This window comes from Candidatus Polarisedimenticolaceae bacterium (genome assembly GCA_036275915.1).
Taxonomy (GTDB): Bacteria; Acidobacteriota; Polarisedimenticolia; order Polarisedimenticolales; family DASRJG01; genus DASRJG01.
This window is the reverse complement of the sequence record DASUCV010000004.1, coordinates 55,948-517,320: the sequence shown is the minus strand read 5'-3', so window position 1 is coordinate 517,320 and position 461,373 is coordinate 55,948. Positions and strand designations below refer to the sequence as shown.

414 protein-coding genes, 17 tRNA genes and 1 other RNA gene (2 of these 432 cut by a window edge) are annotated in these 461,373 nt (G+C 69.5%); 281 read left to right on the top strand and 151 right to left on the bottom strand.

Annotated elements, in window-relative coordinates; translation table 11 throughout:
• Positions 1-1,337: the 5' portion of a glycerophosphodiester phosphodiesterase family protein gene (locus VFV19_04570; GenBank protein HEX4823558.1), read on the bottom strand. 754 nt of this gene lie to the left of the window's left edge; 1,337 of the gene's 2,091 nt are visible here — the first part of the coding sequence; it begins with the start codon at positions 1,335-1,337; its stop codon lies beyond the left edge, outside the window.
• 3 nt (positions 1,338-1,340) lie between these two features.
• Positions 1,341-1,670, bottom strand: coding sequence for a (2Fe-2S) ferredoxin domain-containing protein (locus VFV19_04565; GenBank protein HEX4823557.1), 330 nt, complete (start codon positions 1,668-1,670; stop codon positions 1,341-1,343).
• 39 nt (positions 1,671-1,709) lie between these two features.
• Here VFV19_04565 and VFV19_04560 point away from each other — a divergent pair, with 39 nt between their 5' ends.
• Complete coding sequence (locus VFV19_04560) at positions 1,710-1,907, top strand: hypothetical protein (protein ID HEX4823556.1); 198 nt, start codon at positions 1,710-1,712, stop codon at positions 1,905-1,907.
• Positions 1,907-2,449 carry an NUDIX hydrolase gene (locus VFV19_04555; GenBank protein ID HEX4823555.1) on the top strand — a complete coding sequence of 181 codons (543 nt, stop codon included), beginning with the start codon at positions 1,907-1,909 and terminating at the stop codon, positions 2,447-2,449. The genes VFV19_04560 and VFV19_04555 overlap by 1 nt, the downstream gene beginning before the upstream one ends.
• 117 nt (positions 2,450-2,566) lie before the next feature.
• Here the strand turns inward: VFV19_04555 and VFV19_04550 are convergent, their stop codons facing one another.
• The 3 genes from VFV19_04550 to VFV19_04540 are packed head-to-tail and all read right to left on the bottom strand — an operon-like array spanning position 2,567 to position 6,721.
• Complete coding sequence (locus tag VFV19_04550) at positions 2,567-3,346, bottom strand: SDR family NAD(P)-dependent oxidoreductase (protein ID HEX4823554.1); 780 nt, start codon at positions 3,344-3,346, stop codon at positions 2,567-2,569.
• Positions 3,347-3,356: 10 nt separating this feature from the next.
• Entirely contained in the window at positions 3,357-5,660 is a 2,304-nt protein-coding gene (locus tag VFV19_04545; GenBank protein ID HEX4823553.1) for a hypothetical protein, read from the bottom strand.
• Entirely contained in the window at positions 5,657-6,721 is a 1,065-nt protein-coding gene (locus VFV19_04540) for a fumarylacetoacetate hydrolase family protein (GenBank protein HEX4823552.1), read from the bottom strand. Before VFV19_04540 ends, VFV19_04545 begins: the two co-directional genes overlap by 4 nt.
• Before the next feature lie 110 nt (positions 6,722-6,831).
• On the opposite strand from VFV19_04540, the gene VFV19_04535 reads away from it, so the two are divergent.
• Genes VFV19_04535 through nuoI form a run of 6 tightly spaced genes read left to right on the top strand, consistent with a single transcriptional unit; the run spans position 6,832 to position 13,898 of the window.
• Positions 6,832-7,746: a MoxR family ATPase gene (locus VFV19_04535; protein ID HEX4823551.1), complete on the top strand. Its 915-nt coding sequence runs from the start codon at positions 6,832-6,834 to the stop codon at positions 7,744-7,746.
• The gene (locus VFV19_04530; protein HEX4823550.1) at positions 7,743-9,017 is read left to right on the top strand and encodes a VWA domain-containing protein; all 1,275 of its coding nucleotides are present in this window, start codon (positions 7,743-7,745) and stop codon (positions 9,015-9,017) included. The genes VFV19_04535 and VFV19_04530 overlap by 4 nt, the downstream gene beginning before the upstream one ends.
• Positions 9,017-11,026: an RNB domain-containing ribonuclease gene (locus VFV19_04525; GenBank protein HEX4823549.1), complete on the top strand. Its 2,010-nt coding sequence runs from the start codon at positions 9,017-9,019 to the stop codon at positions 11,024-11,026. Before VFV19_04530 ends, VFV19_04525 begins: the two co-directional genes overlap by 1 nt.
• Positions 11,027-11,039: 13 nt before the next feature.
• Positions 11,040-13,004: a (Fe-S)-binding protein gene (locus VFV19_04520; protein ID HEX4823548.1), complete on the top strand. Its 1,965-nt coding sequence runs from the start codon at positions 11,040-11,042 to the stop codon at positions 13,002-13,004.
• A gap of 2 nt (positions 13,005-13,006) precedes the next feature.
• Positions 13,007-13,348, top strand: coding sequence for a Rieske 2Fe-2S domain-containing protein (locus tag VFV19_04515; protein HEX4823547.1), 342 nt, complete (start codon positions 13,007-13,009; stop codon positions 13,346-13,348).
• Positions 13,326-13,898, top strand: coding sequence for an NADH-quinone oxidoreductase subunit NuoI (gene nuoI, locus VFV19_04510; protein HEX4823546.1), 573 nt, complete (start codon positions 13,326-13,328; stop codon positions 13,896-13,898). Before VFV19_04515 ends, nuoI begins: the two co-directional genes overlap by 23 nt.
• An 89-nt stretch (positions 13,899-13,987) precedes the next feature.
• Here the strand turns inward: nuoI and VFV19_04505 are convergent, their stop codons facing one another.
• From VFV19_04505 to VFV19_04490, 4 genes are all read right to left on the bottom strand, one after another.
• The gene (locus tag VFV19_04505) at positions 13,988-14,686 is read right to left on the bottom strand and encodes a hypothetical protein (GenBank protein ID HEX4823545.1); all 699 of its coding nucleotides are present in this window, start codon (positions 14,684-14,686) and stop codon (positions 13,988-13,990) included.
• An 8-nt stretch (positions 14,687-14,694) separates the two neighbouring features.
• Positions 14,695-15,441, bottom strand: coding sequence for a L,D-transpeptidase (locus VFV19_04500; GenBank protein HEX4823544.1), 747 nt, complete (start codon positions 15,439-15,441; stop codon positions 14,695-14,697).
• A complete protein-coding gene (locus VFV19_04495) occupies positions 15,438-16,640 on the bottom strand; it encodes a L,D-transpeptidase (protein HEX4823543.1) in 1,203 nt (400 codons plus the stop codon). Before VFV19_04495 ends, VFV19_04500 begins: the two co-directional genes overlap by 4 nt.
• A 154-nt stretch (positions 16,641-16,794) precedes the next feature.
• Positions 16,795-17,421: a hypothetical protein gene (locus tag VFV19_04490; protein HEX4823542.1), complete on the bottom strand. Its 627-nt coding sequence runs from the start codon at positions 17,419-17,421 to the stop codon at positions 16,795-16,797.
• Positions 17,422-17,642: 221 nt separating this feature from the next.
• On the opposite strand from VFV19_04490, the gene VFV19_04485 reads away from it, so the two are divergent.
• Positions 17,643-18,203: a carboxypeptidase-like regulatory domain-containing protein gene (locus VFV19_04485; GenBank protein ID HEX4823541.1), complete on the top strand. Its 561-nt coding sequence runs from the start codon at positions 17,643-17,645 to the stop codon at positions 18,201-18,203.
• Positions 18,204-18,207: 4 nt separating this feature from the next.
• Here VFV19_04485 and VFV19_04480 read toward each other — a convergent pair whose 3' ends face one another.
• Entirely contained in the window at positions 18,208-18,630 is a 423-nt protein-coding gene (locus tag VFV19_04480; protein HEX4823540.1) for a hypothetical protein, read from the bottom strand.
• Between the two features lie 80 nt (positions 18,631-18,710).
• On the opposite strand from VFV19_04480, the gene VFV19_04475 reads away from it, so the two are divergent.
• The gene (locus VFV19_04475) at positions 18,711-19,856 is read left to right on the top strand and encodes a hypothetical protein (GenBank protein ID HEX4823539.1); all 1,146 of its coding nucleotides are present in this window, start codon (positions 18,711-18,713) and stop codon (positions 19,854-19,856) included.
• Here VFV19_04475 and VFV19_04470 read toward each other — a convergent pair.
• The 7 genes from VFV19_04470 to VFV19_04440 all read right to left on the bottom strand — a co-directional run bounded on the left by VFV19_04470 (position 19,822) and on the right by VFV19_04440 (position 26,395).
• The gene (locus tag VFV19_04470) at positions 19,822-20,553 is read right to left on the bottom strand and encodes a class I SAM-dependent methyltransferase (GenBank protein ID HEX4823538.1); all 732 of its coding nucleotides are present in this window, start codon (positions 20,551-20,553) and stop codon (positions 19,822-19,824) included. The genes VFV19_04475 and VFV19_04470 overlap by 35 nt on opposite strands.
• A complete protein-coding gene (locus VFV19_04465; GenBank protein ID HEX4823537.1) occupies positions 20,550-21,419 on the bottom strand; it encodes a glycosyltransferase in 870 nt (289 codons plus the stop codon). Before VFV19_04465 ends, VFV19_04470 begins: the two co-directional genes overlap by 4 nt.
• Complete coding sequence (locus VFV19_04460) at positions 21,416-22,909, bottom strand: alkaline phosphatase family protein (GenBank protein HEX4823536.1); 1,494 nt, start codon at positions 22,907-22,909, stop codon at positions 21,416-21,418. The genes VFV19_04465 and VFV19_04460 overlap by 4 nt, the downstream gene beginning before the upstream one ends.
• A complete protein-coding gene (locus VFV19_04455) occupies positions 22,906-23,841 on the bottom strand; it encodes a glycosyltransferase family A protein (protein ID HEX4823535.1) in 936 nt (311 codons plus the stop codon). Before VFV19_04455 ends, VFV19_04460 begins: the two co-directional genes overlap by 4 nt.
• Before the next feature lies 1 nt (position 23,842).
• Positions 23,843-25,108: a replication-associated recombination protein A gene (locus VFV19_04450; protein ID HEX4823534.1), complete on the bottom strand. Its 1,266-nt coding sequence runs from the start codon at positions 25,106-25,108 to the stop codon at positions 23,843-23,845.
• An 82-nt stretch (positions 25,109-25,190) separates the two neighbouring features.
• Positions 25,191-25,727: a carboxypeptidase-like regulatory domain-containing protein gene (locus VFV19_04445; protein HEX4823533.1), complete on the bottom strand. Its 537-nt coding sequence runs from the start codon at positions 25,725-25,727 to the stop codon at positions 25,191-25,193.
• Positions 25,728-25,819: 92 nt separating this feature from the next.
• A complete protein-coding gene (locus tag VFV19_04440; protein ID HEX4823532.1) occupies positions 25,820-26,395 on the bottom strand; it encodes a carboxypeptidase-like regulatory domain-containing protein in 576 nt (191 codons plus the stop codon).
• A 189-nt stretch (positions 26,396-26,584) separates the two neighbouring features.
• On the opposite strand from VFV19_04440, the gene VFV19_04435 reads away from it, so the two are divergent.
• The gene (locus VFV19_04435) at positions 26,585-26,803 is read left to right on the top strand and encodes a hypothetical protein (protein ID HEX4823531.1); all 219 of its coding nucleotides are present in this window, start codon (positions 26,585-26,587) and stop codon (positions 26,801-26,803) included.
• Between the two features lie 10 nt (positions 26,804-26,813).
• Here VFV19_04435 and VFV19_04430 read toward each other — a convergent pair whose 3' ends face one another.
• Genes VFV19_04430 through VFV19_04390 form a run of 9 tightly spaced genes read right to left on the bottom strand, consistent with a single transcriptional unit; the run spans position 26,814 to position 37,336 of the window.
• On the bottom strand, positions 26,814-27,518 hold the full coding sequence (locus VFV19_04430; protein ID HEX4823530.1) for a glycosyltransferase family 2 protein: 705 nt from the start codon (positions 27,516-27,518) through the stop codon (positions 26,814-26,816).
• Positions 27,515-28,645, bottom strand: coding sequence for a hypothetical protein (locus VFV19_04425; protein ID HEX4823529.1), 1,131 nt, complete (start codon positions 28,643-28,645; stop codon positions 27,515-27,517). The genes VFV19_04430 and VFV19_04425 overlap by 4 nt, the downstream gene beginning before the upstream one ends.
• The gene (locus VFV19_04420; GenBank protein ID HEX4823528.1) at positions 28,627-29,961 is read right to left on the bottom strand and encodes an O-antigen ligase family protein; all 1,335 of its coding nucleotides are present in this window, start codon (positions 29,959-29,961) and stop codon (positions 28,627-28,629) included. Before VFV19_04420 ends, VFV19_04425 begins: the two co-directional genes overlap by 19 nt.
• On the bottom strand, positions 29,958-32,144 hold the full coding sequence (locus tag VFV19_04415; GenBank protein ID HEX4823527.1) for a polysaccharide biosynthesis tyrosine autokinase: 2,187 nt from the start codon (positions 32,142-32,144) through the stop codon (positions 29,958-29,960). Before VFV19_04415 ends, VFV19_04420 begins: the two co-directional genes overlap by 4 nt.
• Positions 32,144-33,052 (bottom strand): polysaccharide biosynthesis/export family protein, encoded by a 909-nt coding sequence (locus tag VFV19_04410; GenBank protein ID HEX4823526.1) that lies wholly within the window; start codon positions 33,050-33,052, stop codon positions 32,144-32,146. The genes VFV19_04415 and VFV19_04410 overlap by 1 nt, the downstream gene beginning before the upstream one ends.
• A 35-nt stretch (positions 33,053-33,087) precedes the next feature.
• Entirely contained in the window at positions 33,088-34,383 is a 1,296-nt protein-coding gene (locus VFV19_04405; protein HEX4823525.1) for an outer membrane beta-barrel protein, read from the bottom strand.
• Positions 34,380-35,123 carry a TylF/MycF/NovP-related O-methyltransferase gene (locus VFV19_04400; GenBank protein ID HEX4823524.1) on the bottom strand — a complete coding sequence of 248 codons (744 nt, stop codon included), beginning with the start codon at positions 35,121-35,123 and terminating at the stop codon, positions 34,380-34,382. Before VFV19_04400 ends, VFV19_04405 begins: the two co-directional genes overlap by 4 nt.
• 10 nt (positions 35,124-35,133) lie before the next feature.
• The gene (locus VFV19_04395; GenBank protein HEX4823523.1) at positions 35,134-36,555 is read right to left on the bottom strand and encodes a sugar transferase; all 1,422 of its coding nucleotides are present in this window, start codon (positions 36,553-36,555) and stop codon (positions 35,134-35,136) included.
• 31 nt (positions 36,556-36,586) lie between these two features.
• On the bottom strand, positions 36,587-37,336 hold the full coding sequence (locus VFV19_04390) for a WecB/TagA/CpsF family glycosyltransferase (protein ID HEX4823522.1): 750 nt from the start codon (positions 37,334-37,336) through the stop codon (positions 36,587-36,589).
• A 154-nt stretch (positions 37,337-37,490) separates the two neighbouring features.
• Between VFV19_04390 and asnB the strand changes: the two genes are divergently transcribed.
• The gene (asnB, locus tag VFV19_04385) at positions 37,491-39,410 is read left to right on the top strand and encodes an asparagine synthase (glutamine-hydrolyzing) (protein HEX4823521.1); all 1,920 of its coding nucleotides are present in this window, start codon (positions 37,491-37,493) and stop codon (positions 39,408-39,410) included.
• Here asnB and VFV19_04380 read toward each other — a convergent pair.
• From VFV19_04380 to VFV19_04330, 11 genes are read right to left on the bottom strand one after another with little or no spacing between them, the layout of a single operon-like run.
• Complete coding sequence (locus VFV19_04380; GenBank protein ID HEX4823520.1) at positions 39,407-40,906, bottom strand: DUF362 domain-containing protein; 1,500 nt, start codon at positions 40,904-40,906, stop codon at positions 39,407-39,409. The genes asnB and VFV19_04380 overlap by 4 nt on opposite strands.
• Positions 40,903-42,270 (bottom strand): hypothetical protein, encoded by a 1,368-nt coding sequence (locus VFV19_04375; protein HEX4823519.1) that lies wholly within the window; start codon positions 42,268-42,270, stop codon positions 40,903-40,905. The genes VFV19_04380 and VFV19_04375 overlap by 4 nt, the downstream gene beginning before the upstream one ends.
• Complete coding sequence (locus VFV19_04370) at positions 42,267-43,184, bottom strand: glycosyltransferase (GenBank protein ID HEX4823518.1); 918 nt, start codon at positions 43,182-43,184, stop codon at positions 42,267-42,269. The genes VFV19_04375 and VFV19_04370 overlap by 4 nt, the downstream gene beginning before the upstream one ends.
• Before the next feature lie 59 nt (positions 43,185-43,243).
• Positions 43,244-44,647, bottom strand: a complete 1,404-nt coding sequence (locus tag VFV19_04365) for a hypothetical protein (GenBank protein HEX4823517.1) — start codon at positions 44,645-44,647, stop codon at positions 43,244-43,246.
• On the bottom strand, positions 44,644-46,083 hold the full coding sequence (locus tag VFV19_04360; protein ID HEX4823516.1) for a hypothetical protein: 1,440 nt from the start codon (positions 46,081-46,083) through the stop codon (positions 44,644-44,646). Before VFV19_04360 ends, VFV19_04365 begins: the two co-directional genes overlap by 4 nt.
• Positions 46,080-47,243 (bottom strand): tetratricopeptide repeat protein, encoded by a 1,164-nt coding sequence (locus tag VFV19_04355; GenBank protein ID HEX4823515.1) that lies wholly within the window; start codon positions 47,241-47,243, stop codon positions 46,080-46,082. The genes VFV19_04360 and VFV19_04355 overlap by 4 nt, the downstream gene beginning before the upstream one ends.
• A gap of 8 nt (positions 47,244-47,251) precedes the next feature.
• Complete coding sequence (locus VFV19_04350) at positions 47,252-48,664, bottom strand: O-antigen ligase family protein (GenBank protein HEX4823514.1); 1,413 nt, start codon at positions 48,662-48,664, stop codon at positions 47,252-47,254.
• Positions 48,661-50,922 carry a polysaccharide biosynthesis tyrosine autokinase gene (locus tag VFV19_04345; protein HEX4823513.1) on the bottom strand — a complete coding sequence of 754 codons (2,262 nt, stop codon included), beginning with the start codon at positions 50,920-50,922 and terminating at the stop codon, positions 48,661-48,663. The genes VFV19_04350 and VFV19_04345 overlap by 4 nt, the downstream gene beginning before the upstream one ends.
• Before the next feature lie 9 nt (positions 50,923-50,931).
• On the bottom strand, positions 50,932-51,462 hold the full coding sequence (locus VFV19_04340; protein ID HEX4823512.1) for a carboxypeptidase regulatory-like domain-containing protein: 531 nt from the start codon (positions 51,460-51,462) through the stop codon (positions 50,932-50,934).
• A gap of 33 nt (positions 51,463-51,495) precedes the next feature.
• Positions 51,496-52,014 (bottom strand): carboxypeptidase-like regulatory domain-containing protein, encoded by a 519-nt coding sequence (locus VFV19_04335; protein HEX4823511.1) that lies wholly within the window; start codon positions 52,012-52,014, stop codon positions 51,496-51,498.
• 21 nt (positions 52,015-52,035) lie between these two features.
• Complete coding sequence (locus VFV19_04330; GenBank protein HEX4823510.1) at positions 52,036-52,533, bottom strand: carboxypeptidase-like regulatory domain-containing protein; 498 nt, start codon at positions 52,531-52,533, stop codon at positions 52,036-52,038.
• A gap of 118 nt (positions 52,534-52,651) precedes the next feature.
• On the opposite strand from VFV19_04330, the gene pyrE reads away from it, so the two are divergent.
• Complete coding sequence (pyrE, locus tag VFV19_04325) at positions 52,652-53,206, top strand: orotate phosphoribosyltransferase (GenBank protein ID HEX4823509.1); 555 nt, start codon at positions 52,652-52,654, stop codon at positions 53,204-53,206.
• A 31-nt stretch (positions 53,207-53,237) separates the two neighbouring features.
• On the opposite strand, the gene VFV19_04320 is transcribed toward pyrE, so the two are convergent.
• The gene (locus VFV19_04320; protein HEX4823508.1) at positions 53,238-54,368 is read right to left on the bottom strand and encodes a DegT/DnrJ/EryC1/StrS family aminotransferase; all 1,131 of its coding nucleotides are present in this window, start codon (positions 54,366-54,368) and stop codon (positions 53,238-53,240) included.
• A 95-nt stretch (positions 54,369-54,463) separates the two neighbouring features.
• On the opposite strand from VFV19_04320, the gene VFV19_04315 reads away from it, so the two are divergent.
• Both VFV19_04315 and VFV19_04310 read left to right on the top strand, forming a co-directional pair.
• Positions 54,464-54,712 (top strand): hypothetical protein, encoded by a 249-nt coding sequence (locus VFV19_04315; GenBank protein ID HEX4823507.1) that lies wholly within the window; start codon positions 54,464-54,466, stop codon positions 54,710-54,712.
• Complete coding sequence (locus VFV19_04310; GenBank protein ID HEX4823506.1) at positions 54,709-55,446, top strand: bifunctional hydroxymethylpyrimidine kinase/phosphomethylpyrimidine kinase; 738 nt, start codon at positions 54,709-54,711, stop codon at positions 55,444-55,446. The genes VFV19_04315 and VFV19_04310 overlap by 4 nt, the downstream gene beginning before the upstream one ends.
• A 91-nt stretch (positions 55,447-55,537) precedes the next feature.
• On the opposite strand, the gene VFV19_04305 is transcribed toward VFV19_04310, so the two are convergent.
• Positions 55,538-56,044, bottom strand: a complete 507-nt coding sequence (locus tag VFV19_04305) for a tetratricopeptide repeat protein (protein HEX4823505.1) — start codon at positions 56,042-56,044, stop codon at positions 55,538-55,540.
• A 172-nt stretch (positions 56,045-56,216) separates the two neighbouring features.
• Here VFV19_04305 and VFV19_04300 point away from each other — a divergent pair, with 172 nt between their 5' ends.
• From VFV19_04300 to VFV19_04285, 4 genes are all read left to right on the top strand, one after another.
• The gene (locus tag VFV19_04300; GenBank protein ID HEX4823504.1) at positions 56,217-56,957 is read left to right on the top strand and encodes a HEAT repeat domain-containing protein; all 741 of its coding nucleotides are present in this window, start codon (positions 56,217-56,219) and stop codon (positions 56,955-56,957) included.
• Positions 56,958-57,062: 105 nt separating this feature from the next.
• The gene (locus VFV19_04295; protein ID HEX4823503.1) at positions 57,063-57,563 is read left to right on the top strand and encodes a hypothetical protein; all 501 of its coding nucleotides are present in this window, start codon (positions 57,063-57,065) and stop codon (positions 57,561-57,563) included.
• Between the two features lie 101 nt (positions 57,564-57,664).
• The gene (rho, locus tag VFV19_04290; protein HEX4823502.1) at positions 57,665-58,858 is read left to right on the top strand and encodes a transcription termination factor Rho; all 1,194 of its coding nucleotides are present in this window, start codon (positions 57,665-57,667) and stop codon (positions 58,856-58,858) included.
• Between the two features lie 2 nt (positions 58,859-58,860).
• A complete protein-coding gene (locus tag VFV19_04285; protein HEX4823501.1) occupies positions 58,861-60,018 on the top strand; it encodes an aminotransferase class I/II-fold pyridoxal phosphate-dependent enzyme in 1,158 nt (385 codons plus the stop codon).
• Here VFV19_04285 and VFV19_04280 read toward each other — a convergent pair.
• Together VFV19_04280 and rlmN are read right to left on the bottom strand one after the other, a co-directional pair.
• A complete protein-coding gene (locus VFV19_04280; GenBank protein ID HEX4823500.1) occupies positions 60,015-60,770 on the bottom strand; it encodes a 3-oxoacyl-ACP reductase family protein in 756 nt (251 codons plus the stop codon). The two genes, VFV19_04285 and VFV19_04280, sit on opposite strands and share 4 nt — an antisense overlap.
• Complete coding sequence (gene rlmN, locus VFV19_04275) at positions 60,767-61,819, bottom strand: 23S rRNA (adenine(2503)-C(2))-methyltransferase RlmN (GenBank protein ID HEX4823499.1); 1,053 nt, start codon at positions 61,817-61,819, stop codon at positions 60,767-60,769. The genes VFV19_04280 and rlmN overlap by 4 nt, the downstream gene beginning before the upstream one ends.
• An 87-nt stretch (positions 61,820-61,906) precedes the next feature.
• On the opposite strand from rlmN, the gene VFV19_04270 reads away from it, so the two are divergent.
• Positions 61,907-62,545 (top strand): tetratricopeptide repeat protein, encoded by a 639-nt coding sequence (locus VFV19_04270; protein HEX4823498.1) that lies wholly within the window; start codon positions 61,907-61,909, stop codon positions 62,543-62,545.
• A 96-nt stretch (positions 62,546-62,641) separates the two neighbouring features.
• Positions 62,642-64,390: a tetratricopeptide repeat protein gene (locus VFV19_04265; protein HEX4823497.1), complete on the top strand. Its 1,749-nt coding sequence runs from the start codon at positions 62,642-62,644 to the stop codon at positions 64,388-64,390.
• Here the strand turns inward: VFV19_04265 and purH are convergent.
• Genes purH through VFV19_04245 form a run of 4 tightly spaced genes read right to left on the bottom strand, consistent with a single transcriptional unit; the run spans position 64,387 to position 68,091 of the window.
• A complete protein-coding gene (gene purH / locus VFV19_04260; GenBank protein HEX4823496.1) occupies positions 64,387-65,946 on the bottom strand; it encodes a bifunctional phosphoribosylaminoimidazolecarboxamide formyltransferase/IMP cyclohydrolase in 1,560 nt (519 codons plus the stop codon). The two genes, VFV19_04265 and purH, sit on opposite strands and share 4 nt — an antisense overlap.
• Positions 65,943-66,668 carry a hypothetical protein gene (locus VFV19_04255; GenBank protein HEX4823495.1) on the bottom strand — a complete coding sequence of 242 codons (726 nt, stop codon included), beginning with the start codon at positions 66,666-66,668 and terminating at the stop codon, positions 65,943-65,945. The genes purH and VFV19_04255 overlap by 4 nt, the downstream gene beginning before the upstream one ends.
• Positions 66,669-66,686: 18 nt before the next feature.
• Positions 66,687-67,514: a tetratricopeptide repeat protein gene (locus tag VFV19_04250; GenBank protein HEX4823494.1), complete on the bottom strand. Its 828-nt coding sequence runs from the start codon at positions 67,512-67,514 to the stop codon at positions 66,687-66,689.
• Between the two features lie 10 nt (positions 67,515-67,524).
• Positions 67,525-68,091, bottom strand: coding sequence for an MXAN_5187 C-terminal domain-containing protein (locus VFV19_04245; GenBank protein HEX4823493.1), 567 nt, complete (start codon positions 68,089-68,091; stop codon positions 67,525-67,527).
• A 100-nt stretch (positions 68,092-68,191) separates the two neighbouring features.
• On the opposite strand from VFV19_04245, the gene selA reads away from it, so the two are divergent.
• Positions 68,192-69,559: an L-seryl-tRNA(Sec) selenium transferase gene (gene selA, locus VFV19_04240; GenBank protein ID HEX4823492.1), complete on the top strand. Its 1,368-nt coding sequence runs from the start codon at positions 68,192-68,194 to the stop codon at positions 69,557-69,559.
• Here the strand turns inward: selA and VFV19_04235 are convergent.
• From VFV19_04235 to ychF, 4 genes are all read right to left on the bottom strand, one after another.
• Positions 69,556-70,518, bottom strand: a complete 963-nt coding sequence (locus VFV19_04235) for an FAD:protein FMN transferase (GenBank protein HEX4823491.1) — start codon at positions 70,516-70,518, stop codon at positions 69,556-69,558. The two genes, selA and VFV19_04235, sit on opposite strands and share 4 nt — an antisense overlap.
• A gap of 2 nt (positions 70,519-70,520) precedes the next feature.
• Positions 70,521-71,726, bottom strand: a complete 1,206-nt coding sequence (locus VFV19_04230) for a DUF3570 domain-containing protein (GenBank protein ID HEX4823490.1) — start codon at positions 71,724-71,726, stop codon at positions 70,521-70,523.
• Positions 71,713-72,372 (bottom strand): redoxin family protein, encoded by a 660-nt coding sequence (locus tag VFV19_04225; GenBank protein ID HEX4823489.1) that lies wholly within the window; start codon positions 72,370-72,372, stop codon positions 71,713-71,715. The genes VFV19_04230 and VFV19_04225 overlap by 14 nt, the downstream gene beginning before the upstream one ends.
• Before the next feature lie 89 nt (positions 72,373-72,461).
• On the bottom strand, positions 72,462-73,538 hold the full coding sequence (ychF, locus tag VFV19_04220) for a redox-regulated ATPase YchF (protein HEX4823488.1): 1,077 nt from the start codon (positions 73,536-73,538) through the stop codon (positions 72,462-72,464).
• A 71-nt stretch (positions 73,539-73,609) separates the two neighbouring features.
• Here ychF and VFV19_04215 point away from each other — a divergent pair.
• Together VFV19_04215 and VFV19_04210 are read left to right on the top strand one after the other, a co-directional pair.
• Positions 73,610-73,686: transfer RNA gene (locus tag VFV19_04215), tRNA-Pro, on the top strand.
• Between the two features lie 127 nt (positions 73,687-73,813).
• Positions 73,814-75,214 carry a hypothetical protein gene (locus tag VFV19_04210; protein HEX4823487.1) on the top strand — a complete coding sequence of 467 codons (1,401 nt, stop codon included), beginning with the start codon at positions 73,814-73,816 and terminating at the stop codon, positions 75,212-75,214.
• On the opposite strand, the gene VFV19_04205 is transcribed toward VFV19_04210, so the two are convergent.
• The gene (locus VFV19_04205) at positions 75,211-76,938 is read right to left on the bottom strand and encodes a peptide-N-glycosidase F-related protein (protein HEX4823486.1); all 1,728 of its coding nucleotides are present in this window, start codon (positions 76,936-76,938) and stop codon (positions 75,211-75,213) included. The genes VFV19_04210 and VFV19_04205 overlap by 4 nt on opposite strands.
• A 212-nt stretch (positions 76,939-77,150) precedes the next feature.
• Here VFV19_04205 and VFV19_04200 point away from each other — a divergent pair, with 212 nt between their 5' ends.
• The 8 genes from VFV19_04200 to VFV19_04165 all read left to right on the top strand — a co-directional run bounded on the left by VFV19_04200 (position 77,151) and on the right by VFV19_04165 (position 85,248).
• Positions 77,151-77,648: a VOC family protein gene (locus tag VFV19_04200; protein HEX4823485.1), complete on the top strand. Its 498-nt coding sequence runs from the start codon at positions 77,151-77,153 to the stop codon at positions 77,646-77,648.
• Between the two features lie 137 nt (positions 77,649-77,785).
• Positions 77,786-82,960, top strand: coding sequence for a hypothetical protein (locus VFV19_04195; protein HEX4823484.1), 5,175 nt, complete (start codon positions 77,786-77,788; stop codon positions 82,958-82,960).
• Positions 82,961-83,015: 55 nt separating this feature from the next.
• The gene (locus tag VFV19_04190; GenBank protein ID HEX4823483.1) at positions 83,016-83,522 is read left to right on the top strand and encodes a hypothetical protein; all 507 of its coding nucleotides are present in this window, start codon (positions 83,016-83,018) and stop codon (positions 83,520-83,522) included.
• A gap of 7 nt (positions 83,523-83,529) precedes the next feature.
• A complete protein-coding gene (locus VFV19_04185; GenBank protein ID HEX4823482.1) occupies positions 83,530-84,720 on the top strand; it encodes a hypothetical protein in 1,191 nt (396 codons plus the stop codon).
• 42 nt (positions 84,721-84,762) lie between these two features.
• Positions 84,763-84,840, top strand: a tRNA-Arg gene (locus tag VFV19_04180).
• Between the two features lie 99 nt (positions 84,841-84,939).
• Positions 84,940-85,016 (top strand) — tRNA-Arg (locus VFV19_04175).
• A gap of 13 nt (positions 85,017-85,029) precedes the next feature.
• A tRNA-His gene (locus tag VFV19_04170) sits at positions 85,030-85,105 on the top strand.
• A 67-nt stretch (positions 85,106-85,172) separates the two neighbouring features.
• Positions 85,173-85,248: transfer RNA gene (locus tag VFV19_04165), tRNA-Arg, on the top strand.
• Positions 85,249-85,252: 4 nt separating this feature from the next.
• Here the strand turns inward: VFV19_04165 and VFV19_04160 are convergent.
• On the bottom strand, positions 85,253-86,560 hold the full coding sequence (locus VFV19_04160; GenBank protein HEX4823481.1) for a cyclic 2,3-diphosphoglycerate synthase: 1,308 nt from the start codon (positions 86,558-86,560) through the stop codon (positions 85,253-85,255).
• 94 nt (positions 86,561-86,654) lie between these two features.
• Between VFV19_04160 and VFV19_04155 the strand changes: the two genes are divergently transcribed.
• The 12 genes from VFV19_04155 to glp all read left to right on the top strand — a co-directional run bounded on the left by VFV19_04155 (position 86,655) and on the right by glp (position 99,408).
• Positions 86,655-88,217 carry a glycosyltransferase family 39 protein gene (locus VFV19_04155; GenBank protein ID HEX4823480.1) on the top strand — a complete coding sequence of 521 codons (1,563 nt, stop codon included), beginning with the start codon at positions 86,655-86,657 and terminating at the stop codon, positions 88,215-88,217.
• 54 nt (positions 88,218-88,271) lie between these two features.
• Positions 88,272-88,347 (top strand) — tRNA-Lys (locus VFV19_04150).
• A gap of 48 nt (positions 88,348-88,395) precedes the next feature.
• Complete coding sequence (gene tig / locus VFV19_04145; protein ID HEX4823479.1) at positions 88,396-89,673, top strand: trigger factor; 1,278 nt, start codon at positions 88,396-88,398, stop codon at positions 89,671-89,673.
• A 3-nt stretch (positions 89,674-89,676) separates the two neighbouring features.
• A complete protein-coding gene (clpP, locus tag VFV19_04140; protein HEX4823478.1) occupies positions 89,677-90,261 on the top strand; it encodes an ATP-dependent Clp endopeptidase proteolytic subunit ClpP in 585 nt (194 codons plus the stop codon).
• An 8-nt stretch (positions 90,262-90,269) separates the two neighbouring features.
• Positions 90,270-91,508, top strand: a complete 1,239-nt coding sequence (gene clpX / locus VFV19_04135; GenBank protein ID HEX4823477.1) for an ATP-dependent Clp protease ATP-binding subunit ClpX — start codon at positions 90,270-90,272, stop codon at positions 91,506-91,508.
• Positions 91,509-91,584: 76 nt separating this feature from the next.
• Positions 91,585-94,008 carry an endopeptidase La gene (gene lon, locus VFV19_04130; GenBank protein HEX4823476.1) on the top strand — a complete coding sequence of 808 codons (2,424 nt, stop codon included), beginning with the start codon at positions 91,585-91,587 and terminating at the stop codon, positions 94,006-94,008.
• Between the two features lie 68 nt (positions 94,009-94,076).
• A complete protein-coding gene (yihA, locus tag VFV19_04125) occupies positions 94,077-94,706 on the top strand; it encodes a ribosome biogenesis GTP-binding protein YihA/YsxC (protein ID HEX4823475.1) in 630 nt (209 codons plus the stop codon).
• Positions 94,693-95,940: a transcription termination factor Rho gene (rho, locus tag VFV19_04120; GenBank protein ID HEX4823474.1), complete on the top strand. Its 1,248-nt coding sequence runs from the start codon at positions 94,693-94,695 to the stop codon at positions 95,938-95,940. The genes yihA and rho (VFV19_04120) overlap by 14 nt, the downstream gene beginning before the upstream one ends.
• A 62-nt stretch (positions 95,941-96,002) precedes the next feature.
• Positions 96,003-96,224, top strand: a complete 222-nt coding sequence (gene rpmE, locus VFV19_04115) for a 50S ribosomal protein L31 (GenBank protein ID HEX4823473.1) — start codon at positions 96,003-96,005, stop codon at positions 96,222-96,224.
• A gap of 18 nt (positions 96,225-96,242) precedes the next feature.
• A complete protein-coding gene (prfA, locus tag VFV19_04110) occupies positions 96,243-97,337 on the top strand; it encodes a peptide chain release factor 1 (GenBank protein ID HEX4823472.1) in 1,095 nt (364 codons plus the stop codon).
• Positions 97,334-98,191: a peptide chain release factor N(5)-glutamine methyltransferase gene (gene prmC / locus VFV19_04105; GenBank protein ID HEX4823471.1), complete on the top strand. Its 858-nt coding sequence runs from the start codon at positions 97,334-97,336 to the stop codon at positions 98,189-98,191. The genes prfA and prmC overlap by 4 nt, the downstream gene beginning before the upstream one ends.
• A complete protein-coding gene (glp, locus tag VFV19_04100) occupies positions 98,188-99,408 on the top strand; it encodes a gephyrin-like molybdotransferase Glp (GenBank protein HEX4823470.1) in 1,221 nt (406 codons plus the stop codon). Before prmC ends, glp begins: the two co-directional genes overlap by 4 nt.
• Here the strand turns inward: glp and VFV19_04095 are convergent.
• A complete protein-coding gene (locus tag VFV19_04095) occupies positions 99,371-100,840 on the bottom strand; it encodes a glycosyltransferase (protein HEX4823469.1) in 1,470 nt (489 codons plus the stop codon). The two genes, glp and VFV19_04095, sit on opposite strands and share 38 nt — an antisense overlap.
• Positions 100,841-100,874: 34 nt before the next feature.
• On the opposite strand from VFV19_04095, the gene VFV19_04090 reads away from it, so the two are divergent.
• From VFV19_04090 to VFV19_04080, 3 genes are read left to right on the top strand one after another with little or no spacing between them, the layout of a single operon-like run.
• On the top strand, positions 100,875-102,212 hold the full coding sequence (locus tag VFV19_04090) for a hypothetical protein (GenBank protein HEX4823468.1): 1,338 nt from the start codon (positions 100,875-100,877) through the stop codon (positions 102,210-102,212).
• Positions 102,209-103,210: a phosphate acetyltransferase gene (gene pta, locus VFV19_04085; protein ID HEX4823467.1), complete on the top strand. Its 1,002-nt coding sequence runs from the start codon at positions 102,209-102,211 to the stop codon at positions 103,208-103,210. Before VFV19_04090 ends, pta begins: the two co-directional genes overlap by 4 nt.
• 26 nt (positions 103,211-103,236) lie before the next feature.
• Positions 103,237-103,515: a hypothetical protein gene (locus tag VFV19_04080; protein ID HEX4823466.1), complete on the top strand. Its 279-nt coding sequence runs from the start codon at positions 103,237-103,239 to the stop codon at positions 103,513-103,515.
• A gap of 7 nt (positions 103,516-103,522) precedes the next feature.
• On the opposite strand, the gene metG is transcribed toward VFV19_04080, so the two are convergent.
• The 3 genes from metG to VFV19_04065 are packed head-to-tail and all read right to left on the bottom strand — an operon-like array spanning position 103,523 to position 107,405.
• Entirely contained in the window at positions 103,523-105,442 is a 1,920-nt protein-coding gene (metG, locus tag VFV19_04075; GenBank protein ID HEX4823465.1) for a methionine--tRNA ligase, read from the bottom strand.
• Positions 105,439-106,671, bottom strand: coding sequence for a nickel pincer cofactor biosynthesis protein LarC (larC, locus tag VFV19_04070; GenBank protein ID HEX4823464.1), 1,233 nt, complete (start codon positions 106,669-106,671; stop codon positions 105,439-105,441). The genes metG and larC overlap by 4 nt, the downstream gene beginning before the upstream one ends.
• Positions 106,668-107,405 carry an NAD-dependent deacylase gene (locus tag VFV19_04065; GenBank protein ID HEX4823463.1) on the bottom strand — a complete coding sequence of 246 codons (738 nt, stop codon included), beginning with the start codon at positions 107,403-107,405 and terminating at the stop codon, positions 106,668-106,670. Before VFV19_04065 ends, larC begins: the two co-directional genes overlap by 4 nt.
• Positions 107,406-107,541: 136 nt before the next feature.
• On the opposite strand from VFV19_04065, the gene trxA reads away from it, so the two are divergent.
• The 5 genes from trxA to VFV19_04040 are packed head-to-tail and all read left to right on the top strand — an operon-like array spanning position 107,542 to position 110,838.
• The gene (trxA, locus tag VFV19_04060; protein ID HEX4823462.1) at positions 107,542-107,865 is read left to right on the top strand and encodes a thioredoxin; all 324 of its coding nucleotides are present in this window, start codon (positions 107,542-107,544) and stop codon (positions 107,863-107,865) included.
• Position 107,866: 1 nt separating this feature from the next.
• Positions 107,867-108,610, top strand: a complete 744-nt coding sequence (locus VFV19_04055) for a cytochrome c biogenesis protein CcdA (GenBank protein HEX4823461.1) — start codon at positions 107,867-107,869, stop codon at positions 108,608-108,610.
• The gene (locus tag VFV19_04050) at positions 108,607-109,113 is read left to right on the top strand and encodes a TlpA disulfide reductase family protein (GenBank protein ID HEX4823460.1); all 507 of its coding nucleotides are present in this window, start codon (positions 108,607-108,609) and stop codon (positions 109,111-109,113) included. The genes VFV19_04055 and VFV19_04050 overlap by 4 nt, the downstream gene beginning before the upstream one ends.
• Positions 109,110-110,216 carry a D-alanine--D-alanine ligase family protein gene (locus VFV19_04045; protein ID HEX4823459.1) on the top strand — a complete coding sequence of 369 codons (1,107 nt, stop codon included), beginning with the start codon at positions 109,110-109,112 and terminating at the stop codon, positions 110,214-110,216. The genes VFV19_04050 and VFV19_04045 overlap by 4 nt, the downstream gene beginning before the upstream one ends.
• Before the next feature lie 4 nt (positions 110,217-110,220).
• On the top strand, positions 110,221-110,838 hold the full coding sequence (locus VFV19_04040) for an HNH endonuclease (protein ID HEX4823458.1): 618 nt from the start codon (positions 110,221-110,223) through the stop codon (positions 110,836-110,838).
• Here the strand turns inward: VFV19_04040 and VFV19_04035 are convergent.
• Entirely contained in the window at positions 110,781-112,304 is a 1,524-nt protein-coding gene (locus VFV19_04035; GenBank protein HEX4823457.1) for a sigma 54-interacting transcriptional regulator, read from the bottom strand. The genes VFV19_04040 and VFV19_04035 overlap by 58 nt on opposite strands.
• A gap of 87 nt (positions 112,305-112,391) precedes the next feature.
• On the opposite strand from VFV19_04035, the gene VFV19_04030 reads away from it, so the two are divergent.
• Both VFV19_04030 and VFV19_04025 read left to right on the top strand, forming a co-directional pair.
• Positions 112,392-112,715 carry a hypothetical protein gene (locus VFV19_04030; protein ID HEX4823456.1) on the top strand — a complete coding sequence of 108 codons (324 nt, stop codon included), beginning with the start codon at positions 112,392-112,394 and terminating at the stop codon, positions 112,713-112,715.
• Entirely contained in the window at positions 112,715-113,440 is a 726-nt protein-coding gene (locus VFV19_04025) for a rhomboid family intramembrane serine protease (protein HEX4823455.1), read from the top strand. Before VFV19_04030 ends, VFV19_04025 begins: the two co-directional genes overlap by 1 nt.
• 35 nt (positions 113,441-113,475) lie before the next feature.
• Here VFV19_04025 and VFV19_04020 read toward each other — a convergent pair whose 3' ends face one another.
• Genes VFV19_04020 through VFV19_04010 form a run of 3 tightly spaced genes read right to left on the bottom strand, consistent with a single transcriptional unit; the run spans position 113,476 to position 115,657 of the window.
• Complete coding sequence (locus tag VFV19_04020) at positions 113,476-114,390, bottom strand: hypothetical protein (protein ID HEX4823454.1); 915 nt, start codon at positions 114,388-114,390, stop codon at positions 113,476-113,478.
• The gene (locus VFV19_04015) at positions 114,387-115,295 is read right to left on the bottom strand and encodes a tetratricopeptide repeat protein (protein ID HEX4823453.1); all 909 of its coding nucleotides are present in this window, start codon (positions 115,293-115,295) and stop codon (positions 114,387-114,389) included. Before VFV19_04015 ends, VFV19_04020 begins: the two co-directional genes overlap by 4 nt.
• Positions 115,292-115,657: a helix-turn-helix transcriptional regulator gene (locus VFV19_04010; GenBank protein ID HEX4823452.1), complete on the bottom strand. Its 366-nt coding sequence runs from the start codon at positions 115,655-115,657 to the stop codon at positions 115,292-115,294. Before VFV19_04010 ends, VFV19_04015 begins: the two co-directional genes overlap by 4 nt.
• A gap of 370 nt (positions 115,658-116,027) precedes the next feature.
• Here VFV19_04010 and VFV19_04005 point away from each other — a divergent pair, with 370 nt between their 5' ends.
• Genes VFV19_04005 through VFV19_03985 form a run of 5 tightly spaced genes read left to right on the top strand, consistent with a single transcriptional unit; the run spans position 116,028 to position 122,817 of the window.
• On the top strand, positions 116,028-116,927 hold the full coding sequence (locus VFV19_04005; GenBank protein HEX4823451.1) for an RNA polymerase sigma factor RpoD/SigA: 900 nt from the start codon (positions 116,028-116,030) through the stop codon (positions 116,925-116,927).
• Positions 116,928-116,945: 18 nt separating this feature from the next.
• Entirely contained in the window at positions 116,946-119,090 is a 2,145-nt protein-coding gene (locus tag VFV19_04000; GenBank protein HEX4823450.1) for an ATP-binding protein, read from the top strand.
• Between the two features lie 2 nt (positions 119,091-119,092).
• Positions 119,093-120,961 carry a selenocysteine-specific translation elongation factor gene (gene selB, locus VFV19_03995; GenBank protein HEX4823449.1) on the top strand — a complete coding sequence of 623 codons (1,869 nt, stop codon included), beginning with the start codon at positions 119,093-119,095 and terminating at the stop codon, positions 120,959-120,961.
• Positions 120,962-120,979: 18 nt separating this feature from the next.
• A complete protein-coding gene (locus VFV19_03990) occupies positions 120,980-121,174 on the top strand; it encodes a twin-arginine translocase TatA/TatE family subunit (protein HEX4823448.1) in 195 nt (64 codons plus the stop codon).
• Positions 121,175-121,182: 8 nt separating this feature from the next.
• Positions 121,183-122,817, top strand: coding sequence for a ChaN family lipoprotein (locus VFV19_03985; GenBank protein ID HEX4823447.1), 1,635 nt, complete (start codon positions 121,183-121,185; stop codon positions 122,815-122,817).
• Positions 122,818-122,954: 137 nt separating this feature from the next.
• Here VFV19_03985 and VFV19_03980 read toward each other — a convergent pair whose 3' ends face one another.
• Positions 122,955-124,751, bottom strand: coding sequence for a S8 family serine peptidase (locus VFV19_03980; protein ID HEX4823446.1), 1,797 nt, complete (start codon positions 124,749-124,751; stop codon positions 122,955-122,957).
• Positions 124,752-125,115: 364 nt separating this feature from the next.
• Here VFV19_03980 and VFV19_03975 point away from each other — a divergent pair, with 364 nt between their 5' ends.
• Positions 125,116-125,595, top strand: coding sequence for a hypothetical protein (locus tag VFV19_03975; GenBank protein ID HEX4823445.1), 480 nt, complete (start codon positions 125,116-125,118; stop codon positions 125,593-125,595).
• Positions 125,596-125,608: 13 nt separating this feature from the next.
• On the opposite strand, the gene VFV19_03970 is transcribed toward VFV19_03975, so the two are convergent.
• Genes VFV19_03970 through VFV19_03960 form a run of 3 tightly spaced genes read right to left on the bottom strand, consistent with a single transcriptional unit; the run spans position 125,609 to position 128,607 of the window.
• The gene (locus VFV19_03970; protein ID HEX4823444.1) at positions 125,609-125,953 is read right to left on the bottom strand and encodes a hypothetical protein; all 345 of its coding nucleotides are present in this window, start codon (positions 125,951-125,953) and stop codon (positions 125,609-125,611) included.
• A gap of 43 nt (positions 125,954-125,996) precedes the next feature.
• On the bottom strand, positions 125,997-127,277 hold the full coding sequence (locus VFV19_03965; protein ID HEX4823443.1) for an EAL domain-containing protein: 1,281 nt from the start codon (positions 127,275-127,277) through the stop codon (positions 125,997-125,999).
• Positions 127,278-127,281: 4 nt separating this feature from the next.
• Positions 127,282-128,607, bottom strand: coding sequence for a sensor domain-containing diguanylate cyclase (locus VFV19_03960; GenBank protein HEX4823442.1), 1,326 nt, complete (start codon positions 128,605-128,607; stop codon positions 127,282-127,284).
• Positions 128,608-128,713: 106 nt separating this feature from the next.
• Between VFV19_03960 and VFV19_03955 the strand changes: the two genes are divergently transcribed.
• Together VFV19_03955 and queC are read left to right on the top strand one after the other, a co-directional pair.
• Complete coding sequence (locus tag VFV19_03955; GenBank protein HEX4823441.1) at positions 128,714-129,352, top strand: radical SAM protein; 639 nt, start codon at positions 128,714-128,716, stop codon at positions 129,350-129,352.
• Complete coding sequence (gene queC / locus VFV19_03950; protein ID HEX4823440.1) at positions 129,352-130,035, top strand: 7-cyano-7-deazaguanine synthase QueC; 684 nt, start codon at positions 129,352-129,354, stop codon at positions 130,033-130,035. The genes VFV19_03955 and queC overlap by 1 nt, the downstream gene beginning before the upstream one ends.
• Here the strand turns inward: queC and VFV19_03945 are convergent.
• Complete coding sequence (locus VFV19_03945) at positions 129,996-130,466, bottom strand: hypothetical protein (protein HEX4823439.1); 471 nt, start codon at positions 130,464-130,466, stop codon at positions 129,996-129,998. The two genes, queC and VFV19_03945, sit on opposite strands and share 40 nt — an antisense overlap.
• Before the next feature lie 149 nt (positions 130,467-130,615).
• Between VFV19_03945 and VFV19_03940 the strand changes: the two genes are divergently transcribed.
• From VFV19_03940 to VFV19_03925, 4 genes are read left to right on the top strand one after another with little or no spacing between them, the layout of a single operon-like run.
• Positions 130,616-131,014 (top strand): hypothetical protein, encoded by a 399-nt coding sequence (locus tag VFV19_03940; protein ID HEX4823438.1) that lies wholly within the window; start codon positions 130,616-130,618, stop codon positions 131,012-131,014.
• Between the two features lie 19 nt (positions 131,015-131,033).
• Positions 131,034-131,327: an HU family DNA-binding protein gene (locus tag VFV19_03935; protein HEX4823437.1), complete on the top strand. Its 294-nt coding sequence runs from the start codon at positions 131,034-131,036 to the stop codon at positions 131,325-131,327.
• Between the two features lie 43 nt (positions 131,328-131,370).
• Entirely contained in the window at positions 131,371-133,731 is a 2,361-nt protein-coding gene (locus VFV19_03930; GenBank protein ID HEX4823436.1) for a PBP1A family penicillin-binding protein, read from the top strand.
• Between the two features lie 35 nt (positions 133,732-133,766).
• The gene (locus VFV19_03925) at positions 133,767-134,246 is read left to right on the top strand and encodes a hypothetical protein (GenBank protein HEX4823435.1); all 480 of its coding nucleotides are present in this window, start codon (positions 133,767-133,769) and stop codon (positions 134,244-134,246) included.
• 13 nt (positions 134,247-134,259) lie between these two features.
• Here VFV19_03925 and VFV19_03920 read toward each other — a convergent pair.
• From VFV19_03920 to VFV19_03900, 5 genes are all read right to left on the bottom strand, one after another.
• Positions 134,260-134,346 (bottom strand) — tRNA-Leu (locus tag VFV19_03920).
• A 39-nt stretch (positions 134,347-134,385) separates the two neighbouring features.
• Positions 134,386-134,760, bottom strand: a complete 375-nt coding sequence (gene secG / locus VFV19_03915) for a preprotein translocase subunit SecG (protein HEX4823434.1) — start codon at positions 134,758-134,760, stop codon at positions 134,386-134,388.
• 60 nt (positions 134,761-134,820) lie between these two features.
• Positions 134,821-135,561 (bottom strand): triose-phosphate isomerase, encoded by a 741-nt coding sequence (gene tpiA, locus VFV19_03910; protein HEX4823433.1) that lies wholly within the window; start codon positions 135,559-135,561, stop codon positions 134,821-134,823.
• A complete protein-coding gene (locus tag VFV19_03905; GenBank protein ID HEX4823432.1) occupies positions 135,558-136,748 on the bottom strand; it encodes a phosphoglycerate kinase in 1,191 nt (396 codons plus the stop codon). Before VFV19_03905 ends, tpiA begins: the two co-directional genes overlap by 4 nt.
• 9 nt (positions 136,749-136,757) lie before the next feature.
• A complete protein-coding gene (locus tag VFV19_03900) occupies positions 136,758-138,044 on the bottom strand; it encodes a HEAT repeat domain-containing protein (protein HEX4823431.1) in 1,287 nt (428 codons plus the stop codon).
• Between the two features lie 169 nt (positions 138,045-138,213).
• Here VFV19_03900 and VFV19_03895 point away from each other — a divergent pair, with 169 nt between their 5' ends.
• The 14 genes from VFV19_03895 to VFV19_03830 all read left to right on the top strand — a co-directional run bounded on the left by VFV19_03895 (position 138,214) and on the right by VFV19_03830 (position 151,606).
• Positions 138,214-138,744 carry a type II secretion system protein GspG gene (locus VFV19_03895; GenBank protein HEX4823430.1) on the top strand — a complete coding sequence of 177 codons (531 nt, stop codon included), beginning with the start codon at positions 138,214-138,216 and terminating at the stop codon, positions 138,742-138,744.
• The gene (locus VFV19_03890) at positions 138,741-139,196 is read left to right on the top strand and encodes a DUF192 domain-containing protein (protein HEX4823429.1); all 456 of its coding nucleotides are present in this window, start codon (positions 138,741-138,743) and stop codon (positions 139,194-139,196) included. The genes VFV19_03895 and VFV19_03890 overlap by 4 nt, the downstream gene beginning before the upstream one ends.
• Positions 139,193-140,551 carry a hypothetical protein gene (locus VFV19_03885; protein HEX4823428.1) on the top strand — a complete coding sequence of 453 codons (1,359 nt, stop codon included), beginning with the start codon at positions 139,193-139,195 and terminating at the stop codon, positions 140,549-140,551. The genes VFV19_03890 and VFV19_03885 overlap by 4 nt, the downstream gene beginning before the upstream one ends.
• A gap of 66 nt (positions 140,552-140,617) precedes the next feature.
• Positions 140,618-141,250, top strand: coding sequence for a lytic transglycosylase domain-containing protein (locus VFV19_03880; protein HEX4823427.1), 633 nt, complete (start codon positions 140,618-140,620; stop codon positions 141,248-141,250).
• A 66-nt stretch (positions 141,251-141,316) separates the two neighbouring features.
• Positions 141,317-142,882 (top strand): NADH-quinone oxidoreductase subunit M, encoded by a 1,566-nt coding sequence (locus VFV19_03875; protein ID HEX4823426.1) that lies wholly within the window; start codon positions 141,317-141,319, stop codon positions 142,880-142,882.
• Positions 142,883-142,915: 33 nt separating this feature from the next.
• On the top strand, positions 142,916-143,143 hold the full coding sequence (locus tag VFV19_03870) for an AtpZ/AtpI family protein (GenBank protein ID HEX4823425.1): 228 nt from the start codon (positions 142,916-142,918) through the stop codon (positions 143,141-143,143).
• Positions 143,140-143,514: a hypothetical protein gene (locus VFV19_03865; protein ID HEX4823424.1), complete on the top strand. Its 375-nt coding sequence runs from the start codon at positions 143,140-143,142 to the stop codon at positions 143,512-143,514. The genes VFV19_03870 and VFV19_03865 overlap by 4 nt, the downstream gene beginning before the upstream one ends.
• Positions 143,511-144,344 (top strand): F0F1 ATP synthase subunit A, encoded by an 834-nt coding sequence (gene atpB / locus VFV19_03860; GenBank protein HEX4823423.1) that lies wholly within the window; start codon positions 143,511-143,513, stop codon positions 144,342-144,344. The genes VFV19_03865 and atpB overlap by 4 nt, the downstream gene beginning before the upstream one ends.
• Positions 144,345-144,372: 28 nt before the next feature.
• Complete coding sequence (gene atpE / locus VFV19_03855) at positions 144,373-144,600, top strand: ATP synthase F0 subunit C (GenBank protein HEX4823422.1); 228 nt, start codon at positions 144,373-144,375, stop codon at positions 144,598-144,600.
• 14 nt (positions 144,601-144,614) lie between these two features.
• Positions 144,615-145,226, top strand: a complete 612-nt coding sequence (atpF, locus tag VFV19_03850) for a F0F1 ATP synthase subunit B (protein HEX4823421.1) — start codon at positions 144,615-144,617, stop codon at positions 145,224-145,226.
• Positions 145,223-146,308 (top strand): 3-dehydroquinate synthase, encoded by a 1,086-nt coding sequence (gene aroB / locus VFV19_03845; GenBank protein HEX4823420.1) that lies wholly within the window; start codon positions 145,223-145,225, stop codon positions 146,306-146,308. Before atpF ends, aroB begins: the two co-directional genes overlap by 4 nt.
• Positions 146,309-146,343: 35 nt before the next feature.
• Entirely contained in the window at positions 146,344-148,242 is a 1,899-nt protein-coding gene (locus tag VFV19_03840; protein HEX4823419.1) for a serine/threonine-protein kinase, read from the top strand.
• Positions 148,239-149,720 (top strand): hypothetical protein, encoded by a 1,482-nt coding sequence (locus VFV19_03835; protein ID HEX4823418.1) that lies wholly within the window; start codon positions 148,239-148,241, stop codon positions 149,718-149,720. Before VFV19_03840 ends, VFV19_03835 begins: the two co-directional genes overlap by 4 nt.
• Entirely contained in the window at positions 149,717-151,606 is a 1,890-nt protein-coding gene (locus VFV19_03830; protein HEX4823417.1) for a PDZ domain-containing protein, read from the top strand. The genes VFV19_03835 and VFV19_03830 overlap by 4 nt, the downstream gene beginning before the upstream one ends.
• Before the next feature lie 24 nt (positions 151,607-151,630).
• On the opposite strand, the gene VFV19_03825 is transcribed toward VFV19_03830, so the two are convergent.
• Both VFV19_03825 and VFV19_03820 read right to left on the bottom strand, forming a co-directional pair.
• Positions 151,631-152,263, bottom strand: coding sequence for a zf-HC2 domain-containing protein (locus tag VFV19_03825; GenBank protein HEX4823416.1), 633 nt, complete (start codon positions 152,261-152,263; stop codon positions 151,631-151,633).
• A gap of 9 nt (positions 152,264-152,272) precedes the next feature.
• A complete protein-coding gene (locus VFV19_03820) occupies positions 152,273-152,854 on the bottom strand; it encodes a sigma-70 family RNA polymerase sigma factor (protein HEX4823415.1) in 582 nt (193 codons plus the stop codon).
• Positions 152,855-153,033: 179 nt separating this feature from the next.
• On the opposite strand from VFV19_03820, the gene VFV19_03815 reads away from it, so the two are divergent.
• From VFV19_03815 to VFV19_03790, 6 genes are read left to right on the top strand one after another with little or no spacing between them, the layout of a single operon-like run.
• Positions 153,034-154,311: a PP2C family protein-serine/threonine phosphatase gene (locus VFV19_03815; GenBank protein HEX4823414.1), complete on the top strand. Its 1,278-nt coding sequence runs from the start codon at positions 153,034-153,036 to the stop codon at positions 154,309-154,311.
• Entirely contained in the window at positions 154,308-154,685 is a 378-nt protein-coding gene (locus VFV19_03810; protein ID HEX4823413.1) for a response regulator, read from the top strand. Before VFV19_03815 ends, VFV19_03810 begins: the two co-directional genes overlap by 4 nt.
• 5 nt (positions 154,686-154,690) lie before the next feature.
• Complete coding sequence (locus VFV19_03805; protein HEX4823412.1) at positions 154,691-156,778, top strand: ATP-binding protein; 2,088 nt, start codon at positions 154,691-154,693, stop codon at positions 156,776-156,778.
• Positions 156,771-157,202: an ATP-binding protein gene (locus tag VFV19_03800; protein HEX4823411.1), complete on the top strand. Its 432-nt coding sequence runs from the start codon at positions 156,771-156,773 to the stop codon at positions 157,200-157,202. The genes VFV19_03805 and VFV19_03800 overlap by 8 nt, the downstream gene beginning before the upstream one ends.
• A gap of 36 nt (positions 157,203-157,238) precedes the next feature.
• Positions 157,239-158,183 carry a histidine kinase dimerization/phospho-acceptor domain-containing protein gene (locus tag VFV19_03795; protein ID HEX4823410.1) on the top strand — a complete coding sequence of 315 codons (945 nt, stop codon included), beginning with the start codon at positions 157,239-157,241 and terminating at the stop codon, positions 158,181-158,183.
• On the top strand, positions 158,180-158,512 hold the full coding sequence (locus VFV19_03790; GenBank protein HEX4823409.1) for an STAS domain-containing protein: 333 nt from the start codon (positions 158,180-158,182) through the stop codon (positions 158,510-158,512). Before VFV19_03795 ends, VFV19_03790 begins: the two co-directional genes overlap by 4 nt.
• Before the next feature lie 18 nt (positions 158,513-158,530).
• Here VFV19_03790 and VFV19_03785 read toward each other — a convergent pair whose 3' ends face one another.
• The 3 genes from VFV19_03785 to VFV19_03775 all read right to left on the bottom strand — a co-directional run bounded on the left by VFV19_03785 (position 158,531) and on the right by VFV19_03775 (position 160,570).
• Entirely contained in the window at positions 158,531-159,547 is a 1,017-nt protein-coding gene (locus VFV19_03785) for a CPBP family glutamic-type intramembrane protease (GenBank protein HEX4823408.1), read from the bottom strand.
• Entirely contained in the window at positions 159,544-160,464 is a 921-nt protein-coding gene (locus tag VFV19_03780) for an isoaspartyl peptidase/L-asparaginase (GenBank protein ID HEX4823407.1), read from the bottom strand. The genes VFV19_03785 and VFV19_03780 overlap by 4 nt, the downstream gene beginning before the upstream one ends.
• Positions 160,465-160,473: 9 nt before the next feature.
• Positions 160,474-160,570, bottom strand: a tRNA-Sec gene (locus VFV19_03775).
• A gap of 129 nt (positions 160,571-160,699) precedes the next feature.
• Between VFV19_03775 and VFV19_03770 the strand changes: the two genes are divergently transcribed.
• The 3 genes from VFV19_03770 (at position 160,700) to VFV19_03760 (ending at position 163,481) form a co-directional block, all read left to right on the top strand.
• Positions 160,700-160,775, top strand: a tRNA-Ala gene (locus VFV19_03770).
• A 104-nt stretch (positions 160,776-160,879) separates the two neighbouring features.
• The gene (sppA, locus tag VFV19_03765) at positions 160,880-162,652 is read left to right on the top strand and encodes a signal peptide peptidase SppA (protein HEX4823406.1); all 1,773 of its coding nucleotides are present in this window, start codon (positions 160,880-160,882) and stop codon (positions 162,650-162,652) included.
• Entirely contained in the window at positions 162,567-163,481 is a 915-nt protein-coding gene (locus tag VFV19_03760) for a glycosyltransferase family 2 protein (GenBank protein ID HEX4823405.1), read from the top strand. The genes sppA and VFV19_03760 overlap by 86 nt, the downstream gene beginning before the upstream one ends.
• On the opposite strand, the gene VFV19_03755 is transcribed toward VFV19_03760, so the two are convergent.
• Positions 163,469-164,674 (bottom strand): DUF1343 domain-containing protein, encoded by a 1,206-nt coding sequence (locus tag VFV19_03755; protein ID HEX4823404.1) that lies wholly within the window; start codon positions 164,672-164,674, stop codon positions 163,469-163,471. The two genes, VFV19_03760 and VFV19_03755, sit on opposite strands and share 13 nt — an antisense overlap.
• Positions 164,675-164,711: 37 nt before the next feature.
• Between VFV19_03755 and VFV19_03750 the strand changes: the two genes are divergently transcribed.
• From VFV19_03750 to VFV19_03730, 5 genes are all read left to right on the top strand, one after another.
• Positions 164,712-165,278, top strand: coding sequence for a 3'-5' exonuclease (locus VFV19_03750; GenBank protein ID HEX4823403.1), 567 nt, complete (start codon positions 164,712-164,714; stop codon positions 165,276-165,278).
• A 64-nt stretch (positions 165,279-165,342) separates the two neighbouring features.
• Entirely contained in the window at positions 165,343-165,834 is a 492-nt protein-coding gene (locus tag VFV19_03745; GenBank protein ID HEX4823402.1) for a gamma carbonic anhydrase family protein, read from the top strand.
• Positions 165,831-166,832, top strand: a complete 1,002-nt coding sequence (locus VFV19_03740; protein HEX4823401.1) for a bifunctional oligoribonuclease/PAP phosphatase NrnA — start codon at positions 165,831-165,833, stop codon at positions 166,830-166,832. The genes VFV19_03745 and VFV19_03740 overlap by 4 nt, the downstream gene beginning before the upstream one ends.
• Positions 166,829-167,074, top strand: a complete 246-nt coding sequence (locus VFV19_03735; protein ID HEX4823400.1) for a MoaD/ThiS family protein — start codon at positions 166,829-166,831, stop codon at positions 167,072-167,074. Before VFV19_03740 ends, VFV19_03735 begins: the two co-directional genes overlap by 4 nt.
• A 1-nt stretch (position 167,075) precedes the next feature.
• Positions 167,076-167,492 carry a molybdenum cofactor biosynthesis protein MoaE gene (locus VFV19_03730; protein ID HEX4823399.1) on the top strand — a complete coding sequence of 139 codons (417 nt, stop codon included), beginning with the start codon at positions 167,076-167,078 and terminating at the stop codon, positions 167,490-167,492.
• Here the strand turns inward: VFV19_03730 and VFV19_03725 are convergent.
• Positions 167,489-168,307, bottom strand: a complete 819-nt coding sequence (locus VFV19_03725; GenBank protein HEX4823398.1) for a metallopeptidase family protein — start codon at positions 168,305-168,307, stop codon at positions 167,489-167,491. The two genes, VFV19_03730 and VFV19_03725, sit on opposite strands and share 4 nt — an antisense overlap.
• Before the next feature lie 31 nt (positions 168,308-168,338).
• Between VFV19_03725 and typA the strand changes: the two genes are divergently transcribed.
• From typA to VFV19_03705, 4 genes are all read left to right on the top strand, one after another.
• Positions 168,339-170,153 carry a translational GTPase TypA gene (typA, locus tag VFV19_03720; protein HEX4823397.1) on the top strand — a complete coding sequence of 605 codons (1,815 nt, stop codon included), beginning with the start codon at positions 168,339-168,341 and terminating at the stop codon, positions 170,151-170,153.
• 3 nt (positions 170,154-170,156) lie between these two features.
• Positions 170,157-170,801 carry an MBL fold metallo-hydrolase gene (locus VFV19_03715; protein HEX4823396.1) on the top strand — a complete coding sequence of 215 codons (645 nt, stop codon included), beginning with the start codon at positions 170,157-170,159 and terminating at the stop codon, positions 170,799-170,801.
• Entirely contained in the window at positions 170,798-172,363 is a 1,566-nt protein-coding gene (gene rny / locus VFV19_03710) for a ribonuclease Y (GenBank protein HEX4823395.1), read from the top strand. Before VFV19_03715 ends, rny begins: the two co-directional genes overlap by 4 nt.
• A 98-nt stretch (positions 172,364-172,461) precedes the next feature.
• Positions 172,462-173,088 (top strand): hypothetical protein, encoded by a 627-nt coding sequence (locus VFV19_03705; protein ID HEX4823394.1) that lies wholly within the window; start codon positions 172,462-172,464, stop codon positions 173,086-173,088.
• Here the strand turns inward: VFV19_03705 and VFV19_03700 are convergent.
• Positions 173,085-174,302 (bottom strand): PP2C family protein-serine/threonine phosphatase, encoded by a 1,218-nt coding sequence (locus tag VFV19_03700; protein ID HEX4823393.1) that lies wholly within the window; start codon positions 174,300-174,302, stop codon positions 173,085-173,087. The genes VFV19_03705 and VFV19_03700 overlap by 4 nt on opposite strands.
• Positions 174,303-174,377: 75 nt before the next feature.
• Between VFV19_03700 and VFV19_03695 the strand changes: the two genes are divergently transcribed.
• The 6 genes from VFV19_03695 (at position 174,378) to guaB (ending at position 182,225) form a co-directional block, all read left to right on the top strand.
• On the top strand, positions 174,378-175,544 hold the full coding sequence (locus tag VFV19_03695; protein HEX4823392.1) for an acyl-CoA dehydrogenase family protein: 1,167 nt from the start codon (positions 174,378-174,380) through the stop codon (positions 175,542-175,544).
• Positions 175,545-175,842: 298 nt separating this feature from the next.
• Positions 175,843-176,397: a hypothetical protein gene (locus tag VFV19_03690; GenBank protein ID HEX4823391.1), complete on the top strand. Its 555-nt coding sequence runs from the start codon at positions 175,843-175,845 to the stop codon at positions 176,395-176,397.
• Between the two features lie 14 nt (positions 176,398-176,411).
• On the top strand, positions 176,412-179,147 hold the full coding sequence (secA, locus tag VFV19_03685) for a preprotein translocase subunit SecA (GenBank protein ID HEX4823390.1): 2,736 nt from the start codon (positions 176,412-176,414) through the stop codon (positions 179,145-179,147).
• Between the two features lie 79 nt (positions 179,148-179,226).
• On the top strand, positions 179,227-179,712 hold the full coding sequence (locus VFV19_03680; protein HEX4823389.1) for a hypothetical protein: 486 nt from the start codon (positions 179,227-179,229) through the stop codon (positions 179,710-179,712).
• A 9-nt stretch (positions 179,713-179,721) separates the two neighbouring features.
• Positions 179,722-180,696, top strand: coding sequence for an SPFH domain-containing protein (locus VFV19_03675; GenBank protein ID HEX4823388.1), 975 nt, complete (start codon positions 179,722-179,724; stop codon positions 180,694-180,696).
• Positions 180,697-180,761: 65 nt separating this feature from the next.
• Positions 180,762-182,225, top strand: a complete 1,464-nt coding sequence (gene guaB / locus VFV19_03670) for an IMP dehydrogenase (GenBank protein HEX4823387.1) — start codon at positions 180,762-180,764, stop codon at positions 182,223-182,225.
• A 7-nt stretch (positions 182,226-182,232) separates the two neighbouring features.
• Here the strand turns inward: guaB and tsaE are convergent, their stop codons facing one another.
• A complete protein-coding gene (gene tsaE, locus VFV19_03665) occupies positions 182,233-182,760 on the bottom strand; it encodes a tRNA (adenosine(37)-N6)-threonylcarbamoyltransferase complex ATPase subunit type 1 TsaE (protein ID HEX4823386.1) in 528 nt (175 codons plus the stop codon).
• Positions 182,742-184,322, bottom strand: a complete 1,581-nt coding sequence (locus VFV19_03660) for an NAD(P)H-hydrate dehydratase (protein ID HEX4823385.1) — start codon at positions 184,320-184,322, stop codon at positions 182,742-182,744. Before VFV19_03660 ends, tsaE begins: the two co-directional genes overlap by 19 nt.
• A gap of 47 nt (positions 184,323-184,369) precedes the next feature.
• Between VFV19_03660 and aroC the strand changes: the two genes are divergently transcribed.
• The gene (gene aroC / locus VFV19_03655) at positions 184,370-185,545 is read left to right on the top strand and encodes a chorismate synthase (protein HEX4823384.1); all 1,176 of its coding nucleotides are present in this window, start codon (positions 184,370-184,372) and stop codon (positions 185,543-185,545) included.
• Between the two features lie 582 nt (positions 185,546-186,127).
• Complete coding sequence (locus VFV19_03650) at positions 186,128-187,375, top strand: class I SAM-dependent RNA methyltransferase (GenBank protein HEX4823383.1); 1,248 nt, start codon at positions 186,128-186,130, stop codon at positions 187,373-187,375.
• Here VFV19_03650 and holB read toward each other — a convergent pair.
• The 7 genes from holB to fusA are packed head-to-tail and all read right to left on the bottom strand — an operon-like array spanning position 187,372 to position 195,490.
• A complete protein-coding gene (gene holB / locus VFV19_03645; GenBank protein HEX4823382.1) occupies positions 187,372-188,439 on the bottom strand; it encodes a DNA polymerase III subunit delta' in 1,068 nt (355 codons plus the stop codon). The two genes, VFV19_03650 and holB, sit on opposite strands and share 4 nt — an antisense overlap.
• Positions 188,436-189,230, bottom strand: a complete 795-nt coding sequence (tmk, locus tag VFV19_03640; protein HEX4823381.1) for a dTMP kinase — start codon at positions 189,228-189,230, stop codon at positions 188,436-188,438. The genes holB and tmk overlap by 4 nt, the downstream gene beginning before the upstream one ends.
• A 5-nt stretch (positions 189,231-189,235) precedes the next feature.
• A complete protein-coding gene (locus VFV19_03635; protein HEX4823380.1) occupies positions 189,236-190,177 on the bottom strand; it encodes a bifunctional riboflavin kinase/FAD synthetase in 942 nt (313 codons plus the stop codon).
• Positions 190,174-190,665 (bottom strand): phosphatidylglycerophosphatase A, encoded by a 492-nt coding sequence (locus tag VFV19_03630; GenBank protein HEX4823379.1) that lies wholly within the window; start codon positions 190,663-190,665, stop codon positions 190,174-190,176. Before VFV19_03630 ends, VFV19_03635 begins: the two co-directional genes overlap by 4 nt.
• Positions 190,655-192,058 (bottom strand): 30S ribosomal protein S12 methylthiotransferase RimO, encoded by a 1,404-nt coding sequence (gene rimO, locus VFV19_03625; GenBank protein HEX4823378.1) that lies wholly within the window; start codon positions 192,056-192,058, stop codon positions 190,655-190,657. The genes VFV19_03630 and rimO overlap by 11 nt, the downstream gene beginning before the upstream one ends.
• On the bottom strand, positions 192,055-193,383 hold the full coding sequence (gene asnS / locus VFV19_03620; GenBank protein HEX4823377.1) for an asparagine--tRNA ligase: 1,329 nt from the start codon (positions 193,381-193,383) through the stop codon (positions 192,055-192,057). Before asnS ends, rimO begins: the two co-directional genes overlap by 4 nt.
• Positions 193,384-193,390: 7 nt before the next feature.
• Positions 193,391-195,490: an elongation factor G gene (gene fusA, locus VFV19_03615; GenBank protein ID HEX4823376.1), complete on the bottom strand. Its 2,100-nt coding sequence runs from the start codon at positions 195,488-195,490 to the stop codon at positions 193,391-193,393.
• Between the two features lie 149 nt (positions 195,491-195,639).
• Here fusA and VFV19_03610 point away from each other — a divergent pair, with 149 nt between their 5' ends.
• From VFV19_03610 to VFV19_03580, 7 genes are all read left to right on the top strand, one after another.
• Positions 195,640-196,221 carry a hypothetical protein gene (locus tag VFV19_03610; GenBank protein ID HEX4823375.1) on the top strand — a complete coding sequence of 194 codons (582 nt, stop codon included), beginning with the start codon at positions 195,640-195,642 and terminating at the stop codon, positions 196,219-196,221.
• Between the two features lie 83 nt (positions 196,222-196,304).
• Positions 196,305-197,354, top strand: a complete 1,050-nt coding sequence (locus VFV19_03605) for a M48 family metallopeptidase (protein ID HEX4823374.1) — start codon at positions 196,305-196,307, stop codon at positions 197,352-197,354.
• 25 nt (positions 197,355-197,379) lie between these two features.
• Positions 197,380-198,258 carry a TIGR02757 family protein gene (locus tag VFV19_03600; protein HEX4823373.1) on the top strand — a complete coding sequence of 293 codons (879 nt, stop codon included), beginning with the start codon at positions 197,380-197,382 and terminating at the stop codon, positions 198,256-198,258.
• Positions 198,255-199,112 carry a deoxyribonuclease IV gene (locus VFV19_03595; protein HEX4823372.1) on the top strand — a complete coding sequence of 286 codons (858 nt, stop codon included), beginning with the start codon at positions 198,255-198,257 and terminating at the stop codon, positions 199,110-199,112. Before VFV19_03600 ends, VFV19_03595 begins: the two co-directional genes overlap by 4 nt.
• Entirely contained in the window at positions 199,109-200,152 is a 1,044-nt protein-coding gene (queA, locus tag VFV19_03590) for a tRNA preQ1(34) S-adenosylmethionine ribosyltransferase-isomerase QueA (GenBank protein HEX4823371.1), read from the top strand. The genes VFV19_03595 and queA overlap by 4 nt, the downstream gene beginning before the upstream one ends.
• Positions 200,149-201,246 carry a tRNA guanosine(34) transglycosylase Tgt gene (tgt, locus tag VFV19_03585; GenBank protein ID HEX4823370.1) on the top strand — a complete coding sequence of 366 codons (1,098 nt, stop codon included), beginning with the start codon at positions 200,149-200,151 and terminating at the stop codon, positions 201,244-201,246. The genes queA and tgt overlap by 4 nt, the downstream gene beginning before the upstream one ends.
• Positions 201,233-201,967, top strand: coding sequence for a metallophosphoesterase (locus tag VFV19_03580; GenBank protein ID HEX4823369.1), 735 nt, complete (start codon positions 201,233-201,235; stop codon positions 201,965-201,967). Before tgt ends, VFV19_03580 begins: the two co-directional genes overlap by 14 nt.
• Here VFV19_03580 and VFV19_03575 read toward each other — a convergent pair.
• Positions 201,964-203,517, bottom strand: a complete 1,554-nt coding sequence (locus VFV19_03575; protein ID HEX4823368.1) for an NYN domain-containing protein — start codon at positions 203,515-203,517, stop codon at positions 201,964-201,966. The two genes, VFV19_03580 and VFV19_03575, sit on opposite strands and share 4 nt — an antisense overlap.
• Before the next feature lie 77 nt (positions 203,518-203,594).
• On the bottom strand, positions 203,595-204,806 hold the full coding sequence (locus VFV19_03570; GenBank protein HEX4823367.1) for a DUF4388 domain-containing protein: 1,212 nt from the start codon (positions 204,804-204,806) through the stop codon (positions 203,595-203,597).
• 99 nt (positions 204,807-204,905) lie between these two features.
• Here VFV19_03570 and VFV19_03565 point away from each other — a divergent pair, with 99 nt between their 5' ends.
• Positions 204,906-205,385: a hypothetical protein gene (locus VFV19_03565; GenBank protein ID HEX4823366.1), complete on the top strand. Its 480-nt coding sequence runs from the start codon at positions 204,906-204,908 to the stop codon at positions 205,383-205,385.
• Between the two features lie 3 nt (positions 205,386-205,388).
• Here VFV19_03565 and VFV19_03560 read toward each other — a convergent pair whose 3' ends face one another.
• From VFV19_03560 to VFV19_03550, 3 genes are read right to left on the bottom strand one after another with little or no spacing between them, the layout of a single operon-like run.
• Positions 205,389-206,564 carry an acyl-CoA dehydrogenase family protein gene (locus VFV19_03560; protein ID HEX4823365.1) on the bottom strand — a complete coding sequence of 392 codons (1,176 nt, stop codon included), beginning with the start codon at positions 206,562-206,564 and terminating at the stop codon, positions 205,389-205,391.
• A gap of 16 nt (positions 206,565-206,580) precedes the next feature.
• Positions 206,581-207,342, bottom strand: a complete 762-nt coding sequence (locus VFV19_03555) for an enoyl-CoA hydratase-related protein (protein HEX4823364.1) — start codon at positions 207,340-207,342, stop codon at positions 206,581-206,583.
• Positions 207,339-208,493 (bottom strand): acetyl-CoA C-acetyltransferase, encoded by a 1,155-nt coding sequence (locus VFV19_03550; protein ID HEX4823363.1) that lies wholly within the window; start codon positions 208,491-208,493, stop codon positions 207,339-207,341. The genes VFV19_03555 and VFV19_03550 overlap by 4 nt, the downstream gene beginning before the upstream one ends.
• A gap of 127 nt (positions 208,494-208,620) precedes the next feature.
• Between VFV19_03550 and VFV19_03545 the strand changes: the two genes are divergently transcribed.
• Complete coding sequence (locus VFV19_03545; GenBank protein HEX4823362.1) at positions 208,621-211,704, top strand: hypothetical protein; 3,084 nt, start codon at positions 208,621-208,623, stop codon at positions 211,702-211,704.
• Here the strand turns inward: VFV19_03545 and rfaE2 are convergent, their stop codons facing one another.
• The 3 genes from rfaE2 to VFV19_03530 are packed head-to-tail and all read right to left on the bottom strand — an operon-like array spanning position 211,705 to position 214,501.
• Positions 211,705-213,156, bottom strand: a complete 1,452-nt coding sequence (gene rfaE2 / locus VFV19_03540) for a D-glycero-beta-D-manno-heptose 1-phosphate adenylyltransferase (GenBank protein ID HEX4823361.1) — start codon at positions 213,154-213,156, stop codon at positions 211,705-211,707. It lies immediately after the preceding gene.
• On the bottom strand, positions 213,146-213,721 hold the full coding sequence (locus VFV19_03535) for a D-sedoheptulose 7-phosphate isomerase (GenBank protein ID HEX4823360.1): 576 nt from the start codon (positions 213,719-213,721) through the stop codon (positions 213,146-213,148). The genes rfaE2 and VFV19_03535 overlap by 11 nt, the downstream gene beginning before the upstream one ends.
• A gap of 18 nt (positions 213,722-213,739) precedes the next feature.
• Positions 213,740-214,501 (bottom strand): lysophospholipid acyltransferase family protein, encoded by a 762-nt coding sequence (locus VFV19_03530; GenBank protein ID HEX4823359.1) that lies wholly within the window; start codon positions 214,499-214,501, stop codon positions 213,740-213,742.
• 34 nt (positions 214,502-214,535) lie between these two features.
• Between VFV19_03530 and VFV19_03525 the strand changes: the two genes are divergently transcribed.
• From VFV19_03525 to VFV19_03470, 12 genes are all read left to right on the top strand, one after another.
• Complete coding sequence (locus tag VFV19_03525; GenBank protein ID HEX4823358.1) at positions 214,536-214,913, top strand: hypothetical protein; 378 nt, start codon at positions 214,536-214,538, stop codon at positions 214,911-214,913.
• A 52-nt stretch (positions 214,914-214,965) separates the two neighbouring features.
• Positions 214,966-215,721, top strand: a complete 756-nt coding sequence (locus tag VFV19_03520; GenBank protein HEX4823357.1) for an ABC transporter permease — start codon at positions 214,966-214,968, stop codon at positions 215,719-215,721.
• Positions 215,722-215,726: 5 nt separating this feature from the next.
• Entirely contained in the window at positions 215,727-216,476 is a 750-nt protein-coding gene (locus VFV19_03515) for an ATP-binding cassette domain-containing protein (GenBank protein HEX4823356.1), read from the top strand.
• Entirely contained in the window at positions 216,469-217,617 is a 1,149-nt protein-coding gene (locus tag VFV19_03510) for an MlaD family protein (GenBank protein HEX4823355.1), read from the top strand. Before VFV19_03515 ends, VFV19_03510 begins: the two co-directional genes overlap by 8 nt.
• A gap of 69 nt (positions 217,618-217,686) precedes the next feature.
• Positions 217,687-219,012 (top strand): nucleotide sugar dehydrogenase, encoded by a 1,326-nt coding sequence (locus VFV19_03505; GenBank protein HEX4823354.1) that lies wholly within the window; start codon positions 217,687-217,689, stop codon positions 219,010-219,012.
• Positions 219,012-219,977 (top strand): NAD-dependent epimerase/dehydratase family protein, encoded by a 966-nt coding sequence (locus VFV19_03500; protein ID HEX4823353.1) that lies wholly within the window; start codon positions 219,012-219,014, stop codon positions 219,975-219,977. Before VFV19_03505 ends, VFV19_03500 begins: the two co-directional genes overlap by 1 nt.
• Positions 219,974-221,281, top strand: a complete 1,308-nt coding sequence (locus tag VFV19_03495; GenBank protein HEX4823352.1) for a UDP-glucose/GDP-mannose dehydrogenase family protein — start codon at positions 219,974-219,976, stop codon at positions 221,279-221,281. The genes VFV19_03500 and VFV19_03495 overlap by 4 nt, the downstream gene beginning before the upstream one ends.
• Entirely contained in the window at positions 221,281-222,228 is a 948-nt protein-coding gene (locus tag VFV19_03490; protein ID HEX4823351.1) for an SDR family oxidoreductase, read from the top strand. Before VFV19_03495 ends, VFV19_03490 begins: the two co-directional genes overlap by 1 nt.
• The gene (locus VFV19_03485; GenBank protein HEX4823350.1) at positions 222,225-223,271 is read left to right on the top strand and encodes a sugar phosphate nucleotidyltransferase; all 1,047 of its coding nucleotides are present in this window, start codon (positions 222,225-222,227) and stop codon (positions 223,269-223,271) included. The genes VFV19_03490 and VFV19_03485 overlap by 4 nt, the downstream gene beginning before the upstream one ends.
• Positions 223,268-224,770 (top strand): O-antigen ligase family protein, encoded by a 1,503-nt coding sequence (locus VFV19_03480; GenBank protein HEX4823349.1) that lies wholly within the window; start codon positions 223,268-223,270, stop codon positions 224,768-224,770. The genes VFV19_03485 and VFV19_03480 overlap by 4 nt, the downstream gene beginning before the upstream one ends.
• Positions 224,767-225,861 (top strand): UDP-N-acetylglucosamine 2-epimerase (non-hydrolyzing), encoded by a 1,095-nt coding sequence (wecB, locus tag VFV19_03475; GenBank protein HEX4823348.1) that lies wholly within the window; start codon positions 224,767-224,769, stop codon positions 225,859-225,861. The genes VFV19_03480 and wecB overlap by 4 nt, the downstream gene beginning before the upstream one ends.
• 3 nt (positions 225,862-225,864) lie before the next feature.
• Positions 225,865-227,148, top strand: coding sequence for a hypothetical protein (locus VFV19_03470; GenBank protein ID HEX4823347.1), 1,284 nt, complete (start codon positions 225,865-225,867; stop codon positions 227,146-227,148).
• Here VFV19_03470 and VFV19_03465 read toward each other — a convergent pair.
• The gene (locus tag VFV19_03465) at positions 227,134-228,294 is read right to left on the bottom strand and encodes a glycosyltransferase family 1 protein (protein ID HEX4823346.1); all 1,161 of its coding nucleotides are present in this window, start codon (positions 228,292-228,294) and stop codon (positions 227,134-227,136) included. The two genes, VFV19_03470 and VFV19_03465, sit on opposite strands and share 15 nt — an antisense overlap.
• On the bottom strand, positions 228,291-230,423 hold the full coding sequence (locus tag VFV19_03460) for a bi-domain-containing oxidoreductase (GenBank protein ID HEX4823345.1): 2,133 nt from the start codon (positions 230,421-230,423) through the stop codon (positions 228,291-228,293). Before VFV19_03460 ends, VFV19_03465 begins: the two co-directional genes overlap by 4 nt.
• 99 nt (positions 230,424-230,522) lie before the next feature.
• Between VFV19_03460 and VFV19_03455 the strand changes: the two genes are divergently transcribed.
• The 10 genes from VFV19_03455 to VFV19_03410 all read left to right on the top strand — a co-directional run bounded on the left by VFV19_03455 (position 230,523) and on the right by VFV19_03410 (position 242,797).
• Positions 230,523-231,272 carry a methyltransferase domain-containing protein gene (locus tag VFV19_03455; protein ID HEX4823344.1) on the top strand — a complete coding sequence of 250 codons (750 nt, stop codon included), beginning with the start codon at positions 230,523-230,525 and terminating at the stop codon, positions 231,270-231,272.
• Positions 231,269-232,732: a hypothetical protein gene (locus VFV19_03450; protein HEX4823343.1), complete on the top strand. Its 1,464-nt coding sequence runs from the start codon at positions 231,269-231,271 to the stop codon at positions 232,730-232,732. Before VFV19_03455 ends, VFV19_03450 begins: the two co-directional genes overlap by 4 nt.
• Positions 232,729-234,147, top strand: a complete 1,419-nt coding sequence (locus VFV19_03445; GenBank protein HEX4823342.1) for an O-antigen polymerase — start codon at positions 232,729-232,731, stop codon at positions 234,145-234,147. The genes VFV19_03450 and VFV19_03445 overlap by 4 nt, the downstream gene beginning before the upstream one ends.
• Positions 234,144-235,343: an ATP-grasp domain-containing protein gene (locus VFV19_03440; protein ID HEX4823341.1), complete on the top strand. Its 1,200-nt coding sequence runs from the start codon at positions 234,144-234,146 to the stop codon at positions 235,341-235,343. The genes VFV19_03445 and VFV19_03440 overlap by 4 nt, the downstream gene beginning before the upstream one ends.
• Complete coding sequence (locus VFV19_03435) at positions 235,340-236,116, top strand: hypothetical protein (protein ID HEX4823340.1); 777 nt, start codon at positions 235,340-235,342, stop codon at positions 236,114-236,116. Before VFV19_03440 ends, VFV19_03435 begins: the two co-directional genes overlap by 4 nt.
• Positions 236,113-236,940, top strand: coding sequence for a polysaccharide deacetylase family protein (locus VFV19_03430; GenBank protein HEX4823339.1), 828 nt, complete (start codon positions 236,113-236,115; stop codon positions 236,938-236,940). Before VFV19_03435 ends, VFV19_03430 begins: the two co-directional genes overlap by 4 nt.
• A 101-nt stretch (positions 236,941-237,041) precedes the next feature.
• A complete protein-coding gene (locus tag VFV19_03425; GenBank protein HEX4823338.1) occupies positions 237,042-238,220 on the top strand; it encodes an MraY family glycosyltransferase in 1,179 nt (392 codons plus the stop codon).
• A gap of 31 nt (positions 238,221-238,251) precedes the next feature.
• Complete coding sequence (locus VFV19_03420; protein HEX4823337.1) at positions 238,252-239,490, top strand: hypothetical protein; 1,239 nt, start codon at positions 238,252-238,254, stop codon at positions 239,488-239,490.
• Between the two features lie 19 nt (positions 239,491-239,509).
• Positions 239,510-240,601 (top strand): polysaccharide biosynthesis/export family protein, encoded by a 1,092-nt coding sequence (locus VFV19_03415; protein HEX4823336.1) that lies wholly within the window; start codon positions 239,510-239,512, stop codon positions 240,599-240,601.
• A gap of 69 nt (positions 240,602-240,670) precedes the next feature.
• Positions 240,671-242,797 carry a polysaccharide biosynthesis tyrosine autokinase gene (locus VFV19_03410; protein HEX4823335.1) on the top strand — a complete coding sequence of 709 codons (2,127 nt, stop codon included), beginning with the start codon at positions 240,671-240,673 and terminating at the stop codon, positions 242,795-242,797.
• 3 nt (positions 242,798-242,800) lie between these two features.
• Here VFV19_03410 and VFV19_03405 read toward each other — a convergent pair whose 3' ends face one another.
• Together VFV19_03405 and VFV19_03400 are read right to left on the bottom strand one after the other, a co-directional pair.
• The gene (locus VFV19_03405; protein ID HEX4823334.1) at positions 242,801-243,751 is read right to left on the bottom strand and encodes a UDP-glucuronic acid decarboxylase family protein; all 951 of its coding nucleotides are present in this window, start codon (positions 243,749-243,751) and stop codon (positions 242,801-242,803) included.
• 12 nt (positions 243,752-243,763) lie between these two features.
• Positions 243,764-245,170, bottom strand: coding sequence for a hypothetical protein (locus VFV19_03400; protein HEX4823333.1), 1,407 nt, complete (start codon positions 245,168-245,170; stop codon positions 243,764-243,766).
• 45 nt (positions 245,171-245,215) lie between these two features.
• Between VFV19_03400 and VFV19_03395 the strand changes: the two genes are divergently transcribed.
• Positions 245,216-246,694: a DUF362 domain-containing protein gene (locus tag VFV19_03395; protein ID HEX4823332.1), complete on the top strand. Its 1,479-nt coding sequence runs from the start codon at positions 245,216-245,218 to the stop codon at positions 246,692-246,694.
• On the opposite strand, the gene VFV19_03390 is transcribed toward VFV19_03395, so the two are convergent.
• Positions 246,691-247,707 (bottom strand): nucleotidyltransferase family protein, encoded by a 1,017-nt coding sequence (locus VFV19_03390; GenBank protein ID HEX4823331.1) that lies wholly within the window; start codon positions 247,705-247,707, stop codon positions 246,691-246,693. The two genes, VFV19_03395 and VFV19_03390, sit on opposite strands and share 4 nt — an antisense overlap.
• Positions 247,704-248,705, bottom strand: coding sequence for a glycosyltransferase family 2 protein (locus VFV19_03385; protein HEX4823330.1), 1,002 nt, complete (start codon positions 248,703-248,705; stop codon positions 247,704-247,706). The genes VFV19_03390 and VFV19_03385 overlap by 4 nt, the downstream gene beginning before the upstream one ends.
• A gap of 49 nt (positions 248,706-248,754) precedes the next feature.
• Here VFV19_03385 and VFV19_03380 point away from each other — a divergent pair, with 49 nt between their 5' ends.
• The 12 genes from VFV19_03380 to VFV19_03325 are packed head-to-tail and all read left to right on the top strand — an operon-like array spanning position 248,755 to position 259,475.
• Entirely contained in the window at positions 248,755-249,450 is a 696-nt protein-coding gene (locus VFV19_03380) for a lysophospholipid acyltransferase family protein (GenBank protein ID HEX4823329.1), read from the top strand.
• A complete protein-coding gene (gene lpxB, locus VFV19_03375; protein HEX4823328.1) occupies positions 249,447-250,607 on the top strand; it encodes a lipid-A-disaccharide synthase in 1,161 nt (386 codons plus the stop codon). The genes VFV19_03380 and lpxB overlap by 4 nt, the downstream gene beginning before the upstream one ends.
• Positions 250,604-251,488, top strand: coding sequence for a YicC/YloC family endoribonuclease (locus VFV19_03370; GenBank protein HEX4823327.1), 885 nt, complete (start codon positions 250,604-250,606; stop codon positions 251,486-251,488). Before lpxB ends, VFV19_03370 begins: the two co-directional genes overlap by 4 nt.
• Positions 251,485-252,096 carry a guanylate kinase gene (gene gmk / locus VFV19_03365; protein HEX4823326.1) on the top strand — a complete coding sequence of 204 codons (612 nt, stop codon included), beginning with the start codon at positions 251,485-251,487 and terminating at the stop codon, positions 252,094-252,096. The genes VFV19_03370 and gmk overlap by 4 nt, the downstream gene beginning before the upstream one ends.
• Before the next feature lie 11 nt (positions 252,097-252,107).
• Positions 252,108-252,326, top strand: a complete 219-nt coding sequence (rpoZ, locus tag VFV19_03360; protein HEX4823325.1) for a DNA-directed RNA polymerase subunit omega — start codon at positions 252,108-252,110, stop codon at positions 252,324-252,326.
• Positions 252,327-252,330: 4 nt separating this feature from the next.
• Positions 252,331-253,500, top strand: a complete 1,170-nt coding sequence (gene coaBC / locus VFV19_03355; GenBank protein HEX4823324.1) for a bifunctional phosphopantothenoylcysteine decarboxylase/phosphopantothenate--cysteine ligase CoaBC — start codon at positions 252,331-252,333, stop codon at positions 253,498-253,500.
• Positions 253,497-254,165 (top strand): uracil-DNA glycosylase, encoded by a 669-nt coding sequence (locus VFV19_03350; protein ID HEX4823323.1) that lies wholly within the window; start codon positions 253,497-253,499, stop codon positions 254,163-254,165. The genes coaBC and VFV19_03350 overlap by 4 nt, the downstream gene beginning before the upstream one ends.
• The gene (priA, locus tag VFV19_03345) at positions 254,162-256,162 is read left to right on the top strand and encodes a primosomal protein N' (GenBank protein HEX4823322.1); all 2,001 of its coding nucleotides are present in this window, start codon (positions 254,162-254,164) and stop codon (positions 256,160-256,162) included. The genes VFV19_03350 and priA overlap by 4 nt, the downstream gene beginning before the upstream one ends.
• Complete coding sequence (locus tag VFV19_03340) at positions 256,159-257,622, top strand: type I 3-dehydroquinate dehydratase (GenBank protein ID HEX4823321.1); 1,464 nt, start codon at positions 256,159-256,161, stop codon at positions 257,620-257,622. The genes priA and VFV19_03340 overlap by 4 nt, the downstream gene beginning before the upstream one ends.
• Before the next feature lie 46 nt (positions 257,623-257,668).
• Positions 257,669-258,265 carry a hypothetical protein gene (locus VFV19_03335; GenBank protein HEX4823320.1) on the top strand — a complete coding sequence of 199 codons (597 nt, stop codon included), beginning with the start codon at positions 257,669-257,671 and terminating at the stop codon, positions 258,263-258,265.
• A complete protein-coding gene (locus VFV19_03330; GenBank protein HEX4823319.1) occupies positions 258,265-258,822 on the top strand; it encodes an aminodeoxychorismate/anthranilate synthase component II in 558 nt (185 codons plus the stop codon). The genes VFV19_03335 and VFV19_03330 overlap by 1 nt, the downstream gene beginning before the upstream one ends.
• Positions 258,819-259,475 carry a phosphoribosylanthranilate isomerase gene (locus VFV19_03325; protein HEX4823318.1) on the top strand — a complete coding sequence of 219 codons (657 nt, stop codon included), beginning with the start codon at positions 258,819-258,821 and terminating at the stop codon, positions 259,473-259,475. The genes VFV19_03330 and VFV19_03325 overlap by 4 nt, the downstream gene beginning before the upstream one ends.
• On the opposite strand, the gene VFV19_03320 is transcribed toward VFV19_03325, so the two are convergent.
• Genes VFV19_03320 through VFV19_03285 form a run of 8 tightly spaced genes read right to left on the bottom strand, consistent with a single transcriptional unit; the run spans position 259,469 to position 270,315 of the window.
• Entirely contained in the window at positions 259,469-260,722 is a 1,254-nt protein-coding gene (locus tag VFV19_03320; protein HEX4823317.1) for a tetratricopeptide repeat protein, read from the bottom strand. The two genes, VFV19_03325 and VFV19_03320, sit on opposite strands and share 7 nt — an antisense overlap.
• Before the next feature lie 44 nt (positions 260,723-260,766).
• Positions 260,767-261,714, bottom strand: coding sequence for an ABC transporter permease (locus VFV19_03315; protein HEX4823316.1), 948 nt, complete (start codon positions 261,712-261,714; stop codon positions 260,767-260,769).
• The gene (locus VFV19_03310) at positions 261,711-262,682 is read right to left on the bottom strand and encodes an ABC transporter permease (protein ID HEX4823315.1); all 972 of its coding nucleotides are present in this window, start codon (positions 262,680-262,682) and stop codon (positions 261,711-261,713) included. Before VFV19_03310 ends, VFV19_03315 begins: the two co-directional genes overlap by 4 nt.
• Positions 262,683-262,686: 4 nt before the next feature.
• Positions 262,687-264,234, bottom strand: a complete 1,548-nt coding sequence (locus VFV19_03305; GenBank protein ID HEX4823314.1) for an ABC transporter substrate-binding protein — start codon at positions 264,232-264,234, stop codon at positions 262,687-262,689.
• Positions 264,231-264,638 (bottom strand): YkgJ family cysteine cluster protein, encoded by a 408-nt coding sequence (locus VFV19_03300; protein ID HEX4823313.1) that lies wholly within the window; start codon positions 264,636-264,638, stop codon positions 264,231-264,233. Before VFV19_03300 ends, VFV19_03305 begins: the two co-directional genes overlap by 4 nt.
• Before the next feature lie 15 nt (positions 264,639-264,653).
• Positions 264,654-268,562, bottom strand: a complete 3,909-nt coding sequence (locus tag VFV19_03295) for an ATP-binding protein (GenBank protein ID HEX4823312.1) — start codon at positions 268,560-268,562, stop codon at positions 264,654-264,656.
• Positions 268,559-268,996: a hypothetical protein gene (locus VFV19_03290; GenBank protein HEX4823311.1), complete on the bottom strand. Its 438-nt coding sequence runs from the start codon at positions 268,994-268,996 to the stop codon at positions 268,559-268,561. Before VFV19_03290 ends, VFV19_03295 begins: the two co-directional genes overlap by 4 nt.
• Positions 268,997-269,019: 23 nt before the next feature.
• Positions 269,020-270,315, bottom strand: a complete 1,296-nt coding sequence (locus tag VFV19_03285; protein HEX4823310.1) for a diguanylate cyclase — start codon at positions 270,313-270,315, stop codon at positions 269,020-269,022.
• 48 nt (positions 270,316-270,363) lie between these two features.
• Here VFV19_03285 and VFV19_03280 point away from each other — a divergent pair, with 48 nt between their 5' ends.
• From VFV19_03280 to VFV19_03270, 3 genes are all read left to right on the top strand, one after another.
• Positions 270,364-270,603 carry a sulfurtransferase TusA family protein gene (locus VFV19_03280; GenBank protein ID HEX4823309.1) on the top strand — a complete coding sequence of 80 codons (240 nt, stop codon included), beginning with the start codon at positions 270,364-270,366 and terminating at the stop codon, positions 270,601-270,603.
• A gap of 40 nt (positions 270,604-270,643) precedes the next feature.
• Positions 270,644-270,718, top strand: a tRNA-Val gene (locus VFV19_03275).
• A gap of 20 nt (positions 270,719-270,738) precedes the next feature.
• Positions 270,739-270,814 (top strand) — tRNA-Ala (locus tag VFV19_03270).
• Positions 270,815-270,892: 78 nt separating this feature from the next.
• Here the strand turns inward: VFV19_03270 and hutH are convergent.
• Positions 270,893-272,416 (bottom strand): histidine ammonia-lyase, encoded by a 1,524-nt coding sequence (hutH, locus tag VFV19_03265; protein HEX4823308.1) that lies wholly within the window; start codon positions 272,414-272,416, stop codon positions 270,893-270,895.
• Positions 272,417-272,441: 25 nt separating this feature from the next.
• Between hutH and VFV19_03260 the strand changes: the two genes are divergently transcribed.
• Positions 272,442-273,770: an adenylosuccinate synthase gene (locus VFV19_03260; GenBank protein HEX4823307.1), complete on the top strand. Its 1,329-nt coding sequence runs from the start codon at positions 272,442-272,444 to the stop codon at positions 273,768-273,770.
• On the opposite strand, the gene VFV19_03255 is transcribed toward VFV19_03260, so the two are convergent.
• Positions 273,767-274,996 (bottom strand): glycosyltransferase family 4 protein, encoded by a 1,230-nt coding sequence (locus tag VFV19_03255; protein ID HEX4823306.1) that lies wholly within the window; start codon positions 274,994-274,996, stop codon positions 273,767-273,769. The two genes, VFV19_03260 and VFV19_03255, sit on opposite strands and share 4 nt — an antisense overlap.
• Before the next feature lie 172 nt (positions 274,997-275,168).
• Here VFV19_03255 and VFV19_03250 point away from each other — a divergent pair, with 172 nt between their 5' ends.
• The 4 genes from VFV19_03250 to VFV19_03235 are packed head-to-tail and all read left to right on the top strand — an operon-like array spanning position 275,169 to position 291,341.
• Entirely contained in the window at positions 275,169-279,383 is a 4,215-nt protein-coding gene (locus tag VFV19_03250) for a MopE-related protein (protein ID HEX4823305.1), read from the top strand.
• A 10-nt stretch (positions 279,384-279,393) separates the two neighbouring features.
• Entirely contained in the window at positions 279,394-283,395 is a 4,002-nt protein-coding gene (locus VFV19_03245; GenBank protein ID HEX4823304.1) for a MopE-related protein, read from the top strand.
• A 19-nt stretch (positions 283,396-283,414) separates the two neighbouring features.
• Complete coding sequence (locus VFV19_03240; GenBank protein HEX4823303.1) at positions 283,415-287,251, top strand: MopE-related protein; 3,837 nt, start codon at positions 283,415-283,417, stop codon at positions 287,249-287,251.
• A 10-nt stretch (positions 287,252-287,261) separates the two neighbouring features.
• Entirely contained in the window at positions 287,262-291,341 is a 4,080-nt protein-coding gene (locus tag VFV19_03235; protein HEX4823302.1) for a MopE-related protein, read from the top strand.
• Between the two features lie 4 nt (positions 291,342-291,345).
• Here VFV19_03235 and VFV19_03230 read toward each other — a convergent pair whose 3' ends face one another.
• Entirely contained in the window at positions 291,346-293,418 is a 2,073-nt protein-coding gene (locus VFV19_03230; GenBank protein ID HEX4823301.1) for a prolyl oligopeptidase family serine peptidase, read from the bottom strand.
• 92 nt (positions 293,419-293,510) lie between these two features.
• On the opposite strand from VFV19_03230, the gene VFV19_03225 reads away from it, so the two are divergent.
• The 5 genes from VFV19_03225 (at position 293,511) to VFV19_03205 (ending at position 298,844) form a co-directional block, all read left to right on the top strand.
• On the top strand, positions 293,511-294,422 hold the full coding sequence (locus VFV19_03225) for a MopE-related protein (protein ID HEX4823300.1): 912 nt from the start codon (positions 293,511-293,513) through the stop codon (positions 294,420-294,422).
• A 63-nt stretch (positions 294,423-294,485) separates the two neighbouring features.
• Positions 294,486-297,431 (top strand): hypothetical protein, encoded by a 2,946-nt coding sequence (locus VFV19_03220; protein HEX4823299.1) that lies wholly within the window; start codon positions 294,486-294,488, stop codon positions 297,429-297,431.
• 71 nt (positions 297,432-297,502) lie between these two features.
• Positions 297,503-298,027 (top strand): hypothetical protein, encoded by a 525-nt coding sequence (locus VFV19_03215; protein HEX4823298.1) that lies wholly within the window; start codon positions 297,503-297,505, stop codon positions 298,025-298,027.
• A 309-nt stretch (positions 298,028-298,336) separates the two neighbouring features.
• Positions 298,337-298,729, top strand: a complete 393-nt coding sequence (locus VFV19_03210; protein ID HEX4823297.1) for a hypothetical protein — start codon at positions 298,337-298,339, stop codon at positions 298,727-298,729.
• A 40-nt stretch (positions 298,730-298,769) separates the two neighbouring features.
• A tRNA-Lys gene (locus VFV19_03205) sits at positions 298,770-298,844 on the top strand.
• Positions 298,845-298,947: 103 nt separating this feature from the next.
• Here VFV19_03205 and VFV19_03200 read toward each other — a convergent pair.
• Positions 298,948-302,139 carry a kelch repeat-containing protein gene (locus tag VFV19_03200; protein HEX4823296.1) on the bottom strand — a complete coding sequence of 1,064 codons (3,192 nt, stop codon included), beginning with the start codon at positions 302,137-302,139 and terminating at the stop codon, positions 298,948-298,950.
• A gap of 131 nt (positions 302,140-302,270) precedes the next feature.
• On the opposite strand from VFV19_03200, the gene VFV19_03195 reads away from it, so the two are divergent.
• The 4 genes from VFV19_03195 to VFV19_03180 all read left to right on the top strand — a co-directional run bounded on the left by VFV19_03195 (position 302,271) and on the right by VFV19_03180 (position 307,122).
• Positions 302,271-302,345: transfer RNA gene (locus tag VFV19_03195), tRNA-Lys, on the top strand.
• Between the two features lie 80 nt (positions 302,346-302,425).
• The gene (locus VFV19_03190) at positions 302,426-302,614 is read left to right on the top strand and encodes a CPXCG motif-containing cysteine-rich protein (GenBank protein HEX4823295.1); all 189 of its coding nucleotides are present in this window, start codon (positions 302,426-302,428) and stop codon (positions 302,612-302,614) included.
• A gap of 87 nt (positions 302,615-302,701) precedes the next feature.
• Positions 302,702-304,441 (top strand): hypothetical protein, encoded by a 1,740-nt coding sequence (locus VFV19_03185; protein ID HEX4823294.1) that lies wholly within the window; start codon positions 302,702-302,704, stop codon positions 304,439-304,441.
• A 140-nt stretch (positions 304,442-304,581) separates the two neighbouring features.
• On the top strand, positions 304,582-307,122 hold the full coding sequence (locus VFV19_03180) for an Ig domain-containing protein (protein ID HEX4823293.1): 2,541 nt from the start codon (positions 304,582-304,584) through the stop codon (positions 307,120-307,122).
• A 6-nt stretch (positions 307,123-307,128) separates the two neighbouring features.
• Here VFV19_03180 and VFV19_03175 read toward each other — a convergent pair whose 3' ends face one another.
• The 3 genes from VFV19_03175 to VFV19_03165 all read right to left on the bottom strand — a co-directional run bounded on the left by VFV19_03175 (position 307,129) and on the right by VFV19_03165 (position 308,425).
• The gene (locus VFV19_03175) at positions 307,129-307,572 is read right to left on the bottom strand and encodes a hypothetical protein (protein HEX4823292.1); all 444 of its coding nucleotides are present in this window, start codon (positions 307,570-307,572) and stop codon (positions 307,129-307,131) included.
• A gap of 62 nt (positions 307,573-307,634) precedes the next feature.
• A complete protein-coding gene (locus VFV19_03170) occupies positions 307,635-308,123 on the bottom strand; it encodes a hypothetical protein (protein ID HEX4823291.1) in 489 nt (162 codons plus the stop codon).
• A complete protein-coding gene (locus tag VFV19_03165; GenBank protein ID HEX4823290.1) occupies positions 308,120-308,425 on the bottom strand; it encodes a hypothetical protein in 306 nt (101 codons plus the stop codon). The genes VFV19_03170 and VFV19_03165 overlap by 4 nt, the downstream gene beginning before the upstream one ends.
• A gap of 74 nt (positions 308,426-308,499) precedes the next feature.
• Between VFV19_03165 and VFV19_03160 the strand changes: the two genes are divergently transcribed.
• Entirely contained in the window at positions 308,500-308,970 is a 471-nt protein-coding gene (locus VFV19_03160; protein HEX4823289.1) for a hypothetical protein, read from the top strand.
• 4 nt (positions 308,971-308,974) lie between these two features.
• Here the strand turns inward: VFV19_03160 and VFV19_03155 are convergent, their stop codons facing one another.
• Positions 308,975-309,412 carry a GNAT family N-acetyltransferase gene (locus VFV19_03155; protein ID HEX4823288.1) on the bottom strand — a complete coding sequence of 146 codons (438 nt, stop codon included), beginning with the start codon at positions 309,410-309,412 and terminating at the stop codon, positions 308,975-308,977.
• Positions 309,413-309,416: 4 nt separating this feature from the next.
• Positions 309,417-309,854 (bottom strand): hypothetical protein, encoded by a 438-nt coding sequence (locus tag VFV19_03150; protein HEX4823287.1) that lies wholly within the window; start codon positions 309,852-309,854, stop codon positions 309,417-309,419.
• Positions 309,855-309,958: 104 nt separating this feature from the next.
• Between VFV19_03150 and VFV19_03145 the strand changes: the two genes are divergently transcribed.
• The 4 genes from VFV19_03145 (at position 309,959) to VFV19_03130 (ending at position 314,448) form a co-directional block, all read left to right on the top strand.
• A tRNA-Glu gene (locus VFV19_03145) sits at positions 309,959-310,036 on the top strand.
• A gap of 193 nt (positions 310,037-310,229) precedes the next feature.
• Positions 310,230-312,224, top strand: coding sequence for an ATP-binding protein (locus VFV19_03140; GenBank protein ID HEX4823286.1), 1,995 nt, complete (start codon positions 310,230-310,232; stop codon positions 312,222-312,224).
• Entirely contained in the window at positions 312,221-313,396 is a 1,176-nt protein-coding gene (locus VFV19_03135; GenBank protein ID HEX4823285.1) for a hybrid sensor histidine kinase/response regulator, read from the top strand. Before VFV19_03140 ends, VFV19_03135 begins: the two co-directional genes overlap by 4 nt.
• A gap of 17 nt (positions 313,397-313,413) precedes the next feature.
• Positions 313,414-314,448 (top strand): hypothetical protein, encoded by a 1,035-nt coding sequence (locus tag VFV19_03130; GenBank protein ID HEX4823284.1) that lies wholly within the window; start codon positions 313,414-313,416, stop codon positions 314,446-314,448.
• A gap of 24 nt (positions 314,449-314,472) precedes the next feature.
• Here VFV19_03130 and VFV19_03125 read toward each other — a convergent pair whose 3' ends face one another.
• Genes VFV19_03125 through VFV19_03110 form a run of 4 tightly spaced genes read right to left on the bottom strand, consistent with a single transcriptional unit; the run spans position 314,473 to position 319,404 of the window.
• Positions 314,473-315,771 carry an MFS transporter gene (locus VFV19_03125; protein ID HEX4823283.1) on the bottom strand — a complete coding sequence of 433 codons (1,299 nt, stop codon included), beginning with the start codon at positions 315,769-315,771 and terminating at the stop codon, positions 314,473-314,475.
• Between the two features lie 7 nt (positions 315,772-315,778).
• Positions 315,779-317,644 carry a beta-N-acetylglucosaminidase domain-containing protein gene (locus tag VFV19_03120; protein ID HEX4823282.1) on the bottom strand — a complete coding sequence of 622 codons (1,866 nt, stop codon included), beginning with the start codon at positions 317,642-317,644 and terminating at the stop codon, positions 315,779-315,781.
• Positions 317,641-318,414, bottom strand: coding sequence for a prolipoprotein diacylglyceryl transferase family protein (locus VFV19_03115; GenBank protein ID HEX4823281.1), 774 nt, complete (start codon positions 318,412-318,414; stop codon positions 317,641-317,643). Before VFV19_03115 ends, VFV19_03120 begins: the two co-directional genes overlap by 4 nt.
• Before the next feature lie 21 nt (positions 318,415-318,435).
• Entirely contained in the window at positions 318,436-319,404 is a 969-nt protein-coding gene (locus tag VFV19_03110) for an SDR family NAD(P)-dependent oxidoreductase (GenBank protein HEX4823280.1), read from the bottom strand.
• A gap of 67 nt (positions 319,405-319,471) precedes the next feature.
• Between VFV19_03110 and VFV19_03105 the strand changes: the two genes are divergently transcribed.
• Positions 319,472-322,741, top strand: a complete 3,270-nt coding sequence (locus VFV19_03105; GenBank protein ID HEX4823279.1) for a thioester reductase domain-containing protein — start codon at positions 319,472-319,474, stop codon at positions 322,739-322,741.
• Here VFV19_03105 and VFV19_03100 read toward each other — a convergent pair.
• The 6 genes from VFV19_03100 to ileS are packed head-to-tail and all read right to left on the bottom strand — an operon-like array spanning position 322,702 to position 329,496.
• A complete protein-coding gene (locus VFV19_03100; GenBank protein HEX4823278.1) occupies positions 322,702-323,460 on the bottom strand; it encodes a phosphatase PAP2 family protein in 759 nt (252 codons plus the stop codon). The genes VFV19_03105 and VFV19_03100 overlap by 40 nt on opposite strands.
• A complete protein-coding gene (locus VFV19_03095; protein HEX4823277.1) occupies positions 323,409-323,996 on the bottom strand; it encodes a hypothetical protein in 588 nt (195 codons plus the stop codon). The genes VFV19_03100 and VFV19_03095 overlap by 52 nt, the downstream gene beginning before the upstream one ends.
• A gap of 7 nt (positions 323,997-324,003) precedes the next feature.
• Positions 324,004-324,813, bottom strand: a complete 810-nt coding sequence (locus VFV19_03090) for a DUF2520 domain-containing protein (protein HEX4823276.1) — start codon at positions 324,811-324,813, stop codon at positions 324,004-324,006.
• Positions 324,810-325,763 carry an RluA family pseudouridine synthase gene (locus VFV19_03085; protein HEX4823275.1) on the bottom strand — a complete coding sequence of 318 codons (954 nt, stop codon included), beginning with the start codon at positions 325,761-325,763 and terminating at the stop codon, positions 324,810-324,812. Before VFV19_03085 ends, VFV19_03090 begins: the two co-directional genes overlap by 4 nt.
• On the bottom strand, positions 325,760-326,578 hold the full coding sequence (locus tag VFV19_03080) for a prolipoprotein diacylglyceryl transferase (GenBank protein ID HEX4823274.1): 819 nt from the start codon (positions 326,576-326,578) through the stop codon (positions 325,760-325,762). Before VFV19_03080 ends, VFV19_03085 begins: the two co-directional genes overlap by 4 nt.
• Complete coding sequence (gene ileS, locus VFV19_03075; GenBank protein ID HEX4823273.1) at positions 326,578-329,496, bottom strand: isoleucine--tRNA ligase; 2,919 nt, start codon at positions 329,494-329,496, stop codon at positions 326,578-326,580. The genes VFV19_03080 and ileS overlap by 1 nt, the downstream gene beginning before the upstream one ends.
• 23 nt (positions 329,497-329,519) lie before the next feature.
• On the opposite strand from ileS, the gene VFV19_03070 reads away from it, so the two are divergent.
• From VFV19_03070 to VFV19_02945, 26 genes are all read left to right on the top strand, one after another.
• Positions 329,520-330,581, top strand: coding sequence for a cysteine desulfurase family protein (locus tag VFV19_03070; GenBank protein ID HEX4823272.1), 1,062 nt, complete (start codon positions 329,520-329,522; stop codon positions 330,579-330,581).
• Positions 330,578-331,627, top strand: coding sequence for a tRNA 2-thiouridine(34) synthase MnmA (mnmA, locus tag VFV19_03065; protein ID HEX4823271.1), 1,050 nt, complete (start codon positions 330,578-330,580; stop codon positions 331,625-331,627). Before VFV19_03070 ends, mnmA begins: the two co-directional genes overlap by 4 nt.
• Before the next feature lie 130 nt (positions 331,628-331,757).
• Positions 331,758-332,765 (top strand): hypothetical protein, encoded by a 1,008-nt coding sequence (locus tag VFV19_03060; protein HEX4823270.1) that lies wholly within the window; start codon positions 331,758-331,760, stop codon positions 332,763-332,765.
• A 225-nt stretch (positions 332,766-332,990) separates the two neighbouring features.
• Positions 332,991-333,359: a DUF2513 domain-containing protein gene (locus VFV19_03055; GenBank protein ID HEX4823269.1), complete on the top strand. Its 369-nt coding sequence runs from the start codon at positions 332,991-332,993 to the stop codon at positions 333,357-333,359.
• Positions 333,360-333,373: 14 nt separating this feature from the next.
• Positions 333,374-334,501 carry a DUF4238 domain-containing protein gene (locus VFV19_03050; protein ID HEX4823268.1) on the top strand — a complete coding sequence of 376 codons (1,128 nt, stop codon included), beginning with the start codon at positions 333,374-333,376 and terminating at the stop codon, positions 334,499-334,501.
• A 116-nt stretch (positions 334,502-334,617) separates the two neighbouring features.
• Complete coding sequence (locus VFV19_03045; protein ID HEX4823267.1) at positions 334,618-334,770, top strand: hypothetical protein; 153 nt, start codon at positions 334,618-334,620, stop codon at positions 334,768-334,770.
• A gap of 166 nt (positions 334,771-334,936) precedes the next feature.
• Entirely contained in the window at positions 334,937-335,587 is a 651-nt protein-coding gene (locus VFV19_03040) for a hypothetical protein (GenBank protein HEX4823266.1), read from the top strand.
• Between the two features lie 29 nt (positions 335,588-335,616).
• Positions 335,617-335,892 (top strand): helix-turn-helix transcriptional regulator, encoded by a 276-nt coding sequence (locus VFV19_03035; GenBank protein ID HEX4823265.1) that lies wholly within the window; start codon positions 335,617-335,619, stop codon positions 335,890-335,892.
• Entirely contained in the window at positions 335,889-336,107 is a 219-nt protein-coding gene (locus tag VFV19_03030; GenBank protein HEX4823264.1) for a helix-turn-helix domain-containing protein, read from the top strand. Before VFV19_03035 ends, VFV19_03030 begins: the two co-directional genes overlap by 4 nt.
• Positions 336,104-336,295: a hypothetical protein gene (locus tag VFV19_03025; protein ID HEX4823263.1), complete on the top strand. Its 192-nt coding sequence runs from the start codon at positions 336,104-336,106 to the stop codon at positions 336,293-336,295. Before VFV19_03030 ends, VFV19_03025 begins: the two co-directional genes overlap by 4 nt.
• On the top strand, positions 336,292-336,465 hold the full coding sequence (locus VFV19_03020; GenBank protein ID HEX4823262.1) for a hypothetical protein: 174 nt from the start codon (positions 336,292-336,294) through the stop codon (positions 336,463-336,465). The genes VFV19_03025 and VFV19_03020 overlap by 4 nt, the downstream gene beginning before the upstream one ends.
• Positions 336,462-338,237 (top strand): AAA family ATPase, encoded by a 1,776-nt coding sequence (locus tag VFV19_03015; GenBank protein HEX4823261.1) that lies wholly within the window; start codon positions 336,462-336,464, stop codon positions 338,235-338,237. Before VFV19_03020 ends, VFV19_03015 begins: the two co-directional genes overlap by 4 nt.
• A gap of 282 nt (positions 338,238-338,519) precedes the next feature.
• Positions 338,520-339,188 (top strand): hypothetical protein, encoded by a 669-nt coding sequence (locus tag VFV19_03010; GenBank protein ID HEX4823260.1) that lies wholly within the window; start codon positions 338,520-338,522, stop codon positions 339,186-339,188.
• A gap of 352 nt (positions 339,189-339,540) precedes the next feature.
• Positions 339,541-339,984 (top strand): hypothetical protein, encoded by a 444-nt coding sequence (locus VFV19_03005; protein ID HEX4823259.1) that lies wholly within the window; start codon positions 339,541-339,543, stop codon positions 339,982-339,984.
• The gene (locus VFV19_03000; protein HEX4823258.1) at positions 339,981-341,441 is read left to right on the top strand and encodes a hypothetical protein; all 1,461 of its coding nucleotides are present in this window, start codon (positions 339,981-339,983) and stop codon (positions 341,439-341,441) included. Before VFV19_03005 ends, VFV19_03000 begins: the two co-directional genes overlap by 4 nt.
• A 31-nt stretch (positions 341,442-341,472) precedes the next feature.
• Positions 341,473-342,246, top strand: a complete 774-nt coding sequence (locus tag VFV19_02995; GenBank protein ID HEX4823257.1) for a hypothetical protein — start codon at positions 341,473-341,475, stop codon at positions 342,244-342,246.
• A 4-nt stretch (positions 342,247-342,250) separates the two neighbouring features.
• Positions 342,251-343,264, top strand: coding sequence for a hypothetical protein (locus tag VFV19_02990; GenBank protein ID HEX4823256.1), 1,014 nt, complete (start codon positions 342,251-342,253; stop codon positions 343,262-343,264).
• Positions 343,265-343,335: 71 nt separating this feature from the next.
• Positions 343,336-343,542: a hypothetical protein gene (locus tag VFV19_02985; protein ID HEX4823255.1), complete on the top strand. Its 207-nt coding sequence runs from the start codon at positions 343,336-343,338 to the stop codon at positions 343,540-343,542.
• Positions 343,542-344,030 carry a hypothetical protein gene (locus VFV19_02980; GenBank protein HEX4823254.1) on the top strand — a complete coding sequence of 163 codons (489 nt, stop codon included), beginning with the start codon at positions 343,542-343,544 and terminating at the stop codon, positions 344,028-344,030. Before VFV19_02985 ends, VFV19_02980 begins: the two co-directional genes overlap by 1 nt.
• A 143-nt stretch (positions 344,031-344,173) precedes the next feature.
• A complete protein-coding gene (locus VFV19_02975; GenBank protein HEX4823253.1) occupies positions 344,174-344,455 on the top strand; it encodes a hypothetical protein in 282 nt (93 codons plus the stop codon).
• 13 nt (positions 344,456-344,468) lie between these two features.
• Positions 344,469-344,750, top strand: a complete 282-nt coding sequence (locus tag VFV19_02970; GenBank protein HEX4823252.1) for a hypothetical protein — start codon at positions 344,469-344,471, stop codon at positions 344,748-344,750.
• Positions 344,751-344,753: 3 nt separating this feature from the next.
• The gene (locus VFV19_02965) at positions 344,754-345,185 is read left to right on the top strand and encodes a hypothetical protein (protein HEX4823251.1); all 432 of its coding nucleotides are present in this window, start codon (positions 344,754-344,756) and stop codon (positions 345,183-345,185) included.
• Positions 345,186-345,187: 2 nt separating this feature from the next.
• On the top strand, positions 345,188-345,580 hold the full coding sequence (locus tag VFV19_02960; protein ID HEX4823250.1) for a hypothetical protein: 393 nt from the start codon (positions 345,188-345,190) through the stop codon (positions 345,578-345,580).
• A 2-nt stretch (positions 345,581-345,582) separates the two neighbouring features.
• Complete coding sequence (locus VFV19_02955; protein ID HEX4823249.1) at positions 345,583-346,176, top strand: hypothetical protein; 594 nt, start codon at positions 345,583-345,585, stop codon at positions 346,174-346,176.
• Positions 346,177-346,178: 2 nt separating this feature from the next.
• A complete protein-coding gene (locus VFV19_02950; GenBank protein ID HEX4823248.1) occupies positions 346,179-347,390 on the top strand; it encodes a site-specific integrase in 1,212 nt (403 codons plus the stop codon).
• A 44-nt stretch (positions 347,391-347,434) separates the two neighbouring features.
• Positions 347,435-347,510: transfer RNA gene (locus VFV19_02945), tRNA-Gly, on the top strand.
• Positions 347,511-347,546: 36 nt separating this feature from the next.
• Here the strand turns inward: VFV19_02945 and VFV19_02940 are convergent.
• Entirely contained in the window at positions 347,547-349,913 is a 2,367-nt protein-coding gene (locus VFV19_02940; GenBank protein ID HEX4823247.1) for a hypothetical protein, read from the bottom strand.
• 176 nt (positions 349,914-350,089) lie between these two features.
• Between VFV19_02940 and VFV19_02935 the strand changes: the two genes are divergently transcribed.
• The 8 genes from VFV19_02935 (at position 350,090) to VFV19_02900 (ending at position 358,371) form a co-directional block, all read left to right on the top strand.
• The gene (locus VFV19_02935) at positions 350,090-350,539 is read left to right on the top strand and encodes a hypothetical protein (protein ID HEX4823246.1); all 450 of its coding nucleotides are present in this window, start codon (positions 350,090-350,092) and stop codon (positions 350,537-350,539) included.
• 38 nt (positions 350,540-350,577) lie between these two features.
• Positions 350,578-351,126: an RNA polymerase sigma factor gene (locus tag VFV19_02930; GenBank protein ID HEX4823245.1), complete on the top strand. Its 549-nt coding sequence runs from the start codon at positions 350,578-350,580 to the stop codon at positions 351,124-351,126.
• Positions 351,123-351,545, top strand: coding sequence for a hypothetical protein (locus VFV19_02925; protein ID HEX4823244.1), 423 nt, complete (start codon positions 351,123-351,125; stop codon positions 351,543-351,545). Before VFV19_02930 ends, VFV19_02925 begins: the two co-directional genes overlap by 4 nt.
• 216 nt (positions 351,546-351,761) lie before the next feature.
• Positions 351,762-353,429 carry a glycosyltransferase family 39 protein gene (locus tag VFV19_02920; GenBank protein HEX4823243.1) on the top strand — a complete coding sequence of 556 codons (1,668 nt, stop codon included), beginning with the start codon at positions 351,762-351,764 and terminating at the stop codon, positions 353,427-353,429.
• A 238-nt stretch (positions 353,430-353,667) separates the two neighbouring features.
• Complete coding sequence (locus VFV19_02915) at positions 353,668-354,333, top strand: PilZ domain-containing protein (protein ID HEX4823242.1); 666 nt, start codon at positions 353,668-353,670, stop codon at positions 354,331-354,333.
• Complete coding sequence (locus VFV19_02910) at positions 354,330-354,719, top strand: response regulator (protein ID HEX4823241.1); 390 nt, start codon at positions 354,330-354,332, stop codon at positions 354,717-354,719. Before VFV19_02915 ends, VFV19_02910 begins: the two co-directional genes overlap by 4 nt.
• Before the next feature lie 5 nt (positions 354,720-354,724).
• A complete protein-coding gene (locus VFV19_02905; GenBank protein HEX4823240.1) occupies positions 354,725-356,032 on the top strand; it encodes an EAL domain-containing protein in 1,308 nt (435 codons plus the stop codon).
• A complete protein-coding gene (locus tag VFV19_02900; protein HEX4823239.1) occupies positions 356,029-358,371 on the top strand; it encodes an ATP-binding protein in 2,343 nt (780 codons plus the stop codon). The genes VFV19_02905 and VFV19_02900 overlap by 4 nt, the downstream gene beginning before the upstream one ends.
• On the opposite strand, the gene VFV19_02895 is transcribed toward VFV19_02900, so the two are convergent.
• A complete protein-coding gene (locus VFV19_02895; GenBank protein ID HEX4823238.1) occupies positions 358,368-359,156 on the bottom strand; it encodes an RNA methyltransferase in 789 nt (262 codons plus the stop codon). The two genes, VFV19_02900 and VFV19_02895, sit on opposite strands and share 4 nt — an antisense overlap.
• A gap of 33 nt (positions 359,157-359,189) precedes the next feature.
• Between VFV19_02895 and rnpB the strand changes: the two genes are divergently transcribed.
• The 18 genes from rnpB (at position 359,190) to gcvH (ending at position 374,017) form a co-directional block, all read left to right on the top strand.
• An RNA gene (rnpB, locus tag VFV19_02890) (RNase P RNA component class A) lies at positions 359,190-359,586 on the top strand.
• Positions 359,587-359,641: 55 nt separating this feature from the next.
• Positions 359,642-360,547, top strand: coding sequence for an LD-carboxypeptidase (locus VFV19_02885; protein HEX4823237.1), 906 nt, complete (start codon positions 359,642-359,644; stop codon positions 360,545-360,547).
• Positions 360,544-361,317 carry a tRNA pseudouridine(38-40) synthase TruA gene (gene truA, locus VFV19_02880; protein HEX4823236.1) on the top strand — a complete coding sequence of 258 codons (774 nt, stop codon included), beginning with the start codon at positions 360,544-360,546 and terminating at the stop codon, positions 361,315-361,317. Before VFV19_02885 ends, truA begins: the two co-directional genes overlap by 4 nt.
• Complete coding sequence (galE, locus tag VFV19_02875) at positions 361,314-362,318, top strand: UDP-glucose 4-epimerase GalE (GenBank protein ID HEX4823235.1); 1,005 nt, start codon at positions 361,314-361,316, stop codon at positions 362,316-362,318. The genes truA and galE overlap by 4 nt, the downstream gene beginning before the upstream one ends.
• A 68-nt stretch (positions 362,319-362,386) precedes the next feature.
• Complete coding sequence (locus VFV19_02870; protein HEX4823234.1) at positions 362,387-363,187, top strand: isoprenyl transferase; 801 nt, start codon at positions 362,387-362,389, stop codon at positions 363,185-363,187.
• A complete protein-coding gene (locus VFV19_02865; GenBank protein ID HEX4823233.1) occupies positions 363,184-363,996 on the top strand; it encodes a phosphatidate cytidylyltransferase in 813 nt (270 codons plus the stop codon). The genes VFV19_02870 and VFV19_02865 overlap by 4 nt, the downstream gene beginning before the upstream one ends.
• Before the next feature lie 4 nt (positions 363,997-364,000).
• Positions 364,001-365,164, top strand: coding sequence for a 1-deoxy-D-xylulose-5-phosphate reductoisomerase (locus VFV19_02860; GenBank protein HEX4823232.1), 1,164 nt, complete (start codon positions 364,001-364,003; stop codon positions 365,162-365,164).
• Entirely contained in the window at positions 365,161-366,489 is a 1,329-nt protein-coding gene (gene rseP / locus VFV19_02855) for an RIP metalloprotease RseP (protein HEX4823231.1), read from the top strand. The genes VFV19_02860 and rseP overlap by 4 nt, the downstream gene beginning before the upstream one ends.
• An 11-nt stretch (positions 366,490-366,500) precedes the next feature.
• Entirely contained in the window at positions 366,501-367,283 is a 783-nt protein-coding gene (locus VFV19_02850; protein HEX4823230.1) for an XdhC/CoxI family protein, read from the top strand.
• 141 nt (positions 367,284-367,424) lie between these two features.
• Entirely contained in the window at positions 367,425-367,751 is a 327-nt protein-coding gene (locus tag VFV19_02845) for a helix-hairpin-helix domain-containing protein (protein ID HEX4823229.1), read from the top strand.
• Positions 367,748-368,353 (top strand): hypothetical protein, encoded by a 606-nt coding sequence (locus VFV19_02840; GenBank protein HEX4823228.1) that lies wholly within the window; start codon positions 367,748-367,750, stop codon positions 368,351-368,353. The genes VFV19_02845 and VFV19_02840 overlap by 4 nt, the downstream gene beginning before the upstream one ends.
• Positions 368,341-368,727: a four helix bundle protein gene (locus VFV19_02835; protein ID HEX4823227.1), complete on the top strand. Its 387-nt coding sequence runs from the start codon at positions 368,341-368,343 to the stop codon at positions 368,725-368,727. Before VFV19_02840 ends, VFV19_02835 begins: the two co-directional genes overlap by 13 nt.
• An 18-nt stretch (positions 368,728-368,745) precedes the next feature.
• A complete protein-coding gene (gene ccsA, locus VFV19_02830) occupies positions 368,746-369,528 on the top strand; it encodes a cytochrome c biogenesis protein CcsA (protein ID HEX4823226.1) in 783 nt (260 codons plus the stop codon).
• Positions 369,528-370,856 carry a glutamyl-tRNA reductase gene (hemA, locus tag VFV19_02825; protein HEX4823225.1) on the top strand — a complete coding sequence of 443 codons (1,329 nt, stop codon included), beginning with the start codon at positions 369,528-369,530 and terminating at the stop codon, positions 370,854-370,856. The genes ccsA and hemA overlap by 1 nt, the downstream gene beginning before the upstream one ends.
• Positions 370,853-371,734: a hydroxymethylbilane synthase gene (gene hemC / locus VFV19_02820; GenBank protein ID HEX4823224.1), complete on the top strand. Its 882-nt coding sequence runs from the start codon at positions 370,853-370,855 to the stop codon at positions 371,732-371,734. Before hemA ends, hemC begins: the two co-directional genes overlap by 4 nt.
• Positions 371,731-372,513 carry a uroporphyrinogen-III synthase gene (locus tag VFV19_02815; GenBank protein HEX4823223.1) on the top strand — a complete coding sequence of 261 codons (783 nt, stop codon included), beginning with the start codon at positions 371,731-371,733 and terminating at the stop codon, positions 372,511-372,513. The genes hemC and VFV19_02815 overlap by 4 nt, the downstream gene beginning before the upstream one ends.
• A gap of 23 nt (positions 372,514-372,536) precedes the next feature.
• Positions 372,537-373,640 (top strand): glycine cleavage system aminomethyltransferase GcvT, encoded by a 1,104-nt coding sequence (gene gcvT / locus VFV19_02810; GenBank protein HEX4823222.1) that lies wholly within the window; start codon positions 372,537-372,539, stop codon positions 373,638-373,640.
• Positions 373,637-374,017: a glycine cleavage system protein GcvH gene (gcvH, locus tag VFV19_02805; GenBank protein HEX4823221.1), complete on the top strand. Its 381-nt coding sequence runs from the start codon at positions 373,637-373,639 to the stop codon at positions 374,015-374,017. The genes gcvT and gcvH overlap by 4 nt, the downstream gene beginning before the upstream one ends.
• A gap of 19 nt (positions 374,018-374,036) precedes the next feature.
• Here gcvH and gcvP read toward each other — a convergent pair whose 3' ends face one another.
• Together gcvP and VFV19_02795 are read right to left on the bottom strand one after the other, a co-directional pair.
• Positions 374,037-376,883 (bottom strand): aminomethyl-transferring glycine dehydrogenase, encoded by a 2,847-nt coding sequence (gcvP, locus tag VFV19_02800; GenBank protein ID HEX4823220.1) that lies wholly within the window; start codon positions 376,881-376,883, stop codon positions 374,037-374,039.
• A 16-nt stretch (positions 376,884-376,899) separates the two neighbouring features.
• Positions 376,900-377,514 carry a nucleoside triphosphate pyrophosphatase gene (locus VFV19_02795; GenBank protein ID HEX4823219.1) on the bottom strand — a complete coding sequence of 205 codons (615 nt, stop codon included), beginning with the start codon at positions 377,512-377,514 and terminating at the stop codon, positions 376,900-376,902.
• 82 nt (positions 377,515-377,596) lie between these two features.
• Between VFV19_02795 and VFV19_02790 the strand changes: the two genes are divergently transcribed.
• Together VFV19_02790 and ruvX are read left to right on the top strand one after the other, a co-directional pair.
• Positions 377,597-378,679, top strand: a complete 1,083-nt coding sequence (locus VFV19_02790; protein ID HEX4823218.1) for a hypothetical protein — start codon at positions 377,597-377,599, stop codon at positions 378,677-378,679.
• Complete coding sequence (ruvX, locus tag VFV19_02785; protein ID HEX4823217.1) at positions 378,676-379,119, top strand: Holliday junction resolvase RuvX; 444 nt, start codon at positions 378,676-378,678, stop codon at positions 379,117-379,119. The genes VFV19_02790 and ruvX overlap by 4 nt, the downstream gene beginning before the upstream one ends.
• On the opposite strand, the gene VFV19_02780 is transcribed toward ruvX, so the two are convergent.
• Entirely contained in the window at positions 379,092-379,322 is a 231-nt protein-coding gene (locus tag VFV19_02780) for a hypothetical protein (protein HEX4823216.1), read from the bottom strand. The genes ruvX and VFV19_02780 overlap by 28 nt on opposite strands.
• Positions 379,323-379,633: 311 nt before the next feature.
• Here VFV19_02780 and VFV19_02775 point away from each other — a divergent pair, with 311 nt between their 5' ends.
• The 5 genes from VFV19_02775 to VFV19_02755 are packed head-to-tail and all read left to right on the top strand — an operon-like array spanning position 379,634 to position 384,237.
• On the top strand, positions 379,634-379,930 hold the full coding sequence (locus VFV19_02775; GenBank protein ID HEX4823215.1) for a DciA family protein: 297 nt from the start codon (positions 379,634-379,636) through the stop codon (positions 379,928-379,930).
• A gap of 14 nt (positions 379,931-379,944) precedes the next feature.
• Entirely contained in the window at positions 379,945-380,883 is a 939-nt protein-coding gene (locus VFV19_02770; protein HEX4823214.1) for an ATP-binding cassette domain-containing protein, read from the top strand.
• Complete coding sequence (locus VFV19_02765) at positions 380,880-381,644, top strand: ABC transporter permease (protein HEX4823213.1); 765 nt, start codon at positions 380,880-380,882, stop codon at positions 381,642-381,644. The genes VFV19_02770 and VFV19_02765 overlap by 4 nt, the downstream gene beginning before the upstream one ends.
• Before the next feature lie 2 nt (positions 381,645-381,646).
• The gene (locus tag VFV19_02760) at positions 381,647-383,026 is read left to right on the top strand and encodes a DUF4350 domain-containing protein (protein ID HEX4823212.1); all 1,380 of its coding nucleotides are present in this window, start codon (positions 381,647-381,649) and stop codon (positions 383,024-383,026) included.
• Positions 383,027-383,028: 2 nt separating this feature from the next.
• Positions 383,029-384,237 carry a DUF4340 domain-containing protein gene (locus tag VFV19_02755; protein HEX4823211.1) on the top strand — a complete coding sequence of 403 codons (1,209 nt, stop codon included), beginning with the start codon at positions 383,029-383,031 and terminating at the stop codon, positions 384,235-384,237.
• A gap of 8 nt (positions 384,238-384,245) precedes the next feature.
• Here the strand turns inward: VFV19_02755 and VFV19_02750 are convergent, their stop codons facing one another.
• Together VFV19_02750 and VFV19_02745 are read right to left on the bottom strand one after the other, a co-directional pair.
• On the bottom strand, positions 384,246-385,643 hold the full coding sequence (locus VFV19_02750; protein HEX4823210.1) for a hypothetical protein: 1,398 nt from the start codon (positions 385,641-385,643) through the stop codon (positions 384,246-384,248).
• Positions 385,640-387,112, bottom strand: a complete 1,473-nt coding sequence (locus tag VFV19_02745; GenBank protein HEX4823209.1) for a GWxTD domain-containing protein — start codon at positions 387,110-387,112, stop codon at positions 385,640-385,642. Before VFV19_02745 ends, VFV19_02750 begins: the two co-directional genes overlap by 4 nt.
• 43 nt (positions 387,113-387,155) lie before the next feature.
• Here VFV19_02745 and VFV19_02740 point away from each other — a divergent pair, with 43 nt between their 5' ends.
• The 6 genes from VFV19_02740 (at position 387,156) to VFV19_02715 (ending at position 391,507) form a co-directional block, all read left to right on the top strand.
• The gene (locus VFV19_02740) at positions 387,156-388,172 is read left to right on the top strand and encodes a HEAT repeat domain-containing protein (protein ID HEX4823208.1); all 1,017 of its coding nucleotides are present in this window, start codon (positions 387,156-387,158) and stop codon (positions 388,170-388,172) included.
• Between the two features lie 10 nt (positions 388,173-388,182).
• The gene (locus VFV19_02735) at positions 388,183-388,581 is read left to right on the top strand and encodes a polymer-forming cytoskeletal protein (protein ID HEX4823207.1); all 399 of its coding nucleotides are present in this window, start codon (positions 388,183-388,185) and stop codon (positions 388,579-388,581) included.
• A 9-nt stretch (positions 388,582-388,590) separates the two neighbouring features.
• Positions 388,591-389,208 (top strand): hypothetical protein, encoded by a 618-nt coding sequence (locus tag VFV19_02730; protein HEX4823206.1) that lies wholly within the window; start codon positions 388,591-388,593, stop codon positions 389,206-389,208.
• The gene (locus tag VFV19_02725) at positions 389,208-390,389 is read left to right on the top strand and encodes a pyridoxal phosphate-dependent aminotransferase (GenBank protein ID HEX4823205.1); all 1,182 of its coding nucleotides are present in this window, start codon (positions 389,208-389,210) and stop codon (positions 390,387-390,389) included. Before VFV19_02730 ends, VFV19_02725 begins: the two co-directional genes overlap by 1 nt.
• A gap of 131 nt (positions 390,390-390,520) precedes the next feature.
• A complete protein-coding gene (locus VFV19_02720) occupies positions 390,521-390,748 on the top strand; it encodes a hypothetical protein (protein ID HEX4823204.1) in 228 nt (75 codons plus the stop codon).
• A gap of 168 nt (positions 390,749-390,916) precedes the next feature.
• Positions 390,917-391,507: a hypothetical protein gene (locus VFV19_02715; protein HEX4823203.1), complete on the top strand. Its 591-nt coding sequence runs from the start codon at positions 390,917-390,919 to the stop codon at positions 391,505-391,507.
• Between the two features lie 19 nt (positions 391,508-391,526).
• Here the strand turns inward: VFV19_02715 and VFV19_02710 are convergent, their stop codons facing one another.
• Positions 391,527-391,769 (bottom strand): hypothetical protein, encoded by a 243-nt coding sequence (locus VFV19_02710; protein HEX4823202.1) that lies wholly within the window; start codon positions 391,767-391,769, stop codon positions 391,527-391,529.
• Between the two features lie 62 nt (positions 391,770-391,831).
• Positions 391,832-391,918, bottom strand: a tRNA-Leu gene (locus tag VFV19_02705).
• 69 nt (positions 391,919-391,987) lie between these two features.
• Between VFV19_02705 and VFV19_02700 the strand changes: the two genes are divergently transcribed.
• The 4 genes from VFV19_02700 to VFV19_02685 all read left to right on the top strand — a co-directional run bounded on the left by VFV19_02700 (position 391,988) and on the right by VFV19_02685 (position 395,584).
• On the top strand, positions 391,988-393,793 hold the full coding sequence (locus tag VFV19_02700; protein ID HEX4823201.1) for a VacB/RNase II family 3'-5' exoribonuclease: 1,806 nt from the start codon (positions 391,988-391,990) through the stop codon (positions 393,791-393,793).
• 60 nt (positions 393,794-393,853) lie between these two features.
• Positions 393,854-394,417 carry a CBS domain-containing protein gene (locus VFV19_02695; GenBank protein HEX4823200.1) on the top strand — a complete coding sequence of 188 codons (564 nt, stop codon included), beginning with the start codon at positions 393,854-393,856 and terminating at the stop codon, positions 394,415-394,417.
• Between the two features lie 86 nt (positions 394,418-394,503).
• Positions 394,504-395,154 carry a rhodanese-like domain-containing protein gene (locus tag VFV19_02690; protein HEX4823199.1) on the top strand — a complete coding sequence of 217 codons (651 nt, stop codon included), beginning with the start codon at positions 394,504-394,506 and terminating at the stop codon, positions 395,152-395,154.
• A gap of 16 nt (positions 395,155-395,170) precedes the next feature.
• Positions 395,171-395,584: a MauE/DoxX family redox-associated membrane protein gene (locus VFV19_02685; GenBank protein HEX4823198.1), complete on the top strand. Its 414-nt coding sequence runs from the start codon at positions 395,171-395,173 to the stop codon at positions 395,582-395,584.
• On the opposite strand, the gene rpsT is transcribed toward VFV19_02685, so the two are convergent.
• From rpsT to VFV19_02650, 7 genes are all read right to left on the bottom strand, one after another.
• Positions 395,581-395,847 (bottom strand): 30S ribosomal protein S20, encoded by a 267-nt coding sequence (gene rpsT / locus VFV19_02680; protein ID HEX4823197.1) that lies wholly within the window; start codon positions 395,845-395,847, stop codon positions 395,581-395,583. The two genes, VFV19_02685 and rpsT, sit on opposite strands and share 4 nt — an antisense overlap.
• Before the next feature lie 84 nt (positions 395,848-395,931).
• Positions 395,932-396,765, bottom strand: coding sequence for a tol-pal system protein YbgF (gene ybgF, locus VFV19_02675; protein ID HEX4823196.1), 834 nt, complete (start codon positions 396,763-396,765; stop codon positions 395,932-395,934).
• Positions 396,762-397,334 carry a peptidoglycan-associated lipoprotein Pal gene (gene pal / locus VFV19_02670; protein ID HEX4823195.1) on the bottom strand — a complete coding sequence of 191 codons (573 nt, stop codon included), beginning with the start codon at positions 397,332-397,334 and terminating at the stop codon, positions 396,762-396,764. Before pal ends, ybgF begins: the two co-directional genes overlap by 4 nt.
• A gap of 82 nt (positions 397,335-397,416) precedes the next feature.
• Entirely contained in the window at positions 397,417-398,712 is a 1,296-nt protein-coding gene (tolB, locus tag VFV19_02665; protein HEX4823194.1) for a Tol-Pal system beta propeller repeat protein TolB, read from the bottom strand.
• Positions 398,712-399,476, bottom strand: coding sequence for a TonB family protein (locus tag VFV19_02660; protein ID HEX4823193.1), 765 nt, complete (start codon positions 399,474-399,476; stop codon positions 398,712-398,714). Before VFV19_02660 ends, tolB begins: the two co-directional genes overlap by 1 nt.
• On the bottom strand, positions 399,473-399,913 hold the full coding sequence (locus VFV19_02655) for a biopolymer transporter ExbD (GenBank protein ID HEX4823192.1): 441 nt from the start codon (positions 399,911-399,913) through the stop codon (positions 399,473-399,475). The genes VFV19_02660 and VFV19_02655 overlap by 4 nt, the downstream gene beginning before the upstream one ends.
• A gap of 1 nt (position 399,914) precedes the next feature.
• Entirely contained in the window at positions 399,915-400,598 is a 684-nt protein-coding gene (locus VFV19_02650) for a MotA/TolQ/ExbB proton channel family protein (GenBank protein HEX4823191.1), read from the bottom strand.
• Between the two features lie 89 nt (positions 400,599-400,687).
• Between VFV19_02650 and recN the strand changes: the two genes are divergently transcribed.
• The 22 genes from recN (at position 400,688) to VFV19_02540 (ending at position 427,715) form a co-directional block, all read left to right on the top strand.
• Positions 400,688-402,352 (top strand): DNA repair protein RecN, encoded by a 1,665-nt coding sequence (gene recN, locus VFV19_02645; protein HEX4823190.1) that lies wholly within the window; start codon positions 400,688-400,690, stop codon positions 402,350-402,352.
• A gap of 5 nt (positions 402,353-402,357) precedes the next feature.
• On the top strand, positions 402,358-402,849 hold the full coding sequence (gene coaD, locus VFV19_02640; GenBank protein HEX4823189.1) for a pantetheine-phosphate adenylyltransferase: 492 nt from the start codon (positions 402,358-402,360) through the stop codon (positions 402,847-402,849).
• 2 nt (positions 402,850-402,851) lie between these two features.
• A complete protein-coding gene (locus VFV19_02635; GenBank protein ID HEX4823188.1) occupies positions 402,852-405,044 on the top strand; it encodes a sulfatase-like hydrolase/transferase in 2,193 nt (730 codons plus the stop codon).
• Positions 405,045-405,078: 34 nt separating this feature from the next.
• Positions 405,079-406,371, top strand: a complete 1,293-nt coding sequence (locus tag VFV19_02630; protein ID HEX4823187.1) for a nodulation protein NfeD — start codon at positions 405,079-405,081, stop codon at positions 406,369-406,371.
• An 18-nt stretch (positions 406,372-406,389) separates the two neighbouring features.
• Positions 406,390-407,148 (top strand): slipin family protein, encoded by a 759-nt coding sequence (locus VFV19_02625; protein HEX4823186.1) that lies wholly within the window; start codon positions 406,390-406,392, stop codon positions 407,146-407,148.
• The gene (locus tag VFV19_02620) at positions 407,145-408,179 is read left to right on the top strand and encodes a GGDEF domain-containing protein (protein ID HEX4823185.1); all 1,035 of its coding nucleotides are present in this window, start codon (positions 407,145-407,147) and stop codon (positions 408,177-408,179) included. Before VFV19_02625 ends, VFV19_02620 begins: the two co-directional genes overlap by 4 nt.
• Entirely contained in the window at positions 408,169-408,735 is a 567-nt protein-coding gene (locus VFV19_02615) for an SPOR domain-containing protein (protein HEX4823184.1), read from the top strand. Before VFV19_02620 ends, VFV19_02615 begins: the two co-directional genes overlap by 11 nt.
• Positions 408,736-408,858: 123 nt before the next feature.
• Positions 408,859-409,965: a peptide chain release factor 2 gene (gene prfB, locus VFV19_02610; GenBank protein HEX4823183.1), complete on the top strand. Its 1,107-nt coding sequence runs from the start codon at positions 408,859-408,861 to the stop codon at positions 409,963-409,965.
• On the top strand, positions 409,962-411,029 hold the full coding sequence (gene hrcA, locus VFV19_02605; GenBank protein ID HEX4823182.1) for a heat-inducible transcriptional repressor HrcA: 1,068 nt from the start codon (positions 409,962-409,964) through the stop codon (positions 411,027-411,029). Before prfB ends, hrcA begins: the two co-directional genes overlap by 4 nt.
• A 10-nt stretch (positions 411,030-411,039) precedes the next feature.
• Positions 411,040-411,708, top strand: a complete 669-nt coding sequence (gene grpE / locus VFV19_02600) for a nucleotide exchange factor GrpE (protein HEX4823181.1) — start codon at positions 411,040-411,042, stop codon at positions 411,706-411,708.
• Position 411,709: 1 nt separating this feature from the next.
• The gene (dnaK, locus tag VFV19_02595; protein HEX4823180.1) at positions 411,710-413,593 is read left to right on the top strand and encodes a molecular chaperone DnaK; all 1,884 of its coding nucleotides are present in this window, start codon (positions 411,710-411,712) and stop codon (positions 413,591-413,593) included.
• Between the two features lie 3 nt (positions 413,594-413,596).
• Positions 413,597-414,706 (top strand): molecular chaperone DnaJ, encoded by a 1,110-nt coding sequence (dnaJ, locus tag VFV19_02590; GenBank protein ID HEX4823179.1) that lies wholly within the window; start codon positions 413,597-413,599, stop codon positions 414,704-414,706.
• Positions 414,707-414,734: 28 nt separating this feature from the next.
• Positions 414,735-416,573 carry a hypothetical protein gene (locus VFV19_02585; protein ID HEX4823178.1) on the top strand — a complete coding sequence of 613 codons (1,839 nt, stop codon included), beginning with the start codon at positions 414,735-414,737 and terminating at the stop codon, positions 416,571-416,573.
• A gap of 15 nt (positions 416,574-416,588) precedes the next feature.
• Positions 416,589-417,425 (top strand): 50S ribosomal protein L11 methyltransferase, encoded by an 837-nt coding sequence (locus tag VFV19_02580; protein HEX4823177.1) that lies wholly within the window; start codon positions 416,589-416,591, stop codon positions 417,423-417,425.
• On the top strand, positions 417,422-418,138 hold the full coding sequence (locus tag VFV19_02575; protein HEX4823176.1) for a 16S rRNA (uracil(1498)-N(3))-methyltransferase: 717 nt from the start codon (positions 417,422-417,424) through the stop codon (positions 418,136-418,138). Before VFV19_02580 ends, VFV19_02575 begins: the two co-directional genes overlap by 4 nt.
• Positions 418,135-420,069 carry a sulfatase-like hydrolase/transferase gene (locus VFV19_02570; GenBank protein ID HEX4823175.1) on the top strand — a complete coding sequence of 645 codons (1,935 nt, stop codon included), beginning with the start codon at positions 418,135-418,137 and terminating at the stop codon, positions 420,067-420,069. The genes VFV19_02575 and VFV19_02570 overlap by 4 nt, the downstream gene beginning before the upstream one ends.
• A gap of 61 nt (positions 420,070-420,130) precedes the next feature.
• Positions 420,131-421,315, top strand: a complete 1,185-nt coding sequence (locus VFV19_02565) for a type IV pilus twitching motility protein PilT (GenBank protein ID HEX4823174.1) — start codon at positions 420,131-420,133, stop codon at positions 421,313-421,315.
• Between the two features lie 76 nt (positions 421,316-421,391).
• A complete protein-coding gene (locus VFV19_02560) occupies positions 421,392-421,859 on the top strand; it encodes a RecX family transcriptional regulator (protein ID HEX4823173.1) in 468 nt (155 codons plus the stop codon).
• Positions 421,856-424,537, top strand: a complete 2,682-nt coding sequence (gene alaS, locus VFV19_02555; protein HEX4823172.1) for an alanine--tRNA ligase — start codon at positions 421,856-421,858, stop codon at positions 424,535-424,537. The genes VFV19_02560 and alaS overlap by 4 nt, the downstream gene beginning before the upstream one ends.
• Positions 424,486-425,175 (top strand): lytic transglycosylase domain-containing protein, encoded by a 690-nt coding sequence (locus VFV19_02550; protein HEX4823171.1) that lies wholly within the window; start codon positions 424,486-424,488, stop codon positions 425,173-425,175. The genes alaS and VFV19_02550 overlap by 52 nt, the downstream gene beginning before the upstream one ends.
• 63 nt (positions 425,176-425,238) lie before the next feature.
• Positions 425,239-426,669: a hypothetical protein gene (locus VFV19_02545; GenBank protein ID HEX4823170.1), complete on the top strand. Its 1,431-nt coding sequence runs from the start codon at positions 425,239-425,241 to the stop codon at positions 426,667-426,669.
• Between the two features lie 230 nt (positions 426,670-426,899).
• Positions 426,900-427,715 carry a hypothetical protein gene (locus VFV19_02540; GenBank protein HEX4823169.1) on the top strand — a complete coding sequence of 272 codons (816 nt, stop codon included), beginning with the start codon at positions 426,900-426,902 and terminating at the stop codon, positions 427,713-427,715.
• Between the two features lie 54 nt (positions 427,716-427,769).
• Here the strand turns inward: VFV19_02540 and VFV19_02535 are convergent, their stop codons facing one another.
• Both VFV19_02535 and VFV19_02530 read right to left on the bottom strand, forming a co-directional pair.
• Positions 427,770-430,049: a sulfatase-like hydrolase/transferase gene (locus VFV19_02535; protein HEX4823168.1), complete on the bottom strand. Its 2,280-nt coding sequence runs from the start codon at positions 430,047-430,049 to the stop codon at positions 427,770-427,772.
• A complete protein-coding gene (locus VFV19_02530) occupies positions 430,046-431,506 on the bottom strand; it encodes a S8 family serine peptidase (protein ID HEX4823167.1) in 1,461 nt (486 codons plus the stop codon). The genes VFV19_02535 and VFV19_02530 overlap by 4 nt, the downstream gene beginning before the upstream one ends.
• Positions 431,507-431,624: 118 nt before the next feature.
• Here VFV19_02530 and VFV19_02525 point away from each other — a divergent pair, with 118 nt between their 5' ends.
• Entirely contained in the window at positions 431,625-438,440 is a 6,816-nt protein-coding gene (locus tag VFV19_02525) for a thrombospondin type 3 repeat-containing protein (protein HEX4823166.1), read from the top strand.
• 3 nt (positions 438,441-438,443) lie between these two features.
• On the opposite strand, the gene VFV19_02520 is transcribed toward VFV19_02525, so the two are convergent.
• A complete protein-coding gene (locus VFV19_02520) occupies positions 438,444-439,871 on the bottom strand; it encodes a HEAT repeat domain-containing protein (GenBank protein ID HEX4823165.1) in 1,428 nt (475 codons plus the stop codon).
• 4 nt (positions 439,872-439,875) lie between these two features.
• A complete protein-coding gene (locus VFV19_02515) occupies positions 439,876-440,619 on the bottom strand; it encodes an AraC family transcriptional regulator (GenBank protein ID HEX4823164.1) in 744 nt (247 codons plus the stop codon).
• 214 nt (positions 440,620-440,833) lie between these two features.
• Here VFV19_02515 and VFV19_02510 point away from each other — a divergent pair, with 214 nt between their 5' ends.
• Genes VFV19_02510 through VFV19_02475 form a run of 8 tightly spaced genes read left to right on the top strand, consistent with a single transcriptional unit; the run spans position 440,834 to position 447,719 of the window.
• Positions 440,834-442,099 carry a helix-turn-helix transcriptional regulator gene (locus VFV19_02510; GenBank protein HEX4823163.1) on the top strand — a complete coding sequence of 422 codons (1,266 nt, stop codon included), beginning with the start codon at positions 440,834-440,836 and terminating at the stop codon, positions 442,097-442,099.
• Positions 442,083-442,799 (top strand): hypothetical protein, encoded by a 717-nt coding sequence (locus tag VFV19_02505; GenBank protein ID HEX4823162.1) that lies wholly within the window; start codon positions 442,083-442,085, stop codon positions 442,797-442,799. Before VFV19_02510 ends, VFV19_02505 begins: the two co-directional genes overlap by 17 nt.
• A 50-nt stretch (positions 442,800-442,849) precedes the next feature.
• Positions 442,850-443,521 carry a DUF502 domain-containing protein gene (locus VFV19_02500; protein HEX4823161.1) on the top strand — a complete coding sequence of 224 codons (672 nt, stop codon included), beginning with the start codon at positions 442,850-442,852 and terminating at the stop codon, positions 443,519-443,521.
• Positions 443,518-444,753: a competence/damage-inducible protein A gene (locus tag VFV19_02495; GenBank protein HEX4823160.1), complete on the top strand. Its 1,236-nt coding sequence runs from the start codon at positions 443,518-443,520 to the stop codon at positions 444,751-444,753. Before VFV19_02500 ends, VFV19_02495 begins: the two co-directional genes overlap by 4 nt.
• A complete protein-coding gene (gene thpR / locus VFV19_02490) occupies positions 444,750-445,307 on the top strand; it encodes an RNA 2',3'-cyclic phosphodiesterase (GenBank protein ID HEX4823159.1) in 558 nt (185 codons plus the stop codon). Before VFV19_02495 ends, thpR begins: the two co-directional genes overlap by 4 nt.
• Positions 445,304-445,909, top strand: a complete 606-nt coding sequence (gene plsY, locus VFV19_02485; protein ID HEX4823158.1) for a glycerol-3-phosphate 1-O-acyltransferase PlsY — start codon at positions 445,304-445,306, stop codon at positions 445,907-445,909. The genes thpR and plsY overlap by 4 nt, the downstream gene beginning before the upstream one ends.
• Positions 445,906-446,937, top strand: a complete 1,032-nt coding sequence (locus VFV19_02480) for an NAD(P)H-dependent glycerol-3-phosphate dehydrogenase (GenBank protein ID HEX4823157.1) — start codon at positions 445,906-445,908, stop codon at positions 446,935-446,937. Before plsY ends, VFV19_02480 begins: the two co-directional genes overlap by 4 nt.
• Complete coding sequence (locus VFV19_02475; GenBank protein HEX4823156.1) at positions 446,934-447,719, top strand: CpsB/CapC family capsule biosynthesis tyrosine phosphatase; 786 nt, start codon at positions 446,934-446,936, stop codon at positions 447,717-447,719. Before VFV19_02480 ends, VFV19_02475 begins: the two co-directional genes overlap by 4 nt.
• On the opposite strand, the gene VFV19_02470 is transcribed toward VFV19_02475, so the two are convergent.
• Positions 447,720-449,573, bottom strand: coding sequence for a HEAT repeat domain-containing protein (locus tag VFV19_02470; GenBank protein HEX4823155.1), 1,854 nt, complete (start codon positions 449,571-449,573; stop codon positions 447,720-447,722).
• 491 nt (positions 449,574-450,064) lie between these two features.
• Here VFV19_02470 and VFV19_02465 point away from each other — a divergent pair, with 491 nt between their 5' ends.
• Together VFV19_02465 and VFV19_02460 are read left to right on the top strand one after the other, a co-directional pair.
• Positions 450,065-451,465: a sigma-54 dependent transcriptional regulator gene (locus VFV19_02465; protein ID HEX4823154.1), complete on the top strand. Its 1,401-nt coding sequence runs from the start codon at positions 450,065-450,067 to the stop codon at positions 451,463-451,465.
• The gene (locus tag VFV19_02460; GenBank protein HEX4823153.1) at positions 451,462-453,339 is read left to right on the top strand and encodes an ATP-binding protein; all 1,878 of its coding nucleotides are present in this window, start codon (positions 451,462-451,464) and stop codon (positions 453,337-453,339) included. The genes VFV19_02465 and VFV19_02460 overlap by 4 nt, the downstream gene beginning before the upstream one ends.
• A 3-nt stretch (positions 453,340-453,342) precedes the next feature.
• Here VFV19_02460 and VFV19_02455 read toward each other — a convergent pair whose 3' ends face one another.
• A complete protein-coding gene (locus tag VFV19_02455) occupies positions 453,343-455,097 on the bottom strand; it encodes a hypothetical protein (protein ID HEX4823152.1) in 1,755 nt (584 codons plus the stop codon).
• A gap of 63 nt (positions 455,098-455,160) precedes the next feature.
• On the opposite strand from VFV19_02455, the gene VFV19_02450 reads away from it, so the two are divergent.
• The 3 genes from VFV19_02450 to VFV19_02440 are packed head-to-tail and all read left to right on the top strand — an operon-like array spanning position 455,161 to position 457,000.
• The gene (locus VFV19_02450; GenBank protein ID HEX4823151.1) at positions 455,161-455,898 is read left to right on the top strand and encodes a metallophosphoesterase; all 738 of its coding nucleotides are present in this window, start codon (positions 455,161-455,163) and stop codon (positions 455,896-455,898) included.
• Positions 455,895-456,602, top strand: coding sequence for a YIP1 family protein (locus VFV19_02445; protein ID HEX4823150.1), 708 nt, complete (start codon positions 455,895-455,897; stop codon positions 456,600-456,602). Before VFV19_02450 ends, VFV19_02445 begins: the two co-directional genes overlap by 4 nt.
• On the top strand, positions 456,599-457,000 hold the full coding sequence (locus VFV19_02440) for a DUF2752 domain-containing protein (protein HEX4823149.1): 402 nt from the start codon (positions 456,599-456,601) through the stop codon (positions 456,998-457,000). The genes VFV19_02445 and VFV19_02440 overlap by 4 nt, the downstream gene beginning before the upstream one ends.
• Here VFV19_02440 and pepF read toward each other — a convergent pair.
• Together pepF and VFV19_02430 are read right to left on the bottom strand one after the other, a co-directional pair.
• On the bottom strand, positions 456,989-458,785 hold the full coding sequence (pepF, locus tag VFV19_02435) for an oligoendopeptidase F (GenBank protein HEX4823148.1): 1,797 nt from the start codon (positions 458,783-458,785) through the stop codon (positions 456,989-456,991). The genes VFV19_02440 and pepF overlap by 12 nt on opposite strands.
• 23 nt (positions 458,786-458,808) lie before the next feature.
• Positions 458,809-458,895, bottom strand: a tRNA-Leu gene (locus VFV19_02430).
• A gap of 125 nt (positions 458,896-459,020) precedes the next feature.
• Here VFV19_02430 and VFV19_02425 point away from each other — a divergent pair.
• From VFV19_02425 to VFV19_02415, 3 genes are all read left to right on the top strand, one after another.
• Positions 459,021-459,536: a CarD family transcriptional regulator gene (locus VFV19_02425; GenBank protein HEX4823147.1), complete on the top strand. Its 516-nt coding sequence runs from the start codon at positions 459,021-459,023 to the stop codon at positions 459,534-459,536.
• Between the two features lie 15 nt (positions 459,537-459,551).
• Complete coding sequence (locus VFV19_02420) at positions 459,552-461,246, top strand: NFACT RNA binding domain-containing protein (GenBank protein HEX4823146.1); 1,695 nt, start codon at positions 459,552-459,554, stop codon at positions 461,244-461,246.
• A gap of 92 nt (positions 461,247-461,338) precedes the next feature.
• Positions 461,339-461,373, top strand: partial view of a lysylphosphatidylglycerol synthase transmembrane domain-containing protein gene (locus tag VFV19_02415; GenBank protein ID HEX4823145.1) — the start only. It continues 994 nt past the right edge of the window; the window shows 35 of its 1,029 coding nt (coding positions 1-35); the start codon lies at positions 461,339-461,341; the stop codon falls past the right edge of the window.

Sequence of the window (461,373 nt, the reverse complement as noted above, 5' to 3'; positions counted from 1 at the left end):
GCGAGGGTCCGCTGCGCGAGCGACGGGTCGCACGCGGGCGCGTCGCCGCGCGTCAGGCGCGCGACGAGGAACGCGCCGAGCGGCCCGGCGACGTAGCGGCCGGCGTCGAGCCCCTCGGCGACCTCTGGATCGTCGCGGCGAAGCGCGGCGAGACGCACGGCGCCGTAGGGGAACCGGACGGTGAGTCCGGTCGCCTCGGCGATGCGCTCTTCACTCGCCGCGAGCGCGGCCGGAACCTCGTAAGGCGTGCCGGCGCGCCACGAGAGGACCGGGGTCACCGGCCTCGCGTCGGATCGCCGCCAGACGACGAGCGACGACCTCTGCACGGCGAGCCCCGCGGCGCCGATCGTGCGCGCCCTTCCCACGACGAGAGGCCCCGCCGCGCGGACGACCGACGCCGCGACCGCCTCGGCGTCCTGGACGATCGCGCCGTCCTTGGTTCGCGTCGAAGCGAGGCGCGCCTCGCCGGATTCGACGACCCGGCCCGCCGCATCGGCGAGGACGGCGCGCGTCCCGCCGCTTCCCTGGTCGATGCCGAGCGTCAGGCCACCCTCGGCCTTCTCCTCGCGGGTGCGCGCGGCGAGCTTCCTCCGGATCCCCGCCGGATCGTCGGTGAAGACGCCGTCGACGCCGGCTTCGAGCAGTGGCCGCAGCTCGCCCGAGGTGTTCACCGTGTACGCGATCACCGCGAGGCCGAGCCCGCGCGCGCGGCCGACGAACGACGGCGTGCACAGGCGGCGGCTCGGGTGGAGCGCCGTCGCGCCGACCCGCTGCGCCCACGCGACCGGATCGCGCCTTTCGAGCGAGCGCACGGTGAGCGCGACGTCGAGCGCGGGCGCCTTCGCCCGCGCGTCCTCGAGGAGGCTCCACGCCGCCGATGACATCGTGACGCCGCGGAAGCCGCCCGTGCGCTCGAACGCGGCGAGGACGCCGTCGATGAGCGCGCGATCCTCGCGGTCGACGCGCCCCTCGCGCTCGCGGGTCATCGGCTTGACCTCGACGATGAGGGGCACGTGCGCGCGGACGATCGAGAGCGCGTCGTCGAGGTCGATCGGCGGCTCGCCGGCGAAGCGGCCTGCGAACCACGATCCCGCGTCGAGGGCGGCGACCGCAGGCCAAGGGAGCGCACGGAGCGGCCCGCGGCCGTTCGTCGTGCGGTCGAGGGTCGTGTCGTGGAGGAGGACGACCCGCCCGTCCCGTGTGAGGCCGACGTCGACCTCGATCGCGCCCGCTCCGGCGTCGAGTCCCGCCGTGAGCGACGCCGCGGTGTTCTCGGGCGCCTTGGCGGCGGCGCCGCGGTGCCCGACGATCAGGAACCGCCGCCCGTCGACGACCATCGATTACTTTTCGGGGCGCATGTGGGGCAGGCGCAGGCGCTCGACCGGCCGCCCCCCGAGCACGTGGCTCTCGAAGATCTCGTCGACGTCGTCCGGCGTCACGTGCCCGTACCAGACCGCCTCGGGGTAGACGACGATCGTCGGCCCGTGCTCGCACTGGTCGAGGCAGCCGGCGCCGTTGATCCGGACGCGGCCCCTGAGGCCGGCGTTCTTCGCCAGCACCTTGAGGCGCTCGCGGATCGCACCTGCGCCCTTCGCCGCGCAGCAGCCGCGCGGGTCTTCGTCGGCCCGCCGGTTCTCGCAGACGAAGACGTGGCGCTCGTAGGGGGGCATGGCGGGAGTGTATATGATGCGTCCTTTCAGGAGATCACGATGCCCGCCAAGACCGTCGAATCGCTCAAGCAGAAGACCGCGCGCCTCAAGAAGAAGCTCACCGAGAAGGCCTCGTCGATGGACGCCCCGAAGGTCCGCGCCGCGAAGAAGCGCATCCGCCGCGCCCAGCGTCAGCGCCGCTCGATGGAAGCGCGGGCCAAGCGCCTCGCCGGCAAGCCCGAGGCCCCCGCCGCGTAGTGGCACACGGCGTCAAGCCCTGGCGCCGCCTCGGACGCGACCGCGTCGCCGCGTGTCGTGTCTTCGACGTCGACCGCGTGCGCTTCGCGCCGCCGGACGGCACCGCGCCGCGCGACTACTTCGTCGTCGACGCGCCCGACTGGATCAACGTCGTCCCGCTGACCCCCACGGGCGACGTCGTCTTCATCCGCCAGTTCCGCTTCGGGATCGACGAGGTCACACTCGAGATCCCCGGCGGGATGTGCGATCCCGCCGAGCCGCCGCCGATCGCCGCGCGCCGCGAGCTACGCGAAGAGACAGGCTACGACACCGACGACCTCGTCGACCTCGGTTGGGTCCATCCGAACCCCGCCGTCCAGACGAACCGCTGCCACACCTTCCTCGCCCGCAATGCGCGCTTCGCGGGGCCGCCCGATCCGGACGAGGACGAAGCATTCGAGGTCGTCACGTATCCCTTGGCCGAAGTCCCCGCATTGATTCGCTCGGGCGCGATCACCCACGCGCTCGTGGTGGCGGCGTTCTACCGCCTCGGACTGAGATAAGGGGACAGCTACCGAATTCCCACCCAAAGAAAGAGGGATGGTTTCTTCACACACAACCCAGGCTGAGTTGTGTGTGAAGAACCTCTTTCTTTGGGTGGGAATTCGGTAGCTGTCCCCTTATCTCTTGACGAGGGTGCGCGCCAGGATCCAGTCCATGAGCGAAGGCGCGAGGCGATCGACGACGACCATGAGCTTTCCTTCGGGCGAGATCACCATCTCCCGCCGCGTCCATCGCGCCATGCGGACGAGGGCGCGAGCGACCGACTCGGCGGAGTGCCGCTGCACCCGAACCTTGTTCTGCGGAGTTCCCGCTCGCAGCTTGCGGCTGTCGAACTCCGTCTCGGTCGACGAGGGGCAGACGATCCCCGCGCTCACGCCGGTGCCGGAGAGCTCCGGGCGGAGGGCGTCGAGGATGCCGTGGAGGGCGAACTTGCTCGCCGCGTAGGCGCTGTAGTTCGGGACGCCGCGCTTGCCGACGATCGACGACACGATGAGGACGCGGCCGCTCCCGCGCGCGATCATGGCGGGAAGGAACGGGCGGATCGTCCGCACGACGCCGAGGACGTTGACCTCGAAGAGCGCCCGGTACGCGTCGTCCGACGTCGCGACGAACGGCGCGTCGACACCGCGGCCGGCGTTCGCGACGACGACGTCGGGTGCGCCGAAGCGCTCCAGGACCGTCCGTGCGAGCGTCTCCATCGCGGGGCCGTCCGTCACGTCGCACACGAGAGGCACGATCGAAGAGTTCCCGGCGGCGAGCGCGTCGAGCTTCTCCCGGTCGCGCGCGATCGCGATGACCTGCGCTCCCTGGGCCGCGAACGCCGACGCCGCGGCCTTCCCGATGCCGCTCGAGGCGCCGGTGATGAGGACGGTCTTCCCCGCGAAAGCGCGCGCCATGGAGCGGATCTTAGTCGAGGCCGTAGAAGCGGCGAAGCTCGCCAAGAGGTCCAGCGAGCGCGGGATCGCCCGGCCGCTTCGCCAGGGCGCGCTCGAGGAGATCGAGCGCGCGGCCCGGCGTTCCGGTCTGCGTCCAGAAGGAGGCCGCCGCGACGATCGCCGGCGGTTCGGCGGCGTCGAGCGACGCTTCGGTCCTGAGCGTCGCGTCCAGCGCCTTCGACTTGGCCGCCGAGACGGCGTCGCCCTCGCGGCCGGCCTGATCGTAGAGGCCGACCGCGGTTCCGTAGTCCTGCCGCCGGAGCGCGACGTCGCCCGCCGTCGCCACGACGAGAGGATCGTAAGGCGCGAAGACGATCGCTTCCTCGACGAGAAGCCTGGCGTCGCCCCAGCGCAGGTCCTCCATGCGCTGGCGCGCACGGGCGATCGCGGCGTGCGCGCGCACCGTCTTGTCGATCCCGCTCGCCGCCGCGAGCTCCGCCGCCGCGGAGGTCCCGCGGGCGATCGTCTGCTCGAGGAGGTCGGCCTCGGGCATGAGAGCCGCGGCGCGGAACGCGTCGAGCGCCTCCGCGTCCCGCTTCTGGTCGAGGAGGAGCTGGCCGAGAGCGACCTGGATCCGCACGTCGGCGCGGCCGCCGCGAACGATCGTCCGCAGGCGCTCGATCGCCGCGTCGGGCTTTCCCGCGGCGGCGAGGAGCTCGGCACAGCGGCTCTCGAGATCGACGCGGCCCGGCTCGCGCTCGCGCGCGGCTTCGCACGCGGCCGACTCGGTGGCGGGCGGGGCCGGCGGGAGGACGGCGCCGGTTCGGTTCGGCGACACGGCGACGACGGCCACGTCCGAGCCTTGCCAGACGACCTCGTAGCTGTAGATCGGATCGGAGCGCAGGAGCCCCATCGGGAAGAACTTCCCGAAGAGCGACGTCGGGACGACGAGGTACCGGGCGCCGGCTTGTGCGAGGCGGGCGCGCCACGCGGCGGGCGGGAGCTCCTCGAACCGGATCGACTCCTGGTGGAGGCGCGACGTGAATCCGACGTCGGAGTGCCGCGTGAGCGCGCGGGCGCCGCGCGGCGCATGCGCGGCGAGCCAGGTCCCCGCCGCCTGCCAATCGGCGAAGTAGATCGGCGGGATGCGCTCGGCGTAGAACCGCTCCGGCGCGCGCTCGCACGCGAGGTTGTCGCGGACGATCGCGACCGACGCGAGCGACTGCCAGAGCACGAGGGCGGAGGCGAGCGCGATCGCCACCGCCGCGGCCGTGCGCCGGCCGATCGCAGCGACGCCGGCGGGGGCGAGCGCGACGACGAGCGGCACGAGAGGCCACGTGAGCCGCTCGTGCCTCGGTGGGTAGAGGACGAGCACGGCGCCGAAGAGCGCAGCGTAGATCGCGATCAGGCTGCCCTCCCGCTCGCGCCTCCGCCACGCGCCGAGCGCCGCGAGGCCGAGGACCACCGCGGCGACGAGCCGGGCGCCGCCGTGGAGCCCGCCGAGGTCGGTCGTGCCGCCGACGGTCAAGCGCTCGTAGAGCGGGCGGCCCGGCCAGAACCCGGGAAGGAGTACGTCCAGGAAGCGTGACCCGTAGAACACGCAGGCGTCCACGATCCGCTTCGCGATGCCGGAGATCCCCGCGTGCGCGATCGCGCCGAAGTAGGTCGGGCCGCCGGCGAGATGATTCCGCAGCGACCACAGGCCGGTCGCGACGATCGCAGCGGCGGGCGCGGGGAGCCATGCGCGCCGCGAGCGGCCCGAGAGGCACCAGAGCGCGATCGCCCCCACGAGCGCGATCCCGATCGTCCTGAGGAACGGCAGGCACGTGAGGACGGCCGCGAGCACGGCGACGTCGAAAGGGGACGGCTTGCCTTCGCGGCGCGTGACCCAGTGGATCGCCGCGAGCGAGAGGGCGAGGTAAGGGAACTCGGTGACGACCTCCGACGCGTGAAGGAGCGCGTACGGCGACGACGCGACGACGGTGAGCGCGACGGTGGCCCCCAGGGCGCTCCCGCCGCGCGCGGCGAGCGCCCATGTCAGCGCGAGAGCGCAAAGGGCGGTGAGGAGCACGATCGCCTTCGCCGCGACGGCCGAGTACGGGGCCACGAGCGCGAGCGGGGCGAGCAGGATCGAAAGCCCCGGCGGACGGAACGTGTGAAGCGGCTCGCCGGGATGATCGATCTCCCGGTAGCCGTGTCCCGTCGCGAGCGCGCGTGCCTGGAACAGGTAGCCGGGCGAATCCGGCTCGAGGAGGCAGAAGCGGTTGAGCCGGAGCGCCCCGAGGACGGCGAAGGCGGCGAGGATCAGGACCAGGCCAATCCTGCCGCGCGTCACCTGGGAGGCTCGACGGTGACCCGGAGCGAGACGAGATCGCCCAGGTGCGCCTCGAGGCGGTCGCCGGGAACGATCGGACCGACGCCCGCCGGCGTGCCGGTGAAGAGGAGATCTCCGCGCTCGAGCGTGATGAGCCGCGAGGCGAGCGCGACGAGCGCGGGGATCTTGTGCTGCATCTGCGCGGTGCTCCCCGATTGGCGGCGGGTCCCGTTGACGTCGAGCGTGAGCGCGAGCCGGCCCGCGTCGCCCGCGGCTTCTTTCGGAACGACGAGCGAGACCGGCGCCGACCCGTCGAACCCCTTCGCGAGGTCCCAGGGCTCGCCCTTCTTCTTCGCCTCGTTCTGAAGATCGCGCAACGTCAGGTCGAGACCGACGGCGTACCCGAGCACGTGATCCATCGCGTCGGCTTCGGCGATCGTGCGGCCACGCTTCCCGATGACGACGACCATCTCGACCTCGTGGTGGACCTGGCCGAAACCCTCGGGCAGCGTGAGGCGCGCGCCGTCGCCGGCAAGCGCCGACGGAGGCTTCAGGAACAAGACCGGAGGCGTCGCGGGGGTGCCACCCATCTCGACGTTGTGATCGGCGTAGTTGCGGCCGACGGCGAGGATCTTGCCGACGCGGAGGCGCGCTCCCGTTCCCTGGACGACGACCGTTTCGCCGGCGTCGCGGCCGTCGATCTCCGGCTTGTGCGGCCACAGGTGCCACGTGCCCTGGGCGGTCGCGACGAGCGTCCCCTTCGAGTCGTGCGCGCGGCCCTCGGCGAAGGCGACCGTCCGCCCCCGGCGCGTCACGCGCCCCTCGGCCGTGATGTTCCCCTCGCGAGGCCCGGTGAGGAACTGCACGTTGAGCCCCGTCGTCGCGCACCACCACTCCTTCGGGATGGCCGAGATCACCGCGGCGCCCATCGCGGAGTCGAGGAGCGAGAGTACGACCCCGCCGTGCGCGACGCCGCGATTGTTCGTGTGGTGCGGGCCCAGCTCGATGCGCGCGACCGCCTCGCCACCCTCCATGCGGTCGACGTGGATGCCGAGGTACTGGTTGAAGGGCGGCGCCTGCATCGCGCGCATTGTAGGTGACGGGAATTAATAAGGGGACAGCTACCGAATTTCTGAAGTGCGAAATTCGGTAGCTGTCCCCTTATTAATTCCCGTCACCTACAATGACGCCGATGTCCCGCAAGGAAATATCGCCCGAGACGATCGCGGCCCGGTTCGCCGAGTCAGGGTTCATCGCGGCGCCGGAAGTCGCGACCTCGCTCTTCTTGGCGGACGCGCTCGGGAAGCCGCTCCTCCTCGAGGGACCGCCGGGCGTCGGCAAGACGGAGATCGCGAAGCTCTGGGCTCAGTACCACGACGCGGAGCTGATCCGCCTCCAATGCTACGAAGGGCTCGACGAGGCGAAAGCGCTCTACGAGTGGTCGTACGGGAAGCAGATGCTCTACGCGCAGCTCTTGCGCGACAAGACGGGGGAGATTCTCGGACGTGCCGCCGACCTCGCGGGGGCGATCGCGATTCTGAGGGACGAGGCCGACGGCTTCTTCTCGCGCGACTTCCTGCTGCCACGGCCGCTCCTCCAGGCGATTCTCACGAAGCGACCGGCGGTCCTTCTCGTCGACGAGGTCGACCGCTCGGACGAGGAGTTCGAGGCGTTCCTGCTCGAGGTCCTCTCCGACCATCAGGTGTCGATCCCCGAGCTCGGAACGCTGAAAGCCGCGCATCCGCCGCGGGTCGTCCTGACGTCGAACGACACGCGCGAGCTGTCGGACGCGCTTCGCCGCCGCTGCCTCTACCTCTACGTCGACTACCCGACGACCGAGGACGAGATCCGGATCGTCGAGGCGCGCGTGCCGGGGATTTCCGTCGCGCTGACCGAGCGTCTCGTGCGCTTTGCGCAGTCGCTCCGCAAGGCCGACCTCAAGAAGGCGCCCGGGATCGCCGAGGTCGTGGACTGGGCGCTCGCGCTCGTCGCCGTCGGCGCCGACGGGCTCTCGGCGGGAGCGCTCAAGAAGACGCTCGGCGCGCTCCTCAAGAACCGCGAGGACGTCGAGCGTGTCCTCGCCGATCCGTCGCGCTTCCGCGGATGATTCCGGCTCTCGTACGATTCGCCGACGCGCTCCGCCGCTCGGGACACCCGGTCTCGCCCGCGGAGCTGATCGACGCGTCACGTGCGCTCGATCTCGTCGGCCTCGAGAAGCGCCACGAGGTGCGCTCGGCGCTCCGCGCGACGCTCGCGAAGGATCGCCGCTCGGCCCTCGCCTTCGATCGCCTGTTCGACGCGTTCTTCACGGCGCCGAAGCTCCCGGGGAAGGGCGAGGGAGTCGGGCGCCCTGCTGGAAGAGGGGACAGCTTCCGAAACTCTGCACGACAAGTTTCGGAAGCTGTCCCCTCTCGAAAGCTCCGGCCGCAGGAAACGGAGCCGAAGCATCCGCGCGCGGCTGCGGGAGCGAACGAGGAAGGCCGCTCCGAACGGAAGCGGGACGAGCGGCGCCCCGGCCGCCTCCGCAAACGGATCGTGATGCCTGCTCCCGCCGACGCGGCGTCGCCGTGCCGTGCCGAGCTGTCGCGGCGGATGACCACCGACGAGGAGCGCGCCCTCGCACGGGAGATCCCGCGGCTCGTGCGCGAGATCGATCTCCGGCGCGCGCGGCGGATGGAGCGCGCGCGCGCGGGCCGGCCGTGGATGCGCCGCGCGATGCGCGAGAGCCTCGCCTCGGGCGGCGTGCCGTTCGTGCTCCCGTATCGGAGGCCGAAGCGCAAGACGGCGCGCGTCATCCTCCTCGTCGACGTGTCGTTCTCGGTCGCGAGGGCGGCGGGACTCTTCCTGCTCATGGCGTCGGCGTTCCTCGATCTCGGCCGGCGCGCGCGTGTGCTCGCTTTCGTCGACAAGCCGGTCGATGCGACGGCGGCGATCGCGCGCTGGGCGCGCGGGCGTTCGCGCCTCGCGTCGCCCAAGAAGCGCCGGGGTGCCCGGCCGGGCGACGGGATCGCGCGGCGCGGCGTCGCCTTCGCCGACGTCCTCGACGGGATCGAGGGTCTCAACCTCGACGCGCCGAGCGACTACGGGCGCGCGTTCCATTCCCTGCTCGCAGGAAGGCTCAGACCGCGCGGGCGCGACATGGTCCTCGTCGTCCTCGGCGACGGCAGGACGAACCGCTTCGATCCGCTTCCCTGGGCGCTCGAGGAGATCGCGCGCGGGTGCCGGGCGCTGATCTGGCTCGTTCCCGAGCCGGCGTCGCGATGGGGGACCGCGGACTCGGCGCTTCCCGCGTATCTCCTCTCGGTCGACGTCGTCGCTCAGGCGAACGATCTCGACGGCCTCGCGGCCGGCGTCGCCGAGCTGGTCCGGAGGCTGTGATGGCGCCCGCGCCCGGCAGCACCGTGGCGTACTGGCGCGACGACACGATGGCCTACGGCGTCGTCATCGGGGAAGAGAAGCAGCGCCTCGTCGTCGTGACCCGCGAAGGGAAGGACGAGCGGGTCGCGCCGGCGCGCGTGACCGCCGTCCTCGCCGGAGGGATCGCACCCGCGCGGACGAGCGAGGGGGTGCGCGAGGCGGCGGCGCGCGCGGCGGCGGCGGGGGAAGCCGTGGGACGGCTCGTCGACGCCGTCGACGTGCCGACGCTGTGGGACCTGGTCCACGAGCGGGGGGAGACGCTCTCGGAGTCGACCCTCGCCGATCTCGCCCTCGGGCGGGTGGACGAGGCGGCGCGCCTCGCGACCGTCATCGCGCTCGGCGCCGACGGCGTCCGCTTCCAGCGGAAGACTTCGGGGTGGCTGCCGCGCGACGCGGCGGTAGTCACCGAGATCCTCGACGGGCGCCGGAAGGCGGCTGAGCGCGCGGCGGAGAAGGGGTCCGCGATCGAGGCGCTCGTTCGGGCGGTGCGCGGGGATGCGTTCGTTCCCTCGGGCTCGGAGACCGAACGGAAGATCCTCGCCGCGCTCGAGGCGGTCGCGCTCGACGAGCTCGACACGCCGGAGAAGGAGCGCGCGCTCGCCCACGAGGCGATCACCGCCTCGCGCATTCCCGCGGACCGGCTGCCGGAGGCCGCGTTCCGTCTCCTCCGACTGACCGGCCGGTTCGCCTCGGACGACGAGAACCTCATGATCGTCCGTTACGGCCTGAGAACGGAGTTCCCGCCGTTCCCTGCGGTCGCGCCGTTTGCGCGCGAGGGACGGCTCGACCTGACCGCGGTTCCGATGGTCACGATCGACGATCCGCAGACTCGCGAGATCGACGACGCGCTCTCCGTCACCGACGCCGGCGATGGGAAGGTCGTCGTCGGCATCCACATCGCCGATCCCGCCGCCGTCGTTCCGATCGACGGACCGGTCGACGTCGAGGCGCTTGCGCGCGGGACGACCTATTACTTCCCCGAGCGGAAGCTCCTCATGCTCCCGGGCGCCGTCTCGGAGGACGAGGCGAGCCTCGTCCAGGGGAAGGAGCGGCCGGGGGTCAGCTTCCTCGCGACCGTCGATGCCGGCGGCCGCACGGTGAGCTTCGAGATCGCGCGCTCGCTCCTCCGCATCGGCGCGCGTCTCGACTACGACGAGGCGGACGCCGCCTTGAGCTCCGCCGTCGGGCCGCACGCGGCACTCCTCGCACGGCTCCTCGCGTTCGCCGAGGCGCGCGACGCGGTCCGTCGCGCGGCGGGCGCGGTGTCGCTCCGCGCTCCCGAGGCCGAGATCCGCGTCGGCGAGGGCGGTGCCATGACGCTCACGCGGCGCGATCCCGACACGCCGTCGCAGCGGATCGTCTCGGAAGCGATGATCCTCGCGGGGGAGATGGCGGCGGGCTGGCTGACGGCGCGCGGGATCCCCGCGATCTTCCGGCGCCAGGCACCGTCCGACGGCCGCCTCCCGGAAGCCGATCCCGCGCTCCCGTTCGCCGTGCACGTGCGCGCGGTGCGGCGCATGCTCAAGCGCGCCGAGACCTCGCTCCAGCCCGGACCGCACCACGGCCTCGGGGTCGCGGCGTACGCGCAGGTGACGTCGCCGCTCCGGCGCTATCAGGACCTTGCGGTCCATCGCCAGATCGCCGCGGTGCTCGGCGGCGGACCGCCGCCGTACGACGTCCCCGCGATGCAGCGCATCCTCGCGGCGACGGAGAGGGCCGAGCTCGAGGCGCGCCGCTCCGAGCGCGCCGTCGCGCGCTACTGGATGCTCAGGTGGCTCGACCGCGCGCGCGGCGGCAGCGTGACCGGCGTCGTCGTCGAGACCTCTCCGCGTCCGATCGTCGTGCTCGACGAGACGCTCCTCGAGGAAGTCGTACCTTCGCTGTCGGGAGTCAATCTCGGCGATCGCGTGCGTCTCAGGATCGAGCGGGTCAACCCCCGGGCCGATCTCGTGATCCTCCGGCCGGTCTGATACGATCCGCCCGGTGAGACCGACCGCCACCCTTCCCGGCCTCTTCGCGTTCACGTTCCTCCTCCTCGCCTCGACCGCGACCTTCGTCTATCTGATCCGGCAGAGATGGCTCCTGCTCCAAGCGGCACAGCCGTCGGCGCGCCTCGACCGGTGGGGGGAGCGATGGAAGGGCGTGCTCACGCAATTCCTCGGGCAGAAGCGGATCCTGAGCCCCGGTTACCTCGGCGCCGGGCTCATGCACGCGTTCATCTTCTGGGGGTTCCTCGCCGTCGCGTTGAACTCGTTCCACTTCCTCGTGGGCGGGTTCGTCCCGGAGTTCCACCTGCCGTTCCTCGGGCCGGCGTCGGTGCTCGGCCGCGCCTATCTCTTCCTGCGCGATCTCTTCGAGCTCGCCGTCATCGCGATGGTGGTGGTCGCGGCGTCGAGGAGGCTGTTCGCGCCGCCGAAGCGGCTCACGCTCTCCGGCGACGCGTTCGCGATCCTCTCGATGATCGCGACGCTCATGGTCACCGACCTCCTGATCACCGCGATCGAAGGCCAGCCGTCGCCGGTCGGACGTCTGTTCGGTCCGTTCCTCGCCGGCCGGACCATCCTGTTCCAGGTCGCGTGGTGGCTCCATGCGGCGACCCTCCTCGGCTTCCTCTGCTACCTGCCGATCTCGAAGCACTTCCACGTCGTGACGTCGCTCCCCTCCGTCCTCTTCCGCAGGCTCGACACCGGCTCCCTGCCGATGATCGACCTCGAGAACTCGGAGAAGTTCGGGATCACGACGTTCACCGACATGCGGTGGAAGGACCTTCTCGACGTCTACTCGTGCACCGAGTGCGGCCGCTGCCAGGCGGCGTGCCCGGCGTACGCGACCGGAAAGCCGCTCAACCCGAAGAAGATCAACGAGGACATGCGCCACGTCATGATGCCGCTCCTCCCGATCCTCGCCGGGCAGAAGCCGAAGCCCGAAGGGATGGAGCTGCCGGTCCTCCCGTCGCAGACGATCCACGACGACGTCCTCTGGTCGTGCACGACTTGCCGCGCGTGCGAGCAGGCGTGCCCGCTCTTCATCGAGTTCATCGACCGGATCGTCGGCATGCGCCGGAAGCTCGTCCTCGAGGACAGCTCGTTCCCGCAGGAGCTGACGAACACCTACAAGAACCTCGAGAAGGCCGGGAATCCGTGGGGCCAGAGCCCGTCGAATCGCGGCGACTGGGCGAACGGTCTCGATGTGCCGTGGATGAGCGACGGCCCCGGCGAGGTCGAGTACGTCATGTGGGTCGGCTGCGCCGGCGCCTACGACGATCGTGGCAAGAAGGTCGCCCGCGCGACGGCGGAGATCCTCAAGCAGGCGGGTGTGAAGTTCGCCGCGCTCGGCCCCGAAGAGACGTGCACCGGCGATCCCGCACGGCGTACCGGGAACGAGTATCTCTACCAGATGCTCGCGCAGCAGAACGTCGAGACGCTGAACAACTACAAGGTCAAGAAGATCGTCGCGCAGTGCCCGCACTGCTTCAACACGCTCTTGAACGAGTACCCGCAGCTCGGCGGCCGGTACGAGGTCGTCCACCACACCGAGCTGATCGCGCGCCTGATCGCCGACGGCAAGATCAAGATGAACGGCGATGGGGCGGGGCAGACCGTCACCTTCCACGACTCGTGCTACCTCGGGCGGCACAACGGCGTCTACGACGCGCCGCGCCAGGCGCTGTCGTCGGCCGGCCTGAACATCATCGAGATGCCGAGGAGCCGCGAGAACGGCTTCTGCTGCGGCGCCGGCGGCGGCCGCATGTGGATGGAAGAGAAGATCGGGACGAAGGTCAACACCGCGCGCGTCGACGAAGCCGCGACGACGAACGCACCGCTCGTCGCCTCCGCGTGCCCGTTCTGCATGACCATGCTCGCCGACGGCATCAACGAGACCGGCCGCGCCGAAGCGATGCAGGTGCAAGACGTCGCGCAGATCGTCGCCGCCAAGATGGTCCGCTGACGTTGGGGCGTTGGGTCCGGGCGGCGAAGGCCACCGAGGTCCCGCCGGGCGAGGGGCGGACGATCTGGGTCGACCGCCACCCGATCGCGCTCTTCCACGACGCCGACCGCGGCTTCTTCGCGATCGACGATACCTGCCCGCATCAGGGGGCTTCGCTGGGAGAGGGCACGTATCACGAGTGCCGGGTGATCTGCCCGATGCATAACTGGATCTTCGACGTCACGACGGGGAAGTGTCTCGTCGTTCCTGAGGATTCGGTCGCGTGCTACGCTACGCGACGGAGCGGCGATGATGTCGAAATCGAGCTTCCCGGAGGACCCGATGCAGGTGAAGAGAGCGCCTAAGCCCAGCTTCGCCCAGCGGATCTACCTGCCGCCGATCATCTCGGGTCTCATCCTCACCTTTAAGCACATGTTTCGGAAGAAGGACACGATCCAGTACCCCGAGGAGAAGCACGTCTTCGGCCCGCGCTACCGCGGCGTCCCGGCGCTCGTGAAGGACCAGGACGGCCGCACGAAGTGCGTGGCCTGCTACATGTGCCAGTGGGTCTGCCCGCCGCTCGCGATCACGATCGAGGCGGCCGAATATCCGAAGGACAGCCCGCTCCACCAGATCGAGAAGTACCCCGAGAAGTTCGACATCAACATGCTGCGTTGCATCTACTGCGGCCTCTGCGAAGAAGCCTGCCCCGAAGAGGCGATCTTCATGTCGAAGACCTACGCCGTCGTCGGCCACTCGCGCGAGCTCATGATCTTCGACAAGGAAAAGCTCCTCGAGATCGGCGGCGTGCGCGAGGACACGATCATGAAGTGGGCGCCCGAGACGAAGGGGCCGAAGGAGCGTTCCCATCGCTCCGGCGACGACATCGCCAAGAAGAACGCCGTCGCACACTGATCCGGGACAGCAACCAAGTTTTTCTTACACAGAGGGGACAGCTTCCGAAACTCGTACTTCAGAGTTTCGGACGCTGTCCCCTCTGTGTTTCAGGGGCTCGGCGGCACCACGAGGAGCGCCGTGTTCGGCGGCAGGGCGCGATAGAGCGAGTCGGCGTCCTTCTTCGACATCACCACGTGCAAGCGAACCGTGTCGGCGTTGTCGCCGCTGCTGGCGGCTTTCGCGTCGGCCCACCACGCGTTCCACCGTTGACCGAGCCGCGCCCAGAATCCGCCCTCGGCGTCGCTGCCCGGCGGGCGCACCTCGATCGACAGGCCGCCCTCGAAGCGGATGTGGTAACGCGGAGGAACGGGATACTTCTCCTCCGGAGTTTGCGGGACCTGGACCTCGATCTCGGTGCCCTCCGCCGTCGGTGGCGGCGCCACGACCTCGACGCGATCGAGCTCGCGCACGGGATCGAGCGCACCCTTGTGCCACACCTTGGATTCCCAGCCCGACGCGTCCGAGCGGCTCTTGTAGAGGACCTGCGGCACGCCGACCTCGAGACCCTCGACGGCGTACGACTGGAGGAGCGCCGCCTTGTACATGAGCGACATGCTCTTCTGTGCCGGGTCGAGGACGAGATAGAACTCCTTGCTGCTCGCGAGGTCGAAGCGCTTCTGCAGGAGATCGTTCTTGAAGGCGAGGCGCGCGAGGTCGTCGCTCGACGGTGGCGCGGGTGCCGGAGCCGAGGCGGCGACGACCGCCGTGGCCGTCGTCACGATCGCCGCGAAGAGCGTGGCCTTCATGGGAGCGCTCAGAAGATGTAGACGGGCGTGCCGATCGGCGCGGCGTCCCACACCGCCTGGAGATCGTCGGGGCCGAGGCGGATGCAGCCGTGCGTCACGCTGCGCCCGAGGAGACGCGTGTAGAGCGTGCCGTGGATCATGTAGCCGTCTTCGAGATAGAGCGCGTACTTCCCGAGCGTCCCCGACTCGAAGCGGTCTTCCGGGTTCTTCGGGATCGTCTTCCCTTCCTCGGCGAACGCCCAGTCCGGCTTCTTCCAGATCGGGTTCGAGATGCGATTGTGCACCTTGAACACGCCGCGCGGCGTGTCGAACACCCACTTCCTCTTGCTGCCCGCGTCCTTCAAGATCATCCCCGAGCCTGCCGAGCAGACCGAGGTCTTCACGATCTTGTCGTCGTTCATGATGTACAGCCGGTTCTGGGTCTGATCGACGACGATGTACGTGCCGGACGGCGCCAGCTTCTGGAGCGCGCCGGTGAGCTGCTTGTTCTGCGCCACGAGCTTCGCCTGGAGCTTCTTCGCGGCGGCGGCGTTCTGCGGGACGTCGACCGCCGGGAGCGCCGTCCTCGCGGAGGCGTCTCCGTAGGCGTAACCGGTGCCGTGACCGGCGACCATCGCGATCGCAACCGCCGCGAGCAGCACCGCGATGACGACGAGGCCCCACCGCCGCTTCGGCGAGGGGAAGATGATCGCGACGCCGCGGCCTCTGCGCGGAGTGCTCTCGTTCTCTTCGGTGAGCGGATAGCCTTCCATCATGGGGTGCCGCCTCCGCCGCCGCTCCCTCCGCTCGGCGTGTTGTTGCCGCCAACCTGCATGCGCGCGAGCTTCGCGAACATCCCCTGGCCGTCGCCGCCGACGATCGTCACCGGCGTGCCCACGCCGACGCGGGGGAAGAGGTCGTCGATGTCCTTGTTCGACAGAGCGACGCAGCCGTTCGTCCAGTCCTTGTTCCGCCCGCCCTCGCCGTGGATCTCGATGAGGCCGCCCGGGCTGGCGCCGCGCGGGATCACCCCGGCGCGCTTCAGCCTGTCGAACTCGGCGCGGTCGTCGTCGTTCGGATAGTTGATCGCGAGCGCGCGGTAGAAGTGCGACGCCGACTTCTTCGCCGTGACCTTGTAGCGGCCTTCGGGCGTGGCGGCGTCTCCCGAGCGCTGCTTGTCGTTGATCGAGCGGTAGCCGATGTCGGCCTGGTACGAGCGGACGACGCGCCCGTTGTCGTAGAGGTCGACGCGATGGTTCTCCTTGAGGACGACGAGCGCCGGATTGCCGGTGCTGCGCGACCAGCCGACCGTCTCGTCGATCATCCGGCGCCAGCGGCCCACGAGCGACGGGTCGGCGTACCGCGCGGCGGCCTGCACCGCGTTCTGGCTGACGACGCGCGACTGCGCCCCGGCCTCGCCCGCTTTCGACGCCGCCTGCACGTAGTCGCCGCGGTCGTACATGATCTGCGCCTCGCGGAGCGCGATCTGGCTCTTCTGGAGGAGGGTCCGGTTGTAGGCGCCGAGGTGCATCGCGTCGGCGACGTCGCCGGTGCGGCCGGTATCCCGTCCGGCGGCCGCGAGCGCCTCGTCGGCCGAGGCCCTCGCATCCATCCGGTTCCGGTTCCCGGCGGCGAGCGCCGACTGGCACTTGTACGTCGCGTAATCGAGGGCGTCGCGCACCCCGCGGAAATCACGGAGGGGGAGGAGCTTGACCTCCTCGAACCGGTACGCCGCGAAGGCCGCCTTCACCGCCGCCTCCGCCTGGACCATCTCGTCCGGCGCCCACTTCGGTGCGCCGGACCGGCGAACGTCGGCCAGGAGCTCCTGGGTCGATTTCCGCGAGAAGAACGGGGAATCGGTCCGTCCGGAGGCGATCGGCCAGATCACCGCGGTGACGGCCCCGAGGGCGAGGAGTCCCACCCCGGCGCCGAAGAAGCGCCAGCGCCAGCGGCTGAAGAAGGTGCTCTTGATCACGCTCTTCCTTTTCGGGCCCACAGGACGAATTTAAGGGATTCTTGCGATCCGATCCAGCGCAGAAGCGGAGGGAACGACGAAACGGCGCCGCGGATGTGAAAAAGGGCACGGCGCGCAAGTCGCCGTGCCCTTCGTCGAGACTATTGCAGGGTCCTCAGTGCTTCTTGTGGCCGGCGGCCGCGGGATGCGCGCCAGCCTTCTTGGCTTCCATCGCCGCCTGGATCTGGCTGACGACGTTCGAAGCCGACGCCTTCGCGGCCTCGGCCTTCGCCTTCGCGTCCTTGTACTTGCCGCCGGACATCGCGGTGTTGGCATCGTTGATGGTGGACTCGGCGGCGGCGAGATCGGCCTTCATCGCCTCGAGGTCGGCGGCCGTTCCCTTGCCCTTCGGCGCCTTCTCGAGCTGCGCCTTGGCGTCGGTGACCGCCGTCGTCGCGTCGTTGATCGCGGTGGTGGCGTCGTTCTTGGCCTGCTCCTCGCCGGCCTTACCGTCCGCAGCCGCCTTCTCCGACTTCGCCTTGAGGTCGCTCACCAGCTCGTCGGTCTTCTTGTACGAGCGGAACAGAGCGAACTTGGCCTCCTGGGCCTTCAGCTCGGCGTCGAGCGCAGCCTTGGCGTCCTCAGCGGCGCGCAGCGAGTCCGGTGCGTACTCGGACGCGAGCGGCTTCGCGGCGTCGAGGGAAGCCTGGGCGGCGTTGATCTGATCCTGCGGGGGCTTGGCGCACCCGACCATGAGGGCAACCACGAACACCAACGGCAGAACGGCCAGCATCTTGCGCATACTTTCGAATCTCCTTTTTCTTCCTACCCCCTCGTCGAGGAGGGCGAAGCGCCTACCTCATCCCTTGTGCCCCGGCGGAATCTCGTAGGGCTCCGCACCGGGCCCGGACACGCTACTACGATCCCCCGGAAAATGAAAGTACCCCTTCCCCAATAGAGTTTGGGGATGGTTTGGGTTCGTCCTCGCCGGCTCTCGCTCTTCGTCGTACCCTAACCGGCTCCATGACGACGCTCGCGGTCCTCCTCCTCGCAGCCGCCGCCTCGAGCGGGCATTTCGCCTCGGGGCAGGTCGTGGCGCCGAACGGCAGCCCCGTCGCGGGGGCCGAGGTCTGCGCATTCGACACCGCGGGACTGAAGCTCGGGTGCGTGACGACCGACGCGAAGGGGTACTACCGCATGGACAACCCGGCGGTCCCGAACCTCCTCGTCCAGGCCGCCGGCTACAAGGCGATGGCCGTCCTGGCCGCCCCGGTCAACGAGCCGGTCGTGCTTCGGCCGGCGGTCGGTCTCAAAGTGACCGTCGTCGATGTCGCGACCGGCCACCCCATCTCGAAGGGGACCGTCGCGTTCCACCTGCCGTCGGGGAAGAGCATCGGATCGGCCGTCCCGTTCAACCGCGCGGGCGTGAAGCTGTCGAACATGTCGGAGGGCGAGACGCTCATCGTCGCCACCGCGGACGGGTACGAATCCGGCGATCCGGTTGTCGTCCAGCTCAAGTCCGGCGTCGAGAACGCCGTCGTCGTGAAGCTGAAGAAATCGGCAAAGGCGCCAGCGAAGAAGTAGCGGCTTACCCCGGAATCTTGCTGAGCGGCACCTCGAACATCGTCGCCGTCCCGCGGTCGTCCTGCGTATAGACGAAGAGCGGCGGACGGCCGGTCTGCCACGCGGCGAACGAGCGCTGCGGCACGGTCACGCTGCCCGAGACGGTGACGTTGCCGCCCGCCTCGATCGTGTAGTCGCCGAACCGTCCCCAGACGTCCGTGGCGTCGTTCCGGTTGCGGAGGACGATCTTCGAGTCGAGGTCGTTGTCGCCGCCGTTCGTGATCGTCGCCCTGAAGTCGCAGCTCACGCTGCCGTCGTCCGACGTCGTGACGTGGCTCAAGCTGTACGTGCCCGAGAGCCGGAGCGGCTTCTTCGGGACGTCCTGTGCGGAAGCCGCCGCAGCCACGAGGCCGAGAGCGGCGAGCGCACCGATGATCTTGGTCTTCATGTCGTCTCCCTCCGACGGGTCGTGGTTTGAGAGTACGTCGAGTTCCGGCGCAAAACCAACGATCCGAACATAATGGAGGCATGGAAGACCGGTCGCTCGCGCTCGGCGAGATCGCGTGGGACGTGCTCCACCGGCTGGTCCGGGAGCGCCTGTCGAGGAAGGCCGGCGCCCACCTGATCGAGGGGGCGATCGACCGGATCACGCTCGAGGTGGCGCTGCCGCTCCGGGGCCTCCCCGCTCCCGGCGAGGCGTTCGCCCGGGCTCTCGTCGATCAGATCGACAGGATCCTCGACGCGGCGATCCAGCACGCGGCGTCGTTCCGGCCCGGCCACGCCTTCTGCCACCGGTGCGGCGTCACTCCGTGCGAGCACTCGGCGGCGCCTTCTCACCGCCACGTCTTCGCCGGGTACACGCCGACCGGCGCGCCCCGCTGGGAGGACTTCGCCCAGCTCTGCCTCGACCTGCGTCACCCTGAGGTCGATCGGCTCTACGCCGATCCTCCCGCGTTCGTGTCGCTCGTGCGCAGCGGAGCCGAGCTGAACGCGGCGCTCCTCGACGCCTTTCGCGGCGCGGCCGGGTACGAGCTCATGGGCCAGGTCGCCGCCGGCTTCTTTCCCGTCCGCACGCGCGACGGTGAAGGGCGCGGCGTTCTCGCCCTCACGTTCCAGATCGGCCGCTCGCAGCGCTTCGGGCTCAACGTGCTCGGCCGCACTCCGCAGGGAGAGCCGCTCGATCTCCTCTGGGAGCGGCAAGATCTCATCCCGTGGAAGGGAGCGGTGAGCTGGGCGCAGGCCGCGCTCCAGACCCTCGATCGTGGGCGGCGGCGAAAGGACGAGGAGGTGCGCGCCCGCATCGACGGGATCCTCCGCGGCCTCGAGCGGCGCCTCGCGCACGAGCGGCGCGCGAGCGGGCGCAGGACGCGCCACGCCGCCGAGCACCACGCGAAGGGGCGGCGGCCGACGAAGATGGCGATCGAGGATGCCCGCGGGGCACGGCCGGAAGACGTCATGGTCGACGAGCGCCACGGCACGCTCGTCGTCGCCGGCGAGCGCGGCCGCATGCACTTCTACACGCGGGACGGCAAGCTCGTGTCGAGCGTGCGCTACAGCAAGGACGCGATCGAGCGGAAGCGAAAGCTCGGCATCTGGCGCGACGCCAGCGCCGACGAGGCCGCGGCGCTCGCCTCGAGGATCAACCTCGAAGGAAGCGGCCGACCCGGCGAATGAACCGGTTGCGGCGCCGCTCCTTCTCGGCGATGAGCTCCCCGATTCGCTCGTAATTCCTCGGATGGATGCGCGTCAGGCGCGCAGCGTCGGTGCGCGCCGCCGCGACCCGGAGGTCGGGCCTCGCCGCGAGCGTCTCGCTCCGGGCGTAGACGATCGTGTTCTGCGCGTACCACCAGTCGACGGCGGGCTCGTCCCAGATCCGGTCGCGGATCGCGTCGGCGGCGAGATAGCCGCGCGCGGCGAAGAGCCCGGCCCAGTACTCGGGCCACCGCTCGTTCCGGTGATCGCGCCCGCCCTGATGGGGGACCGCCGCCGAGAAGAGAACCGCCGGCGCCGCGGCGCAGAGCGACGCGACGAACGCCTCCGCCCGCTCGGGCGGCAGGTGCTCCGCGACCTCGAGCGACACGGCGAGATCGAAGCTGCGGCCGAGGGTGAGCGGCATCGTGAGATCGGTCGCCGCGAATCTCTCACGAGGAATCGCGAGCGTTTTCAGGTCGACGTAATCGCCGTCGAGACCGAGGTAATCGACGATCCCCCGGGCGGCGAATGCGGCGAGCCAGGTTCCGTCCCCGCAGCCGATGTCGACGACCGACGCCGGGGCGACGAGGTCGAGGACGAGCGGGACGATGCACTCCGCCGACCGCCGCGCTCCCTCGCGCACCGCTTCGTAGAAGCGCGGGTCGTAGGGCGATGTCATCCGGCCCTCGCGCGGAGGAGATAGAGCTTCGGCCGCCACGGATTGAGTGCCAGCGCGCGCCCCACGTGCTCGCGCGCCAGCGCGCGCGTCGCCGGGTCCTGCGACCTCAGGCACCACTTCGCGAGGCGCTCGTGGTTCTTGGCCTGCGCTCTCTTGAGGAGCGCGGCGTGGTCCCTCGCCCAGTCGGGGCGGCGCGCCGCCCATCGATCGACCGCGGCGATCTTCGACGGGATCATCCGGAGCGCCTCGCCGGTGAGGTTCGTTCCGTGCTCGCGCTTCCTCAGGAGCGGATCGTCCACGACCCGGATCCCCCACGAGGAGACGAGCTCGAGCCACAGCTCGTAGTCGCCGGAGTAGCGGTTCGTCTCCGAGAACGGCCCGGCGGCCTCGAGCGCCTCGCGACGGTAGAGGCACCCCGGCACGTCGGCGTCGGTGAGGAGGAGGCTCTCGATCGTCACCGGCGCCTCGGGCGCGCGCCGGCGGTAGGCCGGGCCGGTGACGCGCCCCTCGGCGTCGATCGGAACGTAGGTTCCGGCGGCGACCCCGATCGAGGGATCGGCGTCGAGCAGGGCGTCGAGGCGCTCGAGGGCGCGCGCCTCCCACAGGTCGTCGGCGTCGAGGAAGGCGATCCGCGCGCCGCGCGAGAGGCTCCGCCCGACGTTCCTCGAGGCGAAGGCGCCACGGTTCTCGTGGAAGTGATAACGGAGTGCGTCGCCGTACCGCGCGAGGATCGTGCCGGTCCCGTCGGTCGAGCCGTCGTCGACGACGATCAGCTCGCGATCGGTGAGCGTCTGTCCGAGCACGCTTTCGACCGCTTCAGTGATGAAGCGGCCGTGGTTGTAGGTGCAGATGACGACGCTGATCACTTGATGTAGCCGAGCGACTTGAGCTGGCGCTCGAGCTCGGCCCCGAGCGCCGCGGGCGGCGCGACCCGGGGGACGTAGCGCTCGCCGACCTCGTAGGTCGCGACCGGGGGCGCGGCGGCGGCGTCGAGAGCGCCGGGGCGGAACGCCTGGGCGATCGGCCCGCCGTGGAGCTCGCGCGAGAGGGGGAGGCCGAGCGCTTCGGCGAGCGTCGGGAAGACGTCGTAGAGGCTCGCTCCGTCGATGCGGGCGCCGCGGGCGATGCCGGGCCCGGCGACGACGAGGATCCCGGGCGGGGCGTCCTCGTGGCCTCCGGGCCGGTGCGCGTCCGCGACCGGACCGAACCCGTGATCCGAGAGGACGACGATTCCGGTATCCGGGGGGACCGCGGCGACGAGACGCCCGAGCCACTCGTCGAGGTAGACGTGGAACGCCTCGACCGTCCGCGTGAAGTGCGCCCGGTCGGCGTCGAGATCCGCGCGCGCCGCGGGAGTCAGCGGCAAGGACGCGTACGCCTGCGGCTCGTGATAGTAGAGGTAGTAGTGCGAGGCGAGGTCGATCGCCTGGAAGTGGACCATCGCCAGATCGGGACGGATCAACGGCAGGTAGTGCTCGGCGACCGCGGCGTCGAAGGTGTCGCCGAGATACGCCTGCCGCAGGAAGAAGAGTCGGTGGTGCGTCTCGGGGTCGAGCCCTTGCCCCGCGAGGATCGCGCGGGTCTCGGCGAGGTCGAGGTCGGCGAAGCGCGGGAGCGCGTCGTGGAGGCCCTTGCGGACCTTCGACTCGATCGCGAGCACGGTCGGCAGCTCCGCGACCGGGTGGACGAGCGTTTCTGCGAGCTCGGGGTCGACGCCGCCGGAGGCGTGCATCCACTTGCTCATGAGGTCTTGCATGAGGTAGTTCGAGACCATGAGGCCGTGCACCTCTTCGGCGGGATACGTGTTGTGGTAGCCGGCGATGAGCACCGGCCGCCCCGCGTCGGAGAGCAGGTTCCAGATCGCGCGCACGCGCCGATCGGTGTTGTTGTAGAGGTGGCGCTGCAGCTTGCCCCAGTGGGTCAGGCGCTCGAGGCGCTTGTCGACCTTCGACTTCGGGACGTCGAACCCGCGGATTCCGTGGGCGGCGGGAGGAACCCCGGTCGCGACGGTCGTCCAGAGAACGGGGGAGAGGGTCGGCTGAAAGGTCGCGAGCGGGCCGTACGCCCCGCGCTGCATGAGCGCGGCGAGGTGCGGCATCTTGCCGGCCTCGAGAAGCGGGAGGATCAGATCCCACGAGGCGCCGTCCCATCCGATGACGAGCCACTTGCGGGCGACGGGCTCGGAGGACGCCGTCGGTGCCGGCCAGGGCGGGTTCCAGCTCTCGATGACGGAAGTGCGGCGCACCGGCTCCGACGACGGCTCCGGATCGTCGCGCAGCCAGTCGCTGAGCAGCAGGAGCCCGACGATTGCCGCGAGCGCCACCGGAACGGCGAGGAACTTCAAGACCGTCTTCAACGATGCCTCATCTCGACGCGCCGCCACGCGGCGTAACCGCGCGGGGCGACGAGGCTCCACAGGAGATAGAGCCACGCCCGCGCGAAGAACGGGAAGGCGGCCACGCTGCCGCGGAGCGCCTCGCGCGCGAGCTTCAGCCCTTCGCGCGTTCCATCCCACGCGGCGAGCCGCTCGCGGCCGAGGCGAAGGCGCTCCTTCCCGAGCGCGCGGCGGTAGGTCCAGGGGTTGGCCGCGACCCACCCCGGCTGGGCGCGCGCGAGCTTGTCGAGGATGCGGAGCCACATTGCCGCGTTCACCGTCCTGTCGGCGCTCGCGTTTTCGGGGTGGACGCGGCAGAGGAGGAGCGGGGCCGGGACGGCGATCATCCCGGTGCGGAACGAGAGGCGGAGCCACATGTCGCAGTCGGTGGCCTGGCGCAGGCTCTCGTCGAAGCCGCCTTCGGCGAGCAGGAGGTCGCGGCGCACCATCGGCATCAGGACGCCGCCCGCGTCTCCCCAGAGTAGCGACCGGGTCGTGAACTCGGGTCCGGCGGATTTCTTCCCATGGATGCGCGGCGTCCTTGTGCCGTCGGCGAGGATCGCGCGCGCCTTCATCGCGATGAGACCGGCGGCCGGCGTCGCCTCCGCCGCGGCGGCGAGACGCTCGAGCGCCTCCGGCTCCCACAGGTCGTCGGAGTCGAGGAAGGCGACCCAGGTGCCGGCGGCTTCGCGCACGCCGCGGTTGCGCGCGCGTGCCTCGCCGCCGTTCTCCTGGCGCACGACGCGGATCCTCGAGCCGAAGCGTGCGAGCGTCTCGGTGGTGCCGTCGGTCGAGCCGTCGTCGACGACCACGATCTCCCGATCGGCGAACGTCTGCCCGAGCGCGCTCTCGATCGCCTGGACCACGAGGCCGGCCCGGTTGTAGGTCGGGATGACGACGCTGATCGCGGGCATCTCAGTCGCGCCGCTTCAGGCGCTCGCGCGCCTCGATCCACGCGTCGATCCGTGTCGCGAGCTCCGCCTCGAGCCCGCGCGACGTCGGACGGTAGAACCTGCGCCCTCGCAAGCGTTCGGGGAGGCATTCGAGCGCCGTGACCGCGTCCTCGTGGTCGTGCGCGTACTCGTAGCCGCTGCCGTACCCTTCGGACTTCATGAGCCCGGTCACCGCGTTCCTGATCGACATCGGCACCGGGTCGGTCGCCCCCTCGCGGATCGTCTCGAGCACGTCCTTCCATCCGGCGTAGAGGGCGTTCGACTTGGGGGCGAGCGCCCCGTAGACGGCCGCCTGCGCGAGCGCGAGGTCGGCCTCCGGGCGGCCGACGAACGCCACCGCCTCCTTCGCGGCGAGCGCCATGTCGAGCGCGCGCGGATCGGCGAGCCCGATGTCCTCCGAGGCGAAGCGGACGATCCGGCGCGCGACGTAGAGCGGGTCGTCGCCCGCTTCGAGCATCCGCGCAAGCCAGTACATCGTCGCGTCGGCGTCGGAGTTCCTCATCGACTTGTGGAGCGCGGAGATGAGGTTGAAGTGCTCCTCGCCGGCGCGGTCGTGGTACAGGGCCGCTTTCTGGAGCGCCTGGCGCAGATGCTCGAGGGTGAGCCTCCCCTCGGGGGCGGTCGCCACCGCGAACTCGAGGCCGTTCAGGACCGCCCGCGCATCCCCCTGGGACTGCGCCGCGAGCGCCTCGAGCACGCCGTCGTCGATCGTGACGCGGGCCGCGCCGAGGCCGCGCTCGCGGTCGGCGAGCGCCCGCCGCGCGAGCGCGACGAGGTCCTCCTCCGAGAGCCGCTCGAGGCGGCAGACGCGCGAGCGCGAGAGCAGCGCCGCGTTCACCTCGAACGACGGGTTCTCGGTCGTCGCCCCGATGAGCACGATCGTGCCGTCCTCGACGAACGGCAGGAACGCGTCCTGCTGCGCCTTGTTGAAGCGATGGATCTCGTCGATGAAGACGATCGTCCGCCGGCCGGTCGCGCGCTTCGCCGCGGCGGCCTGCTGCATGATTTCCCGCACCTCTTTGATCCCCGAGAGGACCGCGGAGAAGGGGAGGAACGTCGCCCGCGTCCGGCCGGCGATCACACGCGCGAGGGTCGTCTTGCCGCAGCCGGGCGGCCCCCAGAGGATCAGCGAGCGGAGCTCGTCGGCCTCGATCGCGCGACGGAGCGGTGTCCCGGGACCGAGCAGCGCCTGCTGGCCGACGATCTCGTCGAGGGTCGACGGGCGCATGCGATCCGCCAGGGGCGGACGCGAAGCAGACGTCGTGGCGGGCTGCTCGGGAGGGGCGTCGTCGAAGAGGCCCAAAACGCTCCTAGAACGACGACGCCTCGTTGTTCGAATTGCTGGTGACGGCGTCGACCACGATCGCCGCGCCGACGACGATGCCGCCGGCGATCACCCACTTGGCCCAGGTCGGAAGGCCCTTCTTCGCAGAAGGCGGCGGCGTTCCCGCCGGAGCGCCGGCCGGCGCCGGGGTGCCCTGCTTGCCCGGCTTGAGCGCGAGCGCGACCGGGCGGTTGACGCCGGGGGCGAGCTGGAGGTTCGACGACGCGAGGAACGCGCCTTCCGGGGCCTCGACGACGAGGGCGTAGTTGCCGGCCGGTGCTGTGCCGATCGAGAACGCGCCCTTGGCATCGGTCGGCGACGACTTGTACATCGTCTCCGAGGCGGGATCGACCAGGGTGACGACGACTCCCGATCTTGGATCGGCGCCGTTGGCGCCGAGCACCCGCCCCGACAAGGTCGACGGCGTGCCGGCGAAGAGAACGCCGGAGGAGACCATCATGAAGAGGCCGAGCGTGACGGCGATGGCGGTCGAACGGCGAAGGCGGGGCGCAAGCGCGAGCATGTCGGGGTCCTCCGGACGTGTGGAGGCGGGATTGTCCGACGCTTGGCATCTCCCGTCAAGGTCCGGAACGCCGTCCCGCTGCGACAAGTCCGCTACGGAGTGATGGGCGTCACCGGAGTCGTGGACGCCGGAGCCTTGTACGAGCCACCGGACGCGATGAAGGCCAGCGCGACGGCGCCGACCGCCACGATGATCGCGATGCCCGCCGGGCTCTTCCAGTACTCGACTCCGGTCAGCTTCTGCGACGACTGCACCATCCCGGCAACCTCGGCCGCGTGCTCGCCCTTCGGCGGCTCGACTCTACGGTCGGCCCACCACGATGCCGGCTTGTCCCTGGTTTCGATGAGAGAGAAGTTGATCTCGGCGCTCTTCCCGGGCGGAAGGTTCATGGCCTGATCGCCCAGGAACGAGCCTGTTTCCGTCTTGACGGTCACCTCGGCCCAGCCGTAGTGCATTCCTTTGACGACGTACTTGCCGCGGCGGTCGGCCGGAGCGCTCGTCCACGACGCTTCGCTGTCGAGCGAGTGGACCAGAACGACCGCGCCGCGGAGCGGCTTGCCGTCGCTGCCGGTGATCTTGCCCGTCAGCGTGCTGCCCGGCGCGGGTTGAACTTTTTTAGACTTCGCCGCTGCAGGCAACGGAGACACGAGGAGCGCGGTCAAGAGCACCGCAAGAAATCGCGTCTGTCCCCTCGAATCAAAAAACACCGTTGACCGGCCTCCATCAGCCCCGTACGGTCTAACACAGCAAGGAACGAAAGGTCCGCGCCGCGGACATCCAGAGGGGGCCGGATGACTGCAGCCGACGAACGTCCCGAGTATAGCGAAGCGACTTCGCAGCGCCACGCGTCCCGAAGCATGCGGAGCGGCAGGATCCGGGTGACCTACTTCAGCGCGGCGGCGCTCTGGGGCTTTCTCGTCGGAATCCTCGCGCTTCTGGCGGCGATGCAGGCCGAGGGTGCGGCCAGCGCCCGCCCCGGATTGAACGTCGCCGGGTACCTCGCGCCCGCCGCGATCATCGCCGTCATCGGCGGCGCGGTCATCTCGCGCGCGTACAGGGAAGCGAAGCGGCGATGAGAACTACCGACTACGAGCTACCGACTCCGTACTTCAGAATGCACCACAGCGCCCGCACGCCGTCCTTCCAGCCGATCTTCTTGCCTTCCTCGTAGGTGCGTCCCGAGTAGCTGATCCCGACCTCGAAGATCCTCACGTTCAGCCGCGCGACCTTCGCCGTGATCTCCGGCTCGAACCCGAAGCGGTCCTCCTCGATGCGGATCCGCCGCAGGACGTCCGTCCGGAAGAGCTTGTAGCAGGTCTCCATGTCGGTGAGGTTGAGGTTCGTCGTCATGTTCGAGAGCAGCGTGAGGACGCGGTTGCCGACCATGTGCCAGAAGAAGAGCACGCGGCGCGCCTCGCTCCCGGCGAACCGCGAGCCGAACACCACGTCGGCCTTCCCCTCGAGGATCGGTGCCAAGAGCTTCGCGTACTCGCGAGGGTCGTATTCGAGATCGGCGTCCTGCACGATCGTGAAGTCGCCGGTCGCTTCCGCGAATCCGCGGCGGAGCGCAGCCCCCTTCCCGCGGTTCATGTCCTGCGCGAAGAGGCGGACGCGCGGATCGACGGTGAGCCCCGCGAGCGCTCCCCGAGTCCCGTCGGTCGACCCGTCGTCGACGACCACGATCTCGCGCTCGACGCCGTCCGGAAGCGGCACGCCGAGCACTGACGCGACGAGGGACGCGACCGTCCGCTCTTCGTTGTACACCGGGATGACGACGCTCAGCCGGCTCATCGGACGCTTCCTCCGCTCAGCTCCCGCACGCGACGCTGCGCTTCCTCGCTGTCGGGACGGGCGGCGAGAATGCTACGCCAGGTCCTGAGCGCATCCGCCCCGCGCCCTTCGCGGTCGTCGAGGCGGGCGAGACGGAAGCGGACCCACAACAGGCTGTCGCCCCCGGCGCCGAGGGCTTCCAAGCGGTAGACGGCGCCGGTCCACAGGCGGCGCGCCTGCGAGGGGTCGATCGTCATGAGCGCGTCGCCGCACGCGACCGCCGTGGCGATGCCGTCGCCGTCCAGGGCGAGCGCGTGTGCCGCGTCGGCCCGCGCGCCGTCGGCGTCGTCACGTCCCGCGCGGGCGCGCGCACGATACGCGAAGAGCGCCGCGGTCTCGCGCGCTTCCGGCAGCGTGCGCGATGCGGGGAGGAGCCGATCGATCTCGTCGAGCCGGTCGCGCCCCGCTGCCACGCCCGCGGCGACGAGGAGCGCTCTCGGGTCGTCGGGCCACCGTCCGAGGAGCGAGGCCAGCCGGTCGTCCGCCTCCTGCTCGCGTCCCATCGTGCGGAGGCGGATCGACCAGGCGAGCCAGGCGGCGGGAGTCTCCGGGATCCCGCCCTCGATCGACGAGTCGGAAACGAACGGCTCGACGTCGGCGAGGGCGATCGCCGCCTGATCGGGGGCATACCGGAACGCGGTACGCACCGTGGCGAGGGCATCGACCTCGCGCCCGCAGCGGGCGAGAACCCGCGCGGCGGCTCGCGCGACGACAGCGTCCGAGGGCGCGAGCCGGGTCGCGGTGAGCGCCTGGGCCGCCGCAAGCTCCCGAGCGTCGCTCGCGCCCGCGGCCTCGATGGTGAGGTTCGCCAAGGCGGTGCGCGCGGTGGGATCGAGAGGCACCGCGGCGAGGCGCGCGCGCAGGCGGGCGATCGCGGCCTCCGCCGCCGACGGATCGGCTCCCGAGAGCGTTGCGGCGAGCGCGGACTCGGCGAGCTCGGCCGGGTCCGGCGCGTGGCGCGACGCATCGGCGCCGAGGAAGGTCGCTACCGTGCCCGTGGCGAGCACGGCGAGACCGAGCGCGGCCGCTCGCGGCGAGCGCTTCGGACGGGGATCGTCGCGGACGAGCCTCAGGGGCGCGCGTTCCATGCCGTACCGAAGAGAATGCCCGCGAGCACGGCGGCGATCGCCGCATCCGCGGGGATGTGGAAGTCGAAGTCGACGAGGCCGTGGAGCAGGATCGCCGCGAGCCCCGCCGCGGCGCCGATCACGACCGGGCTCGGGTCGCTCCGGAGGGCGAGGCGCCCCGCGCCCGCGAGCGCTGCGAGCAGCGCACCGAGCAAGATCCAGGCTCCGATTCCCCCTTCGGCGCCCAGCTGGAGGAGATCGTTGTGCGCGTGCGTGTAGTGGAGGCGGACCTCCGGATCGCTGAAGACGGGGAAGACCCACGTGAAGGAGCCGAACCCGCAGCCGGTCGCGGGGAACGCCCGGACGATCGCGAGCGTGCCGAGCCAGACGGTGCCGCGGCCGCCGGCGGCGCCGAGGTCGGATCCGCTCGTCGCGTACCGCCCGGCCAGCCGCTCGGCGCCGAGATCGACGAGGGGAACCGCGGCGATCGCGACGACGAGTACGATCGCGGCGATGCGGGTGCGAGGGCGGGCGGAGATCGAGAGGAAGGCGGTCGCCGCCGCGCCCGCGAGGCCGAGCGCGATCCCCGCCCGCGAGAACGAGAGGAGCAATCCGCCGAGCGCGGGAAGGAGCAAGAGAACGAGGAAGAGCGCGCGGGTGCCGCCGGGACCGAAGGCGAGGAGGAGGCCGCGCCGGCGCCGGCCGAGGGCACGCGCCTCCCGCCCGGCGAGCACGGCCAGGCCGATCCCCATCGGGATCGTCGCGGCGAGGAAACCGGCGAAGTGGTTCTTGTTGACGAACGTCCCGGTCGCGCTGTCGAGATACGCGGTCTTCGCGACGTTCCAGATCCGCGCGTGCCCCGAGGCGAGGGCGAGGAGGCCGTACAGCCCCTGGAACGCCGCCGACACGAGCCCCGCCAAGGCGAGCCGCGTCGCGCCGCGCTCGGCGGCGACCGAGGTGGCGACGAGGAGGATCCCGGCGAGCGCGGCGCCGGTCCTGAGCGCCGACGCCGTCGCCCCGGGAGCGAGCGACAGCGTCGCCGCCGCTGCGGGATCGAGCCCCGCCCGGAGCGCCTCCGCACGCGGTGACAAGGCTTGGACGACGCCGTGCCCGAGCGGAACGGCCTGCAGCGCCGCCAATCCGAGAAGGGCGACGATCGCCACGCGGGCGGCGCGAGGCGGAAGGGCGACGGGACGCGTGAGCGCGAGAACCGCCCAGAGCGCCGTGAGCGTGAGCGCACCGATCTCGAGGGCGGCGCGACCGGCGGGACCGACGGCGCCGAACGGCAGGGGCGCCGCGAGGAGGATGAGGACGAGACCGATCTCGAGGAGGATCAACCGTTCGCCGTCGACTTCTCCCGCTCGTCCGAGTGCCCGTAGTAGGCGTAGGTTCCGTAGCCCGGACGGCTCGTGTCGACGTCGTTCAGGACAACCCCGATCGGCTTGATCCCCGCCTGCACGAACTTCTGATGCGCGCGCTGCAGCGATTCCCGCGGCGTGCGGCCCGCGCGGCAGACGAGGACCGACGCCTCGACGACCGACGCGACGATGACCGGATCGGCGACTGCGAGCGCGGGCGGGGAGTCGTAGAGGATGTGGTCGAACCCGGCGGCGAGGAGCTTGGGGCCGAGCCCTGCGAACGTCGGCGAGTCGAGCAGCTCGGAGGGATCCGGAGGCACCGGGCCGCTCACGAGGACCGAGAGCCCTTCGACCGAGGTCTTCTGCGCGAGGGCGACCGGGTCGGCCTCGAGACCGGAGAGGATGCTCGAGAGGCCACGCGACGGATCGACGCCGAAGACGCGGTGGAGGCGCGGGCGCCTCAGATCGGCGTCGACCAGGAGCACGCGCCGCCCCGATTGCGCGAGGACGACGGCGAGGTTCATGACCGTCGAGGACTTGCCGTCCTCGGGGATCGCGCTCGTCACCATGATCTGGCGGGGCGGGTGCCCGGGATTCGAGAGGAGGAGCCCGGTGCGCAGCTCGCGATACGCCTCGGACGCCGGCGCCTTGCGGTCGCGATGGGCGACGAGATCGACCGTCTCGGCGACCGAGAGCTTCGCCGACGCCGCGCCGTGGTGCGGCACGGCGGCGAGGACGGGGAGGTGGATCAGGCGGTCGATCTCCGCGGCGTTGCCGACCGTGTTGTCGAGATAGTCGAGGAAGAGCGCCGCGCCGATCCCGAGCCCGACGCCCACGAGGAGCCCGAGGATCAAGTTGAGCTTCTTGTTCGGGCGGAACGGCGCCGGTGCCGGCCGGGCGCGATCGACGACGCGGATGTTCGACGACGTCGCGTCCAGATCCTTGAGGCGCGTCGTCAGCGCCATCTCGTTCTGCCGTTTCATGAGCGCGTCCAGCGTCTCGCGCTTCTTCTGCACGTCGGAGAGGAGGCTCTTGAACTCGACCGCGTCGCGCTTCAAGCTCTGCGCGGCCTCCTGCTGATCGTCGAGGAGCGCGCCGAGGCCGCGGACCTCTTCGAGCGCCTGACGGTACTCGGATTCCGCCGCGCGCCGCACGTTGGTCCCGATCTCCTCGGTCTCGAGGTCGAGGCGGGTCTCCGCCTGCTCCATCTTCGACTTGAGCTGCTGCATGCCGGGCCACTCGTCCTTGAACAGCTTCGACTTCTCCGAGTACTCGGCTTCGTAGGAGGCGTACTCCTGCTTCAGGCGCGCGATGAGCTCGGACTTCTGCGCTTCCGGGAGGGCGGCGGCCGGCGTCGCGAGCGCGGCCTTGTAGGCAGCCTCCTTCTGCGCGAGCACGGTGCGCGCCTCGGTGCGCTTCGTCGCGATGTCGGAGAGCGCCTTCATCGTGATGTTGGTCGCGTCGTCGGCGGAGACGATGCGCTTCGCCTCGCCGTACCCTTGGAGCTTCGCCTCGAGGTCGACGATCTCCTTCTTGAGCGCCGCGATCTGGTCGACGAGGAACTCCGATGCTTGATCGCTCGTCGTATAGCTCGACTCGATGTTGAACCCGATGTACGCGTCGACGACGGCGTTCGCGATGTCGGAGGCGAGCACCGGATCGGGAGCGACCCACGACACCGCGACGAGGTGCGAGTTCCGGATCGGGGCGATCTCGAGTCCTTTCAGGAGCTGCTTGGCCGCGACGTCCTCGGGATCCGTGGGAACCTTCGGCACCGTCCCGGGGAGCATCGCGCGGAACCGCGACCACAGCGTGGGACGGCTGTCGCCCACCGCGAAGAGCGGATGGGAGACGAGGCCGAGCCGCGCGACCGTCTTCCGGGCGACCGCGTCGGACGACAGGATCCGGTACTGCGTCTGGTAGAAATCGGCGTAGGCGGCGAACGAGTAGTCGAGCGAGCCCAGCTCGCGGACGTTCAGGATGTCGGGGTTCTGCCGCTCGATCTGCACCGTCGCCGTCGACCGGTAGAGCGGGGTCACGAGGAACGACCCGACGAGTGTTGCGAGCGTGACCGCGGCCGCGCAGAGCGCGATCACCCCGCGGCGCCTCTGGAGGATGCTCCAGTAGTCGCGGAGGTCGCGGGCGCGCTCCCTCTCGGACATCAGAAGAACGACTCGGGAACGAGCACGAGGTCGTCGCGCATGAGGACCGGATCTTCGGCCTTCCCGCGCTTCACCTTCTTGAGGTTGACCGGGATCGTGATGCGACGACCGTCGGCATCGGTGCGGATGATCTGCACGCGCGACTCGGAGGCGCGATCGGTCGTGCCGCCCGCGAGGGTGACCGCCTTCAGGACCGTCACCGGCTCGGAGCGCGGCACCTCGTAGAGGTTCGGCGTCCTGACGGCACCGGTCACGAAGATGCGCACCTTCTCGACCGAGGGGACGTAGACGATGTCGCCGGGCATGACGAGGACGTTGAGCGACGGGTCGGCCTCGTAGACGAGCTTGTCGAGGTCGATCGAGAGGCGCTCGGCGTCGCCGTCGTCCTTCGAGCGGAAGATGACGATCTCTTTCCCGAGATCCTTGTCGAGGCCGCCGGCGAGCGAGATCATCTCGAGCAGGGTCTTCTGGCCGAGCATCTCGTAGGTGTCGGGCTTCTTCACGGCGCCGGAGACCGCGACCTTCTTCGAGACGTACTCCTTCACGAAGATCGTGACCTGCGGGTTCCTGACGTAGCGCTCCTCGAGGAGGCGCGCGATCGTCGCTTCGAGATCGCCCTTCGTGAGGCCGGCGACCTGCAGCCGCCCGAGGAGCGGCAGCGTGATCGATCCGTCGTCCGCGACGCGGACGGTCTGATCGAGCTCCTTGAGGTCGAAGACCGACAGCTCGAGCAGGTCCTGACGGCCGATCTTGTAGTCGGTTCCGCCGCGCTTCTCGATTGCGGTGATCGACGGCGTCTCGATCGGCCGCGCCTCCAGCACCTGCGGCGGCTCCGCCGAAGGCGGAGGCTCGGCCGAGGGCGGAGGTGTAGCCTGTGCAAGGAGAACGGTGGCCAGGAGCGCGAGCATGGCGCCTGAGTCTAGCATTCGCCTTTCCTTTCCCTTCAGTACCCGACGGTGACGCCGAAACCGACCGTTCCGCGGTTCTGGTTGTTCGTCGCAACACTCGAATCGATCTTCGTCCTCGTATAGCGGAAGGCGTACTCGACACGCCTCCCGAGGTCGTTCTCCGAGACCCGGAAGCGGATGCCGGCGCCGCCAGTGGTGATGTCGTCGACTCGGTCGCTGCCGAGAAAGTCCAGCGCGGCCAGCCCGCCGGAGATTTCCATCCCGATGAAGCGGTTGAAGTACTTGATGAACGTCGCGTCGCCCCCCGTGTAGAGGTAGAGGGGGCTGACGTCGTAGATCGAGTATCGGACGTCGCGCGTTCCGGTCACGATGACCCGGCTCCCCGACGATCCGAAGTCGTAGCCGAGCGCGACGTCGGCGACCACGCCGCGGAAGTCCGCTTGTGTCGGATCGGTGAGATCGAACGTTGCTTCTCCGACGTGGAAGTTCCCGAAGATGCGCCCGCCGAGACCGAAGTCGAGGCCGGCGGTGAAGCGCCTCTCGTCGCCGTTCCGGTGCGCGGCGGTCACGGGATCGTCGAAGTCGATCTTTCGCGCCCCCACGTCGACGAGCAGCCGCGTGCGCCCGAACATCAAGTAGCGCGCCTTCCAGCGCGCGCCGCTCTCCGTCCGGTTGTTGACCTGGGCGACGGTGGCGCACCCGGCTCCGGGCGCCTCGCATGGGTCGTTGGATAACTCCGCATTCATGCGGGTGCTGAAGACCCCGATCTCGGAATCGGTCCGCCAGCCGAACTTCGTGACGAGCCCGATCCCGAGCGGGTATTCCTTCCGGATCGGACGGATCGACTGCGCGTCGTAGGGCCGGTCGCGCGTGCGGTTGAAGCCGAAGTCCCAGTAGATGCCGATGCGGCGGAACGGGACGGTGAGGCGCGCCGTGCCGTACTGGTTGAAGTAGTTCAGGTTCGTCTGTTCGATAGCCTTCTGGAGCGCGACCGGATAGCTGTCGCTGTTCTTGACGGGGGCGTACAGGTAGAACTCGAGCTTCTCGTCGAAAGTGAGAAACGCCCAGTGCTTGAAGAGCACCAGGCCCTCGGCTCGTGGCGCGAGCGCGACGAAGTAGGTGCCCAACCTGGGAAACGTCGAGTCGTTCGGGATCGCGTAGACGTTGTCGTCATAACCGAACGTCGGGATGATGAGGCCGGGCCGGACCCGGAGCGGTCCCCACTGCAAGTAGCGCGAGGTATCGGGTGGCTCGAGAGGGGAGATCTCCTGGGCGCGCGCGGAGAGCGTCGCCAGCCCGAGAATCAACGCGACAAGCAGCTTCCTCGTCACACCCGCACGCCCTTGATGAAGACGCCACCCCCGTCCGCAAGCGCGATCATCTTTTCCGGCTTGTCCTTCAGGAACTCGTCGATGGACCGTGTCGCGCCGGGGCACGTCGTGAAGCCGTAGTCGTCGCAGACGAGGAGCCCACCTACGGCCAACCGCGGGTAGAAGAACTCGACGCTCGCTTTTGTCGGCTCGTAGATGTCGACGTCGACATGGACGAAGGAGAACGACCGGCCGGCGACCTCCGGGAACCGCTCAGGGATCCAGCCCTTGTAGAGGCGGCACCGCGAAAACCCGGCCAGATTCGCGGCGGCGGTCTCGAGCGAAACCGCCAGGTCTCCGCCCTTCCAGAATGAGCCGTCTTGCGCGCCTGGCTGCGAGAGGCCTTCGAACGAGTCGAAGCCGTGATGCCACTTCTCCTGCCGGCTCGCCGCGTTGGCTCGGCAAATCAGGTACGAAGACGCCCCGAGGTTGACGCCGCATTCGGCAGTGTCGCCTGGGACGTGGGCCACGAGGCGCAGGAGTTGGGCGAGGGTCCACTTCCGCTCGGTGTTGAAGCTCGGAAGCTCGCCGATTTTCGCAAGGTAGGCGTTGAATTCCGCGTCGTTCCACCAGTCCATCTGCGGCCAGTGGAAGCGGTACTTCGGGAACACCTTCGCCCCGAAGTCGGTCAGGAGCTGGAAGCGGGATGCGTCGTCGCGCCTGACGGCGGCACGGGCGAGAGAGCGGAGCAGGCCCAACATCGACCTGCCCTCAGTGCGCGCCCCTCGCCGTCAGAACCACCGGCACCGTGCGGAGCAGGATCTGGACGTCGAGGCGGAGCGACCACGTATCGATATAGGCGAGATCCAGACGCATCCAGTTCTCGAAGTCCACGCCGTTCCGTCCGGAGACCTGCCAGAGGCAGGTGATCCCCGGTTTCATCGAGAGGCGCCGGCGCTGCCATCGCTCGTACTTCTTGACCTCCTCGGGGATCGGAGGCCGGGGGCCCACGAGACTCATGTCGCCCTTGAGCACGTTCCAGAACTGCGGGATCTCGTCGATCGAGAAGCGGCGGATCCACTTGCCGACCGGCGTGATGCGCGGATCGTCCTTGATCTTGAACACCGGCCCAGTCATCTCGTTTCGGTGCTCGAGTGCGGCTTTGCGTGTTTCCGCATCGCGGTACATCGACCGGAACTTGTAGAGCGTGAACTTGCGCCCGTTCAAGCCCACGCGCGTCTGCCGGAAGAAGATCGTTCCCGGCGACGTCAGCCTCACCAGGATCGCGGTGACGAGGAAGACCGGCGACAAGACGGCGAGGGCCGCGACCGAGGTGACGAGATCCGTCGTCCGCTTCAAGAGGAGCGCCGCCGGCTGCCGTGGCGTCGCGGAGACCGTGAGCATCGGCGTCCCGTCGAGATCGGTCGGATACATCCGTGCGAAGAGCGTGCGCACGAGATCGGCACGCAGGTGAACGGTGACCCCGACTTCCTCGCACCACGCGATCTCGCGCTCGCACGAGAGCGCCTCGACGACGGGGATCCCGAAGACGACGTCGTCAACGACGCGTTCCGAGAGGATCTGCTTCAGGTCCGACAGCTTTCCGACGACCTCCTCGGGCTCGACGCTCATCGGCGCGGGGAACGGCCCGGGGAGATGGCCCACCACGCGCATCCCCAACTCGTTGTGCGCTTCGAGCTTTGCACGCATCTCGAGCGCCTCGGGGCCCGTTCCGACGATCACGACGTTGCGGATGTCGGCAGCGTCGCGGCCGGTGTGCTTACCGAACCACAGGATCGCGATGCGCGTCGCCGTTACGAGCAGAAAGCCGAGGCCCAGGAACAGGAAGAAGATCGCGCGCGAGTATGCCTTGACCTGGAAGATGAAGATCGCGAGGCCGAGGATTGCCGTCAAGTACCCGAAGACCCAGAGGAGCGCGGCTGTCGTCGATGCCTTGCCACGGAGCGACGTGGGGTCGTAGAGCTTGTGCCCGTAGGCCAAGAGCCAATAGATCGGGATGCCGAGCGTGAGAAGCCAGGTGTGGACCGGCAAATCCATCCCTAGACCGTCACGGAGCCAGGGGAAGGGAATCAGCGAGCGGACAGCAAACGCGAGGAGAAGCGCCAGCACCAAGAGCATCGCGTCGACGAGGCCGAGGAGGTACGACGCCTGCCTGGCACGCTGGCTGATCACGGCGCGGATTCTAACCGAGGTCGAAAGGATTTCATTCGGCGGATCGCGCTCCGAACCGCGCACGAAGCACGAGAGCACCGAACCTGAGGTTGCCGATCAGGTAACGCCGCCACATGCGCCCCGGTTCCTGAGCGAAGCGATAGAACCACTCGAGGCCGGCCTTCTGCATCCACATCGGCGCCCGGCGCGTCTTTCCGGCCCAAACGTCGAAGCTGCCGCCGACGCCCATCGCCAACACTGCGCCCATCCGCGGCAAATGCTCCGCGAGAAATCGCTCCTTCTTCGGACTCGAAATCCCGACCAGCAGGAGACGTGCGCCCGAATTACGGATCGTCTCCGCTATGCCGACTTCTTGGTCGGCGGAGAAGTATCCGTTCCGCGCGCCGGCGACGACGAGCCGGGGATGGCGCCGCCGCGCCTCCGCGACGAAAGCTGCGAGGACCTCGTCCTTCGCGCCGAGGAGATAGACCGGCCAGCCCTCGCGCTCGCACCGCTCGATCATCCGCCCCATGAGGTCGATGCCGGCGACGCGCTCCGGCGCCTTGATGCCGAGGAAGCGCGCCCCCCACACGACACTCTGACCGTCGGCGTTGACGATCTCGCAATGCCGCACGATCTCGCGCACGCCCGGATCGTCCTCCATGAGGACGCACTTTCCCGCGTTGATGACGACGTGCTGCACCGGACGCCCCTCGCGGATGAGCGCCGCGCACCGCTCGACCGACTCATCCATCGTCAAGAGATCGAGCGGGACGCCGAGGAAGAATGCGCGGGAGGGCATGAGCCGCATTCTAGAGGTCTCTTCGATCAGTCCGGTGGATGGCACCTTTGTTCCGCCGCGTTCTCAACCTGAACGACACACGAATGTCCCTAGTGATGATTCCTCCCAAAGAACACGGCACGCGACCTTGCCGCATGTTAGCGTTGACCCGCGCATGTGCGGCATTTGCGGCGTCTTCAACTACCGGACACGACGCCCCGCCGACCCCCGCCTCCTTCAGTCGATGACCGATGCAATGGTCCACAGGGGGCCCGACGACGACGGGTTGTTCATCGATGGCGATGCGGGTCTCGGCATGCGTCGGCTCAGCATCATCGATCTCGCGGGCGGTCGCCAACCGATCTCCAACGAGGACGGCACCATTCACATCGTCGTGAACGGGGAGATCTACAACTTCAGGGAACTCCGCAACGAGCTGGAAGCGAATGGCCACGTCTTCAAGACGCGTTCGGATAGCGAAATCCCGCTGCACGCCTACGAGGAATGGGGACTCGAGTGTCTCGCGCGCTTGAACGGAATGTTCGGTCTTGCGATCTGGGATTCGAGGTCCCGGCGGCTCGTGGTTGCTCGAGATCCATTCGGGATCAAGCCACTTTACGTGAGGGACACAGGAAGCGAGCTGTCCTTTGCCTCGGAAATTCGGGCCATTCTCGCGGATCCATCCGTGGAACGATCAGTCGACCCTGAAGGGCTCGAACTTTTTTTCACGTTTCGCTTCGTGCCTTCGCCGTGGACCGCCTTCCGCGGCATCAAGAAGCTTCGTCCCGGTCACGCAATGGTCGTCGAGGACGGCAAGGTCCGCGTTCACCGGTTTCATCGCACGCGAAGAATCGATCTCTCCGCTGTTCGGACGGATGAGATCGTCGAGGAACTGGCGGCACGTCTCACAGCCGCGGTCGACCGCCAGCGAGTAGCGGACGTGCCGGTTGGAGTCCTTCTCAGTGGGGGCGTTGACTCTACCGCGCTCGTGACAATCATGCGTCACGTCCTCGGTCGAGCACCTCAGACGTTTACCGTCGGATTCGATGGGGCTTTCGATCGCGATGAGCGCGCTGCCGCTCATGCCACCGCTGCGCGCCTCGGTGCGGAACATCACGATGTCGTGCTCTCGGCGACGGACTATGCAGGTGCGCTGGCACGATCGGCGCGTTTGTTGGAAGAGCCAATCGCCACGTCGTCGACCCTCCCACTGATGGAGGTCTGCCGGCTCGCGCGTGAACACGTGAAGGTGGTTCTCACGGGGCAGGGGGCGGATGAGCCTTTCGCCGGCTACCCGAGGCATTTCGGTGAGCGATGGGGCGGACTGGTCCGAAGTATCCCGTCACTGTTGCGGTCGACAGTCCTCCTTCCACTCGTGGATCGACTGCCGCGTAACGAGAGACTGAAGCGGGCCGTACATGGACTGGCCGAGAGCTCCGCCGCCGCGCGGCTTCGCGCCGTCTATTCGACCTTGAATGGCGAAGCTCGGGCACGTCTTCTGAAGGATGGCGGGCGGGGCGAGCGCGCCGCGGAAGAAGCCGTGGGCTACTGGCAGGCCGATGTCGCGGACCAGGACGGGCTTGCGCAGATGCTCTACGTCGACGCTCGATTTTCTCTGCCCGACAATCTCCTCATGTACACCGACAAGATGTCGATGGCGGTCTCCCTTGAGGCGAGAGTACCGTTCCTCGATCTCGATCTAATGAGTTACGCGGAGAGCATCCCCACCCGGCTCAAGATCCGGGGTCGATCTGGTAAGTGGGTGTTGAAGCGCGCGATGGCTCGCTGGTTACCCCCGGCATATGCCAGTCGCCCTAAGATCGCGTTCGAGACACCCCTGTCCGAATGGCTTCGCGGCGGGCAACTGGCCGACGTGGAAGAGCGCCTGTCCTCGTCCGGATCCGCGTGTTCGGAGTTCGCGCGGCCTGAAGAGATTCGGTCTCTCTTCACCTTGCATCGCAATGGGCGTCGAGACCTGCATTGGCAACTTTTCACCCTGATCTCGTTCGAGATGTGGCACGAGGCATTCATCGGAGGCTCGCGGCCGGGGCCTTGCGGTGCCTCGACGCTTCGTGAGGAGTCGAGATCGACTTAGCGGGCGGCGCGGGCGCCGACCGTATCCGTAGCCGGCCGCTCAACCTGCCCGGTCCATCCGGGGGCCGGCCGAAAGCCGAGGTTCCATTCCGACCAGTCGCCCGACCCGGCCCGCACTTCCGGCCCCTGCGCGCCGTCGAGTGTCGTGATCGGGAACGGCGAAGATCTGAGCGCCTCGCGGAGCATTGGCATCCGGTCCGGGTCGAATCCCATGATGGCAGCGCAAACACGGTCGAGGGCGACGGGATCGGAACTCGCCGCGATGAGTCCGGCATGCCTCGGGTGTGGCGAGAGCGGCCCGTCACCATCGCCCCCGACGATGCCATCGATCAGTGCCAGATAGCGAAATGTCCGCCGCGCCTCCATTGATCCGTCGGGTGAAGCATGGAAGAGTGCGCGGTTGAGATCGAGGACCATCCGCCAAGTGGTGTCGTTTCCGTACCAAGCGCCGCTGAGCGTCCGATTTCCCGTTTCCTGATCACCCGGGGCACGCTCAGGTTCCAGCCAGCGTCGGTACGCATGCCAAATTGCTTGCGCAGTCCGCATGGCGCGCGGACTCCGGCCCTGCAACGCCGCTCGAACACGGCTGTGGAGGGAGCTCACGACGTTTCGAGACGGAAACTCGTCGCCGCCCGAAGCCGGTGCGCCGGGACGATAGTGCGGCAGCCAATCCTTACTGCCGTTGATGCCGACGAGGTTCTTCAACGCCAGCGTCACCCCGACCTTCTGATGGGTCTTGAGTTTCGGGACGTTGATGAACGTATCTGCCTCGAGGACGGACCGGGAAATCAGATACTCATGGCGGCCCCGACCGTGATGCTTCGTCATCTCGGATTTGTCATAGTCGGTAACCGCAAACCGCGTGTCCTCTCTTGTAATCGGCTCGAGGGCGCTAGACCGGTTAAGCCGAACGATCGCATAGCCGCGCGGATCTCCCGGCAGTGAATGTTGTGAGCGAATGACGCGGTGCTCGTCGACGGCCACGCGGGTGCGACGAAGGTCGATCGTCTCGATCTCGATGCCGGCGTTCGCACGATAGTGCGCGATGACCTCGTTCATTCCGGAATCTCGGAGGAGCGCGTCGAACTCCGCTTGCTGCAACGGCGCGTCGACGATCGCGATTCGGCACGACCTCCCTCCGGCCAGTAAGACATAATCGATAACCGCTCGCAGAACGGAGGCGTGCGTGACGAGGCAATGGCGGCCGCGTTGTGCACCGCGCTCGTGAAGGACGAAGTTCGGTTTGATGACGACGCGCGACCCCTGGGAAACGATGGTTTGCAGGGGATTCCACGTAGGGGTTCCGAAGCGTTCGGCGTCGAGCCCAAGATGCCGCAGGCACTCTCGGACGAGAGCGTAGGGCGCATTCGGCTCGTCGGCGGTGTGCGCCGCCCAAGTCGTCGAAGCCATCTCCGGATACTTCACATGCGGGTCGAACGGCGTCCGCAGAGGATACGTCGCTGCGGGATCGCGCGCCAAGGCGACGACAGGTCTCATGGGCGCGCCGTCGGGTCCGGTCGGCCGACGCTAACGTCCGACCACGTGAACCGGAATTTGCCGGTCGGGCTTAGTGGGATGTCCTTGACCGCTGCCAGTTCGAGCGCGAGCGATGGGCTGATGTCCTTGCGCACCCTCTCCTGGAAGCTCTCGAGTGTGGCGCGCGTCGAGGCATCGAAGGATGGCTCGGGGACGAAGCGGAGGATTACCTTCTCTACCGCCGGCTGGTAGAACTGGAACCGCGCGACGCCGCTCACTCCGTAGAACAAGTGGGTGAAATACTCGCCGTGGAAATGCCGACCTTCCGGTGTGACGAAGATGTCAGTCTCGCGTCCGATGTCGAGATCCATCATGGGCAACGTGCGACCGCAGGAACACAGACCAGGTCGCAGTCGGCCAACGTCTCCAATCCTGTATCGAACGAAGGGCATCGCATGATTGTCGAGACACGTAATGACCAGCGGTGACCCTTCTGTTCCGGGCTCCTCCACGTCGACCACGTTCATGTCAGCGAGTACGTGCAGGTTTCCCGCTTCGCATTGCGCTGCGATCGACTTAACCTCGCGGCTTCCGTAGTGGTCATAGACCTTAGCGCCCAGCACGCTTTCGATAATCGATCGCTGCCAGCCGTGAAGGCGTTCCGCGGTGGAAAACACGCCCCGGATTCCAGAAATCGTGTCGCCGCGATCGCTCAAGTGCTGAGCGAAATACGCAATCGAGCTTGCATACCCATAGACGAACTCCGGAGAAAACCGCCGGATGCGATCCGCCCAAGCCGTCATCTCGCGGCGACCTGCACTGAAAGCATCGAAATAGATGTTGCGGTTGGCCCATCCGATCGCGCGACCCCTGGGAGTCGTCCAAGCACGTGTTTCCTGCGGGGCGCCCCAAATCCATGCCATCCGCGCACCAGGCCGCCAGCCGGCCCACATTCGTGTGCGGTACGCCGACGCGACGGCGAGGGCGCGGTATCGCCTATCGTGGAAGAACTCCATCGGCGTGCCGGTCGAGCCTCCCGTGGCGTCGCGCACGACGTCAACGTCGAGGATCGACTCGTCTCGCAGGTCAGGAAGCCGTTCTTTGATGATCTCCCGCGTGAGGACCGGCAAGCGACCAAGATCGCCGGACCGGGTTTCGTTCGGGTCGAACGACAGATCTCGAAACAATTCACGATAGTAGGGTACGTGGGCGTCCGCGCGCACAAGAAGCGTCCGCAGCTTGGAAAGCTGAGCCTCACGCAGTCTCTCGGGTTCCCATCGCTCAGACGCCAACAGCGGTGGAATGTCGCGCAGTCGGCGATCGTCCGTGGCCCGGTACGCAAGCGGCAAAATGAGTCGTCCGAAGATCGCCTGCTCGATACTCACGCCGACACCTTCTTGAGCACGCCATCATAAACGGCGACGATTCGTCTGGCGACGCTCGCGTCGTCAAGTCCTCTCTCCCGCAAGATTCGTCGGCCGCAGTTCAGGCGCCCACAGCTGAGCGCGCGTGCGAGCGCTCTGCCCATCGGCCCAGGTTCACGATCGGTCAAGAAGCACCCTTCCGCACCGTCCAGAAGCCATGGCACATCACCCACGCGCGTCGCGACGACGGGAAGTTCGCAGGCGAGCGCCTCCTTGACGACGTTGGGCGAACCTTCTGTCTGCGACGCTAGAACCAACGCGTCTGTCGCCGACATCACGATTGGAACAAGATCGGGCTGGATTCCCCACAGAACTCTCGTCTCAACCGGTTGACCGAGAATGTCTGCGGCCGTGGCGGCTGCGCCCGCAAAGACGGAATAACCCTTGTTTGGGAAGTCGGGGTTTCCTGGGAAGAGAGCGATAAGTCTGTCCGTCGGCCAACCCAGGCGCCGCCGAGCTTCCTCCCGATCGATGGGAGCGAACGCATCGAGATCCACTCCGTTTGGGATGACGAACGGGTCGACTCCTTCCAACATCGACGCCATCTCAGCCGACTTGACGATCGCGCTCGATGCGAGCCGTGCGGCCATCTGATTCAGCGCAATCGAGAGCGCGCTTCCGATCGAGCGGCGACCGCTTCCTATCGTCTTCCCGAGAAGATCATTGCCCATGAATGAGATGACGACCGGCCGAGACCGCTGCGCAAGCGCTACCCAGCCCGAGTAGCCAAAGTGCGCATGGACCAAGTCGACAGCTTTCGCTTTCTTGACGATCGTCGGGAGTATTGTCAGGTACTTGAGCTTCGGCGGCCCGTTGATTTCTGCGGTGGATACATCGACCCCGAGTCGTTGGACGGCTGCGATCTGGCGAGCCACCGGCGCCAGGCTCCCCGGCCGGGACGGGGACGGAAGTGGACCGCTGATCATCAGGACTTTCAAGGTGCAACTCGTCGGATGGATCCAATGAGGTGTCGAGCGTCGTAGGCCGCTGCAATCGCGGTAGCGAGTGCAGTAGCGAGCAGAACCCAGCGAGACTCACCGCACGCGACCATCAGCGGTAAGGCAAGCAGCGCGATCCCGTCCGAGGCCTGAGCGTACAGCCGCGGCCGCAACGGACCCAACGAGAAGCGAGCGATAAATGCCGCGACGAGTGGAACAGCTATGGAGTAGACCGCAAGGCCGGCGGCGACGCGAAGGAGGCCTGCCCGAGGGTAGCCGACCAGCCAGATCGCAGCGCACATCGCCGCTCCAGCGAGCGCCGCCGCCGCATTGATGCCGGCCTTCCCGCGAGCCGCGATCGCCGTAAGGATCGGCTCCCCTCTGCACGTCACGAACGTCATGACGCACAGTGTGAGCCAGATAGGGAGAGGATCGATCGCCGTCGGGGCGGGGAAAAGCCGCTCTCCGAAGGTCCGGCCAGCGATCATCAAACCGATGGTCGCGGGCAGCGCCAAGAGTCCTGAAAACCTCTGATGCTCTCGCGACGTTTCGGCGAACGCATTGCCATCAGTGGAACTGAGAGCCGACAGCCGAGGCAAGTACGAGGTGCTCAAGCTTCTCGGTAGCAGGAGCACGGGCGCGCTTACGCTTAGAAGGATCGCCCAAAGACCGGCGCCATCCCGTCCCGCCAGTGCCGCGCCCGCTAGCGTGCTCCCATACTGTATCCCCTGGCCCGCCGCGGATCCCAGAAGCCCGAGCGCCGCAAAGCGAAGGAAGTCACGCTCGGCCACCGTCCGCTCCCCAGAGGGAAACGAAAAGCTCTGCCATAGCGACCATCCCGCCATGGGCAGCGGGTACAGAGTGAATGGCAACCACCAGTCGCGAGGCGAATGAAAGGTCGCTGCAAGCGCGCATGCAAACAGCCCGAATCCCAGAATCTCAAGTGCCAAAACCCGGCGAATCGCGCCTCTGGCGAAGAGCAGGGAGCGGCCGATCGCGTACTGGGCATAAATCAGAGCCCACGCTGCGATCAGCGCAAGACGCGACCAACTCGGAGGGTCGACGCTCGTACGCACATACGCCCAACAGGTAACCGCCAGAACCGGCAGCGTGCTCGCAATTCCCAAGAGCGTCGAAAGGCGCACGGCACGAGTGATCTGCCTAGCGCCGTCCAGCAGCGGGACGAACCGCGACAGTGCCATCGCCAGGCCTGCGGACACGGGCAATCCACACAGGAGCGCGAGCGACAGCGCGATGTTCGCTGAGCCGACTGTGGACAAGCCGACCGTGCGGTTGCCGACCGTGTTGAAGAGAAGCCGCGACAATCCGAGCGCGGCGAGCGTTATTCCAACCGACACGACATACGAAAGCGACCGCCCTCGCGGGGCGGAGTCGGTCACGCGGCCCGCGTTCTGAATCGCGTCCACGCCATTCCCGCAGGGATCATGACAAAAGCAGATTGCATCGATGTGTCGTAGATATGACTCGACGTCGATTCCAGAAGGGACGCTACGAGAACGAACAGAGTGAACGCGGACAGGAATCTATCTTCGTCATTGCTGGCGGACGATCGTGCGGCCCGCCAGGTCGTCCGAAGCAATATGACGAAGAATGCAACGTAGGGCACGAGCCCGGCAATTCCGCCTTGGCCCATTACCATGGGCCAGAAGGTGTCAGTGATGAACGCCGGATGATCTGGCGTCAGCCCCCACACTTCGGTGAGCCCGTATTGCGCATAGACTTCGCTGTAGTACACCGACGAAGCATAGCTCCCGAAAGTTCCGAAACCGGTACCGAACGGGAAGTAGTCCTTCGCGATCAAGAACGACGTGTAGTGAAGTGCCACACGCGCAATGGAATTCGGATCGCCACCGTATTCGTGCACCGTGTATTGCCATAGCGACACGACGATCGGCGTCAAGATCGAAATGCCAAGGACAATGCCGAGCACGAGCACTGCCACGGCACGGCGTCGGCTGGCCGAATCGCGCCCGGCCTTGATGAGGGTGGCAATGAGGACCATCGCGACGATTCCGCCGATCGACTTCCGCCGCCACGACAGCACCGCGAACGTCGCGGCAGTGATCGCACTGTACAGATACCGGTTTTTCCCGAAGGAGAGGTAAGCGGCATACGCGACCGCAAACGTCGCCGCGCAAAACCAGGAGTACGGTCCAGGTCCGTCGAAGAATCCTTGCGCCGAGTTCATCCCCAGTCGTTGGTCGATGTCGCGCATATCTCCGAGGTAGGATTCCTGGAGCGAAGGCGCCACGAGAAATACGACGGCAAACACGACGACCCCAAGCATCAGGGGGAGTGCGATGCGCAGCCCGTTTCTGAGTTCGTCTCGTTCAGTGACGACGCTTGCACCAAGCGCAAAGAGCAGGAATGGCTTGGAGAAGAGCAACATGTCCATGAGGCTGGGCTGCCAATGCACCCCTCTCAGGACCGTGGACACACCCATCGCGAGAAACGTGCACGCGATGCACACGCCGAGTTTCGTCGCGCCGATGGATCGCTGAGCCGTCCTGTTGGTGACGAGGATCCATGCAGCCATTAAGAAGAGGAAGAGCTCATCGAGCCGTTTAATGATGTAGCCCGCACCGGAATCCGGTCCTCCGACGAAGAAAAGGAGCGGATCCTGAATCACGAGAAACGCGATGAAAAGGATCAGCGCGGGTCGCTTCAATCGCGTCAGGCCAAAGAGAATGAGCAGCGCGAGCGGCACGAGCGCGCCAGCTACGGGAGCGATCGCGGTGGCGACGCCTACACTCGCGCAGACGAGCACGACGGCCAAGCCGAGAGCCGGCGAGAACGACTTGGTCTGATCGTTCATTGTTGGGGAACCTTCTCGTTCGTAATGTGGCTGAGCCGTTGCGTCGCGATTGGGTCCCCAGGAACGAGCTCGAGTGCTCGACGGTACGCGTCGTAAGCCCGGTCGCCTTCCCCCTTGCGCTCGTAGACTTCACCGAGTTTTCTGTACAGTCGTCCACGCTGACCCGCCGACGTGCCAGTGGCGAGAGCCGTTGAGAGGCTCTTCGTGAGAGCGTCGATGGCCGCATCGTCTCGGCCTAGTCGGGCCGAGCAGTCCGCGAGTAGCTCCTTGTAACGAGCATTTTGTGGCGAGGCCTGCACGGCGTCGTACGCATGGCGTTCCGCCTCCTCCGGATTACCGAGAGCGAGGTCTGCCCGGGCTATGACGGCGAGCCGGGCGGCGTCGGCGACTGGGTTGCGAAGCGGAGTCATCGAACCCAGCGTAGCGAGTGCGCGCGACCATTGACCATTACGTTCGCAGACGTCGCCGTAAAAGTCGATCACAGCTCCCGGCGCCGCGGACACCGAGCGACCCAACTCATCGATGAACGCATCCGTCATTCCATGAGCGGTGAATGGCCCTTCCAGAGCGTAGAGCACCTCGGGAGCATCTCCCAAGGTGCGCGCGATTTCCCGAGGATCGACTCCGGCCTCATCGAGTGCGGCGACGGCGCGCTGACCAAGGGCAGGTTTCGCGGCTACGACGCTGCGGAGAATTGGCGAAGCCACGTCGACATCTCCTATCCGGAGGTAGGTGCTCGCGATGTCGATTTGGAACGCGCCGTCGCGCGGGCGACTCTGCTGCGCGATCTCCAAGAGATCGGCATATCCGACGGGCCGGGAGGGTTCCTGAACGGTCTCGAGCTCCAGTTGGGTCATGGAAAGAGCGCGCATGGCCCGACCATCGACAACGTCCGCACGAATGGCGCAGCGAAGAAGACCCTGTGCTTGGGTCAGTTTCTGCGTGTATGCGCCCAACGGTGAATCCTTTTCGGAGCGCTCCAATGAACCCACCGCCTCCTTCAACGAGCGATCTGCGGTCGCCCGCAGCGCCCAGCCCTTTGGTCCCACGAAGGAACACTCGCTTTGGGATGAGGTAATTGAGACTTCGCCATAGCGATGACCTAGCACCGCTGCACAAGCAAAGCTACCAATCGCGACGATACCAAGCCAACGCAACATTGCTCACGCTATGCAGATCGCATCCTGCGCATTCCTACCTGCTCCGAACCTGAGCGCGCCGTCTGGTTTGGCGCTAGTGCGACCACAGCTCCAAGCGCAACGGCGACCGCCGGCATTCTCAGCGAAAAATCCCAGATCGCATGCAGAGCCACGGCGACGATCGCCGCGCGACACGCGACGCTGAACGCTACATCGAACGATCGCCCAGCGCCCGAGTTTCTCGTCGCCCGTAGCGAAACGATCAGGAGGCCGGCGGCCGCTCCCAAGGCCAGCGCGCCACCCTCCGTCGTCCATTCCACCCACTCGTCATGAGCGTGGTCGTAGAGAAGATCGATCCCCTCCGACTGGACTGTGGGGAAGGCGCTCTCGAACGTACCGAAGCCCCAGCCGAGGAGGGGGCGCTGCTTCACGAGGCCCATTGAGTCGCGCCACACAGTAAGGCGGCCACCCTTCGACTGCATGTCGTCCTTCACGGTGAAGAAGCGCTCGCCCGGCGCCTGGGTCAGCTCGGCCGAGAGCAGGATCAGGAGGACGGCGGCGCCGATCGCTGCCGACCAGCGCGCCGCCCGTACTCCGCGAAACCTCACGAGCACGATCCCCGCGGCGACGAGCGCGGCCAGGAGTCCGGCGCGCGAATGTGAGAGGAGCAGGCCCATCCAGATGACGGCCGACGCTCCGACCGCCAATAACCTCCGCAGTCCACCGCCGTCGCCAGTCGCAACCAAACGCTCTCGCCAAGAACGCTCTCGCCGCGAGGAACCTCCGTCGCCGGGAAGCGCGAGCACCAGCGCAAACGGCAGCGCCATCGCGAGCATCGTCGCCATGTGGTTGCGGTTGATGAACGTCCCCGTCGCCGAATCGAGGTAGTACTTCTTCGCGAAGCCGAAGATGTGCTGGTGCCCCGAGAGGTACTCGCCCGAGCCGTAGACGGCCTGGAAGACGGCGGCGCCGACGAGGACGACGGCGAACCGCCGTCGCGATCGGGAGGTGTCGTAGGCGACGGCGGCCGCCAGCCCGATGAGCACGTAGGCGACGAAGCGGAGCAAGGCGTCGGTCGTCTCCGGCGCGGCGACGCTCCACGTAACCGCCGGCGGATGGTCGAGGCCGAGGTAGGGGATGAGCGGCCTCATGAGCTCGGCCGTGGGGTTGAACTTCTCCGCGATCGAGAACGGCCACGGGATGATCTGGAAGATCCCGAGGGCGATCACACCGGCGCAAATCAATAACGCACCGCGCGGGACGGAGGCACGCGCCGTCTCGTCGCGGCCGATGAGCAGGATCGCCAGCAAGCCGAGAGCAGCGGCGACGAGCTCGATCGCGAGCACCCATCCGGATTGCACCGAGCCGAACGGGAGCGGGGTGATGACGATGAGGGACGCGACGCCGAAACGGATGAGACGGCGAAGGAGGTCGGGGGTCACGCCCGCTTGCGGCCGCGGCGGACGCGCGCGACGGTCGCGATGCTGCGCCGTTCGGCGGGCTCGTCACGGTGATAGCGGTAGTAGTAGTAGTTTCCGAAGCGCTCGACGACCGCGTTCAGGACGGCGCCGAGGATCATCGCGCGCGATTGGCGGAGGCGCTTGACGCCGGAGGCGAGCGCCTGATGGACGGTCCGGCCTTCGCGCGCGACGAGGATCGTGGCGTCCATGCGGTTCGCGAGGAGCACCGCGTCGGCCATCTGGAGGAGCGGCGGGGAGTCGAAGAAGATGTGGTCGAACGGGCCCTGCGCGTCGAGCTTCTCCATGAACGACTCGAGCGCCTTGCTCGCGAGCAGCTCCGACGGGTTCGGCGGGACGGGGCCGCTCGTCACGACGTGGAGCCCGGGGATCCCGGACTCGCGCACGATCTCGTCGGCCTCGGCGTTGCCGGAGAGGAAGCTCGAGAGTCCGGCGCCGTTCTCGATGCCGAAGACCTTGTGGACGCGCGGGCGGCGGAGATCGGCGTCGACGATGACGACGGCGCGTCCGAGCTGGGTGAGCGCGATCGCGAGGTTCGTGATCACCGTCGATTTGCCGTCGAGCGGCTCGCAGGACGTTACGACGACCCGGCGGGGCGCGCGCTCGGGAGCGGCGAGGAGGAACGCCGTGCGGAGACTCTTGAACGCCTCGGCGAACGACGAGCGCGGGTCGGCGTGGCAGGCCATGTCGGCGGCGTACTGGCTGTTGGCGGTCGACTCTTCGGGCCCGACGACGTGGAGCGGCTGGTAGAGGGGGATGAACCCGAGGGCGGGGACGCCGGCGTGGCGCTGGATGTCCTGCTCGTTCTTGACGGTGTTGTCGAGATAGTTCAGGAGCAGGGCGGCGGCGGCGCCGAGGCCGAGGCCGAAGACGAGCGAGAGGAAGAGGTTCAGCGGCTTGTTCGGCTTGAACGGGGCGCGGGGAACCTCGGCGTGATCGACGATGCGCATGTTCGATCCGCTGTTCTTGTCCTTGAGCGCGTTCGTCGTCTCGGTGTCGTTCTGGCGCGTCAGGAGGTCGGCGAGGATCTTCCGCTTCGTCTCGATGCCGGCCTTGAGCCCGGAGTACTCGATCGCGTCGCGGCCGACACGCTGGACCTCGCCCTTCTGCACCGTGACCTGACGGTCGAGGTTAACGACCTCGTCCCTCGTTTTCTGGAGGTCGGCCTTGGCGACCGAGCGCACCTGGCGCGCGATGGCATCGGTCTCGAGCTGGAGCCTATCGCGAGCGCCGTCGAGCTCTTCCTGGAGCTGCTGGAGGGGAGGCCAGTCGGGCTTGAAGCGCTCGGACATCTGCGAGTGCTGGCGCTCGATCTCGGCGTTCTGCTTCTTGAGCTCGACGATGAGGGGGCTCGCCAGGACCTCTGGGAGCGAATCGGCCGCGCCGCTTGCGACGGCGTCGTAGCGCGCCTGGGCGAGAGCGAGACGCCCCTTGGCCTCGACGAGCTTCCCGTTCATGTCGCCGAGGGCCTTCTGGCTGATGTCCTGCGTGCCGTCGGAGAGCGCCAAGATCTCCTTCTTGGTCGAGTAGTCCTGGAGCTGCCGCTCCTCCGCTGCGATCTCCGACTGGAGGCGCGCGACCTGCTTCGTCAGAAACTCGCGCGCCTGCGACGACGAGGTGAATCGCGTGTCGGTGTTGAACTGCTCGTAGGCGTCCGCAACGGCGTTCGCCGCGTCCGCGCAGAGGTTCTTGTCGATGTCCTGAAAGGTCAGCTTGACGAGCTTGCTGTTCCTCACCGGCTCGACCGTGAGCCGTGTCTCCATGAACGAGACCGCGCGCCGCCAGGGGTCGCTCGCGGCGGCCCTGTCCTCGGCCGAAGTGCCCGAGACGAGATCCATTCCCCAGGCGACGAGCCGGCCGAGCGGGCTTCCCTTGCGCGAGGCGTACTCCGGCCGGTTCGGCAGATCGAGGCGCTCCGCCGCGAGCTTGAGGACGGTCTTGCTCTGCAGCACCTTGTACTGCGTCTGGTAGAAGTCGTTGTAGTCGTAGAAATCGCTCGACGTCGTGTCGCCGAAGTTCAGCGAGTCGGGCGTCTTGCGCTCGATCTGGATCGTCGTCGTCGCCCGGTAGACCGGGTGCGCCAGGAAGGTGAAGAGCGCGGTGAACGAGACGACGAGGACGAGGCACGCGATGACGACGTTCCGGCGCTCCGAGAGGACGCGTCCGTAGTCGCGAAGGTGGACGACGCTCCGTTCGGTCGCTCCGGTCTCCGGCGTCGACATCGCCCGGGACTACTTGTCGCCGGGATTGGACTGGCTGGCCGGGGGCGTCGTGCTGCTGTTGTTGTTCTTGGCGTCGATCGCGCCGGCGCCCATCGCGGCGAAGCCGACGATCGTGACGATCATCGCGGCGAGCTTCCCTCCGTCGGGAGGAACGGCGGCGCCGCCCTTTTTCTTCTTCTTGTCGTCGTCCGTGGCCTGGCGGACGGCGAGGTGCAGCCCGCGCGTCTCGCCGGGAGCCAGCGTGATCGGCGTCGCGACCTCGAAGGCGCCGTCCTTGGTCTTCAGCTCGATGCGCGAGACACCGGGCGTCACACCCTGGACGGTGAAGGCGCCGTCGGTGCCGGTCGGCGCGGACGTGAAGGCGGCGTCACCGTTGTGGACGACGACCGTCGCGCCGGCGAGCGGCGTCGTGGCGACGGGTCCGATCACCGTTCCCGTGAGCGTGGCGGTCGCGGGCGAGGCCGCGGCCGGCATCGTCGTCGCGACGAGCGCGACGGCGAGAAGGGTGGCGAAGACCCTGACGTGCGTTCTCTGCTCCATGGTGTTCCCCCAGCTTCGGACGTTCGTACGCCGCTAGTCGTTCGGATTGGACGGGCTGGCCGACGGCTGCGTGCTGTCGTTACCGGCCTGGCTGATTCCTACCGCCCCCGCGGCGGCGAAGCCGACGAGGACCGCGATCATCGCTCCCTTGGCGCCCGCGGTCCAGTAGGGAGCACCGCCTTTCTTTTTTTTCTTGTCGTCGTCGCCCGAGCGACGAAGCGCGACGTGCACGCTCTTCGTCTGTCCGGGCGCAAGCGTCACCGGCGTCGCCACGTCGTACGCCGTGCCGTCGCTGACGATCGAGAGGCTCTGGCGCCCGGGCGTCATGCCCTCGATGCGGAAGCTCCCGTCGGCATCGGTGACGGCGGAGGCGCGCATCGTTCCGGCATCGTCGGTCGCGCGCACCGTCGCTCCCGCGAGCGGCGACGAGCCCGCCGCGAGGACGGTTCCCTGGAGCGTCGCGGATGCCGGGATGGCGAAGACCGATGCGGTGGAGGTCAACGCCACGGCGACGGACGTCGCCACGATCTTCCTCGCGAAGCAAGACGTCATCGGAAACCTCCTCGTGAAGGTCTACTGGGACGAGCTGGAAGGCGACGCGGGATGGCTGTTGGTCTCGGTGAGGGCGCTGATCGCGACCCCGACGACGACGGCCGCGCCGACCACGATGAGCGTCGCGTAGAGAGGGTTCGCCCACACGCCGCCGGCGCGCTTCGCCTTCTTCTCGCCGGGCGGCGGGCTGGTATCCTGCCGGCCCAGCGCGAGCTGAAGATTGCGCGTGGCACCGGGAGCGATGGACACGGGAGTAGCGACAACGTACAGGCCCGACTCGGTCTCGACCGCGAGATCGGCTTGGCCGGCGGGAACGCCGTCGATGCGGAACGATCCGTCGGCTCCGACGGGCGCTCGGAGCGCCGCGCCGGGATCCGATGCGGGGGCGACGAGAACGGCCCGCGCTTCGGGGCGGTCCGGACCCGGGAGGACCCGGCCGGCGAGCGCGCCGGAGGGCAGCGCCCAGACCGGACGCGACAGCAGGATGGCGGTGAGGACGGCAGTTGCGAGCTTTTTCATGCCCACCGTGAACGGACGCCACCCTCGCAGCGGCAAACCGGCCGGGCCGTCCGGCCGGAGCGCAGCGGGTGAAGAATAGGAAGACGACGATCCCCTCGTCAAGAGGAAAGGACGACTCATGCAGAACGAGCGCGAACAATTGCGGCAGCTCTTGAAGGGCCAATCGCTCATGTTCGGGGACTTCACCCTGGCCTCCGGGCGCAAGAGCACCTTCTATTTCGACTCGAAGAAAACGACGCTGCTCCCCGACGGGGCGTGGCTCACCGCCCGAGCGATCCTGGGCCTCATCCGGGAGAAAGGGATCGAGGCCGACGCCATCGGCGGCCTGACGCTCGGCGCCGATCCGATCGTCTGCCCGGTCGCCGCGCTCAGCCACGCCGAGGGCCCGGCGCTCCGGGCGTTCATCGTTCGCAAAGAGGCCAAGGAGCACGGCACCGGCCGGCGGATCGAGGGGAACCTCGCGGCGGGGAGCAAGGTGATCATCGTCGACGACGTCGTCACGACCGCCGGCTCGACCTTGAAGGCGATCGAGGCCGCGGAGGACGAGGGACACCACGTCGTGGCCGTCATCTGTCTCGTCGATCGCGAGGAAGGCGGTGCCGCGAAGCTCGCGAGATATCCGTTCCACCCGCTCTTCAGGCGCTCCGAGATCTTCGGAGAGGTGACGGCGTGAAGAAGTTCACAGTCGACAGTACTGTCAACTGTTAACTGTTAACTATCGCCTTCTGCGAGAACGCGGCGATCTCCTCGACGACGCGCTCGAGCTGCGAAGGATCGAGCTCCGGGTAGATCGGCAGCGACAGCACCTCGGCGGCCGCCGCCTCGGTGTGCGGCATGTCCCCCTCGCGGTAGCCGAGCGAGGCGAAGCACTCCTGAAGGTGGAGCGGGATCGGGTAGTAGACGGCCCACCCGATGCCGCGCGCCTTGAGGTGCTCGCCGAGCGCGTCGCGCCCCTTCACGCGGATCGTGTACTGATTGAAGATGTGGCCGCCGCTCGGCGCGCGCACGGGGAGCGCGACGCGTCCGCTCGCGACGAGACCCGCGCTCTCGAACAGGCGGTCGTAGCGGTCGGCGTTGGCGATGCGCCCCTTGGACCACGCGTCGAGGTGCTTCAGCTTGACGCGTAGGACCGCGGCCTGGAGCGCGTCGAGCCGGCTGTTCCAGCCGATCGCCTGGTGCTTGTAGCGCTCGCGCTCGCCGTGGACTCGCAGCATCTTGAGGCGCGCCGCGAGCGCGTCGTCGTGCGTCGTCACGACGCCGCCGTCGCCGAACGCGCCGAGATTCTTCGACGGAAAGAACGAGAACGCGCCGGTCGTCCCCATGCTTCCGGCGCCCTTCCCCCGGTACGTCGCCCCGATCGCCTGGCACGCGTCCTCGACGACGGCGATGCCGCGCGCCTTCGCCAGCGCCAAGATCGGGTCCATGTCGGCGCACTGGCCGAACAGGTGGACCGGCAGGATCGCCTTCGTCCGGGGCGTCAACGCAGCCTCGACGCGGGCGGGATCGAGATTGAACGTGTGCGGATCGATGTCGACGAAGACCGGGATCCCACCGTGGCGCGTGATGCACGAGGCGGTCGCGAAGAACGAGAACGGCGTGGTGACGACCTCGTCGCCCGGGCGGAGATCGAGGGCGTGCAGCGAGAGGACGAGCGCGTCCGTGCCCGAGGCGCACCCGATCGCGTGCGGGACACCGACGTACGCGGCGATCTCCTGCTCGAACGCCGCGACCTCCGGTCCCAGAATGAACATCTGCGAGTCGACGACCCGCCGGATCGCGCGCTCGATGTCGTCGCGCATCGCCTGGAACTGGGGCTTGAGATCGAGAAGCGGCACGTTGGTCAAAGGCGGCCTCCCCGTGGCGGGATCGGTTCCGTGAAGACCGGATTGTAGAACGACCCCCCTGCTAACATCCGCCCCTCGGAGGACCCTTGCCGGCCCGATTCACGACCGCGCTGATCATTTACGCGTTCGCGGCTGTGGGGATCTTCCTCCTGGCGGTGCCCTGGTCGCCGGTCTGGGAATCGGCGACCTCGGCCTTTCTACCCACCGCCGCGGGCCCCTTGCTCCGGAGCGGCTTCGTGCGCGGGTTCGTCAGCGGGCTCGGCGCGCTGAACGTCGCCGTCGCCTGGAGCGAGGCGCGGTCCTTCCTGAGGATGCCGGACGGCGGGACCCCGTGAACGCGCGGCCCGTCGTGCTCACCGCGGGTGCAGTCGCCCCCACGGCGAACGACGGCGTCGTGAGCGACGCGGCGGTTCTGAGCGAGATCGACTGCCGGGCGGTGCCGGTCGTCACGTCGTTCCTCGGCCACGCGCCCGGCCGGCGGTTCGCCGAGCCCGTTCCCGCGGCGCTGCTCGAGCGGCAGATCGCGGCTGCCTTCGCCGGTCCGCGTCCCGAAGGCGCGCTGATCGGCCTCGTGCTCGATGCGGAGCAGGTGCGCGCGATCGCCGCTGCGATCGACCGCGCGGTCCCAGACGTCGCGGTGTACGCCCCCGTCGTGTCGATCCATGGCGAGACCCTCCTCGATGCGGCGACCCTCGCCGCCGCCGAGGCGGAGCTGTTCGGCCGGGTCCGTGTCGTGGTGCTTCGTGCGAACGATGCGGAGCACGTGACGGGAATCGCGGTCGAGGGATTCGACGCGTTGAAGGCGGCCGCCGGCGTCCTCCGCCGCCGGGGAGCGCGAGCGGCGATCGTCGCCGGCTATCAGGCGCACGGGCGTGTCGCCGACGTCGTCGACGACGGGGGAACGATCACGCTGCTCGACGCCGCGCGGATTCAGGCGAGCCATGTCGCGGGCCTCGCCGGCGCGTACGCCACCGCGGTCGCCGGACACCTCGCGCACGGAGCGACGCCGGCGCGCGCGGCCGGCGCCGCGCAGCGTTACGTCGCGATGAGATTGATGCGAGGTAGGTAGCGGGCAAAAAAAAGGCGACCCTTTTTTCGGGTCGCCCCGGACCGGCGTTTGGAGCCGTTCCGCCAGGTATCGGTCAGGGAGGGGGCAGGCCTCAGGGAGAGGTCGAGGTGTGGTAGCTCTCACCGCGCGGCATGCGGCGCAGGAACAGCGCTCGCAGCTTGCCGAGCGCCTTGTTCAGAGGGTGAGAGCGCGAGACCATCGAGAGCGGCGGCGCCTGGCGGCGCTCGAACTTGCCGAGCTCCGCACGGAGGGCCTTGTGGTCGGGCGCCATCGCCAGGCCGCGCTCGAAAGCGGCCAGTGCTTTGGTCGTCTTGCCGGCGATGAGATAGACGCGGCCGAGGTTGAGCAGCAGGTCGGGGTTGAAGAAGTCGCGGCGTGAGGCGGTCTCGCACGCCTGGATCGCCTCGGGACTGGCGCTCCGGCTCTGCGCGAGGCTCAGGCCGTAATAGGAGAGGTAGCGCATTTGGGGACGCGTGACGCCGTGTTGGCGCTCGATCAGGATGGCCGATTGAAAGTGGGTGGCTGCGGTCGCGGGGTCTCCCTCGACCAGCGCGACGAGGCCCTTCCGAAAGCTATTCTCGGCCGAGAGTATAGGCATGGTGACCAACTCTTCCTGTTCATCCCCGACGTTGCTATAGGTACTTCTCTACTATCTATGGTGCAATGAGTTTCTAAAACATATTTTATTCAGCCAGGATGACTATCTGATGAATCTTGAAGCTGTTTCGATCGACGGCCGCCGGAAGCCTCCGACTAATCCCAGAGACATCGTGGCGGCCACGATCCTCGTCGCCTCGATGGCGCTTTCGGCCGGTTGCCGGGGTGACGAAGAAGCGACGATCCAGCGGATCCACGACCTGGGGCGGAAACCGACCGAGCCGAACCGGAACCGGATCGCGGACCTCGTGCACGATCCCGATCGGGACGTGCGCGCCAACGTCCTCCTCGTCCTGAACGAGGTCGATCCGGTCCGAGCGAAAACGCTGGCCCGCGCCGCCCTGACCGATGTGGACGGGGTGGTGCGAGGCGCCTCGGTGGAGGTCGTCGCTTCCGAGGCCGCCGGCGATCTCGAATTAGCCCATGCGCTGGCGGCGATGGCGTCGCAAGACGCCGCGTGGCAGGTGCGCCGCCGCGCGCTCGATGCGATCGCCGGAATCGACGATCCCGGCGTGAAAGAGGCTATCGTGGCGGCCCTTTCGGACTCCGTGCGCCACGTGCGCCGGGCGGCGCTCGAGGCCGGAAGCGCGCACCCGGGACTCTTACCTCTCGATCGGGTCTCGGACCTCTGCGCGAAGGATCCCGACTGGGAGAACCGCGAAGCGGCCGCCCGTGTGCTCGGCGCCTCCGGCGATCCGGCGTCGGCCGCCGTCCTCGCCGCCGCCGAAGCCGATCCGAACGAGTTCGTGCGAGCCGAGGCGGCGCGCGGCCGCCGGTCCCTCGAGCGATCGTCCCCGCCGCCGGCGAGCGTCCCGGCTCCCGCCCATGATGGGAAGCCGGGAAGCGGTGTATAGTGCGGCTTCCAACACCGACCGCGATACGGCCCGTCTGATACGGGGTTCTTCCCGGGGCCGCGCGACACGCCGGAGAGTTCGCACCGTGAAGGTCTCTGGTTCTCCATGCGTCCGGCCGTGCGCCTGACGCGGCGGCCTGACGGCGGTTTTCGCCTGGAAGGGATCACGGACGACGCGATCGAAGGCGTCCCGCGGGACGGCGGATTTCGTGTCTACACCCGGGAAGCGTGTCTCGTCACCTGGGACGCTGCGACGCCCGGTTGGGTTCTGGTGGCGGAAGAAGGGGGACGGGAGTTGGGACGCACGACGCCGCTCGAGAGCGTCCACCTCTCGTCGCCGTCGTCGCTCCTGCTCTCCGATGGGCGCCTGTTCCGGCTCGCGCTCGCCGGAGCGTCGGATCCGCACTTCGAGGTTGGTCTCTGGGACCAGCCCGGGACCTATGTGATCGGGCGCGCCGACGGCGGCGGGTGGACGCTCGAGCGGACGGCGGCCGGGCGCCGGCTCGAGGCCGGGCCCGAGCTGTGGATTCTCGCCGGTGCGGAGCTCGGACGGCTCGACGGATGGTGGGGAGCGATCGCGGGAGGGATGCGGATGGAGTCACGATGAATCAGCCTGGGCAGCAGGGACCGCACGGCTTCGGAGGGGGTAATCGGAGGAGACGGCGCAGGCGCGGGAGACGCGGCGGCGGTAGCGGCGGTCCGGCGCCGATGAACGGAGGCAACGGGCCGGGAGGACAACAGGGCGCGCGGCCCTCGCGGGCGCTCGCTGAAGCTCCGATCCCGACCGAAGAGCCGACCCTCGAGGTCCAAGGCGTTCTCCAGGTCGCCCCCGAGGGTCACGGCTTCCTCCGCTCCGCCGCGACCGATTTCGAGATGCAGCCGAACGATCCGTGGGTGCCGCGCGAGCTCGTCCAGAGTCTGGCGCTCGAAACCGGCGTCGAGCTCGCCGCGCACGCGGTGCCGTCGCCCCGGCCCGGATTCCCGCCCGGGGTCGCGCGCATCGGGACGATCAACGGGTTCCCCACCGAGGCGTACGCGAAGCGGACGCCGTTCAAGAACCTCGTCGCGGAAGATCCGACCGAGCGGATCCGGCTCGAAGCCGACGCCTCCGACACGTCGATGCGTGTCGTCGACCTCATCGCGCCGATCGGGAAGGGCCAGAGGTGCCTGATCGTCGCCCCTCCCAAGGCCGGAAAGACCGTGCTCTTGCAGAAGATGGCGCGCTCGATCACGACGAACCATCCGGAGATCCATCTCATCGTCCTCCTCGTCGACGAGCGCCCCGAGGAGGTCACCGACATGCGCCGGAACGTGCGCGGCGAAGTGATCGCCTCGAGCTCGGACGAACTGGCCCGGAATCATCTCCAGGTCGCGGAGATCGCACTCGAGCGCGCCAAGCGCCTGGTCGAGTCCGGACGCGACGTCGTGGTCCTGCTCGACTCGATCACGCGCCTCTCGCGGGCGTACAACACCGAGCAGAAGGGCTCGGGCCGCGTGCTCTCCGGCGGGATCGACGCGCGCACGATGGAGAAGCCGCGCCGTTTCTTCGGCGCCGCGCGCAAGGCGGTCTCCGGCGGTTCGCTCACCGTGATCGGCACGGCTCTCGTCGATACCGGCTCGCGGATGGACGAGGTGATCTTCCAGGAGTTCAAGGGGACCGGGAACATGGAGATCCTGATGGATCGCGGCCTCTTCGAGCGCCGGATCTTCCCCGCGATCGACATCTCGAAGACCGGCACCCGCAAGGAAGAGAAGCTGTTCACCCCCGAGGAATATCAAAGGGTGACGCTCCTGCGCCGCGCGCTCGCGTCCTTGCGTCCGGCCGAGGCGATGCAGCTCCTCGTCGGCCGGATCGAGAAGTACCCGACCAACAAAGAGTTCCTCGCGAACCTCCTGAGCTGATCGTGCTCGACCTCAGCCGCAAGGCCAAGAGCTTCACCGAGTCGGTGATCCGCGAGATGACGCGCCTGTGCCGCCAGCACGGCGCCGTCAACCTCGCGCAGGGGTTCCCGGACTTCGCCGCGCCCGAGGAGATCAAGGAAGCGGCCTGCCGCGCGATCCGCGCCGACGTCAACCAGTACGCGATCACCTGGGGCGCCCCGTCGCTGCGCACCGCGATCGCCGAGAAGGTGCGCCGCACCTACGGCATGAGCGTCGATCCCGAGCGGGAGATCGCGGTGACCTGCGGCGCGACCGAAGCGATGATCGCGTCGATCTTGGCGATCGTCGATCCCGGGGAAGAGGTCGTCGTCTTCGAGCCGTTCTACGAGAACTACGGTCCCGACGCGATCCTCGCCGGAGCGACCCCGCGCTTCGTTCCCTTGCGGCCCCCCGACTGGTCGTTCGAACCGGACGAGCTGGCGGCCGCATTCAACGACCGCACGCGCGGCATCATCCTGAATACGCCGAACAACCCGACCGGGAAGGTCTTCACGCGGGACGAGCTCGAGACGATCGCGACCCTCTGCCGCAAATGGGACGTCGTCGCCTTCTCGGACGAGATCTACGAGCACATCCTCTACGACGGCGCCGTCCACGTGCCGATCGCGACCCTCCCCGGCATGGCCGATCGCACCGTGACGATCAACGCGCTGTCGAAGACCTACTCAGTCACCGGCTGGCGCGTCGGCTGGACGATCGCGTCGCCTGAGCTGACCTCGGGCATCAGGAAGGTGCACGACTTCCTCACCGTCGGCGCGGCCGCTCCGCTTCAGGAAGCGGGCGCCGCCGCCCTCGGCCTCCCGGCGACGTACTACGACGCGCTCGCGCGGGACTACGCCGCGCGGCGCGATCTCCTCCTCCAGGGGCTGCGCGGCGTCGGCTTCCAGTGCGAGCCGCCGCGCGGGGCGTACTACATCCTCGCCGATGCCACGGCCGTCGGCTGCCGCGACGACGTCAGCTACGCGCGCCGCCTCGTCGAGACCGCCGGCGTCGGCGCGGTTCCGGGATCTTCGTTCTTCTCGCGCCCGGAGCTCGGCCGCACGCTCCTGCGCTTCGCCTTCCCGAAGAGGAAGGAGACGCTCGACGAAGCGGTGGCACGACTCGAGCGCGCGCTGCACTAACCGACGAGGACGGCGCCGCCGTTGACGTTCAAGATCTCGCCCGTCACGAACGTCGAGAGGTCGGACGCGAGGTAGAGCACGGCACCGGCGATCTCGTCCGGCGTCCCGGCGCGCGCGAGCGGGATCGTTTGGAGGATCGATTCGCGGCGGGCGCCCAGGAGGTCCTCGCGGGTCATGTCGGTGACGACCCATCCCGGCGCGACGCAGTTCACGAGGATCCCGGAGGATGCGAGCTCGGAGGCGAGCGATTTCGTGAACGAGATCAGCCCACCCTTCGTCGCCGCGTAGTGCGAGCAGAACGCCTCGCCTCTCTGCCCCGCGGTGCTCGCGATGTTGATGATCCGGCCGCTCCTGGCCTCCTTCATCGCGGGGACGGCGGCGCGTGTGCAATGGAAGGCGCCGGTGAGGTTCACGGCGAGCATCTCCGCCCACTCGTTGTCGGACATCTCCTCGATCGGCGACGACTTCCAGATTCCCGCGTTGTTCACCAGGATGTCGATCCCACCGAAGCGCGCGACCGTCTCGTCGACGAGCATCTCGGCGTCGGCCCGCTGGCTCACGTCAGCGGCCAGGGCGAACGCCTCGGCGCCCATCGCTTCGATCTCCTCGACCAGGAGCTCGGCCGACGGGGTCTCGACGCGGTAGTTCACCGCGACCGAGGCCCCGGAGCGCGCGAGCATGAGGCAGCAGGCGCGTCCGATGCCTCGGGCGCCGCCGGTGACGAGCGCGGACTTTCCGTTGAGATCGATCATGAGGACACCTCGTCGGGCCGGTCGGGGAGGAGCGCGAGCTGGCCGCACGCGGCGCGCGCTTCGGCGCCGCGGCTCCAGCGGATGCTCACGGGAAGTCCCGCCGCGAGCAGGCGGTCACGGATCTCGACGATGCGGGCGCGGGACGGGGCGCGGTAGGCGAGCCATCCCGGAACCTCGTTGAACGGGATCAGGTTGAGCTTCGCGGGGTGGCTGCGGAGGATCTTCATGAGGCGGAGGACGTCGGCGTCGGTGTCGTTGATCCCCGCGAGGAGGACGTACTCGAACGTGAACTTCTCGCCGGTCGCCGCGGCGAACTTCCGGCACGCCTCGAGCAGGCGTGCCATCGGGTAGCGCCGGTTGACCGGCATGAGACGGTCGCGCTCGGCGTCGCTCGACGCGTTCAGGGAGACGGCGAGACGAGGGCGCTCCGGCTCGCCGGCGAGGCGCTCGATCGCGGGGGCGAGACCCGACGTGGAGATCGTCACGCGCTTTTTTCCCAGGCCGAATCCGTCCGGGTCGACGAGGATGCGGAACGCATCGACGACCGCGTCGTAGTTGTGGAGTGGCTCGCCCATACCCATGAAGACGACGTTAAAAGGGCCCGGAAGGTCGCGATCCTCGCGGATCGCCGCGACCTGGCCGACGATCTCGCCGGCCGTGAGATGGCGCACGAGCCCCATGCGCGCGGTGAGGCAGAAATCGCAGCCCAGAGCGCAGCCTACCTGGCTCGAGAGGCAGAGGGTGATGCGCTCGCGCTGGATCATGAACACGCTCTCGACCGTGCCGCCGCCGGGCAGATCGATCGCGTACTTGATCGTCCCGTCCCGTGCTTCGACGCGCGAGCGGATCTTCGGGACGTCGATCCGGGCGCCGACGGTGAGCTGCGCGCGGAGCGCCTTCGGGAGATCGCTCCACGCGCGCGGGTCGAGGCGGCCGCGGGCGTACATCCATCGGAAGGCCTGAGCGGCGTGGTACGCGGGCGCGCCCTGCGACGAGAAATGACCGGAAAGCTCCGCGCGCGACATCCCGTACAGATTCGGTCGTGTCATCGCGTCCCAGTGTAAAGGAACCCTCGGCGGTCCACGTTCCTTGACACCGCCCGGCCGGGACCGCTAGCGTGCGCGCGAGGTGGCTGTTTGAAGAAGGATCATCTCGCGTTCCTCGTCGCCGGGCTCGCCTTCGGATTCCTCTTCGGCTTCGGCCTCTTCAAGGCGATCGCCACGCGTCCGGGAGCCGAGGCCGCGCCCGCCTCCGCCTCCGCCGACATCCCGATGCCCGCCGGTCCCGCGGCGCCGACGGAGACGGTCAACGGCGCTCCGAACGCAGGAGGCGGCGGCGCGCCGATGATGGCGGAGATCAACTCGCTCAAGGAGCGCGTCACCAAGGATCCCAAGGACGTTCCGGCTTGGACGCGGCTCGGCAATATTTACCACGACGCGAGGATGTTTCCGCAGGCCCTCGACTTCTACAAGCGCGTGCTCGAGCTGACGCCGAACGACGCGAACGTCCTCACCGACACGGGCATCTGCTATCAGGAGATGCAGCAGTACGACAAGGCGCTCGAGATGTTCGGCCGCGCGCAGAAGGCCGACCCGGCGAACTGGCAGTCGCTCTACAACACCGTCGTCGTCGCCGGGCTCGGGATGGGCCGGTTCGACGTCGCCGACCCGGCGCTCGCCCGCCTCCAGCAGATCCACCCGGACGCCCCCAATCTGGCGGAGCTCCGCGTCGCGCTCGACAAGGCCCGGGCGGGAGCCGCACCCGCCTCCCGGTAGCCCGCTTCCCGCCTTCCTGGCCCCCCGAACTCTCGAAACCTATATTCCGCCGGGCGCCGGCCCGGGTGGGGTCTGCGGCTCCTGTGGGAGAGTGGGATGAGCGCCGATCGCATCGCGCGGCTGCACGAACAGGCATCCGAGCACTACCTCAACGGAAACTATCAGGACGCGCTCCAGGCGTGGCGTGACGTGCTCGCGCTCGATCCAGCCAACGAGCAGGCGATGGACGGCGTCCGCATGGCGTCCCAGTTCGCGCAGCCCGGAGAGGCCGCGACCGCCGTCAGCGCGGACGTGGCGCACGATCTCGACCAAGGATTGAAGGTGTTCGACAGCCTCGGCGCCGCGCGCCCCGATCGCCGGCCCGCGGCGACGGCGGCCGCTTCCGCCTCCGCCCCTGTCCCGGCGGCGGCGCCCGATCCGACGCGCCAGACGGAGGGGATCGATTTCGGCGACCTGTCCGGCGTGGGCGCGATTCCTCTCGGGAGCGTCGACTCCGCGCCGATCGTCAAGACGGAGCCGGAAGCCGAGACGGAAGAGCCGGTCGAGGAGCACTTCGGTCTCGAGCCAGTCTCGCAGGCGAGCTCGAGCGCGGCCGCGCACGAGCTGAACCGCCGCGTCGCCGACCTCCTCGCGGAAGCGCACGCGAAGGCCGACGCGGGAGAGAAGGACGAGGCGCTCGCGATTCTCTCGCGCCTCTCGATCCTCGACGAGGAGAACGCCGACGCGATCGCTCTCCGCGCGAAGCTGCTCGAGGGTGGGCCGTCCGATCTCGACAAGATCGAGGAGGCGATCATCGAGGGCGTCGCGGCGCTCGAGTCCGACCGCCTCGACGACGCCGAGCGACACTTCCAGGCGGCACTCGCGCTCGCCCCCGACCACCGCGAAGCGCAGCACTACCTCGACAAGGTGCGCGAGCGCCGCGCCGGTCCCACGCACGTTCCCGGGGCCGGGCACGAAGGCGAGGATCTTCTCGGCGGCGGCGCGCCGCCCGAGGTTCCCGCGCCGGCTCCGGCGGCGAAGCCGGCCGCGGCGGCGGTCCCGCTCGCGGTACCGGCCGGTCCGCCGGCCGCCAAGGCGGCGGGATCGACGAAGCCGCGCCCGGCGCTGCCTCCGCCCGAGGCCCCGGCCACGCCGCGCTCGAGCTCGATGAAGCTCCCCCCGCTCAAGTGGATCGTCGGCGGTGGGGTGCTGGCGATCGCCGCGATCTGCGCTTTCATCGCGGTGCCTCAATTCTTGTCGTCGAAGAAAGTGCCGAAGCAGGTCCCGGCGCCGCCGCGGGCCGCGAAGCCGGCCGCGCGTCCCGCCTCCGCACCGGTGCCGGTCATGACGGCCGCGGAGAAGGCGAAGGCGATCGACGACAGCCTGAAGCGCGGCGGCGCGAGGATGGCCGCGGGAGATTTCGGCGCCGCGGTCGTCGCCTACAACGAAGCGCTCCGTCTCGACCCGGCGAACCTCGACGCGAAGGCCGGTCTCAACGAGGCAGGTGATCGCTACAAGGCGCACAAGTCGGAAGAGGACGCGCTGAGCTCGATCAAGACGAGCTTCAAGGAAGGGGAATACGCCTCGGCGCTGCGCGTCGCCTACCGCCTGCCGGCGACGGTGCCCGACTCGTTCGTGAGCGGGATCAAGCTCGCCGGCTGGTACAACCTCGCCGTCGTCGCGCTTCGGGCGGGCGACTGCCGCGAGGCGATCTCGCATCTCGACGAGGCGCTCGCCGCGGTGCCGGCCGATCCTCAGGCGACGAAGCTGCGCGAGTTCGCGACGAAGTACGCCGACGCGCCCAAGGACCGGGGGTTCCTCGACCAGGTCGAGGCGCTCCAGTTCCGGCCGCTGCCGTCTTCTTAGTGCCGGAAGTGGCGGCGGCCCACGAGGACCATGGCGACGCCGCGCTCGTCCGCCGCTTGCACGACCTCGTCGTCGCGGATCGAGCCGCCGGGCTGAACGACGGCGGTGATCCCCGCCTCGGCGGCGACGTCGAGACCGTCGCGAAACGGGAAGAAGGCGTCGGAGGCCATCGCGGCTCCACGGAGCGACGTCTGCGCCTTCTGGATGCCGAAACGCGCGGAGTCGACGCGGCTCATCTGGCCGGCGCCGATCCCCACCGTGCGATCGGCGAAGGCGTAGACGATCGCGTTCGATTTCACGTGGCGGACGACCGTCCACGCGAACTGGAGCGCGCTCCACTCCGCATCGGTCGGGGCGCGCTTCGTCGCCACCTTGCCTTGGCGAATCGACGGGTCGGGCCGGTCCCACTCTTGCGCGAGCATTCCTCCCTGGACGCGGCGTAGGTCGAGGCCCTCCCTCCGGTACGCGGAGAGCGGCCCGGTCTCGAGGAGGCGAAGGTTCTTCTTCTTCGCGAAGACCGCGATCGCATCGGCGGAGAAGCCGGGCGCCAGAACCCCCTCGTAGAACGCCTCGACGATCGCCGACGCGGCGTCGCCGTCGATCTCGTCGCCGAAGGCGATGACGCCGCCGAAGGCGCTCGTCGGATCGCACGCCAGCGCGTTGCGGAACGCCCTGTCGGGGCGCTCGGCGAGACCGACGCCGCAGGGGTTCCCGTGCTTGACGATGACGCACGCTTCGCGCCCGAGATCTGCCGCGAGCGACAGCGCGGCATCGAAGTCGAGGATGTTGTTGAACGAGAGCGGCTTCCCGGCGAGCGGACGGGCGGTGACGAGGCTCGTGCCCGCGGCGGCAGGATCGCGATAGAAGGCGGCCTTCTGGTGCGGGTTCTCGCCGTAGACCAGATCGGACGCCTTGGGAAAGACGAGGCCGAGGGTTCCCGGGAGGGCGTCGCCGGCTCCCGGCCCGGCGGCGCGCCCCAGGTACCACGCCACCGCGGCGTCGTACGACGCGGTGTGGGCGAACGCCTTGGCGGAGAGGGCGAGGCGCGTGTCGCGCGTGAGGCCCCCGTGCTCGCGCAGGGCGGCGAGGATTCCCGGGTAGTCCGCCGCGTCGACGATGACGCCGACGTCCTCCCAGTTCTTCGCCGCACCGCGCACCATCGAGGGGCCCCCGATGTCGATCATCTCCACGACGTCGGGCAACGACCTCGAGGGATCGGCGGCGGTCGCCGCGAACGGGTAGAGATTGACGACGACGAGATCGATCGTCTCGATGCCGTGCGCCGCGAGGTCGCGCATGTGCTCCGCGTTCCCGCGGATCGCGAGGATGCCGGCGTGGATGCGCGGATGGAGCGTCTTGACGCGGCCGTCGAGCATCTCCGGAAATCCGGTCTGATCGGCGACGCGCACGACGGGGAGGCCGGCGTCCTCGAGCATCTTCGCGGTGCCGCCGGTCGACAGGAGCGCGATCCCCATCTCATGGAGCGCTCGGGCGAAGGGGACGAGGCCGGATTTGTCGTGGACGCTCAGGAGAGCGCGACGGACGGGAGATGTCATCGAGACGGTGCCATGTATGGCGTCCCCGCGAGATCGCCGTGGCAGGTCCGCCACGCGGCGAGCCAGGCCTGGGCGATGTCGGTCACCGCGTGCGAGTACGCCAAAGAGGCAATCGCGAACGGGATCGACCGGTCGTCGAACGATGCCGGGTCGTCCCAGCTCGGCGCCGCCGCATAGGCGCCCGCGAGCGTTCCGCCCTCGCCGCGCGCCCGCTCGAGGACGCCCTTCGCGAACGCCTTCCAGTCTCCCTTCGCCAGGGCCGCGTTGTCGTGTCCGTAGAAGACGAGCGGAAAGCGGGACCGCCTCGTCTCGCAGAACGCGGCGAAGTGGGCGTAGAGGGGCGCACCGGGGGCGCCCGCTGCGCCGGGAGGGAACCCGGCGTCGGCCACGTAGTGCGCGAGCGCGCCGAACCGCTTCGCCACGTCGTGGAACGATTGATGTCCGTTGACCGCGGTGACGAGATCGCGCGCCGCGCCGTCGACCGTGCCGTCGAGCGTCCCATGGTCCCACGCGGGACGGTGCGCCGGATCGTCCTCGGTCGTCATCGGCGCGAGCATGCCGTTGAGGAGATCGTCGCGACGCTCGGTCAGGACCTCGCGGAGCGACGGCGGCATGAGCTTGACCGCGTCGTCGATCATCCCGACGCGCGTCGGCGCCGTCCACGCATGGGCGGCGAAGGGGACGGCGAGAACGGCGAGGACCGCGGCGAGTCGTGCGCGCACGGCGCGCATCATAACCGCTTACTGTTTCGGCGGCTTCGGCGCCTGGGCGGGCGGCTTGGCGGGAGCCGCCTTCGGATCGACCGGCTTCTGCATCTGCAGGAGCGGGAGGCCGAGCGCACCCGCCTGGTTCGCATAGATCGTGAGGCGGACCGCCATGAGGTTCTCGTTGTTGACGACCTGCGGGTTCTTCCGCGGGTCGGCGAGATCCGGGTCGAGCACGAGGGCCCGCCGGTACTCCTCGATCGCGTCGTCGTAGCTCTTCTCGGCGTCGTAGACGGCGCCGAGGTTGTAGTGCGCGAGCGCGTTGTTGGGATCGAGCGCGATCGCCCTCTTGAACGAGCCGGCCGCATCGCCCAGCGAATGGTTGGTTCGCTGGATCGTGCCGAGGTTCAGCCAGATCGTCGGATCCTTCGGGGCCAGGTCGGTGGCGTAGTGCTGGTAGGCGAGCGCGACCCGCGGCATGCCGCGCTTCGCCAGGTAGGCCGCGAAGTCGTTCACCTGGGCGGCGGTCGCCTTGCCGGCGTCGATGAGGTCGAGATAGGCGACGGCGTTCGGCTCCGCGCCGACCGGACCCTGACGGAGATGCTGGCCGAGCTTGTGAAGCGAGCTGCCCGGCGACTGTGTCGGAAGGATCGACGCCGCGACGGCCTCGGCGGAAGCGGCGCCCGGCGCGGGCGGGGGAGCCGCCGGGTTGTTGGGGACCTCGTCCGAGCCTGCCGGCTGGTCGCTCGGCGCGGCGTGCTTCTCGCGCAGGCGGGGCGTCCACCACGAATCGGCCGAAGCGAGCGTGGCCGTGCAGGCCGCCGCGAGGATCGCGGCCGCGATCCTTGACCTCGTTCTCCTCATGCTCACTCCCTCAGCGGCCGGGACGCGCTTTGACCGTGACCTTGCGATCTTGGACGATGACACGAAGCTCCACTTTAGCGCATCCCGTCTTGTCGCGGAGTCTCCCGGCCTGAGCGGCGACGCTCTTGAGGAAGCTGTCGAAGGTCAGTTTTCCCGTCGGCTCGCCCGATTTCTTGCGCGCCTCGAGGAGGCGCTGGTGGAGGAGGCGGAGGGCTCCGTTCTCGGCCGAGTCGGCGACCGTGCACCGCGCGACCACCTGCTCGGCGGCCCCGGCGCGGTCGGCGACCGCCGGGGCGGGACGGTCCCCCTCCTCCAGCGAGCGGATCGTCTTCGACCACAGCTCGGAGAGGCTGCCAAACCGGCTGACGAGCGTGTTGAAGTGGAAGCGCGACGCGTACCGTTTGATCGGCGCGTTCGCGTAACGCTTGATGATGCGCTCGACCTCCGCCCGGAGCTCGTGCGGCTGCTTGGGGACGGAGCCGGCGAAGAACATGTCGTACTGGATCTTGAGCTGCCGGATGGCCGCCTCGAGGCGCACGATGTCGGCGTCGAGCTCATCTCCGAGCTGGTCCTGCACGGCACCCCTCTATAATGAAGCGTCCGAAGCCGCCCCGAGGTCGCGCAGCGAATATAGGTTGGCGATGGGGCTGAGGCAATTTCGGGCCGTATTGCCCTGAATGACGACGAACGAAGCGCTCAAGTCGCTGCCTGCGGTGTCGCGCCTCCTGGACGATCCGGCGATGGCGCCGGTCCTCGCGAGCCGCGGCCGTCCGCTCGTCACGGCGCTTCTTCGCGAGGCGCTCGACGAGCTGCGAGAGGCGCTTCAGGACGCGGGACGCACGCCCCGGATCCCCGACGAGGCGGGCTTCGCGGCGCTCGTCGACGAGCGCGCGGGGGCGCTCCTCCGGGCCGCTCCCCGGAGGGTGATCAACGCGACGGGTGTCATCGCCCACACGAATCTCGGGCGCTCGATCCTCTCGGACGCCGCGGCGGCGCGTGTGGCCGAGACGGCGCGCGGCTACGTCGATCTCGAGTACGACGTCGCGAAGGGAGCGCGCGGCGACCGGCTGGGCCCGCTCGCGAGCCTGCTCGCCCGCCTCTTCCCCGGCTCGGCGTCGCTCGCGGTGAACAACAACGCCGCGGCGATCTTCCTTGCGCTCCGAGCGCTCGCGAAGGGGCGCGAGGTCGTCGTCTCGCGGGGAGAGCTCGTCGAGATCGGCGGCTCGTTCCGCATCCCCGACATCCTCGCCGCGTCGGGCGCGAAGCTTCGCGAGGTCGGCACGACGAACCGGACGCGGGCCGCCGACTACGAGGCCGCGCTCTCCGCGAAGACCGGCGTTCTCCTCAAGGTCCACACGAGCAATTTCAAGGTCGTCGGATTCGCCGAGGAGACGTCGATCGAGGATCTGGCCGCCCTCGCGCGCGCACGCTCGGTTCCTCTCGTCGTGGACTGGGGGAGCGGGGACCTCGTCGATCTCGGCCCCCTTGGCGTGAGGGACGAGCTGCCGGTCGGAACGATCCTCGCGCGCGGCGCCGACCTCGTCACCTTCTCCGGCGACAAGCTGCTCGGCGGCCCGCAGGCCGGCCTCGCGGTCGGACGGGCGGACCTCGTCGCGAAGATGAGGAAGGACCCGCTGGCCCGTGCGCTCCGCCTCGACCGCCTGCAGATCGCGGCGCTTCACGCGACGCTCGTCGCATACGTGACCGGGCGGGCCGAGGAAGAGGTCCCGACGCTGCGCATGATGGCGCTCGACGCGGGAGCCATCCGGTCGCGCGCCGAAGCGATCGGACAGCGTCTCACCGCGAGCTGGTCGCTCGTCCCCGGCGTGTCGCGTCCCGGCGGCGGGTCGTCGCCGGTCGGTGAGATCCCGACCGTCCTTCTCGCGATCGAGCACGCGAGCCCCGCGAAGCTCGAGGCGGCGCTCCGCCGGGGCGATCCGCCGGTCATCGCGCGGGTCGCGGACGACCGCGTCCTGCTCGACCTGCGTACCGTTCTGCCGGAGCAGGACGGGGTCCTGCTCGCGCGCCTCCTGAACGCCCTCTAGATCGCCGGGTACGCGGCGTAGAGGCTGCCGGGGAGATCGGAGTACCGGTCCATTCCCGGGGTCGCGCGGATCGATCCGTCTTCCAGCACCAGCGCGCCTTCGGCGCCTCCGCGCGCGATGACCGTGAGACCCTCGTCCGCGCCGAGGAGGAACGACGCGGTCGCGAGACGGCCGGCCTCGAACGCCGTCCGCGCGAGCACGGTCGCCGACGCGACGCCTCGCGCGGGGCGGCCGGTCGTCGCGTCGAGGAGGTGGTGGTAGCGGACGCCGTCCACGACGAAGCAGCGCTCGTAGTCGCCCGAGGTGGCGACACCGGCCGCGCCCGGGAACCGCAGCGCGAAGCGGACCCGCCCCGCCTCGCGCGGATCGGCGACGCCGACCGACCACGGCCAGCCGTCGCCCCGCCCTCCGACGGTCCGGACGTCGCCCGCGAAGTTGATGAGCGCCGACTCGACGCCGCCCTCCTCGAGCAAATCGGCGACGCGGTCGGCGGCGTACTCCTTGCCGACCCCCCCGAGGTCGAGCTCCATCCCGGGCCGGCGGAGGAACACCGTCTTCTCGCGGATCGACACTGCCTCGAAATTCACGAGCGGCAGGAGCGCCGCGATCTCGTCCGGTGCCGGGACGCGCCGCGCGCGGAAGTCCCACGCGCGACGGAGGACACCGACCGTCGGGTCGAACCGGCCGCGCGTGAGGCGCGCGAGATCGAGCGCCGCCGCGACGAGGAGCTCCGTCTCGTCGTCGACGGCGACCGGCGTCCGTCCCGCGTTGCGGGTGATCTCGGAGACGACGCTCGCCTCGCGATAGCGGGAGAATTTCCATTCGATGCGGAGCGCCTCCGCTTCGGCCGCGCGCGCGAGACGCTGCGCCTCCGTGCGGCCGCGGCGGTCGACGAAGCGGATCAGCCCCGACCCGCCCATGAGCGCGAACCGCGTGGTGTAGAGCGTCCTTTCGTCCACGCTCAGTAGCGCCAGGTGAGCCCGATCGTCCCGGTCGTGACGTTCATGTCGGCCGCGGAGGCGGTTCCCGGGCCGCCCCCGCCATCGTCCGACGGCGGGACAGCGGAGAGCGGCGTGATGCGGTCGCGTCCGTGCTGGCTCTGGTAGGTGGCGCCCACGCTCAGGACGAGGTTCGGCCGGATCGCGTACGCGATCGTCAGGCCGCCGAGGACGCTGTCGAACGCGGAGAGGCGATAATCGGCCGACATGTACGTCTGGGCGACGGCGAACTCGTAGCCGAAGAACGACGCGTGGGATTGCGTGTAGAGGCGCACCAGCGGCGAGACGGTCCACCTGGATCCGAACCGCTGGTCGTACAGCAGCTCGACGGTGTGGGCGCCGATCGCCCAGTCGTCCCAGTAGTACCGGTAGCTGACCTTGAGCGCGCCGTTCGCGTCGACGAAGAAGTGGCCGTACTTGAAGATCGCCGCGTAGCGCGAGCGCGCGTCGGGCCGGTGCTCGGGCACCGTCGTCGTCGGCGATCCGACGGGAACGACCTTGTACGGGTCGTCGAGATAGCCGGAGAGCCGGGCCAGCGATGCCGAGACGTCGAACAGGTCCCGCTCGCCGAGGATCCAGCTCCAACCGAGGGCGTAGCTGTCGCTCGACTTCGGATGGTCGACCCTCGTCGTCACGGGCGTCACGATGTCCCGCGAGAAGGCGATGCCGGCGTGGAGCGTGCCGCGCCCCTTCGCCATCGTCCACGCGTCCGAGAGGCCGGCGCCGCGCGCGGTGTAATCGTTCTCCTTCGAGTACGAGAGGTCGACCGAAGGAAGGTTCGCGCCGAACTTCCGCCCATACGAAGCCGTCACGGACTTGCGCGTGTCGTGATACTCGGCCATCGGGAACGAGCTCGACGTGTGCGATCCCGAGGCGGAGGTCGTCGTGTCGGTCGTCGGATACGCGCCCGTGGGCGAGGCGCCCGAGATCGTGTCGTAGCCGAGGAGCAGCGAGAGCTGCCCGCCCTTCTGCCCGAAGTCGTGGTTGAGGAAGATCCAGGGGTTCGAGACCTCGGTGCGGTTGTTCGATTCCTGGTACAGGAGATACCGGAACTCGAGGCTCGACTGCGCGCGCGCGCTCCCGGCGGCGAGACCGCCGACACCGGCGAGGACGAGGGGAAGGCGGCTTCGCCGGAGCGCCTGCTGGCGACGCCTCCTAGTTACAGCCACAGCCGCCGCCGGCAGCGCCGCCGTCGCCGGACGCTCCTTCCTTGCTCGCGTGGATGTGCTCCTTGATGATCCTCGAAAGCGGGCTTCCGTCGAGGCTCATGATCGGGTCGGCGAGATAGCCGCGCTCCCACGCCTTGAGGCTGCCGGTCGCATGGAGGCTCGACGCGACCCGCACGTCGGTCCCGTCGGGCAGCGCTCCTCCGGCGAGGAGCGTCTTGACCGCCGCCTCGATCTTCTCGTGGACGCTCACGTCGCCGCCCTCGAAGCGCGCGGCGACGTTCCCCTCGCGGTCGATCAGGAACGTCGTCGGCATCGCGACGACGCCGAACGCTTCGCCGGCGCGGCCGCTCGGGTCGCGCGCGATCGCGAACGACGCCGGGACCTCCTCGAGGAACGTCGCGACCGCCTCGTCGTCATCCTCGAGGGAGAGCCCGACGATCGCGAGCCCCTGCGGCGCGTAGCGCGACTCCAGCCCCTCGAAGAACGGGAAGCTCTTCCGGCACGGGCCGCACCACGACGCCCAGAAGTCGAGGACGACCACCTTCCCTTTGTAGCTCGAGAGCGCGACGGGCTTGCCGTCGCGCGTCGCCATCGCGACCTGCGGGGCGGGGGCCAGTGTCGCCGCGAGGAGGAGCGTCGCGATCATCACGCAGGCGAGGCTAATGCCCCCCGCCCAACGATGCCAGCCTTCTCTCGGGACACGAGAGGTCCGTTAGGCCGAGGTTCGGAGAAAGCTCAGACGTTGAACCGAAAGTTCACGACGTCGCCGTCCTTCATTGGGTATTCCTTCCCCTCGAGGCGCAGCGTTCCCTTGTCACGGCACGCCGCCCAGCTCCCGGCGGCGACGAGATCGTCGTAAGCGCACAGCTCGGCGCGGATGAATCCCTTCTCGATGTCGCTGTGGATCGCGCCCGCGGCTTGACGCGCCTTCGTCCCTTGCCGGATCGTCCACGCGCGGCACTCGTCCTCACCCGCGGTGAAGAATGAGATGCGTCCCAGCAGGTGGTACGACGCCCGGATCATCCGGTCGAGCGCCGGCTCGGCGATGCCGAGCTCGCCACGGAACGTCTCGGCGTCGGCGGCGTCGAGCTGGCTGATCTCCGTCTCGATCTTGGCGGAGAGCGCGACGACCTCGGTGTTCGGGCGCGTCGCGAACTCGGCGAGACCGAACGCCCCCGGTCCCTCGGAGAGCCTTGCGGCATCGGCTTCATCGGCGTTGACGACGACGAGGAGCGGCTTCAGTGAGAGGAACGTGAACCCGCGCAGGCGCTTCGTCTCCTCCTCGGAGAACTCGAGGTTCCGGAGAGGCGTCTCCTTCTCGAGCGCCGCGAGGCAGCGCTTCAGCATCTCCAGATCCTTCTTGTCCTCGTCGCGCCCCGCCTTCTTCACCGCCATCTCGAGCTTCTCGAGCCGCCGCTCGGCGATCGTATGATCGGCGAGGATCAGCTCCGTCTCCATCGTCGCAGCGTCACGTGCGGGGTCGATCGATCCTTCGGAGTGAGCGACCGCCTCGTCGCGGAAGGCGCGGACGACGTGGGCGAGCGCGTCGACCGTGCGGAGCTGGTCGAGCGGCAGGGCCTCCGCGGCCTCGCCCTTCTCGATCGCCGCGAGATCCATGTACTCGACCGTCGCCGGCGTCGTCTTCTTCGGGTTGTGCATCGCCGACAGACGCAGAAGGCGTGGGTCCGGGACCTTCGAGACGCCGATCTGGACGGCGTCGCGAGCGCCGGGCGGCGTCTCGGGCGCTCCGGTGAGCAGGCGGAAGAGGGTGGACTTGCCGGTCTGGGGGAATCCGAAGAGGCCGATGCGCATTTGTTCTCCGCGAAGGCGGGATGGTAGCAAGTGGCCGGCAACCTTGTTAGATTCGCCGTCGACCACCGTGTCGGGGCGTAGCGCAGCCCGGTAGCGCGCCTGCTTTGGGAGCAGGTGGTCGGGGGTTCGAATCCCTCCGCCCCGACCAATTTTTCGACGCACAAGTAGCCGCATCGCGGAAAGGCGATGTCATTGAAGACTTCGTGGGCGTGCGACCCCTCCGCAGGTTGGGCCTGACGTTGCTGCGGGCTAGGATTCCTACCTCGAGGCAAGCCATGAGTCGACGTGCGCAGGCCATGTTGCTGATGTCGATCGCGTGTCCGGCCTGGGCCGGAGAGGCGGTCTATCGCGTGGATCTGACCCTGGCGCCGTCCCCGCGCATCAAAGTCCACGCCACGGTTCCGAGCGACGGCGAATCTCTCGCGATGGCGACCTCGCGACCGGGCGACGTCCCGGAGGTGGCCGACGCAGGCTGGCCCGGGCTCGTGCGTCATCTTCGCGTGACGGACGAACGCGGCGCCGTCGTGGCGACGAGCCCGGCCGGCGCCGCGGGCTGGAAACTCGCGCGGCCGGTCCAGGGCACGCTGACGCTGGACTACGAAGTCGACTACGCGCCGCTCGCGGCAAGGAGCTGGCCGGCGCCGCGTGAGTGCGCCTTCGCCGACGGCGACCATGTGATCGTGATCGGGCGGTCGGTGTTCCTCACGACGCCGGCTCAGCAGGCGAGCGCCGTGCGCTTCTTGGCGCCCGGCGGATGGAGCGCGGTGACGCCCTGGCGCGGCACCGTCCCGACGACCGACGACCTGACGGAGAACCTGATCGCCTTCACGAAGAAGGCGCCGGATACGCTGACGGCGGGCGGCTTCCAGGTGAGGGTCGTGCCGATCGGGTCCTGGGAGACGGCGCGCGCGGAGGTGAGGCGCGTCATCGATCTGTCGGTGAAGCGCCTCGTCGCCTTCGTCGGGGCGAGCGGCACGGCGGATTACCTCGTCGTCCTCCTTCCGCAGAACGAGCACGGAGGCGAGTCGTTCCGCGCGAGCTTCGCCTTGACCCTCGACGCGGCCCCTTCGGCCGCGAATCTCGACGACTGGGGCAACACGATCGCGCACGAGATCTTCCATCACTGGAACGGGTGGATCCTGCAAGGCGCCGACTACATGGCGACGCAGTGGTTCCAGGAGGGGTTCACCGAGTACGCCGCGAACCTCGCGCTCGTCTCCGCCGGGCTCACGTCGCCGGAGCAATTCGAGGCAAAGCTCGCGTCGCACGTCGCGAACTATCGGAAGCTTCAGACGCCGCTCGACGCACCCGGGACGCACAAGGGGCCGCCGCTCTACGGCGGCGGGGCGCTCGTCGCGTTCACGTGGGACACGATGATCCGCGAGGCGACGAGAAACGCGCGCGGTCTGGGCGACGTCTTTCGCGCGCTCTTGCGTGACGCGAAGAAGCCTTATTCATGGACGGATATCGCGCGCGCGCTCGCGAACGTCGCTCCGCCGGACTGGACGGAGTTCCATCACCGCTTCATTCACGGCACCGAGCCGTTGCCTCTCGACGCGGCGTTCGCGCGCGTCGGCCTCAAATTGACGGAAGGCGAAGGCTCGGTGCGGGTCGACTCCGACCCGGCGGCGACCGAGGCCGCGAAGGCGCGCTTCCGTGCGCTGATTGGCCGCTAGTACCAGTACAGGACGAGGCTGACCGACCAGCTCCCTCGCTGGACGAGGACGTCGTAGCTCACGTTGTAGGTCCCGCCGGGCGGGAACTGCGACGTGAGATCGATGTCCTGATCGCAGCCGGGGGCGTTGCTCGTGCAGGCGAGGTACCCCGGGCACCAGCCGGCGCGCGAGAAGGCGCACGACGGAAAGCCGCAGGCATTCCACGACTGGCACGCGGTGACGGGGACGCTGCAGTCGGTGCGGAAGGGCACCACGGTGTAGACCGGCGCGCCGTTCTTCAAGATGCGGTTCGTGCGGTGGCAGAACTCGTCGCAGTTCTGGCAGCTGCCGCCGGGGCAGTTCGAGTTCGCCGTGCAGGCCGCGCCGTCGTTCGATCCGCCGTCGCAGTACTGCGTGCCGCCGTGGCCGGTCGTGAAGAGGCGACCCTTGACCTGCGTCGCGCCCAGGGGAATCGAGACGGAGCGGGACGGCAGCGGCGCGCCGCCGAAACCGACGACCTCAATCCCCGCCGCCGGATGCTTCGGCGACGCCTCTTCCGGGCGCTTCGTGAACTGGAACTGGGTCGTAACGTGCCAGCCTGCGGTCGCGAAGTTCGCGATCTCGGCGCCGATGAACCGGTGGCCGCTCAGGAGAGGCGCGTAGGGCGTGACGTCCATCGTGACGACGCGCGGCGGCACGACGCCGGTGCCGTTCGGCGCGGGGGCGTCGGTGCCGAACGGTGTCACGGCGTGGATCAGCTCGAGGTTGTCGTTCGTGATGCACGACCCGGTCCCGGCGAGACAGTTGTCGAGGACGAGGAAGGTTTGGGCAATCCGGTCCCACGGGTCGCCGCACGGGTTCCAGCCGCCGGGAGTGGGATTCGTGCTGCCGCACTTGTCGGTCGTGCCGTTCGCGCCGACCTTGCAGAGGCGTGAGTCCATCGTCAGCGTCATCGTGATCTTGGTCCACGCGCCTTCCGGGAAGTCGACGGGGACCATGAGCTGGAAGCCGTCGTCGCGCTGCACGGCACCGGCACGCACGGGGCAGCTCTGCCCGCCCGAGAGCCAGCAGAGCCCATCGTCATCGTGTGCCTTGAGGGCGATGCGCCCCGCGACGCAGTCGACGTGCTCGTTCGAGTAAGGCCCGGCGTTGCCTGCCGGGTCGACGGCGACGACAGCGAAGTAATAGTTGACGTTCGCCGACAGGCCCGTCATCGAGGTCGAGGTCGCCGGCCCGACATCTTTCACCGCGTCGTAGCGGTGCGGGGCCGTCCCGTAGTACACGAGGTACTTCGCGACTTGGTCGGCCGGTGCGGCGGCCGTCCAGTTCAGGTCGACCCCCGTGTCGGTGTACGTCCCCGAGAGCGTTGCCGCCGACACGGCCGTAGCGGGGCGGGTCGCCGACTCGTTGCCCGCCGCATCGACGGCGCTGACGAGGTAGTAACCGTCGAGCCCCGAGGCGATCGCATTGCCGTCGAGGAACGAAGGCGACGAAGACGTTCCGACCCGATTCGATCCGAGCGTCTTGTCGGGAACGAATCCAGCCGAGGTGCCGCGGTAGATCCGGTAGGCCGTGATCGTCTCCGCGCCGCCGGTCGCATCAAGGGACACCGGGTCCCACTGGAGCTGGACGTCGGCGCCCGACCTGGCCGCGAGGAGTCCGGTGACGGAGGCGGGAGGAGTGACGTCGGCCGCGAAGGCGAAACTTGTGGCCGAGCCGAGAAGGACCAGAGCCGCGAGTCTCATCGTTTCCCCCCGATTGACCGAGACGGTACGGCGCCGACGGCGCTCCGTCCAGCCTCCGATGAGCAGGCACCAAGAGAGTTGCGTGGTTCCTCATGAACGGCGAAGAGATTTTCCTTACCGATCTTCGAACAGTAGAAGAGTGAGCGTTTGCCCGTGTCATCGACGAGGTCTACGCTCGTAGCTTCACGGTCTTTCACGAGGAGACATCGCTCATGAATCAGAACGTCAAGTGGATTCCGCAGGGCTATCACACCATCACGCCGAATCTCACGGTAAAGGACGCCTCGAAGGCGATCGACTTCTACAAGAACGCCTTCGGAGCGCAAGAAGTCATGCGAATGCCCGGGCCGGGGGGGAAGGTCATGCACGCCGAGCTGAAGTTCGGCGACTCCACGTTCATGCTCGCCGACGAGATGCCGGAGATGGGGAACAAGGGACCCAAGAGCTACGGCGGAACGCCGACGAGCTTCTACGTCTTCGTGGAGAACGTCGACAACGCTTGGAAGAAGGCGCTGGGGGCAGGCGGCAAGGAGGTCATGCCGCTCGACACGATGTTCTGGGGCGACCGCACCGGCCGTCTCGAGGATCCGTTCGGGCATCACTGGGTGCTCGCGCAGCACGTGAAGGACGTCTCGCCGGAAGAGATGAAGAAGGCGGGGGAAGAGTGGATGTCGAAGATGGCGTCGAAGATGCAGGAGACGCATCGCTGAGGCTCTGACCTCCCGAGGACGGCCATGCTCTGGTGGCCGTCCTCTTCCTTCCGCTTCACGACCGTTCCCGTCCCGAACTTCGTTGTAATTCCTTAAGATTCATCGTATCTACGCTCCCAGAGTCCCTGGGGGCGTCCATGGAACTGCGTTCGATCCTGGGTCGGGCGGCGTGTGTCTGCCTCGCTGCCGCGGCAATCCGGGCAGCCGAGCCCGCGCCGCGCACACTTACCTTCGAAGATCGCGTCCGCGCCCAGGAGGCGATCGAGCGCGTCTACTACCGCCACCAGATCGGCACGACGAAGCCGTTCGAAGAAGCCGTCCCGCGCTCCGTCCTCGAGGCGAAGGTCCGCAAGTCCCTCGAGGAGACCGCCGCGTTACAGACCTACTGGAAGACCTCCGTCACCGACCTCATGCTCGACCGCGAGCTCGAGCGCATGGCGAACGGCACGCGCATGCCCGAGCGCCTTACTGAGCTCTATGCCGCGCTCGGCAACGACGCCTTCCTCATCAAGGAGACGCTCGTCCGCGCGACGCTCGTCGATCGGCTCGTGCACAACTTCTACGACTTTGATCCGTCGATGCATGTCGCGGAGAGGAAGGAAGCGGAGGAGTTGCACAGGAAGCTGGCTAGTGGGGAGTTGAGCGTCGAAGCGGAGCATCCGTGTCGGCATGCAGGCGAGGTCGTCCTCGGTGAACCCGCGCGCAACGCGTTCCGCACGGAGTCGCTCTCCGCGGCTGACTTTGCGGCACGACGGAAGAAGCTGCCCGTGAAGATCGGGCAGATGTCCGACATCGAGGAGCGAAGCGATTCCTTCGCTTTCACAGTTTCGTTGAGTGCGACGCCGGATCATCTCCGGTATGCGACCTACGCAGTTGCAAAAGCGGCGTGGGCCGACTGGTGGCGGACACGCAGCGTTGCGACGGTGCGCACGGATGCCCCGTTCGCCGCCGCGGCGTCGTCCGCCGGCCTTCGACGGCTGCCGCAGCAGCCGGTGCGTCCGGTGGAACGGGTGCCCGATGACACGTGGGTGAACGGAAGCCTGGACGACGAGCCGCACCCACGACAAAAGCCGCGTGCCGTCTGGACGGGAACGGAGATGATCGTCTGGGGCGGCGAGCCGAATGGTGTCATGACTGGCGCACGTTACGACCCCGCGACGGACACCTGGAGGCCGATCGCCCGCGCGCACGCGCCGACGGCGCTCTCGGATTACAGCGCGGTGTGGACCGGATCGGAAATGATCGTCTGGGGCGGCAGTCCCATTCAGAACTCCGGCGCACGATACAACCCCGTCAGTGACACTTGGGCACCAACATCGACGATGGGCGCGCCGTCCGCTCGCTTCGGACACACGGCGGTTTGGACCGGCACCGGGATGGTCATCTGGGGGGGCTTCATCACGAGCTCCGGTGCATCAACCGATACTGGCGGCATCTACGATCCTTCAACCGACTCATGGACCACCACTTCCGTGGTCGGCGCGCCTTCCCAATCGTCGGGAAACCCCGCCGTGTGGACCGGGAAGCGCATGCTCGTCATCGGATCGGGATCCATATCGGGAGGCAGCTACGATCCGGTCGCGAATGCGTGGAACTCGGTTTCCACGGTGGGCCAGCCCCACAGCGCTTTCGGATCGACCGTGATCTGGGCCGGTCGGGTCATGATCGTTTGGGGAGGGCTTGGGCCCACGAATGCGTTGAACACGGGCGCTCGATACGACCCATCGACGGACTCTTGGGCTCCGACGACCACCGCCGGTGCGCCCGCACCCCGCACACTCCACTCCGCCGTGTGGACCGGAAGAGAGATGATCGTGTGGGGGGGAGATCGCGGCGACGAGAACTATGTGCCGGGTGGCGCGGCCTACGACCCGAATGTAGACGCTTGGCGACCCATCGGCTCGGAAGGGCAGTTCCCTCGATCGTCTCACGCCGCGGTATGGACGGGCGACGAGATGGTCGTCTGGGGCGGTGATGTCGGCGGAACCGGGTCCTCGGGCGGCCGCTATTACCCGGTCTCGGACAAGTGGACGCCGACATCGACCGGTGGCCGTCCCTCCGGCCGCTGGTATCACACCGCTGTCTGGACAGGGAACGAGATGATCATCTGGGGAGGCTACGGCGATTGGGTTCTGGGGACCGGTGGGCGATACGATCCCGCAACGGACGCGTGGAGCCCCACCACGACGACCGGCGCTCCCACCGCCCGGGGCGGTCACACCACCGTCTGGACGGGACACGAAATGATCGTGTGGGGCGGCCAAGACGACAATGCCTATTCGTTTCCGATCTCGGGCGGGCGCTACGATCCGATCAGCGACTCATGGTCGCCGACCGCTCTCGAAAACGCTCCCGCCGGCAGGTTGGCTCAGAGCGCCATTTGGACCGGACATGAGATGGTCGTCTGGGGTGGCACCGACTACAACTACGACGATCTCGCCGACGGCGGCCGATACAGTCCCGGCTTGGATCAGTGGAAGCCGACCAGCCTGTTGAACGCACCGAGCGCGCGCCAAGGGCATGCGTGCGTCTGGACCGGGCGGAAGATGATCGTGTGGGGCAGGGGATATTGGAACGACACCACCGGCGGTCAGTACGACCCCGCGGACGATTCGTGGCTTCCGACGTCGATGGTCAACGCTCCTATCGCTTACGGTTACCCATCCGCCGTCTGGACGGGAAGCCGGATGCTGATCTACTCGTACGGGCTGTTCGGGAGCGTACCGGAATACGATCCTCAAGCGGACACGTGGACCTGGACGATTCAGTACAACCCTGGTCCAGGCGTGTATCGGCACTTCAGCACGATCTGGACCGGTCGCCACATGCTGATCTGGGGTGGCGATGGAAAGAATACCGGTGGAAAATTCGATCTGATCTCGAAGCAGTGGTCGTTTCCGGGGACGTCGCTGATCGATGCACCGTCCGGGCGCTCGCAGCACACTGCGGTTTGGACGGGCCACTCGATGATCATCTGGGGAGGGGCCGGCGGGCAGTATCTGGACTCCGGCGGCCAGTACTTCATCACGGGTTCGGAAACGTGCAACGGTCTCGACGACGACGGCGACGGCATCATCGACAACGGGGGCGATGCGCTCTGCGACGACGGTAACGCGTGCACCGCGGATACCTGCCGCGGAATTGATGGGTGCCAAAACATCGTACTCACCGGTGACTGCGACGATTCGAACGCGTGCACGACGGGTGACCACTGCCAGGACGGCTACTGCGTTTCGACCGGCCGGCTCAACTGCGATGACGGAGACGTTTGTACGTACGATAGCTGCTACCCGCTCACAGGGTGTTACCACAGTCCGCGCTCGACGTGCGACGACGGGAACAGTTGCACGATCGATAGCTGTGACAGGGTCACAGGCTGTTTGAATGCGCCCGCTCCCGACGGCTCGCCGTGTGACGATGGGAACGCCTGCATCGCAGGCGAATCGTGCCAGAGCGGATCGTGCTTGGGGGGAAGTCCGGTCGATTGCGATGACGACAATGTCTGCACGGCGGACTCGTGTCGCCCCGACGTCGGATGTGTGCACGAGCCGTCGGTCGAGTCTAGCTGCGACGACGGCAACCCGTGCACCTTCGATCTCTGCGATCCTCACGCTGGTTGCGTTTATCCGCAAGCACCGACCGGAAGCGCGTGCAACGATTACTACAACTGCACGTTGGACGATCGCTGTGACGCCGACGGTTACTGTGTCGGGCATTCGGTGTGCGACGACGGCAATCAATGCACCGATGACTACGCCGACGAGAATGCCGGTTGCCAGTGCTCGCATTGGCCGTCCTATCCCGATTACCCCTGCGATGACGGGAACGCGTGCACGACGAATGACGTTTGTAACGGGAACGGCGTCTGCGTCGGCGGGGTCCAAGCGTCGTGCGACGACGGCAATCCATGCACCGACGACTCCTGCGACCCGGCGACGGGTTGCGTGCACATCGCGACCGCCGAAGGCACCGAGTGCAACGATGGCAACGCCTGCACCACGCTCGACGCGTGCGACGGCGCCGGTCATTGCTTGAGCGTGATTCCTCTCGACTGCGACGACGGCAACCCTTGCACCGTCGATGCGTGCAATCCGGCGAGTGGGTGCACTCACGTTCCGGCAACGGCCGGAACGTCCTGCGCCGACGGCAACGCGTGCAACGGCGCCGAGTTCTGCGACGGCAGCGGGACCTGCCGCGCCAGCGCGCCCTTGAACTGCGACGATGGCAACCCGTGCACCGACGACTCCTGCAACCCGTCAACCGGCTGCGTCCACACGAACAACTCCGCGCCTTGCAACGACGGCAACGCGTGCACGAGTGGTGACGTGTGCGGCGGCGGCGCATGTCGCGCCGGCGCACCGGTCGTCTGCAACGACGGCAACGTCTGCACTGACGACGCGTGCAACCCGGCGATGGGCTGCGTCTTCACGAACAACACCGCGCCTTGCGACGACGGGAACGCCTGCACGCGGACCGACGTCTGCTCCGCCGGCGTGTGCACCGGCACGAACGCGGTCGTGTGCGCTGTGCTCGATCAGTGCCACGACGCGGGAGTCTGCAATCCGTCAACCGGGGCGTGTTCGAACCCCGCGAAGCCGGACGGCACCGCGTGCAACGACGGCAGCCTCTGCACCACCGGCGACGCGTGCATCGGCGGCACGTGCACGCCGAGCTTCAGCGGCCTGAACGAGCCGAACCCGCGCTCGACCGGCTACTACAAGCGCCTCTGCCTCGGGCCGCACTCGGGCGATGAATTCACCGACGCCGACGCGGTGTGCGTGGCGAGCGTGGCGCACGCCTTCGCCGGGATCTCGACCGTGGCGGATCTCTGCGCCGAGCTACAACCGAGTCAGCCGAACGGCGACGCGTGCGATCGCACCGACGACGACCTGATGGCGCTCGCTCTCAACATCTGCCGCGCGCGCGTGTGCACGCAGCAGGAGATCGACTCGCAGTGCGGGTCGAACACGACGGTGGGGCAGTCGCTCGCCGCATCGGACGCGATCCTCTCGAGCGCATCGCGCAGCTCGGACACCTGCGCGCAGGCGAAGTGCCTCGACGAGGAGATCAATACCGGCCGCGCGCTCGAGATGAACTCGCTCACGCTGCGGCGCGAGGGTTCCGGAGTGCGCCTGCAGTGGCGCATACCGTATTTAGAAGATGGGACCGGCGCACCGTCGAAATATCACGTCTGGCGGCGGATCCGCGGGTCGATGGCGGCGTTCACGAGGATCGGGACGACGGCCGACACCTCGTTCCTCGATGGGGCTTCGGGGTTCTTCGAGTACGAGGTCACCGCCGTCATGAATTGACACGCGGACCGAAGCGGGGTATCTCCATGGCAGAGTCGCATTCGACAAGGGGGCCGTGGAGTTGACTCGTCTCGGCGCCGTCGCACTGATCGCCGTCGCGGCATGCGTCGCATCTCTCGCTCAGGCCGAGACAGCGTCCACCTCGCCGAGCTATCGGCTGGAGCCGGCGACCCTCGACGCCGCCGGGCCGCAGGTGGCATCGAGCGCTCATGTCGCGAGCGCGTCGCTCGCCCAACCGCTCGCGATCGGGACGTCGTCGTCGCCGCACTTCGTCGTGCAATCCGGATTCTGGGGGTTCACGGGGTCCGGTCTCGTGCCGGTCGTACTGTCGGCGAACCGGACGACGGGACAGCCGCAGTCGATCGATCTCGCGTGGTCGGGGAACGACGCGCCCTACGATCTCTACCGCGCCGAGAGCTGCGCCACGATCTACTCGAGCATCTACGCGACGACGTCGAACAACGCCTACACCGACGCATCCGCTCCCACGAGCGGCCTGACCTGCTACAGCGTGCTCGCTCTTGCACCCGGGCCCGTTCCACCGCCGCCGGCTGCGCCGTGAGGTCGACATGAAAAGAAAGACGCTGATCGCCTGCTTCCTCTTGACCGTGACGGCGTCGCTCGCCGCCGCGGCGGTGCCGGCCGTCGTCAACTATCAAGGGCGTCTCACGGACAACACGCCGCAGCAGAACCCGCTCGACGCCACCGTCACGATGGACTTCTCGATCTGGGACGCCGCGTCCGGCGGAAGCTCGCTCTGGACCGAGACGCAGTCGGTGCAGGTGGTCAAGGGACTCTTCAACGTCCTTCTCGGCTCGTCGTCGGCGATGCCACCGACGCTCTTTTCGAGCGGCGAGATTCGCTACCTCGAGATCCACGTCACCGGAGAGACGCTCACGCCGAGGCAGAGGATCGCGACCGCGCCGTTCGCGAACGCCGCCGGGCGCGCCGACGATGCCGCGTCCCTCGGCGGCGTCGGCGCATCGGCCTACCAGCAGCGGATCGGAACCCCGTGCCCCGACGGGTACGCCATCAACGCGGTCGGCGCGGACGGCACGGCGACGTGCATTCAAGGGCCCCAGGGACCGGCGGGACCTCCCGGACCGGCCGGGAACGGTCTCGATACGGGCGGCATCGCAGGTACCGTCACCACGTGCACGGGACCCGCAGCGGGCGTCGTCGTCTATGTTCCGGGGAGATCGGCGGTGTCGTACAGCGCCGCCGACGGGACCTATGACCTCGCCTTCCTCGCGGCCGGCACGTACAGCGTTCAGTACAAGACGCCGGGGACGCCGGGGTCGACGACGGTGAACGGCATCGTGGTGTCGAGCGGCCTGAAGACGAACCCCGGGCCGATGAACGTGGCCGACGTGACGAGCGACGTGAACAACTGCGGCGGCTGCGGTCGTGCTTGCTCGACGAATCACATCACGCCTACGTGCTCTGGCGGCGGCTGCGGCGGCTCTTGCGCGACCAACTACGCAAATTGCAACGGTGATCCTGCCGACGGGTGCGAAGCATCGCTCCGGTCCACCGACAACTGCGGCTCGTGCGGCATCGTGTGCTCGACGAACCACATGACGCCGACGTGCAACCTCAACGGGTTCTGCGGCGGAACGTGCGATTCCGGCTACAGCAATTGCGACGGCACGTTTGCGACCGGCTGCGAAACGAACATCAACACGAGCAACGCGAATTGCGGCGGGTGCAACAACCCCTGCACCGGCGGGAAATCGTGCGTCGGTGGAAGCTGCGTCTGACCCCCACCTGTGTCGCGTGCTATCGTTCGCCGGTCGAGATTCGCGCGTGTAGCTCAGCCCGGATAGAGCACTAGCCTCCGGAGCTAGGTGTCGCAGGTTCAAATCCTGCCACGCGCACCACTTAGCCTCGGCGGCGGCCCTCGCGATTCTTGCGGGGGCCGCACCGTTCCGTTAGAGTTCACGCGGCGAAGACGGCCGAGGCTCTTTCTCGAAACAAGGGCGCCTGTAGCTCAGGTGGATAGAGCAACGGCCTTCTAAGCCGTGGGTCGGAGGTTCGAGTCCTCCCAGGCGTACCAATCCTGTCTCGTGGTGGGTGTAGCTCAGTCGGTAGAGCTCCAGACTGTGGATCTGGCTGTCGCGGGTTCAAATCCCGTCACCCACCCCACTTCCTACAACAACCCGGTCGGGAACTCGCCGCCTGCGCTACGCTAGGCGACCACGTTCGGGTTCACGCGCACGTAGCTCAATGGATAGAGCATCGGACTTCGGATCCGACGGTTGGGGGTTCGACTCCCTCCGTGCGCGCCAGCGCTCAGAATCGAGCGAGGACTTCCTCGAGATCCGGCTTGCCGATCTCCTGGAGCTCGTAGCCCACGCGAAGCGCCCGCTTGCCGATCGTGATCACGCGCCTCAGGTCGATCGGCGTCGCGATGAGCACGACGTCGGCGGGGCAGCGCTCGATCGTCGCCTCGAGATCGCGCATCTGCGCGTCGCCGTAGCCCATCGCGGGGAGGAGCGCGCCGATGTTCGGGTACTTCTCAAAGGTGCTCGAGATCGTGCCGACGGTCCAGGGGCGCGGGTCGAGGATCTCCGTCGCTCCGTGCTTCATCGCGGCGAGGACGCCGGCGCCGTACTTCATCTCGCCGTGCGTGAGTGTCGGGCCGTCTTCCACGCAGAGGACGCGCTTGCCGCGAATCGTCTCGGCGTCGTCGACGAGAATCGGCGAGGCGGCGTCGATGATGCGCGCCTTGGGGTTCACGGCGTGAACGGTCCGCCTGACCTTTACGATATCGGCCTCGTTCGCGGTGTCCTCCTTGTTGATGACGACGACGTGCGCGCGCCGTAGGTTCGCCTCGCCGGGGTGATACGACATCTCGTGCCCGGCCCGGTGAGGATCGGCGACGACGATCTCGAGGTCGGCCTTGTAGAACGGAAGGTCGTTGTTACCGCCGTCCCAGACGATGACGTCGGCCTCGCGCTCGGCCTCTTTCAAGATGGCGCCGTAGTCCACGCCGGCATAGATGACGCCGCCGGCCGCGATGTGCGGCTCGTACTCCTCCCGCTCCTCGATCGTGCACTCGTGGAGGTCGAGGTCCTCGAGATTCGCGAAGCGCTGGACCCTCTGCTTGACGAGATCGCCGTACGGCATGGGATGGCGGATGGCGACGGTGCGCCGGCCCTTGGCGCGGAGGATCTGGCAGACCTTCCGGGTCGTCTGGCTCTTTCCCGCTCCGGTCCGCACGGCGCAGACGGAGACGATCGGCACCTTGGACCGGATCATGCTGGCGTCGGGCCCGATCAGCCGGAAGTCAGCGCCGGCGGCGAGCACGATCGAGGCCTTGTGCATGACCGTCTCGTGCGCCACGTCGCTGTAAGCGAAGACGACCTCGTCCGCCTTCAGGTCGTGGATGAGCGCGGGGAGGTCCGCTTCGGGATGGATCGGGATCCCTTGCGGGTAGCGGGGGCCGGCGAGGGCGGCGGGATAGCGGCGGTCGTCGATGTTGGGGATCTGGGTCGCGGTGAACGCCACGACGCGCGACTCGGAATCGTCGCGGAACACCACGTTGAAGTTGTGGAAGTCGCGGCCGGCGGCTCCCATGATGATGACTCGCGTCTCCATGTGCATCTCCTTGCCGGACCGGCATCTTGGTTCAAATCTCCTTTCGATTGTGGAGTTCGCCCGTCCGGAAGACCGTGCGAGAATGCGCCGCTTCATGCTGCGCACGCGACACGTCCTCGCTCTGGCGGCGCTCCTCTTCCTGTGGAACGCGTGGGCGTACGACCTCTGGGCGCCGGACGAGCCTTACTTCGGCGAAGGCGCGCGCGAGATGGTCGTCGACGGCCAGTGGGCCGTCCCGCACGTCAACGGCGCGGTGACGACCGACAAGCCGCCGCTCTTCTTCTGGCTCATCGCGATCGCCTCGCTGCCGTTCCACCGCGTGACCTCGCTCACGGCCCGGCTCCCGTCGGCGCTCGCGATGATCGCCGCGGCGGCGCTCACGATGCGGCTCGCACGCCGCTTCGCCGGGGAGCGCGCGGGTCCCGTCGCCGGCCTCGTCTTCGTGACGACGTACCTGGTCTGGGACAAGGGACGGTCGGCACAGATCGACGCGCTGCTGTGCGTGCTCGTCCTCGCCGCCGTCTCCGCGTTCGAGGCGTACCGGGCGGGCGACCTCGGCGGCCGCCGGGCGGGGCTCCTCTTCTGGGCATCGGCGGCGCTCGCGACGCTCGCGAAGGGGCCGGTCGGGTTCCTGCTCCCGCTCGGCATCGCGCTCGTCACCCTTGCGCTCGACCGGAATCTGAGGTCCTGGCGCGCGTTCGCGCCGGCGAGCGGTCCCGTGTTGTTCCTCGGCCTCGTCGGGGCATGGATGGCGCTCGCCACCATCGGCGGCCACGGCACGTACTCGGTGTGGGGCGCGTTCGAGAAGCACGTGCTCGAGCGCGCCGTGCATGGCATGCATCACAAGCAGCCGTTCTGGTACTACGCGAAGGTGCTCCCCGTGCAGCTCGTGCCCTGGACCATGATGCTGCCCGCGGCGATCCTCGCCGCGTGGCGCCGCCGCGATCCTGGAGACCGGTTCCTGCTCGCATGGGCGGCGTTCGTCGTCGTCTTCTTCTCGGTGCCGGTGGAGAAGCGGGACCTCTACGTGCTCCCGGCCTATCCGGCGTTCGCGATCCTCGTCGCGCGCACCCTCGAGGCGCCGCTCCTGAGGCGGCTGGCGACGGCGCCTCACGCCGTCTGGGCGGCGGCGATGATCCTGGTCGGGCTCGCGGCTCCCGTCATCGTGCCGCGGGAGGGGTATCTGACGACGATTCGGGCGGTGATTCCGTCGATCGCGGTCGTCCTCACCGGTGCGACGGCCCTCTGGGCATGCTGGAAGGGCCGGCTCGAGGGGGCGATCAAGGCGACCGCTCTCGGCACCGCCACCGCCTACGTGCTCACCGCGACCCTCGTCTTTCCGGCGCTCAACGGCATCAAGTCGGCGCGGACGTTCGCCGGTCATCTGGCGGCGGCGACCGCGGAGTCGCGCGCGGCCGGGCACGACGTCGTCGCCTACGACGTCGGTAACCTGCCCGAGGCGCTCGCCTTCTACTCGGGCGGCGTCTACACGCGCGTCCTGGCCGAGCCCGGCGCGCTCGCAGCGCACCTCGGCCAGCCGGCGCGCGTCTTCGCGGTGGTCAACGAGGAGGCGCTCGAGGGGCTTCCGGCGATGCCCGTCGTGCTCGAGCGCACCGAGCTCGCGGGCCACCATGTCGCGCTCGTCGCCAACCGCTGATGCGGCAAAAGACCGTGTGCTAAGATCGCGCGCCTTCCTCAGGGAAGGTGGTATGGGCCGCTAGCTCAATTGGCAGAGCAGCAGACTCTTAATCTGCGGGTTCCAGGTTCGATTCCTGGGCGGCTCACCATGCCCCTTCCGTCCCCGAGAACCGTCGAGCGACGCGAGAGGAGCTCCGATGAAGATCGAGCTGACCGACGTCAGTCCCGTCAAGAAGACGATGGCCGTGGAGGTCGACGCCGAGGACGTCTCGAAGGAGACGGAGGCGGTGATCCGCCGCTACGCGAGCCAGGTGCGGCTCCCCGGGTTCCGGCAGGGGAAGGCTCCGGTCGCGATGGTCCGCAAGCGCTTCGCCAAGGAGATCGAGGACGACGTCCGCGAGCGGATGATCACGCGACTGTGGCGCGAGGCGACGCGAGAGAAGGGACTCCTGCCCCTCGGCGATCCCGTCCTGGAGGAGCTGAAGCACGAGGAGGGCGCGCCGTTCCGGTTCAAAACCACCTTCGAGGTCGTGCCGAAATTCGAGGTGAAGGACTACAAGGGCGTCGAGGCCAAGGAGCCGCCGAGCGCCGTCACGGATCGCGATCTGGAAGACGCCCTCGAGTCGATCCGCCAGGGGGCCGCGCGCTATGTCGCCGACGAGGCGCGGCTGGCGGAGCCGGGAGACGTCGTGGTCGCCGACCTGCGGGAGCAGGCGGAAGGCGAGGAGCCGAAGACCCGGGAGCGGATGGTGCTCGAGGTGGGCGCCAAGGAGAACCCGGAAGCGTTCAACGCCAAGCTCGGGGGGGCAAAGACCGGCTCGGTCCTCGACTTCGATGTCGCCTATCCGGCGGACCACACCGCCCCCGGGCTCGCCGGGAAGAAGGTCGCCTACCGGATCGCGGTCCACGAGGTGAAGCGCAAGGAGGTCCCGCCGCTCGACGACGAGCTGGCGAAGGACCTGGGGGATTTTGCCGACCTCGGGGCGCTCCGCGAGAGGGTCCGGAACGATCTCACCGAGAGAAAAAGCGCGGCCGCGCGCGCGGCGGTCCGGCAATCGGTCCTCGACAAGGTGCTCCTCTCCAACCCGGTCGTCCTGCCGGACGTGCTCGTCGAGGAGGAGATACAGCACCGATTGGAGGACATGGTGCGCGAAATGATGTTCCACGGCGTCGATCCGCGTACGATGAATCTCGACTGGAAGCAGCTCCGCGACCGGAACGAGGAGCCCGCAAGGAAGGTGGTCCATGCTCGTCTCGTCCTCGATGCGATCGGCGTCGCCGAGGGTGTCCGCGTCGAGCGCGGCGAGGTCGACGGCAGAATCCGGCGTGAGGCCGAGCGGATCGGCGAGAGTTACGAGATCGTCCGCGAGAGGCTCGCCAAGGGAGGAGGGCTACAAGCCCTTGAGACTCAGATAGTTAGAGAGAAATCGCTTGACTTGATTAGCTCCATTGCTAATATTCAAAAGGCGGAGTGAAGCATGCCACTCGTCCCTATGGTCGTCGAGCAAACGAGCCGCGGTGAGCGCGCTTACGACATCTATTCGCGTCTGCTCAAGGACAACATCGTCTTCATCGGCAGCCCGATCGACGACATGATCGCGAACCTGGTGATCGCCCAGCTCCTGTTTCTCGAAGCTGAGGACCCCGACAAGGACATCTCGGTGTACATCAATTCCCCGGGAGGCTCGATCACCGCGGGGATGGCGATCTACGACACGATGCAATACATCAAGCCGGACATCAGCACCCTCTGCGTCGGCCAGGCGGCCAGCATGGGGGCCGTGCTGCTGGCGGCCGGGGCGCGGGGAAAGCGCTTCGCCCTCCCGAACTCCCGTCTCTTGATCCACCAGCCGCTCGGCGGGGTTCAGGGCCAGGCCTCGGAGATCGAGATCCACGCCCGCGAGATCCTCCGCATGCGGGAATCGCTCAATGCCATCCTCCAGAAGCACACCGGGCAAGCCTTGGAGCGCATCGAGCGGGACACCGACCGTGACTTCATCATGACGGCGAGCCAGGCCCGGGAGTACGGGCTCGTCGACCACGTCATCGACAAGCGGCCCTAGGAGGGCGGATGTCGCGAAAGAAGCCCGACGGCGAAGGACTCAAGTGCTCGTTCTGTAACAAGAGCCAGCGCGACGTCCGCAAGCTGATCGCGGGCCCGACCGTCTACATCTGCGACGAGTGCGTCGACATTTGCCTCGACATCATCGCGGAGGAGAAAGAGACGGAAGAGACGGACGGCCGCGTCCGCCTCCCGAAGCCGGTCGACATCAAGACGTTCCTCGACGAGTACGTCGTCGGCCAGGAGGCCGCGAAGAAGAAGCTCTCGGTGGCGGTGTACAACCATTACAAGCGCAACGAGATGTCGCGCCGCCGGAACGACGTCGAGATCCAGAAGTCGAACATCCTCCTCATCGGCCCGACCGGCTCCGGGAAGACCCTCCTCGCGCAGACGCTGGCGCGCCTCCTCTCGGTGCCGTTCGCGATCGTCGACGCGACGACGCTCACCGAGGCCGGCTACGTCGGCGAGGACGTCGAGAACATCATCCTCAAGCTCCTCCAGGCGGCAGGGAACGACGTCGAGAAGTGCCAGCGCGGCATCATCTACATCGACGAGGTCGACAAGATCGCCCGCAAGGGCGAGAACCCGTCGATCACCCGCGACGTCTCGGGCGAGGGGGTCCAGCAGGCCCTCCTCAAGATCCTGGAGGGGACGATCGCCAACGTCCCGCCGCAGGGCGGCCGCAAGCACCCGCACCAGGAGTTCGTCCCGGTCGACACGACGAACATCCTGTTCATCTGCGGCGGCGCCTTCGTCGGGCTCGATCACATCGTCGAGCAGCGGATCGGCCGCAAGACGATGGGGTTCAAGGGCGAGATCAAGGCGCGGCGCGACAAGGACATGTCGGAGGTGCTCGGTCAGATCCAGCCGACCGACCTCATCAAGTTCGGGATGATCCCCGAGTTCGTCGGGCGTCTGCCGGTCATGGCGACCCTCGAAGAGCTCGACGGGCCGTCGCTCGTCCGGATCCTCACCGAGCCGCGCAACGCCTTGGTGAAGCAGTACCAGAAGATCTTCGAATTCGAAGGGGCAAGTCTCAGATTCACCGATGACGCGCTCGAAGCCGTCGCGCAACAGGCGATCGAGCGCAAGATCGGCGCCCGCGGCCTCCGCATGATCCTTGAAGAGCTCATGCTCGACATGATGTTCATGCTGCCCTCCCAGACGGAGGTCAAGGAGGTCGTCGTCACGAAGGACGTGGTGCTGAAGAAGAGCAGTCCGCTGATCGTCATGGAGAAAGCGGGTTAGACTCTTCTCGCCTTCGGTTCCGGTGCTTGACCTGTCCCCGATCCGGTCTTATCCGTCTTCTTTTCCGGAGGAGTCCATGCAGGAACGCCAACGGCGTTCGACCGATGCCGTCACCACGCTGCCGATGGTCCCGCTGCGCGACATCGTCGTGTTTCCGCACACGATGGTGCCGTTCGTCGTCGGGCGCCGCGGCTCGCTCCTCGCCGTCGAGCAGGCGCTCGGCGGCGACAAGCAGATCTTCCTCTCGACCCAGCGGAACGCGAAGGTCGACAGCCCCAAGACCGACGAGATCAACTCGGTCGGCACCGTCGCCACGATCGTGCAGCACCTCAAGCTGCCGAACGGGAACGTCAAGCTGCTCGTCGAGGGCTCCGCCCGCGCGCGCATCCTCGAGATCGAGGAAGACGCCGAGGGGTTCTTCCGCGTCGTCCTGAAGGCGATCGAGCGTCAGGCGGACATGACGCCGGAGCTCCAGCAGACCCTCGAGAAGGTCGCGCTCCTGTTCCAGAAGTTCATGAAGACGACCTCCGAGGTCCCCTACGACACCGCGACCTCGAGCGTGAAGATCACCGATCCGGCGCGCCTCGCCGACACGATCGCCGCTCACCTGCCGATCGGGATCGACGAGAAGCAGGCGCTCCTCGAGACGGTGGCGGTGACCGACCGCCTCGCCGAGGTCGAGCGTCTCCTCGAATCGGAGCTCGAGAAGCTCCGCGTCGACAAGAAGATCACGAACCGGGTCAAGAAGCAGATGGAGAAGGCGCAGAAGGAGTACTACCTCAACGAGAAGATCAAGGCGATCCAGCAGGAGCTGGGCCGCAAGGACGAGCGCGTCAACGAGATCGACGAGTTCCGCCAGAAGATCGAGGCGGCGCGGATGCCCGACGAGGCGAAGGAGAAGGCTCTCCAGGAGCTGAAGCGGCTCGAGGTCATGCCCCCCGTCTCCGCCGAGGCGACGGTCTCGCGGAACTACCTCGAGTGGCTCCTCGCCGTCCCGTGGTCGAAGAAGTCGCGTGAGCTCATCGACATCAAGCGCGCCGAGAAGATCCTGGACGAGGACCACCACGGTCTCGAGAAGATCAAGGAGCGCATCCTCGAGTTCTTGGCGGTCAGGCGTCTCGTCAAGAAGATGAAGGGCTCGATCCTCTGCTTCGTCGGGCCTCCCGGCGTCGGGAAGACGTCGCTCGCCCGGTCGATCGCGCGGGCGACCGGCCGCGAGTTCGTCCGCCTCTCTCTCGGCGGCGTGCGCGACGAGGCCGAGATCCGCGGCCACCGCCGGACGTACATCGGCGCGTTCCCCGGCCAGATCATCCAGATGATGAAGAAGGCGGGGACCAGGAACCCGGTCTTCCTCCTGGACGAGGTCGACAAGATGGCGGCCGACTTCCGCGGCGACCCGTCCGCGGCTCTCCTCGAGGTGCTCGACCCCGAGCAGAACCACGCGTTCCTCGACCACTACCTCGACACCGAGTACGACCTCTCGGACATCATGTTCATCGCGACCGCGAACGTGATGCACACGATCCCCCCGGCGCTTCGCGACCGGATGGAGGTCATCCGCATCGCGGGCTACACGCTCAACGAGAAGCTGTCGATCGCGCAGCGCTACCTCGTGCCGAAGCAGATCAAGGCGCACGGGCTCCAGAACGCGGAGATCACCTTCGAGGACGCCGCCGTCCTCGAGATCGCCGAGCGCTACACGCGCGAGGCCGGCGTGCGGAACCTCGAGCGCGAGATCGCGTCGCTCTGCCGGAAGATCGCCCGGAGGGTCGTCGCGGGCGAAGCCGAGAAGCCGATCGTGATGACCGCGGCGAAGGTGGTCGAGATGCTCGGCGTCCCGCACTACCATCCGCCCCGCGAGATCGAGCGGCAGCCGGCCGTCGGCGTCGCGACCGGCCTCGCCTGGACCGAGACCGGCGGCGAGATCCTGACCACCGAGGCGACGCGCATGGCCGGGCGCGGGAAGATCACGCTCACGGGGCAGCTCGGCGAGGTCATGCAGGAGTCGGCGCAGGCCGCGCTCTCGTACATCCGCGCGCGGGCAGAGGAGCTCGGGATCGATCCGCACTTCTACCGGAAGTACGACGTGCACGTGCACGTGCCGGAGGGCGCGATCCCGAAGGACGGGCCGTCGGCCGGGATCACGATGGCGACGGCGCTGGCGTCCCTCATGACCGGCGTGCCGGTGAGGGGTGACGTCGCGATGACCGGCGAGATCACGCTCCGCGGGAAGGTCCTTCCGATCGGCGGGCTCAAAGAGAAGGTGCTCGCGGCGTACCGCTACGGGACGAAGACGCTCGTCATTCCCCGCGAGAACGAGCGGGATCTGTCGGAGATCCCCGACGACATCCGTAAGATGCTGACGTTCCACTTGGTGGACGACATGGACGAGGTGCTGGAGATCGCCCTGGCCGGCCCGCTTCCGGGCGCGGGTCTGGGCGACGGCGGAAGCCCCCAGGGTGAGGGGCGAAGCGAGAGCGAGGGACCGGTCACGCACTGACGCCGTGAGCCGCTCCGACCCCCGGCCGCCGGTTTTCGGGGCCGCGGGGCTCGTCCGATCGGGAAGACTTGAAGATCGACGATTGCCGATTCGAGAGGGCGACCGCGCGAGCCGAGGACGAGCCTCGTCCGCTCGCGGGGGACGTCGTGTTCCTCGGGCGATCGAACGTGGGGAAATCGACGCTCATCAACGGGCTCCTCGGCGTGCACGGCCTGGCCCGGACGTCGTCGACGCCCGGCCGGACGCAGACGGTGAACTTCTACCGCGTCAACCGCACGCACTTCTTCATCGACCTCCCGGGCTACGGTTACGCCCGTGCCCCGAAGGAGATCCGGCAGCAGTGGGGGCCGATGGTCGAGGGGTTCCTCGAGCGGCGGAAGCGTGCGGTCGCGGCGGCGGTGGTCCTCGTCGACGCTCGTCACGAACCGAGCGAGCTCGACGGCGTCATGCTGCAGTGGCTCGTCGAGCGCGAGATCCCGTGCGTCATCGTGGGGGTGAAGGCCGACAAGCTCTCGGGGAACGCCAAGACGCAGGCGCTCCGGCGCCTCACGGCTGCGTTCCCGACCGGGGACGGCGCCCTGCCGCCGCTCCTCGCGTCGGCGGTCACCGGAGACGGCATGAAGGCCCTGTGGAAGCAGATCGACGCAGCGCTCGCCGCGCACCGACAGAATGTGGGGACATCGCATGGACATCCGTGAGCTGAAGACGATGGACGCGCCGCAGCTGGTCCGCCTCGCGGGCTCGTTCGACATCGAGAACGCCGGCGTGCTCCGCAGGCAGGAGCTGGTCTACCGGATCATCCAGGCCCAGGCGCGGCGGAACGGCCAGCTCGTCGCCGACGGCGTCGTCGAGCGGGTCCACGAAGGGTACGCCTTCCTGCGCGCGCTCGAGGCGAGCTACCTTCCAGGACCCGACGACGTCTTCGTCTCCGCGCAGCAGCTCCGGCGCTTCGGCCTCATGACCGGCGACGCCGTCACCGGCCAGGTGCGGCCTCCGAAGCAGGGCGAGCGCTACTTCTCCCTCGCGCGCATCGATACCGTCAACGGTCTGCCGCCCGATCAGGTCCGCGGCCGTAAGGCGTTCGATGCGCTGACGCCGCTCTACCCCGAGGGGCGCCTCTCGGTCGAGCTCCCCGGCTCCGACGTGACGGGCCGCGTGATCGATCTCATGACACCGCTCGGCCGCGGCCAGCGCGGGCTCATCGTGTCGCCGCCGCGGACCGGGAAAACGATGATGCTCCAGGCGATCGCGAACGCGCTCATGGTGAACCATCCCGACGCCCACCTCATCGTGCTGCTCATCGACGAGCGCCCCGAGGAGGTCACCGACTTCCAGCGGACGGTCAAGGCCGAGGTGATCTCCTCGACCTTCGACGAGCCCGCGAGCCGGCACGTCCAGGTCGCGGAGATGGTCCTCGAGCGCGCCAAGCGCCTCGTCGAGTCGCGCCGCGACGTGGTCCTCCTGCTCGACTCGATCACGCGCCTCGCGCGCGCGTACAACGCCGTCCAGCCGACCTCGGGCCGCATCCTCTCCGGCGGCCTCGACGCGAACGCGCTCCAGAAGCCGAAGCGCTGGTTCGGCACCGCGCGCAACGTCGAGGAGGGGGGCTCGCTCACGATCCTCGCGACCGCGCTCGTCGACACGGGGAGCCGGATGGACGACGTCATCTTCGAGGAGTTCAAGGGGACCGGGAACATGGAGATCAACCTTGACCGGCGCCTCTCCGACCGCCGCGTCTTCCCCGCGGTCGACCTCGCGCGCTCCGGCACACGCAAGGAGGAGCTCCTCCTCTCGAAGAAGGAGCTCGACCGCACGTGGGTCCTCCGCAAGGTCCTCCAGCAGATGTCGCCGGTCGAGGCGATGGAGCTCCTCCGCGACAAGATGCTGAAGACGAAGACGAACGAGGAATTCCTCAATTCCATGGCGGGTTGACAGCTCTCGCTACAATAGCGGGTCCGGCCCTCGGTATATGCCCCTGGGCCCATGAGGTCGCCATGAAAGCCAAGATTCACCCCGAGTACCACGCCGTCACGGTCATGTGCGCCTGCGGCGCGTCGTTCGAGACCCGCTCGACGCGCAAGGACCTGCGCGTCGAGATCTGCTCGAGCTGCCACCCGTTCTTCACCGGCCGCCAGAAGCTGATCGACTCCGCCGGGCGCGTCGAGCGCTTCCAGAAGCGGTACAAGAAGGACACGGGCGCGCCGGCGGCGAGCTGATCGCCCCGAGGGACCAAGGTGGCCGCCCTCGATCCGAAAGTCGAAGAGAAGCTCCGCGCGCTCGTCGCGAAGAGGGAGAGCCTCGCCGAGCAGCTCGCCGATCCCGCGATCGTCTCCGACATGTCGGTCTACCGTCCGGCGGCGAAGGCGTATGCGGAGCTCGGCCCGATCGTCGACACGTACGCGACCTTCAGGAAGGCCGAGGACGACCTCCGCGGCGCGAAGGAGCTCCTGGCCGCGGCCGACGACGCCGAGATGAAGGCGATGGCGCAGGACGAGGCGCGCGCGCTCGAGGCGAGGCTCGGAGAACTCGAGGCGAAGCTCAAGGTCCTGCTCCTCCCGACCGACCCGAACGACGCGAAGAACGTGGTCCTCGAGATCCGCGCCGGCACCGGCGGCGACGAGGCGACCCTCTTCGCGGCCGAGATGTTCCGCATGTACACGCGCTACGCCGAAGCCCAGGGTTGGAAAGTCGAGACAAGCGACCTCTCGGAGAGCACGGTCGGCGGCGTGAAAGAGGTCATCGCGATCATCGAGGGCGACCGGGTGTACAGCCGCCTCAAGTACGAGAGCGGCGTCCACCGGGTCCAGCGCGTGCCTCAGACCGAGACCCAGGGGCGCATCCACACCTCCGCCGTGACGGTCGCGGTCCTTCCGGAAGCCGACGACGTCGAGGTGCACATCGACGAGAAGGATCTTCGGATCGACACCTTCTGCTCGTCCGGCCCGGGCGGCCAGAGCGTGAACACGACGTACTCCGCCGTGCGGATCACGCACCTGCCGACGAACACCGTCGTCCAGTGCCAGGACGAGAAGTCGTGGCACAAGAACAAGGCGCGGGCGATGCAGGTCCTGCGGTCGCGCCTCTACGACCGGATGCTCCAGGAGCAGCAGGCGAAGATCGCCGCCGAGCGGCGCGGGCAGATCGGCTCGGGGGACCGCAGCGAGAAGATCCGCACGTACAACTTCCCCCAGGACCGGATCACCGACCATCGCATCGGGCTCACCGTGCACGACCTGCCGAGCCGCATGAACGGCAGCATCGCCGACATCATCGAGGCCCTCGTCGCGCAAGACCAGGCCCAGCGTCTCAGGGAAGAGGTCCGCGCGTGAGCGTTCCGGCGGGGGCCGCCACCGTCGGACGACTCCTCGACGAATCACGGCGGCGCCTCGAGGCCGCCGGCGTGCCCGATCCCGGCCGCGAGGCGGTCGCGCTCGTCGCGCTCGCGCTCGGGACCGATCGCGGAGGCGTGCTCGCCAGGAAGCCCGATCCCGTCGCGGAGGCCGAAGCGGAGAGGCTCGATACGCTCGTCGCCGCGCGCGTGCGCCGCGTGCCGCTCCAGTACCTCGCCGGCGCCGTCGAGTTCCACGGCCTCCGCATCGTCGTCGGGTCCGGGGTGTTGATCCCGCGGCCGGAGACCGAGGATCTCGTGGACGCCGTGCTCGCGCTCCCGTTGTCTGCCGACGCGCGGGTCGCCGATCTCGGCACCGGAAGCGGCTGCATCGCGGCGGCGCTCGCCGCGGCGCGCCGCGAGTGGCGGGTCACGGCGATCGATCGCTCGCCCGAGGCGCTCGCCATCGCCGCGTCGAATCTCCCGCAACGCGTCCATCTCGTCCAACGCGACTTCGCGAAGGTCCCGGAGCCGGAGCGCGGTGTCTACGACGTCGTCGTGTCGAACCCTCCGTACGTCTCCGAAGCCGAGTGGAAGGATCTCGAGCCCGAGGTGCGGGATCACGAGCCGCGCGCCGCCCTCGTCCCCGGGCCGGGAGGCGACGAGGCCTATCGCGCCGTCGCGCAGGCGTCGTCGTCTCTCTTGAAGCCCGAGGGTTGGCTGGCGCTCGAGCTGGGATTTGCGAGCGCCTCCGCCGCGTCGGGCCACGTCGCCGGCGCCGGTTTCGTGGACATCGAGGTTCGACCCGACCTCCGGGGCATCCCACGCATCCTCCTCGCGCGGCGGCCGCGATGAGGTCGGTCGCCGAGGCGCTCGAGATCGTGCTGGGGGCGGCCGCCCCGCTCGGCGCCGAGACGGTGCCCCTCGCCGAGGCCCGCGGGCGATTCCTCGCGGAGCCGGTCGCGGCCGATCGCGATGCGCCGCCGTCCGACCGATCGGCGATGGACGGATTCGCGGTGCGGGCGAAGGACGCCGCCGCCGGGGCGGTGCTCCGCATCGGAGGGGAGCTTCCCGCGGGGCGGAGCGCCGACGGAGTGAGGGTCCTCGCAGGCACGGCGATCCGGATCTTCACCGGAGCGGTTGTTCCGGAAGGCGCCGACGCGGTCGTCATGGTCGAGGCGACGGACGAAGATCGCGGCACCGGCCGGCTCACCGTCCGCGAGGCCGCCGTCCCGGGGCAGCACATTCGACGGCGCGGCGAGGACGCCCGCGCGGCGAGTCCGGTCCTCGAGGAGGGCCGGAACCTCGGCCCCGCGGAGATCGCCGCCCTTGCGTCGGTCGGCCGCGCGACCGTGCGCGTCGGGAAGCGCCCCTCGGCGGTCGTCCTCTCCACGGGAGACGAGATCGTCGGCATCGCGGACGCTCCCGCGCCGCACCAGATCCGGAACTCGAACGCTCCGATGCTCACGGCGCTCCTCCGCGACGAGGGCGCGGCCGCCGAGGAGCGCGGCAACGTCGCCGACGATCCCGAGGCGCTCGCCGCCGCGATCGAGGCCGCGGGCGCGTCGGACCTCGTGCTCCTGAGCGGCGGCGTGTCGGTCGGCGACTACGACCTCGTCGAGGACGCGGTACGGCGCTGCGGTTACGACGTCCTGTTCCACAACGTCGCGATGCGTCCCGGCAAGCCGCTCCTGGCGGCGCGGCGCGAGCGGCGCCTGCTCTTCGGCCTTCCGGGGAACCCGCTCTCCGCCTTCGCCGGGTTTCGCGTGTTCGTGCTCCCGGCGGTGCGCCGTCTCATGGGCGATCCGGCGCCGCGGCCGGCGAGGCGGCGTGCCGTGCTCGCCGAGGCGCTGCGTCAGAGGCCCGGCCGCGAGGGCTACGTCCTCGCCCGATTGACCTGGCCGGACGGGGAGCCGGTCGCGGTTCCCGTGCGGAGCGCCAGCTCGGGCGACGTCCTCTCGCTCGCCCGAGCCAACGCGTTCGTCGTCGTCCCCGCGGGTACGTCCTCGCTCGATGCGGGCGCGCGCGTCGACGTCATGGCGTGGGGCGCACGCGCTCCTGGCGAAGCGTGAGCCCCGAGGTGAAGAGGAAGCCGGCGGCGAACAGGACGAGGAACGGCGCCGCGCCCCAGAGCCCACACGTCGTGGCGATCGCCGTCCACGCGGCGAGGTAGACGCCGGCGGCAAGCTCGATCCAGGTGTCGGCATTCCGCCCTGCGCGGTAGCGGCGCGTCGCGAGCGCGACGTCGTCGACGACGGCGAGACCGTACTTCGGCGTGCGGCGGAACTCCGCGGCACGCCGGCTGAAGAGCCCCTGAACGACCGCCCGCGCGTTGTTGACGGACAGGCCGACGCCGACGGCCAGGACCATCGGCAGCACGCGGAGCCCCTCGCCGGCACGGCCGGTCGCGCGCCGCTCCGCCACGAGGTAGAACGTCGCGATCGACGCCAGCGAGATCGCGAGCAGCGGGAGATCGAGGAACACGAGCGGCGGCAGGCCCTGGCCGCGCCTCAGCCATGCCGCGGGTCCGAGGAGGAGCGCGAGCACGATCATGAGGAGGTAGGTGGCGTTCGCGGTCAGGTGGACGACCGACTCGAGCTTCACGGCGAGGGGCAGCGGCGCGCGCAAGATCGAGGGGAGGAGCTTGCGGGCGGTCTGGATCGAGCCCTGGGCCCAGCGATGCTGCTGCGACTTGAACGCTCCCATCTCGACCGGCAGCTCGGCGGGCGCGACCGCGTCCTCGACGAAGGCGAAGCGCCAACCCCGGAGCTGAGCCCTGTACGAGAGGTCGAGGTCCTCCGTCAGCGTGTCGTGCTGCCAGCCGCCGGCGTCCTCGATGCAGCGCCGCCGCCAGATGCCGGCGGTGCCGTTGAAGTTGAAGAAGCGGCCGGCGCGATGCCTCGCGGCGTGCTCGATCGCGAAGTGGCCGTCGAGCAGGACCGATTGGGCGCGGGTGAGGAGCGACGCTCCGCGATTCAGGTGTCCCCAGCGCGCCTGGACCATCCCGATCCTCGGGTCCGCGAACGCGGGGACGAGACGCCGAGCGAAATCGGGGGCCGGCTCGAAGTCGGCGTCGAAGACGGCGATGATCTCGCCGCGAGCCGCCGCGAGCCCGGCGGCGAGGGCGCCCGCCTTGAAGCCGCGGCGATCGGCGCGGCGGAGGTGCCGCACGTCGATCCCCGACGAGACGAGGCGTGCCGTGATCGCGGCGACGACGGAGGCCGTCTCGTCGGTCGAGTCATCGAGGACCTGGATCTCGAATCGGTCCCGCGGCCAGTCGAGCGCAGCGCACGCGAGGAGGACGCGGCGCGCCACGTGCAGCTCGTTGTAGAGCGGGATCTGGACCGTGAGGAACGGGAGCTCGTCCGGAAGCTGCGAGGGGGAAGCCGTCGTTCGCCGATGGATCGCGAGGAGCAGCAGCAGGTACGCGCGGTGCGCGCCGTAGAGGGCGAGGAGGCCGAGCACCCCGAAGTAGATCGGGAGGATGAGAGTCGAAAGATGCAACGGATCGCTCCGAACGGGCGAGTATATCCTGCCGATGCGCCCTCGCCTCGTCGTCCTCCTCGCCGCCGCCGGGTCGGTCGCGCTCTACGCGGCGCTCGCCGCGACCGGCGATCTCGCGGCGCACGTTCCGGCGTTCCTCGCCGTTCACGCGGCGCTGATCGCCCTCATGCTCGTCGCGCGGCACGCCGTCGATCGTGGCGGGGTGGGGGAGATACGGCTCGCGATCGCCGCCGCCGTCGTCTTCCGCCTCGTCGGTGCCGCGGCACCCCCGTCGCTCTCGGACGACGTGTACCGCTACGTCTGGGACGGCCGCGTGCAGGCGGCCGGACACCATCCGTACCGCTACGCACCCGACGATCCGCGCCTTGCGGCCCTGCGCGATTCCGTCGTGTTTCCGCGAGTCAATCACCCGGACATCCCGACGATCTATCCGCCGCTCGCCGAGACGCTCTTCGCGGCGCTCGCCTCCGCCGGGCTCGGACCTCTTGGGTTCAAGCTCGTTCTCGCGCTCCTCGACGTCTTGGCGGTCGTCGCGCTCGCGGGCCTCCTCCGCCGTCTTCGCGCCCCGCCGGGGCGTCTCGTGCTCTACGCGTGGAATCCTCTTGCGGTCGTCGAGGTCGCCTTCTCAGGGCACGTGGAGCCGCTCGGCGTCCTCTTCGTCCTGCTCGCGGTCGCCTCCCTCGTGGACGAGCGTCCCGCCCGCGGCGCCGCCGCGCTCGCGGCCGCGATCCAGGCGAAGCTCCTGCCGCTCGTTCTCGTTCCCGGGCTCGCCAGGAGATTCCCGGCGCGCGCCCTCGCCGCCGGTACCGCGGTCATCGCCGTCACGACACTTCCCTATGCGATCGGGGGCCCCGCGTACGGCGCCGGCGTGCACGCCTACGCCCGGAGCTGGGAGCACGGCGCCGTGTTCTTCGCCGGCGTCCGGGCCGCGTGCGCGCGGCTCGACCTCGCTCCCGCGCTGACCTCCGCGATCACCGAAGCGAAAGCGCGCTTCGGTGGCGGAGGAAGCGCAGTATGGGACCTCCTCTACCGGTCGGTCTGGCCGGAAACGCTCGCGCGGATCACCGTCGCGGCGGCGGTCGTCGTCTGGTCGATCGTCCAGTCGTTCCGGCGCGGGCTCGATCCGGCCGCCGAGGCCCGGCACGTCCTGGGCGCGGCTCTCCTCCTGTCTCCCACGCTCCACCCGTGGTATGTGCTCTGGGTCTTGCCGCTCGCGGCGGCGCAGGAGGCGTGGGGCTGGATGATCCTCGGCGCGGCGGTGCCGCTCGGCTATCTCGCGGGGCCGGCGGATCTCTCATGGCCGCTCCGGCTCCTCATCGTCGTGCCCGCGCTTCTGTGGATGACGAAGGACGCGCTACGATCCCGCCGGTGAGCGAAGGGCCGTTCGCATCGATCGTCTCCCGGGCGCGCGAGCGCCGCCGCCGGATCGCGCTTCCGGAGGCGACCGATCCGCGCGTGCTCCTCGCCGCCGCACGGCTCCTCCGGGAGGGGATCGCGGAGCCGCTCCTGGTCGGCTCGAAAACCGAAGTCTTCGCCGCCGCGAAGGCCGCCGGTGTCGCGCTCGAGGGGATCGCCGTGGAGGACCCGGCGGCCTCGTCGCGCGGAGCGCTCGTCGCCCATGCGATCGCCGAGGCGATCGCCGGAACGCGCACCACGCCCGACGAGGCGGCGGCGTGGATCGCGGATCCCGTCTACTTCGCGAACGGGCTCCTCCGCGCGGGGCTCGCCGACGGCTGCGTCTCCGGTGCCGCGCACACGACCGCCGACACCCTCCGTGCCGCGCTCAAGGTGCTTCGTCCGGCCCCCGGCGTCGACCTCGTGTCGTCGTTCTTCCTGATGGCGCTCCGGGAGCCCACACCCTCGGGCGATCGCCTGCTCGCCTTCGCCGACTGCGGGCTCGTGCCGGATCCCGACGCCGCGCAGCTCGCCGAGATCGCGCGACGGACGGCGGCCAGCTTCCGGTCGCTCACCGGGGAGACGCCGCGCGTTGCCCTCCTGTCGTTCTCGACGAAGGGGAGCGCCCGCCACCCGCGCGCCTTGAAGGTGGCGTCGGCCGTCGAGATCCTCCGCCGCGAGCCGCCGGACTTCGCCTTCGACGGCGAGCTTCAGCTCGATGCGGCGCTTGTGCCGGAGGTCGCGGCGTCGAAGGCGCCCGGAAGCGCGATACGCGGCGACGCGAACGTCCTCATCTTCCCCGATCTCGACGCGGGCAACATCGGCTACAAGCTCGTGCAGCGCCTGGGCGGTGCTGACGCCGCCGGCCCGATCCTGCAAGGACTGTCGCGTCCCGCGAACGATCTCTCGCGCGGCTGCACGGTGGGCGACATCGTGCTCGTCGCCGCGATCACCGCTCTCCAGGCCGCGGGCTGATAGGATCTGCCGAGGAGGTTCCGACGATGCGTCCTTCCACGCCCCCAGGAGGCGGCACCGGCGCCGGCGCCGATCGTCCCCAACGGCGCATGCCGCCGCCCGACGTGACCGGCCAGGAGGCCGAGTATCTGGCGCGCCTCCGGGAGCAGCGCACGGCGGTCGTCGTCGAGATGATCGACGGCACGGTGTTTCGCGGCGTCGTCGAGTACTACGATCGCGACGTCATCAAGATCAACACTCCCGAGGGCTCCGGGCCGAACGTCTTCCTGCGGAAGAGGCACGTCCGGCACCTTCACGAGGAGTGACGCGGGCTCAGCGCACCCGCGTTCCCGGCTTCACCGGCTCTTCGAAGGTGGCGACGATCGGACGTCCGTCGAGGTCGGCCGCGAGGAGCATTCCCTGGCTCTCCACCCCGCGCAGCTTGGCGGGCTTCAGGTTCGCCACGACGACGATCGCCTTGCCGACGAGCTGCTCGGGCGCGTAGGCCTTGGCGATCCCCGAGACGATCTGACGCGGCTCGCCCCCCACGTCGAGCTGGAGCTTGAGGAGCTTCTCGGTTCCCTCGATCCTCTCGGCCGCGACGACTCTCGCGACGCGCAGGTCGACCTTGAGGAAATCCTCGATCGTGATCGAGTCACCTGCCGGTGAGGGAGGTGGTGCGGCCGGTGTCGGTGCGGGAGTCTCGCTCACGGGAGTCGTCTCCTTGAAGTAGCCCGCCTTGTCGACGCGGGCGAAGAGCGGGGCGCCCTTCTTGACAGGTGCATGATCGGGGAGCAGCCCCCACCGGAACGTCGAGAGATCGCTCGGAAGGGTCGTCCCGAGGCGCGCGGCGATCTCGGAGGCGGCCTGAGGGATCGCGGGGGAGGCCATCGCCGCGATCTGGAGGAGCGCCTCGGCCGCCCCGCGCACGACCGCGGCGTGGCGTCCGGCCTGAGCGGGGTCCTTCGCGAGCGTCCACGGCGCGTGCGTCTGCAGGAAACGGTTGAGCTCGGCCGCGAGCTTCCACACCGCGGCGAGCCCCCCCGCGAAATCGTAGTCGTCGAACGCGGCGCGCCACGCGGCGTGCGCCTCCGCGGCGGCGCCCTGCAGCTCCGTCGCCTCGGCAAGCCTCGACGGTGGAGGCAGCGCTCCGTGGAACCCGGCGTCGGCGAGCGTGACGACGCGGCTCGTCACGTTCCCGATCTCGTTCGCGAGATCGCCGTTGTACCGGTCGAGGAGCTGCTCGTCCGAATAGCTCCCGTCGAGACCGAACGTCATCTCGCGCAGGAGGAAGTAGCGCAGCGCGTCGGGGCCGACGGCGTCCATGAGCGGGCCGGGTCGCACGACGTTCCCGAGGCTCTTCGACATCTTGGCCTCGTCCCGGAGCCACCAGCCGTGCGCGTAGATGCACTGCGGAAGCGGCAGCCCCGCCGACATGAGGAACGCCGGCCAGTAGACCGCATGGAACCGGACGATGTCCTTGCCGACCAGGTGAACGGAGGCCGGCCAGTACCGGCGCCAGAGCGCGTCGTCCTCTCCGCCGAATCCGAGCGCGCTCATGTAGTTCGTGAGCGCGTCGAGCCAGACGTAGACCGTGTGAGTGGGATCGCCCGGCCACGGGACGCCCCATTTCACCGTGGTCCGCGAGACCGACAGGTCCTTGAGGCCCGACGCGACGAACGCGCGCACCTCGTTGCGCCGGGACACCGGTCGGATCGCCTCCGGATTGCGGTCGATCCAATCGAGGAGCGGCTGCTGGTACTTCGACAGCCGGAAGAACCACGACGACTCGCGGAGCCTCTCCACCGGATGACCGAAGTCGGGGCACTTGCCGTCCTTGATCTGCGACTCCGGGTAGAACGCCTCGCACCCGGCGCAGTACATCCCCTCGTAATCGCCGAGGTAGAGATCGCCTGCGGCCTGCATCCTCGCGATAAGCGCGTGGACACCCTGTCGTTGGCGCGGCTCCGTCGTCCTGATGAAATCGTCGTGGCTGATCGCGAGGCGCTTCCACAGCTCGTGGTAGCGGGAGACGACGCGATCGGCGAGCGCGATCGGGGCGATCCCGAGCTTGGCGGCGGCGCGCTCGATCTTCTGGCCGTGCTCGTCGGTGCCGGTGAGGAACCGGACGTCCCAGCCGGTCATGCGGCGGTAGCGGGCGAGCGCATCGGCGACGACGGTCGTGTACGTGTGCCCGATGTGGGGCTCGTCGTTGACGTAATAGATCGGCGTGGTGAGGTAGAAGGGCTTCATCGCGCTCGTCCTCCCCGGCGGCGGCGTGCGGCGAGCGCGGCCTGCTGCACCGCGGACAGCGAGACGCCGTGCCGGCGGGCGGCGCGGGCGCAGTCGTCGTATTCGGGCCACGCGTGCAGCTCGTCCCGCCCGAGCGTGCCGGCCTTGACGCGGATCGGGCCGTAGGGCGTTGCGACGCGCTCGACCGCGCGGTCGAGCTCGATCCGCCCTTCGCGCCGGAACCTGAGGCCGAGCGTCGTCGTCTCGGCGAGCGCGACGCGCGTCACCGCCTCGAACCGGTCGTCGTCGGTGAGGAACGTGACGAGGTGGCCGAGCCGTCCCTTCTTCATCTGGACGGGCGCCGTGAACACTTCTCTGGCACCGGTCTCGAAGAGGCGCTCGGCCGCGTAAGCGAGCGCCTGGGGCGTCGCATCGTCGACGGTGAACTCGACGACGACGACCTCGCGTGCGTCCGGCCGGGCGGCCTCGGCGGGCGCCTCGCCCAGGAGCACACGGACCACATTCGGCCGGTCGGGGAAGTCGTGCTTCCCGGCGCCGTGGCCGACGGCTTCGAGCGTCATCGCCGGCGGCCCTCCGTAACCGCTCGCGAGCGACGTCAGGAGGGCGGCGCCGGTGGGCGTCAGCCGCTCGCCGTCGGCCGCGGCTCCGGTGAGCGGAACGCCGACGAGGAGGTGACTCGTCGCAGGCCCCGGGACGGGGTAGAGCCCGTGAGCGCACCGTACCGTCCCGGAGCCGGTCGTGACCGGCGAGACGACGACGCGGTCGACGCGGAGCGCCGCGAGCGCGACGCAGACGCCGACGACGTCGGCGATCGCGTCCGCGGCGCCGGCTTCGTGGAGGTGCACCGCGTCCGGCTCCATGCCGTGCGCCCGCGCCTCGGCCTCGATGAGCCGCCGGAAGACGACGAGAGCGCGGTCGCGCACGGCGGGCGGCAGCCCCCCTGACGCGATGACCTTGCGGATCTCCTTCCATCCGCGGCCGTGACCCGCCCCGTGGTGGTCGTGCACGTGATGGTCGTCGCGGCGGGCGCCGGCGACCTTGACCTCGACCCGCGTCGCCGAAACTGCGCCGCGGACCGTCTTCGTCCGCGCGAGCCGCACGCCCTTCAGAGGAAGGCCGGCGAGCGCGCGGCGGATCGCCGGCAGCGAGGCGCCGAGATCGACGAGGGCGCCGAGGATCATGTCTCCCGACGCTCCGGCGGTCGCGTCGATCCAGAGCAGGCGCGTCATGCGGCCGCCGCAAGGAGCGCCGGCAGCACCGTCCCGGCCGGACCTTCCAGGTGCTCGTGCGCATCCGGGGTGAGCGGCGTGCGCTCGGGGTTGACCTCGACGACGTAAGCACCGGCGTCACGCGCGATGAGCGGCAACGAGGCGGCCGGATACACGAGCGAGGAGGTGCCGACGACCAGCACGAGCTCGGCCCGGCGCGCGAACGCCGCGGCGTCCTGGAACTCCCGTGCCGGGAGCGGCTCCTCGAACCAGACGACCGCGGGACGGAGCAGGGCGCCGCACACGCATCGCGGCGGAAGCGGGGCCAGAGAGGGGCTCAGGTCCTCGCGCTCGTTTCCCTCCCGCGTGCACCGCACCCGCCAGAGGCTGCCGTGGAGACGCACGAGCGACGCGCTGCCGGCGCGCTCGTGGAGCCCGTCGACGTTCTGCGTGGCCAGGAGAAAAGGCCTCCCCGTTCGCTCGAGCGCGGCGATTGCGTGATGCGCCGCGTTCGGCTGCACCTCGGCCGCACGCGCGCGGCGCTCGTCGTAGAAACGCCAGACGCGGAGGGGATCGCGGGCGAAAGCCCCCGGGGTCGCGACCTCCGTGGGATCGACGCCCTCCCAGAGGCCACCGGCATCCCGGAAGGTCGCGATCCCGCTCTCGCGCGACACCCCGGCTCCCGTGAGCACCAGGAGCGGTCCCGAGGCGCGGAGAAGCTCGACGAGGCGTGGAGTCGGGGCCGGCTGTTCCAAAGGCGTCCTCGGGTGCGCGGGGAATCGGGGGGAGCCTCGCCCCGGAAAGGGCGCATCGTAGCACTTTCAACCTCGGTCGCCGGTCGCTTGCTACACTCTCCGGTACGCCGCGTTTCGGCGGCGACGAGGTCATCTCATGAGCGAGATCGTCAATGCGACCGACCAGAACTTCGACGCCGAGGTCTTGAAGAGCGCCTCGCCGGTGCTCGTCGACTTCTCCGCCGTCTGGTGCGGGCCGTGCAAGAAGCTCGAGCCGATCGTCCACGAGATCGCGGCCGATTACGGCGCGCGCCTCAAGGTCGTGAAGGTCGACGTCGATTCCGCCCCCGGAACCGCGGCGAAGTTCGGGGTCTTCTCGGTGCCGACGCTCATGATCTTCCGCGGCGGCCAGGTCAAGGACCAGGTCGTCGGCGTTCTCTCGAAGAAGGCGCTGGCGGACAGGGTCGACAAGGTTCTCTAGCGTGGAGACCCTCAACGAGTGGGGCTACCACCTGAGCCAGACGCTCCAGGCGCAGCTCCAGGCCGGCTCGGTGGGCGCCGTGTTCGTCGTCTTCGCGGCCGGCGTCCTCACCAGCCTGACGCCCTGCGTCTACCCGATGATCCCGGTGACGGTCACCTACATCGGCGGGGCCGCCGGAGGGAACCGCCGGCGCGCCGTGGCGCTGTCGGTCACGTACGTCCTCGGACTCTCGCTCATGTACGCGACCCTCGGCGTCGTCGCGTCGCTCCTCGGCAAGATCTTCGGAGAGTTCACACGCTCGCCTTGGGTCTTCGGCGCCGTGGGGCTCGTCATCATGGCGCTCGGCCTCTCGATGCTCGACGTCTTCACGATCCCGGCGCTCATGACCAGCGTGCAGGGCCAGGGCGCCAGGCGCGGCGGGTTCGCCGGCGCTGCCCTGATGGGGGTCGCGGCCGGGTTCGTCGCCGCCCCGTGCACGGCGCCGGTCCTGGGCCTCCTCCTCGCGTACGTGGGCCAGAAACAGAACGTCGCGTGGGGTGCGACGCTCCTTTTCGTGTTCGCCCTGGGGCTCGGTTTGCTCCTGATGCTCCTGGGCATATTTTCTGGACTGCTGACGAGCCTGCCGCGGGGCGGGGCATGGATGGACCGCATCAAGAAGGGGTTCGGCATCGCGATGATCCTGATCGGCGCTGGGTTCCTATGGAAAGCCATCGACCTCTGGAGGCACATGGGGGGTCGCGCATGAGCCGCGTCCGTGTGCTCCTGGGCGCGGCGCTCCTCGCCGGCGCGGCTCTCGCTGCCGAGCAGCCCGCGTCGCTTCCCTCGCCGGTTCCCGCCGCCACCGACCCCGCGACGGGAGAGAAGGTCGCGCTCGACCCCGCGCAGGGGCCGATGCACGTCGTGTTCCTCGCGACGTGGTGCCAACCCTGCGTCCAGGAGCTGCCGAAGCTCTTCGACCTCGACGACCGCTGGAAGGCGGACGGCTATCGGCTGTTCCTCGTCGCGGTGCCGACGCGGCAGACGGCGGCGCGCTTGCAGGAGTTCGGCGCCTCGCAGCCGCATCCGGGCCGGCTCCTCTTCGATGCCGACGGTACCGTCACCGCGGCGTTCGGTGCCACCAACATCCCGGCCCACTTCCTCATCGACCGGAAGGGGACGATCGTCGCGCGCGCCGGGACGATCGACGCGGCGTTCAAGGCCGCCGTCGAGCGGGTCGTCCGCCAGGAAGGGCGGGCGCGGCCGTCGTGACCCCTCGCGCGCGCGTCGGTCTGCTCTTCGGCGGAGCCTCGGTCGAGCACGAGGTCTCCGTCGTCTCCGCGCGCGGCGTCGCCGGCGCGCTCGACCCAGCTCGCTACGACGTCGTGCCGGTGGCGATCGCCGAGGACGGCCGCTGGCTCGCGCCTGCCGCGTCGGCCGCGATCCTCGCTTCCGGAGCGTCCCGCGCGCAGGCGGACGGAGATGCGGGGCTCGTCGTCGATCCGGGCGCCGGCGGGCTCCTGGCGACGGCGAACGGGCACGCGCCGTCGCGCCTGCAGCTCGACGTCATCTTCTCCGTCGTCCACGGCTGGGGCGGGGAGGACGGCCGGATCCAGGGGCTGCTCGATCTCGCCGGCATTCCGTGCGTGGGGTCGGGCGTTCTCGGCTCCGCGGTGGGGATGGACAAGCAGGTCGCGAAGGCGCTCTTCCAGGAGCGCGGGCTCCCCGTCGGCCCCTGGCGCTCGCTCCTGCGGAGCGCGTGGTCGGCGGATCGCGAGACCGAAGAGCGGCGCCTCGCCGAGGCGCTCGGCTTCCCGATGTTCGTGAAGCCCGCCAACGGCGGCTCGTCGGTGGGGATCTCCAAGGTGCGCGACGCGAAGGCGCTCCCCGAAGCGCTCGAGGCCGGGTTCGAGCACGATCGCAAGGTCGTGGTCGAGAAGGGTCTCGACGTGCGCGAGATCGAGTGCGCGGTCCTCGGAAACGACCGGACGGAGGTTTCGATCTGCGGCGAGATCGTCCCCGCGGGCGAATTCTACGATTACGCGTCGAAGTACCAGGACGGCTCGTCGCGCCTGCTCATCCCGGCGCCCTTGGCACCGGAGATCGGAGAGCGCATCCGCGCGCTCGCGCAGGAGGCGTTCGGGGCTCTCGATCTGGCGGGGATGGCGCGCGTCGATTTCTTCCTCGAGCGCGGGTCCGACCGGATCCTCATCAACGAGGTCAACACGCTTCCGGGTTTCACGCCGATCAGCATGTATCCTAAGCTTTGGGAGGCGTCGGGGCTGTCCTACCGGGACCTCCTGACGAAGCTGATCGACCTGGCGCGCGCGCGCCATGCGGAAGAGCGCATGCGCCGGACGCGCCGCGACGGATGAGGCGATGGCGGAGAGCGCGGTTCTCGTCCTGAACAACGTGTACCAGGCGGTGCAGATCACCGGGGTGCGCCGCGCGTTCCGTCTCTTCTACGCGGGCCGGGCCCGTGCCGTCGCGCGCGATTTTCGGACGTACGATTTCGAGAACTGGTGCGATCTTCCGCCGGGCGCCGACCACGAGACGATCGTGACGCCGCGCCGGGAGATCCGGATCCCGCGCGTGATCCAGCTCGTGCACTACGATCGCGTGCCGCGGCGCGACGTCCGGTTCACCCGCCGCAACATCTTCTTCCGCGATCGCAACCGGTGTCAGTACTGCGGCAAGGTCTTTCCCCAGGCCGAGCTCAACCTCGACCACGTCGTACCGCTCTCGCGGGGCGGCGTGTCGAGCTGGGAGAACGTCGTCTGCGCGTGCATCCCGTGCAACAGCCGCAAGGGCAATCGCACGCCTCACGAGGCCGGGATACATCTGGTGCGCACGCCGAAGCGGCCGGCCGGCCATCCGGTACTGCGCACGGGGTGGATCGGCCCTCGTTACGACGAGTGGAAGACCTTCCTCGACGTCGCTTACTGGAACGTCGAGCTGTCGGAGGATCTCGTCCCGCCGCCCGATGGGCCGGCCTGATCCTTTCCCCTCAGACCGAGAGCGTTCATCTTCCGGTAGAGCGTCGGCCTGGACCAACCGAGGCGCGCGGCGGCGGCCGTCAGATTGCCGCGCGTCGCGGCGAGCGCACCCTCGATCATCGCCCGCACCAGACCGTCCGCATCGGGGGGAGGCTCAGCCGGGGTCGCCGTGGCGGGTGCGAAGTCGAGGTCGTCGGCGTCGATGACCCCCGAGGGCGCCCGGAGGAGCGCGCGCGCGAGGACCGATTCGAGCTCGCGGACGTTCCCCGGCCAGGCATGCGCGGCGAGACGCGCCTTGGCGTTCGCCGAGAGCCGCTTCGGTGCGATCCGGCAGCGTGCCGCGAGGCGCGCGAGGAGATCGTCGGCGAGCAGGGGGAGATCGGAGGTGCGCTCGCGCAGCGCCGGCACGCGGACGACGAGCACCTCCAGCCGGTAGCGTAGGTCGGAGCGGAAGCGGCCCGCCGCGACGAGGCGGTCGAGGTCGCGATGGGTCGCCGCGACCACGCGGACGTCGACCGGCGTCTCGTCGAGCGCTCCGACGGCGCGCACCGTGCGCTCCTGAAGGACACGCAGGAGCTTCGCCTGGAGGGGGAGCGGCATGTCGCCGATCTCGTCGAGGAAGACGGTCCCGCCGTCCGCCTGCCGGAGGAGGCCCGGATGATCGCGGTCGGCGCCGGTGAACGCGCCTCGGGCAGCGCCGAACAGCTCTCGCTCGAGGAGCGTCTCGGGGATGGCCGCGCAGTTGATCGCGACGAATCGGCGCGTGGCGCGCGGACCCTCGGCGTGAAGCGCCCGGGCGACGAGCTCCTTTCCCGTGCCCGACTCGCCGAGCACGAGCACCGGAAGCGGAACGGCGGCGGCCGCATCGATCTCCCGCATCAACCGCAGAAAGACGGGGCTCCGGCCGTTGAGGACGGCGGGACCCTCGGCGACGGCGGACGGGGAACGGACGTGAAACGGGCGCCTCAGGAGCCCGACGAGGCTCGCGAACGCGCGGACGAGTCGGCGCGCGGAGGCCCCGTCGACGAGCATCGCCGCGCGGTGATCGAGCACGAGGGCGGCGCGTCGCGGATCGTTACCGGGGACCGGGCTCGCGACCGCCGAGCGGAGGGCGAGCGCCCGGACGGACGCTCCGTCGACGAAAAGAGGCTCGCGGGCCAGGTCCGGCCAGAAGAGCGGCCGGTCGGCGGCGAGCGCCCGCACCGCGAGGCGGCGGCTCACGGCGGGCGGCGTCTCCGACGGCGGCGATGCGGCGACGACCCGCGCGTTACGAGGCGGGGGAGCCGCCTCCACGAGAAAGGCGCGCTCGGCGCCCGCCGCGGCGCGCAGGTGCTCGAGCACGATCCCGAGCGCCGCTTCCGGCGCTTGGGACGCCGCGAGGCACGCTGCCGCCAGCGGCTCGTTTGACGCTCGGGAAGTGCTGACGCTATTCTCGGACCGGCCGTTCGACGGAGCATCCTTGGTCATACCGCGAGCATGGATCGGTGCTGGGCCTCCGCTCAAGCGGGAGCGCGGCGGTCGCCGGTTGTGTCCCCACAACGCATGACGGCGCGCGTGCGACGGGCACCTTGGCTCGAGGTCTCGCTCTGGGTCCTGATGATCGCGCTCGTGTCGCCGCTCGTGATCTACTATCGCTCGGGCGTCATGCCCCTGGCGGCGCTGTTCGGCATCGCCGCCGGGATCGCGCTCGGACTGGCGCTCACCGGCCGGCGGCTCCATCAGAGCCTCCTCGACGATGCGCTGGCGGGGCGGGACGGGAAGGGCCGATTCCTGATGACGTTCGGATTCGCGCTGTTGTTGCTCTTCCTCGTACTCCTGGGAGGGGTCGTGTCGCTCGTGCTGCTGCTCCGCTCCGCTTCCCCCGGGCTCAAAGTCTGATGAGCTATTACCGCAGCACGCCGCCGCGCGGGGGATGGAGCGGGGATTCCATCGGCCTACCGGTCGTCACGCCCGTCAACCGCAACCTCATGATCCTGTGTGGGGTCATGTTCGCCGTCCAGCTCGCCCTTCGGCTCGCCGGCATCGACATCACGCCGCTCTTGGGGCTCGTCCCCGTGGCGGTCGTCCACGGATGGATCTGGCAGCTCGCGAGCTACATGTTCCTCCACGCCAATATCACGCACATCCTCTTCAACCTGCTCGCGATGTGGATGTTCGGCGGCGACGTCGAGCGGCACTGGGGCGGACGGAAGTACCTTGGTTACTGGTTCGTCTGCGGTGTCGGCGCGGGATTGTGCGTCACGGCCGCCGGAGCGCCGCGGCACGTCGCCATTCCGACGATCGGCGCGTCGGGGGCGATCTACGGTCTCATCCTCGCCTACGCGACGCTCTTCGGCGAGCGGCGCATCCTCTGGAACTTCCTCTTCCCGATCAAGGCGCGGACGTTCGCGTGGATCGTCTTCGCGATCGCGTTCGTCTCGAGCCTGCAGGAGCAGGGCGACGGCGTCTCGCACGTCGCGCACCTCGGCGGCATGGTGATCGGCTGGCTCTACCTGAAGCGCGCCTGGCGCGTCGGCGCGCTGTGGCAAGAGCTCTCTTGGCGCGTTCGGCGCCGCCGTTTCAAGGTGATGCCGCCGAACGACGACGACCGCTGGATCCACTGACTGTCGACTGTGAACTGTTGACTGTCGACTTCCGGTCAGTGCCCGCCGAGGCTGTTGTTGATGTCCTCGATCAACAGGCGCGCATCCGACGCAGAGGTCTGCGGTGTGATCTCGACGACGCGTATGTCGGCCCAACGCCCGTTCGCCAGTGTCGTGTAGTACACGAGGTTGGGGGTCGTGATCCAGAGCGTCAGCCGGCCTCCGACGAAAGCGGCGTTTTGCGAGTTGATCACGTGGATGTCGCAGGGGAGGACGAACGACTGGTGATAACCGACGGGAACCGGCTCGTCCCGTACGCCCCAGATGTAGGCGCGACTCGGGTCCGCCATCGTCCTCCCGAGCGTGCTCGTGCAGAAGTACTGGGAGTCGGTTGGCGCGGTCGCGGGCTCCGGTCCGCCTTCGGGGGGAATCGGCGTGGCATCGTCGACCGGTAGCCGCTCGGGTCCGAAGAGGCGCTGGAGCGTCGCCGGGTCGAAACTGGCCCGCCAGTAAGCGGAGGAGTTGCCGACGCTCTGCCGCCAGGTGACGTGCAGGTACTCGTCGCCCAAGTGGATTTGAGGCTCGAGCTCATCGCCGTCGAAGCGCAACAGCATCTGCGGCGCCGACCACGCCGTGTCGAATCGGCTGAAGAACAGATTGAAGCTCCCGCCTTCGTTCCGGGACCACACGAGGACGGGTTTCCCCGTCGCGGGATCGATTTCCAAGGCGGGGTCGCGATCGACGACGGCGTCGTCGGTGCCGGTCACGACGAACGTGTCCTTGCCGCCGCGGGGCCTCTGGCGCGTGGTTCGCAGCACGGTGCCGCTCGGCTTGCCGCTCCCGTTGTACGTATCGACGTCGACACGGTAGACGGTGCCGTCGGCCGCGATGCGCTGCACTTCCGCCCGCGCCGGCGCCGCGGCGAGCGCCCCGACGGCGATGAGCGAGAGGAGGATCGCGTCGCGCTTCATCGCTTGAGGGTGATGACGTCGGTGACGTCGACGGTGCAGAGGAACTCGCGAAGGAAGGGAACCTCCGGGTGCAGATCCTGGAGCGCGTCGAAGTGCGCGTCGCGCATCTCGAGCCGGTTTGCTCGCGACCCCAGCTCGCCGAGCAGGTAGTGACAGTTCTCGACGATGTCGGGGAACCGGCAGGCCTGAGCGGCCTCGAGCGCGCGCTCGCCCTCCTCGATCGCTTCGTCGATCCGGCCTTGCATCAGGTAGGCGTAGCAGAGGTCCTGAAGGCACTCGGCCCGGCAGCGCCGGTCGCCGACTTCTTCCGCGAGCGTGAGGGCGACCGCGAGGCGCTCGAAGCCCGCGTCGAAGCGGCGCTTCAAGATCAGACAGTAGCCGATGTTCTCCTCGAGGATCGCGCGCGAGAACCGCGTGTCGCACTCCTGGCGCTCACGCAGCGACAGCGCGATCCGGTACTCGGCCAGCGCACGGTCGAGGTAGTTCTGATTCAGGTGCACGTTGCCGAGCAGGTTATGGACCGGCGCCAGGAAATCCGCCGAGTCCAGCGCCTGGGCGCGCTCGAGCGCACGCCGAGCGTACGAGAGAGCCCGCTCGTACCGTCCCTGCTGTCTGAGGCTGCACGCCAGGTTGTAGGCGGCGTGGAAGGCGATCTTCGGGTCGGAGGTGCGCAGGAGGATCTCGCGCAACCCTTCCTCGCCGCGGCGCGCCTCTCCCATCTGCAGCCGGACCATCGCGATGTTGAGCTCGGCCTTGTCCGTGTCGTCGGTCGTCGAGGCCGCCTGGCGGAGATGCTCGTACAAGGCGATCGCGGCGGGGAAATCGCCGCTCTGGACAGCCGCCGCCGCGCGCTCGGCACGGTCGTCCGAGCCGTCGCTTCGCAGCTCCGGGGGGGGCGGCGTCACCGCTTCCAGGCCTCCACGCGGCGGGAGGCCTTGTAACGGACGAAGTCGAGGACCTCGGCCTGCGAGACCTCGTCCAACCGCTGGAAGAGGCGGACGATCTCATGCTCGCCGTCTGCGGCGCCACCGCCCGGCTGCTCTTCACGGAAGAAGTCGCCGATGTCCATCCCGAACACGGCGAGGATGCGGAAGAGCGTGTCGAGGGAGACCTTGTACTCGCCGTTCTCCATCCGGCACAGATCGGACTGCTGGACGCCGATGCGTGACGCGAGTTCGGCCTGCGTCAGGTCCCGCTCCTTGCGGAGCTGTCGGATCTTGCTGCCGACGAAAATCGTTTGCCGTCGGCGAGGATTCCGGGATGTCATCGCCCCACTCCTTGCTAAGTCAGAATACCCCGAAAAGCCTTGCCCACCCTGGATTCTTTACAATGATCGCTATTGACACTGTTGTGCGCTCCCCATAAACTTTGGGCCATCGGGGGAAAGTACAAGCGCCCACCACGTGCTCCAATCGGGGGAGGCACGAGGGGTCGCGCGTTGGAGGGTGGGACGGGTGCCAGGTCAGGCTTTCCGCAAGTCCATCGCGCCATGTCGATCGATCAACGTCCGTCACGCTATTAGCGTCATCCTTCCGCCGAATTCGCGAAAGCGCCCTCAACCTACGGCGGCCCTCTGGGCGTGTCAAGCCGAACGTGTACTTCCTTCCCGCTCGCGTCGCGCGATCGAGGTGAACTGAATGGAGACCTCCGCCAAGGAAAGAGGGTCGGTGCTCTCGCGGTACTTCTCGGAGATCCGCGAGTACCCTCTGCTCACCAAGGACGAAGAGATGGCGCTCGCGGAAGGCGTGAAGAACGGTGACCGCTCCGCGCTGAACGAGCTGATCGAGTCGAACCTGAGCTTCGTCGTCAAGGTTTCGAGCGAGTACCGCAACCTCGGGTTGCCGTTCGAAGATCTCTTGAACGAAGGGAACATCGGCCTCATCGAAGCGGCGCACCGGTACGACGCGAGCAAGGGAACGAAGTTCATCACCTACGCGATCTGGTGGATCCGCAAGTCGATCCTGAAGGCGCTCTCCGAGCATTCGAACCTCGTCCGCGTTCCGAACTATCAAATGAAGAAGGTGCGCGAGATCCGCGACGCCGAGGCGTCGCTCCGCCGCTCGCTCGGACGCGCCCCGCAGCGGGAGGAGATCTCGAACCGGCTCTCGAAGAGCGTCACGAAGATCGATCAGGTCCTGCAGTTCACGATGCGCGAGGTCTCGCTCGACGAGAAGGTCGGGAAAGACCGCGACAAGCCGATCGCCGAGTACCTCGTCGATCCGGCGTGCATCAGCCCCGAGGAAGATCTCATCAGCCGCGAGTCCAACTCCCTCGTCGGCGAGGCGATGGCCCACCTCACCGAACAGGAGCGCATCGTCGTCGCGTATCGGTTCGGCCTCGCCGGCGGCCCGCCGCTCACCCTGAAAGAGATCGGCGAGAAGATGGGCATCAGCCGGGAGCGCGTGCGCCAGATCGAGTGCCAGGCGAAGAGCCGGCTCCGGAAGCTCTTCGCCAAGAAGCGCCTCGTCAAGGCGCCTCCGAAGAAGCCGTTTCCTGTGCGCACCCTCGCGAAGACGCGGGCGGTCGTCGAGCACTGATAGACTTTCCCCGGCGCGGTGCCGCGACAGTGCACCGCGCCGAGGGAGACGATGTCCTCCGGCGATCTCGCCGCGGTCATCTGGCCGCGGATTTTCGATTGCAAGCAGCTCGAGGCTCTGAGCGCGGAGCTCTCGTCGCAGCGGGTCGACGGCGCCGCCGCCGACGCGGTGTGCACGGCATGGAAGGCGCACCGCGCGACGATCGACGACAAGCTCGATGCAAGGATCCGCGACCTCGAGGCGCTGAACGGGCTGGGCCGCGCCCTCGCGGACGCGCGTTCCCGTGACGAGCTTCTCGATCGCGCCGCCGAGGCGCTCGCCGGGTTGATCGGTGCCGATGCGATCGCGTGGGCGGGTCTCTCCGGCGGCCAGTCCGACGTTCGCGTCCACGTCGCCCGCCCGCTCGCCGGCGGTGACGCCGAGAGGCTCGGCGAAGCCGCCGCGCACGGATTCGTCCCGCCCGCCGCCTCGGGGATCGTCGCGCGGCCGCTCGCGGTTTGCGACCGTCTGCTGGGCGCCCGCGCCCCGTTCCACGACGCCGACGTCGTCGTCGTCCCGATCGAGCGCAGGGGTCGCGAGGTCCTTCGGGCGGCGGTCCTCCCCCGAGCGGGCTCGGACGAGCGGACCTTGAGGCTCCTCTTCGGCGCCTCGAGCCACGTGGCCCTGCACCTCGACCGCGTCTTGACGGTCGCCGAAGCGGAGGACGGCCGCTTCCGCGCGATCCTCGACGCGATGCCGCACGCGGTCGTGCTCGCGGACGCGTCGTTCGAGGTCGTCTCGGCGAACGCCGCCGCCGAGTCGCTGCTGCCGTCGGTCGGTCTGTCGACGGCGGGAGCCCTGCGCAGCCTCGGCGATCTCGACATCGTCGCCCTCGCCTACGACCTCCTCTGCGGCCGCCGTGCCGAGTCGGCCGGCGAAGCGCGCTTCCCGGACGGGCGGTGCCTCGAGGTGGCCTTGGCCCCTTGGAAGGGACCTTCCGGGCTCCCGGACGGTCTCGTCGTCGTGATCCACGACGTGACGACTTCGCGGCGCTTGCGCGAGCAGGTCACGCAGTCGGAGAAGCTTTCCGGGCTCGGACGGATGATCGCGGGGGTCGCGCACGAGCTCAACAACCCGCTGACCGCCGTCATCGGCTACGCGCAGCTCCTGAAGACACTTCCGCCGGGGGAGAAGGCGGCCGCCCGCCTCGATACCGTGCGGAAGGAAGCGGAGCGGTGTCGCAGGATCGTCCAGAACCTCTTGCGCTTCGCGCGGCCGCGCGGACCCGAGAAGCGCGTCGTCTCGCTGAACGAGATCGTCGAGAACGTGACGCTCTTGCTGGCATATCCCGTGCGGACCTCGGGCTCCGCGATCGAGGTCGCCCTCGACCGTGGCCTGTCCGCGACGGTCGCCGATCCTCACGAGCTCGAGCAGGCGCTCGTCAACCTCGTCACGAACGCTTACCAGGCGATGAGCGCCGCCGGCCGGCCGGGGACGATCTCCGTCTCCACTTACCGGGCTGGCGACGACCGCGTCGGTCTCGAGGTCGCCGACGACGGTCCGGGGATCCCGGAGAGCGCGCGCGCGAAGGTCTTCGATCCGTTCTACACGACGAAGCCCGAGGGCTCGGGAACGGGGCTCGGTCTCTGGCTCGTCTACAACACGATGACCGCGCACGGCGGGACGATCGATCTCGGCGCGTCGCCTTCGGGAGGGGCGCGCTTCCGGCTCGAGTTCCCGGCGGCTTCCGGGGAGGCGCTGCACGACGACGCGCCCACCGTCAGGGACGATCCTGGACGCGGAGTCTCCGCGAAGATCCTCGTCGTCGACGCGGAGGCGGCGCTGGCGTCGCTCATCCGGGAAGCGCTCGAGGCGGATGGACACGATGCGGTCACCGCGTCGGGACCGGACGAGGCGCTCGACCGCCTCGCCGTCTCCACCTTCGACCTTCTGGTCACGGACGCCGAGATGCCCGGCCTCTCCGGCGACCGGCTCGCCGCCGAGGCCGAGCGCCTGCGGCCGGGCTCGGCGCCGCGCCTCGTCCTGACGACGGTCCGCTGGGACGATCGGGAGACCGAGGCCGCCGCGCGGCGCCTCGATGCGGCCCTCCTGCGCAAGCCGTTCGAGCTCGACGAGCTGCGGAGCCTCGTCCGGAGCCGGCTCGGCTCCCTTCCGGAGCCTTGACGTTGCGGCATCTGGTCGTCGGAACGGCGGGGCACATCGATCACGGAAAGAGCGCGCTCGTCGAAGCGTTGACCGGCGTCCACCCCGATCGCCTCAAGGAAGAGAAGCGGCGCGGGATCACGATCGATCTCGGATTCGCCGACCTCGACCTCGAGGACGACGGGGTGATCGGCTTCGTGGACGTGCCCGGCCACGAGCGGTTCGTGCGGCACATGGTCGCGGGCGCTTCGGGCCTGGACGCGGTCCTTCTCGTGATCGCGGCGGACGACGGCGTCAAGCCGCAAACGAGGGAGCACCTCGCCATCGCTTCGCTCCTCGGGGTCGCCGCGGGGCTCGTCGTGATCACGAAAGCGGACCTGGCGGAGCCGGACCTTCGCGAGGTCGTCGCGATGGAGACCCGGGAGCTCACCGCCGGCACGTTCCTCGAGGATGCGCCGATCGTCGCCGTCTCCGCCCGAACGGGCGAAGGCCTCCCGGCGCTCCGCGACGCGCTTCGCTCGTGGCTGCGGAAGCTTCCCCCGCGCGCGGCCGCGGGCGTGGCCCGCCTGCCGATCGACCGGTCGTTCGTGCTCAAGGGGTTCGGCACGGTCGTCACCGGAACGCTCGTCTCCGGTGCGCTCGCGGAGGGAGACGAGATCGAAATCCTGCCGCGGCACCGGCGCGGGCGCATCCGGGGACTGCAGGTGCACAAGCGGCAAGTCTCGCGCGTGCTCGCGGGATCGCGCGTGGCGGTCAACGTGCAGGGTCTCGATCGCGCCGAGTCTCCGCGCGGAGCGACGCTCGCGCACCCAGAGACGCTCTTGACCACGCGGCGTGCGCGCGTCGCGGTCACATTCCTCGCCGGAGCGCCGGCAAGACTGCGCCGCGGCGGCGCCGTACGCTTCCACCAGGGCACGTGCGAGCGCGCGGCGCTCCTCCGCGGCCTGAAGGCCGACGATCGGGGAGCCTCGGTCGGGGAGATCACGTTTCGAGAGGACACGGTCCTTCTCCCCGGAGACCGTTTCATCCTGCGGCGCCCGGCGCCGGTCGACACGATCGGCGGCGGCGTCGTCCTCGATGCGCACCCGGCGGGGTCGCGCGCGGCGGCGGCGCCGTCGACCGGTGAAGGCGCATGGGTCGCGCGCATCGCGGCCGCCGGTGTGGCGGGGAAGACCCTGGAGTCCATCGCCGCCGAGCTGGGCGCGACGCTCGAGGACACGGAGCGCACCGCCGTCTCGCTCGCCTCCGCGGGACACCTCGTGCGCGCCGGCGCGCTGCTCTTCGCCGCGCCGGTCTGGTCCGATCTCGGCGCGCGTGTCGCCGGGGAGCTGGCCGCGTTCCACGCGCGCGAGCCTTTGCGGCCGGGGATGACGCGCGAGACGCTCCGCGCCGCCGTGGCGCGCGCGATGCCGGGCGAGGCGTTCCGCCATCTGCTGGAGTCGCTGGCCCTCGAGAAGGTTCTCGTCCTGAGCGGCGATCGGGTGGCGGGCGCCGGCTTCCGGGTGGTACTTTCGCCCGCGGATGCGGCAGGAATCGCGCACATCGAGTCAGCCTTTCGCAATGCCGGGCTCGACCCGCCGGCCGCGGACGAGATCCTCCGCGCAACACCCGGACAGAACGGCTCGCGCCTCCTCGGCCTGCTCGTCGAGAGGGGAGTTCTCGTGAAAATCCGGGATGGACGGCTTTTTCACACGGAAGCGCTCGAAGGCATGCGCCTCAAGCTCCGCGAGTTCGCCCGGACATCGGGTACGATTGATGTCGGCGCGTTCAAGGAGCTCGCCGGCGTGACGCGCAAGAACGCCATCCCGCTCCTCGAGCAGCTCGATGCCGAGCGGTTGACGCGGCGCGAAGGGAACGTGAGAAAGATCCTGATCGACCAGGCGGCCTCCTAACGGCCGCGGGAGCACGCCATGGGTTCCATCGGCTGGACCGAGATACTCGTCATCGCGCTGATCGGCGTCGTCCTGTTCGGCGGGCGCCGGCTCGCCGACGCCGGCCGCGGCTTGGGCGAGGCGATCCGTAACTTCAAGGAAGGGATGCGAGGCGACGATCCGGGCAAGCCCGGCGGCGACTCGAACCGCAACAGCAACAGCAGCGACCGCTGAGGGACCGCGTGCGGCGCCACCCGGTGGCGGGCGCCGTCGGCCTGCTCGCTCGCCAACGATCGGCGGTTCGGCGCCTCAAGCGCGACCTCTTCGGCTCGGACGGCTCGCTCAGACATCCGTACTTCCGCGACCTCCGTCGCGATCTGTCGCGGCCGTTCGACGGCTCGACCCGTGCGAGCCTCCATGCCGCCTGCGACCGCGCCGACGTCGTCTACGTCGGCGATTTCCACGCCGACGCGGAATGCCAGTACCTGGCGGCTCGCCTTCTCGAGAGCATGGCGCGGCCCGGCCGGCATCTCGCGCTCGGGATCGAGTTCGTCTACACGCGGCAGCAAGAGATCCTCGACCGGCGCCAGCGCGGCGCGATCGATGACCGGACGTTCCTCCGCCGGATCCATTATCGCGAGGAGTGGGGTTACCCCTGGGACGGCTTCCGCGATCTGCTCGACGCGGCGCGCGCCCTCGGTGTCCGGGTCGTCGCGCTCGACCGGCCGCCGCGGGGAGGTTTCGACGGCTTGCGACGCCGCGACGCGCATGCCGCGCGCGGGATCGCTTCGATGCTCCTCGCGCGTCCGCGCACCGCGATGATGGTGCTCTTCGGCGAATCGCACATCGCTCAGAGTCACCTCCCCGGTCAGGTCGAGCAGCTCCTCGCGGCACGCGGGGTGAAACGGCGGGCGATCACCGTCTTCCAGGATCCCGAGGATGTTTATTGGGCGGCGCTCGCGCGCGACGGTTTCGTCCCCGACACCGTCCGTCTCGACGGGGGCTCGTTCGCCGTCTTCCACACGCCGCCGCTCGCGCGCTACGAGTGCTACCGCCAGGTCCTGGAGCGCTGGCGCGGCGAGATGCCCGCGGACGAGGAGGCCGATCTCACCCCCGCGGTCCACCATCTCATGGACACGCTCGTCGGCTGGATGGGCCTCCGTCCCGACCGTCACAGGCTCCGCCATCGCGCGGGATGGGTCGACGACCTGCAGGACGCCTACCCCGAAGTCTACAGCGGCTCCGACGCGGGCCAGCTCCTCGGACCCGTGCTCGCGGAGCACGGGAGGAGTCCGGCGGAGATTCGCGAAGCGCGGAGGCTCCTCGCCGCGCGCGACGCCCTCTACGACGCGCGCTCGAACACGTTCTTTCTCCTCCGCTACTTGCCGGGCTCGGCGGCGGGAGAGGCCGCGAGGTTCCTGCGCATCGCGATGTCGGGCCGCCTTCATCGTGACGTGGACGCGCCGGCGGCCGACCCCTCCGAACGGATGTATGGTGCCGCTTACAACGAGGCGCTGGCGTATCTCGGCGCGCGTCTCGTCGACCCGGCGAGCGACTTCGTCGCCGGGTGGACCGACCCGCAGCCCTCCGGGAGTACGACGCGCGCGCGATGGCTCGGCGCGCACGAGGAGTTCGAGGGAAGCAGCCGTCTCGACCTTCCGCCCAAGCTCAAGGCGCCGCTCATGCGCTCGCGCGATCTGCGCCGTGCGCTCGCGCGCGATCTCGGTCGCCGCCTTGGCCGTCTGCTCTACGAGCGCGTCGTGCGCGGGCGCATCTCACCGCGACGGCTACGCACCCTGTTCGAGCAGGACCTCGACCCGCCGCGCGCGCGGCGGGAGGTCCTTCGCCTGCTCCGCCTCGCCCGTCCCTGGAAATGAATTGCGGCCGCACCGAGGTGCGGCCGCAAGAGGGGGAGAGGCGGTGTCAGTGTGGGGGCACTGAGTTCACCAGGCCTTCAATGGGGGTGGCCGTCGAAGGTCTTGTGGCACCGTCTCTCCCCCATGCCGATTTCGGATCAGTCGCCGGAGCCGATGACGGCGTCGCCCCAGGTGGCGGTGTCGCCCCAGGTCGCGGTGTCGCCCCAGGTCGCGGTATCGCCCCAGGTGGCGGTGTCGCCCCAGGTCGCGGTATCGCCCCAGGTCGCGGTATCGCCCCAGGTCGCGGTGTCGCCCCAGGTGGCGGTGTCGCCCCAGGTCGCGGTGTCGCCCCAGGTCGCGGTGTCGCCCCAGGTCGCGGTGTCGCCCCACAGCGCCGAGTCGCCCCAGATCGCGGTGTCGCCCCAGATCGCCGTGTCGCCCCACACCGCCGTGTCGCCCCAGGTCGCGGTATCGCCCCAGGTGGCGGTGTCGCCCCAGATCGCCGTATCGCCCCAGATGGCCGTGTCGCCCCAGGTGGCCGTGTCGCCCCAAGTGGCCGTGTCGCCCCAAGTGGCCGTGTCGCCCGAGGTCATCGCTGCGGTGTGCGTGAGCACGAAGCCGCCGGCGGGATTCAGCTCGACGGTGGGGGACGCGCTGTTGAAGCGCACGGAGCGGAAGTGGCCGGTCATGGCGACCGCGTGGATGAGATTGAGGTAACCCGCGCCGATCGCGAAGCGGTCGATTCCGGTGAGACGGTCGGCGGAGTAAACGAGGATCGATTTGACTTCGTCGGGGCTCAAGTTCGGATTCCGCTGGAGCAGGATCGCGACGGCGCCCGAGGTCACCGCGGTCGCCATGCTGGTTCCCGAGAGCTCGAGGCGATCGCGACCGATCACACGGTCGGGGTACATCTGGGCCAGCCTCGCACCGGGCGCGAGCGCCGAGATGATGCGGTTGCCCGGCGCGACGAGATCCGGCTTCAAGATGTGGTCGCCGATCGACGGCCCGCGGCTCGTGTAGGTCGTGATGATGTCGTCCGACCGGTCGGGGGTGTTGAGATCGTTCATCGCGCCGACGGTCACGATGTACGGATCGTTGCCGGGCGAGTTGATCGTGAAGTGGCCGTCGCGACCGCGGTTGCCGGCCGACGCGATGACGATGAGGCCGGCCGCCCACGCGCGCTCGACGGCGTGCGCGAGCGGGTCGTCAACGTAGGACTCTCCGGGAGGATTCCCGAAGGAGAGGTTGAGCACGCGGATCCGGAGCTTGTCCTTGTACTGGATCGCGAAGTCGATCGCGCGGATCACGTTGCTCACGTAGCCCTGGCCGTTGCCGTCGAGCACGCGCAGGTTGACGAGGCTCGCGGCGGGGGCCACGCCCTTCACCGCACCGTTCAGCCCCGATCCGCCGATCGTGCCGGCGACGTGCGTGCCGTGGCCGAACGCGTCGAGGGTCGAGCCGGTCCCCGTGAAGTCGACCGCGGCGACGATGCGCGATGCGGGCACCGCGCTGACCGGGGTGATGCCGGAGTCGATCACGGCGACCGTGACGTTCTTCCCCGTGTAGCCGAGGTACTTGTTGATGCGGTCCGCGCCGATCGTCGGCACGGCGATATCCATGTTGGCCTGGACCGGACGATCGGGGGAGATGTGCGCCACCCGATCGTCGCCGGCGAGGGCTTCGATGTCACGGCGCGACAGCGTCGCCGCGAAGGCGTGGCCGCCGGTGAAGCGCTTCGCGCCGACTCCGGCACGCGCGACCAGCGACTGGATGCTCGACTCGCGCAGTCCGTCGGTGTAGGTGACGATCACGCGCTGGCTCTTCGTGATCGACATCGATTCGCGCAGGTCGCTGGACAGCTTCGTCACGGGTCGCGCCGCCGCGCTCCAACCCGGCGCGATCGACGCCGCGACCGCGACCACCATCCCCAGGATCGATTTCATCGTCGTGTTCATCGGGTCTCCCCCCACTTTCCGTTTCGGTTCGTTTCGGGCGGCCGTCCTTAGAGCAAGGGGTGGACCCGCAATGGAGTGGAGGCACCCAGATCGGATGAAAATCGTTTAAATTCAGCTAGTTAGCGACTGATGATCTTGCGCGGTGCCTCCGAGCATGCAAGTCTCAACTTGATACGAGTCATCGGAGAGACATCTGGAATTGCTTGATCTGCGGTCCAATCTCAGAGGATTGAGACGGACCTGAGACCAGTCTCATTCTGAGATGAGACGATGGATTTCAAACTTCACGCTTGAGTCGTGCTATGTCCCGCCGTAGACTCGGCCTATTCGATCTGACGGATACGACTGGTGAGGGGCGGCCCTGATGTATAGAACGAATGAAGACATCGCACGACGCGTCTATCGAGCTCTGAAGACCCCGACCGACAACAGTCCGCGGACCGACCCGATCCTCGCCTTCCATTTCAAGGGGAAGGACGACTACATCATGTTGCGCTGCAACAAGGTCCCCGAGCTCTCGATCAAGGGGAAGGACCAGACCGCGGGCGAGGTGAAGTTCTTCGCCTACAGCGATTTCTCCGAGCAGCGCGAAGACGACGTTCTCTTCAAGCTCAAGGACGAGATCGCTCTCATCGAGCTGTACCGCAAGGGTGCCATCGAAGCGCAGTCGTTCAAATCCTGGTCCGAATTCGAGCGTTGGCTGGACGGTCTCGACGAGAACGGCGTCCAAATCTCGCTCAAGCTGCCGTGCCTCGTCTATGCGGCCGTTCGCAATCAGCCGCCGTCAATGCAGAACTTCATCGTCGAGGCGATCAAGAAGGCGCTGAAGACCGGGGTCGAGTAGGACGGGGCGCGGTTCAGGCCCGGCCGACGCGGGCGTCGCCCCGCTTCAGGCGCGAGAGCCCGTCGCGAACGATCTCGGCGTGCTCGCTCCCGCTCGAGGGGGAGAGGCGCTCTCGGAGACGGCGCTGAAGGAGTCGTCGGGCCGCTTCGAGATCCGCGCAGCCGAGCGGCTGTCCCTCCGGGCCGAGGAATGTGACGCATCCCGAGCGGAGCAGGTGGATGCCTTCCTTCGAGTCGGGACGCACGATCCGGATCAGGCGTCTCCCGAGGCGCTCTTCGATCGGCCCGGGCCGCCCGACGCCGCTGAGGGTCGTACGAAACGTCCCGCGCGCGAGCGGCTGAGCGGATGCGGAGGCCACGTCCGCATGCTAACACGCGGGCACACCCCAACGCGGAGAGAGTTCAGCGCATCTTCGTCCAATCGGGAGAGGTCGGCGGCGAGCCCGGGCGTGCGAAGAGGAACCCCTGCGCGCACCGCACGCCCACGTCGACGAGCGCCTCGAGCTCGTCGCGCGATTCGACGCCCTCGGCGACGAAGGTGATCCCCGTGCTGTCGGAGAACCGGCGGATCGTGTCGATGAGCTGGCGCTTGATCGGGCTCTCGTGCAGGCCTCGGACCAGGTGCATGTCGGCCTTGATGAAGTCCGGACCGATCTCCGCGATCGACTGCAGCCCGGCGTAGCCGGATCCGACGTCGTCCATCGCGAGACGGAAGCCGAGCGAGCGGAAGCGCTCGAGCGTTCGCCGGAAGGCGACGAAGTCGCGCACGGCGGAATGCTCGGTCAGCTCGAGGACGACCTGGGTCGCCGAGAGCCCGACCGCCGCCAGGCCGTCCAGGAACTGCGGCCCGCCGAGGTGAGGATCGTGGATCGAGTCGGGCTCGACGTTCAAGAAGAGGAGCTGACCCGGCCCGAGGGTCGGAAGGTCCTCGAGGGCTTTACGCCGGCAAAGACGCTCGAGAGCCCAGAGGGCGTCGTTCGCTTCCGCCGCCTTGAACAGGAGCTCGACGTTCTCGAAGCGACCGCTGCCGACGCGCGTGAGAGCCTCGAATCCGATGACCCGCTGGTCGACGATGTCGACGACCGGCTGATAGACGGAGTGGACGAGGCCGAGGTGGAGCACACGCGCGAGCTGCACCGCGTGACGGCGGCCTTCGCGCTCCTTCTCTCTGAGCGCGTCCGCGAACGACTCTTCGAGCGCCCGGTGGACGATCCGCTCGAACGGGATCTCCGCCTCCGGGGCGATGACCGCAGCGCCGACGTACCAGCCGAACGCGTCGCCCACCTCACGCGGGAGCTGTCTTGCGAGGTGGACCTTCAGGCCGCGCGCGAGCCGGGCCCGCACGCGGGCGAGATCGCCGGGATCGAGCGCGCGTCCCTTGCGCGGAGGCTCGAGCATGACCGCGAAGGCGTTGCCGTTCATGCTGGGCTCGAAGAGCCGGTCGTCGCGGCGCATGCGCTCGGTCCGATAGCTGCGGAGGAATGCGCCGATCTCGCGGATGAGCGCGTCGTAGGCGTGCCAGTCGGCCCCGTGCGACAGGTGCCGCCTCTGGAGCACGGTCACCGAGAGAAGTCCGAATTCGTGATCCGCGGCGAGACGCGGCGCGGCAGATGCCAGCAGGTCGTCGAGACGCGGAAGCTCCGGGGGCAGCGACGGCGCCGCTCCGTCACGGGGACTCGCCATGGCGTTAGCGATCGCTCGGGCGATCGGTTTGCTGTACCCAGACCGGCTCGTCGTTGCCGTCGCCGCCGATGTCGACACCTCGGTACTGGACGACGCGGTTTCGCCCGGCGGCCTTCGCCTGATAGAGCGCTTGGTCGGCGTGAAGGATGAGATCGGTGCCGCTCGTGCCGTCTTGGGGGAATTGCGCCACGCCTCCGCTGATCGTGATGCGGCCGAGCGGCTGCGTCTCCGACTTCGGGAAGCGGGTGCCCTCGATGGCGGCACGGATGCGCTCCGCCGCCGCGCAGCCGTCGGGCGCCTTGGCGCCCGGCATCGCGACGATGAACTCTTCGCCGCCGTAACGGCACGCGACGTCGCCGGGCCGCAGGTTCTCGCGCACGACCTGGGCGACGGCCTTGAGGATCTCGTCGCCGGCGAGGTGGCCATGCGTGTCGTTGTACTTCTTGAAGTGGTCGATGTCGAAGATGAAGACCGCGAGCGCGCCCGCGTCGCGCTCCGCCGCGTTGATGAGCAGCCCGAGACGCTGGGTCATGAAATAGCGCTTGTTGAGGAGGCTCGTCAGCCCGTCGTGGTTCGCGAGGTCGCTCATCTGACGCATGTTCCGCGAGTTCGTGTAGGCGATCGAGGCGAGGTTCGTCACCATCTGGAGCATGAGCTTCTCGTCGCGCTGCCGCGACGACGAGCCGCCGACGCAGAGGACGCCCAGCAGGCGGTCCTTGCCGTCGTCGTGGTGGACGAGCGGTCCGATGAGGTCGAGCTTCAGCGAAGGGTGGTTGTCCTCGATCGTCCGGCCTTCCGTGCGCGTCATGTTGAGCCAGTCGTCCGAGCTCATCTCGACCTTCGACTCCGCGACCCAGCCGATCTTCCCTTCGCCGACGCGAACGCGGACGACCGAGGGAGGAACGTCGGCCGCGCCGAGACGCTCCACGAGCTGGAGCACCTGGCCACGCTCGTTGTCGCCGCTGGACGACCGGGCGAGGTAGAGAAGCGTCTGCTGCGGCTCGAAGATCGCGTCGACGAGCTGGAGGATCAGGCGCGGGATGTGGCGCTCGTCGAGGTCGGAGCGGTTGAGATCGCGCACGATGTTCGGCAAGAGACGCGAGAGGTCGGCGAGCGCGCGCTGCTCGTTGCGGAGCTTCGTGACGACGCGCGCCTGCTCGCGGGACTGCGCTTCCGCGCGGGCGACGTCGCCCTCCAGACGCTCGATGTCGGCGAGCAGCCGCGGACGGCCCTTCCGGGAGAGGTAGGTCCCGAGGCCGGTTCCGAGCCCCGCCGCGACGACGAGCCAGGGCATCCGGATGGTTCCGAAGAGAATGTCGGCCAACGGCACGGGCGCCCTCCGGGACCCCCTCCAGACGGCCCGAGCGGTCCCAGGGCAATGTGGGTTCCCGATGCTCCCGAGGCAAGTCGTGGGCTCGGCCCGCTAGAATGCGGGGATGCTGCGGGTGAACGAGATCTTCCACTCGATTCAAGGCGAATCGACTCACGCGGGGCGCCCCTGCGTCTTCGTCCGGCTCACGGGGTGCAATCTCCGCTGCGTTTGGTGCGACACGGCGTACGCGTTCCACGAAGGGGTCTCGATGAGCGTCGGGGACGTCGTCGACCGCGTCGTCTCTTATCGATGCCCGCTCGTCGAGATCACCGGAGGCGAGCCGCTCCTGCAGCCGGAGTCGATCGATCTCATGCGTGCGCTCGTCGCCGCGAGGCTCGAGGTGCTTCTCGAGACTGGCGGCAGCCTGCCGATCGACGACGTTCCCCCCGAGGTGCGACGGATCGTCGACGTGAAATGCCCAGGGAGCGGAGAGAGTGAGAAGAACCGGTGGGAGAACCTCGACGTGCTCCGGCCGGGCGACGAGCTGAAGTTCGTCATCGCGGACCGAGGCGACTACGCGTGGGCCGCGGCCGAGGTGCGTGCGCGCGGGCTTCACGCGAAGGCGCCGGTTCTCTTCTCTCCCGTCCACCCCGGCCTCGACCCCGCGGACCTCGCCGGCTGGGTTCTCGCGGATCGCCTTCCCGTGAGGGTCCAGCTCCAGATGCACAAGCTCCTCTGGCCCGGCGTCGAACGCGGCGTCTGATGGAGCGCGCCGTCGTCCTCCTCTCGGGAGGGCTCGACTCCGCGACGTGCCTGGCGTGGGCGGTCGCGCAGCCCTTCGAAGTGCATGCCCTCACCGTCGCCTACGGACAACGCCACGCGATCGAGGTCGAGCGCGCGGCCCAGATCGCGCGCCGGCTCGGGGCGGCGTCGCATCGCGTTGTGCCTCTCGATCTCTCGTTCCTCTCGGGAAGCGCGCTCACGGACCGGAGCGTCGACGTGCCGAAGGGCCGCTCCGCCGAGGCGATCGCGACCGGAATTCCGTCCACCTACGTTCCCGCAAGGAACACGGTCTTCCTGAGCCTCGCTCTCGCCTGGGCCGAGGTCCTCGAGGCGCGCGACCTCGTCCTCGGCGTGAACGCCGTCGACTACAGCGGATACCCCGACTGCCGGCCGGCGTTCCTCCGGGCGTTCGAGGCGATGGCGGCCGTCGGGACCAAAGCCGGAGTCTCGGGTGCGCCGGTCCGCATCCACGCGCCGCTCTTGGAGGCGAGCAAGGCGGAGATCGTTCGGCGTGCTGCCGCTTGGAACGTGCCGCTCGACCTCACGATCTCCTGCTACGACCCCGGGCCCGACGGTCGTCCCTGCCGGAGCTGCGACGCCTGCGCGCTGCGGGCGCGGGGATTCTACGAGGCGGGACTCTCGGACCCCGCCGACTCTCTCTGATCGTTCCGCCCGCGGCGCTCCTCGTCGAGCGCCACGGCCAGGGCGTTTACGGCGTCGGCCAGCTCCTGGAGGTGGTCACCTCTCCGGAGGCGGACCCGCGCCCCTCGCTGGCCGTCGCGGACGGCGTCGATCGTGCGCCGGATCGCGAACGCCGCGCCGGCGGTACGGTGGGACTCGAGAATCCCGATCGCCACGATTCCAGTGAAAAAGACGACCGATCCGGTGATGAGGAGCGCCCACGACGTGGCGCCGGAGTCACGTCCCGTGAAAACCGAGAGATTCAAGAGGACCAGGAGGCCCAAGGTCAACGAGCCGACGAGGATCCCGGCGCGAAGCTGCGAGCGAGCGTCGACGACATAGCGGCGGCGGCGCCAGGCCGGGTACTTCCCGGCCTCGATCGCGGTCCCGTCTCTGAGCTCCGTCTCGGTCACGTCATCGGCCTCCGGCGGAAACATAGGGACCGGACCGGACCCCGGGCAAGAAGGGCGCGCGGTAACCGCCCTTTTTTTGCGTATCCCCATGGGGTGCTGGTAGGATTCGGCGTCGGCGGGACGGTTCTTGCGTCTTCCCGGAGGCCGCCATGGAGCAGAAAATCGTCGTCCACATGCGGGACGGCGCGATTCACAAGGGCGTGACCCACGATTTCAGGGCCAAGCAGCCTACGTTTCATCTGCTTCCGGCCGAAGGAGGCGGCGTCCCGCTCCGGGTTTCCCTCGACGGGATGAAAGCGCTTTTTTGGGTCAAGGACTACGTGGGGAATCGTGAGTTCGTCGCCCGGCGCGACTTCGACCCGGCGCGAGCGAGCGAAGGCCGCAAAGCCGTCCTCACTTTTGTGGACGGAGAGACGATCTGGGGGGTGGTGACCGAGGACGACCCGTCGTGCCCGGGGTTCTTCTTCGTACCCTCGGACGATCGGGACAACAACATCAGGATCTTCATCATCCGCACGTCGTTGAAGGAATTGCGCTGGGCGACATGAGAGCGGCAAGGAGAGCGACTTGAACAAAGCCGAACTCACAGACAAGCTGGCCGAGAGAACGGGACTGTCCGCGCGCGACGCGCGGGCGGCGATGGATGCGATCTTCGACCCGGATCCGGCGATCGGCCTCATCGCCGCCGCGCTGGTCGGAGGCGACAAGGTCGCGATCAGCGGCTTCGGGACGTTCGAGGCCCGCGGCCGCAAGGCGCGGGCGGGGCGGAACCCCCACACAGGCGAGACCCTGGACATCCCCGCGACCCGCGCTCCGGCGTTCAAGGCCGGTAAGCCCCTCAAGGAAACGTTGAAGGGCTGAGCCCGGGGCCCATCGGCCGCGCTCGCGGGTAGCCTAGGTCGCGATGGCGAAGGAGGCGTCCGCCCAGAAGAAGACCGCCCCGCGGCGATCGGGCCGCCGAGGGCGGCGTGCCCGCTGGCTCCTCGGCCTCGGGGTCCCTCTCGCTGTCGTCGTCGCGATCGTCCTCGTCGTCGTCTACGCTCAGATCACCGCCACGTTCGAAGGGCGAGTGTGGACGCTCCCGGCGCGGGTCTATTCCGCAGGTCTGCACGTCGTGACCGGCATGACGATCGACGGCGACACGCTCGCCGCGCGGTTGCAGCGCACCGGCTACGAAAAGGTCGATTCACTTCCGGCGAGGCCCGGGCAATACCGAGTGCACGGCCGCACGCTCGACGTCTACGTCCGGGCGTTCGCCGGCGGCGACCGGCCGACGAAGGCGATCCGAGGGACGATCGCGGTCGACGGCGGCACGGTCACCTCGATCACCGGGGACGGCGGGAGGCGCGTCGACGCGATCGATCTCGAGCCCGAGCTGCTGTCACTCCTCTTCGGCAAACAGCAGGAGGAGAGGCAGGTCGTCTCGCTCTCCCAGGTCCCGAAGAGCCTCGTCTCCGCCGTACTCGCCGCGGAGGACTCGCGCTTCTTCCATCACGCGGGCATCGACCCGCTCGCCATCTTGCGGGCGGGCTTCGCGAACATGCGCCGCGGCGGAATCGTGCAAGGCGGGAGCACGATCACGCAGCAGACGGTCAAGAACCTCTACTTGAACCAGGAACGCACCCTCTGGAGGAAGGTGCGCGAGGCGCTCATGGCGGTCATGCTCGACCTCCGTTACCCGAAGGACCGGATCCTCGAGGTCTACCTGAACGAGGTCTACCTCGGCCAGAGGGGCTCGGTCGCGATCTGCGGCATGCAGGCGGCCGCGAACTATTTCTTCGGGCGAAACGTCCAGGACCTCTCGCTCGCCGAGTCGGCGACTCTGGCCGGGATGATCCGCAATCCCGGCGGCTACAACCCGTTCTCCCACGCGGACCGTGCCGTGGCGCGACGGAACCTCGTGCTCGACGCGATGCTCGAGGACGGCACGGCGGACAAGGCCTCGGTCGAGAAGGCGAAAGCGGAGCCTCTCCGGGTGGCGAGCGGCGGAGCGGGATACGCACGCGCCCCGTACGTCGTCGACTTCGTCCGCGCGCAGCTCGGCGAGATGTACAGCGCTCAGGCGCTCTCCGAGGAAGGGCTCGCGATCTACACGACGATCGACACCGTGGCGCAAGCACGTGCGGAGGCGTCCCTCTCGAAGGGGCTCGAGCGCCTCGAGACCGACGCGCCGCTCGTGCGCCGCCAGAAGAAGCTCCGCACGCTCCAGGGCTGCGTCGTCGTCACCGACCCCAGGAGCGGCGCCATCCTCGCGCTCGTCGGGGGCCGCAATTACCAGGACAGCCAGTTCAACCGCGCGGTCCAGGCGCGCCGTCAGCCCGGCTCGTGCTTCAAGCCTTTCGTCTACCTCGCCGCGTTCGAAGCGGCGATGGACGGTGCCGCGGGGGGGTTGACGCCTGCGTCCGTGCTCGACGACAGCCCGTTCGAGATCACGAGCGGCGGCAAGGTCTGGAGCCCCGCGAATTACGACGGCGAGTTCCGCGGCGACATCCCGGTGCGCGCTGCGCTCGAAGATTCGCGCAACGTGCCGACGGCCAAGGCCGCGCAGGCGGTGGGCCTACCCCGGATCATCGAGGCCGCGCGCCGGTGCGGGCTCGACGAGAACTTCCAGCCGCTGCCCTCCCTGGCGCTCGGGGCGCAGGAGGTCACGCCCCTCGAGGTGGCCACCGCGTACGGGACGCTCGCGACGTTGGGGCAGCGGACGAGCCCGCGCATCATCCGCGAGGTCGTCGCGCGCGACGGACGCACGCTGGAAATGCACGCACCCGAGATCGAGAAGGTGGTCCGGCCCGCTGCCGCGTTCCTCGTCGACGACATCCTGAGGGGGGTGCTCACGCGCGGCACCGCGGCGTCGTCGTCGGCGCTCGGATTCCGCGGCGACGCCGCCGGGAAGACGGGGACGACGGACGACACGCGCGACGCGTGGTTCGTCGGATTCACCCCGGAGGTCTTGGCGCTCGTCTGGGTCGGCTACGACGACAACGCGAAGACCGGTCTCACCGGTGCGGCGGGGGCGCTTCCCATCTGGGTGGATCTCATGATGCACATCCGCCACCGCTGGGAGGGCTCGACGTTCCCCGAGCCGCCCGGCATCGTGCGCGTCGAGGTGGATCCGGAGAGCGGCGGGGCCGCGACAGGCTCGTGTCCCTCACGCGTCGCCGAGGTCTTCGCCGCCGGCACCGAGCCCCCGCCGTGCACCCTCCACGAGGGCGTCTTCAAGCGCTGGTGGAACCGCATCTTCCACCGCGACCGGCCGAGGACCTAGACACGCCCGGCGCTCCGCCCGTACCTTGAATGCGCATGCGAGCCCGATTCGGGAACCGGCGGGGACTTACGGCGGTCGAGCTGATCGCCGCGGCGGGCGTGCTCATGGTCCTCATGTCGATCGCGATCCCGCTCAAGCGGTGGGACGAGAAGCGGCGTCGCGAGGAGGAGCTGCGCCTCGAGCTTCAGATGATGCGCGAGGCGATCGACCAGTACAACAACCTCGTCAATCAAGGTCGCATCCAGCAGAAGGACGTCGAACAGCGCGGCTACCCGGAGGATCTTCAGGAGCTCGTCGACGGCGTCGACGTCGGCGACCCGCAGAGCGGGCAGACGCACAAGGTGCGCTTCCTCTTCAAGATCCCGACCGACCCGTTCACCGGCGAGACCGAGTGGGGGAAGCGGTCGTATCAAGACGACTGGGACGGGACGTCGTGGGGTGGGCAGAACCTCTACGACGTCTACAGCCTCTCGGATCTCAAGGCGCTCGATGGGACGATGTACAAGGACTGGTGAGCGCGATCCGGGCTGGTGCCGAAGGAGGGATTCGAACCCTCACGCTCTTGCGAGCGCCACCCCCTCAAGATGGTGTGTCTGCCAGTTCCACCACTTCGGCTGAGGATCGAACGCCGATCATAGCAAACGATCGACGGCGTTACTTCGAAGGCGCGGGCGCCGGAGCCGGCTGTTGCGGTGCCGGCGGAGTTCCCGGCGCGGGCGTCGGCGTCGCCGGTGCCGTCGAGGCCGGCGGAGCGGGCGCAGGCACCGTATCCAGGACGGAGCCGCCACCTCCTCCGCTCGACGAGGCCATCAGTGAGAGGAGGAGCGAGGTCACCATGAAGATGCCGGCCGACCACGCCGTGACGCGCGAGAGCAGCGTCGCCGCGCCGCGCGCGCCGAACGCCGTCTGACTGCCGCCGCCACCGAAGGCGCCCGCCAGGTCGGCCCGCTTCCCCGTCTGAAGAAGGACGACGAGGATCAGGACGAAGGCGACGCCGACGTGAACGATGGTGAGCAAGATCTGGATCATGGCGATTCCTCGAATTCAGCCGCTAAAACCGCGGGAGCCTAGCACGCCGGGGCGATCCGCTCAAGCCGAAGCGATCGCCACGAAGGTGACGGCGTCCAGCGACGCGCCGCCGACGAGCGCCCCGTCGACGTTTTCCGCTGCCAGAAGTCCCGCCGCGTTCGCCGCGTTGACCGACCCGCCGTAGAGGATCCGGACCGCGGACGCGGGCGGACCGAGGCGGCGCATCAGCTCCTCGCGAATCGCGCCGTGTGCCGCGGCGACGTCCGACGGCGCAGGCGTGCGCCCGGTTCCGATCGCCCATACCGGCTCGTAGGCGATCACGACCTCGGGATCGGTTCCGACCGCCGCGCGGAGCTGCCTCACGACGACGTCGTGGGTCTCTCCGCGGTCGTGCTCGCCTTCGGACTCGCCGATGCAGAGGATCGGCACGAGGCCGTGGCTCCGGGCCGCCACCAGCTTGCGCGCGATCGTCGCGTCGTCCTCGCCGAAGAGGATCCGGCGCTCGGAGTGGCCGACGATGACGAAGCGGATCCCCATCTCGGCGAGCATCGGCGCCGACACCTCGCCGGTGTAGGCACCGCGGTCGTCCGGATGGACGTTCTGCGCCGCGACGGCGAGCGCGGATCCGCGGGCGGCGTCGAGCGCGGCCCTCAGGCACGGGAACGCGGGTGCCACGGCGCCGTCGGCGCGCTCGAACGGAAACGCGGCGGCGACGGCGGTGACCAGCGCGCGCGCGTCGCGCTCGCCGAGGTTCATCTTCCAATTGCCGACGACGAGGCGCCGCCGCCCCACAGGCGTCACGGCGCGTCGTCCAGTGCCAAGACGCCGGGCAGCGGCAATCCCGAGAGGAACTCGAGCGAGGCGCCGCCGCCGGTGGAGACATGGCTCATTCGGTCGGTGAGGCCGAACGCGTGGACCGCTGCGCCCGTGTCGCCGCCGCCGACGACGCTCGTGGCGGAAGACGCCGCGAGGGCTTCGGCGACACGGCGGCTCCCGGCTGAGAACGCCGCGACCTCGAATCGTCCGACCGGGCCGTTCCAGAGAACGGTCCGGGCTCGGCCGATCGCGCGGGCGAATCGCTCGGCCGTTTCGGGACCGATGTCCATGCCGGCCTCGTCGCCGGCGATCGCCGCGTCGCGCGTCGTGCGTACGCGCGTGTCGTCGCCTCCCACCGCGATGACGTGATCGACCGGAAGCTCGAGCGTCTTGCCCGCGGCTTCGATCTTCGCCGCGACGGAGCGCGCGAGATCGAGACGCTCGCGCTCGACGAGCGAGCGGCCCACCGCGACGCCTCGGGCCTCGAGAAAGGTGTACGCCATCGCGCCGCCGATGAGGAAGCCGTCGACGTGCGGCAGGAGGTTGTCGATCAGCTCGATCTTGTCCGAGACCTTGGCTCCGCCCAGGATCGCCAGGAAGGGACGCTCGGGACGATCGAGGAGGCGGCCCAGCTGCACCAGCTCGTCCTGCATCAGGAGTCCCGCCGCCGCGGGCTTGAGGAGCGAGGGCACACCGGCGGTCGACGCATGGGCACGGTGAGCGCTCCCGAACGCGTCGTTGACGTAGAGGTCCGCGAGAGCGGCGAGCTCCGCCGTGAAGGCGGCGTCGTTGGCTTCTTCCTCTGCGTGGAACCTGAGGTTCTCCATGAGCGCGACCCCGCCAGGCCTGAGCCGCGCGACGGCGAGCTGCGCGGGGGCGCCGACACAGTCTTCGGCGAAGGCGACCGGGTCGCCGAGGAGCTCGGCGAGGTGGCGTGCGACGGGTCCGAGCGACGCCTCGGGCTTCTTCTTCCCTTTCGGGCGGCCGAGGTGCGAGGCGAGGACGACTTTCGCGCCCGCTCCCGAGAGAAGATGAATGGTCGGCAACGACGCGCGGATGCGCGCATCGTCGGTCACGCGGCCGTCGGCGAGGGGGACGTTGAAGTCGACGCGGCAGAACACCCTGCGGTCCTCGAGGCCCGTCAGATCCCGGACGCTCAGCTTGCGTACCACCGCGAAGGGCTACCGGCCCGGCCGGCGCCGTGCGGACTTGCGCGGCTTGCGGCTCAAGATGCCGTCGAGCACGCGCCTGAGGTCGGCCGGGAGCGCGCGGAGCGCCACGCTGTTCCTGCGGATCCGCTCGCGCTTCATGATCGTGCGCACGACGCACGCGAGCTTTCCGCGCAGGAACGGGTCCTCACGTTGATAGCCCTTGAGGAGAAGCGGGATCTCGTCGCGTTTCCCGATCAGCTCGACCGCCGAGAGCGCCTCGAGCGGCAACCGCCGCTCGCCGTCGGCGAGGATCGATTGAAGGTCGGCGATCGCGACCCGGCTGCCGATGCGCGCCAGCTCGAAGTGGGCCTTCGCGCGGACCCGCTGCATCGGATCGAAGCGCGTCGAACCGCCGTCCGCCGGAGCGACACGCTCGATGACGCTCTTCAACCGGTAGATGAGAGGCTTCTCGCCGATCGCGCCGGCGACCTCGACCAGGACCTGGAGAGGGAGGGGCTCGTCGACGACGTCGAGCGCCTCGGCGAGGCCGCGCACGCGGCGCGAACCAAGGGTCTTGAGCGCCATGCCCGCGCGCGTGCAGTACTCGGGGTCATTCGAGCGTTTGCGCATCTCCGCGATGATCGACTCGGAAGCGGCGGCACCCGCTCCGGCGACGCGGTGAAGCGCATCGTTCCACACGGCATAGTCGCCCGACGCGAGATCCTTCGCGATGCCGTCGATCTTGGTCCGCTCACGCGGAGCGATGGTCTCGTCTTCCTCGGCGATCTCCGCGGCGCGGCGGGCGATCTCCTCGACCGCATCGGCGCGGAGGCGGCGAAGGAGCCCGCGGCGCGCCGCAGGCTTGAGGAGGGGGAGGAGCGCGCAGGCCGCGGTGCGGACGCGGACCTCTTCCCGGACGTCCAGGAGCACCTCGAGAAGCCGCCTGACCGCGCCGTCTTGGCCCGACTCGACCAGCTCGAGCAGACCGTGCACGGCGGCGAGGCGGACCTCCTTCGACTTCTCCCGCTTGAGCAAGCGCTCGAGCGCGGCGACCGCGTCGGGAGAAGGGAAGCGCGCGAGGGATCGAGACGCGATCTCGCGCATGCGCGCATCGCGGTCGAGCAGCATCGCGACGAGCGGGCCGCGGCCTCGCGGATCCTGGATGAGCGCGAGAAGCGGCATCGCATGCGAGCGCACGCGATTGTTGTCGCCCTCGAGCGCTTGCACGAGCGCCGCGACGGAATGCGATCCGATGATCGAGAGACGCGCGCGTGCGCGATCGACTTGCTTGGGTCGACGGCTTCCGAGCCTCCGCACGAGCTCCGGGACTTCGGTTGCCCTGGGCCGAAGCGTCATCTACAGTGAGCCCACCGGCCGGACGCCGCATGCGACGCCCGGACGCGAAACGATCTCGTCAGAAGGAAACACCGTGCTCGAAGGCGCGCGGATTATGAAACGGGGTCACGGCGAAGTCAACACGCGTCGCGTGCTTCGCTCTCGCGTCGCGCGTCTCCTCGTCGTCGTGCTCGTCGCGTCGGGAGCGATCGCGTGCGGCGGTCGCGAGCGTCGCGCGGACCGCCTGTGGCGACAGGCGCAGGAGCGCATCGAGAAGTCCGACACCGACGGCGCGATCGTGCTCATGCAGAAGATCATCGACGAGTATCCGGACGCGGAGATTGCCGCGAAGGCGCGTGATCAGATCGTCCTCTACCGCGGTCTCGCACACGCGGTGGAGTCGTACCCGGCGCGCCAGGCGCGCGACACGATGATCCGCGTCGCGCGCGCGATCGAGTCGTTCCACGCGCGGTCTCAGCACTGGCCGTCGCGTCTCGAGGATCTCGTCCCCGGATCGCTGCCGGAAATTCCGAAGGATCCGTGGGGCCACGGCTTGACCTACGAGGTCACGTCGCGCGGCTACCGCCTCGTCTGCCTCGGCGCCGACGGTGCCGTAGGCGGTGCCGGCGAGGCGGAGGACATCACGGTCGTCGACGGCCGGTTCGTGGCGGGCGCGCCATGACCGGCACCTTTCCCTGGCTTTCGCTCGTTCTCGCTGCCACGACGGCGGCCTCGGCAACGGCCCCTCGCTGGGCGGTGGCCGTCCTCCCGTCCGGCCACGAGTTCGCCCTTGAGGTCGCCGCCGACGATGCGTCGCGGGCCCGCGGCTACATGGGGCGCGAGCACGTCGGCGCGCGGGACGGCATGCTCTTCATCTTCGACGCCGACGCGCCCCATGCGTTCTGGATGAAAGACTGCAAGACCTCCCTGGACATGGTGTGGCTCGACGCGCGCCTTCGCATCGTCTGGGTCGCCGCGCGGCAAGCGCCGTGCCCGGCGACAGGCGAATGTCCGTCGGTCGCGCCTCCGTCGCCCGCGCGCTACGTTCTCGAGTTCGCCGCCGGGACCGCCGAGTCGGAAGGCTTGCGCGCCGGTGGATCGATCGTCGTGATCTCCGAGCCGCCTCTCCCATGATCGTCCGTCCGAGCGCCCTCGCGTGCGCGATCGCGCTCGTCGTCGGTGGCGGTCGTGCGGCGCTCGGGCAGGATGCGGCGCCGACTCCCGAGCCGGTGAAGGGTGCGGACGTCGAGCTCCTTCGCACGGTCCGCTCGGTCGGCGATCGCATCGCGACGATCGTCGGGCGGCAGGCCAAAGCGGATCTCGTCGCCGTGCGCGCCGACGAGGGTGTCCGCGCCGCCGCCGCGAAAGCGCGTGCCGAGACGCTGTGTCCTTCCACGGTCGCCGCCGCCCGCGGTCGCGCCTGGAAGGATCTCGGTCTCGGCGGGATCGACGAGCCTGCGGACCTGGCGCTCAGTCTCGCTCTCGACCTTCCCGGCATGACGCTCGATGCCGTGGGCACACGGCTTCTCGTCGACCCGAACCGCCTCACGCCGGGCAGCGGGCGCGGCGATCCCAACGAAGACGCAGAAGCGTCGCTCCTGCTCGCGACCGGCGTCGCCCCGGATGAGCCGGTGGCCGGACACTATGCCGCTCATCTCTTGACCGACGACGCCTCGCCACCGCGCACGACCGATGCGCTCGTCGCGAGGGCCGCGCTCTCCGAGGGCACGGCGAACGTGGCGTCGCTCATCCTTCTCTTCGGCGGCGTCGGTCTCGAGGCCGAGGTCGTCGGCGGGAAGCTCCGGCCGGAGGACGCTCTCGGGGGGCGCCTCGTGGCGTCCGCCCAACACCCGGGCGGACCAGCGGTCGGCGCTTTCATCGACTTCATCTATCTGGACGGTTTCGCGCAGGCGGCCGCCCTCGCGAAGAGCGGCGAGTTCCGGCGGCTCCTCGCCGAGCGGAAGACGCGCCGGACGACGCGCGACGTCATGCACCTCGACCGCCCGCCCGCTCCCGCGGCCTCCTTGCCGCAGCCGGTCCTGCCGCCGGCGCTACCCTGGACGGTGGCCGATCAGGACACCCTCGGAGAGGAGGGGATCGTCGTCCTCGTCTCTCTTCTCACCGGGAAGGACAACCTCGGCCTGATGGCGGGCGACGGCTGGGCGGGCGACGCGCTCTGGCGCTTCGAGGCCCCCGATGGAAGCGACGGGCTCACAATTTGGTCGACCCGCTGGATTTCCGCGGACGAGGCCAAAGATTTCGAATACGCCTTGGAGCGGTCGTTGATGGGACGGTTCCCCGGGGAGGAGGTCCACGACGCCGGCCCAGGCGTTCGGATCCTCGCTCGCCCCGATCGCCAGTACAGAATCGACACCAAGGACATCGACGTCACGCTGACGGTGGCCGCGCCGGCGATCGATGCCGTCCTTCGCGGCGAAGCGCAAAAGAAAAAAGGACCGCCGGCTCGGTCCTCGGCCCCCAAGAAATAGCAAGTTTATAAGAATTCGGCCTCGTTAGGGGTTGCGTCGGCTCCGGTCGGTCCGTACCCTCCCGGCATGCGGTGGGTCATCCGGACGGCATCGGTGCTGACGGTCGTGTGCTGGATCGTCGTCCAGGGACTGTTCGCGCGTCCCGGGGCACCCGACCTTCCCGCGCCGGTGAAAGCGGCTCCCTCGACCGAGGGGGCAGAGGCGGGGCTGCCGGCCGACTGGGCCCGCCTCGTCCTCGCCTCGTCCCGAGACACGTTTCCCGGCGTCTCGACCCAGCAGACCGAGAAGATCGTTCCGATCGTCCAGCGGTACGCGACGCGCTTCAAGGTCGATCCCTTGCTCGTGCTGGCGGTGATCCAGGTCGAAAGCCGCTTCGAGGCGACCGCCATCTCCGATCAGGGCGCCATGGGGCTCATGCAGCTCCGAGGCGACACGGCGCGCGAGCTCGCCGAGGACCTCGGCCTCTCCTGGCGGGGGGACGAGCAGCTGTTCGATCCCGAGACGAACGTCATGCTCGGTTGCGCGTACCTGAGCAGGCTGACCGCCAGGTTCGGCGACGTCGACGCGGCGCTTGCGGCGTACAGCTCGGGACCGGCGCTCGTCGAGGCGCGGCGCGACGTGAACAGTCGCATCCCGCTCGCCTATCCTGATCGCGTGTGGGACGTGCTCATGACGCTCCACGCCAAAGTCTCCGCGTAGTCCCGAGCGACCTTTCCCTTTCATCGCCCGCTGTGATAGGTTCTCGCGCTTCGCGAGGTCTTCGGGATGAACCCGTTCGGGCCCCACCTCCTCAACGTCGTCACCTATCTGCCGCTGGCCGGCGCGATCCTCTGCCTTCTCTTGCCGAAGGATCGTCCGGCCTTGATCGCACGGGTCGCGACGGTCGTCGCCGCCGCCGATCTCGTCGTCAGCTTGCCGCTCTGGTTCGGCTGGGGCGCGGCGCCGGCCGACGCGTACGGGTTCCGGTTCGTCTTCGACCGCCCATGGATCGGGGCGTTCGGCGTCCACTACCTCGTCGGCGTCGACGGCATCTCGATGCTGCTCGTCCTGCTCACGACGATCCTGGGATTCCTCGCGGTCCTCTCCTCCTGGACCGCCGTCCACAAGCGCGAAGGTGCGTACTACGCGTGCCTCCTCTTCTTGCAGACCGGGATGCTCGGCGTCTTCATCAGCCTCGACATGTTCCTGTTCTACGTCTTCTGGGAGGTCATGCTGATCCCGATGTACTTCCTCATCGGGATCTGGGGCGGGCCCCGGCGCATCTACGCCTCGGTCAAGTTCTTCCTCTATACGTTCCTCGGCTCCGTCCTCATGCTGGTCGGGATCCTCGCGCTGTACGTTCATCACGCGGATCTCACCGGTATCTCGACGTTCGACGTACGTCTCCTCCAGGCGATGGGCGCATGGCCGGATTGGATCGGCCTCCAGACCTGGGTGTGGCTCGCGTTCTTTCTCGGCTTCGCGATCAAAGTTCCGATGTTCCCGTTCCACACGTGGCTCCCCGACGCGCACGTCGAGGCCCCGACCGCGGGCTCGGTCATCCTCGCGGGCGTGCTGCTCAAGATGGGGACCTACGGGTTCCTCCGGTTCAGCCTGCCGATCCTTCCCGACGCGACGCGCCGGTTCGCGCCGTTCGCCCTGGCGCTGTGCGTGATCGGCGTGATCTACGGGGCCGCCGTGGCCCTCGTCCAGAAAGATTGGAAGAAGCTCGTCGCCTACTCGTCGGTGAGCCACCTCGGGTTCTGCATGGTCGGCGTCTTCGCCTTGAACTACCAAGGGCTCACAGGCGGCGTCCTGCAGATGATCAACCACGGTCTGTCCACCGGAGCGTTGTTCCTCCTCGTCGGTATCGTCTACGAGCGCCGTCACACGCGGCTGCTCAGCGACTACGGCGGGCTCGCATCGGTTATGCCGTGGTTCGCCGTGATCTTCATGATCATGACCCTCTCCTCGATCGGGATGCCGCTCATCCCCGGCAACGGGTTCACCGGCGAGTGGACGATCCTCCTCGGCGCCTTCCGGCTCGAATCGAAGGTGTGGGCGGTGCTCTCGGCGACCGGTCTCGTGCTCGGGGCGACGTACATGCTCTGGCTCTACCAGCGGACGATGTTCGGGAAGATCGATCGCGACGAGAACCGTGGCTTGAAAGACCTCGGGGCGCGCGAGCTCGCGTACCTCCTGCCGCTCGTCGTCCTCGCGTTCTGGATCGGGATCCGTCCGGAGCCGTTTTTCAAGATCCTGGACGAGCCGGTGACGCGTCTCGTCCGGCAGGTCGAAAAGACCTACGAGTACCCGGAGGCCCAGGCCGGACTCGCGCGCACATCGCCGTGATGCGGGTTGACCGACCTGCTAGAGTAAGCGCCTTTGCGGCGACCCGAAGGACCTTCGCCCCTTGAGTTTGCCGGGCTCGGGTTCGAGCTCGTGGTGCCGCTCATGGTCGGCCTCTTCGGCGGCCAGTGGCTGGACCGTCGATTCGGGACGACGCCTTGGCTCGTCCTCACCGGCGCGCTACTCGGCGCCGCGGCGGGCATGTTGAATCTGTACCGGCGGGTCGTCCCGCCGAAGGGACCGGGGCCGGGGGGATCGGCGTGACGGACAGGCGGACGGCGGGATTCGTCGTGGGAGCCCTCGCCGCATCGGCGGTGGGCGCGCTCGCGATCGCCCGCGCGGGCGCTTGGGCCTATGCGGGATTCCTCGCGATGGCCGTCCCGGGCCTCATCGCGGCGATCTGGCTCGTCCGCACGCACGGGCATCCCGGCGCGCGCTTCGCCGTGGGGCTGGGAACCGGATTCATCGCGCGTCTCGTGCTCGCCGCGGTCGCCGCGGCGTTCGCGGCGCGCGCGGGAGGCGCCGCCGATCTCGCGCTGCTGACGGGCCTCGCGGCGGGATTCGTCCCGCTGTTCCTCTTCGAGACCTACTGGTTCATGCGGAAGGCGCTCATGGTTCGTGGCGACGCGCGATGAGCGAGCCGGTCACGCAGGCGGCAGCGGGTGCGAAGGAGGCGGGATTCAACGTCTCCGACCTGATCATGCACCACATCACCGACAGCCGCTCGATCGAGATCCCGTTCACGAGCCGCGAGATCCATCTGCCGCCGATCCACATCGCCGGCGTCGATTTGTCGATCACGAAGCACGTCGTGATGTTGTGGATCGCGGGGGGCGTTCTCTTCGCGCTGGCGACCATCGCCGCGCGCGGCGTCTCGGATCCCGTTCCCACCGGGTGGCGGAACGCATTCGAACTCCTCATCAAGTACATTCGCGACGAGATCGTGCGGAAGGCGATCGGCCACGACGCCGACCGTTACGTCGGGTATCTGTTGACCTGCTTCTTCTTCATATGGACCTGCAATCTCCTCGGCTTGATCCCGGGCATGTCGACGCCGACCAGCAACGTCGGAGTCACGGCGATGCTCGCCATCGTCGCCTTCGTCGTGATCCAGGTCGCCGGCATGATCAAGTTCGGCGTGCTCCATCACCTCAAGAACATCGTGCCCGGCGGACTCCCGATCTGGCTCTACCCGATCATGATCCCGGTCGAGATCCTGAGCCTGTTCACGAAGCCGTTTGCGCTGTGCATCCGTCTCTTCGCGAACATGATTGCGGGACACGTCGTCATCATCGGGCTCATCTCGCTCATCTTCATCCTGCAGTCCGGCTGGGCGGCGACGGTCTCCGTTCCGTTCACCCTGTTCATCTTCGTGCTGGAGCTACTGGTCTGCTTCATCCAGGCCTTCATCTTCACGACGCTCGTGGCGACGTTCATCGGCATGTCGGTCCATCCGGCGCACTGAGCCGGAGACACGGACGAGGAGGAGTTTCATGGATCCGAAGGGTCTTGCGTTCTTGGGAGCTGGTTTGGGGGCGGGTCTCGCGCTGATCGGCGCCGGCATGGGAATCGGCCGGCTGGCCGGCTCCGCGATGGACGGTATCGCGCGCCAGCCGCAATCGGCGGGCACGATCCAGACCGCGATGCTGATCGCGGCGGGCCTCATCGAGGGCGCCGCGCTCTTCGCGCTGGTCATCTGCTTCCTCCTCGCCGGCAAGTAGCCGGGAGCCTGTCGATGTCCGCAAGGCTGCTGACCCTGCCGATTCTCCTCGCCGCGACGGCGCTGCCGGTTGCGGCCGAGGAAGGCGAGCATGCCGCCGCGGGAGCGTCCGCGCTGATCACGCCCGAGATCGGGCTGATGTTCTGGACGCTCGTCACGTTCGTGATCCTGCTCGTCCTCCTCGGGAAGTTCGCGTGGAAGCCGATCATGGACGCGATGAACGCCCGCGAGGCCGGGATCAAGGGCGATCTCGACCGCGCGCGCGGCGACCGCGAAGAGGCCGAGCGCCTCCTCGTCGAGCACCGTGCGCTCATCGACCAGGCGCGCCGCGAGCGCGCCGAGGCGGTCGAGGCCGGGCGCAAGGACGCGGAGCGCCTGAAGGGCGAGATCCTGGACGAGGCGCGCAAACAGAAAGACCAGCTCGTCCAGCAAGCGCAGACCCAGATCGAGGCCGGCCTGCGCCAGGCCCGCGGCGAGCTGAAGAGCGTCGCGGCCGATCTCGCCATCCAAGTCGCCGGGAAGCTCATCGGCTCGAACCTTGACGATGCGACCCAGCGGCGCCTCGTCGAGGACTATCTCGCCGATCTCGAGCGCCTCGGCGCGAGCGGGTCCGAGCGGCCCCACTGATCGACGCGTTCCGCTCCGGGGCCACGCGCGTCGTCGTCGGACGGGGCATCCTCGAGGCCGCGTCCCGCACGATCGCACGCGATCACCGCGGGAGCCTGATCGTCATCGTCTCGGACGCGCGCGTGGCCCGCCTCTACGGACTGAGTTTCGCGCGCTCGCTCGCTCGCCGCGGCGCAAACACGCTCCTGCTCAAGTTCCCGGCGGGGGAGCGCTCAAAGACGCGCGAGACGAAGGCGCGCCTCGAGGACCGGCTCGCGGCGGCCGAGGTCGGACGCGACACGGTCGTCGTCGCGGTCGGCGGCGGGGTCACCGGGGATCTCGCCGGTTTCCTCGCCGCGACCTGGCACCGGGGCGTGCCGGTCGTCCAGGTGCCGACGACATCGCTCGCGATGCTCGACGCCGCGCTCGGCGGCAAGACCGGTGTCGACCTTCCGTCCGGCAAGAACCTCGTGGGCGCCTTCCATCCGCCGCTCGCCCTATGGGCGGACGTCGCGGTGCTCGAGACGCTGCCGGCGCGCACTTACCGCGCCGGGCTCGCCGAGGCGGTGAAGGCGGCCGCGGCGCTCGACGTCGCACTCTTCCGCTACCTCGAGGCGAACGCGGCGCGTGTGCTGCGACGCGAGCCCGGAGCGATCGCGCACGTCGTGTCGCGATGCCTGCGCACGAAGGCCGCCATCGTCGCCGAGGACGAGCGCGACCACGGACGCCGCGCGATCCTCAACTTCGGCCACACGGCGGCTCATGCCCTGGAGGCGGCGTCGGCGTACGCGATCCCGCACGGAGAGGCGGTCGCGATCGGCCTCCTGGCGGAGGCACGCTTGGCCGAGAGGAAGACCGGGCTCCCTCGCGCGCATGCCGACCGGATCGAGGCGCTCCTCGGCGCCTTCGCGCTCCCGACGAGGGCGCCGGCCGGACTCTCGCGGCGGGCGCTCGCGGCGGCGATGCGCCGCGACAAGAAGTCCAGAGCCGGAGTCCCGCGGTGCGCGCTCCCCGAGGCGCTGGGCCGGATGCCCCGGGGCGGCGATCCGACGGTCGCCGTCGATCCACTGCGGGAACTCGTGCCTTTCCTGTGCCGTCATTGACTTGGTGGTTCGGCGCGACCTAACGTAAGGTCGAGGTGGAACCCCAAGCGAAGGTGCCCTCGCCGATGCAGGTGGATACTCTCGGACGTTACCGCATCGACAAAGAGCTCGGTCGCGGGGCGATGGGGCGCGTCTTCCTCGCCTACGACCCGACGATCGACCGCCGCGTCGCGATCAAGACGATCCAGATCTTCGCCGCGCTCCCGGCGGCCGAGCGCGACGCCGCGCGCGAGCGCTTCCTCAGGGAGGCTCGCGCCGCCGGGAAGCTCCTCCACCCCGGCATCGTCACCGTCTTCGACGTCGGCGAAGCGGAGGGAGTTCCTTATCTCGCCATGGAGTACGTGCAGGGCCGCACGCTCGACGCGTTCTGCCGGCCGGACGCGTTGCTGCCGGTGCCGACCGTCGTCGCGCTCGTGGCCGGGGCCGCCGAGGCCCTCGCGTTCGCCCACAAGAACGGCATCGTCCATCGTGACGTCAAGCCCGGCAACCTCATGCGGGTCGGCGACTCCGGCATCAAGGTCATGGACTTCGGGCTCGCGAAGGGACCGGCGTCGTCGATGACCCACGACGGTGCGCTCCTCGGAACTCCGAACTACATGTCCCCCGAGCAGATTCGCGGGGAGACGCTCGACGGCCGGTCGGACCTCTTCTCGCTGGCCGTCGTGCTCTACGAGCTCCTCACGGGGGAGAAGCCGTTCTCCGGCGATTCCGTCTCCTCCGTTCTCTACCGCATCGTCCACGAGCCGCCGCGTGCGGCCGACCTGCACCTGGAGCGCGTGCCGCCGCCGCTCGCCGCATTCCTCGCGCGAGCCCTCTCCAAGGCTCCCGACGCGCGGTTCCAGGACGGGGCCGCCTTCGTCGCCGCGCTCCGGCGCGCGGGAGCCGCTGCCGACGAGGCGCCGCTCGCGCATCGGCCCGCATCGAGCGGCGACGCGGCCGCCGTGACCGAGCGCGCGAGCCAGAAGGCCCCCCGGCGCTGGCCGTACATGGTGGGAGCGGCCGTGGTGATCGCGGGCGTCGGCCTCCTCGTCCTCGGGCTTCCCGGTCGCCGCGCTCCCGTCGTTCCGGCATCGCACGCGACCGTGCGGACGGAGCCTCCGGGGGGAACGGTCCTCTTCGACGGGAAGCCGGTCGATCAGTCCGGCCTGAGCTTTCCTGCGGGCGGCCCCTTCGGCCTGCTCACGGCGACGCTGGGCTGCCGCGAGGTGAAGCACCGGCTGGAAGCCGCGGACGCGGGGAGGGAGATCGTGCTCGCCGCCGATCCGCTCCAGGCGGAGATCACGGTCGATCCGGGAGCGCCCGGGGCGCGCGTGCGCGTCAACGGACGAGAAGCGGGCAACGCTCCGATCACCGTCACCCTCGACCTCTGCCGCGAGAACACGATCGAGGCGGGTGCCGTGAACTTCCGCTCCGCGGAGGCGACGATCCGCGCGCAGGCGACGCCTCTCGAGGCGCGCAACGCCGCGGCGGCGATGAGGCTCGAGCCTCTACCGATGGGGCGGCTCTCGATCCCGGCGGCGGTCGCCCGGCTTCACGTCACGGTTGACGGTCAGCCGACGCGCGCCGGAAACGCGCCGATGGAGATCCCGGCAGGCCGGCACGCGGTCCGGGCGGTCGACGACGAGCGTTTCCTCGACGTCGCCGCGGACGTCGACGTTCCGGAAGGGGGCACGGTCGAAGCGCCGCTCGCCGTGCCGGCGATGGCGCGGCTCGTCGTCCAGACGTTTCCACCGAACTGCCGCGTCGAGCTTCGACGCAGCGGCGCCGCCTGGAGAGCGATCGGTGAAGCGCCGCTGCGCCGGGACGTCGCTCCGGGCCGCTACGACGTGCGCGTCGCACCGCCCGAGGGAGGCGAGCCGCACGAGGAATCGGTGAGCGTTCGCGCGGGCGACAACCCGCCGGTGAGGATCTCCTTCGGACGGCCGGCGCGTTGAAACGCGACGTCGCCATCGTCGTCCTTCTCGTCGCATCGGCTCCTGCGTGGAGCGTTGCGGCACCCGCGTCCGATCCGGCGGCGGCCGAGGCCGCCTATCGTCTCGCGCAGCGCTTGGCAGCCGACCGCTCGCCCGACGCGGCGGCGGCGTTCGAGAAGGTCGTCGATCTCGCTCCGGCAGGCCCGCTGGCGGACGACGCGCTCCTCGGGCTCGCGCGTTTGGCGGGTGCCCCCGACTGGCCGGAGGACGCGGCCGTACTCGATCCGGCGCGCGTCCCGAAGGCGGTGGCACCGCTCGAGCGGCTGCTCGCCGAGCACGCCGACGGCGATCGTGCCCTCGAGGGTCGCTATCTCCTCGGTCTCTTGAAGCTCGCCCCCGCTTCCTCGCGCCGGATCGACGACGCGCGCGCCGCGCTCATCACCGTCGCCACGTCACCGTCCGGCGATCCGTGGCGGGCGCGAGCGCGTTACGCCCTCGGCGCCCTGTCGGAGATGGAAGGGGCCACGGAGCGAGCCGCGGGCGCGTATGCGCGCGTCGTCGTCGAAGCGCCGGGGACCGAGGCCGCCGCGCGGGCGCAGGTCGGGTTCGCGCGCGAGGAACTGCGGCTCGAGCGGTACGCCGATGCCGCGGTGCAGCTCCAAGAGGCTATCGAGGCGCAGGCCCCGGCGAGGCTGCAGGCGGAGCCACTTCGGGCGCTCGCCGTGCGCGAGCTGGCCGTCGCCCGCGACCCGCGTCGCGCGTGGTCGCAGGGACCGCGGCCGCTCCCCACCGTTCCGACGACGCGCGGTGCCGCCCTGCTCGCGTCGGGCGACGGCGGCGTCCTCGCCGTCTTCGACCGCAAGAACGCCGCCCTCCAGATCTTCGATTCCCGCGGCGGCGGACGTCCGCCGTTCTCCCGTGACGAGGTGAGCGCGATGGCGAGCGACGCTCCCGGCCGGATCTACGCGGTCGCTGGCGATGCGCTCCTCCGCTTCGACGGCGCCTCGTGGACCGCGATCGCGAAGCTCGGGGCCTACGCCGGGTCCCGTGCGCTCGCGGTCGACGCGGCGGGGACCGTCTGGCTCGCCGACCGGAAGGGAGACCGCATCGGTGCGCTCGCACCCGGGGCTGCGGCGCCCGTGCTCGTTCGCGAGAGCCGTGGGTCCGACGTCACGGCGCTCGCAGCGGCGACCGGAGCGATCGTCGCCGCCGAGGCGAAGACGGGACGGCTCGTGAAGATCACCGCGGCGGGAGCGGAGACGCCGTTCGGCCCGACCTTTCGCAAGCCGGTGAGCCTCGCCGTCGACGCGGCCGGTCGCGTGTCGGTGCTCGACTCGAAGTCGGAGAGCGTGACCCGCCTCTCGCCCGGAGGCGACGTGCGCGAGACGCTGCCCCTCGCCGGCACGGGCATCGAGCGCCCGCTCGCGATCGCCGCGACGGAGGACGGATCGCTCCGCATCCTCGACGGGTCGACCGGCGGCGTGGTGGTGACGCCGTGAGGCTCGGAGCCTTCCTGTGCGCGGTCGCGCTCGCCGTGGCGGGCGCTGCGGTGGCGCAGACCGAGCCGCTCGACGCGATCCGCGCGAAGGTCGTCGCTCTCGACCTCGAGGGAGCGGTCGCGGCGGCGGATGCGCTTCTCGCGACGCCGGGAATCGACGACGACACGCGTGTCGGTGCCATCGATCTCAAGGCGCAGGCGCATGTCGCCGCGGGCGAGCTCGATGCCGCCGAGCGCGACTTCCGCGCGATCCTGGCGCTGCGCGCCGATTACGCACCGAAGCCGGAGCTCGTGGGCAAGCGCGGGATGGAGCGGTTCGCGCGCGTGGCCTCCTCGACGATCGGGACGATCGCGGTCTCGCTCGATCCGCAAGACGGGGTGCTGACCGTCGACGGGCGTCCCGTGACCCGCGACGCGGCGGGGATCGTCAAGGCGGCCGCGGGCGACCGGGTCGTGCACGTGGAGAAGAAAGGCTTCGATCCGGCGGACGCGACGGTGCACGTCGTCGCCGGCCAGGAGGCGAAAACGAAGATCGATCTCGTGCCGAATGCGCGTGCGATCGTCGTCCTCACCGACATTCCGGAGGTCGCGGTCACCGTCGACGGCGTCGGCGCCGGCAAGACCGCTCGCGCTTCGGCGGACGGTGCCGCCGAGCTCCTCGTCGACGGTGTCGGCGTCGGCACGCACGAGATCCGTCTCGAGAAGCCGTGCTTCGCGGCGGAGAGCATCGAAGCGATGGTTCGGATCGACCTGGCCGATAGGTCGCCAGAACGGATGAAGGTGGTGACGATGCGCCCGGCGCGCGCGCGCGTCGCCGTCGCCGGCGCGCGCTATCCCGGAGATCTCAGGGTCGACGGGGAGACGGTCGCGACGCTTCCGGCGGAGACCTTCACCATGTGCCCGGGCGAGCGGCGGCTCGAGATCGTCGCGGGCGGCCGCGTCGTTTGGTCGGGGGTCGTCGACGCCGGCGAGGCGGACATGACCGTCGATCTCTCGCCGCGCCCGAGCTGCGCACTCGTCGGGGCCGAGTGGCCCCGAGCATGGGCGCAGGCCGCGTCGTCGTGGAGTCTCATCGGCCGCGTCGACCGCCCGGCTACGGACCTCGCGACGGCGGACGGCTGGAAGGGGCTCACGCTGCCTCCCGGAACCGACCTCGCGGTCGCCGTCGTGCCTCGAGGCGGCGTGGCCGGAGAGGATCGCATCTTTCTTTATTCGCCCGCGCTCGCGGTCGTCGAAGATCCGGGAGGCCCTCCTTCGCCGGTGCATCCACGGTGGACGGTCGCGTCGATCGGGGCGGACCTCGTCGACGGCCCCGACGGCGTCCTCGTCGCGCGCGTGCTCCCGGGAGGACCCGCGGAGCGGATCGGGGCCCGGGCGGGGGATCGGGTCGCGTCGATCGCGGGGCACGCCGTGAGTCGTGCGTCGGAGGCGCGCGTGGCGCTCAGAGGACCATCCGTCGCAATGGTGCTTGCCGGTCCCGAGGGCTCGAGGACCGTCGACGTGCCGGTCGTCGACACGCCGCAGCCGCCCGACGGCGGTCGCGACGACGGACGTGTCATCCGCGCCGCGTGGGCGGCGGCCGACGGCGCGGCGGGCGGCCCAGGCGCCGGAATCGCGCTGAGCCAGCTCGCCGCCATGCTCTCGGACGCCGGCCACGAGCGGGCCGCAGCCGAAGCCTGGCGCAAGGTGCGGGTGCTGCCCGACGTCCCGGCGGCGCTCGTCGCGCGCGCCGACTACGCGCTCGGCGCCGTCGCGCCGAAGGGCGAGGCGGAAGCGCTTCTGGAGAAGGCACGTCGCGAGGCAGAAGCCGCCGGAGATCTTCGTCTCGCCGCAGCGGCCGCCGACCGGCTCGCGGACCTCGGAAAGTCGATCGTCGATGGTCGGTAGTTACGACGCACTACTCGCTACCAACTACTGACTTCCCATATACGGATTGCTCGCGAGCGCGACGTTCTTGATCGCCTCGTTGGTCTTGCCGATGCGCGAGCCCGTCCGGAGCTCCGAAGCTTCGAGCTGTCCCAGCATGTAGTCGAGATCGGCGGCGCGGGCGTCGTTGACCTTGCGCTCGAACTTGGCGAGCTGGGACTGGACGTCGGCGGCGCTGAGCCCGGCCGGCTTCTCGACAGGTTTTGCCGCGGACGCCGCGGCGAGGCGGCGCGCGACCTCGTCACGGACGAATTGCTGGGTGGCGTCGTCCAAGGCTGCCGGCGTCGTCATCGCAACGGGTGCCGGCGCGTTCCGGCGCGAGCCGATCGCGTAGCCGGCGCCGATCCCGGTCCCGGTCAGGAGCGCGGCGCCGGCGATCGAGGCCGCCAGGGCCGCGGTCCGCCAGCGGGCGCGGGGTCTCAAGACGAGGACGCGGGGGATCCGCGGCACCGCCGGCTCGTCCTCGGCGAGGATCGACCGGACCCGCGCGAACTCCTCGAGCGTGGTGCGGCACGAGGCGCATCCGGCGAGATGCCCGTCGAGCGCGGCGTCGTCTTCGGCCGCGAGCTCTCCGTAGAGGCGTCCGATCAGATGATCGTGAAAGCTGGCGCATTCCATGATCGACTCCTAGTGGATCCCGAGGCTCGTCAAGGACGAGCGCATCGAGTCCAGCGCGGCATACATCCGCGATTTCACCGTGCTCTCGGGAATGCCGAGCACGCCCGCGATCTCACGGAACTTCAATCCTTCGTACTCCTTCAAGAGCAGCACCTCACGCTGGTCGTGCGGAAGACGCGCGAGCGCCCGCCGGACCGCGCCCTGCCGCTCGCTCTCCTCGAGCGCGGCGACAGGGCTCGTCGCCGCCGAGTCCTTTGCGACGAACTCGTGCGCCGGCGCGTCGGCCGGCTCCGACGAGGCGACGACGAGGTGCCCCCATCGCCGTTTGCGCCGGGCCTGATCGCGGCAGAGGTTGAGCGCGATCTGGTACATCCACGTCGAGAAGCGCGCGCCGTCGCGGAACGCGTCGGCCTTGTCCAGGATCCGCATGAACGTCTCCTGGCAGACGTCGCGCGCATCCTCCGGACGGTCGACCATCCGCGAGACGAAACGGAAGAGCGGAGCCTCCCAGCGAGCGACGAGCACGCCCAGCGAATCGGCATGGCCCGTGCGGAGCGCCACGAGCAGCTCCTCGTCGGTCTGGACGGACACCGCTTCCCTCCGTTCGGCCATCAATGATGAGACGTCCGAGGGGACCGTTCGGACGAATCCGCACCCTGATCCTTGGGTAAACCATACATATGTGTGTTTTGTCGCATTGATATTCAAAAATCGATACATATATTGCTGCTTCGTGCCGGCCACGAACGCCGGGCGAGGAGATCGATTCCGTGCTGCCGGCGAGCCTGTCCGAATCCGCCCTGGCGGCGCGTCTTGCCCGGCAAGAGCACGAGATCGCGAGCCTCTGCCGTGAGGTCCTCGACCGGTACGAAGAAGCGACCTGCGTCTACCGTTTGAGCGAACGCATCGGTACGGTGCTGGGCGAGCGCTCGATCGCGCAGCTCGTCGTCGACGATGCGGCAGCGGTCCTCGGCGCGCGGTCGGCGGAGATCTGGTTCCGGACCACGGGGGGTGCCGCGCTCGCCGCGTCGAGCGGTCCCGCCGGCGCCGAACCCGGGCCTTCCGTCGCCGACGTGCTCGCGGAGGGCAGGCCGGTCGCCGGAGACGGCGACGCCGGGTCGGCCTGGGCGGCCGTTCCTCTCCCCGATGCGTCCGGAGGCGCTCTCGGTGTCCTCGTCCTCCGCGGCCGGCCCGAGGGGCGCCGGTATCTCACCGGCGAGGTCAAGCTGCTCGGCGCGATCGCGGCCGTGGCTGCGGCGTTCATCCGGAACGAGCGTCTCGTCGAGAACGCCCGCCTCGTCGAGGCTCGCCGAAGGGAAGACGAGATCGCGCGCCAGGTCCACCGAGGTCTCTTGCCGCGGGAGGACCCGCTGTTCGCCGGCCTCGAGATCTCCGGCGGCTTCCGGCCCGCAGAGATCGTCGGCGGTGATTACTACGGCTACGTCGCGATGGCCGACGGCAGCCTCGGCCTCGCAATCGCCGACGTCTCGGGTCACGGCGTGGGCGCGGCGCTCTACATGGCGACGGCGCGGGGTGCGCTGCATTCCGAGGCGCGCGACCTCCTGTCTCCCGCCGACGTCCTCCGTCGCGTCAACGAGGTCCTCGCGACCGACTTCTCCGCCGCCGACATGTTCGCGACGTTCGTCTTCGCACGGTTCCTACCGGACGGACGGCGGTTCGTGTGGTCGAACGCCGGCCACCATCCGCCGCTCGTGTTGCGGGCGACGGGCGAGATCGAGACGTTGAAGCCGTGCGGCCCCGCGCTCGGCATCGTCGCGGGCGCGCGGTGGAGGGACGCCGATACGCGTTTCGCGCCGGACGACCTCCTCCTCCTTTACACCGACGGTGTCGTCGAGGCGCGCGACGCGGCCGGCACGTTCTTCGGCGTCGATCGGCTCGTGACGGCCGCGCGCCGGCCGGGTCGAACCGCCGCAGAGATCCGCGGCGCCGTGCTCGACGCGCTCGCCGCGCATACCGGTAGCCTGCCCCCACGCGACGACGTGACGCTCGTCGTCATCCGGGGCACCGCGATCGAGGAGGCCCCATGAGCGGCCGCAAGCGGATCCTGATCGTCGACGACGACGCTTTCATCCGCCGTCCGCTCGAGTTCATCCTCAAGGAGGAGGGGTACGAGCCGTCGACCGCCGCGGATGCCGACGAGGGGATGCGTGCGATCGAGGCCGAGGCTCCCGACCTGATCGTCCTCGACGTCATGATGCCGGGGAAGGACGGGTTGACCCTCTGCAGCGAGCTGAAGGGCGACCCGCGGTTCGCCTCCATTCCGATCGTCCTCCTGTCCGCCCGCGGGCAGGAGCACGACCGGCAGAAGGCGCTCGCCCTCGGGGCGTCCGAATTCGTGACGAAGCCCTACTCGCCGCACGAGTTCAAGCGGTGCGTCAGGCTCCTTCTCGGCGGACGGTAGCGCCCGTGGCCCAGTGGAACCGCGCCGAGAGGACGCTCTACGCGAAGCTCGTCTATTACGGGCCCGCGCTCGGCGGCAAGACGACGAACCTCCGCGTGCTCCACGGGCTGACCGACCCCGACGGGAAGGAGCGGCTGGTCTCGGTCGAGACGGCGGACGACCGCACGCTGTTCTTCGACCTGCTCCCGTTCGAGCTCGGGAGCGTCCTCGGCTACCGGGTCGCCGTGAAGCTCTACACCGTCCCTGGCCAGGTTCGCTACGACACGACCCGCAGGCTCGTTCTCGCCGGCGCGGACGCGGTGGTCTTCGTCGCCGACTCCAATCCGTCCCGTGAGCGGGAGAACCGCGCCGCATGGGACGACCTTCGCCGCAACATGCGGGCGAACGGACTCGACCGCCAGACGACCCCGGTCCTCGTCCAGCTCAACAAGCGCGATCTTGCGGGTGCCGCGGCACCCACCGCGATGGCCGGATGGTTCGGCGTCGACCCGAACGACGTCCGCACGGCGACGGCGGTCCAGGGGCCGGGCGTCCTCGAGACGTTCGTCCCGGCATGCCGCGCCATGATCGAGCGGATCGTCGCGCTGGCGGAGCCGGCGACGCGCCGGACGCTCGACGCGGGAGATCTCGGGATGCAGATCGACCGCGCCTTCGCGCCGCTCATGGCCCGCCTGCCGCGACCCGCTCCCACCGCGGCGGCGCCGGTCGTGCTCGAGGGGGCGGATCTGCTCGAGAACGCGCTCGAGGCCGGCCTCGCGCTCGGCGGCCAGCTCGCCGACGAGCACGGCCGCGCGAGCCGGCTCGCGCGTGAAGCCGACGCCCTCCGAGCCGTCTCCGACGTCGTGCGGAGCACCGGCGCGAGCTTCGATCGCAACGTCGTCGTCGACGCGGCGCTCACCGCGGCGATGGACACACTCGATGCGGCCGCGGCGGCGCTCGTCGTCGTCGCTTCGGGCACGGCGCGCATCCAGGCGAACGTCGGGAGGCCGCTCGATGACCTCGTGTCGAGCCCGGCGGGGGCGGCGCTCGTCGCAAGGATGGCATCGTCGGCCGCGAGCGCCGTCGCCGAGAATCTTCCGGCCGAATGCCCGGCCGCCGCGCAGGCCGCTCCTGGACTTTTGGCGATCGCCGTGGTCCCGGTCGAGGCGTCGCCGAGGACCGGCCTCCTCGTCGCGATGCCGGCTCCCGAACGGACCGTCCATCCCGAGGACGTTCGCTTCCTGGCAACCCTCGCCGCGCATCTCGGCGTCGGCTTGGACAAGGTACGCACGCACGCGGAGCTGCGGCGCCACCACGACCTGCTCGAGCAGGCGGTGCGCGAGCGCACGGCGGAGCTGCGCAAGGCCTACGACGAGCTGCGCTCCGTCGACGCGATGAAGGACCGGTTCCTCTCGAACGTGTCGCACGAGATGCGCTCGCCGCTCACCGCCGTCATCGGCGCGGCGAGCTTCCTGCGCGACTACGACGGCAGGCCGGAGCAGCGCCGCGAGATGGCGGACGCGGTCCTCCACGCCGCCTCGACCCTCAAGGACCTGCTCGACGGCCTGCTCCGCGTCGCCGGGCTCGAGACGGGCGCCGCGGTGGCGGCGGCTCCGGTGCCGCCGGCCGAGCTCTGCGCAGAGGCGCTTCGGATCGCCTGCGCCGAGGGACGCGTCGCCGTCGTCCTCGACCCCTCGATCGGATCGATCTCCGCCGACCGCCGCCTCATCGCGCGCGCCGTCGCCAATCTCATCGACAACGCGATCAAGTTCGGCCCTTCGCAAGGACCGATCGAACTCAAGGTCGGGCCGTGCATGCTCGCGCGGTCCGGCGCGGCCGAGCGCGGCGTCGCGATCTCGGTCCTCGACCGGGGGCCGGGGATCCTCGACGCCGAGGCCGAGCGCATCTTCGTCGCGTTCGAGCAAGGGGGCGATCCGCTCACCGCGAAGCCCGGCGGCGTTGGCCTCGGACTCTACGAAGCGCGCGGCATCGCGCGGCGCCACGGCGGCACGGTGATCCACATTCCGCGCGCCGGGGGAGGCAGCGAGTTTCGGCTTTCCCTTCCGGCCGAGCCCGCGCGCTCGGATGAAGGGCGGAGGGCGGCCGGTGCGTGACGCCGGTGCCGTTCACGTGCTCACGCTGGCGAGCGACCCCGCGCGTCTCCGGGAGACGCGCCGGTTCGTCGGCCGGTGGGCGATGGATGCGGGTCTCGCTCCCGCGCTCGCGCACGAGCTGGCGGTGGCGCTGAGCGAGGTCCTCGCGAACGTCCACCGTCACGCTTATGCGGGGCGGCGCGACGGCCGCATCGACGTCCGGCTCGCGGAGGACGCCGAGCGGATCGTCGTCTCGGTCGTCCACGACGGCGTGCCGTTCGACGCGTCGCGCCTTCCGCCCGCGGATCTCCTGATGCCGCGCGAGGGCGGCTACGGACTCTTTCTCATCGGACGCCTGGTCGACGACGTGTCGTTCGAGGGCGTGGGACGAGGCGGACGGGTGGTTCTCGTCAAGCGACGCTCGTCCGTCGCCGCTCGAACCTGAACTTCAACTCAAGGGGTGGCCATGTCGGAGAAGCGCATGCACGTCGGTTTGGAGGGGGAGCCGGTCCTCCCGGATCTCGCGGAGCTCTGTCGCATCCACGAGATCGGGATCGATCTCATCGAGCGCAGCCACGACGTCGACGAGCTGCTCGATCGCGTCCTCGAGGAGTACGAGAAGCGTCTGTCGGAGCTTCCCGCGGATGCGCTCGATGCCCGCCAGGCGTCGGCCCCTCCCGAGAGCCAGCAGAAGCTCCGGGCGCTCGTCATGTTCGCGACGCAGGCGACCGCGCTTCGCGAGAAGGCGGTCGCCGCGAGCGAGCTCAAGCGGCGCGCCGCCATGCTCGAGGAAGCCAACGGCCGGCTCACCACCGCCCTGGAGGAGGCGGAGCGCGCCCGCGCGCGCCTAGACGGCGTCCTCGCCGCGCTGTCGGCGGGCGTCATGCTGCGAGGTTCCGACGGGACGTTCCTCCGCGCGAACGCCGCCGCGCGCGGCCTCGTCGGGGAGGACGACGATCCGGCGCTCACGCGCCTCATCGCGTCCGGCGTGCCGAAGGAAGGTGAGGCGGAGATCGACCTCCCGATCGCGACCGGCCGCCGGACGCTCCTCGTCGCGCGCCGCGCGATGTCGAAGGACCCCGGAAGCGAGGTCATCCTCGTCACGGACGTCACGCAGCGCAACCACGCCGTCGAGGAGCGCGTTCGCCTCGAGAAGCTCGCCGAGGTCCTGAAGACGCTGTCGGTCCTGAGCCACAAGATCAACAATCCGCTCACGGCGCTCCTGGGTCGCGCGCAGATGCTGCAGGTCAAGAAGGGGACCGACCCCGGCGTCGCCAAGGCGGCTTCGGTCATCGAGGAGTCGTCGCTCAGGATCGCGGATCTCATCCGCGAGCTGGCGCAGGTCGTCAAGGAGGGCCGCCAGGAGGCGCTCGACGACCTCCTCGACATGAGCGGCAAGGCGCTTTCGGGAGGGGCCCGGTCATGAACCTCGCCGTGAAGCAGGAGGGGCGATTCGCGCGCCTCGTCCTCTCGGGCTGCGACGCGATCGATCACGTCAACGCCGCGGCGGTCAAGGCGCAAGCGCTCACGCTTCTCGCCGACGCCACCGACGTCGCCGTCGACCTCTCCGACATCGAGTTCATCGACTCGGCGGGTGTCGGCGTGCTCGTCGCGCTGTTCAAGAACTCACGGCTCAAGGGCGGCCGCGCGCGCTTCTGCGGGCTCCGGCCCGGAGTGCGGAGCGTCCTCGAGATCATCCGCCTCGACCAGATCTTCGAGATCTACGACGACGTCCAGGCCGCGATGCGCGCATGAGCCGTCAACTACCTACTGTCAACTGTTAACTGTCGACTGTCGTCTTCTTTGCAGCACGAACGCGGCGACGAACGCTCCGATGAGCGCGAGGCTCACCGTCGCACCGGGCGGGAGCTGCGCTCGTCCGGCGCCGTAGGCGAGTCCCGGCGCCGCGCCGAGGAGCAGGAAGTTGATCCACGCGTGCATCGACGCGGAGAACCACAGGTTCCGCGTGACGAGCGTGAGGAGTCCGAGCAGGCTGCCGAGCGCGATCGCGAAAACGACCTGGCGAAGACCGTCCGCGAAGCTCGAGGCCGGGCCGAGGTGCTCCATCCCGAACATGAGCGAGGTCATGCCGAGCGCGACCCAGCGCCGAAGCGACGGTGAGGCGAGACCGAGCCTCGGGCCGAGGCGCAGGAGCTCGCCGAGCAGCAGGCCGCGATAGTAGGTCTCCTCCCCGAGGGCGATCGCGGACTGCCCGAGGACGACGACGTTCCAGGGTCCGTACGTGTCCGGCGGGACGATGCCAACGCTCGACCCGGCCGCGCGCGCGACGGCGGCGAGCGCGACGCCCGCGGCGAGGACCGCCGCCGCCGCCGCGGTCGTTCCGGTGACGAGCTTCCATCCCCCGAGGCGTGACGTCACGAACGCCCGCGCCGGTCGCGAGAACGCCGCGAGTGCGACGACGACGAGGATGAGCCCAACACCGCAGATGAGCCGGAACCATGCGTCGGCCGCCTCCGCGGTGAGTGTGTCCGGGGCGAGGAAGACGAAGGCGGGCTGGTAGAAGTTCGACGAGAACCATTTCTCGACGAGGAGCATGAGCATGAGCGGCGTGAGGCTGCCGAGCCGCACGCCGGGCCCCGGGGCGGGGCCGATCTGGCGCTCGCGCAGGGCGACCAGGACCAGGAAGACGACGCACGCGAACAGGAGGCTGCCGACAGCGGGTGCGAGGAACGGCGACGTCGGCGTGAGATCGTGCGACTGGCGGAGGAGCCCCGCGGTGAACATCGCGATCGCGATGAGCAGCCACGCGAGCCAGCGGGGTACCCTCAACGGCGCCGCTCGCGCGGCTCGACGAGAATCGCGAGCCCTCGCTCGTCCGCGAGCCCGCGCGCCATCCGCGGTGTGTTGAAGACCGCTCCCACACGGCCCCGCCGGTCGACGAGGATCACCCCGCCGAAGCCGCCGACCCGCGCCAGGCCGCGGAGCGCGCGCCGGCCGGCCGTGCCGGGCGCGGTGGCGCCGTCGAGCGCGAGCACGGCGTTGTGCGCGAGCGCGGTGCGGAGGATCGCTTCTCCCCAGCCGGTGCAGGAGGCGCCGCCGAGGCGATCGTCGGCGTAGGTTCCGGCGCCGATGATCGGGGAGTCGCCCACGCGTCCGGGCGCCTTGTCCTGCGTGCCGCCGGTCGACGTGCCCGCCGCGATCCGGCCCTTGCGATCACACGCGACGGCGCCGACGGTGCCGTGCGGCCGCGCGCGCGGATGGAACTCCTTCGAGACGAGGCCGGTCTCGCCGGCCCGGATGCGCCTCCAGCGCGCGAGTTCGCGGCCGACGAGGAGCGCCGCGGTCGGCGCCATCTCGGCGCCCGAGGCGCGCGCGAAGCGCGTCGCGCCCGTGCCGACGAGCAGGACGTGCGGCGACTTCTCCTTGACCGCACGCGCGACCGAGATCGGGTGGCGCGCGTTCTTGATGGCGGCGACGGCACCGGCGGTGAGATCGGTGCCGTCCATGATCGAGGCGTCCATCTCCAGCTCGCCTGCGCGGTTCAAGTGCGAGCCGCGCCCGGCGTTGAAGGTGGGGTCGTCCTCGAGAAGGCGAATCACCATCTCCACGACATCGATCGCCGAGCGGCCGCGCCTGAGCGCCTCCCACCCGGACAGGAGCGGTGCGCGCAGCCCCTCGCGATGAACAAGGACGCCGTCGTCCGGGATGTTCCACGCGCCGCCGTGGATGGCCAAGCCCAGCGCCAACGTCGCCTCTGGCGGAAGCGCGTGGGAGTCGAACCCACCCCGGACGGAGAACCGCCCGACACGCGGTTTTGAAGACCGGGAGGGCCACCGGGCCCCATCCGCTTCCGTGAAAAACACGCGAGCCGTCGCCCACGTGCGGCCGGGTAGACTAAAGGCGCGCGCGGAAGATCGTCAAGCGCATGCGCGTTTCTTGACGCCCCGAGGAGCGTGGTGACAGAATGCCGCCCTTGGCGTCGGGGCTGTAGCTCAGCTGGGAGAGCGCATGACTGGCAGTCATGAGGTCAGGGGTTCGATCCCCCTCAGCTCCACCATCCTTTGACGCCAGGCGAGGCGGCGCCGTTCTCCCCCGAGAACTTTCGAGGTCCCGCCGCGTACTCGGAGATGCCGCGGACGTGAGATCGCGGAAAAGGATCGCATGAACAACAAGCGACTCGTCGGCCTTCTCGCGATCATCGCGGCCCTGGGCTTCCTCGGGCTCTGCGCGGTCGTCATGCTGTCCTTCTTCGGCGGTTTCGGCGGCGTCAGCGTGCCGGGCAAGATCCTGCTCGAGGCGGATTTCGAGCAGACGATCGAGGAGTACGTCGCCGAAGAGCCCATCTCGAAGGCGTTCGGCGGCGAGCAGCCGACCACCCGCGACGTCGTCGATGCGCTCGATCGCGCCGCGAAGGACGATCGCGTCGTGGGTCTCGTGGCGCGGGTCGGCGCGGCGCCGATGGGCCTCGCGCAGATCCAGGAGATCCGTGACGCCGTGCTCCGCTTCCGCAAGGCGGGAAAGCCCGCGGTGGCGTGGAGCGAGACGTTCGGAGAATTCGGCGCGGGAAACGGCGCCTACTACCTCGCGAGCGCGTTCGACACGATCTACCTGCAGCCTTCGGGCGACGTAGGCTTGACCGGCCTCATGTACGAATCGCCGTTCATCCGGGGGATGCTCGACAAGCTCGACGTCGTCCCGCGCATGGATCATCGCTACGAGTACAAGAACGCGATGAACATGTACACGGAGAAGAAGTTCACCGACCCTCATCGCGAGGCGATGAAGGTCCTCATGGATTCCCAGTTCGGTCAGATCGTGAGCGGAATCGCGGAGGGGCGGAAGCTCTCGCCGGACAAGGTGCGCGCCACGTTCGACGCCGGCCCTTATCTCGGACAGCAGGCGGTCGACGCGAAGCTCGTCGACGGACTCCAGTACCGGGACGAGGTCTACGCCACGGTCAAGAAACAGGCGGGAGACGCGGCGAAGCTCCTCTACCTCGACAAGTACCTCGAGCGGGCCGGCCGGCCTCATGCAAAGGGTGCCAAGATCGCGCTCGTCTACGGGGTCGGAGCCGTGCAGCGCGGGGGCGGCGGCTTCAGCCCGATCTCCGGAAGCGCCATGGGCTCGGACACCGTGTCGGCCGCCCTCCGTGCGGCCCGCGAGGACGACGACGTCAAGGCGATCGTCTTCCGCGTCGACAGCCCGGGCGGCTCCTACGTCGCCTCGGACACGATCTGGCGCGAGACGCAGCTCTGCCGCGAGGCGGGCAAGCCGGTCATCGTCACGATGGGCAACCTCGCCGGATCGGGCGGCTACTTCGTCGCCATGGGCGCCGACAAGATCGTCGCGCAGCCCGGAACGATCACCGCGTCGATCGGCGTCCTCGGAGGGAAGATGCTGACGACCGGCTTCTGGGACCGGCTCGGCATCACGTGGGACGAGGTCCACACGTCTGCGAACGGCACCATGTTCACCGGCACGTCCGATTACACGCCGCAGGAATGGGACAAGTTCCAGCAGTGGCTCGACCGCGTCTACGTCGACTTCACGAGCAAGGTCGCGAAGGGTCGCAACCTTCCCAAGGCGAAGGTGCTCGAGATCGCGAAGGGCCGGATCTGGACCGGACAGGATGCGAAGGGGCTCGGTCTCGTCGATGCGCTCGGCGGATTCGACGTCGCTCTCGGCCTGGCGAAGGAAGCCGCGAAGATCCCGGCGGACCAGGACGTGAACGTCGTCCTCTTCCCGAAGAAGAAATCCTTCTTCGAGATGTTCTCGCGCGAGACCCCGGACAACAGCGAGAACGAGACGGCGCTCAAGCTCGCCGTCGAGATCGCGCGCGAGCTGCGGCCTGCGCTCGCCGTCCTGCGGCAGGCGGGCCTCGACGCGCGGCCCCCGGGAGTCCTCTCGATGCCGCCGGTCGTTTCCGAGCCGTAAGCTGGCCCCTCCGCTCGCACTCTCCGTCACGATCGTCACGCGGGACGAGGAGCGCAACCTCGCGCGCTGCCTTACGAGCGTCGCCTGGGCCGAGGACGTCGTCGTCGTCGATTCCGGGTCGACCGATCGCACGGGTGCGATCGCCGTCGCTCTGGGAGCGCGGTTCGTGGTTCATCCGTGGCCGGGCTACGCCGCGCAGAAGAACCACGCGGCCTCCCTAGCGCGCCACGAGTGGGTGCTCAGCCTCGACGCCGACGAGTGGCTCGAGAGCGAGGCCGAAGCGGAGATCCGCGCGGTGCTGAGCGCGCCCGCGCACGCCGCGTACGCGTTCCGCCGGCTCTCCGCGTTCTCGGGCGGCTTCGTTCCCCACGCGTGGTCTCCCGACCGCCAGGTTCGCCTCTATCGCAAGGAGGTCGCACGGTTCGGAGGCGGCCACGTTCACGAATCGGTCCGCCTCGATCCCGGGGCGACCGTGGGCCGTCTCGCGAGCCCGCTCCTCCATCTCACCCACCGCGACGTCGACGCGCAGGTCGCGCGCTTGAACGACTACAGCGCGCTCGCGTCGCGCACGGCGTTCGAGGCGGGCGAGCGGTTCCGGCTGGGTCGCACGCTCTTCGGACCGGTCGCGGCTTTCGTGAAGAGCTATCTCATCAAAGCGGGGATGCTCGACGGGATGCGCGGCCTGATCGTCGCCGTCAACCACGCGCACTACGTCTTTCTCAAGGGGGCGAAGCTCTGGGACCGGCGACGCCCGAAGGACCCGGAGTTCGAGCGGCGCGTGCCGAAGACCTCGGAGGACCCTGACCCCGGCGCGCCCTATTCGGGGTAGAGCAGGAACCGGCGCCGCTCCGCGTCGAACCTCGCGAGGCCGTCACGCCACGCCGCCGTCATCTCGGAGAGCGGCGCGCCGGCCTCGATCATCGGCCTCAGGTCGGCCCGGCCGAGCAGGAGGTCGATCGCGAGGCGGTCGGTGACGAACTCGTACGCTTCCCGTCTCCAGTCGAACGGCCCGTCGGCGAGGCGCCTCATCTCGCGGAGGAGCACGAGGTAGACCGCGAACGGGCGGACCCGCTCCGGGTCGGTCACGTGGACCTGCACCCCGCCGCAGCTCCGCGCCGCGTGCTTGCCGAACATCGGACGGAAGGTGGCGGCGCGGAAGAGAACGCCGTCGAGTCCTTCCTGGTCGGCCGCTTGGCCCAGGGCCTCCGCAGCCGCCGCAGGCTCGAGCCACGGAGCGCCGACGAGCTCGAACGGTCGCGTCGTTCCGCGACCCTCGGAGAGGTTCGTCCCCTCGACGAGACAGCCGCCCGGATAGACGAGCGCGGTGTCCGGCGTCGGCATGTTCGGGGACGGCAGGACCCAAGGGAGGCCCGTCGCGTCGAAACGAAGTCGCCGGCTCCAACCGGACAGGCGCACGACGCGGAGGTCGCCCCCCACGCCGAAAGAATCGCGCATCATGAGCGCCAGCTCGCCGGTCGTCATGCCGTGACGCACGGGAATCGGGAACCGTCCGACGAACGAGGCGAACGCGGGCTCGAGGATCGGTCCTTCGATCTCGACGCCGCCGATCGGATTCGGCCGGTCGAGCACGACGACCGGGATCCCCGCCTCGCGCGCGGCCTCCATGACGTACGAGAGGGTGACGACGAAGGTGTAGAAGCGCGTCCCGATGTCCTGCAGGTCGTACACGATCGCATCGAGCCCGCGCAGGTGCTCGGCGCGCGGACGCAGCGACGCCTCATCGCGTCCGTACAAGCTGACGACCGGCAGCCCGGTCGTGCGGTCGACGGGCTCCTGCACCGCTTCCATGTCCTGCGCTTCGCCGCGGATGCCGTGCTCCGGACCGAAGAGGCGGACGATCCGGAAGCGGCCGTCCCGCGCGAGGCGGTCGACGAGATGACGGCCGCCGGCGTCGATCGACGCGGGGTGGGCGACGACTCCCAAGGCGGCCCCGCGGGCGAGGCCCGCGGTATCTCCCGCAGGGTCGAGGAACGCCTCCAGCCCGGTCCGCACGCGCGTCATGGGGAATCTCCGCGAGCGCGCATCATACAATTCCGGCATGACCTACTTCTGTCTCGACTGCGAAGCCTCGGGCCCGGTCCCGCCGCTGTACAACCTCCTGTCGATCGGCGTCACCGTCGTACGCCCGTCGGACGGCCGCCACGTGCTGGGGCGCTCGTTCTACGTCGAGCTCCAGCCGATCTTCGCGGGCTTCGATCCCGGCGCGATGGCGGTCTGCGGCCTGGACGCGGCGCGGCTCGCGCGCGAAGGGCTCCCCCCCGAGCAGGCGCTCCGCCGCCTCACCGCGTTCGTCAAGGAGGAGAACGCGGGAAGCGCCGACCGGCCGTGCTTCGTCGGCCACAACGCGGTCTTCGACTGGACGTACATCGCGTACTACTACGCGCACTTCGGCCAGGACAACCCGTTCGGCTACAAGGGCCTCGACACGAAGAGCCTCGCCATGGGCCGGCTCGGGATCGGCTGGAACGACACCTCCAAGGAAAACCTCGAGCGCGTGCTCGCCTTGCCGCCGCAGGACGCCGCACTGCTGCACCGCGCCGACTACGATGCGCACTACCAGGCGCTCATCCTTCAAGCGCTCCTCGACCGCGCGCCGGCTTCTTGACAGGCCGGGGGACGGGGCTTAGTCTCACCGGCTCTTCAAGCGCCGCCCGTCGGAGACCGCCAGCTTGTCGCGCCCATCCATCGGCAGCGGGGCCTGGGTCGCCCCGAACGCCACGCTGACCGGCAGCGTGGCGCTCGGAGACTTCGCTTCGATCTGGTACGGGTGCGTCCTCAGAGGCGATCTCGAGCCGATCGCGATCGGCGACGAGACGAACGTCCAGGATCTAACGGTCGTCCACGTCGATCACAGATGCCCGGTCACGATCGGCCGCCGCGTCACGATCGGCCATCGCGCGGTCGTGCACGGATGCACGATCGACGACGAAGCGGTCGTCGGCATGGGCGCCGTCCTCCTCTCCGGGAGCCGCATCGGCGCCGGAGCGCTCGTCGCGGCGGGAGCGGTCGTGCGGGAAGGCTTCACGGTCCCGCCGGGTGCGGTGGCCGCCGGCGTTCCCGCGGTCCTCAGGGGCAAGGTCGACGACGCGCTGCGCGCACGCTTCCGCGAGGGCGTAGAGAGCTATCTGCGTCTCGCCGCACGGGCCCGGGAGGGCGGATGATCAGCCCTACGGAACACCGGGCGTTCGCGGACCTCGTCGAGCGCGCGCGAGTGTTCGTCCTCGTGACGCACTTGAACCCGGACGGTGACGCGATCGGCTCGCAGGTCGGCCTCGGCCGGTACCTTCAGTCCATCGGCCGCGAGGTCCGCCTGATCAACCAGGACGCCACCCCGAAGGAGCTCGCGTTCCTCGAGTTCGACGGACCGGCGGGGGAGGCCTACGACCCCGCGCGGCACGACGGTTTCCTCGACGCTGCCGACGCGATCGTCCTCGTCGACAACTCGGCGCCGGATCGCCTGGGCCGGATGGAGGCGCCGGCGCTCGCGCGCGTCGCGAAGACGTTCTGCATCGACCATCACCCGTCGCGCGAGACGCCGTGGGCGGAGAACGTCATCGATACGACCGCGGCTGCCACCGCGCTCCTCGTCTACGAGCTGCTCCGCGCCCGCGAGTACACCCCCGATCGCGCGGCGGCGGACGCGCTCTACTCCGGGCTCGCGACCGACACCGGCTTCTTCCGCTTCAACTCGACGTCGCCGCGCGCCCTGCGCGTGGCGGCCGATCTGCTCGAGCTGGGCGCCGATCCGACCCGGTGCTACCGAGAGGTCTTCGAGCGCAACTCTCCCGCGTACACGCGCCTCCTCGGCCGGGCGCTCGCCGGACTCTCGCTCTCGGACGACGGGCGCGTCGGGAGCGTCGCCGTCACCCTCGCGATGGTCGAGGCGTGCGGTGCCGCGGGCGTCGACACCTCCGAGGTGACGACGCCGGTCCTCGCGGTCGACGGCGTCCGCTTGGCGATCCTCTTCCGCGAGCTGCCCGAGGGGAAGGTCAAGGTGTCCTTGCGGTCCAAGGGCGCGATCGACGTGCAACAGCTCGCCGCGGAGTTCGGCGGCGGCGGCCACCGGAACGCGTCGGGGATCGTGTTGCCCGGCCGCTTCGACGACGTCGTGAAGACGCTGACGGCGCGGGCGGCGTCGCTCGCCGCGGCCGCGCTTTGACGGTCCGCGTCCTCTGGTTCGCGTCGCTCCGCGACCGGACGGGATCCCGCGAGGAGACGCTCGAGATCCAGCCGACGGACGACGTGGAGGCCCTGTGGCATCGTCTCACCGCGCTCCATCCGCGCCTGCGCGACGTGACGGTGCGGCCTCTGGTCGCGTGCGATCGTGCCTACGCGGCGTGGGACCGGCCGCTTCAGGGCGTGCGCGAGGTCGCCTTCCTCCCGCCGGTCAGCGGAGGCTGACGTGGTCCACCTGCAGGACGGTCCGATCGACGTCGCCGCGATGACCGCCGCGATTCGAGGCGACGGCGACGGCGCGATCGCGCTCTTCCTGGGCACCGTGCGCGACACGAACGCCGGGCGCCGCGTCCTGTTCCTCGAGTACGAGGCCTATCCCGAGATGGCCCAGCAGGAGATGGCGAAGATCGTCGCCGACGCGCGCGCCCGCTTCCCGGTCACTTCGATCGAGGTCGCCCACCGGCTCGGGAGGCTCGAGATCGGCGAGGTCTCGGTCGCGGTGGCGGTCGCGTCACCTCATCGCGCCGCCGCGATCGATGCGTGCCGGTTCGTCATCGACACGCTCAAGGCGACGGTACCGATCTGGAAGCGCGAGCACTTCGAGGGCGGGGTGGTCTGGATCGAGGGCGACGGATCCCGCTAGTCGAGGTCGAGCTCGGCCATCTCCTCTTCTGCGAAGCCCAGGTAGTGCGCGAGCTCGTGGTGGAGCGTGCGCGCGATCTCTCGTCTCAGCTCGCCCTCGTCCGCGGCGAAGCGCTCGAGGTTGCGCTGGAAGAGGAAGATGCGCGGGGGCGACTCGAGGCCCGACGATGCGAAGGAGCGCTCCGGGAGCGCCGTCCCGACGAAGAGGCCGAGCAGCTCGGGGTCGAGCGGCTCGCCTTCGCCGAGCAGGACCTCGGTGGCGGGAAGATCGTCGACGAGCACCGCGACCTCCGCCAGACGCTCCCGGAACTCCTCGGGGAGCATCGCACCGGCGCGGAGGACGATCCCGTCGAATGCGGCGCGCGACAGCCTCACGGGGCGGACGAAGCGCTCGGGGTCGGCTGCGGCCGCCTCGGCGAACGCCGCGTCGGCGACATCGAGCCGGCCTTCGCGCTCGGCGACGAGCCCGAGGACGACGCGCGCGTCGGCGATCGACGCATCCGCCTCGAGCGCGCGGGCGGCATCGGTCTTTGCCTCATCGAAGCGGCACAGCGCGAAGCGCGCCTGCGCGCGGGCGGTCCTGAACTCCGGATCGTCCGGGTCGAGGTCGAGCGCTCGCGTCAGCTCGCGGTCCGCGTCCTGGAGGTGCTCCATCTCGAGGAGCGCGATGCCGGCGAGGTACCGGAGCACGGGGTCGTCGGGTGCCTCGTGGAGCGCCATCCGTGCGGCGGCGAGCGCGCGCTGAGGCTCGCCGGCGTCGAGGGCGTCGTAGATCTCCTCGACCAGCGTCTCGTCGTCGTCGTGCTTGCCGCTCATGGGGAGCCGCGCATGCTACCATGCGGCGCCGATGCCGCATCAAACTCGAAACGACGTCCGCAACCTCGCCATCATCGCCCACGTCGACCACGGCAAGACGACGCTCGTCGACGCCTTGCTCTGGCAGAGCGGGATCTTCCGCGATAACGAGTACGTCGCCGAGCGGGTCATGGACTCGATCGACCTCGAGCGGGAGAAGGGCATCACGATCATGGCCAAGAACACGGCCATCCTCTACCGCGGCACGAAGATCAACATCGTCGATACGCCCGGCCACGCGGACTTCGGCGGAGAGGTCGAGCGGACGCTCAAGATGGTCGACGGCGTCATGCTGCTCGTCGACGCTTCGGAGGGTCCGCTCCCGCAGACACGGTTCGTGCTCCGGAAGGCGCTCGAGTCGGGGCTCTCGCCGATCGTCGTCGTCAACAAGATCGACCGTTCCGACGCGCGGCCGAAGGAAGTCCTGAACGAGGTCTACGACCTCTTCATCGACCTCGACGCCACCGAAGACCAGCTCGATTTCCCCGTGCTCTACGCGAACGCGAGGCGGGGGATCATCCGCCGGTCGCCCGACGGTCCCGACGAGCCGCTGACGCCGCTGTTCGAGGAGATCTTGAAGACGGTCCCGCCCCCGAAGTTCGACGACGTGATGCCGCTCCAGCTCCTCGTCACGACCCTCGACTACAACGATTACGTGGGGCGTCTCGCGATCGGCCGCGTCTTCAACGGCCGGATCCGCCGCGGCAAGGACTACGGCCACTGCCGCATCGACGGGAGCGTGACGCGGACGCGCGTGACGGCGCTCTACGGCTACGAGGGCCTGAAGCGCGTCGAGATCGAAGAAGCGGGGCCGGGCGACATCGTCGCGGTCGCGGGGCTCGAGAGCGTGACGATCGGCGAGACCCTCTCGGACGCGGAGACGCCGGTGCCTCTTCCGCCGATCACCGTCGACGAGCCGACGATCGCCATGGTCGTCTCGGCGAACGACTCGCCGCTCGCCGGGCTCGAAGGGCAGTTCGTCACCTCGCGCAAGCTGCGCGAGCGGCTCTGGAAGGAGATTCTGACGAACGTCTCGATCCGCGTCGAGGAGACCGACTCGCCCGACGCCTTCAAGGTGTCGGGCCGCGGCGAGCTGCAGCTCGCGATTCTCATCGAGATGATGAGGCGCGAAGGCTACGAGATGTCGGTCGGGAAGCCCGAGATCGTCACAAAGGAGATCGACGGGACGACGAACGAGCCGCTCGAGCAGCTCGTCGTCGATTGCCCGGAGACGTTCGTCGGCGTCGTGACGCAGAAGGTCGGGTCGCGCAAGGGCCGGATGTCGCGGATGATCAACCACGGCACCGGGCGCGTCCGCATGGAGTTCCGGATCCCGTCGCGCGGGCTCCTCGGATTTCGGACGGAGTTCCTGTCCGATACGCGCGGGACCGGGATCATGAACCACCTCTTCGACGGCTACGTTCCGTGGCAGGGCGACATCCCCTCGCGCGCGACGGGCGCGCTCGTCTCCGACCGCCCCGGACGCTCGACCGCCCATGCGATCGAGCATCTCCAGGAGCGAGGGACCATGTTCATCTCGCCCGGAGACCAGGTCTACGAGGGGATGGTCATCGGTGAGAACGCCCGTGCGAACGACCTCGACGTCAACATCACGAAAGAGAAGAAGCTCACGAACATGCGAGCCTCCGGCTCCGACGACGCGGTGCGCCTCGTGCCGCCGCGGACGATGAGCCTCGAGCAGGCCTTGGAGTTCATCAAGGACGACGAGCTCGTCGAGGTGACCCCGAAGGCCTTCCGCCTGCGCAAGCGCGTCCTCGCCATGGTGCGACGGGCCCGCAAGAGCTGAGCCGTGCAGATTCTCCGCTTCACCTACGGGCCGTTCGCGGAGAACACCTACGTCGTCGTCGGGTCCTCGGGCCGTGAGGCGATGGTCGTCGATCCGGGGCTCGAGAGCGAGCCGGTCCTGAGCGTGCTCACGGAGCGGGGCCTCCGCTGCACGCTCCTCGTGAACACGCACGGGCATCTCGACCACGTCGCCTGCAACGCGTTCTTCAAGGAGGCGACCGGGGCGCCGCTCGCGATCCACCGGGACGATCTCCCGCTCCTCGAGATGACGAAGGCGCAGGGCGAGCTGTACGGCCTCGACGTGCCGGACTCGCCGGCCCCCGATCTCTTCCTCGAAGAGGGCGAGCCACTCGTCTTCGACGGCCTCGCGTTCGACGTCCTCCATACGCCGGGGCACACGCCCGGGGGCGTCTGCCTCCGCCACGGCGGGCAGATGATCGTGGGAGACACGCTCTTCCGTGGATCGGTCGGGCGCACCGACCTCCCCGGCGGCGACTGGGACACGCTCGTCGCTTCCATTCGAGGCAAGCTGTTCCGGCTTCCCGACGAGACTCACTGCTACCCAGGCCACGAGGAGGAGACGACGATCGGCCTCGAGCGGCGCACGAACCCGTTCGTCGGCGACGCCGCCATCGGGATCGCGCGATGAACGGGGCGGCCTGGTTCGTCCTCTCGATCGCGGGCGCCCTGATCGGCGGTGCTCTGGGCTGGTTCCTCAACAACCGGCTCGGCGCATCCAGCCTGGAGGCGGCGCGCCTCAAGGGCGACGAGATCCAGAGGGGCGCGCTCCGCGAGGCCGAGAACGTCAAGCGGCAGCAGGTCATGGAGGCGCGCGAGCAGATGCTCCGCGACAAATCGAAGGCCGAAGGCGATCTGCGCTCGCGGAAGGGGCAGCTCGACAAGCGCGAGCGCGAGCTCAAGCAGCTCCACGGCAGCGTCTCCGAGATGGAGGCGGAGGTCGCGCGCCAGCACGAGACGATTCGCGGGGCCGAGCAGGACTTGGCGACACGCGAGGCGGAGCTGAGGCGCGGCCAGGAGACGCTCGAGCATCTCGTCCACGAGGAGAATGCCCGGCTCGAGCGGGCGTCGGGGATGACGCGGGACGAAGCCCGCCAGCAGCTCCTCCAGAACTTGAAGGCCGAGGTCCGCTTCGAGGCGGCGGGGCTCGTCAAGGAGATCAAGGACGAAGCGCAGCGCGGTGCCGAAGCCGAAGCCAAGAAGATCGTCGCGCTCGCGATGGAGCGCATGGCGTCCGACCTCTCGGCGGAGCGCAGCGTCACCCACTTCGACCTGCCGCAAGGCGGCCAGATGCGCGGCCGGATCATCGGGCACGAGGGGAAGAACATCAAAGCGTTCGAGGCGGCCACGGGCATCCAGCTCATCCTCGACGAAGCGGGCGAGTCGGTGCAGCTCTCCGGGTTCAACCCCGTGAAGCGCGAGATCGCGCGCCGCGTCCTCCAGATGCTCCTCAAGGACGGGAACGTCCACCCGCGCCGTATCGAAGAGCTGACGCGCCGGAACGCGAAGCGCCTCGACGAGGAGATGAAACAGGCGGGGGAGCAGACGCTCAAGGAGATGGGGGTCAAGGGCGTCCAGCCCGAGATGGTCAAGCTCCTGGGTCGCCTCCTCTTCCGCACCTCCTACGGACAGAACGTGCTCCTCCATTCCAAGGAGGTCGGCTACCTCACCGGCATGATGGCCGCCGAGCTGGGGCTGAACGAGACGGTGGCGCGCCGCGCCGGCCTCTTCCACGACATCGGCAAGGCGGTCGATTACGAGCGCGAGGGAACGCATCCCGAGATCGGTGCCGAGGTCGCCACGCGGTGCAACGAGCAATGGGAGGTCGTCAACGCGATCGCCGCGCACCACGAGGACATCGAGGTCACGACGCCGATCACCGTCCTCGTCGCGACCGCGGACGCGCTCTCCGGGGCGCGCCCGGGGGCGCGCCGGAAGAGCGTCGCCGAGTACATCCGGCGCATCGAGCAGCTCGAGGGGCTCGCGAACTCGATGGACGGTGTCGAGCAGTCCTACGCCCTGCAAGCCGGCCGCGAGATCCGGGTCATCGCCAACACCGAGCTCGTCGACGACGCGCGGATCGATCTCCTGGCGCACGACCTCGCGCGCCGGATCGAGTCCGAGATGGACTATCCGGGAAAGATCAAGGTCACGGTCATCCGCGAGATGAGGGCGCAGGAGGTCGCGCGCTGACCGCCCCGGAAGCGATACCGTCGGTTCTCATCGCCACGGCGGCCGGGACCGCCGCGTTCCACACCCTGATCCCCGATCACTGGCTGCCGTTCGTGCTCGTGGGCCGGGCACGTCACTGGTCGGCACGCACGACGGCGCTCGTCTCGGCGACGTCGGCGGTCATTCACACCGGCCTTTCCGTCGTCCTCGGCCTCGTCGCGCTCGGCGTCGGCGAAGCGGCGGCAGGCGCGATCGGTGCGCGCCTCACCCGTGCGAGTGGCTGGATGCTCCTGGGCTTCGGCCTGCTCTACGCCTTCTGGGCATGGCGCAAGGGTGGACACTTCCATCCCGGCGGGGCCTTGCTCCACACGCACGACGAGGGGCACTCGTGCGACGGGCACGAGGGGCCGCGGGGAGGTGAGCACCTGCACTACCACGCCGACGACCGCTGGATCCGGAGCGAAGCCGGCATGAGCGCCGGCGCCCTCGCCCTCATCGTCGGCCTGAACCCGTGCATCCTGATCCTACCGATCATGGTCGCCACCGCCGACCGAGGACGCGCGGCCGTCGCGCTCGTCACCGCGGCGTACTGCTTCACGACGATCGCGCTCATGGTCGGCCTGTCCGTCGCCGGCGTGGTCGCGACGCGGCGTCTCCATGTCCCCGAGATCGCGCGTCACATGGAGACGGCGAGCGGGCTGCTCATCGCGCTCGTGGGGGCCGTGTTCCTGGTGATCGAGCGCTAGCTCTTGACGCGGGCTTTCGGCGCCTTCGTCTTTCGGATCACCGCGACGACCGTCTGATCGTCGTCCCGCGTCTCGCCGCCCACGTGCTCACCGACCGCTTCGAAGACCGCATCGACCAATTCTCGCGCGCTGGACCAGCCCCCATCGGAGACCAGCGCTTTGAGCCGGTCGACGCCGAACGCCTCGTCCTTCGCATTGTTCGCTTCCACGATGCCGTCGGTGTAGGCGACGAGGATCGAGCCCGGCGCCAGCGTCTCATAGCCGCGCTCGTACTGCGACGTGGGGTTGGGGCCCAGGATCATCCCGCCGCGGGCGAGCTCGCGGAAGCTCGCGCCGTCGTAGAGCAGCGGCGGGTTGTGGCCGGCGTTGCAGTAGACGAGCGTCCCGCCGGATTCGAGCTCGCCGTAGAAGAGCGAGATGAACTTCGAGGCGAGCGCGGAGTGGTTCACGACGCGGTTCAGCTTCTCGAGCGTCGCCGAGATCCGGAGGTTCTCCTCGAGCCCCATGCGGAGACCGATGATCGCGTCCCTCGCCTGGAGCGCCGCGGGAAGTCCGTGGCCCGAGGCATCGGCGACGGCGATCCCGAGGCTGCGCTGCGACACGCGGATGAAGTCGTAGAGGTCTCCGCCGACGTCCTCCGCGGGGACCGAGGCGCCCCAGATGTCGTAGTCGGCGAACGAGGGAGCGGTCGCGGGCAAGAGCGAGAGCTGGATCGCGCGCGCCTCCGCCATGCGGTCGGCGAAGCGCTCGCTCCGGAGCTTGAGGTTGATCGCGTGGCGGATCGTGTTCAGCGTGTGGCCGATCTGCGCCGGATCGGCGTTCTCCCGGATCGTGAACGCGACGATCTGCCGGCCGGTGTCGCCGATCCCGATCGCGGCGAAGCGCTTCACGCCGAGGGTCGACTCGATCTTCTGGTCGACGCCGGCGTCGCCCAGGCGCGCGTAGACGTAACCCTGGGCGATCAGCTCCTTGATGGGCGGATAGGTGGCCGGGATCGTGATCTCGCGCGGCGACTTGGGCGCCGGGTACTCGCGCTTCAAGACGTAGCCCGACCCCTTCTTGTCGTAGATGCGCCCGCCGACCAGGCCGAGGTCGTCCTGGAAGTCGTCGACGAGACGCCGGAGGATCTCCGACAGCGTCGCGACGAGGTCCTGGCTCCGCTCGATCGTGCGGAGGTTGCGCTCGAGCTTTCGGAAGAGGTTCTTGTAGTCCATCACGGTCCCGCGGGGGGCGCATCGTAGCAAATGAAAGTCGCATGCTAGAGTGCGCCCTTCGCTCAGGGGGAATTCATGGTCAAAGAACTGCTGACCAAGCAGAACGTCGAGTTCGCGGAGCGTGCGCGCGAGGTCGCCGAGAAGCACATCCGTCCGATCGCGGCGCAGCACGACGTCGAGCAAACCTATCCGTGGTCGGCGCAAAAGGCCATCAAGGAAGCCGGCCTCTCGGGAGTCTGGATCCCCAAGGAGTACGGTGGTGCCGGCGGTGGGGCGATGGACCTCTGCCTCGTCGTCGAGCAGTTCGCGCGGGCGTGCGGCGGCATGGGCGTCGCCTATGCCGTGAATGCGCTCGGCTCGTTCCCCGTCATCCTCGGCGGCACCGACGAGCAGAAGGCGCGCTGGCTGCCCGGTATCGCGGCGGGGGAGAAGCTCATCTCCTTCGGCCTCTCGGAGCGCGACGCGGGCTCGGACGCCGGCTCGATGACGACGAAGGCGGAGAAGGACGGCGAGGACTACGTCATCGACGGCGTCAAGAAGTGGAACACGGGAGGCGCCGTCGCCTCCTACAACACGATCTTCGCGGTGACGCAGCCGGGGCGCGGAGCGCGCGGGATTTCGGCGTTCGTCGTGGAAGCCGGCACGCCGGGGTATCGCGTCGGCAAGCACGAGGACAAGATGGGGATAAGGTGCGTGCCGGTCGTCGAGATCCACCTCGAAGGGTGCCGCGTCGGAAAGAACCAGCTCCTGGGCGGCGCCGAGGGGCAGGGGTTCAAGCACGCGATGATGACCCTCGATCTCGCCCGGCCGGGCGTCGCGGCGCAAGCGCTCGGACTCGCGCAGGGCGCGCTCGATCTGGCGGTCGAGTACACCGGCAAGCGCAAGCAGTTCGGCCAGTCGATCAACTCGTTCCAGGGGATCCAGTGGATGCTCGCGGACATGGCGACCCAGATCGAGGCGGCGCGCCATCTGGTCTACACGGCGGCGCGGGCGGCCGACGTGCGGGCAAAGAACGTCTCCAAGCTCTCCGCCATGTGCAAGCTGTTCGCGACCGACGTCGCCATGATGGTGACGACGAATGCCGTCCAGCTCTTCGGCGGCTACGGCTATTGCAAGGACTACCCGATCGAGAAGTACATGCGGGACGCGAAGATCACCCAGATCTACGAAGGCACCAACCAGATCCAGCGGCTCGTCATCGCCCGGGCGATTCTCCGGGAGGCCGCCAGCGCGGCCGAATGACGCCAAAGCGGCGCCGGAGGCGTCACGGCGCGTCAGCCTGGCGTCTGCGGGAGGTCATCTTCTGTCGCCCTCCGGCGCGGGTCCCGCACAAAAGCGCCGAAAATCGATCCGAGAGGCCCGTCGAGGCTCCTGGCATCGGGGTTGCTCTAAGGTCCGAGTGCCACATGACCTCCTCCTGGTCAGTGTTCGACCTCTCCTGGGCCTGACGGAAACGCCCCCCCCGCTGGCCCAGGGGAGGTCAAGTTTTTTTCCGGCGATCCCCTCGACAAACGACCGGCCGCATGCGATCTGACGCTTCGTGCTGAGCGATCAGGCGTTGACCCTCGTCCTCGACGCGCGCGGCCGCGCGATCCTTCCTATCGCGGGCCACGACTCGAGCATGACCCCCCACTTCTCGGGCGGCGACCTGGTCGCCGCGGGAGCGCCTCACGACGCGCCCCGTCCCGGCGACGTCATCGTCTTCGTCCAGCAGGATTACCTCGTCGTCCACCGTTACCTCGGCGCCGCGCGCGATCCTTCGGGACGTCCCTGCCTTCGCACGCGCGGCGACGGAAGGAACGAGCTCGATCCGGCGGTTCCCGCCGGCGCGGTCCGCGCGCGCGTCGTCGCGGTCCGGCGCGACGGGGTCTGGCGCTCGCTCGAAGGAGCGCTTCCCTCCCTCTACGCACGATGCGTGGCACGGCACGATCTCTTCTGGGCGGCCGCAGGCGTCCTCGGTCGCAAGGTCGGTCTCGGCGGGCTCGCGAGCGCCTTCGATCGGACGTTCCTGCGGCTCGCCGCCGCCTTTCTCTTCACGCCGCTTCACCCGCGCGTCGACGCGCCGGACGGCACCGTCCCCGAATCCTCGGTCTGATAGAGTAGAAACGCATGATCAACGCCATTCTCACGAAAGTCATGGGGTCGAAGAACGAGCGCACGCTCAAGCGTCTTCGCCCCGTCGTCGACAAGATCAACGCGCTCGAGCCTCAGGTTTCGGCGCTGACCGACGTGGAGCTACGCGCCAAGAAAGAAGAATTCCGCGCGCGCCTCGAGGCCGGCACGACCCTCGACGATCTCCTCCCCGAAGCGTTCGCTGTCGTCCGCGAAGCGGGGAAGCGCGTCCTGGGGATGCGCCATTTCGACGTCCAGCTCATCGGAGGCATGGTTCTCCACGAGGGGAAGATCGCCGAGATGCGCACGGGTGAAGGGAAGACCCTCGTTGCGACCCTGCCCGCGTACTTGAACGCGCTCTCGGGGAAGGGCGTCCACGTCGTCACGGTGAACGACTACCTCGCACGCCGCGACTCCGAGTGGATGGGCCGCATCCACGGGTTTCTGGGGATGACCGTCGGGTGCATCCAGCACGACCTGACCGACGAGCAGCGGCAGGCCGCCTACGGGGCCGACATCACCTACGGCACCAACAACGAGTTCGGCTTCGACTACCTCCGCGACAACATGAAGTTCTCGATCGCGGCGATGGTGCAGCGCGGGCACAACTTTGCGGTCGTCGACGAGGTCGACTCGATCCTCATCGACGAGGCCAGGACCCCGCTCATCATCTCGGGGCCCGCCGAGGAATCGACCGACCTCTACGCGCGCGTCGACAAGATCATCCCCCGGCTCGAGAAGGGCGCGGTGATCCAGGGCGGGAAGGACTACGAGCACGACGACGTCGGCGATTACGTCGTCGACGAGAAGGCGCGCACCGTCTCGCTGACCGACCGGGGCGTCGAGCACTGCCAGCGCCTCCTGGGAATCGACAACCTTTACGACCCGTCCGAGATGGAGACGCTCCATCACGTCAACCAGGCGCTCAAGGCGCACGTCCTCTTCAAGCGGGACGTCGATTACATGATCAAGGACGGGCAGGTCGTCATCGTCGACGAGTTCACCGGGCGTCTCATGCCGGGACGGCGCTGTAGCGACGGGCTGCACCAGGCGGTCGAGGCGAAGGAAGGCGTCAAGATCGAGCGGGAGAACCAGACGCTCGCGACGATCACCTTTCAGAACTACTTCCGCATGTACGGCAAGCTCTCCGGGATGACCGGCACCGCCGACACGGAAGCGGTCGAGTTCGACAAGATCTACAACCTCGAGGTCGTCGTCATCCCGACGAACCGCGCGATGGTCCGCAAGGATCAGCAGGACGTCGTCTACCGCACCGAGGAAGAGAAGTGGCACGGCGTCGTCGAGGAGATCGTCGACTGCCAGAAGCGCGGCCAGCCGACCCTCGTCGGAACCGTGTCGATCGAGAAGTCCGAGAGGCTCTCGACGCTCCTCAAGCGGCGCGGGATCAAGCACGTCGTCCTGAACGCGAAGTACCACGAGATGGAAGCGGAGATCGTCGCGCAGGCCGGCCGCGTCGGCGCGGTGACGATCGCCACGAACATGGCGGGCCGCGGCACCGACATCCTCCTCGGCGGCAACCCCGAGTTCCTCGCGAAACAGGAGCTCGTGCTTCGCGGGATGAAGCTCGCCGAGACGCCGGCCGAGGCGTGGGCCGCCGCCTTCGACGAGGCCCTCGAGCGCGCCCGTCTGGACTGCCGCACCGAGCACGACCAGGTCACGGGCCTAGGCGGCCTCCACATCCTCGGGACCGAGCGGCACGAATCGCGCCGCATCGACAACCAGCTCCGCGGCCGCTCGGGACGCCAGGGCGATCCCGGCTCGTCGCGTTTCTTCCTCTGCCTCGACGACGATCTCATGCGCATCTTCGGCGGTGACCGCCTGAAGGGCGCGATGGTCCGTCTCGGCATGGAAGAGAACGTCCCGATCGAGTCGGGGATGGTCAGCCGTGCGATCGAGCGTGCGCAGAAGCAGGTCGAGCAGCGCAACTACGAGACGCGCAAGCACCTCCTCGAGTACGACGACGTCAACAACAAGCAGCGGCAGGAGATCTACGGCCTGCGGCGCGAGCTGCTCGAGGGCAAGGAGCAGAAGCAGTACGTCGAGGGCAAGGCCCAAGAGATCCTCGCCGTCCTCGTCGACGACTACATCGCGAGCAAGAAGGACGTCGCCGACTGGGAGGTCGAGCCGTTCCGGCAGCAGCTCCAGTACTTCTTCGGCTATGACCTCGAGAAGGACGGCATCCAGGTCAAGACGATGTCGGTAGATCAGGTGTCGGAGACGGTGTGGGACCGCCTCGACACCCGGTACACGGAGAAGGAAACGAAGATCGGCGCCGATCTCATGCGCCAGTACGAGCGGCATATCCTGCTCCAGATCATCGACCATTCCTGGAAGGACCATCTTCTCGCGATGGATCATCTGAAGGACGGGATCGGTCTCAGGGCCTATGGCCAGAAGGATCCTCTCGTCGAGTACAAGCGCGAGTCGTTCGACATGTTCGGCCTCATGCGCGAGCGGATCGAGAACGACGCCGTCCGCTTCCTCTTCCTTCTGGACCCGATGACCGACGAAGACCGCCGGCGTGAAGAGGAAAAGCGGCGCCGCGAGCAGGAGCAGGTTTTCCGCGCGGCGTCGCAATCCGCCGCCGGCGTGACCGCGAAGGGCGGCGTGGCGACGGTGACGCGCAAGGTCGCGAAAGTGGGCCGGAACGATCTTTGCCCGTGCGGCTCCGGTAAGAAATACAAGAAATGCCACGGAGAGAACGAACCCTGACTCTTGACTGTGAACTGTTGACTGTCGACCCAACTGGGTTAACAGTTCACAGTTGACAGTTCCCAGTCGAGGTGACGCCATGACGATGCCGGTTTCCGAGAAAAACTTCCTCGAGCGCATCGCGAGCCACATCCCGGGCATCGCCGGCTACCGCGAGCGCGAGGCGCGGCGCGAGACCGACCGCCGCCTGCGCGATTTCCTGGCGGGCCGGCTCGACGGCGGGCGCGCGGCGCTCCAGACGCTGCGCAACAAGGCGATGGACGCGGGCGAGCTCGCGGCGCTCGACGCGATCGGCCGCCTCGACCGGGCGCTCCAGAAGTCGGTGTCGTCGCTGCGCTACGCCGACTACGGCTACAGCGGCGTCTTCGACCAGCTCAAGATCAAGGAAGCTGAGCTCGACCAGATCTACGCGTACGACGCCGCACTCGTCGACGACGTCGTCGCGCTGTCCGACAAGCTGCGAGCCGCCGACACCGCCGGCCTCGCGGCGCTCGCGGACGCGGCCGCCGCCCTGGACGAGCGGATCGTGAGGCGGCGCGAGGTCTTAGAGAAGCCGACCACGTAGGGAGGACCCATGGCCATCGAAGTCATCGAGTGGAAGGACGATTCGGGAAGCGAGATCGTGTGGCGGTTCGCCGCCGGCGGCGAGCTCAAGCTCGGCGCGCAGCTCGTGGTCTCGGAGAACCAGTGGGCGGTCTTCTTCCGCGACGGTAAGGCGCTCGACACGTTCTCCGCCGGACGTCACACGCTCACGACCGCGAACGTCCCGCTCCTGACGCGGCTGCTTTCGATTCCCTTCGGCGGCACGTCGCCGTTCCGTGCCGACGTCTACTTCGTCGCGAAGAAGGTGTTCACCGGCATGAAGTGGGGGACGCGTGAGCCGGTCGTCTTCCGGGACTCCGAGCTCGCGATGGTCCGTCTGCGCGCCAACGGTGCTTTCGCGATCCGCGTGACCGATCCGCAGCTCTTCGTCAACCAGATCGTGGGAAGCCAGGGCCGTTACACGACCGACGCGGTCGAGGGTTACCTTCGCGACGTCATCGTCGCGCGCTTGAACGACGTCTTGGGTACCACGCTCAAGACGATCTTCGACCTGCCGCAGCACTACGACGAGCTGGGAGAGGGGCTCAAGGGACGTGTCGCGGGAGACTTCGCCAAGTACGGCCTCGAGATGACCGACTTCTTCGTCGGCGCGATCACGCCTCCGGACGAGGTTCAGCGTGTCATCGACGAGCGCACCGGCATGGCCGCGGTCGGCGACCAGGCGGCGTACATGCGCTTCAAGGCGGCGCAGGCGCTCGGCGACGCGGCGAAGAACCCTTCGGGTGAGGGCGGAGCCGCCGCGAGCGGCGTCGGCCTCGGGGTCGGCGCGGGATTGGGACTCACGATGGCCGGCATGATGAAGGACGCGCTCGCGGGGTCTCCGTCGGGGGCGTCGCAGGGCGGCGTCGCGACCGCCGCGGCGACCGCGAAGTTCTGTCCGAACTGCGGTGCTGCGTTCGCCGAGGGCGCGAAGTTCTGCGCGGGGTGCGGCACCAAGCGCGGCTGATTTTGCGCGCCTGCTAGAATCCGCTCTCCCGGCCGGCGAGCGGATCCAGGGGGAGGGAGGCACCGTTGCTCACGACCCCGATTGCGGACGCCCTCACCTTCGACGACGTTCTCCTCGTTCCCGCGCACTCGAGAGTCCTTCCGAGCGAGGTCGACATCAAGACCCGCTTGACGCGGACGATCACCCTCAACGTTCCGCTCGTCTCCTCCGCGATGGATACCGTGACGGAGTCACGCCTCGCCGTCGCGATCGCGCAGGAGGGCGGCGTCGGGATCATCCACAAGAACCTCTCGATCGAGGATCAGGCGAGCGAGATCGACAAGGTCAAGCGCTCCGAGTCCGGGATGATCGTCGATCCGGTCACGATGCGGCCCCACCAGCGCGTCTTCGAGGCGCTCGAGGCGATGAGCCGCTATCGTATTTCGGGACTTCCGGTCGTCGACGACGCCGGACGCCTCGTCGGGATCTTGACGAATCGCGACCTCCGCTTCTGCACGCAGAACGATCTGCCGATCCGCGAGCTGATGACGAGCGAGAATCTCGTGACCGTGCCGAAGGGCACGACGCTCGAGCAGGCGAAGGAGCTCCTCCACAAGCACCGCATCGAGAAGCTGCCCGTCGTCGATCAAGCGGGGCGCGTCGTCGGCCTCATCACGGTCAAGGACATCCAGAAGCAGATCAAGTTCCCGAACGCCTGCAAGGACGAGCTGGGACGCCTCCGGGTCGGAGCCGCCCTCGGCATCGCGAAGGACACGCTCGAGCGCGCGGCCGCGCTCGTCGAGGCGCGCGTCGACGTCCTCGTCGTCGACACCGCGCACGGACACAGCGAAGGCGTGCTCGCGATGGTCGGGCGCCTCCGCGAGGCGCACCCGGGAATCCAGCTCGTCGGCGGTAACGTCGCGACCGGCGTCGGCGCCCGGGCTCTCGTCGAGCGCGGCGTCGACGCGGTCAAGGTCGGCGTCGGACCCGGGAGCATCTGCACCACGCGGATCGTCACCGGCGCGGGAGTCCCTCAGATCAGCGCGATCGCCGAGGCCTCGCAAGCGTGCGAGAAGGCCGGCGTGCCGCTCATCGCCGACGGCGGCATCAAGTTCTCGGGAGACGTGGTCAAGGCTTTGGCGGCCGGTGCCAACGCCGTGATGATCGGAAGCCTCTTTGCCGGCACCGAGGAGGCGCCCGGCGAGACGGTGCTCTTCCAGGGCCGCACGTTCAAGGAGTACCGCGGGATGGGGAGCCTCGGCGCGATGAAGCGCGGCTCGTCCGATCGCTACTTTCAGGACGAGTTCGACGAGCGCAAACTCGTCCCCGAGGGGATCGAGGGCCGCGTCCCCTACAAGGGCCCGCTCGCGGGGCTCGTCGGTCAGCTCGTCGGTGGCCTGCGCGCCGGAATGGGCTACACCGGCTGCCGCGACATCGACGCGCTCCGTCGCGACGCGCGGTTCGTGCGCATCACCTCGGCGGGCCTGCGGGAGTCCCACGCCCACGACGTCATCATCACGAAGGAAGCGCCGAACTACCGCCTGGACTGACGCGCGATCAGGCGTCCCCGCGCGGGCGCGGCACGGTCTTCGGCTCGGCGACGATCTCGATCCGTCGCGAGCCCTCGCCGACGTCATGGAAGCGGATCGTCGTCGCCCCGCGCTTCAAGAACGGCGGCAGCTTCTCGCCCCACTCGACGAGCACGACCCCGCCCGCGGCGAGGATCTCCTCGACGCCGAAACCGCCCGCCTGCTCGTCGTTCTCGTCGAGGCGGTAGAGGTCGAGGTGGAAGACGGGCACGCGCCCGCCCTTGTACTCGTGGACGAGCGTGTACGACGGCGACGTGACCTCTTCCGGCGGGATGCCGAGCGCGGTCGCGACGCCGCGCGCGAAGACGGTCTTGCCGTAGCCGAGGTCGCCTTCGAGGAGCAGCAGCTCGCCGCCCTTGAGGGAGCGGCCGACCCCTCGCCCCAGATCGAGCGTCTCCTCCTCGCTGAGCGAGAAGACCGTTCGCGAGCCCGGCGCCGAGGAGGCCGCGCCTTGCGGCCCCGCCTTCGGCTTGCTCCTCACACCCCTCGTGTCCACCGCCGCCCCTCGTCCCGCACCGCCGCCAGCGCACGCCAGGCCTCCGGAAGGGAGGCGATGATGTCGCCGGCGAGCATTCCTTCCTCGCCGAGCCGCGCGGCGGCGAAATCGCCTGCCGCGCCATGAACGTACGTCCCGAGGACCGCCGCGTCGAACGGCTCCATGCGACGGGCCAGGAGAGCTCCGATGACCCCCGTCAGGGCATCCCCGCTCCCTCCGGTCGCCATGCCCGGGTTGCCGCTCGCGATGAACGCCGCGCCACCCTCCGGTCTCGCGACGATCGAGCGGCGCCCCTTGAGGACGGCGATCCCGCCCGTCAGGGCGGCGAGCCGTCGCGCCGAGCCGAGACGATCGCTCTGGATCGCGGCCGCGGTCGTCCGCAGGAGACGCGCCGCCTCACCGGGGTGCGGGGTGACGACGAGCGCGTGCTTCGGCGCCGGGGAGCGCCGCCCGGCGATCGCATTGAGGCCGTCGGCGTCGAGAACCATGGGTAGCGCGCGCCGCGCCAGAACGGTGCGGACGACCGCTCCGGCCGCGCTCGCGAGGCCGAGCCCCGGCCCGAGGGCGAGGGCGGAGCAGCTCGACGACAGGCGGAGGAGAACGGCCGCCGCCGGCGCGGCGAGGGTTCCCGCGCGCGTTTCCGCGAGGCCCTCGGTCATCACCTCGGCTCGCGAGGCGGCGACGACGTCCTGGACGCCGCGCGGCACCGCGGCGGTGACGAGTCCCACCCCCGAGCGCAAGGCCGCCTCGGCGACGAGCGACGCGGCTCCGGACTTTCCACGGGACCCGGCGGCTACGAGGAGATGCCCCATCGTCCCCTTGTGAGCGCCCCGTGGGCGGGGAGGGAGAAGCGCTGCGGCCGCTTCCGCGTCGATCCACGAGAGATCGGATCTCTCCGCGCCGATCGCGTCGCCGGGAATCCCGATGTCGATCACGCGGAACGGTCCCGCGTGGCTCGCGACCGGCTCGAGGACGACGCAGAGCTTGGGACGGCAGAGCGTGTAGGTGCGATGGGCGCGCAGCACGGGGCCGGGGAGTTCTCCGGAGTCGGCGTCGGCGCCCGACGGCAGGTCGATCGACACGAAGGTCGCGGGCCACGCGCCGGACGCTTCGATGACGACGGCCGCGAGGCCCCGCGCCCCTCCCGTCACGCCGGTTCCCAAGATGGCGTCGACGACGACGTCCGCCGGGCCCGCGTCGAGCGCCGCCCCCTTCCATGCCGCCTCGTCGGGAATCTCACGCACGGCGAGGCCCGCGGCGCGCGCTCGGCGGGCGTTCTCGGCGGCGTCGCCCTTCAACGCGTCGGCGGTCGCCAGGAGGACGATCTCGACGGGGACGCCCGCCGCTGCGAGGTGCCGCGCGGCCACGAGCCCGTCGCCGCCGTTGTTTCCCCTTCCGCAGAGCACGACCACCCGCCGCTCTCTCAGTCCCGGGATCTCCTCGAGCATGGCGCGGGCGACCCCTCCGCCCGCCGCTTCCATGAGCTCGATCGAGGGGATGCCGCGCTCTTCGATCGCCCGGGCGTCGACCCGGCGCATCTGCGATCCGGTCAAGATCTCCATCGGCCTCACGATATCAGCGCGCGGCGGGCGTGGTAACGTCGCACGCCATGCCGTTCCGCTTCCTCACCGCCGGCGAGTCGCATGGCCCCGCGCTCACCACGATCGTCGAAGGACTCCCTTCGGGCGTGCCCGTCGCGCGCGCGGCGATCGATCGCGAGCTCAGGCGCCGCATGGGCGGCTACGGACGCGGTGGACGCATGGCGATCGAGTCGGACACGGTCGAGCTCTTGGGCGGCGTCCGGCACGGGCGCACGCTCGGGTCGCCGGTGAGTCTCCTCATTCGCAATCGTGACCACGCGAACTGGTCCGAGGTCATGGCGACCGAAGGCGCGCCACCCGAAGGCGGCGCCGCGCGTGCGATCACGCGGCCGCGTCCCGGCCACGCGGATCTCGCCGGGGCCTTGAAATACGGAACGTACGACGCGCGCGACATCCTCGAGCGAGCGAGCGCGCGCGAGACAGCGGCCCGTGTCGCCGCGGGTGCGCTCGCGAAGGCCCTGCTCGACACGGCGCGCATTCACGTCACGAGCCGGACGCTCGCCGTCGGCGCCGCTGTCGCGGCACCGGACGAGGGCGACGATCTCGACGCCGTGTTCGCGCTCGCCGACGACCTGCCGATGCGATCGCCGCGCACTGCGACGATCGAGGCGATGATCCGGGCGGTCGACGACGCCCGGCGCGCGGGCGATTCGGTCGGCGGATCGTTCGAGATCATCGCGCGCGGGGTGCCGCCGGGGCTCGGCAGCCACGTGCACTGGGACCGGCGCCTCGACGCCCGCCTCGGCGGTGCCGTGTTGTCGATCCAGGCCGTGAAGGCGGTCTCGATCGGCGGAGGAATCGAGGTCGCCGCCGGCGGCGGGCGGGCCGCGCACGACGCGATCGCCTACGACGCCGTGGGACGGCGCTTTGCCCGCGGGACGAACCGCGCGGGCGGCATCGAAGGGGGGATCACGAACGGGGAGCCGGTCCGGCTCACCGCTTGGCTCAAGCCGCTCGCCACGATCCCGCGCGCGCTCCCCTCGGCCGATCTCGTCACGAAGGAAGCGTTCGTCGCCGACGTCGAGCGCACGGACACCATTCCGATCGTCGCGGCGGGCGTCGTGGGTGAAGCGATGCTCGCCATCGTCCTCGCCGATGCGCTGCTGGAGAAGCTGGGAGGGGATTCGGTGGCGGAGCTGCGAGCCAATCTCGACGCCTACGAGGCCCGGCTTCGCGCCTACTGATCCGGAAAGACGGAGCCGCGGAAGCGCCTGCGATTACCCCCCGGTTCGCCCAGCGCCCCGCGGCCCCCAAGAGGTCCACTGGCCTCCCCCGAAACCCAGGGACCGCCGAAAGATGTACGCTTGACCCCTGGGGGCGTAAAGCACCCGATGTGGACGCATTCTGACTTTTAGAGGACTGATTCTGCGGAAAGACGGTTGGACGGAATCAGAGATCAGGCGGTGTAGAATTCCTCGGGCGTTGCTCGCTCTCCCCGGTATCGGGATTCCCAGGCACGGGTCGAGATACCAGGGGTGGGTACACATTGGCCGACCTCCCGGGCCCGAGGATCGCGGGACCGGAAGATGGATATTGGCGGGTCGAGTCGATTTGGGATGACCCTCCGCCGGGGAGAGCGAGCAACGTCCGAAGACGCCTTCATTGCCACTCCATCCAAGACAGCCGTGCCGAACGCGCCCCGACCTTAACCGCACACACCGGACGTGTCAACAAGAAAATACCAGATGTCGCGTCCTACGGAGTCAGAGGCCCAAAACCTGGGGGTCATCGAGGTCGTTCCCGACCGATGGGCGGCCGGGGGCCGGGTGATCGCTCGTCACGAGGGGCGCGTCGTGCTCGTCGCGGGCGCCGTTCCGGGCGACACGGTCCAGGCCGAGATCCGGCGGGACCGCGGCCGATTCGTCGAGGCGATCGCCCGGTCGATCTCCTTGCCCTCGCCGGCCCGGCGTGCGACCCCGTGCCCCGTGCAGGAGAGCTGCGGCGGATGCCCGCTCATGCCGGTCGGCGAGGACGATCAGCGGGAGGCCAAGCGGCGTTTCGTGGTCGACGCGCTCGAGCGGATCGCGAAGATCGAAGACCCCCCGGTGGATCCGATCGAGGCGCCGCGCCCATGGCTCGGCTACCGAGGCAAGATCGAGATGGTGTTCGGCCGGGATGCATCCGATCGGCGGGTCTTCGGCTACCACTCCGCCGGCGATGCGAGTGTCGTCGACGTGCCCGCCTGCGCCATCGCCGATCCGCGCCTCGGTCCGCTCGTCGATCTCGTCCGGGCATTCTTCCTCGACGATCGGAGGGCAGCGCCGCCGGAGCGCGTGGCGTTCCGCGCGTCGACGTCGGGTGCGGATCGGCTCATCGCATTCTTCGGAGGCGCCTCGCCCGCGGCGACGCTCTCGGCGTTCGCCCGGGACGCCATGGCTCGCGAGCGGGGATTGACCGGCGTCGTCGCCCTCAAGGCGGCGCCCGGGCGCCGCGGCGGGGCATCGACGATCACGCTCGCCGGCCGGCCGTGGATCGAGGAGACGATCCTCGGGACGTCCTTCCGGGTTCCCGCCGGCACCTTCCTCCAGGTGCATCCGCGCGCCGCCGATCTGCTCGGACGTCATCTGCTCGATGCGTCGGCGGGAGTCGCCTCGGTCGTCGAGCTCTACGGGGGCGTCGGCGGGTTCGGGCTTGCGCTCGCCCGGCGAGGCGCGCACGTGACGATCGTCGAAGCGGATGCGGCCGCGGTGCAGTGCGGTCGAGATGCGGCCGAGAGGGCCGGCGTTGCGAGCGCCCGATTCGTGCGCGGCGATGCGGGTGAATTCCTCGAGACGGCGCCGGCGGCCGATCTCCTCGTCGCCGATCCTCCGCGCACGGGCTTCGGCCGCGGCGTCGCGCAGGGGATCGCGCGGCTCGCACCGGGCCGGATCGCGCTGGTGTCGTGCGATCCCGCGACGCTCGCGCGCGACGTCCTCGGCCTCGCGCGCGCGGGCTACAGGCTCCTGCGGGTGACCCCGTTCGATCTCTTTCCGCAGACGGCGCACGTCGAGGCCGTCGCTTGGCTGACGCGCTAGGCGGGGACCGGGCCTCCCGCGACGGCGGCGAGCAGCGTCTCCGCGAGCAGGGTCTTGTTCACGTTGAACCGCAGATCGGAGCGCAAGCGATCGGCGAGCGTCGACAGCTCGGCCGCACGCGCGAAACCCAGCGTGCCGCCGAGGCGCGCGAGACGCGAGGCCACGTCGGTGTGGAGCACCGATCTCGACCCGGACGCCAGACGTGCCGCGTCGCGCAGGAGCGCCTCCACGAGCTCGAGCCCCTCGAGCATCGTCGCTTCCTCCTCGCCGACGAGCCCGTCGACGAAGGAAGGCATGCCGGCGAGCCCATCGCGGGAGGCGGTGAGCGACTCGAGCATGGCGAGGACCGCATCGCGCCGCTCCGCCGCCGCCGTGAGGTCCAGGGTCAGCGCGCGTCCCGGCCGGCCCTCGGCGAGCGCCGCGCGCGCACCTGCTTCGACCGGCGGCATGCCGCGGGCGGCGAGCGCCGAGGCAAGCGCCGCGGGTGCCATCGCCGGGAAGCCGAGCTGAAAGCAACGCGAGCGCACGGTGGGGAAGAGCACGTGCGGACGGGACGCGACGAGGATGATCACCGCGCGTCCGGGAGGCTCTTCGAGCGTCTTCAAGAGCGCGTTCTGCGCGGCCGGGTTCATGCGATCGGCCGGATCGACGAGGAAGACACGCGACCGCGCCTCGCGGGGCGCGTACGCGGCGTGCTCGGTGAGGGCGCGGATCTGCTCGACGACGATCCAGGCGCGAAGGTCGCCCCCCTCGCCGGTCTCGGGCTCGTCGTCGCCGTCGGCCGCGGCCTCCTTGGCGGCCGCCTTGGGGAGGCGCGTCGTGACGAGGAGGTCCGGGTGGTTCCCGTGCCCGGCCTTCCGGCAAGCGGCGCAGCGTCCGCAGGCGGCGCCGTCTTCGCCCGGCGACTCGCACAGGAGCGAGACCGCGAACCGCTCGGCCACCGTCCGTTTGCCGACACCCTCGGGGCCGTGGAAGAGGAGGGCGTGGGGGACGCGGCCGGACAGGAGCATGCGCGCGAGCACCTCGCGCGGGGACGCGGCGCCGAGGATCTCCGGGAAGATCACGAGGGCTCTTCCTCGTCGAGGCCGGGGAACAGGTCGGAGAGCAGGTCGGCGATGCGCGCTTCCACTCGATCGGCGGCTCCCTCGGCCGCGACGATCCGGAAGCGGAACGGCTCGGCCTCCGCGAGGCAGAGATAGCCGTTGCGCACGCGCTCGTGGAAGGCGAGCGCCTCGTTCTCGAACCGTCCCTCGCTGCCTCCGACGCCGAGATCATCGTTCCTCTTCCGCGCGCGGGCGAGGCCGATGTCCGGATCGAGATCGAGGAGGACGGTGCGGTCGGGCTTGCGATCGAGCGGCGGCGTGCGGTGGAGCAACCGGATCAGATCGAGGTCGATGCCGCGCGCGAACCCCTGGTACGCGAGCGTCGCGTCGGCGAACCGGTCGCAGAGGACGTGCGTGCCCTGGGCGAGCGCCGGCTCGACGACCTCGCGCAGGTGCTGGGCCCGGTCGGCCACGTAGAGCAGGAGCTCCGCGAGCGCGTCGATCGTGCCCGTCCCCTCGGCAAGCAGGAGCGTGCGCAGCCGCCGGCCGAGCGGCGAGCCGCCCGGCTCCCGCGTGACGACGACCGGCTCGCCCGCCGCGCGGAGGCGCTCGGCCAGACGCTCGATCTGCGTGGATTTCCCCGAGCCCTCGATGCCTTCGAACGTGACGAAGAACCCTCGCCGCCCGGCCGATGCGATGGCACGCGGGTCCGCTTGCGTCGCGGGCGTGAACGCCGGCTCGGCGCCGGCGCCCGCCGAGCCTGTCCGCTCGTCGTCGGCGTCGAAGTCGAAGATTCCGTCGTGCGGCGGCACCCGGTTCACCGCCGGGCGAGGGAGAGGCCGGAGAAGAACGAGAGCGCGGCGGCGCGGTCGCGGGCGATCTGATCGGCGAGCTCGGCGACGCCGGCGAATTTCTTCTCGTCGCGGAGCCGCGCGAGGAAGCGCACCTCGAGCCGCTCGTCGTAGAGATCCTCGTCGACGTCGAGGAGATGGGACTCCACCGTGAGCGTGCTGCCGCCGAAGGTGGGCCGGACACCGACGTTCGTGATCGACGGGAACCGCGTCGCGAACGCCGAGGTCTCCGTGACGTAGACGCCTCGGCGGGGGATCAGCTCGTTGTCGACGGCGAGATTCGCGGTCGGGAACTCGAGCAGGCGCCCGCGTCCGTCACCGCGGACGACGATACCGGTGACGGGGTACGGCCGCCCGAGCATGGCGCGCGCGCGCTCGACCTCTCCCGCCTCGACCGCGGCGCGGATCGCCGACGACGACACGACCTCGCCCTCGATCTCGACGTGGGGCACGCCGACGACGGTGAAGCCGCGTTCGCGGCCGATCGTCTCGAGCACGTGGAGGTCCCCTCCGCGCGCCCGTCCGAAGCGGAAGTTGCGGCCGACGTGGATCGCGGCGAAGCGCAGGCGCTCGGACAGGTACGCCCCGAAGAACGCCTCTCCGTCGAGCGCGGCGAGCTCCCTGTCGAACGGGAGCAGGAGCACGCCGTCGACGCCGCAGCTCTCGAGGGTCTCGAGCTTCTGCCGGCGCGTCTGCAGGAGCTTGGGCCGGCGTCCGGGGGAGACGACGGCGAGCGGATGCGGATCGAAGGTGATCACGAGCGACGGTGCGGAGCGCGCCCGGGCGGCGGTCGTGACGCTGACGAGGATCGCTTGATGGCCGAGGTGCACGCCGTCGAAGTTCCCGATCGTGGCCACGAGGGGCTCGCGGCCTGTCGGAAAGGCGTCGAGCGCGTTCCAGACGTTCACAGGGCCCCCAACCATCCGGGCTGCCAGTGGGCGATCAAGTGGAGCAGCAGGTTCCCGTAGAGTCCCGCCATGAGATCGTCGGCCATGATACCCGAGCCGCCGGGGAGCGCCTCGAGGCGGTTCGCGGGCCACGGCTTCCAGACGTCGAGCGCTCGAAAGACGAAAAAACCTGCAACGAGCACGCGAGCGGTGCACGGAAGAAAGGCGAGCGTCACCATCTGGCCCGCGATCTCGTCGACGACCACCTGGCCGGGATCGGTCTCGCCGAGGCGGCGGGCGGCGCGATCGGCCGCCCAGAGACCGACGGCCGCAACCACGGTGGCGCCGCCCAGGACCGCCCAACCGCCCGCCCACCGGGTGAGGAGCGCCGCGAGGGCGACGCCGGGGAGCGAGCCCCACGTTCCGGGAGCGACCGACGCATAGCCGATGCCGAGGCCGGTCGCGAGCGCGAGAGCGATCCGGTCGCGGGCCGGTGCCTCACGCGGCACCGACGATCCTCCCGACGAGGTCGTACCCGGCGGTCTCCGTCAGCAGGACGCGTGCGAACGCGCCTGGGCGCGCGTGCGCGGCGAGGCGGATGTCCCCGGCGTCGGCATCGACGACGAAGCCGTCGTTGATGATCACCTGTCCATCGACGTCCGGCGCCTGCGTCGCGAGGCGGCCGACGAGGAGATCGTCGGTGTCGGGGTGCGCGCCCTCGACGAGCACCTCGGCCGTCGCTCCGATCCGTCGCGCGAGCACCTCGAAGGCGATCGACTGCTGGAGCGCCATGAGGCGCGCGCGCCGCTCCTCCTTCACCTCGGCCGGGACGTCGTCGGCGAGCGCGTACGCCGAGGTCGAGGTCTCGTGCGAGTACGTGAAGACGCCGAGATGATCGAACCGCGCCGCCGCGACGAACGCGAGGAGCGCCTCGAACTCCGCCTCGGTCTCGCCCGGGAAGCCGACGATGAAGGTGCTCCGGAGCGCGGCTGCGGGCATCGCGGCGCGGAATCGCGCGAGGAGCTCGAGGTGCGAGTCCGAGGATCCTCCGCGGCGCATCCGCTTGAGCGTGTCGGGATGCGCGTGCTGGAGCGGAATATCGACGTACGGGGCGACGTGCGGAAGGGTCGCCATCGCTTCGACGAGGCGGTCCGTCACCGTGTTCGGATACAGGTAGTGGACGCGGATCCACCGGAGCTCCGGCACCGCGTCGAGACGCCGCAGCAGGTCCGGAAGCTCGGGCCCGGCGCCGCGGTCGCGGCCGTAATGGCTCGAGTCCTGCGCGATCAGGTTGATCTCGCGCGCGCCGGCGCGGGAGAGCGCCGCCGCCTCGGCGACGACGTCGTCGATCGGACGCGACCGGAACGTGCCGCGGAACGCCGGGATGGCGCAGAACGAGCAGGTGTGATCGCACCCCTCGGCGATCTTGACGAACGCGGTCCACGGGGGTGTGGCGCGGCGACGGGGAGTCTCCGCCGAGTACAGGAACTTCGACGGGGTCACCGTGGTGACGCCGAGGATCGGCAGGTCGCTGCGAGGCGCCGCCGAGAGTCCGACCGCCTCGACGATTCCCTGCAGCTCGTCCAATCCGAGGAGCGCGTCGACGTCCCCCGCAAGCTCCTTCGCCAATTCTTCGCGGTAGCGCTGGACCATACAGCCGGCGACGACGACCCGGCGAACCTTCCCCGCCTTCTTCAGGCGCGCGGCCTCGAGGATCGCCTGGATCGATTCCTCGCGCGCGGCCTCGATGAAGCCGCAGGTGTTGATGACGAGGACGTCGGCGTCGTCCGGGGTGAGCACGGTCTCGCAGCCGGCGGCGTCGAGATGGCCGAGCATCACCTCGGTGTCGACCAGGTTCTTCGAGCACCCGAGGCTGACGACGCCGACCTTCGTGCGCGTCACGGGTAGATGCGGTTGATCTGGCGCGGGTAGGGGATCGCCTCGCGCAGATGCTGGAGCCCGGTGATCCAGGTGACGCAGCGCTCGATGCCCATCCCGAACCCTGAGTGAGGCACCGTGCCGTACTTCCGGATGTCGAGGTACCACTGGAACGCGGCGACCGGGAGATCGTGGGACTTGATGCGCTCGAGGAGCAGGTCGTGATCGTGAATGCGCTGGCTGCCGCCGATGATCTCGCCGTAGCCTTCCGGTGCCAAGACGTCGACGCCCAAGGCCTTCGTGGGATCGTCGGGCGCCGGCTGCATGTAGAACGATTTGATCGCCGCCGGCCAGTGCGTGACCATGACCGGCGTCTCGAAACGTTGCGTGAGCAGCGTCTCGTCGAAGGCGCCGAAATCGTTCCCGTACGCGAACGCCGGCGCACCGGTCTCGGCCATCTTCCGCTGCGACTCGTCCGTGGTCAGGATCTTCGCCGCGTCGTCGTAGCGGAGCCGCGGGAACGGCGGCACGACCTTCTCGAGAAGGTGCGTATCGCGCTCCAAGACCTTCAGCTCTTCCTTGCAGCGGTCGAGCGCGCGGCCGACGACGTAGGAGATGAACTCCTCGGCCAGCTCGAGGAGGCCGGGGAACTCCAGGAACGCCACCTCCGGCTCGATCATCCAGAACTCGGTGAGGTGGCGGCGTGTCTTCGACTTCTCGGCGCGGAACGTCGGGCCGAAGCAGTAGACGCGGCCGAACGCCATGCACGCCGGCTCGAGGTAGAGCTGCCCCGACTGCGTGAGATAAGCCTTCTCGTCGAAGTACGGCGTCTCGAAGAGCGTGGACGTTCCCTCGCACGCGTTGGGCGTCAGGATCGGCGAGTCGATGAGGACGAAGTCGCGGTCGTAGAAGAAGTCGCGGCAGCCCTGCACGATCTCGTTGCGCAGGCGCAGGACGGCGTGCGGGGTCTTCGAGCGCAGGTAGAGGTGCCGGTGGTCGAAGAGGAACTCGACGCCGTGCTCCTTCGGCTGGATCGGGTACTCCGCCGCGAGGTGGAGGATCGTGAGGGCCTGGAGGCCGAGCTCGAACCCGCCGGGCGCGCGGTCGTCCTTGCGCACCGTGCCCGAGATCTCGACGGACGACTCCGCGGTCACGCGATCGAGCGACTCGAACGTCTCGGGCGAGACGTCCTTCACGCCGGCGACGCACTGCAGATAGCCGGTTCCGTCGCGAAGCACGAGGAAGCGGATCTTCCCCGACGAGCGCTTCTGGTAGACCCAGCCCTTGAGGGTGACGGTCTCCCCGACGTGGTCTCCGAGCTCGGAGACGTAAACCCAGTCGCGTGTCATGGGAAGCCTACTTTTCCGCCTCGGCCTGCTTGTGGCGGGCGTACTCGGAGACGATTTTCTCTTGGACTCCGGCGGGGACCTCGTCGTAGTGATCGAACTCCATGTGGTACGTCCCGCGGTCCGACGTGATCGACTTCAAGGTCGAGGCGTAGGTCAGCATCTCGGCGAGCGGCACCGAGGCCTTGATGATCTGGTAGTGGCCCTGGGTCTCCATCCCCTGCGGCTTGCCGCGGCGGGAGGAGAGATCGCCCATGATGTCGCCCATGTACTCCTCGGGGGCCGAGATCTCGACGGCGTAGATCGGCTCGAGGATCGTCGGGCGGGCCTGCTCGATCGCGGCCTTGAAGGCGAGCGATCCCGCGATCTTGAACGCCATCTCCGACGAGTCGACGTCGTGGTACGAGCCGTCGGTCAGGATGACGCGGAAGTCGACGACGGGGTTGCCCGAGAGCCAGCCGCGCTCGGCGGATTCACGGACGCCCTTCTCCACCGCCGGCCGGAAGTTCTGCGGGATCGACCCGCCGAAGATCTTGTCCACGAACTCGAACCCCGCGCCGCGCGGCAGCGGCTCCATCTCGAGCCAGCAGTCGCCGAACTGTCCGCGTCCGCCCGTCTGCTTCTTGTGGCGGCCCTGCACGGCGGGCACCTTGCGCTTGATCGTCTCGAGGTAGGGCACCTTCGGCTGCTTGAGGATCGCCTCGACGCCGAACTTCTTCTTCATCTTCGCGATCGCGACCTCGACGTGCACCTGGCCGTTCCCCGAGACGAGGAGCTCGTGGGTGCGCGCGTCGCGGTTGACGCGGAGGACCGGGTCTTCCTCCATGAGCCGCGCGAGCGCCGTCGAGATCTTGTCCTCGTCTCCCTTCGACTTCGGCTCGATCGCGAACGAGATCGCGGGCTCGGGGAAGGAGATCGGGGGGTACTGGATCGGCTTCGTGGGATCCGAGAGCGTCTCCGAGGTCCGCGTCTCCTTCAGCTTCGCGACGCATCCGAGATCGCCGGCGTGCAGCTCGGAAACGGCGACGAGCTGCTTGCCTTGGAGGACGTTGACGGTGCCGAGCCGCTCCGGGGTCCCGCGGTTCACGTTGACGACCGGCGTGTCGCCCTTGAGCGTGCCGGAGATCACGCGGAAGAGCGAGAGGCGTCCGGCGTAGGGGTCGGCGATCGTCTTGAACACGAACGCGGAAACCGGCGCGGTCTGAGACGGCGGACGCGAGTCTTCAGATCCCGACGACGAGTTGACGCCCAGCTTCGCTCCGCGCTCGGCGGGAGACGGCACGAGGTCGACCGCGGCGTCGAGGATATTGCGGATGCCGATCGCCTTCGTCGCCGAGGCGAGTACCACCGGGAAGATCTTGCGTTCGAGGAAGGCCTTGTGGAGACCGGCCACCACCTTGTCGTGAGGCAGGTCGCCGGAGTCGAAGAACGCCTCCATGAGCGCGTCGTCGCTCTCGGCGACCATCTCGACGAGCTTCGCGTGGTACTCCTTCGCCATGTCGGCGAGATCGGCCGGGACGCCTTCGGCCGTGGCCATGCCGGAGGCGTCCTTCGCGTAGCGGTGGGCCTTCATCGTGATGAGGTCGACGACCCCCTCGAACCCCGACTCGGAGCCGATCGGGATCTGGATCGGCGCCGCGCGGCGGTCGAACCGCTCGGAGATGGAGTCCATCGTCCGCTCGAACGACGCGTTCTCGCGATCGAGCTTGTTGATCACGAAGATGCGCGGGACCTGAAATTCCTGGCAGTACTTGAAGACGCGCTCGGTGATGACCTGCACGCCCGCGACCGCCTCGACGAGGAGGAGCGCGGCGTCGGCGACGGCGAGGCCGGCCTTCGCGTCGGCGACGAAGGCGGCGTAGCCCGGCGTGTCGATGACGTTGATCTTGGTGCTCCGCCACTCGAGGTGGGCGAGCGCCGTCTGGAGCGAGATCTTCCTCTCGATCTCCTCTTCGTCGAAGTCGGTCGTCGCCGTTCCGTCGTCGACCCGCCCGAGCCGGTTGACCGCGCCGGCCACGAAGAGCATCGCCGAGGCGAGCGACGTCTTTCCACAATCTCCGTGCCCGACGAGCGCAATATTGCGGATGTCCGGCGTGTCGTACACCTTCATGGGCGACCCCCGAGGCGAAAGGCGCCAGGATAGCACGGCGAGCGGAAAACGCGTTGATTCGGGCCGCATTCCGGCGCTTTCCTTGACCCCGGCCGCGGCGGGCATTAGCTTTCCCGTCGATTCGAATTCGTCATCGGGGGGCCGCCCACGTGATCGCGCATTGTCCGGCCTGCGGGACGCACTACCGGCACGACATCCTCGCGATGCCGATGCGCGGCCGTTGCGGCCGTTGCGACGCCGCGATCGATCTCCACCGCCTCCGTCCGTACCGCCTGGTCGCGACGCTCGGCGGCGACGCCGTCGCCGTCGCGGCACCGGTCGAGGTGGTCGCACAAGCGCTCGCGCCCGTCGAGTTCGTCGCCCCCGAACCCGTCTCGGTTCCTCTCGCCGTGCCGCTTGCGCCGGCGCCGGTCGACCAAGGTCCTTCGTGGGAGAACGAGGATCCGCTGCCGCCGATCCCCGAGATGGCGACGACGGCGATCGACCTTCCGGCGATGACGGACGTGCAAGCTCCCATCGCTCCCGCCGGCGCACCTTCGCGAACGGAAGGGACGCTCGCGACGGCCGATGGGCGGGCCACGACGTGGCTGCTCTGGGTCGCCGCCGGTGCGATCGCGGGAACGGGCATCAGCTGGACCGTCGGCGGCACGACGCTCGCGGGGATCGCGCCCGGCACGCTTGCCGGCGCGGCCTTCGGCTGGGGATGGTTGCGGTGGATGTCACCGCGGTAGCGCCGTCCGGCGCGCGCCCGTCCCGATCCGACGACGCGGATGGATGTCCGCGCTGCGGGGACCGATTCCCGCCCGGGCCGGTGGTGACGGCGCCGTCGTTCGGCGGCCGCTCGCTCCTCCGCTGCGGGCGATGCGGAACGCGCGTCGCGGCGGGCCCTCCCGGCCTCAGGCTCGTCCTCACGTGCGAGACGTGCGGCCTCCCTTTCTTGACCGACTCGCTTCTCCCGCATGCCGAGCAGCGGTGCGACGACTGCCGCTCGGGACGCGTGCCGCCCGATCTCCCCGATCAGGAGATCTCCGCCGCAGCCGAGAACGAGGTGCGCGCGGCGCTCGCGACGCGCTGGCGCTTCGTCACGGAACCGTCGGCGCAGGCCTACGCCGACCGCATGGCGCGCCAGCTCGCCGAGCGCATCGAGAGCGCGCCGCGGAAGCCTCGCGTCGTCTTCGTCGACTCGCCGGAGCATCGTGTGCTCGCGCTTCCCTCGGGGACGCTGCTCATGAGCGTCGGCCTCGTCCGGTTCCTCCAGGACGAAGCGGAGCTGGCGTTCGTGCTCGGCCACGAGCTGGCGCATGCGGCCTCGGGCGAGGTCGCGGTGCGGCTGGTCCGGCTCGGCTTCAACGCCACGGCGCGCGAGCGCGGCGACTCCGACGGCCTCTGCTGGAGCGACGCGGCCGTCGACCTCGTCCGCCTCGGCTACGGGCGAAAGCGCGAGCGGGACGCCGACGCGCGGGCCCTCCAAGCGATGATCGCGCTCGAATACGACCCGACCTCCGCCATCCGCTACCTGCAGAGGACCGCCGATGCCGTCGAGCGGCGCGATCCCAACGTCGCCGAGCTGGCCGTCGCGCATCCGATCGCCTCGGACCGGGTGCGACGCCTGGAGCGGTCGCTCTACGGCCGCGTCGCCGGGCCGGAGGCGCCGCGCGTCAACCGCGAGGTCTTCCGGCGGGCCATGGGCGAGAAGCAGCTCGCGGGGCGGCTCGTCAAGACCGAGCTCGACGCGCCGGCGGCGGCATGGGGGATGAGCGGGCTCATCGACACGCCGCCGCGCATCCTGACCGGCCGCGTCGTCCTGTGGCTGGCGCTCGCGGCGGCGGCGATCGTCGCGCTGACGACCTGGATCACGCGCTGAGACGAAGCGTTGCTATCCTGACCGAATGGCGCGCGCCGCGATCGCTCCGTCCGAGCTGAAGAGCGCACTCGACGAGCTCTCGCGGCTCTACGACGGCCGGTACCTCGACTCCGACCCGGTCGGGATCGTGAGACGGTACGACGATCCGCGCGACCGCGAGATCGTCGGCCTCCTCGCCGCAGGGCTGGCCTACGGCCGCGTCGCCTCGATCCGGGGAAGCCTCGACCGCCTGCTCGCGATCCTCGGGCCGCGGCCGTCGAAGTTCGTTCTCGAGCTCGATCCCCGGCGCGACGCGCGGCGGTTCGACGGCTTCGTCCACCGCTTCACGCGAGGCCGCGACGTCGCGCTCTTCCTTCACCTCGTCCGCGGGCTCGCCGCCGAACGAGGCCTCGAGGCGACGTTTCTCGCCGGGCTCGATGCCGGGCACGAGACGATCGGTCCGGCGCTGAACGCCTTCGGTGAAGCGCTCTTCGCCGGCGACGCGCGCCCGTTCGTCGCTTCGGGCCGCGTCGGCCGGCGCGACGGCGCGAGGTGGCTGCTGCCCCTCCCTTCCGCGGGCTCCGCATGCAAGCGATCGTGCCTCTTCCTGCGCTGGATGGTGCGGCCCGACGACGGCGTCGATTGCGGCGTGTGGACGCGCGTCCCGCGGCGCCATCTCGTCTTGCCGCTCGACGTTCATCTGCAGCGCGTCGTCGGCGCCCTCGGGTGGACACGCCGCAAAACGCCGGGATGGGCGATGGCGCTCGAAGCCACGGGGCATCTCCGGAGGATCGATCCCGACGATCCGATCCGTTACGACTTCGCGCTCTCGCGCCTCGGCATCCTCGGTCTCCTGCGCCGTCCAGGCGGCCGGCTCACCGTGCGTGACGTGCGCGAGGCGTTCGCCGTCGCGGGCATTCCATGAGCGCCCCGCGGCTCGGCGCGCACATGTCGGTCGCCGGCGGGATGGCCCGCGCCGTCGAGCACGCGCTGGCCGTCGAGGCGACGGCGCTCCAGGTGTTCGTGAAGACGCCCAATCAATGGGCCGCCCGGCCGTTCGGACCGACCGAGGCGGCCGATTACCGGCGCGCCGCCGGCGGAGCCGGTCTCGCCGAGCACACGCTCGCGCACGCGTCCTATCTCATCAATCTCGGCACGCCCGACGCGACGCTCTGGGAGAAGTCGATCGCGTCGTTCGAGGACGAGCTGGCCCGGTGCGACGCCCTCGGCATCCCGTGGCTCGTCGTCCACCCCGGGTCCCACGTCGGCTCGGGCACGTCCGCGGGCTGCGCGCGCGTCGCGCTGGCTCTGCGCCGGATCTTGGGCGGCCGGACGGGAGGCGCCGGCGTTCTGCTCGAGAACACCGCAGGGCAGGGGAACACGCTCGGCGCGCGGCCCGAGGAGCTGGCCGAGATCCTGCGCGGTGCGGGGGACGACGACCGGCTCGGCGTCTGTTTCGACACCTGCCACGCGCTCGCCTCCGGCTTCGACCTCCGCGCCAAAGACGGCTACGAGCGCACGATGGACGCGTTCGGAACCACGGTCGGACTCGGCCGGATCCGCGGCATCCACTTGAACGACTCTCAGGGCGATCTCGGGAGCCGCCGCGACCGTCACGAGCACATCGGGCAGGGCAAGATCGGCCTCGAGGGATTCCGTCTCATCCTCAACGATCCGCGTTTCGCGAGCGTCCCGATGGTGCTCGAGACGCCGAAGGACGACGACCTCGCGGAGGATCGGATGAACCTGGGCGTTCTGAGGTCGCTCGTCGGCCGGTGAACCTCGACGCGTTCGACTTCGACCTTCCGCCCGACCGGATCGCCCAGGAGCCGGCGTCGCCGCGGGATGCGTCGCGCCTTCTCGTTCTCGACCGGGCGTCGGGCGCTCTCGGGCATCGAACGTTTCGCGACCTGCCCGAGGAGCTGCGCGCGGGAGATCTCCTCGTCTTCAACGACACCAAGGTGATCCCGGCGCGCCTGCACGGCACGAGGCCGGGCGGCGGGAAGATCGAGATGCTGCTCGTCGAGCCGCTGGGCGCGCAGCTCTGGCGCGCGCTCCTTCGCGGGTCCGGCCGCGTGGCCCCGGGCGCGACGCTCCGTTTCCCCGGCGGTCTCGTGGCGACGCCGCGCGAGCGCGACGGGGAGGCCTGGCGGGTCGAGCTCTCGACCGATGCGGAGAGCCTGGAGGCGCTCCTCGATCGGGAAGGCGAGGTCCCGTTGCCGCCCTACATCCGGCGGGAAGGCAGCGGAGCCGCAGCGGAGCAGGATCGCATCCGCTATCAGACGATCTACGCGCGCGTTCCGGGCGCGGTCGCGGCGCCGACCGCGGGCCTGCACTTCACCGACGCGGTCCTCGCGGCGCTCGAGGCCCGCGGGGTCGAGCGTGCGTTCCTCACGCTCCACGTCGGGCCGGGCACCTTCGCGCCGGTCCGCACCGAGCGGATCGAGGATCATCGTCTCCACGAAGAGGCGTACGACCTCCCCGACAGCGTCGCTGAGGCGATCGTGCGGGCGAGGGCGGCGGGAGGACGGATCGTCGCGGTGGGAACGACGGCGGCGCGTACCCTCGAGAGCCGCGCGACGGACGACGGGCGGGTCACACCCGGTCGCGGCCGCACGGGGCTCTTCATCTATCCTGGCTTCCGTTTCCGGGTGGTGGACGCGCTCGTGACGAACTTTCATCTTCCGCGCTCGACCCTGCTCATGCTCGTTTCCGCCTTGGCCGGGACCGACCGCGTGCTCGCGGCGTATCGCGAAGCGGTCCGCTCCGGGTACCGGTTCTACTCGTACGGCGACGCGATGCTCGTGAGGCCGGCGTGAGCGCGTTCGGCTTCGTCGTGACCGCGCGCGACGGGAGAGCGCGCGAGGGCCGGATGACGACGCCCCACGGCGTCGTCGCCACGCCCGCGTTCATGCCGGTGGGGACCCAGGGGGCCGTCAAGGCGGTCACGGTCGACGAGCTGACGCGCTGTGGCGCCTCGATCGTCCTGGGCAACACCTACCACCTCGATCTCAGGCCGGGCCACGAGATCGTGCGCGAGCTCGGAGGACTCCATCGCTTCATGGCGTGGGACGGTCCGATCCTCACCGACTCCGGCGGGTTCCAGGCGTTCTCGATGGAAGGGCTTCGTGCGATCGACGACACGGGGATTCGCTTCCGTTCGCATCTCGACGGCTCGCTGCGCGAGCTCACGCCCGAGAGCAGCATGGCGATCCAGGCGGCGCTCGGCTCCGACGTCGCGATGGTGCTCGACGAGTGCCCGGCGCTCCCCGCCGAGAAGGACGCCGTCCTGCGTGCGGTCGAGAGGACGACGCGCTGGGCGGTCCGGAGCCGCGACGCCTACCGCGGCCCCGGCGTTCCGTTCGGCATCGTCCAGGGCGGCCCGCACGACGACCTGCGCGAGACGAGCGCGCGCGCCCTCGTCGATCTCGATTTCCCCGGGTACGCGATCGGCGGGGTCTCGGTCGGCGAGCCGCCCGACGCGATCGCACGCGTCGCGGGACTGAGCGCCGCGATGCTGCCGGAAGACAAGCCGCGGTATCTGATGGGCGTCGGCCGGCCGCAGGACCTCGTCCTCGCGGTCGCCTCCGGCGTCGACCTCTTCGACTGCGTCATGCCGACGCGGAACGCGAGGAACGGAACCCTCTTCACCTCCGAAGGCCGCATCAACATCAAGCGCGAGGAGTACCGCCGCGACCCGCGGCCGCTCGACCCGGCGTGTCCTTGCGAGGCGTGCACGCGCTACTCCCGCGCCTATCTCCGGCATCTCTTCGTCTCGAACGAGATCCTCGCGTCGCGCCTCAACACGATCCACAACCTCACGCACTACCTCGGGCTCATGGCGGCGATGCGGGCGGCGATCGCCGCCGGTACGCTCGACTCATTCCGGGAGAGCTTCCTTGCCCCCCGCTGATCGAGGCGACCTCGTCTTCGTCGGCGACGTGCACCTCGACCGGGCCGACCCCGACCTCGCCGCGTTCGTCGACTATCTGCGCGGCTTGGCGCCGCGCGCCGGGCGGATCGTCCTCATGGGCGACCTCTTCAACCTCTGGATCGGGGGCGGCGGCCTCGAGCAAGCGCACCATGCGGTCGTGACCGCGTGCCTTCGCGAGCTGCGGGCGGGAGGGACCGAGGTCCACTATCTGGAAGGAAACCGCGACTACCGCGTCGGCCGCGCGCATCGCGGCTCCGCGTTCGACGCCGTCGACGCGACGGGACTTCGCGAGGACTGGGCGGGACTGAAGATCTGGGCGGCCCATGGGGACCTCGTCAACGCACGGGACCTGCAGTACCGCTCGTGGCGGCGCATCTCGCGATCGGCACCGGTATGGTGGCTGTTCTCTTCGATTCCGAGGCCGCGGCGGTTTGCGCTCGCGGAGTCGCTCGAGCGCCGCATGCGCGGGACGAACCTCGAGATGAAGCGCGACTTCCCGGAATCGATCGTGCGCGACTACGCCGCGCGTCGCGTCGCGGAGGGGGACGACCTCGTCGTGCTCGGGCACTTCCACATCGAGCGTGCGCTCACGATCGACGGTGCGAAGCCCGGCCGTGTCTTCGTGCTGCCGGAATGGAAGGGGAGCCGGCGCCATCTCCGCGTCGACGCGTCGGGCCGCGCGGCGTTCGAAGACTCTTAGGGCGCGTTCTTCGGGGCAGGAACGGGCTCGGCGGTGGGGACGTCCTCGGGCGGGACCTCGACACGGATCATCGCGCGGCGGTCGAGCGCGTGGAACCGGTCCGCCGCCTCGAGGAGCGACTTCGCCGTGTTCCGCGGGAACGCGACGACCTCGACCCGTGGCCCGATCCCTTTGACGCGCTTGACGAGCGAGGTGAAATCGCCGTCACCCGACACGAGCACGACGACGTCGAGCTTGGGCGCCATGTCGAGGATGTCGAGCGCCATCTCCATGTCCCAATCGCCCTTCATCGATCCGTCCGAGCGGACCTTGAGCGTCTTGCGTCTCACCTCGATCGCGCGCTGCTGGAGCATGGCGATGAAGCCGGACTGGTCGATCTCCTTCGACTCGACGACGTACGCCGTCGCCTGGATGAGACGGCGATCGAGGACGCAGGCCTGGAGCAGCGCGTCGAAGTCGAGCTTCCCCTTGAGCTGCCGCGCCGCGTAGTACATGTTCTGCACGTCGATGAAGACGCCGACGCGATCCGGCTCGCCCTTCTTCCGGGCGTGGGCACGCGCCGCCTTCGGCGAAGCCTCGAGCGCGGAGCGGGCGGCGGCGAGCCCAGCGGCGAGCTCGTCCAGGCGCTTGGCCTGATCCTGCAGGTCCTTCCGCCGCTCACGCCTGAGCGCACCGAGATCCTTCTGAATCTCGGCGAGGGCCGCTCCCAGCGCCTCGACCGCCTCGAGCGAAGGCGCCGGCGCCGCCGCCTTCGTGTCGGCCAAGGATTCGATGCGGTGCGTCAGACGCCGCTGCTCGGTGCTCAGGCGCTTCATCGAGCGATCGAGCTCCTCGAAGCCGACGGCCTGCGGGGCCGGCGCTCCGGCGGGCGGTTCGGGGTGCTTGCCGCGCACCTCGTCGAGATCGCGGCGCAGGCGCTCGGCGAGCATTCGCGCCTCGGCCAGCTCTCCCTTGCGGAGGAGGAGGTCGCGCTTGTTCGACTTCTCGACGTCCTTCGTCTTGGTGATCTGGCCTTCGAGGTAGCGAACCTTGCGCTGCAGCTCGGCGCACTTCTTCCTGAGCCGCTGAGCCTCCTTGGCGGGGGACTCGCCGGGCGGCGCGGCTGCGTCATCGGCCGCGCCGTTCTCGTCGCCGGTCATGCGCGAGAGGAGCTGGCCCAGCGATTCCTCGACCAGCAGCTCCGGTGCGGCGGACGCCGCGACGAAGAGGTAGGGCCCGAGGCGGCCGTTCATCGTTCCGAGCTGCGGATCGCTCAATCGGCCGGCCCGGTCGTCCAACGACAGACCGGCCCACTCCTTGCCGAGCGCGCCGGTCTCCTTGCGGAGGGTCCGGACGACGGCGAGCGCAGCGGCCTCTTCGCGGCCGGCCTTGTCGGCGAGATCGGCGACGAGGCGGCCCCGCTTCTGGGACTGGGTGCGCATGCCGGGGTAGGAGAGGCCGACGGCGTTCGCAAGACGGATCAAGCGCGCTTGGTCGAGGACGTCGCTCAGCACCCGCGCCATGCCGGCTGCGCCGAGACGTGCGACGACTTCGCGATCCGTTCGAGGCACCGGAGTCCTCCGTCGATCATCGTCAAATGTGGGAGTGCGTGGTCCGGGGCCGTCGTGGAGCGCGGATTATAGCATCGTCAGAACGCGGCCGGAGGGGGGTCTTTGAGGTCGATTATCCCCTTTTCCCGCATCTTTTTGAGCGTCCGGAGGACGTCGACCTCGCGCAGCGGCGTGATCTGGATGATCGATTTCACGTCCCAGCTCCCGTCGATGCGGCTGAGGAGGAAGAACTCGGCCGGCGACAGGTGCTCCGCCGTGAGCGTCCCGACATCGCGAGCGAGCACCACGATCTTGTTCGGAGGGAGGAAATGCCGGTACGCCTTCTCGATGAACGCGGCTTCCGCTTCGGCGAGGAGACGCCGCAACGCGTCGTCGCCCGACTGGATCTTGTAGGCGCGATCGAGGATGTCGAGCGCGGCGTCGTATTCCCCGCGGGTCAACAGGCGCCGCGCGACTTCGAGATCGTCCGCGTCGACCTTGACCGACGGGACCGGGGGTGCCGCCACGGCGGCGGTCGCCGCGGCGATGGCGCGCTCGCGCGCGAACACGTTTCCCTCGGTCTCCGCTGTGGGACGCTCCTCGACCTTCCGCACTTCCGAGATCTCGAACACCCCCGCGCGGAACAGCTCGTGGAGGAACTTCGTGACGATGTACTCGGACCCGTGGGCGTGGAGCAGGATCTCGGCGACCGTGCGGTCGCCGTTGACCGATTCGACGATCCGTCGCGCCATGCGGTTGCGGAGCACCTCCGGCGGCGGCACGCGCGACGTGCGGCGGAGAACGATTCCAGGGTCGTTGAAGACGGCGCGGATGCGCTGAAGCTCGTCCCAGCGCTGCGCGCCGCGGAGCAGGATGTCCTCGACGCGCATGTTGACGCCGTAGTCGTCGCCGCTCGCCTCGCCGTCGGTGAAGCGGAACTCGGCGTCGCTCCACTCGAAGAGTCCGAAGATCGCCTCCTGTGCCTTGTCCTCGAGGCAGCGTAGGAGCTCGTCCTCGGCGAGGGCGCCCTGGGCGACGAGGATGCGTCCGAGGTGGGTCTTCGTCTTCTCTTGCGCGGCGAGCGCGGTCCTCAGGTCGATCTCCGAGATCCGGCCCCGCGAGACGAGGTAGTGGCCCAGCATGTCCGCCGGCTCCTGAGACGCGCACGCGACGACGCGGCCCTCCTGAACGAGGATCCGCTTCTCGACCTTGTTGCGCTCGATGGCGAGGGTGCCGGTCTTGCGGGCATTCCCCAGCCATTGAAGGATTTCGGCCAGCGACATCGTGGCCAAATTCCCCTGAACCGGCATGACACTCCTCCGACGAAAAATGTAGGCGCCGAAGCCCGTTTCGCAAGAACCGGGCGGCGATGGACGCGGGCCCGGCCGGACCCTAAATTTCACTCGAACATGGAGATTTACCGCATTCCGACGCGCGAGACGGCCGTCAAGCTCCTGCTCGACGACGGCAGGTCCTTGGACGGCCAGCTCTACACGGCCGATACCGGGCCGGCCGGCCGGCCCGAACATCTGCTCCACCACTTGAACGACCCCGACACCGAGTTCGTGCCGCTCGCGAGCGGGCGCGAGAACATCCTCATCAACAAGGCCGGGATCGTCTGGGCGCAGTTCGTCGGCGAGGCCGCGGAAGAGATCGCGCTCGACGCCGAAGGAGGCCGGCGCGTCCCCGTGCGGTTGTCGCTGACCGGCGGCATCAGCCTCGTGGGCGTACTCTCGATCGTGATGCCTCCCGAGCGGAGCCGCGTGCTCGACTACCTGAACGCCGCGGGGCGCTTTCTCCCGGTATTCGGCGAAGGGGCCGTGACGCTCGTGCAACGACGGTTCGTCGTCGTCGCGCGGAGCGCCGAGAGCGGGTCCGGAGCCTCCTGATCGCTATTCGAACGCCGGGATGCCCGTCAGCTCCTGGCCCACGATGAGCGTGTGGATGTCATCGGTCCCCTCGTAGGTGAAGACCGACTCGATGTTGCAGAAGTGCCGGCCGGTCTGGTATTCGTCGGCCACGCCGTTCGCGCCGAGGATCTCACGCGCCAGGTGCGTGCACTCGCGAGCAACGCGGCAGCCGTTCATCTTCGCCATCGAGACCTGCTGGGGCGTCACGGTCCCCGATTGCTTCATGCGCCCGAGGTGGAAGTTGAGGAGCTGGCTCTTCGTGATCTCGGTCGCCATCCACGTGAGCTTGCGCTGCGTGAGCTGGAACCCCGCGATCGGCCGCTCGAACATGATCCGCTGCTTGCTGTACTGGAGCGCCTCGTCGAACACCGCGAGCGCCAGGCCGACGGCGCCCCAAGCGATCCCGTAGCGCGCCTGCGTCAGGCACATGAGCGGCGCCTTCAGGCCCGAGGCCTCCGGAAGGATTGCGTCGCCGGGGATCTCGACGTCCTGGAAGATCAGCTCGGAGGTGACCGACGCGCGCAGCGAGAACTTGCCGGTGTGATCCTTGGTCGAGAAGCCCGGCGTTCCCTTCTCCACGAGGAAGCCGCGGATCCCGTCCTGCGTCCTCGCCCAGACGACTGCGACGTCGGCGACCGAGCCGTTGGTGATCCACGCCTTCGCGCCGTTCAGGACCCAGCGGTCACCGCGCTTCACCGCCTTCGTCGCCATGCGCGCCGGGTCGGATCCGTGGTCGGGCTCGGTGAGGCCGAAGCAGCCGATCGCGGTGCCCGCCGCGAGACGCGGGAGCCAGTGCTGCTTCTGCGCCTCGGAGCCGAACGCGTGAATCGGGTACATGACGAGGCCGCCCTGGACCGACACGAACGAGCGGAGGCCCGAATCGCCGCGCTCGAGCTCTTGCATGATCAGGCCATAGGCGACCGGGCCGAGGCCGGCGCACCCGTAGCCGTGGAGATTCGCGCCGAGGAGTCCCATCGCCCCGATCGCGGGGATGAGATGGCTCGGGAACGTTCCCTCGCGGAAGTGGTGCTCGATGACCGGGAGCACCTCGGCCGTGACCCATTCGCGGACGGTGTCGCGGATCATGCGCTCTTCGTCGTCGAGCAGCGCTTCGATGTTGACGTAGTCGAGACCCTTGAAAGATGCGCCCAGACCCATGGTGCTCCTCGACGTCCTACCGGTGCTTCCACGCCGGCGGCCGTTTCTCCATGAAGGAGCGCAGGCCTTCGTGCGCGTCCTCCGTGCTCATCAAAGGACCGAGGTACAGCGCGTGGAGACGCGCGTGCGCGTCCGAGACGGCGAGACCGCGCGACTCGCGGATGGCGCGCTTCGCATGCCGCAGCGCCGCGCCCGAGAGCGCGAGCAGCGAGCCGAGGCGGAGGGTCGCCGCGTCCCCGAGCGCCACCGCCGGGACGACCTCGTGGACGAGGCCGAGGCGCTCCGCCGCGCGCGCATCCAAGGTCTCGCCCGTCAACAGCAGACGCGCGGCCGCCCGCTCGCCGATCAGACGGGGGAGGAGGACGGTCGCCGGCGGCGCGAAGACGCCGAGCTTGATCTCGGGCTGCCCGAACGTCGCCGCCTCCGAGGCGAGGACGAGGTCGCAGCCGAGCAGCAGCTCGAGCCCGCCGCCGAGCGCCGCCCCTTGAACGACCGCCAGGACCGGCTGCGGCACGGCGTCGAACGCCGCGAAGAGCCGGAGGAGCGCGTCCATCATCCCGGGCAGCTTGTCGCCGAGGTGGTCGGCGACGTCGACTCCGGCGCAGAACGTCTTCCCGGCCGCGTCGAGGCGGACGACGCGGACCGAGCGGTCGGCCGCCGCCTCGTCGAGCGCGGCGGCGATCGCGTCCATCATCGCCGTCGAGAGAACGTTCACCGGTGGCCGGTCGAGGGTGATGCGAAAGAGGCCGTCGGCCGACGCGGTGCGCACGCCGCTCATGGGCGCTCCAGGAGCAGCGCGCCGCCCATCCCACCCGACACGCAAAGCGTCGCGAGCCCGCGTCGCGCCTTCCGCTTCGCCATCTCGTGGAGCAGCGTCACGACGATCCGCGCCCCGGAGCACCCGATCGGATGACCGAGCGCGATCGCGCCACCGTTCACGTTGAGCGTGTCGCGATCGAAGCCGAGATCGCGATCGACGGCGAGCACCTGAGCTGCGAACGCCTCGTTCAGCTCGACGAGATCGATCGCGCCCTGCGCGAGGCCCTTCGCTTCGAGGAGATTCCGGACCGCCGGTACCGGTCCGATCCCCATGATCTCGGGCGCGACGCCGTCGACGCGCCAGCCGGCGATGCGCGCGAGCGGCTCGACGTGGAGGCGCTCGGCGGCTTCGGCGGTGAGGACGATCATGGCGGCAGCGCCGTCGGTGATCCCGCTCGAGTTGCCTGCGGTCACGGTGCCGTCTTTCTCGAAGACCGGCTTCAGCCCGGCGAGCGACGACGCGGTGACGCCGTCCCGCGGGTGCTCGTCCGCGAGGACATCCTTCACGGGAACGATCTCCGCATCGAAGGCGCCCGCCTTGCGCGCGGCCTCGCACCGCTGCTGCGAGAGCGCCGCGTACGCATCTTGCTCCTCACGCGTGATCCCGTACTGCCGGGCGAGCGTCTCGGCGGTCTCGCCCATGATCTTTCCGGAGAGCGGGTCGAGGAATCCGTCGCGCGCCATGAGGTCGACCGCCTCCTTGTGGCCCATGCGGTACCCGAAGCGGGCGTCGAGAACGTAAGGAACGCGGCTCATCGACTCGAAGCCGCCGGCGAGGACGACCTTTGCCTCTTCGGTGCGGATCGCGCGCACCGCGGCGAGGATCGCCTGCATCCCCGACAGGCAGGCTTGATTGATCGTGAACGCCGGCTTCTCGACGGGAATGCCGGCGCGCACCGCGACCTGGCGCGCAGGGTTCGGGCCGCACCCCGCCTGACGCGCGTGTCCGAAGATCGCTTGTCCGACGCGCTCACCGGCGATGCCCGCGCGCTCGAGCGCCGCTTTCGCGGCAGCGACACCGAGATCGACGGCCGAGAGCGACGCGAGGGCACCGCCGAAACGTCCGATCGGCGTCCGTACGGGCGCCGCGATCACCACATCGTCTCTCACACGAAAACCTCGGCCGGTCGTTATAGCATGCGTGGCCGGCATCGTCGGATTGACACGCTCGCCGTGCTGACGAACAATCGTGCGACCGCTGCGCTGGATGAGGGCTCGCCGCGGCAGGAGATCCTCGATGCGTGCCCTCGCGGGCGTCCTCGTCGCGATCGCGATTCTCGGCGCCCCGATCGCGGCGGCCCAACAAGACGAAGAGATCGAAGCGCGCGGCCCCTCGCTCGGGCTCGTTCTCGACGGCGGCGAGGTCCCGGCCGCGCTCGCCGCGCGCGATCCCCGCTACCCAATCGACGTGCGCCTCGCGGCGGATTGGTCGAGCGTCGAGACCTCCGCCGGGACTTACGATTGGTCGACGGTCGCGGCCCCGATCGACGCGCTCGCCGGCCGCGGCGTTCGCATCACGCTATGCGTCCGCGGCGAGACCACGCTCCACCCGCGCGAGTCGGGGCCGGAGGCCGTTCCCGACGGCGCCTGGATGCAGGCCTGGACGGCGCTCCTGCGCTCGGCGGTCGCGACGTTCGGCGGCAAGCTCTTCGCGGTCGAGATCGGCGAGCGGCCGGATCGCGCCTTCGATCCCGCGGCCTACGCCTTCGTCCTCAAGTCGTCCGCCCTCGCGGTCAAGGCCGAGGGCAAAGCCCACGGCGCCGAGGTGCGCGTCGCGCAGGGTGCCGTCGGCTCCGATGCGGCGGCTTGGGAGAAGTCGCTCCTCGACAACGATGCGGCCCCGTACATCGAGTCCCTTCCAGTGCTCCTCGATGCCGGGGGCGACGCCGCCTCCGCCGTGGCGCCGTTCGTCGCGCTCGTCGTCGAGCACCCGCCGGCGGTGGCGCTCGCGGTGTACGTGGCGCCGCGGGAAGGCGCGCCGTGGAGCGCGTTCGACGACGCCGTCCGAGCGCTCGCCGCGTCGGTCGGAACGGCTCTCGTCGTGCTCCCGCCGCCGTCGCCCGAGAGCGATCATCTCGTCACGGCGGCGACCGCTCTGCAGGCGATGCTCGCGCCCGGCTACACGCCGGCGCCGCCCGGTCGGCTGGGGCTTCGGGCACCCGAAGGAGGAGAGTCGCCGGGTGCGGCGATCCTCGGCCGATTCCTGCACACGAAGGATCTCGCGACCACCGTCGTGTATGAAGCGCCGCTCACGGGAGCGCCGGAAGCTCAGGCGCGACTGCTCCTCGATACGATCGACGTCAAGGACCCGCGTGTCGTCGATCTCGTGACGGGTGGAACCCTCAAGACCGGGCCGGCCGCGGTGCCGAACGAGAAGGCGAAGGCGCTACGCATCGTGCTCGCCGATCATCCGATGGTCGTCGCATGGGACCGCGCCGCGGCGGGGGAGACCGGCATCGAGGCCGCGCCGACGGACGTCCGCGTCGCGGGGACACGCGGCCTGACGGCGGCGGAGATCATCGCCCACCACCAGCAGGTGCAGAAGGTCCAGGACGACAAGCTCGACCGGTGGATGGCGAAGGGCCACATCGATTTCCACTTCAAGTTCGCGCAGGGCGGCTCGTCGCTCGACGTCTCGATCGAGAGCAACTACTTCTGGCACCGCGGCGGCGATCTCGAATGGGAGCAGACGAAGTACTACGTGAACGGCAACCTCGTCACGTGGAAGAAGATCCCGGAGCTGCCGCTCATCCAGCCCGAGAAGGTCGTCACCCTTCCGCTCGACCTCACGCTCGACAAGACCTACGACTACAAGCTGGCCGGAGAGGACACGGCCCAGGGGCGCGCGGCCTACGTCCTCGCGTTCGAGCCGGCGTCGGGAAAGACCGGCAAGAGCCTCTACCGCGGGCGCGTCTGGATCGACAAGGAGACGTTCGTCCGCCTCAAGGTGTCCGTCGTCCAGACGAACCTCGAGCCGCCGGTCGTCTCGAACGACGAGAGCGACGATTACCTGCCGATCACGGCACCGGACGGATTCGTCTACCGGATGCTCGCGAAGGCGGACGGGCAGCAGCTCTGGACCGCCGGCGGGCGCAACTTCGTCGTCCGCCGCGAGGTCCGGTTCGATGGGTTCCAGATCAACCCGTCGCAAGACGACTTCGACGCCGCGGTCAAGGCCGCCTATGCCTCCGAGCACCAGATGCTGCGCGATACGAACGAAGGGTTCCGCTACCTCGAGAAAGACCAGACCGGTGGACGCGCGGTCAAGGCGACGATGGACACGAGCCAGCTCTTCCTCGCGGGCGGCGCGTTCAAGGACAACGCGATCAACGGCGTCGTGCCGCTCGCCGGGGTGAACTGGTTCGACTACGACTTCCTCAAGAAGAACGTGCAGTTCAATATCTTCTTTGCGGGGGTCTACACGTTCGCGAACCTCACCGATCCTGCGATCGGCAAATCGAAGTTCGACCTCGGGGCGGAAGCGTCGCTCGTCGCGCTCAAGCTCGACGAGAAGTATTACGTCGCGGGCGTCGAGGACGTGAAGCAACGGGTCCGCCGGCGCAGCCAGTACCTCACCGGCCGTCTCGGCCACCCGCTCGGCACCTTCGTCAAGCTCACGGCGATCGCCGACATCGCCTGGAACCAGTACACCGACAGCTCCGACGCCGACGACGCGCTCGCCGCGTCGAACCTCGCGTTCGTGCTCCCGTCGAACCACGAGCTCTACACCGGCACCTTCCAGGTCGAGTTCAACAAGAAGGGGTACTCGATCACGGGGCGGGGCTCGTACTCGCACCGGTCGGACTGGCAGCCGTGGGGGCTCTACGATCCGGCGACCCAGCAGTTCGTCGGCTCGACGTTCGATCCGGGCCAGGCGAATTTCACGACGTGGGGCGCGACCGCGTTCAAGGAGTGGTACCTCCCGCACTTCCAGAAGATCCGCGGCGAGGTCGACTACCTCGGCGGCAACAACCTCGACCGGTTCAGCGAGTACCAGTTCGACTTCTTCGGCGACACGAAGCTCGACGGCTACTCGGGCACGGGCGTGCGGTTCGACGAAGGGTACATCGGCCGCCTCGCGTGGGCGTTCAATCTCTTCAACGTCATCCGGTTCGATCTTTCGCTGGAGTCGGCCCACGTGCGGGACGGCGTGCTGGACGAGCCGTTCAGGAACCACACGGGCATGGGACTGTCGTTCAACGTGGTCGGCCCCTGGATGACGATCTGGCAGGCGAGCTACGGCCGCGCGATGTGGTCGGACATCCCGGAGCTCGAGGGCAAGCAGGAGTTCCTGCTCGTCATCCTGAAGCTGTTCAAGTAGCTAGACGTCGCTCTTCTTGAGCGCGTCGACGAGCGAGGTCGTCGAGCGCCCGGGCATGAGCGCGATCGTCTCGACGCGTCCACCCCACGAGAGCACGTCGGGCGCGCCGATGATCGTCGCGACCTCGTAATCGCCTCCCTTCGCGAGCACGTCGGGCCGGAGCCGGCGGATCAGCTCGAGCGGCGTGTCCTCGTCGAAGACGGTGACGAGCCCGACCGCGTCGAGCGCGGCGAGGACCTTGACGCGATCGCCTTCGCCGACGACCGGCCGCTCGGGGCCCTTGAGGCGCCGCACCGAGGCGTCGCTGTTGAGGCCGACGACCAGGAAGTCCCCGAGCGCGCGCGCCCGCTCGAGGAGATGCACGTGCCCGGCGTGGAGGAGGTCGAAGCATCCGTTCGTGAAGACGATCCTCCGTCCGAGCGAGCGCTCGCGCTCGACGCGCGCCAGCGCCTCCTGGGGACCGACCGCCTTCACGCCGGCGCCTGAGCCGCCTTCGATGGCGGCGACGACGTCCGCGGGATTCACCGCGCTCGTTCCGACGCGCGCCACGGCGACGCCGGCCGCGGTGTTCGCCAGGCGCGCCGCATCGACCGCCGCCGCCCCCGAGGCGAGCGCGAGACCGAAGTAGGCGAGGACCGTGTCCCCGGCACCGGTCACGTCGTAGACCTCCCGCGCGGACGCCGGGACGACCACGAGCTCCTCGTCCCCGCTCACGACCGCCATCCCGCGCTCGCCGAGCGTGACGAGCACGTGCTGGGCACCGGTCGCGGCACGAATCCGGCGCGCGGCCTCCCGGACATCGGCCTCGCTCGCGAGCGTAAGCCCGGTCGCCGCCTCCGCCTCCTTGCGGTTCGGCGTGATCGCGCGGCAGCCGGCGTACGCCGAGAAATCGGGGACCTTCGGGTCGACGACGACCGGCGCGCCGGTCGCCGCGAGCTCGGCGACGAGCGCGGCGTCGACGACGCCCTTGGCATAGTCGGAGACGAGCACGGCATCGACGCCTTTCGCCGCGCGCCGCACCGCCGCCGCGAGCGAGGAGCGGGCGGCCGCCCCGAGCGGCGCCCGGCGCTCCTCGTCGAGGCGCACGATCTGCTGGCCGCGCGCGATGACGCGCGTCTTGACGGTCGTGGGGCGCTCGGCGTCGCGGACGACGCCTCCAGCCTCGATTCCGGCGTCGCGCGCCATCCGGACGACGGCGTCGCCCGCGCCGTCCGCGCCGACGGCCCCGGCGAGCGAGACCACCGCACCCGCAGCCCTCAGGTTGTGGGCGACGTTTCCCGCGCCTCCGATCGCGGAGGAGCGGCGGCGGATGTCGACGACCTGGACCGGCGCGTCGGGGGAGACGCGCGACACATCGCCCCACACGTACTCGTCGAGCATGAGGTCGCCGACGACGAGGATCCGGCGGCCGGACATCGCCGCGAGGAGCGCGCGCACCCGCTCAGGCGTCATGCGCGAGCTCCTCTTCCACGAGGTCGCAGAGGACGTGGATGATCGCGATGTGGCATTCCTGGATGCGCGGCGTCGATTCGGTCGGCGCCAGGATCGCGTGGTCGGCGAGCGCCCGCATCCGCCCGCCCTCGCCGCCGCCGAGGACCACGGTCACCGCACCGGCCGCGCGGGCTGCTTGCAGGCCGCGGCAGACGTTCTCGGAGTTGCCGCTCGTGGAGATGCCGACGGCGACGTCGCCGGCGCGCGCGTGGGCCCGCACCTGCCGGGCGAAGACCTCGTCGTAGCCGTAGTCGTTCGCGATCGACGTGACGGCCGACGGATCGACGGTCAGCGCGAGCGCGGGAAGCGCGCGCCGCTCGCGGCGGTAGCGTCCGACGAGCTCCGCGGCGAAGTGCTGCGCGTCGGCCGCGCTCCCACCGTTGCCCATGACGAGCAGCTTTCCGCCGCGGCGGTAGGACGCGATGATCGCCGAGGCAACGGTCTCGATGTCCGCCGCGAGCGCCGTGGCCATCGCTTCGGCCGTGCGGCGATGCTCGTCCAGGGCCGCCGTGATCCTCGCCCGCATCGACGCCATGATAAGGCGTCACCAGGCGCGAGCGCGCCTGACCGGTGCGGACATCGGGGCCTCGTCCGTCCCACGCTCGTCCGCGTCGAGATGCCGCGAGATCGCGTCGCGCGTCCGCTCGAGGAGCTCGTCCAAGGTGTCCGTCGTGTACGCGCTCGTGTCGATGGGAGGCAGGAACGTCACCCGGACCGGCCCGGGACGGACGACGATCGAGCGGGGCGCGACGACTCGTCCCGTTCCCGAGATGGCGACGGGGACGATCGGCACGCCGGTCTCGAGGGCGAGATGGAAGGAGCCGCGTTTGAACCGCCCGAGCTTGCCGTCGCGGCTGCGGGTGCCCTCCGGGAAGAGGATCACCGACTCGCCGCTCGCGATGCGCGCTCCGGCTCGCCCGAGGCTGCGGATGGCCCGAGTGCGATCCGCACGGTCGATCGGGATGAATCCCGCGACCCGCATCGCCTGGCCGAGGACCGGGATCCAGAAGATGGACTTCTTCGCGACGAAGCGCGTGGTGTCGGGCAGCGCCGGGACGAGCACCCAGATGTCGAGCGTGGAAAAGTGATTGGCGAGAAAGACCCTCGGTGCCGTTCCGGAAGCGTGATCGAGCCCTTCGTACTGCGGGTGGATCCCCATCGCCGAGAGGTGCAGGCGCGACCAGAATCGCCCGAGCCGGAAGACGATCTCGCGCTTTCCGGTCGCGAGACCTGCGGCGATCGCGATCACGCCGAGGATGGTCGTCGAGACGGCGAACGTGGCGAGCGTGAGGAGTCCGCGGAGCATGGGCCGCGGGAGTATACGCATTAGACTGCGGACCGTGCCGACGCCACTTTCGCGTGCGCTCCTGGCGGGAGCGGCTTTCGACGCGCTCTTCGCCGTCGCGATTCTGGCCGTTCCGGGGCTCTCCGCTTCTCTCCTGGGCATCGAATTGCCACCGGATCCGATCTATCTCGACCTCGTCGGCGTGCTCCTGCTCATCCTCGCGGGAATCTACGCGGCGGCCTCCCGAGCCCCCGGCCGCTACCCGGCCGTCGCCCCGGTCTCCGCGGCGGGTCGCCTCTTCGGCTGCGCCCTTCTGACCCGCGCCTGGGCCACCGGGCATCCTCGCGCGTTTTTGATCCTCGGCATCGCCGATCTCGTCCTCGCCGTCGCCACCGCGGCCGCGTGGTGGCGCGAGCACCGCTTAAGTGCTTGAAATTGCTATATCTTGACCCAAATAGACACGGCACCTATCCTTCCGCCCGACGATGATGGCTCTCCTGAAAGCCTGGATTGCCGAGCTGGGGGGGCTCGCGATCCTCTCGGGACAGACGATCCGGCAGGGATGGCGGCGACCGTTCGAGGGGTCGCTCTGGCTCGAGCAGATCGAGAAGCTCGGCGTCCACTCGCTGACGATCGCGAATGTGACGCTCCTTTTCACCGGGATGGTCCTCGCCGTCCAGACCGCCTACGCGCTCGCCTCCTACGGCGGCCAGTCGTTCATGGGCAACCTGCTCGGCCTCTCGATCGTCCGCGAGCTGGGGCCGGTCCTGACGGCCCTCATGGTCGCGGGCCGGGTCGGCGCCGGCATCACGGCGGAGATCGGCTCGATGACCGTCACCGAGCAGGTCGACGCCCTCCGCGTCCTCGCGGCGAGCCCGGTCAAGAAACTGGTGGTTCCCCGCGTCGGCGCGCTCATCGTCGCCCTTCCGCTGCTGACCGTCCTCGCCGACGTCGTCGGCCTCTTCGGCGGGATGACGATGGCGGTCAGCGAGGCCGGCCAGAGTCGCGCCTACTTCATCAATCACGTGCTCCTCGCGCTCACGATGCAAGACGTCATGAGCGGCGTTTGCAAGACCTTCTTCTTCGCGTTCTTCATCGGGATCATCGCGTGCCACAACGGCTTGAACGCGACCGGCGGCGCGGACGGCGTCGGCAAGGCGACGACGAACACCGTCGTCTCCGCCTCGATCTCGATCATCGTGTCGGATTTCTTCCTCACGAAGATCTTCCTGGCGGTGTGAGCGAGATGGCGATGCCCGACGGTTTCCTCCGCTTCGTCCGCATCGAGAAGGCGTTCGATCAGAACCGCGTTCTACGAGGCGTCGATCTCGTCGTCGAGAGGGGCGAAACGGTCGTGGTGCTCGGCGGCAGCGGATCCGGGAAGTCGGTCCTCCTGCGTCACGCGGTCGGCCTGATGCAGCCCGACTCCGGCGAGGTCTGGGTCGACGGCGTCGAGATCTCGCACTTGGGGGAGGACGGGCTGCTCGAGACACGGAAGAAGGTCGGGATGCTCTTCCAGTCGGGGGCCCTCTTCGATTCGATGACCGTGTTCGAGAACGTCGCCTTCGCGCTCGTCGAGCACACGGACTGGGACGACGCGCGCATCCTCGCCCGCGTCGAGGAGGTCCTCGGTCTGGTGGAGCTGGGCGACGTCCTCGACCTCATGCCAGCGAGCCTGTCGGGGGGCATGCGCAAGCGCGTCGCCCTGGCGCGCGCGATCGCGCTCGCCCCCGCGGCGATCCTCTACGACGAGCCGACGACCGGCCTCGATCCGATCACGGCGAACACGATCAACCACCTCATCCGCAGCCTCCAGAAGCGGCTCGGGGTGACCTCGATCGTCGTCACCCACGACATTCACTCGGCGTTCACCGTCGGCGACCGGATCGCATTCCTCCATGAGGGGCGCATCCTGTTCCACGGGACGACGGAGGAGGCGCGTCACGCCCCGGTGCCGCTCCTTCAGAACTTCCTGCAGGGAGGGGGATATGCCTAGGGTCGGCTCCCGCGAGGCCACGGTGGGAACGTTCGTGGCGCTCGCGCTCATCGTCTTCGCGGCCGGCGTCCTCGCCGTCGGCGGCGAATCGCGCCTCTTCTCACGGCAGGCGACCTACCGTGCGGTCTTCCCGGACACCGACGGGTTGCTCCAGGGCTCGCCGGTCAAGATGGGCGGCGTCCACATCGGCACGGTCACGGAGCTGAAGCTCCCGACCGACCCCGGCGCCGCCGGGGTCGAGGTCTCCTTGAGCGTCCGCCGCGTCTACGCCTCGCGCGTGCGTCAGGGGTCGGAGGCCTCGCTCAGGTTCCTCCAGTACCTCTCCGGCGAGAAGTACGTGGAGCTCACCCCCGGCGACCCGAACCAGCCGGCGATCCCTCCCGGCGACCTCCTTCCGACCGCCCCCGGCAGCAGGATCTTCGAGCAAGGGGAGGACATCGCGGACAACCTCAACGCGATCACGATCTCCCTCAAGCAGATCCTGGAGCCGCTCCAGCGCGGCGAGGGGCTGCTGGGCCAGGTGATCCAGAACCCGGACTTCGGCAAGGAGGGGATGCGGAAGATCGAGGTCACGCTCTCGAACATCGAGGACCTCACGACCAAGATGAAGAACGGCGAGGGGACTGTCGGCCGGCTCCTGACCGATCGCCCGCTCGCGACACGCCTCGACGATCTCGGGAACGCGGTCAAGGATCTCTCGACGATCCTCGACCAGACGGTTCGGGGCGAGGGCGCCCTCGGATCGATCACGAAGAAGGGGGGCGACGCGGAGCTCGCGATCGCCGACCTCAGGGAGGCCGCCGCCTCGATGAAGCGCACCGCCGCGCGCCTCGAATCCAAGGACGGGGTCGTGGGCAAGCTCCTGAACGACGACGCCTACGGCAACCAAGTCGCGGCGCGCCTCCAGGAGACGCTCGACCATCTGTCCTCGATCATGAAGAAGATCGACGCCGGGCAGGGCACGCTCGGCGCGCTCATCACCGATCGCACCCTCTACGACAGCGCCGAGGACGTCATCGCCGGCGTCAACGACAGCAAGTTCGCGCGCTGGATGCTCCGGCACTATCAGAAGAAGGGAATCGAGACGGAGTCGACGACGCCGCCGGCGGCTCCCGCGGAGAAACCCCAGGAGCCCAAATAGGCGCGTTGGCGCGCCGCTCTTCATCTTCTATATTGTCGCCGCCCGCACTCCACACGAGGAGAACTCCCCATGGCCCCGAACGACCACCTCTCCGCGCTCACGCGCCGGATCGTCGACCGCAGCGCCCAGCTTGGGATCGTCGGGCTCGGGTACGTCGGCCTGCCGCTCGCCGTCGAGTTCGCCCAGGCCGGCTTCCGCGTCGTCGGGATCGACATCGACGAACGGAAGGTGAAGACGGTCAACGCCGGCACGTCGCACATCGAGGACGTCTCGACCGCGACGCTGAGGCCCCTCGTCGCGAAGAAGCTCATCCGCGCGCAGTCGAACTACAAGGGGTGCGACAAGCTCGACGCCATCCTGATCGCGGTTCCGACCCCTCTCCGCAAGACGAAGGACCCGGACATCTCCTACATCGTCTCGGCGCTCACGGCGATCGCGCCCCAGGTGCGTGCCGGCCAGCTCATCATTCTCGAGTCGACCACGTACCCGGGCACGACCGAGGAGGTCCTCTTGCCGGAGCTGACGGCGGGAGGTCTCGAGGTCGGCCGGGACGTCTTCGTCGCCTTCTCGCCCGAGCGCGTCGATCCCGGCAACCCCGTGTATCAAACGAAGAACACCCCCAAGGTCGTGGGCGGCGTCACGCCGGCGTGCACGAAGGCCGCCGCGCTCCTCTACGGCCAGGCGATCGAGCACGTGCATCCGGTCAGCTCGACCCAGGCGGCCGAGATGATCAAGCTCCTCGAGAACACCTTCCGCGCGGTGAACATCGGCCTCGTCAACGAGATCGCGCTCATGTGCGAGAAGCTCGGCCTCGACGTCTGGGAGGTCATCGACGGAGCCGCGACGAAGCCGTTCGGCTTCATGCGGTTCTACCCCGGCCCGGGGATCGGCGGCCACTGCATCCCGCTCGACCCGCACTACCTCGCCTGGAAGCTCAAGACGCTCAACTACTCCGCCCGCTTCATCGAGCTGGCGTCCGAGATCAACGGACACATGCCCGAGGTCGTCGTGCGCCGCACGGCGGCGATCCTGAACCGCGTCAAGAAGTCCGTGAAGGGGTCGAAAATCTTCGTCCTCGGTGTCGCCTACAAAAAGGACACCGGCGACGTCCGGGAATCGCCGGCGCTCGACGTGATCCGCCTCCTCCAAGAGGAAGGCGCGAACGTCTCCTTCCACGATCCGTACTCGAACTCGTTCCGAGGCGAGGACGGCCGCATCGAGAAGGGCGTGGAGCTCACGCCGAAGAACCTGGCGGCCGCCGACCTGGTCGTCATCGTGACCGACCACTCGGTCTACGACTACGCCTCGATCGTCAAGAGCGCGAAGCGCGTGCTGGATACCAGGAACGCGACCCGCGCGGTCACCTCGGGCCGCGCGAAGATCGAAAAGCTCTGATGCCGATCCTCGTCACCGGCGGGGCGGGCTTCATCGGATCGCATCTCGTCGAGCGCCTCCTCGCGGACGACCGCGAGGTGGTGGTCCTCGACGCGTTCCACGATTTCTACGATCCGGCCGAGAAGGAGCAGAATCTCGCGCGCGCCACGGCACATCCGGGCTGCCGTCTCGTTCGCGGCGACATCCGCGACGAGGCCGCGGTCCGAGCGGCGTTCGCGGGAACGATCGAGGCCGTCGTGCATCTCGCCGCTCGCGCGGGGGTGCGCCCCTCGATCGCCGATCCGGTCGACTACGCCTCGGTGAACCTCACGGGCACGGCCGTGCTGCTCGAGGCGGCCAGGCGGCACGGCGTCCGGCGCTTCCTCTTCGGCTCGTCGTCGTCGGTATACGGGAACAACGCGAAGGTGCCCTTTTCTGAGGGCGACCCGGTCGACGATCCGATCTCCCCGTACGCGGCGACGAAACGCGGCGGCGAGCTGCTCGCGTACACCTTCCATCACCTCCACGGGATGGAGGTCGCGTGCCTACGCTTCTTCACCGTCTACGGCCCGCGGCAGCGGCCCGACCTCGCGATCCGGAAGTTCGCGGACCTCATGAGCCGCGGCGAGGAGGTCCCCGTCTTCGGCGACGGCAGTTCCGGGCGCGACTACACCTACGTCGACGACATCGTCGAAGGGATCGTCCGCGCGATCGAGCGGACGCGCGGCTTTCACGTCTGGAACCTCGGCGGATCGAGCCCCATCCTGCTGAACGAGCTCGTCGAGCGGATCGCACGCGGCCTCGACGTCGCGCCCAGGATCCGCCGGCTGCCGATGCAGCCCGGCGACGTCCTCCGCACGTGGGCGGACATCGGCGCGGTGCGGCGCGATCTCGACTGGCAGCCGCGCGTGACGTTCGACGACGGCATGTCCCGGTTCCTCTCGTGGTTCCGCGCCGCGCGTCCCGCGGCCGGGGTGCGGCGTTGAACATCACCGTGGTCGGCACCGGATACGTCGGCCTCGTGACCGGCGCGTGCTTCTCCGAGTTCGGGACGCACGTCACCTGCGTCGACAAGAACGCCGAGAAGATCGCGATGCTCGAGCGCGGAGAGATGCCGATCTACGAGCCGGGTCTCGAGGCGCTCGTCGAGCGGAACGTCAAGGCCGGCCGGCTCGTCTTCACGACCGATCTCGCCAGCGCCGTCGAGAGGTCGCTCGTCGTCGTGATCGCCGTCGGGACGCCGCAGGGGAACGACGGCAGCGCGGATCTCTCGTTCGTCCGCGAGGTCGCGCAGGCCGTCGCCGAGAACCTGAACTCGTACAAGGTCGTCGTCACCAAGAGCACCGTCCCCGCAGGCACCGGCAAGATGATCCGCGAGATCATCGAGAAGCACCGCAAGGCGAGCCACGCGTTCAGCGTCGCGTCGAACCCCGAGTTCCTCCGCGAAGGATCGGCGATCGAGGATTGCCTCCGCCCGAACCGGATCGTGATCGGGTGCGAGGACGAGATGGCCGCCGCGATCCTGCGCGACCTCTACCGCCCGCTCTACCTCATCGAGACGCCGATCGTCATCACCGACGTCGTGACGGCCGAGGTCATCAAGTACGCGTCGAACGCCTTCCTCGCGACGAAGATCTCGTTCATCAACGAGATGGCCGACCTCTGCGAGAAGCTCGGCGCGGACGTGCACGCCGTCGCGAAGGGCATGGGGCTCGACCATCGGATCGGGAACAAGTTCCTGCACCCGGGTCCCGGCTACGGCGGCTCGTGCTTCCCGAAGGACACGCGCGCGATCCTCGAGGTCGCCCGGGAAGCCGGCGTCCCGCTCAAGATCGTCTCCGCCGTCGTCGAGGTGAACGCGGGACGGATCCCGACCGCGCTCGAGAAGATCCGCGTCGCGGCCTCGGGCTCGCTCGCGGGGAAGACCGTCGCGCTCCTGGGGCTCACGTTCAAGCCGAACACCGACGACCTCCGCGAGTCGCCGGCGATCGCCGTCCTGGACGCGCTCCTCGCCGAAGGCGCCAAGGTCAAGGCCTTCGACCCGGTCGCGATGGCCATCGCCGCCGAGACCGAGCGCCGGGGCGTCGTCTACGCGAAGGACGAGTACGAGGCCGCGGAAGGCGCCGACCTCCTCGTCGTCGCGACCGAGTGGAATCAGTTCCGGGCCCTCGACACCGACCGCCTGAAGGGCGCGATGAAAGCGCCGGTCGTCGTCGACCTCCGGAACGTTTACGAGCCCGAGACGATGCGGACGAAGGGGTTCACCTACACCTGCGTCGGGAGGGCGTGATGGCCACGTTCGTCGTGACGGGCGGCGGCGGGTTCATCGGCTCGAATCTCGCGGAGACGATCCTGAAAGGGGGCGATGCGGTCCGCGTGCTCGACAACTTCGAGACCGGCCGTCGCGTCAACCTCGCCGACGCGCCCGCTTGGGCGGCGGCGGGCCGAACCACTTACACGCTCATCGAGGGCGACATTCGCGACCTCGCGCTCTGCCGGCGCGCCGTCGAGGGCGCCGACTACGTGCTTCACCAGGCGGCGATCCCTTCGGTGCAGCGGTCGATCCAGGATCCGATCTCGTCGAACGAGGTCAACGTCACGGGAACCTTGAACGTGCTGCTGGCGGCGCGCGACGCGAAGGTGAAGCGTGTCGTCATGGCGTCGTCGTCGTCGCTCTACGGCGACAGCGAAACGTTGCCCAAGGTCGAGACGATGGCGCCGGCGCCGATCTCGCCCTACGGCTTGCAGAAGCTCGCCGGCGAAACCTACCTGGGCCTGTTCCATCGGCTCTACGGGGTTCCGACGGTGGCCCTCAGGTACTTCAACGTGTTCGGCCCGCGGCAGGATCCGGGCAGCGAGTACTCCGCGGTGATTCCGAGGTTCATGGCGTCCATCCGCGCGGGGAGCGCTCCCACGATCTACGGCGACGGTGAACAGACGCGCGACTTCAGCCACATCGCGAACATCGTCCAGGCGAACCTCAAGGCCTGCGCCGCGCCGGAATCGGCGCTCGGAGCGGCCTACAACATCGCCTGCGGGGAGCGCATCAGCTTGAACGAGCTCGTGGCGATCGTGGCCGAATTCGGGGGCCGGGAGGTCCGGCCGGTCTACGCGCCGGAGCGTCAGGGCGACATCAAGCACTCGCTCGCCGCGATCGGAAAGGCGGAGCAGGCGCTCGGTTACCGGCCGACCGTGTCCGTCCACGAGGGGCTGCGCTTGACGTGGGACGCTTCGTGACGCGACGTCCGCGCCCCGATCTCAACGTGGTCCTTCTCGCGGGCGGCAGCGGCACACGATTCTGGCCGCTCAGCCGAGCCGGCCGGCCGAAACAGTTCCTCCACCTTCTCGGTGATCGCTCGCTGCTGCGGGCGACGTGGGATCGCGCCCGCGCGCTCGCCCCGGCCTCACGGATCTGGGTCGTGGCGCCGGCATCGCTGAGCACCGCGGTGCGTCGCGACCTGCCCGCGCTCCGGCGCGACCGCATCGTCGTCGAGCCCGCGCCGCGCGACACGGCACCCGCCCTCGCGCTGGCGTGCGCCGCCGTCGCCCGTCTCGACCCCGAGGCGATCGTCGCGGTGCTGCCCACCGATCATGTGATCGGCGATGCGCGCGCCTTCGTCCGGGCGATCCGCGTCGCGGCCGCGGCCGCCTCGCGAGACGATCTGGTCTGCCTGGGCGTGAGGCCGACGCGGCCGGCGACCGGATTCGGCTACCTCGAGACACGCGGGCCGGTGCGTCGGGGCACCGCGTCGCCGGTGAAGGCGTTCGTCGAGAAGCCGCAGCTCGCGAAGGCGCGGCGGTTCCTCCGCTCGGGCCGCCATCTCTGGAACGCGGGAATCTTCGTGTGGAAGGCCGGCCGCTTCCTCGACGAGCTCGACCGCTGTGCGCCGGGTGTGCGCACGGCCGCCGAGACGGCGCTCGACGGCAAGCACCGCGCGTGGCGCGCGCTGACGCCGGTCTCCGTCGACTACGCGGTGATGGAGCGTGCGCGCGGCGTCATGGTCGTCGCCTTCGAGGCCGGTTGGGACGACGTGGGATCGTGGGAAGCCGCCGCACGCCTCATCCCGCCGTCGTCGCCGCTTCGCCCGCAGCACGTCGCGGTCGCGAGCGACGGCAGCGTCGTCATCGGCCGCGATCGCTTCGTCGCGCTCGTCGGGGTCCCCGGCATCATCGTCGTCGATACGCCGGATGCGCTCCTCGTCGCGGCGCGGGACGGCGGCGAGGCGATGCGCTCCGTCGTCGCCGCGGTCCGCAAGGCCGGGCGCGGAGACCTGGCGTGAGCCTGCGCGGGTTTGCGACCGGGCTCCTCGTCGCGCTCGTCGGTCTCGGGGCGCTCGCCTTCGGCTCCGTCGAAGGCTGGGCGTCGGCCGCGCTCCGGCTGGGGCTGATCGTCGTCGCGATCGCGCTCGTCCTCGACCGGAGACCCAGCGGGCCGCCGGCCGCGGCGCGCGCCCTCCTCTTGCCGCTCGCGGCGCTGTGCGTTCTCGCGCTCCTGCAGACCGTCCCGATTCCCGACGCCGTGGCGCGCCTCGCGTCGCCGCGCTGGGCGTCGCTTCGTCCCACGCTCGTTCCTTCAGGTGGGCCGTCCGGCCTGCCGGCTCTGCTCGAGGAGCGCGCGAAGGCCGGCGGCGCGACCGCCGCCCCGGGCGCGGCGCCGCTGACGGCGCCGGTGCCTGCCGGCGTCGGGAGCGGCGAGCACGCGCTCTCGGTCGCGTCCACGACCACGCGGCGCGCCGTTCTCGCCTGGATCACCGCAGGACTCGCCCTTGCGTGCGCCGCCACGCTCGCGATCCATCCCGTCGAGCGCTACCGGCTCCTCTGGGGGCTCGCGCTGTGGACCGGAGCCCTCGGCGCGATCGCGCTCTTCGCACGCCTCTCCGGGACCACGCGGCTCCTCTGGATCCGCGAGGCGCCGCTCGATGCAGAGGTGCTCGGCCCGTTCGTCAACCCGAACCACTTCGCCGCGTTCGTCGAGATCGGAACGCTCGTGGCGCTCGGGCTGCTCCTCGCCCTCCTCGGAGGACCGGAGGGAACGGTCAGCCGGAGCTCGATCCGCAAGGCCGTCGTCGATCGCTCGTGGGCGTTTCCGCGCCTCCTCGTCCTCGGCGGGTGCGCCGTTCTCGGCGCCATCGGCCTCGTTCTCTCCGGGTCGCGTGCGGGCATCCTCGCGTTCGCTGTCGGCCTCGCCGCGCTTCTTGCCGCACGGCGGCTCAAAGGTTGGCTCGTGGTCGGGATCGTCCTCGCGGTCTGTCTCGGGCTCGCGGTCGGCGTCGCGAGCTGGGCCGGCGGCGAGGGCCGCGCCCTGAAGCCGAGCCCGTACAAGTCCGGCTCGCTCGATCCGTCGTTCGCGATGCGATGGGACATCTGGGGACGGACGCTCACCATCATCCGCGACTTTCCGGTGACCGGAAGCGGGCTCGGTACGTTCGGGTACGTCTACGCGATCTACGACCGCCCGGGCGAGTGGCTCGAGACCGACCAGGCTCACAACGATTACCTCCAGATCGTCGCGGAGACCGGACTCGCGGGGGCCGTCCTCCTCCTCTGGGCTCTCGTCGTCCTCACGCGGCGCGTCCTCCGTCCCGCGGTCCGGCACCGCTCCGGCTTCAGGTGGACGAGCGCGGCCTGCGTCAGCGCGGTCTTCGCCATCGCGCTCCATGCGATCTTCGAGTTCGGGCTGCAGATCCCCGCCGTGGCGGTCGAGTTCGCGGTCACCCTCGGCATCCTCACCGCCGTCGCGAGCGACGGCGGCGCCGACGCCGGTCCGGAGGCCGCATGACGGCGCGCCGTGAGGTGGTCCTCGTCGCCGGAGCACGGCCCAACTTCATGAAGGTGGCGCCGATCGCGCGGGCGCTCGCGAAGAGCGCGACGCTCACCGGAACGATCGTGCACACCGGCCAGCACTACGACCGGCAGATGTCGGACCTGTTCTTCGAGCAGCTCGGCATCCCCGAGCCGGAGATCAAGCTCGGGGTCGGCTCGGGAACGCACGCGGCCCAGACCGCGGAGGTGATGCTCCGCCTCGAGCCGGTGCTCGTCTCCCGCCGCCCGGCGCTCGTCCTCGTCGTCGGGGACGTCAACTCCACGGTGGCCGCGGCGCTCGTCGCGTCGAAGCTCGGCATCCCGGTCGCGCACGTCGAGGCGGGGCTCAGGAGCCGCGATCGCGCCATGCCGGAGGAGCTCAACCGGATCGTCACCGACGCGCTCTCCGACCTCCTGTTCGTCAGCGAGCCGAGCGGCCTCGCAAACCTCGCGCAGGAGGGGACGCCCGAAACGAAGGTCCATTTCGTCGGCAACGTCATGATCGACACTCTCCTGCGTTTCCGCGACGCGGCGGCACGCCTCGACATGCCGGACCGCTTGGGCCTCCCGGCGAAGGGGTACGCGGTCCTCACCCTCCACCGGCCCGCGAACGTCGACGCGCCGGATGCGCTGCGCGCGCTCCTCGACCCGATCCTCGAGCTGTCCGACTCGGTGCCGGTGCTCTTCCCGGTCCACCCGCGGACGCGGGCCGGACTCCTCGCACTGGGCGCGGGCGATCGCCCGGGCTTCCGCCTCGTCGACCCGATGGGTTACCTCGAGTTCCTCGGCGCGATGAGCGCGGCGCGCCTCGTGCTCACGGATTCCGGAGGGATCCAGGAGGAGACGACGGTCCTCGGCGTGCCGTGCGTCACGCTCAGGGACAACACCGAGCGCCCCAGCACACTGACCGAGGGGACGAATCGGCTCGCAGGGACGACGAGCGCCGGGGTGCGCGCCGCGATCTCCGAGACGCTCGACCACCCGCGCGAGGGGAAGGTCCCGCAGCTCTGGGACGGCCGTGCGGCGGAGCGCATCGTCGCCGTGCTCGAGCGCTCCTTGGCGGACTGAGCGATGCGCCGTCTCCTTCTCGCGATTCTCGTCATCGCCGCCGCGCTCCAGGCATTCTCTCTCTGGCGCGAGGTCGGGTCGTCCCTGGCGTATCTCGCCGCGCGCCGCCTCGACGCGTCCGGCGGCTACGGCGACGCGCTCGCGCAAATGGAAACGGCCGCGAGGCTGCGCGGCGACGATCCGAACCTCCGCGCGTGGGTCGGCGACATCGCGCAACATACGTTCGAGTGGCGCGGGAGCGTGCCCCCCGTGTCGGCGCGCGACCTCCTCGACCGGTCATGGGCGGGCTACGCAGGCGCGGTGACGCTGGCGCCGCTCGACGCTTGGTCGTGGAGCGGGCTCGCCGAGATCGCCCTCAAGCGCGCGCAGCTCGACGACGAAGGCGCCGGGGTCTCGATCGAGACGATCGAGACGCGCGCGCGCGGCGTCCTCGACCCGGGGCGCCTCGTCGCGCTCGGCGCCGCCGAGCTTGCCGTCGACCTGAAGCCGAGCGGATACCAGGAGATGGACGTGCTCGCCTCGGTCCTCGAGGCGACCGGCGACGTCGAGCGAGCCGCCGATACCTACGTGAAGTCGGCGCGCGTCATGCCGGCGCCGTCGTTCCACGTTTGGGGATCCGACCGACGCTTCCCCGACGCCATCTACTCGCGCCTCAAGGATGCGCTCTTGGCCGGCATCGAGGCGAGCCCCCCGTACGAGCGGAGCCTCCTGCACCTCGAGTGCGCGCGCTTCGCCCGTGAGCAGGGTGACGGCACGACCGCGATCGCCGAAGCACGCCTCTCGGAGCGCGATGCGAGGAACACGTACGAGCGGCATCAATCGGCCATGATGCTGGGCACCGCGCTGGCGGCGACGGATCCGAAGGAGGCGCTGGAGGCTTGGCGGCGCGCGTCCCGCACCGGCTACGACCCCGCGATCGTCGCGCTCAACATGGCGGTGCTCGAGCGGGGGCTCGGGAAGGGCGGCGACGCCTGCGCGCACTACGGCGACGCGGTGAGAGAAATGTCGACGGACTCCACGCTCAGAATCGCAGCGGCCCAGACGTGCGAGCAGGCCGGCGAGCTGGAGACGGCGGAGAAACTCCTCCGGGAAGGGATCAGCGTCCCGTCGAAGGCGATGCCGCTCGCCCGTGAGCTCGTCGCCTTCCTCGAGCGGTCGCACCGGTTCCATACGGCGCGCGCCGACGTCTCCGCTTGGATCGACGACGATCCGGCCAACACCGAATTTCGAGGCTGGCTGCAGGAGATCGCCGACAGCGAGGCCGCGGCGGCCTCAACGACGCGCTGACGCCACGCTCTCGAGGACCGCGAGGACGGTTCGCGCCGTCCGATCCCACGTGAACTCCGCGGCGCGTCGACGCGCGCGCGCGCCGAGGTCCCGGGCCAGCGCTGGGTCCGAGAGGAGACGCGCGAGCTGTCTCGCGACCTCTTCGGGCCTGTCGGGGTCCGCGTAGAGCGCCGCATCGCTTCCGAGCTCCGGCAGCGCGGAGCGATTGGAGAGGAGGAGCGGGCGGCCCGACGCCAGCGCTTCCAGGACCGTGATGCTGCCGGCCTCGCAGGCCGAGAGGAACGCGACGGCGTCGGCTCCGGCGTGCAGCGTCGAGAGCGTCGCCGTGGTCACGCCGCCGATGAACCGCACGGAGGACGGATCGGCGAGACGCGATACGCGCTCGGCGAGCGCGTCCGCATAGGCGCGATCGTGCGGCTCTCCGGCGATGACGAGCGTGCGGCCGTCGCGCGTCGCCGGGGGAATGAGGCCCCACGCTTCGATCAATGCCTCGAAGCGCTTGTAACGATAGAGGTGGGACGCCGAGAGCACGTAGCGGCCGGGAAGGTCGTAACGACGCGCGGCGTCCGCACGCGCGGCTTCGTGGGGCTCACGTCCGAAATCCTCGTCGACGCCCAGGTAGGCGACGGTGTCGCGCTTCGGCTCGACGGAGGTTCCGCGCAGCGCGTCCTCACGCGCCGTCCGGGTCAGGAAAACGGCACCCTCCGCCCGCGCGATGAAGTGATGCGACGCCCACGCGAGCAGGTGCAGGCGAGCCCGCGTGCGGGCGCTCTCGAAGCGATAGAGGTCCCTGTAGAACGGGAGCGAGTTCTGAATCATGACGACCTTCGGCGTGGTGCCTCGGAAGTGGCTCACGTTGGCGGGGCAGAGCACGACGTCGAAGCCGCCGCGTACCAGCTCGCGCGGGAACGACAGGTTCTCCCAGAGGAGCTTCGACCCGGTTCCCCGGAGTCCCGCCGGGACGTCCTGCCAGACGACGTTGGGCCGCGCCACGTCCCCGCGGAGGGCCTCGTCACCCGAGGGGCCGAACACCGTGAACGACGAGCGAGGTGCGAAGTCCGCCATCCGGGGAAGGATGCGTCGCAGAACGGTCCGTCCGCCGCCGACGGGGTTGCTGAACGCATTGACGGCGATGCGCAGGTTCACACCGTCAGGGCCCGGTGGATCTCGATCGTCGCGCGCGAGACGCCTTCGAGCGTCGCCGGGGCGATCGGCGAGGGGCCCCCTGCGCGCACCGCGTCGACGAACGCGCGCAGCTCTTCGACATGGCCCTTCCCCGGCGCTCCGGCTCGACGCGAGCTCCTGCCCGCGTGCACCGTGCACGTACGAAAATCGTCGAGGACCGCGGAGGAGCCGCCGGCGTGGACCTCGAGGCGCTCCTTCGAGAGCGATCCCGAGCCGCGGCTCGTGTAGAGGATCTGGCCCACGCTGCCGTCGCCGAACTCCACCTGGACCGCGACGTCTTGGGCCAGGCCCGCCGGGCGTCCCGCGGCCCGCGCTTGAACGCCGACGATCGGCGCGTCACCCGCGAGGAACGAGAGGAGGTCGACGAAGTGGCAGCACTCGCCGATGATGCGGCCGCCGCCCATCTTCCGATCGAGCGTCCAGTGGCCCGCGGGAAGGGCGCCGGCGTTGATGCGGTAGGTCGCGAGGAACGGTCCTTTGCCGCGGAGGTGGTCCCGGATGGCGACCGACATCGCGGCGAAACGCCGGTTGAAGCCGACGAGGAGGATGCCCGGCGCTCGGCGGACCTCGGCCATCACGCGGTCGAGCTCCTCGAGCGTCAGGGCGAGCGGCTTCTCGACGAACACGTGCTTGCCGGCCGCGAGCGCCCGTGCGGCGAGATCGGCATGGGCATCGTGGCGCGTCGCGATGACGACGGCATCCACGTCGGGATCGCGGAAGACCTCCTCCGGATCGGTGCCGATCGTCCGAAACCCGAACTTCTTCTGGGCGTCCAAGGCGGTGAGCCCGTGGCTCGTCGCCACCCGGACGAGCGGCACGTCGAGCCGCGCGAGGGCAGGGAGCAGCACGGCGCGGGCGAAGGCGCCCGCACCGACGACGGCGAGCTGGGAACGTCCGGGGACCGCGGTGGCCGGAGTGGATCCGCCCATCCGCGCGGCCTCCGCTGCGTCCGCGGAGGTGCGCACCGGGTAATCGATCACCATCCCGAGCGGGCGTCGGCCGTTCTTCGCGACCAGCTCGTCGTAGGCGGCGGGGGCGTCGGCGAGCGCGTACCGATGGGTGACGAGATCGGCCACCGTCACCCGGCCGTCCGCGAGCAGGGCGAGGAACGCCTCGAGATTCCGAGTCTCGGTCCACCTCACGTAGCCGATGGGGTAGTCGACGCCGGTCTCTTCGTAGCCCAAGTCGTAACGCCCCGGCCCGTAGGAGCGCGAGATGCGGAGCTCGAGCTCCTTCACGTAGGCGATCTCCCTCGGCAGACCGAACGGAACGAACCCGACCGCCACGACACGGCCTCGGTCGCGCGTCATCCCGGCCGCCGCCGTCATCGGGCCGTCGGAGGCACTCGCCGCCGTGACGATCACCGCATCGACACCGAGCCCATCGGTCCAAGCGAGCGCCGTCGCGACCTGGTCGTCGACACCTCCGCTGCTGCCCGTTTCGGCGCCGAGCGCCCGCGCCCGCTCGACGAGATCCTCGCTCAGGTCGAACGCGGCGGCGCGTGCGCCGTGCGCACGGAGGAGCTGGACCGTCAGCAGGCCAAGGATCCCCGTTCCGATGACCGCGACGCGATCGCCGAGCCGAGGCTCCGCTTGGCGGACGCCGTGGAGGGCGATCGCGCCCAGCGTCGCGAAGGCGGCGTCCGCGAGCGGGACCCCGTCGGGGATGCGTGCGGCGAGATTGACGGGGACGCAGACCATCTCCGCATGGCTGGCGTGTCCGACGCCCGCGCACGCCACGCGATCGCCGATCCGGAAGTGGTCGCCCGCGCCTTCGCCGATCGCGACGACTTTCCCCGCGCACGCATAGCCGAGAGCCTGCGGCTCCGAGAGCTTCGCCTGCACCTTGCGGTACGCGGCGAGGAGACCGTCGCGGCGGACGGAATCGAGCACGCGACGGACGAGATCCGGCCGGGCGCGAGCGGTGCGGATGTAGGAGTCGCGGACCGCGGCGACGGCGTTCCGCTCGGTCCCCGGAGAGATCACCGACGCCTCCGTCCGGACCAGAAGCGTGCCGGGTCGAATCGCCGGAGGCGGGACGTCGACGACGAGCACGGTCCCCGCCTTGGGGTCCTGGATCAACTGCCTCATCGCGGCGGGACTATAGCGCACGCCGGAAACTGCGCGGGGTCGTTACGAAGGCGTCATCCGTGCTTTTAGCGATGTTCGACGTACTATGATCGGCTGCCGATGAGCGACCTTCTCGTTCGTGTTCTCGGGTGGCCCGCTACGGTCCTCCATGGGGACCCTCAGGTCTACGCACGCTGGACCTGGTGTCGCCGGCGGCTGCAGCCTGGGCCGATCAAGGTCCTGGACGCCGGTTGCGGCAGCGGCGCGTTCACGATGGCCGCCGCGCGACGGGGCAACGACGCGTTGGGGCTGTCGTTCGACGAGCGCAACAACGCGATCGCCGCGGAGCGCGCCCGCACGCTTGGCCTCACGAACGTGCGGTTCGAGACCGCCGACCTACGCCGGCTGGACAGCCTGGCCCCGGCGTTGGGGACGTTCGACGAAGTCCTCTGCACCGAGGTCATCGAGCACATCATGGACGACCGCAAGCTCGTCCGGGACCTCGCGGCGCTTCTGAAGCCCGGCGGGCGCCTTCTGCTCACGACCCCGAACAAAGACTACCGACCGCTGGTCGGCGACGTTCTTTCGACGGTGGAGGACGGCGGCCACGTGCGCTGGGGCTATTCCCACGGCGAGATCCGCGCGCTGCTCGACGGAGCCGGCATCGACGTCGTGGAGGAGAGCTGGAACAGCGGCATCATCTCGCAGCAGCTCACGAATCTGACGCGGCTTCTCTCGCGTGTCGATCCACGCTTCGCATGGGCGGCCGTCTTCCCGCTCCGTGTGCTCACGCTGATCGACGAGCCGCTCACCAAGCTCCTCTCGTACCCGTACTTCAGCATCGCCGTCGTCGGCATCAAGCGCGCATGAGCTCGGCGGCCGCCGACGCCCCGGCCCGGGCGGTGCGCGACATCCGGCTCGTCCTCCTCGTCAACGTGCTGACGATCCCGCTCTCGCTCGCCACGAATCTCATCCTCGGGCGGATCTCGGCGGAGGCCCTCGGCTGGTACGGTGCGGTCCAGATCTTCGTCGCCGCGTTCAACACCTTCGTGATCCTCGGGGGGGCGCCCGTGTTCAGCCGCATGGTTCCCGCCATGCCTTCGGATGAGCGTCCGTCGTTCCTGCTCTCGTACTTCACTCTCGTCCTCGGCATCCTCAGTCTCGTCACGCTGGTCGCGCTCGTCGTCCCGGGGGCGCGCGAGGCTGTGCTGTCCCGGTTCGGCGGGCCGTCCTGGGCGCTCGCGTACGGCGTGTGCGCGATGGCGCTGGTGAACGCTTTCGCGACGCACTTTCTCTACGCGGTCGGTAAAGGGCCGCGTGCGGCGACGGCGCTCAAGCTGGTGATCGTCGGGTACTTCATCGCGGCGCTTCTCGCGGCGACGGTGCTTCGTGACGCGTTGACCCACGATCCCGCCGGCTACATGTGGCGCGCGACCGCGCTCGTCTATCTCGGGGCGGCGCTCGTGAGCGTGTTGTGGTTGAAGGAGACCGCCGAGTTCTCCGGAACGGTGCGCGCGCGCTTCGCCCTTCCCGCCGGGTTCTGGCCGGTCGTCGGTTATACGCACGTCGGCACGATCGTTGAGTTCACGTTCGGTCAGCTCTATCCGGCGCTCGTCTTGGTCTGGGTCGACGTGCTGGCGCTCAGCCGGCTCCACGCGGCTTTGCGCTTCGTGAGCCTTCTCGCCCTCGTCCCGGTCATGCTCACGTCGGTCTTGGCCCCCGGCTTGGCGAAGCTCGAGGCGAGCGGCCTGCGCGAGCAAGCGCTCCGACAGGCGGCCGCGGCCCTGCGGGGGTGCATCGTCTTCCTCGCGCCGTGCGTCTATGCGCTGATCCTCTTCGCTCCGGCGGCGATGGGGATCTTCGGCCACGATTTCGGCGATTACGCGCGCGTTCTCCGCTTCGTCGCGCCGATGGCGCTGGCGGGCCCGGTGGTCTACATCGGCGGAGGCATGGCGGTCGCCTTCGGTGCCTTTCGCGGCTATCTTTGGGTTTCGATGGTTTTCGTCGCCGCGAGCACGGTTCTGGCCTGCCTCGTGATCCCGCGTTGGGGCCTCCTGGGTGCCGCGGCTGCGGGGACCGTGGGGGCGTACGTGCAGCAGGCGGCGATGGCGCAGGTGATCCGGCGCAAGCTCGGGTTCCGAGTGCCGTTCCGCGCCTCGGCGGCGTGGATCGTGGCGCTCCTGACGCTGGCGTACGCCGAGCTCGTTCGTCCCGGCCCCGTCGCGGCGGCCGCAGGTTGGGTCGCCGCCCTCCTCTTGTTCGCGCTCTTGGGCTCCGTGCCGGTGGCCGAGGTCCGCAGCCTCGCCGCGCGTGCCCTGGGCGCGTCGTGAAGAATCTCGACGTCGCATCGCTGGGTGTCCCGCGGGCGCTTCTCCTCGTGCTCGCCGTGGCGGTCACGCTCGTCATGCAGCGTCTGCTCACGAGCCCGCTCGGGCAGCTCCTCTTCTTGGATCTGTGCATCATCGTGTTCATGGCGCTCGCCGTCGTCTTTCGCGCCGAAACGCGCCTTCCGCTCCTGTGCGACCCGCTTGTCATCGTCTACGTGTTCATGGCGCAATTCTTCGTGATCGGAGCGCCCGCGCTCTTCGTCCTCGATTTCCACATCTTCAGGCAACTGTCGCCCGAGCGAGGTCTCCTCATCCTCGGGTTGTTCGCCATCTTCACGGTGGCGTTCTTCGCGGGCTACCAGCTCCGCCTCGGCCAGGTCATCGCCGGATTCCTTCCCGACTTCGAGGGAACGCGACCGCGCATGCCGTGGATCTGGATCGAGACGCTCGTGACCGGCGTGGGACTCGCCGGCTGCGTCGCGTTCGTGCTCTCGCAGGGCGGTCTCATGGCGCTCCTGAGGACGGGATACGGCATGGGGGACAGCCAGCCGATCTATCAGCTCGCGTATCACATGCTCTTCGCCGGCACGCTCCTCATGGCGTGGCGCGTCATCGCGGGGGAGACGACGCACCGGTGGGCGTGGGCACCGCTCATGGGCGTGTTGGCGTTCGAGATCCTGTTTTTCGGAGTCCTCTCGGGCGCGCGCAAATGGCTCTTCTATCTTTTCTTCGGTCTCCTCGCGATGCGGCTCCTCCGCCGTGGGACGCGCGCGATTCCGAAGCTGCGCGTGGCGTTGATTCTGGCCGCCCTCGTTCTCTTCTTCTCGGTGTGGGGCGCCGTGAGAACGCGGCCGCTCACCGAGCTCGTCGGTGCCCAGGCGACCGATGCGCGCGTCGTCGGGCGCGAGCCCTTCTACATGGGGTACTTCAAGAGCGTGTCGGAGCCGTTCGAGGTGGCGTCTCTCGTCGTCGACATCTACCCCGCGCAGCAGCCCTACGAGCACGGACGCCCGATGCTCGTCACCGTTCTCGGGTTCATTCCCCGGTCCGTGTGGCCGGACAAGCCGGTGGGATTGGGTAAGAGCCTCACGCGCTATACGGACGGCTACCTCTTCCAGGCCGCCGCCGGTCACAGCATCGCGCCGACTCTCGTCGGGGATTTCTACGCGAGCTTCGGCTTGATCGGAGTGGTGTTCGGAGGGTTGGCGTTCGGGGTCGCCTGCCGCGCGATCGCCGCGTACGCCTCCATGGGGCTCGTCGCGGGGGTCCAGCTCACGGCCGCACGCGTCATCATTCCCGCCGTGTTCGTGGCCGGCCTTGCCGAGGTCCGCGGCGAGAGCGCCTTCCTGCTCGCCTTCTACATCATGGTGTTGACGCCGATCTCGCTCTGCTGCGGGTTGTCCCGGCTGTCGGAATGAGAGTGCTCGTGCCGGAAGCGGGCGCCGCCGCGGCGGTGGCCGCGACGCGTTGCCTCGGGCGGCACGGGCACGAGGTCGTCATCGGCCGAAGCCCGGGCGACGTGCCCCTCGCCGGTCTATCCCGGTACTGCGCGGCGATGGTTCCGCTGCCGAGCCCCGCCCGCTCGCCCCGCGCCTACGCGGACGCCGTCGGCGACGCGCTGCGCCGTTACGAATGCGACGCTCTCCTTCCGGTGACGGATCAATCGCTGCTTGCGCTGGCCGAGACCCGGGAGGAGATCGAAACGGTCGCCTCCTATTGCGCCGCCTCAGAGACCGCGCTGACCCTCGCCTCCGACAAGTGGATCGTCGCGGAGCACGGCCGTCGTCACGGTCTCGACGTGCCCGACTCCGCGCTCATCGCGCGCCCCGGAGATTGGGAAGCGGCGTCTGGTCGCGTGGGGGTTCCCTGCGTCGTCCGCTCGCGAACGAGCTTCCTGCGCGGCAGCTCCGGGCTGATCAAGCCTTCGAGCCGCGTGCACTTTCGTATGGACGATGCCGCCGGCGACGTGAACGAGCGCCTCGGTCGGGGGGAGGAGATGGTCGTGTCGGCGTACGTCGAAGGACGTGGGCGCGGCGTCTACCTCTTCCTCTGCGACGGCGAGGCGCGGCTGTGGTTCGGTCACGACCGGATCCGCGAGACCGACCCGCGCGGGGGGCCCGCCTGCGCCGCGCGCAGCCTGCCGCCTTCCCCCGCGATGGTCGAGCGCTGCCGTTCGCTCCTGGCCTCCTGGGGGTTCGAGGGCGCCGCGATGGTCGAGTTCCGGCGCGACGAAGCGACGGGACGGGAGTGGCTCGTCGAGGTGAACCCCCGCCTCTGGGGCTCGCTGCCGCTCGCGGTGCACGCCGGCGTCGAGTTCCCTCTGCATCAGGTGCTCTATTTCACCGAGGGGCGCCGCCCCTCGATGCCGAAGACCGTCCCCGCGATCGGGGCCCGGCAGCTCTCGGCGGAGCTGATCCACCTTCTCCACGCGTGGCAGGGTCCCCCCGCGGGCTGGGAGCGCGGGTACCCCACGTTTCGAGACGCGCTGCGCGACTTCGTCGACGGCTTCCGCGAAGGGCTGCGCTTCTACCACCAGAGCGCCGAAGATCCACTGCCCGGCGTCGTCGAGCCGATCGCAAATCTCGTCGCCGGCCTCCGCAAGGCGGCCGTGTGAGCGCCCGGGGCATCGTGCACGTGCACTCGTCGTATTCCTACGACTCGACGACACCGCTCGCGGAGATCGCCGCCTTGGCCCGGCGCGAAGGGCTGCGCTTCGTCGTGCAGACGGAGCACTCGAACGAGCTGACCGCGGCGGCCCACGCAGAGTACCGGAGGGAGACGGCCGACCTCTCCGGCCCGGATCTGCTCGTGGTCCCCGCCGTGGAGTACGCGAGCTCGGACAACGCGGTCCATGTGCTCGCGGTCGGCATCGATGAGTACTTCGACGATCTCGCGCGCTTCGATCTCTCCCGGCTCGACGACCTGCTCGAGCGCCTTGCGCGGCGGGGCGGGGCGTCGATCCTCGCCCATCCCGAGCGGGCCCACGCGATCGACAAGATCCCCGCCGGAACGCTGAGCCGCTTCGACGGCATCGAAGTGTGGAACGGAAAGACCGATCGGTGGGGTCCGTCGCCGCGCGCTCTCACGGCGCTCGCCGCGTCGCGCTCCGCCCGACCCGCCTTCGCGACTGCCGGCCTCGACCAGCATCGGCTGAGCGATTACCGTCGCGTCGGCCTGGAGCTTCCGGAAGCGCCATGTGACGCAGCCTCGCTCGTCGCCCTGCTCCGCGCGCGGCGCTTCGAGATCTTCTTCGGGCGCCTGCGTTGGGATCCGCACCGGGCCGGGGCGGGGTCCCGGGCGCTCGCGCGGTCGTCGCGATGGCTTCTGAGGCGGGCTCGTTATCTCAAGGCCAAGGCGCGAGCCGCCGTGGCGCGAGGCGGTCGATGATGACGGGGGCCTGGAGCGACGAGTGGGGACCCTGGGGACCCCCGGTTCCTTCGCGCGCGAAGGCCGAGATCAAGTTTCTGCTCGCCTCCGGAGTCGCGGCCGCGCGATCGCTCGTCGGCGGGCCTCGCGGCGTCGCGATCCTGAACTACCACGGCACCCCCCGCGATCGCGGCCACCTGTGGTGGCACGACTTCGCCGGACAGATGTCCTGGCTCGACGATCACGACTACCGCGTCGTCGGCCTCGGCGACGTCGTCGCGCACGTGTCGGGTGCGGCCACGCTTCCGCCGCGGACCGTGGCACTCACGTTCGACGACGGATGGAGCAACAACCTCGACGTCGCGTTCCCGCTCTTGCACCGCCGTGGATGGCCGGCGACCGTGTTCGTGCCGTCGGCGTTCCTCGACAGGCGGCCGTTCATGACTCGCGACGAGCTGCGCGAAGTGGTGGCGATGGGGTTCGAGGTCGGCAATCACACGCACTCGCACCCCGACGTCTCGACACTCTCGGGGGCGGCGCTCCGGGAAGAGGTTCGCACATGCTCTTCGGTCCTCGAGGACGTCCTCGGCGTCGCTCCCCGTTACTTCTGCTTTCCTTACGGACGCTACGATCCGGCGTCGCGGGCGATCGTCGCGGAGTCGGGGTTCGCCGGCGCATGTTCGGGACGCTGCGCGTTCAATCGACAGGGTGACGATCCGTTTCTCCTCCGGCGTTGGCTGCAGGAGCCGGGTGAGGGGACGCGCCAGCTCGCGGTCCGCATGGCGGGGGGCTACGGATTTCTCGATCTTCGGCAGCGGTCGATGGATAACGGCCGCCGAACGTGACGGAAAGTCCTTGATTTCGCTACCTTTTGCGACCCGGCGCGATTCCGGCGATCCGCGTGAAACGACGTATATTAAGGGCTTCACACGGAGATCGGACCGCCTTGCTCCCGTACGCCCTCAGCCTGGTCGTGGGCTTCCTCGTCAGCGCTGGGATCCTCCCGGCGGTCATTCGATTCGCCAACAAGTTCGGCGTGGTGGACCAGCCGGGCGGGCGACGTGCGCACCAGCATGCGGTGCCGCGGCTCGGTGGAATCGGGATCTTTCTCGGGTTCGTGGCGGGGACGGGATGCGCGACGCTCGCCGCGGGACGCGCCTCGAGCCTCGGCGATCCGACCGAGTTCTCCTGGAAATGGCTCGCGGTCGGCATGTCGCTGATCTTCGCCTCCGGCATCCTCGACGACCTCTTCCAGCTCAAGCCCTCCACGAAGCTCCTGCTCCAGTTGGCGGCGACGACCATCGCGGTCATGTCCGGATTCACGATCCGCTCGGTGACCTCGCCGTTCGGGGGCGTCATCAATCTGGGCGTGCTCAGCCCGTTCATCACGGGGGCGTGGATCCTGCTCATCATGAACGCGGTCAATCTCATCGACGGCCTCGACGGCCTCGCGGGCGGTCTCGCGCTCATCGTGACGGCGACGGTCGCATCGATCGCCGTGCGCTTGGAACAGTTCGGCGTCGTGATCTCCGCGGTCGCGCTGGCCGGCGCCCTCATCGGATTCCTGCGCCACAACTTCGCGCCGGCGAGAATCTTCATGGGCGACGGCGGCAGTCAGTTTCTCGGCTACGTCCTCGCGGTGATCTCGATCCGCGGCTCGCAGAAAGGCCCGACGGCGGTCGCGATCCTGGTCCCCGTCCTGATCCTCGGCTTGCCGATCCTCGACGTCGCGACGACGATCGCGCGGCGGACGCGTCGCGCGCTTCCCACGACGCGGAATCCGATCGCCATCCTGCGCTCGGTCTCCCGAGCGGACCGCGAGCATCTGCATCACAACCTGCTCGATCTCGGCATCTCCCCTCGGGCCGCGGTCCTCGCGATGTACCTCGTGGCCTCGCTGTTCGCGCTGTCGGGCTATCTCGCCCTCGCGCTGAACAGTCTTCCCGTCGCCGGGATCGTGCTGGCGGTTTCGATCGGATCGGTCTTCCTCATCAAATCGATCGGGCGGTTCTATGCGGGCGGAGCGTCGCACGCGAAGGACCGGCCGAGCGACGTGCTGCTGGGCCAGGGCACCCCCGACCGGTCGGAGACGGCTGCCGGCACGCCCGTGCAGCCGGGGCGCTGAGCCGGGCTCGCCCACCCGGACCATCCCTTCGATGAGCGCGCTCGCCGGAGGCGCCGCAATGCGGCGCTGGGTCGTCCTGACGGTGGTCGCGCTGCTGGCGGCCTCGGCAGCTCACGCCGAGACCATCGTGGGAACGGACGGCGGACCGGCATGGGCTGTCGGTCCCGTCGTTCTCTACCCGTCCTTCCAGGCGGCGATCGAGTACACCGACAATCTTCTCTCTCTCTCGAACGAGCTGAACCCCGCCGGCACCTGGATCAAGTCGATCTCGCCGGGAATGCTCCTCGAGTGGCGCTTCTCGCACAGCCTCGCCCAGATCGGCTACGACCTCTCGACGCGCAACTACAGCATCGACCGGGCCAAGTGGATCGACACCCACGCGGCGTTCGCGGCGCTCGACCTCGAGTTCAGCAACGGCACGTACGTCCGGATGAGGGACGACTACCGCCAGGGGATCCTTGACGTCCAGGTGGGCGATCCCGGCGCGGAGGTGCCGTTCCGGAATCAGGAGTACCGCACGAACCTCGGCGTGATCGACGTCGGGCACCAGCGCGAGCAGCAGCACAGGATCGGTCTCACCGGCCGCATTCTCGACACGACGTACCAGCCGCCGCTCCTGGCGCCGTACTTCGACGAGTCGGGATGGTGGCTGGCGCCCGACGTCGAGTGGCGGACCGGACCGAGGACCTGGATCGTCGGTTCCGCGGTCGGCGGCCGTGTCACCTTCGACCGGCCGGCGTCGCTTCTGTTTACTCCCGACCATCGCACGGAGGTCGAGCAGGGGGTACGGCTGGGAGCGCGGTTCGAGCTCGCCCGTCATGCGACCCTGCAGTTCGAGGTCGGCCCCGACCGGCAGGAATACACGGGCACGGCACCGTCGAACTTTCGTGGGATTGTGGGGAGCTTCGCGCTCCAGAATACGAGCGTCTCCGGACCACATTGGTCGGTCGACCTCGACCGCGACGCCTATCCGTCGATTTTCGGGGACAACAACTACTTCGTCAGCAATCAGATCACCGTGCGCGGGGAGTCCCCGCGCGGGACGTTGCTGCGATTCGGCGGTTCGACCGCCTACTACCGCAACGACTATCCGACGGATCCCGAGCACCGCCTCGATCGCAGCTGGTGGACCTATGCGTGGATGGGAGTGCGTCAAGGGGTCTGGGTCGAGTGGCGCGCGACCGTGCGGTACGATGTCCGGTCGAGCACGCTGCCTGGGGCGGACTACACCGCTCTGACCTACGGGGTCGCGCTGGTGGTGGGCCGCTAGAGCGGCGGAAGGGAGACCGATGGTGCGGAACGGGATTCGACGGCTCGCGTGGGGATGCGTCCTCTGTCTCGCCGGCTCCACGTGGGCGGCGACCGTGCTCACCTCGTTGACCGAGACCCGCGACGGGACGACCGGCGACCGCATCGTCTCTTTTCAATTCGCTCCGGCGATTCCACCGTTCGAGATCTCCATCGCCGGCGAGCACCGGTTCGTCATCGTCGACGCGTTGCCCGCCGAAGGCTCCTCCCTCGGCTCCGCCCTCCAGGTCACGGGCGGCCACGCGCGATTCGATCTCGGGACCGCGGCGGCGCGGGTCGTGGGAGTCAAGTCGCAGGGTGATCGGCTCGACGTACGCTTGGCGCCGGCCGACGCGGATCCCGCGGCTCAAGCCGGGTACAAGATCGGGCCGGCCGATCTCGTGAATATCCTGGTCTACAAGAACGCGGACATCTCGGGCGACTACTCGGTGAGCCCCGACGGCACGATCGCCCTGCCCCTCGTGGGAGCGCTGTCCGCGTCCGGCCTCGACGAGAACCAGCTCGCGGACAAGGTGCGCGAGAAGCTTTCCGATTTCCTCGTCGATCCGCAGGTGTCGGTGATGGTGAAGACGTATCAGAGCCAGTACGTCTACGTGACCGGCTCCGTGCCGCGCGCCTCCCGCGTCGCGCTCCGCCCCGCGATGACGCTGAACGACATCCTCAGCGAGGCCGGCGTGACGCTCCTGCCCGGTCAGCGGTTCACGCTGTCGCACCGTGGCGAGGCGCAGCCGTTCGCCTCCTACGAGTCGTCGACGAACGAAGCGGACCGGACCGCGGCGCTGAAGGACGGCGACGTCATCTCGGTGGAGGAGCCGAAGTATTTCTACGTGCAGGGCGAGGTGCGCCACCAAGGACGCTTCCCCCTCACGGGCGGCGTGACGCTGCTCGAGGCGCTCGCCGTGGCCGAGGGGCTGACCGACTGGGCGAGCAAGAAGGATGTCCGGATCCTCCGCTCGACCGGCGGACAGAAACGTGAAATCGAGGTGAATCTCAACAAGGTCGAAGGCCGAAAGGCCGAGGATCCCAAGCTCGAGGCCGGAGATTACATCCTGGTCAAGCGGCGGATCCTCTAGGCGAGTTGTCAAAACCCGCGCGCGTTCCGTATATTCGGGCGGACGTCGGCACGGGAACGGGAGTACGAGTTGGACACGATCGGCGATCGGCGCACGGCGGAAGGCAGCCTCCACCTCCGCGACTACTGGAAGACGATCTCGCAGGGGCGGTACACGATCCTGTCGGTGCTCGCCGTCGTCATCGGCGTCACCCTCATGCGCGTGCTTCTTGCGACCCCGGTCTATCAGGCCACGGCGGTCGTCGAGATCAAGCCCGAGGCGAAGCGCATCCTCCCCGGCCAGGAGCAGTACGTCGGCGCGGAGGGCGGCAACTGGATCGCCGAAGAGAAATACTTCAATACGCAGATCGAGGTGATCAAGAGCCGCGACGTCGCCGAGAAGACGTTTCGCCGCTTGCACCTGGAGAAGCACCCGCTGTTCGCGAAGGCCGCCGATCCGATCGGGGCGTTCCAGCGCCGAATCGAGATCAAGCCGCGCATCGAGACACGGCTCGTCGCCGTCAGCATGACCGGCCCGGACCCCAAAGAGGTCGCGGAATGGGTGAATACGCTGGCCGACGTCTACGTCCGCCGCAACGTCGATCAGGCCGTCTCGAGCTTCCAGGCGATCCTCGACGAGATCAACCGCGGCCTCGTGACGTCCCGCGCGAGCATCGGACAGGCCGATGTCGAGCGCCTGCAGCTCGCCGCGTCGCGCGATCTCTACGTGCCCGAGAACCAATCCGACGTCCTCAAGCACAACCTCCAGGCGTACAACGACGAGCTGACCAAGGTGAGCGTCGAGATCGGGTCGCTCTCCTCCGAGCTCAAGAGCCTCGCCGACGTCCGGGCCTCCCACGGCGACTACACCTCGCTCCCGCGCATCGGTCAGGATCCGGTCGTCATCGACCTCACCTCGCAGAAGCTCGTCGCGGAGCGTGAGCTCCAGCGCCTCTCGCTCGAGAAGAAGCCACAGCATCCCGAGTACGTCGCGAAGTCGAAGGATGTTGAAAAACTGAACCAGCGGCTCGACGCACAGATCCAGGTCATCGCCGAGAAGCTCCAGACGCAGTACGACCTCGCCGCGAGCAATAAGACCTACCTCGAAAAACAAATTCGCCAGACCCAGGAAGAATCATTCCGCGTCCAGCAGGCGACCTCGAGCTACGATCTCGCGAAGAATGACGCCGAGAGCAAGCGAAAGGTCTACGACCTGGTCCACGAAACGATGGAACGGATCTCAATGGGGGCGCAGCTCATCGCGCTCAACAACAACGTCGCGATTCTCGACAAGGCCATCGAGCCGAGGTACCCGATCGAGCCGCAGAAGCTCACGGCGCTCGTCATCGGAGGTGCCCTCGGCCTCATGATCGGCGTCGTGCTGGTCCTCTTTCTGAATTACCTCGACAACACGATCCGCACCCCCGACGACATCGAGCACTACCTTGGGATCGGTGTGCTCGCGATCGTGCCCCGCGTGCGCGGCGAGATCTCCCACTTCGCCCGCGAGGCGTACCAGAGCCTGCGCACCAGCGTCCTCTTCTCGAGCCACAATCGGGAGAAGAGGGTCGTCCTGCTCACGAGCGCGGGCCCGCAGGAAGGCAAGTCCTCGACGACGGCGGCGCTCGCGCGCACGCTCGCGACCACGGGCGACCGGGTCGTCTTGCTCGATTGCGACCTGAGGCGCCCCACGCAGCACGTGCACATGAACGTCGCTCGCGAGCCGGGCATTTCGAACTACATCTTCGAGAGCAAAGACGACGACTACCGGCCGTACCTCGTGGCGACCGACCTCGCGACCTTGCAGCTCCTCCCCTGCGGCGCCATCCCCCCGAGCCCTCCCGACCTCATCGGGAGCCAGAAGTTCCGGAGCCTCATCCAAGCGCTGCGCGCCGACTTCGATTGGGTCGTCATCGACAGCCCGCCGATCGCGAACTTGACCGACACGATCGTCCTCGCCTCGCTCGCCGAGATGGTCGCCTTCGTCATCCGGCACAACGAGAGCGACCGCGATCTGATCCGCCGCTCGATCAAGCAGCTGCGCGACGTCCGCGCCAACGTCATCGGCGCGGTCTTGAACGCGGTCGATCTCGACAAGGCGGCGAACAAGGGTTACTACGCGCTGGGCTACGACTACATCAGGGACGACGAGAAGTCGCAGAAGCGCTCGCGCCGCTCGCGGAGCGCCGAGCCGGGCGACCGGAAGATCGCTCTCTGACGGTCAGGCCGTAACGGCCCGGACGCGCTTCTTGAAGTCGGCGAACGTCGCCGCAAGGCCGTCCGTGATCGAGGTCTTCGGCTCCCAACCGAGCTTCGATCTCGCGCGCGTGATGTCGGGCTGGCGCACCTTGGGATCGTCGACGGGGAGGGCCTCGTGGACGATCGGCGCCGCGACCCCGGCGAGCGCCTTGATCTCCTCCGCCATGCGCAGCACGGTCCACTCCTCCGGATTGCCGATGTTCACCGGGTCCGTGAGGTTCGAGTGGAGGAGGCGCACGATGCCGTCGACGAGATCGTCGACGTAGCAGAAGGAGCGCGTCTGGGAGCCGTCGCCGTAGACGGTGAGCGGCCGTCCATGGAGTGCCTGGAGCAGGAAGTTCGGGATGGCGCGGCCGTCCTCGAGGCGCATGCGCGGGCCGAACGTGTTGAAGATCCGGACGATCGACGTTTTGACGCCGTGGACCCGATGGTAGGCCATCGTCATCGCCTCGGCGAAACGCTTCGCCTCGTCGTACACGCCGCGAGGGCCGACCGGATTGACGTTGCCCCAGTACGACTCGGGCTGGGGGTGGACGAGCGGGTCGCCGTAGACCTCCGACGTCGAGGCGAGTAGGAACCGCGCGTCCTTGGCCTTCGCGAGCCCGAGGGCGTTGTGGGTGCCGAGGGACCCCACCTTGAGCGTCTGGATCGGCAGCTCGTGGTAGTCGCGGGGGCTCGCCGGGCTTGCGAAATGGAGCACCGCATGGAGTGGGCCGTCGAGGAAGATGTAGTTCGTCACGTCGTGGTGGACGAACCTGAAGTCCGGGTGGCCGGCGAGGTGCGCGATGTTGTCGGTGGACCCCGTGACGAGATTGTCCATCGCGACCACGCGGTATCCCTCGGCGAGCAGCCGGTCGCACAGGTGCGACCCGAGGAACCCTGCACCTCCGGTGACGAGAGCGCGCTTCTTCATCGGGCATGGATTCTAGCGCAGGGCTTCGTCGCGAACGACCAGGCGTAGCTTTCCGCGCGCCGTTCTCGGGATCGCCTCCACCAGCTCGAAGCCGACCTCGAGCCGGTCGCCGAAGCGCGCGCGGCATTCCTGGAGCAGCGCGTCGCGATCGGCCGAGGTGAACCCGGGACGCGGGACGACGGCGATCGTGCACCGGCCTGGGCCGGACTGGCGGATCTGTGCTTCCGCGACGCGCACCGCGTCCTTGAAGAGATGGTCGAGACGGCCGACGCGCGTCCCGTCGGCCAGCTCGAGCAGGTCCTCGCTCCGGCCGTCGATCGCCTCGAGCACGCGCCCCGGCAGACCACACCCACAGGGGGTGCCGAGCGGCCGGGCGAGATCGCCCGTGTCGTAACGGAAGAAGGGCATGGCGAAGTTGCCGAGCGAGGTTCCGAGGATGCGGACCATGCCGTCGCCGGCCGGCGCGAGCTCGACCGCCGCAAAGTCTTCGTCGACGTGGAGTCGCCCCAGGGCGCACTCCGAGGCGTTCGCCACCATCTCCGCCAGCCCGTAGTGCTGCTTGGGACGAACGCCGAACACCTCCTCGATGAGCCGCGCCTGCGTGCCGAAGACGTTTTCCGCGCCAAGCGTGATGACGGAAGGCCGGGGCGCTTCGATTCCGCCGGCGGCGAGGAGCTGTGCGAAGTAGGCGACGAACGACGGATAGCCGTGGAGCCAGGGGAGGCCCCGCTCGGCGATCGCGCGAGCGTAGAGATGCGCGTTGTCCGCGCGGAGGTGGTACTGGCTGAAGAGGACCTGGCGCCCGGGCCGGTTCGTGCGCCACGGCCTCGGGTCGTCCTTGCCGCCGGGCACGATCGATCGTCCCGCGAAGGTCGCCGCCCAGGTCGTGAGATCGAGCGCGTGCCGCCGCCGGTAACGCCACCAGACCGCCCACTGGTCACGGATCGCGTCGACCGTCGTGAAGAAGACGAGCCCGGCGCCGGTCGTCCCGCTCGTGTGCACCTTGCGGAGCGTCTTCCTGTCGCTACCACTGGCGATGAGCGCCGGCCCCGCCGCGAGGATCTCGGCCTTGGTGAGCACGGGCAGCGCGGCGAGATCGTCGGGGCCCTCGATGCGCTCCGGGTCGAGACCGGCTTCTCGGAACCGCGAGCCCCAGAACGGGATCTCTCGCGCAGCGTGGGTCGCGATCGTGCGCAGCTTCCGGCGGCGGAGGTCGTGGATCTCATCTGGGGAGAGGCGGTCGGCCTGTTCGTAAGCGGCCAGGCGCCGCGCGAAATCGCCGCCGTAGCGCTCGCGGCGCTGGAGCCAACCTTCGAGGCCCAAAGCCATCGATTGAAGGCCGCGCGGGAGATGCGGGTAAAGCCGCTCCTTGAGAGAGACGTGCGGCGCGAGGCTGGGAGGTGTCGCGGGACGGCTCAACGGGCTCCTCGATCGGGCGCCGCCTATAATAGCGAGGAGAGACCGATGGAATCCTCCCATGTGACCGTCTGCCGCGCGCTTCGCGCGGCGTACCCGCGAACCGCTCCGTTCCACCCGGGCGAGCGCTATCCCGAGGCCACGAGCCCGGAAGTCGATCCCGAGGGAAACGCCGCGTACGAGGCGGTGCGGAGAGTCTTCGCGACCGCCGGCCTCGACACCGCGCGGTTCGGCACCCCATCGTGGAATCCGCTCGGCGGTTACGTTCGTCCCGGCGACACGGTCCTCCTGAAGCCGAACCTCGTCAAGGAGAGCCACCCGCGCGATCCGGAAGGCTGGCGGTACGTCCTCACGCACGGCAGCGTGATCCGCGCCGTCGCCGACTACGTCGCGATCGCTCTCCAGGGCCGCGGACGCATCTGGCTCGCCGACGCGCCGCAGACCGATTCGTCGTGGACCAAGATCGTCGAGGTGCTCGATCTTCCGGCGCTCGTCGAGCATTTCGCGCGCCGCGGCGTGCCGTTCGAGCTCGTCGATCTGCGCCGTGAGGAGTGGACGCACCGGGACGGCGTCGTCCTCGCGCGCCGGCCTCTTGCGGGCGATCCGCGCGGCTACGTCGCCTTCGATCTCGGCGAGCGAAGCGAGTTCTTCGGCCACCGCGGCGAAGGCCGGTACTACGGCGCCGACTACGTGACCTCCGAGGTCAACGCGCACCACTCCGGGCGGCGTCACGAGTACCTGATCAGCGGCAGCGCGATCCAAGCCGACGTCTTCATCAACCTTCCGAAGCTGAAGACGCACAAGAAGGCCGGGATCACCTGCTCGCTCAAGAATCTCGTCGGGATCAACGGCGACAAGAACTGGCTGCCCCACCACACGCTCGGCGCGCCGGGGGAGGGCGGCGACGAGGTGCCGCACCTGACCTGGCGCCGGCGGCTCGAGCGCCGAGGTGTGAGCCTCATGCGCAAGACGGCGCTCGCGGTTCCCGTCGTGGGCCCGCGCGTCTTCTCCCGCGTGAAGAGCGCAGGGAAGGTCGCTTTCGGCGACACGGAGTCCGTCGTCAGGAGCGGCAACTGGTTCGGCAACGACACGACGTGGCGGATGTGCCTCGATCTCAACAAGGCGCTGCTCTACGGCCGTCCCGACGGGACGCTCGCCGGGGAGCGCAGCAAGCGCTATCTCACGCTGGTCGACGGCATCGTCGCCGGCGACGGTCGTGGGCCGATGAATCCGGATCCGGTCGAGGCCGGCGTCGTGCTGTTCGGCGCCGATCCCGCCGTCGTCGATGCGGCCTGCGCCGTCTTCATGGGGTTCGATCCGGCGAAGATCCCGATCGTGCGCGAGGCGTTCGGCGCCCGCGGCCTCGCGATCACCGACGTGCCCGTCGAGGCGATTCGCGTCGTCTCGGACGAAGCGGCGTGGAGCCGCGCGCTCGCCGACCTGGACCCGGAGAGCCTCTTCCGCTTCCGGCCCCACTTCGGATGGGCTGGTCACATCGAGGCCGAGCGCTCGCCGGTCGAGCGCTAACGATTCCTCACGGCGCGGTGCCGCAGGTAGCCCGGAAGATCGCGCGGCCTCTCCAGGCACGCCGCCGCGATGAGGAGCTGCACGTTGCGGCGCCTCGTGCCGCGGTAGAAGTCCAAGGGGTGTCCGGAGCGCAGCGGCAGCGTGAGCGCGAGACGCCACGCGTCGGCAGGAACCGCGACGAAGGCCGCCTCCGGCAGAAGGTCCGGGAAGAGCTTCCGCACGTGGGCGAGCGCGAGCCCCGCGCCGCCGAGCCCGCCCCATGCGCGGAGCCGCTCGGCGACGGTCGTCCATGAGAATCCCGGCGTCGCCGCGCGACGCCCGAGCTCGATCACCCACTTGAGGCGCCGGTCGAAGTAATGCTGCACGTGATGGAGGAGCAGATGCGCGACCGCGTCGTGCTCGTCCAGCCGAAGTACCTTGCGGCCGTCGATCTCGTGCGCGATCGCACGCGCGAACAACCCCTCGTCGTCGATCCGGTAGCGCACGTCCTGGCCGAGGCTCCAGTGGATCTCGAGCGCCACGCCGACCGGGCCGGGTGCGGTGAGCGGCATCTCGAAGCTGCTCTTCAGCCAGTGCGTGCGCTCCGGTTCGGGCGGCAGTGCCCAACCGGCATCGGTCAGCGCCGCGAACGCGGCGTCGCGCTCGTCACGGCGCACGAGGAGATCGATGTCGTCGAGCGTGCGCTCGTCGAACGAGGCGTAGAGGCGCGGGAGGACGTCGACGCCCTTGAGCGCGATCGGCCGGATACCGCGCGCCGCGAGAAGGTCCAAGGCCTGCTCGAGGCGCGCGAGCAGCAGCAGGTTGTCGACGCGGGTCTTCGCGCGGATCGGAGCGAGCTGCGCGGCGGCATCGCCCAGACGCGAAGCCGAAACGAGCAGCGCGTGCACCGCCGGCGCGACGTCGGCCTCGCGTGCGAGCGCCACGAAGACCGCCGGTCGCAACGCGGGATCGACCTCGTCCCACCGCTCGCGCAACACCGCGAGGAGGGCGAGCGCCTCGCGGCGGTCGCTCACGGCGCGCCCGGCGGCTTCACCGTCCGGCCGAGGAGCTTCTCCGTCGCGCCGGACAGGAAGCCGATCCCATAGCCGAAGTGGAGCGTCGGGAGGATGAAGAGGAGGCGCCAGGCCTGCGCCCCCGCGCGGGGGATCTTCGACAGCGCGAACGCGACGATGACCGCGGCGTACGAGGCGAAGAAGGACGCTCCGGCGAGGCGGGCGGCACGGGACCCGGCGAGCGCTCCCGCGAACACGATCGCCGCGACGACGAACACCGACGGCAGCACGTACTTCCACTTGAAGATGTCGGGATGCTTTCGCAAGATGCGCGCCTTGACGAGCCCGACGGTCGTGATCTGCCGCCAGAGCGCGCCGAGGCTCGGGCGCGGCAGGTACCAGAAGCGGATCGAAGGATCGAGGAGCAGCGTGAACCCCGCCTTGCGGATGCGCGTGTTCATGTCGAGGTCCTCGACGACGGCGAGCGACTCGTCGAACGGACCGACGCGATCGAGGACCGCGCGCTTGAACGAGCCGGTCTGGAGCGACTCGACGTGCGTGCGCGCGGCGAGCGTACGGTAGGGGACCGCGCCCACGGCGATCTTCGCGTAGAGCGCCTCGACGAGGGCGCGGCGGAACGGCGTGTCGGCGAGCATCCGCACGGGGCCGCCGACGACCGATTCACCGGTCTCTTCCATGACCGCGACGATGCGGGTCAGGTAGTCCGGGGCGACGTAGGAATGACCGTCGACGCGCGTCACGATCTCCCCGCGAGACGCTCCGATCGCGACGTTCAGGGCGGCGGGTGCCGTGCGTCCGGGGTTCTCCAGGATCCGGATGCGCCCCGTGGGATCGATCGCGCTCAAGATCGCGCGCGTCCGGTCGGTCGAGCCGCCGTCGCACATCAGGATCTCGTACCGGTCGTGCGGATAGTCCTGGTCGAGCAGCGAGCGGGTGAGGCGCTCGATCGTGGCCTCTTCGTTCCGGATCGGGACGACGATGGAGATGAAGGGGTTCAAGGGGGCACCGGCGGGAGAGAATATAGGACTTGCTACACTCCGCGCACCGATGAATCCGGCCGCCAGCTGGCTCCTCCTCCGCGTGGCTCCGACGATCGCGTACGCCTACATCCGCCTCCTCCACGCCACGATGAAGATCGAGGTCCGCGGGGCGGAGGCGCTCGCCGCGGCGAGGCGCGACCCGGGGAAGTACATCCTCTGCTTCTGGCACTCGCGCTTCCTGCTCATGCCGTACAGCTATCCGGGCCCGCGCATCGTCGTGCTCTCCAGCCTCCACCGCGACGCCGAGGCGCTCGTCCGGATCCTGCGGAAGTTCGGCATCGAGCAGGCGCGCGGATCGTCGACGCGGGGAGGCATGAGCGGCATGCGCCAGATCCTCCGCAAGGTCGAGGACGGCTGCGACGTGGGCATGACCCCCGACGGCCCGAAGGGCCCGCGCCGCCGCGTGCAGCCGGGGGTCGTCGCGGTCGCGCGCTTCACCGGCCTTCCGATCATCCCCGTGACGTTCTCGGCGACCCCCGTCCGCCGCTTGCGCTCGTGGGACCGCACGATGATGCCGAAGCTCTTCTCGCGCGGGCTCTTCATTTACGGGACGCCGATCGTCGTCCCTCGCGACGCGGACGAGGCCGAGCAGGAGCGGAAGCGCCTGGCGCTCGAGGCCGAGCTCGACCGAATCACCGACGCCGCCGACGACGCGATCGGCGAGCCGCGCGAGGAGCCCCGCCCCGAGGTGGTCCCCGCGTGAGCCGGCGCCTGCGCATCGTGCTCTCCGCGGGCGAGGCGTCGGGGGATCGCCTCGGCGCGGGCCTCGCCAGGGCGCTCCGCGCGCTCCGGCCCGACGTCGAGCTGATCGGCATGGGAGGGGACGAGATGGAGGCCGCTGGCGTGACGCTCGTCGAGCATGCCCGCGACGTCGCGGTCGTCGGCTTCACGGAGGTGGTCCGCCACCTTCCGACGATCCGGCGGGCCATGACGCATCTCACGTCGGTCTGCCGCGAAGGCGCGGATCTCCTCGTGCCGATCGATTTCCCCGATTTCAACCTGCGCCTCGCGGCGCGCGCGCACGACGCGCGCGTTCCGATCGTCTACTACGTGAGCCCGCAGGTCTGGGCCTGGCGTCGCCGGCGCGTCGAGCTCATCAAGCGCCTCGTGCGGCGCGTGCTCGTTCTTTTCCCGTTCGAGCGCGGGTTCTACGACGCCGCCGGGGTGCCGGCGACGTTCGTCGGCCACCCCGCGGCGGCGTCCCGCGACCGCGCCTCGAGAGCCGATCTCCTCCCGCGCCTCGGGCTCGACCCGTCGCGGCCGGTCGTAGCGCTCCTCCCGGGCAGCCGGCGCGGCGAGGTGGCCCGGCTGTTCCCGATCCTCCTCGCGGCGGCACGCCGTATCGCGACCGGCCACCCCGACGCACAGTTCGTCGTTCCCCGCGCGAGCACGTTGCCCGACGGGTTCCTCGAGGGGATCGCCGGGACGGAGGGGCCTCGTGTCACGATCGCAGCGGGCGCTTATCCGGGGATCCTCGAGGTCGCGGACGCCGGTGCCGTCGCCTCGGGCACCGCGACCCTCGACGCGGCGCTCGCGGGGCTCCCGTTCGTCGCCTTCTATCGCATGCAGCCGCTCACCTACGCGATCGCGCGCAGCCTCGTCCGGGTCGACCACATCGCGCTGCCCAACCTGGTCGCGGGGCGACGCCTCGTCACGGAGCTGGTCCAGGGAGACTGCACCCCCGACGCGATCGCCCGGGAGGTCGCCCGGCTCCTCGACGATCCCGCCGCTTCTTCCGCCCTGCGGCGCGGCCTGGCCGGCCTCGAGGAAGCGCTCCACGGCGACGGAGCGTTCGCGCGCGCCGCGGAGGCGGTCCTTGCGGAGGCGGAAGCGGCTATGGTCCAATCCGCCCCCCGATGATCCGCTCGATGACCGGATACGGCCTGGGGACCGCGGAGATGGGCGGCCTCAAGGTCACGATCGAGCTTCGCACGGTGAACAACCGGTTCGCGGACCTCAAGCTCCGGCTTCCGGACGAGCTGCTGCCGTTCGAGCCCGAGCTCCGGCGACGGGTGCTCGCCACCGTGAAGCGCGGACGGCTCGAGCTCGACCTCCGCTTCGACCGGGCCGGCGCCGTCGGGGCACCGGTCGTCCTCGACAAGGCGGTCGTCGAGGCGGCGCTCGCGGCGGCCGCGGAGCTCAGGGACGGCTACGGGGTCCGCGGCGAGTGGGACCTCGCCACGCTCCTTCGCGTGCCGGGCATTCTCGTGCCGGCGGGGCGCCCGCGCGAGATCGACGACGCCTCCCGCGCCGCGATCGAGCGCGCGCTCGACGGCGCGCTCGCCGCCCTCGACCGCGAGCGGGTGCGCGAAGGCGAGTCGCTCGCCGCGGACCTGCGCGCCCGCGTCGATCGCATGGAGGCGCACGTCGGCGCGGTGCGCGCGAAGGCGGAAGTCTTTCCCGCCGCCGTGCACAAGCGCATCCTCGAGCGCGTCGCTCCGCTCGTGGCGCAGGTGCCGCTCGACCCCGCTCGCGTCGCGCAAGAGGCGGCGTTCCTCGCCGACCGGGCCGACGTCACGGAGGAGCTGGTCCGTCTCACCGGTCATCTCGCCCAGGCGCGTGCGCTCCTCGCCGGCGGCGACGAGCCGGTCGGCAAGCGCCTCGACTTTCTCCTCCAGGAGATCAACCGCGAGACGAACACGATCGCGAGCAAGTCGGGCGACCTCGCCATCAGCCGCCTGGCGCTCGAGCTGAAATCGGAGTGCGAGAAGTTCCGCGAGCAGATCCAGAACATCGAATGAGCGGCACCCTCTTCGTCATCTCCGCCCCGTCGGGAACCGGGAAGAGCACGCTCGCGCGGCGCCTGCTCGAGTCGGTCCCCGGGCTCGCCTTCTCGATCTCCTACACCACGCGGCCTCGCCGCGCGGGGGAGGAGAGCGGACGCGACTATCACTTCGTCGACGAGCCGCGGTTCGAGGCGATGGTCGCGGCCGGAGAGCTTCTCGAGTGGGCCCCGGTCTTCGGACGGAAGTACGGGACCGGGCGCCGGGCCACCGAGGAGGCGCTCGGCAAGGGCCTCGACCTGCTCCTCGACATCGACGTGCAAGGAGCCGCCCAGGTCCGCGATTCCGGGCTTCCGGCGGTCTCGATCTTCGTCCTTCCGCCGGATTTCACCACCCTGGAAGACCGTCTCCGGCACCGCGGGAGCGAGGACCCGAAGGAGCTGGCCCTTCGCCTCCACGAGGCGAGACGCGAGGCGATGGAGTACGATCACTTCGACTACGTCGTCCTCAATGCCGATCTGGAGGAGGCGACGGGGGAGCTGGTCTCCATCGTCAGGGCGGAGCGGGCGAGGTGCGCGCGGCGGCGCGAGCGTGTGAAGTCGGTCCTGGCGACCTTTCCTTCGTGACAGGAGCGTTCATGTTCAAGATTCCGGAGTCGTTCGGCAGCAAGTACCGGTTCGTCATGCTGGCGGCGCTACGCGCCGAGCAGCTCCAGCAGGGAGCCCTGCCGCGCGTCGAGACCGTCTCGCACAAGCCGACCGTGATGGCCCAGGAAGAGGTCGCCGCCGGTGTGGTCGAGGCGTGGGACGGAAGCGAGCCCGCGCAGCCGGAGACGCCGGCCGAGTCCGAAGGCTAGCACCGTGAAGATCGCGCTCGGAGTCACGGGCGGGATCGCAGCCTACAAGGCGTGCGAGGTCGTCCGCGGCCTCACCGAAGCGGGCGCTTCCGTCCAGGTTCTCATGACCCGGAACGCCGAGCGCTTCATCACGCCCCTGACCTTGCAGGCGCTCTCGGGGCGGAAGGTGTGGACCGACACCTTCGACGCCTCGTCGGACGCGACGATCCATCACGTCGACCTCGCGCGCGACCTCGACGCGTTCGTCGTCGCCCCGGCGACCGCGAACGTCCTCGGCAAGCTCGCACACGGCATCGCCGACGACCTGCTCTCGACCTTCTATCTCGCCGTCACGGCGCCGGTCGTCGTCGCGCCCGCCATGAACACGCGGATGTGGCTCCATCCGGCGACGCAGGATGCGGTCATCGCGCTCAAGCGGCGTGCGACGGTGATCGTCCCGCCCGAGGAGGGATGGCTCGCCGAGCGCGAGACGGGCGTCGGGCGTCTGGCCGAGCCGGCGCGGATCGTCGCCGCGACGCTCGCCGCGGCCCGTCGCGGTTCGGAGCTCGCGGGCCGGAAGATCGTCGTCACCGCGGGTCCGACCCGCGAGCCGCTCGATCCGGTGCGCTACCTCTCGAACGGCTCATCGGGAAAGATGGGGTACGCGCTCGCCGCCGCGGCGGCGCGGCGAGGGGCGGAAGTCGTCCTCGTCTCCGGTCCCGTCGACCTGCCCGCGCCGTTCGGCGCGAGGCTCGTTCCCGTCTCGACCGCACGCGAGATGCGCGACGCCGTCCTCGCCGAGCGGCCCGGGAGCTTCGCGATCTTCATGGTCGCCGCCGTCTCCGACTACGCGCCGGTCCCGCAGGCGCAGAAGATCAAGAAGACCGGCGGTGCCCTCACGCTCGTCCTCGACGAGGGGCCGGACATCCTGGCCGAGCTGGGGCGCGCGAAGGGGGAAGAGATCCTCGTCGGCTTCGCCGCCGAGACCGACGCCGTCGCCGAGCATGCGGCGCAGAAGCTCGCCGCGAAGAACGCCGACTTCATCGTCGCGAACGACGTCTCCGCCACGGGGATCGGCATCGGCTCCGATCGGAACGCGGTGACGATCTTGGGCAAGGACGGGGGCCGTCTCGACGTCGCCGAGGCCGGCAAGGCCGAGATCGCCGAGGCGATCCTGGATCGCGTGCTCCGATGAGCGACACGGGCGAGATCCGCAAGGCGCTCGCCTCGTGGGTCGGCTACCTCGGCGACATCGGCGTTCGTGAGCTGTCGTTCGGGAAGGAGCCGCCCGTTCCGGTCGCCGACCCGCTGGCGGAGGTCCGCCAGGATCTCGGCGATTGCCGGCGCTGCAAGCTGTGCGAGACGCGGACGAACATCGTCTTCGGCGTCGGCAACCCGCGGGCGAAGCTCATGATCGTCGGCGAGGGGCCCGGCGCCGACGAGGACGCTCGGGGCGAGCCGTTCGTCGGCCGCGCGGGTCAGAAGCTGAACGAGATGATCCGCGCGATCGGGCTCACCCGCGAAGAGGTCTACATCGCGAACGTCGTCAAGTGCCGGCCGCCGGGGAACCGCGATCCCGAGCCCGACGAGGTCGCGACCTGCTCACCGTTCCTCTTCCGTCAGATCGAGGCGATCGCGCCGAAGGTCATCGTCACGCTCGGCTCGCCGGCGACGAAGACCCTGCTCGGGACGAAGTCGGGGATCACGGCGCTGCGCGGGACGTGGGGATCGTTCCGCGGCATTCCCGTCATGCCCACCTTCCATCCCGCCTACCTGCTTCGCGCGTACACGGTGGAGAACCGCCGTCTCGTCTTCGAGGACCTGAAGGCGGCACGCGCCCGGATCGACGAGGACCCGTGACGCTCGCCGAGGTGGCGGTCCCCGTACCGCTCCGGCGACTCTTCACCTACCGCGTTCCCGAAGCCCTCCGCGATCGCGTCGCCGTCGGCGTCCGCGTGCGCGTGCCGCTCGGGCGCCGCAGCGTTCTCGGCACGGTCGTGGCGTGGCCCGGCGCCGCCGTCGCGGAAGGGATCGACGTCAAGGACGTCGCCGACGTCCCGGCGGAGGCCCCCGCGCTGCCGCCCGATCTCCTCGCGCTCACGAAGTTCGTCGCCGACTACTACCTCTGCTCGTGGGGCGAGGCGATCGAGGCGGCGCTGCCCCCCGAGCCGCCCCGGACGAAGCGCGGCATCGCCGCGGACCCCGTGCCCATCGCGGCGGGCGAGGTGCCGGCGCACGACCCGACCGCGGCGCAGCGCGCGGCGCTCGACGTGCTCGTTCCCGCCATCGTCGCGCGGGCGTTCGCGCCGTTCCTCCTCTGGGGCGCCACCGGCTCGGGGAAGACCGAGGTCTACCTCCGCGCCGCCGAGGCCGCGCTCGCGGAGGGACGCGGCGTCCTCTATCTCGTCCCCGAGATCGGGCTCACGCCGCTCCTCGTCACCCGTCTCGAGGCGCGCTTTCCCGGGCAGGTGGCGGTGCTGCACTCGGCGCTCCCGCCGCGCGTGCGCCGCGAGGCATGGGAGGCGGTGCGCGCGGGAACGAAGCGGTTCGTCGTCGGCGCGCGCTCGGCGGTGTTCGCGCCGCTCGCCGATCCCGGCCTCATCGTGATCGACGAGGAGCACGACCCTTCGTACAAGCAGGAGGACGCTCCGCGCTACAACGGACGGGACGTCGCCGTCGTGCGCGCGCGGCTCGCCCGCGCGGCGATCGTGCTGGGCTCGGCGACGCCGTCGCTCGAGTCGTTCCATCACGCGCGCACGGGACGTTACGCGCTCCTGGCGCTCGGCGGCCGGGTCGAGGCGCGGCCACTTCCCGAGGTGCGCCTCGTCGACATGCGCGAGGCGTTCCGCGGGGCCGGCGCCGTGCTCCCGGTCGCCCCCGCGCTCGCCGAGGCCCTGCGCGCGTGCCTCGCGCGCGGCGAGCAGGCGCTCGTGCTCAGGAACCGCCGCGGGTGGTCCGCCGCGATCCTCTGCCCGGCGTGCGGACAGCGGATCACGTGCACGCGCTGCAGCGTGGCGCTCACCTGGCACAAGTCCGCGCGCCGCTTGCGATGCCACGGATGCGGCCGCGAGTCCGCCCGTCCCGACGCCTGTCCCGCGTGCGGCTCCGATGCGCTCCGGGAGTGGGGCGAGGGGACCGAGCGGATCGAGGACGAGATCAAGGCGGCGGTGCCCGGGGCGCGGGTCGCGCGCATGGATCGCGACACGGTCCGCGGGCGAGGCGGGCACGAGAAGATCCTCCGGCGTTTCGAGGCGGGGGAGATCGACGTTCTCGTCGGCACCCAGATGATCGCGAAGGGGCATGACTTCCCCCGCGTCACGCTCGTCGGGATCCTCGCGGCCGACCACGCGCTCGGCCTCCCGGACTTCCGCGCGGGCGAGCGCGCCTTCCAGCTCCTGACGCAGGTCGCGGGGCGCGCGGGGCGCGGCGAGCGGCCGGGCGAGGTCATCGCGCAGGCGTTCGATCCCGGTCATCCGGTGCTGCGGCACGCGGCGAGCCAGGACTACCTCGCCTTCTACGACGCCGAGATGCGCTACCGCCGTGCGATGCGCTATCCGCCGCTCGCCGCCCTCGTCCAGATCATGGTGAGCCACCGCGATCTGAGCCAGGCGTGGCGGATCGCCGGCGAGGTGGCGCAAGCGCTCGAAGCGGCGGCGGCCGATGGGCCGCTCACCGTCTTGGGGCCTGGGCCCGCGCCGATCGAGCGCCTTCGTGGGCTCTACCGCATGCAGATCCTCGTCCGGTCCGCGGGTCGCCGCCGTCTCGTCGAGGCGGTCGCGTCGGCGCTCGCGCCGTTCGAGGCGACGGCGCTGCGCCGCAGCATCCACGTCGACGTCGATCCCGTGAGCCTGCTGTGAGAGGCGAGGTCGTCCACTCGATCCTCGAGGAGACTCCCGAGCGCGTCCTGGCGCGGATCGACGAGACCCCGTCCGCCGCCGGGCTCGTGGAGATTCGCGCGGACCTCCTGCGCGCAGGGGATCTCGGCGGCATCGTGGCGAGGGCGCCGCGGCGGATCATCGTCGCGGTCCGCGACCGCGCCGACGGCGGCCGGTTCTCGGGGAGCGTCGAGGAGAAACGGGCGCTCTTGCGCTCCGCACTCGACGCCGGCGCCGCGTTCGTCGACGTCGAGCACGGCGGTCCTGTCGCGGAGCTCGCCGACGGCCCGGACGCCGCGAGGACGATCCTGTCGCATCACGGAGCCCGGTCGCTCCTCCCCGAGCTGACCGCGCTCTACGACGCGATGGCGGGATCGCGCGCCGCGCGCCTCAAGATCGTCCCGGCGGCGACCGCTCTCACCGACCTCGGGGCGATCGCCGATCTTCTCCGTCGCGCGCGCGCGGACGCTCGCCCGCTCGCGGCGTTCGCCACCGGAGACGCGGGGATCCCGAGCCGAATCTTCGCGCTCGCGTGGGGCTCGTGGGGCACCTACGGCGCCGCCGCTCCCGGCCGGGAGACCGCCTCGGGGCAGCTCACGAGCGACGCGCTCCTTCACGTCCACCGCGTGCTCGCCCTGTCCCCGTCGACGCGGCGATTCGGCATCGCGGGCGCGAACGCGGCGGCGAGCCTCTCGCCGGCCCTCCATGCCGCGGCGTACCGGGCGCTCGGGATCGACGCGGTCTACGTGCCTCTCCCGACCGGCGACGCCGGCGATCTCGCGTCGGCAGCCGACGAGCGGTCGCCGCTCCGGCTCGACGGCTTCGGCGTGACGATCCCTCTCAAGGAGGCGGTCGCCGCCCGCTGCGCGCGCTTGCACGGCGACGCGGCCTCCGGCGCGGTCAACACCGTGCGCGCCGAGGGGGCCTGGCACGGCTACAACACGGACGCGCCCGCGGCGCTCGAGCTGATCCGCCGCCGGATCACCCTCAGGGGAACGCGCGTCGCCGTCGCCGGCGCCGGAGGAACCGCCCGGGCGATCGGCGCCGTCCTCGTGCGCCAGGGGGCCGTGGTCACCCTGTACCACCGCAGCGAGCGCGGGGCGGAGACCGCGGCCGCGATCGGCGCCGCCGCGGCACCGTGGGGCCGCCTCGCCGGGGCGCCCTGGGACGTGCTCGTCCAGGCGACGCCGCTCGGCGCGGCCGGCGAGGAGGTCGTCCCGCCACGGTCCCTCGTCGGCCGGATGGTGCTGGATGCGGCATACGGCCCGCGCGAGACGCCGCTCGTCCGCGCGGCGCGTGCGCGCGGTCTCGCCGTGGCCGACGGCCTCGACCTGCTCGCGGCGCAGGCGGCGCGCCAGTGCGCGATTCTGACCGGGCTCGACGTCGGTGCGGCGGTCTTCGCTGCTGCGGCGGCACCGTACAGGACACACGGCTCCGCTTGACGCGTCCGCGGGCGCATCCTACGCTCCGCCTGGAGAGGACCCTCCCATGCGCCGATCCGGCCCCTTGACCCTCCTCGTCCTGACGCTCGCCGCCTGCGCGACCCGCCAGCCGATGACCGGGCAGACCGCGCCGTCGACCGACCGGAAGCTTTCGAAGTTCGCCTTCATCGAAGAAGGCAAGCTCGTGACCTTGATCGTCGACACCCGCGCGACGCGCTACCGCGAGAAGGAGAAGTACGTCCCGGTCGAGATCGCGATCGCGAACCGCGGAGTCAAGCAGATGGCGCTGACCCGCGAGTCGTTCACGCTCACCGACGAGAAGGGCGCCCGCTATCCGTGTGCCTCCCCCAAGGAGCTGCTCGACAACTACGAGTTCCTCGATCTCGACCGTGACCTGCAGGAGCTGCCGGAGATCGTCTTCAACCGGTTCGGGGCGATGAACCCGTACCCGAGCAAGTTCTCTCCGACGCGCAGCGTCGGCACGGTCGTCACCGACCACGTCGAGCTGCCGCGCTACGGCTACGTCATCGACATGCTCTACTTCCCGGCGCCCGCGACCGGCCTGAAGGGGCACAAGTTCGAGCTCGCGATGACCGCGCCCGAGCTCGCCGACCCGATCTTCGTGAAGTTCTTCGTCGAGTGATGCGGGTCCTCCTCGTCGACAACCACGACTCGTTCACGTGGAATCTGGTCCAGGCGCTCCGTAGGCTCGGGGCGACGGTCGAGGTCGTCCCGTCGGATGGCGAGCAGGACTTCGATGCGTTCGACGCCCTCGTCGTCTCGCCGGGGCCGGGCCGTCCGGAAGACGCAGGGACGAGCGTCGAGACGATCAAGAGCGCGCCGTCCACCCTCCCGATCCTCGGCGTCTGTCTCGGGCATCAGGCGATCGCGGTCGCGTTCGGAGGCGCGATCGTTCCGGCGAAGGCGCTCGTCCACGGCAGGACGTCGGCGATCCGCCACGACGGCCGCGGCGTCTTCGCCGGCGTGCCGAGCCCGTTCGAGGCGACGCGCTATCACTCGCTCGCCGTCGATCCCGAGGCCCTCCCCGCGGAGCTCGAGGCCTGCGCGTTCTCGGATGACGGGACGATCATGGGGCTCCGCCACCGCACCCGGCCGGTGCACGGCGTGCAATTCCACCCCGAATCGATCCTGACCGAGGAGGGCGGGCGCCTGTTCGAGCGCTTCCTCGCGATCGCATGAGCCTGCGCGTCGTCGTCAAGGTGTGCGGGATCACCGAGGAGCGCGACGCCCACGAAGCCGTTCACCTCGGTGCCGATGCGCTCGGGTTCGACTTCCGTCCCGGCAGCCCGCGGGCGATCGACCCGGAGCTCGCACGCCAGATCGTCGAGCGTCTGCCGGCGTTCGTCGTCACCGTCGGCGTCTTCGCGGACGCGCCGCTCATCCAGGTGCTCGACATCGCGCGGCGGACGGGGATCAGCCTCCTCCAGTTCCACGGATCGGAGAGCCCGGGATACTGCGCCGCCGCCGCGCCGTACCGGTGGATCAAGGCGTTCCGCGCCGGGCCGGATTTCGATCCCGACGCGATGAGCCTCTACCCGTCGACGACCTATCTCCTCGATTTCAGGCCCGACCCGGCGACGGAGGACCTGCGGCCCCTCGAGTGGCGGCGCATCCGCACGTTCGGGAACTACGGCCGGATCGTCGTCGGCGGCCCGCTCACACCCACGCTCGCCGGAATGGCGATCGACGACGCGCGCCCCTACGGCATCGATCTCCTGGACGAGGTCGAGGTCGTGCCGGGGAAGAAGGATCTCGATCGCCTGGAGCTGCTCATCCAGGCGGTGCGGCGCGCCGAGCGGCGCATCGCGCAGGAGTCGTCCGACCGCTACTGACGCGCGAACTTGACCGCGACGACCGTCCACAGCTCGGCAGGCTGGCCGTTCTTGGTGCCCGGCGCGAACTTCCCGCGCTTGACGGCGTCTTGGGCCTCGGCCTCGAATCCGCTCGAACGGATGTCCTTCCAGATGCGGTTCGGCACGAGCACCGTGCCCATGACGGCCCCGGTCCCGCTGATCTCCGCGAGGATGAGGACGTCGGTCTGCACGGACGTGTCCTGTCCCTTGGGATACCGGGGAGAGGGGACGCGCAGGGTCGCGGGCGGCTCGACCCCTTGGACCGAGGGGGAGCTCTTGCCGTCGCCGACGGAGGCCTTGATCGCCTCGCCGACCGATTCGGCCTCTTCCGGCGTGGGTTCCATCGTCAGCAGCTTCTGGAGATGGGTGACCGCTTCGGCGGTGAGCCCGGAGCGGGCGCACGCTTCGGCGAGGAGCGCGACCGCGCGTGTCGAGGACTCGTCGGTCGCAGCGGCCTTCTCGAGGAACGGCACCGCCGCCCCCCAGTCTCGCTTCGCGACGAAGACGTTGGCGGCCGCCATCACCGCGTCGAACGCCGCCTTCGGCGTCTTGTCGGGGAGGCGGTCGAGCGTCGCCATCGCCTCGGTTGACTTCCCGGCCGCGGCATAGGCCGACGCGAGCGCGACGACCGGGTCGTTCTTCTGCGGCACGGCCGCGATCCACCCCTCGTAGGCGGGGACCGCGTCGTCGAGCTTGCCGGCGCGCGTCAAGGCGATCGCGCGGCTCGAGAGCGACGGCACGTGCTTGTCGTTCCGGGCCGTCTCCTTCGCGAACTGGTCCGCGGCGTCCGTATAACGCGCCTTGGCGGGCTCGAACTTGCCGTCGCGCGCCATCTGCTCGGCCTGGAGGAAGTAGACGTAGCCGAGCTGGAAGTTCGACTGCGGGAAGTTCGGCGAGGCGTCGACGAGCGCCTTGAGATGCGTCTCCGCGTCGTCGAGCTTGTTGATCTGACGCTCGGCGGCCCCCGCGATGTAGAGGGCCTCGAGGTTCTTCGAGTCGACCCCGAGCGCTTTCACCGCCGCGTCGTCGGCCTCGGCCCAGCTCCCCTTCTTGAAGGCGTCCTTCGCCGCCTGGAGCGAAGGGTTGTCCGCGGGAGGAGCGGCCGCCGGTGCGGGTGTGGGCGCGGGCGCAGGAGCCGGCGCCGGGGGCGCGTCTTGACCGAGTGCGGCGGCGGGGAGGAGGGCGAGACCGAAGGCGAGCGTCGAGGTCCGGACGATGGCGATCACGAGAGAACCTCCGTCACGATCGAGCATAGCAGCGGGCGAATCAATTAGAAACTCTCACGGACCCCGTCCGCGATTAGGCTTGCGGCGACCACGACGAGCACGATCGCGAGGCCCGGCCAGGTCGCGATCCACCACGCGTCGAGGATCCGGTCGCGGCCGTCGGCGATGAGGCTCCCCCACGACGCGAGGGGCGGCGGGACGCCCAAGCCCAGGAACGAGAGCGACGCTTCGAGGAGAACGCTCTGGCCGAGCCGGAGCGCGGCCTCGACACCGAGCACCGCCGTCGCGTGGGGGAGAACGTGACGGAGCGCGATCGCGAGGGGCGAGGCGCCGAGGGCGCGCGCCGAAAGGACGAACTCGCGCGCGCGGACCGCCTTCGCCTCCGCGCGCACGAGGCGCGCGGCCGGCATCCACGTCGTGAGGCCGATGAGGACGACGATGGTGGCGAGCGAGGGACGGAAGAGCGCCGCCAGGAGCACGAGGAGGAAGAGGCGGGGAACGGCGAGGGCGGCGTCGGTGAGCCGCATGAGCGCTTCGTCGACGATCGGGCCGCCGAGGCCGGCCGCGAGGCCGACGGCGCCGCCGAGGAGGACCGCCATCGCCGCGGCGAGGATCCCCGCGGCGAGCGACACGCGCGCTCCCCACACGAGCCGGCTCGCGAGGTCCCGGCCGTACGCATCGGTGCCGAGGAAGAAGAGCGGACGCGCGTCGGGATGCGCCGGGTCGAGATCCGCGGCGGCGATCGTCGTCCAGCTCTCGCCGCGCCTCAGGCTGCGGGTCCCGTCCGGCAGGGCGCGGACCTCGTGGGCGTAGCGAAGCTCCCCGGAACGGAGGCGGACGGCGGGGACGCGCGTCCCAGGAGCGAGGCTCCTGAGCACCAATCCGTCGGGCTGCGCCGCGGGATCGCGGAGGGGCAGCAGCGGCGCCGCCGCGGCGGCGAGACAAAACGCGGCGAGCACGACCACGCCGAGGCGCGCGCCACGCTTCTTCATCCGCGGCCCCGGAGGCGCGGATCGAGAGCGGCCTGGGCGAGATCGGCGCCGAGGCTGCCGGCGACGACGAGCACCGTCGCGAGCAGGACCGACGCGAGCGCGACCGGGAGGTCCTGCGCCATGACGGCGTCGTAAGCGACGCGGCCCATCCCCGGCCAGCCGAAGACGACCTCGATGACGAGCGCGCCGGAGACGAGGACGGGGAGCTGCAGCCCGACCAGCGTGACGACGGGCGGCGCGGCCGCGGGACCCGCATGGAGGAGCACGATGCGTGCGCGCGTCCCGCCGCGCGCGCGGGCCGCTCGCACGAACCCCTCGCCGAGCGAGCGCAGGAGTCCGGCGCGCACGAAGCGGGCGACGATCCCCGCCGACCCCAGTCCGAGGACGAGAGCGGGAAGGGCGGCGTGCCAGACCGCGTCGACGGCGCGCGCCGGCCACGGCCACGACGACGCCCCGATCGCGTGGGACGACGAAGGGGGGAAGAGCGGCACGGCGACGGCGAAGAGCAGGATCGCCATCAACGCGAGCCAGAACGGCGGTGCCGAGGCGAGCGTCACGCCGACGAGCGTGAGCGCGTGGTCGGCGGAGCTGCGCGGGCGCGCGACGTGAAGGGCGCCGAGAGCGACGCCGAGGGCGAGCTGGATCGCGAGGGCGAGCGCGGCGAGGCCGAGTGTCGGCGGCAATGCGTCGGCGAGGACGCGGGAGACCGGACGCCCGCGCGAGAGCGACCATCCGAGATCTCCGGTCGCCGCATGGCCGATCCAGGTCGCATAGCGAGCCCACGCCGGGCGGTCGAGGCCGTACGCCGCCTCGATCCTCGCGCGCGTCTCCTCGGGAACCGGCCGGTCTCCGAGGAGGTAGTCGATCGGCTTCCCGGGCGCCGCCTCGAGCAGCAGGAACGTGAGCGTCGAGACGCCGAGGAGGAGCGGGATCGCGAGCAGGACGCGGCGGAGGATCAGGCCGGCCACGGCGTCACGGCGCGAGCCAAATGCCGTCGATCCGGGCGAACGGGTCGGCGGGGACGTCGACCTTCACGCCGTGCACGCGGTCGCGAACCGCGAGGAGCCGCCGGCTCTCGTAGAGGAACGTGTACGGCTGGTCGTCGTGGAGCCGCTTGGCGAGCGCCGCGTACGAGGCCTTGGCGGTCTGCCAGTCGCTAGCGTTGCCGATGGCGTCGAGGATGCGGTCGGCCTCGGGCGACGCGTAGGAAACGACGTTCGACCCGCCGGGAGGCTTCTCCGTCGACCCGAAGATCGACTTCAGGTCGAGCTTGCCGCCGAACCGCCACCCGGCGACGTAGGCGTCGAAGTCGCCCTTGGAGTTCTTTTCCCGGAACGTCTTCATCTCGTACGAGTGCGGGGTCACCTGGACGCCGATCTTCGCCAGCTGCGCCTGGATCTTCACCGACACCGCCTCGCGGACGCGGTTGCCGGAGTTCGTCGTCAGCTCGAAGGCGAGCGGGTGCGCCGCGTCGTACCCTTTCGCGGCGAGGAGGCGCTGCGCTTCCCTCGGATCGTACGGCCACGCCTTCTGATCGGGATCGGCCGGCCACCAGCTCGAGAGCAAAGGACCGGTCGAGATCCGGCCGTAGCCGTAGAGCACCTCCTCGACGATCGCCTGGCGGTCGATGCCGAGGGTGAGCGCGCGCCGGACCTCGGGGTCGTCGAACGGCTTCTTCGCGCAGTTCCAGCCGATGTAGTCGAACATCGGATTGTCGTAGGCGACGAGCGTGATGCCCTGCCCTGCGCTGAGGTGTGCCGCGTCCGACGGCGGCACCCCGTCGACCAGGTCGACCGTGCCGGCGAGGAGCTGCGTCTTGAGGTTCCCCATGTCGGGAACGACGCGGACGGCGACGGCGTCGACGCGCGGGCGCTCCGCGTCGAAGTAGCGGGGGTTGCGCTTGAGCACGATCTCTTCCGCCGGCCGCCAGCTCTCGAGGACGAACGGCCCCGAGGCGATCTTGACCTGCGACCAGTCGTAGGTCCGCCACGACGCGAACGGGACCTTCCCGAAGACGTGCTCGGGGACGATGCCGCCCTCGACGGCGTCGGCGAGCATCTCGGGGTACGCGCGGTCGAAATGGAACGCGACGGTCTTCGCGTCCCTCACCTCGACGTCTTTCACGTGCTCCTTGAACGAAGCGCCGGTCCAGGCCACGTCGGGAGAAGTCTGCGCGGTCCACGTGAACCGCACGTCTCCGGCCGTGACCGGCGTGCCGTCGCTCCACATCGCGTCGCGCAGCGTGAAGGTGAGGGTGAGACCGTCGGGCGAGGTCGTCCACGACTTCGCGAGGAGCGGCTCGAACGACGGCGGATGATCGCGCGTGTCCCCCTGCTCCTGGGCGAGCCGCGCGTAGACCCGCCGCAGGAGGTTCAAGGCGAAGGTTTGCTGGGAGACGTACTCGTTCCACGCATCGACGTCGGTGGTCGAGCCGACGACGAGCGTTCCGCCGCGCTCGGTCTTCGGGCTAGAGCAGGCGACGAGGACGACGACGATGGCGGCGAGAAGGGCCCGCTTCACGATGCGGTGTGCTTCCGGAGCTGCTCGCGGATGACATGGAGGGGGACGATCTCCCCCTCGCCGATCCCCGGACAGAACTCGTTCAGAGCTTCCCAGGTCTTCTTGCTCGCGAGGTTCTCCGGCCAGAACGGGAACGTGCCGCATTGCGAAGGCCGCGCCGGGTAGACCGAGCATCGCGTTCCGTCGAGGAAGGGGCAGGCCGGGCCGTCCATCTTGAGGATCGTGTGGCCTTCGTCTTTCGCGGTGTACCGTTTCCTGAACTCGGCCGTCTCGAGCTCGAGATGGGCCGCCAGGCGCGCGACGTCGGCGCGGTTCAAGTAGACGTAATCGTAGTCGCCGTGGCGCGTGCAGCAGCGACCGCAATCGGGCCGGCAGCGGAAGCGGACGCCTTCGTCGTACCACACGGGCGCGAGTATAAGTCAGACGGGAGGCGCCACGGGCAAGACGATGCGGAAGACGGTGCCTCGCCCTTCGGCGCTCGCGGCCTCGATCGTCCCGCCGTGCGCTTCGACGACCCGGCGCGCGATCGCGAGGCCGAGGCCGGTGCCCGCGCTCTTCGTCGAGAAGTACGGCTCGAAGAGATGACGCCGCACCTCCGGGGCGAGGCCGGGGCCGTCGTCCTCCACCTCGAGCGCGACACGATCGGCGCCGAGGTCGCGCGTCCGCACGCGGAGCGTCCCGCCGTGCTGCATCGCCTGGAGCGCGTTCTCGATCAAGTTCACCACGGCCCGCGCGAGGCTGCGACGGTCGGCGAGGATCTCGTGGGCCGGCGTGAGGTCCTCCTCGACGCGCACGCCGGGGGGAGGGGCCACGCGGTACGGCGCGGCCACGTCCCGGAGGAACGCGTCGGGCTCGAGGCGCTCGAGCGCGAGATCGGGGATCTTCGCGTAGGCCGAGAACGCGGTCGAGATCTCCCTGAGCTCGCGCACCTGGCGGGTGATCGTCTCGAGGCACGCCTCGATCTCGGCCTCGGGCAGCACGCCGCGATCGGCGAGCAGGCGCCTCACGTGCTCGGCGGAGAGCTGGATCGGGGTCAACGGGTTCTTGATCTCGTGAGCGATCGCGCGCGCCATCTCGGCCCACGCGGCGAGCTGGTGCATCCGCACCTGGCTCGTCACGTCGTCCAGGAGCACGAGCGAGCCGGTGTCGCCGCCGGCGGGATCGGGGAGCGGGACCCGCACGACGCGTAGGCGCACCGGACGGTCGCCCGCCGGGAGGTCGACCTCGACCGGATCCGGCGCGAAGCCTTGAGCGGCGAGGGCGGCGCGCAGGGCGGGCGCCAGCTCGTCGTCGAGCGCGGCGCCACGGCGCGGCGCGCGCCCCGCTCCGCCGAGGAGCGTCTCCGCGGCCGGGTTGATCGTCACCACGATCCCCGACGCGTCGGTCGAGATGACCCCCGTCGTGGCGTGCCGGAGGAGCGCTTCGATGTAATCGCGGCGCCGCGTCAGGTCGGCCCTTTGGTCGGCGAGGGAGCGGGCCATGCGGTTGAAGTCGCCGACGAGCGCCCCGAGCTCGTCGCGCGAGGAGGAGGCGAGGCGGGCGTCGTAGTCACCCTCGGCGATCCGCCGCGACGCATCGGCGATCCGCCGGATCGGCCGCGCGACCGAGCGCGCGAGGAGAGCGGACGTCCCGGCGAGGAGGCCGACGAGCGCGGTCGTCAAGAGGAGCAGCATCTCGACGAGGCGCTCCACCGAGCGCGACGCGGCGCGCGACTCGACGACGAGAGGAACGGCGATGACGGCATCCGTCGGGCCGCCGCGCACGTCGACCGGGGCGTAGGCGACGGGGAGCGGGATCTCCCCGAGCTTCTCGTTCCGGAGAACGAACGGCTGGCCGGCGTGAACGATCGCGCGGTCGACCTCGCCCGCGAGGCGCGTCCTCACGAGCCCCGAGTCGAAGAGCTCCGGCTTCGAGGTCGCGGCGACCTCGCCGCCCTCGAAGAGATGGATCTCCTGGCCGACGACGCGCCTCAGCCACGAGAGGGCCTCGTCGTTCAGGCGCAGCGGCGGTGCCGCCTGGTCGTCGTCGCCGACGCTCTGGTAGTCCTCCACGACGCGCTGCGCGGCGCCGACGACCGTCGCCGCGGTGTCGGCGAGGCTCGCCTCGCTCCGCCGCTCGATCGACGCGCGGAGGAGGAGCGCCATCGCGACCAGCGGGATGATCGACGCCGCGAGGCCCGCGGCGAGCAGCTTCCGCCGCAGCGAGCCGCGGACGAGATCGGGCAGGGACTCGAGCCCTCCGGGCGTGACCACGATCCGCCAGAGCGCGGCGATCGCGAGGACCGCGACGCCGAGGAGGAGCATGCGGACCACGTCCGCGGTCGCGTCGAGCCAGGTCGGGGCGGGCGCCATCAGCAGGTGAAGGCGGCGGCCGTCCTCGATCGGGAGGGCGAGGAACCGCGTGTCGCCGGCGCCGACGCCGACCACCCGCGAGGCGGCGGCCGCGGCGCGCAGGGCGGCGTCGGGGGCCGGGGGCTGGTGCACGGTCGTCAGGTCGACGTGGCCGGTCTCGTCGAACAGCACGTAGTCCGGCGCATCGCGCGCGGCGTCGTCCGGGGAGACGGCCCCGTGTCCCAACGCCTGGAGGTACGGCGCGCTCCCCGGAAGGAACGGCAGGTTCGACGGGTCCTCGAGGACGTGGCCGACCACGCGGCCCAGGATCGCTCCCTCGGCATCGCGCACGGTGGCCTCGGCGTGGAGGACGACGAGGGAGGACGATCCGATCGGGATCGTCTCCTTCGCGACGGTCACCGGCCCGTTTGCGGCCCGCGGAGCCGCCTCGCCGGCGCCTCCGACTTGCGGGAAGGCGAACTCGAAATGCCCTCGCCGTACCCCCGCGGCGTCGTAGAGGTTGAGCGACGAGGCGAACCCTTGATGGAAGAGCGCCGAGGATGTCCACAGGCCGTACGCGAGGAACGGATCGTCGTCCTCGGGATAGCGCGCGAGCGCGCGCGCGACGTCCGGATTCGCCGCGGCTTCGCCGACGCTCGCCGTCAAGGCGACCCGCCGCCGCGCGCTCTGATCGCGCACGAGCGGCGCGAACTCGACGCGCAAGCGGTCTTCGATCATCCGAACCTCGGTGCGGTGGAGGTTGGCGAGCGCGATCAAGGTGACCGGCACGAGCGCGACGGCCACGGCGGTCCGCGAGGTGCCGGAGCGGCGCGAGAGGAGGAGCGCCGTGGCCGCCGCCTCCGCCGTCCCGGCGAGGACGAGCGCCAGCGCGATCGCGAGGAGCAGCGAGCCGGGGACGGCGAGGGCGAGGCGGGGGACCGGGATACGCGCATCGCGCGCGAGCGACCCGCCGAGCGCGATCGCAGCAACGACACCGGCGGCGGCGATCGCGGCGACGGCGGCTCGCCGGAATCCGGGGTCGTCGCGATGCCGGGCCGCCCACCGGGCGACGATCATCGCGACGAGGTAGAACGCCCAGGCCGTCGCGGCGAGGGCCGCGGGAGATGCGAGCCAGCCGAGCGCCCCTCCGCGGCCGTAGAGGCTCGCGGTGGCGACCTCGCGCGGGAGGAGCTCCTCGAGAGTCCGTCCGGCGGCGAGCGCCGCGCGGACGACGAGGATCAGGGCGATGAGGGCGAGCGCACGGCGTCCATCGCCGGCTCCCGCGCGGCGGGCCCACACGAGAGGGGCGAGGAGCGCCAGCGCGAGCGCCGACCAGGCCCACCCGATCGCGCGCGCACGGGCCGCCGCCGAGGCGGCAGGCCGGTCCTCGAGCACGATCGCCGCCACGCGGTGCCCCTCGCGGTCGCGCCACTCCCACACGAGCCGCGCCGGAGGCCCGGCGTCGTAACCCGGCGATGCGGGAGGAGCCGCGTCGTCGAGCTGCGCCGTGATCGCGGGCGATCCCGTCGGGAGCCATCGCGCCGCCCCGACCGCTCCCGAGCGGATCTCGAGCACGAACGATGCGGCTCCCGCGCGGCCGTCGGCATCGGCCGGGGTCCTCACGAGCAGGCTCGTTCTGATGCCCCGCCGCGAGAGGCGGACGCCCGGCTCGGGTCCGAACTCCTGAGGCTCGGCCGGCGTCCCGGTCCATCGCTCGAAGGCGCCCGCGCGGAGCACGCCGGCCCCCTCGAGTCGATCGGATAGCGCCTTCGGCAGGGGATCGGCAGCCTCGAGTCCGTGGTCGCGCAGCGCGAGCGCGTAGCGCGTCGCCGCGAGGACACGGGACTGAAGCTCGCGGTCGAGGAACCCGGCAGCCACGCGGAGGCGCGCTTCCTCCCCGCCGGCCCGGGCCGCGCCGAGCCGCCATCCGCGGGCGTAGCTTCCGGCGACGATGAGGGCGGGGACGAGGAGCCAGAGCGCGACGCGGCCCTTCGTCATCCGGTGCTTTCCTTGACCTCCCGCAGCACCCAGCGATCGCCCTCGGGCTCGAGCCACAGATGGATCCCGAGCTTGACGGTGTGCCCCTCGTGGTCGACCACCGTTGCGTTCGCGTGCGCGAACGCCCCGGCCTTGCCGTCACCCTCGAAGCGGGTCACCTCGAAGCTCGTGACTTTGCCCCCGGCGAGGAACTCCCGGAAGAGCGCCTCGACCTGGCTCGCCGCGAACGCGCCGTCCTCCTGCGCCAACACCGCGAGCGTGAGCTTGACCTTACCCTTCTGCGGCAGGATCGGGCGGAGCGCATCGGCCTTGCCGCTCGTCAGCGCACGGCCGAAGCGCATCGCGGCCTGGCGCCCGCCGTCGTCGCCCTGCGGCGCGGCTGGGCTCGCCGCTGCGGCCAGGACGAGGGCGAGTCCGATGAGGGCGGCGCGCATGAAGAAAACCTTCCGCGGCGATCCTACACCCTGTACGACTCGAGAAGCTCGCGGGCGGCGCTCCTGAGGAGGCTCAGCGAAAACGGCTTCGTGATGAACCGGTCGACACCGAGGCGGGAGAGCGACTCCGGATCGGCGCTCCCGCCTTCGAGGAGCCCGACGATCGGGAAGCGGCTCCCGGGGTAGAGCTCCTGGATGCGCTCGACGAGCGGAACGCCGCCGTCGCGCTCGCGCATGCCGAGCTCGACCACCGCCAGGTCGGGAAGCCGGAAACGCAACGCCTCGAGCGCCGCGCGCCCCGTGCCCGCCTTCACGACGCGGAAGTCGTCGAGCGTGAGCAGGTCCTCGGCCAGCTCGAGCAGCTCCGCGTCGGGGTCGGCCACGAGGACGACCCGGCGCTCCTGGCGCAGCACACCCTCGTCGATGAACACGCGGTTGCCGCCGCGCGACTTCGCGCGGCGCACGGCGTCCTCGGCGACGCGCACGAGGTCGTCCGCGCCCGTGATCGCCTTGTTGTCCGGGAAGGTCGAGATCCCCGCCGAGAGGCGCATCGCGAACGTCGTTCCTTCGTGCTCGAGGTCGGCCTCCTCGGCCTCGGTGCGGACCTTGTTCGCCATCGTCGCGGCGCCGCGGTACCGGCTCCCGGCGAGGACGACGCCGAAGACGTCGGCGCCGAGGCGCCCCATCGCGTCCTCGCGCCGCACGTGGCGCCTCAAGATCCGTCCGACATGGCGGATCGCGGCGTCACCCGCGGCCTGGCCGTGACCGTCGTTGATGTCTTTCAGATGATCGACGTCGAAGAGGGCGAGCGACACGGGCGTCCCGTAGCGGCGCGCGCGCGCGATCTCCTCCTCGAGCCGGAGAAGCAGGTAACGGCGGTTCGTGAGCCCTGTGAGCGAGTCGCGGACCGAGTGCCGCGCGAGCAGGCGCTCGAGCCGGCCGATCTCGATCGCGAGCCGTACGCGGGCCTGGAGATCCTCCGCCTTCGGCGGCGCCGGGATCGTCGTCGCGGCGAGCGCGGGGTCGGCGGCGCGCATCGTGCGCAGGAGCGCGAGGTCGCGAAAGACGTGGAGCTTCGGTGTCGTGCGGAAGAGCGTGCCTGAGGCGAAGCTCTCGAGAAGAGCCCGGGACCGGGCGTCGTCGGTGTCGAGGTCGGTGACGACGAGGCCGAGCGCGTCGTCGTCCTCGCCGGCGATGTCATCGGTCCCGGCCACCGTCTCGACCTGATGTCCCGTCTGTCCGATCCATTCCGCGAGGGAGCGCGATCCCAGGGGATCGTCGGTGACGAGGAGGACACGCGCGCCTACGGGATCGGACATCGGGGGGAATATAGGGTCCGGTCCCGGAGAAATGCTAAGTTGCCCCTCGTGGCCGAAAACGAGATCGTCGACGCGCGCGGGCTCTACTGCCCGGTGCCGGTCCTCCGACTCAAAAGGAAGCTGCGCGGCCTCCCCGCAGGGCGCCGCGTCGTCCTCGTCGCCACCGACCCGGCCGCTCCTCTCGACGTCCTCGCCTTCTGCAACATCGAAGGACACGTCTACCTCGGCGAGACCCCGCGCGAGGGTGGGGTGTTCGAGATCGCGGTCGCGGTCGGGCGTGTGCTATAAAGCGCGCTTCGGGCACGGCGAAGCCGAGTGCGACGACAAAGGGGCGTTAACTCAGCGGTAGAGTGCCATCTTCACACGGTGGAAGTCGCAGGTTCAAATCCTGCACGCCCCACCACCTGGGTCCGGGAGAAAAACGGGCGGCTAGCTCAGCTGGGAGAGCGCGGCGTTCGCAACGCCGAGGTCGAGGGTTCGATCCCCTTGCCGTCCACCACCCCGGGAAAGTCGACAGTCGACAGTTCACAGTCAACAGTCTCCGGACTGTGAACTGTGAACTGTGAACTGTGAACTGTTAACTGAGTCTTCCGACCACCTTCTCGGCCGCCTCACGCAACGCGCCAGCGACGATCGCTTCCCTCGCCTTCTCGATGTCCGGCGCGAGCACGCGGTCGCGCCTCAGGCGTTTCACGACACGGCGGAACGCGCGATGCGCTGCGGCGACGCCGGCGCCGGGCGTCAGCGGCGCCAGGAAGTCGAGCGCCTGCGCGGCGGCGATCGTCTCGATCGCGAGCACCGTCTCCGCGTTCCTCACGATCTCCTCCGCCTTCCTCGCGGCGTGGACCCCCATCGAGACGTGGTCTTCCTTCCCCGCGGAGGTGGGAATCGTGTCCACGCTCGCGGGGTGAGCGAGCACCTTGTTCTCCGAGACGAGAGCGGCCGCGGTGACGTGCGCCATCATCAGGCCCGAGTTCAGCCCGGCGTCCTCGGCCAGGAAGGCGGGGAGGTCGGAGAGCGCGGGATTGACGAGCCGCTCGATGCGCCGCTCGCTGATCGTCGCGAGCGAGCACGCCGCGATCGCGAGCTGATCGAGCGCGACCGCGACCGGCTGCCCGTGGAAGTTGCCGCCGGAGACGAGGTCGCCGCGCTCCGCGAACACCATCGGATTGTCGGTCGAGGCATTGATCTCGATCGTCAAGATCTCGCGGACGTAGCGGAACCCGTCGCGCGCGGCACCGTGGACCTGGGGCATGCATCGCAGCGAGTAGGCGTCTTGCACTCTCCCGCAATCGCGGTGGGAATCCTCGATCGCGCTGTCCCGCAGGACCTTCCGTAGATTCTCCGCCGAGACCTGCTGGCCACGCTGAGGGCGCGCGCGGTGGATGCGCGGATCGAAGGCGCGATGCGATCCCTTGAGCGCCTCGAGGGTCATCGCGCCGACGATGTCCGCTTGAACCGCGAGGCGCTCGGCGCGCAGAAGAGCCAGTCCGCCGATCGCGGTCATGACCTGCGTGCCGTTGATGAGCGCGATCCCTTCCTTCGGCTCGAGCACGACGGGGGAGAGACGTGCGCGCTTGAGCGCCGCCGCGGCGGCGATCCGCCGGCCGCGATGGAACACGTCGCCTTCGCCGATGAGCGCGAGCGCGACGTGCGCGAGCGGCGCGAGATCGCCTGACGCGCCGACGGAGCCTTTCGCGGGCACGACGGGAACGATGTCGGCGCGGAGGAAGGCGAGCATCGCCTCCAAGGTTTCGGCTCGAAGTCCCGAGTGGCCGCGCGCGAGGCAGTTCGCTCGAAGGGCCAGGATCGCGCGGACCGTCTCTCGCGGGAGGGCCGGCCCCGTCCCCGCCGCGTGGCTGCGGATGAGGTTGACCTGCAGCTCGGCGAGGTTCTCGGGCGCGATGCGCACGTTCGCGAGGTGGCCGAAGCCCGTGTTGACGCCGTAGACCTGGCGATCGCCGCGCGCCGCCTTCTCGACCGCGCGCCGCGAGGCGGCGACGGCGCGGCGCGCGCGCGGCGTCAACGTGCACGACGCGCCGAGCGCGATCTCTTCGACCGCCTCGAGCGTGAGGGAGGATCCATCGATCGAAACACGCATGACGCGATGCTACCATCGCGCCCGCATGGGAAACCTCGCGGTCGTCGGCGCGCAATGGGGAGATGAGGGCAAGGGGAAGGTCGTCGATCTCCTCTCCGACCGCTTCGACGTCGTCGCGCGCTATCAGGGAGGGCCCAACGCGGGCCACACCGTCACGATCGGCGGCAAGCGCCACGCGCTTCAGCACATCCCGTCCGGCGTCTTCCGGCCCGACGCGCGCATCGTCATCGGAAACGGGACGGTCCTCGACTTGGCGAAGCTCATCGCCGAGCTCGACGGCCTCGCGAGCGCCGGAATCTCGCTCGACGGCCGCTTCTTCATCAGCGACCGCGCGCACGTGATCCTCCCGCTGATGGCGCGCATCGACGCCGCGCGCGAGCGCGAGGCGGGGGACGCGGCGCGCATCGGCACGACCCAGCGCGGGATCGGGCCGACGTACGAGGCGAAGGCCGCGCGGGTCGGCCTGCGCGTCGGCGATCTCTACGATCCGAAGGACCTGACGCTCAAGATCGGGCGTCTCGTCGCCGGTGAGTACGGCCGGCGCCTGCGCGAGGCGGGGGACGATCCGGGAGATCCCGCGGCGATGGCGGCGGAGGCGACGGCGTACGCGGAGCGACTCCGGCCCTTCGTCGCCGACACGTCCCTGCTCCTGAACGACTGGATGGACGAAGGGCGCTCCATCCTCTTCGAAGGTGCGCAGGGCACGCTCCTCGATCTCGACCACGGCTCGTACCCGTTCGTGACCTCGTCGTCGACGGTGGCGGGCGGTCTCTGCGCCGGCCTCGGCGTCTCGCCGCGACGCGTCGACGCGATCGCCGGCGTCTTCAAGGCGTACTGCAGCCGCGTCGGCAGCGGGCCGATGCCGACCGAGCTCCTTGACGGCCCCGAAGGCTTCGGCGAGACGCTCCGCAAGCGCGGCCGCGAGTTCGGCACCGTGACCGGCCGCCCGCGCCGGTGCGGGTGGTTCGACGGCGCCGCGGCGGCTTACGCGCAGCGGATCAACCGCTTCGACACCGTCTGCATCATGCTGCTCGACGTCCTCGACGCGTTCGATGAGATCCCGGTCTGCACCGGCTACACGCAGGGCGGCAAGCCGGTGCGCTCCTTCCCCCCGGTCGTCTCCGACGCGATGAGACTTCAGCCGGTCTACGAGCGCCTGCCCGGATGGAAGACCGACACGACCGGGATCACGACGTGGGATGCGCTGCCGCCCGCCGCGCGCGCCTACCTCGAGCGCCTCGGCGCGATCATCGGCACCGAGGTCGCAATGGTCTCGGTCGGCCCGGATCGTGCGCAGAGCATCGTCCGGCCGGGGAGCCTGCTCGAGCGGAAGCTCGCGGCGGTCGGGTCCTAGCGCGCGGCGACTCTCTCCAAGATCCGGAGGTAACGCTCCGCGGTCTGCCGTCGATCGTAGTGCTCGAGCACGTAGGCGCGCGCGCGGGGGCCGGCGGCCGCCCACGTCGCGCGGTCTCGTTCGACCGCGAGGATCGCCTCGGTCATCGCGGGGACGTTCTCGGGTGGGACGAAGCGTCCTCCGCCCGACGCCTCGACGAGACGCCGCGCCTCGCCGTCGACGCTGATCAGGATCGGGCGCTCCATGCCGAGGTACTCGAAGATCTTCGAGGGGAGCACCTCCTGGAAGAGCGGCGTGTTTCTGAGCGTGACGAGGCCGAGATCGCACGCCGCGTAGAAGAGAGGCACGCGCGCCTTCGGCTGTTGATCGATGAACTGGACGTTCGGCAAGGCGAGCCGTTGAGCTTGCGCTTTGAGGTTCGCCTTCTCCGCTCCCTCGCCGACGAGCACGAACAAGATGTCCGGGCGTGAGCGGAGCGCCGCAGCGGACTCGAGGACCTTGTCCAGGGCGTGCGCCATCCCATGCGTCCCCAGGTAGAGCGCCACGAAGCGATCGCCCCATCCGTACGCACGCCGGACCTCGTTGTCTCGAATGCCGGGGATGAAAGTCGACGTATCGATCCCGTTCGTGACCACCTCGATGCGCGACGCGTCGATGCCGTACAGCTCGACGATCTTCCTCTTGTAGCCTTCGCCGACCGCCACGAGCTGCTCGTTGTGCCGATAAAGGAAACGCGACAGACCGCGGAGGCGCCGCACGACGAACGAGTCGGGGAGCGCATCGACGGCGAGGATCGACTCGGGCCAGAGATCGCGGACCTCGAAGACGAACGGCGCGCGCAGGATGCGCGCGACCGCCCAGCCGGCCGCCCCGCAGAGGAGCTGCGGTGACGTTGCGATGACGACGTCGGGCCGCTTCGCGCGCAAGGGGCCGATCACCGCCGCGGACGCCATGAACGACGCATAGGACAGCATGCGCTTCCCGGTCCCCTGGTTCGGCGCGGCGTAGACGTACGACCGGATGACGTCGATCCCGTCGACCGTCTCGCGGCGCGTCAGGACACGGCGGTCTTCCTTCTTCTTGATACCCGTCGGGTGATGGGGGAACGCCGTGAGAACCGTGACGTCGTGGCCCGCCGCGACCCAGGCGCGCGCCAGCTCGTGGACGCGCGCCGAAGGTGCGCCGGCTTCGGGGGGGAAATACTGAGAAACGTAGAGAATGCGCACGCGATCGCGAACCATAAGTCCTTTGCCGAGAGGCCGCAACATCGCCGCCTCCGCCACGTGGCTTCGGGCGTGTGACAAATCGCTTCATTGTCTTGACGCCATCGAGTTATCGGCGTAACACGTCCGCAACGGAGGACCGCCGGTCGTCGATCCGGCGGCGGGGGAGGCAGTCATGGGCCGTCAACGCCGGCTTCGCGCCGCGGTGGTCGCGGTTTCCCTTTCCTTCTTCATGACAGGTGCAGCCCACGCGACGCCTCGAGCGCTGACCCTCGAAGAGCGCATCGCGGCCCAGAAGTCGATCGAGGAGGTGTACTGGCGGCACAGGATTTGGGCGAGCACCGAGCCTCGGCCCGCCTTCGACACGGTCGTGACGCCCGAGGTGCTTCGAGGGAAGGTCGATCTCGCGCTGCGGCAATCGGCAGTCTTGGCCACGCGCTGGAATCATCCGCTCACCGCGCCCGAGATTCAGGCCGAGCTCGAGCGCATGACGGCCGGCACGCAAGCGCCGGACGTCCTGCGCGAGCTGCTCGACGCCCTCAACAACGATCCAAGACTGATCGCCGAGGCGCTCGTGCGTCCAATTCTCGCGGACCGGCTCGTCCATCAATTCTTCGCCTCGGACGGCGCAATTCAAAGCAGTACGAGGGAGAGCGCGGAGCGCGGCGCCGCGGTCCTGACGTCCATCCCCGCGATGCATCGCTCGGGACCGGGCTTCCGAGAGACGACATGGCGGCGCGGAGCCCAAGCTGCAGGTGACGCCGTCGTTCTTGCGCCGCCGGAGTTCGAGGAACGTCGTGCCTGGCTCGAGAAGAACGACGGTCTGCTTCAAGAGGACGACGCGGCCTACACCCTCACGCGGATCGTTTCGTCCGACGCCGACGCCATTACGGCGGCGACCGTCCGCTGGGACAAGCCGGCGTTCGATGCATGGTGGAAGAGCACTGCGGCGACGGTCGAGCCGAGCTCGGCGCTCGCCGCCGACGCGATCGCAGTACCGGCCCTTCCGGACGCCGCCTGCACGAACGACACCTGGAAGCGCTTGGGGAGCGACGGTCCCGATCCGCGAAACTACCACACGGGCGTCTGGACCGGATCGGAGATGATCGTCTGGGGCGGCTCCGACCAGCCGAACGAGGGCGGCAGCCTTTCGCAGGCCGGCTATCGCTACAACCCGGCGACCGACACCTGGTCGGCGACGACGATGGTGGGGGCGCCCGTCGCCCGCCGCTCGCACACCGCGCTGTGGACCGGCAGCGAGATGCTCGTCTACGGGGGGTACACGAATTGGATCGGGGCGCTCAACGACGGATCCCGCTACAACCCCGCGACCGATACCTGGACGCCGATCCCACCCAACGCCCCCGCGAGCCGCGGCAGCTACGGCCACACCGCAGTCTGGACCGGAACGCAGATGATCATCTGGGGCGGGAACCCCGCGTCGGGCGGCACGTCCGACCTCGGCTCGCGCTACAGCCTCCCGCTCAACGCTTGGATTCCGTTCTCGCAGACGAACGTTCCGACCGGTCGCGTCGGTCACAGCGCCGTCTGGACCGGAACAGAGATGATCGTCTGGGGCGGCAGCGCGGGCGCCACCGGCGGCAGGTACAACCCTACGACCGACTCGTGGACGCCGACGAGATTCGACGCGACGACGCCGACCGCACGCAGCAATCACGTCGCCGTCTGGACCGGGAGCCGGATGATCGTGTGGGGAGGACAGCAGGACAACACCGGCGGTCTTTACGATCCCTCGACCGACACGTGGGCCCCGACGAGCACCGGCGCGAACGTCCCGCCGAAGCGCGACTGGCCGCAGGGCGTCTGGACGGGAACGGAGATGATCGTCTGGGGCGGGACGACGAGCGAAACCAGCGGACCCGGCTTCACGACCGGTGGACGCTACAACCCGTCGACGAATACGTGGGCGCCGACGAGCACCGGGCCCGGAGTGCCGACCGGCCGCTGGAAGCACTCGACCGTCTGGACCGGCTCGGAGATGATCGTCTGGGGTGGTCGCACCTCTTATTTCTCGCAGGTGCTGCGCAGCGGGGCGAGGTACTCGCCGGCGACGGATACGTGGACCCCGATCTCGGAAGGAAGTCTGCGTCCGCCGCCGGCCAACAAGGCCGGGTCGGTGTGGACCGGCGCCGAGATGATCGTGTGGGGCGGCGAGCAGACGAACACCGGCCAGACGGCCTATCTCAACACGGGCGGCCGATACAGCCCGGCGCTCGATGCGTGGACGTTGACGGCGACGACCAACGCGCCGGCAGCGAGGTCCGGCCACACGGCGGTCTGGACCGGAAAAGCGATGATCGTCAGCTGCGGGTTCAACGGAGGAACCTCGACGGGAAGGTATGACCCGGTCGCGGATGCGTGGATCCCCACGGCGAACATTCCGCAAGCGCGCTCGTCGCATGCAGGTGTCTGGACGGGGACGCGTCTGATCATCTGGGGCGGTGACGCCGGCGGGAGCAACTTCCTGAACACGGGCTCGATCTACGATCCTTCGTCGAATACATGGTCCCCCGTGTCGACGACGGGAGCGCCTTCCCAGCGCTCGGGGATGGCGTTCACGTGGACGGGATCGAAGCTCGTCGTGTGGGGTGGCCAGGCCAACAACAATCCGACGAATACCGGCGGCCGGTACGATCTCGCGACCGATTCGTGGACGCCGACGTACTCCGGCTTCGGCGCACCCGCGGCTCGCACCGACGCCAGCGCGGTCTGGACTGGAACCGAGATGATCATCTGGGGCGGTTCAGCTGGTGGGAGCCAACTCAACACGGGGCTGCGCTACAACCCGGCGACCGACACGTTCGGCACGACGAGCACCGCGAGCGCTCCGGGTGCGCGTATCTCCCACACGGCGCTCTGGAACGGCACCGAGATGATCGTCTGGGGCGGCGCGAACTTCCAGATGGCGGGCTATCTCTACAACAGCGGAGGCCGTTACAACCTGGCGTCCGACACCTGGCAGCCGACATCCGTCACGGGGCTCGTTCCCGACGTGCGGTCGGGTCACGCCGGTGTCGTCGCGGGCACCGAGATGATCGTCTGGGGCGGTAGCCCGCAGACATCGGGAGGTGGCCGCTACTGCCTCGGGACATGCGCGCTCTCGACCTGGTACCGCGATGCCGACGGCGACGGCTACGGCGACGACAACGTCACGACGACGTCGTGCGACAAGCCCGCCGGTTACGTCGCGTCGCGCGGCGACTGCAACGATGCCAACCCGGCGATCAAGCCGAGCGCCGTCGAGGTTTGCAACGGCATCGACGACAACTGCGACGGCCGCATCGACGAAGGGTTCAATGTCGATGGCGATGCGTTCACGACGTGCCAGGGAGATTGCAACGACAACGATCCGACCGTCTATCCGGGCGCGCCGCAGCTCTGCGACGGCAAGAATAACGACTGCTCGGACCCGTCGTGGCCCACGGTGCCCGCCAACGAAGCCAACGCCGACGGCGACGCGTTCCGCATCTGTCAGGGCGATTGCAACGACAACGACGCGACCGTCTATCCGGGCGCGCCGCAGCTCTGCGATGGCAAGAACAACAACTGCTCCGATCCGTCGTGGCCCACGGTGCCGGCGAACGAGGCCGACGCCGACGGCGACGGGTATCGGATCTGCCAGAACGATTGCAATGATTCGAACCCCGCGGTCCATCCTGGTGCCGCGGAGATCTGCAACGGCATCGACGACAACTGCAACGGGCAGGTCGACGAGAACGCGCAGGGAGTCGACACGGATGGGGACGGCGTGCACAACGCCTGCGACAACTGTCCGACGATCTCGAACCCGACCCAGACGGACAGCGATGGGGATCATGTCGGCAACGCCTGTGACAATTGCCCGAACACCTCGAACGCCTCGCAGTCAGATGTCGACGGCGACGCGATCGGCGACGCGTGCGACAACTGCCCGCTCGCGCCAAACCCGTCGCAAGTCGACACCGACGGCGACAAAGTCGGAGACAACTGCGACAACTGCATCGCCGAACCCAATCCCACGCAATCCGACTTCGACCACGACGGCGAGGGCGACGCCTGCGACCTCAACGACGGCCTGATCTACATCTTCGGCACTGACGACAAGACGTACGTCGAGTGGCAGCAGGAGACGGGACCGTCGGCGTTCAACGTCTACACCGGCGATCTCTCCGTGCTCCGCTTGTCCGGCACGTACACGCAGGCGCCGGGGTCGAATCCGCTCGCGTCGAGGGCCTGCCAGGTCACCGACCAGTTCTCGCTCGACACGATCGTGCCGGGGAGCGGGCAGGTGGAGTTCAGCCTCGTCACGGGAGTGACCGGAGGCGTCGAGGGGTCGCTGGGAACGAACAGCGCGGGGACGCCGAGGCCGAACGCGAATCCTTGCCCGTAGGAGGTCGACGATGACGAAGCGGTGCATCGTGGTGATGGTCGGCGTCGCCGTGGCGGCGACTCTCGCTCGCGCGGAGGAAGCGCGCGTCCTTACCCTCGAGGAGCGCGTGGCCGCTCAGAAGGCGATCGAGCAGGTCTACTGGTCGCACCGCATCTGGCCCAAGGAGAACCCAGGCCCCAAGCCGCCGCTGTCGGAAGTCATGCCCGACTCCGCGATCCGCGCGAAGGTCGAGGATGATCTCCGGAAGTCGCGGGCCGTGGAGACGATCTGGGGACGATCGATCTCTCCGGAAGAAGTTCAAGCTGAGATGAATCGGATCGCGGCCGAGACACGAGACGGGAACATGCTCAGGGAGCTCATCGCGGCCCTGCGCGACGACCCGGTCTTGGTGGCCGAATGCTTGGTCCGTCCCATCTTGGCTGATCGCATGACACGACACCTCTACGACTCTGATGAGCGATATGGAGGCGCCGACCGCGCCCGCGCCGAGCGCTTGTGGAATGGTCAGCGGCCCTCGGGCGACCACGTCGAGACGCTGACCTGGCGGCGGAGCGATCGTCGTGACGACGAGTGGGCGAGCGATGTTCAGCGCCTCGGTGCGCGCTTCGGGATGCCGGAACCAACGAGCGATCCGACGAAGCTTCCTCTCGGCCGCCTCAGCCCTCTGCGGGAATCCTCGACGGGGTTCGATGCGATTCGACTCGAGAAAGCTTCTCCGGACGAGATACGGTTCGTTTCGATCGTCTGGGACCGCACGCCGTTCGACCTCTGGTGGGAGCGGACGTCAGGCACGCTCTCGGCAGACTCCTCTGCCGTCGCCACGACCGGACTCGTGCTCGCGCTGCCGGACGCGGGATGCACGGACGACACATGGCAACCGACGAAGCAGGACGTTCCCGACTCGCGCTACTACCACGCCGCGGTCTGGACCGGGAGCGAGATGCTGATCTGGGGCGGCGAGAGCGAGAACCGCGTTTGGAACGACGGATGGCGATACTCGCCCGCCAGCAATACCTGGACGCGCATCGCCCGGACCGGTGCGCCCGCCGCTCGTGGCCAGTTCGCTTTCGTGTGGACCGGTACCGAGTTGATCGTCTGGGGCGGGATGGACAATCAGAGCAACACGATCAGCGGTGGCGGCAGGTACAACCCGGCTTCGGATACCTGGAATTCGATCTCGGCGACCGGTGCGCCGGCTTTGCGTGGAAACCCTTCGGCCGTTTGGACGGGAAGCCAGATGATCGTTTGGGGGGGCAACGGCGCAGGCTTCTTCAACAGCGGCGGACGATACGCGCCAGCGACCGACTCATGGGCGGCGACGACTCTCACCAATGCGCCGGTAGCACGCTATCTCCACACGGCCGTCTGGACCGGTTCCGAGATGATCGTGTGGGGCGGCTACCCCCCGACGAATACTGGAGGTCGTTATAACCCGGCGAGCGACAGTTGGACGGCGACCGACCTGAACAGCGCGCCGCCCGCCAACTACTCGCACTCCGCCGTCTGGACAGGCTCGAGAATGATCCTCTGGGGTGGCTTGCTCAGCGCCGCCAACGCTCCGGGTCAGCGCTACGACCCGGCGACCAATACCTTTCAACCGATCTCGACGACCAACCAGCCGACGGTCACGTACTTGCATAGCGCGTTGTGGACCGGGTCCAGGATGATCGTCTGGGGCGGATTGCCGCCGGGCGGGGCGAACACGAACGCGGGGGGGCGGTACGATCCCGTCGCCGACACTTGGAGTGCGACTTCGCTGACGAACGCGCCGGCCGCGCGCCACTCTCATACCGCGGTGTGGACCGGGACGGAGATGGTCGTATGGGGGGGAAATGCCTCCGCCTCCAGGAACGATGGCGGCAGGTACAACCCGGCGACCGACAGTTGGGTAGCCACGCAGGCCGGGACCGTGCCCACGTCACGCATCAATTCGACGTCGGTGTGGACCGGTTCCGAGATGGTGGTTTGGGGCGGATCTGACATCACGGGGCTGTTGGCCTCGGGATCCCGCTACTCGCCGGCACTCGACGCGTGGACCCCCACGTCGTCGACCAACGCGCCGGCCGCTCGTGATCTACATACCGCGGTGTGGAGCGGCACGAGGATGATCGTCTGGGGAGGCTCTGCTCCAGGATCGACCGTCACGAACACCGGTGGACGCTACGACCCCGCGACCAACTCATGGACCGCGACGTCGCTGACGAACGCGCCCGCGAGCCGCCAGGAACACGTCGCCGTCTGGAGCGGAACGCGGATGATCGTTTGGTCGGGCTATGCGTCGGGAGGCGGGCTCCTCAATTCCGGCGCTCGATACGATCCCGTGGCCGATACGTGGGCCGCGACCAATCTCAACGGAGCTCCGCAAGTTCGACGTGATGCAGTCGGTGTCTGGACAGGCTCACGCATGGTGACCTGGGGAGGCAATCAGTCCGGGACGACTTCGGGAGGTAGCTACGATCCGGTCGCGGACGTCTGGACGGCGATCGCGACGGCGAACCAGCCGTCGTGGCAGGACGGGATGACGTCGGTTTGGAGCGGGACCGAGATGATCGTCTGGGGGCGCCTAGGAGGCGGCCGATACGACCCGGTCGCCGACGTTTGGCACCCGGTCTCGACCACTGGCTCACCGGGCAACAAGGTAGCGGCAAGCGCTTGGTCCGGGATCGAAATGCTGACGTTCAGCGGATACATCTTCACGAACACGACGTGGCGCTACAACCCGTCGGCCGATTCGTGGCGAACCGGCACCACTCAAGGGGCGCCCTCAGGTCGTGAATTCGCGAATTCTGTTTGGACCGGCTCCGAGATGATCGTCTGGAGCGGGGCCAACCTGTCCAACGGCGGTCGGTACTGCGCCTGCACGACGCCGGCGACGTTCTACCGCGACGCCGACGGCGACGGGTTCGGCGTCGCCTCGACGACCGCGATGGGTTGTACCGGAATCCCGCCGGCCGGGTACGCGGCGACGGCAGGCGACTGCAACGACAACGACCCGACGGTCTACCCGGGGGCGCCGCAGCTCTGCGACGGCAAGAACAACAATTGCTCGGATCCGAGCTGGCCGACAGTGCCGGCGAACGAAGCCAACGCCGACGGTGACGCCTTCCGTATCTGCCAGGGCGATTGCAACGACAACGACGCAACGGTGTACCCGGGCGCCCCGCAGCTCTGCGACGGGAAGAACAACAACTGCTCGGATCCGTCATGGCCGGCGGTGCCGGCGAACGAAGCCGACGCCGACGGCGACGGCTACCGCATCTGCCAGAACGACTGCAACGATTCGAATCCTGCCATCCATCCCGGCGCCGCCGAGATCTGCAACGGCATTGACGACAACTGCAACGGTCAGGTCGACGAGGACGCGCTCGGCGTCGATACCGACGGCGACGGTATTCACAACGCCTGCGACAACTGCCCGACGGTCTCGAACGCGACCCAGACCGACACGGACGGCGATCACCTGGGGAACGCCTGCGACAACTGCCCGTCGATCGCCAACCCGAGCCAAACCGACACCGATGCCGACACGATCGGCGACGCGTGCGACAACTGTCCGTTGGCGCCGAACGTCTCGCAGCTCGATACGGATGCCGACAGGGTCGGGGACGCCTGCGACAACTGCCTCTCCGACTACAACCCGACGCAATCCGACTTCGACCACGACGGCGAAGGCGACGTCTGCGACGTCAACGACGGCCTGATCTACATCTTCGGCACCGACGACAAGACGTACGTCGAGTGGCAGCAGGAGACGGGGCCGTCGGCGTTCAACGTGTACACCGGCGATCTCTCGGTCCTGAGACTGAGCGGAACGTACACGCAGGCGCCGGGGTCGAATCCGCTCGCGTCGAGAGCCTGCCAGGTCACCGACCCGTTCTCGCTCGACACGATCGTGCCGGGGAGCGCACAGGTGGAGTTCAGCCTCGTCACCGGCGTGACTGGCGGTATCGAGGGATCGCTGGGAACGAACAGCGCGGGGACGCCGAGGCCGAACGCGAATCCGTGTCCTTGAGTGTCGCTGGAGGCCGACGATGAAAACGCGCATGGCGATCGCAATCGGGGTCGGGGCCGTCATCTCGTTTGCGGCGTCCGCCGCCGGGCCAACGCGATCGCTGAGTCTCGATGAGCGAGTCGCGGCGCGGCGGGCCGTCGAAGAGGTGTACTGGCGCCACAGGATTTGGCCCAACGAGAACCCCGCCCCGAAGCCGCCACTCTCCGCGGTGCTCTCCGACGAGGCGATCCGCGCGGACGTCCAGGAAGCTCTGAGGAAGAACGCCGCTCTGGACAGGTATTGGATGCGAGGGCTCGACACGACGCAGCTCCAAGCCGAGATCGATCGAATGGGTCACAACACGAAGGATCCATCGATGCTCCAAGAGCTCATCGACGCCCTTGGAGGGGACCTGAACGTCTTCGCCGAAGTCGTTGTGCGGCCTGTCCTGGCCGAACGCCTCATGCGTAACTGGTACGACGTCGACCTGCCGTCTACCGGGAAGGTGCCGTTCGAGGCTTGGTGGGCCGACGCGAAACGGTCCTTCGACCCGGTCGCTCCCGAAGCGCTCGGAGAGCTGCGGCCTCCCGACATCGACACGCCGGCTTGCACGGACGGGACGTGGCAGACGCTCAAGGCGGATCCGCCGGAGCCGCGCGCGAACCACGTGGCCGTGTGGACCGGAACCGAAATGCTCGTGTGGGGCGGCCAGAGCGACAACGTCTATGCGCCCGATGGATTTCGCTACAACCCCGCGACCGACACGTGGACGACGATGAGCTTGTCCGGTGGCCCGGGGCGCTATGGGACGACGGCGGTCTGGACAGGAACCTCGATGATCGTGTGGGGCGGGGCCGGTGCGAGCCCGTTCTCGATATCCCTCACCAACACCGGATCCCGCTACAACCCTGCGACCGACAGCTGGACGCCGACTTCGACGTCCGGTGCGGCCCCCTCCGCCCGTTACAAACACACTGCCGTATGGACCGGTACGGAGATGGTCATCTGGGGCGGGGTGGCGTCTGCTGGGGAGACGAACACCGGCGCGAAGTACAACCCATCGACCGACACGTGGACGGCGACCGATTTCGAGACGATCAACGTGCCGCTCCCGCGACAGGGTCATGCCGCGGTTTGGACGGGTCAGCGGATGCTGATTTATGGCGGCTCCGAGCTTGGAGCCACGCTGAACTCAGGAGGTCGTTACGATCCGGCCACGAACACGTGGCAAACGATGGCCGCCGGACCCACGGGATGCTCAGTGGCACACCCCGTCTGGACGGGAACACGCATGATCGTGTGCGGAAGTCGCTACGACGCGGTGAACGATGCGTGGGCGCCGGTCTCCACGGCAGGCGCGTTCGGAGGAGACGTCGCCGTCTGGACCGGATCGAAGATGTTCGTCTTCGGAAGCAATGTCAGCTCCGCCGGCGGTTTGTACGATCCGGTGTCCGATTCTTGGACCGCGACGTCCCTAACGGGGGCGCCGAGTCCTCGCTTGGGAAGCACCGCGGTCTGGAGCGGAAGCGAAGTCATCGTCTGGGGCGGGCAGGTTTCGAGCGGCGACAGCAGCCTCAGGACGGGCGGACGTTACAACCCGACGACCAACATCTGGGTCGCTACTGCGGCGCCCGCTTCGGTGGCGTCGGTCCGGCGCAACCCGGGGATCATCTGGACGGGAGCGGAGGCGATCGTCCAAGGTGGGGACGCGCCGACGAACCCTAACCCCATACTTCACGGATCGAAATACGACCCTGCTCTCGATAGCTGGACGCCGCTCCCCAACGCATTGGGCGGTCACCCCGTCTGGACCGGGATCGAGATGTTTGTCGGCGGAGGCAACGAGGGATTCTCCCGGTTCGATCCGCAGGCGAATCTATGGCGTCCGGTCGCGACCGCGGGCGCCCCATCGAATCGCACGGGATCGTCCACGGTCTGGACCGGTGCCCGCGTCGTGGTGTGGGGCGGAAACAATCTCAACACCGGCGCACGCTACGATCCGGTTGCCGACACCTGGAGCCCGACGAGCACTACCGGACCGCTTCCTTCGGGACGTTCGGACCACGTGGCGGTCTGGACCGGGTCACGCATGCTGATCTGGGGCGGTTCGGACACCAATACGGGCGGCAGCTACGACCCGGTCGGCGACGCATGGATGGCGGTATCCACCGTCAACGCCCCGGCGCCACGCAGCATCCCGGAAGGCGTCTGGACCGGCTCGAATCTGTTCGTTTGGGGCGGACGCGCCGTTCAGGGCGGGCCGGGATTGAACACCGGCGGCCTCTACGATCCCGCGGGCGACGCGTGGACCGCAAGCTCCACCGGCGCCGGCACTCCGTCGGAGCGGTTCGATCACTCGATCGTGTGGACCGGCACTGAGGCGATCGTGTGGGGAGGCCAGGACACTCCCGTGAGCGGCAACACTTCCACGGCGACCGGCGCTCGATTCAATCCGGTGGCGAACACGTGGTCGACGACGTCGATCACCGGCGCACCGTACCCGCGCGCCATGCATGGCGCGGTGCGCATGGACCGGCAGATGCTGGTCTTCGCCGGAGTGCCGCTGAATTCGAACGGGGCGCGCTACTGCACGACCCCGTGCACCCCGGCGACGTGGTACCGCGACGTCGACGGGGACGGGTACGGCGTGGCGAGCGATACGGTCCAGGCCTGCGACAAGCCGGCTGGTTATTCTCGCAGTCGCGGGGACTGCAACGACGCCGATCCTGCGGTCCACCCGAACGCGACGGAGGTCTGCAACGGCATCGACGACAATTGCGACGGAAAGATCGACGAGGGGTTCGACGTCGACAATGACGGCTTCACCACGTGCGGCGGCGACTGCAACGACAACAACAACAAGGTCTACCCCGGGGCTCCGGAGATCTGCGACGGGCTGAACAACAACTGCTCGTCGCCGGGCTGGCCGGCCCTTCCGCCAAGCGAGCTGGACGCCGACCACGACGGATTCCGCGTCTGCCAGGGCGATTGCAACGACGGCGACGCAACCGTGTACCCGAACGCGCCGCAGCTCTGCGACGGCAAGAACAACAACTGCAACGATCCGTCCTGGCCGACGGTCCCCGCGAACGAAGCCGATGCGGACGGCGACGGCTACCGCATCTGCGCCAACGATTGCAACGACGCGAACCCGGCCGTTCACCCCGGTGCGGCGGAGATCTGCAACGGGATCGACGACAACTGCAACGGACAAGTCGACGAGAATGCGCAAGGTGTCGACACCGACGGCGACGGCATCCACAACGCCTGCGACAACTGCCCGACGGTCTCGAACGCGACGCAGACCGACAGTGATGGCGACCACGTGGGGAACGCTTGCGACAACTGCGTCACGGTCGCGAACGCGAGCCAGCTCGACTCCGACGGCGATGGGCTGGGCGACGCCTGTGACAACTGCCCGTTGGCACCAAACGCGGCTCAGGCCGATGGCGACGGCGACAAGATCGGCGACCAGTGCGACAACTGCCCGGTCGACTACAACCCGACGCAATCCGACTTCGACCACGACGGCGAAGGGGACGCCTGCGACGTCAACGACGGGCTGATCTACATCTTCGGCACCGACGACAAGAGCTACGTCGAGTGGCAGCAGGAGACGGGTCCGACCGCGTTCAACGTCTACACCGGCGATCTCTCCGTGCTCCGCTTGTCCGGCACATACACACAGGCGCCGGGATCGAATCCGCTGGCGTCGAGGGCCTGCCAAGTCACCGACCCGTTCTCGCTCGATACGATCGTGCCGGGCAGTAGCCAAGTTGAGTTCAGTCTCGTCACCGGCGTCACCGGCGGTGTCGAGGGATCGCTGGGGACGGACAGCGCGGGGACGCCGAGGGCGAATACGAACCCGTGTCCGTAGGGGGTGGGTGATGACGAAGCGGTGCATCGTGGTGACGATCGGCTTCGCCATGACCGCGGCGACTCTCGCTCGCGCGGGAGGTACCCGCACACTCACGCTCGACGAGCGGGTGACCGCTCAGAAGGCGATCGAGCAGGTGTATTGGTCGCACCGCATCTGGCCCAAGGAGAACCCTGGCACCAAACCGCCTTTGTCGGAAGTCACGCCCGACTCCGTCATCCGCGCGAGGGTCGAGGACGATCTTCGGAAAGCGTCGGCGCTGGAGAATCTGTGGGGCCGATCGATCTCCGCCGCCGAGATCCAATTCGAGCTGAATCGGATGGCGAGCGAGACCCGCGACGGGGCGATGCTCCGCGAGTTGTTCGTGGCGCTGCACGACGATCCGGCGCTCATCGGCGAATGCCTCGTCCGGCCAATCCTCGTCGATCGAGCGGTGCGGTATCTCTACGATCAGGATGACCGGTTCGGTGGCGACGACCGTCGGCGTGTGAATCGACTCTACGCGGGGCTCGTGTCGGTCGAGGCGATGCGCGCTGCGGGAGAACACTACACCGAGACCACCTGGACGCATGCCGCCGATGCGTCCGTGCCGACATCGCTCGACGACGAACGCTGGAGAGCTCTGATGACCGGACTCGCCGGACAGCTCGGCGTCGAGTCGGGATCCGCGCTGCCGGTCGGCCGCATCGGACCGGCGCGCGAGTCCGAGAACGGATTCGAGGCGATCGCCGTGCTGAGCGCGAGCGCCGACGAGATCCGCGTCGCGTCGGTCATGTGGGACCGGAAGACGTTCGACGCATGGTGGGGTGCGAACGCCGGCACATTCGCCGCGCCGACGACGGTGCCCGCGGTGACATCGCTCACCGTTCCCGCGCCCGCCGCCTCGAGCTGTACCGACGACACGTGGACCCCGACGAAGCAAGACGTTCCCGATCCCCGCCAGGATCACGTCGCGGTCTGGACCGGCAGCGAGATGCTGATCTGGGGAGGCCGGCGCGACCTCAGTGTTTTCTACATGTTGGGCGACGGCTGGCGGTACTCCCCGGCGACCGATGCCTGGACGCGCATGGCGACTTCGCCGCTGTCCGCTCGCTACCTGCACGTCGGCGTGTGGAGCGGCTCCGAGCTCATCGTCTGGGGCGGACAGGACGTGACGCAAGCGGCGTTGGGCGACGGCGCGCGATACAACCCGACCTCGGACACGTGGCAGCTCATCGCCTCGACGGGCGCGCCCTCTCCGCGAGGTTTCGCCACCGCCGTGTGGACGGGGACGCAGATGGTCGTGTGGGGAGGGTCTACGAGCGCGTTCCTGAATACGGGAGGCCGCTACTCGCCGTCGACCGACTCCTGGACGCCCACGAGCCTCACGAGCGCGCCGGCGGGCCGATACCTCCATACGGCGCTGTGGGCCGGCGACGGCATCAACCGGATGATCGTGTGGGGCGGTTACGGCGGCGGCGGCGCCACGAACACCGGCGGACGCTACGATCCGGTGACCGACACGTGGACACCGACCACCACGACCGGGGGCCCCGGCTCGCGCTACCAGCATCTCGCGGTCTGGGCCGGGACGCGCATGATCGTCTGGGCCGGAAACATCTTCGGCGCGCCGACCAACCCCGGTTATCGCTACGACCCGTCCGCCGATAGCTGGCAGATCATGAGCACTCTCAATTCCGCCGCCGTCGAGTCAGGAGAAGTGGCTGTCTGGACCGGTCAGCGGATGATTGTCTGGGATGGGAGCCATCCTTCGTTGGGGAGCGCGCGCTACGACCCCGTAACCGATCTCTGGAGCAGCGTGTCGTCGGTTAACACTCCCGACGCCCGCGGGAACGCCACGGCGATCTGGTCCGGCAGCGAGATGATCGTGTGGGGCGGCGGCTACTTGAACACCGGTGGACGGTACAACCCGGTCACCGATACCTGGATCAAGACAGGTACCGGAACGCTACCCGCTCCCGTCCGGTTCACGGCGTCGGTGTGGACCGGAAGCGAGATGATCATGTGGGGCGGCGGCGTCGTGCCCGACGCCACGCCTACGGCCTCCGGTGCACGGTACTCGCCGGCGATCGACACGTGGACGCCGACCTCTCTCGTCAACGCGCCGAGCGCACGCACGAGTCACACGGCGGTCTGGACCGGTACTCGCATGGTCGTTTGGGGTGGCCTTCCCACCACGAATACCGGCGGGCAGTACGACCCGGCCGGCAATGCATGGTCGGCGACCTCAACGGTGAACGCTCCGGCCCCTCGATCGGGTGCCTCTGCCGTCTGGACCGGTTTGCAGATGATCGTGTGGGGCGGCGGCGACTCGGGGAACCAATTCAACACCGGGGGAAAGTACGACCCCGTCGCGAATAGCTGGGTGCCGACGACCACCACCGGGGCACCGGCGGGGCGCGGCGGGCACATCGCCGTATGGACCGGCTCGCGCATGCTGGTCTGGGGCGGGGGCGGAGTCAGCCCTGGCGGCCGGTACGATCCCGCTTCGGACTCTTGGCTGGGAATTTCGACCGTGGGAGAGCCTCAGCAACGATCGAGCTTGGCCGGGGTGTGGACGGGAAGCGAGCTAGTCGTCTGGGGCGGATTTTGGAACCCCGAGCCATTGCCGAACTTTCCGTCGCGGTACAACCCGACGTCGGATGTTTGGACCACCGGCTCGAACGTGGGCGCGCCGCGTGGTGTGGAGTCCCCGTCGTATGCGTGGACCGGCGTCGAGCTCATCGTTTGGGGCGGTGACTACCGCGATGCTCAGTCGAACCAGCGCAGCGTAGCAACCGGGGGCCGGTACAACCCGTCTTCCGACACATGGCGGACGACCACGTCGCAAGGTGCGCCGAGCCCGCGCACCAACCACGTCGCGGCTTGGAGCGGTTCACAGTTCCTTGTCTGGGGCGGACTACCTTTCGCGTCGAACGGAGGCGCGTATTGTGCCTGCGCCACCGTCGCGACGTTCTATCGGGATGTGGATGGCGACGGTTACGGCGATGCGACGAAGCCGGCGACCGGCTGCGCCGGAATCCCCCCGGCGGGGTACGTCGCCGCCGGTACCGATTGCAACGACAACGACCCGACGGTCTACCCCGGCGCCCCGCAGCTCTGCGACGGGAAGAACAACAACTGCTTCGACCCGAGCTGGCCGACCGTGCCCGCGAACGAAGCCAACGCGGACGGCGATGCCTTCCGGATCTGCCAGGGCGACTGTAACGACAACGACCCCACGATCTATCCGGGCGCTCCGCAGCTCTGCGACGGCAAGAACAACAACTGCTCCGACCCGAATTGGCCCGCGGTGCCGGCCAACGAAGCCGACGCCGACGGAGACGGCTATCGGATCTGCGCGAACGACTGCAACGACGCGAATCCGGCGATCCATCCCGGCGCGGTGGAGGTGTGCAACGGCATCGACGATGACTGCAACGGTCTCGTCGATGACAACGCGCTCGGCGTCGACACCGACGGCGACGGCATTCACAACGCCTGCGACAACTGCCCGACGGTCGCGAATCCGACCCAGACCGACACCGACGGCGACCACGTGGGGAACGTCTGTGACAATTGCCCGACTGTGTCGAACCCGTCACAGGCCGATGCCGATGGCGATGCGATCGGTGATGCTTGCGATAACTGCCCGCACGCGTCGAACCCCTCGCAGATCGACACCGATGGAGACAAGGTCGGGGACAACTGCGACAACTGCGCGTTCGATTTCAATCCCTCGCAATCGGATTTCGACCAGGACGGCGAGGGCGACGTCTGCGACCTCAACGACGGTTTGATCTACATCTTCGGCACCGACGACAAGAGCTACGTCGAGTGGCAGCAGGAGTCCGGACCGTCGGCGTTCAACGTGTACACCGGCGATCTCTCGGTGCTCCGCTTGTCGGGCACGTACACGCAAGCGCCGGGGTCGAACCCGCTCGCGTCGAAGTCGTGCGGCGTCACTGACCCGTTCTCGCTCGACACGATCGTGCCGGGGAGCGCACAGGTGGAGTTCAGCCTCGTCACCGGCGTGACCGGCGGTGTCGAGGGATCGCTGGGGACGGACAGCGCGGGGACGCCGAGGCCGAACGCGAACCCGTGTCCCTAAGCGATCACTCGAGCGTCTTCCACAGGTAGGCGTACTGGAGCGCGACCGTCAGCGCCTTCTGCGAGTTGACGCCGCCGGTGCCGTGGCCGCCTTCGACGTTCTCGAAGTAGAGGACGTCGTGGCCTTGACCGAGCATCTTCGCGACCATCTTGCGCGCGTGCGCCGGATGCACGCGGTCGTCCTTCGTCGTCGTCCAGAAGAAGACGCGCGGGTACTGGACGTCCTTCTTCACGAGCTGGTAGGGCGAGAACGTCTGGATGTAGCTCCAGTCCTCCGGCTTGTCCGGGTCGCCGTACTCGTCCATCCACGAGGCTCCGGCGAGGAGGTGCGAGTAGCGCTTCATGTCGAGAAGGGGGACCTGGCAGACGACGGCGTGGAAGAGGTCCGGCTGGAGCGTGAACGCTGTCCCGACGAGGAGGCCGCCGTTGCTTCCGCCCATGATCCCGAGGTGGCGTGACGTCGTGATCTTCTTGGCGATGAGGTCCTGAGCGACCGCCACGAAGTCCTCGTTGGTCTTGAGCCGATTCGCCTTGATCGCGGCCAGGTGCCACGCCGGCCCGAACTCGCCGCCGCCGCGGATGTTGGCGAGCACGTACACGCCGCCGCGCGCGAGCCACGCGGAGCCGACGACGCCGCTGTAGCTCGGCTGCTCGGCGACCTCGAAGCCGCCGTACGCGTAGAGCAGCGTGGACGCGGTGCCGTCGGCCTTGAACCCCTTCGGCGCTACGACGAAGTAGGGGATCTTGGTCCCGTCCTTCGACGTCGCCTCGTACTGGTTGACGCTCATCCCGGCGGCATCGAAGTAGGCGGGGAGCGACTTGATCTTCGTCGTCGCCTCCTTCTCGACGAGGAAGAGCGACGACGGGGTGAGGAAGTCTTGATACTGGTAGAAGAAGATCTCGTTGTCCCGCGACGTTCCCACGATGTCGGCGTTGCCCTGGCCGGGGAGGGCGATCTCCTCCTTCGTCCAGCCGGCGTCTCCCAGGTTCACGCGGTAGAGCTTGGAGCGCACGTTGTCGAGGGTCGACATGACGATCTGGTCCTTGGTGAGACGCACCTCGCCCAAGGAGACACGCTCCGAAGGCTCGAAGATCGTCGAGACGGTGTCGCGGTCGGCGAGGAGGTCGTCGATCGCCACCGCGAGGAGCGAGCCCTGCTTGTACGTCGTCGCCCCGGGCTTCCAGTCGCTCCTGACCTCGAAGATCGCCCGGTCGCGGAAGATCCCACGGAAGTCCGCATCCTCCGGAAGGGAGAGGTGCACGAGGCGGTCGCCGACCATGAGATAGCTCCGCCGCGTGAAGATCGTCGGATTGACGCCGACGAGGTCGTACTTGCCGTCCGCGGTGAACTCCGTTCCCGCACCGACGCCGACGTCCTCCTTCTTCGCCGTCAAGACCGTCTTCGCCGAAGCGAGCGGCGTGCCGCGCTTCCAGAGCTTCACGATGCGCGCATAGCCCGAGGTCGTCAGCGTGTCGGGACCGAAATCGGTCGAGACCCAGAGCGTGTCGAGGTCCTTGAACGACGCTTCGGTCTTCGCCTCGGGAAGGGTGAAGCCGTCCTTCACGAAGCTCTTCGTCTCGGTGTCGAACTCGCGCACCACGACGGCGTCGCCGCCGCCGCGTGACAGGTTGATCAGGCACCGCCGGAAATCCGGGTGCGCGCAGTCCGCTCCCTTCCAGACCCAGGTGGCCTTGTCGTCGCGCGAGAGCGCGTCGAGGTCGATCACGGTGTCCCACTGGGGTGAAGCCGTCTTGTACGACGAGATCGAAGTGCGGCGCCAGATCCCGCGCGCGTGCGCCTTGTCCTGCCAGAAGTTGTAGATGTACCTGCCCATGACGTTCGGAAACGCGATCTTGTCCTGCGAGTCGTAGATCGAAAGCGTCTTGTCGTAGATCGGCTGGTACTCCTTCACCGCCTGCAGCTCGCCGAGCGACCTCGTGTTCTGCTCCTTGACCCACGAGAGAGAGCGGGTGCCCTCGACCTCTTCCAGCCACTGATAGGGATCGTCATCGGCGGCACGCGCCACGAAAGGCGCGGCCAGAAGGGCAACGGCGACGGCGAGACGGAGAGCGCGCATGACCGACTCCTCTTGAAGCGTCGAACGCTACCCCGAACCTTCGCTCGAAGTCCATCCTGAACCCCTGAAGACGGCCTACGTAAAAGAAAGTCGTGGTGCTTCGGGCACCCCTGCGGTACCTGTTCTCGAAGGCAGGGGAGACGATGATCCCGGTGGCGTGCGGTGCCTCGCTTGCGGCCGTGCTGCTTCACGCAGCGGTCGCGGGGAGTACGCACGGCGCCTGCAACGTCTTCCATCGGGACGCGGACGGTGACGGGTTCGGCGATCCCGCGATCTCGATCACCGTGTGCCACGGCCCGGTGCCTCGCGGCTGGGTCGCGGACGCGAGCGACTGCGACGACGCGCACGCGTCGGTTCATCCGGGGGCCGCGGAGATCTGCGACGGCCTCGACAACGACTGCAACGGCCTCGTCGACGAAGACGCCGACGGCGTCGACTCCGACGGCGACGGCGTCCACAACGCGTGCGACAACTGCCGGTCGGCGTTCAACCCGGATCAGGCCGACACGGACGGCGACCACGTCGGGGACGCCTGCGACGACTGTCCCGAGACGTTCAATCCGGCGCAGGACGACTTCGACGGCGACGGCTGGGGTGACGCCTGCGACAACTGCGTCTTCGTCGCGAACCCGACGCAGTCCGACATCGACGCCGACGGCGAAGGCGACGTGTGCGATCTCGACGACGGCGTCATCTACATCCTCGGCACCGACGACAAGGACTACATCGAGTGGCAGGACGAGATCGGGTCGTCGCGGTGGAGCGTCTACGAAGGCGACCTCTCGATCTTGAAGGCGACCGGGGCGTACGCGCAGACCCCCGGATCGAACGCGCTCGCGGAGCAGGTGTGCGGCGTGTTCAACCCGTACCTCGGGGACGAGGCCGTGCCAGAGGCGGGCCAGGCGCAGTTCTTCCTCGTCGCGGGGATCACCGCGGGAATCGAGGGGGACCTGGGAGCCGACAGCGCGGGGACGCCTCGCGAGAATGCGATCCCCTGTCCCTAGACGGCGCGGGCATATCGGATCGACGCCTCGTATCATCTTCCCGTCCATTCCGCGGGGGAGGCGATGAAGCTCAAGGCGCTCGGTGCGATTGCGACGACTCTGCTCCTGGCGGCCGCCGCTCGCGCCGCGGCGCCCGCCGCCGATCCGGATGCCGGCGAAGACCACAAGAAGGCCGAGATCGGCGAGAAAGAAGGGCCGGACCTCCTCTTCGAGCGCAGCCAGTGGTTCGCCGCGAGGCGCGCGGGCCCCGACGGGTTCCTTCGCGCCGACGGGCGCAACAAGGCGATCGCGGAGCTGAAGGCGAACATCGCGAAGGGCCTTCTCCGGCCGGGGCCGCTCCAGCGCATCGCGGGAGACGGGTGGGCGCCGATCGGGCCGGCGCCCGAGCTCGACGGCTCGTACGCCTTCAGCGGGCGGGTCACCGCGATCGCGATCAACCCCACGAACGCGAACATCGCCTACGTCGGGGGCGCGCAGGGCGGCGTCTGGAAGACGACCGACCACGGCGCGACCTGGACGCCCATGACCGACACGCAGGCCTCGCTCGCGATCGGCTCGATCGCGATCGCGCCGTCGAACGGCAACGTGATCTACGCCGGGACCGGCGAGGGGAACCAGTCGTGCGACTCGTACTTCGGCGCGGGCATCCTCCGCTCGACCGACGGCGGCGCCACGTGGACCCTCCTCGGCGCGACGCCGTTCGCGAATACCAGCGTCACCAAGATCCTCGTCCATCCGGGGAACCCGAACATCCTCTGGGCGGCGAACGGCGGCGGCATCGGCGGCTTCCTCTGCTTCGCCGGCCCGGCCGGGACCTACGGCGTCTGGCGCTCGACCGACGCCGGCGCGACCTGGCTCCATGTGCTCGGTTCGACGCAGATCGGCTCGAACGCGGCGATCCACGACCTCGCGGCCGACCCGACGAACCCGAACATCATCTACGCCGGCGCGAACCACAGCGGCGTCTGGAAGACGACGAACGGCGGCACGACCTGGACGAAGCTCGCGGGCGGCCTTCCGTCGTCGGTCGGCCGCGTCGCCGTCGCCGTCGATCCGGTGACGAACACGACCGTTTACGCCACGTTCGAGAACGCGTCGAACGGCCGGCACCTCGACACGTACAAATCGACCAGCTCGGGGACGTCGTGGTCCGTGGTGACGAAGCCGAGCGGCGCCTGCCAGTACTGGACCTTCTCCGATCCGTGCACGTACACGGGCGGCACGTCGGGGCAGTGCTGGTACGACCTCGTGCTCGGCGTCGCGCCCGATCACGGCGTCTGGCTCGGCGGCACGGGGATCTGGCGCTCGGGGGACGGCGGGTCGACGTGGGGCGCCGTCTGCCCGCAGTCGGTGCACGCCGACCAGCACGCGGTCGCGTTCAAGGGATCGGAGGTCTGGCTCGGGAACGACGGCGGCGTCTTCACGACGACGAACAACGGCGGCCTCTGGACGAGCCGCAACCCCGGCCTCCAGCTGGCGCAGTTCTACCCGGGCGGCGCGCTCGACCCGCAGGACGGTACGCGCGCGCTCGCCGGCGCGCAGGACAACGGCGTGCAGCGGTTCGACGGCACCGCGAGCTGGAGCCTCGAGGTCACCGGAGACGGCGGATACGCGGCGATCGACTCCGCGAGCCCGGGCAGCGTGTGGTACGGCTCGACGCAGCACCTCAACATCCTGAAGACGCAGAACGGCGGCGCGAGCTGGTTCTCCGGAACGAACGGTCTCGCCGACGCGAACACCAACGCCGCGCCGTTCGTCGCGCCTTACGTCATGTGCCCGAGCAACTCGCAGGTCCTCATCGCCGGATCGAACAACGTCTGGCGCACCGACGACGCGACCGCCAATTGGACGTCGAACAGCCCCGAGTTCCAGAGCATGGTCGCCCTCGCCTGGGCCGACGCCGACGCGCAGTGCGACACCTACTACGCCGTCGACAGCGCCGGGCACATCCTCTTGACCACGGATTCGGGAAGCGATTGGCGATTTGCGAACGGCAACCTCAACTTCTCGATCAACGTCGCCGACATCGCCGTCGATCCGACCAGCCCTGCGACGGTCGTCATCGCGACCGGCGGCTTCTCGGGCCCCCACCTCTACCGCACGACGAACGCGCTCGACACGACGCCGACGTGGACGGCGATCGACGCCGGCATCCCGAACGTGCCGATGAACGCCGTCCTCATCGATCCCGATAACCCCAGCGTCCTCTACGCCGGCTCCGACGTCGGCATCTTCCGCAGCCTCGACGCGGGACAGAGCTGGGAAGTGTTCATGGGCGGCCACCCCAACGCCGCCGTCTTCGATCTCGTCGCACAGTCCTCGACCGGTACGATCGTCTCGTTCACGCACGGCCGCGGCGCATTCAAGATGGGAACGTTCTGCAACGACCAGGATGCCTGCACGACCGACCGCTTCGACCAGGTCCTCGGCTGCACGCACACCCCGCTCGATTGCTCCGACAACGATCCGTGCACGACCGACTCGTGCAGCTCGGCGACGGGCTGCGCCCACGTCCCCGTCGTCTGCGCCCCGGTCGACGGCTGCCACGTCAACGCGTGCGACAGCGGAACCGGCGACTGCAACGCGACCGAGCTCCCCGACGGCACCGGTTGCGACGACCAGAACGCCTGCACCTCCGGCGACGCCTGCGCCGCCGGCGTCTGCGCAGGAACCCCGGTCACCGCCCCCGCGGAGGTCGACACCGGCCTGCGTGTCGATCGCAACGGCACCGACGCGCTCGTGAGCTGGAACGCAGCCCTCGGCGCGACGTCATCGGACCTCCTCCGCGGCGACCTTGCTTCGCTCCCCGTCGGCCCCGGCGGCGACGACGAGCTCTGCTCCGGCGCCATCGCCGGCACCTCCGCCACCGACTCCGACGTCCCGCTCGACGGCGCCGGCTACTGGTACCTCGTGCGCGGCGCGAACGCGTGCGCCGGAGCGGGGACCTACGGCTACTCCGAGATCAACGGGGTGCCGGACACGGAGCGGGCGAGCAGCACCTGTCCGTGATGTCTCCCCGGATTGGGTGAGCCCCCGCACCTCGGACTATGCGATGATCTTGGGAGAGTGGGGGGTCATCCATGGAATCTCATCGACGGCGCATCCTTGTTTCGTTGTTCCTCGGAATTGGGATTGTCGGCCTTCCGGCTTGTAAGCAATCGTCCAATCTCACGAGCGCGCCGCCGCCCAGCGAGACTCCGTCATCGCCAGGCCTGACGATCTCGGCGGCTCAACCCGCGAATGGCGACGCGGAAATGGGCATCGGTGTGGACGCTCATCGAGACGGCGCGTTCGACCGTGTAGAACAAGTCCGGACGATCGGCGACATCACCCACAACGTCACCATCTCGCTCGACCACTCGACTCACGAGATCAAGTCCATTCGCCACGTCTGGTCGCAAGTGTTGCCGGATGACGAGGTCATCACGGACGGCGACACGCAATGCGAGGAGGGGTCCGACGTACCTTGCAGCCACGTCTCATTCGCGCGCGACGGGAGAGGGGATCGGCTGATGTTCACGGGCCTGCGGCTCGTGGGAGCGGGAGGCACGGAGTCTTGCACGCTCGACGGGCTGTTGGCGTGGCGGACGCTCTACGGACGCTGAACGGCACGCGAGCAAAACTTCCAGACCTCGACACTCGATGGGACGATCGAGTGGGCGACGGGATCGTGAGCGAGACCTGGCGATCGCGCCCCTAGACGGCCTTTCGGCATTGTCGTCTCGGGCGATGGGTTTGACGCGCTGTGAGCTCGTGAATTGGCAGCGCTCTCGGCGCAATAGCCTTCGTACATTTCTGCCATGACGCCTCAGATACGACGAGTCCTGACCAAGGTGTCTCTAGGAGCGGGGCTCCTCGTCCTGGCCGGGTGCGTGGGCGCCAACCAACTTATGGATACGAGCCCTACCCCTGACATGCTGACGGTCTCGGCATCGCAGCCGTCGAGCGGCGACGGGCAGCTCGACGGTTACGCCGATCTCAGCGTGGTCGACGCGACGAGGGACGAGCTGTACATGAGCCAGGCCGTCGGGCAGACGGTTCACGACGTGATCGTCGTGATCGACCACTCGAGCCACGCCGTGCTGTGGGTCGACCATTCGTGGTGGCATTACTCGCCGAACTTCGATGAGGTCGTGGACGGCAACACGGTGTGCGGCGTCGGAACGCCGAAGGCGTGCGGGCCGGCGACGTTCCGCTCGGATTCCACCTCCGATCGTCTCACCCTGAAGGGCTTCACGATGACCGACGGCTCCGGAACCGAGACCTGCACGCTCGATGGAACGATCGCGTGGCGCTCGGGGTCGTGAGGGTCTGTCGTCGCGGTGCTACCCTGAGCGCACATTGCGTGGGCCGTTAGCTCAGGGGTAGAGCACCAGCCTTTTAAGCTGAGGGTCGCTGGTTCAAATCCAGCACGGCTCACCAGAATCGCGGGAAGCGACCGAGTTTCTCGGCGAGGACTGACGACGACGCGTTCACAGCGCGGGGGCGCCGAGGCCGAATTCGAGTCCGTGTCCCTGCGCCACCCTCAGGGACACGTCCCGTGCGGGACGGACAGCTCGGAATCGCGTCCGGCCAGCTCGGACGGCGCGCCGCTGCTCCAGCTCCCGATGGCGCCGCTGCAGCTATGACCGCGGACGAGGTAGTAGAGCGTTTGGCCGACGCCGTTGACACGTGGATCGGTGACCGAGGTCCCCGCGTAATTCGACACGACTCCGAGCTGGCACGAGTAGGTGAACGTCCCGAACGACTTGAGATACTCGATGACCCCATCCTCGACGTCGAAGGCCACGCCACCGGCGGGGCTCCATGACAGGAGCGCCGAGTCCCCGGCGTGGTTCACGAGGAGTCCGGGCGATCCTGCGACCGGAAAGCCTTCGTCCACCGTGCCGTCGCAGTTGTCGTCCAGCGCGTTGCAGATCTCGGCGGCGCCCGGATGGATCTCGGGGCGCCGATCATCGCAGTCGCCGCTCGTCATCACGTAGCCGGCCGGCGCGTTGCAGGCCTGCACCGTGACGCCGATCGCACCGAACCCGTCGCCGTCGACGTCGGGATACCAGAAACCGGGCGAGGCGCAGGAGTCGAGGCAGAGTCCCGCGCCCGTGTTGAAGAACTCGTTTCCGTCGTCGCCGCCCCAGACGAGCACTTCGGTGCCGATCCAGCTCGCCGAGTGTCCGCGGCGCGGCGAGGGCGACGTCGCGCCGGCGCCGATCGGGGTCCAAGAGTCGGTCGCGGGGTCGTAACGCCCTCCGTCGCCCAGCATCGTTCCCGACGAGTTGCCGCCCCAGACCACCATCTCGGTTCCGGTCCACGCGGCCGCGTGGTTGGAGCGGCCCGTGGGGACACCGCTCGCGAGCGAGGTCGGCGTCCAGGCATCGTTGAACGGGTCGTACGCGCCACCGGTGCTCGTGTTGCCGGGACCTACGAGGCCGCCCCAGATGATCATCTTCGATCCGGTCCAGACCGCGGTGTGATACTGACGTCCAGACGGCGCGCCGGCGGTGGAAGTCGGAAGCCATGCATCCTGCGCCGGGATGTAACGCCCACCGGTGTTCGCCGTGCCTCCGCCCCAGACGACCATCTCGTGGCCCGTCCAGACGGCCGAATGCCCGGAACGCCCGCTGGGCACATTCGCCCCCACCGAGGTCGTCGACCAGCTCCCGCTTCCGGGATCGTAGAGCGCCCCGGTGTTCGTGCTCGCTCCGCCGCCCCAGATCACCATCCGCGCTCCGGTCCAAACGGCGGTGTGGCCGCTGCGCGGCGACGGTCCGCCGGCGGCGGGAATCGGCGTCCAGGTATCCGCCGCCGGGTCGTAGCGCCCGCCGTCGCCGAGGTCCGTGCCGTTCGTGCCGCCCCAGACGATGACTTCGGATCCGGTCCACACCGCAATGTGTCCGCTCCGTATCGACGGAACGTTCGTCGACGCGGTCATCGACCAGGTGTCGGTCGCCGGGTCATAACGCCGGGGATCCGCGACCTGAGCAGGGGAGGTGGTGAAGCTCCGGATCCCCCCGAAGACGATCAGCTCGGCCCCGGTCCAGGTCGCCGTATGGGACGTTCGCTTCGGATCGGAAGGATTGGTGCGCGTCGGGAGCCACGTGTCCGCCACCGGGTCGTACCGTCCTCCGCTGTCGAGGCGCTCGACGGAGCTGAACCCCGTCTCGCCTCCCCACACGACGAGCCGCGTCCCGGTCCAGACGCCGACGTGGGACCTGCGGGCCGCCGGCGCTCCCGCGAGCGACATGGAAGTCCAGGTATCCGAAGCCGGGTCGTACCGGGCCCCGTCCCCGAGCTGGTGAGCGGGCCCATTGTCGTTGCCACCCCAGATCAGCATCCGCGTTCCCGTCCACACCGCCGTGTGCGAGAACCGCCCGGTCGGCACGCCCGCTCCCGTCGACGTCGCGGTCCACTTGTTCTGCGCGGGGTCGTAGCGACCGCCCGAGTTGATGCCGCTTCCCAGGCTATCCAGGCCGCCCCAGACGATCATCACGGTCCCGGTCCACACTGCGGTGTGAGCGTATCGCGCCCCCGGCGCTCCCTGCGGCTTGGTCGCACTCCATGTATCGGCCGCGGGGTCGTACAGGGCACCCGTGGCGAGCAGGCCGACCGAACTGCTATTTCCACCCCACACGATCATCCGTGATCCGGTCCACACCGCGGTGTGCGCATGTCGAGCGTCGGGCGCTTGGCCCGCAACGGAAGTCGCGGCCCAGCTATCGGTCGCCGGGTCGTACCGCGCTCCCGTGCGCAGATCGACCGAGCCTTCACCGCCTCCCCAAACGATCATGCGGGTCCCGGTCCACACTGCGGTGTGCAACCCGCGCGGCGAAGGCGCGCTTCCTGCGGTCGAGGTCGAGGCCCACGTGTCGGTGGACGGGTTGTACCGTCCGCCGGTACCGAGCGCCGCGCTTCCGTCGGGGGCACCCCCGCCCCACACGATCATCTCGCTCCCCGTCCAGACGGCGGTGTGCTGGATACGCGCGCTCGGCTCGTTGGCGACCGCCATCGCGGTCCACGTGTCCGTTGCCGGGTCGTATCGCTTGCCGAGCGGCGCATTCACCGCCGCGCTCGCCCCGCCCCAGACGATCATCTCCGAGCCCGTCCATACCGCCTGCGCGCCCGTCGCGCCGTCAGGCGGACCATCGGCGCAGCACGTCGGCTCCCACGCAAGAGGCGTACACGCGTCGCCACCGATCGTCGGGAGGACGAATTCCGCCGAGGACAGAGGAGAAGGCGCCGCGGCGAAGGTCATCCGCACGTCGTTCCACCATGCGTCGAACCCGTCGCCGTAGGCCTCGCGCAGGAGACGCTCGGTCAGCGCGGGACGCACTACGGCGTCGACGATCCGGGCCGGATCGTTTCCCAAGGCGTCGAAGATCTCGCGAAGGACGAGCGGCGCTCGCGTCGATCGCGCCATGCGGTCGAGCTCGACCTGAAGCATCGCGGGGGTGACCGGCCGGCCGCTGAGAACCTCGAGGGCGGCGGCCTTGCGCCACGTCTCCTCGACACGCGCACGGACGGCCGAGTCCGGAACGACCTGATCGAACATCGGCTTGGCCTGCGGATTGTCATCGGGCCACAGCCGGTGATTCCAGTAGACCTGCTCGACCGCGCGCCGCGCGGCGACGCGATCGTCCGTTGCCGGCGAGAGCGCGGCGAAGCTTGCCGCACCGAGTGAAGCCACGACGAGGAGAGACGCGAGACCTCTCGAGGGGCCCATGGTGTCCTCCCCCTTGCGTCGACAACCGTTGTGCGTTGTCTTACGCCGATCGCCGGGCAGGGTCAAGTCGCTTGGCCGACGCTGGGGCGACTTCCAAGAATTGTGAGTGCTTCCCTGAGCGCACATTGCGTGGGCTGTTAGCTCAGGGGTAGAGCACCAGCCTCTTAAGCTGAGGGTCGCTGGTTCAAATCCAGCACGGCTCACCAATCCCGCATCATCGCTTTGGCGACGAAGAGCCGTGAGGTTGAGAATGGGAGGACCACCGAGTCTCCACGAGGGTCCTTCGATGTCCGAGCCTGCGGAAGACGAAGTTTCCGTCCAGTGCCCCTACTGCGGGGAGTGGCAGTCCGTCTTCCTCGACCCCGAGTCCGTCGGTGAGATGGTCCAGGATTGCGAAGTGTGCTGCGAGCCCTGGCAGATGACGGTGCGTCGCGGCCGCGACGGGAAGCTCGCCGTGAGCCTGCGCCGCGCCTGATCGCGGCGGCCGCGAAATCGCATTTCCATTGGTTTCGCACTAAACTCCGGCGCTGCCCACGAGGTCTACTCGCAAGAGGGACCTTCGATGAGACGAACGGTTGTCGTCGTCCTCGCGCTCGCGATTCCGCTCTCGGCGCGTGCCGCGGGTGTGACGAACGCCGCCGATGATCGGCGCACGGGGTGGTATCCGGACCAGGCGTGGCTCGCGCCGTCGTTCGTCGCCGGCGGGGGCTTCAGTCAGCGGTTCAACATCCAGATTCAGGGGCAGGTCTACGCGCAGCCGCTGGTGATCAACCGGTCGCTGTTCGTGGCGACCGAGGAGAATTGGATCTATCGGATCGATCCGGAATCCGGGGCGGTCCTCTGGCGCCGGCAGGTCGCGCAGCCATGGAAAGCAGCGGACATCGAATGTCCGGATCTCGCGCCGTGGATCGGTATCACGGGCACGCCGGTCGTCGATGAGGCGACGAACACGGCGTACTTCTTCTCCAAGACGTACGCGAGCGGGACGTCGGGGCCGGCGGCCTATTTCGCTCATGCGGTCGACCTGATCACGGGCGTGGAGCGGCCGAGCTTCCCCGTTGCGATCGCGGGGAAGGCCCAGAACAGCGAGCAGGTCTTCGGCGCGACGTACGAGCTCCAGCGGACGGGCCTCCTCCTCATGGACGGCGTCGTGTACGCCGGGTTCGGCGGGATTTGCGATACGTCGCCGTGGCAGGGTTGGATCGCCGGCGTGTCGACGAGCGGCGAGCTCAAGGCGCTGTGGACGTCTCGCGGAACCCTGGGCGGCGACGGGGCGGCGATCTGGCAGTCCGGGGGAGGGATCGTCTCCGACGGTCCGGGACGTCTCATCGTGGCGACCGGCAACGGCGGTTCGCCCGGGCAGCCGATCCCCGGCGACGCGCCTCCGGCGGACCTCGGCCAATCGGTCGTGAGGCTGAACGTTCAGGCGGACGGAACGCTCGCGGCCACGGATTTCTTCTCGGCGTGGGACGGGCCGACGCTGGACTATTCCGATACCGACCTCGGCTCGGGAGGGCCGATCGCCCTTCCGGACGACTTCGGGACGGCGAAGTACCCGCACGTCGCGCTCGAGATCGGCAAGGAGGGGCTCCTCTACGTGTTGAACCGCGATCATCTCGGCGGTTGCCAGGAGGGGACGAACCAAGGGGACGATGTCCTCGACGAGATCCCGGGGCTCGGCGGCGTTTGGGCACGTCCATCGTGCTGGCCGGGGGACGGAGGGTACGTCTACTTCCCGACGAGCGGCCTGGAGAGCTCACCCCTGCGCGTCATGAAGCTCGCGACCGACCACAACGGCACGCCGACCTTCACGCTCGTGGCGAGCTCGGCGGACGACTTCGGTTTCGGGTCCAGCTCGACCGTCGTGACGAGCAACGGCATGCAGAGTGGATCCGCGCTCGTTTGGATCGTCTACATGGCCGACGAATCCGGGGCCGGCGCGGAGCTGCGGGCCTACGATGCCGTCCCCACCGGTGGGGCACCGGTGCTGCGGTACGCCGCTCCGGTCGGAACCGGGTCGAAGTTCAACCCGCCGGGGATCGGATTCGGCCGCGTCTATGTCGGCACGCGCGACGGTCGTGTCCTGGGGTTCGGAGCGCCGCCGATCCAGCTCCATATCGGCAAGCGCGCCGGGAGCGTTCACCTGACGTGGACCGGAGGGACCGCACCGTACACGCTGCGACGTGCGGAGGATCCCGATTTCAAGGTGAACGTGATGACGCTCATCGATCACCAGGTCGTCACCTCGTACGACGAGCCGGGGCTCGACGACGGGAAGACCTACTACTACGACCTCCACTGAAGGCAGATTCTGGTTGATCGGTACGCCGGTTTTCCGTATGACTGCGCAATCACGCTCCGAATCCGTCGTGAGGTGAGGGGGATCGGCGGACCGAATCGGTCGTCATCGGACGGCGAAGGTCGGTCAGAATACAGCCAACGATGCGGGCCCCGAAGAGCGGTCATTCCAGGCGCGCCGGCTGGGTGCTGGCGCTCACGCTCCTCTTGCTCGTTGCGGCCCGCGGCCGGTCGTTCGCGGCGGAGACGTCCCTGCGTCTCGTGAGCGAACCGGGGGCGTCCGCCGGCGACGGTCAGAATCTGTTCTACACGCCGGCGGACGGAACTTTGAGCGTCCTGTACGGCGGGGCGTCTTTCCTCTTCGAGACGCCCGACTACCGGACGGAGTGGGTTCTGCAGTTCACGGGGTTGGCGCGCGAGCTGCCGGCCGTCGGCACCTACCGCGACGCGTGGCCGCCCTACTGGGACGATAGTGTGCCGGGGCTCGTGGTCTACGGTCGGAACGGCGGTTGCGACCGTATCCGAGGAAGCTTCCAGGTAAAGGAAGCGGTCTACGACGATGCGGGCAATGCGACGTCCTTCTGGGCGGTGTTCGAGCAGCGTTGCGCGGGCCAGCGGCCGGCACTGCGGGGCGAGCTCAGGTTCAACGCAGACGTCGTCGTCGCGCTGACGGCCCCGCTGGGCGAGATCGTCGACCGGGACGCGCCGCTGCGGTTCGACGTCTCTGCGACCGACGTCGAAGGGCGCCCGGTCGCGCTGACCGCGGCTGGATTGCCGTCGGATGCGGCGTTCATCGACCACGGCGACGGCACGGGAACCTTTTCCTGGACCCCCGGATTCGACCGCTACGGGAAGTACGACGTGAGCTTCCGCGCGGACAACGGCGCCGGAGACATCGACGAGACCACGACGAGAATCGAGGTCCTCGGGACGACGTCGCTCTACATCGAGAGCGAGCCGGGCGATCCCGCGGGGGAGGGGCGTTTGGCGTTCTTCAACGCCGGCGACGGCCGTTACACCACGGAGAAGAATTCGAGGGCGGGTATCGACACTCTCTTTCTGTACCTCCCCGATTACTCACAATCGTGGCAGCTTCAATTCGGGGCACCGTTTTCCGTGCCCCTCGGTGTGGGCACCTACGCGGGGGCGACGATGTTCCCCGCGCAGGATCCTTCCATGCCGGGTCTCCTGGCGCGAGGCGACCACTACTGCTCCACGGTGGACGGAAGCTTCGACGTGAAGCAAATCCAGTACGGACCGGTGACCGACATCGCGTCATTCTGGACGACGTTCGAGCAGCACTGCGACGGGGCCACCGCGGCGCTCCACGGAGAGCTTCGCATCAACGCGGACGTGCCGCTCCTCGTCACCGCGCCGGAGATGTCGTCGGTGGCGGAGGATCGCGCGCTCAGCGTCGACGTGAGGGCGCATCACAAGGGGGCCGATCCGGTCAGCTTGAGCGCGTCCGATTTGCCGCCGGGAGCTTCGTTCACCGACAACGGGGACGACACCGGGACGCTCAGCTGGACGCCTTCCGTGGGGCAGATCGGCCGCTACACGGTGCGGCTCGCCGCGCAGGACGCGCTCGGCGACGTCGATCGCAGCCTCACGCGCATCCAGGTCCGGCTCAAGAACGACGAGATCGAGGACGCGATCGCGTTCTCGTCACTTCCGTTCGAGTACACGATGGATACGAGCGGGGCCACGGTCGGCATCGACGATCCCTTCGACTACTTCTGTCCCGGCTACGGAGTCGCTTCCGCGTGGTACGCGTTCCACCCGGCGAAGGCGGTGTCGGTCATCGCAACCGCCGGCCTGAGCGGTCCGCAAGGATCGATGATCGCGGTCTACATCGGCGAAAAGGGAGCGCTCCAGAAGATCGCTTGCGGCAACGGTGGCATCCGATTCGATGCCACGGCGGTGCACACCTACTACTTCCTCGTGCAAGGGGGCGCAAACGTTTTTCGCGTCGCGGCCGCCTCGACCATCCCGCCACGACCCGCAAACGACGACATCCACGACGCGACGCGAATCACCGCCACGCCGTTCGTGGACGAGGTCGACACGAGCGGTGCGTGGGTCGGGAGGGACGACCCCAAGAGCTGCGGTGGTCGCATGCGCACGGTGTGGTACGTGCTGAAGATGCCGGCGCACGCGCAGGTGACCGCGAGCACCGCCGGGAGCGACTACGCGGCGTCCGTCTCCGCGTGGACGGGCTCGCGCGGGGCGCTCCATCGCATCGGTTGCGAGCACACGGCGTTGACCTTCGAAGGCAAGAAGGGCAAGACCTACTACCTCATGGTCGACGCCGATGCCAACGACTCTCCGCCTGTCTTGCGATTCTCGGTCGACGCCCGCACTCTGCTCGACCTCGGCTTGAAGTTGAATGCCGCGTGCTCCTTCGACCCGCAGACCAGTGAAGCTTCCGTGGGTGGCCAGGTTACATGCTCCAAGCCGGCGGTCGTTGCCCTCCATGGGGTGATTCGGCAGCGGACGACCGTCGCGACGTTCGACGTGTCGGTGTCGTGCACTGGAACCACCGCGTGGACGGCCGTGGCCGTCGGAGCGCCCAAGCCGCTCAGCTCGGGGCCGGCTTCCGTCGCCGTCGATGCGTCCTCGCTCGACGACGTGAACGGGAACACCGTCCGGGTGCGCAAGACCGGAAGCGTCGTCCTGAGTCGGTAATCCGCCTCAAACCCCCGGCGGTACGGCGTCATCGTTCGGCGGCTCGTGGTATTCCCACGCGCCGTCTTTCTCGGTGAAGCCCCAGCCGCGCATCGCGGGGGCGCCTTCGTGGCCGAAGGGTACGGCGGCGATGGGGCGGCCGCGCACGGACAGGGTGAGCGCGCGGAAGAGCGCGTAGCCGGTGCCGCGGTACGAGTGGTCCTTGTCGCGCTGGACGAAGATGAGGCGCGGGCGCTCGCCCGTTCCGTTGAGCGGGTCCGTGCACGTGGCCACGCCGATCGTGTCGCCCTCCTCGTTCAGGGCGAGCACGCCGCGGATGCGGGTCTTGCCGTCGTCGCTCGAGCCTTGCCAGACCTGGAGCGTCTCGCGATGGGCGTCGGCGGCCCAGCCGGGAGGATCGGTCGCGAGCCAGCCGGGGACGTCCGCAAGCGGTGCAATCGTCGTCGCCATCCGACCCCCTAGGTCAACGCGCGGCTTTATGCCAAAGGCGGCGGCCCCGAGTCAACAGCGCATTACGCCGCTCGGACCGGCTCCCAAGCATTTCCCTTGAGGCGGAGGGCGAGCTTGGGGGGCTTGGCAGGCCGCGGCTTCATCTTGGTGAGCAGCTCGTCGGTGTAGTCCATGCGCGGCTGCGTGCGTGTGACGAGGAGGCGCACGAGGAGATCGGCGGTGCGGGGGATCTCGTGCTTCCCGCTCTGCCAGCGCGACATCGTCTCCGCCGTGACGCCGAGCATCTTCGCGAAGTCGCGGGAGGAGTGGCCGAGGTACTGGCGGAGGAAGCGGAACTCCTCGCGGCTCAGCGCCGACGGGCGAGCGACGATGGCGCGCGCGAGGGAGGCGTGGAGGCCGGTGATGTTGGGGATCGCCACCTCGACGTGGCCGCAGCGCGCGCACTTGCGGACCTCGACGCCCCGCAGGACGACGTGGGGGAGGCCGGACTCGACGTAAGGATGGGTCGTCCCGGCGGGACGAAGGGTGCCGCCGCATTCCACGCAGGTCATGAGCCGTGCCTCCTAGCGCCGACGATGACGACCTCGTCGGGCTCGCCCCGGCCCGATTCGGGGCCGCGGAACGCGAAGTCGACCGACATGGTCTTCGTGCGGCTCCGGTAGCGCTGGATACCGTGCTCGACCTCGAGGCTACGGACGGCGCCGCCGCGGAGGACGTTGACGACGTCGGCGCTCGTCAGGTCCTCGCGCATCATCGCTTCCTTCGCGGCGCTGCCGAACGTCGTCATGCCCCTCTCGCCGAGGATGCGCCGGACGATCCGCCGGGCGGTCTCGTGATCGTACGGCTCCTCCACGGACGGAGGTTACACCCGATTGACGAATCGTCAAGTGTCGCCTTACACGACGCGGCGGGGTAGGCTCTGTCTCGATGACCCCGTCCAAGGCCTTCGCCCTTTCGGCCCTGCTCGCCCTCTTGGCCGCATGCACGAACGTGTCGGCGCCGACCGATTCGTCCTCGTCGTCGCCGCCGCCGTCCGGACCGGGCGGCCCTACGAGTCTATCGGGGACGTGGGACGCGACGCTGACGGTGACCGGCGGGAACGCGCTTCCGAAGGGCACGAAGCTGACGGGGACGATCGTGCTCGTCGCCGACACCGACACGAACGCGCTCTCGGGCACGCTCACGCTCTCGAACGGCATCGCGGGGACGATTCAGGGGGCGCAGGCGGGGAACGGGTTCGTCATGACGACGACCGAGACCTTGCCGTGCCACTCGGGCTCGTTCGACACGCCGGACGGCCGCGTGAACGACGCCTTCACGCAGCTCACGGGGACGTTCGACGGGCGCGACTGCAACGGGAAGCTGGTGGCGGCGCTCGCCGCCGTGCGGCGCTCCTGACCGATCACGCCTCCCAGTACTGCCACTCGCCGGCTTCGTCGTCGAGCGATTCCCAGCGGATCAGCGCCAGGCGGCCGTCCTGGGTGATCGGCCACGGGAGGATCGGCCGCTCGCGCATCGCGTCCAGGACCGCCCGGAAGAGGGCGGCGTTGATCCTGCGTCCCTTGCAGCCGGGGTCGCGGGCGATGTGGTGGAGGTGACGCTTCGCCAGCTCCTCGCTGCGCTCGTAGAGGGCGAAGCCGACCGCGCGGCCGTCCTCGATCGCGCGCATGAGGCGCATGCCGGCGTAGCGCGGCGAGTACTCGAAGGGCTGCCCGTACGGGTCGCCGACGGCGGTCCTCAGGCTGTGCGCCGCGGTGTAACGCACGCCGAACGCCCACGCCGGTACCTCTCCGCGGATCCAGGCGGCGACGTCCTGGACGTGCTCGATCGCGACGGCCAAGCAGCTACTTGGTCTTGGGAGCGGGGACGGCGCTCAGCGGGATGCGGAACGTCTTGATGTCGCCGCGATCGTTCTGCGAGTAGAAGAAGAGCGACGGGCTCCCGGTCGCCCACTCGTCGTACTCCTTGCGCGGGACCTCGACGACGCCGCTCACCGTCACGTTCTTGCCGGCCGGGATCGTCTGCTCGCCGAACCGGTGCCACACCTTCTGGATGACGTTGGGGTGCCTGAGGACGACGGGACCCTTGACGTCCTGGCCGCCGCTGTTCGTGATCGTCGCCTTGAACGTCATCGAGACGGTCGACGAGCGGACGTGCGGCCTCTCGACCTGGTACGTCCCGGAGAGCGCGAGGGGCTGGGTGTCCGCCAGCACCGCCGAGGTCGCGGCGAGCGCGGCGAAAGCGGAGCCGAGGACGAGCGTGCGCATGCGTGAGCCGGCCATGGTGATCTCCTCCGAACGGAAACATAGGCCGATCCGTGCGGCGAGCCAATGACGTGGCCGTTGAAGCTCTTTCCGCCGTCCGCTACACTCCGGCGTCCGTCTCGGTCCCCATCGTCTAGTCTGGCCTAGGACACCACCCTTTCAAGGTGGCGACGCGGGTTCGAATCCCGCTGGGGACGCCAAGAAGACGTCGACGGCGACTTCCGACTTTTCCCTCAGCTCATGACGGCTTCGTAACGACGCGCCACGTCACGCGCTTCACGTTTCCGTAATGGTTTCGCCCCGAACCGAGAACGATATTCGCGAGGGCACTTGCGAGTTCGGTTCCGGACGCGGCACCGAAGGCGCAGGTCATGCGACGTGGGGTCGACGAAGGTGTCCACGGGGTCCGACGAGAACCGCTCGCGCTTGCTCGTGCCGTTCATCGTGACGGTGGACGCGGCAGCCTTGACCGCGATCGCCGCCGGGATCGCGCGCGGATGGGGCGGCTCGGGCCAGACGTTCGCGCTCCTCGCGGCGCTCGCCGCGCTCGCGGGCGCGCGGCCGGTCCGCTTCGCACGCTTCAAGACCGAGCTGACCGCGACCCACCCGTTCGTCCTCCTCGCCGTCGCCGCCCTCGGGCCGCTCGCCGCGATGGTCGTCGCGGTCGTCGGTCTCACCGGTGTTCTCCTCAGGCCCGGGCGGAAGCTCAAGATCGATCGCACCGCGTTCAACCTCGGCGCGGTCGTCTGCGCCTCGGCCGCGGCGGCGTGGTCGTACCTGGTCACCGGCGGTCAGATCGGCGGGACGTTCTGGCCGAGCCTCCTCCCGCTCGTCGCGGCGACGGCGGCGTACTTCCTCGTCAACACGGGGCTCGTCACGATCGCCGTCGCGCTCCAGCAGCGCATGCCGATGTTCGAGGTCTGGCGCGAGAGCTTCGAGTGGACCGCGGTCGCCTACTTCACCGGACTCACCTTGGCCGCCGCGATGATGGCGGCGCTCCAGGCGTGGGGCACCTGGGTCGTCGCGCTCGCGATCCCGCCGTGCTGGCTCCTCCTCGGCTTCTACAAGGCGCACCAGGAGGCGCTCCAGGAACACGAGCGGCGCGTCGCCGAGATCGAGGCGCTGAACGCCGAGCTCGAGCAGAAGGTCGTCCTCCGCACTCACGAGCTGGCGACCGCTCTCCAGGGGCTCGAGGCGGCGAACCGCATGCTCCAGGACGCGAACCGCGCCCTGACCGATGCGAGCAACGCGAAGAGCGAGTTCCTCGCCAACGTCAGCCACGAGCTGCGAACGCCCCTGAACTCGGTCATCGGCTTCTCCGAGCTCATGACCGATCCGAACTTCGGCGAGCTGAACCCGCGCCAGCTCGAGTTCCTCTCCGACATCCGCGACAGCGGCGAGCATCTCCTCGCGCTCATCAACGACATCCTCGACCTCTCGAAGATCGAGGCCGGCAAGCTCGAGGTGCACCGCGAGGACGTCCCGATCGTCGAGCTTCTCCGCGATTCGCTCTCGATGCTGCGACCGCAGGCGGGGAAGAAGCGCCTGCAGCTCGAGATGCGCTGCGAGAACGACGTCATGGCGCGCGTCGATCCGCGCCTCGTGCGGCAGGTGCTCGTCAACCTTCTCAGCAACGCCGTGAAGTTCACTCCCGACGACGGCAACGTCGAAGCCGCGGCGCGGTTCGAGGGCGACGACCTCGTCGTCACCGTCACCGACTCCGGCATCGGGATCCCCGAGGAAGACCAGGAGAAGATCTTCCACGAGTTCTACCAGGTCGACGGGTCGTACTCACGCAAGTACCAGGGGACCGGCCTCGGCCTCGCTCTCGTGCGCCGCATGATGTCGCTCCACAGCGGCGCCGTGACGGTGACGTCGCGCGTCGGCAAGGGATCGTGCTTCCAGTGCGTCTTCCCCGGCGCGAAGACGACGGGGCGGCCGGCGCAGGCGATGAACGCCCCGGCCGCCCACGCCGCCGCTTCCGCACCCGAGCCGCAGGACGCGCGCGGCCTCACCGTCCTCGTCGTCGAGGACAACCCCGTGAACCGCAAGCTCGCGCGGAACGTCCTGAGGGCGCGCGGCTATCGCGTCCTCGAGGCCGACACCGGCGAAGAGGGGATCGAGCTGGCGCGCCGCGAGCGCCCGCACCTGATCTTGATGGACCTCCAGCTTCCCGGCCTCGACGGCATGGAGGCGACGCGCCGCCTGAAGGCCGACCCGCAGACGCGCGAGATCCCGGTCGTCGCCCTCTCGGCGCACGCGCAGGACGCCGACGAGGCGCGCGCGCGCGAAGCGGGATGCGCGGGCTACATCGCGAAGCCGATCCGCCTCTCCCGGTTCCCGCAGCAGGTCCGGTCTTACCTGGCCCCATGGGAAGGAGCCGCATGAACGCCACAGCGACCAAGACGCACGACGTCCTCGTCGTCGACGACGACCCCAGGAACCGTCGCCTGCTCGAGGAGTACCTCGTCAGCGCCGGCTACGAGGTCCGTCTCGCCCCCGACGGCGAGAGCGCGCTCAGGATGGCGGCCGAGCGTCCTCCCGACCTGGTTCTCCTGGACGTGATGATGCCCGACCTCTCCGGCCTCGAAGTCTGCCGGCGCCTGAAGGCCGACCCGCGCACGCGCCTCGCCCAGGTCGTCCTCGTGACGGCCTTGGACGGCACGCCGCACAAGGTCGAAGGCCTCGACACGGGCGCCGACGACTACGTCGCCAAGCCCGTGCGCCGCGAGGAGTTCATGGCGAAGGTTCGCTCGCTCCTGCGCGCGCGCCGCCTGATGGCGGAGCTCGAGGAAGCCCGCGCCACGCTCGCCGCGCGGAACGCGAAGCTCGAGGAGCTCGAAGCGCTCAAGGAGACGCTCACCCAGACCCTCGTCCACGACCTCAAGAACCCGCTCGCCGCGGTGCTCGGCAACCTCGAGTTGATGGAACGCAAGGTCGGCGAGCCCGCGCTCCACCTCGTCGTGCGCTCGAAGGCCGCCGCGTGGCGCATGCACCAGATGATCCTGAACCTCCTCGACGTCGGACAGCTCGAGGAAGGCAAGCTCCACCTCAACCTCGAATCGGTCGACGCGCGCACGCTCGTCAAGAAGGCATGCCAGGAGATGGAGCATGCGTCCACTCACCGCAAGGTGAGCTTCGACATCGCCGTCGGCGGCGAAGAGGGGACGATCCGCGGCGATGCCGCGATCCTGCGCCGCGTCATCGACAACCTCCTCTCGAACGCGATCGAGCACTCGCCCACCGACGGCAAGATCAGCGTCAAGGTCATCCCGTGCGACGAAGGGGTCGAGATCGCCGTCGCCGACCAGGGCCGCGGCGTCCCGCCGGAATTCCGCGAGCGCATCTTCGAGAAGTTCCAGCGCCTCGAGAGCCGCAAGACCGTCCCCGGCGCCAATCGCGGTCTCGGCCTCACGTTCTGCCGTCTCGCCGTCGAGGCGCACGGCGGCACCATCTGGGTCGACGACGCCCCCGGCGGCGGCGCGATGTTCCGTGCGCTCCTTCCTTCGTCGGAAGAAGGGGCCGGGGAGATGAGCGCCGAGCGGAAGGCGGCGGGCTAGCTCGCATGCGCAGGTGCGTGCTCCTCGCGGTCGCGAATCTGTGTCTCGTGATCGCTGCGCAAGGGTGCGTCCGCAAGGTCGAGGGTGTGTGGCTTCAGCCGCTCGACGAGGGATCGCAGCGGGTGTGGTTCAAAATGCGGGGCTTCTCTGTCGTCGTTCCGGCGTCGTGGGAAGCGCAGCCGCCACGTCCGCTGATGCGTGCGAGCGTCCAAGGGCGAGCGCAAGGAGGCATGCCCGTCAGCTGCATGTGGCAGGTGATCTCGGATCCCGAGTACCGCAAACGGAAACCCGAAGAGCTGTTCCGTGGTGATTTCTCACCTGAATCGATGATCGAGTACCTGAACGACGATCCGAACACCGGCGGCGCTCAGATCCTCAGTACCGAAAGCGTTTCCGTAGCGGGCCACCCGGCCAATCACGTCCTCTACACCGCAAATACTTCGTACAAGGGCATCAGCATGCCGGTCGAGATGTCGACGCTCGTCGTGCCGTATTCGAGCGTCGTCTTTGTTTCCCACTGCGGAACGCTTGCTGTGGATTTTTCTGCTGCGGAGCCCGAGATCAGGTCGATTCAGCACTCGCTCCGTCTGTTCGATGAGTTGCGGTCAGACGACGACCCAGCGGGCGGACCATCGAAGCGCCATTCCCATGGCGCGGCTGAGACATCTCTCTGGGTCGCCTTCGTCGCTTCGATGGCCGTTGGAGCGATCGGCGCGCCGCGTCTGTTGATGCGCTGGCCTCGAATGGCCATCGATCTCGTCGTTGCCTTCGCGATCCTCGAAGGAACGATGATTGTTACTTGGGTGGGGGCAGACTACTTCGCGAATGAAGCGATGGTGGACAAGATGTTCGTCCCGGTATTCCTGACGCTGATTCCATTCTTGGCGACGTTGGGAGCGGGACTATCCGTACTGGTGTTGCCTCGCGGAGCCTCACGCTGGTCGGGGATCGCCCTGCTCGGAGCATCCCTGCTTCCCGTACCCGCAACGCTCGTCATGAGGCCTCTCGCCGCCGCGATTGTCTTTCCCCTCATCGACAGGATCGTTGCCTGACCGTCGACGGTTGACAGTCGGCTGTCAACCCTCCTGCGGCGTCGGACTCTCCAGCACATTCCCCGCCTTTCTGTCGGCGGCAAGTAAGAGCACTGCGAAGATCAATCCCGCGATCCCCAGGCACGAGAACATCGTCTGGCTGGCGGTGTAGCTCTTCGTGTTGTCGACGAGCGTGCCGTTCAAGTAGGGGAAGGCGAGGAGGCCGATGTTCTGGACGGCGGTCATGATGCCGAACGCGGTGCCGACGCGCTCCTTCTCGACGACGAGCGGGACGGCCGGCCACATCGCGGCGGGGACGAGGACGAAGGCGGCGCCGAGGACGATCATCGGAAGCACAGGGTTGATCATCGTCATGCCCATCGCGAGGTGCGCGGGGATCATGAGGAGCGAACCGAGGATCATCAGGCTGGCGCGCTTTCCGATACGGTCGACGAGGCGGCCGGCGAACGGCGCGAAGATCATCGATGCGGTGATGATGATCGAGGTCACGCCCTGCGCGGTCGAGAACATGTGCGTGAAGTTGTAGAAGATGCCGGAGAGGAAGCCGAGCCCTTCGCCGCTCGCCTGCGGGATGTTCCACTTGCTGTGGAAGAAGTCGGGCGCGAGCGCGGTGAAGGGGAAGATCGCGGAGTAGAAGGTCACGCAGAGGAGCGTGACGTACCAGAACGACGGCGGGAAGGCACCCTTCTTGAGCTGCGACCAGTTGATCTCGTCGGCGCCCGACTCGCCGAGACCGAGGACGGGCTCGGCCTTCTTGTCGAGTACGTTGTAGAGGAGGTTGGCGAGCAGGCTGATGAAGCAGAGGATCGCGGCGACCCAGAGCGCCGCGCGCCAGCCGCTGCGGTCGGCGATGAGCGCCTCCGTGTTGAAGGTGAACAGGGTGCCGAGGCGGCTCACGGTGAGGGCGACGCCGAACGAGAGCGCGAGCTCCTTCCCCTTGAACCATCGTGCGAGGATCGCGCTCTGCGCGACGGCGAGCGGCTCGGCGCCGGCACCGAAGAGGAGGCGGCCGAACTGCATCCAACCGACCGACGGCGCGATCGCGACGACGACGGCCCCGGCCGTGAGGAGCACCGAGAAGAGCAAGCTCGCCATGCGCGTCCCGATCTTGTCGATGAGGATGCCGCCGACGAGGACGGCCGCGATCGCGGCGAAGCTGTACCAGCTGTACATCGACCCGATCGACGCGCGGTCCGCGCCGAGTCCCTTGATGAGCGAGGTCTCGATGGCCGACACGCTGTCATAGGCGAAGTAGTTCCCGAACATCATGAAGCTCGCGAGCGCGAGGATGACGAGGCGGTAGGTTCGTGTCGCGGGATTCATCGGCACCTCAACGGATGGGGATGCGGGCGGAGCGCAGGAAGACGTCGAGGACGTCGTGCGCGTCGGGGACGATCAAGAGGTCGTGGCGCTGCTGCTCGATCGACTGAAGGACCGCTGCCGCGTCGGAGCGTCCGGCGCGGGCTCGGGCCAGATACTCGATGACGAGCGGCATGGCGCGCGCGACCGCGAGCCTCCGCCGCATGACCATGAGCAGGTCTTCACGGAAGGGGCCGTCCTCGATGGCGGCGAGCGCCAGCATGCGGCCGGGGTAGCGGTCGGCGGTCCAGGTGAATGACTCGACGAACGCGGGGTCGTCGAGTCGCCTGCCCGCATCGGCGGCGTTCAGGAGATCGCGCGGCCAATAGTTCCGCTCGCCGATGAAGCCGCCCCACTCGAGGACTTGCGTGTCGAGCGCGGTCCGGGTTTCCTTTTCGCGGTTCGAGAACCTGTCGAGGAGTCGTTGGATCTCCCGGTCGGCGTCGTAGCCCTCGGGGTCGTTCAAGAAGGCGGCGGTCGTGGCGAGCGGGAAGCGCGAGGCGCCGAGCTCGTTCATGGGGCAGGCGAGGTAGCCGGCGACCTCGTCCCTGATCGAGGGCTCACGGTTCCGGAGCGCGCCCAGGATGAGGCCGAGCGCGTCGCCGGTCTCGTCGTCGTTGACGGGAAAGTTGTCGTAGAGGAGGAGCGGACGGCCGCCGAGGCGGGCGCGCGTCTTCTCGAGGTCGGCGCGCGTGACCTTTGGCGAGAGCACGTCGGGGCCGGTCCAGACGATGCCGATCGAGGGAGAAAGCTTCGGTACGCCCTCCAGGAACGGTGCCGAGTACGGCCCGCTGCCGTCGCCGAGGTGAACGTCGGCGTAAGCCGCCGCGCACAGCCAGAGCGCCGTGCCCTTCGGAAGCTTCGCCGCGATCCGTGCGGCGAGATCGAGATGCGCCGGTGCGGAGGAGAAGCCGTAGCGGAAGATGTCGCGGAGCTCGTGCAGCTTCGTGGGCTGGTCGTCGAACGAGAGGATGAACCGGTCGACGCCGGCCTTCGCATGGAGCTTCTTCATGAAGGCGAGGAGCTTCCGCTCGCCGTCCCCGTCGGAGAAGACGAAGGTGTTCCTCGTGTCGGCGACCGGGTTGATCGAGACCCAGAGCGCGACGCCGCTCGTCTTCATCGCGCGGGCGAACGTGACGAAATCGCGGTCGAGGTGCGCGCGCTCGGTCCAGGCGCCCGCCTGATGGCTGTAAACGAAGAAGGCGTTGAAGCCGAGCGAGCGGCAGTAGGAGACGTGCGCCTTCACGCTCGGGTCGGCCGGCATGCCCCCGAGCTTGACCATGCGGAGCGGGAACGGCTCGGAGGCGTTCGCTTCCGGGGCCAAGGCGGCCGTGAGCACGAGCATCGCGGCCGCCGCCTTCGTTTTCGGGCGCGCGCCGCGCCACGCTGCGACGAGGAGGATCGTGAACCCGAGGACGACCGCCACGTCGGCGAGGTTGAAGGCGGCGGTCGGCCATCCCGGCCGGCCGATGAGGACGTAGTCGCGGACGTAGCCGAAGACGATCCGATCGACGACGTTGCCTGCGCCTCCCGCGATGACGAGCGCGATCGCCCAGACCTCGAGCGGGCCGGCGGAGCGCGCGAGGAGGGCGTACGCGCCGAGCGCGGCGAGGAGCGCGCCTTCCGCGATGGTGAAGACGAGGCGCCGCGCGGTCTCGCCCAACCCCGAGCCCATGCCGAGGATGGCGCCTTTGTTGGCGATCGCGCGGAGCTGGACCACCCCCATCGAGACCGGAGAGGTGAGCGCGCCGAACGCGACCGCCTTCAATGCTTGGTCGAGCGCGACACCCAGGAGAAGGACCGCGACGAGCGTGAGCGCTCTGGCGCCGCGCGTCATGCGGCGGCCCGGCGCATGCCGCGCACGTACGCCCACGCGGCGAGCACGACGAGCACGAGGCACAGCGCCTGCGACGTGCTGACCGTTCCGAAGACGCGGCCGCGATCCTCGTCGCCGCGAAGGAACTCGAGGAAGAACCGCGCGACTGAATACAGGACGAGGAACGCGGCGAGGATCTGTCCGTCGAAACGCTTCCGTGGGTAGAGGAAGGCGAGGACCCCGAGGATCGCCCAGCCGGCGAGCGAGAGGTAGAGCTGCGTCGGATGGATCGGCACGCCGGGCAGTCCTGTGTGGAGGCGCTGAGCGATCTCGGGGAACGTGACCGCCCACGGGAGATCGGTCGGCGTTCCCCAGCAGCACCCCGAGCAGAAGCAGCCCCAGCGCCCTACCGCCTCCGCGACGGCCCCCGCGATCGCGAGCAGGTCGAGCCCCTTGCCGTAGGGGATGCCGACGCGCCGGAACCAGTACCACCCGAACGGCACCGCGACGATGACGCCGCCGAGGAAGATGCCGGTCGAGAAGAGCATGAGCTTGAGGCCGCCCGGTGTGGCGAAATAGCGGCGCCATCCGACGGCGAGCTCGAGCGCGCGCGCGCCGAAGTAGCCGACGGCGATCGTGAGCACGACGGCGTCCGCGGCCTTGCCGGGATCGAGGCCGTCGATCTTCGCGAAGCGGCGGACGAGGAGCACCGCGACCCCGAGGGCGAGCAGCGAGAAGAAACCGTAGGCGGGGACGCGGAAGTGCCCGATCTGGAAGAGGAACGGGTGCATGCGCGGCTTACTCTATCCCGATCACTTGAAGCCGCCGCGCGCCCTGAGGTGGTCCGAGAACCGCGTGAGCACGCGGGCGACGACGAAGCGCGGCACCCGCACGGGGGGGACGAGCGCCGCGAGCGGGCGGAAGCGGTCGGGAAGGAGCGCGCTCGCGAGCGTCGTGAGGCTGCGCGGCGAGGGCGGGTAGCGGCCGTCGTCGTCGAAGACCCGGTAGTCGCGCATGACCTCGGCGGCGATCAATGCGCGTCCCGAGTGGCGGAGGACCCTGGGGTCGGAGGCGAGCGCCGCCACCGCCCGGCCGGTGCGCTCCGGCGTCTCGCCGTAGGCATCGAGGATCCGCCGGTAGCGCGGCGCGGCCTCGTGGAAGACGGCGCCGGTGGTGTCGGTGCGGACGAGCCCGGGCCACACCGAGACGACCGCGACCCCGTGCGGCAGGAGCTCGTGCGCGAGATCGGCGGTCATCCGGTCGAGGGCGGCCTTGCCGACGCCGTAGGGGACGCTCAGCAGGTAACCGCCCGCGCAGAAGGAGGAGACGTTGACGATGAGTCCCCGCCGCGCCGGGACCATGAGGCGCGCGGCATGGACCGCCGCCACGTAGTGGCCTCTCAGGCCCGGCCCGTTCATCCGCTCCCACACCGCCGGGTCGGTCTCCCAGAACGGCCGGCCGACGCCTGCGACGAGATCGGGCATCCCGGAGTGCACGTTGTTGACGAGAAGGTCGAGTTGCCCCGACTCCGAAGCGACCTTGGCGAACAGCGCGCCGATCTCGTCGGGGTGCTCGTGGTCGCAGCGCACCGCGATCCCGTGCCCGCCGAGGCGGTCGACGTCGCGGGCGACGTGCTCGATCGTTCCGGGCTCCGGAGGAATCTCGGAGGCGACCGTGCGGCCGGTCACGTAGACGGTCGCCCGCGTCTCCCCGAGGGCCCGGGCGATCGCGCGCCCGATCCCGCGGCTCGCCCCCGTGACCAGCGCGACCGTCCCTGACACCGCACGATGATACTGGCTTCACACACGCGGACGCCGTATGCTCCGGGAATTCAAGGGGGGCTTCGGCATGACCGTGTCGCGGTTTCGGCAGCGGCCCGCGCTCGCCGACTACCTCACCGAGCACGCCCGAAACCAACCCGACGTCCCGCTCTACACCTACCTCGACGGCGAGGGACGCGAGCGCGACACCTACACGTACCTCGCGTTCCACGAGCGGACCCGCCACCTCGCCGAGCACCTGAAGACGAAGGAAGGATTGAAGCCCGGCGACCGCGTCCTCCTCGTCTACCCTCCCGGCCTCGAGATCATCGCCGCGTTCTTCGCCTGCGCGCGGATCGGCGTCATCCCGGTCCCCGTCTACCCGCCGACGCCGATGAACTTCGAGATCGGCCTGGCGAAGCTGACGTTCGTCGCGAGCGACTCCGGGGCGAAGCACGCGCTCACGACGCGCGGGTTCTACCGGAGCTACCGCCTCCTCCTCGCCAAGCGGAAGATCTCCTCGCCCTGGCGGCGCGCGCCGGGGCTGCCGAATCTGGAGTGGCTCACGACCGACGACGTGCGCGGCGTGGCGTCCGACGGCTTCACGGACACGCCCGGCGAGGCGCTCTTCCTCCAGTACACCTCGGGCTCGACGAGCGATCCGAAGGGCGTGATCGTCACGCACCGGAACATCATCGAGAACGGGTTCGCGACGCTCGATCATCCGCCGGTCGCGGTGTCCTGGCTCCCGCAGTACCACGACATGGGGCTGATCGGCTATTACCTCTTCCCCGCGATCACGGGCGGCTCCGTGTGGGGATTCTCGCCTCTCGACTTCCTGAAGCGTCCCGCGCTCTGGATGCAGACCGTGAGCAAGGTGCGCGCGACGTGGACGTCGTCGCCGAACTTCGGATTCGAGTACTGCCTCCGCGACGAGAAGCTGCCGGACGACGAGATCCGCGGGCTCGACCTGAGCTCGCTCCGCGTCCTCATGAACGCGGCCGAGCCGGTGAGGGCCGACACGTTCGAGCGCTTCTACGATCGGTTCGGGCCGCTCGGCCTGAGACGAGAGGCGCACGTCGTCGCGTTCGGGCTCGCCGAGAACACGCTGTGCGTCACGAACCACGGGCGCCGGGTCGTCACCGTCAACAAGCGCCTCCTCCAGCAGCGGAAGCTCCACCTCGAGCCGCACCAGGCGAAGAACGCGAACCAGGTGAGCCTCGTGAGCTGCGGCGCGGCCCTCGCGGGCGTCGACGTGCGTATCGTCGATCCCGAGACGCGCGAGGCGAAGCGCGAGGGAGAGATCGGCGAGATCTGGCTCTCGGGGGCGAGCACGTGCGCCGGGTACTGGAAGCGGCCCGACCTCACCGAAGAGGTGTTCGGCGCCCGCATCGCAGGCGAGGAGGACGGCCCGCGCCACCTCAGGACCGGCGACCTCGGGTTCCTGCTCGAAGGTGAGCTGTACGTCTGCGGGCGGATCAAGGACCTCATCATCATCCGCGGCGTCAACTACTACCCGCAGGACATCGAGAAGATCGTCGAGGCGTCGTCGCCCAGGATCCGCACCGGCGGGGCCGCCGCGTTCGACGTCGAGGACGAAGGCGAGGGGCTCGTCGTCCTCGCCGAGGTCCGGACGCCGAAGGAGCTTCCCGACCCGCGCGAGATCGCGCGCGCGGTGCGGACCCAGTACTACGTCGAGCCTCACACGATCGCGTTCGTCACGCCGAAGACGATCTCGAAGACGACGTCGGGGAAGATCGCGCGCGCGGCGACACGGCGCCGCTGGCTCGCGGGGGAGATCGAGGCCCTCGCCGTGCACCTGTCGGCGAAGGAGCAGGAGCCTGCCGGCGACGTGTCGGGTCTCCGCGAGCGCTTCCAGTACATCGTCGAGCTGTACAACTTGACGGGGCACGAGGAGTACCCGTTCGCCGAGATCGGGATCGACTCCTTGACCATGGTCCGCCTCATCGAGGACATCAAGGATCTTCTGGAGGAGCACGGCGCCGGCGAGCTCGTTCGCCACGTCGACGTCAAGCTCCTCCAGCGGCTCACGATCGCGGAGTTCTTCTCGTTCCTCGACCAGTTCGAGCGCGCCGCCGACCAGCCGATCGCGGCGCTCCGCTACGTCCTCGCCAAGATCCAGAAGGACCACGAGGAGTACGAGCGCGAGTGCATGCGCGCCGACGCCGTGCTCGAGCCGCAGCCCGCGGTCCCGGCCGCGAAGCCAGTGACGAGCATGCTCCTCACGGGACCGACCGGCTTCTTCGGCCCGTTCCTCCTGAGCGCGCTCCTCCGGAAGACGCCGTACACGTTCCACGCCGTCGTGAGGGCGACCGATCCCGTTCACGGGATGGACCGCATCCGCGCGGCCCTGCGGCGCTCGAAGCTCTGGACCCCCGAGATCGACGAGGCGCTCGAGAGGCGGGTCCACGTCGTCTGCGGCGACGTCGCGCGCCACAACCTCGGGATGAAGGCGGAGACCTGGCGCACGCTGTCGACCAAGGTCCAGGCGGTCTGCCACAACGCCGCGCTCGTCAACTACGTCCTCGGCTACGACGCGCTGCGCCCGCACAACGTCGACGGGACGCGCGAGCTCCTGCGCTTCGCGCGGAGCGGCGTCCTCAAGGAGTTCCACCTCGTCTCGAGCACCTTCATCTACGGGTGGACCGCGAAGGCGCGCCTGCTCGAGACCGACGCCAACGAGGCGATGGAGAACCTCGACTTCGGCTACGCGCAGAGCAAGTGGGTCGCCGAGCATCTCGTCCACGCCGCGGGGCGGCAGGGGCTTCCGGTGCGCGTCTACCGCCCGTCGCTCATCTCCGCGGCGACGAACGGCGTGGGGAGCAAGGACGACATCGCGGTCCGCCTGCTCGCGTTCATGATCCGGCACGGCGTCGCCGTCGACGCGAAGAACCAGGTGAGCTTCCTGCCGGCCGATCTCGTCGCCGACAACCTCGCGGCGCTCATCGCGGCCGAGCTTCCCTCCGGCGGGACCTACCACGCCACCGTCGACCGCTACTACAACATGGCCGACGTGACGCGCGTCATCACCGAGCGCTACGGCTACCCGTTCGTCTATCACGACATCCCGCGCTTCGTCGCCGAGATGGGGCGTCGCGCGACGCAGGACGATCCGGTCTACCCGCTCCTCGACTTCTTCACGCGGTCGCAGGAGAAGCTCGCCGCGATGCAGCACAAGCGGTACGACAACGCGCGCTACCGCGAGGCGCGTTCCGAGGCCGCAGGATTCCGCCCCGACCCGCCGCTCGAGGAGACGGTGTCCTACCTGATGGAGTTCATGCTGCGCGAGGGGATCGTTCAGGAGCGCAGCAAGAACGCCGCGACGAAACCGGCGTAGACCGCGAGCGTGAGACCCGCGTACGCCGCCGGTCCGCGCCACCCGTAGGCTGGAACGACGCCCGGCGCGGGACGGTACGTCCGCAGAACCGCGACGTAGGCGAGACCCGCGACGACGAGCGCCCCCGCCGCATCGGCGAGCACGTGCTGCTTGACCGTCAAGATCGAGATCGCGACGAGCACGACGCCGGCGCCGATCGCAGCACCGTAGACGCGGGAGGCGATCCACGCGGAGAGCGCGGCGAGGAGAGCGATCGAGAGGTGGAGCGAAGGGAAGAGGTTCACCGGCGGGTCGAGCCGGTAGATCGTCGCGACCGCCCACGGCGAGAGTCGAGACGTGTCGAGCGGTCCCGCGGATTCGCGGAGATGCGCCGAGGTCACCGGATACGCCGCGAAGACCGCGAGCGACGCCGCGATGACGAGCGCATAGGCGACGATCGTGCGCCGGAAGAGGCGGGGGCACCGCACGACGAAGAGGGGGAGCAGCGACGCGGGGAAGAGCCAGAGGTAGATCCACACCGTCCAGTCGACGAAGGGGATCCGCCGGTCCCACGCGCTCGTCAGGTCGTGGGCGCTCTCGGGCGCGATCGCGTGGCCGATCGCGAAGTAGCCTGTGACGAAGAGGGCGATGACGGCCGCGCTCAGAAGCGCGCGCTCGGTCCCGGCTCTCAGAAGGGGAGCTCCGCCCAGAGCAGCTCGCGCTTGCTCACCTTGATCCACGCCCACGACGTCGGCACCTTTGCGGTCTGGTCGACGCCGTTCTTGCGGATCGTCTTCTCGTAGTTGTTGAAGTCCATCTGGAGCGTGCGCCCGTAGACGGTGCGGTAGACGACGATGTCGGCCTTCTCCTTGCGAGCCGAGTCGCCGATCTCGAGGTCCCAGTTCCAGGCACCGGAAAGCTTGTTCGCATCCGCCGACGCGAGCTTCAGCTCGAACGTGACCGGATGACCCGCCATGTAGTAGGTCGCCTTCCCGTCCCAATCGGTTTCGAACGCTTCGGGGCCCGCGAGGCTCTGGTACTGGAGCTTGGCCTGGCGCTTCCCGTTCTTCGTCCGGATCCAGAGTGCGAAGTGGGAATCGCGGTTCACGTACATCCACGTGCCGTCGAACGTTCCGACGTTCGTCGGATCGGACTTCATGAGGCCGACCGTGTCGGTGCCGATCCCGTGGAGCTTCGTCTTCTGCTCGGTCGCCGCCCAGCACACCGCGGCGCCGGCGAGGACGAGGGCCGTGAGCGTCAATCCCTTGCGGAGCATCGCAGGACTATACCGTGAGCCTACGCCTCCGGCCACGGCCGAGGGCGGTCAAGGTCTTCGACAGCGCGCGGTGGGCGGCGGCCGTCTCCCGGTCGGACATGCCGAGGACGCGGAGGTGGGCGGCTACCGTCGCCGCGTCGCCGCGGAACGCCGGGCCGGAGAGCGCCCCTTCGATCCCGTGCCGGCGGGCGACCGCGAGCGCGCTCTCGGCGAGCGCCACGACCCCGCGGGCCGCGGCGGCTTCGGCGACGCCGGCGCGCACGAGGAGCGCCCGGGCCGCGAGGAGGAGGGCGACGACGTCGTTCGAGGCGAGCGACGCGGCCGCGTGATAGGCGGGGCGGTCGAGACCCTTCCCGGTGGGGAGGGGACGGAGGCCGAGGTTCTTCGCGAGGCGCCTCGCCGCCGCGCGCGCCTCGGCACCGCCTTCGATCCGCGCTGCGGCACCGGCGATCTTCGCCCCGCGGGTTCCGAGAACCGCGAGGGGGTGGAGGACCCCGGTCGAAGCGCCCGCCGCCTCGAGAGGGGCGAGGGGCTCGGGACCGAGCGCCCCCGCGGCGTGGAGGACGACGATGCCGCTCCACGTCCGCCGGAGTCGCGCGAGACGCGCGGCGAGCGGGCCGACCGCGGCATCCGGAACGGCGAGCAAGACGATCTCCGCATCGCGCACGGCGGCGGTCAGGTCGCGTACCGCGCGAAGCCTTTTGTTGCTTCTTGCGATCGCCTTCGCGTCCTTCGGATCACGCGACCAGACGACAGCCGGCGCGAGCTTGGGCGCGACCGCACGCGCCAAGGCGCCGGCGCCGAGGATCGCGATCAACGCTTCACCGCGCCGACGAGCGCGTCGATCTCCGGCGGGACCGGCGCCTCGAAGGCGACCGCGGCGCCCGTGACCGGGTGCACGAAGGCGATGCGGAGCGCGTGGAGGGCGAGGCGCGGGAAGGCGGCGATCGCGGCGCGTCGCACCGGGTCGCGCATCGTCTTCCACGGGGTGCCGCCGTAGCGCGTGTCGCCGATCACAGGATGCCGCCGCGCGGCGAAGTGGACGCGGATCTGGTGCGTCCGGCCGGTGACGAGATCGACGTCCAGGAGCGCGAAGCCGGGCCACGAGCCGACGGTCCGGTAAACGGTCGTCGCGGGGCGTCCTTGCTTCGCGCTCACGGTCATCTTCGTGCGATCGGACCGGCTCCGTCCGATCGCATCCTCGATCCGCCCCGCGGGAGGCTGCGGGCGGCCCCAGACGAGCGCGCGGTAGGTCTTGTTCACCTCGCGCCGCGCGAAGGCCGCGGCGAGCGCGCGATGCGCGGCGTCGGTCTTCGCGACGACGAGGACGCCCGACGTGCCCTTGTCGAGGCGGTGCACGATCCCCGGGCGGTCGGCGCCTCCGGCCGGGGCGAGAGTCATCCCGCGCCCGAGGAGCGCGTGGACGAGCGTCCCGCGGCGCGCGCCGTGGCCGGGGTGGACGACGAGCCCCGCGGGCTTCACGACGACGGCGATCGCGCCGTCCTCGTAGAGCACCTCGAGCGGGATCGCCTCCCCGGTGAGGCCGGAGGTCTCGCGCTCGGGCAGCTCGACGGCGAGCGCCATGCCTTCCTTCACCGGGAGGCCGGCCTTTCCGATCGCACGCCCGTCGATCGTCACCCTGCGCTCCTCGATGAGGCGCTTCCACGCCGAGCGTGTCAGCTCGGGAAGCTCGGCGGCGAGGAGGGTGTCAAGCCTCATCCCCGCGGCCGAAGCGGTCACGGCCAGGGTGACGCGGCGGGCGCTCATGCCCGCGCGATGCGCCGTGTGCGGTCGTGGACGAGGAACGCCGCCGCGACGACGACCGCGACGATGCTGAAGATCTGCGAGGTCGAGATCGCGCCGCCGAGCCAGAGGCCGCGCACCTCGTCGCCGCGGAAGTGCTCGAGGATCGCGCGCGCGGCGCCGTAGAGCCCGAGGTAGGCCCAGAAGACCGTCCCCGCCGGCTGCGGCCGCTTGCGCCAGAGCACGGTGAGAAGAACGGCGAGGGCGACGTCGAAGAGACACTCGAAGAGCTGGACCGGCAGAAGCGGTACGTCCTGGGGCACGCCGGTCTGGTCGTGAGCGGCGGGATTGGTGAAGCGCACCGCGCACCAGGAGTCCGAGGCGACCCCCCAGCAGCAGCCGGCGGCGTAGCAGCCGAGCCGCCCGATCCCCTGTGCCATCGCGAGCGGCGCGGCGATCGCGTCGCCGAGCGTGAAGAGCGGGAGGCGTGTGCGGAGCGCGTAGACGATGAACGTCAGAGCACCCGCGAGCACGCCGCCCATGAGCACCCCCGCGCTCCGGATCGTCCCGAGGATCTGTCCTGGGTGCGCGAGGTAGTAGGGGAGGTCGATGACGATCAGGGTCAGCTTCGCGCCGAGGAGGCCGGCGATGAGCGCGTAGAAGGCGAGGTTGAAGATCGGCTCCTGCGGAAGGCCGAGCGCCTTCGCCCGCTTCACGAACCACGCCCACGCGGCGAGCGCCCCGCAGGCGAAGAGCACGCCGTACGTGGGGATGAAGAGGTGCGTCACGCCGAAGAACGGCAAATCGTGCGTGCCGAAATCGACGAGGATCGGATGCATCAGCGCTCGGGCTCGGCCACGATCGTCCGCACGTTGGCCGCGCAGCGCGCGCAGACCTCGGGGAACGAGCTGTCTTCGCCGACATCCTGGGTGTAGCTCCAGCACCGGGAGCACTTGGTGCCCTCGGCCTTGGCGACACCGACCGCGAGGGCGGGCCCCGGCTTCAACGTCACCGCGCTCGTGATGAAGAGGAAACGAAGCTCTTCTCCGAACGAGCGGAGGAAGTCCAGCAGCTCTTCCGGCCCTTCGATCGTGACGTGGGCCTCGAGGGATCCGCCGATGAGCTTGTCGGCACGAGCGACCTCGAGAACCTTGAGGACTTCCATGCGGACCTGAGCGAGCTTCTCCCAGCGCTCGACCAAGGCCGTGTCGGCGGGAACGCCGAGCGGCTCCGGGAAGACCTCGGCGTGGATCGAGCGATCGCCCCAGCGCGGCCGTCCCTCGAGCGCCTCCAGCTCCTGCCAGATCTCCTCGGCGGTGAAGGCGAGGACCGGCGCCATGAGGCGCGTCACGTCGGAGACGATCCGGTAGAGCACGCTCTGCGCGGAGCGCCTGCCGGGCGACGTCTTCGGGAAGGTGTAGAGCCGGTCCTTCAGGATGTCGAGGTAAAACGACGACAGCGTCACCGTGACGAACCCATTGAGCGCGTGGTAGACCAGGTGGTACGCGTGCGCCTCGTACGCCTGCACGATGCGGAGGCGGAGCGCCTCGAGCTGCTGCATCGCCCAGCGGTCGATCTCCGGCATCTCGGCGTAGCTGACACGGTCGCGGCCGTCGTCGTAGCCGTCCAGGTTGCCGAGCAGGAAGCGGAAGGTGTTGCGGATCTTCCGGTAGGTCTCGGCGTTGCGGTCGAGGATCTCGGGCGAGAGCCTCATGTCCTCGAGGTAGTCGATCATCGAGACCCAGAGCCGGAGGATCTCGGCGCCGCGCTTGTCGGTGACGTCGAGCGGCGAGATGACGTTGCCGAGCGACTTCGACATCTTCCGGCCTTCGCCGTCGAGCGTGAAGCCGTGCGTGACGACGCCCTTGTAGGGCGCGCGCCCGCGGTCGTGGACCGCGACCAGAAGCGACGAGTGGAACCAGCCGCGGTACTGGTCGTGCCCCTCGAGGTAGAGGTCGGCCGGCCACGGAAGCCCCTGCCGCTGGCCGAGCACCGCGGCGTGGCTGACGCCCGACTCGAACCAGACGTCGACGATGTGATCGTGGATCGCGAGATTCTCCCTGGTCTTGCAGACCGGGCAGACGACACCCGCGGGGACGAGACGGCCGAGCCGCTCGGCGGCGCTCCCACCGAACCACACGTCGGACCCTTCGGCCAGGACGAGCCGGCGCACGTGCTCGAAGAACGCGGGGTCGCGCACGAACGCGTCGGAGTGCTCCGGCAGGCACGCCGTGCAGACGACGGCCGGGATCGGGACGCCCCACGTGCGCTGGCGCGAGATGCACCAGTCGGGACGCGTCTCGATCATCTGCGCGATCCGCTGCTCGCCGAACGCGGGGAGCCACGAGCCCTCGTGGATCGAGCGGATCGCGTTCTCGCGGAGGTCGCTTCCCTCCATCGCGATGAACCACTGCGGCGTCGCGCGGAAGAGAACCGGGTTCTTGCAGCGCCAGCAGTGCGGGTAGCTGTGCGTGTACGGCTCGTGGCGCAGGAGAAGGCCGCGCGCCTCGAGGTCCTTGACGATGAGCGGGTTCGCCTTGAACACGTGGACGCCCTTGAGCCATTCGGGGGCGACCTTCTCGGGGACGTAGGTGCCGTCGTCGGCGACCGGGTTGAACGGCGGCAGGCCGTGCTCCTGGCCCATGCGGAAGTCGTCGGCGCCATGGCCGGGCGCGGTATGGACGGCGCCCGTGCCCGCGTCGAGGGTGACGTGCGTGCCGAGGACGAGGAGGCCCGGGCCCGTCGCCGGCCCCGAGGGCATCGGGTACGGCCGCTCGATGCGGACGTCGTCGCCGGCGGCTTCCTTGCCCGTGAACTTCGCCACGACCTTCGGCGTTCCCCAGCCGAGGAGCGCCGCGACCTGGGGCAGGAGCCCCTCGGCGACGACGAGCGCCTCGCCCGCGACGTCGACGGCGACGTAGGGAAGATCGGGATGGAGAGCGACCGCGAGGTTGGCCGGAAGGGTCCACGGCGTCGTCGTCCAGACGGCGATCGCGGCCTTGCGGCCGGCGAGCGCGGGCACGCGCTTCTCCAGCCCCGCGACCGGCATCTTGACGTAGACCGACGGGTCGGTGCGCTCCTCGTACTCGACCTCGGCCTCGGCGAGCGCCGTCTTGCACGAGAAGCACCAGTGGACCGGCTTGTCGCCGTAGTAGACGTCGCCCTTGACGAAGAATCCGGCGAGCTGCCGGATGATCTCGGCCTCGTAGGTCCGGTCGATGGTGCGATAGATCGCCCGGCGCGAAGGTGCCGCGACCGCATCCTCTTCGGCGTCGGTGCGCCGGTCCCAGAGGACGCCCAGCCGGCGGAACTCGCCCTTCTGGACACCGATGTACTTCTCGGCGTGCGCGCGGCAGAGGGCGCGGACCTCGACGGCGCTCATCGCGGCCTTCTTGCCGCCGAGGTCCTTGTCGACGCGCAGCTCGATCGGGAGGCCGTGGCAATCCCATCCGGGGACGTAGGCCGCGTCGAAGCCGAGCATCGAGCGCGACTTCACGACGAAGTCCTTCAGGATCTTGTTCAGGGCCTGCCCGAGGTGGATGCTCGCGTTCGCGTACGGCGGGCCGTCGTGGAGCACGTAAGGCGCGCGCCCGGCCCGCGCGGCGCGGATCTTCCCGTAGGCGTCGATCCGGTCCCACCAGTCGAGGATCGTCGGCTCCCGCTTCGGGAGATCCGCCTTCATCGGGAAGTCGGTCCGCGGCAGGTGGACCGTGCTCTTAAGTTCAATGTTCTGCGACACTTGGCAGCCCTCGGGCAAGCGGGTACTGTAACACACGCATCATGCGGACCTATCTCGACCACAACGCGACGTCGCCCCTGCGGCCCGAGGCGCGCCGCGCCCTCGACGCGGCGCTCGACGCGGCGGCGGGAAACCCGTCGTCGCTGCACCAGGAGGGGCGCGCGGCCCGCGCGCTCGTCGAGAAGGCGCGGGCCGAGGTCGCCGCGCTCTCCGGTGCCTCACCCGGCGAGGTCGTCTTCACGAGCGGCGGCTCGGAGGGGATCGCGGCGGCGCTGCACGGTGCCGCCGGGACGGTCGTCGTCTCCGCGATCGAGCACTCGGCGGTGCTCGAGGGCGTGCGCAACCTCGACGTGATCCTCGTACCGTGCGAGCGGAGCGGACGCGTCGACGCCGGCCGGTTCATCGAGGCGCTCCGTCCCGGCGTCTCGCTCGCGGCGATCCAGGCGGCGAACAACGAGACGGGGGTCCTCCAGCCGGTCGAGGAGATCGCGACGGTTTGCCGCGATCTCGGCATCCCACTGCTGGTCGACGCGGTGCAGGCGGCGGGAAAGATTCCCATCCCGCGCGCCGATCTCGTCGCGCTCTCGGGCCACAAGCTCGGCGCCCCGCAGGGCACCGGCGCGTTGATCGTTCGCGACGGCCTGGCGCTGACGCCGCTCATCGCCGGCGGCGCGCAGGAGAGGCGCCGCCGCGGCGGCACCGAGGCGGTCGCGCTCATCGCGGCGTTCGGCGCCGCGTGCGCCGCAACGAAGCACGACCGCGATCTCGCTCCGCTCCGCGACCGGCTCGAGGCGGGTCTTCCGCACGGCGCGCGCGTGCACGGCGCCTCGGTCCCGCGGGTCCCGAACACGACCTCGGTCACCTTCCCCGACGTCCCCGGCGAGACGCTCGTCATCGCGCTCGACCTCGCAGGGGTCGCGGCGTCGACCGGCTCGGCGTGCGCCTCCGGGGCGGCGAGGCCGTCGCACGTCCTCCGCGCGATGGGAGAGGGATCTCAGGCCGTCCGCTTCTCGCTCGGGTGGTCCTCGACCGAGCGCGACGTCGACACGCTCCTCGGAATCCTCCCCGGGCTTCTGGCGCGCGCTACGATGGCGGGCCGATGAACGGGAACCTCACCGCGGTCGCGATGAGCGGGGGCGTCGACAGCTCGGTCGCCGCGGGCCTCCTCGCGCGCCTCGGCCGGCGCCTCGTCGGCTTCTCGATGAATCTCGCCGCGGACCGGCACGGGCGCTGCTGCTCTCCCGACGACTTCCGGGACGCGCGCGCCGTCGCGGACACGATCGGCTTCCCCCACTACGTCCTCGGCATGGAGGACGACTTCCGCCGCGCGGTCCTCGAGCCGTTCAAGGACGACTACGCCGCGGGCCGCACGCCGTCGCCGTGCGTGCGCTGCAACACCTTCGTCAAGTTCGACGCGCTGCTCACGCGTGCCCGCGGGGTCGGCGCCGATCGTGTCGCGACCGGCCACTACGCGCGTCTCGACTACGATCCGGCGCTCGGGCGCACGCTCCTCCGCACCGCCGCGGACGACGACAAGGACCAGTCGTACTTCCTCTTCGACCTCTCGGAGGAGCAGCGCCGCCGCGCGGAGTTCCCGCTCGGCGCATTGACGAAGGACGCGGTGCGCGTGGAGGCGCGCGCGATGGGCCTCACCACCGCCGAGAAGCCGGAGTCGATGGACCTCTGCTTCGTCGCCAAGGGTGAGAGCTATCGCGGCATGGTCGGCACCGGTGTCGCGGGGGAGATCGTCGACCGCTCGGGGCGGGCGCTCGGCTCGCACGGCGGCATCGCGCAGTTCACGATCGGTCAGCGGCGCGGTCTCGGCGTCGCGACCGGCGGCAAGCTCTACGTCATCGCCCTCGATGCCGCGGCGCATCGCGTCGTCGTCGGCGAGGAGAAGGATCTCTACCGCGAGACCTGCACGATCGATCGGGTGCGATGGCTCCCGTTCGACCGTCCTGCCGGAGCTCTGCGCGCCACCGCACGCATCCGCTCGGGGCACGAGGGCGTCATCGCGGAGGTCCGCGACCACGGGGACGGCACCGCGACCGTCACGTTCGAAGAGGCGCAGCGCGCCGTCACGCCGGGCCAGGCGGCCGTCTTCTACGACGGCGACCTCGTGCTCGGCGGCGGCTGGATCGCGTCCTGACGTTTCCTCTCCGTAACGTCCGTTACGAAGTTCGACGTCGCGCCGCCCGCTGAGGCCCCCGAACCGACCGATTTCGTCGGCATGCGCCCTGCGATCGTAAGGGCCGTCGGGCCAGGGGAGGCGCAGCACCATGAAAGCTCCAGTCCTCGTTCTTGCGGCGACGTGTCTCGCCACGGCGGCGTTCGCCGGCCGGATTCCGATCGGCGGCGCGCCCATGACGATCTCGCAGTCCGGAAGCTACGTGCTCGTCGCCGATATCGACGCGATCTTTCAGCCGGCGATCAAGCTGTCCGGTGAGGTCAACGCGGACATCGACCTCGCGGGCCACACCATCACGGCGTACGGCGCACCGGTGGTGCAGGTCCGCGCCACCCACGACGACGACAGCTGCCGCACGCTCACCCTCAGGAACGGCGTCGTCGCCGGCGGGTACGGGCTCGTCTCGATGACCGGCGGGCCCGACGCGTGCCGTCCGACGCTCACGATCGACGGCGCGCAGTTCCAGTCCGCCGACCTCTACGTCGAGGACACGGTCATCACGCTCACCCGGAGCGTGTTCACGAGCGGCGGGATCTTCGTCGTCAACAACGTCGGCGGACCGCAGTCCCACGTCCGCGGCAACCGCCTCATCGGCGGCGACATCGTCGTCCTCGGCGACGACGGCGGCAACATCGTCGGCAACGTCTCGCGGGGCGGCTCGATCATGGTCCGCGGCAACAGCGAGCGAGACACCGCGCACATCCTCATCGCGTCGAACACGATCGGCGGCAACCTCGAGATCGGCGGCGAGAACGCCGGCGAGGGCGCCTCCGACATCTACGTCGCGCGCAACAGCGTGAACGGTTACGTCACGCTCACGCAAACCTCCGACGCCAAGCTCGACTTGAACCGTATCGGCCGCTGCGGCCCCGGCAACACGAGCATCGGCGTCAACTTCGGCACCGCGGGCTGGATCGACGCCAACGCCTTCCAGGGCGGCTGCGCGCACGGCATCGTCTTCGATGAGCTGTCGAGCGGTAACGAATACTCCGGGAACACCTTCCGGGTCGTCGTCCCCGAGCCGGTGCTCGATTACGGGACGGACAACATCGACGGCGACGTCCGGAGCCAGGAGGGAGACGGCGTCCTCCCTCAGTGATTCCCTCGCTTGACGGAACGAGCAGGCGCCCGGTAGTCTGGAGCGTCCTCGGAGTGCGGGAATAGCTCAGTTGGTAGAGCATCAGCTTCCCAAGCAACGCAAGTAGCTGAAAGGCCCGGCACTTCTCACGCCGGGCCTTTCTTTTTTCATCCGACAAATCCGACGACGCCGGTAGAATCCGCGCAGCTTGGACACCCAGGCGGACACCTGCGGGCGGGTGACGGAATGAAGCGCGATCACGATCTTCTGCGAGCGATCCTTCTCCGCGTGGAAGAGGCCGGCCCGGGCCCGCTCAGCGAGAGCGAGCTGGCGATCGACGGCTTCGACAAGACGATGATCGGTTACCACGTTCAGTTGCTCGACGATGCGGGCTTCGTGCAGGCGAGGTTCCTCGACCTCCAACAGCGCCCCGTCCCCGTCTTCACCGTCCTCCGCCTCACGTCCACCGGGCACGACTACCTCGACAACATCCGCACGCCGGAGGTGTGGACCAAGACGAAGGCGACGATCGGCGAGCAACTGCGGTCAGCGTCGATCGAGGTCTTCGCGAAGGTGGCCGCGGAAATCGCGAAGGCGCAGATGGGCCTCGCATAGAGGGGGCGAGCGACGTGGACACTGGCCGGCATCACTTCGTGCCGAAGTTCTACCTGAGGGCGTTCTCGCAGAACGCTCGGCAGATCCACGTCTTTAACCTCGAGCGGCGTGAGGCCTTCTTGAAGGCGAGTCTTCGCGACCAGTGCTGTGAGCCGAGTTTCTACGGGGAGTTTCCCGGTCTTGAGGAGCGGCTCCAGAAGCTCGAAGATGCGTTCGCGCCGGTCGTTCAAGAAGTGATCTTGACGCAACGACCTCCCGCCCGAAATACGGCGACGATGGGACACCTGGTTACGTTCATCGCCCTTCAGCACCGTCGTAGCGTCGCCGCCGTTGAATCGTCAGTGGAGTCTTGGGAAAACATGCGGAAGGCGCTCGGCCCGATGTCACCGGAGCTCGTGCGCGACGGCTGGTCGGGGCCGATCTCGTCAGTAGAGGCGATGAGGCTCGCGCTCGGCGTTGTGAACGAAGCAGCGCACGGTCTTGTCGATCTTCACATGCGTACCCTTGTCGCCCCCACCGGCGTGCGGTTCGTAACGTCGGATGATCCGGTCTTTCTGTACAACCAATTCTGCGAGGGAGTGCACGGAACCGGAGTACTCGGGATCGCCCAGCGCGGCCTTCAGGTCTTCTTGCCGGTGTCGCCGGAAGTCACCGTCATGCTGTTCGATCCTGCGGTGTATAAGCTCGCTTCGGGGGATGCCATCGCCGTGACCGCGCGCGACGTCGAGATGCTCAACGGCCTCCAGGTTCTCAGCGCCGATGAAAGCATCCTGCTCTCCGACGAGAACGACGTCGCCGGCATCAGGCGGCTCGTCGATCGCTACGCACCACTGCGGGCGCCGAAGGCGATGAACGTCGAGGTGTACGAACGCGTCGACGACCCAAGAGAAGGCCAGGTGCACGCGTTCCAGCTCATGCCGCAGGCGCACCTCAACCTGTCCGTCTGCGAACTTCGTCGTCGTGCGAAGCGAGTGCCTCACTCGAAGCGGGCGGCAGGTCATCGGGCAAATGCAGCCGTCCGCCGCGACGCGCGCGGCGAGCAGCCTGACCGCGCTCCGGACAGTTACCGTCCGAGGCCTGCCGATCGTCGGGGCGAGCTCGTGTCCTTGGAGGTCGTGCCCCCGAGTCGCCGAGCGCGATAGAATCCGCGCGGCCCCGCACCCTCGACCCAGAGGATGCGGCTCCTGCCCGCGCAGCGGGGACGCCTTTACCCCTCGCAGGACCGGGATGGCGGCGCGGGTTGCAGCGGGGGTTGCGAATGAGAACCATGACCAGGCTCGCCGGAGTCGCGCTCTGCATTGCGGGCCTTCTCGCGGCCGCCGCCTTCCCGCGTTCGGTGCCGTTGTCGCTCGCGTGCCTCCTTGCCGTTGGCGCGGGCCTCGTCATTCTGAGCCGTCTGAGATCGTCGTAGAATCGCGCCGGCCCCGCACCGGATAGCTACCGGGGCGGGAACCTGACTCGCCTGCGGGGCCGTCACTACCCTTTCAGGACCGCCGACAGGAGGCGGGATGCAACGCTTCTCCCTCCGCGAGTTCTACCGGCCGTCGCCGGTCCACGCTCTCCAGCCATCGCCGGGCATGAAGCTCGTGACGGTTCGCCGGAAACGCACCGCGCCGGACGACACCGAGCCTATGGGCGCGAGGCTCATCGAAGTTCCGATTCGCACCGAAAGAGACCTCATGGACCTCTACCAGGAGCTCCACGGCTCGGGCGAGTGGGACCGCCTCATGGCGATCCACAAGCGCGTCGAAGACTTCGGAGCGGCCGTCACGGCATTCAAGCGCACGACGAATCGTCGACCCGGCCGACGCACGACAACGCTCGGCGATACACCCCTTGAGGCGAAGGCGGCAGAGACCGAGATCCGCCATTTGTATCGAAGCGTGCTCGTCGTTCTCGGATGGCTCGACGGCGCGATCGCAAGGTCAGCCGTAGAGATCGCCGACGCGCTCGACGTCGGTATGTTCCGGCGCGGTGCGTCCGATGCGATCAGTGAGAGGGTTCGGCGAATCCTCGAGCGCGTGAGGATTGGTCGCAGGCCGACGGCCTCGAGCCTTGCCGTCCGAATCGTGAGCGCGTTTCTGGTAGAGCAGGGCGTCGAGTTGTCCGACGATCGTGTCCTCGACATCGCGCGACCTGAGCGCGCGCGGCGAAAGAGGCAACCCCACGCAGCGATCGCCATCGGTGTGCAACCTCACGCCGAAAAGCGACGGGTTACACAGACCTAACCGAAGCCCGCAGCCGTGAAACTTCTCGCGTGGAATCAATCGACGCGAGCAAGCCCACCGGCCATGCCTTTGCCCGGAGCCTCTCGTTCAAGGCTCACAGGCGCGGCTGCCTGCATTCTCAAGCATCGCTCGCGCGGCTTTGCGGCCTGTCGCAGTCGCGTATTTCTCGGATTGAGCTGCGACTTCTTCCGGCGACGGCCGACGAGCAGGCGACGATCGCGGCGGCCCTCGGCCTCCCGATCATGGCGCTCTTCGAGGAACCGCAACCGGCCGCCGATCGTGAACTTGCCGAGGCGGCCCGATGACTGCGTCGGCGGCTCCCGAGCGTCTTGCCTTCCGCTTGGACGAGCTCTCCGGGATGCTCGGCGTCCCGAAGTCCACGCTTCACGACTGGACGAGGAACGGCACCCTCGGGTGCCACCGGGTAGGTAAGGGTAAGCGCCACGTCATCCTCGTCACGCGCGAGCAGCTCGACGAGTTCCTCGAGCGCACGCGTAGCAAGGCGACGAGGTCGAAGTGAACTACCGCCCCCGCGACGAGATCATCCCGCTCAAGGCGCTCGCGCGGTTCGCGTGGGAGTCGAGAGCCGACGCCGCGGAGTGTCGCCGGCGCGCGCATGGGTTCGTGCACATCGCCGAGGCTAGGGCCGCGTGGCTGAAGGATCTCGTCGAGTTGCGGCGACGTGAAGCCCGGAGGCGGGCGGCATGACCGCCCAGGCCGCGCAGGCGCTCCGGAAGATGTTCGACGCGCTCGAGGAGCACGGCTGCGAACCGAAGCTTACGGCGGACGGCCGAGGGATTGTCGCCGCGTGCCCGTGCTGTCACGGCGAGCGCACGCTGCTCGTGCACGTCGGCGAGCCGGAAGGACGCGAACAGTGAGCCCCGTCCAGCGTGTGCTCGACGCTCTCGCGGCGTGCGACTGCAAGCCGAAGCGCAATGGCCGCGGGTGGGACTTCCGGTGCCCGGCGCACGAGGACCACACGCCGAGCGCGCACCTCGAGGAAGGCGACGACGGCCGCGCGCTCGTCCACTGTCAGGCGGGTTGCCCATGCGAGGAGATCGTCGCCCGCGTCGGGCTGAAGATGACCGACCTGTTCGTCGCTGCGACGAAGGCCGAGCGCATCGTCAAGACCTACGACTACACGGACGAGAACGGCGACGTGCTCTTCCAGGTCGTGCGATTCGATCCGAAGGACTTTCGACAGCGGCGCCCCGATGGTGCGGGCGGTTGGGTCTGGAACATGGCGAACGCGCGCCGCGTGCTCTACCGCCTCCCCGACCTCGTCGAGGCGGTACGCCAGGACGAAACGATCTACGTCGTCGAAGGCGAGAAGGATGCCGACGCGATCAACGCGATCGAAGGGTCCGGCTTCATCGCGACGACAAACGCGGGAGGCGCCGGGAAGTGGCGGCCCGAATACTCCGAGACGCTCCGCGGCGCTCGCGTCGTCATCGTCGCCGACAAGGATGAGCCGGGACGAAAGCATGCCCTAGACGTTCGGCATCACCTACAGGGCATCGCGGCATCCGTGGGGGTCGTCGAGGCGCGGATTGGAAAGGACGGCTTCGACCACCTCAAGGGCGGCCACACGCTCGACGAGTTCGTGCCGTACGGCACCCCCGCGCCGAGCATGCCGGCGATCGTCCCCGTCAATCTCTACGACGAGTCGATCAAGCCTACGAAACCGAAGTTCGCCGTCAAGAACCTCTTGCGCGAGAAGGGCCTCGCGGTCATGTGGGCGACGCCGGGCGGACGGAAGACCCACACGGCGATGACCCTCTGTCACGAGATGCTCGTCGACACCGGCTGCGGTCGCCTGTTCGGGCACCCGGACCTGTGGATCGAGAAGCGGTGGAAGCGGGCGCTCGTCATTGCCTGCGAGGAGTCGGCGGGCGAGCTGCGGGAGATCGGGGAGAAGTGCCTCAAGGGGCTCGGGAAGGCCAAGCTCGACGGCGAGCTGCTCTACCTCTTCGCCGCAAGCGCCGAGAACCGGATCACGACCGACGACCTCCCCGCGATCATCGAATCGACCGGACCCTACGACGCGGTCATCCTGGACTCGCTTACCGGCCTGCGGCCGAAGGAAGTCAACGGCCAGCGCGTGAAGTGGGACCTCGACAACGACGCCGGAAACGAGCTGCACCTCATGCTCCGCGGGCTCGCCGAGAAGCATGAGCTCCTCTTCGTGATCCTCCATCACTCCGGGAAAGACGGCACGTCCTACCGCGGCGGCGTCGACCTGTGGGCCTCGACCGACACGATCTTCAGCCTCAGCGATGACGACGGGCTCGTGAAGGTCGGGCCGGAGAAGGTTAGAGGCGCGCGCAAGCCGTCTCCGTTCACGCTCGAGCCGACGTGGCACGCGGATGGATCGTTCACGCTGACGTACGTCGGCACGGCCACGTCGAAGGTGTTGTCGCCGACGGCGAGGGCGACCGTCGCTTGGTTCAAGGGGAAGGGCGAGGCGACGCAGGCCGAGGCGAAGGCCGCGAATCTCGGCGCCCCGACGACCATCGTCGACTCGATCAAGGCCGCCGTGGCGGCCGGTCTCCTGAAGGACACGGGCAGGAAAGTGAACGGGAGCCCGCTCTACGTGTCGGTATCGGAAGGTGTCGGAGATGAGCCCGATACCAAGGAGCCCGAGAAATGAACGCTTCTCGTGCTGGTATCGGAGGGTATCGGAAGGTGTCGGATCGACAGCCCCCGCAAGACATCGCGCGTCGGGGGGGAAGAGACGACTGTAAGGAGTCTTCCCCCGCGCGAGGGGGGTATCGGGGTATCGGATTTACTAAGGCCGATACGTCACCCTGGGAGCCTCCGAAGACACCCTCGGAAGGCGACGAAAGACCGTCGCGACCGCCCGCCGCGCTTTCGCCCTCGGCCTCTCACCCCTCAACGCTTTCACGCATCGGCTCTGTAGGCGGATGACGGCATGACGAAACCCCGAAACGTCGCGACTTCCGGCACGTCGTCGCCGCAGGTGTCCACGGGCGAGACCGCGACGAGCTCGAAACGACCGCCCGTCACCCCCACGACCGACCCGGCGAAGCCGCGTCGCGGCGGCGCGCCGAAGGGCAACGTCAACGCTGCCCGTGACCCGGAGTTCACGCTCCGCATGCGCGAGGCCCGCCGGCTCGCCAAGCGTGGCGAGGGCGAGCGGCTGAAGAAGCACGTCGCCGAGGCGCTGCGCGTGATCCTCGAGGCTGGCATCGCGGCGTCGCCGATCGGGGAGCGCCTTGCCCGTCGTCTCGCGCGTGCCGAGCACGAGATCGAGACCATGGCGAAGATCGTCGACCGGACCGGCCGCGTCCGCCGCGACGGCTCGCTTACGCCGACGTACGAGCGCCTGGTCTCGCTCGAGAAGGAAGACCGCGCCGAGGTGCGCCAGTTGATCGACCGCCTCGCCGAGCTGAAGGCGCAGGCGGCGCCGCACGCGGCCGAGACCCTCTACGTCGTCCAGCTCAGCGACGGCACCGACCTTTACAACACTTTGGCCTCACAGGACGCCTCAGGATCGCCGGCCACCGGTGCCGATGTCGAGGCCGTCGAGGGCGAGGAACGCGCGACAGCGGGCAACGGTGAGAGCGAGGCGCAGTCGTGACGAGCACGGCCCTCGTCCTCGCCCGCATGGTTGGGACGCAGGAAGCCCCCGAATGGATCGCGGCGGACGTGTGCGCGGTGTTGGGGATTGAGCAGCATCACCGCGCGCTAGCTGGCATGCCAGAGGACTGCAAGGGGCGTCAGATTATGACTACCCCTGGCGGCCCCCAGGAGCTTCTCACCGTCACCGAGCCGGGGCTGTATCGGCTCGTTGCGAGGAGCCGGAAGCCCGAAGCCAAGCAGCGTGCGGCGCGACTCCGGAAGGCGCGAGCCCAAGCATGACCATGGGAGCCGGTGCGGTGACCTCCTCAGTCCGTCTCATTGGAGCGGACTCGCGGGTCGACTCAACCGCGGTGTCATCGTCGGCCGCACCGGCGCCCCGTTCCTCGCACGTCGTCCTCGGCACGGTGGTCCGCGACACGATCCGACGAGCCAAGGGCAAGCGCGGCCGTCCGATCCTGGCGTTCGCGCTCGAGCTCGACGTGCCCGGGCTCTTCCGTCGTCAGCGCCTCCAGGTCACGGTGCGCGGCGAGGAGGCGAGGCGGCTCGGGCGGGTGATCGTCGGCGGGATGCGCCTGCGGCTCACCGGGAAGGTGCGCACGGTGACGTACCTCCGGGTCGAGAGGGTCTCGCCCGAGGTCGAGCGGTGGAAGGCGAAGGCGCTACCCCTTGAAAAGTCGGGAGAGCACTTGTCGCCAGCCTTGGGCGTTCTGATCGACCGTGTGCCAACGCCAGTCTCGGAAGAGCCATCGGGTGTTCAAGCGCATGCCGCCAATGTACAGGGGTGGCGCAAGTGACCGCGACGGCGCCCCGAGTGCAGCCCGCACACCGGACCGAGATCCTCCGGCTGCCGGCGCTGCGCGAGTACCAGCTCCCGGTGCTCACGTCTCCGGCGCGGGACGACCTCACGATCTCGGCGCCCCAGCTCGGGAAGACGACGGTCGGTGAGGCGTGGCTCTTGGCCGTCGCGTGGCGCGGAGGCCCGGGCGAGATCCCGTGGTCTTGGTTCGCGCCGACGCACGGGCAGTGCGAGCACGGCTTCAAGGGGCTCGCGGCGATGGCGCGGAGCGCGGGGATCTTGCGCGGGGAGCCGACGACGACGCCTCCCTTTCGGCTCACACTCAAGAACGGCGCGCAGATTCAGGCGCGCTCGTGGGACAGGCCGGAACTCCTGTACGGACCGCCGACGCGTGGCGGCGTGGTCGACGAGTTCGGCCAGTTGACGCCGGACGCCTACGCGGTGATCTCCTCGAGACGCGCCGAGACCATCAGCCGCGGTGAGGGGCGGCTCGTCTACCTCGGGAACGTCGGCGACGTCGGCGGGACGGCGGAGTCGCTCTATCGCGCGGCGGAGTCGGGAGCGGCCGGCTTCGCGTGCCGCCGGTGGACCTGGCGGGATCGCGCGTCGGCGCATGCGTGTCGGTGCGGGGCGAAACGCTCCGCGATCCCTGTCGCGCTCGAAACGGTCGACGGGCATCGGCCCGACTGCGGTCGCGGTCAGTACGTTCGGTTCATCGCGCGGGAGCGGAGCAGGCTGTCGGCGTCGGAGTTCCGTCGCCTGTACGAAGCCGAGTGGCTCGACGGCACGTCTCTGCCTGCGTACGAGGCGTTTGATCGCTCGACGCACGTTGTGGAGCGTGTCGCGCTGCAAGCCGGCCTTCCGCTGATCTTGTCCTGCGACTTCAACGTCGACCCGATGGCGTGGGTCGTGATGCAGCATCACCAGCACGAGGCTTGGATCATCGACGAGCTTGTCATCGCTGGCGGCGCGACGACCGAGCGCGCGTGCAAAGAGTTTATTCGTCGGTACCCCGACAAGACGCTCGAAGTCGTGGTCTACGGAGACAGCTCGGGCCGAGCGCGGAAGACGTCGGCGACGGCGACGGACTACGAAATTATCCGCAGTGAGCTCGGCAAGTACTACCACCGGCTCTCGGTGCGGGAGAGCGACTCGAATCCTCCGGTGTCCGAGCGCGTGGCCAAGGTAAACGCCTTTTTGCGCTCCGCCGACGGTGCCGTGAAGCTCCACATCCACCCGCGGTGCAAGTTTCTCGTTCGGGATTTTTCTCGCGTCTCGTGGCGGCCCGGCACGCGCGAGATCGACAAGAGAGACAAGTCGCTGACGCACTTCTCTGACGCGGCGGGTTACGCGTTATGGCGGCTCGGGCAGTCGTCAACCGGCGGCATCCGCGGCGGCCAGTGGCGCCCGTCGATTTGGACACGTCACCCGAACCCGGCTTTTGAAGCGTTTTGATCGCGGCCCGCGCGCCGCATGGAGAGACACGATGAAGATCCGCACACTCAAGCAGCTCAACACGGACACCCTCGCGGGCTGGCCGTCGAATCAGCTCATCCCGCCCGGTGTCGTCGGCTTCGTCCCGCACGCCGACGGCATGCGCATGTGCGCCACCGGCGAGGCCGAAGAGGTCGACGACGCGCCGCTGCACAACTCGCAGGGCCGCACGCCCTACGGGAACGCGTTCACGTCGAGCGACAAGCCCAAGGGACCGACGACGCTCGAGGACGCGCGCAAGGCCGCGTCGGCCGCCGGGGAGAGCAAGAACCGGATGGGCGACAAGGTCCAGGCGCATGACGACAAGATCGCCGAGCTCTCGGAGCGGATCCAGGACTCGGCGACGAGCGACAAGGACCGCGACGACGCGATCATGGAACGGATCACCATGACCGGCCGGCGAGACGCCTTCAGGGCCGAGCACGTCCGTCTCACCGCCGAGCACGATGCCTCGGTCGCCGAGCTGAAGAAGCACCAGCGGAAGGCGGACCTCGACGAGGCGATGAAGCTGCACAACGAGACCCCGGCCGACTGCGAGGCGCTGCGCACGAAGATGCTCGACGTCCTCCGGAGAGAGATTCTGCCCGACGCGTCCAGGATCGCGGCAAAGGGGCGTAGGCGCGACGAGCTCCGGCTCGCCGCCGGCGAGATGGCGATCGGCATGTACACGAGCGCGGCCGAGATCGTCGCCGGTCTCTCGCGGGAGTTCTCGATTCCCGGCCTCGCCGCGGCCCAGCTCCACGACGTGATCGCGAAGGCGAAGTGAGGCCGTGATCAACCTACCGGCGGATCTCTGCCAGGAGCTCGACGAACTCCGGCGCCGCGTCTATCACCTCGGCAGTGTGCCGGAGGCCGTCGCCGCGATCAATAACGGTGCGTGGCCGGCGATCAAGGCCGCGCTACGCGCCGGAAGCAAGCTCACGCTCGAGGACAGAGATGGCTGCGATGCCGTCACGCTGAGCGCGGAGGATCTTGAATCGAACAACGGGCGCACGAGCGCCAGGAGCACGCACATGACGAGCAATCACAGCACCATGACTCCGACGCGGGCGAAGAAGATCGTCCTCGAGCAGATCGGGGACTACAAGCGGGCCCACAACTGCGACTACGAGACCGCGGTGGAAGCGATCAAGGCGAACATGCCAGCGATCTACAAGCTCGCATTGGAGAGTTACGCCAACTTCTCGGCGACCGGCGACCAGGCCGCCGTCGACAAATTCCTCCCTGCGACATTCGTCGGGCCGCTCGTGGCGCGTCACGAACTCGCGCAGCTCGTGGAGGAATTGCTCGACCGCGGCATCGCGAGCAATCCCCCCGACGCGCTCAAGCAGATCGCGACGAAGAACCCCGATCTCGTCGAGCGCGCGCGCGGTCAGGTCGTCCCGACACCTTCGGCTCCGGATGGCAACCGCAAGCTGTCGTCGCAGGAGAGGGCCGGAATGCATGGGCCGAACGAGGAGCGGCTGCTCCTCGAGGCCAAGCGGATCGAAGCGGAGCGGAACATTGGCTTCGGCGACGCGCTCGACGTCGTCAAGCAAGAGAACCCGGCGCTCTACGCGGCGGGGATGCGGGACCGCGGCGAAGCCCGCACCGAGCCGGAGCGGCCGGTGGTCCAACTCAGCGCCGCCGAGAAGCGGAGCGCGACGGACGAGATGAGGGAGTTCATCCAGCGGGCGTTCGCGAATGGACGGGTCCCCGCGAACGACTTCATTGCCGGTGTCGCACTCGCCGCGAGGGAGCAGCCCGAGCTCCATGCCCGTTTCCAGGCTGCCTATCGCCACTGAGGTGAGATCGCGATGAACGGACCGCCGTCGCTGGGGTTCACCCGGCGACGGTGTTTTCAATTGAGGTGACGATGCGTCGTCGTGACCGCGACCGCGAAGTGCTACGCGACACAGAAGACCCGCACCGCGACCGCCCGCGCTCGGCGACGAGGCACGCGATGAACCGGCTGGCCGAACGACTGAACGCCGCGCACGAAGGGCTCGCGGAACTGAGGCACCTACTCGGCGTTGCGGAGCGGCTGGAGCCGGTTCGGCGCAAGTCAGAGGAGGAGGACTGATGGCACTCACCGTCATCGACCGTAACGGAGTCACGCACACCCAGATTCCGTTCACCACGAAGCCGGCGACCGTCGTCGTAGGAGGGGTCGTCACGCCAGTGCAGCCGTCGACCCCTCCGGTCAATCCGTATGCCAACCCACAAGCCGCGGGAAGCCCGGAGGCGTGGGCAAACGCGGTGGGATGGAGCAATCCGATTCACAACGTCCTGTGGGATTTTGGTTGGCAGTTCTCGCCACCGATCACGACGAGCGACCTGTACACCGCGGGACAGATCACGGACTTCGACCACTACAGCTACACCGCGCGGGGCGGGTTCGCGGAGGTCCAAGCGACGACGAGCGGAACAGTCCCCTCGACGAGCGACGTCCCGGCGACGCTGCAAGGGATGACCTACGTCACGAACCAACTGATCATCGTCACGGTCTACGAGCGGAATTGGCTTTGCTACAGCGGCTTCTACGCGCCGGGAGTGTTCATCAACGTTTGACGGACTCGGGGGCCGGTGTCCCCGAGGCGGCGGCCCTATCGCGGGAAGCGGAATCTCCCCCGAACCCGCGATTTCCACCCTTCCTCGGGATTCTTGACATGGGTAGTACCTTGGTACTACAGTTAGAAGTGACGGAGGACGAGATGCGTCGAGCGAGGACCGTAGAATCCGCCGCACCGGCAAGGAAGCCGGCGAAGGGGGATGCCGTGGTCCGAGCAAAGGACGCGACGCTACAGGTCCGCATCAGCAGCACGCTCATGGAGAAGATCGACGCGGCGGCCGACAAGGTCAGCCTGTCGAGATCGAATTGGGTCAACGCCGCGTTGGCGCTGGCCGCAGACGAGGGCGCGTACCGGACGTGGAAAGTCCACGCGCCTGAAAAGGGAGAGAACCGTGAGAGCAGGAAAAGGAAGCCCGCGAAGTAACGTCCTACCCTTCGTGCTTCCCGCCACGCTGGCGGGAAGTAGAAATCTCCCACCCGCGAACGGCGGCGCGGTGGTCAAGTTCCCGGCGCGCGCCGCAGAGGTTGAGATTGGCGACGCGCTCTATGTACTGGCGCGTCGAATGGAACGCAGCGACTTCGCGTACCAGATCGAGCGTGCCCAGCGAGTCGGAACCCCCGAAGCCGTCATCGAACAGGTCCGCAGGGCGAAAGGCTCGGTCGGATCGAAGGCATTCATGTTGGCTAGGTACAACGATGCCGTCGCGGCGAGGGGGTGAGCCATGGCGAAGCACAAGATCACGACCGACGAGGCATACGAACGCGCGGAGGGCGAGCTTAACCGGCTCGTCGAAGCGATGGCGGGGCGCTACGTCTCCGGTACTTACGACCGCCTACTCGAAGCCGCTGCGCGCCTGAAGCATCGCCTCCCCGCCGGTTACCGCCCGACGGAAGTAGACATCCCGGCGACCACCACCACCGAGAAGGGCGCATCGGTTCTCCGCCTTGAAATGGACTTCGCGCCGTACGGTTCCCCGCTCTATCGCGCGTTGATGAAGGCGTACCCCACCGAAGCGGACGATCGGCTGCTCTCCCCGTACCGCGGCACTCCCGCGGTTCCGTTTCCGTTCTCCGATCACCCCGATGCGGTCGATGCGCGGTTGGTCGGGGCGTACCGCGCGCTGCGTGATAGGCAGCCGGAAACGAGGGCGTGACCATGCCGAAGACGATCGAAAGCAAGGCGAGCGCCCACGTCACGCCGGCCGCTCGCGTAGCGGCCGCGATCGAGCCTCCTCCCGGCTTCATGGAGGCTGCGCCGGGCTACTTCCTGACCGCCGTCGCCGACGAGCTGTACAAGCGAGCCGGTAAGGGCGACCCGAGGATGGAGCTTCGCGATCTCGCGATCGTCGCCGCGCGCACCGCGCCGGCGCTCCTGAGTATCGCGAGTTCGCTCGAGGCCGACGCCGACGCTATGGGCGGTCGCGACGACGGACCGATGAGCGACGGGATGAGGCGGGCGATCCGTAATACGACCTACGGGAGCGTTCACACCCTCGAAGCCTTGGCGTCGGAACTTAAGCGCGCCGCGCGCGATGAGGAGGAGGCGTAACCATGGCGGCCTGTAGCGCCCCCGGCGTCTGGTCCAACCTCTGGCCGCAGCTCCTGGTCATGCTCGCCGGTGGCGGCTTCTTCTCGATCGGGTGGGGCCTCGTCACCGCGCGACGCGACGTCCTCCTCCGGTCGTTTGATCGCGTCTCGGTCTTGCTCGACGACGCAACAGCGGCGTTCACTGCGTTGGTCAAGTCGATCGAATCTTGCCAGGAGAACAGGGACAACCTCTCGGAGGATGAAGACGAGCGGCGAGACGGCCTGACGAAAATCTACGACAGACTCGGCGAGCATGCGCTCGCGACTCTTGACGTGCTTCTTCGTACAGGGGCGTTTCAGGACGCCGCCCGACTCTTCAACACGCCTCGTGTGCGAGGCGCCGCGGCCGCCTACGTCGCCGCCATGCGGGAGGCACAGGCCGTCCTGGTCAATATCGATTTCATGAATCCTGACCACGACGTCACGAGCGTCCACGGAAGGGAACTCGTCGCGCAGTGCTTCGCAACTGCGGATGCGCTCCGCGATGCGATGTTCGAGGAGGTTCGTTTTCTCCGAATCGTGCGGTTCATCGCGACGCACAGGCTAAGGAGTTTCTGACCATGGCAATCAAAGCACGCACTCTCAAACGGACCGGGATCACGGTCTATGACATCGACTTCCGAGACCAGGACGGCGACCGCGTCCGCGAGGCCGCCGGCACGACGATGACTCAGGCGAAGAGCCTCCTCACGAAGCGGAAGGGACAGGTTCTCGACGGCACGTATCGCAACCCGAAGAAGGAGGCGCGCAAGGCCGAGGAGGCGAAGGGCCCGACATTCGCCGAGTTCGCGGATCGGTTCATCCGTGAGTACGCGTCCGCTCGGCGCTCCGACTACTACGAACAGCGGCTACGGCCGGCGATCGAGCCGGCACCCGGCGTGAAAGAGAAGCGCGCCGGCCCGCTTCGCCGCGAGTTGGGCGCCCGGTACATGCGTGAGTTCCGGCCGGCCGACTTCGACGCCTTCCGCCTCGAGCGGTCGAATGCGAGCTACCAGGGGCGCCAGCTCTCGGCGTCCACGGTCCGGAAAGACCTCACGCTCCTCTCGACCATGTTCAAGCTCGCGAAGCGGTGGGGGGTGATCGACACGAACCCGGCGGCCGACGTCGAGAAGCCGAAGGAACCGGAGCCGCAGGGCCGGCCGCTCTCGACCGAGGAATGGGGGAAGGTCGCGGCGCAGCTCACCCCGACGCTCCGCGCGCTCTCGCTGTTCGCCTTGGCGGCCGGCGCGCGGCTCCAGGAGGCGGTCCGCCTCCGGTGGTCCGACGTCGACACCCGCGGCGGGTTCATCTACTTCTCGGCCGAGAGCAAGATGGCCCGATCGAAGCGCGTCAAGCTCGGCGAGGCGGCGAAGGCGGTCCTCGCGGACATGGAGCGCGTTCGGAAGGAGGTCGCACGGGCGACGTCGTCGGTCCCCGAGTTCGTGTTCGTCTACCCGAACGGCGGGACGCTTCACTCGAAGCGCGAGCGCAACCGGGTCTCGCAGAGGTGGAGAGACGCGGCCGAGACCGCCGGCATGCCGTGGGCGAGCTTCAAGAGCCTCCGCACGACCGCGGCGAGCTGGGCGGAAGAGGAGGGCATCCCGGTCGGCGAGACGAAGGCGCTCCTCGGCCACGCCGACGTCCGCACGACCCAACGCTTCTACGTGCGGTCGGACGCAGACCGCACGGCGAACGTCGTCTCGGCTCTCGATCGCCGTCTCGTTTCTGGCGTGGACACTCAGGTGGACACTCGTCCCGAAACGCCTTCCTCGGAGGCCACCGCGCGCGCTTGACGAACCGAGCTAACTCCCGCTACTCTTGGACTTGCTCACCTAGTGCGGGAATAGCTCAGTTGGTAGAGCATCAGCTTCCCAAGCTGAGGGTCGCGGGTTCGAACCCCGTTTCCCGCTCCAAATTCCAGCAGGCTTGGCTGAGCTCCCGCGTGTCCGCTAGGTGATCCACGAGCTCACCGGCGTCCTCCGCCAGACCCCACCCACCTTCTCGAGATGAACGGTCTCGCCGCGCCAGCTCTCGTTCCAGATCGCCAGAGCCTTGCTTCCGGCATGGTCCATGAAGATGCGGATCGTCGCCGGGTAGTGGACGCCGAAGCGCTCGCGGGCGCGATCGGCCTCGGAGTCGCTGAGAACGACGATCCGGTGGTCGGCGGTCATCCCGGCGAACGCCGCCCGGTCACCGCGAATGAAGGTCGTCGCCTCGGAGGTCAGAGCGACGGCATCCTTGAGCATCTTCTCCATCACCGCTTCGACGTTCTTCGTGTCGTCGGCGTCGGTCTTCTGGCCTCCGGGATCGCCGGTGAGGATCGGGCGCGCCTGGTAGCCGCCGCCCTGGAGCAGCGCGGCGAGCGCTCCGGTGAGGGCGCTCGCCTTGCTCGAGGCCGCGACGTGGGGCAGCGGATCCTCCCCGTCCCGCAGCCCGTCCCCGTCGGTGTCGGCGGAGTCCGGGTCGGTCATGAGCCGCTCCTCCGCGAGATCCGTGAGCCCGTCGCCGTCGCGATCGCGCTCGAGGTCGGCCCACGCGGCCTCGAGATAGATCCCCGATTCCGTCCTCGTGAACGATCGGCCGATTGGAGGGAAGGTGATCTTCGTCGTATCGAGCTCGCGGAGGTCGACCTCGATCCGCAGGCGGTCGCCGTCGATCATCGCCAGCTTCGAGAACGACCGGATGACGTAAGGCTGCATCGGCCGTAGCCCCGTGTAGAGCGCCCGCGACCACGTCTTCCCGCGATCGTGCGAGCGCGCGACCCAGTAGCCGCCCCCCGAGACCTCGCCCGCGGGGTCGTAGTCCTGCGCCAGACCGATCGCGACCACGTCGTTTCCCGCCGCATCGACGCGCACGGGCCAGAGTCCGGGAAGCTTCCAGGCCTTCAGCTTCTCCTCGAGCGGCCTGCGCTCCGCGTCGGGCGGATCCCACGGCGCGACGCCGGCCGGAAGCGGATGCTCCGCAAAGACCTTCAGCGGCTCCGCAGCGAGCCTGGACGCGATCCCCGCCGACGCCGCATCCGCGCGCTCACGCGCCTCGCTCGCCGCCGCAGGGTCGACCGAGACGGATCGGCAGGCCGCGACGGCGGCCGCGATCCGCGCCGGCACGGGCGCGGGATCGTTCCGCCAGGCGTTCCGGCGGCGCCAGAGCTCCGCCGCGATATCCGGGTAGTCGGTCTCGCTCGCGAGCCGCGCCCACAGCGCGGTCAGAGGCCGGGGCATGCGCTCGAACGATTCGCCGGACACCAGCGCCTTTTCGAGCGTGTCGAACGCATCGGCCGGCCCGCCGCCGGCGATGCGCTCGAACGCGGCGCGGACGATCGCGAGGCGCTCCCGCTCCTCGTCGCGCTCCTTGTCCTTCAGCGGCGGCGGGTCTCCGCTCGCGAGACGGATCGCGCGTTCCCGCTCCCCCGCGAGAAACGCCGCGGAGGCCAACGACGAGCGGAGCCGTACGGAGCGGAACGAATAGTCGAGGTCGTCGAGCCGGGTGTTGGAGTTTCCCTCGACATCCTCTCCCAGCGCGGCGCTGCGCCCCGCGATCGGCATGGCCTCGAAGCGATCGAGCGCCTCGCGGTCGAGCCCCGCTTCGAGGAGCGCTGCGAGGAGAGTGTTCCGCGCCGCGCCGAGGAACGGGGCATCGCGAACGTTTCTCGCCTCCGCGCTCGCGAGCGCCTCGCGTGCCCACGCGGCGGCAGCGCACGGGTCTTCTCGATCGAGCCCCGCAGCGCCGAGGAGCAACCCCGGGGCGTCGGGCCGGCTCGCGAGTCCGATTGCGAGGGCCTCGCGGTCGATCTCCTCCCTGCCCAGACCCATCGCCGCGACGTACGCCGCGAGCGGAGCCGGGTCGGCGCTCCGCCGCAGCTCGTCGACCATGCGATGCAGCTCCGCAGGATCATCTTCGATCTCGAACACGATCCATCCGGCCTGATCGAGGACGATGCGCGCCGCCGGTTCGCGACGGTAGGCGCGCCAGAGCGCTGACGCAGCGCGCTCGGCGAGCGCGGGGTCGCGATCGTCGTCGAAGCGTCCGGGCATGCTCTCCGTGATGACGCTCGCCTCGACGAGGTCCGCGGCCGCCTCGGGCCCGACGTGGTGCGCGCTCGCGACGAGCGCCGCCGCCTCGTCCAGGGACTTTCGCGCGTGCGCCGCCGTCCAGAGGAGATCGCTGAGCTTGTCGTCGAGCACGCGAGCGTAGGTCGACTTGGGCTTGGCGCCACGTCCGAAGCTCTCCCAGGCCGCCTGGAGGGGATCGGTCGCGGTTGCCGCTTGAGCGAGGTTGGAAATGACGAGGAGCGCGGGAACGATCATGGTGCGCATGACGTCCTCCGATTCGGTAGGTCGTACCCCGACGATAGTCAGGAAGGGATGACCGCGGGGGAAACGCATGGCGATCGTGCCGCATCCGGCCCGCAAGCCGCGACGCGAGTTAACCCCGAGCGCGCCGCCGCCGTCTCACCGGCAGAGGCCGCTTCCGGCCTCGCGCGGAGGACGGCATGGATTGGCAACTGTTCCAGATCCTGGTGGCGGCGTTGACGGTCGCGGCCGGCGCGCTCGCGATCGCGCTCGCGATCCGGTGGCACCACGTGCGGGCCGATCTCAAGCTCCGTGAGTTCGAGATCCGCCACCGCGTCTTCGAGAAGTTCGCCGATTCGCAGGCGTTCCTCGACTTCGCGCGGTCCGAGGAGGGACGGCGCCTCCTGTCGGCCACGGCAGAGCCGGCGCGGAACCCGTGGCGCGCCGGTCTCGGCCTCCTGAGCGTCGGGTTGCTCGTCCTGGCGCTCGGCATCGGCGCGAAGATCTCGTCCGCGAACTTGCCCGAGGGCAAGGAGCTGTGGGAGAGATTGGCCAAACAGAACATGGCGACGTGGGGCACACTCTCGTTGTGCGCGGGAATCGCCCTGACGGCTTCGGGAGTGCTGGCGCGTTGGCTCGACCGGCGCTGACGTCATTGGCAACGATCGTGGGTACGCGGGCGGGGCCCGTGGCGGTGACGCCGGCCCACTTCGACGCCTGGTACACCGAGCTGCGCGTCCCGCTGCGCGGGTACCTGCGGCGCATCACGGGGAGCGCCGCTGCCGCCGACGATCTGTTCCAGGAAACGTGGGTTCGCCTCCTGACCCATCCGCCGCGGACCGCCGACCTGCCGTCGGTCCGCGCCTACGTCTTCACGATCGCGTCGCGACTGGCCACCGACGCCTGGCGTCGCGATTCCTGGCTCCAACGCTGGCTCAAGCCGCGCCGCCCGCAGCCCGACGGGACAGGCGACGAGATTGACGATCTTCCGTCGGACACGGAGCTCGCGCCCGACGCGCAGGCCGCGATGCGGGAGCAAGTCGTCCACGCGCTCGCGTGCCTTTCCCCTCGCGAGCGAGCGCTCGTATGGCTCGCCCACGTGGAGCACTACGACCACGACGAGATCGCCGCGATTCTGGACCTCCGGCCGCGGAGCATTCGCGTCCTGCTTCACCGTGCGCGGAAGCGCGCCGCCGCGGCGCTCCGCGAGACGAAGACCCCTCGAGGTGCGCCGTGAGCCACCGAAGCCCCTGCCCGCACCTGCCCGAAACGCTCACCGCATTCCGGCGCGGGGACCCCGCGGCGGCGGTGCACGTCCGAAGGTGCGGCGACTGCTCCGATGCGCTCGCGCTGGAGCGCGGGCTGACCGTTCTCGCAGCGGCCGAGGGCCGGCGAGCGTCCATCTCCGCCGAGGCGATGCGCCTCGAGGCCGCTCTGATCATCGAGGAGCGTCGTCTCGCGCGGTGCGCGATGACGCGTGTGGCCCTCCATGCGCTCGCGTTCGCAGTGTGCGCGCTTCTCGTCGCCGCGGTCGCGATGCTCGGTCTGGCGCACGAGGCTCTTGCGGGCGCGATGCTCGCAGGTGCGGGATTGGCCGCGACGCTCTCGCTCTGGAACCTCCTCCGGGCCGTCGGAGACGCCGCGGTCGCTTCCTAGCGTGCACTCCGAAACGAGAGGGCGTGATCCCCACGAGCACGACGACTTGCGAGACGCGGCCCGGCAGGCCGGCGCCGAGGCGTACGTGGTGAATACGGACCTTCTGGTGTTGCGGGAGCTTCTCAGGGAGCGGTGATCCGAGGGCCGAACTGCCCGTACACTCTCTGACGGAGGGGGCATCGGCCGGGGCAACGACCGCCGGTTCATGCATCGAACATGTCGACACGTCCTCGGCGGATCCGCCGGATCCTCGCCTCGCCGTGGTTCCTCGCGGGTGTGCTCGTCCTCGCCGCGACGTTCCGCGTGTGGCATGTCCTGGCCCTCCGGCAGCTTCCGCTCTTCGATCGCCTCATCGTCGATTCGGAGGCCTACGACCTTTGGGCACAGCGGATCGCGGCGGGGGATTGGCTCTCCGGTGCGCGTCCCTTCTATCAGGACCCGCTCTACCCGTACGTGCTCGCGGCTCTCTACAAATTGTTCGGACGCGATCTTCTGCTCGTGCGCCTCGTCCAGGTGGCGTGCGGCGTCGCGACGTGCGGGCTCGTCGCAGCGCTCGGCCGGCAGCTCGCGGGCCCCGCAGCGGGGAACCTCGGCGCGTTGTTGATGGCGCTCAATCGCGCGGCGGTGTTTCAAGAGGGCGAGTTCGAGAAGACGGCGCTGTCGGTCTTCCTGGCGACACTCTCGCTCGTCTGCTTTCTTCGCCGAGGAACCTGGTGGATGTTGGGCGCCGGCGTCGCGCTCGGCCTCGCGGCGCTCACGCGCGCGAATCTCCTGCTGATGGTGCCGGCGGCTCTCGTCTACTTCGGGTGGCGCAAGGAGTGGCGTCCCGCCGTCGCGCTCGTGCTCGGCACGCTCGTCGTCATCATGCCGGTCACGCTGCGCAACGGTCTCGTCGCGCACGAGTGGGTGCTCACGGCGTCGGGGATGGGACAGAATTTCTATACCGGGAACAACCCGGCGAATCACGACGGCCGGTTCCGCGCGGTGCCGTTCGTGCGGCCGGAGACGGCCCACGAGGAGGGGGATTTCCTGGCGGAGGCCGAGCGGCGCGTGGGGCATCCGCTCACGGCGAAGGAGGCGTCGTCGTACTGGTTCCGCGAATCGCTCCACACGATGGAGGCGGAGCCGGCGTTCGCGGCGCGCGCGATGGCGTCGAAGGCGGCGCTGTTCTGGAGTGACGTGGAGGTCGCGGACGCGTGGGACCTGCCGTTCATCGAGCGGTTCTCGCCGCCGCTGCGGCCGCTCCTTCCTTTCTCATTGTTCCTGGGGTTGGCGGTTCTGGGTCTGATTCCCGCATTGCGCACGGAGGGCGGGCGGGTCATGGCGGCGTGGATCGTCATCTACAGCGCGTCGGTGATCGCCTTCTTCATCTTTTCCCGGTACAGGCTCCACGTGGTCCCGCTCCTCGCGGCGTTCGCCGGCGCCGGGATCGTATGGAGCGCGGAGCGGTTGCGTCAGGGAGAAGGCCGCCGCCTGCTCGTTCCCGGTCTCGCCGCCGTCGCGCTCGCCGCGACCTCGGCGCTCGCCTTCCCGTCCTACCGCATCGAGGACACGACGAGCGCGGCGTCGCTGGCCGAGCTGTACCAGGAGCGCGGCGACTTCGTCTCGGCGCGGCGCGTCGTCGACGACGCGCTTCGCCGTGAGCCCGGGGATGCACGCCTCCTCTGCGAGGACGGGAAGCTGCGACTGCGGCTCCGCGACGCGGCGGGAGCGGTGACGAGCATCGGCCGGTGCGTGCAGGCGAACCCGTATACCCCGGATGGGTGGTATCTCCTCGGTCTCGCCCAGGAAGCCAATGGGGACAGCACCGGAGCGCAGCAGTCTTATCGCACGCAGCTCCGGTACGTGCCGGGGCACGAGGGAGCGCGGGCCCGTCTCCGTTGACCATCGGAAACCGTCGGAGGCGCCCGCCGGCGCCGCGGGAGCGCGCGCCGATGCTATGGTCGCACCGGTTCCCGCCTCCCGTTTCGTAACGGGACCATCCGAGCCCCCGAGCTTTCCGCCGCCTCGGCCTTGTCGGGGAGTGGCACCCGGATTAGCGATGGTTCCCGATGATCGCTGGTGGTAATTTTCCGTGGTTCCGACCTGAGATGGGCGCGATGCGTCCCGACGCGGGGTGGTTGTGACGACGATCCTCCTGGGGAAGGAGTGTTCCTCCTTCCTCGAGCTCGACGATTCCGTGCTGCAGCGCGCGGAGGTGCGTTTCGTCTGGGCCGAGACGACCGACACGTTCGTGCCGCTCGCTCGCGAGCATCGCCCCGACCTCGTCGTTCTCGATCCTCACGTCCCCGGGCTCGACGCCTTCGCCGCCGCGGCGCAGATCCTCGAAGCGCTCGGCGACTCGGTGACCGTCTTGGCGCTCGGCAACTCCGCCGACGCGGCGCGCGCGGAAGCGGCCGGCATCGCCGGGCTCGTCACGCGACCCCTCACGCAGGCGCGGCTCGTCGAGGCGATCAAGAAGTACCACCCCGTGGCGTTCCGCAGGGACGAGCGCGCCGAGGTCGCGCTCAAGGTGACGATCGTGCGCGGCGGCGTCGAGGGGCTCGCCTACACGCGCGACATGGGGATCGACGGCTGCTTTCTCCTCACGCACGAGCCGGCCGCGGCCGGCGAGAGCATCGCGCTCGCGTTCCAACTCCCGATCCCCGGCGCGCGCGAGGTGCGCGCCGAGGCCGAGGTCGTGCGCGTCGAGTCCGCGGGGATCGCGCTCCGCTTCACGACGATCGCGGCGGCGGACCGGGTCGAGCTGGGCCGCTACCTGAGGGCGCAGCGCCGGGGTGTGGCGTGAGCGGGCGCATCCTCGTCGTCGACGATCAGGACGACATCCGGGAGACGGCGCGCGCGGTGCTCGCGAGCGCCGGATACGAGGTGGTCGCGGCGCCCTCCGGCCGCGAGGCGCTCCGGCTCGCCCGCTCCGAGCCGTTCGACCTCATGCTCCTTGACATCAACATGCCCGATCTCGACGGCTGGGCGACGCTCCGGCTCGTCCGCGCCGACGAAGCGCTCGAGTCGCTTCGCGTGGCGATGTTCTCCGTCAAGGGCGAGGTTCGCGACAAGGTCGCGAGCCTCCAGGACGGCGCCGTCGACTACATCACGAAGCCGTTCGGCATCGACGAGCTGGTCGCGCGCGTCGCGCGCATTCTCTCCGCGGTCCCCTCCGCCTCCCCTTGGTAAGAGCCATGGACCGATCGACCCAGGCCCTCGAGCATTTCAGGAACGGATACCTCAAGCTCCGGAGCGCGCTCCACGATCGCGCGACCCGGATCCCCGCCTACCCGGTCCTCTTCGACGAGCTGCGCACGCTCCTCGATCAGCGCCGGAAGCTCGGCGTCCTCCACGTCGAGGCCGCGAACATCGACCTCGTCGAGTCGCTCTACGGCTGGCAGGTCTTCGACCGCACGATGGCGCGCCTCGCGGCGGTCATGAAGGCGATGCCCGGCGCCGAGCTGCCGGAGGGAACCCTCCTCGCCGTCGGCGGGGTGCCGGCCGATCGCTTCGTCGTCTTCGTCCCCCGGACCGCCGGTGGTGGCGAGCCCTCGGCGTCCGATCTCGCCGCGATGGCCGCGGCCGTCAAGGTGCGTCTCGACACGGCGCTCGATACCGACCCGTTCGCGACGATGGCGCCCCGCCTCCTCGTCCGCGTCGGGCATTCGTTCCTGTCGGAGGATCCGTTCTACCGTTTCGAGCGGCGCGTCCACGCGGCGGTCGAGGAGGCGCGGACCCTCTCCGAGAGGCGCGAGCGCGACCGCGACCGCGTCTGGGGCGCCGAGCTCCGCGAGCTGATCCGCGACGCGCGGATCCGCACGGTCTGGCAGCCGGTCATCGAGATCGCCTCCGGCGACGTCTTCGGGTTCGAGGCGCTCGCGCGTGGACCCAAGGACAGCCTCTTCGAGATGCCCCGCGCGATGTTCGCGCTCTCGGGGCGCGTCGGCGCCTCGGGCGATCTCGACCGCCTCTGCCGCGCCGCCGCCATCCGCGAGAGTGCGGAGGTCGCAGGCGCGCGCAAGCTCTTCGTCAACGTTCTCCCTTCGACCCTCGCCGACCCCGAGTGGCGGGACGGTGCCGTGCCCTCGCTCCTCGCGGCCTCGGGCCGCAGACCCGAGGACGTCGTCGTCGAGGTCTCGGAGCGTGCGGTCGGCGCCGACGCGGAGACGCTTGCCGTGGCCTGCTCGTCGCTACGGCAGGACGGCTTCGCGATCGCGATCGACGACGTCGGCACCGGCCGTGACGGCGGCGAAGCGCTCGACCGCCTCCGTCCCGAGTACGTCAAGGTCGATGCGTCGGTCGTGAGGGGGATCGACCGGAACCTCGTCAAGCAGGAGATCTTCGCGACGATCGCGCGTCAGGGCGGTGCCGTCGGCGCGCGCGTCGTCGCCGTCGGGATCGAGTCGGCGCCGGAGCTCGAGACCGTGCGGGCCCTCGGCTCGACGTACGGCCAGGGGTATCACTTCGCGGGGCCGGCCCCGCGCGAGCGCTGGGTGTCATGACCTTGCCGTCCGCTCTCGTCGGCCTGCTCGCCGTCATCGTCGCCGTCGCGGCGGCGGGGGCGATGGCGCTGCTCTTCGCCGCGCGGCGCGGCAGCCGGCGCGAGACGCAGGAGATCGTCCGGGTGCTCGAGGAGATGCGCGGAGGACGTCCGCGCGGGCGTCTCGAGATCGAGCCGCGCTCGCCTTACGCGCCGATCGCCGACGCGGCGAACCGGCTCGGCCAGGACCTGTCCGTTCGCTGGGCGCGCACCGAGGCGGCGGGCGAGGCATACCACGCGCTTCAGGACGCCGCGACCGGCTACGGCGTCGTCGCCACCGACGCCGACGGCGATCTCCGAATCGTCTCGCCGGGCGCGGTGTCGCTGTTCGGCTGGGAAGAGGAGGCGCTCGTCGGCCGGAACGTCGCGATGTTGTTCGACGAGGCATCGTGGAAGGACGTCCTTCCGAAGCTCGCGCGCAGGAGCCTGAGGGAGCGCGGCATCGAGTCGCGCGGCGTCATGGTGCGGAAGGACGGGACGCGATTCTCCGCGCGCCTGACCATCCGCCTCCTCCGCGGCCCGTCCGACGATCACCCCGGTTTTCTCGTCGTCGTGCAGGACGTGTCCGACCAGGACCGCGAGACGACCGGCAAGCATCGCGACGAGGAGCGGGCGCAGGACATCCTGGAGAAGCTGCCGGGGGGCGTCGGCGTCGTCCAGGGCGGACGCATCGTCTCCGGCAACGGCGCGCTCCGCGCCCTCCTCGAGATCGAGTCCGGCGAGCTGCCGGGCTTCGCGCTCCGCGATCGCGTGGCGACCGGCGACGTGCTCGTCGTGCAAGACGCGCTCTCTGCGATCGAGCGCGGCGACGGGCCGCCGCGGTTCGAGGGAACGCTCAGGCTTCGCGACGCGGCGGGTCGCGAGGGTCCGAAGGTGAGCTGGCTCGCAATCGCCCACCGCCACGAGGGGCGCGCCGGAGCGCTCGTCGTCTTCCGGGACGAGACGGCGCTGGGACGGGCGCAGGGCGCGGTCGCGGCGCAGGAGGCGCGGCTCGCCACGATCCTCGACACGATCGACGAGGCGGTCGTCCTCGTCGAGGACGGTCCCGGAGGGCCGCGCGTACGCTTCGCCAACCCCGCCTTCGCGCATCTCTTCGGACTGGCGGCGTCGTCGGCCGCCGGGGCGACCGAGGGGGACCTGCTCCGCACGCTCCGTGACCGGGGCGAGCTCGGCGCCGCGGCCGCGGCGTGCCTCGCCGCCGCCGAAGCGACGACGGTCGAGGACGTCGTCACCGCGGGAACGCGCACGGTGGCGCTCGCCGCGCGCCCGCTCGGAGGTCCCGACGGTCCGGTCACCGGCCGTCTCCTCCTCGCGCGCGACGTCACCGCGCAATCCGCGCGCGACGCCGAGCGCGCGCGGGACACCGCGTCGCTCCGGCGAAGGCTCGAGGCGGCGGAGACGGCGCAGGCGAAGCTGCGCGCGCTCCACGACGATCTCGCGTCGCGCCGGGCCGAGGCCGAGCGGCTGAACCAGGAGTTGCAGAGGCTCGACACGATGAAGTCCGACCTGCTCGCGAACGTCAGCCACGAGCTGCAGACGCCGCTCGTATCGATCCGCGGCTACACCGAGATGATCCTCAAGGGGCGGCTCGGGCCGATCAACGACGAGCAGAAGCAGGGGCTCTCGCTCTCGCTGCGCAACATCGACCGTCTCATCGCGATGATCGACAACCTCCTCGCCTTCGCCCGGATGGACCGCGACGGCGGCGCCATCGACCTGCGCGTCTTTCCGCCGGCGGCGGTCGCCGACGAGGCGCTCGCGCTCCTGCGCGAGAAGATCGAGGCGAAGGAGCTGCGCGTCACGCGCACGGCGGCCGATCCCGCGCTCCTCGTGCGCGCCGACCGGGACAAGATCCTCCAGGTCTTCGTGAACCTCCTCTCGAACGCCGTGAAGTTCAACCGCGACCGCGGCTCGATCGCGATCGAGTTCGCGCGCGGCAAGCCCGGCTTCGCGCTCGTCCACGTCAAGGACACCGGAAGTGGGATCGCGCGCGAGGATCTCGAGAAGATCTTCGATCGCTTCTATCAGGCGGGAAGCCGCGCGGGCGAAGGCGGAAAGGAAGGGACCGGCATCGGGCTCGCGATCGTGCGGAACATCCTGCGGCTGCACGGGTGCGTCATCCACGCGACGAGCACTCCGGGCGAGGGCACGATCTTCTCGTTCACCCTCCCGATCGCGGCGGAGCGCGAGGCCGAGCCGCCGCGGCCGGTCGCCGTCCCCGATCCCGAGCCTCCGGTCGCGGAGGATCCCCCCGCGCACGAGGCGCCGGAGCGTCCGCGCCTTCGCATCATCCGCCGCTAGGCTCTTCGTCGCGCCCGAGCCGCCTCGATGAGGAGCACGGCGCCGGCCGCTCCCACCGACAGGCTCTCGACCGCTCCGCTCATCGGTATCGCGACCGTGGCGTCGAGAGCGCCCCTCAGCGCCTCGGGAAGACCGGAGCCTTCGGCCCCGAGGAAGAGGGCCACCGGCTTCGTCCACGGGGCTTCGTCGTAAGGCGTCCCGGAGGGCGAGGCGCCGAGGAGGAGAAGGCCGCGGGCGCGCGCCGCTTCGATCACCGCGGGGAGCTGCGCCGCGACGGACGGAAGGCGGAAAATCGACCCCATCGTCGCGCGCACCGTGCGCGGGTGCGTGAGATCGGCGCTTCCCGGCGTCGCGACGAGGCCGGTCCCGCCGGCCGCCTCGGTCGAGCGGACGAGCGAGCCGAGGTTCCCGGGGTCCTGGACCCCGCAGGCCACGACGACGAGCGGCAGCCCGCTCATGACGTCGTCCAGCGACCGAGCCGCGTGGCGCACGAGGGCCAAAACCGGCTGCGGCGCCCTCGCATCCTGCAGCGCGTCCAGGACCTCGTCGCTCGCCTCCTCGATCGTCACCCCGCGCCGTCTCAGGGCGTCGAGCAGATCCCGCCCCTCGGGGAGATCGCGAAGCCGCGGCACGACGACGGCGGTCTCGATCGTGGCGTGCGACGCGAGCGCCTCCTGCACGAGATGGACCCCCTCGGCGACGAGGAGCCCGGCGTCGCGACGCGCCGCCGCATCGCGACGCAGGTCGCGGAGCTGCCGGACGAGCGGGTGGCGGCGGGTGAGCACGACGATGAAGATGCCATAATGAGGATCGTCGTTGGAGCCGAACGGATGGTCGCTGCGGCGCCTCGAGCGCCGGGGAGGAAAGTCCGAACTCCGAAGGGCAGCGTGCTGGGTAACCCCCAGGCCCGGTGACGGGACGGAAAGTGCAACAGAGAGCAGACCGCCGGCGGTACTCCCGGTCGCGCCACCGCGTCCCGGGCCTCACGGTACCGGCGGCAAGGGTGAAACGGTGCGGTAAGAGCGCACCAGCGCCGGCGGCAACGCCGGCGGCTCGGCAAACCCCACGCGGAGCAAGACCAAATAGGGGAGCGTTCGAGGCCGGCCCGGCCGAAGCTCCCGGGTAGGTTGCTGGAGGGCGGGGGAGACCCCGTTCCTAGAGGAATGACCGTCGCCCCGAAAGGGGACAGAATTCGGCTTATGGACGACTCCGACGACGCTCGCTACCGCCGGGTCCGGGTGGCCGGAACCGGCGGCGGCGGATTTCACGCATGAGCGCGCTCCTCGCGCGCGGCGACCGCGTGGGCGTCGTCGCTCCGGGGTTCGCCGTACTTCCCGAGGCGCTCGACGCCGGTCTCGAAGCGCTCGCGAAGCGCGGGATCCGTGCCGCCGAGGGCGAGCATCTTCGCGCGGTCGACGGCTACTTCGCGGGGGACGACGCCGCGCGTCAGGCCGATCTCGAGACCGCGATCGAGGATCGAGCGCTCGACGCGATCTGGTTCGCGCGGGGCGGCTACGGCACCGCGCGCCTGCTCGACCGCATCGACCTGGCGCGGCTCGTCCGGGAGCCGAAGCTGCTCCTCGGCTACAGCGACGTCACGGCGCTCGCGGGCGCCCTCCTCGCGCGGACGAAGGCGCTCTGCCTCCACGCGCCGTTCGTCGCGGAGCTCGGACGGAAGGAGGCGTTCCACGCGCCGTCGCTCGCCGCGATGCTCGCCGGCCGCGCCGTGAAACGCCCCCTTGCCGCGCGCGATGTGCTCTCCGGCGGGAAGGCGCGCGGCCGGCTCATGGGCGGGAACCTCACGGTGCTCACGCACCTCCTGGGCACGCGCCACATGCCCGATCTCCGCGGCTCGGTCCTCTTCTTCGAGGAGGCGGGCGAGCAGGCGTACCGGATCGACCGTCTGCTCAACCACATGAAGATGGCGGGGGCGCTCCGCGGCCTGGCGGCGGTGCTCGTCGGCCAGCTGCTCGTCCCGCGCACGACGCGTACCTTCCCGGGCGATCGCGACGTCCGGGAGGTCCTTCGCGACCACCTGCTGCCGCTCGGAGTTCCCGTCGTGACCGGGATCCCCGTCGGCCACGGCGACGGCAAGTGGACGATCCCGATCGGCGGCGGCGCCGTGGTAGACACGGCGCGTCGCGTCGTGACGTTCACGCCGAAGCCAGCCCGGTGACGAGGGCGGCGCGGCGGATCCGCCTCGACCTCGCCTACGACGGGACCGGTTACGCCGGCTGGCAGGTCCAGCCGAACCGGCCGACGATCCAGGGGACGGTCGAGGAGGCGCTCGCGCGCCTGCACGGCGGAACGCGCGTCAACGTGCGCGGGGCCGGCCGCACCGATGCGGGCGTGCACGCACGCGGCCAGGTCGCCGACGCCACGGTCGCGCTCGCCGAGGATGACACAGCGATCGCGCATGCGCTCCGGCGGATCCTCCCCGACGCGATACGGGTGCAGGACGTCGCGACGGTGCCGGACGGATTTCACTCCAGGCACGACGCGATCGCGAAGACGTACGCGTACTACGTCGACCGCTCGCCGGCGGGCGATCCGTTCCTCGCGCGCTACGCGCTCCACGCGACGCGCCGCCTCGATCTCGATGCCATCGACGCGGCGCTCACGCTCCTGCCGGGGCGCCGCGACTTCACCGGCTTCGCGGCGGCGTCCTGCGTCGTCGCCGATCGCGTGCGGACGATGACCGTCGCACGGCGGGTCGCGATCCGTCCGTCGCTCGACGCGCTCGCGTTCACGGCCGACGGTTTCCTCACGCACATGGTGCGCAACATCGTGGGCACGCTCCTCGAGATCGGCGCCGGACGCTTCGACCCGCAGCGCATCGCCGAGGTGCTCGCGTCCGGCGAGAGGCGGCTCGCGGGACCGACCGCGGCGGCGCGCGCGCTCACGCTCGAGCGGGTCGATTACGGTGTTACCATGCGCGCCCGATGAGCCAGGTTCTCGTCACGGGTGGCGCGGGCTACGTCGGCAGCCACGTCGCGCGGTACCTCCAAGAGGAAGCGCGCCGCGACGTCATCATCCTCGACGACCTGTCGTTCGGCCATCGCGCCGCGGCGGGCCGCGCGACGTTCATCGAGGGCGATTTCGGCGACGCGTCGGTGCTCGACGGGATCTTCGCGGGCCGGAGCGTCGACGCGGTCGTCCACATGGCCGGAAGCTGCCTCGTCGGCGCGTCGATGACCGATCCGGCGGCGTACTACGCGAACAACGTGGTCAAGACCCTCGTCCTCTTGGACGCGATGCGCAAGCACGACGTCAAGACGTTCGTCTTCTCCTCGTCGGCCGCCGTCTACGGCGAGCCGCGGGACGTGCCGATCCGCGAGGAGCATCCCTGCCTGCCGACGAACCCGTACGGCGAGACCAAGCTCGCGATCGAGCGGGTGCTCCAGTGGTACCAGCGCGCCTACGGCTTGCGCCATGCGGCGCTGCGCTACTTCAACGCCGCCGGCGCGCACGAGAGCGGCGAGATCGGCGAGGACCATGGGGATCGGGAGTCGCATCTGATCCCGCGCCTCCTCGGGTCGATCGTCGACGGCGGGGCGCCGACGCCGATCCTCGGCGAGGATTACCCCACCTCGGACGGCACGTGCGTCCGGGACTACGTGCACGTCATGGACCTCGCCGAGGCCCACGCGCTCGCCCTGGGGGCGATCGAGCGCGGCACGCTCGAATCCGGCGCGTTCAACCTCGGGAACGGCGAGGGGTTCTCGGTGCGCGAGGTCGTCGCCGCCGTCACACGTGTGGCGGGCGCCGCGCCGCCGACCGAGCGCGCGCCGAGGCGCGCCGGCGACCCGGCGATCCTCGTCGCGTCGGCCGAGAGGGCGATCCGGCGCCTCGGCTGGCGGGCCAAACGGCCGAGCCTGGACGCGATCGTCAAGACCGCATGGACCTGGCATCGGGCGCACCCGCAAGGCTACGGCGACAAGCTTTAGGCACGGGTTGCCGCTCTCGCGGAGAAGGCATTAAGATTCGCCCGCGCTTCACTTTTCACGGCGAGGGAATGGCGAACCTAACGCGACTGGCACCCCCGGGGAGCGAAGGGGAGAGGCTGCTCCGGCAGCTCGATCTCGCGCGTCTGCCTCGCCATGTCGCCCTCATCATGGACGGCAACGGGCGCTGGGCGCGGAAGAGGCATCTTCCGCGGATCGCCGGCCATCGCGCGGGCATCGCCTCGGTCCGGGACATCGTCGAGGCGTGCGGCTGCCTCGACCTCCAGGTGCTCACCGTCTACGCGTTCTCGAAGGAGAACTGGAAGCGGCCCAAGGCCGAGGTCGACTTCCTGATGGACCTTCTCCGCGAGTACCTGCGCAAGGAGCTCGACGACCTGCACCGGAACGGCGTCCGCGTCCAGGTCGTCGGCCGGATGCATGAGCTGCCGCCGGCGGTCCAGGACGAGCTGCATCGCGCCGTCGAGGCGACCCGCGCGAACGAAGGGCTCGTGCTCAACCTCGCCCTCTCGTACGGCGGCCGCGCGGAGATCGTCGACGCCTGCCGCGCGCTGATCCGCCTCGGCGTCCGTCCCGAGGAGGTCGACGAGGCCTCGTTCGCGAAGAGCCTCTACACGGCGGGGCAGCCGGAGCCCGACCTCGTCGTGCGGACCGGGGGCGAGATGCGCGTCTCCAACTTCCTGCTCTGGCAGATCGCCTACGCCGAGCTCGTCGTGTCGGAGGTGCTCTGGCCCGACTTCCGGAGGAACCACCTCCTCGCCGCGCTCCTCGAGTACCAGACGCGCGAGCGGCGCTTCGGCGGGCTCTCGCCGCGCGAAGCGGCGGAAGGGTCGCCGGCGCTCGTGCAAGGATGACGCGCCTCCTCACCGCGTCCCTCCTGATCCCGGCCGCCTGGTACCTCTGCAAGAAGGCGCCGTTCCCGCTCTTCCTCGCGGCGCTCGCGGCCGTCGTCGGGCTCGCCGCGTGGGAGGCGCTCGGCCTCTTCGAGACACGCGGGGCGAAGCCGTTCCGCTGGGGTGGAACGATCGCGAGCCTCGCCTTCGTCTGGGCCTACGCCGGTCTCTCGCCGCGGCTCGACCCGATCGACGTGCTGGTCGCGCTCTTCCTCGTGATCCCCGTGGGCGCGATGGTCGCTCGCGCGGGCGCCGAGGCGATGCTCGACGCGATCACGGGAACGATCGTCCCCGTCGCTCTCGTCGGCGTCGGGCTCGCCCACTGCGCCGCGCTCCGGGCGGTCCCCGGCGAGAACGGCTCCGACCTCCTCATGCTCGCCATGGTCTGCGCGACCCTCTCGGACACCGGCGCCTACTACCTCGGGAGCGCGTTCGGGAAACACCCTCTCGCCCCGTCCATCTCGCCGAAGAAGACCTGGGAGGGCGTCCTCGGCGGCTGGGCGGCGAGTCTTTTCGGCGCGGGGCTGGCCCATTTCTGGTTCTTTCAGCGCCTTTCGATCGTTCACGCCGCCGTCCTCGGGACGCTCCTCTGCGCCGCGGGGATCGCGGGCGACCTCGCCGAGAGCCTCCTGAAGCGCGCCGCCGGCGCCAAGGACTCCTCGTCCCTCCTCCCCGGCCACGGGGGAGTGCTCGATCGCGTCGACAGCCTGATGGTCGCGGCCCCCGTCCTCTACTATTACTGGCGGGCATTTCTCGTGGGAGTGATCTGAGACAATGGCGAAGGGCCTCGCCCTCTTGGGCGCAACCGGATCGATCGGACGCCAGACGCTCGACGTCGTGGCGTCGATGCCCGGCGCCTTCCGCGTCGTCGCGCTCACCGGCGGGCGGAACGTCGCGCTCCTCGCGGACCAGGCGAGGCGCTTCCGCCCCGCGCTCGTCGCCGTCTCGGACGCCGAGGCGGCGTCGGCGCTCCGCTCCGAGGTGCCGGCCGGAACGCGCGTGGTGCACGGCCGCGACGGGCTCTTCGAGGCGGCACGCCACCCCGAGGCCGCGACCGTCGTCTGCGCGCTCGTCGGCGCCGCCGGGGTCGAGCCCGCGTACGCCGCGATCGATGCGGGGAAAGACCTCGCGCTCGCCAACAAGGAAGCGCTCGTCGCCGCGGGGGCCTTCCTCACGGCGCGGGCGAACGAGACCGGCTCGGCGATTCTGCCGATCGACAGCGAGCACAACGCGATCCACCAGTGTCTGCGGGGTGAGGACCGCGCGGAGATCAAGGCGCTCTGGCTCACCGCGTCGGGCGGCCCGTTCCGCACGATGGACGCGCGCGCCCTCGCCGGCGCCGGCCCCGAGCAGGCGCTCCGCCATCCGACGTGGGTCATGGGGCCGAAGATCACGATCGATTCGGCGACGCTCATGAACAAGGGGCTCGAGGTCATCGAGGCTCACTGGCTGTTCGGCCTTCCCGGGGAGAGGATCAAGGTCGTGGTCCACCCGAAGAGCGTCGTGCACTCGCTCGTCGAGATGACGGACGGATCGTTCAAGGCGCAGCTCGGCGTGACCGACATGCGCCACCCGATCCAGTACGCGCTGACCTACCCGCGGCGTCTGCCCGCGGCGCTGCCGCCGTTCGACCTCCTCGGCGCGGGCCCGCTCGCGTTCGAGGCGCCCGACCTCGAGCGCTTCCCGTGCCTGCCGCTCGCCTACGAGGCGCTCGCGCGAGGCGGGGCGGCCCCGGCGGTCCTGAACGCGGCGAACGAGATCGCGGTCGAGGCGTTCCTCGCCGGGCGCGCGGGATTCTTCGACATTCCCGACACCGTTCGCGCGGTGCTCGTCGCACTCGGCGACGCACCCGCGGGAACCCTGGCCGACCTCCTCGACGCCGACCGTCGCGCCCGCGCGGCGGCGGCGAAGCTGCTCGATTGCGGAGTCAAGTCGTGACGCATCTGATCCAGATCGGTGAGACCCTCCTCTCCTTCATCCTCGTCCTCGGCATCCTCGTCTTCGTGCACGAGCTGGGACACTTCCTCGTCGCGAAGGCGTTCGGGATCGGCGTGCCGGTCTTCTCGCTCGGGTTCGGACCGAGGCTCTTCGGCTTCCGCCGCGGCGAGACCGAGTACAAGGTCTCCGCGATCCCGCTCGGCGGCTACGTGCGCCTCGCCGGCGACGAGGCCGACGAGAACAAGACCGGCGCCCCCGAGGAGTTCGGCTCGCGCCCGAGGTGGCAGCGCTTCCTCGTGTTCGTCGCTGGGGCGACGTTCAACATCCTCCTCGCGATCGCCGCGATGACCTTCGTCTTCACGGTCTGGGGGAAGGACGACGTCGTCCGCCTCGAGGCGTTCCCCGTCGTCGCCGACGTCGACCCCGCGCTCGACGCCGCGAAGTCCGGCGTGCGCGCGGGGGACAAGGTCGTCGCGATCGGCGGCAAGGACGCGCGCGATCCGATGACGCAGCAGGAGGAGATCCTGCTCTCGCCGGACCAGACGAAGCCGGTGACGCTCGAGCGCGACGGCGCCCGCGTCACGCTCTCGATGGGGACCGGCCACGACGTCGTCTACCACCTCGGCTGGCCGGGCTGGCGCGTCGTCCAGGAGGGTAACGGGCCGCCGCGCGTCGACATGGTCATGGGCGGCTCGCCGGCGAGCCGCGCAGGTCTCGAGCGCATGGACCGCATCGTCGCGATCGAGGGCCGCACTCCGCAGGGCGAGCTCGAGATCCGCGCGATCCTCGAGCGGAGCGCCGGCAAGCCGGTGGCGATGACGATCGAACGGGGCGGAGCGCGCCGCGACGTCACGGTCACCCCGGCCGACGAGGACGGGAAGGGGAAGATCGGCGTGATGTTCGCCGACGGGAACCGGGTCCATCGCGACCTCGGCGCCGGCGACGCGTTCGTCGCCGCCTGCGGCTGGGCGGGGGACACGACGCGCACGGTTTTCCAGACCTTGGGCAAGCTCGTCACCGCGAAGATCTCGATGAGGGCGCTCTCGGGCCCGATCGAGATCGCGCGCGTCTCGCGCGAGGCGGTCCGCGCGGCCGAGCAGTTCTTCACGATCCTCGCCTTCATCAGCCTGCAGCTCGGGATCCTGAACCTCATGCCGATCCCGGTCCTGGACGGCGGACACATCCTCATCCTCGCGCTCGAAGGCCTCCTCAGGCGGGACTTCTCCGACCGCGTCAAGGAGCGCGTCATGACGGTCGGCTTCGTCTTCCTGCTCGCGTTCTTCGGCGTCGTGATTTTCTTCGACATCCTCAAGGCGAGGATGTAACGCCGGCCCCCATGCTGCCTGTCCTCGCAGAGCTCCTGGACGAGGTCAAGCGCGGACGGCGCTGCGTGCTCGCGACGATCGTGCGGGCGAGCGGCTCGACGCCGCGCGGGCCGGGCGCTCGCATGCTCGTCCGCGCCGACGGCACGACGTCGGGAACGATCGGCGGCGGCGCGTTCGAGGCGATGATCGGTGCCGACGCCAGGGAGCTGCTCGGCGGGTCCGAAAAGCCGCCGCAGCTCCGCACCTACACCTTCACCGAGACCGGGGAGAACGCGCTCGGGATGGCGTGCGGCGGCACGGCCGAGGTCCTCCTGGAAGTGCTCGGCCCCGGGGCGAGGCTCGTCGTCTTCGGCGCGGGGCACGTGGGCCTGGCACTCGCGACGCTCGCCGCGCGCGTCGGCTTCGCCCCCGAGATCGTCGACGACCGCGAGCCGATGTGCGAGGCGGCGCGGGCCGCAGGCGTCGGGCGCGTCTTCCGCTGCGACGCGCGCTACGAGGCCGGCGTGCCCGATCTCGACCCCGGATGCTTCGTCGCCGTCGTGACGCGCTGCCACGCGACCGACCGGCTCGCGCTCAAGCACGTCGTCGGCCGCCCGCTCCGCTACGTCGGGCTCATCGGAAGCCGGCGGAAGAAGGCGGTCATCTTCCGCGAGCTCCTCCAGCAGGACGGGATCGCCGAAGAGGCGCTCGCCGCCGTGCGCTGCCCCATCGGCCTGCCGATCGGCGGCGAGACCCCCGAGGAGATCGCGGTGTCGATCGTGGCCGAGCTCCTCCAGGTGCGCGGCGCGGCGTAACGCGAAGGCGCCCGAGCGGACGCCGCGGACGCTCCGCGGACGACGAAACCCGCGATCCGCGCGCCGTCCCGGCTGGCATCGGCGTTGCCCTTCGGAAGACCGCCGCGCAACGGAGCGCGGCGCTCACCTCCGGAGGCCCGCATGCTCAGAAGCTCGCGCATCGTCCCGATCCTCGTTTTCGCCTTGGCGCTCCCGCTCCTCGCCTGGTCCGCCCCGTCGCGCGCCTCGGCGCCCGCCGCGGCGCACGCCGCGTCGCAAGATCTCCGGCCGGTCGACATCAACACCGCGACGTCGGCGGACCTCGAGGCGGTCCCCGGCATCGGGAAGTCGCTCGCCTCGCGCATCCTCGCGTTCCGCGAGAAGAACGGCGCGTACGGAAGCGTCGACGACCTCCTCAAGATCCAGGGGATCGGCGAGAAGTCGCTCGAGAAGCTGCGCCCCTACCTGGTCGTCGCGAAGGCGAAGTGAATCGCGCCGTGACGGCCGAGCGGGGCACCTCTCTCGTCGAGATGCTGGCGGTCCTCGCGATCGCGGCGATCGCGCTCGCCGTCACCCTGCCGGCCGCGGCGCAGCTCCGCGATGCGGGGCGCGCCGCGGCCGGGGCGCGCGCGATGGCGACTCTGTTCTCCTCGCAGCGATGGAAGAGCACGACCTCCGGCACGACGACCGGCTTCCAGTTCCGGAAGCAAGGCGCGGACTGGACCTGGCGCGAGGTGCGCGACGGAAACGGCAACGGGCTCAGGACCGCCGAGATCACGCGCGGCGTCGATGCCGTCGTCTCGGGCGACCAGTCGCTCTCGGCCCGCGTCGATCACGTCACGCTCGGCTTTCCACCCGGCGGCTCGTTCCCCGAGGCGCCGCCGGGCACGGGACGGGTGCAGACCGGCGACGATCCGGTTCGCTTCGGCGTCTCCGATCTCGTCTCGTTCTCGCCGCTCGGCGCGTCGTCGTCCGGCACGCTCTACGTCACCGACGGCCACGAGGGGCTCTACGCCGTCGTCCTCTTCGGGCCGACGACGCGCCTCAGGGTGTGGCGGTGGAATCCGAGGGAGCGCCGATGGACGCTCTGATGCCGGCCGTTCCCGAAGCGCCCGCCGACTCCGAGGCGGGGCGGCGCGTGCGCGCCTTCCGCGCGACCGACCACTTCGCGGTCGCGGTCTATCAGGCGGTGAAGGCGTTCGCGCGTCCCGAAGGCGAAGACCTCGCGCGCGAGATCCGAGGCGCCGTCGCGAGGAGCGGCGGCTCCCTCGTCGCGGCGGCCTCCGCCGCGGAGGACGATCCCGACGCGAAGCGCGCGCTCGCTTCGGCGCACCGCGGGATGCTCGAGATCCGGTACTTCCTCTACCTCGCGCGCCGGCTCGGGTGCCTCGATCTCAAGCGTTACCGTCAGCTCGCGACCCTGCAAGATGCCGCGCTCCGGGAGTTGGCCGCTCTCCTCGCGTAGGTGGTAGGCTGCGCGGCCATGGCGCGCATCCTTCTCGGGATCGCTCTCGGGGTGCAGGCGATCGGCGTAGCCCTCGCCGCGCTCGGCGAGCTGCGCCGCAGCGCGAAGTTTTCGAACGCCGGCGCCGCCGTCCTGGGCCTCGCGTGGGCGCTCGAGCTCGCCGGGGTGGCCACCGTCGTCGCGTCCGGCTCCATTCCGATCCGGAACGGTCCGGAATACATGCTCACGCTCGGCTTCCTCGTCCTGACGCTCCACCTCGCCCTCTGGTTCCGGTCGCGGGTCTCCGCCGCGGCGCTCGTGCTGCCGCCGATCTCCGAGCTCATGCTCCTCGTCGGCTTCGCGCTCCAGGGCGGGCGCGAGGTCGGCGAGCTTCCGACGCACGGCTGGTTCGTCTTCCACACGGTGATCGCGACGATGGGCGTCGCCGCGCTCGCCGTCGCGTTCGCGATGAGCCTCCTCTTCCTCGTCAAGGAGCGCGCCCTCAAGGAGAAGCGCTCGCTCGCGGTGCTCGAGCGCCTCCCCGCGCTCGAGTCGCTCGACCGTCTCGGCTTCCAGGCGATGCTCTACGGATTTCCGCTCTTGACGCTCGGCATCGCGACCGGGATGGTCTACAGCGACCTCGTCCACGACCGGATCTTCCTGTGGGGCCTGAAGGAGATCTTCCCGCTCCTCGCGTGGATCGTCTTCGCGGTCATCCTGTGGGCGCGCTTCGCCGGCGGCGTGCGCGGGCGGCGCTCGGCGATCCTCGTCATCGCCGGATTCGCCCTCGCGCTCCTGACCTTCGTCGGCATGGTGCGCTGATGCTCACGCTCGTGGGGATGAACCACAGGAGCGCGCCGCTCTCGCTCCGCGAGCAGGCGTGCTTCCCCGAGGACGGGATCCCCGCGGCGCTCGCGCGCCTCCGCGACGAAGGGGGCGCGGCCGAGGCGCTCATCGTCGCGACCTGCAACCGCGTCGAGATCCTGACACGCACCGTCGACGGCCGCCCCGCCCCCGAGGCGATCCGCGCGTTCCTCGCGCGCGAGCGGGGGATCGCTCCGGAGACGGTCGAGCAGCACGTCTACGTCCACGAAGGGCTCCAGGCGGCCCACCACGTCTTCGCGGTCGCCTGCGGCCTCGACTCGATGGTGCTCGGCGAGCCCCAGATCTTGGGCCAGGTCAAGCGGGCGTACGCGCTCGCGCGGGAGGCGCACGCGGTGGGACCGGTCCTCGACCGTCTCATGCAGCATGCCCTCGCCGCCGCCAAGCGCGTCCGCACCGCGACGGGAATCTCGCGCCACGCGGTCTCGGTCGCCTACGCCGCCTCGACCCTCGCGCGGACGATCTTCGACGATCTCGAAGGGTGCTCCGTCCTCCTCATGGGCGCCGGCAAGATGTCGGAGCTGGCCGCGCGGCACCTCGAGAGCCAGGGCGTGCGCGACCTCACCGTGACGAATCGCACCTACGCGCGGGCGCTCGACCTCGCGACCTCGCTCGGCGGGCGCGCGGTTCCGTGGGACGAGAGACAGGTCCAGCTCTCCCGGGTCGACATCGTGGTCACCGGGACAGCGGCGACACAGCCGGTCGTGCTCCGGTCGCACGTCAAGGAAGCGCTGCGCTCGCGCAAGGGACGGCCGCTCTTCATCGTCGACATCGCGGTGCCCCGCGACGTCGAACCGTCCGCCGGCGATCTCGACGGCGTCTATCTCTACGACGTCGACGACCTCCAGGACGTCGTCGACGCCGGGCTGAACGAGCGGCGCCGCGCAGCCGAGGAGGCGCGACGGATGCTCGACGCGGAAGTCGTCGCTTTCGATCGCTGGCGCCAGGCGGTCGATCTGTCGCCGACGATCGCGGCGCTCCGCCAGCAGCTCCATCAGCTCGGGCACGACGAGATCGAGCGCTTCCACCGCCGCCTCGGATCGCTCTCTCCCGAGCAGCATGCCGTCGTCGAGGAGCTGGCGCGGTCGCTCATCCAGAAGGTGCTCCACACGCCGATCATGGCGCTCAAGTCCGCGGCGGAGCGCGGCGAGGCCGCGGCGCGCACCGCGCTCTACCGCGAGATCTTCGGGCTCGATCTCGCCGAGGGCGGGAACGGCGACGAAGCCTCGGGGCCGACCCACGCGATCTCCGGGGGGAAGGACGAGTGACGACGATCCGTCTGGGCTCGCGCGGGAGCCCGCTCGCGCTCGCTCAGTCCCGCATGGTCGCAGCCTGGCTCGAGCGGGCGCATCCCGGTCTCGCGGTCCCGATCACGATCGTCCGCACCGAAGGCGACCGGAACACGGACGCCTCGCTCACCGCGGCCGGCGGCAAGGGGCTCTTCGTGAAGGAGCTGGAGGACGCGCTCCTCGCCGGCACGATCGATCTGGCGGTGCACAGCCTCAAGGACCTTCCGACGGAACTGCCCGGCGGCCTGACGCTCGCGGCGATCCCGAAGCGCCACGACGCGCGGGACGCGCTCATCGCGCGCGACGTCGCTCGCCTCGACGCTCTGAAAGAGGGCGCCCTCGTCGCGACCGGAAGCCCGAGGCGCCAGTGCCAGCTCAAGGCGAGGCGCGCCGACCTGCGCTTCGTCGCGGTCCGCGGCAACGTCGACACGCGCGTGAAGAAGCTCGAGCGCGGCGAGTTCGACGCGCTCGTCCTCGCCGTCGCCGGGATCGAGCGCCTCGGCCTGGCGACGCCGCCGCGCGCGCCGATCCCGACGGAGATCTGCCTCCCGGCGCCGGGCCAAGGTGCGCTCGGTCTCGAGACGCGCGCGGACGATGCGGAGACACGACAGCTCGTCGCCGCGCTCGACGATCCCGCCGCGCGCGCGGCCGTGACCGCCGAGCGCGCCTTCCTCGCAGAGCTGGGGGCGGGATGCCTCGCCCCCGCGGCCGCTTTCGCGCAGGTGTCCGGCGGCCGGATCGTTCTCGAGGCGATGGTCGGGGACGCGGAGACCGGCGCCGTGCAGCGGGACACGGCCGCGGGCCCCGCCGAAGACGCCGCGTCGCTCGGCGCATCTCTCGCCGGTCGCCTCTCGTGACCGGTCCGCCTCCCGCGCGCGTGCTCGTCACGCGCCCGGCGGGGAGCTGGCCCTCGCTCGTCTCCCGTTACGCGGGGACGATCGCGATCGAGCTCGCGCCGACGGCCGTTCAGGTCGAGCCGCTCGATCCCGCGCCCGGAGAGCGCGCGCTCGACGCGCTCGCCGGCTACGACTGGCTCGTCGCGACGAGCGGGCAGGGTGTCAAGGCGCTGACCCTCCGTCTCGCCGCGCGCGACCGTCGTTCCCTGCCGAGCGGTCTCAAGGTGGCCGCCGTCGGCGAGCGTACCGCCGAGGCGCTCCGCGGGACCGGCGTGACGGTCGACGTCGTCGCCGCCGATCCGCGCGCTGCGGGTCTGGTCGAGGCGCTCCGCCCGCGCCTCGGCGAGGGCGCGCGCGTGCTCGTCGTCAAGCCGGAGGGAGGGCCGGCGCTCCTCGCCGCCGCTCTCCGCGGAGCGGGCGCGCGCGTCGACGAGGCGCCGCTCTACCGCACGATCGCGTCCGACATGGCGCGGCCGCTCGCCGAGCGCGCGATCGCGGGAGCGTTCGCGGCGGTCGCGTTCACCGCGCCGTCGTCGCTCACGCTGTGGCTCGAGGCGGCGGCCGAGAAGAAGCAGGCGCTCGTGGAGGCCCTCTCCCGCGTCAAGCGCGTCGCGATCGGGGCGACGACCGCGGCCGCCCTCGAGGACGCGCATCTCCCCGCTCATGCCGTCGCCGCGAGGCCTGACGAGGACGCGACGGGAGAGGCGATCGGTCGCGCGCTCGCTGCTTCGACCTGCTAACATCGCGCGCCCGGGGAGGGTTCGTGAGCGTTCCTTCGGTCAAGTCGACGCCCTTGAACCGCGCGCACCGCAAGGCCGGCGCGCGCATGGTCTCGTTCGCGGGCTGGGACATGCCGGTCCAGTACACCGGTGTCATCGACGAGCACATGGCGGTGCGCACGCGCGCCGGGCTGTTCGACGTCAGCCACATGGGCGAGGCCGAGGTGCGCGGGGCGGAGGCGCTCCCTTACCTGCAGCACGTGACGTCGAACGACGTGTCGCGGCTCACGCCGGGACGGATCCAGTACAGCGCGCTGACGACACCGGAGGGGACGTTCGTCGACGACCTCCTCGTCTACAAGCTCGCGGAGGACGACTATCTTCTCGTCATCAACGCGGGGAACACGCCGAAGGATCTCGACTGGCTCCGTTACCACGCCAAGGGGTTCGACGTTCGCGTCCGGGACGTCTCCGACCTCTACGGCCAGATCGCCCTCCAGGGCCCGAAGGCGCAGGAGATCCTGCAGCCGCTGACGCGCGCCGCTCTCCCGGCGATGAAGTACTACGCCTTCGATAAGACGGAAGTTGCCGGTACGAGCTGCATCGTCTCGCGCACCGGCTACACCGGGGAAGACGGCTTCGAGATCTATTGTCCCGCCGAGTCGGCGGAAGGGATCTGGGATGCCCTCCTCGAGGCGGGCCGCCCGGTGGGGCTCGTCCCCGCGGGGCTCGCCGCGCGCGACACGCTCCGCCTCGAGGCGAAGATGGCGCTCTACGGGAACGACATCGACGACACGACGACGGTGCTCGAGGCCGACCTCGGCTGGATCTTGAAGCTCGACAAGGGCGAATTCCTCGGGCGGGACGTGCTCCTCCGCCAGAAGGCCGAGGGAATCACGCGCAAGCTCGTCGGCTTCGAGACCGAGGGGCGCGCGATCGCGCGCCACGGCCACACGGCGCTCTCCTCCGGCACGCCGGTCGGCGTCGTGACGAGCGGCACCTTCGCGCCCTATCTCAAGAAGAACATCGGGCTCGCCTACCTTCCGGTCGCGCTGACCGAGCCCGGGACACGCTTCGAGGTCGAGATCCGCGGGCGCGCCGAGCCCGCGGTCGTCATTCCGACGCCGTTCTACAAGAGGGTGAGATGACGATGTTTCCCAGCGATCGCCGGTACACCAAAGAGCACGAGTGGGTCCTGACCGCGGGAACGACCGCGACGATGGGGATCACCGATTTCGCCCAGAAAGAGCTCGGCGACATCGTCTACGTCGAGCTGCCCGCCGTCGGACGGACCGTGGCGCAGGGCGAGGTTCTGGGCACGATCGAGTCGGTCAAGGCGGTCTCTGAGATCTACGCCCCGATCTCGGGAACCGTCGCGGAGGTCAACGGCCTCCTCGGCGACAAGCCCGAGACGATCAACGCCGATCCGCACGGCGCCGGCTGGATCTGCAAGCTCACAGTCACGGTGCCCGCCGAGCTCGACGCGCTCCTCGACTCGGGACGCTACGCGGCGCTCGCCGGCTAGAAGTTCGGTAGCTGTCCCCTTATTTCTCGGCGTAGGCCTCGAGAGGCGGGCACGCGCAGACGAGGTTCCGGTCGCCGTAGGCGTTGTCGACGCGTCCGACCGAAGGCCAGAACTTGTGGGCCCGCGTGCCGGCGTCGGGAAACGCGGCGCGCTCGCGCGAGTAGGGACGGTCCCACGCTTCAGCCGTGACCGTCTCGGCGGTGTGCGGCGCCATCTTGAGGAGGTTGATCGCGCGATCGGCGCGTCCCTCCTCGATCTCGCGGATCTCTTCGCGGATCGCGATCATCGCGTCGCAGAAGCGGTCGAGCTCTTCCTTCGACTCGCTCTCGGTCGGCTCGATCATGAGCGTGCCGGGGACCGGCCACGACATCGTCGGGGCGTGGAAGCCGTAGTCCATGAGCCGCTTCGCGACGTCCTCGACCTCGATCCCGGCCGTCGCGCGCATCGGACGGACGTCGACGATGCACTCGTGGGCGACGGTGCCCGCGCGGCCTCGATAGACGAGCGGGTAGTGCGGGGCGAGGCGTCGCGCGATGTAGTTCGCGTTCAGGACGGCGACCTCGGTCGCGCGCTTCAGGCCGTCCGCTCCCATCATCGCGATGTAGGCCCAGCTGATCGGGAGGATGCTCCCGCTGCCCCACGGGCTCGCGGACACGGGGCCGATGCCTTCGGCGCCGCCGACGTCGGCGAACGGATGCCGCGGCAGATAGGGCGCGAGCTTTGCGGCGACGCCGATCGGACCCATCCCGGGCCCGCCGCCGCCGTGCGGGATGCAGAACGTCTTGTGGAGGTTCAGGTGGCAGACGTCGGCGCCGAGATCGCCCGGCCGACACACGCCGACGAGCGCGTTCATGTTGGCGCCGTCGAGGTAGACGAGACCCCCGGCCTCGTGGACGATCGTGCACAGCTCGCGGATCGACTCCTCGAAGATGCCGTGCGTCGACGGGTAGGTGACCATGATCGCGGCGAGGGAGTCGTGATGCTCCGCCGCCTTCTTGCGCAGGTCGGGGAGGTCGACGTTCCCCTGCGCATCGCACGCGACGACGACGACCTTCATCCCCGCCATCGTTGCCGAGGCCGGGTTCGTGCCGTGCGCGGAGATCGGGATGAGGCACACGTCGCGCTTCGCGTCGCCGCGGGCTTCGTGATACGCGCGGATGACGAGCATCCCGGCGTACTCGCCCTGCGAGCCGGCGTTCGGCATGAGCGAGACCGCCGCGAAGCCGGTGAGCTCGGCGAGCCAGCGCGCGAGCGAATCGGTGAGCGCGCGGTAGCCCTCGGCCTGGTCGTTCGGGACGAACGGGTGGAGCGACGCGAAGCCCGGGTAGGAGATCGGCAGCATCTCCGACGCCGCGTTGAGCTTCATCGTGCACGAGCCGAGCGGGATCATCGACGTCGTCAGCGACAGGTCGCGGGACTCGAGGCGCTTCAGGTAGCGCATCATCTCGGTCTCCGACCGGTACGCGTGGAAAACCGGGTGCGCGAGGATCTCGCTCGTGCGGCGGTGGGGGAGCGGGATCGCGACGTCCGGCTCGCCGGCCTCGTGCGCGCCGAAGATCGCGAGGAGGTCGGCGAGATCCGGCTCGCCCACCGTCTCGTCGAGCGCGATGCCGAGGTCGCCGCCGTCGAACGTCCTGAGGTTGATCCCGCGTGCGAGGGCCCGCTTCACGATCTCGGCGCTCGCCATGGGGCCGCGGCCGACGCGCAGCGTGTCGAACGCCAGCTCGGGGCCGACGGCGTACCCGCTCGCCCGGAGGGCCGCGGCGAGGCGAAGGGTGAAGCGGCGGACGCGGGCCGCGATCGCGCGGAGCCCTTCGGGCCCGTGATAGACGGCGTACATCGACGCCATCACGGCGAGGAGGACCTGCGCGGTGCAGATGTTGCTCGTCGCCTTCTCGCGCCGGATGTGCTGCTCGCGCGTCTGGAGCGCCATGCGATAGGCCGGACGCCCCGCGGTGTCCTTCGAGACGCCGACGAGGCGGCCCGGGATCTGGCGCTTGAACTCGTCGCGCACCGCCATGAACGCCGCGTGCGGCCCGCCGAACCCCATCGGCACGCCGAATCGCTGCGCGCTCCCGACGGCGACGTCGGCGCCGAACTCGCCCGGCGGGCGGAGGAGGGTGAGGGCGAGGAGATCGGCGACGACGACGACGAGGCTGCCCGCGGCGTGCGCCCGCGTCACGAAGGGCGAGTAGTCGAGGACGGCGCCGTCGGTCGCCGGGTAGGCCACGAGCGCGCCGAAGGTCGGGCGCGAGAAATCCCACGACGCATGGTCGCCGACGACGACCGGCAGGCCGAGCGGCTTCGCGCGCGTGCGCACGACCTCGATCGTCTGCGGGTGACACCGCTCCGAGACGAAGAAGCACTTCCCGTGAACGTCACCCTCGTGCACGCGCGCGGTGAGCGCCATCGCCTCGGCGGCGGCCGTCCCCTCGTCGAGCAGCGAGGCGTTCGCGACCGGCAGCCCGGTCAGCGAGATGATCAGGGTCTGGAAGTTCAGCATCGCCTCGAGGCGGCCCTGCGAGATCTCCGCCTGGTACGGCGTGTACTGCGTGTACCAGCCCGGGTTCTCGAGGACGTTCCGCCGGAGCACCGCGGGAACGAGGGTGCCGTGATAGCCGAGGCCGATGTACGAGCGGAAGAGGCGATTCTTTCCCGCGAGCGCGGCGAGCGCGTCCATCGCCTGGGCTTCCGTGAGCGCGGGCGGGAGGTCGAGCGAGCGCGTCAGGCCGATCCCGGCCGGGAGCGCTCGGGCGAGGAGATCGTCGAGGCTGTCCGAGGCGAGCGCGCGCAGCATCTCGCGGACGTCGTCCTCTCGCGGACCGACGTGACGGTCGACGAAGCGATCTTCTTCGTGTGTCGGCATGGGAGGCGAAAGGGTATCACCCGCGACGGGCCGATTCCATGTGGTGGAGGAGGTCGCAACCGACCTGCTCGAACAATCTCGGAAGCGTCTCGAGCGGCAAACCGACCACGTTGCTCCACGATCCGTCGATCCCTTCGGCGAGGAACACGCCGTGGCCCTGGATGCCGTAGGCGCCCGCCTTGTCCATCGGCTCGCCGGTCCCGACGTACCAGCGCGCGCGTCGCTCGTCCCACGGCGCGAAGGTGACGCGGGTGACGGCGAGCGCCGCCGCCGTGCGCCCGTCGTCGGTGCGGACGACACGGCACGCGGTGAGCACCTCGTGCGTCCGGCCGGCGAGGCGGCGGAGCATCGCGAGGGCGCCGTCCTCGCCGCCGGGCTTCCCCAGGATCTCGCCGGCGAGAGCGACCGTCGTGTCGGCGGCGAGGACGAGGGCGTCGACCCCGCCCAGGCGAACGGCGTGCGCGACGGCGGCCGCCTTCGCCGCGGCGAGGCGAACGACGTGCTCCTCGGGGCGCTCGCCCGGGGCCGGCGACTCGTCCACGTCGGCCGGGCGAACGTCGAAGCGGAGTCCCAGGACGGCGAGCAGCTCCCGGCGGCGGGGCGACGCCGAGGCGAGGACGAGCGGCAGCACGGGGGGACCTCCGTCGTGTGGCAGCAGCCACGGGCCCTCCTTATACTCCCTCGGGTCTTACGGTCGTTCCGGAGGTGGGCCGATGAACACGTCGTCTTGGGCGCGGGGCGTGCTTGCGATCGCGTTTCTCTTTTCGGGGGCGGCGGCAGCACCGCCGGCGAAGCCCGGTGCGCCGGCCAGCGTTCCGAAGCCGCTCGACGTCCCCGACGGAGGCCTCGTCGCCGCCGGCAAGGCGCCCGAGCTGGAGCTGCTCTACACCGGCGACGTCATCGGTTATCTCGAGGACTGCGGCTGCAAGCTGAACCCGGCGGGCGGGCTCGCGAAGCGCGCGTGGCTCGTCAATCAGCTCAAGACGAACTACCCGCAGACGCCCCTCGTGCTCCTCGACTCCGGGAACTTCGCCGACAACCCGTCCGAGATCGGCGATCTCCGCACCGCGGCGCTCCTCGACTTCATGGCGAAGCTCGGCTACAAGGTCGTCAACGTCGGCGAGCGCGACCTCACCCTCGGCTACGACGACTTCATCCAGCGCACCAAAGACCTCAAGATGGATTTCATCTCGACCAACATCGTGAAGCAGGGATCGAAGAGCACCGTCTTCCCGCCCTACGCGATCGTCGAGGTCAAGGGGACGAGCGGCAAGCCGGTCAAGATCGGCGTCATGGGCGTCATCCGTTACAGTCCGGTCTGGCAGAAGGCCGGCCCGGCGGGGGACAACCTCGGCGTCGCCGGCCCCGAGGAGATGGTCCAGCTCGTGCTGAGCGAGGTCCGGGCGAAATCGGACATCGTCGTGCTCCTCGCGGCGGTCTCCAAGGAAGACGCGCACGACATCGCCAAGAGCGCTCCCCAGATCGATTTCATCCTCGGCTCGTACGGCGGGATCTACAACACGCTCGAGGAGAGCGAGGGCCCGGTGCGCATCCTCTACACCGGGAACCAGGGGAAGCGCATCGGCGAGAGCCGCATCGATCTCGACGCCAAACGCCGGGTCGCCGACGTCACCTCCTACATGCACTTCCTGACCGCGCGCTTTCCCGATGACAAGGCGATGGCCGCCGCGGTCGCGGACGCCAAGGCGAAGATCGGCGGGCCGGCCGCCGCCGACGCGAAGCCGGCCGAGGCGCTGAAGCCCATCGGCGCCACCCCCGCTCCGGGGGGTCATTGACCGAAGGCGCGAGCCGCGTCCTGGGGATCGACCTCGGGACCGTCCGCGTCGGTCTCGCGCTCTCCGATCCTCTCGGCCTGACGGCGCAGCCGCGGGGCTTCTTGCCGCGCCGTGCGCTGGCGAAGGATCTGGCGCCGCTCGCCGCGCTCATCCGTGAGCAGGGGATCGGCACGATCGTCGTCGGTCATCCGCGCACACTCGCCGGTGACACCGGCCCGGCGGCGGCCGGCGCCGAGGCTTTCGCCGCGCGCCTCGCGGAGGCGCTTCCGTGCCGGATCGTCCTGTGGGACGAGCGCCTCACGACGGTGCAGGCGCAGCGTGCGCTCCTCGAAGGGGACGTGCGGCGGTCGAAGCGCCGCGAGATCGTCGATCAGACCGCGGCGGCGATCATGCTCCAGAGCTGGCTCGACGCTCAGACGGCCGGATCGTCCTCGACGTAGACCGGCTTCGGCGAGAGGCCGTGGAAGTTGATCTCCCTCCGGCGCGCCTGGTCCGACAGCAGCTCGTTGATGACGCCGCGCTCGTTGATCTCGCCGCGCTTGAGCGCGTCGTAGTGGAAGCGGCAGAAGCCTTCGAGGTAGCTCGGATCCTGGCAGAACTCCGACCCGCCGAGGCTCGTCCGGAACAAGCAGTGTGAGGGCACGCGATCCTCCGCGCGCATTATAGGCACCCGCCCGGTTCGTTACCCCGATGACCAATCCGTGGGGAGCGTCGCGGCCGGGAGTCCGCGACGGCGCGCTCCTTTCCCGTTGGCCGCCCCCTTGCAGTCCGAAGCCGCGACCCCCAGCCCCGGCACGAGCCGGGCAACGGAGCCCCGGTATGGATCCGGCGCTTCGGGCCGGGCCGGGATGTCGACGAGGTCCACCCCCTCCCGTGGAGGTTGCCCCCCTTCATGGCGGTCCTCGGCGGCATCTCGGTCCGGCGTCTTTCTCTTCCGTCTACAATGGCCGCTCGATGATCGCCGATCGACGCGCACGGGGTTTCGAGCGGGTGGGAACGGCGGGCGCCGCGGCGCTCGGTCTCGCCCCCGTCCGCGCGCGCCAGCTCGCCGTCGAGGCCGCCTGGCGCCGCGTCGCGGGCCGCTCCCTCGCCGAGCGTGCGACGGTCGTCGATCTGTCGCGCGGCATCCTGAGCCTGCGCGTCGCCGACCCGACGTGGCGGCGCGCGATCGACCGCCTCCTGCCGGAGCTCTCGGCGCGCTTCGCCCGCGAACACGGGGCGCTCGGCGTCGTGCGATTCCGGATCGTTTGACGGCGATTCCGGAAATGATCTCGGTCGATCGGCTCACCAAGGTCTACGGTCCGCGCGTCGCGGTCTGGCGGCTCACGTTCGAGGTCGCGCCCGGAGAGATCCTCGGCTTCCTCGGCCCGAACGGCGCGGGGAAGACGACGACGATGCGCATGCTGACCGGGTTCCTTCCTCCCTCCTCGGGATCGGCGAAGATCGCGGGCCACGACGTCGTCAAGGATCCCCTCGCCGCGAAGGCTTCGATCGGGTATCTCTGCGAGATGCCCCCCGTCTATCTCGAAATGACGGTCGGCGCGTATCTCGACTTCGTCGCCGCGATCAAGCGCGTGCCGCCGGCCGCGCGGAAGGCGGCGATCGCTCGTGCGATCGAGCTCGCGGGCCTCGTCCCGGTCGCGCACCGCGTCGCCGGCCATCTCTCGAAGGGCTATCGCCAGCGCGTCGGGCTCGCGCAGGCGATCCTCCACCGGCCCAAGGTCCTCGTCCTGGACGAGCCGACGGTCGGGCTCGACCCACGCCAGATCACCGAGATGCGACGGCTCATCCGCGGGCTCGCGGGGGAGCAGACGGTGATCCTCTCCACCCACATCCTTCCCGAGGTCGCCGCGGTCTGCTCGCGCGCGGTCATCATCAGCGAAGGCCAGCTCGTCGCCGAGGACTCGATCGAGAACCTGACCGCACGCGCGCGGCGGACGCCGCTCGTGCGTCTCCGTGTCGCGCGCGACCTTCCAGGTCTCGCCGAGCGGCTCGCCGCGATCCCCGGGGTGAGCGAGGTCTCGCAGCCTGCGCCCGCGACGTACACCGTGCGGACCGAGGGAGGCGACGACGCCTGCGAGCGCGTCGCCGCGGCGGCGATCGCGGCCGGCGCGGGGCTCCTCGAGCTGAGCTCTTCGCGCGCGAGCCTCGAGGACGTCTTCCTCGATCTCGTCACCGAGGAGAGCGAGGAGGCGCCGGCGTGAGCGCGGTCGTGGCGGTCGTCAAGCGCGAGCTCCAGGCGTATTTCGTGTCGCCGGTCGCGTACGCGTTCATGGCGGTGTTCCTCTTCATCATCGCCGCGGGCTTCTCCGTCGGATTCATGCGCTACGTGATGATCCCGGCCGCCGTGTTCGAGAAATGGGGCCTCACGATCCGGACTCAGCTCGTGGCGGGCCAATACGGGCTCGTGACGTGGGGGTACTTCGCCGCGCTCTTCTCGCTGCCCGGGCTCTCGATGCGCCTCCTCTCCGAGGAGAAGAAGCTCGGCACCGCCGAGCTCCTCTTCACGTCGCCGATCACCTCGGCGCAGATCGTCGTCGGGAAGTTCTTCGGCGCGGTCACGCTCTACGCGTTCATCCTCTTCCTTACCCTCCCGTTCCCCGCGTTCCTGGCGTGGAAGGGCGAGCCGGAGCTGGCGGCGCTCGGTGCCGCGTACCTCGGCCTGTTCTTCTACGGCGCGGTCATGCTGGCCGCCGGCGTCTTCGCGTCGTCCCTGACCGAGAGCCAGTTCATCGCGCTCATCCTCACGTACGCGATCGTCATGCCGCTCGTTCTCGTCGAGTTCGCGGTGCCGCTCGTGCGGCCGCCGTTCGACCAGGTCGTGAGCGCGCTCGCCATCGGCTACGCCCTGAAGGCCGCCGCGCTCGGCTCGATCGACACGGCGTACGTCATCCTCCAAACGATCCTCATCGCGGCCTTCCTGTTCCTTGCGGTGCGCGTCATCGACTCGCCGCGGTGGAGGTGACGATGGCCGTGACCCGCCGTGAGGACCTGCCCGCCGCCGAGGGAATCGACGCCCTCGGCGACGCGCGCGCGGGTGCCGGCGCCCTGGCCTACACGACGCTCGTCCTCGCGGCGATGCTCTTCGCGGTCCTCCTCGCGGCGCGGTTCCGCGTCGCCTGGGACCTCACCCGGCAGGGGGCCATGAGCCTGTCGCCGAAGAGCATGCAGGCGCTCGCGGCGCTCGAGCGGCCGGTGTCGATCCACGGGCTGATGCAGGACAACGATCGCCGCCGCGGCACCTACTGGGACCTCCTGCAGCGCTACCGGCAGGCGTCACCCGAGGTCAGCGTCGAGATCTTCGACCCGAACGCCCGGCCCGCGGCCTTCCAGGCGCTCGATCTCTCCGACATCGACCGCGACACGATCAAGAACGGGGTGAGCGTCGCGATCTCGGGATCGCGCCACGCGGTCTTCCGCGGCGTCGGCGAGGAAGACGTCACGAACGCGATCCTCGAGGCGGGGTCGTCGGCGCCACGTGTCGTCGGCGTCCTCCGCGGCTACGGGGCGCGGGAGCTCGACGAGACCGCGGACGGCGGCGTGAGCCGCCTGCGCGACGCCCTCCTCCGGGAGTACGACAAGCTGGTCGACGTGCGTCTGGACGCCGGCATTCCGTCCGACATCGCACTGCTCGTCGCGTTCGGCCCGCGCGCCCCCGTCCCGCCCGCCGATGTCGAGCGGCTCGCCGCGTGGCTCGATGCGGGCGGACGGTTCCTCTTGCTCGTCGATCCCGAGCACCCGACGGGGCTCGAGAGCATCGGGTCGGCCTGGGGGATCGAGGCCACGAGGATCCGCGTCGTCGACCGCAGCCAGGGATTGCGGGGACAGGCCGAGATCCCGCTCGTCTCGGAGTACACCCGCCATCCGATCGTGCGCCCGTTCGGTCCGGAGAAGCCGCTCGCCCTCCCTCTCGCCGCCGCCGTGGTGACGACCGAGGGCCGCGACCCGGCGGTCTTCCGGGATGCGCTCGTCAAGACCTCCGCGTACGCCGAAGGGCTCGCGCCCACCGGGGAGCGCTCGCAGGGCCCCTTCGCGCTCGCCGCCGCAGCCTACAAGCCGGCGAGGGCGGATGCGACCGCCGAAGGCCGCCTCGTCGTCGTCGGCGACATCGCGTTCGCGACGAACGCGTTCCTCGCCGAGGCCTCGAACCGCGATTTCCTCCTCAACTGCGCGGGATGGCTCTCCCGCGCACGCGGGCAGGTCACGATCCGGCCGTCGCCGCTCGCGGCGCAGATGATCCGGCTGCGCCAGGGCGACGGCGCGATCTTCCTCGCGATCGCGATCGCGCCCCCTTTTCTCGTCCTCGCGATCGGCGTCGCCGTCCACATGCGCCGCCGGCGCCTCTGACCGTGCGGCCGCGCCTCCTCCTCGCCCTGGCGGCCGCCGGCGGGCTCGCGGCGCTTTACGTGTGGTCCAGTCGCGCGCGCGGACCGGCGACGTCCGAGGCGCGGCTCGCCGCGTTCGACCATCGCCGGGTGACGGCGCTCACCGTCGCCGCCGGCGGCGAGTCGTGCCGCGCCGTCCGCGACGGCGCGGGGTGGAGGCTCGACGCTCCTGTCGATGACGCCGCTTCCGCGTCGGCGGTCGAGGAGGTCCTCGTCGCGGCCGGCCGGGCGACCATCCTGCGGGCGATGCCCGAGGCCGCGCCGTCGCCGGCGTTCGGCCTCGTGCCTCCGGAGGTCCACGTGGAGCTCGAAGGGGTCGCCACGCCTGCGATCGACGTCGGCGCCCGCATCCCGACCGGCGAGGGCGTCTACGCGCGCGTCGCCGGCCACGCCGGTGTCGTCGTCCTCAAGCTCCCCGAGTGCGCGGCGCTCTCGACCGTCCGGTGCGCGCTCCTTCGCGACGCGTCGCTCCTCGGCGCGCAGGCGAGCGAGATCGCCGCGGTCGATCTGGCCCCGGACGGTCCGTCGCTCCGGAAGGAAGGGGGGGCGTGGTGGATCGAGAAGCCGCGCCGTCTCGCCGCGTCGCCGGCGCGCGTCGACGCCCTGGTCACCGCGCTCGCACGCGCGTCGATCGTGGCGTGGGACGATGCCGCCGACGCGGCCGATCCGCGCTTCGGCCTCACGGGAGGGCGGCGCGTCGCGGTCACCGCGGCGGGCGCGGCGCGGGCGCTGACGTTCGGCGCCCGGGCGGGCGAGGGACGCGTCTACGCGTCGCGCGAAGGGCGTCGCGGTGTCGTCACGGTCGCGATCCCCGCGCTCGCGGGGACGAGCCTCGACGCGCTCCGCGAGACCAAGCTGACGAACGTCAACCGCTATCACGTCGTCTCGCTCGACTACCGCAACGGTGCGGAGCGCTTCACCGCCACGCGAGTCAAGGGCACCTGGACGCCTCTGTCCGACGACGCGGTGCTCGCCCTCCTCGTCGGCCTGCTCGAGGCGCCGACGGCGTCGTGCGAAGCCGCGACGCTTCCCGGCGGCACGCGAGCGACGATCGACTACGCGACCGACGACGGAGCGAAGGGGCACATCGAGGTCGTCTCGGGGCTCGCGTCATGGAGCGAGGCGCCGGGCTCCGTCTTTCGTCTCGCTGCGCCGCTCCCGCCCGTACGGTAACTGTCCCCTTAGAACCGCCGCGTGGCGATGCCGAAGATGCCGCGCGTGTCGCCGCTCAGGAGCTGCTCGTCGTGCGCGATTTCGACGCGCACGTCCCATTGGGAGGGGAGGAGCGCGCCCAGGCCGTAGGAGCTCGACGCGATGTCGCCGCGCTCGGCGGCGGCGGCGAGGTAGAGCCGCGCGCCGTGCCAGGGCGGCGTCGCCCAGCGGATCGCTCCGCGTGCATGCCACGACTCGTCCTCGCCGAACGCGCTGTCGATGAGCCAGCCCGCGCGGAACGAGAGATCGAGGCCACCGGCGCGGCCGAAGTCGAGCGCGGGCTCGGCACCGAGGAACCCTTTCGTCTCGATCGCGCCCTCGAGCACGTCGATGCTCGTCACGGAGGGGTTGAAGCCGTCGACGAGGTGGTTCGACCGGTGGTGGAAGAAGAGTCCCGCGCGCCAGGCGTCACCGGGGAGCGGATGGGCGATGCCGGCGTCGTAGAGGTAGTAGAGATCGTTGCCGGCGTCCGACGTGAGGACGTGGGAGTCGACCTCGATCTCGCCGTAGGTGCCGCCGAGGAACGGAGGGGAGGCGACCCGGAGATCGAAGCGTGCGCTCGCGCGTCCCGCATCGCCGCCCCCCGCCGCGAGGAGCCCGGCGATCTCGGGAGGCACGGGGCGCGCACGGGGCCCGCGCGGTCCCTGCGCGAGATCGAAGCCGGCGAGCAAGCCGTCGGTGCCGAGGCCGAGCGGGTTCCGCGACGACAGCCAGCGTGCGAAGAGGCCGAACCGGCGGTTCCCACCGAGATCGACGTCGAGACGAGGGCCGGCGAGCCAATCGATCCCATGGTCGTTCCCGATGAGCGCGTCGGCGCTCGCGTCGACGCCGATCGCGACGCTCTGCTTCGCCCCGAGTCGATGCATGAAGCGCACGGTCGCCGCCGCCGTCGCGGAGGCGTCCACCCCGTGCGACTCGAAGACGTAGGCCGCGGCGGCCCGGCCGGCGAAGCCGTTCTCAGGGAACGCATCGAAGAAGCCGGGGGACGCCCATGCGATGCCGGCCTCGCGGACGCGCGCGCGTCCGGCGTCGTCGACGACCTGGAATCCGTGCTCTCCCGCGAAGAGCTCGAGCGAGCCGCGACCGAGCGGTCGGCGCGCGGCGAGCTCCACGCGGTAGTCGATCTGTCCCACGGCGAAGGTGAACCCCGAGGCGTTCTCGATCGCGGTGAGGAGGCCGGCGCGCACCGCGACGCGCCAATCGCCGGGGGTCGCGAGCGGGACCTCCGCGTCGAGGGTGCCGAGGAGCTCGTATCGTGCCGATGAGAACCACGCGAGCGAGCCGCGCGCGTAGGCTTCGTCCTCGCCGGCGAGGGCCGCGGGCGCTAGGGCGAGGGCGACGAGAGCCGCGGCGGCACCGCGGATCACGGCTTGGGGACGACCGGCTGCGGGGCGTCGGCCGGCGCCGCGTTTTCGTGCTCGACGACAGAGAACGGCGCCGTCGTCTCGACGGCCGCGGCCGTCGCGTCGACGACCCGGATCCTCAGACGGTAGGCGCCGAGCGGCCAGCTGGCGGCGGTCGGCAGCTCGAAGCCCTGGCCGATCGTCGTCGCCTCGCGCTCCTGCGGCCTCCCGAGCGCGCGCCAGCTCCCGTCGGTCTCCTTCCCCTCGAGCTGGTACGTGACGTGGTACGGCGGCGCGCTTCCGTAGATCTCGAAGAAGACGCGGACCGGATCACCCCGCGCGAGCGTCTCGGCGGCGCGCGGGACGACGTGGAACCCGCCGATGATGTAGGGCGAGTCGTAGCTCGACTGCGCCACGTAGGGGAGCGGCTCCATCGTGCGCGCGAGGACGGTATCCGAGACCGAGACACCGGTGCCGGAAGGGAGCGGATCGATCCGGCCCCTGTAGATTCGGCTCACGCCGGTCGATGGGTCGACGGCGAGAACCGTCACCTCCCACGCCCCGGGCTCGAGCTGGACGCGCCCCTGCGCTGTGCGCGCGACCCCCTCGCCCTCGACGCGGAACGATCCCTCGCCGAGGAGGTGCGCGGTCCCGCCGTTCCCAGGCTTGGCGAACCTCGCGATGAGCGAGGGTGGCGCCGAATCCGCCTCTCCCGGAATCGCCACGGTCGCGACGGCCAGCATCCCGCCCTTCTCTTGCCGGAAACGGTCGACGGCGAGGGGCAGCGGCTGATAAGCGAACGTCTCGACCGCTTCGACGGAGTCGAGGATGTACTTCTCCTGCGGCGGCACCTCTTGCATCTTGCCGAGGTCGAGGAGCACGCCGAGCGGCGAGCGGCTCGTGGGCGCGACCATCCCGACATCCTTCCGGTCCTGCGCTTCGTGGAGATCGAAGAATGGGCTCGCGAGCGAGGGGTCGGACGAGACGTGGTACTCGCCGGTCACGTCGCGAACGAACGGAACGTAGACGACCGGGTCGAGGTCGGGGCGGCCACCCGGCCTGTTGTAGACCCAGCGGATGAGGCCGGCGCTGTCGGTCTTCGTCGAATCGACCTTGGCGTTCGGGTCGTCCCTCACGTCGTCGGGCGCCCCGTAGAGGATGTAGATCTTCCCACGGTCGGTCATCCACCCGGGTTTGGAGCTGTCCTGGAATTTGTCGTTCGCCTCGCGGACCCGGGTCCAGAAGAGCTGGCGATACTCGTTGCTGAGGGTGTCCGGGGTCGGGTCGCGGCGGCGCCAGAACCGCTCGACGAAGGCAACGCGGTCGGCGTCGGTCTTGAGCGCCTTCCAGTCCTTGATCTCCTGCGGCGTGATGACGTAGTGCACCGGCCCGTCGAGCCAATGCTTCACGTCGTCCTTGTTGCTGCCGGCGGCCGCGACCAGGTGCGTGACGAGGACGCCGAGCGCGAGGCCGGCCGCGGGGAGGAGGCGCACCCGTGGAGTATAATCCGCCGTTCCCATCACGCTCGGGGGCCGGATGCTCGCTTCGCGGAAGTCCAGGTACGCGCTCGTCGTCACCATGCTCGCGGCGGCCGCCTGCTCGGGCCGCGGCGCCCCCGGCGGCCTCACCGATCCCGATCCCGCCGTCCGCTCGCAGGCCGCGATCCACCTCGGCGAGCGGAAGGCGCCGGACGGCGTCGATCAGATCGTCCCTCACCTGAACGACCCCGAATTGACGGTGCGCATCGACTTCATCAGCGCCCTCGGCGCGCTCGGCGACCCGCGCGCCGTCCCCGCGATCATCCCCTACGCTTCCGATTCGCTCTCGGGCGTGCGCATCGCGGCCTGCCGCGCCCTCGGACTCATCGGCGACCCGCGCGCCGTGCCCGCCCTCGAGAGCGCGCTGCAAGATCCGGACGAGACGATCCGCACCGTCGCCGCGAAGGCGCTCGGCAACATCCCCGGGCCCGAGTCGATGCAGGTGCTCCTCCGGACCGCCCTCGCCGACGAGAGCGAGGCGATCCGCAGCCACGTCATGAAGGTCATCGCGGAGCGGCACGAGAAGGACGCCGTGCCGAAGCTCGAGAGCGCGCTCTCCGCCGAGTCGGATCTCGTCCGCGCGAACGCCGCGCTCGCCCTCGCCAACGTCGGCGACCGGTCGAGCGTCCCCGCCCTCATCCGCGCGCTCGACGACCCGTACTACAAGGTCCGCTGCCTCGCCGCGCACGCGCTCGCGAAGCTGGCGCCGGGCGACGCGGAGGCGAAGCAAGCGATCGTCAAGCGGCTCGGCGTCGAGACCACGGGGATGGTGCGCGTCGATCTCGCGTGGGCGGCGGGAAAGGCGGGTGACGTCTCGCACCTCGGCGTCGTGCGCACGCTCCTCATCGAGGGCCAGCCGGAAGACGTCCGCGCCGAGGCGGCGTTGGCGCTCGGCCAGCTCGGTGGGCCGTCGGACGTTCCCATCCTCGAGCGCGCGCTCGCGGACAAGAAGGGCCTGGTGCGCAGCCGGGCCGCCGAGGCGATCGACCGGATCAAGGGCGCCAAAACTTCCTAGGAGACCGTCGATGGACAAGTTCGTGAACATCGGGCAATCGATCCACATCAAGGGCGAGCTGACCGGCAACGAAGACCTCACGATCGAGGGCAAGGTCGAGGGGAAGATCTTCCTCAAGGACCATCACCTCACGATCGGGACGAACGGAAAGATCACGGCCGAGATCCAGGCGAAGACGGTCATGGTCCTGGGCGAGGTCACGGGGAACATCACCGCCGACGACAAGGTCGAGGTCGCGACGTCGGGCACGATGCGCGGCGACATCTCCGCACCGCGGGTCGTCCTCGCCGACGGCGCGAAGTTCCGCGGCTCGATCGACATGGACCGGAAGCCGGCCACGGCGCCGGCCCAGGCCAAGCCGGCGATGGAGCCGGTCGGCGCGGGAGCGGCGAAAGCCGCAACGGTCTAGGCCGTCCGCGTGGCGCGAGGCACCCAAGATCCCGGGTCCGAGGCGGCGCCGCCTCCGAGCGGCCAGCCCTGTGGCGGGCTGGGGCGCGCGATCGCGCGCGCGTTCCGGCAGGGGAAGCCGGAGATCCTCGCCGCGGGTCCCCTCTGCGGCGAGAGCATCGTCTACCTCGCGGGACGCGGCGCCCGCGTCCACGTCGACGAGATCACGCTGCCGGATCCGATCCCACCGAGCAAGCCGGGCGAGGGCCCGTCGGCGCCGCTGCCGTTCACGATCGCGCTGCCTTCGGGCCAGTGCGATCTCGTGCTCGCGTGGGAGATCCTCGACTTCGTTCCGCCGGAGCGCCTCGTCGAGTTCGGGTCGGAGCTGGTGCGCGTGATGCGCACCGGCGCGCAGCTCCTCCTCTTCGCGCATCAGAAGCCACCGGCGGAGCACGCCGTGATCCCGCGCTATCGCCTCCTCGCCGACGACCTCATCGTCCGGGAAGAGCCGCCGGGCGATCTCAAGCGGCGCTACACCCATCCGAATCGCGACATCGAGCGCGCGCTCGCCGGTCTCTCGATCCAGGGGATCCAGCTCCAGCGCAACCAGCTCCGGGAGATCCTCGCATCCAAGGCCGGGGTGGGTTGATGCTCGCCGAGCGCATCGGCCGCATCGAGCTTTCGCCGACTTTCAAGATCAACGCGAAGGCGAAGCGGCTGCAGGCCGACGGGATCGACGTTCTCGACTTCTCCGTGGGCGAGCCGGACTTCCCGACGCCGGCGGCCGCGAAGATCGCGGGGATCGACGCGATCGCGCACGACGTCACGCGCTACACCGCGAACGAGGGCACGCTCCCGCTCCGCCGCGCGATCGTGGGCAAGCTCAAGGACGACAACGGCCTCGAGTACGGCGAGGGCGAGATCCTCGTCTCTCCCGGCGCCAAGGCTTCGATCTTCTGCGCGGCGATGGCGCTCTTCGGCCCGGACGACGAGGTCCTGATCCCCGCGCCGTACTGGGTCTCCTATCCGGAGCAGGTGCGTCTCGCAGGTGCCACGCCGGTCGTCGTCACGGCGAAGGAGAGCCGCGAGTTCAAGCTGACCCCCGACGATCTGAAAGAAGCGATCGGCCCGAAGACCAAGGGCCTCATCCTCAACTACCCCTGCAATCCCACCGGGGCCTGCTACGACCGTGACGAGCTCGCCGCGCTCGCGCGCGTCGCCGGCGCGGCCGGCCTCTCGATCATCGCCGACGAGATCTACGAGAAGCTGATCTACGACGGGAAGGGCTTCACGAGCATCGCCGCCGTCTCGCGGGAGGCGAAGGAGCGGACCGTCGTCGTCAACGGGATGAGCAAGGCGTTCGCGATGACCGGCTGGCGACTCGGCTATGCGGCGGGCCCGAGGGACGTGATCGAAGCGATGGGGCGCGTGCAGAGCCATTCGACCTCGCATCCCGCGGCGATGGCGCAGGCCGCCGGCGAGGTCGCGCTCCGGTGGGCGGGGGACGACGTCCGCACGATGACCGCGGAGTTCGAGCGCCGCCGCGACGCGATCGTCGCAGGCCTCGCGAAGCTCCCCGGCTTCTCGTGCGTGAGGCCGTCGGGCGCCTTCTATGTGTTTCCCAACGTGTCGGCACTGTTCGGTCGCTCGATCGGCGGACGCACCGTGCGCTCCGGCCAAGACGTCGCCGAGGCGCTGCTCGACACCGCGCGCGTCGCCGTCGTCCCCGGCGAGGCGTTCGGCTCGCGCGATCATGTTCGGCTCTCCTTCTCCTGTGCGCTCGCGCGCATCGAGGACGGGCTCGCACGCATCGCCCAAGCGATCGCGTAGGTCCTCTCCCGACTGAAGCGAGAAGAAGGCGAAAGAAGAAGGGCCGCGACCGCGCGGCTCTTTTTCTTTACATGAAAACCGTTCGGCGTCGCGCGACCGGGGCGTATGCTGCGCCGGGGCACGAGGTCCGAATGATCACAGGTCGAAAGCTCGGAGGCTATCTGAGCCTCGTCTGCGGCTGCGGGCACGAGCCGATTCGCGTCACTTACCTCGGCGTCGATCCCGCGTTCCCGCACCTGCGCCTCGATTGCGAAGCCTGCGGCAACCACTCCGTCGTGAAGATCAGGAACGCGCGCTCGTTCCCGCACGCGCCGCTTGCGAGCGAGGCGCCGAGTGAGGCTCAGGCGCTGAAGCGTTAGCTCGAGGTTGGTGCCGAAGCGGGGATTCGAACCCCGACAGGCTTGCGCCCACTAGATCCTGAATGCACAGGTGCAAGCCAAACGGCGTTCTTATTCTGGTTGGGCACAGGGTTACACTGCATTCCGCCACAGAAACCGCCACAGGTCGGGGGATCGATAGGGCTCGTCATGATCGTGAAGATCGAGGACATCAAACCACTCCTGACACGAGGCCGTGTGGACCCCGAGGCCGTGTTGCCGGAACTCATCAAGCTGGCTTCGAGTGACCAACGGCAAACGCGCGAAGTAGCCGCTACCGGTCTGGTCGAGCTCGGCAAGCGCCACCCGGCCGTGGTGCTGCGTGAAGCGCGACGGTGGGCAAAAAAGATGACCCCAATGTCCGGCGTGCCGCGAGAAGGCCTGCGCGGTATTGTCAAGGTAGATCCGCAATCGGTCGGCCCCGTACTCGAGGACCTCCGAGCGGATCCCCAGTTGTACGTCAAGAAGTCGGTCGCGAATGTCCTACGGAACGCGAGCACCAAGCACCCGGACTTTGCGCTCAGTCTCTCTTCGCTGGGCGCGCTCCAGGAATCCTCACACTCAGTGGATCGTCAGGGATGGGCTTCGAAAGGTCAAACGGACGCGCCCGCGCGAAGCGGCGGCCATCTTGGAGTCAATCGACGACCGCTCGGCCTGAGACTTCTTACAGCGCGCGCCGCTCGACGCCGCAGAGGGCGGTGGTACCGAAGCGGGGACTCGAACCCCGACTGGCTGTTCTAACGGCGGGGCATGTTCAATCTCATCGCGGCCGCTGTGGCTTGCAGTAGCCAGGGCAATCCGAGTCGCCATGAGCCGGATCGCAGTGGTCGCCGGGGAAGTCCACGCAGACGTAGCCCAGCGGGCAGACATCGCCCCCGGGTTTTCCGCCGCAGATCTTCCGCCGCGGATCGGCGGAGGCCGTCGGCGCCAGCAGGCTCATCGCTCCAAGCGTCGCCGCGCCCATCGCGAGCGCGATCATCAACGATCGAACGCTGTTGTTCATGACGACCCCTCCTTCAAGGCCACACCGAAAACATACGACGTAACGAGAGAGTTCGTTCGGGGTGGTGCCGAAGCGGGGACTCGAACCCCGACAGGCTTGCGCCCACTAGATCCTGAATCTAGCGCGTCTACCAATTCCGCCACTTCGGCAAGAACGAACGGCTACACTACCAATCGCCCGCGAGCAGTGTCAAGAAATCCCCGAGATTCGGAGCAACGATGCGCAAGACGAGGAGGTCGCCGGCCCGCAGCGGAGCGCCTCCCGCTCGCGCCGTTCGCAGTTCGGAGCCGAAGAAAGAGCTGATCGGCATCCTGCGCGGCTCGATCGTCGAGCCGTTCGACGCGGATGACGGGCCTCCAGTCGCGGTCACGTCGAGAGGCAACGCGCGCGAAGGCGACGCGGTCGTCGCGACGCGGATCCCGGCGACGAGGAAGCACGCCGAGGAAGCGAAGATCGTCGAGTCGCTCGGCAACGTCGAGGCGCCGGGAGTCGACGGCGAGGTCGTCGCGCGCCGCCATCATCTGCGTCGCACGTTTCCCGAAAGCGTCCGCATCCACGCCGCGCGCATCGACCGCAAGATCCCGGAAGCCGAGCTCAAGAAGCGCGAGCGGTTCGACCGGCCGTCGCCGGTCACGATCGACGGCGAGAGCGCGCGCGATTTCGACGACGCGATCGCGGTCGAGGAAGCGGCCGGCGGAGGGTGCCGCCTCTACGTCCACGTCGCCGACGTGTCTTATTACGTGAAGGCGAACGATCCGATCGACAAGGAAGCGACGGCGCGGGGGACGAGCGTCTACTTTCCGGACCGCGTCTTCCCGATGGTGCCGGAACGCCTCGCCGACGATCTCTGCTCGCTCCGGCCGGGGGAGGACCGGCTCGTCCAGTCGGTGGTCATCGATTACGACAAGAAGGGGAACGTGGTCGCGACGCGCTTCGCCGACGGCGTCATCCGTTCCGCCGCGCGGCTCACCTACACGCAGGTCGCGGAGGTGCTCGACGGGAACGGCACGCGGCTTCCGATCGCGCACGACGTCGTCGCGATGCTTCGGAGCGCCGAGGTGCTGCGTGCGCGACTCGAGACGCGGCGGCGCGCGCGCGGGAGCATCGACTTCGACCTGCCGGCGCCGACGATCCTCCTCGATGTCGAAGGGGTCATGACCGGCATCAAGGTCGAGCAGCGGAACAAGGCCCACCGGATGATCGAGGAGTTCATGCTCGCGGCCAACGAAGCCGTGGCGGCGTGGATGTCGTCACGCCACGTGCCGTGCCTCTTCCGCGTGCACGAGGCACCCGATCCGGTCAAGATCGACGGCCTGGCGGCGTTCGCGCGGAGCCTCGGGCTCACGCTGCGCACCAAGGGAGGGGAGATCACGCCGGGCGACGTCCAGCGCCTGCTCGACGAGGCGGAGGGGCTGCCTGCGTTTCCCGTCGTCACGCAGCTCGCCCTACGTTCGATGAAGCAGGCGCGCTACGCGCCGGAGGACGAGGGGCACTTCGGCCTCGCGGCGCCGCATTACCTCCACTTTACGTCGCCGATCCGGCGGTACCCCGACCTCCTCGTCCACCGCGCGCTCAGGGCGGCGCGCACGCGGCACCGCGCTCCCGCCACCGGCGATCTCGAGGCGCTCGGCGAGTCGTGCTCGACGTTCGAGCGCGAGGCGGAAGCGGCGGAGCGCGAGCTCGTCGACTGGAAGAAAGTGAAGTTCCTCCGCGGCCGCGAGGGTGAGGCGATGGACGGTCTCGTCACCGGCGTGGCGCGCTTCGGAATTTTCGTTCAGCTCGCCGGGGGAATCGGCGAGGGGCTCGTCCGCGTTCAACGTTTGGGCGAGGAATGGTTCGAGTTCGATCCCGTGCGGCACGAGATGCGTGGGGCGAAATCCGGACGCACGTTTCGTTTGGGTGACGCGCTGCGCGTGAAGATCGATCGCGTCGACACCGTTCTTCGGCGCGTCGATCTCTCGCCGGTCGACGATCGCGCGGAAGCGCCTCGCGAACGAAAGGGGAAGAAGAGAAGGCGCCGCTGATTGTCCGTTGCTCGCGTCGTTCGAGGTGTATCCTCGCGAGGCACGGTTCAAGGAGGCGCCATGACCTACGTCGCGTCGGACATCATGTCGAAAGACGTCTTCTGCGTCCGCAAGGACACCGACCTCAGGGACCTGGGTAAGCTCTTCTTGAGCCGCAATATCACGGGAGCCCCCGTGCTCGATCTCGAGGGCGATCTCTGCGGGGTGATCTCGCAGACCGATCTCCTCTATTACCAGCTCTCGCGCGACGACGAGCTGATCGTTCCGTCCGATTTCTATCAGAGGGCCCGCGTCGACGGCCGTCCGATCGCGCAAGGCTTCCAGATCGAGGACGTGAACACGGCGACGGTCGAGGAGGTCATGACGCCCGTCGTCCACGCGGTCTCGGGGACGACGCCCGTCGGCGAGATCGCGCGCCTCATGACGCGCCGCCACATCCACCGCGTCATCGTGCGCGAGGGGAAGAAGGTCGCCGGCATCATCTCGGCGCTCGATCTCCTTCGCGTCATCGACAGCCCCAATGGGTCGAAGCCGGCCGCCAAGCGGCGCCCTGCGGCGAAGCGCGCCAAGCCGAAGGCGAGGAAGTCGGCGAAGGCGCGCCCGCGCCGCCACCGCGCCGCCTGATCGCGGCACTCTTTGCCGCCAGGTCCCGCCGACCTTAGAATCACCCGGCGTCCCGCGCTTTCGCGGCGACGGACGAGGAGCGGCGCATGGATCGTTGGTGGTCCGACGGAACCGAGAACGGATCGAGGCTCTGGCAGGGCATCTTGGGGATCATGGTCCTGGGAATCGGTCTCGGGATGGCGCAGAACGTCCTCGTGCGCATGGGAAGCGCGAAGGATGGGCTGGCGTGGCGCTACGAGCCGCAGAAGCTCGACACCCTCGACGACGTGACGGCGAAGGCTGCCTCCGCGACCCCGCCTCCTGCGGCGCCGGCGGCGAACGACCCCACCAACAACGATCCGCTCGGCCTCGGCGCGCAGGGGACGGCCTCCGGGCTCGACGTTCCCGACCTCCCGCGGCCGATCCAGATCCAGCTCCCGAAGGTGAAGGAATTCTTCGATGCGAAGGCGGCGACGTTCGTCGATGCGCGCGATCCAGAGGAGTACGCCGGCGGCCACATCCCAGGCGCTGTGAGCCTTCCCGGTGAGCAGGCGACCACCGACCCGGCGCGCCTCGAGAAGTTCGACCCGAGAGGGAAGCCGATCATCGTCTACTGTGGCGGCGGCACCTGCGAGCTCTCGATGAACCTCGGCTTCGCGCTCGTCGCCGCCGGCAAGCACAAGGTGCTCGTCTTCACCGGCGGCTGGCCCGAGTGGTCGGGCGCGAGCTATCCGGTCGAGAAGGGCGCGGGGTCCTGACGTGGAGTCGTTCCTGATGCACCCGACCGTCCGTCGGGGGGCCCAGATCCTGTGCGGGCTCATTTTCCTCGCCGCGGCGCTCCCGAAGATCGCGGATCTCACGGCGTTCGCCGGGAGCATCCACAACTTCCACCTGGAGCCGGTCGTTCCGATCGCAGCGACGAACCTCCTCGCCGTCTCGATCCCCTGGGTCGAGCTCGTCGCCGGGCTCGCGCTCGTCACGGGCGTGCGCCCGCGGGCGGGAGCGATCGTCTACACGCTGCTCCTCGCGGTGTTCACGGTGGGCGTCATCCAGGCGATGGCGCGCGGCCTCTCGTTCGATTGCGGCTGCTTCGGGAAGGCGGGCGCGGCGAAGATCGGGTTGCGCAAGCTGGCCGAGAACCTCGGGATGCTGGCCCTCGGGATCGTCGGGTCGATCGAAAGGCGCTAGGCGGAGAGCTTCGCGACCGCGCGGGTGAGACGCGACTTCGTGCGCGCCGCGGCGTTCTTATGGAGGACGCCGTGCTTCGCGGTGCGGTCGACGAGCGCGATCATGTCCTTCATGAGGCTCTGCGCGGTCGGCCCGTCGCCGGCGGCGACCGCCTGGCGCACCTTCTTGATCTGGGTGCGCAGCCTGCTCTGATGGGCACGGTTGCGCAGGCGCCGCTTGATGTCCTGCTTGTTCTTCTTGACCGCCGAAGCATGAGACGCCATGTCGCGAGACCTCCGAAAAGCCCGGGGATGTTAGCAGTTCACAGTTGACAGTCAACAGTCGACAGTCAGAGGCTCAGCGGCCGACTATTTTCCCAGCGTGGCGAGCCTGTCCTTGGCGATCCGGGCCTCGTCGCTGCCCGGGTAGGTCGCAACGACGTAGCGGAGCTGCTCGACCCCCTGTCCGATCTGGTTGCTCTGGACGAAGGCGAGCGCCTTCTTGAGGTTCGCCGCGGCGGCCTTGTCGCTGCCGGGGTACTTCGCGAGCATCTTGTCGAAGGCGCCGATCGCTTCTTTGTAGTTTCCCTGGCTGAAGTAGCACTCGCCGATCCAGTACATCGCGTTGTCGGCGAGATCGGCCTCGGGGAACTTCTCCGCGTATTCCTCGAACCCCTGGATCGCGAGGGGGTAGTTGCCCTTCGAGAAGTCGGCGTAGGCGGAGGTGTAGAGCGAGTTCGGGTTCGTCATCGCGCCCGCGGCGGCGCCGCCGGGAGGAGGAACCGGGACCGGAACGGGAACGGCTCCGGGTGCGGTGGTCGCCCCCGGGACCGGGTCTGCCGGCGGCGGGACCGCGCGGCGCGCCGACTCCCGCGCCGCCTGGACGTCTTGCGACAGCCGGTCGACGCGGGTGTTGACCTGGTCGACCTTGTCGGCGGTCGCCGCGTTCTGTCTGACGATGTCGTTGACGTGGGACGTGAGATCGGCGATCTCGGAGCGCTTCACGGTGTCGCCGGAACCGACCTTCGCCTGCAGGTCGGTGACCTTCTGCGACAGCTCGCCCTGAGTCTTCGAGACCGCGGCGAGCTCTTGCTGCACCTTCGCCACGTCGCTCTGGAGCTGCGCCATCTGATCGGGCATGACGCAGCCCCAGAGGGCGAGGGCGGGGACGACCGCCAGGACGGCGCGGGCGCCTTTCGTCACGACTTGATCGTGAACTCGGCGCGCCGGTTCTTGGACCAGGCGGCCTCGGTGTGGCCGGGATCGGCGGGGCGCTCCTCGCCGTAGGAGATGGCGGAGAGCTTGCCGCCGTTGACGCCGAGCGTCGTCAGGTATTCCTTGACCGAGTTGGCGCGGCGGTCGCCGAGCGCGACGTTGTAGCCGATCGAGCCGCGCTCGTCGCAGTGGCCGCCGATCTCGACGGTGTGCGTCGGATGCGCGTTGAGCCACGACGCGTTCGCCTGGAGGGTCGCCTTGGAGGCGTCGTCGAGATCGTTGCTGTTGTAGGCGAAGTAGATGGTCTTGAGAACGCCCTGGCGGTTCAGGTCGTCGATCGACGTCTCGACCGGGGCCTTGTCGACCTGCTGCGTGGGGAACGGCTCGGCGGCGACGGGCGCCGGTTCCGGTGCCGGCTTCGTCTCCACCGGCGGAGGAGCGGCGGTGGTCGTGTCGGGAGTGGCCGACGGTTTCGCTTTCGTCGAACAGGCCGTGGCGCCGAGCGCCATGAGTGCTACGACTGCAAGGACGAGGGGGAAGCGGCTCAACGTTCTCATCAGGGCTGGACTCCTTATGGTGGGCCGTTCGCCGGCGAGTCTAGCCACGCTCCTCCGCGATCGCAACCCCGCTGCGGCGTTCTTACGGCACGCGGTGCGACCAATCGGGCGTGATGCAGTCGCCGCCGCGCGTCAGGCGCCGCACGTCGGTGCCGTCGGATCGCATCGTGTAGATGTCGTACGAGCCCGCACGGTTCGACGAGAAGACGATGTGGTGTCCGTCGGGAGCCCATCGCGGGTTCTCGCTGTTGCCTTCGTGGTGCGTGATCGTCGTGGCGGCGCCGCTCGCGACGTCGACGACGACGATCTCGAAGCGTCCGTCGACGCGCGAGGCGTACGCGATCTTGTCGCCCTTGGGCGACCACGCCGCCGCGTCGGCGTACTCGTCCCCCGACGTGAGGCGCCGCGGGTTCAGCCCCTCCGCGTCCATGACGTAGATCTGGGGCGCGCCCGACCGGTCCGACGTGAAGGCGATCTCGCGCCCCGTCGGCGAGAACGACGGGCTCGTGTCGATCGCGGGGGAGTTCGTGAGGCGCGTGCTCCGCCCCGCCGCGAGGTCGAGGATGTAGATGTCGGCGTTCCCGGCCGCATTCGAGGCGTAGACGATCTTCCGGCCGTCGGGCGCCCAGTCGGGCGCGATGTTCAGGGTCCCGCCGGCCGTCTGCGCGCGCGCGATCCGGCCGTCGCTCTCGAGGATGTCGATCGCCGGCGGGCCCGACCGCCAGGTCATGAAGGCGAGGCGCTGGGCGACCGGCGACCAGGTCGGCATGAGGTTGATCGAGTTCGTCGTCGTGATGCGGCGCACGCGCTGGCCGTCGTAGTCCATCATGTAGATCTCCTTCCCCTTGTCATGCGAGGAGACGAAGGCGATCCAGGTGGACGCGATCCCCGGCTGGCCGGTGAGCTGCTGCACGATGTCGTCGGCGAGCTGGTGCGCGACGCGCCGCGCGAGGTCGGGCGGACCGCCGTAACGGCGGTCGAAGAGGGTCGAGGCCGGCGACGTCGTCTGCAGGCGCGCGCGGAAGTCGAGGCGGCCGGACACCGACCCGAGGCGGGAGAAGGCGACGTCCCCGGCACCCAGGCTCGCCCACTTGGCGTCGGGCGTCGTCTCGGGCGAGGTCGCGGCGAGCGGATAGAGCGAGGGCGGGACGACCTCGAAGTAGCCGGAGAAGTCGAGGTCGTCGCGGACCGTCTGTCCGATCTCGCGCGCGGCCTGAGCGAGCGTGCCGTCGGTGACCGGATCCGGCACGGCGATCTTGATCTTGGTGAACCCCGTTCCCGTGATGACGCCGCCGATCCCGCCCGGAGGGGGCGGCGTCTGCTGCGCGAGCAGGGGAGCGGCGGCGAGGAGGAGGGCGAGGCAGGACGAGCGGAGCATCAGCGGCCTTCCGGGTTGAGGTTGAAGCGCATCGTCACGGGGACGACGTCGCCGGCGAAGGTCGGCGGCACGGCAGGGAGCGGCGAAGCTTCCATGACGGCGCGCACGGCGGAGCGATCGAGGCTCGGAACACCGGACGGCTCGACGACGTGCACGTCGCGCGTCGTTCCGTCCTTCGCGATCTCGAACGCGACCACGACCGAGTACGTCTGCGTCTGATCGTCGAGGTACGGCTTCTGCCATGCCGCTTCGAGCGCGGCTTTGACCGCAGCGCCGTACCAATTGAGGCTCGCGTCGCCGTTTCCGACGGACGCCGTGATCCCCGTCGCGGCGCCCGGACCCGGCTTCGCGCCGGCGCCGGCCCCCGTGCCGGCTCCCGGCACCGCCGGCTTCTCCGTCGCGGGAGCCGCCGGCTTCACCGGCTCCGGCTGCTCCTTCGGCGCTTCCTTCTTCTTGACGGCCGGTTCGGGCTTCACCTTGACCTTCGGCGCCGCCGGAATTTCCTTCACCGTGTGCGCTTCCTTGGGAGGCGGCGCGGGGGCGGGCGGCTCCGGCTTCGCGGCCGGCGGAGCCGGAGGCGCCGAGGCGGGAGGGGAGCCGCCGATCGGCCCCGCGAGGGCGACGACGGTCGCGTTCTCGATCGGCGCCTGACGCGCGCGCGTGAACGGGACGACGAGGACGACCGCGAGGGCGAGCGCGTGCGCCGCGGCGGATCCCGACACGAACCGCGAGAGACGCGAGCCGAACCGGATGATCACCCTCATCGCGCCGGCCTTCCCGCCTCGAGCGGCACCGTGACGAGCGCGACCCGCTTCACGCCGCCCTTCCGGATGTGGTCCATCACGATGAGGACCTCGCCGTATGGGATGAGGCGGTCGGCGCGGAGGAACACCGTCTCCTCGGGCGAGGACGCCATCAGCGCGTGCATGCGCTGCTCGAGGAGATCGGGGTGGACCGGCGTGTCGTTGATCCGGATGCGCCCGTTCCGGTCGAGCGAGACGACCGTCCGCGGGTCCTTGATGTCCTGCGCCGTCTCGGTCGACGGCAGGTCGAGCGGGATGCCTTTTTGAAGCATCGGCGCCGCGAGCATCGAGATGATGAGGAGGACGAGCATCACGTCGACGAGCGGCGTGATGTTGATCTCGGCCAGGGCCCGGTGGCGCCCCGACCGGCCGTTCCCGCCCCCGACCGAGAGCGCCACCTCAGCTCCGCCGGCCGAGCACCCGGTGGACCATGTCCGCGCTGAACTCGTCCATCCCGGCTTCGAAGAGCCGCAGCTTGCGCATGAAGTGGTTGTAGCCGATGAGCGCCGGGATCGCGGCGAAGAGGCCCGCGGCGGTGGCCACGAGCGCCTCGGCGATCCCGGGGGCGTACGCGGCGAGCGACGCGGTGCCGGCGGCGCCGATGCTGTGGAACGCGTTCATGATCCCCCACACCGTGCCGAAGAGGCCGATGAACGGGGTCGCGCCCGCCGTCGTCGCGAGGAACCCGAGGCTGCGCTCGAGCTCGGTGACCTGGACCGAGGCGTTCTTGCGGAGCACACGGTCGAGCGCCTCGATCGTCGTCGGGTCGGCGCCTTCCGCCGGGGGCGGGTTCAGCGAGATCTCCCGGAACGCGGCGCGAAAGAGATGCGCGAGGGGGCTCGCCGACATCGCGGCGGTTCCGTCCTGGATCGCGGCGAGTCCGCCGCCCCGCTTGAACTTGTCGAGGAAGCGGTCGGTCTCGAGCTGCGCGCGCTTGAAGGCGCGCCAGCGCTCCCAGATGATTCCCCACGAGACGACCGAGAAGATCAGCAGCACGAGGAGCACGAACTTCGCCATGGCGCCGGATTCCATGACGAGCGCCCATACGTCGAGGCGGCTCGGCGCTGCGGCGAGGATCAGCACCCGGCGATGCTATCGCGTGCTCGTGCGGCCCACAAGCCAAGGCGTGGTATTCTCCGCGTCCCGGAACGGCCTCCCCGAGCGATCCTCTCGTGCTCCGAACGCTGCGCATCCGCAACCTCGCCACGATCGAAGACCTCGAGGTCGAGCTGACGCCCGGGCTCAACGTCATCACAGGAGAGACCGGCGCCGGCAAGTCGATCGTCGTGACCTCGCTCGGCCTCGCGTGCGGCGACCGCGCCGACGCGTCGTTGCTCCGAGCAGGCGCCGATCGTGCCGTCGTCGAAGCGGCGTTCGAGCCGGAAGCGCCGGCCGCCGTCGCGGCGCGCCTCGACGCCGCGGGCCTCGACGCGGCCGAGGGCGAGGTCGTCGTCCGCCGCGAGCTCGCGGCATCGGGGAGCGGCCGCACGCTCGTCAACGGCTCGCCGACGACGGTCGGCGCGTTGCGCGAGATCGGCGATCTCCTCGTCGACCTTCACGGCCAGCACGAGAGCCGGGGCCTTCTCGCCCCCGAGCGGCAGCTCGAGATCCTCGACACCTTCGGCGGCCACGCCGACGCGCTCGCCAGGGTCGAGGCCGCCTGCGCCGCGCTCGCATCCGCCGCGGACCTCCTGGCGCGGCGGCAAGCGTTGGCGCGCGAGGGCCAGGCCCGTGAGCTGGCTCTCCGCGAGACCGTCCGCGCGATCGGCGAGGCCGCGCCGAGAGAAGGCGAGCTCGAGGCGCTGCGGCGCGAGCGCGCGGTGCTCCAGAACGGCTCGCGCGTCGCCGGCCTCCTCGACGAGACGATCGCCGCTCTCGACGAAGCGGCGCGCGTCCGTGCGGCGGAGCGGCGGATGGACGAGCTGGCGGCGATCGACCCGCCGCTCGATACGCTTTCCGGCCGGCTGGCCGCCGCGCGTGTCGAGATCGAGGACGTGCGGGACACCCTGACCGCCTATCGCGACGCGCGCGATTTCGACCCCGCGCGCCTGGACGCGATCGAGACCCGGCGCGTGGCGATCGAGCGCCTGCTCCTGCGCTTCGGCCCCGACGAGGCCGACGCCCTCAGGCTCGCGGACGAGGCGGCCGCCGAGCTGCGCACGCTGGCGAACATCGACGCCGAAGTCGAGGCTGCGGCGGAGGCGCGCGATCTGGTCGCGCGGCGTTATGACGACGCAGCGGGCGATCTCACGCGGCTGCGCGAAGAGTCCGCGTCGCGACTCGGCCGGGCGGTCGAGCACGAGCTCGCGCCCCTGGCGCTCCCGAAGGCTCGCTTCACGGTCGTGCTCGCGCCGCGCGGCGGGACGGCGCACCCGCGGGGGAACGAGCGCGCGGAATTCCAGCTCGCGGCGAATCCGGGCGAGCCGCCGCGGCCGCTCGCGCGGTCGGCCTCCGGCGGCGAGCTGTCCCGCGTGCTCCTGGCGCTCCACGTCGCCTCCGACGTGGCGGAGGACCGGCGCGTGCTCGTCTTCGACGAGGTCGACGCCGGCGTCTCGGGGGCGGTGGCGCTCGCGGTCGGCGCGCGGCTCGCGCGCCTCGCGGCCGCGCACCAGGTCCTCTGCGTCACCCATCTGCCGCAGGTCGCCGCGCACGCCCGGTCCCACTACCATGTCTCGAAGCGCGCGCGCGGCGGGAGAACCCACACCGCGATCGTGGTGCTCGACGGCGAGGCGCGGGTCGACGAGCTGGCCCGCATGCTCGGCGGGAAGAAGACGACCGAGGCGGCGAGGGAGAACGCGGCCGAGCTTCTCGAAGAGGCGCGCGGCGGCAGGAGATGAGCGGCATGCGCATCGGCATCTACCCCGGCACGTTCGACCCGGTGACGTTCGGCCACCTGGACCTCGTCGAGCGGGGCCGCAAGCACGTCGACAAGCTCGTGCTCGCGATCCTGAGGAACGAGGACAAGCAGCCGCTCTTCTCCGTCGAGGACCGGATCGCGCTCCTCCGGGAAGCGGTCGCGTCGTGGGACGACGTCGTCGTCGACAGCTTCGACGGCTTGCTCGTCGACTACGCGAAGCAGCGCGGCGCGCATCTCATCCTGCGCGGCCTCCGCGCGATGTCCGACTTCGAGTACGAGCTCCAGATGGCGATGATGAACCGGCGCCTCGCGCCCGAGCTCGAGACCGCGTTCCTCATGCCGAGCGAGGCGTTCTCCTACGTCTCGAGCCGGCTGGTCCGCGAGGTCGCGCGCCTCGGCGGCGACGTCTCCGGCCTCGTGCCGGCGAGCGTCGCGCGGGCGCTCGACGCGAAGTTCGGGCGGAACGTCCGTCGTTGACCGTGCGGCTCCTGTTCGTCCTCGGCGTGGCCCTGCTCGCCGCCTGTGCGCCCAAGCCACGTGACGATCTCTCGCTGATCCTCGTCACGCTCGACACGACGCGCGCGGATCGAATCGGGGCGTTCGGCGGGAAGGCGGTGCCGACGCCGGTGCTCGACCGGCTCGCCGCCGAGGGGACGATCGCGCTCGACGCGACGAGCCAGGTGCCGCTCACGCTCCCGTCGCACGCGACGATCTTGACCGGCCGCTACCCCGACGGCCACGGCGTGCGCCACAACGGGATCTACCGCCTGCGCGACGAGGAGGAGACGCTCGCGGAGCACCTCCGTGCCGCCGGCTTCACGACCGCAGCGTTCGTCGGCGCGTACGTCCTGAACCGCGGGTTCGGGACGGAGCAGGGGTTCGACGTCTACGACGACGTCGACGTGAACCGCTTCGCCGGCGGCCGTGACCAGGTCTTCGAGGCGCAGCGGACGGCGGACGAGGTCAACGCGCACGTGCTGCCGTGGCTCGACGCCCATGCCGGGAAACGGTTCTTCCTCTGGGTCCACTACTACGACCCGCACGCCCCCTACGCGCCACCCGAGCGCCCCGGGCGCACGCTCGCGGGAACGGGCTACGACCGAGAGATCTCCTACGTCGACGCCTGCCTCGGCGATCTCGTCGCGCGGCTTCGGTCGTCGGGCGTCCTCGATCGCGCCGTCCTCGCCATCGTGGGCGATCACGGCGAGAGCCTCGGCGAGCACGGCGAGGCCACGCACGGGCTTCTCCTCTACCAGGGTGCGCTGCACGTGCCGTTCCTGCTGCGGGCTCCGGGCCTCGTGCCGCGCGGCGGAAAGATCGCGGGCCCCGTCGAGCTGGCCGCGCTGGCGCCGACGCTCGTCGACTATCTCGGGCTCCCGCCGCTCGCACGCGCCGAGGGCCGGAGCCTGAGAACGCGGATCGACGGGAAGAACGACGGCCACGACGCCGTCGCTCACGCGGAGACGATGATGCCGCGCCTCGAGTTCGGGTGGAGCGATCTCCGCATGCTCCGGGACGCGCGCTTCAAGTACATCCGCGCTCCACGCCCCGAGCTGTACGACCTCGCGCAGGATCCCGGCGAGGCGCGCGACCTTTCTCAAGGGGAGGCGTCGCGCACGCGCGCTCTCGCGGATCGTCTCGACGCGTGGGTCGCCGGATTCCCCCCCGCGGGGGAGTCGGCGCGGCGCGACCTCGATCCCGACGAGGAGGCGCGGCTCCGCTCGCTGGGGTACCTCCAGGGGCCCGGCGGCGGCAGCGGAGGGCGGCTGATCGATCCGAAGGACGGCCTCCTGGAGCTGCGTGCGCTCGACGCGGCGCGCGAGGCGCTCGACGCGGGGAACGCGCGGGGCGCCCTGGACGGCGCCCGCGCGATCGTCGCCAAGAACCCCGCGAACCATCAGGCGCGCACCACGGCGGTCATGGCGCTCCTCGCACTCGGCGATGCCAAGGAGGCCGAAGACGAGGCCGCGCAGGCGGTCGCCGCGGCCGAGGCGGATCGCGACGCGCCGCGGGCGCTCGTCCTCAAGGCGAAGGGCCTGGAGGCCGGTGCCGCGCGTCTCTCCGGGAAGCTCCCGGAGGCGGAGAAGCTCTACCGGGCGATCCTCGCCGAGGAGCCGTCGGGCGACGCGGCCGCGGTCGATCTCGCGCGCCTCCTCGTGGCCGAGAAGCGGCTCGACGAGGCGTCGACGCTCCTCGACGCGGCGCTGCGCCGCGATCCGCGGAACGGCATGGCGCTCGCGGCCCGCTTCGCGCTCGCCACCGCGTCCGGCGACGACGCGGCGCGCCTCGCGGCCGCGAAGGCGCTCGCCGACGCGAGGGCCGGCGACCCCGAGGTGCTCCCGGACGCCGCCGCGCTGCTCGCGGCGAGCGGCGACGCCGCGCGCGCCGCGGCGTGCTATGCGGTGCTCGTCGATCTGGCCCCGCACCCCGGCGTCGAGCTCCTGGGGAAGCTCGGGGTGACGGCGCTCAAGGCCGGCGCGTTCGACGCGGCCGCCGACGCCTTCACCCGCGGCGCCGCGGCAGCGCCGGGCGACCCGAGGCCGGTCTACTATCTGGGCGTGGTCGCGGCCAAGCGCGGCGACACGGAGGGAGCGCGCCGCGCGTACGAGCGCGCGCTCGCCCTCGATCCGGGATTCACGAAGGCGCGGGAGGCACTTCGCGCCCTTCCTTGACCCTGCCGTTTCGCGGCACCTATACTCGATCCGTATGTCCCGCCTCGCCGGCCTCCTGTTGGCGGTGTGTCTCGGGGTCTCCGCTCGGGCGGCCGCACCCTCGGTGCGGCTGGTCACGTTCGACACCGAGATCACCCATGCGTCGGCGCGCCGCATCACGGATGCGATCGACGCCGCGGAGGCGAACGGGGACGCGCTCGTCCTCATCGAGATGGACACGCCCGGTGGGGAGGTCGACGCGACCGAGGACGTCGTCAAGCGGATGCTCGCGTCGAAGGTCCCGATCGCGGTGTGGGTCGGGCCGTCCGGCGCGCGCGCGGCGTCGGGGGGCTTCTACCTCTTGATCGCCGCCGACGTCGCCGCGATGGCGCCGGGGACGCGCACCGGCGCCGCGGCGGTCATCTACGGCATGGGGAAGAGCGACGAGGGGGACGTCCTCCTCAAGAAGATGACGAACGACCTCGCCGCGCTCGCGCGCTCGATCGCCGAGCACCGCGGCCGCGACCCGGTGAGCTGCGAGAAGGCGGTCGTCTCCGCCGAATCGTTCACCGACCGTGCCGCGGTCGCCGGAAAGATCGTCGATCTCGTCGCGAAGGACCGGGCCGACCTCTTGAAGCAGCTCGACGGCCGCGTCGTGAAGCGGTTCGACGGGACGACCGTGACCCTGGCGCTCGCCTCGCCGGAGGTGATCGAGAAGCCGAGGACCGGCTCCGACAACGCTCTGGAGTTCCTCGCGAACCCGACCGTGGCGTTCCTTCTCTTCATCATCGGACTCGCCGGGCTCTACGCGGAGTTCAACCACCCCGGCGCTTGGGTTCCCGGGCTCGTCGGCGTCCTCGCTCTCATACTCTTCGCGGTCGGGGCGAGGAACATTCCGGTGTCCGTCGTCGGGATCGGCCTCGTGCTCGCGGGGCTCGTCCTCTTCGTCCTGGAGCTCAAGATCGCGTCGCACGGCTTGCTCGCGGCGCTCGGCACCGTCGCCGTCGTGCTCGGATCGGTCCTGCTCTTTCCAGGGTCCGGCGGCGATCTCCGTCCACCGCTCGCCGTCGTCCTTCCCGGAAGCCTGACGCTCGCGGCAATCTGCTTCGGCGCGACGCGGCTCGCGGTGAAGGCCCGCCGCACGCCTCTGGCGACCGGCGTGGAGGGCTTGCGCGGGGAGATCGGGGTCGTGCAGCATCCGCTCGAGCCGGAGGGGACCGTGTTCGTCCACGGCGAGATCTGGCAGGCGAAGGGAATGTCGGGGCCTCTGCCCGCCGGGGCGCGCGTGCGCGTCGTCGGCGTGCACGATCTCGTCGTCGACGTCGAATCAGTCGACGCCAAGGTCTGATCGGAAAACGGGGGACGCATGATCGAGCACTTCTCCGCGGGACTCATCGTCGCCGTCGTCGTCGTCGCCTTCTTCGTGGCGAACTCGGTCAAGATCCTGCCCGAGTACGAGCGCGGCGTCGTGTTCCGGCTCGGACGCCTGAGGCCGATGGACTACGGGCCCGGCATCTTCTTTCTGATCCCGATCGCGGATCGGATGGTGCGGATCTCCCTGCGCACGGTCGTCCACGACGTGCCGCCCCAGGACATCATCACGCGCGACAACGTCTCGGTGAAGGTCAACGCGGTGGTGTACTACAGGGTGATGAACCCGCGCCGGGCGGTCGTGGACGTCGAGAACTTCCATTACGCAACGAGCCAGCTCTCGCAGACGACGCTCCGCTCGGTCCTCGGCCAGGTGGAGCTCGACACGCTGCTCTCGGAGCGTGACAGGCTCAACCAGCAATTGCAGACGATCCTCGACAAGCACACCGATCCGTGGGGGATCAAGGTGTCGGCGGTCGAGGTCAAGCACGTCGACCTTCCGAGCGAGATGCAGCGCGCCATGGCGAAGCAGGCGGAGGCCGAGCGCGAGAAGCGCGCCAAGATCATCCACGCCGACGGCGAGCGGCAGGCGGCGACCGCGCTCGCCGCCGCCGCGGAGGAGCTGGGACGCAACCCGGTCACCTTGCAGCTCCGCTACCTCCAGACATTGACCGAGGTCGCGTCCGAGAAGAACTCCACGCTCGTCTTCCCGCTGCCGATCGATCTCATTCGGCCGTTCCTCGGGGACAAATGAGCGAGCGGCGCAGCGGTGCGGGGGTGAAGGCCGCCCGCGAGCCCAAGACGGCGCGCGCGGTGCCCGCGGCGCTCGAGCCGTCGCCGCTCGAGTGCGCGCTCGCGGTGGCGGAGTGCCTCGAGCTGGAGCAGCAGCTCGCCGTGTTCCTCGACGCCGCGCGAGGGTGGGCCGCCGCGAAGGAAGGCGTCGCCTTCGGACCCGACCCGGAGGGTGTCGCATTGGCACCGGTGGCCGCCAGCCTCGCGTCGGGCGATCCGCGCCTCGACAGCCTCCGTCACGCGGTGCGCCTGCGCGCCGCTTCGGACTGGGCCGAGGGCGCGTTCCCGCTCGCTGCCGACGGCGTGCGCGCACTCGCCGTGCCGCTCCGCGGACGGAACGACGAGGCGGTTGCCGCGGTCGTGCTCCTCGACCCGGCGCGCGACGTCGCCGCAGCGCTCACCGACCTCGCGATCCGCGTGCGCCCGGCGATCACGAACGCGATGCAGGTGCGCGCCATCCGCGAGCTGACGATCAAGGACGACACCGCCTCCTGCTTCAACCGCCGATACTTCGAAGAGTTCATCCTCGAGGAAATGGCGCGCGCGAACCGTTTCAAGGCGCCGATGTCGCTCATCTTCTTCGACATGGACAACCTGAAGGACGTCAACACGCGCCTGGGCCACGCCGCGGGGAGCAGGACGCTCCTCGAGGTCTCGGAGCGCGTGCGCGGCAAGATCCGGAAATTCGACAAGCTCTTCCGGTTCGGCGGCGACGAGTTCTGCATCGTGCTCCCCGAGACGGAGTGGCACGGGGCGATGGAGGTCGCCGAGCGCGTGCGCGAGGCGATCTGCGGCCGGCCGTTCCTCGTCGGCCTGCGCTCCGCCCGCGGCGAGCCGATGACCGCGTCGTTCGGCATCGCGTCGTTCCCGCTCCACGCGCGGACGAAGGAGGAGCTGGTCCTCAGGGCCGACCGCGCGATGCAGACGATCAAGTCGACGACGAAGAACGGCATCGCCACCGCCGAGCGCAAGCGTGACCCCGATGGCGCCTGAGGGTGGGGGAAGGGACGAGCCCCGCGAGCTGCGCCTCGAAGGGCTGACCCTGTTCGTCGCCGGCGGCGTGCTCCTCGCCCTCCTCTACGGCGCGTTCACGCTCGGACGCACCGTCGAGAGGTGGAACGCGCCCACCCGCGCGGCCTCGGCGTCCGCGGACCCGCTCGGCAACGTCGAGTCCGAGCCGGCCGAGGCGGCGGAGAAGCCGACCTTTTTCGACACGACGACGGGTCCTGGCAAGGAAGCGGAGCCGAAGCGCGAGGCCCAGCTCCAGCCGACGGCACCGGTGCCCGCTCCCGTCGCGAGCGCGACGCCGGGGTCGTGGTACGTCCAGGTCTTCGTCGGCCGCGACCAGCAGGCGGCGCAGGAAGTCGTGCGCACCCTGCGCGGGCTCGGCTATCCGGTCCGCGCCGACGCCGTGGCCGAGGGGCGCTCGGGCAGCCTCTACAAGGTCCGTGTGGGCGGCTACGCGACGAAGGATCTGGCCGATGCCGGAGCGGAAAAGCTCCACCGCGACGGTCAAAACAGCACATGGGTCGTGAAGGTGGGGGGCTAGGCCGCACCCTCCGGACCCACGGCCCTATGCTATTTTTCGGTGCGGACTTGCCTGAGCCCGGGTGAGTCCTAAATTTCGAGCCTGTGGAGGGGATCGTGCGCGCTCCGGACCTTCAGGACCTCGGTGCCCATATCGAGCAGCTCGCCGAAAAAGTCGAGTCGCTCCGGAGGTTCCTTTGATGTCGACCGGAAGCACGCCGAGCTCGAATCCGTCGAGCGCGACCTGAGCCTCCCGGAAGTCTGGAGCGATCCCGACCGGGCGAAAACGCTCCAGCAGCGGCGCTCCCGCCTGACCGAGAGCATCGAGACTGCAAGTGTCCTCGGCGGACTGCTCGACGACGCCCGCACGATGCACGAGCTGGCGCGCGAGGGCGAGGACGTCGGGACGGACCTCGAGGCCGCCGTCGCCGCTCTCGCCGGCCGGGTCGAGGAGACGGAGCTGGGGACGCTCCTCTCCGGCGAGCACGACGCCTCGGCGGCGATCGTCGAGATCCACCCGGGCGCCGGCGGCACCGAGTCGCAGGACTGGGCCGAGATGCTCTACCGGATGTACACACGCTGGGCCGAGCGGAAAGGGTTCAAGGTCCAGACGCTCGACTGGCAGGCCGGCGAAGAGGCGGGGATCAAGAGCGTCACGATCGGCGTCGAGGGTCCCAACGCATACGGATACCTCAAGGCGGAGCGCGGGGTGCACCGCCTCGTGCGCATCTCGCCGTTCGACGCCCAGGCGCGGCGCCACACGTCGTTCGCGTCGGTCGACGTCATCCCCGAGGTGAAGGACGACGTCGACATCGTCATCGAGGACAAGGACCTCCGCATCGACACGTACCGGTCGTCGGGCGCCGGCGGCCAGCACGTCAACGTCACCGACTCGGCGGTTCGCATCACGCACCTCCCCACGAACATCGTCGTCACCTGCCAGAACGAGCGCTCCCAGCACCGGAACCGCGACGTCGCCATGGGGATCCTCAAGGCGAAGCTCGCCGACCGTGCGCGCGAGGCCGCCGAAGCGAAGATGGCGCAGGAAGTCGGCGACAAGAAGAAGATCGAGTGGGGGAGCCAGATCCGCTCGTACGTCCTGGCGCCCTACCGGCTCGTCAAGGACCACAGGACCGGCCACGAGATGGGAGACGCCGATCGCGTTCTGAACGGCGACCTGGACGGCTTCATCCGCGCGTTCCTCACGAGCGGCCGCGAGGCGAGCCTGACGCGCGGCGCGAGCCCGGCATGAGCAAGGACCCGAACCCGCGGGACCTGAGCGCGCTCGAGGAGCGCCAGCTCGAGATCCTGAAGTCGGTGATCCAGGCGCACGTGATCACCGGCGAGCCGGTCGGCTCGAGAACCCTCTCGCAGGGCTCCGGGCTCGACCTCTCGCCGGCGACGATCCGGAACGTGATGTCGGATCTCGAGGAACGGGGACTCCTCCTCCAGCCGCACGCGTCGGCGGGCCGCGTTCCCACCGATCGCGCTTACCGGCTCTACGTCGACCATCTCATGGGCCAGGCCCGCCTCCAGGCCGGGCAGGCGCAGGAGATCGACCTCGCGCTCGAGCACCGGCGCGGGGAGATCCCCGAGCTGCTCGCCGAAGCCGCGCGCCAGCTCTCGCGGGTGAGCCAGCACGTCGGGGTCGTCCTGACGCCGGAGATGCGCCGGGTCGTCGTCGACCGGCTCGAGTTCATCGGGCTCGATCCGCGCCGCGTCGTGGCGATCCTCATCGACCGGTCGGGGGTCGTCCACAACCGCATCCTCCACGTCTTCGAGCCGTTCGATCAGGCCGACCTCGACCTCATGGGGCGCGAGCTGTCGGTGCGCTTCGGCGGCAAGCCGCTCTCGGAGATCCGCGAGGCGATCGCGCGCGAGATCACCGAGGAGCGCGCGCAGGTCGATCGCCTGCGCGCCCGCCTCCTCAAGCTGGGGGCCGACGCGTTCTCGCTCGAGCGCGACGGGAAGGACGTCCTCGTCGAGGGGGCGTCGAACCTCCTCGGCGCGCCGGAGTTCGGCGACCTCGACCGCACGAAGTCGCTCCTGAAGACGCTCGAGCAGAAGGGCCGGCTCGTCGACCTCCTGGAGCGTGTGCTCGGCGACGAAGGGGTGCAGGTCGTCATCGGCCACGAGAACCCCGAGTCGAGCCTCGCCGATCTCTCGTTCGTCGCGGCGAGCTACCGCACGGGCGATCGCGTGCTCGGCACGGTGGGCATCGTCGGCCCGACGCGGATGGAGTACGCCCGTGCGATCGCGCTCGTCGACTATCTCGCGCATCTTCTGACACGATTCCTCACCCATCCAGGCGCCTGAGGGGGACCCGATGCCGATCGATCCCGCCCGGCGCATCCCGCCGGACCAAGAAGGAACGGACGACATCGAGATCCTCGAGGTCGTCTCGGTCGACGAGAACGGCGAGGAGATCCGTGACGTCCCGGAGGAGGCGGCGTCGGAGGACGACGTCGAGCTCGTCTTCGAGGAACCGGCCGAGTCCGACACTCCGCCGGAGCCGGATCGCCGCGACGAGGAGATCCGCGATCTCCGCGATCGTCTCGTCCGGCTCCAGGCGGACTTCGAGAACTTCAAGAAGCGCGGCGAGCGCGAGCGGCTCGATCATCTCCGCTACGCGACCTCCGATCTCGTCGCGAGGATCCTGCCGGTGCTGGACAACTTCGAGCGTGCGCTGCTCTCGGTGCGCCCGGGCGGCACCGCGGACGCGGTGGTCGAGGGCATCGGCCTCATCCACCGCCAGCTCCTCCAGATCCTCGAGAAGGAAGGCCTCCGGGCGATGGACAGCGTCGGTGCCACGTTCGATCCGGCGCTCCACGAGGCGGTCGCGACCGACCCCGACCCGAGCGCACCGCCGCACACGGTGACGCAGGTGTTCCAGCGCGGCTACTTCTTGCACGATCGCCTGGTCCGGCCGGCGATGGTGCGCGTGCGCATCGGCGGCGACGACGACGGTGATCCCGGCGATCGAAGGGAGTCCTGACATGGGCAAAGTCATCGGCATCGATCTCGGCACCACGAACTGCTGCATCGCGGTCATGGAGGGCGGCAAGCCTCGCGTCATCGCGAGCCGCGAAGGTGCCCGCACGACACCCTCGATCGTCGCCTTCACGCCGCGCGGCGAGAAGCTGATCGGGCAGATCGCGAAGCGCCAGGCGCTGACGAACCCGCAGAACACGATCTACGCCGTGAAGCGGCTCATCGGGCGGAAGTTCGATTCGCCCGAGGTCGGGAAGGCCCGGCAGATCGTCCCGTACCAGATCGTCTCGGCGGCGAACTCCGACGCCTGGATCCATGTCCGCGACCGCGACTACTCCCCGCAGGAGCTCTCGGCTTACCTGCTGACGCGTCTCAAGGAGATGGCCGAGGATCATCTCGGTGCCGAGGTATCCGAGGCGGTCATCACCGTCCCGGCGTACTTCGACGACAGCCAGCGGCAGGCGACCAAGGACGCGGGACGCATCGCCGGGCTGAACGTCCTCCGCATCGTCAACGAGCCGACGGCGGCCGCCCTCGCGTACGGCCTCGACGAGGGGACGGCCCCGCGGAAGATCGCCGTGTACGACCTCGGCGGCGGCACCTTCGACATCTCGATCCTCCAGCTCGGCGAGGGCGTCTTCGAGGTCAAATCGACGTCGGGGGACACGTTCCTCGGCGGCGAGGATTTCGACCAGCGCATCGTCGACTGGCTCCTCGCGCTGTTCCACACCGAGACGGGGATCGACCTCCGGTCCGACCGCCTCGCGCTCCAGCGCCTCAAGGAAGCCGCCGAGCGGGCGAAGTGCGAGCTCTCCACGGTGGTCAACGCCGAGATCAACCTGCCGTTCATCTCCGCCGACGAGAGCGGGGCGCGCCACCTCAACACGACGCTCACGAGGGCCAAGTTCGAGGAGCTCGTCGAGGACCTCATCGAGAAGACCCGCGGGCCGTGCGAGGAGGCGATGCGGATGGCCGGCCTCAGGCCCGAGGACGTCGACGAGGTCGTCCTGGTCGGAGGCCAGACGCGCACGCCGAAGGTCATCGAGACGGTCCGGCAGATCTTCAGCCGCGAGCCGAACGCGGAGATCAACCCGGACGAGGTCGTCGGCATCGGCGCCGCGATCCAGGCGGGGATCCTGAAGGGCGACGTCAAGGACATGGTCCTCCTGGACGTCACCCCGCTCTCGCTCGGGATCGAGACGAGGGGCGGGATGTTCACGAAGATCATCGACCGCAACTCGACGATCCCCACGCGGAAGTCGCGCATCTTCACGACCGTCGCGGACAACCAGTCGAAGGTCGAAGTCCACGTCCTCCAGGGCGAGCGCGAGATCGCCGCGCACAACAAGTCGCTCGGGCGGTTCGATCTCGTCGGCATTCCGCCCGCGCCGAAGGGGACCGCGCAGATCGAGGTCACCTTCGACATCGACAGCAACGGGATCGTCAACGTCTCCGCGCGCGACATGGCGACGAAGCGCGAGCAGAAGATCATCGTCACGCCGGCCGGCGGTCTCTCGGAGTCCGAGATCCAGGAAATCATCGCGGACGCGCAGAAGCACGAGGAGGAAGACCGTCGCCGGGCCGAGTTCATCCGCATCCGCACGCGCCTGGAAGGTCTCGTCGAATCGAACCAGAAGACCTTCGCCGAGTTCGGCGCCATGCTCCAGCCCGACCAGCAGACCGGGGTTCGCAAGATCCTGGAGACGGCCAGGAAAGCGCTCGAGTCCGGCAGCGCCTCCGAGTGCACCACGGCGCTGGAGCGGATCGGCGAGGTCGGTCGTATCCTGTCCGAGGTCATCCTCTACGATCCGAGCGCGTTCTCCTCGGGTGAGGAGGGCGCCGACGGACAGGCGGAAGGGGAATCCGCCGACACGGTCGAGGAGGCGTAGCGGTTGGCGGAGCGTGATTACTACGAAGTCCTGGAAATCGAGCGCGACGCGAGCCCGGACGAGCTGAAGAAAGCCTACCGCCGCATGGCGGTCCGCTTTCACCCCGATCGCAATCCCGGTGACAAGGCGTCGGAGGAGCGCTTCAAGGAGGCCGCGGAAGCGTACTCCGTCCTCTCCGATCCGGAGAAGCGCGCGCGCTACGACCGCTTCGGCCGCGCTGGGCTCGGCGCCCAGCCCGGCTTCTCGGGGTTCGACGCCGACGTCTTCGCCGACTTCGGCGACGTGCTCGGCAATCTCTTCGGCTTCGGGAACATCTTCGGCGGCGGCCGTCGCGGCCCGCGCGGCGGCCAAGATCTCCAGTACGACCTCGAGCTGACGTTCGAGCAGGCGGCGGCGGGCATCGAGACGCCGATCCGCATTCCGCGCCTCGACCGCTGCGGCACGTGCAGGGGGACGGGTGCCGAGGGGAAGGACGGCGTCCAGACCTGCCCGACCTGCCGGGGCCGTGGACAGGTCGCCTTCCAGCAGGGGTTCTTCACGATCGCGCGCACCTGCGGCACCTGCGGGGGGTCGGGGAAGAAGATCGTCAAGCCCTGCAAGACGTGTGAAGGCCGCGGGCGCGTCCGCGTCGAGAAGTCGGTCACCGTCCGCGTCCCCGCGGGGGTCGACGACGGCATGCGCCTCCGCATCTCGGGGGAAGGCGAGGCGAGCCCCGACGGCGGACCCGCCGGCGACCTCTACGTGCTCCTCCACGTGGCGGACCACCCGGTCTTCACGCGTGAGGGCCCTCAGCTCCACATGGAAGTCTCGATCACGATGGCGCAGGCGGCCCTCGGCACCACGCTCGCCGTCCCGCTCCTCGCCGGCGGCAACCAAGAGGTCGAGCTCGACCCGGGGACGCAGTCCGGAACCGTCGTGCGCCTCCGCGGCAAGGGGCTTCCGGCCCTCGACCGCTCCGCTCGCGGCGACCTCCACGTCCACGTGCGCGTCGTCACCCCGGAGCGTCTCACCCCCGAGCAGCGCGAGCTCTACGAGAAGCTCGCCGTCCTGGACGGTGTCGACGCCCCCGGGCGCGGCCTCTTCGAGCGCGTCAAAGACATCTTCGGCTCCTGACGGACGCGGCTCGTCGTACATTCGCGCGGTGAAAAAACGCTCTCTGCTCGCGATCGCCTTCGCGCTTGCCTCCACGATGACGGTCTCCTCGGCGCGCGCCGCATGCGGCAACGGCGTTCTCGAAGCCGGTGAGGCGTGCGACGACGGCTCGTCGAACGGCACCGCCAATTCGTGCTGCGACGACAGCTGCCAGCTCAACGGGGATTTTCCCGACGTGATCGTCGGCGACCTCACGACGCCGACGCGCTGGGGGACGGTGGGCGGGATCTCGGCCTACTCGGTGGGAACGGTCTCCTGCAACGTCGGCACCTGCTGGCTCAATTGGATCGGGAGCAGCGCCGAGCACCCGGTCATCGGCCAGAACGTCTTCCGCCTGAAGGACGGACGATTCGAGCAGATCGGCCAGTCATGGCTGAAGCACGGGTTCACCGCACTCGCCGGCAACGTGTGCAGCGCCTCGTGCGACGTCCCGCCGAACGGTAATCACCTCGGCGTCAACTGCTCGGATCCCTACGATTCCGGCCTCAATGGAAGCCAGACGCGTCTCGGCCCGAAGGCTGCCGTCGACCCGTATACCGGCGTCTTCCCGTACCCGGACTCGCGGATCACGACCCTTCCGCCCGATGCCACCGTCATCACCAAGCGTCTGCAGATCCACGACGTCGACATCGATCCGGCATTGAACCCGGGCGCGCTCTACTTCGCGGAAGGACAGTACGTGACCCACGACGACGCGACGGCGAAGAAGAACACGAACAACGCGTCGTACCGCCCGGCGACGTTCACCGGGACGTCCCCATTCACGATGAACCTGACGGGAACGACGGTGCAGCAGAAGGCCGGCGTTCAGGCATGGAAGGCGACCGATCCCACCGTCACGGAGACGATCGTCCCCGGCCCCGAGGGAATGTTCATCGTCGCCGCCAAGGCGACCGATCTCGGCGGCGGGCAATGGCATTACGAGTACGCGATCCAGAACGTGACCAACCACCGGTCAGCGCAGTCGTTCGTCGTTCCCGTGGAGCCCGGCGCGACGATCACGAACATCGGCTTCCATGACGTGGACTACGACCACGAAGCGTTCGACGGCACCGACTGGACCGCCACGGTCTCCTCGAATGCGATCACGTGGGCGACCGACACGTTCGCGACGAATCCCAACGCCAACGCGCTGAGGTGGGGAACGCTGTACAACTTCCGCTTCGACGCGAACGTGGGCCCGGGGACCGCCAACGCGACGATCAACCTCTTCACCTCCGGGCTGCAGAACTTCGCGCTCGTCTCGACGGTCGTGCCCAATCCGTGCGGCCTCGCGCCGAACGGGACCTTCTGCAACGACTTCAACCCCTGCACGCAGGTCGACCGATGCCTCGCCAACGTGTGCACCGGGACGCAGCCGGTGCAGTGCACGGCGATCGACCAGTGTCACACCGCGGGCACGTGCAGCGTCGGCACCGGCCTCTGCTCGACGCCGGCGAAGCCGGACGGCACCACGTGCGACGACGCGAACGCCTGCACGACGGGCGACGCGTGCTCCGGCGGCGTCTGCAGCGGCACCGGTCCGAGTCTTCCCGACGACGTCGGCGACACCGTCACCCTCGAGCAAGCAGGTGGGATGACGACGATCTCGTGGACCGCCGCTCCGGCGAGCAGCGCCTCGTCGGTGCTTCGCGGCCTGATCTCCGATCTGCCCGTAGGGCCGGGAGGCGGGGGCGAGCTGTGCCTCGCGTCGGGGATCGCGGCCACCTCGGCGTTCGATGCCGAGGACCCCGCGATCGGCGACGGCTTCTGGTACGTGGTCCGCGGCGTGAGCGCGTGCGGGGTCGGCCCTTACGGCGACGGCCGGCAGAGCACGACCTGTCCCTGAGCTAGGATTCGAGGGATGTGGCGCATGCTGTCGGCGGTCGTTCCCTCGTCCGTCGAGGACGAGGTGGCGTCGGTGCTCGGCGGCGGGAGTCTCGGCGTCGAGATCGAGCCCGCGGGACCGGGAGCGAGCACGCTCCGGGTCTACCTCGGCGAAGCGGACGACGAGGAAGCCTGGCGGCGCCGCGCGGCGCGCGTCCTCGAGGCGCACGGGATCGCGACGGCGCTCCGCGTCGAGGATGTCGCCGACGCCCGCTGGGTCGAGAAGTGGCAGGCCGCGCTCGCGCCGATTCCTCTGGGGCGGCGGTTCGTCGTCCTGCCCGGTAGCGCGCGCGATGCCGATCCCGGCCGCGATCCGATCGTGCTCGTCCCCGGAATGGCCTTCGGGACCGGCGAGCACGAGACGACGAGGATGTGCGCCGCGGCGCTCGAAGATCTCGTGCGTCCCGGATCCTCCTGGGTCGACGTCGGCACGGGCACCGGGATCCTCGCGATCGTCGCCGTGCGATGCGGCGCGTCACGGGTGGTGGCCGTCGACAACGATCCGGAAGCCGCGCACGTCGCCCGTGAAGTCGTGGCCAGGAACCGCGCCGAAACGGTGATCGATGTCGTCGAGGGTTCGCTCGATGCCGCGTCCGGCGCTTTCGACGGCGTCGTCGCGAACGTCCAGTCGTCCTTCTTCTTGAGCCAGGCCCAGGCCCTCGCTTCCGCGGTGAGACCCGGCGGCCACCTCGTCGTCTCCGGGATCGTCGCCGACGACGCCGGGGAGGTGGTCGCGGCCCTCCACGGGTTCGTCCTCGACGAGCAGCGTCGCGACGGACCGTGGGCGTGCCTGCTCTTGATCCGCGCGCGATGAGGCGGGTGTTCTCCGCGGCGCCGTGCGCGCCGGGCACGTCGATCGTGCTCGATCCCGAGGAGTCGCACCACGTCTCCCGCGTCCTTCGCCTGCGGACCGGGGACGAGGTCGCCGTCTTCGACGGGAGCGGGGGCGAGTGGGATGCGACGATCGAGGCGATCGAGAAATCGGTCGTGCGCCTCCAGGTGCGGGACCCGCGGACGGGAGATTCCGAGCCGCCGATCGCGATCGTCGTCCATCAAGCGATCGTGCGTCCCGAGCGTGTGGAGTGGGTCCTGCAGAAGGGCACCGAGGTCGGCGTCTCGGCGTTCAGGCTCTTCGCCGCGGAGCGCTCCGAGGCCGACGTGCCGTCTCCCGCACGCCTCGAGCGGTACGAGCGCATCGTCATGGAGGCCGCGAAGCAGAGCGGGCGGCGGCGTGTCCCGACGGTCTCGATCGGAGCGATCGAAGCTGCATCCCCCGAACGGCGTTGCTTCGTCCTCGATACCTCCTCGGGCGGCGTCGCGTTCGCGACGGCTCTCGCCCGCGGGGCCACGCGGGAGGTCGGTATCGCGGTCGGGCCGGAAGGAGGATTCAGCGAGGCGGAGCTCGAGCGCTCGGCCGCGCAGGGCTGGGATGCGGTCTCGCTCGGCCCTCGCATCCTCCGCACCGAGACCGCGGGCGTCGTCGCCGCGGCGATCGTGCTCCACGCCTGGGGAGACCTCGGGCGTTGAGAGCGCTCGTCGTCCTCTTGCTCGCGGCGGCCGCGTGCGGACGCCCGGCGCCGCCCGCACATCCGAACATCCTGCTCGTCACGCTCGACACGACGCGCGCCGACCACTTGGGCGCCTACGGGAACAAGGACGCGGCGACGCCGGTCTTCGACCGCATCGCGAAGGAAGGCGTGCTCTTCGAGAGCGTGTGGACGCCGACGCCGCTCACGACGCCCGCGCACGCGAGCCTCATGACCGGCCTCTATCCCGCGGCGCACGGGGTGCGCAACAACGGGCGGCTCCGTCTCCCGGCCGAGGCGGCGACGCTCGCGTCGGTGCTCGCCGCCGCCGGCTACGAGACGGGAGCGTTCGTGGGCGCCTTCCCCGTCTCGCGGCCGTTCGGCTTCGCGACCGGCTTCAAGACGTTCGACGACGACTTCGGCCAGGACGAGAAGGGGCGGTCACGACCCGAGCGCACGGCCGATCAGGTCGCCGCGCGCGCGATGCCGTGGCTCGCGAAGATGGCGAAGGAAGACGCGCCGTTCTTCGCGTGGGTCCACTTCTACGACGCGCACGACCCGTACACGCCGCCGAGCCCCTACGCGGAGAGGTTCCGCGCGCGACCGTACGATGGTGAGATCGCTTTCGCCGACGCCACGCTCGGCAGGATCGTGGGCGCGCTTCGCGACGCCGGAGTCCTCGATCGGACCGTCGTCGCGGTCGCCGGCGATCATGGCGAGGGACTCGGCGACCACGGCGAGCCGACGCACGGCCTCCTCCTCTACGAGCCGATGATTCACGTGCCCCTCGCGATTCGCGCTCCGTGGACCGTGGCGGCGGGGAAACGGATCGCAGCGCCGGCGAGCCTCGTCGACCTCGCGCCGACGCTCGCCGCGCTCGCGCGCGTCCCGTTTCCCGAGGTCGACGGCGCGGACCTCTTCGGTCGCGGCGCTCCCGCGCGCGACGTGTATGCCGAGACCCATTTCGCCGCCGAGGAGTTCGGCTGGGCCGAGCTGTCGGCGGTCCGCCGCGGCCCGGCGAAGTGGATCGAGGCCCCGCGGCCGGAGCGGTACGAGCTCGACACCGATGCGCGTGAGGCCGAGAACCTCGCGGGGCGGGACCCGGCGGCCGACGCAGCGCTCCGCCAGGCACTCCGCGGCGCATCGTCGCGTCACCGGCTCGCGTCGTCTGCCGCGTCTCTTGACGACGAAGCGCTCGCGAAGCTCCAGTCGCTCGGCTACGTCGGAAGCGGCGGCACGGGCGACGCGGCCGCACCCGGCACCCAGCGCCGCGATCCGAAGGACGCGCTCCGCGATTACGACGACTATCTCCACGGGACCGAGGCGATCCACTCGGGCGGCGACGCCGTGCCGCTCTTCGAGAGGCTCGTCGCCGGCGATCCCGGGAACCCCGAGTTCCGGCTGCGTCTCGGCGAGGCGCTCCGGGCACGCCGCGATCTCGCCGGTGCCGAAGCGGCCTATCGCGGTCTCGTCGAGCGTTACCCCGATTTCTACCTGGCGTACCGGCGCCTCGCGGACCTCCTGAGGGTCGAAGGAAAGTCCGGCGAGAACGTCGCGCTGTGGCGCACGCTCCAGGCGAGGGGCGGCGGCCTCGTCGGCGTCGACGCGCGACTCGCCGAGGCGCTGCTCGCCGACGAAAAGAGCGGAGAGGCACTTGCCGCCGCCGAGAGTGGACTGAAGACGTCGCCGGGAGACGCCGAGCTCCTCGCCCTCGCGGCGCGGGCGCACGAGCGGCTCGGGCACGACGCCGAAGCGCTCGCCGGGTACGAGGCTGCGCTCGACAGCCGGCCCTCCGACCTGAGCGCGCTCGACGGGGCGATCGCCCTCCTCAAGCGTCTCGGACGCCGGGACGACGCCGTGGCGCTGGCCAGGAGGTGCGCCGACCGGTCGGCGGGAGACCCCGCGGTAAAGGCGCGCCTGGCTGGGATTTGACCCGACTTCCCACGGAACCTATGTTCCGGACGGGGTTCGTACCGCCCTCGAAGGGGAGTCCATGGAACTGCACATCAATGACCTCCTGAAGATCTCGACCGACCGCGGCGCCTCGGACCTTCACCTCAAGGTCGGCAGCCACCCGGTCATTCGCGTCGACGGCAAGCTCCTGCCCCTCACCGAGCAGAAGCGGCTCATGCAGGAGGACACGATCGCGATGGCGTTCAGCATCATGAGCGCCCGCCAGAAGCAGAAGTTCAAGGACAACTTCGAGATCGACATGGCCTACTCGGTGCCCGGTCTGGGGCGCTTCCGCTGCAGTGTCTTCCAGCAGCGCGGCACCGTCGGTCTCGTCCTCCGCGTCATCCCGGTCAAGATCCTGACGATCCGCGACCTGCTCCTCCCGAACGTGCTCGAGCAGATCTCCGGGGAGCGGCGCGGTCTGATCCTCGTCACCGGGACGACCGGCTCCGGCAAGTCCACCTCGCTCGCCGCGATGATCGATTTCATCAACTCGACGCGGACCGAGCACATCATGACCATCGAAGATCCGATCGAGTTCCTGCACCGGGACAAAAAGAGCCTGGTGAACCAGCGCGAGGTGGAGGTCGATACGAAGTCCTTCGCCCTCGCGCTGCGTTCGGCCCTCCGTCAGGACCCCGACGTCATCCTCGTCGGCGAAATGCGCGACTACGAGACGATCGAGACCGCGCTCACCGCCGCCGAGACCGGCCACCTCGTGCTCTCGACCCTCCACACGCTCGACGCGACGGAGACGGTGAACCGCATCATCTCGGTATTCCCGCCGCACCAGCAGAAGCAGATCCGCCTCCAGCTCGCGTCGGTCTTGAAGGCGGCGGTGTCGATGCGCCTCGTCCCGCGCAGCGACGGCAAGGGCCGTGTCCCCGCCGTCGAGGTGCTGCGCTCGACCGCTTACATCCGCGACTGCGTCGAGAACAAGGAAAAGACGAAGCTGATCCGCGACGCGATCTCGGCCGGCACGAGCCAGTACGGGATGCAGACGTTCGACCAATCGCTCTACCGGCTCTACCGGCAGGACCTCATCTCGTTCGAGGAGGCGCTCCGGCAGGCGACGAACCCCGACGAGTTCAAGCTCAAGGTCGCCGGGATCCACAGCACGTCGGACATGGCGGCCGAGCAGATGGACTCCGCCGCGACCAAGGCCGAGAACGGCGGGATGGACCCGCAGCACCCCGACTCGCCGTTCGAGTTCAGCCGGGGCTAGCCGGAGTTTTCGAACCGCAACGCGACGACGCCGCCCCACCGGGCGGCGTTTTCTTTTGCCGCGCTACAGTGACGACGTGCCGACCGCCTACGAAGACGCCGTCCGTTTCCTCGGCCGCCGCCTTCTCACACGCCGCGAGCTGACCCTGAAGCTCGAGGCGAAGGGGTACGAGAAGCGCGCGATCGACGAGGCGATCGCGCGCGTCGCGGCGACCTACAAGATCGACGACGGTGCGGTCTCGGCCGACCGTGTTCGCACCCGCGGCGCCAGCCGCGGCAAGGCGCGGGTCGTCGGCGAGCTCGCCGCACGCGGCATCGACGAGAGCGCGGCCGAGTCCGCGTGGGACGATGCCGTCGCCTCGGGTGCCGTCGATCCGGCCGCGAGCTTGGCGCGCGCCGTCGTGAAGAGGCTCGGTCCCGCGCCCGGCCGCGCGGACAAGGCGCGTCTCGCGCGCGTGTACAATGCGCTGCTCTCCGAAGGATTTGACGAGAGTGCGGCTTTCGCGGCGCTCGCGCCGTACGGCCTCGAAAGGGACGATCCGTGACATCGCTCGAGATCCGCCGCGCTTTCCTCGAGTTCTTCGCCGCGCGCGGGCACCGCATCGTGCCCAGCTCGCCCCTCGTCCTCCCGAAGGACCCGACGCTCCTCTTCGCGAACGCCGGAATGAACCAGTTCAAAGATGTGTTCACGGGGAAGGAGAAGCGCGAGTACGTGCGCGCGACCTCGTCGCAGAAATGTCTCCGGGTCTCCGGCAAGCACAACGACCTCGAGCAGGTCGGCCGCACGCCCCGCCACCACACCTTCTTCGAGATGCTCGGCAACTTCTCGTTCGGCGATTACTTCAAGAAGGAGGCGATCTCCTTCGCGTGGGACCTGATCACGAAGGTGTACGGCGTTCCGGCGGATCGCCTCTGGGTCACCGTCTTCGCGGGGACCGAGCAGGTGCCGGGCGACGACGAGGCCCTCGCGATCTGGCGCGATGTCGTCGGGGTCGATCCGTCCCGGATCCTCCGGCTCGGCGAGAAAGACAATTTCTGGAGAATGGGGGACACCGGTCCGTGCGGGCCGTGCAGCGAGATCCACTACGATCTCGGCGCCGATCTCACCTCGGTGGCCGGGGTCTCGAACCCCGACACCGACACCCGCCGCTACATCGAGATCTGGAACCTCGTCTTCATGCAATTCGAGCAGCACGCCGACGGCCGTCTCGAGCCGCTGCCGGCGCCGTCGATCGATACCGGCATGGGGCTCGAGCGGATCACGTCGGTGCTCCAGGGGAAGCGCAGCAACTACGACACCGATCTCTTCCAGCCGATCCTGCATGCGGCGGCGAGGGCGTCGGGCCGCACGTACGGCGAGGACGACGCGGCGGACGTCTCGATGCGCGTCATCGCCGATCACATCCGCGCGCATTGTTTCCTCGTCGCCGACGGTGTCGTGCCCGCGAACGACAAGCGCGGGTACGTGCTGCGTCGCGTGCTCCGCCGCGCCATCCGCCACGGGCGGAAGCTCGGGATCCAGGGACCGTTCCTTCACGGGGTCGCGCCCGCCGTCATCGAGACGCTCGGCGAGGTCTATCCCGAGATCGTCGGCGCCATGCCGGCGATCCTCGAGGTGGCGCGCCGCGAAGAGGAGCGCTTCGGCGAGACGGTCGCGGCGGGCCTCACGCTCCTCGACGAGGCGCTCGCGAAGATGAAGGGAGAGGCGAGGGTGCTCCCCGGCGCCGACCTGTTCCGGCTCTACGATACCTTCGGCCTTCCGCTCGACCTCGCGCAGGACGTCGCCGAGGAGCGCGGCATCACTCTCGACATGCCGGGGTTCGAGGCGGAGCTCGGCAAGCAGCGCCAGCGTGCGCAGGCCTCGTGGAAGGGTGGGAAGAAGGAAGAAGCGGCGGGCGCGTGGCACGAGCTTGCGGGACGTTATCGCACGGTCTTCGAGGGCTTCCGCGTACCGGCGCTCGAAGGGGTGAAGGTCGCCGCGCTCATCGACGAGGCCGGCTCCACAGTGAACGAGCTGCGCGAAGGGGCGACGGGCGAGGTCCTCCTCGAGGCGACGCCGTTCTACGGCGAGGCGGGCGGTCAGATCGGCGATACCGGGTGGATCGTGTCCGAGCGTGCGCGCGTCCGTGTCGACGGAACGCACCGGCCGGCCGCGGGGCTCATCGCCTCGCGCGTCCTCGTCGAGTCCGGACGCCTCGCGGTGGGGGAGTACGTCGCCGCGGAGATCGACGTCGCCAGGCGCGATGCGATCCGCCGGAACCACACGGCGACCCACCTGCTCCACGCTGCGCTGCGCGAGGTCGTCGGCACGCACGTCAAGCAGGCCGGCTCGCTCGTCGCGCCCGACCGGCTGCGCTTCGACTTCTCCCACTTCGCCGGCGTCGGCGACCGGGCGCTCGCCGACATCGAGTCGCTCGTGAACCGGAAGGTCCTCGAGAACGCAGAGATCACGACCGACGTCCTGCCGCTCGACGAGGCGCTCCAGTCGGGGGCGATGGCGCTCTTCGGCGAGAAGTATGGCGAAAACGTAAGAGTGGTGACGATCGGGTCATTCTCGAAAGAGCTGTGCGGCGGGACCCATTGCGCGAGAACGGGCGAGATCGGGATGTTTCTCCTCACCCACGAGCGCGGCGTCGCCTCGGGGACACGCCGGGTCGAGGCGGTGACCGGCGAAGGGTCGCTGGAAAAATCACGATCCGATCACCAGATTCTGAGACGTGTGGAGGATCTCCTGTCCGTGCCGCGCCACGACGCGGCTGCCGAGCTCGGGCAGCGCCTCGAGCAGCTCCGCGTCGTGCAGCGCGACCTCGAGCAGCAGCGCGTGCGCGCCGTCCGCGAGGATCTCGCGCGCCGCGCCGCGTCACCGGAGGTCGCGGCCGGGGTCAAGGTGCTCGCGGCGCGCGTCGACGGGCTCAGCGCGCAGGAGTCGCGCGTCCTCGCCGATGATCTTCGCAAGACGCTCGGCTCCGGCATCGTGGTCCTCGGCCGCGCCGACGACGGGAAGGCCTCTCTGCTCGTCGCGGTCACGGACGACGTCAAGGGCAAGGTCGGCGCCGGCGAGCTCGTCCGCGAGCTGGCCGCGATCATCGGAGGCGGGGGCGGCGGCCGTCAGGATCTGGCCGAGGCGGGAGGCAAGGACCCGTCGCGGCTGGACGAGGCGCTGAGGACGGCATGCACCGCCGTTGCGCGCCGCATCGAAGCCTCTGCCTCGCCGTCGTCCTGACGCTCTGCGCGGCGTCCGTGCGCGCGGACGAGATGCTCTTCTACACGGACAAGAACGGGAACGTCATCTTCACGAACACGGTGCCGGTCGACAAGCACCGGACCGCCAAGCCGGTGCCGAGGCTGCGCGGGGGCCCCGCGCAGTACGCCCGCCCCGGCGCGCTTCCCGCGACGATCTACGACCCTTACATCGATCAGGTCGCGCGCGACAACGGCGTCGATCCGTCGCTCGTGAAGGCGGTCGCCCTCGTCGAGTCGGGCTTCAACCCGAAGGCGGTCTCGAACAAGGGCGCGCGGGGGCTCATGCAGCTCCTGCCGTCGACGGCGAAGCAGTACGGTGTCTCGGACCTCCACGATCCGTACCAGAACCTGCGTGCGGGCGCGGCCCACCTCCGCGACCTCCTGGACGAGTTCGACGGTAACGTGACGCTGGCTCTCGCCGCGTACAACGCGGGTTCCGGCGCGGTCCACAAGTACGGCGGGGTCCCGAACTACCAGGAGACGCAGCAGTACGTGAAGAAGATCGAGAATTCTCTGGGGCGGTCGTCGCCCGCCGTCGCGGCGAAGCCCTTGAAGGGCTCGACGACGAAGATTCTCATGACGATGGGGTCCGACGGCTCGATCACCCTCTCGAACTAATCGAGAGTCGATCGTCGTCGGACTGTAGATCGGAAACCACCGACTACCGGCTATCGTTTGCGCGTGAACGCGCGCTTCCTTCCTCTCGCCGCCGTCCTCGCGACCTTTTGGCTGGCCCTCTTCCCGATCACGAGCGTCGACGCCTATTACCACCTCGCGACCGGACGCAGGATCCTCGACACGCGTACGATCCCGACGCGCGGGGTCGGCTCGGCGACGTTCGGACAGGCGCCGTGGCACGACAACGAGTGGGGCTTCCAGGCGTTGGCCGCGCTCATCGGACGTGCGGAGCGCGACGACGGCGGCGTGCTCGTGCTCACGCCCGGCGGACGCGTCGGCCTCGTGCTCCTCCGCGGCGCGGCTTGCGCGGCGACGATGGCGCTCCTCGCCGCGACGATCCTCCGCTCCGGGGCCGGCCCCGGCCTCGCCGCGCTCGGGGTCTGGCTCGCCGCTTTCCTGACCTTCGGCAACCTCTTCTGGGACATCCGGCCGCAGATCCTCTCGTACCTCGCGCTCGCCGCTGTCATCGACCTTCTCGACCGCGACCGGATCGGCTCGAAGGGGGCGCTGGCCGGGGTCCTCGCCGTGATCGCCGTCTGGTCGAACGTCCATGGCGCGGTGCTGCTCGGCTGCGCCGCGGTCGCCGCCGAGGCCGCAGGCGCCTGGATCGCGCGCGAGGCGCGGGCTCGCCGGGTGACGTTGGCGGCGCTCCTCGCCCCCGTCGCCGCATGCCTCAACCCCCTCGGCTGGCGGCAGCTCGCCTACGCGTTCCGGTACGCGCGCGATCCGGCGATGGTCGCCGGCAACAACGAGTGGGCGCGGCCGGACCTCCTCCATCTCCCGCTCCTCGTGCTGACGGCGGCGCTTCTCGTGGCGGCGATCGTGGCGGGGGCAAGACCGAGGCCGGCCGGGCTCCTTCGCGTCCTGGGGTTCGGCGCGCTCTTCGTGACGGCGATCCGGCATCTTCCCTTGTTCGCGATCGTGCTCGTGCCGGTCACGATCGAGGCGATCGGCGGGTTGCGTTTCCGCGCGAGGCCGCTGGTCCTCGTCGGGGCCGCGATCATCGTCGTGCTCCTCTCCGGAGCGAAGTTCATCGGCGTCGTCCCGCGCTTCGGCGAGCAGCCGAGCCGCCCGCTTCCCGAGACGGAAGTGCGCCGCCTCGTCCGGCAGGGGATCGGTGGGAACGGTTTCAACGCCTACCGGTTCGGCGGCTTCCTGATGTGGCGCCTCTACCCCGGCGAGGTCGTCGCGATGGACGGACGGAACGACCTCTACGGCACGTTCCGCACCGACGTGTACGACACGATCCTCCTCGCTCGACCGGGCTGGGAGCGGCTCTTCGACGATCTCGTGCGCCGGTTCGATATCCGATGGGTGCTCGTCGACGCGGGCGATCCGCTCGCGGCCGCTTTGTCATCGCGCCATGGATGGCAGCGCATTGATGGCGATACGGCTTTCGCGCTGCTCATCTCCGACGAACCGGAAAAACGCTGAAACCTTCGCAAGGTATGAATCGGACAGCACATTGCAAGGTTTGGTCATCACAAATCTCGACGGACTGACAAAAAATCGCTGTATACCTTCGCAACTTGGACCAAGGAGTTGCGTTGGAGAGCCTGGATGTGAGGACAGTTTCGCCGGCAGCAGCGGGTTCAAGGGGGCAAGGGGCCTAAAAAGTTTTAGTTCCAGGGGGCAGCGACAGACTGTCGAAAAGGAGTCATGTGATGAAGAAGTTCGTTGTGGCGGCGTTCGCGGCGGCAGCAGCCCTTGGTTTTGGCTGTGCCATCACGAACTACTCCCTGATCACGGACAACGACGTGGGCGGCACGGTCAACACGAACGGCAAGGCGTACATCCGCCAGTTCGCGCAGTTCGCGACCACGTGGCCCGACGGCGTTGACAACTTCATGTGGTACGTCGACCAGGCCGCGAACGGCGACCGTACGCTCTCGACGTACAACTTCGCGACGACGATCGACGATCTTTTCAAGGACGACACCTACTGCTCGCCGGATTGGAACGGCTGCGCCATCGTGACGGCCGACGATCCCGAGGTGGGCGACGTCGACATGTTCGACTATCGCGGCAACGCGAACTGCAGCGGCTTCCGCAGCCTCACGTACCTCGTGAGCACCAGCCGCTACTACGGTGAGTGCGGCCGCGTCGCCAACGGCGACCGCAGCATGAAGCTTCTCGCCCTCGCCAACGAGATGACCCCGGTCCAGCTGAACGGCCAGACCTGGCTGCGGACGAACCTGAACGCGCTCAACACGTCGATCGTGGTGGACAACCACAACGGCAGCGCCTTCCAGGTTCCGATGACCGGGCAGATCGGCGTGCAGTTCAACCTCGCGAAGCGCCGGGCGATCCTCGACATGACGAATCCGAACAACCGGAACGCCATGCAGGCCTTCGGTAATTGGAATCGTTCGCACCCCGGTCCGTACGTCGACGCGACGATCACGATCGACGGTGTGGCAAACACGTTCCACGTGAAGCAGACGAATCAGGCGGCCAACGCTCCGCAGATTCACTACTGATCCGTTCGTAATCCACGATGCGAAGAGGGCGGGGGAAACCCCGCCCTCTTTGTTTCAGCGAGCGCCGCCCCGAACCAGACGCTCGAGCGCGCGCCGCGCCGGCTCGGAGCCTGGATCGAGAGCGACCGCCTTGCGATAGGCGCCCTCGGCCGCTTCGCGATCGCCGCGCCGCTCGAAGAGCAGCCCGCGCAAGATCAGAGCGTCGGCCCGCCGCGGGTACTGGCGCTCGAGCTCTCCGATGGCCGCGTCGGCTTCGCCGTCGGTCCCCGCTTGGACGAGCACCTTGGCGAGGCCCCACTGCGCCGCCGCCGTGCCGGGCCCGGCCGCCAGGATCTTGCGGTAGGCGTCGATCGCTTCCTTCGGCTGCCGTGCGGCGACGAAGATCGCGGCCGCGCGCTCGAGCGTCTCGAGGCGGTTGGGATCGAGCGCCAACGAGCGCCGGATCGCCTCCTCCGCGCGACCGGTCTCGCCCTGTCGCGACAGCGCATCGGCGTACGTCGTCTCGAGCGCCCACGAGCCCGCGTGCTCTCCGCGGAGCGCGGCCAACTCGTCGACGGCGTGGGCCACGTCGCCGCGTCCCACCCGCAGCGTCAGCAGGGCATACGCGGCGTTCCAGGACGAGGGCTCGCGCTCGATGGCGTCGTGGTAGGCCACCGCCGCGGCGTCGAAGCGGCCGCGGGTCTCGAGCGCGTGGCCTTCGGTGATCTTCGGCTCAGCGAGCCCCGGCATGGCGCGCGCCGCGGCGTCGAACCGCGCGACCGCGTCGTCGAGCCTGCCCAGCGCGGCGAGGCTTTCGCCGAGCATCATGTGCGCCGCGCCGAACTCCGGGGCCGCGGCGATGACCTGCTCGAGCTCGGGGACCGCCTGATCGTTCCGTCCAGAGCCGATCAGCGCCGCCGCGATCTGGTAATGGACCATGAAGTTCTCGGGCGCTTGCGGCACGAGCGCGCGGAGCATCGACAGCCCCTTCTCGACCTCGCCCGCGCCGACGAGGCCGATCGCCTCGTCGTAGCTCTCGAGGTAGCCGGTCATCGTCTTCGGGTCACGGCCGGGAGGCCCGCTCGATCCGGCGAGCGTGCCGGCGGAGGCATAGCCGAGGCTGCGCAGGCGCGCCTCGGCCTCGGCGTCGAGCGCGCCCTCGGCGCGGCCGGCCGCCTGCGCGTCGGCGCGGGCCCGCTGTTCCGCGAGGCGCTCCGCCATCTCGGAGGCCGGCCCCGACCGGCTCCACGTGTTGCGCCGTTCCCCGGGATCGGCGCCCACGTCGTACAGCTCGGGCGTCGGGGCCTCGATGTACTTCAGGCCGCCGTCGCGCAGCATCGTGAGCGGGCTGAACCGGAACTGGAGGAACGGAAGATAGGATTCCGCGTAGACCTCGCGGTGCGGCGGACGGTGGCGCTCGATGAGCGGCGCCAGGTCCGCGCCATCGAGCCCCGGGGGGGCCGGGACGTCGACGGTGCCGAGAACGGTCGGCATCACGTCGGCCAGCGAGACCGGCGCTTCGATCACGCCGGGCTTCGGCCACCTTCGCGGCGCGCGGATCATGAGCGGGACGTGGACGGTGCTCTGGTAGAGGAAGACGCCGTGCGTCTTCTCGCCGTGCTCCCCGAGGCTCTCGCCGTGATCGCCGGCGATCACGATGAGCGCGTCGGGAGCGTCCCGCTCGAGGGTGTCGAGGAGCCGGCCGACCTGCTCGTCGACGTACGCCACCTCGGCGTCGTACGGCGCGTCCGGATGCGCCGCGGCGAAGCGCGCGGGCGCGGTGTACGGCGCGTGGGCGTCGAAGTAGTGGGCCCAGAGGAAGCGAGGCTTGCCCGCGAGGCGCGCCCAGACCGCGAGGGCGCGGTCGGTCACCGCCGTCGCGTCGCGCTCGGCGAAATGGACCGCGAACGTCCGGCCAGGCTCGAGCGCGACGGCCGGCAAGTCCTCATCGAAGATCTCGAACCCCTGGCTCAAGCCGAAACGCGCCTTGAGCGGAAAGGCCGCGATGACGGCGCCGGTGCGCCAGCCGCGCGCGGCGAGCGCCTCGGCGAGGGTCGTCTCGCTCGCCGGCACGACGAACGCTCCGTTGTTCCGCACGCCCGTCGTCGACGGGTATCGCCCCGTGAAGATGACGGCGTGCGACGGCAAGGTGAGCGGCACGGCGCAGCTCGCGTCGGCGAAGACCACGGCCTCGCGTGCGAACGCGTCGAGCCGGGGCGTGAGACCGCGTGTCGAGCCGTAGCAGCCGAGGCGGTCGGCGCGGAAGGTGTCGAGCGTGATGACGACGACGTCCCTCGGCCGGCCACCGCACCCGGCGAGGACGACGGCGAGCGCCGCGAGCGCCGCACGCTTCACGGCCGCCGCTCTTCGAGCGCCGCGAGCGCCGCTTCGAGGTCGATCGCGCCTGCCCCCGTGTCGTCGTCGCGCCCCGGCGGCCCGAGGTCCCGCGAGGTCCTGACGAGGACCCGCTCGAGAGTGTCGGGGTCGGTTTCGGGAGCGGCCTGGAGGAGGAGCGCGGCCGCGCCCCCGAGGAGGCCGGCGGAGAGCGACGTTCCCTCGCCCATCGCGTAGGCGCGCGGTCCGCTCGCGAGCGCCATGGGCAGGTCGCGTCCGGGAGCCGCGAACGAAGGGAACCCCGGGCTGCCGCAGCGGCTCGGTCCGCGGCTGGACAGGGCGTCGACGAGACCGTCCCGCCCGAGCGCGGCGACGGCAAGAACCCCCGGAAGCTGCGCAGGGCTCTCGCCGGTTCCCGCCGCCGGTCCGCCGTTCCCGGCCGGAAAGACGACGAAGATGCCCGACGCTTTCCAGGCGTCGATGAACGGCCGGTCGAACTCGCTGCACGGACCTTCGTCGTGCGACCAGGCGTTCACGAGAACGTCGGGGCGGGCGACCCGGAGCGCCCAGTCCGCCGCGAGGGTCATCCGCGAGCGAACGTAGTAATTGCGCCAATTGCCGACCGCCGCGGCCCACCGTGCCTTCGGCGCCACGCCCACGATCCGCCCTTCGGGATTGCCGCCGACCGCCTGGGAGAGAACCCCCGTGCCGTGTCCGTGGTGATCGGTGCCGATCGTCGTTCCCTCGACCGGATCGAACCATCCCGCATCGCCCGGCACGCGGCGGCCCGTGAGCTGTTCGTGGCTCTCGAACGCGCCGGTATCGATGATCGCGACGACGACGCCCTGCCCGTCGTATCCACGCGACCACAAGGTGTCGGCGTGCATGCTGGCCGGCGCCCAAGAGGGGAACGTTGCGCCGAGCGTGGCGTCGGCCTCCGCGTCCCCTTTGCCGACGGGCGCGCGCTCGGAGCTCCAGTCCGGGCGGACCGAACGGACCTCGGGGCAACGCGCGAGCGTGCGGATCGCCTGCGGGGTCCCCTCGACGACCAGCCGGTTGACGATCGCGACCCCCTTCGCGAACCCGAGGGACCCGTCGGACGTCAGGGCGGAGATCGTGGGCGCCAGCTTCGCCTGCTGGCGCCGCGCCACCTGCTCGAGGGCCGAGACCACCGCATCGCGGCGCGCGCGCTTGCCCTGCCCGGCGCGGTCGAGGCGGCGGCCGAGCTCGCGAAGATCGAGCTGGTCGGTCAGGTCGATGAGGGCGACCTGGCGGCGGCCCGGATCGGATGCCGCGAGGCGGGACTCGAAATCGCCCTCGAACTTGGATGCGGCGGAGACGGAGGGGAGAAGCGGGAGTCCGCGGACGGAGCGGGATGACGCCCCCGCTCCCGCGCCGGCGGTGCACGCGAGCACGGCCAGGGCCAGGACGACTCCGCCGAGCGGATCCCAGCGGTGTGTCCTGCCCGAACGGCGCATCGGCGTTCGACTATACACCGCCGAAAGCCACCACTGCCGCGCGTTGTCGCTGGACCTTCCTCCGATGCAGCGGTATAGAAGAGGGTTACCGGGAACAAGGACCGGGAGGGGCAGGTCGATGCGGTGGTGTGCGCGCGGTGTGCTCGCGTTCGTACTGGCCTTTGCGGCGCCCGGCATCTTCGCGCAATTCGCGGGAACTCAGGTCGATCTCCAGACCGACTCGCAGGATTTCGTCGCGTGGGGGACCACCGACGGCGATGCGACGGGCTCCGCGGTGCTCGTCGCCGATCTCAACGGCGACGGGATCCCCGATCTCATCATCGCGGCCCGCGGCGGAGACGGGCCCTCGGACACCCGGGGCGACCTGACCGGCGAGGTCTACATCCGGTTCGGCACCAAACAGTACGGGCGGACCCAAGACTTCCTCACCGCTCCGCCGGACGTGACGATCTACGGGGTCACGGCGGCGGACCAGCTTGCCCGGTCGCTCGCCGCGGCCGACCTCAACGGCGATGGCAAAGCCGATCTCGTCCTCGGCGTCCCGAGCGCCGACGGCCCGAACGACGCGCGCAGCTCCGCGGGCGAGGTCTACGTCCTCTTCGGCCGGTCGAGCTGGCCCAGCACGATCGACCTCCGGAACGTGGATCCTGCCGCGACGAACGCCGACATCACGATCTTCGGTGCGGTGGCGGGGGATCAGCTCGGTCGTGCCGTCGCGGTGGGGGACGTCAACGGGGATGGGAAGGCCGATCTGATCATGGGCGCGCCCGGTGCCGACGCCAACGGTACCGACAGCGGCGCGGTCTACGTGTTCTACGGAAACATCGCCGCCGGACGGCTCGACCTTGCCTCCAGCCAGGTGCATCCCAGTGTCACGCTCACCGGTCCGGACACGCTCGTCGCCGCCGGACGCGCCGTCGCTGTGGGGGACGTCAATGGCGACGGGCGCAAGGACATCATCGTCGGCGTCCCGGGAGGCAACGGACCCGTCGCAGATCCCCGCCCGAGTTCGGGCGAGGTGCGGATCGTCTTCGGTTCGGCGAGTCTGCCCGCGACGATCGCGCTCGGGACGAGCGCGAACGTCACGATCTACGGCGCCTCGAGCGGGAACGGGACCGCCGCCGAAGGCCTCGTCGCCGGGAACTTGAACGGAGACGCCTACGCCGACGTCGCCATCGGCATCAACTTCGCCGACGGCCCGAGTGGGACGAGGTCCGGCGCCGGCGAGGTCGACCTCATCTACGGCGCGGCCAGCCCGCCGGCCGTCATCGACCTCAAGACGACCGCGCCGAGCGTCAGGATCTACGGCTCGGATGCGGGGGACCGGCTCGGCGAAGGGCTCGCGGTTGGAAGCCTGAACGGCTCGGAGTCGACGAGCGGCGGCACGATCACGATGGACGATCTCGTCATCGGCGCGCCGGGCGCGGACGGTCCGCCGTCCTTGCCCGGGGGCCGCGACTCCGCCGGCGAGGTCTACGTCATCTTCGGCCAGTACCAGCCGGACAACCCGTTTCCCGCGACGATCGATCTTCACGACGCGTCGTCGGGGTCGATCGTCGACGCCATCTTCTACGGCCGCGATCCGAGCGATGCGATCGGCGGCACGCTGGCCTGCGGCGACGCCAACGGGGACGGCATCGGCGAGATCTTGATCGGCGTTCCCGATGCGGACGGCCCGGATGACGGGCCGGGCGGGAACCCCGACAACCAGAAGCTCGGGGCTGGAGAGGCGTGGCTCGTCTCGGCGTTCGACAAGGACAACGACGGCCGCCGCCAGCTCGCGGACAACTGCCCGAACGTCTACAACCCGAACCAGTTCGACAACGACAACGACGGCGTCGGCAACAGCTGCGACAACTGCATCAACAACGCGAATCCCGACCAGGCGAACCACGACAACGATTCCCTGGGCGACGCTTGCGACACCGACGACGACAACGACGGCGTTCTCGACGTCAACGACAACTGCCCGCTCGTGCCGAACCCCACCCAGGCGAACGCCGACGGCGACCCGTTCGGCGACGCGTGCGACAACTGCCCGACCGTCGCGAACCCGACGCAGGCCGATCTCGACGGCGACGGCATCGGAGACGCTTGCGACACCGACGACGACGGTGACGGCGTGCTGGACGTGTCGGATAACTGCCCGACGGTGCCGAATGCGAGCCAGGCGAACTCCGACTCCGACGCGCTCGGCGACGCGTGCGACAACTGTCCGACGGTGTCGAACATCACGCAGACCGACACGGACGGCGACGGAAAAGGCGACGCGTGCGATAACTGCCCGACGGTGAGCAACGCCTCGCAGGTCGACACCGACGGCGACGGCAAGGGCGACGCGTGCGACAACTGTCCCACGGTCTCGAACGCGCTCCAGGCCGACACGGACGGCGACGGCCGGGGCGACATTTGCGACAACTGCCCCTCGGTCGCGAACGCCGACCAGGCCGACTCCGACGGCGACGGGAAGGGAAACGCCTGCGACAACTGCCCGCAGATCGCGAACGCCAACCAGAGCGACAGCGACGGCGACGGGCGCGGCGACGTCTGCGACAATTGCCCGAACACCGCGAACCCGACGCAGGCCGACGGTGACGCGGACGGCGTCGGCGACGCGTGCGACAACGACCGGGACGGCGACGGCATCGCGAACGCGTCCGACAACTGTCCGGACGTGGCGAACGCGACGCAGACGAACAGCGACGGCGACACCCTCGGGAACGCCTGCGACAACTGCCCGACGGTCACGAACCAGAACCAGGCCGACGGCGACGGCGACGGCGTCGGCGACGCCTGCGACAACTGCCCGACGGTCGCGAACGCCGACCAGCGCAACAACGACGGCGACTCCCTGGGCGACGCCTGCGACGCCGACAACGACAACGACGGGATCCCGGACGCGACCGACAACTGTCCGTTTCGCGCGAACCCCGATCAGGCCGACACGAACGGCAACGGTCGCGGCGACGTCTGCGACTTCACCACGATCGATTTTGCGACGCCGAGCGACATCACGTTCTACGGCATCGACGCGTTCGACGACGTCACCAACGTCATCGCCTCAGGCGACCTGAACGGCGACGGGATCGCCGACTTCGTCTTCACCGCCCCGCTCGCGAACGGGCCCGGGAACGCGCGGAGCACGGCGGGCGAGATCTACATCGTGTTCGGCCGCCAGGCGTGGACGAGCCCGATCGACCTCGCGACGACGCCGCCGAACGTGGTGATCTACGGCTCCGATCCGTCGGACGCCGCGGGCACCTCGGTCGCGATCGGCGACTTCAACGGCGACGGCAAGAAGGACCTCCTGATCGGCGCCCGATACGCCGACGGACCGAACAATGCGCGCCCCAACTCCGGTGAGGCGTACGTCCTCTTCGGGAGGACGACGTGGCCGGCGACGATCGATCTCCATAGCGCGGATGCCAGCCGGTCGAACGCCGACGTCACCATCTTCGCCCCCGACGCGAACGACCAGCTCGGGGCGGCGGTGGCGATGGGCGACGTGAACGGCGACGGGAAGGCCGACCTGATCCTCGGCGCGCCGGGCGGGGACGGAAAGAACAATAACCGGGTCGACTCGGGCGACGTCTACGTCCTGTTCGGCCGGTCGGCCCCGGCGGTGTCCTACGACCTTGGCGGCAACAACGTGGCCAGCGTGCGCATCTTCGGCGCGTCGCCGTCCGACCGGCTGGGCTCGGCGCTCACGACACTCCGGTTCAACGCCGACGCGTTCGACGACATCGCGATCAGTGCGATCCTCGGCGATCCGGGGGGCAAGCCGGACGCCGGCGAGATCACGATCGTGGCCGGAGCGTCGAACCTGTCCGGCGACAAGGACCTCGCGACCGCCTCGAGTTACCTCGTGCAGTTCACGGGAATCGACGCGAACGACCTCGCCGGGTTCGCGCTCGCGTCGGGCGAGTTCGGCGACGGCAGTCCGTCCTGCCCGACCTGCCGGGAGCTCGTGATCTCATCGACCGAGGCCGACGGGCCGACCGCGAGTGACGTGAGGGACCGCGCGGGCGAGGTCTACGTCGTCCGCGGCCGGAACGACCTCGCCGCCGGATCGGCGATCTCGCTCGCCGACCCGACGGCACCCTTCAACTTGATCACGACGATCTACGGCTCGGATGCCGGCGATGCGATCGGCGCGGCGCTCGCGGCGGGAGACGTCGACGGCGACGGCCGGGACGACCTCCTCATCGGCGGCCCCAATCTCACCGCGTCGGGCCGCATCGCGGCGGGCAAGACGCTCGTCTTCTTCGGCAAGGCCGCGCTGCCGCACGTCATCGACCTCCGCACGAGCGCTCCGGACATCCAGATCTACGGCGCCTTGACCTCGGACAATCTCGGGTCGGCGGTGGGTACGGGCGACCTGAACGCCGACGGGATCAAGGACATCCTCATAGGGGCGTCGGGAGCGGCGGGCGGCAACGCGAACAAGACGACCGCGGGGCGCGCGTACATCGTGTCGCCGGTCGACACCGACGGCGACGGTGTCCGGAACACGACCGACAACTGTCCGGGGGTCGCGAACGCTTCGCAGACCGATACCGACCACGACGGCCGCGGCGACGCGTGCGACAACTGCCCGACGGTCGCGAACCCCACGCAGGACAACCACGACGGCGACGCCCAGGGCGATGCGTGCGACACCGACGACGACAACGACGGCGTCCCCGACGTGTCGGACAACTGCCCGTTCATCCAGAACGCCTCCCAGACGAACTCGGACGGCGACGCCTTCGGCGACGCTTGCGACAACTGCCCCACCGTGACGAACCCGACCCAGACCGACACGGACGGCGACGGCCTGGGCGACGCGTGCGACAGCGACGACGACGGCGACGGCATCGCGGACGTCTCGGACAACTGCCCGCTCAACGCGAACGCGAACCAAGCCGACGCCGACGGCGACGGGAAGGGCGACGTCTGCGACAACTGCGTTTCGACGGCGAACGCCAACCAGCTCGACACCGACGGCGACGGCGTCGGCGACGCCTGCGACAACTGTCCGACGACGGCCAATCAGAGCCAGACCGACACCGACGGCGACGGGAAGGGCGACGCCTGCGACAATTGCCCGACGATCGCGAACGCGAACCAGGCGAACAACGACGGCGACGCGCTCGGCGATGCCTGCGATCCCGACGACGACAACGACGGCGTCTTCGACGACGGCGACGCGTCCGGTTCGACGACGGACCACACCTGCGTGACCGGCCAGACGCAGGGGTGCGACGACAATTGCACCTTCATCCCCAACCCGGACCAGCGCGACACCGACACCGACGGCCTCGGCGACGCCTGCGATCCCGACGACGACAACGACGGGATCCTCGACGGGTCCGACAACTGCCCCCTCGTCGCCAACGTCTCGCAAGCGGACGGCGACCATGACGGCGTGGGCGACGCGTGCGACAACTGCCCGACGGTCGCGAACGCGAACCAGCTCGACACCGACGGGGATGGGATCGGAAACGCCTGCGATACGGACGACGACGGCGACGGGGTGCTCGACGGCGCCGACAACTGTCCGCTGAACGCGAACGCGAACCAGGCCGACAGCGACGGCGACGGGAAGGGCGACGCCTGTGACAACTGCCCGACGATCGCGAACGCGAATCAGGCGGACGGCGACGGTGACGGTGTGGGCGACGTCTGCGACAACTGCCCGACGGTGGCGAATCCGGATCAGCGCAACACCGACAAGCTCCTCCCCGGCGGCGACAATCTCGGCGACGCGTGCGACACCGACGACGACGCCGACGGTTATCCGGACGTCACGGACAACTGCCCCTTGGTGCCGCAGACGAACCAGAACGACGCCGACGGCGACGGGCGGGGCGACGTCTGCGACAACTGCGTCAACGTCGCGAACGCGAACCAGGCCGACAGCGATCTCGACGGCGTGGGCGACGCCTGCGACAACTGCCCGACGGTCGCGAACGCGAACCAGCTCGACACGGACGGCGACGGCGCCGGCGACGCCTGCGATTTCGACGACGACGGCGACGGCATCCCCGACGTCAACGATAACTGCCGCCTCGTCGCGAACTCGACGCAGCTCGACCAGGACGGCGACGGGATCGGCGACGCTTGCGACAACTGCCCGACGGTCGTCAACCCGCAGCAGGAGGACAACGACGGCGACGGGGTCGGCAATCTCTGCGACAACTGTCCCGACACGCGGAACGGCAACTGCGGCGTCAATCCGCTCTTCTGCGACATCGACTTGAACGGGATCGTCACGGCGCTCGAGATCGCCCAGGGGTTCCAGACGGACACGAACGGCGACATGCAGGGCGATGCGTGCGACAACGACGACGACGGGGACGGCATCCTCGACACGGTCGACAACTGCAGGACGGTCCCCAACCCGTCACAGGCCGATCAGGACGGCGACGGCATCGGGAACGCCTGCGACAATTGCATCTCCGTCCCGAACCCGACGCAGGCGAACGCCGACGGCGACCTCTACGGCGACGCGTGCGACAACTGCCCGAACGCGCCGAACAACGACCAGGCGAACTTCGACGGCGACTCGATGGGCGATGCGTGCGACCCTGACGACGACAACGACGGGACGCCCGACGCGATCGACTGCGCTCCGTTCGACCCCGCGGTGCAATCGGCGCCGGTCGTCGGCGCGACCCTCCTCTGGTCGAGCAAGACGACCCTCGGGTGGACCGCGGTCGCCGGGGCTAACACCTACAACAGCTACCGCGGCACGATCCCGTCGAGTGGCGGGATCCTGTACAACCACACCTGCTTCCAGTCGGGCCTGGCGGGAACGAGCATCACGGATGCCGCGACGCCGACGGCAGGCTTCTACTACCTGATCACCGCGAAGAACGCACAGTGCGGCGAAGGTCCGCTCGGCAACCGCAGCAACGGGACGCCGCGGCCGAACAGCGCCCCGTGTCCGTAGGAACTACTGACTTCCGATCGCATCGAGCGCACGTTTCGCGGCGGCCCGAAGCGTCTCGATCGGCTCCTGCGTGATCTTGCGGAGCAGCGCGATGGCGCCGCGGTCCTTGCATGCGCCGAGCTGATCGATCGCGGCGATCCTGATGGCGACGTCGCCGCCTCCGGCGAGATCGCGGAGACGCGAGAGCGCCTCGGGCGTGCCGAGGACGCCGAGCGCCCGAATCGCCTCGAGGCGCACGAGCGCATCGGGATCCTTGAGTGACGCTTGAAGGACGGGCAGGGCTTTCGGTCCCCGCTGCTGGGCGAGCGCGACGACGGCGATCGCGCGCACCGACGCTTCGGCGTCGCCCGAAAGAGTGATGAGGGCGGCCTCTGCCGCAGGCCCGCCGAGGTCGCCCAGCGTGGCCGCCGCGGCTTCGCGGACGCTCGAGGACGGATCGGCGGCGCGCGCTGCGACGGCCGGCGCCCGATCGGTCAGACGCCGGGTGCCGAGAGCGTAGATCGCCGTCGTCCGCACGCCGTCGTTGGCGTCGGTGACGAAGGCGGCGAGCGCATCCGCGGATGCGGCACCCGCCTGCTCGCGCCACGCCTGCACCACGATCCGGCGGACCATGGCCTCGGCGTCGCCGCCGAGCTTCACGAGAAACGGCGCGGCGTCGGCCGATGGGTGGTCGCGCATCCCCGAGGCCGCCGCCGAGCGGACGTTCCGGTCGGGGTCGGCGACCGATCGCTCGAACGCCTCGCGCTGCGTCGTGAGACCGCCGAGCGCCGCGAGCGCGCCGGCCGCCGCCGCCCGGACCTGCACCTTGGCGGACGACGTCAGCGGCGCGATGCGCGGCAGCGCGCGCCGGTCGCCGAGGGAGGCGAGGCCGCCGATCGCGGCCGACGCGACCTCCGGCATCTCGTCGGCGGTCGCCGCCATGAGGAACGGGAACGAGGCCGGATCTTTCGCGGCGCGCAGGGCCTCGATCGCGGAGTGGCGGACCCCGGGCGCGGGATCCGAGAGGAGTCCCCCCAGATCCTTGGTGAAACGGGTGTCCCGCGCGTCGCCGATGTAGGCCGCGGACTGCGATCGCACCCGAGCCGATGGGGATACGAGCGCCTTCTGCACCGCGCCGTACGACACGTCGCCGCCGAGCCGGAGGAGCGAGGCGACCGCGGCCACCGCGACCGCGTCTTCGGGGTCCGCAGTCAACGGCGCGATGTCGCGCGCCGCGGAGGCGCCGCGCACCTCGGCGAGGAGCTGGACGGCGGCGGCGCGCACGGGCGCGCGCGGGTCCTTCAGCGCCTCGGTCAGCTCCGCGGCACCCGCCGCGCCCTTCGACGCCAGAGCCCGCAGCTCGACGATCCTGGCCTGCGGGGTCGACGAAGGAGCGGCCGGCTGGGCGAGAGCGGTGCTTCCGCCGAGCAGGCACGCGAGCAGCAGACGCACCCGATCAGTCCCGGACGATGGAGGTCGGCTCGGACGACGGCGGGCCCATCGAGCGCCGTGCCTGCCGTGGGGTCGCGCGCTCGTACTTGACGAAGTTGCGGTAGAAGTCGCGGTAGTTCTGGTAGCCGACCATGTAGGCGATCTCGGAGATGCTCCGGCCTTCGGCGGCGAGCAGGAGGCGCGCGTGCTCGAGGCGTGCACGGTGGATCTGCGCGGTGAGGGTCATCCCGGTCGCGCGGCGGATCACGCGCGAGAGGTAGTTGGGCGAGACGTGGAGCGCACGCGCGATCCCGGAGAGCGAGAGTCGCCGCTGGTAGTTCTCGTCGATGTAGGTTTGCGCCTTCTCGACGAGCGGGTGGGAGCCGGACGGAGTCTCGAGGGCGGCGAGCAAACGGTCGAGGGTGACGAGGAACTCCTCGCGCGCATGCGATGCGGAGTCGAGACCGGAGAACTGCGCGATGAGCGCCGCGCGGTTGGCCTGGCACGCCTCGTCGCCGTCCGGCGGACGATGGAGGCGGCGGTTGATGCGCTGGAGCACGTCGAGCAGCAGCGCCGCGACTTCGCGGCCCGAGATCCCGGGCGCCGTGAAGTCGAGACCTTCGACGAGCCGCGCGAAGCTCGCGTGGCACGCATCGATCTCGAGTGCGGCGAGCTGCCGGAACGCCTGCGCTTCGAGTGCGGCGTCGAAGCGCAGCTCCGAGAACGACCGCGGGACGCGGGGGAGCGAGACGAGCCGAAGAGTCGCCAAGCGGGGCACCTCGCGTGGAGACCGGAGCCCGCAACCTCAATGGTTGCAGGAGGTTCGTGAATGTACGGGGAGACGTTGCGAGGGTCAAGCGCGGACTGATCATCCGCAGGATCATTCTGCCGGACAATTCGACGTTGACAGATCCGAAATGTGGGGATAAACGATCTGGATGTAGGGCACGTTCGCAGGGGTGGCTCGAACGCGGGGGGGAGAGATGAGCCATGAATCGCCTGGACGAGCGGGGCTTCCCGGTGGTCCACCGGGAAGGTCGTCGGCAGAGGCCGCTCTGCGCTCGGTCGACGGACGCCCCTCGGCGCGCTTGGGCCAGCACCTGAGGCGCCTCAGAGAAGGCTACGGCTACACGCTACGGAAGGTCGAGGAGAAGGCGTTCTCGCTGGGCGAGTCGATCGACAACTCGCAGCTCTCCCGGTTCGAGAAGGGGAAAGCGCTACCGTCGTTCGACAAGCTCCGCGCGCTCGCGCGTATCTTCAACGTCTCCATCCAGAATTTTTCCGACGTGCTCGACCTCGAGGAGTTCGAGCCGTTCAAGCCGGAAACCGACGACTACGACGCGCTTCTCACGATCGGCGCCCAGTCGCTCTCGCGCGGCGAGTACGGCCGCGCGTTCGTCGCGTACGAGAAGGCGGTCGAGGTCGCGGAGCGGAACGAGGGACCCGGGCAGAACGATCGCCTCGCGAGCGCGCGCTGGAGCATGGCGACGGCGCTCAAGGCCCTGGGCAAGCTTTCGATGTGCGAGCACGAGCTGCGCGAGATCCTGAAGCTCCGCAACGAGACCAAGCCGGGCATCCAGATCCGTGCGCTCCTCCAGCTCGGGTCCGTCTACCGCGAGCTCGGCGATCTGTGCCTGGCCGAGGTCCTCGTGCGCGAGAGCCTCGCCCTCGCGGTTGCATCGACGGATGCGCCCGCGCATGCGACGGCGCTCAACACCCTCGCCAATATCTACGAGACGAGCGATCTCACGAAGGCTCTCGCGTTCTACGAGCGCGCCCATGAGGTGCTCGCGGCGAGCGGGGGCGCGAACGATCAGAAGCTCGTCGTTCTCACGAATCTCGGCGGCTGTCTCGTCAAGGCGGGACGATTCCAGGAAGGGCTCGCCAAGCTCCAGGCCGTCCATGGGAGCGCGCGGGAATACGGCTACCGGCGCATCGCGGCGCTGTCGGCCACCCGGATCGGCGAAGCCTACCTCCAGCATGCCGACGTCGCGCGCGCGAGCCACGAGTTCGCGGAGTCCGACACGCTGGCCTCCGATCCCGCCGGGCCCTATCACGACATCCTGTTCCTGAACGCGTTCCATCGGTGGGTCGGCGCCAAGGATGACGGGAACGGCACGCGGGAGAAGATCGCTTTCGGGCGCCTCAGGCACCTGCGATCCCTTCTGGAGCGGCGTTTCCCAGAGGTCGACGAGTTCGACCGGTGGGTCGCGAAGCATCGGAGGTTCGACCATGAACACTTTGCGTAGGTCGATGGCCCTCGCGCTCCTGAGCGCCGGCGCCGTGTTCGGCCAGGCGCGAGCGGAAGTGTCGGCGGAGCTCGATGCGTTCGGCGGCTACGTGCGAACCGTGATCGAGGCGAACGCGTCGGTTCGCAACCCGCGCATCTGGACGGTGTCCCACCTCCGCATGGGGCGCGTGGCTTTGAACACCCGCGGCGACCGGTCAGGCGATCTGTACCCCGCCGTCGCCGAGGACACCGCGCACCAGCGTTGGCCGTGGGTCGTCTGGAGCCACTTCAACGGCCTCGACTTCGACCTCGTGTGGTCGCGCTGGGAAGGTCGCGGATGGTCGCAGGTGAAGGCGGTCGTTCCCGGGATCGATCGGTCCGACGCCGTCGATCCGGCCATCGCGATCTCCGCCGGCGGACGTCCCTACGTCGTCTGGCTCTCGCGGGGCGCGGGTGCGGCGACGGTGCAGATGTCGATGTTCCTGGTTTCCGTGTGGTCGCCACCGATGGTGATCTCGGATCCGGGCGACGACGCGATGAGCCCGCAGATCGCCTGGCTGAGCGACGGCCGGATCCAGGTCGACTACGACACGATCGGCGCGCACGTCACGAAGACGATCACCTTCGCGAGCACGTCGACGGTCACGGACGATCTGAATCCCGGCACCTCGGCAGGCGTGACGTCGAACGTGACGCAGCCCCCGATCGGCGGCAAGTAGCCTCCGCTCGCCGCTGCTAGACTCCTCCCGGATCCTCCGGGGGAACGGTCATGACGCCTCTGCGTCACGTGCGCACGCATCTCGTCCGCGGTCTTCTGATCGTTCTCCCGACGATCATCACGCTGTGGCTCCTCAGGATCCTGTTCGGGATCGTGAGCGACGACATCACGCCCCTCGTCGTCCGCGTGCTCCCGGCGCTCGGCATCGAGGACCCGGGGGGATGGCGCACGCGCTTCGCGATCCCGCTCGTCGGCGTCGTCCTGACGCTGCTCCTCGTCTATCTCATCGGGCTCCTCGCGGCGAACCTCCTCGGCGCCAGGATCGTCGCCTGGCTCGAAGCGCTCATTCTCCGGATCCCGCTCGTCAAAGGGGTCTACGGGGCGGCCCGCCAGCTCCTCGACGCGCTCGGCTCCGGCGGGAAGGGAGCCTTCTCGCGCGTCGTGCTCGTCGAGTACCCGCGACCGTCGGTGTGGACGCTCGGCTTCGTCACGAACGAACGGCGGGCGAGGGTCCCCGGGCGTGACGGCTCGATCGACACCCTCATGGTCTTCTTTCCGACCGCGCCGAATCCCACGTCGGGGTGGCTCGCGCTCGTGCCGGTATCGGATCTCGTCGACGTCGATCTGACGATCGAGGAAGGCGTCAAGCTCATCGTCAGCGGAGGGATCGTGACGCCGGACGCGCTGTCGGAGCGTATCCGGCGGCCCGATCCCGTCCCGTGAGCGCCGTCGTCCTCACCGTCGGCAGTGAGCTCCTCCAGCCCGGACGGATCGACACGAACTCGAGCTGGCTCGTCCTGCGCCTGCTCGATGCCGGTGTCGCGACCGCGTGGCGTGCGGCGATCGGGGACGACGTCGACGCGATCGCGTCCTTCGTCCGGAGCGCGCGCATGGCCGCGCCAATCGTGGTCGTCACCGGAGGGCTCGGACCGACCGAGGACGACCGGACCCGCGAGGCGCTCGCGGCGGCGCTCGGTGTGCCGCTCGAGCGGGACGAGACCATGGTCGTGACGATCGAGGATCTCTTCCGCGCGCGCGGCCGAACGGCGAGTGAGCGCCAGCACCGGCAGGCGGAGAAGCCGCGCGGCGCGGCGTGGATTCCGAACCCCCTCGGCTCGGCGCCGGGCATCCTCGTCGCCGGCGGCGGACGGCTCCTCGCGGCGCTTCCGGGCGTGCCGGCCGAGATGCAGGCGATGTACGACGCGACCGTGGCGCCGGCGGTGGCGCGTCTCGGCACCGGGCCCCTCGCGCGCGTGACCCTTCGCGTCGCGGGACGCCCCGAGTCGTGGGTCGATGAGAAGCTGCGCGATCTCTACGACACGCCGGGCACGGAGACCACGATCCTGGCCGGAGCTGGGACCGTCGAGCTGCTTCTCACGGCCAGGGGACGGGAAGCGCGGGAGGCGGCCGAGCGGCTCGCCGCGCTCGAGGCGGCGATGCGCGAGCGCCTCGGCGACGATCTCTACGGCGCCGGCGAAGACACGCTCGGCTCGGTCGTCGGCGGAGTCCTCGCGGCGCGAGGCTTGACCCTCGCGGTGGCGGAGTCGTGTACCGGCGGACTTCTCGGTGCCGCGATCACCGACGTGCCCGGATCGTCCGCCTGGTTCCGTGGAGGGGTGATCGCCTACGCCGACGAAGTGAAGACCGGGCCGCTCGGCATCGACCCGGAGCTCCTCCGGCGCCACGGCGCCGTGAGCGCGCCGGTCGCGGCCGCCATGGCCGCGGGGGTGCGGCGCCTCTTGGGCGTCGATCTCGCGCTCGCGATCACCGGCATCGCCGGGCCCGGCGGCGGGACCGCGACGAAGCCGGTCGGCACGGTCCACGTGGCGCTCGACGACGGCGCGTCGGGCGCCTCGCGCCTGCTCGACTGGCCCGGCGATCGTGCCTTGATCCGAAGGCGAGCCGTCGCCTCGGCGCTCGATCTCCTCCGCCGATCGCTCCTCGCCTCCGGATGAGGGCCTTCCTCGCGATCCCGCTCCCCGCCGCGCTCGTCGCCTCGGCGGCGGCGGCCGCCCGCACGATCGCGGGTGACGAGAGAGAGTGGAGGCTCGCGCGGGACGAGGGTCTGCACGTGACCCTCCGGTTCCTGGGCGAGGTCGACCGTGCGGTCCTCTCGGCGCTCGAGGCGCCGGTGGCGGAGGCGACGCGCGCGACACCCGGCCTTACGCTCGTGCTCCGCGACGCGGGCGCATTCCCGAGCGTCAGACGCCCGCGCATCCTCTGGCTCGGGGTCGAGGACCGGAGCACCGGCGGCGTGCTCGCCGCGCTCGCCGCACAGTTCGAGGATGCCGCGCGCGCCGCGGGACTCATCCACGAGGCTCGTCCGTTCTTTCCGCACGTGACGCTCGCGCGGGCGCGGACCGATCGGGCGCGATGCTCCGCGCTCGAGACGGTGGGGACGCTCGGCACGTTCGATCCCGCCGAGGTCGTCCTCTTTCGCAGCATCCTCGGGCGGGGGGGCGCCCGTTACGAGATCGAACGACGCTTTCCCGTGGGCCGGATGCCGTGAGGCTCGCGATCGGACTTTTCGTGGGCGCCGTTCTCGGAAGCGTTCCGTTCGCTTGGATCGTTCACCGGCTGGCGACGGGCCGCGACCTCAGGAGAGAGGGGAGCGGGAACCCCGGCGCCGCGAACGTGCAGCGCAGCGCGGGCACGGCGTGGGGGCTCGCGGCCTTGGTCCTCGACGCGGGGAAGGGCGCGGCCGCCGTGGCCGTGGCGGGTGGACTCGCGGGCCGAGAAGCGTCGATCGCAGCCGCGGCCGCCGCCGTCGTCGCCCACGTGTTCTCGCCGTGGCTCTCGGGGCGTGGAGGGAAAGGAGTCGCGACCGCGGCGGGGGCGTACGCGGTCTTGGCACCGGCGGCGGCCGCCTCCGCGCTCGCGGCCTTCGCCGTCGTTCTCCTTGCGACTCGGCTCCTTTCGCTCGCGTCGGTTGCGGGAGCGTTGGTCCTCCCTCTCGCCGCGTGGGCCGCCGGCAACGCTCGCGCGACGATACTCGCCGCGACCCTCGTCGCCGTGCTCATCGCGTGGCGCCATCGGGAGAACTTTGCGAGGATGCGTCGCGGGGAAGAGCCGCGCGTCTCGTGGGGCGCGCCGAAGGGCGAACAGCGGTGACCGTCGAGTCCGCGCGGATCGGAATCTTGGGTGGCGGAGCCTGGGGCACTGCGCTCGCGATCCATCTCAGCGGCCGCGGAGTGCCGGTGGGTCTTTGGATCCACGAGGACGACCTCGTCGAGCGCATGCGGCAGCGCCGCGACAACCCGATCTACCTGCCCGGCCACGAGGTCCCGGCGCTCGTCGTCCCGACCGGCCGCGTCGACGAGGCGGTTTCCGGCGTCGCGCTCGCCGTCCTCGCGGTGCCGTCTCCGTTCGCACGCGAGGTCTACAGGCGGCTCGCGCCTTCGCTCGGGAGCGGCGTGCCGGTCGTGGTCGCGACGAAAGGGATCGAGGAAGAGACGCTTCTCCTCCCGACGCAGGTCGCAGCGGCTTGCCTTCCCGCCGGGACGCCCGTCGCGGCCCTCTCCGGCCCGTCGTTCGCCGAGGAAGTCGCGCGCGGAGTTCCGACGGCGGTCGTCGCCGCAGCGGCGGACCCGGCGGTCGCGGCCACGGTCCAGTCGTTGCTCTCGGGGGAGACACTCCGGCTCTACACGACCGGCGACGTCGTCGGCGTCCAGGTCGCGGCGGCGCTCAAGAACGTCGTCGCGATCGCGGCCGGAATCGTCGACGGCCTCGGTCTCGGCCACAACACGGCGGCCGCGCTCATCACGCGGGGACTGGCGGAGATGCGACGCCTCGGCGTCGCCATGGGAGCGTCCGGTGAGACGTTCGCCGGCCTCTCCGCGCTGGGAGATCTCGTTCTCACCTGCACCGGATCGCTTTCGAGGAACCGTCAGGTCGGACGCGCTCTCGGCCGCGGCGAGCGTCTGCGCGACGTCACCGCACGCATGCGTCACGTCGCCGAGGGCGTGGGGACCACACGCTCGGCGTGGCACCTCGCCCGGCGCCACGACGTGACGATGCCGATCGTCGACGAGGTCCACCGGATCCTCTACGAAGAGGGCGACCCGGCCGCCGCGGTCCGCCGGCTCATGACGCGTCCGCTCGGCGCCGAGGAGCCCGCCGGACTCCGGGAGCAACCGTGATCGATCTCCACACGCACATCCTGCCGGGGGTCGACGACGGCGTTCCGACGCTCGAGGCCGCGATCGACTTCGCCCGCGTCGCCGTCCAGGCGGGCACGCGGACGATCGTCGCGACACCGCACTACCGCGACGGCTTCTACATGAACCCGCGGGAGCAGGTGCTCGAAGGCGTCCGCGCTCTCAACGCCGCGCTCCGCGAAGCGGCCGTCGACGTCGTCGTGCTGCCCGGCGCCGAAGTCCACGTCTGCTCCGACCTGATCGAACGGGTCAAGAGCCGGCACGCGCCGACGCTCGCGGACAATGGGAAGACCGTCCTCTTCGAGCTCTCGATGAGCCAATATCCCGTCGATCTCGAGAACCTGGTCTTCCAGATGCGCCTCGCCGGCCTCCAGGTGCTCTTCGCGCATCCGGAGCGCATCCGTTATTTCCAGGAGGACGTGAAGCGCTACGAGGCGGTTCTTCGTCTGGGCGCATTCGGTCAGATCACGACCGGCTCGGTCCTCGGCGTCTTCGGGGAGTCGATCGAGGAGTTTTCCGAAGAGCTGGTCCGCAAGGGTCTCGTGCACGTTGTCGCGTCGGACGCTCACAACACGCGCGGCCGTCCTCCGGTGCTGAACGACGCCGTCGCCCGCATCGCCGGCTGGATCGGCGACGCGCACGCGCTCAAGATGGCCACCGATGTGCCGCAGGCGTTCCTCGAGGCGCGCGATCCCGAGCTGCCGCCACCGCCCCCGCCGCCGAAGCGATCGATCCTCTCGCGCTGGCTGAGGGGCGGCGAGTAGCTACTCGGAGGCGGCGGACGAGCCCTTCTCGAGGTTCTGCCGGGCCGACTCGAAGCGCGGGTTGATCTCGAGGGCGGTCTTCCAGGCGGCGTCGGCCTGGTCGCGTTTCCCCTGAGCGCGCAGGCTGAGGCCGAGATCGCTGATCGCGCCGACCATCATCGGGTTCATTTCGAGCGCGCGCTCGAGAACCGATTCCGCCCGCACCCAATTGCGCGCGAGAAGGAGGGCGTGCCCGTAGGCGAACTGGGCCCGCGCATCGAGGACGAGATCGGGCCGCTTGAGGACTTCGGGGAAGCGCGTGCCGGTATCGGGTGCTCCGAGCCTCCCGAGCGCGACCGCCGCGGCGAGCGCGGTCCACGGGTCGGGATCGTTCGTCGCCTTGACGAGCGCCTCGAACTCCTGCGGGCGGCCGAATCGGCCGAGCGCGCGTGCCGCTTCGCGCCGGAGCGCGGGATTCGGGTCGGAGAGGGTTCGCTTCAGTACCTCGGCCATCGGCTCGGTGCGGCGCGGCGTCGAAGCGGTGACGATTCTCCGGAGCGCAGACCAGCGCACGAACCAACCGTTGCCGTCATCGGACACGGCACGGAGGAGAGCGTCGGTGCCGGCGTCGGTCTCGGCGCCGTCGACGGCATCGCCGATTCCCCGTCGCCACGCCGCGGCCTTGCCGTCGGGCATCTTCTTCCACGCCGCCGCGATCGCGTCGAGCTTGCCGCCGCTCGCGTGGCACGATGCGCATGCGGCGGGGATATGTCCGGCAGAAGCGGTCGGCGGCGCCATCGAGTGGTCGCGCGCGGAAGACGATGCCGGACCGCGGACGATCGCCGCCATGTGACAGTCGATGCAGCGCCCGCCCGGGGAGCCGGGCGCATGAAGCGTGTGGCCGCGGCCTGCGTCGGCGATCGCCTTGTGGCACTTGGCGCACAGGGAATCGCCGGCGTCGGGCCGCAGCGTTCCCGAGTGCACGTCATGACATCCCGAGCAGGTCAAGCCGCCGCGGCGCGCGCATCCGGACTGGGCGAAGGCGACCGCTTCCTGCTGGTAGGTCGCCGGCCGGAGATCGCCGAAGAACGGCTCGTGGAACTCGAAGTTCGACGGTACCGTCAGCAAGGGATCGGCCGCTTCGTAGAGCGGCGCGCCATAACGATGCGCCGGCTCGTCCCCGAATGGCGAGGGCAGCACGTCGCGAAGGCCGTGACAGGCCGCGCAGGCGTCGACGCTCCCGTCCGCGCGCGCGAGTTTCATCGTCCCCGCGGTCGCCGCCTTCGCGCGAGCCGCTTCGAGGTGGGGGCCTCCCGGTCCGTGACACCCTTCGCAACCGACCCCGGGCTCGATCCAGCGTGTGGCTGGGATCGTCATGCCTCCCGGCGTCTTCCCCGCGGCGGTCAGCGTCTGCCCGGTCGCATGACAGCCGTAACACGCGAGCGGGGCGCTCCGGCCCGCGCGGGTCCAGAAGTCGATGGCGTCGGCCGGCGGAGAGCTGCCGCCGGCGAGTGCCTCGAGCGGACGGAACGCCGCCGATCGATCGGCGTCCCACGACCAGGGGAACACCTGAAGGCGCCCGTCTTCGAGTCGAACGACGACGTCTTCGCGGTGCTTGCCGCCGAGCAGGAAGGCGACGCGGCCACGGACGGCCCCGCCGTTCTCACCGGGCCCTTCGACCGCGCCGTCCGAATCCAACCGGAACGGCGAGGAGGGAGCGGATGCGAGGGCGATCTTCTCGCCCGGTGCGGGGATGCGCATCGCGCTGCGATGGCGGCTCCCCGACCACGCGGCGTACTCGCTGGCGTGGCACGAGCGACACGCCTCGGATCCGACGAAGCGCCCGCCCGCCCCACCGGCTCCGACCGCCGCCACGGGTGCCGATTCGTGGCTGGGCCCCGAGCATGAAAGACACAAGACGGCGGCGGAGGCTCCGGCCATCGCGAAACGAAAAAGTGACCGGATCACCGCTTCTGAACCTGAGTGGGGGGCATGAAGGCGGGAATATACCCCTGCTAAGTCTCCGCCGACGAGTCGCGATAAAGCATGAAAATTATCGAGCTTGAATGGCAACTGTATTGCAACTATGTTGAGCCCGGCCTGAGACCTGTCAGGAGACGACCACTCGGGCCGGGGCCGACGGGTTCCGGTTCCCAAGGAGTCGAAACATGCAGCTTCTGCTCCTCGTGGGGTCGATCGTACTGAGCGTTGGGGCGGCGTTGGGGACGGCATCCCTCTTCCTTTCCCTCCTTCTCAGGATCATGTCGAAACTCCGCTAATTCTGGGGCTGGTCCGTAGCTTTTACATGGTCGTCCGGCCGGGGGCGTGGCACACTGAAACTCCCCGCGATCGGTGTTGGAATGGCGATGGGCGACCGAATCCTTGTCGTAGATGACGAATCCGGGGCCCGCGAAGGGCTCCGCCGGCTCCTCGAGGCCTGGGGGTACGAGTCCGCGGCGGCGTCGTCGGCGGACGAAGCGCTGACCCGGATCGAGCGGGATCGCCCCAGCGCGATCATCACCGACCTCGTGATGCCGGGGATCGACGGTCTCGAGTTCGTCCGGCAGCTCCGGGAGCAGCACGGGATCCCGGTCATCGTGTTCTCCGGCCAGGGAACGATCGAGGCCGCGGTCGAGGCGGTGAAGCTCGGCGCGCTCGACTTCCTCGAGAAGCCGGTCGAGCCCGGGCGGCTGAAGATCCTCCTCGAGAAGTTCGCCGGGACCCGCGAGCTGATGAACGAGAACCGGCGCCTGCGCGCCGAGCTGCGCGAGCGCGGAGCCTTCGGCAGGCTACGCGGCGGGTCCGAGGCGATCCGGGCGGTCTATCGTCAGATCGAACAGGTTGCGCCGTCGACCCTCTCGGTGCTCATCGTGGGCGAGAGCGGGACAGGCAAGGAGCTCGTCGCTCAGACGCTCCACGATCTCTCGCCGCGCAAGAAGAACGAGTTCGTCGCGATCAACTGCGCGGCGATCCCGGCGACGCTCCTCGAGAGCGAGATCTTCGGACACGAGAGGGGCGCGTTCACGGGCGCCATGCAGCGCAAGATCGGCTGCTTCGAGATGGCGCACCGCGGAACGCTCTTCCTCGACGAGATCTCCGAGATGGACGAGCTCCTCCAGGCAAAGCTGCTCCGCGTCCTCCAGGAGCAGAAGTTCCGCCGCGTCGGCGGGAGGGACGTCATCGAGTCGGACGTGCGGGTGCTCACCGCGACGAACCGCGATCCGATGACGGCGATGGCGGAAGGGAAGCTTCGCGAGGATCTCTATTACCGGCTGAACGTGTTCACCATCGTGCTGCCTCCGCTCCGCGAGCGCGGCGAGGACGTTCCGATGCTCGCGCGCTACTTCGCGGAGGAATACGCGGCGCGCAACGGGACGCCCGTCTCTCCGATGGATCCCCGCGCGCTCGAGTTGCTGTGCGCTCACACCTGGCCCGGGAACATTCGCGAGCTGAAGAATTCGATCGAGCGCGCGGCGCTCCTCGCCGGCGGGCGCCCGATCCTCCCGCAGCATCTGCCGATCGAGGTCCAACGAGCGGGCGCCTCGCGGGTCCAGGTCTCGCCTGCGTCGGCCGAGTCCGCGCCTCAGGCGGTCGCCTCGAACGCCGACGTCGTCTCGCTCCCGGTCGGCGCGACGATGGACGACGCCGAGCGCGAGATGATCCGCCAGACGCTGTCCCACACGAATGGCAACAAGACCCGTGCCGCGAAGATCCTGGGCATCTCGCTCAAGACCATGCACAACAAGGTCAAGAAGTTCGAGCTGTGAGGGTCCCGCTCTCCCTCCGCATTTTCGTCCTCAATGCGGCGTTCACGGTGGGGGTCGGCGCCCTGGCCTTCGTCATGGTGCGGGAGTCGTTCCAGACCTACTACCGCAGCTGGGAGCAGAGCCTCGCGACGCGACCGGCCGAGCAGCTCTTCGAGGGGACCGCGAACGAGATCGCGCGCGCCCTTCTCCTTCGCCTGGAGCGCGAGCCGGAGGTCAAGGACCGCGACGGCGATCGCATCGTCATGGGCTTGAACGCGATCCTTCGAGAGATTCCGAGCATCCGGTCGTTCCTCGTCGTCGACCGGGACAAGAGGATCCAATACGCGAACGATCCGAGCGTGGTCGATCTCGCGTTCACCGGACCGGAGCGATCGTCGCTCTTCGCCTCCGACCAGGTCGTCCGGCAGCTGATCGAGAAGCCGCAGGGCGGAGCGTTCACCCGCGTCATGGTGCCGGTCTTCGACGACCCGCCGAACGCGACCGGACCGAGACGGCGTCTCGGATCGTTGCTCCTCGACTTCGAACCCGACAACGCGCTCCTCCAGCGGCTTCCGCGCCTGCAGCCGCCTTCGGTCTCGGCGACCGACTCGATGAGGCCGCTCTTCATCTTTCTCCTCGTCGGCGTCGCCTCGGGCTTGCTCATGGCGGCCATCACGGCGGTTCCGGTACGCCGCCTCGATCGTGCGCTCACGAAATTCCGCGCGGGCGGCTTCCGCGGGCGGCTCGATGCGGAGCGCCTCGGTCTCGGAAGCGGGCTCGAATCGGCGGTGTCGGCGATCAACGAGATGGGGGGCCGGCTCGAGGCGCTCGACTCGCGAGGCCGCGAGCGGGAAGCGCTCCTCGCGACCCTTTCGCAGTCTCTCGAAGAGGGCATGCTCGCGATCGACGAGAGGGGACGGCCCGTCGCCTGGAACGCGGCGGCGCTGCGCATCCTCGGCGTTCCCGCGGAGGGAGCGGACGATGCCGCGATCAAGGATGCGCTCGCACGCCATCCGGAGCTGGCGATCGGCTGGTCGGCCGGGTCGGTTCATCCCGCGCGCGGGGTCGAGATCGTCCGGGACGGGGGAGAGCCGACGCCCGTTCAGGTCACGGAGGTCCCGTTCGAGCCGCGGCCCGGGGCCTCGGGAACGCTCGTCCTCCTACGGGATCTCGGTACGCTCCAGAAGGTCGAAGCGCATCTGCTCGAGGCGGGCCGATTCGCCGTCCTGGCGCACCTCGCGGGATCGCTCGCGCATGAGATCCGGAATCCGCTCCACTCGATCGGCCTGAACGCCGGCGTCGTTCAGCAGTACGTCGGCGAGGCGACGGCCCTCCCGTCTCGGCGGGCGATGTCCGAGTCGCTCCACACGATCCAGGAAGAGACGCGCCGGCTCACCGAGCTCCTCAACAACTACCTCGGCCTCCTCCGCTCGGCCCCGGAGCCCGCCGAAGTCGACGTGCGCGACACGTGCAAGCGCGTCATGCAGCTCCTCTCCTACGCGGCGATGAAGGCGCGTGTCGACCTCCGCCTCGAATCGGACGGCGAGCTCCCGCCGGTCTTCGGTGTTCCCGACCGTCTCCAGCAAGCGGTCTTGAACCTCGTGCTCAACGCGATCCAGGCGATGCCGCAAGGAGGCCGTGTCGTCCTCCACGTCGGCGCCTCGGGCGGGCTCGTCCGCGTGAGCGTGACCGACAGCGGGCCGGGGCTGCCCCAGGAGCTCGCGGAAAAGCTCTTCGACACGAGGGTGACGACGAAGCCGGGAGGGTCGGGCCTCGGGCTCCCGCTCGTCCGCATGATCGCCGAAGCGCACGGCGGAAGCGTCTGGTACCGCTCGGACGCGGGCCAGGGAGCGACGTTCACGCTCGTGCTCCCGTCGGCGCGCGAAGCGGCGTAGCCGCTACTCGAGCTGCTCCTTCGTCGCGGGCGATTCCTTGCGCTGGCGCGCGAGGTCGTGCGAACCGTGGTCGTCGGGGAGCGCGAGCACGGCGTCGTACTCGGCGAGCGCGGCCTTGCGCCGTCCCCCGAGGTCGTAGACGCGCCCGAGCTGGTAGTGGCCGAACGCCAGGAAGCGCGACGAGTCGGCGGGAAGCGTCTCCGTCAGAAGAGCCTTGAGCGACGCTTCGGCGCCAGGGAGATCGTCCGCGCGCATCTGGGCCGACGCGAGGTTGAAAAGAGTCTGCGGATCGCCCGGCTTCGCGACGAGCGCCTTCTTGAGCGCCGCGCTCATCCCCGGCCAGTCGCTGACGAGCTGCTTCTCCTTCGCCTCGTCCTCGGCGTCCATGAATTCGAGTGACGACTTCATGGCGACGACCTTGCCGTCGGCCCAAGTGGCGAACGCCGTGGCCATGGCGTCCTCGGTCGTGCCGAGGCGGGACGCGAAGGTCGCGACCTGGCCGTCGCTCCATCCGTAGACCTTCTTGACCACGCCCGGGCCGTACGTCTCGCGGAGCCAGGTCACGAAGACGCCGGACGCGGGCAGCGCGATCTCGTCGGGCAGCGCGCGCAGGCGCTCCTCGTCCAGGAGCACCGACGGACCGGGCAGCTTGCTCGCGCGCCGCAGCATCGCGGCGTGCATCGGCATGTCGTAGCCGCGCCACAGGTTGTCGAGCGACAGCGCGTAGCCCTCGTAGAGCGCGGTCGAGAAACAGGGACCGAGCACGGCGCGCCCGACCACGTGGATCTCCTCGTGGGGATTCGTCGAGCGCGCGAAGCGCCGCACCATGTAGATCTCGTGGGTCGGGAGGACGGAATGCGTGGGATCGCCGATCCCGGTGGCATCCCGTTTCGAGGTCTCGTCCTCGTAGACGACGAGGTAGATCTTGAACCCTTCGGGAGGAGCGCCGACCGCTTCGATCGCCTTCGTGAGCGCGGTCTCGCGCGCGTCGGCGATCGCCTTGATCTCCGCGTCGGGGATCTTCTTCGCGTCGTAGACGATGTGGTAGCGGGCGGAATCGAAGGTGCCGCGGCGCGCCGCGGGGAGACCGTCGCCGCTACTGTGATCGGCCTCGGCCGTGGGGTCGCGCTGCGGCGGCCAGAATTGCCCCGGCTTGAACATCCCTTGGCGGATCGGCTGGTAATCGCGGTACATCGCCCAATCGGAGCCGATCCGCGGCACCGGCTGCGAGCGATCGCGCTCGGGGTCGATGCGCGACCAGAAGACGAGGAACGAGGGCCAGTTGAGCGGGTTGCGGTTGAAGAAGAGCAGGTCGACGCCGGGGTTCGGCTCGACGACGCCGACGAAGCGTGTGCCGGTCTCGTCGTGCGTGAACGGGCGCGGAATGCCGGGCGAGCCGAGCAGGCGGTTGGACCAGCCGAGGATCAGGAGGTTGCCCTTCTTCTGCTCGTCGGTGAGCTGGTCGTCCGCGGCGACCTCGACCTTGTTCTTGTGCGCGGAGGTGAGCCATCGCGCCCGGGCGACCGCCGAGCGCCGGTTGTCGTCGACCGGCTCACCCGGACCGGCGGGATAGACGACGGTCAACGTCCCGACGCCGACGAACGCCGCCTCCCCGATGTAGTCGGGGCCGCGGTGCTGGTCGGCGGGTGGGGCCGCCTCGCTGGGGGGCGGTCCCGGATCCGGCGCCGCGAGCGCGGTCGTTCCCGCGGCGAGCAGTCCGGCGGAGAAGGCGAGCGAAACCAGGAATCGGCGCGGCACGGTTTCAGATGATACGAGGAGGCGGCGGTCACGTCGAATTCCGCTGCTAGCATTCGGGACGCCATGTCGCGGATCTTCGCGATCGCCGATCTTCATCTCTCCACGTCGGGGGCCAAGCCGATGGACATTTTCGGCCCCGAGTGGACCGATCACGCCGAGCGGATGGCGCGCGCGTGGGACGAGACCGTTCGCGACGAGGACCGCGTCCTGCTCCCGGGCGACCTCTCGTGGGCGCGCGATCTCGCCGAAGCGCAGGGCGACCTCGCCTGGATCGGCCGGAGGCCGGGGAGCAAGTACCTCCTGCGCGGAAATCACGATTCCTGGTGGAAGAGCGCCGCGCAGGTCCGGAACGCGCTTCCACCGCGATGCTTCGCCCTCCAGAACGACGCGTACGATCTCGGCGACGCGGTCCTCGTCGGCGCCCGGGGATGGACGGCGCCGGACGATCCCATCGCCACCCCCGAGGACGGTCCGGTTTTCCTTCGCGAGCTCGAGCGGCTCAGGCTGTCGATCGCCGACGCGGACCGCCGACTCGACCGTGCGCTGCCGCGGATCGCCATGCTGCACTTTCCGCCGTGGCTCGCGGGCCGGCCCCCGACCGATCTCGTCGCGACGATGCAAAAGGGAGGGATCGAGGTCTGCGTCTACGGCCACCTTCACGGCGCCGACCATGCCCGCGCGACGACCGGCGAGCGGGATGGAATCGTCTACCAGCTCGTCGCCTCGGATGCGGTCGGCTTCACGCCGGTGCCGGTCGCGGTTACACTGCGCGGCCGAAACCGCCCAGGAGGTCCCCCGTGACCGACTTCCCCCCGTACGAGCCGCCGCCACCGCCTCCTCCCGCGCCGCCCGCGCCGCCCGAGGCCTTGCCGTGGGAGGCCCCCAACGCCGGCCTCGGCTCGATCTTCCCGACCGCCGGCGAGTTCCTCGCGCACCCGGTACTCGCGTACCGCAAGATGAGCAAGACGGCGGATCTGGTCCGTCCGATCGCCTTTTTCGTTGCGTTCGTGCTGCTGGGAACGATTCTCGGGCAGATCTGGCAGCTCCTGCTTTGGAACCAAGTGATGGAGCTGATCCATCGCTTCAATTTCATCCCGGAGCAGTTCCAATCGCTGATCCACCGTCCCGGCGCGATCCAGATCGCGGTCGGTCTCGTCGTCGCGCCGCTGATCTATCTCGTCGTCCTCTTCATCTGGAGCGCCGCCATCCATGTCGGCCTGGCGGCGTTGGGCGGAGCTCCGGAAGGGTTCGCGACCACGCTCCGCGTGATCTGCTACGCCCGCACGGCGGACGTCGGGCTCGCGATCCCGCTCCTGGGAGGGCTCGTCACCTTCGTTTGGCGCCGTGTCCTCGAGGTCGTCGGTCTCGCTCAGGCGCACCGAACCGACGCTTGGAAGGCGCTCCTGGCCGTGATCTTCCCGATGGTCTTCTGCTGCCTGTGCATGGTCGCCGGCGTGTTCGCCTTCGGCGCGGCGATCGGGCAGGCCCTTCAACAGATGAAATGAACTGGCGCGCCGCGAGCCGGCTCGACCGCCAGACCGTGTGGCTGTGGGCGTTCGCGGCGGCCGGCGCCATAGCGCTCCGCCCGGTCTGGCTCGCCGCGGCACGGCTCGCGCCCGCATGTCTGTGGCACGCGTGGACCGGACTTCCATGTCCGGGCTGCGGCACTACCCGGGCCTTGGTCCATCTCCTCAACGGCGAGGTGGCCGCGGGATTCGCGATGAACCCGCTGGCCGCGCTCGGCGCGGCGGGCTTCGTGGCCGGAGGCTTGTTGGCCCCTCTGTGGCTCGTGCTCGGCGGCGGGATTCCGGTCGTCCCGCATCGCCCGCATCCGGCGTTCCTCGCGGGCGCCGCCGCGGCGGTCGCTCTGAACTGGGCCTGGCTCGTGGCCTCAGGCGTCTAGGGCGGCCTCGAGCGCGTCGAGCTTCGCGTCCATCGCGCGGAACGTCGCCTCGTAAGGAGTGGGGGACTCGAGATCGACCCCGGCGCGGCGCAAGAGCTCGAGCGGGTAGTCCGAAGCACCGCTCGCGAGGAAGGCGAGGTAGCGGTCGCGCGCACCGTCCCGCTCGTGGAGGACGTCGTGCGCGAGGCTCGTCGCGGCGACGATCCCGGTCGCGTACTGATAGACGTAGAAGTCGTAATAGAAGTGGGGGATGCACGCCCACTCGATCGCGAAGAGGGGATCGACCTCGCAGGCGCCCTCGTCGTGCCCCTGGTAGACCCGTACAAGGTCGAGGAATCGGGCCGACAGGGCCTCGCCGGTGAGCGCCTCGCCGCGCTCGACCGCGCGATGGATCTCGAGCTCGAACTCGGCGAAAAACGTCTGCCGGAAGAGCGTGGCGCGGATGCCGTCGAGCGAGTGGCCGAGGAGGAAGACGCGCTCCTCGCGACCGGCGGCCTCGGCGATCAGCTTCTCGATGAGCAGCGCCTCGTTGAAGGTCGATGCGACCTCGGCGACGAAGATGCTGTAGTCGGCGCAGGCGTAGTGCTGCGCGCGGTTGCTGAAGTGAGAGTGCATCGCATGGCCGGCCTCGTGGGCGAGGGTGCTCACGCTCTCGAAGTCGCCGTTGAAGTTGAGGAGCATGTACGGGTGGACGTCGTAGGCGGCGCCGGTCGCGTACGCGCCGGACCGTTTTCCGGGAGCCGGTCGCCAGTCGGTCCAGCGATCGTCGAACCCGCGGCGGAGCGCGCGGCCGTACTCGGCTCCAAGGGGCTCGAGCGCCTCGCCGACGAGGCTCTTCGCCGCGTCGACGCCGTACTCGCGCTTCGGCCCGGCGATGAGTGGGCAGTGCAGGTCGAAGTAGGTGAGCCGGTCGAGCCCGAGCGCCCGCGCCCGAAGATGGAAGTAACGGTGGAGCGTCGGCAGGTGGCGCCGCACCTGCTCGATGAGGTTCGTGTACACGGCGACGGGGATGTGGTCGCCGTCGAGCGTCGCGGCCACGCACGACTCGTAGTGCCGCGCCCGCGCGCGGAAGACGTGCGCTTTGACCGCCTCGAAGAGGTTCGAGCCGAAGGTTCCCTGGAAGTCGACGTACCCGGCGAAGTACGCGCGCGACGCCGCGGTGCGGTCGTCACGGAGCGAGGACGTCCGCACGACCGAGAGAACCGCCGGGGTCAGGGTGACCGATTCGCCGCCGGCGAGCTCGATCGTCGCGCGGGGCATCTCCGCGTTGTTGAGGACGCCGAAGATCTGGCTCGGGCCGCCGAGGACGAGGCCGGCCTCCGCGAGGAGGCGCTCCTCGGGCGGCGAGAGAACGTGCCGCTTCTGGCGGATCAGATTCCGGAGGAACGGAGCGAACGGCTGGAGGCGCGTCTCCTCCGAGAGAAGCCGCTCCACGAGCCCGTCAGGAGCCGCCAGGATCTCGGGCCGGATGTAGGAGGTCTGCCGGGAAAGCTCGGTGAGCGAGATCTCGATCTCTTGGCGCATGCGCTGGTGGGCGGCGACCCGGAGATCGCCGTCCGATTTCATCGACGCGTAGGCGTGGAGGCGGGCCAGCGTCTTGGCGTCGCCCCAGATCGTCTCGAGGGCCTCCGCGAGACCCGCCGCCGACGCCGTCAGGCCGTCCCGGAACCGGCCGAGCCCGGGGAGCGCCCGGTCGACCCGCGCCTTCTCGTCCCAGAACGCGTCGTCCGAGGGGTAGAGGTCGGTGAGCCGCCAGGTTTCCTCGATCGCGGGGGAGACCGTCATGCGGTATTCACCAAAGCCCTCGATGGTGCCGGAGGTGGGAGTCGAACCCACACGACCGCAAGGATCGGGGGATTTTGAGTCCCCTGCGTCTGCCATTCCGCCACTCCGGCCAAGGCGGCTTCGCAGACTAGCGTCGAGATTCGGCCGGTGTCAAGCGCGCCGGGCCGTGCGTGCACAAGTCTTGCGGATTCAACTCGTTTCCGCTATCCTGTCCCCGCATCGGAGGAGGCCGCGTTTGGACTTCAAGGTAGGTGACAAGGTCGTCTATCCGAACCACGGCGTGGGCGTCATCGAACAAGTCACGAAGAAATCGGTCGGTGACATCGTTTCGTCGTTCTATTGCCTCCGCATCATCTCCACCGACAGCACGGTCATGGTTCCCGTCGGCAACACGATCGCCGTCGGGCTCCGCAAGGTGCTGACGAAGCGCGAGGTGAATCGAGTCATGGATGTCCTCCGGACGGGGGACGTCGCGACGTACGACGACTGGAAGGGGCGCTTCCAGGCCAACTCCGAAAAGATGCGGACCGGCGATATTCACGCCGTCGCCGAGGTCTTGAAGAGCCTGACAGTACTCGCCGAGATCAAGCCGCTGTCTTACCGCGAGCGGAAGATGCTCGATCGCGCGCGGTTTCTTCTCGTCTCGGAACTCGCCGAGGCCGGGAACAAAGCGCCCGATCGCGTCGAGACCGAGATCGACAGCGCCCTGAACGATTCCGTGCGCGGCGCGAAGGTCAAGACCGCTCACTGATCCGGCTCCACGACCGTGGACAATCTCGTCCTCCATCGCCTCGCTCTCGACCTGTCGGCGGAGGTGGCTGGAGCTGTTCTCTCCCAGGCCCGCCAAGAAGCTGCCGATCGTTTCCGGCTGGTTTTCGCCCGCGACGATGCATCGTTCTCCCTCCTTATCTCACTGGATCCGGAGACTCCGTGGATCGGCACACCGGCTCTGCCCTGGGAGGGGCCGAGATGGACACCGGACGCACCGGTGGCCACCCTGGCCAAGCGGATCGCCGGGCTGCGCATCGCGCACGTTCACAAGCCGCGGCTCGACCGTAGCGTCCGGCTCGAGGCGGACGACGGCAGCGGCCTGGTCATCGAGCTGCAACCCCACGCCTCGAACCTGGTCCTACTCGGTCCCGGTGGCGTCATCGAGATCGTCGTCCGGTCGCGTCAAAGGTCGGCGGAGCGGCTGAGCGCCGGGATCCCCTGGGCACCCCCGTCGTGCCCGCCCGGTCGATCCGATCCGCTCGAGGCCACTGCGGCCGATCTCGACAGTGGGCTCGAGCGCTTCCTCGGTCTCGGTCCCACCGCACCGGCGCTCGCCCGTGCGGAAGCCTCGCGCTCCGGGCGGCCGTTCGGCGAGGTGCTCGCGGGACGGCTCGCCGAGGTCAGGGAGGGGAGGAGCGACGTCGTCGCGGTCGGTCCCGAGCCGCTCCGGCAGGCGATCGAGTCCGCGACGTTGGTCGTCCCCGCCTTCCGGCTTCTCCCCTGGCGGCCGGCAAACGAGGATGAGGGTCACGTCTTCGAGGAACGCACGCCGCTCCTGACGGCAGGGCTTTTCCACGACGGCGTCGAGGCGGTCGGACGCCTCTGCCGCCGCGTTGCGGCGCTCCAGCGCATCGTCCGTGGCGAGATTCGGAAAGCGGTCGAGACCGGCGCCCGCGTCGACTCCGAGCGGGCGCGCTTCGAAGCGCCGGACGAGCTAGCCCGCCGAGCCGAAGCGATCCTGGCCGGGCTGACCGTCGCCGAACGGGTGAAGGACGGCGTGGCGGTTCCGGACCCCTACGACCCTGCCGGCGCGCCCATCGTCGTCGCCGTTCCTCCCGGAGTTCCGCTTCCGGCGGCGGCGAACGACCTCTTCCGCAAGAGCAGGCGCGCGCGACGCGGGCTCGAGGCGGTCGCCGAGCGGTCCGCGGCGCTCTCGAGGCGGGCCTTGCGGCTCGAGGCGATTGCCGGACGCGCGCAGACCGCGCGCACCGCGGACGACGCCGCGGCGCTCGAGGAGGCGATGCGCGGGGAAGGGATCGCCGTCGGAATCGCGCGGGCGACCCGCGCGGGGCGCGCCGCGGACCGGCTGGAAGCGCCTCGCATCGCGGGGGTCCGTGTGATCACGAGCAGCGACGGTTGGAGCATCCTCGTCGGGAAAACGGCACGAGACAACGACCGTCTCACCTTCAAGCTCGCGTCGCCCGACGATCTCTGGCTCCACGCCGCCGGGACGACCGGCGCGCACGTCGTCGTGAAGGCGGCCGGTCGCGGCGACGTTCCGGACGCGACGCTGCGCGAGGCGGCGCAGGCCGCGGCCTGGTTCAGCGATGCGCGCAGTCAGGGGGCGGTCGAAGTCCACTGGGCCCGCCGGAAGCACGTCCGGCGCGCCGGCGGCGCGGCGGGCCGTGTCGTTCTCAAGCGATTCGAGACCCTCCGCGTTCGTGCCGTCCCCCCGAGCGAGAGGAAATGAGGCGATCGGCATCGAGGATGGCGCATTTCCACCCAAACATGGCACCGTCCGCGGTTGATTCCGCGATTCCGGTGCCCTAGATTGGCGCCGCCATGACGTCGGTGATCCGCGGTGTTCTCGGCACGCT

Coding starts and splice junctions, on each gene's coding strand:
- VFV19_04565 (HEX4823557.1), bottom strand. CDS start 1,670: ATGCCCCCCTACGAGCGCCACGTCTTCGTCTGCGAGAACCGGCGGGCC.
- VFV19_04560 (HEX4823556.1), top strand. CDS start 1,710: ATGCCCGCCAAGACCGTCGAATCGCTCAAGCAGAAGACCGCGCGCCTC.
- VFV19_04550 (HEX4823554.1), bottom strand. CDS start 3,346: ATGGCGCGCGCTTTCGCGGGGAAGACCGTCCTCATCACCGGCGCCTCG.
- VFV19_04540 (HEX4823552.1), bottom strand. CDS start 6,721: ATGCAGGCGCCGCCCTTCAACCAGTACCTCGGCATCCACGTCGACCGC.
- VFV19_04535 (HEX4823551.1), top strand. CDS start 6,832: ATGTCCCGCAAGGAAATATCGCCCGAGACGATCGCGGCCCGGTTCGCC.
- VFV19_04530 (HEX4823550.1), top strand. CDS start 7,743: ATGATTCCGGCTCTCGTACGATTCGCCGACGCGCTCCGCCGCTCGGGA.
- VFV19_04525 (HEX4823549.1), top strand. CDS start 9,017: ATGGCGCCCGCGCCCGGCAGCACCGTGGCGTACTGGCGCGACGACACG.
- nuoI (HEX4823546.1), top strand. CDS start 13,326: ATGCAGGTGAAGAGAGCGCCTAAGCCCAGCTTCGCCCAGCGGATCTAC.
- VFV19_04505 (HEX4823545.1), bottom strand. CDS start 14,686: ATGAAGGCCACGCTCTTCGCGGCGATCGTGACGACGGCCACGGCGGTC.
- VFV19_04500 (HEX4823544.1), bottom strand. CDS start 15,441: ATGATGGAAGGCTATCCGCTCACCGAAGAGAACGAGAGCACTCCGCGC.
- VFV19_04490 (HEX4823542.1), bottom strand. CDS start 17,421: ATGCGCAAGATGCTGGCCGTTCTGCCGTTGGTGTTCGTGGTTGCCCTC.
- VFV19_04485 (HEX4823541.1), top strand. CDS start 17,643: ATGACGACGCTCGCGGTCCTCCTCCTCGCAGCCGCCGCCTCGAGCGGG.
- VFV19_04480 (HEX4823540.1), bottom strand. CDS start 18,630: ATGAAGACCAAGATCATCGGTGCGCTCGCCGCTCTCGGCCTCGTGGCT.
- VFV19_04475 (HEX4823539.1), top strand. CDS start 18,711: ATGGAAGACCGGTCGCTCGCGCTCGGCGAGATCGCGTGGGACGTGCTC.
- VFV19_04470 (HEX4823538.1), bottom strand. CDS start 20,553: ATGACATCGCCCTACGACCCGCGCTTCTACGAAGCGGTGCGCGAGGGA.
- VFV19_04455 (HEX4823535.1), bottom strand. CDS start 23,841: ATGCCCGCGATCAGCGTCGTCATCCCGACCTACAACCGGGCCGGCCTC.
- VFV19_04450 (HEX4823534.1), bottom strand. CDS start 25,108: ATGCGCCCGTCGACCCTCGACGAGATCGTCGGCCAGCAGGCGCTGCTC.
- VFV19_04445 (HEX4823533.1), bottom strand. CDS start 25,727: ATGCTCGCGCTTGCGCCCCGCCTTCGCCGTTCGACCGCCATCGCCGTC.
- VFV19_04435 (HEX4823531.1), top strand. CDS start 26,585: ATGCGGAGCGGCAGGATCCGGGTGACCTACTTCAGCGCGGCGGCGCTC.
- VFV19_04430 (HEX4823530.1), bottom strand. CDS start 27,518: ATGAGCCGGCTGAGCGTCGTCATCCCGGTGTACAACGAAGAGCGGACG.
- VFV19_04425 (HEX4823529.1), bottom strand. CDS start 28,645: ATGGAACGCGCGCCCCTGAGGCTCGTCCGCGACGATCCCCGTCCGAAG.
- VFV19_04415 (HEX4823527.1), bottom strand. CDS start 32,144: ATGTCCGAGAGGGAGCGCGCCCGCGACCTCCGCGACTACTGGAGCATC.
- VFV19_04410 (HEX4823526.1), bottom strand. CDS start 33,052: ATGCTCGCGCTCCTGGCCACCGTTCTCCTTGCACAGGCTACACCTCCG.
- VFV19_04400 (HEX4823524.1), bottom strand. CDS start 35,123: ATGTTGGGCCTGCTCCGCTCTCTCGCCCGTGCCGCCGTCAGGCGCGAC.
- VFV19_04390 (HEX4823522.1), bottom strand. CDS start 37,336: ATGCCCTCCCGCGCATTCTTCCTCGGCGTCCCGCTCGATCTCTTGACG.
- asnB (HEX4823521.1), top strand. CDS start 37,491: ATGTGCGGCATTTGCGGCGTCTTCAACTACCGGACACGACGCCCCGCC.
- VFV19_04380 (HEX4823520.1), bottom strand. CDS start 40,906: ATGAGACCTGTCGTCGCCTTGGCGCGCGATCCCGCAGCGACGTATCCT.
- VFV19_04360 (HEX4823516.1), bottom strand. CDS start 46,083: ATGAACGATCAGACCAAGTCGTTCTCGCCGGCTCTCGGCTTGGCCGTC.
- VFV19_04355 (HEX4823515.1), bottom strand. CDS start 47,243: ATGTTGCGTTGGCTTGGTATCGTCGCGATTGGTAGCTTTGCTTGTGCA.
- VFV19_04345 (HEX4823513.1), bottom strand. CDS start 50,922: ATGTCGACGCCGGAGACCGGAGCGACCGAACGGAGCGTCGTCCACCTT.
- VFV19_04340 (HEX4823512.1), bottom strand. CDS start 51,462: ATGGAGCAGAGAACGCACGTCAGGGTCTTCGCCACCCTTCTCGCCGTC.
- VFV19_04335 (HEX4823511.1), bottom strand. CDS start 52,014: ATGACGTCTTGCTTCGCGAGGAAGATCGTGGCGACGTCCGTCGCCGTG.
- VFV19_04330 (HEX4823510.1), bottom strand. CDS start 52,533: ATGAAAAAGCTCGCAACTGCCGTCCTCACCGCCATCCTGCTGTCGCGT.
- pyrE (HEX4823509.1), top strand. CDS start 52,652: ATGCAGAACGAGCGCGAACAATTGCGGCAGCTCTTGAAGGGCCAATCG.
- VFV19_04305 (HEX4823505.1), bottom strand. CDS start 56,044: ATGCCTATACTCTCGGCCGAGAATAGCTTTCGGAAGGGCCTCGTCGCG.
- VFV19_04295 (HEX4823503.1), top strand. CDS start 57,063: ATGCGTCCGGCCGTGCGCCTGACGCGGCGGCCTGACGGCGGTTTTCGC.
- rho (HEX4823502.1), top strand. CDS start 57,665: ATGAACGGAGGCAACGGGCCGGGAGGACAACAGGGCGCGCGGCCCTCG.
- VFV19_04280 (HEX4823500.1), bottom strand. CDS start 60,770: ATGATCGATCTCAACGGAAAGTCCGCGCTCGTCACCGGCGGCGCCCGA.
- rlmN (HEX4823499.1), bottom strand. CDS start 61,819: ATGACACGACCGAATCTGTACGGGATGTCGCGCGCGGAGCTTTCCGGT.
- VFV19_04265 (HEX4823497.1), top strand. CDS start 62,642: ATGAGCGCCGATCGCATCGCGCGGCTGCACGAACAGGCATCCGAGCAC.
- purH (HEX4823496.1), bottom strand. CDS start 65,946: ATGACATCTCCCGTCCGTCGCGCTCTCCTGAGCGTCCACGACAAATCC.
- VFV19_04250 (HEX4823494.1), bottom strand. CDS start 67,514: ATGAGGAGAACGAGGTCAAGGATCGCGGCCGCGATCCTCGCGGCGGCC.
- selA (HEX4823492.1), top strand. CDS start 68,192: ATGACGACGAACGAAGCGCTCAAGTCGCTGCCTGCGGTGTCGCGCCTC.
- VFV19_04225 (HEX4823489.1), bottom strand. CDS start 72,372: ATGATCGCGACGCTCCTCCTCGCGGCGACACTGGCCCCCGCCCCGCAG.
- ychF (HEX4823488.1), bottom strand. CDS start 73,538: ATGCGCATCGGCCTCTTCGGATTCCCCCAGACCGGCAAGTCCACCCTC.
- VFV19_04210 (HEX4823487.1), top strand. CDS start 73,814: ATGAGTCGACGTGCGCAGGCCATGTTGCTGATGTCGATCGCGTGTCCG.
- VFV19_04205 (HEX4823486.1), bottom strand. CDS start 76,938: ATGAGACTCGCGGCTCTGGTCCTTCTCGGCTCGGCCACAAGTTTCGCC.
- VFV19_04200 (HEX4823485.1), top strand. CDS start 77,151: ATGAATCAGAACGTCAAGTGGATTCCGCAGGGCTATCACACCATCACG.
- VFV19_04195 (HEX4823484.1), top strand. CDS start 77,786: ATGGAACTGCGTTCGATCCTGGGTCGGGCGGCGTGTGTCTGCCTCGCT.
- VFV19_04185 (HEX4823482.1), top strand. CDS start 83,530: ATGAAAAGAAAGACGCTGATCGCCTGCTTCCTCTTGACCGTGACGGCG.
- VFV19_04160 (HEX4823481.1), bottom strand. CDS start 86,560: ATGGAGACGCGAGTCATCATCATGGGAGCCGCCGGCCGCGACTTCCAC.
- VFV19_04155 (HEX4823480.1), top strand. CDS start 86,655: ATGCTGCGCACGCGACACGTCCTCGCTCTGGCGGCGCTCCTCTTCCTG.
- tig (HEX4823479.1), top strand. CDS start 88,396: ATGAAGATCGAGCTGACCGACGTCAGTCCCGTCAAGAAGACGATGGCC.
- clpP (HEX4823478.1), top strand. CDS start 89,677: ATGCCACTCGTCCCTATGGTCGTCGAGCAAACGAGCCGCGGTGAGCGC.
- clpX (HEX4823477.1), top strand. CDS start 90,270: ATGTCGCGAAAGAAGCCCGACGGCGAAGGACTCAAGTGCTCGTTCTGT.
- lon (HEX4823476.1), top strand. CDS start 91,585: ATGCAGGAACGCCAACGGCGTTCGACCGATGCCGTCACCACGCTGCCG.
- rho (HEX4823474.1), top strand. CDS start 94,693: ATGGACATCCGTGAGCTGAAGACGATGGACGCGCCGCAGCTGGTCCGC.
- rpmE (HEX4823473.1), top strand. CDS start 96,003: ATGAAAGCCAAGATTCACCCCGAGTACCACGCCGTCACGGTCATGTGC.
- glp (HEX4823470.1), top strand. CDS start 98,188: ATGAGGTCGGTCGCCGAGGCGCTCGAGATCGTGCTGGGGGCGGCCGCC.
- VFV19_04090 (HEX4823468.1), top strand. CDS start 100,875: ATGCGCCCTCGCCTCGTCGTCCTCCTCGCCGCCGCCGGGTCGGTCGCG.
- VFV19_04080 (HEX4823466.1), top strand. CDS start 103,237: ATGCGTCCTTCCACGCCCCCAGGAGGCGGCACCGGCGCCGGCGCCGAT.
- metG (HEX4823465.1), bottom strand. CDS start 105,442: ATGAAGCCCTTCTACCTCACCACGCCGATCTATTACGTCAACGACGAG.
- larC (HEX4823464.1), bottom strand. CDS start 106,671: ATGACGCGCCTGCTCTGGATCGACGCGACCGCCGGAGCGTCGGGAGAC.
- trxA (HEX4823462.1), top strand. CDS start 107,542: ATGAGCGAGATCGTCAATGCGACCGACCAGAACTTCGACGCCGAGGTC.
- VFV19_04050 (HEX4823460.1), top strand. CDS start 108,607: ATGAGCCGCGTCCGTGTGCTCCTGGGCGCGGCGCTCCTCGCCGGCGCG.
- VFV19_04040 (HEX4823458.1), top strand. CDS start 110,221: ATGGCGGAGAGCGCGGTTCTCGTCCTGAACAACGTGTACCAGGCGGTG.
- VFV19_04035 (HEX4823457.1), bottom strand. CDS start 112,304: ATGACCAAGGATGCTCCGTCGAACGGCCGGTCCGAGAATAGCGTCAGC.
- VFV19_04025 (HEX4823455.1), top strand. CDS start 112,715: ATGAGCTATTACCGCAGCACGCCGCCGCGCGGGGGATGGAGCGGGGAT.
- VFV19_04020 (HEX4823454.1), bottom strand. CDS start 114,390: ATGAAGCGCGACGCGATCCTCCTCTCGCTCATCGCCGTCGGGGCGCTC.
- VFV19_04010 (HEX4823452.1), bottom strand. CDS start 115,657: ATGACATCCCGGAATCCTCGCCGACGGCAAACGATTTTCGTCGGCAGC.
- VFV19_04005 (HEX4823451.1), top strand. CDS start 116,028: ATGGAGACCTCCGCCAAGGAAAGAGGGTCGGTGCTCTCGCGGTACTTC.
- VFV19_03990 (HEX4823448.1), top strand. CDS start 120,980: ATGGGTTCCATCGGCTGGACCGAGATACTCGTCATCGCGCTGATCGGC.
- VFV19_03980 (HEX4823446.1), bottom strand. CDS start 124,751: ATGAACACGACGATGAAATCGATCCTGGGGATGGTGGTCGCGGTCGCG.
- VFV19_03975 (HEX4823445.1), top strand. CDS start 125,116: ATGTATAGAACGAATGAAGACATCGCACGACGCGTCTATCGAGCTCTG.
- VFV19_03965 (HEX4823443.1), bottom strand. CDS start 127,277: ATGGCGAGTCCCCGTGACGGAGCGGCGCCGTCGCTGCCCCCGGAGCTT.
- VFV19_03955 (HEX4823441.1), top strand. CDS start 128,714: ATGCTGCGGGTGAACGAGATCTTCCACTCGATTCAAGGCGAATCGACT.
- queC (HEX4823440.1), top strand. CDS start 129,352: ATGGAGCGCGCCGTCGTCCTCCTCTCGGGAGGGCTCGACTCCGCGACG.
- VFV19_03940 (HEX4823438.1), top strand. CDS start 130,616: ATGGAGCAGAAAATCGTCGTCCACATGCGGGACGGCGCGATTCACAAG.
- VFV19_03930 (HEX4823436.1), top strand. CDS start 131,371: ATGGCGAAGGAGGCGTCCGCCCAGAAGAAGACCGCCCCGCGGCGATCG.
- VFV19_03925 (HEX4823435.1), top strand. CDS start 133,767: ATGCGAGCCCGATTCGGGAACCGGCGGGGACTTACGGCGGTCGAGCTG.
- secG (HEX4823434.1), bottom strand. CDS start 134,760: ATGATCCAGATCTTGCTCACCATCGTTCACGTCGGCGTCGCCTTCGTC.
- VFV19_03890 (HEX4823429.1), top strand. CDS start 138,741: ATGACCGGCACCTTTCCCTGGCTTTCGCTCGTTCTCGCTGCCACGACG.
- VFV19_03885 (HEX4823428.1), top strand. CDS start 139,193: ATGATCGTCCGTCCGAGCGCCCTCGCGTGCGCGATCGCGCTCGTCGTC.
- VFV19_03880 (HEX4823427.1), top strand. CDS start 140,618: ATGCGGTGGGTCATCCGGACGGCATCGGTGCTGACGGTCGTGTGCTGG.
- VFV19_03875 (HEX4823426.1), top strand. CDS start 141,317: ATGAACCCGTTCGGGCCCCACCTCCTCAACGTCGTCACCTATCTGCCG.
- atpB (HEX4823423.1), top strand. CDS start 143,511: ATGAGCGAGCCGGTCACGCAGGCGGCAGCGGGTGCGAAGGAGGCGGGA.
- atpE (HEX4823422.1), top strand. CDS start 144,373: ATGGATCCGAAGGGTCTTGCGTTCTTGGGAGCTGGTTTGGGGGCGGGT.
- atpF (HEX4823421.1), top strand. CDS start 144,615: ATGTCCGCAAGGCTGCTGACCCTGCCGATTCTCCTCGCCGCGACGGCG.
- VFV19_03825 (HEX4823416.1), bottom strand. CDS start 152,263: ATGGAATGCGCCAGCTTTCACGATCATCTGATCGGACGCCTCTACGGA.
- VFV19_03810 (HEX4823413.1), top strand. CDS start 154,308: ATGAGCGGCCGCAAGCGGATCCTGATCGTCGACGACGACGCTTTCATC.
- VFV19_03795 (HEX4823410.1), top strand. CDS start 157,239: ATGCACGTCGGTTTGGAGGGGGAGCCGGTCCTCCCGGATCTCGCGGAG.
- VFV19_03790 (HEX4823409.1), top strand. CDS start 158,180: ATGAACCTCGCCGTGAAGCAGGAGGGGCGATTCGCGCGCCTCGTCCTC.
- sppA (HEX4823406.1), top strand. CDS start 160,880: ATGAACAACAAGCGACTCGTCGGCCTTCTCGCGATCATCGCGGCCCTG.
- VFV19_03755 (HEX4823404.1), bottom strand. CDS start 164,674: ATGACGCGCGTGCGGACCGGGCTGGAGGCGTTCCTCGACCCTGCGGGA.
- VFV19_03750 (HEX4823403.1), top strand. CDS start 164,712: ATGACCTACTTCTGTCTCGACTGCGAAGCCTCGGGCCCGGTCCCGCCG.
- VFV19_03740 (HEX4823401.1), top strand. CDS start 165,831: ATGATCAGCCCTACGGAACACCGGGCGTTCGCGGACCTCGTCGAGCGC.
- VFV19_03725 (HEX4823398.1), bottom strand. CDS start 168,307: ATGAGCGGCAAGCACGACGACGACGAGACGCTGGTCGAGGAGATCTAC.
- typA (HEX4823397.1), top strand. CDS start 168,339: ATGCCGCATCAAACTCGAAACGACGTCCGCAACCTCGCCATCATCGCC.
- rny (HEX4823395.1), top strand. CDS start 170,798: ATGAACGGGGCGGCCTGGTTCGTCCTCTCGATCGCGGGCGCCCTGATC.
- VFV19_03700 (HEX4823393.1), bottom strand. CDS start 174,302: ATGGACTACAAGAACCTCTTCCGAAAGCTCGAGCGCAACCTCCGCACG.
- VFV19_03695 (HEX4823392.1), top strand. CDS start 174,378: ATGGTCAAAGAACTGCTGACCAAGCAGAACGTCGAGTTCGCGGAGCGT.
- secA (HEX4823390.1), top strand. CDS start 176,412: ATGATCAACGCCATTCTCACGAAAGTCATGGGGTCGAAGAACGAGCGC.
- VFV19_03680 (HEX4823389.1), top strand. CDS start 179,227: ATGACGATGCCGGTTTCCGAGAAAAACTTCCTCGAGCGCATCGCGAGC.
- VFV19_03675 (HEX4823388.1), top strand. CDS start 179,722: ATGGCCATCGAAGTCATCGAGTGGAAGGACGATTCGGGAAGCGAGATC.
- VFV19_03660 (HEX4823385.1), bottom strand. CDS start 184,322: ATGGAGATCTTGACCGGATCGCAGATGCGCCGGGTCGACGCCCGGGCG.
- aroC (HEX4823384.1), top strand. CDS start 184,370: ATGCCGTTCCGCTTCCTCACCGCCGGCGAGTCGCATGGCCCCGCGCTC.
- asnS (HEX4823377.1), bottom strand. CDS start 193,383: ATGACACGCGACTGGGTTTACGTCTCCGAGCTCGGAGACCACGTCGGG.
- fusA (HEX4823376.1), bottom strand. CDS start 195,490: ATGAAGGTGTACGACACGCCGGACATCCGCAATATTGCGCTCGTCGGG.
- VFV19_03600 (HEX4823373.1), top strand. CDS start 197,380: ATGGCGCGCGCCGCGATCGCTCCGTCCGAGCTGAAGAGCGCACTCGAC.
- VFV19_03595 (HEX4823372.1), top strand. CDS start 198,255: ATGAGCGCCCCGCGGCTCGGCGCGCACATGTCGGTCGCCGGCGGGATG.
- VFV19_03570 (HEX4823367.1), bottom strand. CDS start 204,806: ATGCCGGTTCAGGGGAATTTGGCCACGATGTCGCTGGCCGAAATCCTT.
- VFV19_03565 (HEX4823366.1), top strand. CDS start 204,906: ATGGAGATTTACCGCATTCCGACGCGCGAGACGGCCGTCAAGCTCCTG.
- VFV19_03560 (HEX4823365.1), bottom strand. CDS start 206,564: ATGGGTCTGGGCGCATCTTTCAAGGGTCTCGACTACGTCAACATCGAA.
- VFV19_03555 (HEX4823364.1), bottom strand. CDS start 207,342: ATGAGCGGCGTGCGCACCGCGTCGGCCGACGGCCTCTTTCGCATCACC.
- VFV19_03545 (HEX4823362.1), top strand. CDS start 208,621: ATGCGTGCCCTCGCGGGCGTCCTCGTCGCGATCGCGATTCTCGGCGCC.
- rfaE2 (HEX4823361.1), bottom strand. CDS start 213,156: ATGACGCCTGAGCGGGTGCGCGCGCTCCTCGCGGCGATGTCCGGCCGC.
- VFV19_03535 (HEX4823360.1), bottom strand. CDS start 213,721: ATGCGGGCGAGGATCACGGCGGCCCTGGACGAGCATCGCCGCACGGCC.
- VFV19_03530 (HEX4823359.1), bottom strand. CDS start 214,501: ATGCTCCGCGGACTCCTCACGCTCGCCACGTTCGCCGTCTCGACGACC.
- VFV19_03520 (HEX4823357.1), top strand. CDS start 214,966: ATGATGGCTCTCCTGAAAGCCTGGATTGCCGAGCTGGGGGGGCTCGCG.
- VFV19_03515 (HEX4823356.1), top strand. CDS start 215,727: ATGGCGATGCCCGACGGTTTCCTCCGCTTCGTCCGCATCGAGAAGGCG.
- VFV19_03510 (HEX4823355.1), top strand. CDS start 216,469: ATGCCTAGGGTCGGCTCCCGCGAGGCCACGGTGGGAACGTTCGTGGCG.
- VFV19_03505 (HEX4823354.1), top strand. CDS start 217,687: ATGGCCCCGAACGACCACCTCTCCGCGCTCACGCGCCGGATCGTCGAC.
- VFV19_03500 (HEX4823353.1), top strand. CDS start 219,012: ATGCCGATCCTCGTCACCGGCGGGGCGGGCTTCATCGGATCGCATCTC.
- VFV19_03490 (HEX4823351.1), top strand. CDS start 221,281: ATGGCCACGTTCGTCGTGACGGGCGGCGGCGGGTTCATCGGCTCGAAT.
- wecB (HEX4823348.1), top strand. CDS start 224,767: ATGACGGCGCGCCGTGAGGTGGTCCTCGTCGCCGGAGCACGGCCCAAC.
- VFV19_03470 (HEX4823347.1), top strand. CDS start 225,865: ATGCGCCGTCTCCTTCTCGCGATTCTCGTCATCGCCGCCGCGCTCCAG.
- VFV19_03460 (HEX4823345.1), bottom strand. CDS start 230,423: ATGAGGCAGTTGATCCAGGACCCCAAGGCGGGGACCGTGCTCGTCGTC.
- VFV19_03455 (HEX4823344.1), top strand. CDS start 230,523: ATGAGCGACCTTCTCGTTCGTGTTCTCGGGTGGCCCGCTACGGTCCTC.
- VFV19_03450 (HEX4823343.1), top strand. CDS start 231,269: ATGAGCTCGGCGGCCGCCGACGCCCCGGCCCGGGCGGTGCGCGACATC.
- VFV19_03440 (HEX4823341.1), top strand. CDS start 234,144: ATGAGAGTGCTCGTGCCGGAAGCGGGCGCCGCCGCGGCGGTGGCCGCG.
- VFV19_03430 (HEX4823339.1), top strand. CDS start 236,113: ATGATGACGGGGGCCTGGAGCGACGAGTGGGGACCCTGGGGACCCCCG.
- VFV19_03420 (HEX4823337.1), top strand. CDS start 238,252: ATGAGCGCGCTCGCCGGAGGCGCCGCAATGCGGCGCTGGGTCGTCCTG.
- VFV19_03415 (HEX4823336.1), top strand. CDS start 239,510: ATGGTGCGGAACGGGATTCGACGGCTCGCGTGGGGATGCGTCCTCTGT.
- VFV19_03405 (HEX4823334.1), bottom strand. CDS start 243,751: ATGAAGAAGCGCGCTCTCGTCACCGGAGGTGCAGGGTTCCTCGGGTCG.
- VFV19_03395 (HEX4823332.1), top strand. CDS start 245,216: ATGGAATCCTCCCATGTGACCGTCTGCCGCGCGCTTCGCGCGGCGTAC.
- VFV19_03380 (HEX4823329.1), top strand. CDS start 248,755: ATGAATCCGGCCGCCAGCTGGCTCCTCCTCCGCGTGGCTCCGACGATC.
- VFV19_03370 (HEX4823327.1), top strand. CDS start 250,604: ATGATCCGCTCGATGACCGGATACGGCCTGGGGACCGCGGAGATGGGC.
- gmk (HEX4823326.1), top strand. CDS start 251,485: ATGAGCGGCACCCTCTTCGTCATCTCCGCCCCGTCGGGAACCGGGAAG.
- rpoZ (HEX4823325.1), top strand. CDS start 252,108: ATGTTCAAGATTCCGGAGTCGTTCGGCAGCAAGTACCGGTTCGTCATG.
- VFV19_03350 (HEX4823323.1), top strand. CDS start 253,497: ATGAGCGACACGGGCGAGATCCGCAAGGCGCTCGCCTCGTGGGTCGGC.
- VFV19_03335 (HEX4823320.1), top strand. CDS start 257,669: ATGCGCCGATCCGGCCCCTTGACCCTCCTCGTCCTGACGCTCGCCGCC.
- VFV19_03330 (HEX4823319.1), top strand. CDS start 258,265: ATGCGGGTCCTCCTCGTCGACAACCACGACTCGTTCACGTGGAATCTG.
- VFV19_03325 (HEX4823318.1), top strand. CDS start 258,819: ATGAGCCTGCGCGTCGTCGTCAAGGTGTGCGGGATCACCGAGGAGCGC.
- VFV19_03315 (HEX4823316.1), bottom strand. CDS start 261,714: ATGAAGAAGCGTGGCGCGCGCCTCGGCGTGGTCGTGCTCGCCGCGTTT.
- VFV19_03295 (HEX4823312.1), bottom strand. CDS start 268,562: ATGACGAAGGGCCGCGTCGCGCTCTGGCTCCTCGTCCCCGCCCTCATC.
- VFV19_03290 (HEX4823311.1), bottom strand. CDS start 268,996: ATGCGCGCCGCCCTCATCGGACTCGCCCTCGTCCTGGCCGCAGCGGCG.
- VFV19_03285 (HEX4823310.1), bottom strand. CDS start 270,315: ATGTCCGATCCCGTAGGCGCGCGTGTCCTCCTCGTCACCGACGATCCC.
- hutH (HEX4823308.1), bottom strand. CDS start 272,416: ATGCGTGTTTCGATCGATGGATCCTCCCTCACGCTCGAGGCGGTCGAA.
- VFV19_03260 (HEX4823307.1), top strand. CDS start 272,442: ATGGGAAACCTCGCGGTCGTCGGCGCGCAATGGGGAGATGAGGGCAAG.
- VFV19_03250 (HEX4823305.1), top strand. CDS start 275,169: ATGGGCCGTCAACGCCGGCTTCGCGCCGCGGTGGTCGCGGTTTCCCTT.
- VFV19_03245 (HEX4823304.1), top strand. CDS start 279,394: ATGACGAAGCGGTGCATCGTGGTGATGGTCGGCGTCGCCGTGGCGGCG.
- VFV19_03240 (HEX4823303.1), top strand. CDS start 283,415: ATGAAAACGCGCATGGCGATCGCAATCGGGGTCGGGGCCGTCATCTCG.
- VFV19_03235 (HEX4823302.1), top strand. CDS start 287,262: ATGACGAAGCGGTGCATCGTGGTGACGATCGGCTTCGCCATGACCGCG.
- VFV19_03230 (HEX4823301.1), bottom strand. CDS start 293,418: ATGCGCGCTCTCCGTCTCGCCGTCGCCGTTGCCCTTCTGGCCGCGCCT.
- VFV19_03220 (HEX4823299.1), top strand. CDS start 294,486: ATGAAGCTCAAGGCGCTCGGTGCGATTGCGACGACTCTGCTCCTGGCG.
- VFV19_03215 (HEX4823298.1), top strand. CDS start 297,503: ATGGAATCTCATCGACGGCGCATCCTTGTTTCGTTGTTCCTCGGAATT.
- VFV19_03210 (HEX4823297.1), top strand. CDS start 298,337: ATGCTGACGGTCTCGGCATCGCAGCCGTCGAGCGGCGACGGGCAGCTC.
- VFV19_03200 (HEX4823296.1), bottom strand. CDS start 302,139: ATGGGCCCCTCGAGAGGTCTCGCGTCTCTCCTCGTCGTGGCTTCACTC.
- VFV19_03190 (HEX4823295.1), top strand. CDS start 302,426: ATGTCCGAGCCTGCGGAAGACGAAGTTTCCGTCCAGTGCCCCTACTGC.
- VFV19_03185 (HEX4823294.1), top strand. CDS start 302,702: ATGAGACGAACGGTTGTCGTCGTCCTCGCGCTCGCGATTCCGCTCTCG.
- VFV19_03180 (HEX4823293.1), top strand. CDS start 304,582: ATGCGGGCCCCGAAGAGCGGTCATTCCAGGCGCGCCGGCTGGGTGCTG.
- VFV19_03175 (HEX4823292.1), bottom strand. CDS start 307,572: ATGGCGACGACGATTGCACCGCTTGCGGACGTCCCCGGCTGGCTCGCG.
- VFV19_03170 (HEX4823291.1), bottom strand. CDS start 308,123: ATGACCTGCGTGGAATGCGGCGGCACCCTTCGTCCCGCCGGGACGACC.
- VFV19_03160 (HEX4823289.1), top strand. CDS start 308,500: ATGACCCCGTCCAAGGCCTTCGCCCTTTCGGCCCTGCTCGCCCTCTTG.
- VFV19_03150 (HEX4823287.1), bottom strand. CDS start 309,854: ATGGCCGGCTCACGCATGCGCACGCTCGTCCTCGGCTCCGCTTTCGCC.
- VFV19_03135 (HEX4823285.1), top strand. CDS start 312,221: ATGAACGCCACAGCGACCAAGACGCACGACGTCCTCGTCGTCGACGAC.
- VFV19_03125 (HEX4823283.1), bottom strand. CDS start 315,771: ATGAATCCCGCGACACGAACCTACCGCCTCGTCATCCTCGCGCTCGCG.
- VFV19_03120 (HEX4823282.1), bottom strand. CDS start 317,644: ATGACGCGCGGCGCCAGAGCGCTCACGCTCGTCGCGGTCCTTCTCCTG.
- VFV19_03115 (HEX4823281.1), bottom strand. CDS start 318,414: ATGCACCCGTTCCTCTTCCAGATCGGGCACTTCCGCGTCCCCGCCTAC.
- VFV19_03105 (HEX4823279.1), top strand. CDS start 319,472: ATGACCGTGTCGCGGTTTCGGCAGCGGCCCGCGCTCGCCGACTACCTC.
- VFV19_03095 (HEX4823277.1), bottom strand. CDS start 323,996: ATGCTCCGCAAGGGATTGACGCTCACGGCCCTCGTCCTCGCCGGCGCC.
- VFV19_03085 (HEX4823275.1), bottom strand. CDS start 325,763: ATGAGCGCCCGCCGCGTCACCCTGGCCGTGACCGCTTCGGCCGCGGGG.
- VFV19_03080 (HEX4823274.1), bottom strand. CDS start 326,578: ATGCATCCGATCCTCGTCGATTTCGGCACGCACGATTTGCCGTTCTTC.
- VFV19_03070 (HEX4823272.1), top strand. CDS start 329,520: ATGCGGACCTATCTCGACCACAACGCGACGTCGCCCCTGCGGCCCGAG.
- mnmA (HEX4823271.1), top strand. CDS start 330,578: ATGAACGGGAACCTCACCGCGGTCGCGATGAGCGGGGGCGTCGACAGC.
- VFV19_03060 (HEX4823270.1), top strand. CDS start 331,758: ATGAAAGCTCCAGTCCTCGTTCTTGCGGCGACGTGTCTCGCCACGGCG.
- VFV19_03055 (HEX4823269.1), top strand. CDS start 332,991: ATGAAGCGCGATCACGATCTTCTGCGAGCGATCCTTCTCCGCGTGGAA.
- VFV19_03045 (HEX4823267.1), top strand. CDS start 334,618: ATGAGAACCATGACCAGGCTCGCCGGAGTCGCGCTCTGCATTGCGGGC.
- VFV19_03040 (HEX4823266.1), top strand. CDS start 334,937: ATGAAGCTCGTGACGGTTCGCCGGAAACGCACCGCGCCGGACGACACC.
- VFV19_03030 (HEX4823264.1), top strand. CDS start 335,889: ATGACTGCGTCGGCGGCTCCCGAGCGTCTTGCCTTCCGCTTGGACGAG.
- VFV19_03020 (HEX4823262.1), top strand. CDS start 336,292: ATGACCGCCCAGGCCGCGCAGGCGCTCCGGAAGATGTTCGACGCGCTC.
- VFV19_03010 (HEX4823260.1), top strand. CDS start 338,520: ATGACGAAACCCCGAAACGTCGCGACTTCCGGCACGTCGTCGCCGCAG.
- VFV19_02995 (HEX4823257.1), top strand. CDS start 341,473: ATGAAGATCCGCACACTCAAGCAGCTCAACACGGACACCCTCGCGGGC.
- VFV19_02985 (HEX4823255.1), top strand. CDS start 343,336: ATGCGTCGTCGTGACCGCGACCGCGAAGTGCTACGCGACACAGAAGAC.
- VFV19_02980 (HEX4823254.1), top strand. CDS start 343,542: ATGGCACTCACCGTCATCGACCGTAACGGAGTCACGCACACCCAGATT.
- VFV19_02975 (HEX4823253.1), top strand. CDS start 344,174: ATGCGTCGAGCGAGGACCGTAGAATCCGCCGCACCGGCAAGGAAGCCG.
- VFV19_02965 (HEX4823251.1), top strand. CDS start 344,754: ATGGCGAAGCACAAGATCACGACCGACGAGGCATACGAACGCGCGGAG.
- VFV19_02960 (HEX4823250.1), top strand. CDS start 345,188: ATGCCGAAGACGATCGAAAGCAAGGCGAGCGCCCACGTCACGCCGGCC.
- VFV19_02955 (HEX4823249.1), top strand. CDS start 345,583: ATGGCGGCCTGTAGCGCCCCCGGCGTCTGGTCCAACCTCTGGCCGCAG.
- VFV19_02950 (HEX4823248.1), top strand. CDS start 346,179: ATGGCAATCAAAGCACGCACTCTCAAACGGACCGGGATCACGGTCTAT.
- VFV19_02940 (HEX4823247.1), bottom strand. CDS start 349,913: ATGCGCACCATGATCGTTCCCGCGCTCCTCGTCATTTCCAACCTCGCT.
- VFV19_02935 (HEX4823246.1), top strand. CDS start 350,090: ATGGATTGGCAACTGTTCCAGATCCTGGTGGCGGCGTTGACGGTCGCG.
- VFV19_02920 (HEX4823243.1), top strand. CDS start 351,762: ATGTCGACACGTCCTCGGCGGATCCGCCGGATCCTCGCCTCGCCGTGG.
- VFV19_02905 (HEX4823240.1), top strand. CDS start 354,725: ATGGACCGATCGACCCAGGCCCTCGAGCATTTCAGGAACGGATACCTC.
- VFV19_02900 (HEX4823239.1), top strand. CDS start 356,029: ATGACCTTGCCGTCCGCTCTCGTCGGCCTGCTCGCCGTCATCGTCGCC.
- VFV19_02885 (HEX4823237.1), top strand. CDS start 359,642: ATGAGCGCGCTCCTCGCGCGCGGCGACCGCGTGGGCGTCGTCGCTCCG.
- galE (HEX4823235.1), top strand. CDS start 361,314: ATGAGCCAGGTTCTCGTCACGGGTGGCGCGGGCTACGTCGGCAGCCAC.
- VFV19_02870 (HEX4823234.1), top strand. CDS start 362,387: ATGGCGAACCTAACGCGACTGGCACCCCCGGGGAGCGAAGGGGAGAGG.
- VFV19_02865 (HEX4823233.1), top strand. CDS start 363,184: ATGACGCGCCTCCTCACCGCGTCCCTCCTGATCCCGGCCGCCTGGTAC.
- VFV19_02860 (HEX4823232.1), top strand. CDS start 364,001: ATGGCGAAGGGCCTCGCCCTCTTGGGCGCAACCGGATCGATCGGACGC.
- VFV19_02850 (HEX4823230.1), top strand. CDS start 366,501: ATGCTGCCTGTCCTCGCAGAGCTCCTGGACGAGGTCAAGCGCGGACGG.
- VFV19_02845 (HEX4823229.1), top strand. CDS start 367,425: ATGCTCAGAAGCTCGCGCATCGTCCCGATCCTCGTTTTCGCCTTGGCG.
- VFV19_02835 (HEX4823227.1), top strand. CDS start 368,341: ATGGACGCTCTGATGCCGGCCGTTCCCGAAGCGCCCGCCGACTCCGAG.
- ccsA (HEX4823226.1), top strand. CDS start 368,746: ATGGCGCGCATCCTTCTCGGGATCGCTCTCGGGGTGCAGGCGATCGGC.
- hemA (HEX4823225.1), top strand. CDS start 369,528: ATGCTCACGCTCGTGGGGATGAACCACAGGAGCGCGCCGCTCTCGCTC.
- gcvH (HEX4823221.1), top strand. CDS start 373,637: ATGACGATGTTTCCCAGCGATCGCCGGTACACCAAAGAGCACGAGTGG.
- gcvP (HEX4823220.1), bottom strand. CDS start 376,883: ATGCCGACACACGAAGAAGATCGCTTCGTCGACCGTCACGTCGGTCCG.
- VFV19_02790 (HEX4823218.1), top strand. CDS start 377,597: ATGAACACGTCGTCTTGGGCGCGGGGCGTGCTTGCGATCGCGTTTCTC.
- VFV19_02775 (HEX4823215.1), top strand. CDS start 379,634: ATGATCGCCGATCGACGCGCACGGGGTTTCGAGCGGGTGGGAACGGCG.
- VFV19_02770 (HEX4823214.1), top strand. CDS start 379,945: ATGATCTCGGTCGATCGGCTCACCAAGGTCTACGGTCCGCGCGTCGCG.
- VFV19_02760 (HEX4823212.1), top strand. CDS start 381,647: ATGGCCGTGACCCGCCGTGAGGACCTGCCCGCCGCCGAGGGAATCGAC.
- VFV19_02740 (HEX4823208.1), top strand. CDS start 387,156: ATGCTCGCTTCGCGGAAGTCCAGGTACGCGCTCGTCGTCACCATGCTC.
- VFV19_02735 (HEX4823207.1), top strand. CDS start 388,183: ATGGACAAGTTCGTGAACATCGGGCAATCGATCCACATCAAGGGCGAG.
- VFV19_02725 (HEX4823205.1), top strand. CDS start 389,208: ATGCTCGCCGAGCGCATCGGCCGCATCGAGCTTTCGCCGACTTTCAAG.
- VFV19_02720 (HEX4823204.1), top strand. CDS start 390,521: ATGATCACAGGTCGAAAGCTCGGAGGCTATCTGAGCCTCGTCTGCGGC.
- VFV19_02715 (HEX4823203.1), top strand. CDS start 390,917: ATGATCGTGAAGATCGAGGACATCAAACCACTCCTGACACGAGGCCGT.
- VFV19_02710 (HEX4823202.1), bottom strand. CDS start 391,769: ATGAACAACAGCGTTCGATCGTTGATGATCGCGCTCGCGATGGGCGCG.
- VFV19_02700 (HEX4823201.1), top strand. CDS start 391,988: ATGCGCAAGACGAGGAGGTCGCCGGCCCGCAGCGGAGCGCCTCCCGCT.
- VFV19_02695 (HEX4823200.1), top strand. CDS start 393,854: ATGACCTACGTCGCGTCGGACATCATGTCGAAAGACGTCTTCTGCGTC.
- VFV19_02690 (HEX4823199.1), top strand. CDS start 394,504: ATGGATCGTTGGTGGTCCGACGGAACCGAGAACGGATCGAGGCTCTGG.
- VFV19_02685 (HEX4823198.1), top strand. CDS start 395,171: ATGCACCCGACCGTCCGTCGGGGGGCCCAGATCCTGTGCGGGCTCATT.
- rpsT (HEX4823197.1), bottom strand. CDS start 395,847: ATGGCGTCTCATGCTTCGGCGGTCAAGAAGAACAAGCAGGACATCAAG.
- pal (HEX4823195.1), bottom strand. CDS start 397,334: ATGAGAACGTTGAGCCGCTTCCCCCTCGTCCTTGCAGTCGTAGCACTC.
- tolB (HEX4823194.1), bottom strand. CDS start 398,712: ATGCTCCGCTCGTCCTGCCTCGCCCTCCTCCTCGCCGCCGCTCCCCTG.
- VFV19_02660 (HEX4823193.1), bottom strand. CDS start 399,476: ATGAGGGTGATCATCCGGTTCGGCTCGCGTCTCTCGCGGTTCGTGTCG.
- coaD (HEX4823189.1), top strand. CDS start 402,358: ATGCGCATCGGCATCTACCCCGGCACGTTCGACCCGGTGACGTTCGGC.
- VFV19_02630 (HEX4823187.1), top strand. CDS start 405,079: ATGTCCCGCCTCGCCGGCCTCCTGTTGGCGGTGTGTCTCGGGGTCTCC.
- VFV19_02625 (HEX4823186.1), top strand. CDS start 406,390: ATGATCGAGCACTTCTCCGCGGGACTCATCGTCGCCGTCGTCGTCGTC.
- VFV19_02620 (HEX4823185.1), top strand. CDS start 407,145: ATGAGCGAGCGGCGCAGCGGTGCGGGGGTGAAGGCCGCCCGCGAGCCC.
- VFV19_02615 (HEX4823184.1), top strand. CDS start 408,169: ATGGCGCCTGAGGGTGGGGGAAGGGACGAGCCCCGCGAGCTGCGCCTC.
- hrcA (HEX4823182.1), top strand. CDS start 409,962: ATGAGCAAGGACCCGAACCCGCGGGACCTGAGCGCGCTCGAGGAGCGC.
- grpE (HEX4823181.1), top strand. CDS start 411,040: ATGCCGATCGATCCCGCCCGGCGCATCCCGCCGGACCAAGAAGGAACG.
- dnaK (HEX4823180.1), top strand. CDS start 411,710: ATGGGCAAAGTCATCGGCATCGATCTCGGCACCACGAACTGCTGCATC.
- VFV19_02580 (HEX4823177.1), top strand. CDS start 416,589: ATGTGGCGCATGCTGTCGGCGGTCGTTCCCTCGTCCGTCGAGGACGAG.
- VFV19_02575 (HEX4823176.1), top strand. CDS start 417,422: ATGAGGCGGGTGTTCTCCGCGGCGCCGTGCGCGCCGGGCACGTCGATC.
- VFV19_02565 (HEX4823174.1), top strand. CDS start 420,131: ATGGAACTGCACATCAATGACCTCCTGAAGATCTCGACCGACCGCGGC.
- VFV19_02550 (HEX4823171.1), top strand. CDS start 424,486: ATGCACCGCCGTTGCGCGCCGCATCGAAGCCTCTGCCTCGCCGTCGTC.
- VFV19_02540 (HEX4823169.1), top strand. CDS start 426,900: ATGAAGAAGTTCGTTGTGGCGGCGTTCGCGGCGGCAGCAGCCCTTGGT.
- VFV19_02530 (HEX4823167.1), bottom strand. CDS start 431,506: ATGCGCCGTTCGGGCAGGACACACCGCTGGGATCCGCTCGGCGGAGTC.
- VFV19_02525 (HEX4823166.1), top strand. CDS start 431,625: ATGCGGTGGTGTGCGCGCGGTGTGCTCGCGTTCGTACTGGCCTTTGCG.
- VFV19_02510 (HEX4823163.1), top strand. CDS start 440,834: ATGAGCCATGAATCGCCTGGACGAGCGGGGCTTCCCGGTGGTCCACCG.
- VFV19_02505 (HEX4823162.1), top strand. CDS start 442,083: ATGAACACTTTGCGTAGGTCGATGGCCCTCGCGCTCCTGAGCGCCGGC.
- VFV19_02500 (HEX4823161.1), top strand. CDS start 442,850: ATGACGCCTCTGCGTCACGTGCGCACGCATCTCGTCCGCGGTCTTCTG.
- thpR (HEX4823159.1), top strand. CDS start 444,750: ATGAGGGCCTTCCTCGCGATCCCGCTCCCCGCCGCGCTCGTCGCCTCG.
- VFV19_02465 (HEX4823154.1), top strand. CDS start 450,065: ATGGGCGACCGAATCCTTGTCGTAGATGACGAATCCGGGGCCCGCGAA.
- VFV19_02450 (HEX4823151.1), top strand. CDS start 455,161: ATGTCGCGGATCTTCGCGATCGCCGATCTTCATCTCTCCACGTCGGGG.
- VFV19_02440 (HEX4823149.1), top strand. CDS start 456,599: ATGAACTGGCGCGCCGCGAGCCGGCTCGACCGCCAGACCGTGTGGCTG.
- pepF (HEX4823148.1), bottom strand. CDS start 458,785: ATGACGGTCTCCCCCGCGATCGAGGAAACCTGGCGGCTCACCGACCTC.